The organism is Rhodococcus sp. 05-339-2 (assembly GCF_002258965.1).
In the GTDB taxonomy this organism is placed as follows: Bacteria; Actinomycetota; Actinomycetes; order Mycobacteriales; family Mycobacteriaceae; genus Rhodococcoides.
This window is the reverse complement of record NZ_NOYW01000008.1, coordinates 282,040-639,360: the sequence shown is the minus strand read 5'-3', so window position 1 is coordinate 639,360 and position 357,321 is coordinate 282,040. Positions and strand designations below refer to the sequence as shown.

The 357,321-nt window shown below is 65.3% G+C and carries 356 protein-coding genes, 4 tRNA genes and 3 pseudogenes (1 of these 363 only partly in view); 123 read left to right on the top strand and 240 right to left on the bottom strand.

All coding sequences use genetic code 11. The features are described 5' to 3' along the window. Positions 1–47: 47 nt before the first annotated feature. Positions 48–707, bottom strand: coding sequence for a TetR/AcrR family transcriptional regulator (locus CH273_RS09405; protein ID WP_032394121.1), 660 nt, complete (start codon positions 705–707; stop codon positions 48–50). 69 nt (positions 708–776) lie between these two features. Here CH273_RS09405 and CH273_RS09400 point away from each other — a divergent pair, with 69 nt between their 5' ends. Genes CH273_RS09400 through CH273_RS09390 form a run of 3 tightly spaced genes read left to right on the top strand, consistent with a single transcriptional unit; the run spans position 777 to position 4,147 of the window. After that, positions 777–2,348: a flavin-containing monooxygenase gene (locus CH273_RS09400; protein WP_032394120.1), complete on the top strand. Its 1,572-nt coding sequence runs from the start codon at positions 777–779 to the stop codon at positions 2,346–2,348. Next, complete coding sequence (locus tag CH273_RS09395; RefSeq protein WP_032394119.1) at positions 2,345–3,178, top strand: SDR family NAD(P)-dependent oxidoreductase; 834 nt, start codon at positions 2,345–2,347, stop codon at positions 3,176–3,178. The genes CH273_RS09400 and CH273_RS09395 overlap by 4 nt, the downstream gene beginning before the upstream one ends. A gap of 12 nt (positions 3,179–3,190) precedes the next feature. Then, complete coding sequence (locus tag CH273_RS09390) at positions 3,191–4,147, top strand: alpha/beta hydrolase (RefSeq protein ID WP_032394118.1); 957 nt, start codon at positions 3,191–3,193, stop codon at positions 4,145–4,147. Here the strand turns inward: CH273_RS09390 and CH273_RS09385 are convergent. Next, positions 4,103–4,993, bottom strand: coding sequence for a glycine betaine ABC transporter substrate-binding protein (locus tag CH273_RS09385; RefSeq protein ID WP_032394117.1), 891 nt, complete (start codon positions 4,991–4,993; stop codon positions 4,103–4,105). The two genes, CH273_RS09390 and CH273_RS09385, sit on opposite strands and share 45 nt — an antisense overlap. 204 nt (positions 4,994–5,197) lie before the next feature. Here CH273_RS09385 and CH273_RS09380 point away from each other — a divergent pair, with 204 nt between their 5' ends. Genes CH273_RS09380 through CH273_RS09365 form a run of 4 tightly spaced genes read left to right on the top strand, consistent with a single transcriptional unit; the run spans position 5,198 to position 8,674 of the window. Then, positions 5,198–6,172: an ABC transporter substrate-binding protein gene (locus CH273_RS09380; protein ID WP_045199238.1), complete on the top strand. Its 975-nt coding sequence runs from the start codon at positions 5,198–5,200 to the stop codon at positions 6,170–6,172. Further along, positions 6,172–7,323 carry an ABC transporter ATP-binding protein gene (locus CH273_RS09375; RefSeq protein WP_032394116.1) on the top strand — a complete coding sequence of 384 codons (1,152 nt, stop codon included), beginning with the start codon at positions 6,172–6,174 and terminating at the stop codon, positions 7,321–7,323. Before CH273_RS09380 ends, CH273_RS09375 begins: the two co-directional genes overlap by 1 nt. Next, complete coding sequence (locus tag CH273_RS09370; protein ID WP_032394115.1) at positions 7,320–7,985, top strand: ABC transporter permease; 666 nt, start codon at positions 7,320–7,322, stop codon at positions 7,983–7,985. The genes CH273_RS09375 and CH273_RS09370 overlap by 4 nt, the downstream gene beginning before the upstream one ends. After that, a complete protein-coding gene (locus CH273_RS09365; RefSeq protein ID WP_032394114.1) occupies positions 7,982–8,674 on the top strand; it encodes an ABC transporter permease in 693 nt (230 codons plus the stop codon). The genes CH273_RS09370 and CH273_RS09365 overlap by 4 nt, the downstream gene beginning before the upstream one ends. A gap of 89 nt (positions 8,675–8,763) precedes the next feature. On the opposite strand, the gene CH273_RS09360 is transcribed toward CH273_RS09365, so the two are convergent. The 4 genes from CH273_RS09360 to CH273_RS09345 all read right to left on the bottom strand — a co-directional run bounded on the left by CH273_RS09360 (position 8,764) and on the right by CH273_RS09345 (position 11,944). Continuing rightward, a complete protein-coding gene (locus CH273_RS09360) occupies positions 8,764–9,969 on the bottom strand; it encodes an NAD(P)-dependent malic enzyme (RefSeq protein ID WP_032394113.1) in 1,206 nt (401 codons plus the stop codon). Between the two features lie 243 nt (positions 9,970–10,212). Further along, entirely contained in the window at positions 10,213–10,500 is a 288-nt protein-coding gene (locus tag CH273_RS09355) for a hypothetical protein (RefSeq protein ID WP_052049275.1), read from the bottom strand. Then, entirely contained in the window at positions 10,497–11,111 is a 615-nt protein-coding gene (locus CH273_RS09350; protein WP_032394112.1) for a MarC family protein, read from the bottom strand. The genes CH273_RS09355 and CH273_RS09350 overlap by 4 nt, the downstream gene beginning before the upstream one ends. Then, positions 11,108–11,944, bottom strand: a complete 837-nt coding sequence (locus CH273_RS09345; protein ID WP_032394238.1) for a PHP domain-containing protein — start codon at positions 11,942–11,944, stop codon at positions 11,108–11,110. The genes CH273_RS09350 and CH273_RS09345 overlap by 4 nt, the downstream gene beginning before the upstream one ends. A gap of 57 nt (positions 11,945–12,001) precedes the next feature. Between CH273_RS09345 and CH273_RS09340 the strand changes: the two genes are divergently transcribed. Together CH273_RS09340 and CH273_RS09335 are read left to right on the top strand one after the other, a co-directional pair. Beyond that, positions 12,002–13,090, top strand: coding sequence for a magnesium and cobalt transport protein CorA (locus CH273_RS09340; RefSeq protein WP_032394111.1), 1,089 nt, complete (start codon positions 12,002–12,004; stop codon positions 13,088–13,090). Positions 13,091–13,230: 140 nt separating this feature from the next. Then, complete coding sequence (locus CH273_RS09335) at positions 13,231–14,193, top strand: hypothetical protein (protein WP_032394237.1); 963 nt, start codon at positions 13,231–13,233, stop codon at positions 14,191–14,193. A gap of 7 nt (positions 14,194–14,200) precedes the next feature. On the opposite strand, the gene CH273_RS09330 is transcribed toward CH273_RS09335, so the two are convergent. Further along, positions 14,201–14,794, bottom strand: coding sequence for a suppressor of fused domain protein (locus CH273_RS09330; RefSeq protein WP_082073932.1), 594 nt, complete (start codon positions 14,792–14,794; stop codon positions 14,201–14,203). Between the two features lie 70 nt (positions 14,795–14,864). Between CH273_RS09330 and CH273_RS09325 the strand changes: the two genes are divergently transcribed. The 4 genes from CH273_RS09325 to CH273_RS09310 all read left to right on the top strand — a co-directional run bounded on the left by CH273_RS09325 (position 14,865) and on the right by CH273_RS09310 (position 18,481). Then, positions 14,865–15,581, top strand: a complete 717-nt coding sequence (locus CH273_RS09325; RefSeq protein WP_032394235.1) for a metallophosphoesterase family protein — start codon at positions 14,865–14,867, stop codon at positions 15,579–15,581. After that, the gene (locus CH273_RS09320) at positions 15,571–16,425 is read left to right on the top strand and encodes a hypothetical protein (RefSeq protein WP_032394110.1); all 855 of its coding nucleotides are present in this window, start codon (positions 15,571–15,573) and stop codon (positions 16,423–16,425) included. The genes CH273_RS09325 and CH273_RS09320 overlap by 11 nt, the downstream gene beginning before the upstream one ends. A 140-nt stretch (positions 16,426–16,565) precedes the next feature. Beyond that, positions 16,566–18,002 carry an MFS transporter gene (locus CH273_RS09315; protein WP_052049274.1) on the top strand — a complete coding sequence of 479 codons (1,437 nt, stop codon included), beginning with the start codon at positions 16,566–16,568 and terminating at the stop codon, positions 18,000–18,002. A 191-nt stretch (positions 18,003–18,193) separates the two neighbouring features. Further along, complete coding sequence (locus tag CH273_RS09310) at positions 18,194–18,481, top strand: hypothetical protein (protein WP_032394109.1); 288 nt, start codon at positions 18,194–18,196, stop codon at positions 18,479–18,481. 59 nt (positions 18,482–18,540) lie between these two features. Here CH273_RS09310 and CH273_RS09305 read toward each other — a convergent pair whose 3' ends face one another. The 6 genes from CH273_RS09305 to CH273_RS09280 all read right to left on the bottom strand — a co-directional run bounded on the left by CH273_RS09305 (position 18,541) and on the right by CH273_RS09280 (position 24,529). Continuing rightward, positions 18,541–19,710, bottom strand: coding sequence for an ABC transporter ATP-binding protein (locus CH273_RS09305; RefSeq protein ID WP_032394108.1), 1,170 nt, complete (start codon positions 19,708–19,710; stop codon positions 18,541–18,543). Positions 19,711–19,715: 5 nt separating this feature from the next. Next, the gene (locus CH273_RS09300) at positions 19,716–20,549 is read right to left on the bottom strand and encodes a carbohydrate ABC transporter permease (RefSeq protein WP_032394107.1); all 834 of its coding nucleotides are present in this window, start codon (positions 20,547–20,549) and stop codon (positions 19,716–19,718) included. Beyond that, positions 20,549–21,499 carry a carbohydrate ABC transporter permease gene (locus CH273_RS09295; protein WP_032394106.1) on the bottom strand — a complete coding sequence of 317 codons (951 nt, stop codon included), beginning with the start codon at positions 21,497–21,499 and terminating at the stop codon, positions 20,549–20,551. The genes CH273_RS09300 and CH273_RS09295 overlap by 1 nt, the downstream gene beginning before the upstream one ends. Continuing rightward, complete coding sequence (locus CH273_RS09290) at positions 21,496–22,818, bottom strand: ABC transporter substrate-binding protein (protein ID WP_032394105.1); 1,323 nt, start codon at positions 22,816–22,818, stop codon at positions 21,496–21,498. Before CH273_RS09290 ends, CH273_RS09295 begins: the two co-directional genes overlap by 4 nt. 195 nt (positions 22,819–23,013) lie before the next feature. Continuing rightward, positions 23,014–23,502, bottom strand: coding sequence for a YflT domain-containing protein (locus tag CH273_RS09285; RefSeq protein ID WP_032394104.1), 489 nt, complete (start codon positions 23,500–23,502; stop codon positions 23,014–23,016). Between the two features lie 85 nt (positions 23,503–23,587). Then, a complete protein-coding gene (locus CH273_RS09280; protein WP_032394103.1) occupies positions 23,588–24,529 on the bottom strand; it encodes an HpcH/HpaI aldolase/citrate lyase family protein in 942 nt (313 codons plus the stop codon). A 74-nt stretch (positions 24,530–24,603) separates the two neighbouring features. Between CH273_RS09280 and CH273_RS09275 the strand changes: the two genes are divergently transcribed. The 6 genes from CH273_RS09275 (at position 24,604) to CH273_RS09250 (ending at position 30,942) form a co-directional block, all read left to right on the top strand. Continuing rightward, the gene (locus CH273_RS09275; protein ID WP_032394102.1) at positions 24,604–25,878 is read left to right on the top strand and encodes a magnesium transporter MgtE N-terminal domain-containing protein; all 1,275 of its coding nucleotides are present in this window, start codon (positions 24,604–24,606) and stop codon (positions 25,876–25,878) included. A 20-nt stretch (positions 25,879–25,898) separates the two neighbouring features. Continuing rightward, positions 25,899–26,441 carry a DUF1003 domain-containing protein gene (locus CH273_RS09270; RefSeq protein ID WP_045199222.1) on the top strand — a complete coding sequence of 181 codons (543 nt, stop codon included), beginning with the start codon at positions 25,899–25,901 and terminating at the stop codon, positions 26,439–26,441. Between the two features lie 112 nt (positions 26,442–26,553). Then, complete coding sequence (locus tag CH273_RS09265; protein ID WP_032394100.1) at positions 26,554–27,426, top strand: lytic transglycosylase domain-containing protein; 873 nt, start codon at positions 26,554–26,556, stop codon at positions 27,424–27,426. 61 nt (positions 27,427–27,487) lie between these two features. Next, the gene (locus CH273_RS09260) at positions 27,488–28,624 is read left to right on the top strand and encodes an Mrp/NBP35 family ATP-binding protein (protein WP_032394099.1); all 1,137 of its coding nucleotides are present in this window, start codon (positions 27,488–27,490) and stop codon (positions 28,622–28,624) included. Positions 28,625–28,714: 90 nt separating this feature from the next. After that, complete coding sequence (locus CH273_RS09255) at positions 28,715–30,172, top strand: amino acid ABC transporter substrate-binding protein/permease (protein WP_032394098.1); 1,458 nt, start codon at positions 28,715–28,717, stop codon at positions 30,170–30,172. Then, positions 30,169–30,942, top strand: a complete 774-nt coding sequence (locus CH273_RS09250) for an amino acid ABC transporter ATP-binding protein (protein WP_052049273.1) — start codon at positions 30,169–30,171, stop codon at positions 30,940–30,942. The genes CH273_RS09255 and CH273_RS09250 overlap by 4 nt, the downstream gene beginning before the upstream one ends. Positions 30,943–31,102: 160 nt before the next feature. On the opposite strand, the gene tatB is transcribed toward CH273_RS09250, so the two are convergent. The 4 genes from tatB to sigE form a co-directional block, all read right to left on the bottom strand. Beyond that, positions 31,103–31,552: a Sec-independent protein translocase protein TatB gene (tatB, locus tag CH273_RS09245; RefSeq protein ID WP_032394097.1), complete on the bottom strand. Its 450-nt coding sequence runs from the start codon at positions 31,550–31,552 to the stop codon at positions 31,103–31,105. An 18-nt stretch (positions 31,553–31,570) separates the two neighbouring features. After that, positions 31,571–33,112 (bottom strand): S1C family serine protease, encoded by a 1,542-nt coding sequence (locus CH273_RS09240; protein WP_371828354.1) that lies wholly within the window; start codon positions 33,110–33,112, stop codon positions 31,571–31,573. A gap of 84 nt (positions 33,113–33,196) precedes the next feature. Further along, positions 33,197–33,523, bottom strand: a complete 327-nt coding sequence (locus CH273_RS09235; protein WP_032394231.1) for an anti-sigma factor family protein — start codon at positions 33,521–33,523, stop codon at positions 33,197–33,199. 16 nt (positions 33,524–33,539) lie between these two features. Next, entirely contained in the window at positions 33,540–34,166 is a 627-nt protein-coding gene (gene sigE, locus CH273_RS09230) for an RNA polymerase sigma factor SigE (protein ID WP_052049292.1), read from the bottom strand. A gap of 239 nt (positions 34,167–34,405) precedes the next feature. Between sigE and CH273_RS09225 the strand changes: the two genes are divergently transcribed. Continuing rightward, complete coding sequence (locus CH273_RS09225; protein ID WP_032394230.1) at positions 34,406–35,017, top strand: O-methyltransferase; 612 nt, start codon at positions 34,406–34,408, stop codon at positions 35,015–35,017. A 67-nt stretch (positions 35,018–35,084) separates the two neighbouring features. Here CH273_RS09225 and glgC read toward each other — a convergent pair whose 3' ends face one another. Further along, positions 35,085–36,299: a glucose-1-phosphate adenylyltransferase gene (gene glgC, locus CH273_RS09220; RefSeq protein WP_032394095.1), complete on the bottom strand. Its 1,215-nt coding sequence runs from the start codon at positions 36,297–36,299 to the stop codon at positions 35,085–35,087. 76 nt (positions 36,300–36,375) lie between these two features. Here glgC and glgA point away from each other — a divergent pair, with 76 nt between their 5' ends. Further along, positions 36,376–37,539, top strand: coding sequence for a glycogen synthase (gene glgA / locus CH273_RS09215; RefSeq protein ID WP_032394094.1), 1,164 nt, complete (start codon positions 36,376–36,378; stop codon positions 37,537–37,539). 10 nt (positions 37,540–37,549) lie between these two features. On the opposite strand, the gene CH273_RS09210 is transcribed toward glgA, so the two are convergent. The 12 genes from CH273_RS09210 to CH273_RS27630 all read right to left on the bottom strand — a co-directional run bounded on the left by CH273_RS09210 (position 37,550) and on the right by CH273_RS27630 (position 47,046). Then, entirely contained in the window at positions 37,550–38,404 is an 855-nt protein-coding gene (locus tag CH273_RS09210) for a methyltransferase domain-containing protein (RefSeq protein WP_032394093.1), read from the bottom strand. A 112-nt stretch (positions 38,405–38,516) separates the two neighbouring features. Further along, positions 38,517–38,684 (bottom strand): DUF3117 domain-containing protein, encoded by a 168-nt coding sequence (locus CH273_RS09205; RefSeq protein ID WP_008714277.1) that lies wholly within the window; start codon positions 38,682–38,684, stop codon positions 38,517–38,519. 95 nt (positions 38,685–38,779) lie between these two features. Then, positions 38,780–39,388: a DNA-3-methyladenine glycosylase I gene (locus CH273_RS09200; RefSeq protein ID WP_032394092.1), complete on the bottom strand. Its 609-nt coding sequence runs from the start codon at positions 39,386–39,388 to the stop codon at positions 38,780–38,782. After that, complete coding sequence (locus CH273_RS09195) at positions 39,385–39,714, bottom strand: DivIVA domain-containing protein (RefSeq protein WP_032394091.1); 330 nt, start codon at positions 39,712–39,714, stop codon at positions 39,385–39,387. Before CH273_RS09195 ends, CH273_RS09200 begins: the two co-directional genes overlap by 4 nt. 30 nt (positions 39,715–39,744) lie before the next feature. Continuing rightward, positions 39,745–40,674: a glucosyl-3-phosphoglycerate synthase gene (locus CH273_RS09190; protein ID WP_032394090.1), complete on the bottom strand. Its 930-nt coding sequence runs from the start codon at positions 40,672–40,674 to the stop codon at positions 39,745–39,747. Next, positions 40,671–41,531, bottom strand: a complete 861-nt coding sequence (gene folP / locus CH273_RS09185) for a dihydropteroate synthase (RefSeq protein ID WP_032394089.1) — start codon at positions 41,529–41,531, stop codon at positions 40,671–40,673. Before folP ends, CH273_RS09190 begins: the two co-directional genes overlap by 4 nt. A 36-nt stretch (positions 41,532–41,567) precedes the next feature. Beyond that, positions 41,568–43,343 carry a long-chain-acyl-CoA synthetase gene (locus CH273_RS09180; protein WP_032394088.1) on the bottom strand — a complete coding sequence of 592 codons (1,776 nt, stop codon included), beginning with the start codon at positions 43,341–43,343 and terminating at the stop codon, positions 41,568–41,570. Between the two features lie 92 nt (positions 43,344–43,435). Beyond that, entirely contained in the window at positions 43,436–43,999 is a 564-nt protein-coding gene (locus CH273_RS09175; protein ID WP_032394087.1) for an LOG family protein, read from the bottom strand. Beyond that, positions 43,996–44,802: an LOG family protein gene (locus CH273_RS09170; RefSeq protein WP_032394086.1), complete on the bottom strand. Its 807-nt coding sequence runs from the start codon at positions 44,800–44,802 to the stop codon at positions 43,996–43,998. Before CH273_RS09170 ends, CH273_RS09175 begins: the two co-directional genes overlap by 4 nt. Positions 44,803–44,812: 10 nt before the next feature. Further along, positions 44,813–45,898: a succinyl-diaminopimelate desuccinylase gene (gene dapE, locus CH273_RS09165; protein WP_094637978.1), complete on the bottom strand. Its 1,086-nt coding sequence runs from the start codon at positions 45,896–45,898 to the stop codon at positions 44,813–44,815. Positions 45,899–45,909: 11 nt separating this feature from the next. Next, positions 45,910–46,854: an SMP-30/gluconolactonase/LRE family protein gene (locus CH273_RS09160; RefSeq protein WP_032394085.1), complete on the bottom strand. Its 945-nt coding sequence runs from the start codon at positions 46,852–46,854 to the stop codon at positions 45,910–45,912. A gap of 48 nt (positions 46,855–46,902) precedes the next feature. Beyond that, entirely contained in the window at positions 46,903–47,046 is a 144-nt protein-coding gene (locus tag CH273_RS27630) for a hypothetical protein (RefSeq protein ID WP_155290784.1), read from the bottom strand. Positions 47,047–47,226: 180 nt separating this feature from the next. Between CH273_RS27630 and dapD the strand changes: the two genes are divergently transcribed. After that, positions 47,227–48,180 (top strand): 2,3,4,5-tetrahydropyridine-2,6-dicarboxylate N-succinyltransferase, encoded by a 954-nt coding sequence (dapD, locus tag CH273_RS09150; RefSeq protein ID WP_032394083.1) that lies wholly within the window; start codon positions 47,227–47,229, stop codon positions 48,178–48,180. A gap of 100 nt (positions 48,181–48,280) precedes the next feature. Here dapD and CH273_RS09145 read toward each other — a convergent pair whose 3' ends face one another. Genes CH273_RS09145 through CH273_RS09125 form a run of 5 tightly spaced genes read right to left on the bottom strand, consistent with a single transcriptional unit; the run spans position 48,281 to position 51,711 of the window. Then, positions 48,281–49,717, bottom strand: coding sequence for an HNH endonuclease signature motif containing protein (locus CH273_RS09145; protein WP_094637977.1), 1,437 nt, complete (start codon positions 49,715–49,717; stop codon positions 48,281–48,283). Positions 49,718–49,771: 54 nt separating this feature from the next. Beyond that, entirely contained in the window at positions 49,772–50,200 is a 429-nt protein-coding gene (locus CH273_RS09140) for a nuclear transport factor 2 family protein (RefSeq protein WP_230596627.1), read from the bottom strand. Positions 50,201–50,218: 18 nt separating this feature from the next. Continuing rightward, positions 50,219–50,674, bottom strand: coding sequence for a 6,7-dimethyl-8-ribityllumazine synthase (locus tag CH273_RS09135; RefSeq protein ID WP_032394082.1), 456 nt, complete (start codon positions 50,672–50,674; stop codon positions 50,219–50,221). Positions 50,675–50,684: 10 nt separating this feature from the next. Further along, complete coding sequence (locus tag CH273_RS09130; RefSeq protein WP_032394228.1) at positions 50,685–51,116, bottom strand: DUF1810 domain-containing protein; 432 nt, start codon at positions 51,114–51,116, stop codon at positions 50,685–50,687. Positions 51,117–51,126: 10 nt separating this feature from the next. Further along, positions 51,127–51,711, bottom strand: a complete 585-nt coding sequence (locus CH273_RS09125) for a TetR/AcrR family transcriptional regulator (protein WP_032394081.1) — start codon at positions 51,709–51,711, stop codon at positions 51,127–51,129. A 61-nt stretch (positions 51,712–51,772) separates the two neighbouring features. On the opposite strand from CH273_RS09125, the gene CH273_RS09120 reads away from it, so the two are divergent. Next, the gene (locus CH273_RS09120) at positions 51,773–52,534 is read left to right on the top strand and encodes an SDR family NAD(P)-dependent oxidoreductase (protein WP_230596626.1); all 762 of its coding nucleotides are present in this window, start codon (positions 51,773–51,775) and stop codon (positions 52,532–52,534) included. A gap of 6 nt (positions 52,535–52,540) precedes the next feature. Here the strand turns inward: CH273_RS09120 and CH273_RS09115 are convergent, their stop codons facing one another. From CH273_RS09115 to CH273_RS09090, 6 genes are all read right to left on the bottom strand, one after another. Continuing rightward, positions 52,541–53,026 carry a CoA-binding protein gene (locus CH273_RS09115; RefSeq protein ID WP_032394079.1) on the bottom strand — a complete coding sequence of 162 codons (486 nt, stop codon included), beginning with the start codon at positions 53,024–53,026 and terminating at the stop codon, positions 52,541–52,543. Beyond that, a complete protein-coding gene (locus tag CH273_RS09110; protein ID WP_032394078.1) occupies positions 53,023–54,321 on the bottom strand; it encodes an O-acetylhomoserine aminocarboxypropyltransferase/cysteine synthase family protein in 1,299 nt (432 codons plus the stop codon). Before CH273_RS09110 ends, CH273_RS09115 begins: the two co-directional genes overlap by 4 nt. A gap of 4 nt (positions 54,322–54,325) precedes the next feature. Continuing rightward, positions 54,326–54,838: an OsmC family protein gene (locus CH273_RS09105; RefSeq protein ID WP_032394077.1), complete on the bottom strand. Its 513-nt coding sequence runs from the start codon at positions 54,836–54,838 to the stop codon at positions 54,326–54,328. Between the two features lie 190 nt (positions 54,839–55,028). After that, the gene (locus CH273_RS09100) at positions 55,029–55,688 is read right to left on the bottom strand and encodes an SDR family NAD(P)-dependent oxidoreductase (RefSeq protein ID WP_032394076.1); all 660 of its coding nucleotides are present in this window, start codon (positions 55,686–55,688) and stop codon (positions 55,029–55,031) included. A 48-nt stretch (positions 55,689–55,736) separates the two neighbouring features. After that, positions 55,737–56,783: an ABC transporter substrate-binding protein gene (locus CH273_RS09095; RefSeq protein ID WP_052049271.1), complete on the bottom strand. Its 1,047-nt coding sequence runs from the start codon at positions 56,781–56,783 to the stop codon at positions 55,737–55,739. A gap of 43 nt (positions 56,784–56,826) precedes the next feature. Then, a complete protein-coding gene (locus CH273_RS09090) occupies positions 56,827–58,242 on the bottom strand; it encodes an acyl-CoA synthetase (protein ID WP_032394075.1) in 1,416 nt (471 codons plus the stop codon). A gap of 2 nt (positions 58,243–58,244) precedes the next feature. Here CH273_RS09090 and CH273_RS09085 point away from each other — a divergent pair, with 2 nt between their 5' ends. Then, positions 58,245–58,670 carry a hypothetical protein gene (locus tag CH273_RS09085; RefSeq protein ID WP_032394074.1) on the top strand — a complete coding sequence of 142 codons (426 nt, stop codon included), beginning with the start codon at positions 58,245–58,247 and terminating at the stop codon, positions 58,668–58,670. A 165-nt stretch (positions 58,671–58,835) separates the two neighbouring features. Here CH273_RS09085 and CH273_RS09080 read toward each other — a convergent pair whose 3' ends face one another. The 5 genes from CH273_RS09080 to CH273_RS09060 all read right to left on the bottom strand — a co-directional run bounded on the left by CH273_RS09080 (position 58,836) and on the right by CH273_RS09060 (position 64,506). Continuing rightward, positions 58,836–59,453 (bottom strand): LysE family translocator, encoded by a 618-nt coding sequence (locus CH273_RS09080; RefSeq protein ID WP_032394073.1) that lies wholly within the window; start codon positions 59,451–59,453, stop codon positions 58,836–58,838. A 118-nt stretch (positions 59,454–59,571) separates the two neighbouring features. Then, positions 59,572–60,675: a succinyldiaminopimelate transaminase gene (gene dapC, locus CH273_RS09075; RefSeq protein WP_032394072.1), complete on the bottom strand. Its 1,104-nt coding sequence runs from the start codon at positions 60,673–60,675 to the stop codon at positions 59,572–59,574. A 4-nt stretch (positions 60,676–60,679) separates the two neighbouring features. Further along, on the bottom strand, positions 60,680–61,003 hold the full coding sequence (gene fdxA, locus CH273_RS09070; protein ID WP_008714223.1) for a ferredoxin: 324 nt from the start codon (positions 61,001–61,003) through the stop codon (positions 60,680–60,682). A gap of 114 nt (positions 61,004–61,117) precedes the next feature. Then, positions 61,118–61,876, bottom strand: coding sequence for a hypothetical protein (locus tag CH273_RS09065; RefSeq protein WP_032394071.1), 759 nt, complete (start codon positions 61,874–61,876; stop codon positions 61,118–61,120). Between the two features lie 38 nt (positions 61,877–61,914). Then, positions 61,915–64,506, bottom strand: a complete 2,592-nt coding sequence (locus CH273_RS09060) for a bifunctional FO biosynthesis protein CofGH (protein WP_371828353.1) — start codon at positions 64,504–64,506, stop codon at positions 61,915–61,917. Positions 64,507–64,644: 138 nt separating this feature from the next. Between CH273_RS09060 and CH273_RS09055 the strand changes: the two genes are divergently transcribed. From CH273_RS09055 to CH273_RS09045, 3 genes are all read left to right on the top strand, one after another. Further along, positions 64,645–65,124 (top strand): PH domain-containing protein, encoded by a 480-nt coding sequence (locus tag CH273_RS09055; RefSeq protein WP_032394070.1) that lies wholly within the window; start codon positions 64,645–64,647, stop codon positions 65,122–65,124. A 77-nt stretch (positions 65,125–65,201) separates the two neighbouring features. After that, complete coding sequence (locus CH273_RS09050) at positions 65,202–66,650, top strand: PH domain-containing protein (protein WP_082322382.1); 1,449 nt, start codon at positions 65,202–65,204, stop codon at positions 66,648–66,650. 1 nt (position 66,651) lies between these two features. Further along, positions 66,652–67,347, top strand: a complete 696-nt coding sequence (locus CH273_RS09045) for a uracil-DNA glycosylase (RefSeq protein ID WP_032394068.1) — start codon at positions 66,652–66,654, stop codon at positions 67,345–67,347. On the opposite strand, the gene CH273_RS09040 is transcribed toward CH273_RS09045, so the two are convergent. The 5 genes from CH273_RS09040 to typA all read right to left on the bottom strand — a co-directional run bounded on the left by CH273_RS09040 (position 67,274) and on the right by typA (position 72,783). After that, complete coding sequence (locus CH273_RS09040; RefSeq protein WP_032394067.1) at positions 67,274–67,726, bottom strand: hypothetical protein; 453 nt, start codon at positions 67,724–67,726, stop codon at positions 67,274–67,276. The genes CH273_RS09045 and CH273_RS09040 overlap by 74 nt on opposite strands. Positions 67,727–67,771: 45 nt before the next feature. Beyond that, a complete protein-coding gene (locus CH273_RS27625) occupies positions 67,772–67,930 on the bottom strand; it encodes a hypothetical protein (RefSeq protein WP_008714214.1) in 159 nt (52 codons plus the stop codon). A gap of 27 nt (positions 67,931–67,957) precedes the next feature. Then, positions 67,958–68,851: an N-acetyl-1-D-myo-inositol-2-amino-2-deoxy-alpha-D-glucopyranoside deacetylase gene (gene mshB, locus CH273_RS09035; protein WP_032394225.1), complete on the bottom strand. Its 894-nt coding sequence runs from the start codon at positions 68,849–68,851 to the stop codon at positions 67,958–67,960. 107 nt (positions 68,852–68,958) lie between these two features. Next, the gene (locus tag CH273_RS09030; protein ID WP_032394224.1) at positions 68,959–70,740 is read right to left on the bottom strand and encodes an ABC transporter family substrate-binding protein; all 1,782 of its coding nucleotides are present in this window, start codon (positions 70,738–70,740) and stop codon (positions 68,959–68,961) included. Positions 70,741–70,845: 105 nt separating this feature from the next. Next, complete coding sequence (gene typA, locus CH273_RS09025; RefSeq protein ID WP_032394066.1) at positions 70,846–72,783, bottom strand: translational GTPase TypA; 1,938 nt, start codon at positions 72,781–72,783, stop codon at positions 70,846–70,848. Between the two features lie 175 nt (positions 72,784–72,958). On the opposite strand from typA, the gene CH273_RS27620 reads away from it, so the two are divergent. Then, positions 72,959–73,135, top strand: coding sequence for a hypothetical protein (locus tag CH273_RS27620; protein WP_094609726.1), 177 nt, complete (start codon positions 72,959–72,961; stop codon positions 73,133–73,135). On the opposite strand, the gene CH273_RS09015 is transcribed toward CH273_RS27620, so the two are convergent. Continuing rightward, positions 73,113–73,526, bottom strand: coding sequence for a (deoxy)nucleoside triphosphate pyrophosphohydrolase (locus tag CH273_RS09015; RefSeq protein ID WP_032394065.1), 414 nt, complete (start codon positions 73,524–73,526; stop codon positions 73,113–73,115). The two genes, CH273_RS27620 and CH273_RS09015, sit on opposite strands and share 23 nt — an antisense overlap. 14 nt (positions 73,527–73,540) lie before the next feature. Between CH273_RS09015 and CH273_RS09010 the strand changes: the two genes are divergently transcribed. Further along, the gene (locus tag CH273_RS09010) at positions 73,541–73,825 is read left to right on the top strand and encodes a 4a-hydroxytetrahydrobiopterin dehydratase (RefSeq protein WP_032394064.1); all 285 of its coding nucleotides are present in this window, start codon (positions 73,541–73,543) and stop codon (positions 73,823–73,825) included. On the opposite strand, the gene CH273_RS09005 is transcribed toward CH273_RS09010, so the two are convergent. After that, complete coding sequence (locus tag CH273_RS09005) at positions 73,767–74,987, bottom strand: mannosyltransferase (RefSeq protein ID WP_052049269.1); 1,221 nt, start codon at positions 74,985–74,987, stop codon at positions 73,767–73,769. The two genes, CH273_RS09010 and CH273_RS09005, sit on opposite strands and share 59 nt — an antisense overlap. Positions 74,988–75,290: 303 nt before the next feature. On the opposite strand from CH273_RS09005, the gene CH273_RS09000 reads away from it, so the two are divergent. Then, positions 75,291–76,151: an Rv1157c family protein gene (locus CH273_RS09000; protein WP_052049291.1), complete on the top strand. Its 861-nt coding sequence runs from the start codon at positions 75,291–75,293 to the stop codon at positions 76,149–76,151. A 136-nt stretch (positions 76,152–76,287) separates the two neighbouring features. Here the strand turns inward: CH273_RS09000 and CH273_RS08995 are convergent, their stop codons facing one another. Further along, positions 76,288–77,037, bottom strand: coding sequence for a DUF1906 domain-containing protein (locus tag CH273_RS08995; protein ID WP_032394061.1), 750 nt, complete (start codon positions 77,035–77,037; stop codon positions 76,288–76,290). Positions 77,038–77,263: 226 nt separating this feature from the next. Between CH273_RS08995 and CH273_RS08990 the strand changes: the two genes are divergently transcribed. Both CH273_RS08990 and CH273_RS08985 read left to right on the top strand, forming a co-directional pair. Then, positions 77,264–77,842, top strand: coding sequence for a TerD family protein (locus tag CH273_RS08990; protein ID WP_032394223.1), 579 nt, complete (start codon positions 77,264–77,266; stop codon positions 77,840–77,842). Between the two features lie 132 nt (positions 77,843–77,974). After that, positions 77,975–78,796, top strand: coding sequence for a hypothetical protein (locus CH273_RS08985; protein ID WP_032394060.1), 822 nt, complete (start codon positions 77,975–77,977; stop codon positions 78,794–78,796). Positions 78,797–78,853: 57 nt separating this feature from the next. Here the strand turns inward: CH273_RS08985 and CH273_RS08980 are convergent, their stop codons facing one another. After that, positions 78,854–80,284: a sialidase family protein gene (locus CH273_RS08980; RefSeq protein WP_141214766.1), complete on the bottom strand. Its 1,431-nt coding sequence runs from the start codon at positions 80,282–80,284 to the stop codon at positions 78,854–78,856. Between the two features lie 115 nt (positions 80,285–80,399). Here CH273_RS08980 and CH273_RS08975 point away from each other — a divergent pair, with 115 nt between their 5' ends. Together CH273_RS08975 and CH273_RS08970 are read left to right on the top strand one after the other, a co-directional pair. Next, positions 80,400–81,767, top strand: a complete 1,368-nt coding sequence (locus tag CH273_RS08975; RefSeq protein WP_230596625.1) for a WS/DGAT domain-containing protein — start codon at positions 80,400–80,402, stop codon at positions 81,765–81,767. 75 nt (positions 81,768–81,842) lie between these two features. Then, positions 81,843–82,724 (top strand): PE-PPE domain-containing protein, encoded by an 882-nt coding sequence (locus CH273_RS08970; RefSeq protein ID WP_032394058.1) that lies wholly within the window; start codon positions 81,843–81,845, stop codon positions 82,722–82,724. Here the strand turns inward: CH273_RS08970 and CH273_RS08965 are convergent. The 4 genes from CH273_RS08965 to CH273_RS08950 form a co-directional block, all read right to left on the bottom strand. Beyond that, positions 82,690–83,163: an SRPBCC family protein gene (locus tag CH273_RS08965; RefSeq protein ID WP_032394057.1), complete on the bottom strand. Its 474-nt coding sequence runs from the start codon at positions 83,161–83,163 to the stop codon at positions 82,690–82,692. The genes CH273_RS08970 and CH273_RS08965 overlap by 35 nt on opposite strands. Positions 83,164–83,169: 6 nt before the next feature. After that, positions 83,170–83,529 (bottom strand): VOC family protein, encoded by a 360-nt coding sequence (locus CH273_RS08960; RefSeq protein ID WP_032394056.1) that lies wholly within the window; start codon positions 83,527–83,529, stop codon positions 83,170–83,172. Positions 83,530–83,546: 17 nt separating this feature from the next. Further along, positions 83,547–84,503 carry an alpha/beta hydrolase gene (locus CH273_RS08955; RefSeq protein ID WP_032394221.1) on the bottom strand — a complete coding sequence of 319 codons (957 nt, stop codon included), beginning with the start codon at positions 84,501–84,503 and terminating at the stop codon, positions 83,547–83,549. 74 nt (positions 84,504–84,577) lie between these two features. Continuing rightward, the gene (locus CH273_RS08950; RefSeq protein ID WP_032394055.1) at positions 84,578–86,491 is read right to left on the bottom strand and encodes an alpha-amylase family protein; all 1,914 of its coding nucleotides are present in this window, start codon (positions 86,489–86,491) and stop codon (positions 84,578–84,580) included. Positions 86,492–86,562: 71 nt separating this feature from the next. On the opposite strand from CH273_RS08950, the gene CH273_RS08945 reads away from it, so the two are divergent. Next, a complete protein-coding gene (locus tag CH273_RS08945; RefSeq protein WP_052049267.1) occupies positions 86,563–87,552 on the top strand; it encodes an SDR family NAD(P)-dependent oxidoreductase in 990 nt (329 codons plus the stop codon). On the opposite strand, the gene CH273_RS08940 is transcribed toward CH273_RS08945, so the two are convergent. Beyond that, a complete protein-coding gene (locus tag CH273_RS08940; protein ID WP_230596624.1) occupies positions 87,538–89,307 on the bottom strand; it encodes a helix-turn-helix domain-containing protein in 1,770 nt (589 codons plus the stop codon). The two genes, CH273_RS08945 and CH273_RS08940, sit on opposite strands and share 15 nt — an antisense overlap. A gap of 50 nt (positions 89,308–89,357) precedes the next feature. Here CH273_RS08940 and CH273_RS08935 point away from each other — a divergent pair, with 50 nt between their 5' ends. Further along, positions 89,358–90,731 carry an FAD-binding oxidoreductase gene (locus CH273_RS08935; protein WP_032394054.1) on the top strand — a complete coding sequence of 458 codons (1,374 nt, stop codon included), beginning with the start codon at positions 89,358–89,360 and terminating at the stop codon, positions 90,729–90,731. Positions 90,732–90,835: 104 nt separating this feature from the next. Here CH273_RS08935 and CH273_RS08930 read toward each other — a convergent pair whose 3' ends face one another. Next, complete coding sequence (locus CH273_RS08930; protein WP_032394053.1) at positions 90,836–91,138, bottom strand: hypothetical protein; 303 nt, start codon at positions 91,136–91,138, stop codon at positions 90,836–90,838. A gap of 79 nt (positions 91,139–91,217) precedes the next feature. Further along, positions 91,218–92,561 carry an MFS transporter gene (locus CH273_RS08925; protein ID WP_032394052.1) on the bottom strand — a complete coding sequence of 448 codons (1,344 nt, stop codon included), beginning with the start codon at positions 92,559–92,561 and terminating at the stop codon, positions 91,218–91,220. A gap of 170 nt (positions 92,562–92,731) precedes the next feature. Between CH273_RS08925 and CH273_RS08920 the strand changes: the two genes are divergently transcribed. The 4 genes from CH273_RS08920 (at position 92,732) to CH273_RS08905 (ending at position 96,646) form a co-directional block, all read left to right on the top strand. After that, positions 92,732–93,499 carry a metallophosphoesterase family protein gene (locus CH273_RS08920; RefSeq protein WP_032394051.1) on the top strand — a complete coding sequence of 256 codons (768 nt, stop codon included), beginning with the start codon at positions 92,732–92,734 and terminating at the stop codon, positions 93,497–93,499. A gap of 4 nt (positions 93,500–93,503) precedes the next feature. Further along, complete coding sequence (locus CH273_RS08915; RefSeq protein ID WP_032394050.1) at positions 93,504–94,676, top strand: winged helix DNA-binding domain-containing protein; 1,173 nt, start codon at positions 93,504–93,506, stop codon at positions 94,674–94,676. Between the two features lie 66 nt (positions 94,677–94,742). Further along, positions 94,743–95,645: a glycosyltransferase family 2 protein gene (locus CH273_RS08910; protein WP_052049266.1), complete on the top strand. Its 903-nt coding sequence runs from the start codon at positions 94,743–94,745 to the stop codon at positions 95,643–95,645. Beyond that, positions 95,642–96,646, top strand: a complete 1,005-nt coding sequence (locus CH273_RS08905) for a polysaccharide pyruvyl transferase family protein (RefSeq protein ID WP_032394049.1) — start codon at positions 95,642–95,644, stop codon at positions 96,644–96,646. The genes CH273_RS08910 and CH273_RS08905 overlap by 4 nt, the downstream gene beginning before the upstream one ends. 28 nt (positions 96,647–96,674) lie before the next feature. On the opposite strand, the gene CH273_RS08900 is transcribed toward CH273_RS08905, so the two are convergent. The 5 genes from CH273_RS08900 to CH273_RS08880 all read right to left on the bottom strand — a co-directional run bounded on the left by CH273_RS08900 (position 96,675) and on the right by CH273_RS08880 (position 100,882). Continuing rightward, entirely contained in the window at positions 96,675–97,292 is a 618-nt protein-coding gene (locus tag CH273_RS08900; RefSeq protein ID WP_032394048.1) for a class I SAM-dependent methyltransferase, read from the bottom strand. Positions 97,293–97,556: 264 nt separating this feature from the next. Beyond that, a complete protein-coding gene (locus CH273_RS08895) occupies positions 97,557–97,910 on the bottom strand; it encodes a DUF1801 domain-containing protein (protein ID WP_032394047.1) in 354 nt (117 codons plus the stop codon). Positions 97,911–98,124: 214 nt separating this feature from the next. Further along, entirely contained in the window at positions 98,125–99,204 is a 1,080-nt protein-coding gene (ychF, locus tag CH273_RS08890) for a redox-regulated ATPase YchF (protein WP_032394046.1), read from the bottom strand. A gap of 12 nt (positions 99,205–99,216) precedes the next feature. Beyond that, positions 99,217–100,011, bottom strand: coding sequence for a TIGR03620 family F420-dependent LLM class oxidoreductase (locus tag CH273_RS08885; protein ID WP_032394045.1), 795 nt, complete (start codon positions 100,009–100,011; stop codon positions 99,217–99,219). A gap of 34 nt (positions 100,012–100,045) precedes the next feature. Then, entirely contained in the window at positions 100,046–100,882 is an 837-nt protein-coding gene (locus tag CH273_RS08880) for a helix-turn-helix domain-containing protein (RefSeq protein ID WP_032394217.1), read from the bottom strand. 102 nt (positions 100,883–100,984) lie between these two features. On the opposite strand from CH273_RS08880, the gene CH273_RS08875 reads away from it, so the two are divergent. Next, positions 100,985–101,755, top strand: coding sequence for an SDR family NAD(P)-dependent oxidoreductase (locus tag CH273_RS08875; RefSeq protein WP_032394044.1), 771 nt, complete (start codon positions 100,985–100,987; stop codon positions 101,753–101,755). Positions 101,756–101,774: 19 nt separating this feature from the next. On the opposite strand, the gene eda is transcribed toward CH273_RS08875, so the two are convergent. Together eda and edd are read right to left on the bottom strand one after the other, a co-directional pair. Further along, positions 101,775–102,404 carry a bifunctional 4-hydroxy-2-oxoglutarate aldolase/2-dehydro-3-deoxy-phosphogluconate aldolase gene (gene eda / locus CH273_RS08870; RefSeq protein WP_032394043.1) on the bottom strand — a complete coding sequence of 210 codons (630 nt, stop codon included), beginning with the start codon at positions 102,402–102,404 and terminating at the stop codon, positions 101,775–101,777. 32 nt (positions 102,405–102,436) lie between these two features. After that, a complete protein-coding gene (gene edd / locus CH273_RS08865) occupies positions 102,437–104,260 on the bottom strand; it encodes a phosphogluconate dehydratase (protein WP_032394216.1) in 1,824 nt (607 codons plus the stop codon). Positions 104,261–104,402: 142 nt separating this feature from the next. Between edd and CH273_RS08860 the strand changes: the two genes are divergently transcribed. The 6 genes from CH273_RS08860 (at position 104,403) to CH273_RS08835 (ending at position 111,534) form a co-directional block, all read left to right on the top strand. Beyond that, positions 104,403–105,581, top strand: a complete 1,179-nt coding sequence (locus tag CH273_RS08860) for an ROK family transcriptional regulator (RefSeq protein ID WP_032394042.1) — start codon at positions 104,403–104,405, stop codon at positions 105,579–105,581. 142 nt (positions 105,582–105,723) lie between these two features. Then, positions 105,724–107,997: a carbon starvation CstA family protein gene (locus CH273_RS08855; protein ID WP_032394215.1), complete on the top strand. Its 2,274-nt coding sequence runs from the start codon at positions 105,724–105,726 to the stop codon at positions 107,995–107,997. Next, positions 107,998–108,168 (top strand): YbdD/YjiX family protein, encoded by a 171-nt coding sequence (locus CH273_RS08850; protein ID WP_072692145.1) that lies wholly within the window; start codon positions 107,998–108,000, stop codon positions 108,166–108,168. It begins immediately after the preceding gene. Positions 108,169–108,225: 57 nt separating this feature from the next. After that, the gene (locus tag CH273_RS08845; protein ID WP_032394041.1) at positions 108,226–109,692 is read left to right on the top strand and encodes an AlkA N-terminal domain-containing protein; all 1,467 of its coding nucleotides are present in this window, start codon (positions 108,226–108,228) and stop codon (positions 109,690–109,692) included. Continuing rightward, the gene (locus CH273_RS08840) at positions 109,689–110,186 is read left to right on the top strand and encodes a methylated-DNA--[protein]-cysteine S-methyltransferase (protein WP_032394040.1); all 498 of its coding nucleotides are present in this window, start codon (positions 109,689–109,691) and stop codon (positions 110,184–110,186) included. The genes CH273_RS08845 and CH273_RS08840 overlap by 4 nt, the downstream gene beginning before the upstream one ends. Before the next feature lie 61 nt (positions 110,187–110,247). Beyond that, complete coding sequence (locus tag CH273_RS08835; protein ID WP_082322371.1) at positions 110,248–111,534, top strand: AI-2E family transporter; 1,287 nt, start codon at positions 110,248–110,250, stop codon at positions 111,532–111,534. Here CH273_RS08835 and CH273_RS08830 read toward each other — a convergent pair. Both CH273_RS08830 and CH273_RS08825 read right to left on the bottom strand, forming a co-directional pair. Next, positions 111,516–114,524, bottom strand: a complete 3,009-nt coding sequence (locus CH273_RS08830) for an AAA family ATPase (RefSeq protein ID WP_032394039.1) — start codon at positions 114,522–114,524, stop codon at positions 111,516–111,518. The genes CH273_RS08835 and CH273_RS08830 overlap by 19 nt on opposite strands. Next, positions 114,521–115,711: an exonuclease SbcCD subunit D gene (locus CH273_RS08825; RefSeq protein ID WP_032394038.1), complete on the bottom strand. Its 1,191-nt coding sequence runs from the start codon at positions 115,709–115,711 to the stop codon at positions 114,521–114,523. The genes CH273_RS08830 and CH273_RS08825 overlap by 4 nt, the downstream gene beginning before the upstream one ends. 123 nt (positions 115,712–115,834) lie before the next feature. Here CH273_RS08825 and CH273_RS08820 point away from each other — a divergent pair, with 123 nt between their 5' ends. Both CH273_RS08820 and CH273_RS08815 read left to right on the top strand, forming a co-directional pair. Continuing rightward, positions 115,835–117,001 carry a DNA recombination protein RmuC gene (locus CH273_RS08820; protein ID WP_032394037.1) on the top strand — a complete coding sequence of 389 codons (1,167 nt, stop codon included), beginning with the start codon at positions 115,835–115,837 and terminating at the stop codon, positions 116,999–117,001. Positions 117,002–117,021: 20 nt separating this feature from the next. After that, complete coding sequence (locus CH273_RS08815) at positions 117,022–118,137, top strand: DUF6542 domain-containing protein (RefSeq protein ID WP_052049265.1); 1,116 nt, start codon at positions 117,022–117,024, stop codon at positions 118,135–118,137. An 86-nt stretch (positions 118,138–118,223) separates the two neighbouring features. On the opposite strand, the gene CH273_RS08810 is transcribed toward CH273_RS08815, so the two are convergent. After that, the gene (locus CH273_RS08810; RefSeq protein ID WP_032394036.1) at positions 118,224–119,231 is read right to left on the bottom strand and encodes a 4-hydroxy-3-methylbut-2-enyl diphosphate reductase; all 1,008 of its coding nucleotides are present in this window, start codon (positions 119,229–119,231) and stop codon (positions 118,224–118,226) included. A gap of 122 nt (positions 119,232–119,353) precedes the next feature. On the opposite strand from CH273_RS08810, the gene CH273_RS08805 reads away from it, so the two are divergent. Genes CH273_RS08805 through CH273_RS08795 form a run of 3 tightly spaced genes read left to right on the top strand, consistent with a single transcriptional unit; the run spans position 119,354 to position 121,466 of the window. Continuing rightward, the gene (locus CH273_RS08805; protein ID WP_032394035.1) at positions 119,354–119,971 is read left to right on the top strand and encodes a lipid droplet-associated protein; all 618 of its coding nucleotides are present in this window, start codon (positions 119,354–119,356) and stop codon (positions 119,969–119,971) included. Further along, a complete protein-coding gene (xseA, locus tag CH273_RS08800; RefSeq protein ID WP_052049264.1) occupies positions 119,968–121,230 on the top strand; it encodes an exodeoxyribonuclease VII large subunit in 1,263 nt (420 codons plus the stop codon). Before CH273_RS08805 ends, xseA begins: the two co-directional genes overlap by 4 nt. 14 nt (positions 121,231–121,244) lie before the next feature. Continuing rightward, positions 121,245–121,466, top strand: coding sequence for an exodeoxyribonuclease VII small subunit (locus CH273_RS08795; protein WP_032394033.1), 222 nt, complete (start codon positions 121,245–121,247; stop codon positions 121,464–121,466). Here CH273_RS08795 and CH273_RS08790 read toward each other — a convergent pair. Further along, complete coding sequence (locus tag CH273_RS08790; RefSeq protein ID WP_032394032.1) at positions 121,463–122,035, bottom strand: DUF4245 domain-containing protein; 573 nt, start codon at positions 122,033–122,035, stop codon at positions 121,463–121,465. The two genes, CH273_RS08795 and CH273_RS08790, sit on opposite strands and share 4 nt — an antisense overlap. Positions 122,036–122,170: 135 nt before the next feature. Between CH273_RS08790 and glpX the strand changes: the two genes are divergently transcribed. Together glpX and CH273_RS08780 are read left to right on the top strand one after the other, a co-directional pair. Further along, positions 122,171–123,211, top strand: a complete 1,041-nt coding sequence (glpX, locus tag CH273_RS08785) for a class II fructose-bisphosphatase (protein ID WP_032394031.1) — start codon at positions 122,171–122,173, stop codon at positions 123,209–123,211. A 47-nt stretch (positions 123,212–123,258) separates the two neighbouring features. Further along, positions 123,259–124,659: a class II fumarate hydratase gene (locus CH273_RS08780; protein ID WP_032394030.1), complete on the top strand. Its 1,401-nt coding sequence runs from the start codon at positions 123,259–123,261 to the stop codon at positions 124,657–124,659. Between the two features lie 100 nt (positions 124,660–124,759). Here CH273_RS08780 and CH273_RS08775 read toward each other — a convergent pair whose 3' ends face one another. Continuing rightward, complete coding sequence (locus CH273_RS08775) at positions 124,760–125,617, bottom strand: acyl-ACP desaturase (protein ID WP_032394029.1); 858 nt, start codon at positions 125,615–125,617, stop codon at positions 124,760–124,762. 129 nt (positions 125,618–125,746) lie between these two features. Here CH273_RS08775 and CH273_RS08770 point away from each other — a divergent pair, with 129 nt between their 5' ends. Together CH273_RS08770 and CH273_RS08765 are read left to right on the top strand one after the other, a co-directional pair. Then, positions 125,747–127,339, top strand: a complete 1,593-nt coding sequence (locus CH273_RS08770) for a serine hydrolase (protein ID WP_032394028.1) — start codon at positions 125,747–125,749, stop codon at positions 127,337–127,339. After that, positions 127,336–127,743 (top strand): limonene-1,2-epoxide hydrolase family protein, encoded by a 408-nt coding sequence (locus CH273_RS08765; RefSeq protein ID WP_082322370.1) that lies wholly within the window; start codon positions 127,336–127,338, stop codon positions 127,741–127,743. Before CH273_RS08770 ends, CH273_RS08765 begins: the two co-directional genes overlap by 4 nt. Positions 127,744–127,829: 86 nt before the next feature. Here the strand turns inward: CH273_RS08765 and CH273_RS08760 are convergent, their stop codons facing one another. From CH273_RS08760 to CH273_RS08750, 3 genes are all read right to left on the bottom strand, one after another. Beyond that, positions 127,830–129,155: a PhoH family protein gene (locus CH273_RS08760; protein ID WP_176459373.1), complete on the bottom strand. Its 1,326-nt coding sequence runs from the start codon at positions 129,153–129,155 to the stop codon at positions 127,830–127,832. Between the two features lie 428 nt (positions 129,156–129,583). Beyond that, the gene (gene glyA, locus CH273_RS08755) at positions 129,584–130,867 is read right to left on the bottom strand and encodes a serine hydroxymethyltransferase (RefSeq protein ID WP_032394025.1); all 1,284 of its coding nucleotides are present in this window, start codon (positions 130,865–130,867) and stop codon (positions 129,584–129,586) included. 47 nt (positions 130,868–130,914) lie between these two features. After that, positions 130,915–132,111, bottom strand: coding sequence for a hypothetical protein (locus CH273_RS08750; RefSeq protein ID WP_032394024.1), 1,197 nt, complete (start codon positions 132,109–132,111; stop codon positions 130,915–130,917). 135 nt (positions 132,112–132,246) lie between these two features. Between CH273_RS08750 and coaA the strand changes: the two genes are divergently transcribed. After that, complete coding sequence (gene coaA / locus CH273_RS08745; RefSeq protein ID WP_037191653.1) at positions 132,247–133,170, top strand: type I pantothenate kinase; 924 nt, start codon at positions 132,247–132,249, stop codon at positions 133,168–133,170. A gap of 12 nt (positions 133,171–133,182) precedes the next feature. Here the strand turns inward: coaA and CH273_RS08740 are convergent, their stop codons facing one another. Beyond that, positions 133,183–133,965: an isoprenyl transferase gene (locus tag CH273_RS08740; RefSeq protein WP_032394023.1), complete on the bottom strand. Its 783-nt coding sequence runs from the start codon at positions 133,963–133,965 to the stop codon at positions 133,183–133,185. A gap of 133 nt (positions 133,966–134,098) precedes the next feature. On the opposite strand from CH273_RS08740, the gene trhA reads away from it, so the two are divergent. Continuing rightward, complete coding sequence (gene trhA, locus CH273_RS08735; RefSeq protein ID WP_032394022.1) at positions 134,099–134,764, top strand: PAQR family membrane homeostasis protein TrhA; 666 nt, start codon at positions 134,099–134,101, stop codon at positions 134,762–134,764. 7 nt (positions 134,765–134,771) lie between these two features. Here the strand turns inward: trhA and CH273_RS08730 are convergent, their stop codons facing one another. From CH273_RS08730 to mca, 4 genes are all read right to left on the bottom strand, one after another. Further along, the gene (locus tag CH273_RS08730) at positions 134,772–135,692 is read right to left on the bottom strand and encodes a sensor domain-containing diguanylate cyclase (protein WP_052049263.1); all 921 of its coding nucleotides are present in this window, start codon (positions 135,690–135,692) and stop codon (positions 134,772–134,774) included. Between the two features lie 111 nt (positions 135,693–135,803). Continuing rightward, on the bottom strand, positions 135,804–137,813 hold the full coding sequence (locus CH273_RS08725) for a thioredoxin domain-containing protein (RefSeq protein WP_032394021.1): 2,010 nt from the start codon (positions 137,811–137,813) through the stop codon (positions 135,804–135,806). Further along, positions 137,813–138,085 (bottom strand): hypothetical protein, encoded by a 273-nt coding sequence (locus CH273_RS08720; RefSeq protein ID WP_032394020.1) that lies wholly within the window; start codon positions 138,083–138,085, stop codon positions 137,813–137,815. Before CH273_RS08720 ends, CH273_RS08725 begins: the two co-directional genes overlap by 1 nt. Beyond that, positions 138,082–138,957 carry a mycothiol conjugate amidase Mca gene (gene mca / locus CH273_RS08715; protein ID WP_179275446.1) on the bottom strand — a complete coding sequence of 292 codons (876 nt, stop codon included), beginning with the start codon at positions 138,955–138,957 and terminating at the stop codon, positions 138,082–138,084. Before mca ends, CH273_RS08720 begins: the two co-directional genes overlap by 4 nt. 103 nt (positions 138,958–139,060) lie before the next feature. Between mca and CH273_RS08710 the strand changes: the two genes are divergently transcribed. Both CH273_RS08710 and greA read left to right on the top strand, forming a co-directional pair. Then, positions 139,061–139,501 (top strand): DUF4307 domain-containing protein, encoded by a 441-nt coding sequence (locus CH273_RS08710; RefSeq protein ID WP_032394018.1) that lies wholly within the window; start codon positions 139,061–139,063, stop codon positions 139,499–139,501. A gap of 225 nt (positions 139,502–139,726) precedes the next feature. Then, a complete protein-coding gene (greA, locus tag CH273_RS08705; RefSeq protein WP_032394210.1) occupies positions 139,727–140,221 on the top strand; it encodes a transcription elongation factor GreA in 495 nt (164 codons plus the stop codon). A 69-nt stretch (positions 140,222–140,290) separates the two neighbouring features. Here greA and CH273_RS08700 read toward each other — a convergent pair whose 3' ends face one another. Genes CH273_RS08700 through CH273_RS08690 form a run of 3 tightly spaced genes read right to left on the bottom strand, consistent with a single transcriptional unit; the run spans position 140,291 to position 145,237 of the window. Then, the gene (locus CH273_RS08700) at positions 140,291–141,085 is read right to left on the bottom strand and encodes an ABC transporter permease (RefSeq protein ID WP_032394017.1); all 795 of its coding nucleotides are present in this window, start codon (positions 141,083–141,085) and stop codon (positions 140,291–140,293) included. Further along, positions 141,082–142,050 carry a daunorubicin resistance protein DrrA family ABC transporter ATP-binding protein gene (locus tag CH273_RS08695; protein ID WP_032394016.1) on the bottom strand — a complete coding sequence of 323 codons (969 nt, stop codon included), beginning with the start codon at positions 142,048–142,050 and terminating at the stop codon, positions 141,082–141,084. The genes CH273_RS08700 and CH273_RS08695 overlap by 4 nt, the downstream gene beginning before the upstream one ends. 55 nt (positions 142,051–142,105) lie before the next feature. Further along, complete coding sequence (locus tag CH273_RS08690; RefSeq protein WP_032394015.1) at positions 142,106–145,237, bottom strand: arabinosyltransferase domain-containing protein; 3,132 nt, start codon at positions 145,235–145,237, stop codon at positions 142,106–142,108. A gap of 119 nt (positions 145,238–145,356) precedes the next feature. On the opposite strand from CH273_RS08690, the gene CH273_RS08685 reads away from it, so the two are divergent. Then, positions 145,357–146,493, top strand: a complete 1,137-nt coding sequence (locus CH273_RS08685; RefSeq protein WP_230596623.1) for a hypothetical protein — start codon at positions 145,357–145,359, stop codon at positions 146,491–146,493. Positions 146,494–146,515: 22 nt separating this feature from the next. Here CH273_RS08685 and ilvA read toward each other — a convergent pair whose 3' ends face one another. Next, complete coding sequence (gene ilvA / locus CH273_RS08680) at positions 146,516–147,679, bottom strand: threonine ammonia-lyase (protein WP_217901372.1); 1,164 nt, start codon at positions 147,677–147,679, stop codon at positions 146,516–146,518. Between the two features lie 185 nt (positions 147,680–147,864). Here ilvA and CH273_RS08675 point away from each other — a divergent pair, with 185 nt between their 5' ends. The 3 genes from CH273_RS08675 to CH273_RS08665 are packed head-to-tail and all read left to right on the top strand — an operon-like array spanning position 147,865 to position 149,747. After that, a complete protein-coding gene (locus CH273_RS08675) occupies positions 147,865–148,797 on the top strand; it encodes a DUF6286 domain-containing Asp23/Gls24 family envelope stress response protein (protein WP_032394013.1) in 933 nt (310 codons plus the stop codon). Then, a complete protein-coding gene (locus CH273_RS08670) occupies positions 148,797–149,348 on the top strand; it encodes a hypothetical protein (protein ID WP_032394012.1) in 552 nt (183 codons plus the stop codon). Before CH273_RS08675 ends, CH273_RS08670 begins: the two co-directional genes overlap by 1 nt. A 24-nt stretch (positions 149,349–149,372) precedes the next feature. Further along, complete coding sequence (locus CH273_RS08665) at positions 149,373–149,747, top strand: hypothetical protein (RefSeq protein WP_143546191.1); 375 nt, start codon at positions 149,373–149,375, stop codon at positions 149,745–149,747. Between the two features lie 542 nt (positions 149,748–150,289). Here CH273_RS08665 and tuf read toward each other — a convergent pair. From tuf to CH273_RS08585, 16 genes are all read right to left on the bottom strand, one after another. Further along, positions 150,290–151,480, bottom strand: a complete 1,191-nt coding sequence (gene tuf / locus CH273_RS08660; RefSeq protein WP_008714056.1) for an elongation factor Tu — start codon at positions 151,478–151,480, stop codon at positions 150,290–150,292. 102 nt (positions 151,481–151,582) lie between these two features. After that, positions 151,583–153,685 carry an elongation factor G gene (gene fusA / locus CH273_RS08655; RefSeq protein WP_032394010.1) on the bottom strand — a complete coding sequence of 701 codons (2,103 nt, stop codon included), beginning with the start codon at positions 153,683–153,685 and terminating at the stop codon, positions 151,583–151,585. Positions 153,686–153,780: 95 nt separating this feature from the next. Beyond that, the gene (gene rpsG / locus CH273_RS08650) at positions 153,781–154,251 is read right to left on the bottom strand and encodes a 30S ribosomal protein S7 (protein WP_003941856.1); all 471 of its coding nucleotides are present in this window, start codon (positions 154,249–154,251) and stop codon (positions 153,781–153,783) included. Between the two features lies 1 nt (position 154,252). Continuing rightward, positions 154,253–154,627 carry a 30S ribosomal protein S12 gene (rpsL, locus tag CH273_RS08645; RefSeq protein ID WP_008714048.1) on the bottom strand — a complete coding sequence of 125 codons (375 nt, stop codon included), beginning with the start codon at positions 154,625–154,627 and terminating at the stop codon, positions 154,253–154,255. Between the two features lie 293 nt (positions 154,628–154,920). Next, entirely contained in the window at positions 154,921–155,448 is a 528-nt protein-coding gene (locus CH273_RS08640) for a DUF3558 domain-containing protein (protein WP_032394009.1), read from the bottom strand. Beyond that, a complete protein-coding gene (locus CH273_RS08635) occupies positions 155,445–155,963 on the bottom strand; it encodes a DUF3558 domain-containing protein (RefSeq protein WP_032394208.1) in 519 nt (172 codons plus the stop codon). Before CH273_RS08635 ends, CH273_RS08640 begins: the two co-directional genes overlap by 4 nt. Positions 155,964–155,977: 14 nt before the next feature. Further along, positions 155,978–156,499 (bottom strand): hypothetical protein, encoded by a 522-nt coding sequence (locus CH273_RS08630; RefSeq protein WP_032394008.1) that lies wholly within the window; start codon positions 156,497–156,499, stop codon positions 155,978–155,980. Between the two features lie 42 nt (positions 156,500–156,541). After that, on the bottom strand, positions 156,542–157,960 hold the full coding sequence (locus tag CH273_RS08625; protein ID WP_032394007.1) for a guanine deaminase: 1,419 nt from the start codon (positions 157,958–157,960) through the stop codon (positions 156,542–156,544). Between the two features lie 47 nt (positions 157,961–158,007). Then, complete coding sequence (locus tag CH273_RS08620; protein WP_032394207.1) at positions 158,008–158,631, bottom strand: TetR/AcrR family transcriptional regulator; 624 nt, start codon at positions 158,629–158,631, stop codon at positions 158,008–158,010. Positions 158,632–158,686: 55 nt separating this feature from the next. Further along, positions 158,687–159,439, bottom strand: a complete 753-nt coding sequence (locus CH273_RS08615) for an enoyl-CoA hydratase family protein (protein ID WP_032394006.1) — start codon at positions 159,437–159,439, stop codon at positions 158,687–158,689. Further along, positions 159,439–160,599: an acyl-CoA dehydrogenase family protein gene (locus tag CH273_RS08610; protein ID WP_032394005.1), complete on the bottom strand. Its 1,161-nt coding sequence runs from the start codon at positions 160,597–160,599 to the stop codon at positions 159,439–159,441. The genes CH273_RS08615 and CH273_RS08610 overlap by 1 nt, the downstream gene beginning before the upstream one ends. Then, entirely contained in the window at positions 160,596–162,566 is a 1,971-nt protein-coding gene (locus CH273_RS08605) for an acetyl/propionyl/methylcrotonyl-CoA carboxylase subunit alpha (RefSeq protein ID WP_032394004.1), read from the bottom strand. Before CH273_RS08605 ends, CH273_RS08610 begins: the two co-directional genes overlap by 4 nt. A 4-nt stretch (positions 162,567–162,570) precedes the next feature. After that, entirely contained in the window at positions 162,571–164,169 is a 1,599-nt protein-coding gene (locus CH273_RS08600; protein WP_032394003.1) for an acyl-CoA carboxylase subunit beta, read from the bottom strand. Continuing rightward, on the bottom strand, positions 164,166–165,314 hold the full coding sequence (locus CH273_RS08595; protein WP_032394002.1) for an acyl-CoA dehydrogenase family protein: 1,149 nt from the start codon (positions 165,312–165,314) through the stop codon (positions 164,166–164,168). Before CH273_RS08595 ends, CH273_RS08600 begins: the two co-directional genes overlap by 4 nt. Then, positions 165,311–167,005, bottom strand: a complete 1,695-nt coding sequence (locus CH273_RS08590; protein WP_032394001.1) for an acyclic terpene utilization AtuA family protein — start codon at positions 167,003–167,005, stop codon at positions 165,311–165,313. Before CH273_RS08590 ends, CH273_RS08595 begins: the two co-directional genes overlap by 4 nt. Next, positions 167,002–167,814 carry a TIGR03084 family metal-binding protein gene (locus CH273_RS08585; RefSeq protein WP_032394000.1) on the bottom strand — a complete coding sequence of 271 codons (813 nt, stop codon included), beginning with the start codon at positions 167,812–167,814 and terminating at the stop codon, positions 167,002–167,004. The genes CH273_RS08590 and CH273_RS08585 overlap by 4 nt, the downstream gene beginning before the upstream one ends. A 100-nt stretch (positions 167,815–167,914) precedes the next feature. On the opposite strand from CH273_RS08585, the gene CH273_RS08580 reads away from it, so the two are divergent. Both CH273_RS08580 and CH273_RS08575 read left to right on the top strand, forming a co-directional pair. Then, positions 167,915–168,967: an endonuclease/exonuclease/phosphatase family protein gene (locus CH273_RS08580; protein WP_179275445.1), complete on the top strand. Its 1,053-nt coding sequence runs from the start codon at positions 167,915–167,917 to the stop codon at positions 168,965–168,967. Between the two features lie 7 nt (positions 168,968–168,974). Further along, positions 168,975–169,379 (top strand): ASCH domain-containing protein, encoded by a 405-nt coding sequence (locus tag CH273_RS08575; RefSeq protein WP_032393999.1) that lies wholly within the window; start codon positions 168,975–168,977, stop codon positions 169,377–169,379. 48 nt (positions 169,380–169,427) lie between these two features. Here CH273_RS08575 and CH273_RS08570 read toward each other — a convergent pair whose 3' ends face one another. From CH273_RS08570 to CH273_RS08550, 5 genes and pseudogenes are all read right to left on the bottom strand, one after another. After that, entirely contained in the window at positions 169,428–169,688 is a 261-nt protein-coding gene (locus CH273_RS08570) for a WhiB family transcriptional regulator (protein ID WP_052049289.1), read from the bottom strand. 85 nt (positions 169,689–169,773) lie between these two features. After that, positions 169,774–169,914: pseudogene (gene eutB, locus CH273_RS28120) on the bottom strand (ethanolamine ammonia-lyase subunit EutB); the annotation flags it as partial. A 67-nt stretch (positions 169,915–169,981) separates the two neighbouring features. Continuing rightward, positions 169,982–171,280: a D-amino acid dehydrogenase gene (locus CH273_RS08560; protein ID WP_032393998.1), complete on the bottom strand. Its 1,299-nt coding sequence runs from the start codon at positions 171,278–171,280 to the stop codon at positions 169,982–169,984. Then, positions 171,277–171,675, bottom strand: a complete 399-nt coding sequence (locus tag CH273_RS08555) for a RidA family protein (RefSeq protein WP_032393997.1) — start codon at positions 171,673–171,675, stop codon at positions 171,277–171,279. Before CH273_RS08555 ends, CH273_RS08560 begins: the two co-directional genes overlap by 4 nt. A 114-nt stretch (positions 171,676–171,789) precedes the next feature. Continuing rightward, a complete protein-coding gene (locus CH273_RS08550) occupies positions 171,790–173,220 on the bottom strand; it encodes a sodium:solute symporter family protein (RefSeq protein ID WP_052049262.1) in 1,431 nt (476 codons plus the stop codon). 163 nt (positions 173,221–173,383) lie between these two features. Here CH273_RS08550 and CH273_RS08545 point away from each other — a divergent pair, with 163 nt between their 5' ends. Then, entirely contained in the window at positions 173,384–174,535 is a 1,152-nt protein-coding gene (locus CH273_RS08545; protein WP_052049261.1) for a CdaR family transcriptional regulator, read from the top strand. Positions 174,536–174,710: 175 nt separating this feature from the next. Next, positions 174,711–176,582 carry a DUF222 domain-containing protein gene (locus CH273_RS08540; protein ID WP_094637987.1) on the top strand — a complete coding sequence of 624 codons (1,872 nt, stop codon included), beginning with the start codon at positions 174,711–174,713 and terminating at the stop codon, positions 176,580–176,582. A gap of 82 nt (positions 176,583–176,664) precedes the next feature. Here the strand turns inward: CH273_RS08540 and CH273_RS08535 are convergent, their stop codons facing one another. From CH273_RS08535 to CH273_RS27930, 3 genes are all read right to left on the bottom strand, one after another. Then, positions 176,665–178,806 (bottom strand): glycosyltransferase family 39 protein, encoded by a 2,142-nt coding sequence (locus CH273_RS08535; RefSeq protein WP_179275439.1) that lies wholly within the window; start codon positions 178,804–178,806, stop codon positions 176,665–176,667. A gap of 102 nt (positions 178,807–178,908) precedes the next feature. Continuing rightward, a complete protein-coding gene (locus CH273_RS08530; RefSeq protein WP_052049260.1) occupies positions 178,909–179,586 on the bottom strand; it encodes a class F sortase in 678 nt (225 codons plus the stop codon). A 3-nt stretch (positions 179,587–179,589) separates the two neighbouring features. Next, a complete protein-coding gene (locus CH273_RS27930; RefSeq protein WP_230596621.1) occupies positions 179,590–180,993 on the bottom strand; it encodes an ice-binding family protein in 1,404 nt (467 codons plus the stop codon). A 390-nt stretch (positions 180,994–181,383) separates the two neighbouring features. Between CH273_RS27930 and CH273_RS08520 the strand changes: the two genes are divergently transcribed. Beyond that, positions 181,384–182,064, top strand: coding sequence for a TetR/AcrR family transcriptional regulator C-terminal domain-containing protein (locus tag CH273_RS08520; protein ID WP_032393995.1), 681 nt, complete (start codon positions 181,384–181,386; stop codon positions 182,062–182,064). Between the two features lie 78 nt (positions 182,065–182,142). Here the strand turns inward: CH273_RS08520 and CH273_RS08515 are convergent, their stop codons facing one another. Next, the gene (locus CH273_RS08515) at positions 182,143–183,837 is read right to left on the bottom strand and encodes an MDR family MFS transporter (RefSeq protein ID WP_032393994.1); all 1,695 of its coding nucleotides are present in this window, start codon (positions 183,835–183,837) and stop codon (positions 182,143–182,145) included. A 91-nt stretch (positions 183,838–183,928) separates the two neighbouring features. Beyond that, complete coding sequence (locus CH273_RS08510; RefSeq protein WP_032393993.1) at positions 183,929–185,209, bottom strand: MFS transporter; 1,281 nt, start codon at positions 185,207–185,209, stop codon at positions 183,929–183,931. Between the two features lie 78 nt (positions 185,210–185,287). Between CH273_RS08510 and aroQ the strand changes: the two genes are divergently transcribed. The 5 genes from aroQ (at position 185,288) to CH273_RS08485 (ending at position 189,657) form a co-directional block, all read left to right on the top strand. Beyond that, positions 185,288–185,767 (top strand): type II 3-dehydroquinate dehydratase, encoded by a 480-nt coding sequence (gene aroQ, locus CH273_RS08505; protein WP_045199075.1) that lies wholly within the window; start codon positions 185,288–185,290, stop codon positions 185,765–185,767. Between the two features lie 62 nt (positions 185,768–185,829). Next, positions 185,830–186,579, top strand: coding sequence for a DsbA family protein (locus tag CH273_RS08500; RefSeq protein WP_230596620.1), 750 nt, complete (start codon positions 185,830–185,832; stop codon positions 186,577–186,579). A gap of 19 nt (positions 186,580–186,598) precedes the next feature. Beyond that, the gene (locus tag CH273_RS08495; protein WP_032393990.1) at positions 186,599–187,171 is read left to right on the top strand and encodes a vitamin K epoxide reductase family protein; all 573 of its coding nucleotides are present in this window, start codon (positions 186,599–186,601) and stop codon (positions 187,169–187,171) included. Between the two features lie 119 nt (positions 187,172–187,290). After that, a complete protein-coding gene (locus tag CH273_RS08490; protein WP_032393989.1) occupies positions 187,291–188,829 on the top strand; it encodes a C40 family peptidase in 1,539 nt (512 codons plus the stop codon). A 36-nt stretch (positions 188,830–188,865) separates the two neighbouring features. Beyond that, positions 188,866–189,657, top strand: a complete 792-nt coding sequence (locus tag CH273_RS08485; RefSeq protein WP_371828352.1) for an acyl-[acyl-carrier-protein] thioesterase — start codon at positions 188,866–188,868, stop codon at positions 189,655–189,657. Here CH273_RS08485 and CH273_RS08480 read toward each other — a convergent pair. From CH273_RS08480 to CH273_RS08450, 7 genes are all read right to left on the bottom strand, one after another. Then, complete coding sequence (locus CH273_RS08480) at positions 189,561–191,012, bottom strand: AMP-binding protein (protein WP_032393988.1); 1,452 nt, start codon at positions 191,010–191,012, stop codon at positions 189,561–189,563. The genes CH273_RS08485 and CH273_RS08480 overlap by 97 nt on opposite strands. Continuing rightward, the gene (locus tag CH273_RS08475) at positions 191,002–191,628 is read right to left on the bottom strand and encodes an energy-coupling factor transporter transmembrane component T family protein (RefSeq protein ID WP_032393987.1); all 627 of its coding nucleotides are present in this window, start codon (positions 191,626–191,628) and stop codon (positions 191,002–191,004) included. Before CH273_RS08475 ends, CH273_RS08480 begins: the two co-directional genes overlap by 11 nt. After that, positions 191,625–192,305: an energy-coupling factor ABC transporter ATP-binding protein gene (locus tag CH273_RS08470; RefSeq protein WP_032393986.1), complete on the bottom strand. Its 681-nt coding sequence runs from the start codon at positions 192,303–192,305 to the stop codon at positions 191,625–191,627. Before CH273_RS08470 ends, CH273_RS08475 begins: the two co-directional genes overlap by 4 nt. Positions 192,306–192,315: 10 nt before the next feature. Then, the gene (locus tag CH273_RS08465) at positions 192,316–193,449 is read right to left on the bottom strand and encodes a thiolase family protein (protein ID WP_032393985.1); all 1,134 of its coding nucleotides are present in this window, start codon (positions 193,447–193,449) and stop codon (positions 192,316–192,318) included. Then, positions 193,446–194,567, bottom strand: a complete 1,122-nt coding sequence (locus tag CH273_RS08460; protein ID WP_032393984.1) for an AMP-binding protein — start codon at positions 194,565–194,567, stop codon at positions 193,446–193,448. Before CH273_RS08460 ends, CH273_RS08465 begins: the two co-directional genes overlap by 4 nt. Then, a complete protein-coding gene (locus CH273_RS08455) occupies positions 194,564–195,115 on the bottom strand; it encodes a biotin transporter BioY (RefSeq protein WP_179272889.1) in 552 nt (183 codons plus the stop codon). The genes CH273_RS08460 and CH273_RS08455 overlap by 4 nt, the downstream gene beginning before the upstream one ends. Positions 195,116–195,266: 151 nt before the next feature. After that, positions 195,267–197,288, bottom strand: a complete 2,022-nt coding sequence (locus tag CH273_RS08450; RefSeq protein ID WP_143546190.1) for an HNH endonuclease signature motif containing protein — start codon at positions 197,286–197,288, stop codon at positions 195,267–195,269. Positions 197,289–197,363: 75 nt separating this feature from the next. Here CH273_RS08450 and CH273_RS08445 point away from each other — a divergent pair, with 75 nt between their 5' ends. Then, complete coding sequence (locus CH273_RS08445) at positions 197,364–197,873, top strand: GNAT family N-acetyltransferase (RefSeq protein ID WP_052049256.1); 510 nt, start codon at positions 197,364–197,366, stop codon at positions 197,871–197,873. On the opposite strand, the gene CH273_RS08440 is transcribed toward CH273_RS08445, so the two are convergent. The 3 genes from CH273_RS08440 to CH273_RS08430 all read right to left on the bottom strand — a co-directional run bounded on the left by CH273_RS08440 (position 197,863) and on the right by CH273_RS08430 (position 199,827). Further along, entirely contained in the window at positions 197,863–198,807 is a 945-nt protein-coding gene (locus tag CH273_RS08440) for a CPBP family intramembrane glutamic endopeptidase (protein WP_230596619.1), read from the bottom strand. The two genes, CH273_RS08445 and CH273_RS08440, sit on opposite strands and share 11 nt — an antisense overlap. A gap of 107 nt (positions 198,808–198,914) precedes the next feature. Further along, on the bottom strand, positions 198,915–199,166 hold the full coding sequence (locus tag CH273_RS08435; RefSeq protein ID WP_032393983.1) for a hypothetical protein: 252 nt from the start codon (positions 199,164–199,166) through the stop codon (positions 198,915–198,917). A gap of 19 nt (positions 199,167–199,185) precedes the next feature. Beyond that, positions 199,186–199,827 carry a GAP family protein gene (locus tag CH273_RS08430; RefSeq protein WP_052049254.1) on the bottom strand — a complete coding sequence of 214 codons (642 nt, stop codon included), beginning with the start codon at positions 199,825–199,827 and terminating at the stop codon, positions 199,186–199,188. A gap of 66 nt (positions 199,828–199,893) precedes the next feature. On the opposite strand from CH273_RS08430, the gene CH273_RS08425 reads away from it, so the two are divergent. Genes CH273_RS08425 through CH273_RS08415 form a run of 3 tightly spaced genes read left to right on the top strand, consistent with a single transcriptional unit; the run spans position 199,894 to position 201,613 of the window. Beyond that, a complete protein-coding gene (locus tag CH273_RS08425) occupies positions 199,894–200,499 on the top strand; it encodes a TetR/AcrR family transcriptional regulator (protein WP_032393982.1) in 606 nt (201 codons plus the stop codon). A gap of 60 nt (positions 200,500–200,559) precedes the next feature. Then, positions 200,560–201,102: a GtrA family protein gene (locus tag CH273_RS08420; RefSeq protein ID WP_032393981.1), complete on the top strand. Its 543-nt coding sequence runs from the start codon at positions 200,560–200,562 to the stop codon at positions 201,100–201,102. Further along, complete coding sequence (locus CH273_RS08415; protein WP_032394193.1) at positions 201,089–201,613, top strand: SixA phosphatase family protein; 525 nt, start codon at positions 201,089–201,091, stop codon at positions 201,611–201,613. The genes CH273_RS08420 and CH273_RS08415 overlap by 14 nt, the downstream gene beginning before the upstream one ends. 17 nt (positions 201,614–201,630) lie before the next feature. On the opposite strand, the gene CH273_RS08410 is transcribed toward CH273_RS08415, so the two are convergent. Next, a complete protein-coding gene (locus tag CH273_RS08410; protein ID WP_032393980.1) occupies positions 201,631–201,831 on the bottom strand; it encodes a hypothetical protein in 201 nt (66 codons plus the stop codon). A gap of 162 nt (positions 201,832–201,993) precedes the next feature. Here CH273_RS08410 and CH273_RS08405 point away from each other — a divergent pair, with 162 nt between their 5' ends. The 3 genes from CH273_RS08405 to CH273_RS08395 are packed head-to-tail and all read left to right on the top strand — an operon-like array spanning position 201,994 to position 204,529. Next, complete coding sequence (locus CH273_RS08405; RefSeq protein WP_052049253.1) at positions 201,994–202,584, top strand: hypothetical protein; 591 nt, start codon at positions 201,994–201,996, stop codon at positions 202,582–202,584. A 35-nt stretch (positions 202,585–202,619) separates the two neighbouring features. Then, the gene (locus tag CH273_RS08400) at positions 202,620–203,882 is read left to right on the top strand and encodes a sensor histidine kinase (protein WP_179275438.1); all 1,263 of its coding nucleotides are present in this window, start codon (positions 202,620–202,622) and stop codon (positions 203,880–203,882) included. Continuing rightward, the gene (locus tag CH273_RS08395; protein ID WP_032393979.1) at positions 203,879–204,529 is read left to right on the top strand and encodes a response regulator transcription factor; all 651 of its coding nucleotides are present in this window, start codon (positions 203,879–203,881) and stop codon (positions 204,527–204,529) included. The genes CH273_RS08400 and CH273_RS08395 overlap by 4 nt, the downstream gene beginning before the upstream one ends. A 10-nt stretch (positions 204,530–204,539) precedes the next feature. Here CH273_RS08395 and CH273_RS08390 read toward each other — a convergent pair whose 3' ends face one another. Then, on the bottom strand, positions 204,540–205,862 hold the full coding sequence (locus CH273_RS08390) for an NAD(P)/FAD-dependent oxidoreductase (protein WP_032393978.1): 1,323 nt from the start codon (positions 205,860–205,862) through the stop codon (positions 204,540–204,542). 130 nt (positions 205,863–205,992) lie between these two features. Here CH273_RS08390 and CH273_RS08385 point away from each other — a divergent pair, with 130 nt between their 5' ends. Then, entirely contained in the window at positions 205,993–206,892 is a 900-nt protein-coding gene (locus tag CH273_RS08385; RefSeq protein ID WP_032393977.1) for a LysR family transcriptional regulator, read from the top strand. On the opposite strand, the gene CH273_RS08380 is transcribed toward CH273_RS08385, so the two are convergent. After that, positions 206,868–207,830: an MsnO8 family LLM class oxidoreductase gene (locus CH273_RS08380; protein ID WP_179275437.1), complete on the bottom strand. Its 963-nt coding sequence runs from the start codon at positions 207,828–207,830 to the stop codon at positions 206,868–206,870. The two genes, CH273_RS08385 and CH273_RS08380, sit on opposite strands and share 25 nt — an antisense overlap. Positions 207,831–207,923: 93 nt before the next feature. On the opposite strand from CH273_RS08380, the gene CH273_RS08375 reads away from it, so the two are divergent. Beyond that, positions 207,924–208,298, top strand: a complete 375-nt coding sequence (locus tag CH273_RS08375; RefSeq protein ID WP_032393975.1) for a VOC family protein — start codon at positions 207,924–207,926, stop codon at positions 208,296–208,298. On the opposite strand, the gene CH273_RS08370 is transcribed toward CH273_RS08375, so the two are convergent. Next, positions 208,299–209,237 carry an endonuclease/exonuclease/phosphatase family protein gene (locus tag CH273_RS08370; RefSeq protein WP_032393974.1) on the bottom strand — a complete coding sequence of 313 codons (939 nt, stop codon included), beginning with the start codon at positions 209,235–209,237 and terminating at the stop codon, positions 208,299–208,301. 132 nt (positions 209,238–209,369) lie between these two features. Here CH273_RS08370 and CH273_RS08365 point away from each other — a divergent pair, with 132 nt between their 5' ends. Continuing rightward, entirely contained in the window at positions 209,370–211,010 is a 1,641-nt protein-coding gene (locus tag CH273_RS08365; RefSeq protein WP_032393973.1) for a GMC oxidoreductase, read from the top strand. Between the two features lie 47 nt (positions 211,011–211,057). Beyond that, positions 211,058–211,399, top strand: a complete 342-nt coding sequence (locus CH273_RS08360; protein WP_052049251.1) for a hypothetical protein — start codon at positions 211,058–211,060, stop codon at positions 211,397–211,399. 6 nt (positions 211,400–211,405) lie between these two features. Here CH273_RS08360 and CH273_RS08355 read toward each other — a convergent pair whose 3' ends face one another. Then, entirely contained in the window at positions 211,406–213,025 is a 1,620-nt protein-coding gene (locus CH273_RS08355; protein WP_032393972.1) for an alkaline phosphatase D family protein, read from the bottom strand. Between the two features lie 121 nt (positions 213,026–213,146). Here CH273_RS08355 and CH273_RS08350 point away from each other — a divergent pair, with 121 nt between their 5' ends. Then, on the top strand, positions 213,147–213,569 hold the full coding sequence (locus CH273_RS08350; RefSeq protein ID WP_032393971.1) for a VOC family protein: 423 nt from the start codon (positions 213,147–213,149) through the stop codon (positions 213,567–213,569). Between the two features lie 66 nt (positions 213,570–213,635). Further along, entirely contained in the window at positions 213,636–213,827 is a 192-nt protein-coding gene (locus tag CH273_RS27345; protein ID WP_143546189.1) for a hypothetical protein, read from the top strand. A gap of 119 nt (positions 213,828–213,946) precedes the next feature. On the opposite strand, the gene CH273_RS08345 is transcribed toward CH273_RS27345, so the two are convergent. Continuing rightward, on the bottom strand, positions 213,947–214,336 hold the full coding sequence (locus CH273_RS08345) for a VOC family protein (RefSeq protein ID WP_052049250.1): 390 nt from the start codon (positions 214,334–214,336) through the stop codon (positions 213,947–213,949). A 61-nt stretch (positions 214,337–214,397) separates the two neighbouring features. Between CH273_RS08345 and CH273_RS08340 the strand changes: the two genes are divergently transcribed. Further along, on the top strand, positions 214,398–215,426 hold the full coding sequence (locus CH273_RS08340; protein ID WP_082322363.1) for a GlxA family transcriptional regulator: 1,029 nt from the start codon (positions 214,398–214,400) through the stop codon (positions 215,424–215,426). 22 nt (positions 215,427–215,448) lie between these two features. After that, the gene (locus CH273_RS08335) at positions 215,449–216,273 is read left to right on the top strand and encodes an alpha/beta fold hydrolase (protein WP_032393970.1); all 825 of its coding nucleotides are present in this window, start codon (positions 215,449–215,451) and stop codon (positions 216,271–216,273) included. A 136-nt stretch (positions 216,274–216,409) separates the two neighbouring features. On the opposite strand, the gene CH273_RS08330 is transcribed toward CH273_RS08335, so the two are convergent. The 18 genes from CH273_RS08330 to CH273_RS08245 all read right to left on the bottom strand — a co-directional run bounded on the left by CH273_RS08330 (position 216,410) and on the right by CH273_RS08245 (position 242,248). Then, positions 216,410–220,366, bottom strand: a complete 3,957-nt coding sequence (locus CH273_RS08330; protein ID WP_032393969.1) for a DNA-directed RNA polymerase subunit beta' — start codon at positions 220,364–220,366, stop codon at positions 216,410–216,412. Between the two features lie 97 nt (positions 220,367–220,463). Further along, the gene (gene rpoB, locus CH273_RS08325; protein ID WP_032393968.1) at positions 220,464–223,970 is read right to left on the bottom strand and encodes a DNA-directed RNA polymerase subunit beta; all 3,507 of its coding nucleotides are present in this window, start codon (positions 223,968–223,970) and stop codon (positions 220,464–220,466) included. A gap of 492 nt (positions 223,971–224,462) precedes the next feature. Beyond that, positions 224,463–227,039 carry an aminotransferase class III-fold pyridoxal phosphate-dependent enzyme gene (locus tag CH273_RS08320; protein WP_032394187.1) on the bottom strand — a complete coding sequence of 859 codons (2,577 nt, stop codon included), beginning with the start codon at positions 227,037–227,039 and terminating at the stop codon, positions 224,463–224,465. 212 nt (positions 227,040–227,251) lie between these two features. After that, a complete protein-coding gene (locus CH273_RS08315) occupies positions 227,252–228,127 on the bottom strand; it encodes a hypothetical protein (protein WP_032393967.1) in 876 nt (291 codons plus the stop codon). Positions 228,128–228,185: 58 nt separating this feature from the next. Next, positions 228,186–228,878 carry a hypothetical protein gene (locus tag CH273_RS08310; RefSeq protein WP_032393966.1) on the bottom strand — a complete coding sequence of 231 codons (693 nt, stop codon included), beginning with the start codon at positions 228,876–228,878 and terminating at the stop codon, positions 228,186–228,188. A gap of 84 nt (positions 228,879–228,962) precedes the next feature. Beyond that, positions 228,963–230,210 (bottom strand): MCE family protein, encoded by a 1,248-nt coding sequence (locus CH273_RS08305; protein ID WP_032393965.1) that lies wholly within the window; start codon positions 230,208–230,210, stop codon positions 228,963–228,965. Further along, positions 230,207–231,475 (bottom strand): MCE family protein, encoded by a 1,269-nt coding sequence (locus tag CH273_RS08300; protein ID WP_032393964.1) that lies wholly within the window; start codon positions 231,473–231,475, stop codon positions 230,207–230,209. The genes CH273_RS08305 and CH273_RS08300 overlap by 4 nt, the downstream gene beginning before the upstream one ends. Positions 231,476–231,504: 29 nt before the next feature. Next, positions 231,505–232,788 (bottom strand): MCE family protein, encoded by a 1,284-nt coding sequence (locus CH273_RS08295; RefSeq protein ID WP_032393963.1) that lies wholly within the window; start codon positions 232,786–232,788, stop codon positions 231,505–231,507. Next, the gene (locus tag CH273_RS08290) at positions 232,788–233,786 is read right to left on the bottom strand and encodes an MCE family protein (RefSeq protein WP_032393962.1); all 999 of its coding nucleotides are present in this window, start codon (positions 233,784–233,786) and stop codon (positions 232,788–232,790) included. Before CH273_RS08290 ends, CH273_RS08295 begins: the two co-directional genes overlap by 1 nt. Beyond that, positions 233,783–234,850 carry an MCE family protein gene (locus CH273_RS08285; RefSeq protein WP_032393961.1) on the bottom strand — a complete coding sequence of 356 codons (1,068 nt, stop codon included), beginning with the start codon at positions 234,848–234,850 and terminating at the stop codon, positions 233,783–233,785. Before CH273_RS08285 ends, CH273_RS08290 begins: the two co-directional genes overlap by 4 nt. Beyond that, entirely contained in the window at positions 234,847–236,202 is a 1,356-nt protein-coding gene (locus tag CH273_RS08280) for an MCE family protein (RefSeq protein WP_032393960.1), read from the bottom strand. Before CH273_RS08280 ends, CH273_RS08285 begins: the two co-directional genes overlap by 4 nt. Further along, positions 236,199–237,059: an MlaE family ABC transporter permease gene (locus CH273_RS08275; RefSeq protein WP_027498223.1), complete on the bottom strand. Its 861-nt coding sequence runs from the start codon at positions 237,057–237,059 to the stop codon at positions 236,199–236,201. Before CH273_RS08275 ends, CH273_RS08280 begins: the two co-directional genes overlap by 4 nt. A gap of 5 nt (positions 237,060–237,064) precedes the next feature. Next, positions 237,065–237,859, bottom strand: a complete 795-nt coding sequence (locus tag CH273_RS08270) for an MlaE family ABC transporter permease (RefSeq protein WP_032393959.1) — start codon at positions 237,857–237,859, stop codon at positions 237,065–237,067. 5 nt (positions 237,860–237,864) lie between these two features. Beyond that, positions 237,865–239,049 (bottom strand): ABC transporter ATP-binding protein, encoded by a 1,185-nt coding sequence (locus CH273_RS08265; protein WP_176459366.1) that lies wholly within the window; start codon positions 239,047–239,049, stop codon positions 237,865–237,867. Positions 239,050–239,495: 446 nt separating this feature from the next. After that, positions 239,496–239,885, bottom strand: coding sequence for a 50S ribosomal protein L7/L12 (rplL, locus tag CH273_RS08260; protein WP_032393957.1), 390 nt, complete (start codon positions 239,883–239,885; stop codon positions 239,496–239,498). A gap of 93 nt (positions 239,886–239,978) precedes the next feature. Next, positions 239,979–240,560 carry a 50S ribosomal protein L10 gene (rplJ, locus tag CH273_RS08255; protein WP_032380459.1) on the bottom strand — a complete coding sequence of 194 codons (582 nt, stop codon included), beginning with the start codon at positions 240,558–240,560 and terminating at the stop codon, positions 239,979–239,981. Between the two features lie 339 nt (positions 240,561–240,899). Continuing rightward, on the bottom strand, positions 240,900–241,400 hold the full coding sequence (locus CH273_RS08250; protein WP_230596618.1) for a class F sortase: 501 nt from the start codon (positions 241,398–241,400) through the stop codon (positions 240,900–240,902). 98 nt (positions 241,401–241,498) lie between these two features. Next, on the bottom strand, positions 241,499–242,248 hold the full coding sequence (locus CH273_RS08245) for a CHRD domain-containing protein (protein WP_052049249.1): 750 nt from the start codon (positions 242,246–242,248) through the stop codon (positions 241,499–241,501). A 144-nt stretch (positions 242,249–242,392) separates the two neighbouring features. Here CH273_RS08245 and CH273_RS08240 point away from each other — a divergent pair, with 144 nt between their 5' ends. Further along, entirely contained in the window at positions 242,393–242,926 is a 534-nt protein-coding gene (locus tag CH273_RS08240) for an RNA polymerase sigma factor (protein ID WP_032393955.1), read from the top strand. Beyond that, positions 242,923–243,663: a hypothetical protein gene (locus tag CH273_RS08235; protein WP_032393954.1), complete on the top strand. Its 741-nt coding sequence runs from the start codon at positions 242,923–242,925 to the stop codon at positions 243,661–243,663. The genes CH273_RS08240 and CH273_RS08235 overlap by 4 nt, the downstream gene beginning before the upstream one ends. Here the strand turns inward: CH273_RS08235 and CH273_RS08230 are convergent. The 5 genes from CH273_RS08230 to CH273_RS08210 are packed head-to-tail and all read right to left on the bottom strand — an operon-like array spanning position 243,642 to position 249,211. Further along, on the bottom strand, positions 243,642–245,882 hold the full coding sequence (locus CH273_RS08230) for an MMPL family transporter (RefSeq protein WP_032393953.1): 2,241 nt from the start codon (positions 245,880–245,882) through the stop codon (positions 243,642–243,644). The two genes, CH273_RS08235 and CH273_RS08230, sit on opposite strands and share 22 nt — an antisense overlap. Beyond that, complete coding sequence (locus tag CH273_RS08225; RefSeq protein WP_032393952.1) at positions 245,883–247,037, bottom strand: hypothetical protein; 1,155 nt, start codon at positions 247,035–247,037, stop codon at positions 245,883–245,885. After that, entirely contained in the window at positions 247,034–247,774 is a 741-nt protein-coding gene (locus CH273_RS08220) for a phosphatidylserine decarboxylase (protein ID WP_032393951.1), read from the bottom strand. The genes CH273_RS08225 and CH273_RS08220 overlap by 4 nt, the downstream gene beginning before the upstream one ends. Beyond that, positions 247,774–247,971, bottom strand: coding sequence for a hypothetical protein (locus CH273_RS08215; RefSeq protein WP_032393950.1), 198 nt, complete (start codon positions 247,969–247,971; stop codon positions 247,774–247,776). Before CH273_RS08215 ends, CH273_RS08220 begins: the two co-directional genes overlap by 1 nt. A gap of 1 nt (position 247,972) precedes the next feature. Continuing rightward, entirely contained in the window at positions 247,973–249,211 is a 1,239-nt protein-coding gene (locus CH273_RS08210) for an SDR family oxidoreductase (protein WP_032393949.1), read from the bottom strand. Between the two features lie 236 nt (positions 249,212–249,447). Between CH273_RS08210 and CH273_RS08205 the strand changes: the two genes are divergently transcribed. Then, positions 249,448–251,394: a CocE/NonD family hydrolase gene (locus CH273_RS08205; protein ID WP_032393948.1), complete on the top strand. Its 1,947-nt coding sequence runs from the start codon at positions 249,448–249,450 to the stop codon at positions 251,392–251,394. Positions 251,395–251,404: 10 nt separating this feature from the next. After that, positions 251,405–252,310, top strand: a complete 906-nt coding sequence (locus CH273_RS08200) for an alpha/beta fold hydrolase (RefSeq protein WP_032393947.1) — start codon at positions 251,405–251,407, stop codon at positions 252,308–252,310. Between the two features lie 76 nt (positions 252,311–252,386). Here the strand turns inward: CH273_RS08200 and rplA are convergent, their stop codons facing one another. From rplA to CH273_RS08145, 11 genes are all read right to left on the bottom strand, one after another. Further along, on the bottom strand, positions 252,387–253,106 hold the full coding sequence (gene rplA / locus CH273_RS08195; protein ID WP_027498276.1) for a 50S ribosomal protein L1: 720 nt from the start codon (positions 253,104–253,106) through the stop codon (positions 252,387–252,389). A gap of 81 nt (positions 253,107–253,187) precedes the next feature. After that, positions 253,188–253,622, bottom strand: a complete 435-nt coding sequence (gene rplK, locus CH273_RS08190; protein WP_008713829.1) for a 50S ribosomal protein L11 — start codon at positions 253,620–253,622, stop codon at positions 253,188–253,190. 64 nt (positions 253,623–253,686) lie between these two features. Then, the gene (gene nusG / locus CH273_RS08185; protein ID WP_032393946.1) at positions 253,687–254,511 is read right to left on the bottom strand and encodes a transcription termination/antitermination protein NusG; all 825 of its coding nucleotides are present in this window, start codon (positions 254,509–254,511) and stop codon (positions 253,687–253,689) included. Positions 254,512–254,576: 65 nt separating this feature from the next. After that, a complete protein-coding gene (secE, locus tag CH273_RS08180; RefSeq protein WP_032394185.1) occupies positions 254,577–255,053 on the bottom strand; it encodes a preprotein translocase subunit SecE in 477 nt (158 codons plus the stop codon). A gap of 30 nt (positions 255,054–255,083) precedes the next feature. Beyond that, positions 255,084–255,156: transfer RNA gene (locus CH273_RS08175), tRNA-Trp, on the bottom strand. A 187-nt stretch (positions 255,157–255,343) separates the two neighbouring features. Beyond that, on the bottom strand, positions 255,344–255,769 hold the full coding sequence (hadB, locus tag CH273_RS08170; protein ID WP_032393945.1) for a (3R)-hydroxyacyl-ACP dehydratase subunit HadB: 426 nt from the start codon (positions 255,767–255,769) through the stop codon (positions 255,344–255,346). Continuing rightward, positions 255,756–256,268 carry a (3R)-hydroxyacyl-ACP dehydratase subunit HadA gene (hadA, locus tag CH273_RS08165; RefSeq protein ID WP_045199004.1) on the bottom strand — a complete coding sequence of 171 codons (513 nt, stop codon included), beginning with the start codon at positions 256,266–256,268 and terminating at the stop codon, positions 255,756–255,758. The genes hadB and hadA overlap by 14 nt, the downstream gene beginning before the upstream one ends. 141 nt (positions 256,269–256,409) lie before the next feature. Beyond that, positions 256,410–256,577: a 50S ribosomal protein L33 gene (gene rpmG, locus CH273_RS08160; protein ID WP_027498281.1), complete on the bottom strand. Its 168-nt coding sequence runs from the start codon at positions 256,575–256,577 to the stop codon at positions 256,410–256,412. 81 nt (positions 256,578–256,658) lie between these two features. Next, a tRNA-Met gene (locus CH273_RS08155) sits at positions 256,659–256,731 on the bottom strand. A 62-nt stretch (positions 256,732–256,793) separates the two neighbouring features. Continuing rightward, positions 256,794–256,866 (bottom strand) — tRNA-Thr (locus tag CH273_RS08150). A 149-nt stretch (positions 256,867–257,015) separates the two neighbouring features. Next, a tRNA-Tyr gene (locus tag CH273_RS08145) sits at positions 257,016–257,098 on the bottom strand. Positions 257,099–257,272: 174 nt separating this feature from the next. Here CH273_RS08145 and CH273_RS08140 point away from each other — a divergent pair. Further along, entirely contained in the window at positions 257,273–257,773 is a 501-nt protein-coding gene (locus CH273_RS08140) for a YajQ family cyclic di-GMP-binding protein (RefSeq protein WP_032393943.1), read from the top strand. 80 nt (positions 257,774–257,853) lie between these two features. Here the strand turns inward: CH273_RS08140 and htpX are convergent, their stop codons facing one another. The 8 genes from htpX to CH273_RS08100 all read right to left on the bottom strand — a co-directional run bounded on the left by htpX (position 257,854) and on the right by CH273_RS08100 (position 264,921). Beyond that, positions 257,854–258,723 (bottom strand): zinc metalloprotease HtpX, encoded by an 870-nt coding sequence (htpX, locus tag CH273_RS08135; RefSeq protein WP_032393942.1) that lies wholly within the window; start codon positions 258,721–258,723, stop codon positions 257,854–257,856. A gap of 73 nt (positions 258,724–258,796) precedes the next feature. Next, positions 258,797–259,816 (bottom strand): polyprenyl synthetase family protein, encoded by a 1,020-nt coding sequence (locus CH273_RS08130; RefSeq protein WP_032393941.1) that lies wholly within the window; start codon positions 259,814–259,816, stop codon positions 258,797–258,799. A gap of 126 nt (positions 259,817–259,942) precedes the next feature. Continuing rightward, positions 259,943–260,800 carry a MurR/RpiR family transcriptional regulator gene (locus CH273_RS08125; protein ID WP_032393940.1) on the bottom strand — a complete coding sequence of 286 codons (858 nt, stop codon included), beginning with the start codon at positions 260,798–260,800 and terminating at the stop codon, positions 259,943–259,945. 7 nt (positions 260,801–260,807) lie between these two features. After that, positions 260,808–261,644 carry a phosphonate ABC transporter, permease protein PhnE gene (gene phnE / locus CH273_RS08120; RefSeq protein WP_032393939.1) on the bottom strand — a complete coding sequence of 279 codons (837 nt, stop codon included), beginning with the start codon at positions 261,642–261,644 and terminating at the stop codon, positions 260,808–260,810. Continuing rightward, on the bottom strand, positions 261,641–262,435 hold the full coding sequence (phnE, locus tag CH273_RS08115; protein ID WP_032393938.1) for a phosphonate ABC transporter, permease protein PhnE: 795 nt from the start codon (positions 262,433–262,435) through the stop codon (positions 261,641–261,643). The genes phnE (CH273_RS08120) and phnE (CH273_RS08115) overlap by 4 nt, the downstream gene beginning before the upstream one ends. Continuing rightward, positions 262,432–263,220: a phosphonate ABC transporter ATP-binding protein gene (gene phnC / locus CH273_RS08110; RefSeq protein ID WP_032393937.1), complete on the bottom strand. Its 789-nt coding sequence runs from the start codon at positions 263,218–263,220 to the stop codon at positions 262,432–262,434. The genes phnE (CH273_RS08115) and phnC overlap by 4 nt, the downstream gene beginning before the upstream one ends. A 4-nt stretch (positions 263,221–263,224) precedes the next feature. Next, positions 263,225–264,238 carry a phosphate/phosphite/phosphonate ABC transporter substrate-binding protein gene (gene phnD / locus CH273_RS08105; RefSeq protein ID WP_032393936.1) on the bottom strand — a complete coding sequence of 338 codons (1,014 nt, stop codon included), beginning with the start codon at positions 264,236–264,238 and terminating at the stop codon, positions 263,225–263,227. Beyond that, a complete protein-coding gene (locus tag CH273_RS08100) occupies positions 264,235–264,921 on the bottom strand; it encodes an HAD family hydrolase (protein WP_052049248.1) in 687 nt (228 codons plus the stop codon). Before CH273_RS08100 ends, phnD begins: the two co-directional genes overlap by 4 nt. Positions 264,922–265,049: 128 nt before the next feature. On the opposite strand from CH273_RS08100, the gene CH273_RS08095 reads away from it, so the two are divergent. Continuing rightward, on the top strand, positions 265,050–266,297 hold the full coding sequence (locus CH273_RS08095) for a geranylgeranyl reductase family protein (RefSeq protein WP_032393935.1): 1,248 nt from the start codon (positions 265,050–265,052) through the stop codon (positions 266,295–266,297). A 6-nt stretch (positions 266,298–266,303) separates the two neighbouring features. Here the strand turns inward: CH273_RS08095 and CH273_RS08090 are convergent, their stop codons facing one another. The 4 genes from CH273_RS08090 to CH273_RS08075 all read right to left on the bottom strand — a co-directional run bounded on the left by CH273_RS08090 (position 266,304) and on the right by CH273_RS08075 (position 269,142). Further along, positions 266,304–266,999 carry a demethylmenaquinone methyltransferase gene (locus CH273_RS08090; protein ID WP_082073920.1) on the bottom strand — a complete coding sequence of 232 codons (696 nt, stop codon included), beginning with the start codon at positions 266,997–266,999 and terminating at the stop codon, positions 266,304–266,306. A 48-nt stretch (positions 267,000–267,047) separates the two neighbouring features. Further along, positions 267,048–268,187 carry a glycosyltransferase family 4 protein gene (locus CH273_RS08085; RefSeq protein ID WP_032393934.1) on the bottom strand — a complete coding sequence of 380 codons (1,140 nt, stop codon included), beginning with the start codon at positions 268,185–268,187 and terminating at the stop codon, positions 267,048–267,050. Positions 268,188–268,250: 63 nt separating this feature from the next. Then, a complete protein-coding gene (locus CH273_RS08080; RefSeq protein WP_032393933.1) occupies positions 268,251–268,709 on the bottom strand; it encodes a glutaredoxin domain-containing protein in 459 nt (152 codons plus the stop codon). Beyond that, the gene (locus CH273_RS08075) at positions 268,702–269,142 is read right to left on the bottom strand and encodes a hypothetical protein (RefSeq protein ID WP_045201015.1); all 441 of its coding nucleotides are present in this window, start codon (positions 269,140–269,142) and stop codon (positions 268,702–268,704) included. The genes CH273_RS08080 and CH273_RS08075 overlap by 8 nt, the downstream gene beginning before the upstream one ends. 55 nt (positions 269,143–269,197) lie before the next feature. Between CH273_RS08075 and CH273_RS08070 the strand changes: the two genes are divergently transcribed. Continuing rightward, positions 269,198–269,698: a DUF2505 domain-containing protein gene (locus tag CH273_RS08070; RefSeq protein ID WP_032393932.1), complete on the top strand. Its 501-nt coding sequence runs from the start codon at positions 269,198–269,200 to the stop codon at positions 269,696–269,698. 17 nt (positions 269,699–269,715) lie between these two features. Here the strand turns inward: CH273_RS08070 and CH273_RS08065 are convergent, their stop codons facing one another. The 3 genes from CH273_RS08065 to menD all read right to left on the bottom strand — a co-directional run bounded on the left by CH273_RS08065 (position 269,716) and on the right by menD (position 272,644). After that, positions 269,716–270,198 carry a DinB family protein gene (locus CH273_RS08065; RefSeq protein ID WP_082322361.1) on the bottom strand — a complete coding sequence of 161 codons (483 nt, stop codon included), beginning with the start codon at positions 270,196–270,198 and terminating at the stop codon, positions 269,716–269,718. An 86-nt stretch (positions 270,199–270,284) separates the two neighbouring features. Continuing rightward, positions 270,285–271,019, bottom strand: coding sequence for a class I SAM-dependent methyltransferase (locus tag CH273_RS08060; RefSeq protein ID WP_032393930.1), 735 nt, complete (start codon positions 271,017–271,019; stop codon positions 270,285–270,287). A gap of 14 nt (positions 271,020–271,033) precedes the next feature. After that, positions 271,034–272,644, bottom strand: a complete 1,611-nt coding sequence (menD, locus tag CH273_RS08055) for a 2-succinyl-5-enolpyruvyl-6-hydroxy-3-cyclohexene-1-carboxylic-acid synthase (protein WP_032393929.1) — start codon at positions 272,642–272,644, stop codon at positions 271,034–271,036. Between the two features lie 62 nt (positions 272,645–272,706). On the opposite strand from menD, the gene CH273_RS08050 reads away from it, so the two are divergent. Genes CH273_RS08050 through CH273_RS08035 form a run of 4 tightly spaced genes read left to right on the top strand, consistent with a single transcriptional unit; the run spans position 272,707 to position 276,652 of the window. Continuing rightward, positions 272,707–273,294, top strand: coding sequence for a flavin reductase family protein (locus CH273_RS08050; RefSeq protein WP_032393928.1), 588 nt, complete (start codon positions 272,707–272,709; stop codon positions 273,292–273,294). Continuing rightward, positions 273,291–274,355 (top strand): AbrB family transcriptional regulator, encoded by a 1,065-nt coding sequence (locus tag CH273_RS08045; protein WP_032393927.1) that lies wholly within the window; start codon positions 273,291–273,293, stop codon positions 274,353–274,355. Before CH273_RS08050 ends, CH273_RS08045 begins: the two co-directional genes overlap by 4 nt. A gap of 46 nt (positions 274,356–274,401) precedes the next feature. Further along, positions 274,402–275,232 carry a siderophore-interacting protein gene (locus tag CH273_RS08040; RefSeq protein WP_032393926.1) on the top strand — a complete coding sequence of 277 codons (831 nt, stop codon included), beginning with the start codon at positions 274,402–274,404 and terminating at the stop codon, positions 275,230–275,232. Positions 275,233–275,254: 22 nt separating this feature from the next. Beyond that, on the top strand, positions 275,255–276,652 hold the full coding sequence (locus tag CH273_RS08035) for a DUF2252 domain-containing protein (protein WP_032393925.1): 1,398 nt from the start codon (positions 275,255–275,257) through the stop codon (positions 276,650–276,652). Positions 276,653–276,736: 84 nt separating this feature from the next. Here the strand turns inward: CH273_RS08035 and CH273_RS08030 are convergent, their stop codons facing one another. From CH273_RS08030 to CH273_RS08020, 3 genes are read right to left on the bottom strand one after another with little or no spacing between them, the layout of a single operon-like run. Beyond that, entirely contained in the window at positions 276,737–277,180 is a 444-nt protein-coding gene (locus CH273_RS08030; protein WP_032393924.1) for a DUF6918 family protein, read from the bottom strand. Positions 277,181–277,233: 53 nt separating this feature from the next. Further along, positions 277,234–278,205 carry an o-succinylbenzoate synthase gene (locus CH273_RS08025; RefSeq protein WP_032393923.1) on the bottom strand — a complete coding sequence of 324 codons (972 nt, stop codon included), beginning with the start codon at positions 278,203–278,205 and terminating at the stop codon, positions 277,234–277,236. Further along, entirely contained in the window at positions 278,202–278,846 is a 645-nt protein-coding gene (locus tag CH273_RS08020; protein ID WP_032393922.1) for a PaaI family thioesterase, read from the bottom strand. The genes CH273_RS08025 and CH273_RS08020 overlap by 4 nt, the downstream gene beginning before the upstream one ends. A gap of 67 nt (positions 278,847–278,913) precedes the next feature. Here CH273_RS08020 and CH273_RS08015 point away from each other — a divergent pair, with 67 nt between their 5' ends. Genes CH273_RS08015 through CH273_RS08005 form a run of 3 tightly spaced genes read left to right on the top strand, consistent with a single transcriptional unit; the run spans position 278,914 to position 281,365 of the window. Beyond that, a complete protein-coding gene (locus tag CH273_RS08015) occupies positions 278,914–279,807 on the top strand; it encodes a 1,4-dihydroxy-2-naphthoyl-CoA synthase (RefSeq protein ID WP_032393921.1) in 894 nt (297 codons plus the stop codon). A 7-nt stretch (positions 279,808–279,814) separates the two neighbouring features. After that, entirely contained in the window at positions 279,815–280,936 is a 1,122-nt protein-coding gene (locus CH273_RS08010) for a GGDEF domain-containing protein (RefSeq protein WP_230596617.1), read from the top strand. 48 nt (positions 280,937–280,984) lie between these two features. Then, on the top strand, positions 280,985–281,365 hold the full coding sequence (locus CH273_RS08005) for a VOC family protein (RefSeq protein WP_032393920.1): 381 nt from the start codon (positions 280,985–280,987) through the stop codon (positions 281,363–281,365). On the opposite strand, the gene CH273_RS08000 is transcribed toward CH273_RS08005, so the two are convergent. Together CH273_RS08000 and CH273_RS07995 are read right to left on the bottom strand one after the other, a co-directional pair. Then, complete coding sequence (locus CH273_RS08000; RefSeq protein WP_230596616.1) at positions 281,362–282,645, bottom strand: sensor domain-containing phosphodiesterase; 1,284 nt, start codon at positions 282,643–282,645, stop codon at positions 281,362–281,364. The genes CH273_RS08005 and CH273_RS08000 overlap by 4 nt on opposite strands. A gap of 105 nt (positions 282,646–282,750) precedes the next feature. Beyond that, the gene (locus CH273_RS07995) at positions 282,751–284,100 is read right to left on the bottom strand and encodes a hypothetical protein (protein WP_032394180.1); all 1,350 of its coding nucleotides are present in this window, start codon (positions 284,098–284,100) and stop codon (positions 282,751–282,753) included. Between the two features lie 147 nt (positions 284,101–284,247). Between CH273_RS07995 and menE the strand changes: the two genes are divergently transcribed. Further along, positions 284,248–285,336, top strand: a complete 1,089-nt coding sequence (menE, locus tag CH273_RS07990) for an o-succinylbenzoate--CoA ligase (protein ID WP_052049287.1) — start codon at positions 284,248–284,250, stop codon at positions 285,334–285,336. A gap of 218 nt (positions 285,337–285,554) precedes the next feature. On the opposite strand, the gene CH273_RS07985 is transcribed toward menE, so the two are convergent. Both CH273_RS07985 and CH273_RS07980 read right to left on the bottom strand, forming a co-directional pair. After that, positions 285,555–285,929, bottom strand: coding sequence for a nuclear transport factor 2 family protein (locus tag CH273_RS07985; RefSeq protein WP_032393917.1), 375 nt, complete (start codon positions 285,927–285,929; stop codon positions 285,555–285,557). Positions 285,930–286,082: 153 nt separating this feature from the next. Then, positions 286,083–287,759: an alpha/beta hydrolase gene (locus CH273_RS07980; protein ID WP_230596615.1), complete on the bottom strand. Its 1,677-nt coding sequence runs from the start codon at positions 287,757–287,759 to the stop codon at positions 286,083–286,085. A gap of 62 nt (positions 287,760–287,821) precedes the next feature. Between CH273_RS07980 and CH273_RS07975 the strand changes: the two genes are divergently transcribed. The 3 genes from CH273_RS07975 to CH273_RS07965 all read left to right on the top strand — a co-directional run bounded on the left by CH273_RS07975 (position 287,822) and on the right by CH273_RS07965 (position 290,453). Then, positions 287,822–288,601, top strand: coding sequence for a PIG-L family deacetylase (locus tag CH273_RS07975; protein ID WP_032393916.1), 780 nt, complete (start codon positions 287,822–287,824; stop codon positions 288,599–288,601). A 68-nt stretch (positions 288,602–288,669) separates the two neighbouring features. After that, positions 288,670–289,623, top strand: coding sequence for an ATP-binding cassette domain-containing protein (locus tag CH273_RS07970; protein ID WP_230596614.1), 954 nt, complete (start codon positions 288,670–288,672; stop codon positions 289,621–289,623). Next, positions 289,620–290,453, top strand: coding sequence for an ABC transporter permease (locus CH273_RS07965; protein ID WP_032393914.1), 834 nt, complete (start codon positions 289,620–289,622; stop codon positions 290,451–290,453). The genes CH273_RS07970 and CH273_RS07965 overlap by 4 nt, the downstream gene beginning before the upstream one ends. Here the strand turns inward: CH273_RS07965 and CH273_RS07960 are convergent. Further along, positions 290,450–293,695: a BTAD domain-containing putative transcriptional regulator gene (locus CH273_RS07960; RefSeq protein WP_094637976.1), complete on the bottom strand. Its 3,246-nt coding sequence runs from the start codon at positions 293,693–293,695 to the stop codon at positions 290,450–290,452. The two genes, CH273_RS07965 and CH273_RS07960, sit on opposite strands and share 4 nt — an antisense overlap. A 159-nt stretch (positions 293,696–293,854) precedes the next feature. Here CH273_RS07960 and CH273_RS07955 point away from each other — a divergent pair, with 159 nt between their 5' ends. Both CH273_RS07955 and CH273_RS07950 read left to right on the top strand, forming a co-directional pair. Continuing rightward, positions 293,855–295,111 carry an Hsp70 family protein gene (locus CH273_RS07955; protein WP_143546188.1) on the top strand — a complete coding sequence of 419 codons (1,257 nt, stop codon included), beginning with the start codon at positions 293,855–293,857 and terminating at the stop codon, positions 295,109–295,111. Positions 295,112–295,158: 47 nt separating this feature from the next. Then, on the top strand, positions 295,159–296,028 hold the full coding sequence (locus CH273_RS07950; RefSeq protein ID WP_032393912.1) for a 1,4-dihydroxy-2-naphthoate polyprenyltransferase: 870 nt from the start codon (positions 295,159–295,161) through the stop codon (positions 296,026–296,028). Here CH273_RS07950 and CH273_RS07945 read toward each other — a convergent pair. From CH273_RS07945 to CH273_RS07930, 4 genes are all read right to left on the bottom strand, one after another. Continuing rightward, on the bottom strand, positions 296,025–296,405 hold the full coding sequence (locus tag CH273_RS07945; RefSeq protein ID WP_032393911.1) for a phage holin family protein: 381 nt from the start codon (positions 296,403–296,405) through the stop codon (positions 296,025–296,027). The two genes, CH273_RS07950 and CH273_RS07945, sit on opposite strands and share 4 nt — an antisense overlap. Positions 296,406–296,437: 32 nt before the next feature. Next, the gene (locus CH273_RS07940; protein WP_032393910.1) at positions 296,438–296,947 is read right to left on the bottom strand and encodes a Clp protease N-terminal domain-containing protein; all 510 of its coding nucleotides are present in this window, start codon (positions 296,945–296,947) and stop codon (positions 296,438–296,440) included. A 6-nt stretch (positions 296,948–296,953) separates the two neighbouring features. After that, positions 296,954–297,169: a hypothetical protein gene (locus tag CH273_RS07935; protein ID WP_032393909.1), complete on the bottom strand. Its 216-nt coding sequence runs from the start codon at positions 297,167–297,169 to the stop codon at positions 296,954–296,956. 65 nt (positions 297,170–297,234) lie between these two features. Further along, positions 297,235–297,576 (bottom strand): nitroreductase/quinone reductase family protein, encoded by a 342-nt coding sequence (locus tag CH273_RS07930; protein WP_032393908.1) that lies wholly within the window; start codon positions 297,574–297,576, stop codon positions 297,235–297,237. 278 nt (positions 297,577–297,854) lie between these two features. Here CH273_RS07930 and CH273_RS07925 point away from each other — a divergent pair, with 278 nt between their 5' ends. From CH273_RS07925 to CH273_RS07915, 3 genes are read left to right on the top strand one after another with little or no spacing between them, the layout of a single operon-like run. Further along, the gene (locus CH273_RS07925; RefSeq protein WP_179275435.1) at positions 297,855–299,195 is read left to right on the top strand and encodes an HNH endonuclease signature motif containing protein; all 1,341 of its coding nucleotides are present in this window, start codon (positions 297,855–297,857) and stop codon (positions 299,193–299,195) included. Positions 299,196–299,221: 26 nt separating this feature from the next. After that, positions 299,222–301,681 (top strand): aminopeptidase N, encoded by a 2,460-nt coding sequence (gene pepN, locus CH273_RS07920; protein WP_032393906.1) that lies wholly within the window; start codon positions 299,222–299,224, stop codon positions 301,679–301,681. Positions 301,682–301,686: 5 nt separating this feature from the next. Continuing rightward, positions 301,687–301,998, top strand: a complete 312-nt coding sequence (locus CH273_RS07915; RefSeq protein ID WP_032394177.1) for a hypothetical protein — start codon at positions 301,687–301,689, stop codon at positions 301,996–301,998. Between the two features lie 6 nt (positions 301,999–302,004). Here the strand turns inward: CH273_RS07915 and cds1 are convergent, their stop codons facing one another. Next, positions 302,005–303,087 (bottom strand): L-cysteine desulfhydrase Cds1, encoded by a 1,083-nt coding sequence (gene cds1 / locus CH273_RS07910; RefSeq protein WP_032393905.1) that lies wholly within the window; start codon positions 303,085–303,087, stop codon positions 302,005–302,007. Then, the gene (locus tag CH273_RS07905) at positions 303,084–303,437 is read right to left on the bottom strand and encodes a DUF4229 domain-containing protein (protein ID WP_032394176.1); all 354 of its coding nucleotides are present in this window, start codon (positions 303,435–303,437) and stop codon (positions 303,084–303,086) included. Before CH273_RS07905 ends, cds1 begins: the two co-directional genes overlap by 4 nt. Before the next feature lie 199 nt (positions 303,438–303,636). Between CH273_RS07905 and CH273_RS07900 the strand changes: the two genes are divergently transcribed. Both CH273_RS07900 and CH273_RS07895 read left to right on the top strand, forming a co-directional pair. Further along, positions 303,637–303,852 (top strand): BldC family transcriptional regulator, encoded by a 216-nt coding sequence (locus tag CH273_RS07900; protein ID WP_008713732.1) that lies wholly within the window; start codon positions 303,637–303,639, stop codon positions 303,850–303,852. 135 nt (positions 303,853–303,987) lie between these two features. Then, positions 303,988–304,185 (top strand): hypothetical protein, encoded by a 198-nt coding sequence (locus CH273_RS07895; RefSeq protein WP_032393904.1) that lies wholly within the window; start codon positions 303,988–303,990, stop codon positions 304,183–304,185. 12 nt (positions 304,186–304,197) lie between these two features. Here the strand turns inward: CH273_RS07895 and CH273_RS07890 are convergent, their stop codons facing one another. Then, the gene (locus CH273_RS07890) at positions 304,198–305,487 is read right to left on the bottom strand and encodes a nucleotide-binding protein (RefSeq protein ID WP_442981390.1); all 1,290 of its coding nucleotides are present in this window, start codon (positions 305,485–305,487) and stop codon (positions 304,198–304,200) included. A gap of 409 nt (positions 305,488–305,896) precedes the next feature. On the opposite strand from CH273_RS07890, the gene CH273_RS28110 reads away from it, so the two are divergent. After that, complete coding sequence (locus tag CH273_RS28110) at positions 305,897–306,031, top strand: hypothetical protein (RefSeq protein ID WP_256991299.1); 135 nt, start codon at positions 305,897–305,899, stop codon at positions 306,029–306,031. Between the two features lie 186 nt (positions 306,032–306,217). Here CH273_RS28110 and ccsB read toward each other — a convergent pair whose 3' ends face one another. The 6 genes from ccsB to hemL are packed head-to-tail and all read right to left on the bottom strand — an operon-like array spanning position 306,218 to position 312,224. After that, positions 306,218–307,183, bottom strand: coding sequence for a c-type cytochrome biogenesis protein CcsB (gene ccsB, locus CH273_RS07885; RefSeq protein ID WP_032393902.1), 966 nt, complete (start codon positions 307,181–307,183; stop codon positions 306,218–306,220). A gap of 3 nt (positions 307,184–307,186) precedes the next feature. After that, positions 307,187–308,806, bottom strand: coding sequence for a cytochrome c biogenesis protein ResB (gene resB / locus CH273_RS07880; protein WP_032393901.1), 1,620 nt, complete (start codon positions 308,804–308,806; stop codon positions 307,187–307,189). Beyond that, positions 308,803–309,621, bottom strand: a complete 819-nt coding sequence (locus tag CH273_RS07875) for a cytochrome c biogenesis CcdA family protein (protein WP_032393900.1) — start codon at positions 309,619–309,621, stop codon at positions 308,803–308,805. Before CH273_RS07875 ends, resB begins: the two co-directional genes overlap by 4 nt. Further along, on the bottom strand, positions 309,618–310,214 hold the full coding sequence (locus CH273_RS07870; protein ID WP_032393899.1) for a TlpA disulfide reductase family protein: 597 nt from the start codon (positions 310,212–310,214) through the stop codon (positions 309,618–309,620). The genes CH273_RS07875 and CH273_RS07870 overlap by 4 nt, the downstream gene beginning before the upstream one ends. Then, positions 310,207–310,869: a histidine phosphatase family protein gene (locus tag CH273_RS07865; protein ID WP_032393898.1), complete on the bottom strand. Its 663-nt coding sequence runs from the start codon at positions 310,867–310,869 to the stop codon at positions 310,207–310,209. The genes CH273_RS07870 and CH273_RS07865 overlap by 8 nt, the downstream gene beginning before the upstream one ends. A gap of 35 nt (positions 310,870–310,904) precedes the next feature. After that, on the bottom strand, positions 310,905–312,224 hold the full coding sequence (hemL, locus tag CH273_RS07860) for a glutamate-1-semialdehyde 2,1-aminomutase (protein ID WP_032393897.1): 1,320 nt from the start codon (positions 312,222–312,224) through the stop codon (positions 310,905–310,907). Positions 312,225–312,341: 117 nt separating this feature from the next. Between hemL and CH273_RS07855 the strand changes: the two genes are divergently transcribed. Continuing rightward, positions 312,342–312,848, top strand: a complete 507-nt coding sequence (locus CH273_RS07855; RefSeq protein ID WP_032394174.1) for a pyridoxamine 5'-phosphate oxidase family protein — start codon at positions 312,342–312,344, stop codon at positions 312,846–312,848. Positions 312,849–312,894: 46 nt separating this feature from the next. On the opposite strand, the gene CH273_RS07850 is transcribed toward CH273_RS07855, so the two are convergent. Genes CH273_RS07850 through CH273_RS07835 form a run of 4 tightly spaced genes read right to left on the bottom strand, consistent with a single transcriptional unit; the run spans position 312,895 to position 316,646 of the window. Continuing rightward, a complete protein-coding gene (locus tag CH273_RS07850; RefSeq protein ID WP_032393896.1) occupies positions 312,895–313,479 on the bottom strand; it encodes a hypothetical protein in 585 nt (194 codons plus the stop codon). Positions 313,480–313,521: 42 nt separating this feature from the next. Then, a complete protein-coding gene (bioD, locus tag CH273_RS07845) occupies positions 313,522–314,220 on the bottom strand; it encodes a dethiobiotin synthase (RefSeq protein ID WP_032394173.1) in 699 nt (232 codons plus the stop codon). After that, positions 314,217–315,350 (bottom strand): 8-amino-7-oxononanoate synthase, encoded by a 1,134-nt coding sequence (locus CH273_RS07840; protein WP_032393895.1) that lies wholly within the window; start codon positions 315,348–315,350, stop codon positions 314,217–314,219. The genes bioD and CH273_RS07840 overlap by 4 nt, the downstream gene beginning before the upstream one ends. Positions 315,351–315,374: 24 nt before the next feature. Then, positions 315,375–316,646: an adenosylmethionine--8-amino-7-oxononanoate transaminase gene (locus CH273_RS07835; RefSeq protein ID WP_371828357.1), complete on the bottom strand. Its 1,272-nt coding sequence runs from the start codon at positions 316,644–316,646 to the stop codon at positions 315,375–315,377. A gap of 87 nt (positions 316,647–316,733) precedes the next feature. On the opposite strand from CH273_RS07835, the gene CH273_RS07830 reads away from it, so the two are divergent. From CH273_RS07830 to CH273_RS07820, 3 genes are read left to right on the top strand one after another with little or no spacing between them, the layout of a single operon-like run. Further along, positions 316,734–318,077, top strand: a complete 1,344-nt coding sequence (locus tag CH273_RS07830; protein ID WP_052049246.1) for a serine hydrolase — start codon at positions 316,734–316,736, stop codon at positions 318,075–318,077. Positions 318,078–318,123: 46 nt separating this feature from the next. Then, positions 318,124–318,330: a hypothetical protein gene (locus tag CH273_RS07825; RefSeq protein WP_032393894.1), complete on the top strand. Its 207-nt coding sequence runs from the start codon at positions 318,124–318,126 to the stop codon at positions 318,328–318,330. A gap of 43 nt (positions 318,331–318,373) precedes the next feature. Beyond that, positions 318,374–320,341, top strand: a complete 1,968-nt coding sequence (locus tag CH273_RS07820) for an acyl-CoA dehydrogenase family protein (RefSeq protein ID WP_032393893.1) — start codon at positions 318,374–318,376, stop codon at positions 320,339–320,341. 13 nt (positions 320,342–320,354) lie between these two features. On the opposite strand, the pseudogene CH273_RS07815 reads toward CH273_RS07820, so the two are convergent. From CH273_RS07815 to CH273_RS07740, 16 genes and pseudogenes are all read right to left on the bottom strand, one after another. Next, positions 320,355–321,151: pseudogene (locus CH273_RS07815) on the bottom strand (cyclase family protein). Further along, complete coding sequence (locus tag CH273_RS07810) at positions 321,151–322,329, bottom strand: PQQ-dependent sugar dehydrogenase (RefSeq protein WP_032393892.1); 1,179 nt, start codon at positions 322,327–322,329, stop codon at positions 321,151–321,153. Before CH273_RS07810 ends, CH273_RS07815 begins: the two are co-directional and overlap by 1 nt. Positions 322,330–322,492: 163 nt before the next feature. After that, entirely contained in the window at positions 322,493–323,668 is a 1,176-nt protein-coding gene (locus CH273_RS07805) for a PQQ-dependent sugar dehydrogenase (RefSeq protein ID WP_082322378.1), read from the bottom strand. Positions 323,669–323,785: 117 nt separating this feature from the next. After that, entirely contained in the window at positions 323,786–323,989 is a 204-nt protein-coding gene (locus CH273_RS07800; RefSeq protein ID WP_032394170.1) for a heavy-metal-associated domain-containing protein, read from the bottom strand. Positions 323,990–324,009: 20 nt separating this feature from the next. Beyond that, positions 324,010–324,291 carry a metal-sensitive transcriptional regulator gene (locus CH273_RS07795; protein WP_032393890.1) on the bottom strand — a complete coding sequence of 94 codons (282 nt, stop codon included), beginning with the start codon at positions 324,289–324,291 and terminating at the stop codon, positions 324,010–324,012. Positions 324,292–324,307: 16 nt separating this feature from the next. Then, positions 324,308–324,559 (bottom strand): hypothetical protein, encoded by a 252-nt coding sequence (locus CH273_RS07790; RefSeq protein WP_032393889.1) that lies wholly within the window; start codon positions 324,557–324,559, stop codon positions 324,308–324,310. Then, positions 324,556–324,981: a hypothetical protein gene (locus CH273_RS07785; RefSeq protein ID WP_045200992.1), complete on the bottom strand. Its 426-nt coding sequence runs from the start codon at positions 324,979–324,981 to the stop codon at positions 324,556–324,558. The genes CH273_RS07790 and CH273_RS07785 overlap by 4 nt, the downstream gene beginning before the upstream one ends. Before the next feature lie 52 nt (positions 324,982–325,033). Next, positions 325,034–325,474 (bottom strand): hypothetical protein, encoded by a 441-nt coding sequence (locus tag CH273_RS07780; RefSeq protein WP_052049245.1) that lies wholly within the window; start codon positions 325,472–325,474, stop codon positions 325,034–325,036. A 71-nt stretch (positions 325,475–325,545) separates the two neighbouring features. Further along, complete coding sequence (locus CH273_RS27615) at positions 325,546–325,719, bottom strand: hypothetical protein (RefSeq protein ID WP_155290783.1); 174 nt, start codon at positions 325,717–325,719, stop codon at positions 325,546–325,548. Between the two features lie 97 nt (positions 325,720–325,816). Further along, a complete protein-coding gene (locus tag CH273_RS07770; RefSeq protein WP_052049244.1) occupies positions 325,817–326,455 on the bottom strand; it encodes a hypothetical protein in 639 nt (212 codons plus the stop codon). Then, the gene (gene hemB / locus CH273_RS07765) at positions 326,452–327,426 is read right to left on the bottom strand and encodes a porphobilinogen synthase (RefSeq protein WP_032393885.1); all 975 of its coding nucleotides are present in this window, start codon (positions 327,424–327,426) and stop codon (positions 326,452–326,454) included. The genes CH273_RS07770 and hemB overlap by 4 nt, the downstream gene beginning before the upstream one ends. A gap of 49 nt (positions 327,427–327,475) precedes the next feature. Next, entirely contained in the window at positions 327,476–329,038 is a 1,563-nt protein-coding gene (locus tag CH273_RS07760) for a bifunctional uroporphyrinogen-III C-methyltransferase/uroporphyrinogen-III synthase (RefSeq protein ID WP_032393884.1), read from the bottom strand. Positions 329,039–329,197: 159 nt separating this feature from the next. Next, positions 329,198–330,175 carry a hydroxymethylbilane synthase gene (gene hemC, locus CH273_RS07755; protein ID WP_032393883.1) on the bottom strand — a complete coding sequence of 326 codons (978 nt, stop codon included), beginning with the start codon at positions 330,173–330,175 and terminating at the stop codon, positions 329,198–329,200. After that, on the bottom strand, positions 330,172–331,584 hold the full coding sequence (locus CH273_RS07750; RefSeq protein ID WP_032393882.1) for a glutamyl-tRNA reductase: 1,413 nt from the start codon (positions 331,582–331,584) through the stop codon (positions 330,172–330,174). The genes hemC and CH273_RS07750 overlap by 4 nt, the downstream gene beginning before the upstream one ends. After that, positions 331,581–332,411 carry a redox-sensing transcriptional repressor Rex gene (locus CH273_RS07745; RefSeq protein WP_032393881.1) on the bottom strand — a complete coding sequence of 277 codons (831 nt, stop codon included), beginning with the start codon at positions 332,409–332,411 and terminating at the stop codon, positions 331,581–331,583. Before CH273_RS07745 ends, CH273_RS07750 begins: the two co-directional genes overlap by 4 nt. A 156-nt stretch (positions 332,412–332,567) precedes the next feature. Then, a complete protein-coding gene (locus CH273_RS07740; RefSeq protein WP_032393880.1) occupies positions 332,568–332,849 on the bottom strand; it encodes a glutaredoxin family protein in 282 nt (93 codons plus the stop codon). Between the two features lie 205 nt (positions 332,850–333,054). Between CH273_RS07740 and CH273_RS07735 the strand changes: the two genes are divergently transcribed. Then, entirely contained in the window at positions 333,055–333,990 is a 936-nt protein-coding gene (locus CH273_RS07735) for an HAD family hydrolase (RefSeq protein ID WP_045200988.1), read from the top strand. Between the two features lie 19 nt (positions 333,991–334,009). Here CH273_RS07735 and CH273_RS07730 read toward each other — a convergent pair whose 3' ends face one another. The 10 genes and pseudogenes from CH273_RS07730 to CH273_RS07685 form a co-directional block, all read right to left on the bottom strand. Further along, positions 334,010–334,498, bottom strand: coding sequence for a GNAT family N-acetyltransferase (locus CH273_RS07730; RefSeq protein ID WP_032394167.1), 489 nt, complete (start codon positions 334,496–334,498; stop codon positions 334,010–334,012). A 22-nt stretch (positions 334,499–334,520) separates the two neighbouring features. Next, positions 334,521–335,570: a lysophospholipid acyltransferase family protein gene (locus CH273_RS07725; protein ID WP_032393879.1), complete on the bottom strand. Its 1,050-nt coding sequence runs from the start codon at positions 335,568–335,570 to the stop codon at positions 334,521–334,523. Next, entirely contained in the window at positions 335,567–336,694 is a 1,128-nt protein-coding gene (locus CH273_RS07720; RefSeq protein ID WP_256981153.1) for an NAD-dependent epimerase/dehydratase family protein, read from the bottom strand. Before CH273_RS07720 ends, CH273_RS07725 begins: the two co-directional genes overlap by 4 nt. 144 nt (positions 336,695–336,838) lie before the next feature. Then, positions 336,839–336,940, bottom strand: coding sequence for a 30S ribosomal protein bS22 (locus tag CH273_RS07715; protein ID WP_003402602.1), 102 nt, complete (start codon positions 336,938–336,940; stop codon positions 336,839–336,841). A 204-nt stretch (positions 336,941–337,144) separates the two neighbouring features. Then, positions 337,145–337,381: a helix-turn-helix domain-containing protein gene (locus CH273_RS07710; protein WP_008713658.1), complete on the bottom strand. Its 237-nt coding sequence runs from the start codon at positions 337,379–337,381 to the stop codon at positions 337,145–337,147. A gap of 127 nt (positions 337,382–337,508) precedes the next feature. Beyond that, positions 337,509–338,324, bottom strand: a complete 816-nt coding sequence (gene proC / locus CH273_RS07705; RefSeq protein WP_032394165.1) for a pyrroline-5-carboxylate reductase — start codon at positions 338,322–338,324, stop codon at positions 337,509–337,511. A 19-nt stretch (positions 338,325–338,343) separates the two neighbouring features. Next, positions 338,344–339,201 carry a thioesterase family protein gene (locus tag CH273_RS07700; RefSeq protein WP_032393878.1) on the bottom strand — a complete coding sequence of 286 codons (858 nt, stop codon included), beginning with the start codon at positions 339,199–339,201 and terminating at the stop codon, positions 338,344–338,346. A gap of 22 nt (positions 339,202–339,223) precedes the next feature. After that, positions 339,224–340,066 (bottom strand): sugar phosphate isomerase/epimerase family protein, encoded by an 843-nt coding sequence (locus CH273_RS07695; RefSeq protein ID WP_032393877.1) that lies wholly within the window; start codon positions 340,064–340,066, stop codon positions 339,224–339,226. Between the two features lie 12 nt (positions 340,067–340,078). Further along, the gene (locus CH273_RS07690; protein ID WP_032393876.1) at positions 340,079–341,233 is read right to left on the bottom strand and encodes a hypothetical protein; all 1,155 of its coding nucleotides are present in this window, start codon (positions 341,231–341,233) and stop codon (positions 340,079–340,081) included. Beyond that, positions 341,230–341,484, bottom strand: a pseudogene (locus CH273_RS07685) (Ppx/GppA phosphatase family protein); the annotation flags it as partial. The gene CH273_RS07690 and the pseudogene CH273_RS07685, both read right to left, overlap by 4 nt. 111 nt (positions 341,485–341,595) lie before the next feature. On the opposite strand from CH273_RS07685, the gene CH273_RS07680 reads away from it, so the two are divergent. After that, on the top strand, positions 341,596–342,357 hold the full coding sequence (locus CH273_RS07680; RefSeq protein WP_179275443.1) for a hypothetical protein: 762 nt from the start codon (positions 341,596–341,598) through the stop codon (positions 342,355–342,357). Positions 342,358–342,427: 70 nt separating this feature from the next. Here CH273_RS07680 and CH273_RS07675 read toward each other — a convergent pair whose 3' ends face one another. From CH273_RS07675 to CH273_RS07625, 11 genes are all read right to left on the bottom strand, one after another. Continuing rightward, positions 342,428–343,117 (bottom strand): response regulator transcription factor, encoded by a 690-nt coding sequence (locus CH273_RS07675; RefSeq protein WP_032393874.1) that lies wholly within the window; start codon positions 343,115–343,117, stop codon positions 342,428–342,430. Then, entirely contained in the window at positions 343,114–344,286 is a 1,173-nt protein-coding gene (locus CH273_RS07670) for a sensor histidine kinase (RefSeq protein ID WP_032393873.1), read from the bottom strand. The genes CH273_RS07675 and CH273_RS07670 overlap by 4 nt, the downstream gene beginning before the upstream one ends. Positions 344,287–344,423: 137 nt before the next feature. Next, complete coding sequence (locus tag CH273_RS07665) at positions 344,424–345,179, bottom strand: phosphoglyceromutase (RefSeq protein WP_032393872.1); 756 nt, start codon at positions 345,177–345,179, stop codon at positions 344,424–344,426. After that, positions 345,176–346,318 (bottom strand): low temperature requirement protein A, encoded by a 1,143-nt coding sequence (locus CH273_RS07660; protein WP_032393871.1) that lies wholly within the window; start codon positions 346,316–346,318, stop codon positions 345,176–345,178. Before CH273_RS07660 ends, CH273_RS07665 begins: the two co-directional genes overlap by 4 nt. Before the next feature lie 229 nt (positions 346,319–346,547). Beyond that, positions 346,548–346,949 (bottom strand): hypothetical protein, encoded by a 402-nt coding sequence (locus CH273_RS07655; protein WP_032393870.1) that lies wholly within the window; start codon positions 346,947–346,949, stop codon positions 346,548–346,550. 12 nt (positions 346,950–346,961) lie between these two features. Next, on the bottom strand, positions 346,962–347,504 hold the full coding sequence (locus CH273_RS07650; protein ID WP_082322359.1) for a DUF3558 domain-containing protein: 543 nt from the start codon (positions 347,502–347,504) through the stop codon (positions 346,962–346,964). A 158-nt stretch (positions 347,505–347,662) separates the two neighbouring features. Further along, positions 347,663–348,898 (bottom strand): lipase family protein, encoded by a 1,236-nt coding sequence (locus CH273_RS07645; protein ID WP_442981389.1) that lies wholly within the window; start codon positions 348,896–348,898, stop codon positions 347,663–347,665. Next, positions 348,898–350,619: a CocE/NonD family hydrolase gene (locus CH273_RS07640; protein WP_052049243.1), complete on the bottom strand. Its 1,722-nt coding sequence runs from the start codon at positions 350,617–350,619 to the stop codon at positions 348,898–348,900. Before CH273_RS07640 ends, CH273_RS07645 begins: the two co-directional genes overlap by 1 nt. A gap of 26 nt (positions 350,620–350,645) precedes the next feature. After that, the gene (locus CH273_RS07635) at positions 350,646–351,854 is read right to left on the bottom strand and encodes a lipase family protein (RefSeq protein WP_032394162.1); all 1,209 of its coding nucleotides are present in this window, start codon (positions 351,852–351,854) and stop codon (positions 350,646–350,648) included. Between the two features lie 92 nt (positions 351,855–351,946). Next, positions 351,947–353,398 (bottom strand): MFS transporter, encoded by a 1,452-nt coding sequence (locus tag CH273_RS07630; RefSeq protein WP_052049242.1) that lies wholly within the window; start codon positions 353,396–353,398, stop codon positions 351,947–351,949. Next, positions 353,395–354,849, bottom strand: coding sequence for a condensation domain-containing protein (locus CH273_RS07625; protein ID WP_032393867.1), 1,455 nt, complete (start codon positions 354,847–354,849; stop codon positions 353,395–353,397). The genes CH273_RS07630 and CH273_RS07625 overlap by 4 nt, the downstream gene beginning before the upstream one ends. Positions 354,850–355,108: 259 nt before the next feature. Between CH273_RS07625 and CH273_RS07620 the strand changes: the two genes are divergently transcribed. Both CH273_RS07620 and CH273_RS07615 read left to right on the top strand, forming a co-directional pair. Continuing rightward, positions 355,109–356,131 carry an alpha/beta hydrolase gene (locus tag CH273_RS07620; protein WP_032393866.1) on the top strand — a complete coding sequence of 341 codons (1,023 nt, stop codon included), beginning with the start codon at positions 355,109–355,111 and terminating at the stop codon, positions 356,129–356,131. 35 nt (positions 356,132–356,166) lie between these two features. Next, on the top strand, positions 356,167–357,132 hold the full coding sequence (locus tag CH273_RS07615) for a glucosyl-3-phosphoglycerate synthase (RefSeq protein ID WP_032394160.1): 966 nt from the start codon (positions 356,167–356,169) through the stop codon (positions 357,130–357,132). Positions 357,133–357,201: 69 nt separating this feature from the next. Here the strand turns inward: CH273_RS07615 and CH273_RS07610 are convergent, their stop codons facing one another. Beyond that, a protein-coding gene (locus tag CH273_RS07610; protein WP_032393865.1) for an AMP-binding protein crosses the window boundary here: on the bottom strand, positions 357,202–357,321 show its 3' end. Its footprint extends 1,470 nt past the window's final position; 120 of the gene's 1,590 nt are visible here — the last part of the coding sequence; the start codon falls outside the window, past its right edge; the stop codon is at positions 357,202–357,204.

Sequence of the window (357,321 nt, the reverse complement as noted above, 5' to 3'; positions counted from 1 at the left end):
GGGGGGGGGCGGGGGGCGGGGCGGGGGCGGGCGGGCGCGCTCAGGTCTCAGGCGTCTGCGGCGGCGTCTCGGTCGGCACCCAGGAGTGCGGAGATCATGTCCGGTGCCAGCGCGACGGCAGGCAGAGCATTGACGTTGAGGTCGATCAGTTCGTCGCGGCCGAGCTCCGGTGCGGTGAGCCAGTTGATGGTCGTTTCCTCGACGAATGCGATCCAGCCGCGAACGGCCAGCACGATGGTGGGGGTCACCTCGATGTCGAGTCCCCCGAGTTGCGCGAGGGTTCGCTCGGCCATGGCGGAGCGAGTCTCCTCGAACACCGCGCGCATCTGCGGATCGCCACTGGGGGTGCCGCGCAGGAGTGAGACGTACATCTGTCGCTTGCCGGTGACGTAATCGACGTAGTTGGCGATGGAGTCGCGCAGAATCTCGTACGGTGGCAGCGAAGGATCGGGTGCGGTGCGCTCGAGCATGACGCGCGAGGATTCACGCACGATTTCGAGGTGGAAGTCCTGCTTGGAGGCGAAGTAGTGGAACAGCAGACCTCGGGAGACGCCGGCTTGATCGGCGATGTCCTCGACGGAGATCTGCTCGAGGGGGCGGTCGGCGAGCATTTCGGTACCGAGCTCGATCAATTGGGCTCGTCGTTGTTGCGGACTGAGTCTCGTCCTCTTCGTGGTCGGTGCGCCGGGACTGTTCACGACCGCCATGCAACCACCCTACTGAATGTTAGTCAATAACTATTGACTCACACTCAATAAGCTTCTACGCTCCCCTACATGAGTCTTCCCGTAACAGATACTTCGGACCGTGCAACGACGCCGCGTCACGTCGATACGCTGATCATCGGCAGCGGGTTCGCCGGCCTCGGTGCCGCGATCAAGCTGACGAAGGCAGGCAAGAAGGACTTCGTCGTCATCGAACGTGGCCACGACGTCGGCGGCACCTGGCGCGACAACACCTACCCCGGTGCTGCCTGCGACGTGCCGTCGCACCTGTACTCGTACTCGTTCGCCCTGAACCCGAACTGGACTCGGTCGTTCTCCACACAGCCCGAGATCCAGAAGTACATCGCCGGGGTGGCGCGCAAGTACGGCGTCATGGACAAGCACGTGTTCGGCACGGATGTGACCTCGGCCCGCTGGAACGCCGAGACCAATCGCTGGGATGTTCAGACCACCTCCGGCAACTACACCGCGAAGATCGTCGTCTCGGCCGTCGGCGCACTGTGTGAGCCGAATCTGCCCGACATCGAGGGCATTCACGACTTCGAGGGCGACGTCTTCCACTCCGCTCAGTGGAACCACGACGTCTCGTTGGCGGGCAAGCGCGTCGCCGTCATCGGCACCGGTGCCTCCGCCATCCAGATCGTGCCCGCCATCGCAGGCCAGGTGGAACATCTGGACGTGTACCAGCGCACCGCGCCGTGGATCCTTCCCCGCGCCGATCGCCCGTACACCAAGCTCGAACGCTTCGCCTTCAAGCACGTTCCCGGGTTCCAGCGCCTGTCGCGGGCCGGCATCTACGCGATGCGCGAGACCCAGGTCGTCGGTCTGGCCAAGGCTCCGGCCTTCATGAAGCCGCTGCAGTGGGCGTCGGAGAACCACCTGCGCACCCAGATCAAGGACAAGGCACTGCGCGCCAAGGTGACGCCGAACTTCCGCATCGGCTGCAAGCGCATGTTGATCTCCAACGCGTACTACCCGGCTCTCGCGCAGAGCAACGTCGACCTCGTGACCGACGGCATCGCCGAGATCCGCAAAGGATCGATCGTCACCAAGGACGGCACCGAGCGCCCGATCGATGCGCTCGTCGTCGCCACCGGCTTCCACGTCACCGACTCCCCCGCCTACCAGGGCATCATCGGCAAGGACGGCCGCACGTTGGCCGAAACCTTCGACGACGGCGGCCAGCAGGGCTACAAGGGGGCAGCGGTCGCGAACTTCCCCAACATGTTCTTCCTGGTGGGACCGAATACGGGCCTCGGCCACACCTCGATGGTCTTCATGATCGAATCGCAGATCAACTACCTCGTCGACGCGTTGGACACCATCGACAAGCACGACATCGGCACCATCGAGGTGCGCAAGGACGTGCAGGACGAGTACAACGTGACGTTGCAGGATCAGCTCGCCAAGAGCGTGTGGATGAACGGCGGATGCGCCAGCTGGTACCTCGACAAGCACGGCAACAACACCACGCTGTGGCCGGGCTTCACGTTCGAGTTCCGCAGAATCACCAAGCAGTTCGATCTCGATGCGTACCGTAGCGTCGCTACCGCAGACCTGCCCTCCGGATCGTCGGCGAACAACTCCGCCGGCAACAACACAGACAAGGTGTCCGCACGATGAGCACATTCACAGGCAAGGTGGCCGTCGTCACCGGCGCGGGTTCGGGAATCGGCCGCGCACTGGCCCTCGAGCTGGCCGGCCGTGGAGCGAAACTGGCGTTGTCCGACGTCGACACCGCCGGACTCGACGAGACCGTCCGACGGGTCGAGGCACTCGGCGCCGAGGTCAAGTCGGACTTCCTCGACGTCTCCCAGCGCGAGACCGTCCTGGATTACGCCGAGGCCGTCGTCGCGCATTTCGGCAAGGTCAACCAGATCTACAACAACGCAGGCATCGCCTACCACGGTGACGTCGACAAGTCCTCGTTCAAGGACATCGAGCGCATCGTCGACGTCGATTTCTGGGGAGTCGTCAACGGCACCAAGGCTTTTCTGCCGCACATCCAGGCCTCCGGTGACGGCCACATCATCAACATCTCCAGCCTCTTCGGACTGTTGGCGATTCCGTCGCAGTCCGCGTACAACGCGGCCAAGTTCGCAGTACGCGGGTTCAGCGAATCGCTCCGCATCGAGATGTTGATCTCGAAGGCTCCGGTGAAGGTGACCGTGGTTCACCCCGGTGGCATCAAGACCGCCATCGCTCGCAACGCCACCGTGGCCGAGAACTACGACCAGGCCGATTTCGCGAAGTTCTTCGACACCAAGCTCGCCAAGACCACCCCGATCGACGCGGCCAAGACCATCCTGAAGGGTGTCGAGAAGGGCAAGGGACGCGTTCTCATCGGTTCCGACGCCATCGCACTCGACCTGCTCCAGCGCATCACCGGATCGCGTTACCAGGGCCTGATCGCCGCAGTGTCCAAGCGCGCGCTGCCGCGCACGAAGAAGTAGGCGGGTCGCGTCGTGAAGTCCTTCTACGTTCCCCTGCCGATCGTCGCGGCTGCGCTGAAGCCGTTCTATCGCCTCGCGCTGAATGCGCGATTCTCGTTTCGGACGCAGCGGCTGATCCTCGAGGCCGCCGCTCCCGTGCAAACGCTTCCGCACGGAACGGTCTCGCAGAAGATGACACTCGCGGGCCGTCGAGCCGAGCGCGTCACCGTCGGGGCAACCGAACGCGACACCGCGATCCTGTACCTGCACGGCGGCGCGTACACGATCGGATCCATCAACACGCACCGGTCACTGGCCGCACATCTGGCCCGGGAATCGGCCAGTGCTGTCTACGTGCTCGATTACCGGTTGGCACCGGAGAACCCGTACCCGGCAGGTCTGGACGACGCCGTGGCGGCGTTCCGCGAGCTGGTTCGTGTCCACGGATTCACCGCGGACCGCATCGCGATTGCCGGCGATTCGGCCGGTGGCGGTCTCTCGGTCGCCGCTGCCCGGCGTCTGGTGGACGACGGCACCAGCCCGGCTGCCCTCGGCCTTATCTCCCCGTGGGTCGATCCCGGAGCGCGCGACGCCGCCAAGGACCGCGACATGGTGGTCAACACCGGGTGGTCCTACAGCTCGGCCGATGCGTATCTGGGTGCGGGCGATCCGCTGGACCAGGGTTTCGCCCCACTGCTGGGCAACCTGGACGGTTTGCCGCCGATCGTCATGCACGTCGGTACCGACGAGGTGCTGTACGCGCAGATCACTGCGTTCGCGGACAAGCTGCGCCTGTCGGGTGTCGAGCTCGAACATGTGGAGTACAAGAAGCTCTGGCACGTGGCCCATCTGCAGGCGTCGATTCTGCGTGAGGCGGCCCAGGCCGTCCAGCACATGGGCTCGTACCTCGGCCGCAAGCTCCGAGCCGCGCAGCCGACCGGACCGTCAGAGGTTGCGCTCGCCGAGCCAACGGCCGGCGACATCGCCTGACGGAACTCCGTTGCGGACCTCGCCGATCATCTCGGCGAGGTCCGCAGTCGTCAGCTCACCCGCCACCACCGAGAACGATCTCACAGCACTCTCGTCGAGCACTCCGTCGGCATAGAGCGGCACCACGTTCTGCGCCGGATACACGTGGTCGTCGTCGGGCAGCGTTGTCAGGTCTTTCGCCAGCGGGCCGAACGACGCGGTGCGAATCGCCAGCACGTCGACTTCTCCGGCGTTCAAGCCGTCGACGGCGGACTGCGCATCGGCATACGGGGTGACATCGGTGACCGACGCCCCCGTGAACGTGGGACTCCTCGTACCCTGCGCAAGGACGTCCATCGGATCGACCTGGCCGTCGACGATTCCCACCGTTCTTTCCTCACGACCCACGAAATCCGTCACCGTCTCGTCTCCCGATTCACTGCCCGACGCCACCGCGATGGCCAGTCGATCCTCGGCGGTGGCGTAATCCCCCACCGACAACCCGGCCGGCAGTGATCGGTTCAGTTCCGTGTACACGTCCTCGGCCTCGGTTGCCTCGGAGAGACCGTCGAAGGTCCGCAGCAGCTCGCCTGTGAGATCGGGAACCATCGTCACCTCACCGCGGTCCAGCGCCGCGAGGTAGTCGGCCCGATCGCCCAGGTCCTCCTTCACCTCGACCTCCGCTCCTGTCGACCGCAGTCCCCCGGCGTAGATCTGCGCGAGCAGACGCGACAGATCCGAATTGCCCGCTCCGACGACGACGGGCACCGCAGCAGGGTCGGTCGATGCACTCGCACTGCAACCGCCGACCAGACCGGCGATCGACATCACCAGGGCTGCTGCCAGAACCGACGATCGCACTGTCATTTTCTCCTGTTCACTGCCCATGTGGTTTACCGATCCCGAGCGCGGGGCACTAGTGCGAACGAGACGGTAGTCGAACCAACCTTATGGGCACGCCGAATTCGACTACCATCCCGAGCAGCCCGAGTCCTGGTTCTTCCGTTGCCCCCCGGGGGGGCAGATCGGCGGAAATGGGTAGGACTGTGCCCGAACCGATGGAAGGACACCATGACCACCTCCCGCATCACGCGTGCGTTCTCCGCTCCGAGGGCAGTGGCAGCTGTTGCCGCACTCGCTCTCTCGGTCACCGCTCTGACCGCCTGCGGCGGCAATTCGGATCCACTCTCGAGCGGTGGCGGCGAGACCAACAGCGACACGAACTCCATCATCATCGGCTCCGCCAACTTCCCCGAGTCCGAGACCGTGGCGAACATCTACGCCGAGGCGTTGCGCGCCAATGGTTTCGAGGTGAGCACCAAGCTCAACATCGGCAGCCGTGAGGCCTACATTCCCGCAGTGCGAGACGGGTCGATCGACCTGATCCCGGACTACACCGGAAACCTGCTGCAGTACTTGGACGAATCCGCGACAGCCACCTCGTCCGAGGACGTCCTGGCCGCACTTCCTGCCGCCCTGGGCGACGATCTCACTGTGACGGCGCAGGCACCGGGCGAGGACAAGGACGCCGTCGTCGTCACTCGCCAGACCGCCACCGAACGCAACCTCACCACCATCGGCGACCTCGCACCGTTCTCCTCCGAGGTGACCTTCGCCGGTACCCCGGAGTTCCAGGAGCGCGTCGGCGGCCTGCCCGGTCTGCGAGACAAGTACGGCCTGGACATCTCGCCCGGCAACTACATCCCGATCTCCGACGGCGGCGGCCCGGCCACGGTCGAGGCACTCGTCTCCGGGCAGGTCGTCGCGGCGGACATCTTCACCACCGCGCCCTCGATCGCACAGAACGATCTCGTGGTCCTCGAAGACCCGGAGAACAATTTCGCGGCCCAGAACATCATTCCGGTGCTGCGTACGGCCAAGCAGTCCGACAAGCTCACTCAGGTGCTCGACGCCGTGTCGGCGCAGATCACCACCGAAGAGCTGATCGCACTGAACACCTCGGTCTCGGGTGACGAGAAGGTCGAGCCGGCGGCAGCAGCAGCGGCGTGGGTCAAGGACAAGGGCCTGGACCAGCCGGTCAGCTGATGATCACCTTCGAGCACGTCAACAAGACCTATCCGGATGGCACCACAGCGGTCGACTCCTTGGACCTGGTGATCGAGCCACATTCGTTCACCGTGTTCGTGGGGCCGTCCGGCTGCGGCAAGACCACCTCGATGCGAATGATCAATCGCATGATCACTCCCACCTCGGGTGTGATCACGGTCGACGGTCGCAACATCGCCGACATCGACGCGGTGAAGCTGCGCCGCGGCATCGGTTACGTGATTCAGAGTGCCGGCTTGTTGCCGCACCGTACCGTCGTCGACAACGTCGCCACGGTGCCGGTACTGAACGGCGAATCGCGTCGCGCCGCACGCAAGGCTGCACTCGACGTCCTCGAGCGAGTCGGCCTGGACCCGGCGTTCGCCTCGCGCTACCCGGCGCAACTGTCCGGTGGGCAGCAACAGCGGGTGGGCGTGGCCCGGGCGCTGGCCGCCGACCCACCGATCCTGCTGATGGACGAGCCCTTCAGCGCGGTCGACCCGGTGGTGCGTGAAGAACTGCAAATCGAGATGCTGCGCCTGCAGGCCGACCTGAAGAAGACGATCGTCTTCGTCACCCACGACATCGACGAGGCCGTCCGGCTCGGCGATCGCATCGCGGTCTTCGGGCCGCAGGGCCGACTGCAGCAGTACGACAAGCCCGAGACCGTACTCGCCGCACCGGCAACGTCTTTCGTGGCGTCGTTCGTCGGCCGCGATCGCGGCTACCGCGGGCTGTCGTTCAGGTCGGCGCAGGCTGTGACCATGCACCCGATCCACACGGCGACGCAGGACGAGATCGACGGCCTCCGACTGGACCAGGGGCAGTGGGTGCTCGTCGTCGACGAACAGCGCCGACCGTTGGGGTGGATCGACGCGACCGGAGTCGAGAAGGTGCGGGGCGGCCGCAGCATCGACGAGAGCACGGCAGCGGGCGGCTCGCTGTTCCTCGAGGGCGGCGATCTGCGTCAGGCACTCGACGCCGCGATCTCCTCGCCGTCGGGAATCGGCGTCGCGGTCGATGGTGCCGGGGCTGCCGTGGGCAGCGTCGACGGTGCGGAGATCCTCGAACACCTTGCTGCGCAACGTAAGTCGGAGGACTCGGAACGCAACCGGCATCACTTCCTCGCCAGCGGGGACGCCGAACAGTGACCTGGCTGCTGGACAACTTCGGTGTGGTCCTCGGCTACACGAAGACGCACCTGTACCTCTCGCTCGTCCCGCTGTTCGTCGGGTTGCTCATCGCCATCCCGCTGGGCACCGTCATTCGCAACACTCGCTGGGTTCGTCGAATCACGTTGACGGTGGCCAGTATCGCGTTCACCCTGCCCTCGCTCGCCCTGTTCGTCACCATCCCCGCGGTGGTCGGTCTACCGGTACTCGATCCACTGAACGTGGTGATCGCCCTGTCGGTGTACTCGACCGCACTGCTGGTGCGCGCGGTGCCCGAGGCCCTCGACTCGGTGCCGTTCGCCGTGGTCGATTCTGCCGAGGCGATGGGCTACTCGTCGCTGCGGCGAGCGGTGACCGTCGAACTGCCCCTGGCGCTTCCGGTGCTGATCGCGAACATCAGAGTCGTTGCGGTCACCAACATCTCACTGGTCTCGGTGGGCTCGGTGATCGGCATCGGCGGTCTCGGCCAGCTCTTCACCCAGGGCTACCAGCGTGACTATCCCGATCAGATCTTCGCAGGCATCATCTCGATCGTGTTCCTGGCGTTGATCTTCGACGCGGCCCTGTTCCTGCTGGGGCGTCGACTCACTCCGTGGACGCGACTGAACACGGGCTCGTCGAAGAAGAAGGCACGCGCATGAATCTCTTCTCCGAGGCGTTCTCGTACATTCTCGACGGCGGAAACTGGGCCGGGCCGACGGGAATCGGCGCACGACTGATCGAGCACATGTGGTACAGCCTGCTGGCAGTGTTGCTCTCGGCTGCCGTCGCGGTTCCGGTGGGTCTGCTCATCGGTCACCTGCGCCGCGGTGAGGCCGTCGTCGTCGGCCTCGTCAACGCGCTGCGGTCGCTGCCGACCCTCGGCATTCTCGTGTTTCTGGTTCTGGTGATCGGACTCGGACTGGTTCCGCCGATCATCGCGTTGGTGCTGCTCGGTATTCCTCCGCTGTTGGCAGGCACGTACTCCGGCATCGCCAACGTGGACGCCAACGTCGTCGACGCCGCCCGCGCGATGGGGATGACGGAAACGCAAGTGCTGTTTCGGGTCGAGATCCCGAACGCGCTGCCGCTGATCCTCGGTGGATTGCGCAACACCACATTGCAGATCATCGCCACCGCGACCATCGCGGCCTACGTCAACCTCGGTGGGCTCGGCCGCTACATCTTCGACGGGCTCGCGCTCTACGACTACGGCCGCGTTCTCGTCGGCGCGATCCTGGTGGCTCTGCTGACCTTGATCGTCGACGGCCTTCTCGCCCTCGCGGTGTGGACGTCCGTTCCGGGAACCGGTCGCCTGCGGCGGATGCCGACCGGACTCGCGAAAGTCTGACTCGTCCCACCACGAAAGACACAGACGAAAGACACCGGCGAACCGCTGGCCCGGGTAGGGCCGGGTTCGCCGGTGTTTCTTCCGTTCTCCTACGCGACGCCCTCGGCTCGCGCTGCTGCCGCAACTGCGTCCGCAACGGCCGGGGCGACACGAGGATCGAGTGGGCTGGGCACGATCTTGTCCGCAGCCAACTCGTCGCCGAGAACCGAGAGGATTGCCTCGGCAGCGGCGAGCTTCATGCCTTCGGTGATACGGCGGGCACCGGCGTCGAGTGCGCCCTTGAACACACCGGGAAAGGCGAGAACGTTGTTGATCTGGTTCGGGAAGTCGCTTCGTCCGGTCGCGACGATGGCGGCGTACTTCCTCGCCAACTCCGGATGGATCTCCGGATCCGGATTGGACAGTGCGAACACGATGGAGTCCGGGGCCATCGACGCGATGTAGCTCTCGTCGACCTTGCCTGCGGACAGACCGAGGAACACGTCCGCTCCGGCGAGGGCGTCGACCGCACCGCCCGATAGTGCACGGGGGTTGGTACGCGCGGCGAGATCGGTCTTGACGCCGTTGAGGTCCGAGCGGTCGGCGGACACGATGCCCTTCGAGTCCAGCACCACCACGTCCCCGATGCCGGCCAGAAGCAGCATGTTCGCGCACGCGACGCCCGCTGCCCCGGCTCCGGAGACGACGACCTTCAGTTCGGACGTACTGCGGCCCTGAACCTTCGCAGCCCCGTTGAGAGCAGCGAGTACGACGATGGCTGTGCCGTGTTGGTCGTCGTGCATGACGGGGCATTCGAGCGCCTCGACGACGCGCTTCTCGATCTCGAAACAGCGCGGTGCCGAGATGTCTTCGAGGTTGACGGCACCGAAGCTGTGCCGCATCCGCACGATGGTCTCGACGATCTCGTCGACGTCGTTGGTGTCGAGCACGATCGGAATGGAATCGAGGCCTGCGAACTTCTTGAACAGCGCGGCCTTGCCCTCCATCACCGGCAACGACGCGCGCGGACCGATGTCGCCCAGGCCGAGCACTGCGGAACCGTCGGAGATGACGGCCACGAGGCGATCGGTCCAGGTGTATCGCTTGGCCAGCGAGGCGTCGGCGGCGATGGCGCGGCTGACCTGCGCCACTCCGGGGGTGTAGGCGATCGAGAGATCGCGCTGCGTGTCGAGCGGCGCTGCCAACTCGACCGACAGCTTGCCGCCGAGATGCCCGGCGAAGATCTCCTCGTCGGTGATCGCCGCCGGTCCTGCCGGTGCGGTGTGTGTTGCTGCGGTGTCTTCGACTGCCGTCACGGTGAAAGCTCCTCGCACTGTCGACCTCGACCAGCAAGGCGACGAAGTGTCAACGAAGTGAGTGGTGGAAATGAGGGCCCGTCGGAGTGCGCCAGTGCTGGCTGCAAACTGCCGAGAGCGTGTCTCGCATGTGAGGCGGGTACGCCTGCACGATCAGCGATGGGCTGTAGCCCTGTCGGTGCCCTAGTGTGCCATATCGCCGACCCACCTGACCACAGCGTCAGGAACCACCGGGACCGGTTCTCACTGCCACCATTGTGTCCACAGGACGAGGCCTGCGGCGACGAAGACCACGAGAGCGCCGAGAACGGCCGAGATTCCGCGACGGTGATCGGCGATGCGCTGCGCGATCACGGCAACGATCGCGGCGACGATATGGGCGGCAACCGAGAGAGCGCCAGGACCGGGGAAGCCGCGGGAGTGGCCCAGATACTGCGTGACGGCGACGCCGAGGGCCAGCACCACCAGTCCCCCGGTGACGATACCGCTGAGCCCGCGCAGGAATCGGAGCCCGGCACCTGCCCCGGTCATCCGCCTGCCACGAATCCGCGAACCGAGTCCGCGATCAACTGCACCGCGATAGCGGCCAGCAACAGACCGGCGATGCGTGCCAACAGCGAGATACCGCCCTCCCCGAGGAGCCGGATCAGCGCGGTCGAGAATCGAAGCACCAGGAAGAACAGAATGTGAATGGTGATGATGCCCAACGCAATTGCCAAGAACGAACCGGCGTCACCGTCGGCCTGGCTGACGTAGACGATCACCGCGGCAATGGCACCGGGGCCTGCCATGAGCGGAGTCCCGAGCGGCACGAGTGCCACGTTGACGTCCTCCGCGGCGGTGTCCCCGCCCGCACCCTTTCCGGTGAGCAGCGACAACGCGATGAGCAGCAACAGCAACCCGCCCGCACCCTGCAATGCCGGAATGCCGATGTGCAGGTAGCTCAGGATCGCCTGGCCGCCGATCGCGAACACCGAGATGACGGTCAGCGAAACCGCGGGGGCCTGCCATGCGGCCTTGTTGCGGGCTTCTTTGCTCTTGCGCCCGACCAGAGACAGGAACACCGGGATCGCGCCCGGCGGGTCCATGATGACGAACAGGGTGATCAACACCGTCAAGTAGAGCGTCACATCGAATGTCATGGCCGCGCCGCCGCAACCAGACGGTCGTATTGCTCTGGGGCAGTGGAGTATTCGCCCAGCTTCACCGTCTTGTTGGTGCCGTGGTAATCCGAGGATCCCGTGACGATCAGGTCCAGTTCCGCGGCGAGGTCGGCCATCACCGCGGTGTCCTCCGGCGAGTGATCCATGTGATGGACCTCCACTCCACCGAGACCGCGCGCTGCGAGTTCGCGAATGTGATCGAGGTCGAGGATGCGGCCGCGGGTACGAGCTCTGGCGTGCGCGAGCACACTGACACCGCCTGCCGCAGCGATCATGTCCACCGCTACTTCGAGGGGGGTGTCGACCTTCTCGACGTAGTACTTGCCGTCGGTCGCCAACGGACCGGCGAACGCGGCGTTCATGTCCGGGACGTACCCGGCGTCGATCAGGGCTCGACCCAGATGGGGTCGCCCGGCCGCCGCACCGGCCGAGGCCAGCACCGCGTCGGGGTCGATGGGCAGACCGTCCGCCGCCATCTTCTCGGCGATGGCACGCAATCTCGTGACCCGCTCGCTGCGCAACCGCGCGCGCTCGGTTGCGAACACCTCGTTCGCGGGGTCGAACAGGTACGCCAGTAGGTGCACGGGAACCGGCCGGCCGTCCTCGCCTCGCCCGGTGCAGGAAAGTTCCATGCCGCGCACGAGCGTGAGACCGGACGGCAGTGCGGAGGCCGCCTCGTCCCATCCCGAGGTGGTGTCGTGGTCGGTCAGAGCCACCACCGACAGTCCCGCCTCGGCTGCGGCCCGGACCAGCTCGGCCGGGCTGTCGGTGCCGTCTGACGCCGTCGAGTGGGTGTGGAGGTCGATGAGCACCTGCACAGTGTTCCAGGCCCACTCTCTCGTCGTTTTGCTGGCGTACGATTGCCCGCCATGCCGTCCCTTCCACCACGCCCGTCGCTGCCGTCCCTGCATCGACGATCGGCCAAGGCCGGTCCGGTGCACGCACCGCGAATTCCGGTGCCCACGGCTCGCGCAATCGTCGACTGTGCGGTCTACGTCGAGGGCGCTCGACTGCCCGGCAGATTCACTCACACCTCGGCCATCGCGGAGGTGCGTGCACGCGGCGAAGGATTCGTGTGGGTGGGTCTGCACGCACCCGACGACCAACAGATGAACGCGATCGCCCAGTGTTACGGCCTGCACGAGCTGATGGTCGAGGACACCGTGCACGCCCACCAGAGACCCAAACTCGAGCGCTACGACGACGTCGCGTTCCTGGTACTGCGCACGGTGAAGTACGTCGAGCACGAGTCGGTGACGACCGCCAACGAGATCGTCGAGAGCGGCGAGATCATGGTGATGGTCGGCCGTGACTTCGTCATCACCGTCCGGCACGGGGAGCATTCGGGACTGGCCGGCGTGCGTCAACGCCTCGAGGGCAACCCCGAACAGCTCGCGCTCGGCCCGTCGGCAGTTCTCCATGCGGTGGCCGACCACGTGGTCGACGAATATCTCGCGGTGACCGACTCGATCGAGCGGGACGTCGACGGTATGGAGGAGGAAGTGTTCTCGCCGCACCACCACGTGCCCATCGAGAACATCTATCTCCTCAAGCGGGAGGTCGTCGAACTTCGGCGGTCGGTGACACCACTGTCGACGCCGTTGGCGCGTCTGGTGCAGGAGCCGAGCGTCCCCAAAGCGGTGCGACGCTACCTGCGCGACGTGCAGGACCATCACACGACGGTCGCCGAACGCATCTCCGAGTACGACGAGGTGCTCAGCTCACTGGTCGACGCTGCGCTGGCGCGAGTGACGATGCAGCAGAACCTGGACATGCGCAAGATCTCGTCGTGGGTGGCGATCGCCGCCGTGCCGACGATGGTCGCGGGGATCTACGGGATGAATTTCGACAACATGCCCGAGTTGCACTGGACGTACGGCTACCACCTGATGGTCGCAGTGGTGTTGTGCGTGTGCATCGGACTGTGGCGGACGTTCCACAAGAACAACTGGCTCTAGGGGCCGACGATCCGATTGGACGATGCCCAACCGAATCGTCCGATCGTTGGTGATTGCCCCGACTGCCGACAGGTGACGAGCCCACCGGTTCGGGCCGGATGAGACTGCAGAAGCCCTGCATTGTCGTCCGGAAGGGATCGATGAGAATCCGCTCACTCGTACTGGCGTCGACCGTCGCACTGCTGTCCACGGTGGTACCGGGAACCGCATCGGCAGGGTCGAACCTCGATCCGGGTCCCGCACTGACCGTCGATCCGGCCGCCCTCGACCACGCTCTGACGTGCACCCCCGATCTGCACGACGCCACCCGCGATCCGGTCCTGCTCACCCCGGCTTTCGCCACCGACCAGCAGTCGTTCGGGTGGAACTATCTGCAGTCGCTGCCCGCCGCCGGGATACCGGTGTGCAGCCTCTCCCTGCCGGACGAGGGGTACGGCGACCTGCAGATCGCCGCCCAGTACGTGGTGCACGCGGTTCGGACGATGGCCGCCGACAGCGGTCGCCAGGTCGTCATGATGGGCCACCAGCACGGCCCGCTCGACGAGCTGTGGGCGTTGACGTTCTGGCCGGATCTGCCTGCTCTGGTGTCGGATCTCATCTCGCTCGCCACCCCGTACAACGGCACCGACTCGGCTCGTTCGGGATGCGACGACTCGCAGGAGTGCCCGCCTGCGAACTGGCAGATCGCCACCGGATCGAAGTTCCTCACCGCGCTGGCGGCGCGTCCGTTGCCGGAGGGACCCGGTTACACCTCGATCTACACCAATTTCGACGAGCTGATCTATCCGCAACCGCACGCCAGCACTCTTGCCGGAGCCGCGAACATCGCCGTTCAGGACGTCTGCCCGCTGCGGCCCGTCGAACACTTCAACATCATCGGCGACAACGTCGCCTTCCGTATCGTCCTCGATGCACTCGAACACGACGGACCTGCTGTCCGCGAGCGGATTCCGGACGATCTGTGTTTCACCACCAGCATGCCGAACCTGCGCTACGACGCGCATGCCGCGATCACCGGCCTGAAGTACCTGGCCCAGGTACCTCGGCACCTGATCGACGATTCCGTCACCGCAGAACCGGAATTGGCGTCCTACGCTCGGTGACTCCGGGTCAGAGACTGGCCGCGGACCGATTCGGATCGCGCACGTCGATCCCGGCCTCGGCCCAGGCCTCACGCAGGGCCGCGGCACCGCGCAGACGCACCCAGGCGGCCTCGGTACCGGTCAACGGCACGGCAGCGAGAAAGCGAACCGGATCGTAGGGCTCGGGCAGCGTCAGATCGGCGATGTCGCTGTCGCCGAGCAGCACCGCGGTGAACGGCGCGTTGGTCCAGAGCGGCTCACCCAGATCGAGCAGCGCATCCTCGACGAGCACGACCCCCTCCACCGCGGGCGAGGCAGCGAGCACGGCCAGTGACTTGTGCACGCCCGACGCCACGCCTGCCCCACCGCGAAGAGTCAGCACCAGTTCTGCTCGGGGGCCGCGCGAGGGATCGGCGACGAGTTCGTTGGGATCGGCCATGGGGTGACGAGAACAGCCGAGACTGACGTACCGGACCACGTCGGAGTCCGCGCCGAATCTCAGCACGTCCAGCGACTCGAGGCCGAGGAACGTCACCGACGCCGACGACGGATTCTCGTCACCGATCTCGGTCACCAGATGTGCGCGTACCGCTGCAATGACACTGTCGCTCACCTGACCCATCCAACACCACCGATGCCCGAGAAGTCCGTTCGGAGGTATCACCGCACCGGAGGTGGGTACCGTCGTACCCGTGGTCTCCGTTCTCGCAGTTGCCGACGAAACGATCGAATCCCTGTGGAGTCCGCAGGTGAAGTCGCTCGGAGTCGACCTGATTCTCGGCGCGGGCGACCTCCCGTTCGACTACCTCGAGTACCTCACCGACGCGTTGAACGCTCCGTGTGTGTTCGTTCCAGGCAATCACGACGCGGACCTCACCGGATACTCGGCCGGACGCGCAGGGTGGATGCGCGCCGGGTTGCCCGCCACCTGGCCCGGACCGGTCGGTGCCGTCAACGTCGACCGTCGAATAGTCTCCGCCGCAGGCCTACGGATAGCCGGCCTCGGTGGGTCCATCCGCTACAACGGTGGCCCCAATCAGTGGACCCAACGGCAGCAACGACGGCGATCGCGCACCCTGACTCGAACGTTCGCGTGGCATCGCAACGTGCGCAAGGATCTTCGCCCCGTCGACATTCTGCTCACCCACAGTCCCCCGCTCGGCGTCGGTGACGACACCGACCCCGCGCACATCGGCTTCGACTGCCTGGACGAGGTGACGCGTCGACTGTCGCCACAGTTGTTGTTGCACGGGCATATTCATCCACACGGTCACACCCCGGACGATCTGACCCTGCACGGCGCGACGGTGATCAACACCGTCGGATACACCCTTCTCGAGATCGAACCGGGCAGCGAGAGAACGGATTTCGAGACACCGAAGATCGTGAGGCGCAGACATGGCACGTGACACCGGATTCCCGGCCGCCGACGCGGAGAACGACTTCACCCGCCAGCGCCGACGCGCCGACGTCGCACGTCTGGTCGGGTGGCTGCGTCGCCAACCCGACGACGTCAACACCATCCTGCCGTTCGACGAGGTGGTCGCCGCCCTCGGCAAGGTGGGCGAGCGTCACCTGGGTCTGCAGGTCATCCGCGTCGAGACCATCGTCGGAAGTGTGGACCGCACACGCGATTTCGACCGTTTCTTCCGCCCTACCTCGGCACGTATTCGCGAGCGCTGGCAGCGGCTGGCGGCCGCTCAGCGCCGCGGCGAGGCGATGCCGCCGATCCAGGTGTATCGCATCGGGGGCATGCACTTCGTCGTCGACGGCCATCACCGAGTCTCCATCGCCTTCGCGATGCACCGGACGTCGATCGACGCGGTGGTCACCGAGATCATCACCCGCATCTCCCCCGAGGGCATCACCCGACGCGGCGACCTGCTGATCAAGGACCACCGACGCATCTTCCTCAGTCGAGTTCCGTTGGTCGGCCGCGCCCGCGAGGCCGTCCAGGTCACCGATCCCTTCGACTACGCCCAACTGAGCGAATCGGTGGAGGCGTGGGGCTTCCGGTTGATGCAGGAGGTCGGAGAATTCGTCGACCGAGGTACCGTCGCGCGGCGTTGGTTCGGTGAGGAGTACCTACCGGTGGTGCGCATGGTGCGCGCAGCGGAGATCCTCGAGGACCGCACCGACGCCGAGGCGTACCTGTGGATGAGCCGGGAGCGCTACCGCCTGGTGCGCGAACACGTCTGGAACGACGAGATCGTCAGCGAACTGCGTCAGAAAGCTCTGGGGAAGCACCAGTAGGCCTGCGTCGATGCTCGGCCGTGGTAACGGCCCCGGCTCACTTCCCTGGTGCACCGATCTCTGATAGTTACTTAGATGCGTTCATCATTCTAATTTTTCGGTTCCATCGCTTGGTCGATACGTAACGAGGTAGTTCTTTCATGTCCACCCGCCGCATACTGCTGCCCGGACTCTGTTTCATCGTCATGACTCTCGCCGTTCTGCAAACGATGGTGGTCCCCATCGTCTTGACCATCGGCACCCAACTCGGGGTCGGCACCACCGCCGCCGGATGGGTACTGACGGCCAACCTCCTCGCGGCGGTGATCGCCACCCCGGTCATCGGTAGGCTCGCCGACCTGCACGGCAAGCGTCCGGTACTGATCGGTGTGCTCACCGTCGTCCTCGCCGGATCTCTCCTCGCTGCCCTGACCCACTCGTTGCTGTGGCTGATCGTCGGCCGCGTCCTGCAGGGAGTGTCCTACGCACTGTTCCCCATCGCCCTCGCCGTCCTCCGTGACGAGATGCCTCCTCGTAAGCTCGTCGGCTCGATGGCCGTCCTGTCCGGCACACTCGGCGTGGGCGGTGGCTTCGGACTGGTGTTGACCGGGCTACTGACGGCCAACGGTGCCGACTACCACCGCGTGTTCTGGCTCACTGTTGCGTTCGTGGTGCTCGCGCTCGCAATCGCCTGGTTCGGCGTACCGGCGCGCCCGAGATCCAGCCGCGGCACCGTCGACTGGTGGGGAGCTGCACTGCTCGCGGTGACTCTGCTGCTGCTGTTCCTCGCGCTGACCCAGGGCCGCACCTGGGGGTGGGGTTCGCTTGCCACCATCGGCTGCGCGGTCGGCGGTGTGGTCGCAGGGGCCATCTGGTGGACCTTCGAGAAGCGCGCCGACGAGCCATTGGTCGCACCCCGAATGCTCACCCACGGACCGTTGCTCGCCACCAACGTCGCCACCCTCTTCGTCGGTATCGGGATGTTCGTCAATTTCCTCGCCTGCTCGTACTTCGTGCAGACACCACGAGCTGTGGCCGGCTACGGCTTCACCGCGAACGTTCTCGAGGCGAGTGTCGTCTATCTGCTGCCCGGCGCAGCGGTCGGAGTGGTCGCGGCCGTCGTCAGTGGCCGCCTCATCCGGTCGTTCGGGCCGCGCCGAGTACTGATCGCAGGAGCCGTGATCGGCATGGTCGGATTCGTCTTCGTCGCACTCGCCCACGATCACACCTGGCAGCTGATCACCGCAGGCATCGTCATCAACATGTTCGTCAGTCTTGCGTTCGCTGCCCTGCCGAACCTGCTCATGGCCGAGGTCGGCGCAGCGGACACCGGGGTGGCGAACAGCGTCAATTCGATCGTCCGGACAGTCGGCACCTCGATCGCCAGTGCCACGCTGTCCACCGTCCTCGCCATGTTCACCATCGACGGGACAGCCGTCGCCCGCGAGAGCGTGTACACCGCAGCGTTCGTCGCAGGTGCGGTGGCCTGCCTCGTCGTCGTACTCGCGGCCCTGGCCATCAGGAGTACCCCCGCCGCGCGGGAATCGGTGCGAGTGGCGGGGTCCGAACCGACCAGCACGTCGAACATGGCGGCGTGACGAACTGCCGACCGCTTCACAGCGACCTGACAGCCGACACCCTCGTCCGACCAGGACGAAGACCGTTCGTTCGCTGGTGGGAAACCCTGGCAGGAAACTCGTAATCTACTGGGAGTCAACGAATCTGCCTTTCGGGCGTACTCACGCAGACCTACTGTCGTGGAGGTACGAACCACGACGAAAGGGAACACATGAACACCCGAAAGATCCTCACCCGCGCAGCAGTCACCGGAGCATTGGTGGCCATCCCTCTGGTGGCGGTCGCCGGCACCGCGTCGGCCGATCCGCTGTGGTCCGGCAGCGACGATCGTGACCACAGCGCGCCGCAGTATCAGCAGAACCAGCAGCCCGATCAGTTCCGCCTACCCGAACTGTTCCCACAGGCACCGGCGCCGCAGCTGCAGAACCCGGCACCGAACGTGGTGCCGTTCGACTTCTTCCAGGGCTACCAGCTGCCGAGCACGGGCTCTGCCTTCTGACCCATGTGCACGGAACTTCGTAGCCCACTACGAAGTTCCGTGCACATGCGCGCAGCGCTCTACAGCGTCAGGTTGGCACCCGAGGCCTGGTCGAACACCGAGATCTTCGCCGGGTCGAACCACAGTTCCACCTGACCACCCTCGGCGGCTTTGGATTCGGCGGCCAGACGCGCAACCACCTGTGCGCCACCGAGATCGGCGATGCCGGCATCGGCGGCGAGCTCCTGCAGCTCGCTGGACTCGACCTTGGCACCCTTGAGCGTGAAGTAGACGTACTTGTCGCTACCCATCGACTCGAGCACGTCGACGGTGGCGGTGAACGTCGCGCCGCTCATCTTCTGGTAGCCATCGATCAGGGCTGCGTCCTCGAAGTGCTCGGGACGGATGCCGACGACCACCTCGCGGCCCGGGTTCTTGGCCTTGATCGCATCCATCCGCTCGAGTGGGATGTCGATCTCACCGAGCGCGGTGGACACTCCGTTCGAGGTGAGCTGTCCGGGAACGAAGTTCATCGAGGGCGATCCGATGAAGCCGCCCACGAACAGGTTTCGCGGCTTGTCGTAGAGCTCCTGCGGAGAACCGATCTGCTGCACCAACCCGCCGCGCAGCACCACGACGCGATCGCCGAGGGTCATGGCCTCGGTCTGATCGTGCGTGACGTAGACGGTGGTGGTGCCGAGCCGCTTCTGCAGCCGCGAGATCTCGGCGCGCGTCTGGACGCGCAGCTTGGCGTCGAGATTGGACAGCGGCTCGTCCATCAGGAAGGCCTTGGGGGTACGAACGATGGCACGGCCCATGGCAACTCGCTGTCGCTGACCACCGGACAGGTTCGCCGGCTTGCGGTCGAGGTGCTGACTGAGGTCGAGGATCTTGGCTGCCTCTTCGACCTTGGTGTTGATCTCCGACTTCGACAGCTTCGCGAGCGTCAGCGGGAAGGCGATGTTCTGACGCACCGTCATGTGCGGGTACAGCGCGTAGGACTGGAACACCATCGCGATGTCGCGATCCTTCGGTGCCTTCTCGTTGACGCGCTCCCCCGCGATGCGCAGTTCTCCGGACGAGATGTCCTCGAGACCGGCGATCATATTGAGGGTGGTGGACTTTCCGCAACCGGAGGGCCCGACGAGGATGATGAATTCGCCATCGGCGATGGTGATGTCGACGTCGCTGACCGCGGCGGCGCCGTCGGGGTAGAGCTTGGTGACTTTGTCGAGAACGATTTCGGCCATGACGGTTATCCCTTCACTGCGCCGGACGTCAAGCCCGCCACGATACGTCGTTGGAAGAAGAGCACGAAAATGATGATCGGGATCGTGATGACGACTGCTGCCGCCGCGATCGACCCCGTGGGCTCCTCGAACTGAGAGCTACCGGTGAACTGCGAGATGGCCGCCGGGACGGTGACCGAACGTTCCGTCGCCGTCAACGAGATGGCGAGCAGAAGGTCGTTCCAGGCGAAGATGAACACCAGAATTGCGGCGGTGACGATGCCGGGGGCGGCCAGCGGAGCGATGACCTTGCGGAATGCCTGTGCGGGCGTCGCGCCGTCCATCTTCGCTGCCTTTTCGAGCTCCCACGGAATCTCGCGGAAGAACGCCGACAGGGTGTAGATCGCCAACGGCAACGCGAAGGTGATGTACGGGATGATCAGTCCCGGCCAGGTGTCGAACAGTCCCAGCGAGCGGGAGATGTCGAACAGCGGTGTCACCAGCGAGATCTGCGGGAACATCGCGATCAGCAGTGCCGCACCCACGAGCGCCTTCTTGCCCGGAAAGTCCAGGCGAGCAACGGCATACGCGGCCATTGTGCCGATCACCACGGCGATCACGGTGGTGATCAATCCGATGCCGATCGAGTTCACCAACGCCGAGGTGAACTGGTTCGTCTGGAAGATGCCCTTGTAGTTCTCCAGGGTGAACGACTGCGGAATGAACCTGCCGTCCGCGATGGTCGCCGTCGACTTGAACGACAGGCTGATGATCCACAGCAGCGGAACGAGTGCGTAGAGCAGGACGAGGACGTTGACGACCGTCCAACCGACCTTCTTGCGAGGCGTAACAGTGGTCATTACTTGCGGCCTCCGTCGTCGGATCCCGGTGCCGATGCACCGAACAACTTGATGAACACGAACGCGATGATCGCGACGCAGAAGAAGATCAGGATGCTGATCGCCGACCCGAGTCCGAGGTTGAACGCACCGAAGAGGTTGTTGTAACCCAGAATCGAGACCGATCCGGTTTCGTTGCTGCCTCGGGTCAGGACGTAGATGTTGTCGAAGATGCGGAACGCGTCGAGGGTGCGGAAGAGCACCGCGACGAGGATCGCCGGCTTCATCAACGGGATGGTGATCCGCATCAGCCTGGTCCAGCCACCCGCCCCGTCGACCTCGGCGGCCTTGAGCAGGTCGTCGGGCACCAGCGCCAGGCCTGCGAGCAGCAGCAGCGCCATGAACGGCGTCGTCTTCCACACTTCGGCCAACACGACGATCGCCAGTGACGGGAACTGCTCGGTGAGCGGGGCACTGCCGTCGGGCAGCAGATTGGCGAGGTAGCCCGTGCCGGGGGTCCACGCGTAGTACCAGCTGTACGCGGCGGCGACGGTCACGATGCCGTACGGAATGAGCACCACGGTGCGCACCAGTCCACGGCCGAAGATGGTGCGGTGCATGACCAGAGCCACCGCCAGGCCGAGGATGAACTCGATGATCACCGAGATGATCGTGATGCCCGCCGTCACGCCGAACGCCGTCCACCAGTAGCCGTCGGAGAGCACGGTCACGTAGTTGGAGATGCCGACGAATTCACGATCCTCGGGAAATGCGAGGTTGTACTTCTGCAGGCTGAGCCAGAACGCGTAGATGATCGGGTACCCGGTGACCGCGATCATCAGCAGGGCTGCGGGTGCGATGAGCAGCAGACCCAACCGTCGTTCGGCCTTCTTGCCGTCGGAGACGTTCTTCAGAGCCGCCTGCTTGTCGACAGGCTGCGATGCGGGCTGTGACTCGGTGGTGGCGCTCATGGAATCAACCCTTCGGAATTGACGGCCTTGGTGACCAGATCAGCGAGCTTGTCCACGTCGGCCACCGGATCGATGTTCTGCGGCGGGTTGAGCGCATCGGTCAACAGAATCGAGATGCTCTGGTACGCAGGCGAAACGGGCCGGACGGCCGCCGACTCGATGGAACCGAGCACCCCTTCCCACGCGGGATAGACGGCCTGGAACTCCGGATCGTCGTACAGGCGCGCAAGCACCGGCGGCACACCACCGTTGACGGCGTTGTTGCGCTGGTTCTCCTCGTTGGTGAGGCACTCGACGGCCTCCCACGCGAGGTCCTCGTGCTGGGTGGTCTTGGCGACGCCGATGTTGAACCCACCGATGGTGACCTTGGCGGGCTCGCCCGCATCGACCTCCGGATACGGGGCGCTGCGGAAGACCTCGGCGATCCGCGCGTCCTGCTGGTCGGCAGGCACGTTCGACAGGTCGAGGAACGAGACGGCACCGGCGACGGCGTTCTCCTTCAGACCGGGCAGCACGAACGGGTAGTTGACCTGGAAGGCCATCCGTCCCGCTTCCATCCCGAGCCGGGAGGTTCCCTCGTCGCTCTGCGAGACCGACGGGTCGCGGCCATCGGCGGTGGCGACCCGCTTGATGATCTCGAGGGCCTTCTCGGTGGCGGCGCGGTGCTCGGGAGTGTCGTTCAGTGTCACCGTCGTTCCGTCTTCGCCGACGACCGATCCTCCTGCGCTCTCGAGCAGCGAGTTGAACCAGACCATGAAGCCCTCGTACTGCTTGGCCTGGACGCCGATCTCCGAGGGCCTACCGGCGGCCGCATTGGCCTCGGCCACGTCGATCAGCTGATCCCACGTCTGCGGCGGCACCCCGTCCGGCACCTCGTCGGGCCGGTACCAGAGCAGCTGGGTGTTGGAGTTGAGCGGAACCGCGTAGAGCTGGTCCTGCCATTCGGCCGTGGCGAGCGGACCTTCGAGGGTGGAGCCGTCGCGCAGCTTTTCGGACAGGTCGTCGGGCACGGGCAATGCCCATCCGGCTTCGGCGAATTCGGCCGTCCACACCACGTCGAGTGTCATCAGATCGAGCGTCCGGTCGTTGCCTGCGAGGCGCCGCGCGAGCTGGAGACGCTGATCATTTGCGCTCTTGGGCAGCGTTCGCTGCTCCACGCGGTAGCGACCGTTCGAGGCGTCCGAACACACCTGTGCCGCAGCGGCGTACTGCTCTGCGCCGTCTGCGGCAGTGTAGAAACTCAGAACCGGAACCGAACTGTCGGACGAACCACACGCTGCGAGCAACGGACTCGTCACCAGAGCCGCTGCCGCCAACACCCCTATCCTCGTTGCTTTTCCACGCCTACGACCACGATGTCTCGGCACTTTCCGCCTCCGTACGTTCAGTTACTCGCGCAGCACACTGTGTGGGACTGCCGTGCACGAAAGAAACGTAACCGAACTCACTGGCATTGAGGGGAGATTGGGGCTATTCCGTTACCTGTCGGTTGCCTGGTCGTCCACCAGGTGTGATCAGATCGACAGTTTCGCGAGCAGGTCGCGCGCTTTCTCCGCGGTACGGGGTTCGCAGAGGACGTCGTAACGACCGGCGACCAACTGCATGCTCGACGCGAAATCTCGCTGCCCCTTGGTGGCCGCGTACGGAATGGACGCCGAGATCAGGCCGAAGATGATGCCGCCGCCGACGCCGATGAGCAGAGCTCCGAGGATGTTCTCGCTGAAGATACCGAGGACCAGGCCGAGGAAAACGCCCAGCCATGCACCCGAAACAATGCCTCCACCAATCACTTTGGGCCACGTGAGCCGCCCGAGGACGCGCTCGACCTGCATCAGGTCGACGCCGACGATCGTCACGTCCTGTACCGAGAACTCCTCGTCGGACAGGTAGTCGACGGCGCGCTGCGCCTCGGCGTAGGTGGGGTAGGAACCGATCGGCCAACCGGAAGGCGGCGTCGGCAGTCCCTGCCCTGGGCGGCCCGACTGCGAGAGGGGATTAGTCATGACTCCATTGTGCCCCGAAACGGACACCCGGCACACCCGTTGTAGCGGTTCACAGCAGGTTGACGGTTGGTCAGGACGTGGTCGGTCAGGTTGTGGGCGGCACGAAAGCGGTCGTGCGCGTCATTCCTGCGGCACGGCCCTTCGCCGAGACGACGAGCGCCATCTTGCGGCTCGCCTCGTCGATCATCTCGTCGCCCAACATCACCGCACCGCGACCGCCACCCGCCGCGGACGTGTGGAACTCGTAGGCGTCGAGAATCATCTCGGCCTTGTCGTAATCGGCCTGACGCGGCGCGAAGATCTCGTTGGCGGCCTCGATCTGCGTCGGATGCAGCACCCACTTGCCGTCGAAACCGAGGCCGGCCGTGCGCCCGGCCGCCCGACGAAAGGCGTCGAGATCTCGAATTTGCAGGTAGGGGCCATCGATCGCCTGCAGACCGTGGGTCCGGGCAGCGAGCAGAATGGTCATCAGAATGTGGTGATAGGCGTCGCCCGTGTCGTATCCGACCGGTTGCTCGCCGACGACCAGAGTGCGCATGTTGACGCTCGCCATCAGATCCGCAGGGCCGAACACCAGAGTCTGCACGCGCGGGCTCGCCGTCGCGATCTCGTCGATGTTGCGCAGACTGCGTGCGCTCTCGATCTGCGGCTCGATCCCGATGGCACCGACCTCGAGACCGTGCTCCTTCTCGAGCTGAGTGAGCAGCAGATCCAGCGCCTGCACGTGCGCGGCGCATTCCACCTTCGGCAGCAGGATGGCGTCGAGATGGCGTCCGGCACCCGACACGACGTCGATGACGTCGCCGTACGTCCACTGCGTCGTCCAGTCGTTGACGCGCACGACCTTGATCTGATCGCCCCAACCGTCGGAGTTGAGTGCGTCGACGATGCGCGCTCGGGCCGCCACTTTCGCCAGCGGCGCGACGGCGTCCTCGAGATCGAGAAAGACCGCGTCGGCGGGCAGTCCCTTCGCCTTGTCGATCATCTTGTCCGAACTGCCCGGAACGGCCAGTACCGACCGCCGCATGCCCGAAGCTCTCACGAAAGCACAACCCCTGTCTGATTCACCCTCTGTACTGCCGAGCCTCTAACCTTGCCATCATGGCAGCACTGAGCAAGGTATTCGCGGCCAGGCTCGCCGGCCTGGGTGTCCTGGGCCCCGACGGCGAATCGATCGGCCGGGTTCGTGACGTGGTCGTCTCGATGCGTGTCGGCAGAGCGCAGCCGAGAGTCCTCGGCCTTGTGGTCGAATTGGCAACTCGCCGAAGAATTTTCGTGCCGATGCTACGAGTGACGAGCATCGAGCCCAATTCCGTTCAACTCACGACCGGAAACGTCAGTCTTCGTCGATTCACCCAGCGCGCCAACGAGATCCTGGTCTTCGCGCAGATCCTCGACTCCAAGGTGCGCGTCGACGACCCCGAGCTCGACGAGCTGCACGACGTCGATTCCATCGTCGTCGACCTCGGCATCGAACTCACCCGAACTCGCGACTGGGTGGTCGCGCGGGTGGCGGTCCGCAAGCAACGGCAACGGCTCGCGCGGCGTGGTGCCATCCACGTCGTCGATTGGCAGCACGTGCAGGGGCTGACACAGAACGAGCTGTCCATGCCCGATCAGGGTGTGGCGCAGCTGCTGATGCAGTTCGAGGACCTTCGCGCAGCCGACGTGGCGAACGCGATGCGCGAGCTGCCCGTCAAGCGCCGGATGGAGGTGGCGCGCGCTCTCGACGACGAGCGGCTCGCGGACGTCGTCCAGGAACTGCCCGACGACGATCAGGTGGAGTTGATGCACTACCTCGGTGTCGACCGTGGTGCCGACGTGCTCGAGGCCATGGACCCGGACGACGCCGCCGACCTGCTGGGCGAGCTGCCCGAGACCGAGGCGGAATCGCTTCTGCGCCTGATGGATCCGGAGGACTCCGCGCCTGTCCGTCGTCTGCTCGAACACTCCCCCGATACCGCCGGTGGTCTGATGACCCCCGAGCCGGTGGTTCTCACCGCGTCGACGACGGTGGCCGAGGCGCTCGCCCGGGTACGTAATCCCGACCTGACGCCTGCGCTGGCCTCCCTGGTGTTCGTCGTGCGGCCCCCGACCGCGACACCGACCGGCCCGTATCTCGGCTGCGTGCATCTGCAGCAATTGCTTCGAGAACCCCCGGCGAGCCTGGTCGGCGGTGTGGTGGACAGCGCTCTGCCGAGATTGTCCCCCGAGGACAGTCTCACCGCGGTGACGCGGTACTTCGCGACGTACAACCTCGTCTGCGGCCCGGTGGTCGACGACGAGGACCACCTGGTCGGGGCCGTGACCGTGGACGACGTCCTCGATCACCTGCTGCCCGAGGACTGGCGAGATCAGGAAGTGGCGGGACAGTGAAAGAAACAGCACGCCAGAGAATGGACACGCCGCGCGGGTCGCGGATGTTCAATGTGAACCTCGACTTCGACCTCGGCAAGTCGGGCGAGAAGGCCGCACGATTCCTCGGCACCGGCCGCTACCTGGCCATCCAGACCGGAATCGTGATCGTCTGGATCTTCCTCAACGTCGTGGCGGTCAACCTCCAGTGGGACCCCTACCCCTTCATCCTGCTCAACCTCGCGTTCTCGACCCAGGCCGCGTACGCAGCTCCGTTGATTCTTCTGGCCCAGAATCGGCAGGACGACCGCGACCGCGTCTCCCTCGAGGAGGACCGTTCTCGCGCCCAACAGACCAAGGCCGACACCGAGTTCCTCGCTCGTGAACTCGCTGCGCTGCGCATCGCCGTCGGCGAGGTCGCCACCCGCGACTACCTGCGCCGCGAACTGGACGAGATCAAGGCACTCCTCGAGCAGGCGACGGGTCAACCCACGGTCTCTCCCAAGAAGGCACGCAAGAAGGCGGCCGCGCGGGTGCACGACGACATGGGCATGCCGGACGCGTCGGACCCCGATACGCACTAGGTCCGCTCTGTAACAGCCCGATAACGGAACAGTCTCGAATCAGGTACCCTCGATCCCGGTCATCAGGTCGGGCCCCGGTTGTCATCCGGGGAAATCAGGAGGTACAGCACGCGTGGGTCGTCACAGAAAAGCATCGAATTCCAAGGTCAGACGGAATTCGGTGATTGCTCTGGCAGGTCTCGTCCCCGCAGGACTCGTCACCGCCGCCACCAGCGCCGGAGCCACGGAATACATCCCGTTCGTCAGCGCGAAGACGTCCCCCGCCGCGCAGGAATCGAACTCCGTCGTCGAAACTCCGCAGCCGATCGCCCAGGACGGACAGGCGCAGCCGGTCGCCCAGGCCGAGCTTCCCGTGCCCGCTGCGGTCCCCGCACCGGCGCCGGTTCCCGAGATCCCGCCCACACCTGAGCTGCCCACCAACCTCGCGGTCAGTCCCATCGCGATTCCGGTCGTCAACGTCTCGGCGTACAAGAACGCCGAGCGCATCCTCGCCCAACAGCAACCCGGCTGCGGCATCAGCTGGACCGTGATCGCCGGCATCGGCCGCGTCGAATCCACCCATGCCAACAACGGCAAGGTCGACGACTCGGGCGAGCTGCACGAGCCCATCCTCGGGCCACGACTGAACGGCACCCTCGCGGGCAATCAGGTGATTCGTGACACCGACGGCGGCGCGCTCGACGGTGACACCGAATACGACCGCGCCGTCGGACCCATGCAGTTCCTACCCTCGACGTGGAACCTCTATCACGCCGACGGCAACGGCGACGGAGTCTCCGACCCACAGAATCTGTTCGACGCGGCCCTGGCCACCGGCATGTACCTGTGCGACGACGGCACCAACATGCGTGACCTGGGATCGACCACCAAAGCGATCCTGCGTTACAACAACTCGATGGCCTACGTGGCGAACGTGCTCGCGTGGTCGGCCGGATACGCCACCGGCATCGTCCCGACCTCGGACCAGCTCCCGCGCATTCACTGATCGGCCGTCCGCGCCTGCCCTGCTGTCCATCGGCGCACAGCCCACCGCCTAGCATGAGGCAATGGCTGTACTGACCGAATCCGACGTTCGGACCGCGCTCTCGAAGGTGATCGACCCCGAGATCCGCAAACCCATCACCGATCTGGGGATGGTCAAGAGCATCGACATCTCCGACGACGGAGCCGTCGGCGTCGGCATCTACCTCACCACCTCCGGGTGCCCGATGAAGACCGAGATCAGCGACCGCGTCAAGAACGCAGTCGCCGACGTCGCAGGCGTCGGCACCGTCTCGGTCGAACTCGACGTGATGAACGACGAGCAGCGCACCGAACTCCGCAAGTCACTGCGCGGCGATTCCGCGGAGCCGATCATTCCCTTCGCGCAACCCGGATCCCTGACGCGCGTGTACGCGGTGGCGTCGGGCAAGGGTGGCGTCGGCAAATCCAGTGTGACGGTCAACCTCGCCGCATCGCTGACTGCTCGCGGACTCTCGGTCGGTGTGCTCGACGCCGACATCTACGGCCACTCCGTGCCCCGGATGCTCGGGAACGACGCCCGGCCCACGCAGGTCGAGAAGATGATCATGCCGCCGCAGGCGCACGGCGTGAAGTTCATCTCGATCGCCCAGTTCACGCAGGGCAACACTCCGGTCGTCTGGCGCGGACCGATGCTGCACCGTGCGCTGCAGCAGTTCCTCGCCGACGTCTTCTGGGGCGACCTGGACGTACTGCTGCTCGACCTTCCACCCGGCACCGGAGACGTGGCAATCTCTGTCGCTCAGCTCATTCCGAGCGCGGAAATCCTCGTGGTCACCACCCCGCAGCAGGCCGCGGCCGAGGTCGCCGAGCGCGCGGGTGCAATTGCACTGCAGACTCGGCAGCGCGTGGCAGGCGTCGTGGAGAACATGTCGTGGCTCGAACTGCCCGACGGCACCCGCATGGACATCTTCGGATCCGGTGGTGGACAGGACGTATCGGACAGACTCACCAAGGCAGTGGGTGCCAGCGTTCCACTTCTCGGCCAGATTCCGCTCGACACCGCCGTCCGAGAGGGCGGTGACGCAGGCACGCCGATCGTGCTGAGTAACCCGGAATCGCCTGCGGCACAGGCACTCGAGGCCGTCGCAGCGAAACTCGCCGTACGCGAGCGCGGTCTGGTGGGAATGTCACTCGGCATCGATTCGGCGCGCAAACTGTAAGTCGCGCTTATACCCGACAAACGACGCGGGAAACAGGGTTGGGGCCTTAGGATTTGCCTTCAATCCTATTGTCGATAGAGAGTGGCCTTCATGAAGAAGCCGCATCGGGTCAGGCCGGTCGTCGTTCCGGTTCTGATCGCACTGCTGATCACCCTGCTGGGATCGCTGCTCGGTCCCGCTATGGCATCCGCACAACCCGCCCCGCCTGCACAGAACTATTCGATCGCGACCGACACCACGTTCGCACCGTTCGAATTCCAGGACGAGAGCGGCAAACTCGTCGGAATCGACATGGACCTACTCGCCGCGATCTCGGTGGATCAGGGCTTCGACTACACCGTCGAGCAGGTCGGTTTCGATACCGCACTCCAGGGCGTCACCAGCGGCCAGTTCAACGGAATGATCGCCGGCATGTCGATCACCGACGAACGCAAGGCCACCTTCGACTTCTCCGAGCCGTACTTCGATTCCGGTGTCCAGATGGCGATTCTGGATTCCAACGACGAGATCAAGGGCTACGAGGATCTGCGCGGCAAGTCCGTCGCAGTCAAGAACGGCACCGAGGGCGCGACCTTCGCCGCGTCGATCGCAGATCAGTACGGCTTCACCATCCGGAGCTTCGACGACTCGGCAACGATGTTCGAGGAAGTGCGCACCGGTAACTCCGCGGCCGCCTTCGAGGACTACCCGGTGCTCGCCTACGGCATCACCCAGGGCAACGGATTCAAGACCGTCACCGAGAAAGAAGCCGGTGCCAGTTACGGATTCGCCGTCGCCAAGGGCACCAACGCCCAGCTGCTCGAACAGTTCAACACCGGCCTCGAGAACCTGCGCGCCAACGGCCAGTACGACCAGATTCTCGACACCTACCTCAACGCCGATGCCTCCACCGCCGACACGTCCATCCCCGGTCTGATCGCCAGCAGCTGGCAGTTGCTGCTCAAGGGCCTGTGGCTGACCATCGTGCTGACCGTCATCTCCATCGCCATCGCGCTGGTACTCGGCGCGATCTTCGGCCTGTTCCGCGTCTCGACCAACATCGTGCTCCGCGGCATCGGCACCACCTACGTCGACATCTTCCGTGGCACACCGCTTCTGGTGCAGGCATTCTTCATCTACTTCGGTGTCCCCGCGGCGCTGAACTTCCAGATGTCGGCGTTCACCGCGGGCATCATCACGCTCTCGCTCAACGCCGGTGCGTACATGGCCGAGATCGTCCGCGGTGGCATTCTCGCCGTCGACAAGGGCCAGATGGAAGCATCGCGCAGTCTCGGCATCAGTTACCTCAAGTCGATGCGAAAAGTGGTGATGCCACAGGCAATTCGCACGATGATCCCGTCGTACATCAATCAGTTCGTCATCACGCTCAAGGACACGTCACTGCTCTCGGTCATCGGTCTCGCCGAACTGACACAGACCGGTCGTCTGATCATCGCCCGCAACTTCGAGTCGTTCAACATGTGGCTCATCGTCGGCGTTCTGTACTTCATCATCATCATGGCTCTCACCAAGCTGTCGAACCGGCTCGAGAAGAGGATCAACAAATGAGCACCGACCTGACCAAGGACCTGCCGGTCGACAGCGGTTCCGGAACCAAGATCTCCATCAAGGGCCTGCAGAAGGCGTTCGGCGACAACACGGTCCTCAAGGGCATCGACGCCGAGATCGCCAACGGTGAAGTGGTGTGCGTGATCGGGCCATCCGGCTCGGGCAAGAGCACGTTCCTGCGTTGCCTCAACAAGCTCGAAGACATCACTGCCGGATCGGTCGTCGTCGACGGCACCGACCTGACCGCGAAGAACGTCGACCTGGACAAGGTGCGCCAGAACATCGGCATGGTGTTCCAGCACTTCAACCTCTTCCCCCACATGACCGCACTCGAGAACGTCATGCTCGCGCCCGTCGAGACGAAGAAGATGTCGAAGTCGCAGGCCAAGGAGTCGGCTGCGAAGTTGCTCGAACAAGTGGGCCTGTCCGAGCGTGCGGACTACAAACCCGCCAACCTCTCCGGCGGGCAGAAGCAGCGCGTCGCCATCGCCCGAGCGTTGGCCATGAGCCCGTCGATCATGCTGTTCGACGAGGCCACCAGTGCTCTCGACCCAGAAATGGTCGGCGAAGTCCTGCAGGTGTTGCGAGACCTCGCGCAGGGCGGCATGACGATGGTCGTCGTGACCCACGAAATGGGATTCGCACGCGAGGTCGCGGATCGCGTGATCTTCATGGCCGAGGGCGTCATCGTCGAGGAGGGAACACCCGACGAATTGTTCGGTAACCCGCAGAACCCTCGCACCCAGGACTTCCTGAACAAGGTCCTCTAGCCCCGCTCCCCGGTTGCGTCAATGGACCACTGCCGCGCTCAGACGTGTGCAATGGTCCATTCACGCAGCAGCGGGGTCGGCATGAATGGACCACTGCCGCGCTCAGACGTGTGCAATGGTCCATTCACGCAGCAGCGGGGTCGGCATACGCAAAGCAGCGTCAGGTGGCGTCGGCGTCGATGGGCGGGGTGTCGCCTGCGGACAGCTTCGGCTCGTTCTTGCTCATCGACACCCCACCCTGTGATGTGTTGATCTGGGGCGTCGGGCCGCCCGAGCTTTTCGGCTTGGCGTCGAAGGGCTTGCCCTTGAAGGTGTCCTCGAGTGGGTTCTTGAAGACCGAGTCGTCTCCGTCGAGCAGGTGTTTGGTGATCACTGCCCGAGGGGTCATGCCGCGAAGTTGGTTGAGATCCGCCAGCGGCTTGCGGAGGTCCTCGAAGTCGGTGCCGAGTTCGTCCTTGAGCTGCTGGCTCGCGCCGTTGGCGTAGTCCTTGACCTGGCGGATCGACTTGGACACCCAGCTGATCGCGCCGGGGAGGCGATCGGGGCCGAGGATGACGAGAGCTGCTACGAGGAGAATGACGAGCTCTCCCCAACCGATGTTGCCGAACACGTCTGCCAGCCTACGTCGTCAGTCCGAAACCGGCGTGACGGACAGGTCCACCAGCCGCCCCGACCGAACGAGTTGCACAGGAACGGGCTCCCCGATCGTCGTGGCCTGCACGGCGACAACCAGTTCGTCGGCGTCGCCCACTGCTCGGTCACCGACCTTGGTGATGACATCTCCTTCGACGATTCCGGCCTGCTGGGCAGGACCGCCCGAGCGGACGTTCGCCACTTCCGCGCCGGCCGAGGTGTCGTTGATGACCGAGCGGGCATTGATTCCGATGTCGGGGTGCCGCATCACGCCGTCCCGGATCAGCGCCTGTGTCACCTCGAACACCTCGTCGACCGGAATGGCGAAGCCGAGGCCAACCGATCCGCCGCTCTCGCTGCGGATGGCGGAGTTGATGCCGATCACGCGGCCTTCGAAGTCGATGAGCGGGCCACCGGAGTTGCCGGGGTTGATGGCGGCGTCGGTCTGCACGGCATCGATGACGGCATTGGTGTCGGTGCCTTCACCCGACAGGGCAACGGGTCGGTCGAGCGCGCTGACGATGCCGGAGGTGACGGTCTTGTTCAATCCCAGCGGTGAGCCGACGGCGATCACGTCCTGCCCGACGCGAACGTCGGCGGAACGACCGAGCTCGGCCACGGTGAGGTTGCCGACGTCGGTCTTGAGGACGGCGAGGTCGGTCTTGGTGTCTCGTCCGACGATGTCCGCGGGCACCTTGGTGCCGTCGGAGAAGGTCACTTCGAGGGTCGAGTTCTCCGGGTCGGATGCGGCCAGCGAGATCACGTGATTGTTCGTCACGATGTAGCCCTCACCTGCGATGACGACGCCCGAGCCGGTACCGCCGGTGTCGCCGAGCGTCACCTGGATCGACACCACGGACGGCAGGACTGCGTCGGCGACCTTGCTGATCTGCCCGCGCGGGATGTCGTCGCCGCTGGATTGGGTCAGAGTCACTTTCTGGCTGGTCAACGCGCCGGTCACCTCGGCGGTGAGGCGACCGAACAACCCGCCGACCAATCCGATGACGAGTGCCAGAACACCGAGCACCACCAGAGCTCGGGCCGATACCGACCGCCCGAACAGCACGTCGCGCACGCCGAGTTTGGTTCCCGGCGGCAGCACAGGAGGGGGCGGGGTGTCGAGCGCCGCGCTGCCGAGCGACACCCGAGCGGCGGGGTCGCGCCACGGATCTGCCGGAGCCGACGGAGCGGCGTCGCTGTCGTCCTCGGCGTTCGGGTCGCGCTGCAGCGATTCCGTGGCATCGTCCGGGCGTCCGAACGCCTCGGCGAGGATGGGATCGGGTGGACGCACCGAAACACGTGAGGGAAGTTCCTCACCGGGCCTACGAGGAGAGAACGAACCGTCCACATCGTCGGGACGTCCGAACACCGAAGCCGACACCGGATCGACGGAAGGTCGATACACCGGACGAGGTGGCAACCGCGGACCCTCCGGTCCCGCCGAGCCGATGCCGTCGGGCTCGATCTCCGATGGGTCGGTGCCTGCGGCCTCGGTGCTGGTCGAATTCGATGTCACGCGTCCGGTTACCCCTCGCATACGTCGGTGTGAGAGTTCAGTATCACTCGAGCGGTCGGCGCGGCTCGATGCAGGTGAGAAGTCGTGGGGCAGATGTCGATGCGATCAGCGTCGGCGACGGCGGACGTCGGCGACGGCGGACATGAACGTTCTCTTGGTGTGGGTCGGCCGATCCTCGCCCGCGCAGGACGGTATCTGACTGAGCAGGCCGAGCAAGGAGTGTGGCATCGACATCTCCCCTGCTCCACGCAGTGCCTTGCGCGCCTGCTGCTGGGCCTCGACCTCGGCGGCGCACTCGGGGCATTCGGACAGGTGGTCTGCTGCGCGAAGATAGGCGGGCATTCGCAATTCGCCATCGACGTACGCCGCGATGGCCTCACTGGCCAGATGTTCGGTGGAGCTGAATCGCTTCGGCTTGCGCGCCTGCGTCATCCAACCCTCCTCGTAGCTAGTGGACACTTGCGTGACCGGAGTCGACCTTCCCGTGCACTCGAAGGTACTCGCGCAGCGCCTGGCGTCCACGGTGAATGCGACTGCGAACAGTTCCGAGCTTGACGCCCAGTGTCGCACCGATCTCCTCGTACGACAGTCCTTCGATGTCGCACAGCACGATTGCGGCACGGAACTCCGGTGCCAGCGAGTCGAGCGCGGACTGCAGATCGGGGTCGAGGCGAGCATCGTGGTAGATCTGCTCGGGGTTGGGTCGGTCCGAGGGAACACGGTCGTAGTCCTCGGGGAGCGCCTCCATACGAATGCGGCTGCGACGACGAACCATGTCCAGGAACAGGTTGGTGGTGATGCGGTGCAGCCACCCCTCGAAGGTGCCCGGCTGGTAATTCGACAGGGAGCGGAACACGCGAATGAAAGTGTCCTGTGTCAGGTCCTCGGCGTCCTGGGCGTTGCCGGACAGGCGGTAGGCCAGTCGGTAGACGCGGTCGCCGTGTTCGCGTACCAGTTCGTCCCAGGACGGCATGCTGGAGTTCTCGCCGGTCGCATCGAACACTGCGGTGCCGCTGAGATCGTCGGGTGCGGGTACGGACTCGGGTAGACGCGCGCTGTCGCGATCGCCGTTGATCTTGTAAATAGTTGGATCCTCCTGCTCAGGACTGCGTACGTCCTTCTGATTCAACCGACGACTACCCTCGGATGTTCCAGCTCACACTTCGCAATCGAGATGGACCTTCGACTCCTGCACAGCCTGACGGACCCGCGTGTGGGTCCGGTATGAAACAGCTGAGGCGCACCTGAGAATGTGTGCGTGAGAATGTGCCCTGGGCACGATAGCCTCGGGGCGTGCCGACCAACGCCGAGAAGATGCTCGCCTACGCCGAAGACTCCGCTCAGGAGGACGAGGTTCTGATCGCAGCCAGAGAGCGAGCCGTCGACCTGGGTGCCGCACCGGTACCGCCGTCGGTCGGAGCGATTCTGTCCATCTTCACCCAGATGCTCGGTGCGAAGACTGTCGTCGAAATCGGTACCGGCGCTGGAATCAGCGGTCTGTGGTTGCTCGACGGGATGCGCGTGGACGGTGTGCTCACCACCATCGACACCGAGCCGGAGCACCAGCGTGCAGCCCGAGAAGCGTTCCGCGCGGGGGGAATTGCGCCCTCGCGCACCCGGCTGATCAACGGCTGGGCGCTCGATGTGCTCCCCCGGTTGGCCGACGACACCTACGATCTGGTCTTCATCGATGCCAGTCCGGCCGACCATCCGCACTTCGTCGCCGAGAGTGTTCGACTCCTGCGACCCGGTGGAGTTCTGGTGCTGCACAACGCGTTACTGGGTGGGCGAGTCGCCGACCCGACTCAGCGCGACGCCACCGCAGTTGCCGTTCGATCCGCCGCCCGGGCCATCGCCGAGGACGAGCGTCTGACGACGGTGCTGCTGCCTCTGGGCGACGGGTTGATCTGCGCGTCGAGAGCGTAGGTGCCTACGGCAGTGGTGCGGTCAGGAGCCACAGAGGGCACTTGAGCGCACCACTGCGCGCAGCGCACTAGATCCAGACGCCCTTGCCGACGGAGACGACTCCCCCGGCGCTGACGTTGAAGCGTTCGCGGTCGCGTTCGTGATCGACACCGATGATCTCGCCGTCACCGACGACGACGTTCTTGTCCAGGATCGCGTGCCGCACCACCGCACCCTTGCCGATTCGGACGCCGGGCATCAGGACGCTGCCCTCGACGGTCGCACCACTGTCGATCATGACGTTGGAGCTGAGCACCGAGTTGCGGACGGTGGCCGCGGACAGGATGCAGCCGGCACCGACGACCGACTCCTGAGCCAAGCCGCCCTGGACGAACTTGGCGGGCGGCAGGTTCTCGGCCGATCCGCGGATGGGCCAGCGACGGTTGTAGAGGTTGAAGATGGGATGCACCGACACGAGGTCCATGTGGGCGTCGTAGAACGCGTCGATGGTGCCGACGTCTCGCCAGTATCCGCGGTCGCGTTCGGTGGCACCGGGAACGACGTTGTCGTTGAAGTCGTAGACCGAGGCGACGCCCGCTTCGACGAGTGCCGGAATGATGTCGCCACCCATGTCGTGGTCGGAGTCGACGTTCTCGGAGTCGGCCTTGATGGCGTCGACGAGCACCTTGGTGGTGAACACGTAGTTGCCCATCGAGGCATACGTGACGTCGGGATCGTCGGGGGTCCCGGGCGGCTGCGCCGGCTTCTCGAGGAACTGGGTGATCTTGCCGTTCTCGTCCGAGTCGATGCATCCGAACGCGAATGCCTCGCTACGCGGAACCCGGATGCCCGCGACGGTGACGCCGGCACCGGAGTCGATGTGCTGCTGCACCATCTGCTCCGGGTCCATCCGGTACACGTGGTCGGCTCCGAAGACCACGATGTACTCGGGGTCCTCGTCGTACACCAGGTTCAGCGACTGGAAGATGGCGTCGGCGCTGCCGGTGTACCACCGGGGCCCGAGACGCTGCTGTGCCGGGACCGGAGTGATGTACTCCCCGGCGAAACCGGACAGTCGCCATGTCTGCGAGATGTGGCGGTCCAGTGAATGGGACTTGTACTGGGTGAGCACGCAGAGCCGGAGGTAGCCGGCGTTGACGAGATTGCTCAGTACGAAGTCGATGAGTCGGTAGGCGCCCCCGAAGGGCACGGCTGGCTTGGCTCTGTCCGCGGTCATCGGGTAAAGGCGCTTACCCTCACCGCCGGCAAGCACAATCCCTAGTACGTGCGGTTGTGTCCTCACCCACTCAACCTATCCGCACCGAGAGAACCTTGCTAGCAGTACACGCACAACTGCTGGGGAATGTAGGTTCGTTCACGTGCGCGTAGCAATGATGACCAAGGAATATCCCCCGGAGATCTACGGTGGCGCAGGAGTCCATGTCACGGAGTTGACCGCGCAGCTGAAATCGCTGTGCGACGTGGACATCCACTGCATGGGCGCGCCGCGCGACACCGCGCAGGTACACGACCCCGATCCCGCACTCGCCGGAGCGAACGCCGCGTTGACGACGCTGTCGGCCGAGCTGCGGATGGCCAACGCCGCCGCCGACGCCGACGTGGTGCACTCACACACCTGGTACACCGGCCTCGCGGGCCATCTCGCCGCCGAGTTGTACGACGTTCCGCACATCCTCACCGCACACTCCCTCGAACCACGGCGGCCGTGGAAGGCCGAGCAGCTCGGCGGCGGCTACCGCATCTCGTCGTGGTCCGAGCGCAATGCCGTGGAATACGCAGACGCGGTCATCGCCGTCAGCGAGGGCATGGCCAAAGACGTGCTCGACGCGTACCCGCGGCTCGATCCGAGCCGGGTTCATGTGGTGCGCAACGGAATCGACACGCAGCGGTGGTTCGCCGACCAGGGCACCGCAACTCTGGACGAGATCGGCGTCGATCGAAGCAAGCCGATCGTCGCGTTCGTCGGCCGTATCACCAGGCAGAAGGGTGTGGGCCACCTGATCGCTGCCGCCCACCACTTCGACCCGTCGATCCAGCTCGTCCTGTGCGCTGGTGCCCCCGACACTCCGGAGATCGCCGCGGAAACCGAGCGGGCCGTCGCCCTGCTCGCCGAGCAGCGCGGCGGTGTGTTCTGGGTCAAGGACATGCTGCCCACCGACAAGATTCGCGAGATCCTCACTGCAGCAGCCGTCTTCGTCTGCCCCTCGGTGTACGAGCCACTGGGCATCGTCAACCTCGAGGCGATGGCCTGCGAAACTGCTGTGGTGGCATCGGATGTCGGCGGCATTCCCGAGGTCGTCGACGAGGGCCGTACCGGACGCCTGGTGCACTACAACTCCTACGAACCCGATGCCTTCGAGCGGAACCTGGCCGAGACCGTCAACGAGGTCGCCCTCGATCCCGCGCTCGCGGCAGCGATGGGCAAGGCGGGTCGAGAGCGGGCCGTCGCCGAGTTCTCCTGGGCGTCGATCGCGAAGCAGACTCTCGCCGTCTACAACGACGCTCTGGCGCGCCGCCGCTGATCGGGACGACTCAGCGATTCGTGTTGCGATAGGTCGACACCGTCACCGACGCGGTGACCTCGGTGGTGTCCGGTAGCTGCGTCAGCGCCGCAGCCCGCGCCTCGGGGTCACCGTGACGCGCCGACGGGCCCATGCCGATCAGAGCCTCGATGTCGTTGTGCGAGAGCATCATCGGATATTCCAGCGGAGATTCCGTGACCGGTTCGAACAGACCGGACAACGATTCGCTCAGGCGGCGGGGCTTGTCCTCGTCGACGCCGATGAGTCCCAGCGGCCCCCGCAGCTCGCGCTGATGCCGCGTCGTGGGCGTGACGACCACCAACACGCCGTCGTCGACGAGTACCCGATTCAGTTCTCCGGCGTTGCGCGGAGCGAAGACGCACGTCACCGCGGACAGGGCACCCGACCGCACCGGAAGTCCGCTCCAGATGTCGGCGACCACGGACCCCAGCCGGGGATGGGACCGGGCAGCGCGCCTGGCCGCGAACTTCGACACGTCGACGCCCATCCCCCGAGCCTCGGGGTGGTCGTCGAGAACAGCCGCGAGATAGTGACCGGTTCCGACCCCGACGTCGAGCACCACCTCGCTGTCCACCGGGACCCCCGCAGACACTGCTCGGGCAATCGGGTCGAAGTGCCCCTCCCCCAGGAACGCATCGCGCGCGGCGATCATCTCGGCCGAATCGCCGGTGAACTTGCCGCCGTCACCGGTCAGCAGACTGACGTACCCCTGCCGAGCGACATCGAACGAGTGTCCTCGATCGCACCACAGCGCCCGATCCGTGTCGCCGACACCGAGCCCGGAGTCGACCTCGCGTGCTCGGCACTGCGGACACAGCAGCACATCCACGACGTCGGTCAGCATCGGACACCTCCTCCGTCACGACTCTGCCGGACGGCACAGTCGTGAACACAACACAAAGCCCCGCTTGCCGTCACGGCGAGCGGGGCTGAGCGATGATCGATCGACAGAACGGTCAGCCGGTGACACCCTTCAATTCGTCACCGAGCGCCGCGGCCTCGTCGGGGGTCAATTCGACGACCAATCGGCCGCCCCCCTCGAGCGGGACGCGCATGACGATTCCTCGTCCCTCTTTGGTTGCTTCGAGGGGACCGTCCCCGGTCCGGGGCTTCATCGCCGCCATCCTCTGCTCCCTCCAGATCTGCGCCCACCAGCTCGGCGCCTAGGCCAAAAAGACAATTTCGTCGCGGGGCGACGGGTGTTGTCCCCTATTCTTCCCTATCGTCGTCGATACCGGGAACCGGAGTCGGTATTGACGACCTGCACCCAACACCCCGACAGGTGATCGTCGACCATTCCGGTGGCCTGCATCAAGGCGTAGGCAGTTGTCGGACCGACGAACCGTAGGCCCCGCCGCTTGAGCTCCTTGGCCAGAGCGGTGGACTCCGGAGTCGAGGCGGGCACATCGGAGAACTCGGTCAGGCGCGCCGGCCTGGGTTTCGGAGCGAACGACCAGAGCAGGGTGTCGAGGTCGGTATCGTCGAAATCGACGATGGCACGCGCGTTGCTCACCGCAGCGTCGATCTTGAGCCTGTTGCGCACGATGGACGCGTCGTTCATCAACCGTTCGACATCGGCGTCGCCGAACCGGGCCACCAGCTCGGGATCGAATCCGGCGAATGCCGTGCGGAAGCTGTCGCGTTTGCGCAGGATCGTGATCCACGACAGGCCCGATTGGAACGCTTCGAGACAGAGCCGCTCGTAGAGCTCGTTGCGGCCGTGGAGCGGCTGTCCCCATTCGAGATCGTGGTAGTTCCGGTACAGGTCGTCGTCGGTGGCACCCCAGGGGCAGCGCAGTCGGCCGTCCGGTCCGGCGACAGCGCTCATCGCTCGTCCGGCTCATCCGGGGACGGGGCGACCGTCTCCTGTGCCTGCTGCGCAGCCGACAGCCGCGAACGGAGCATGTCGATCTCGCCGCCCAGTCGCTCCAACGCCCAGTCGACCTCGCTGGGCTTGTAGCCGCGCAGGCTCTGCTGAAACTTCAGCGCGTGCACGTCGGCACCGGTGACGCCTTCGGCCGGCAGAACGGTCGCGGTGGTTCCCTCGGGCAGCGGGCCCAGTTCCTCACCGCGACCGAACACCGCTGACGCCACGAAGAACAATGCAGCGGCGACGACGGCAATGACGACGACGTAGATCAGCAGCGTCAACATGCCACGATCTTGTCACGACCGCCCGACACGCTATTTCAGCGAGTTCATCGCCGGTCGGTCCAGCAACGACACCTCGGTCGAGAACGGCTCGAAGGAGTCGCCGTCGACCCGGAACTGCATCAGACCGGCACCGGAATCGACCATCCCGCACCGATTGAGCATCGTCCCGACGATCTGTCTGCTCATGGCCCCGAGTTCGACCAGCGGGCGGTTGCGGTGCTTGCGCACACCCAGATTCACCTGGCCGATCGCCCGCAGTCCGAGCCTGTCGTAGGTATCGAGCAGCAGCCCGATCTCCACTCCGTAGCCGGGTGCGAACGGCACCGCGGACAGAAGCTCACGCGTACCGGCATACTCACCGCCGAGGGGCTGAATGACCCCGGTCAGCTCGGGCCGAAGGGCAGCGAGCAGCGGCCTTGCCACGAGCTCGGTGACGCGTCCACCGCCGTTGGCGTCCTCGGTTCCACTGGTCCGCAACGGACGGCGGTAGTAGCCCTTGACGAGGTGGATGCCGTCGCCCATCAGCAGGGGGCCGAGCAACTTGGGCACGAACGCCGGATCGGGGTTGATCAGGTCGGAGTCGACGAACGCGATGAGATCACCGGTCGACGCGGCGACCGAACGCCACAGAACCTCGCCCTTGCCCGGTACCGGGTCCACGCCGGGTACCGCTTCTTCTCGGCTGATGACGCGTGCGCCGGCCGCTGTCGCGCGCACGGCCGTCTCGTCGGTGGAACCGGAGTCCAACACGATCAGCTCGTCGACGAGGCCACCGAGCAACGGGTGGATGGTGTCGATGACAGCGGCAACCGTCTGTTCCTCGTTCAATGCCGGGAGTACCACCGACACCGTTCGGCCCGCTTTGGCGGCCTCGAGCTCGGCAATGGTCCACTCCGGGGTGTCCCAGCTGTTGGTCTCGGACCACGCCCTGGTGACGTCCGTTCGATCTGCAAGTGTCATGCCAGACCCCTGACCGTCCGCGCCGGGGTTCTCAGTCCCTGGATCGCTGCCACCATGTCGACGACTCTTCTGGTCGACGCAACTTCGTGCACCCGGAACATTCGGGCTCCGCCTGCTGCGGCCAATGCTGTCGCTGCCAATGTTCCCTCCAACCGGTCGGCGAGCTCTACCCCTAGAGTCTCGCCTACGAAGTCCTTGTTGCTCAGCGCCATGAGCACAGGCCACCCGGTGTTTACAAGATCGTCCACGCGACGCAACAACTCGAGCCCGTGATAGGTGTTTTTCCCGAAATCGTGCGTCGGATCGATCAGAATCGAATCTTTTTTCACCCCCTCCGCAACGGCGTTCTCCGCGGCGGCGGTGACTTCGGTGATCACGTCGGCCACGACATCGGCGTACCGAACCCGATGCGGGCGAGTGCGGGGCACCGCACCGCCGGTGTGCGAGCAGACGATGCCGACTCCTTCGGCGGCAGCGACGCGCACCAGCTCGGGGTCGGCCCCGGCCCACGTGTCGTTGATCAGATCCGCTCCGACACCGCAGGCCAGTCGAGCTACCTCGCTGCGCCAGGTGTCCACACTGATCAGCAGCTCCGGATACGCGTCCCGGATGGCCTCGACGAACGGAACGACACGGCGGATCTCCTCCTCGGCGTCGACGATGTCGCCGGGACCTGCCTTCACACCACCGATGTCGATCATGTCGGCACCCTCTGCGACAGCCCGGTGCACCGACGCCATCGCAGCGTCGTCGCTGAAATTCGCACCCCCGTCGTAGAACGAATCGGGGGTGCGATTGACGATGGCCATGACCAATGCGCGATCGTCGGCGACCGGTTTGCCGCAGAGGGTGCTCATGAAATCAATAGTGGCACGAGCGCATCTTTCGGGTGCTCAGCCCTTGGGGGCCTTGCCTGCGGCGACCTCGGCGACGTAGCCGTCGTACGCCTTTTCGTAGCCGCCGGACTTGCCGCGCAGCACGTACAGGTCGCTGTCTCCGTCTTCCTCGTAACCGAGCTTGCGCAGGGCCACCTTCTGACTCTTGAACGTCGACGTCTGCTCGAGGCTGTCGACGACCCTGACGAAGAGGGGCACCGCGTACGTGGGGAGCTTGTCGTATAGGTGCGCGGCCGTGGACTTGCCGTCGAAGGTCTCGCCCTCGCGCAGCGTCACCGCAGCCATGCCTGCCTTGCCATCGGTTCCCTCGATGTCGACGCCGTACACGACGGCACCGTCGATCGACGGATGCCCACCGAGCGCACCTTCGACCTGCGTGGTGGCCACGTTCTCACCCTTCCAACGGAAGGTGTCGCCGAGACGGTCGACGAATGCGACGTGCATCCAGCCCTGCTTACGAACCAGATCGCCGGTGTCGAACCACGCGTCGCCGTCTTTGAAGCCGTCGCGCACCAACTTCTTCTCGGTGGCCTTGTCGTCGGAGTAGCCGTCGAACGGCGCCCGGTCGGTCACCTTGGACAGCAACAGTCCGACCTCGCCGTTTCCGACCTTGCGGAGCTTGCCGTCCTGACCGCGCTTGGCCTTGCCGGATTCCTCGTCGTACTGGACGACTGCGTACGGGAGCGGGCAGATCCCGGCGGTCTTCTTCATGTTGAGGGCGTTGATGAACGCGATGTTGCACTCGCTTGCACCGTAGAACTCGGCGACCCGGGAGATGCCGAATCGTTCGGTGAACTCCTCCCAGATCTCCGGGCGCAGTCCGTTGCCGACGATCAGTTTCACCGAGTTGTCGCGGTCGGAGCTCTTCTTCGGCTGTGTCAGCAGGTAGCGGCACAGCTCGCCGATGTAGGTGAACGCGGTGGCCTTGTTGACCCGGATGTCGTCCCAGAAATTGCTCACCGAGAACTGCTTGCCGATGGCCATCGTCGCGCCGCCTGCGAGCACCGAGGACAGCGTCACCGTCAGCGCGTTGTTGTGGTAGAGCGGCAGGCAGCAGTAGATGACGTCGTTGCTGCGCAGCCGGACACCCATGTTGCCGAGACCGGACATCGACTTGAGCCAGCGGAAGTGGCTCATCAGGCTCGCCTTCGGCATGCCGGTGGTGCCCGAGGTGAAGATGTAGAACGCCTTCTCCTTGGCCTGGATCTCGGCGGTCACCTTCGGGTTGGCTGTCGACGCCGTCGCGGCGAGTTCGGCGAGTTTCTTCAGCGGCAGTACGGCACCGACCTTCGGCTCCCCGTCGAGCGAATCGAGTGCCTCCTGCGCGTTCTCGTCCAGTACCAGGACCTTCGCCTCGAGAATGCCCAGGCTGTGTTCGAGTACATCGCCGCGCTGGTTGTAGTTCAGCATTCCCGCGGTGGCGCCGAGTTTGACGGCGGCAAGTGCGGCGAACAGCGCCTCCGGGCGGTTCTTGCTGAGGATGCCGACGACGTCGCCGCGCTTGACTCCGTGGTCTGCGAACACCGCGGCGTACTGGTTGACGAGCTCGTTCGCGTCCCGGTAGGTGATCGACTCACCCTCGAACCGCACGAACGGACGGTCGCTGTTCTTCGCGGCGGCATCCTGGAAGACCTGACCGATCGACGCCTTGTGGTCGGGTTTGCGGGTGAATCCCGCCAGGCCCTTGAGGAGACTGGGCACCTCCGTCACCATTTTCGGCAACGCGACCGCGAGGTCGGTCACTCCAATTTTCTGACGGGCATCGACAGCCATGTACTCCCCTTTGAAGACGATGTGAGATTTCTTACCCTACTTGAGAGTAACAACTTTGAGGAGCGCGCTCGTCGGCCACGGTTGGTGACCTGTCACAACGTTGCACAGGCGTCCAGGGCAGCCTCGACCGACGCGGTCCTGATCAGGGCATCCACAGCGCGCTGCTGGACGAAGCCCGTGGCCAGCAGCCCGTCGATCCACTGCATCATGCCGTCGAAATGTCCGAATGGGTCGAGCATCACCATCGGCTTGCTGTGCATCCCGAGATAGCCCGCGGTCCACGTCTCGAACAGCTCCTCCAATGTCCCGATGCCACCCGGCAAGGTGATGAACGCGTCGGCGCGGTCCTCCATGATCTTCTTCCGCTCGCGCATGGTGTCGGTGACGATCAACTCGTCGGCATCGACATCGGCGACCTCGCGATGCACGAGTGCTTTGGGGATCACGCCGACCGTGTTGCCGCCCGCAGCTCGCGTCGCCGCAGCAACGGCGCCCATCATCGACACGTTGCCGCCGCCCGAGACGAGCTGCCAGCCTCGTCGGCCGATCTCGGTGCCGACCTCGGCGGCGAGGTCGATGAAAGAGGAGTCGACGGGACCGGACGCGCAGTAGACGCAGACACTGATCGCGCGTTCGGTCGTGCCACGATCGCTCACTGCTGGGCCTCGCGGACGATCCGGACAGCCTCGTCGACGCTGTCGGTGCAGTGGATCAGTTCGAGGTCCTTCTCGGACACCTTGCCTTCTTTCACGAGAGTCGTCTTGATCCAATCGAGCAGTCCCGACCAGAAGTCCTTGCCCAGCAACACGATCGGGAACCTGGTGACCTTGGCCGTCTGCACCAGGGTCAGCGCCTCGAAGAGTTCGTCGAGAGTACCGAAGCCGCCGGGAAGGCACACGAACGCCTGCGAGTACTTCACGAACATGGTCTTGCGGACGAAGAAGTAGCGAAAGTTGACGCCCAGATCGACCCATTCGTTGAGGCCCTGCTCGAACGGCAGCTCGATCCCGAGCCCGATCGAGTACCCGTCGGCCTCGCTCGCGCCTCGGTTGGCCCCCTCCATCGCGCCCGGCCCACCACCGGTGATGACGGCGAAGCCCTCCTTCGCGAGAGCGGCTCCGAGTTGCCGGGCTCGGGCGTACTCGGGATGGTCGACGGGGGTGCGCGCCGAACCGAACACCGTCACGGCCTTGGGGACCTCGGCGAGTGCACCGAATCCCTCGACGAATTCGCTCTGGATTCGCAAGACTCGCCAGGTGTCGGAGTGAATCCAGTTCCCCGGTCCTCGCTCGTCGAGCAGGCGCTGATCCGAGGTGGAGGTCTCGGTGTTCCGGCCACGCCGAAGTACGACGGAACCCTTGTGCTTGGCCGGCTTCTCGCTGCTGTGCCACTCGAAACTGCTGTGTTCTTCGGAACTGCCGTGTTCCTCGGAACTACCTGGGTCCTGGTCGCTGTTCATGGCGTTCAGGCTATCCGGCAGTGAGGTAGCCCCGGAGAACCTGCGTGACGTGGGTGATCTGCTCGACGGGGACGCGTTCGTCGCGCTTGTGGGCGAGGTTGGGGTCGCCGGGTCCGTAGTTGACCGCCGGAATACCGAGCGCCGAGAACCGGGAGACGTCCGTCCAGCCGTACTTGGCGCGGAATTGTCCGCCCGCGGCTTCGATCAGCGCAGCCGCCGCAGGCTGGTTCAGTCCGGGAAGGGCACCCGGCGACGAGTCGGTGACCTCGAAGCCGAGATCCAGTCCCTCGACCACCTCACGAACGTGTTCGACGGCGTCGTCGACGCTGCGATCGGGTGCGAAGCGAAAGTTGACATCGAGCTCGGCCGCGTCTGGAACGACGTTGCCCGCGACCCCACCGGAGATCCGGACCGCTTGCAGCCCTTCCCGATACACGCAGCCATCGATGTCGACGGTGCGTGCCCGATACGCCGCGAGCCGGTTCAGAACCGCGCCGAATTTGTGAATTGCGTTGTCGCCCAACCAGGACCGGGCACTGTGGGCCCGTGTTCCCGACGCCGTCAACCGAACCCGCAGTGTCCCTTGGCAACCGGCCTCGATGAACCCGCCGGACGGTTCGCCGAGGATCGCGACGTCGGCGACCAGCCATTCGGGAAGTTCGCGTTCGATGCGGCCCAGCCCGTTGCGGGCAGCCGCGATCTCCTCGCAGTCGTAGAACACCAGAGTCAGATCGTGCGCAGGATTGTCGATCGTCGCGGCGAGATGCAGGAACACTGCGTCGCCCGACTTCATGTCGACGGTTCCGCAGCCGTGCAGGATGTCACCTTCGGCGCTGTCGTGTTCCCGCCTCGACGGAACGTTGTCTGCGATAGGAACCGTGTCGAGGTGCCCGGCGAGCATCACGCGCGACCCGAGCCCGAGGTCGGTCCGGGCCAGCACGGCGTTGCCACTGCGGATGATCTCGAAGCCGGTGGTCTGGTCGCGGAGCGCCTGTTCCACCTCGTCCGCAATGCGCGATTCGTCCTCGCTGACACTGGGGATGTCCACCAGCGCCGCGGTGAGGTCGATCGGGTCTGCATTCAGTTCGAGCGTCACGGGTGAAAATTCTAGGCCGTGGATCCCGGAATCTCGCGGACCACGCCGTCGAAGCCGGCACCGAACAATCTTCCGTTCGAGAACCCCTGGTCGGAGCGACCGTAGGCGACGACGCTGGTCAACCGAGTTCCGGTGCCGATGACGCACGTCGCCCCCGGCGCATCGATGCGGACGACGGAGCCGCCTGCATTCAGCGGTACCACCGGACGTCCGGCGTCGTCGAGGGTGAGTCCGTCCGGAGCTGCGAACGAGTCGAGTCCCGTCAGGTCGAGCACGCTTTCCGGTGCCGAGGGGTCGGCGATCGGAATCCGGCTGACGCCCGGGTTCACGAAGGTGCGCGAGACGTAGAGGTACCGATCGGCGGCGTCGAGCACTGCGCCGTTGGCACTGGGGAAGCTCGCCCACGCCGGGTCGACCGAACCATCGGGGCCGATCCGGCCGATGAGCGAGCCGAAGTCGTTGGTGGCGTACACCGTTCCGTCAGCGGCGACGGCGAGCCCGTTGGCTGCGCTCAGACCGGTTGCGAACGGGGTCACGGTCAGGGTGTTCACGTCGAGCCGCACGATCCCGGCGGCCTTGACGATGTCTCCGACGAAGACGCGAGGGTCGGCCCCGTAGCCGACCAGCAGGGTGCCGTCGGGCATCCAGGCCAGGGCACCACCGCCGCCGCTGGGAACCGTCGCGATGGGATAGGCGGCCTGCCCCGGCGCGTCGATGCGGTACACCCGTCCGGAGACGATGTCGGTGACGTAGGCCCGGCCCGAGGCGTCGACCGTCAGGCCTTCCAGAGCCGCACCCGGGATCCGTGCGACCACTGCCGACGGACCGCCTGCGCCGGCGCAGGAGGGATCAGCGACTGCGGTGCCGGACCCGACGACGACGCTCCCGGCCACCACTATCGCAGCAGCGATCGCCGTGACGACCGAACGTATACGCGCGGACTTGCTCGAACCCATGACACTCCCCCCCAACCTCGGCGACCCCCTGTCAGCCGATGACGATGTCTACCACGCGCCTGCGACATGCAAACCCAGGGCGACCCCGAGCACGATCGTCGTCGCCAGGGTCGTCACCAACCCGGTGAAGGACACACCGTCCGCCATCGCCGAGGTCACTCCACGGATGCGGGAGTCGGGACGTGTGGTCACCGGGAAACTCTGTCAGCTTCCCCGCCGTCGATGCGTCCGCCGGCATTTCGATGCGATCACGCTCGACGGTCGAACCGATAACGAACCGACGCCGCGTCGGGAACGGCGTCCAGGAACAGACGACGTTCCCGTACTGACGGGCCAACCCGCCCTCCGGGTCCACCGCGTATTCTTCGAGCCGTGAGCGCACAGGGAGCATCAGCAGTAGGCATTGCCAACATCACGACGTCGGGCGTCGTTCTCGACACCTGGTTTCCGAACCCGGAGCTCGGGTCGGGCTTCGAGACCGGCACCGTCCGGCTCGAGGGTTCGGACGTCCCCGAGGAGCTGGCCGCTCTCGTCGGACCGGACGAGGCGCGCGGCGTCGAGGTAGTCGCAGTGCGCACCAGCATCGCCTCTCTCGACGACGCTCCGATCGACGCCCACGACGCGTATCTGCGACTGCACCTGCTTTCGCACCGGTTGATTCAGCCGCACGGGCAGAACCTCGACGGCGTGTTCGGTCTGCTGTCCAATGTGGTGTGGACCAACTTCGGGCCCGCAGCGGTGGACGGTTTCGAGACGGTGCGCGCGAAACTTCGTGCCCGCGGTCCGGTGACCGTGTACGGAGTCGACAAGTTCCCGCGCCTGGTCGACTACGTCGTTCCCACCGGTGTTCGGATCGCCGACGCCGACCGCGTCCGTCTCGGCGCGCACCTGGCCAGCGGAACGACGGTCATGCACGAGGGCTTCGTCAACTTCAACGCCGGCACGCTCGGCAACTCGATGGTCGAGGGTCGCATCTCCGCGGGCGTCGTCGTGGGCGACGGTTCCGACGTGGGCGGCGGCGCGTCGATCATGGGCACGCTCTCCGGCGGCGGCAAGAATGTCATTTCCGTCGGAAAGAGCTGTCTGCTGGGCGCGAACTCCGGACTCGGCATCTCACTCGGTGACGACTGCGTCGTCGAGGCCGGGCTCTACATCACCGCAGGAACCAAGGTGAGTGGCCCGGATGGAACAGTGGTGAAGGCGGCGACACTGTCCGGCAAGTCCAACCTGCTGTTCCGTCGCAACTCGCTGTCGGGCGCTGTCGAGGTGGTGCCGTGGAAGGGCACCGGCGTCGAACTGAACGCGGCACTGCACGCCAACGACTGAGAGCTGAATTCCCGAATCAGGCTTACTGCCAACCTCTTCCAGCCCCGCACCGTGTTCTCGGTGCGGGGCTGGATTGGTTCTGCGGTTCGTCTGGGCAGGCTCAGGCGATGTGGGGGCCTGCTCGGGCGTGGGATGGTCTGGGTTGTCGATATGGGTCGACGGTGGCCGGTGGCACGAACCACGGGTGGTTGTCGACGCCGATGAATACTTCCCAGTCACTGTGGTGGAGGAGTCGGTGGTGGAATCCGCACAGGAGGACGAGGTTGTTCATGTCGGTGGGGCCACCATCGGCCCAGTGCCAGATGTGATGCGCTTCTGTCCAGGCGGCGGGTTTGCCGCAGCCGGGAAAAGCGCAGGTGTGGTCTCGGGCGATGAGCGCCTTCTTCTGTTTGGCGGTGACGGTGCGTGCGGTGCGAGCGAGGTTGATCGGGGAACCCGTCTCGTCCATGACGATCGCAGTGAGGACGCAATCGCAGGCGAGTTGCCGGGAGGTGTTGCGCGAGAGCGGTCCCATCCAGGGCAGCCACCCGACCGAAGTGCCGTCGCCGAACAGGTCCCTGTATGCGCCGCGATCCGTTGCACGGCGGTCACTGCCACTGCCGTTGTCCGGCTCGGTTGGTGCGTCGTCGATGATGGGGCTACCGGTGTTGATGTCGACCGGATCGCCTGCTTCTGTGTCGGATTCGGCTGCTGCGCGGGTGGTTTCGTCGTCGGCGATGTCGTCTGCGATGTCGTCGGCGTCGGCACTGTCGGCATTGTCGCGGAGGTCGGTGAGGTCACGCAGGGTGATGTGCAGGTTCAGGTGCGGCCTCTCGCCGCCTTCGATGGGTCGATCACTCGAGGCAAGGTACTGGTCGAGGATGTGCCCGAAGGCGGCGGCTCGTCGCTTGGCGGGGCTGCGGTCGTCTCCGGTTTTGGGTGTCTCGTCGCCGTCGGGGTCGGGTCGTGGTTCGGTCAACGGTGAGAGTGCGGTGAGCAGCTTCTCGCCGGTAACGGCATCGAAGTCCCCTTTTAACGCGAACCGCCCGTTGAGGGTTTTGGAGGCGAAGAGTTCGTTGCGGTCGGTGTCGTCGGCGGGTGGTGTCTTGCCGCCGTAGGTGTCGTGGAGTTTGGTGATCGCTTCCCGGATGCGGCCGGTGCGGGCTCCGGGCCCGGTCGCAGCGGTGATCATCGCCTTACGGGCGATGTCTTGGCCTGCTGGGGGGAGGTTCTTGGGTGGGGTTTCGGCGAAGGTGAGGATCAGGGCGGCGTGGTCGATGGTCATGACTCCGGTGTTCACGGCGTCGGCGATGTCGGGGAAGTTCTTCAGTCCGCGGGCGAGGGCTACGATCTTGGTGGCCTTGGACGGTGAGAGCAGGGTGGTGGAGGTGAGCCAGCCGGCGGGGCCGGGGAATCCGAGTTTCTCCCGGCTCACGCGGGTGTCGATGTCGGCGACGAGAGCGATGCGGCGGGCTTCGAGGAGCTGGATCTGGTGGGAGACCGCGGCGGCGTCGGCGAGGAGTTCGGCCTCGCTCAGTTGCCAGATCGCTGTGGTCATGCCATGAATTGTATCGAACGTGCGTTCGACCGACAACCTTCGTTGAATCGAAAACTATTGCGCTGCTTGACTATTCAGTATTCCAAACCTGTCGGTGGGGTGTGGTATCGGATACGGTCGTGCCTTGGTGATAAAGGATTTTCCATCACCCGCGCGGCGTTGCCACAACGTCATCCTGCGGGTGGATCGGCCGCCCTGCTCGAGAATGTAGGTCAGCAAATACGCATTCGAGGCAATTTCTCGGAGTTCGAATTCACTGGCTGTCCAGTCGACATCGAGTTGCCCGGTGGGGTCGGATGCGTATCGCTTTTCGAGAACGGCCCAGACGTGCTCGCGGTCGTATCGCCTGCCCGACGCACCGACCTCCCAGAAACCCACGTCCGTCAGGCGATCGAAATCCTCACGCGTGATGCCGAACTCACGGCGATGGAAAACCGGCTCTCGTCGTTCGAGCTCCTCGAGCACCGCATACTCGTCGAACACAGGATTGCCCGCCGAGCGTCAGCCGATGGTCCCCAGTGACGCCAGGGTTTTCACCACAGCCCGTGCGGCTTCTGCGCCTTTGGTTTCGAGGTGGGCGGTGAAGAAGGCGTTGTGGTCGGCGTGTTCGTGGAAGTGGTGTGGCGTCAGCACCACGGAGAACACCGGCACGTCGGTGTCCAGCTGCACTCGCATCAGGCCGTCGATGACCGCCGTTTCGACGAAGTCGTGTCGGTAGATTCCGCCGTCCACCACCAGTGCAGCGGCGACGATCGCGGAGTACTTGCCCGTCTTGGCGAGCCGCTGTGCGTGCAGTGGGATCTCGAAGGCCCCGGGTACCTCGAACACGTCGATGGGCGTCTGCCCCTGTCCGAGCTTCTCCAGTTCGGCGGCGAATCCCACTCGCGCACGATCGACGATGTCCAAGTGCCAGCTGGCGTGGACGAAGGCAATGGATCCGGCGAGTGGAGTCGTCATGGATGCGATGCTAGCGGTATCGCTCGTCGAGCAAGTCGAGTGTCGGGCTATCGAATTCACCGGCGAAATACTTCTGCAACACTTCGCCGAATACGGACGGACCCTTGGTAGCTTCGGCGAAAAGCGTCATGGACGAATGCAACTTCAGGTTGTCGGGATAACCGAAGATCTCGTCGACCGTCCGCCCCTCGACAGCTGCCACAAGCCTTGCTGCCTTCTTCAGGCGAGGGCCCAACACTTCGTGCGAGAGGTAGAGCTCCGCCTCGGTCAGATCGGCGATGCCGAAGTGTTGAGCGGTTGCGCTACGCCCCAGTCCCGCCAACTGTGGGAACACGAACCACATCCAGTGTGTCTGCTTGCGTCCCGCCTTCAGTTCCTTCGTCACTGCGGTCCAGACGGGGTCCTGGGCGTCGACGAAGCGTTGCAGGTCGTATTCGGTCATGCCGTTCAACCTAGGTGAACCCACGCAGCAGCGTGTCGACGGTCGCGTCGAGAAGATCCTCGATCGCGACGCCGTCGAGCAGGTCCCCGGTGGCCAGCATCGCAAGTCCGTGCACGCTCGCGAAAGCAACGCGCGCGAGGATCGCGGGCGGGGCATCGGTGATCACACCCGCGGCGATGGCTTCGCTGAGCAATGCCTCGGTGGCGGTCATGCTCTCGTGCGCAACAGTTTTCAGCTTCTCGCTGGCGTCGGGATGATGCTTGGTGCTGTACATGACGTCCAGCAACTCCGGATGTTCGACGGCGAATCCGAGGTAGGCGCGAGCGACTGCACGAAACCGAGCCATCAGCTCACCGGGTCCAGTTGCCGCGGCGACCATCCGGCGGTTCAGCTCCTCGAAACCGTGCAGGGCCAGCGCATCCAACAGCGCTTGCTTGTCGCGGAAGTGGCGCGCGGGAGCACCGTGACTGACCCCGACATCTCTGGCCAGCTGTCGAAGTGACAATGCGTCGACTCCGCGGTGCGCGATGCTCCGTTCGGCCTCGTCGAGCAGTACCGCGCGCAGGTCACCGTGGTGGTACCGCTGCGTAGCCATGAGTTCACCCTAGGCGATGTTGGCGTTGACAACAATGCTGACACTGCCTACATTGGCGGACATGACTTCCACAGCACTGATCACCGGAGCAAGTTCGGGCCTCGGCGAGGAGTTCGCCACTCGATTCGCGGCACGGGGCGAGAACGTCGTCCTGGTGGCACGGCGTGCCGACCGACTGGACACCCTGGCACGACGTATCGAAGCCGACCACGGCGTCACCGCATCCGTTGTCGCGATGGATCTGGGGGTTCCCGGCGTCGGCGAGACCCTCCGAACCACATTGGCCGACAAAGGAATCATCCCCACCACGCTGGTCAACAACGCAGGTTTCGGAACTCACGGGAAATTCGCCGACGAGGATCCCGAGCGCATCGCCGCAGAGATCGCGCTGAACGTGAGCGCGCTGGTCGACCTGACGCATGCGTTTCTGCCCAACCTCACCGGCGCGCTGATCAACATCGCGAGTACCGCTGCGTACCAACCCACCCCCAACATGGCTGTCTACGGTGCCACGAAGGCCTTCGTCCTCAACTTCACCGAGGCCTTGGCCTTCGAGCACCGCAGCTCGCCGCTGAAGATTCTCGCGCTCTCCCCCGGCCCCACCCGCACCGAGTTCTTCGACGTCGTGGGGTCCAAAGACGCCGCGGTGGGCAACTTCCAGACCTCCGAGCAGGTGGTCTCGACAGCCATGCGCGCGTTGGATTCTCGCCGCACCCCCGCGAGTGTGGTCTCCGGCCTGTCCAACAAGATCAGCGCAGGCGGTGTGCGTTTGGCCCCGCGGTCATTGGCCGCCAAGATCAGCGGTCGTCTGCTGAAAGCCTGAGGCCTGTCAACCGCGGATACGACGCGAATCGATCACTCCCGTATCGAATCCGGCCAGATGCAGTCCTCCGTGGAATCGGGCGTGCTCGATCTTGAGGCACCGATCCATGACGACGTTCAGTCCCGCGGCCTGCCCGTCGCGGGCCACCTGCTCGTGCCACAGTCCCAGTTGCAGCCAGATCGTCTTCGCCTGCACTGCAATCGTTTCGGACAGGACCTCGGGCAAGTCGTCGTACTTGCGGAACACGTCCACCAGGTCCGGCGGCTTCGGCAGATCCGCGAGCGTCGGATATACCGTCGTCCCCTCGATATCGGTGATCGTGGGATTCACGAGAAATATCTCGTAGTTGCTCGTCGAGGACAGGTACCGGTTGACGAAGTAACTTGCCCGCGAGGGATTCTTCGACGCCCCGACGATCGCGACTGTCCTGGTCTCCCGCAGAATGCGCTGACGCTCTTGGGCGGACGGGCCCTGCCAGGTGCGCTCGCTCATGACCGCGCCTTTTCTGTTGCCAGTGTCAGGGCCTGATCCAGGTCCCACAGAATGTCCTCGGCATCTTCGAGTCCGACGCTGATGCGAATCAACTCGGGTCCGACACCTGCTCCGCGAAGTTGCTCGTCGCTCAGTTGTCGGTGTGTGGTGCTGCCCGGGTGGATCACCAGCGTCCGCACGTCTCCGATATTGGCGACGTGGCTGGCGACCTGAACGCTTTCGACGAACCTCTGCCCGGCCTCGCGGCCACCGTCGATTCCGAAGGCGAACACCGCACCGGGACCGGCGGGAAGGTACTTCGCTGCCCGGTCGTGATGCGGATGGCCCTCCAGGCCAGCCCATCTCACGTAGTCGACACGCGGATCGTGTTCGAGCCACTCGGCGACCAGTCGGGCATTGCCGACGTGCGCATCCATCCGTTGCGGCAGCGTTTCCACTCCCTGGATCAACGTGAATGCCGATTGCGGTGCCAATGCGCCCCCGATGTCGCGCAACTGCTCGCTGCGCAGCTTCGTCAGAAAGCCGTACTCGCCGAAGTTCCCCCACCACGACAGCCCGCCGTACGACGCGACCGGTTCGGTCATCTGCGGGAATTTGCCCGAGCCCCAATCGAATCGACCGGATTCGATCACCACTCCCCCGAGGGTGGAACCATGTCCGCCGAGGAACTTGGTGGCCGAGTGGATCACGATGTCGGCACCGAATTCGATGGGCCGACTGAGCCAGGGAGTCGCCATCGTCGCGTCGATCACCAACGGAATTCCGTGATCGTGCGCGACAGCGGCGAGACCCTCGAGGTCGGCGATCTCGCCCGACGGGTTGCCGATGATCTCGGCGTAGATCAGTTTGGTCGAATCCGTCACCGCCGCTGCGTAATCCACCGGATCGGTGCCGGGAACGAACGTGGTCTCGACGCCGAAGCGGCGCAGGGTCACATCGAGCTGGGTCACCGTGCCGCCGTAGAGCCCGGCCGCGGCAACGATGTGGTCTCCGCTACCGGCAAGCGCTGCGAACACCGCGAACTCGGCGGACAACCCACTGGCGAACGCGACCGCCCCGATACCGCCTTCGAGGCTCGCAATGCGCTCCTCGAAGGCGGCGACGGTGGGGTTCCCGATGCGGCTGTAGACGTTGCCGTACTTCTGCAGAGCGAACAGATCACCCGCGTCCGCCGAATTCTCGAACACGTAGCTCGCCGTCTGATAGATCGGCACCGCACGCGAACCGGTGGAAGGGTCAGGTCTCGCTCCGGCGTGAATTGCTCTGGTACGCAGGCCGAATGTCCGTTCGCTCATGACGTCAGGCCGTTTCGAGAACGGTGTGGATCGGGGTGGGATTGCGCGTCAGATCCAGCACGGGGCAGTGATCGTCGACGGCCTTCTGCAGCTCCTCGTACCGCTCCCGCGACTCGGGACCGGTGACGGTCACCACGACCCGCACCTCACCGAAACCGGGACGAACGTCGTCGTCGAAACCGAAGAATCCGCGAACGTCGAGGTCACCCTCGGCCTTGGCCTTGATGTCGTCGACGACGATACCGAGCTTCTCCGCCCAGACGCGGTACGTGACCACTTGGCAGGACAGCAGAGACGCCAGGTAGTACTCGACCGGGTTGGCCGCCTTGTTCTCACCACCGAGGGCGGGCGGCTCGTCGACCTCGACGCTGTACTTGCCCAGGGTGACGGTGCTGGCGACGGCATCGTGCGCGGTGACCGAGGCCCGGAAGACCGCCTGGGCGTTCTTGGCGTCGGCCTGCACGGCCTCGTCGGTGGCGGCGATGATGCCGCCGAGGTGGGACACAGATGTGGTCATGAGTGATCCTGTTCGTCGAAAGAGGTTGCCGGAAGAACCCGAGGAGCACGTAGAGCTCGTCGGGGCTGGGTTCGATCGACAGTTACGAACAGGAAGAAGTGCAGACCAGGCACAGATCGATGGTGCGACGACGCACGAGCCTTCTGCCCGCGTCGGTCACATGTGTCTCGGTCACGGTGCCGACAATAGCCTAAGAGAACTGGTCTGCGCCGACGTCGGTTTCGTCGTCGGTGATCGCCGCGACGATACGTTCCGCCACCGCCTCCGGCGTCAGCCCCTGGGGCAGTTTCGGTGCCTGCCCGGCGATCGGCCGCGTCGCAAGACCCGTCTCGGTGTGCGGCGGACGCACGTCGACGATCCTGATCTTCGACTTACGCGCCTCTGTACGGACGCTTTTCAGCAGTGCCGTCACCGCAGCCTTGCTCGCCGAGTAGGCACCCATGTTCGGCATCGGCTTGTCGGCCACGACGGCACTGATGTTGAGCACGAACCCGCCCTGATCCAGGGTGGTCAGCGCTTCTCGAAGTACCCGCAGTGGTGCGAGATAGTTGAGCAGCAACAGTTCGTCGACGGTGTCGTCGTCCACGTCGGTGACCGGCCCGAACGCCACGACACCTGCGGCGATGACGATCCCGTCCAGTCCGCCGTGGTGTTCGACGGCCTCCGCGACCACCGAGCGAGCCGAATCAGGCAGCGTCAGATCGGCATTCACCGTGTGGTGGTCAGACTCGATGCTCCGGCCGCTCACGGTCAGCCGAGCACCGGCCTTCGCGAGCTGCTCGACGATCGGACCGCCGAGACCGCCACTGGCACCGAATACGAGAATGCGCGCACCATCGATAGTGGTCATCTCTCGAATTTAACCGCCGCCTCGCACTCCTGCTGACGACGGCGTTCATCAGAGCAGTTCGGCTGCGCGGCGGACCACATCGATGCAGATGTCGAGATTGAGCGGGCTCAACGTCGAGAAGCCCTGAGCCACTTCACCTTGTTCGAGCACCACCACCCGGCCCGCTGCGACGCTCGGCAACGAGGTGAACAGTCCGGTATCGACGATCCCGGTCGAGCCGAAGTCGAACACGACGAGCACGTCGGCATCGGCGAGGATGTCGGCGTTCTCTGCGGAGAACTCGGGGCGCGGGGCGTCGGCGGTCGCTCCGTCGGACAGAGCGGCGACCGTCGTGAACCCGGCCCGCCGGAACAGATCCACGGCAGGGATCGACTCGTGACCGAGTCCGTAGAACGTCGACGTGTCGTAGGCGGCAATCAGACCGACCGTCCCACCTGCGACGTCGAGGCCTTCGAGCGCGGCGGACATCCTCGCCTCGGTGTCCGAGATGAGCTCGTCCGCGCGATCTCGCCGATCGAGTGCGTCGCCGATGATCTGCAGGTTGCGTCGCCAATCGAAGTACGCGATCTGAAGCACCGGGGCGAGCGATTCGAGCTGGGAACGAGACTCGGCCACCCCGTCGTCTCCGATGATGAGGTTCGGTTCGGCCGCGGCGATGCGCTCGGTGTCGATCGACTCGCCGAGGGAGATCCGCTCACTCGACCCGCCGAGTTCGGTGAGGGCGTTCTCGTGCCATTCCCACGACCGGTTCGGTGCGCCGGTCATCTCGGCGAAGCCCTCACGCACCCCGAACTGCACGGGGACGACACCGAGCGCGAGCACCGTGTCCAGATCCCACAGGTTGGCCACACACGCCACCCGCTCGGGCCGACGGTCGATCACGACGGACTCACCGGCGTCGTCGACGATCGTGCGGGGATAGCCGTCCGCGGCCGTCCCGTCGCCCGGGGCCTGCTCCTCACCGGTACCGCATCCGGCGAGCAGGGCCGCGATCGCGACGCTGCCGATGAGGAACTCACGACGCGTCGCGGCCTCGATCGTGCCGGTCTCGAGCTGGGTTGCCCCGATGGCGATTGCGGGCGCAGGTGCGGTCATGGCCCAGAACAATAGGCATGCCTAACCTATAACGTCAACAGCGTCAGCCGAGCAACTTCTTCTGCACCTTCCCCATCGCATTACGCGGGAGGGAGTCGACGACGCGAATCTCACGGGGCCGCTTGTGAATCGACAGCTCGGTGGCCACCAGATCGATCAGCACCCGATCCTGCACATCGGTTCCGACGACGAACGCGACGATGCGCTGACCCAGATCGTCGTCGGGCACACCGACCACGGCCACCTCGTCGACGCTCGGATGCCCCAGCAACACCGTCTCGATCTCCCCTGCGCCGACGCGATATCCGCCGGACTTGATCAGATCGGTCGAGGCTCGTCCCACGATTCGATGGAAGCCGTCGGGCTCGATGAGAGCGACGTCCCCGGTGTCGAACCACCCGTCCTCGGTGAAGGTTTTCGCCGTCGCCTCGGGGTTGTTCAGGTAGCCGTCGAACAGCATCGGGCAGCGGATCTGCAACGCTCCGATGGATTCGCCGTCGTGTGGCAGGATTTCGCCCTTCTCTCCGCGCAACCGTGTCTCGACGCCCGCAACCGGCAGTCCGACCGAGCCTGCGCGACGCTCCCCGTCGGCGCGGGTGCTGATGGTGATGAGGGTTTCGCTCATGCCGTATCGCTCGATCGGAGCCTGGCCGGTGAGTTCACGCAGCTTTTCGAACACCGGGACCGGAAGCGGGGCACTGCCGGAAACCAGCAGACGGGCACCGGCAAGAGCGCGGGCCGAGTCCTCGTCCGCGGCGATGCGCGACCATACGGTCGGCACCCCGAAGTACAGGGATCCGCGTGCGGCCGCGTACAGCTCCGGCGTCGGCTTACCGGTGTGGATCAGCGGGCTGCCCACCCGAAGCGGGCCGAGGACACCCAGAATGAGACCGTGCACGTGGAACAACGGAAGCCCCTGCACCACAGTGTCTTTCGACGTCCATGCCCAGGCCTGCGCCAACGCGTCGAGCCCGGCCGCGATGGCGCTGCGAGAGATCAGGACGCCTTTCGGCGGGCCGGTGGTACCGGAGGTGTAGAGCACGAACGCAACCGAGGACGGTAGCGGTTCGGGGTAGCTGTGCCACGACCGTGCATGCTGACGCACCGGCAGAACATCGAGGCCGGAGGTATCCGGCGGCGCTTCACCGAGCCACGCCTGCGCGCCCGAGTCGCGGAGGATGTGCTCACGTTCGGCCACCCCGGCATCGGGCGGAACGGGTACCACGGTGACACCGGCGATGAGTGCACCCACGACGGCGAGCACCGTCTTCACCGACGGCGTCGCGTAGATCGCGAGGCGGTCGGCTCGTGAGATGCGCTCGGCCACGGACGTCGCCGCGCCCAGGATATCGGCACGAGAGAGGGAGACTCCGTCGATCGTGATGGCGTCGGGAATATCGTCTCCTCGCGCAACGGCGAGTGGGTTCAGTGAACGAAGCAGCACATGGCTACCGTACATACATGGACGTGGACGGAATCGACACCGGCGACTACGCCGAGTACATGACGGTCGCCGCTGGTGACCTGCAGGCGGGTGTCTATCTGATCGGAACCGACGCAGAGCAGGACACCGATTCCGAGGACGACCTCGATCTGGACCTCGAGGACTCCGATTCCGACGATGACGACATCGACGTCGCACACGTCACCGACGGCGCGCCGAGGCTGGTCTACTCGGTGCAGTCCGACGACTTCTGGACTCGCGTCGAATTGGCCGATCTACGAGCCACTCAACTCTACGAGGAAGCTCACGCACGCAATCCCGAGGTCAACACCCAGCCGAAACGGTTCACCACCGTCGAGGCGTTCGGCAGCAACGAATTGGTCTACATCCTGCGCATCCGACGCGGCGGCTGGGATGTGGGCGAGCCGGACCTCGAGACGTGATCGACTGGGCCCCTCTGGTCCTCGCAAACGCGCGCGCGTGTGCTGAACGCGAGTGGTTTCGCGTCACGAATCTGCGCGCCTATGCAAGTGCGCGCGCGTGTGCGAGACCCAGGCCGCGCACCAGTGCCCGTCAGTCGTGAAACGTGATGCTGCCGATTCCCTGACTCAGGCCGAGGATGCGACGGTGCCGACGCCGAGCGCGACCAGGATTCCTGCGCTGATGCGGTCGATCCAGTCGGTGACCGCCGGCCTGCGCAGCAGCGCGACCGCACGTGAGGCGAGAACGGAGAACACTCCCATCACCAGCGCCGCGACCACCACCTCGACCAGCCCGAGCGTCATGGCACCGGCGAACGTGACCACGGTGAGGAACTGCGGCACCACCGCGAGATAGAACAGTCCGACCTTGGGATTGAGCGCGCACGAGAGAACTCCGGCACCGAACGCCGACCACGCCGACGCGGCGACGGGCACGAGCGGCTCGCCTGCCACCTTGTTCTTGCGTCGAGCCCGGAAAGCCTTCACGCCCAGGTACAGCAGGTACAGCCCGCCGAGGATCTTCACGACGCGATACGCCGTCGCGGACTGTTCGACGATCGCCGCCAGCCCGACGGCCACCAGCACGGCCCAGAACAGTCCGCCGATCGCGACGCCCATCGCCGCCGCGATGCCCGGCTTGAGGCCGCCGATGCTGTAGCGGAGGACCAGAAACGAATCGGGCCCGGGCAGGATCGCCAGCAGAAAACACACACCGGCGAAGCTGAGCAGCAGGCTGAGAGTCATGGGTACATGAGAACACCCGGGCCGAGCCGAAGCCAACCGACTTTTCTGCCCACAATTCGCATCGAGAAACGGAATTCCGTTCGCCGGGCCGAATTGTGGACAGTCAGTGCACCACGCACTATCCGCGCAGGCGAGCCGCCGCAGCCTCGATGCGTTCGTCCGTGGCCGTCAACGCGATCCGCACGTGATGGGCACCGTCGGGACCGTAGAACTCCCCCGGTGCGGCGAGGATGCCGCGCTGGGCGAGCCAGTCGACGGTGTCGCGGCACTTCTCACCCCGCGTGGCCCAGAGGTAGAGCCCGGCTTCGGAGTGGTCGACGGTGAAGCCCGCTGCCTCGACGGCGGACTTGAGAGTCGTTCGCCGGGCTCGGTATCGCTCGCGCTGGATGTTCTCGTGCTCGTCGTCGGCCAGTGCGGCGGTCATGGCAGCTTGGATCGGCAACGGCACCATCATGCCGGCATGCTTGCGCACCTCGAGCAACTCGGCGACGAGGGAGACATCTCCGGTGACGAAGCCGGCGCGATAGCTGGCCAGGTTCGAGGTCTTCGAGAGTGAGTGCACCGCAAGGAGATTGGTGTGATCGCCGTCGCACACGCGGGGGTCGAGAACCGACACGGCCTCGGCATCCCAGGTCAGACCCAGGTAGCACTCGTCGGAGACGACGATCGCGTCACGTTCGCGGGCCCAGTCGACGACCTTGCGCAGGTGCTCGACACCGAGCACCTTGCCCGTCGGGTTGGACGGCGAATTGACGAATATCAATGACGCCCGCTCCGGTCCGAGCCGCGCGAGACCGTCTGCCCGCAGAATACGAGCGCCGGCAAGCAGAGCACCCACTTCGTAAGTGGGATATGCCAGTTCGGGGATGACGACCAGGTCCTCGGCTCCGAGGCCCAGCAATGTCGGCAACCACGCGATCATTTCCTTGGTGCCGATGGCAGGTAGCACGGCGTCGACCCCGATGCCGGTGATCGAGTAGCGGCGCTCGAGCGCGGCGACCGCGGCCTCCCGCAGCGCAACGGTACCGACGGTCGTCGGGTATCCGGGTTCGTCCGCAACCGAATTCAGTGCGGTGCGGATGACCTCGGCAACCGGATCCACCGGCGTCCCGACCGACAGATTGACGATGCCGTCCGGGTGCGCCGACGCCGTCTCCTTGGCAGCGGTCAACGAGTCCCATGGGAAATCGGGCAGCGTCGCTGCCACCGCTCTGCGTGCCAAGGCGTCAGTTCTCGCCCATGGGAGGCAGAGCCTTGATGAACGGCGGGTCGTAGTCCGTCTTGCCGAGCTTGGCTGCGCCACCGGGAGATCCCAGGTCGTCGAAGAAGTCGACGTTGGCACCGACGTATGCGCTCCACTGCTCGGGCACGTCGTCCTCGTAGAAAATGGCCTCGACGGGGCACACGGGCTCGCAGGCTCCGCAGTCGACGCATTCGTCGGGGTGGATGTACAGCATTCGGTTACCCTCGTAGATGCAATCCACCGGGCACTCTTCGATGCACGCTTTGTCCAGTACATCTACGCACGGTTCTGCAATCGAGTAGGTCACTGCTGCTCTCCCCTCCTGTATCGATCGTGGGCGCTCGCGCGCCCTGAGCATCCTAGTATCGCCGTCCGAACTCGAGGGCGACCGACTCAGGGTCGCCTCACCTGCCCCGCTCGGCTATCGACGCAACTGCTTCGCGGGCGAGTCGGCACCGAGTGCCGATGCCTTCTTGTGGGCCGCGAGCCACTTGCGCCCCTGCTTGGCGGCACGCGAGAGAGCGCCGCGCTCACCGAGATATCCGGCGACGCCACCGACGAGGGGGATGGCGCCGAGCACGCGGTAGAAGCCGCGGGGGTGCGGACGCTTCTCCAGTTCGCCTGCCACGTCCCGCAGTACGTTCGCGATCTGCCACATTCCGCGCAGCAGTGCGAACGGACCCGACTTGGGTGACTGCTCCTTCTGCGCCGGAGCACTGTCGGCCAGGGACGTCAGATCGCGCTTGCACAGCACCGATCCGAGCAGCGCGACGTGCGTCTCGCGGTCGGTGACCCCCGACTCGCGCGCCACGGCCACGAGCACCATCGCCTGGTTGGCGAACCCGAGCAGGTCCTGGATCGGCAGGCGGTTGACCAGAATGCCGAACACACCGGGGAACGCCACGGCCACGGTGTTGAGTGCGCCGATCCGATTGACCCACCACTGCGAACGAGCGTCGCTGTCGAGCTTCTCCCAGCCCGCGGTACCGGGGAAGTCGGTGGTGTCGAAGGCCTTCGCGAGAAAATCGATCACGTTGTCGAGCGTCGAGTCATCCGCGGAGGACTCACGGAACGTGCGCCCCTTGAGCCCGATCGGATCCCGTGTCGCCAGGATGTCGAGCACGGGATGAATGATGGCGACGGCACTGCTCAGAACCGCGGCGACTCGACGGTCGTCCATGTCAGACAAGCTCCATTTCGAAAAAGGGGACCCGAGGGTCAGATCAAGCCGGCAACCGATACCGCCGGAGCCGGGCCGTACGTGGTGGTGCGCTGACGAACCGGTCGTCCGATGCCGTCGGCGATCTCGTGCAGTTCCGCGACGGTCTTCTCCGAACCGTTCTGCGAACCCGCCATACGCGAGATCGTCTCCTCCATCAGGGTCCCTCCCAGATCGTTCGCGCCTCCGTTCAGCATCGCCTGTGTACCCGTGATTCCCAATTTCACCCACGATGTCTGGATGTTGTCGATTCGGCCGTGCAGCATGATGCGAGCCAGGGCGTGCACCGCACGGTTGTCGCGGTTGGTCGGCCCGGGTCGGGACGCTCCGGCCAGATACAGCGGCGAGGACTGGTGCACGAACGGCAGCGGCACGAATTCGGTGAACCCACCGGTCTTGTCCTGGATCTTCTTGAGCACGTTCAGGTGACCGACCCAGTGCGACGGATTGTCGACGTGCCCGTACATCATCGTCGAGCTCGACCGCAGGCCCACCTCGTGCGCGGTGGTGATCACTTCGATCCACTCGGCAGCGGGCAGCTTGCCCTTGGTGAGCACCCAGCGGACCTCGTCGTCGAGGATCTCCGCGGCCGTACCCGGTATCGAGTCCAGCCCGGCGGCCCGGAGTTCGGTGAGCCACTCGCGAATCGACTGACCGCCGCGGGAGGCCCCGTTGACGATCTCCATCGGTGAGAACGCGTGCACGTGCATGGACGGAACCCGAGCCTTGACCGCACGCACCAGGTCGGCGTAGCCCGTCACCGGTAGTTCGGGGTCGATTCCACCCTGCATGCAGACCTCGGTGGCACCGACGACGTGCGCTTCCCACGCACGATCGGCGACCTCGGCGGTGGACAGGGTGAACGCATCGGCGTCACCCTTGCGCTGCGCGAACGCACAGAAGCGGCACCCGGTGTAGCAGATGTTGGTGAAGTTGATGTTCCGGTTCACCACGTAGGTGACGGTGTCTCCGTTGACCTGCTTGCGCAGATCGTCCGCCAGGGCCGCGACGGCGTCCATGCCCGGACCCTCGGCCGTGGCGAGTGCGAGGTACTGCTCGTCGGTCAGCCCGGCCGGATCCTTCTCCGCCGCCGTCAATGCCGACACCAAGTCGCGGTCGACCCGCTCGAGCCCGGCGAGATCGCGCACCTGCTCGCGAATGGAGTCCCAGTCGCCGAAGGCATTCGCCAGATCCGAGCGCGTCTCGGTATTGCGTCCCTGAGTGTCGATCTCGGTGTTCAGGTCGACGCGTCCCGAGGACTCCCACTCCTCGTCCGGCTCCTGCCACGGCAGACCCGTCGGGTTGACGTTCTCACGCGCCATGCCGGTCTCGGGATCGGCGAGCGCCCGCACGTGCGCCGAGATCCGCGGATCGATCCACGGAGCGCCGGCCAGAACGTACTGCGGTTGCGCTGCAACACGTTCCACCAAGCGGTAGCCCGCCTTGTCGGACAACTCGGCAAGGGTGTCGAGGTTCGGCCACGGCCGCTCCGGGTTGACGTGATCGGGGGTCAGCGGCGAGACCCCGCCCCAATCGTCGACGCCTGCACCGAGCAGCGCTGCGGTCTCCTCCGGCTCGACCAGATTCGGCGGAGCCTGAATCTGCATCGACGGGCCGACCACGATGCGCGTCACCGCGATGGTCGCCAGGAATTCTTCGAGCCCCGCATCGGGAACGGACCGCATCGCGGTGTCGGACTTGGCCAGGAAGTTCTGCACGATGATTTCCTGAACATGCCCGAAAGACTTGTGCACCTTACGAATTGCCATGATCGACTCGGCGCGATCGCGCAGTGTCTCGCCGATTCCCACCAGAATGCCGGTCGTGAACGGGATGTTCAGGCGACCCGCGTCGGTCAACGTCCGCAGCCGAACCTCGGGATCCTTGTCGGGGCTGCCGTAGTGCGCCTGCCCCTTCTCCTCGAACAACCGACGCGAGGTGGTCTCGAGCATCATCCCCATCGACGGGGCGACCGGCTTGAGTCGCGACAGCTCCTGCCACGACATCACTCCCGGATTGAGGTGCGGCAGCAGGCCGGTCTCCTCGAGCACCCGGATCGACATGGCGCGCACGTAATCCAGGGTCGAATCGTAGCCGCGGGAATCGAGCCACGCCTTGGCCTCGGGCCACCGCTCCTCCGGTCGGTCACCGAGGGTGAACAGCGCTTCCTTGCACCCGAGCGCGGCACCCTTGCGAGCGACGTCGATGATCTCGTCGGGATCCATGAACATCCCGTGCCCGGCGGCATTGAGCTTGCCGGGCACCGTGACGAACGTGCAGTAATGGCACTTGTCACGGCACAACCGCGTGATGGGTACGAAGACCTTTCGCGAATAGGAGACCGTCTTCGGACGCCCGGCCGACTCCAGACCCGCATCACGAACTCGCGCCGCCGACGCCATCAGATCCACCAGATCGTCCCCACGCGCATGCAGCAGAACCGTCGCCTCGTCGACGTTCAACGAGACTCCGTCCCGGGCGCGACGCAGAACGCGGCGCATGGCAGAAGCGGCTGGAGCGGTATCAGGCAGCGAAGTCACCAGTCGATCATGCGCTTCCTGGTACGCACGTGCCACCCACCCCTCCCCCATTCGGGTCGTTCCGCAGGCTCCACTCCTCCCCTCCCGGGTCGTTCCGCAGGCTCCACTCCCGCCCTACTCGGGTCGTTCCGCAGGCTCCGGGGGTGGTGGTTACCGAACGACACCCCTAGGTTTGTAGCCGTGACAACGATGACCGATCCGCAGTGGCAACCCTCTCCGCGTGCGCGTCTGCTCTGGGCGCTGAGTGCCGGTCTGCTGTGGGTACCGATCTTCGTCGCCCAGATCGTCTGGGCCGTCGTCGACTCGAACTGGACCACCTGGCCGCACGTCACCGTCCTCGTCGCCTCGATCGTCCTCGCGGCCCTGCACGTCGCGGTCGTGCCACAGTGGCGATATCGCGTGCATCGCTGGGAGATCAGCGACACCGCGGTCTACACCCGCACCGGCTGGTTGAGCCAGGAGCGGCGGATCGCACCGATCTCGCGAGTACAGACCGTCGACACCGAGCGCGGACCACTCGACCGTCTGTTGGGCTTGGCCACCGTCACCGTCACCACGGCGTCGTCCGCGGGCGCGGTGAAGATCACAGCGCTCGATCAGGACGTCGCGGACAAGACGGTCGCGCGCCTGACCGATATCGCCGGCCGTACCGTCGGAGATGCCACGTGACCGCCGGCAGCCCGCAGGATCAGGCGGAACTCCTCGCCGTCGAGGAGGAACAACCCTGGCTGCGCCTGGACAAGCGAATGCTGTTGGTACATCCGGTGAACGAGGGCATCAAGATTCTGCCGGTGCTGTTGATCTCGTTCTTCGTCGGCAGTCAGAGCGGTAACCACTATTGGAGTCTCGGCATCCTCGCAGTCGTGGTGGTGTTCGCAATTCTGCGGTGGTTCACCACCAGCTACCGAATCGGTCCGGTACACGTGCAACTGCGCACCGGAGTGTTGCAGAAGAAGGTCCTGTCCATCCCGCGCAACAGGATTCGGTCGGTCGACGTGGAAGCGAACGTCCTGCACCGCGTACTCGGCCTGTCCATCCTGCGCATCGGCACCGGGCAACAGGCAGGCAAGGGTGAGGCCTTCGAGCTCAATGCCCTCGACACCTCGCTGGTACCGGCACTCCGCGGAGATCTGTTGCAGCGAGTCTCGGGGCAGGTCCCGGCGACCGACGGAACACCCACCGCAGCAGAGGATTCCGGTGTGGAGATTGCGCACTGGCAGTTCTCGTGGGTGCGGTTCGCGCCGTTCTCCATCACCGGCATCGTCACCATCGCTGCGGCCGTCGGCGTGTTGTTCCAATACGGGCTCGGGCAGACACTGGCCGAATCGTCGGTGGTCTCCAACAGCATCGACTCCGCCGAGCGATTGGGTATCGCGGTGTTCGTCGTCGTGGCGCTGATGGCGCTGCTCGTCGTATCGAGCATCTTCGCATGCGTCCGCTATCTGCTGGCCTACGCCAACCTGACCGTGACCGACCAGGGACGCACCATGCACGTCAGCCACGGACTGCTGCGCACCCGTCAGTCGACGCTCGATCGCAAGCGGCTTCGTGGCACCTCGCTGTCCGAACCGCTGCTGCTTCGTGCGGCCGGAGGAGCAAGGCTGGACGCCATCATGACGGGCGTCAGCGCCGAGAAGAAGGAATCGTCTCTGCTGCTCCCCCAGGCCCCACGCGCCGAGGCGCTGCGGATGATGACCACGGTGCTCGGCGAGGCCGGTCTGCACGGAAGTTCGGACCGGCCTCTGCTGCAGCACGGACCCGCGGCGCGTCGACGCCGCTACACCCGCGCTGTGCTGCCCGTGCTGCTTCTCGGTGCAGCGCTCGGCATCGCACAGTACGTCGGCGCACCGATCCCGGTACTGGCGTGGATCGCGGTCGGGGTGTTGTTCGTTGCTGCATTCGGACTCGCTCACGATCGCTTCCGCGGCCTCGGCCACACGGTGCTGCCCGGTTGGCTCATCACCCAGCACGGTTCGCTCGACAGGACTCGACACAGCCTCGAAGCTGCAGGCATCATCGGCTGGACGGTGCGGCAGACGTTCTTTCAGCGTCGCGCCGGGGTCGCGACCGTCGTCGCCGCAACTCCCGCAGGCGTCGGACACTACGAGGTGGTCGACATCCCTATCGAGAACGCGTGGGCGATGATCGACGCCGTCACCCCTGGAGCCGGGGACGTCTGGCTGCACCGGACCTGACATGACGCGGCCGCAGAGCATCGACGAGCTCGACGTCGCGGTGGCCGAATGCCGCGCCTGTCCACGCTTGGTGCAGTGGCGTGAGCAGGTCGCTACCGAGAAGCGGGCCGCGTTCGCGAACGAAACGTATTGGGGCAAAGCCGTTCCCAGTTTCGGCCCGGCCGATGCATCGATGCTGATCGTGGGTCTGGCACCCGCGGCACACGGCGCGAACCGCACCGGTCGGATGTTCACCGGTGATCGAAGCGGTGACGTTCTCTATCGAGCGATGCATGCGGTCGGCCTGGCCAGCCAACCCACTGCCACCCATATCGGAGACGGATTGACGCTCAACGGGGTTCGCATCGCTGCTCCGGTGCATTGCGCTCCGCCGCAGAACAAACCGACTCCCGCCGAACGTGACCGGTGCAGACCCTGGCTCGACGACGAATTGCGGTTGCTGCGTCCGACCCTGAGGTCCGTCCTCGTTCTCGGAGCTTTCGGCTGGCAGTCTCTGCTGCCGACACTGGCCGCGAACGGGTGGGATGTGCCGAGGCCCGCACCGAAATTCGGCCATGGGGCTCGGCTCGACCTTGGCTCGATCACCGTGTTCGCCAGCTATCACGTGAGCCAGCGAAACACCTTCACCGGACTGTTGACTCCGACGATGATCGAGGACGTGCTGCGGAATGCGGGTCGGCATGCACGCTTGCTGTGATCGCCTTCATCCGGAACATGAACAGCAGCACTCCGGCGGGGCCCGCACCGGCCACGATGAGCAGCATGGTGCGCCAATCGGCGAGTAGGAGAACGTCCCCTCCCGGACCGCCGAGCATGCACAGCACCACCGCGGCAAACCAACCGAACAGGGGCGACGCCACCCAGATCGGTCGATCTGCGACTTTGCGTGCGGCCAGAATCAGCGCGACGTTCGCGATCCCACCGAGCACAGCGCTGATGGGGAACTGCACCGAACCGAGGTAGGTCGGTAGGAAGAAGACCGACAGAATTCCGGACAGGAAGCCGTCGAACACCAGTACTGCGACAGTCGCCCACGACACCAGGGCGACAGTATTGGATGCGGCCTTCGAGATCATGCGCCCAATACTGCCTTGACCCGGGTCGATTCAGTGCACCGGCACTCAGGAAACCGGCGGGTATCCCAGTGAGGTCAGCAAGTTGCTCGCACCCATGGCGATCTGTCCCAATACGTACTGGTACAGATCTGCCTGCGCGCCGAACTGCGGCTTGAGAGAATCGACGAACGCGACGATCGCGTCCTGCACTACCCAGTTGTACATGTGTGTTCCGCCCCTGCTGTATCGAGATCAGTGATTCGAGCCACAGCCTAGTACGCCGGCGAACAGGTCGTTCTCCCTGCCCGTCTCATCGGGGTCGAGTTCACCGCGGACGAGCACGTACTGCTCGTCGAGCAGAATCGGTTGGGCGATGTCGTTGGACAGTGCGTACTCGCTGCCGGACGGTGCGACGGTCACCTGAGTTGCGTGAGCCCGGAGCGCATCCCTCTTGGCATCGAGCACGCCGCGAATGTCGACACTCGTGGTGATGACGCTCTCGGGAACACTCGGCAGCTCGCCGGGCTCCGGCATTCGCCAGTGCGCGGGAATCTCCTCGATGGCGGCCAGTCCCGCCTGCAACTGATCGTGTCCGGTGACCGTCCAGTAGAACTTCGCCACCTCCCAGGGCGATCCGACGCCGGGGAACGACTCGGTACCGCAGACCTCGACGGCCTCGGTCACCAGCGAATGCACCTGCTGATGATCGGGGTGGCCGTATCCGCCCTCGGGGTCGTACCCGACGACCACCTGTGGTCGGAGCTCACGCATCACCGCGACGAGCGCTCCGAGAGCCTCGGTGCGATCGGCGTTGACGAACGCGCGCGGTTTGCGGGCCGCCGACGTCCCGGCCATTCCCGAATCTCGCCACCGTCCGGCACCGCCGAGAAATCGAGGTGGGTTGCACCCCAGTGCCGCGAGAGCGCGGTGCAGTTCCAGAATTCGGTAGCCGCCGAGCTGATCCGCACGGTCGACGACCAGATCTGCCCACGTCTCGCCGATCACTTCCCCCTCCTCGCCGAGCGAGCAGGTGAGCACCGTGACGTCCGCTCCGGCACGGACGTAGTGAGCGATGGTGCCGCCGGTGGTGATCGTCTCGTCGTCCGGGTGTGCATGCACCAGGAGCAGCCGCTGCGGCTCCGTCATGGAAGGCTCCGTCGTGGAAGGCTCCGGCATCGTCTGCTCGCTCGTCGAATCGTTCGTCATCGCTGTGTCGCTCGCTGTGTCGTTGTCGTCGGTCTCGCCGGGTTCGGTCATCGGGGTGTCCGTATCCACTGCGACGCGTCGGCGAAGATCCCGACCTCCACCGGGCCGGTCAACGAGACGCCGGTGATGCCGGGAACGGCGGCCACCACGGACGAGTCCTGCATGATCGGCAGGGTCGACGCCAGCGACCACAGTTCGGGCTCGACCTCGTTCCTGGCCACGGTGGGGTCGAGACCGCTCACCAATGCCCTGTCGATCGTCGGTTGCAATTCCGGAACGCACAGGCCGGACAGGTTGCGCAGCACCTCGACGCCGTCGCCACTGCCGTCGGCCGCTGCGTCGACGCAGCCGAACCGTGAGGCGAGGGCCGTGGCGGGGTCGACCCCGGCGCTGGTCCATCCCACGACCGCGTCGACGGTTCCGTCGGTCAACGCCGTCGAATACAGTTCGTCGGCAGGCAGTGGGGTGACGGTGGCGTCGATGCCCGCGCCGACGAGTTCGTCGGCGGCGGTCCCGGCGACCGCGAGTGCGATGTCGTCGTTCTCGACCGCACCGATCACGAACCGCAACGCGGTGCCGGTCGCGTCGGCAAGGCGGGTGACGGGCGACCGAGGAGTGCCCGTCGCACTCGGGGCGGGACTCTTCGTCGGAGCTGCGGTGGTCGGTGCGCTCGGATTCGGTGTCGAGGTCACCACGGCATCAGGTGTCGGCACGAACCCGGCCCGACCGAGTAGATCGAGGGCAGCAGTCTTGCCGATGGGGGCGGGCGCGGTCGCGGAGTAGCCGGGGTCGGACGGCGAGGACAGCTGCGCAGCCGCCCGGCGATCGGTCGCGCCGCCGCCTGCTCCGACCGTGGCCAGCAGGTTCGGATCGAGCAGACCGAATATCCCTTGCCGCACAGCAGAATCGGACATGTTCGGAGCTCGACCGTTGATCGTCATCGACAGCACACGTGACTGCCTGACGGTGTCGGTTCGCACTCCGGGAATTGCGGAGAGCTGCGCCCGCAGCGCCGAGCCCCCGCGAACCTGAGCGATCTGAGCGTCACTGGACCGCAGCGAATCGGCCAGCTGCGCAGAGGTTCCTCCGCGGCGGATGAGGATCTGGTCCGGTGATGCCGGTCGGTCCCAGAATCGATCGTTGCGTTCGAGCAGGATCTCGTCGCGCCCTCGGTCGACGGTCTTGATGTTGAACCGCGAACCCGAGACCGGCACGTTGTCCGTCAGGCCCCCCTGGAAACCGCCCGGTGAGTCCTTGAGCAGGTGCGAGGGCACCAGATCGGCGAACAGTCGCTGCCAGGCCGGATACGGCGACGAGAGCGTCACGTCGACCGTTTTGCCACCGCCCGAGGACGCAACGTCGCTGATCAGGGCGTACCCCGCCGGATCGACGACACCGGGCTGGGTGATCATCTGTTGCCACAGGTAGCGGAAATCCTCGGCGGCGATCGGCGCGCTGTCGGACCACTGGGCCTCGTTGCGCAGCTGGTAGCGGATGGTGAACGGCGATTGCGACGTCACCTCGGCCGAGAGCAGCAAGGACAGGTCCGGCTCCCAGGTGGTCACCCCGGTGTCGGGGTTCCTGACCGGGCGGAACGGGCTGGGCAGAACCAGCGAACTCACCGCGGCCGTCGCGGGCGACTGATCCGCCAGAAGATGTGGATTGAATCCGATACCGACGTCGTCGATGGCGACGACGACCGGATCACCGGTCTCGGCCGGAACCATCGTCGTGCTGACCGGAGTCTCGACACTCTCGATGGGGGGCGGCGGATCCGCAGTGCACGCGGTGAGAGCCAGAGCGATGGCAGAAACCAGAACCGTCGGCATCAGCACCTTGCGCAACGAGGATCTCCTTGGTAGTCGGCTACTTCTGCGACAGAAGCGACGCGCCCCACGAGGGTGACACGTCGCTTCTGCCGCACGAAGTGAGTCTTACAGAGCAGCCTTGTCGCGAGTCTTGCTACGCGAACGTTCGCGGGCGCGCTCGTTGGAATCGAGGTGCACCTTGCGGACGCGGACGACCTCGGGGGTCACCTCGACGCACTCGTCGCCTGCACAGAACTCCATCGCCATTTCCAGGTCGAGCTTCTTGGGCTTGGCCAGGGTCTCCATGACGTCTGCGGAGGACTGACGCATGTTGGTCAGCTTCTTCTCGCGGGTGACGTTGATGTCGAGGTCTTCCTGACGCGGATTGATGCCCACGACCATGCCCTCGTAGGTGTCCGCACCCGGCTCGACGAAGAACGTGCCGCGATCGGCCAGCTGGATCATCGCGAACGGAGTGACGGTGCCGTTACGGTCCGAGACGAGCGAGCCGGTGTGGCGGGCCCGGATCTCGCCGGCCCACGGTGCGTATCCGTGGAAGACGGCGTTGGCGATACCGGTACCGCGAGTCTCGGTGAGGAAATCGGTGCGGAAACCGATCAGGCCACGCGAGGGAACGATGAACTCCATGCGAACCCAGCCTGCGCCGTGGTTCGTCATCTGCACCATCTTGCCCTTGCGAGCTGCGAGCAACTGAGTGACCGCGCCGAGGTACTCCTCCGGTGTGTCGACGGTGAGCTCTTCGAAGGGCTCGTGCAGCTTGCCGTCGACCTGCTTGGTGACTACCTGGGGCTTGCCGACGGTGAGCTCGAAGCCTTCGCGACGCATCTGCTCGACGAGGATGGCCAGCGCCAGCTCGCCACGACCCTGGACCTCCCAGGCATCGGGGCGACCGATGTCGAGAACCTTGAGCGAGACGTTACCGATGAGCTCCTGGTCCAGACGGCTCTTGACCATGCGCGAGGTGAGCTTGTGGCCGCTGACGCGACCGACGAGCGGGCTCGTGTTGGTGCCGATGGTGACGGAGATGGCCGGCTGGTCGACGGTGATGCGAGGCAGCGCGACCGGATCCTCCAGATCTGCGAGGGTGTCGCCGATCATGATGTCCGGGAAGCCCGCGACGGCGACGATGTCGCCTGCGACGCCGCGCTCACCGGGGACGCGCTCGACGCCGATGGTGTTGAGCAGCTCGGTGATCTTGGCCTTCTGGACGACGGGTTCGCCGTCGACCTCGCGCATCCAGCTCACGGTCTGGCCCTTGGAGAGCTGGCCGTTGTGGATACGCACCAGGGCGAGGCGGCCGAGGAAGGCCGACGCGTCGAGGTTGGTGACGTGGGCCTGCAGCGGTGCGTCGACGTTGCCCTTGGGCGCGGGGACGTAGTTGAGGAGTACCTCGAACAGCTCGTCGAGGTTCTCTGCGTCGGGCGCGTGGCCGTTCTCGGGCTGAACACGCGACGCCTTGCCCTCACGGCCGGAGGCGTACAGAACGGGGAGGTCGAGTGCGAGCTCGGCGGCCTCGGACGCTTCGTCGTCGAGGTCGGACGCGAGGTCGAGGAGCAGATCGTGGCTCTCCGAGACGACCTCTTCGATGCGCGCGTCGGGACGGTCGGTCTTGTTCACGACCAGGATCACCGGGAGCGAGGCGGCGAGCGCCTTGCGCAGGACGAAGCGGGTCTGCGGGAGCGGGCCCTCGGAAGCGTCGACGAGAAGGACGACGCCGTCGACCATGGACAGGCCTCGTTCGACCTCGCCGCCGAAGTCGGCGTGGCCGGGGGTGTCGATCACGTTGATGACGGTGATCGTGCCGTCGGCGTTGCGCTTGTGAACGGCCGTGTTCTTGGCCAGGATCGTGATGCCTTTTTCTTTTTCGAGGTCACCCGAGTCCATGACGCGGTCGATCGCTTCGGCACGTTCCTCGAACGCGCCTGACTGCCGGAGCATGGCGTCGACCAGGGTGGTCTTGCCGTGGTCGACGTGTGCAACGATGGCTACGTTGCGAAAAGTGGTGGTGCTGTCGATGTTGTCTGCACTGCTTGGGGCGCTCACGCGAAAAATTCTCCTGGAGTCGAATGCGGGCTCTTGTTCGCTAGCGGGCTTATGTCGCTAGAGAAGCGCGCTGCACCGCGAGGTTCTCGCGACTGATCGAGTTTACCCGTAGTCCGACGGTACCCCGCGCCACCCTCAGGTCTGTGACCTGCGCCACCCATTAGTCTTGGTGCTCATGGGCAAGATAAAGGCAGCAGATGTCTCGGGGATGAAGCCCAAGAAAAAATGTTGTCGCAAGAAGGTTCGGTGCATCAAATGCCCCGTGGTCATCATGCGAATGAAGAAACTCGAATCGGCGGGCGCGACCAAGAAGGACCTGAAGAAGGGCCTCAAGACCGCCCGGGCGAAGTGAGCAGGATCTCCAGCAGTTCGGGCAGCCAGAGCCGGTCCGCATCGACGAGATCCATGGTCGGCAGCGTCTGCGCATCCACCCACCGCAGGGCCGAATGTTCCAGCGCTGCAGGCATTCCCGAGACGAGCGAGGCCCGGTAGGCGCGCAGCACCAGCCCGCCCGCAAGATCGACGTCGCCGGTCAGCGCCGCTCCGACCGAGCACTCGACTCCCAGTTCCTCCCGCAACTCGCGCACCAGGGCCGCCTCCTCGGACTCGCCGGGCTCGACCTTGCCGCCGGGCAGTTCCCACAGACCCGCCAGCTCGGGCGGACGGGTTCGTTGCGCGAGCAGCAGCCTGCCGTCGTGCGTCAACGCGGCTGCGACAACCACAGCGATGGGGGTACCGGACATGCCACCATCTTTCTATGACCGAACTGCTGACCGATCGCGACATCGAGGACGCCCGGCTCGACGAATGGACCGTGGTCGGGAAATCCCTGACGCGCACCGTCGAACTGGCGTCGTTTCCGGCTGCCATCGAGGCGGTGAACCGCGTGGCCGAGGCCGCGGAGGAAGCGGACCATCACCCCGACATCGACATCAGATGGCGGACGCTCACGTTCACCCTCTCGACACACAGTGCAGGCGGGCTCACACAGAAGGATGTGGATCTGGCGCGTCGGATCGATGCACTGACCGCGCCTTCCTGACTCGCCCGGCGTAGACCACCCAGCCGAGGAACAGCGCTGCTCCGACGACGTCCACGGCGCCTGCCCACGCCTCCAGTGCGGGACGAGGGATGGTCCAGATCGATTCCTGGAAGAAGCTGAGCAGCCACGGCACCCCAACGGTCACCGTCACCAACCAGTAGCCCGCGACGATCTTCGCCCCGGCGACGTCACGCAGGGGGCCGTGCACCAGCCAGATCACCATCGGGATCACCCAGATCCAGTGATGCGACCACGAGATCGGTGAGATCAGCAGGCCGAACAGTTGCACGATCACCAGCGTGCCCAGATGGTCTTCGCGTCCGATCGCACGCCATGCCGCGATCGCGAGCCCCGTCGCGACGACGGCGGCAACGATCCACAGTGGTCCCTGCCCGACGTCCTCCCCCGCGATCCGACTGAGCGCACCACGCAGAGACTGATTCCAGACCGAGCCGACGGGGCCGATGCGGTCGGCATCGCCGAGAAGCGTGGTGAAGTACGTGGCCGCCTGATGTCCGAGTGCCGCGTAACTGACCGCGACGGAAAGGGCGAAGGCCACAGCCGAGAACGCTGCGGCCTTCCATCGCCGGGTGGCCAGGAAGTACAGACCGGTGATGGCCGGGGTCAGCTTGATTCCGGCCGCGAAGCCGACCAGTCCGCCTGCCACCCACCACCTGCTGCTGCGTACCGCGAGAATCGCCAGCAGCACCAGGAATACGTTGACCTGGCCGTAGTCGAGTGTCGTCCGTACGGGTTCGGACCACAGCCCCAGCGCGGTCCACAGCATGGCGATACGCACCCAGCGCGCCTCGGCGGCGCGCTCGTCGCCGAGGACCATCGACAGCGTCAGCCTCGCCACGGCGAACAGCGCGATCATGGTCGCGGCTTGCCACAGGACGCCGATCACCGTGAACGGCAGATAGTGCAGCGGGAAGAACACCAGCGCGGCGAACGGCGGGTACGTGAACGGGAGCGGGAAGTCCGGGGTCTGTACCGAATACGTGTAGTCGTACAGATTGCCGCCGAGCAGTGCCGCGGAGCCGTCGACGTAGACGTGGAGGTCCACGAGGTTCATTCCGTTGGGCGTCGCGAAGGCCCAGACGAAGCGGCTCAGCACCGAGACCGCGAGCAGAACGGGGGCCAGCCGAACAAGTCGGTTCACTGTGCGTGCGGTTCCGTTCGGTATCGATGCGGTGTATCGGTCGTCGAGCTTATAGGGCTCCGCTCATGCGCCCCAACCGCCTGCGCACCGGAGTAACATTTGCATCACCTTTCACACTGATAACTTCAGTAACAGGTTATCGTGTGCGTCTGCGGAGAATTCGCAGCGTGTGACCAATAGACTGCCCTGGCAAAGATGCGACGGGGGAGGGCTCCACCGACAACAGCTGTACATCGGGGATTGCGCTACATAGAGTGACCCCTCGAGCACCGGCTGTCGCCGTGGGCCCGCGTCATGATCAGAATGGGGAATATCACCGTGCTTCGTACCCGCGGAACGCGTCGCGTAGTTACAGCCTTGGCCGTAGCCGCAGCCGCCGCACTCGTCGTGCCGACCAGCGCATCCGCACAGCCGTTGGTGCCGATGGCACCGGCAGATCTGCCCGCAGCACCGGCCGATCCCGCTGCTCTGATCGCTCAGTTCCTCCCCGCCCCCGGTGAGCCGATGCCGAACCTGGCCGACGTCGAAGCACTCGCCTCGTTCGCACCGGCCATTCTCGGTGCCGCAGCCGGACCTGCCGACGTGGGAGCTGCTCCGGCGGCGGACCTGCTCGGTCAGGCCCGCACCCTGTTGGAAACCGCGCAGCTCCCGGACCAGGTCAAGGCACTGCTCGAACGGGTCATCACCTTCCTGGACGGCTCCGGCGGCGGCGGACCCGAACTGCCGTCGGACGGACCCGTCATCGCCCAGTTCCTCTACCCGACGCTCGGCAAGGGATGCATTTCCGACACCGCCGATTCCGTCGGAACCGCCCTCGCCGTACCGGGACCGGCCACCCTGCCGCCTCCCGGACCCGGTGCAGGACAGGCCGGCTTCGTCTTCACCGCCCTCGGCACTGCGCCCGTCGCTGCGCAGCAGGCAGCTCCCCTGACGGTGACGTGGCTCAACATCGACAACCGTCGCTCGGGAACGCAGGACCTGACCGGCGCGGCCATGATCAACACCGACGGTCCGGCAACGCTGTCCGCGATCGCCGACACCGGCCCCGGACGCGTCCTCTCGGTGATCTCCGGTTCGATCACCACGCAGTCGAAGGAAGATCCGGCCGCAGCTCCGCGCAGCTGCACCTTCCTGCCCACCATCGGTACGGTCTACGTTCCGTAGCTCGTATCTGCTCCACCGACAGTTTCGCCCCCGGCTTCAACGGAAGCCGGGGGCGAAATTGTCGATTCAGGCGAATTCCGAAAACAACGATGCGTTGCATTCGAGAATGGTCGCAATGAATTACATCGATGTTATTTCAGAGAATGTTCGCCTCGGATTTCGACCACTGCCCGTAGTCGGCTTTCAGAATGTTGTTGATGTCGACCTTGACGCCGCCCACGAAATCCTTGTCGATTCGAATCTGATGAATGTGAGCATCGGGGTGAACGAAGCCCTTGGGTGTTCCCCAATTGTGCTGCCAATACCACTGGCCGAGTCCGGCGACCGAGGCCAATTCGATGGTCGGTGAGTTGGCGTAGATCCCCGTGTTCTCGGCTCCGATCACCGATTGCCAGCCCAGGATGTACGGCGCGATCAGAGTTGCGAACTCCACGGCGGTGGGGTTGTCGTCGATCGACGCGTAGATCGGGCGGTCCGTCGGACCACCGGCGGCGAGGTGGAGTTCGAGTCCCCGTTCTGCATGCTTGACACCCGCCGCATACCCGCCACGCCAATCGGACGTGGCCCCCTTGCCGAACTGATAGTTCGAGACCACTTCCAGCCCTGCGGACGTCAGCGAGTCGGCCTCGGACTTGCGCATCGGCTTGCCGATCATCCAGTTCGCATCCGGTCGCCGATCGGAGACGTACCGAACGGCCCCGAGGTGACCGGCCGCCTTGATGGCCGCTGCCGACGGCACCCCACCCGAGTAGTCGACGAGGGTGCCGAGCCCGGCGTCGGCGTGCGCGGTCGCCGTTCCCAACGCAACCAATCCGACGGCGGCCGCGGACCCCGCGGCGGCGTACTTGAACAACTCACGTCGCGAAACCTGCACAGAAATCTCCATCGTCGTTCGATCGCTGCGGCGCGCCTACCCGAGAAATCGCACAACCACTGCTATCTTTCACCGTTTGTCGTATCCCACCACAATCCCATCGGTACCGCCAGCCCCACTGCTCACACCCACCACGTTCCCCTCCGGCTTCACACGTGCACCTCGAGCACCGAGATCTCGAACATGAATATGGTGGAGTGGACGATGCACGGACGAACGCGCTGAGGAGTGGATGGACATGGGTGTAACGCTTGCCAAGGGTGGAAATGTCTCGCTGACCAAAGAAGCACCGAACCTGACCGCCGTCAGCGTGGGTCTCGGCTGGGATGTCCGTGCCACCACCGGCGGCGACTTCGACCTCGATGCCAGTGCTATCGGACTCGGCACGACGAAGAAGGCGCTGAGCGACAGCTACTTCGTCTTCTACAACAACCTCCGCTCCCCCGACGGTGCCATCGAGCACACCGGAGACAACCGGACCGGCGAAGGTGAGGGCGACGACGAGAGCATCGATGTCGACCTGGCGGCCCTGACCCCGGATGTCGACTCCATTGTCTTCCCGGTGTCCATTCACAACGCCGATGCCCTTGGCCAGAACTTCGGCCAGGTCGTCAACGCGTTCATCCGCGTGGTGGACAAGTCCGACGGGCGCGAACTCGCCCGCTTCGACCTCACCGAAGACGCCTCGACCGAGACGGCAATGGTGTTCGGCGAGCTGTACCGCCGCGGCGCCGAATGGAAGTTCCGTGCCATCGGCCAGGGCTACGCCTCGGGCCTCGAGGGGATCGTGCGCGACTTCGGCATCGACGTGGGCTAGCTGTCCGCGCACAGTGTCGCTCGGACCGTCTCGATTGAACAACGGATTCCGGCTGAGCTTGTGACGTCCAGATGATGTGTGGTGGTATCAGCGCACACGCAACATAAGCCTCATCAGTCACAGGAGTCACACATGTCTCGTCGCCTCAGCCGTCTGGCCGGCGCGCTCGCGCTCTCCTGCGCGGCATTGCTCGCTGTCCCCGCCACTGCTGCAGCGGATCCGGCACCGGCCGATCCGCTGGCGCAGGCGATCGCCGCACTGCAGGGACAGGGTGGTGCCTCACTCGACGCCGCGACCGCGATCGCAGACTCACGCACCCCGGTCGCCGAGGACGCCAGCGTCGATCCGTTCGCCGCACTGAACGCGGCCAACAAGGCCCTCACCGACTTCGGCATCACGCCGTTCTTCTACCCCACGGCAGCGATCAACTGCGCCGCTACGGCGGGCTCGCCCCTCGGCATCGTTCCGGGTGTCGCAGGCGGAGCGGCCGGACCGTGGCCTCAGCTGACCGCGCCGGCCATCCCCACCTTGCCGTTCCTGCCGTCCATCGAGATTCCCGAGCTCAATGCCGTCGACAAGGGCGAGACGATGTTCGCGTTCGTCCCGGCCGGAATCGTGAACGATTCCGCAGACAAGACCGGGATGCAGGTCGCCTGGTTCAACGTCAACACCCTGAAGGGCGGATTCGCCGACTTCGGCGGCTTGGCAACCACTCTCGCCGACTCGATCCTCGCCAACTCCGGCGTGCCCGACGCCGCGAAGGACATCGTTCGGCCGTTCGTCATCGGCGCGATCGACTCGCTGCCTGCCGCCGGTGCCCGCGCCGTACCCGTCGAAACCGGATCGGGAACCGTTCTCGCCGCGGTGTTCGGCACCGTCAACCACAAGGCCCTCGACGGTTCGGACAAGAGCTGCTTCTTCTTCCCCACCGTCGGCATGATCAACGTCGCCTAGAGGTTCCGCTTGATCACGAAAGGCCCTGCAGCGCACTGCTGCAGGGCCTTTCGGCTGCTACGCGCTGACGATTCGGCCCAGCCGGCCCAGGACGGCCTGCATCTCGGTGTGTTCCGATCGCGCCGCCCACGGCCGTTGCCTGTTCCTTCCCCGCATCTGCATCGCCGCCCCGGTCACGAGGTCACCGTTGGGGGCGAAATGCACACGAACGATCTCGTTGAGTGAGCGCCTCGACCCGAAACCCGGTACGACACTGCAGAACCCGTAGGGAAAGAGCGGCGCGTCGGGTTCGTTGTACTTTCCACCGACGAACACCGGGCCGCTGGTACGAAAGTCGCGGCACTGCGCGATGAAGCCGTGGAACGCACGACCCCTCTCACGTCCGTAGTAGGCGATGCCCACTCGCCCGGACCCGGTGGCGGTGATCGCGCCGAAGCGAGCGTCGCGCACCCCTGGTGCCGACACCACCACCGGCCTCGACCACGTCACCGCACCGTCCGAGGACCAGGCCGCATGCAGCAACCCGTCGCGGTCCGGCCACACCGCGTACACGTTTCCGTCGTCGTCGACGGCCATCGACTCCGGCAACAGATAACGCGATCCGAGCAGCAGAAAATGCACTGCGTTGTGGTATTTCGCCAGCGCCGAACCGGGGACCATCCGAACGTCCCACGTCAGGCCCTCGTCGCGACTGACCGCCACCGCGAACCGTCGTCCGTAACGGCCGCCGATGTAGACCGTGCCGTCCGGGGCGACGACGCCCTTGCCGAAGGCGACGTACTCCCGACTCGGCAACCCGGGGATGTTCTTCGAATCGATGTCGAAACCACCGGCCACCTCCCACTTCACCCCGCCGTCGAAGGACCGCCAGATGACCTGCCGGGTGACGTTGATCAGTGGCCGCACCCGTACTGCGAACGGCGTGGGCGCGGAAAGATACGTAACTCTCCCTGACCGTGAATTACTCGGTCCGGCAAATACTTTGGCGTCCATCCTCGCTTTCGATGCCACTTTCCGGGTGCGCCAGGTTTCGCCCCGGTCGTCACTGACTCCGAGGGTGAAGCCCGTTCGCAGCGGGTGGGGCGGCACCGCGTCGAAACGGCCGGCGTGCAGAAACAGCCGCTCGTCGACGTCGTCGAAGTACAGATAGGGTCGGTTCCGACTCTGCTGCACCCCCTCGGGAACCGATGCGCGCCACGACTTTCCGAAGTCGGACGAGCGCAGTACACCGACACCGTCGACGGTGAACGCGGGCGCGACGAAGACCGTGTTGTCCGCCGCCACCCCGAGGGTGCAGGCCGCAGAGCCGTACTCGGTGTAGGAGATGTCGGTGACGAAGTCGGCCGATGCGGCGGCGTTGGTCGAGGAACGCAGTCCTGCCCGATAACCCGAAGCAACTCTGGGCGTCACGACACCCGCCATGGGGTGCCACGGCGTCGCGGCCACAGTGCTGGTCGATGCATTGGACCAGGCTAGCGCCGATGGCACCGGTAGACCTCCAGGCAACCGAAGAAGTCCTCGGCCCGTCCTGGTGACAGATCACAGAACGGGACCGATCAGTACGTAAAATCTCGGTTCGCAGTGTGCCGCATAGGCTCATCGTGTGCCCCGCGCTCGAGCCGACAACCGCCGCCCCCGATCGACGCGCCTGCATCCGGCCGACGCACGCGCGTACTGGATGGCGTCGAAAATTCCGAGCGACCAGTTTCTGCTGTACTGCTTCGACAACGGATCCGAGGGCCTCGACGCCGAAATGCCACGCCTGCACGAGCGCAGCGGGCGCATCGAGGTTCTGCGTCGACGCATCACCGACGTCGCATTCGGTCTCGACTATCCCCGCTGGACCGAGGCGGGCCCGCGCCCCGACACGATCTCCGTCCACCGAACGCCGCGCACCTGGCCGGAGTGCCTCGACGCGATTGCGGCATCGTTCGCCCGTCAGGTCGATCCCCGAGTGTCCGTGTGGCACCTGCACCTGTATCCGAACATCGCCGACGCTCCCGGCGGCGCGGCCGTCGTTGCCGTGCTCCAGCTTTCGCACGCGGCAGCCGACGGAACACTGGCCGCTCGCACTGCCCGCGACCTGTTCGGTACGCACCCACTTCCACCGGCCTCCGCGCGGGCGGAGCCTCCCGCGGTGTTCGTGCAGGCATCCACCATCGTTGCCGCTGCGACCGTCCCGCTTCGACTGGCACAGATGGTTCACGGCGGCGTCCGTGCCCGATTCGACGCGCTGAGCCTCGGACGAGGCACCGACTCCGGTGAGATCCCTCCGCCCGCACACTCGCGCGCTCCGACCGCCTTGGACGTGCCGCCCGCCGGCCGGACGTCGGTGCGCACCATCGTGCTTCCGAAATCCGACCTGCAGTCCGCCGGCACCACCGTCACCACTTTCGTACTGACCGCAGTGTCGGTTGCACTGCAACGGCTTCTCGGCGATGGTCCGGACCTGGCCGCCGAGGTCACGCTGGCGAGGGACACACGAGCCGACGCGCGAAACAATTTCGGCAACGTCGGTGTCGGACTGTTCACCGACGAGCCCGACATCCGCACTCGCAGTCGACTCGTATCGGCCGATCTGGCCGCGCGTCGGGCTCGCGCGAACCATCCATTGTCGGAGGCCGCCCGCGCGTCACAGGACGCCGTCGAAGCACACGTGCCTGCATTTCTTGCCGAATGGGGCGTCGCGCAGTTCGATCCGACCGCAGTCCCTCCGTCCGTCACCGGGAACACCGTCGTCTCCAGCGTCTCGCGCGGTGCCGCAGACCTCACGTTCGGCGGCGGCTCCGTCCGATTCACCGCCGGTTTCCCGGCCCTGTCCCCGGCCATGAGCCTGACCCACGGAGTGCACGGCATCGGCGATACCGTCACCGTCGGCATCACCTCCAACAGCGCGGCCGTACCCGACCCGGATCTCTACGAGGCACTCCTTCGCGACGCTCTCGCGGACGTACGCACGGCTCTGGCCTGACCGGGACCGAACTGCCAGACAGTTCTCAGCATTTGTCGGGCGTCGAGCTCAGGTTCTCCCACCAGACTGACAGTCATGAGCCAGCAGAAGGTCACCGTACTCGCCGTCGGAGGTACCGGAGAATCACATCCGTCCGACCACCGAACGCGGGTGACGGGCCTACTGGCCTGCGTCGTCGGTGAGCTCGACGACCGGTTCGTCGGCCGGTGGGTCGGCTATCCGGCGTCGTACGGTCCGGTCGCATTCGGCGGACTGTGTTTTCGACACAGCGCAGACATCGGCGTCAGACGCCTGCGCCGCGCCATCGAGGGCACCAGCGGACCGATCGCCCTGATCGGGTACTCCCAGGGCGCGACCGTCGTACGCGAGGTGCTCGGTCTGGTGCACGCCGGAACGATCGACGGCAGCCGCATCGTTGCCGCTGGTCTGATATCGGATCCTCAGCAGCCGGTAGGTGCCGTCGACGGATGCACCGGACGTGGCGTCGCCGGTGCGGGTCCGGCTCTGCCCGAGTCGATTCCGGTCGAGTGGATCGGTCTGAAGTCCGACATGATCTGCAACGCCAGCGACGACAGCCTGATCCGTGACATAGCGGACCTCACCCGATGGATGTCGTTCCGGACCCCGAAAATCTGGCTTCGCGAGCTGTGGAGTCTGTTGCGCAGCAACAGCTTTCAGAACGCGACCCGAACCCGCCTTCGACCCTCGCAGTGGGCGAAGGATGTTCGACGCCTCCGCACCGCGGCCGTCGAGGTGTCCGGTTATCTACCGCAGTCGTTGCGCTGGCACCGATTCGAATGGGCCAATCCCGGCGGCGGGCGACACATCGCGTACGCACGCGAGCCGTACGAGGGCGACTCGACAGGATGTCAGGTTCTCGCGCGCTGGTTGGGCGGGCAAGCGGATCGGCACGAGGAGCTGCTCAGGACTTCTCTGCCACAGCGGCGAGCTGCCTGAGACCCTTCTCGAAATCCGGCCCGACCAGCTTGTCCATCGAGAACACTTTTCCGATCAGAGCGAACAGCTTGTTCTGCTTCCCTGACATTCGCCAGGTCACTCGGGTCCCGTCGGCGACGGGCTCGAGCAGGAACTCCGTGACGTTCCGATTTTTGAACGGCTTGGTGAACGCGAGGTCGAGCACGATTCGTTCTTCGGGAATCGACTCGGTGATGGTCATCGTCCCCGCGCCGGCCTTGCGGTTGCCCGACCACGAGTACGAAGCGCCCACTCCGGCGTCGGGACCGCTGTAGGTGCGCTTCAGGTCCGGATCGACTCCCTCGTAGGGCGACCATTTCACCCACTGATGAAAGTCGTCGATCAGTGCGTGCACGGTTGCGGCGTCGGCCCGAACCACGGCGGACCGCTCGACCAGGACGGGTACGGCTTCACCGGTCATTGCGGATCAGTCCCTCTTGCACAGGCAGAAGATGTGCCCGGCCGGATCGCGGAACACCCAGAACGAGGGTTGCGCGTGGTCGATGAGTTCGGCCCCGGCGTCGACGACGAAGTCCCTGGCCTGCTCCATGTCGTCCACCACCAGATCGAGGTGAATCTTGATGCCCTCGCTGGGCCAGTCGATGGGGACGAAGTCCGGTGCCTTCTGAAATGCCAACCGCAGATCACCCGGACCGTCGATCACCACCCAATCGCCGTCGTCACGAGACTGTTCCCAGCCGAGGATGGTGCTGTAGAAGCGGCCGAGCGCAGCCGGGTCCGGGCAGTCGAGCACCGTGTAGTCGACGGTGATCCTCGGTGGTGTCATGGCGAACAGACTAACGCTCAGCCGCCGACGGCAGGGGCGATCGTCTCGAACCACGCCTCGTGCAGATGCTGCTCCCAGTGGTTCCACCAGTGCACACCGGTACCGGTGATCTTGACGTTGGGTCGCCCGCCCGCGGCCTGCAACAACGGAACGAATGCCCGGCTGCTCATCCCTGCAGCCGTCTCGAGCGGCACCATCTGCGCGAACCTGACGGGGTCGAAGCTGCTGCTGGCCGGGTTGAAGACCGGGTCCGTGGCCGGCGAACCACTACCCGAGGAGACGAAGACCGCCGTGTTGCGCAGAGCACCGACGTTGAGGGACGGGTCGTTGCGGATCCACTCCGCGGACGGCCAGGTACCCCACATGTTGCGCGCGTTGCCGCCCATCTCGCCGACGGCGACGGCGATGCCCTGGGCGAATCCGGGACTGCTGGCGGTCGGGTAGCCGCTGAACGACGCGACCGCCTTGTAGAAGTCGGGGTGATGCGCGGCCAGGTTCAGCGCCGAGGTTCCGCTCATCGACAGTCCGGCCACGGCGTTGTTCACGTTGTCGCTACCGAAACGATCCGCCATGAACGGCGGCAGCTCCTGGGTGAGGAAGGTTTCCCACTTCACCCGCCCGAGCTTGGGATCGTCGCGCTGCCAGTCGGAGTAGAAGGTGCCGCCGCCGCCGAACGGGATGACCACATTGACGTGCTTGTCGGCGAAGAAGCTCTCGACGTCGGTCTCGATGAGCCAGCCGCTGTTGTCCTCGGGTGCGCGCAGCCCGTCGAGCAGATAGAGCGTCGGCGCGGGTCCCCCACCGGCGGCTTTGAGCACCTTGATCGGAATGTTCTTGTCCATCGACGGCGAATAGACGTAGACGAGCTCGGAATCGGCCTTCGCCACACCGGTCCCCATCAGCACCGTTGCCATCGTGGCCACCAACACGGCCACCACAGCGAGCACCAGACTTCGTATCCGAGCATGCAGCATCGACATTGTCCCCTTGTTCGTATCTACCGACCGTCCCGGGGCAGGGTAACAGGCCGGTCACGGCACCGCCTCCTCTAACGCAGCGGGTTGTCGACGATCCACCACGCCGCATAGGGCGGCAACCACACCGAGCCGGTGTCGTCGACCTGCAGATCGTGCTGCGAGAGAACCTCGACCGGCGCCGGAATTCCGAGTTCGATCAGCTGCGCGTGCGGAAACGAGCGGTGTTCGGCGGTGACGTTGTAGAGGGCGACGAGGGTGCCGCTCGGATGCCGCCTGCGCACCACGAGCAGACCGTCGTCCGACTCGCTCTGCACGTCCACCGGCGCTTCGGCGTGCAACATCGGCAGGCCGGCGCGCACCTTCGCGATGCGAGCGATTCCGTCGAACACCCGTTGTGCGTCACTCCCCCGCTCGAATCGGCCGGCCCGATCGGCATCGGTCACGCGCGGCCGATGCACCCACCTGTTGTCCTCGGCATGGGCCGGTTCGTCGGCCCAGTTCGGATCTCCCGGGGAGCCGAGCTCGTCGCCGCTCCACACGACCGGGATTCCGCCCCATCCGGCAATGATGGCGTGCGCGAGAAAGATTCGACCGAACGCGCCGTCGGGATCCAGGCGGGACTCCCCCAGTCCGGTCAGCGCGGCTGCGGTGCCGCTGATCCGACGGTCACCGGTGTCCGGGTTGTACTGGAACACCAGGCCCTCGGCCCAGGAGCCGTCGAATTCGCCCGAGTACCAGTCGGCCAGAAAGTGGCGATGCCCTGCGCCCGAGAGTCCCAGGGACGCCGCGTCGCCGTCGTCGACGGCCCAACCGATGTCGTCGTGGCAGCGAACGTAGGTCACCCAGGTGCCGCTCGGTGGCGTGGGCGGCAACGACGCCAGGGCGTGGCGCGCCAATGCTGTACTGCCCGTTGCCAACATCGACCACACCTGGACCATCAGCGAGTTGTGGTAGGCGATGTCCGAGACCCGTCCGGTGTGCCGGCCCTGACCCAGGTACGGCAGCAGATCGCGGGGCCCGACAATGGCCTCGGCCTTGAACAGCGTGGCCGGAGCCGCCAGTCGGGCGGTGGCTCGCAGGGCCTGCGTGACCGCATGCACCTCGGGCTGGTTCTGGCAGTTGGTGCCGAGTCGCTTCCACAGAAATGCGATCGCGTCGAGGCGCAGCACTTCGACCCCGAGATTGGCCAGGTGCAGCACGATGCTTGCGAACTCCTGCAGCACAGCAGGATTGGCCCAGTTCAGATCCCACTGCCATTCGTTGAACGTCGTCCACACCCACTCGCCGAGTGTGTCGTCGAAGGTGAAGCTGCCGGGCGCGAAGTCCGGAAACACCTCGGGGAGTGTGCGCTCGTACGAGTCCGGGGTGGTGCGATCGGGATAGATCAGAAAGTAGTCTCGATACTTCGGATCGCCCGAGCGCGCCCTCTCGGCCCATTCGTGCTCGCGGGCAACGTGATTGAGCACCAGATCGACAACGAGACTGATGCCGCGTCCGCGCAGCGTTTCCGCGAGCGCCCGCAGGTCCTCGTTGGTGCCGAGGTCCTCGCGAACCGCGCGGTAGTCCATCACCGCGTATCCGCCGTCGTTGTCACCGGGCCGCGGCTGCAGCAGCGGCATCAGATGTAGGTAGGTGACACCCAGATCGGTCAGATGGTCGAGCCGCTCGCCCACCCCACGCAGCGTCTGTCCGTACCGATCGACATAACAGGCGTAGCCGAACATGTCCGGCTGCTGGAACCAATCCGGTTCGAGCAGCCGACGCTGATCGAGCCGGTGCAGATCCTCGGGGCGGGCCGCGTAGGCGCGCGCAGCGATCTCCACCAGGGTGGCCGCCACCGCGTCGGGATCGGGATAGACGGCCGTGACCGCGTCGTGCAGATCGGGAAACCACTGCTCGAGACGCAACTCGAAGGTCTCACGTCGGTGGGCGGGAAGCTCGGCGAGGATCTCTCGGGTGACGTCGGAGACGGCGGGGTGAACCATGGGCTCATTCTGGCATCGACCCCGGCGTGGGGACGCGCATACATCCGGTTACCGCGGGGTATCACAGCGCCATGTCATTGCTGACCCGCACATTGGACACGATCCTCGACAGAGCAGTCGTTCCCGGATACTCCCGCATCGGTGCCACGGTGCGTCGACGATTCTGGGCCGCGGATCCGACGCCGTTCCCCGCCCCCATCGACATGGTGGTGACCGGCGCGTCGTCCGGATTGGGCGCAGCCACCGCGAAGGAACTGGCCAGGTTGGGGGCACGGGTGCACCTGGTCGGCAGGTCGGCCGGTCGGCTGGAGTCCGCGGCCGCGGCTATTCGAGCCGAGGTGCCCGACGCCTCCCTCGTGGTCCGCGAGTGTGACATCAGCGATCTCGATTCCGTGGCGGCCTTGAGCGCGGCTCTCGCATCCGAGCTCACGTCGGTGCACGCACTGGTGCACTGCGCCGGGGTCATGCCGGACGAGCGGCAACTCTCGGCGCAGGGGCACGAATCCGCTTTCGCCACCCACGTTCTCGGGCCGGTCGCATTGACCGTGGGACTGCGAGAGCTGTTCGACGCCGGATCGCGGGTCGTGTTCGTCTCGAGCGGCGGCATGTATGCGGTGCCGCTGCAGAACTCGGACTTCGAGTACGAGAACGGGAAGTACTCCGGCATGACCGCCTACGCTCGCACGAAGCGCATGCAGGTGGTGGTGGCCGAGCAACTGGCCGAACGCTTTTCGCTCGAAGACGACCCGGTGGTGCACAGCATGCACCCGGGCTGGGCGGCCACTCCCGGCGTCACCGGATCGATGCCGATGTTCGGTTCGGTGATGAAGCCGATTCTGCGCAACGCACACGACGGGGCCGACACGATCGTGTGGCTCGTCGGGTCCGATCAGGCCTTGACCAGCACCGGCACGTTCTGGCACGACCGGGCCCCGCGCCCGACTCATTACCCTTCCTGGCGCGGAGATTCACCTCGCGTGCGAGATGCACTGTGGGCGAGCGTGGTCGAGGCGACGGGGATCGAGACCAAACCCGCGGCCGGTGGCTCACAGACCGAGTAGATCGGCCGATCTGCGCAGGCGCATCAACACCTGAAGGTCGAGAGCATCGTCGGGGTCACGCCACTGCGTACCGATCAGCCGGTCGATGGCGTCGAGCCGTTGGTAGAGCGTGTTGACGTGCACTCCCAAGCTCGACGCGGTGGCCGAATGGTGGCGACCGTGAGCCAGATACGTCGACAGGGTCTCCATCAGCGGGACCCCGCGCCTGTCCTGCTCGGCGAGCAAAGGCCCGAGCTTGTCCTCGGTGAGTTCGTCCAGGTGCTCACGGGCCATGTGGCTCAGCAGGATTCGATAGATTCCCAGGCCGCGCGCCGAGGACACTTCTCCGTCTCTGCCGAGGGTAGTCAGCACGTCAGCAGTCTGTTGTGCTTCTCGGAACGCCGTCGCCAGCGCGTCGGCTCCTCGCGCGGGTTCGGAGATTCCCACGGTGGCCCGGGTGACGATCATGCGACGAACGGCAGCGGACTCGCGAGCGGGAACGACCAACAGGATTCTCGAACCCTGCTCCGCTACAACCGATCCCGGGGGCAGTGCGAGAGCTTCCAACTCGGCTCTCGACGCGTTACCCTGCGCGACCGCCACACAATACGTCACGTCCGGAGTCAGTCCGGCACGGTGAAACTGCCTGCGTTCGTCCTCGGGCGTCGACGTCGGATGGAGGAGTAGATCGAGCAGGAATGCGTCCTGCGCCCGGCGGGCGGATTCCGCGGCCGCGCGCTCCTCGGCCAGCGACAGCGCGATGGCCGGCACAGCTCGATCGAGAAGTAGGCGGGTCTGGTCGTCGTCCGATCCGACGGAGATCAACACCCCCAAGAAGCGACCGGCAGCCACCACCCGGCGCGCAGTGATCTCGTTGCCGACGGCAGTATCGGCACCCGCCCTGCAACGTTCGACCAAGGCTTCGACCTGGACCGCTCTGTCCTCCAGGGCAACCGGTACGGACGCGCCATCGCCCACGAAATACGCCGGACGTTCGGTGGCCGACGCCACCTCCCGAACCAGACTCCGCACACCGCCTCCTCGGAGCACGACCTGTGTCAACGTGCGGTCCCATTGCAGAGTCTGCTCCAATTCCGTTGTACGGAGCGACAATTCGGCGTTGAGGGTTTCGAGCGTGTCGATCGCTCGCACGTTCTCGATGGCGATGGCCGCGTGCGCGGCCAGTGCGGACAGCAGAGCGATCTCACTGTCTGCGAAATCCCGCTCCTGCCGCTTGCACGCGAACAGTGCGCCGATCACGCGGTCGCCGACCCGAAGCGGTACGCCCAGCAGACCGCGCATGTTCTCCGACCGCGCAGCACTGTCGGCTCCCGTGATGTGCCGAAATGCAGGTTCGCTCTGATAGTCGGGTGTCCACGACGGCGAGGCACCGCGCACGATCAGCCCGACGAGCCCCTCGTCCAGTGTGAGCCTGATGCCCACCAGTTGCGGGGTAAGGGCACCACTGGTGACCTCGATGACGAACTCGTCGCCGTACACCGAACCCATGTAGGCCAGGTCCACGCCGAGCAGCCTGCGCGCCTGGTCCACCACTTCCTGCAGCAGAATGCGATTGTCACGCACAGTCGTCAGGCGCACCGCGATGTCGTTGAGCGCCGAGAGCTCGGTGCTGCGTTGTTTGCGTTGATCGAGCAGAGTGCGCAGCCGGAGTGCCGCATGCGCCTCGGCACCGGGAAGATCTAGTCGGTGGGCTTCCAATTCATCGACGGACGCGTCGTCGAGCAGCATTTCCATCCATGACTTCGCGGGCGACATGGAGAAAACCTACATTGGCCGAGACCCGCGTCACAGCTAAAGTCGAACACATGTCGCTCGTGGAACAGTTGTCCGAGGTCCTGCCCGCGGATCGGATCGTGGTTGACCCGGACGTCGTCGCCTCCTACCAGCACGACGAGGCCGAATGGGCACCGTATTCGACGCCGGTCGCCGTCGTGCGACCCCGCAGCGCCGAAGAAGTCCAAGCTGTCGTTCGCGCATGCCTGGCCCATGGCGCACCCATCGTCACCCGTGGGGCGGGCACCGGACTGTCCGGCGGCGCGAACGCCACCGAGGGATGCGTCGTTCTCGCGCTCGACGGCATGGACACGATCAAGGAGATCGACCCACTCGAGCGCTACGCCGTCGTCGAGCCCGGAGTCGTCAACGATCACCTGCGCGCAACCGTTGCCGAGCAGGGTCTGTGGTATCCCCCGGATCCGGCCAGTGCGCCGTGGTCGACCATCGGCGGCAACGTCGCCACCAATGCCGGCGGATTGTGCTGCGTCAAGTACGGCGTCACGCGCGACTACGTGATGGGCATGCAGGTCGTCACCGGAACCGGAGAACTGGTTCGACTCGGCCGCAAGACCGCCAAAGGCGTTGCCGGTTACGACCTTGCAGGCTTGATGGTCGGATCGGAGGGCACCCTCGGCATCATCACCGAGGTGACCCTGAAACTACGCCCGCTCCAGGATCCGCAGCGGACCGTCGCCGGCTACTTCGATTCGATCGTCGACGCCGGACGTGCCGTCGCCGCGGTGGCCGCCGCCGGCTTGACGCCGTCCGCACTGGAATTGATCGACAGGCAGTGCCTCATTGCCGTCGACGCGTGGAAGAACATGGGCCTGTCGGTCGAGGCCAATGTGGTGTTGCTCGGACGTATCGACGATCCGGGTCTCATCGGAGACCAGGAAGCCGAGAAGATGCTCTCGTGCTTCGACGAGGCCGGAGCGACCTGGTCTGCGGTCTCGACCGATCAGGAAGAGGCCGACGCTCTGTTCGCGGCGCGACGGTTGGCGTATCCCGCGATGGAACGTCTGGGTCCGGTGTTGACCGAGGACGTGTGTGTGCCGAAGAAGCATGTACCCGAGATGCTTTCGCGCATCGAGCAGATCGGCCTTCGCTACGAGACGACCATCGCCAACATCGCACACGCCGGTGACGGAAACCTCCACCCGCTGCTCATCACTCCGCACGACGACCTTCCGGCTCGCGAACGCGCTCAGGCCGCCTTCGCCGAGATCATCGACGCTGCACTGGAACTCGGCGGCACCGTGACCGGCGAACACGGAGTCGGACTGCTCAAGATGGACGGCCTGGTGCAGGAACTCGATCCGGTGGTGTTGGAGATGCACCGAGCTGTGAAGAAGGCACTGGATCCGCGCGGAATCCTGAACCCGGGCAAAGTGTTCACACCCTGATCCACTGCATCCCACGATCCGCGTCGACGGCCAGCGAGCGGCGGATCGATAACCGTCGGAGGCCGCCGCGAGGTCAGAGCACCGTGGATTTCGATTCGAATGCGTCAGCCATCGAATCGCTGGATCCGCCAGGGCGGAGTCTCGCGACGCGGTCGGACCCTGATCGCGCGAAACCGATAACCGTCCTGATCGACAGCAGGCTCCCACTCGAAGTCGACCTGCTCGCCTACTGCGAGCTCGGAGACACCTCCACCGATGTCGAACCCCGTTCCCGATCGAGAGTCGATGACCCCATCGGGATGCAGCGCGCTGAAGAATGACCAGCTTCCGCCCGGAGTGTCCTCGGAATCGATGACGCCCTCCATGCCGAGAATCTCCCAGCTCCGGACCCGCCCGCGACTCGTCATCCGTCGAGTATGTCCGGTGTTCGCCGCAAGAGCCGAATCCGGTTCCGTGCAGATACTCGGCTTCGTGAGCAACCGTTCGTCAGTGCGCCACCGGCACATCGGTATTGCTCTCGGAGCGGACTCCCATTCGGCTGCGCAGAGCGATCACCAACACCACCGCCATGAGCATGACACCGCCGACCACCCACAGGCCCGCCTTGGCGTTGCCAGTGGCGTCGAGCAGCCACCCCGTCACGTACGGGGCACCGAAGCCCGAGGTGTTGCCGACCGAGTTGATGATCGCGATTCCAGCCGCTGCGCCGGCTCCGGTGAGGAAGGTGCTGGGCAGGTACCAGAAAACAGGTAGAGCGCAGAACACGCCGACGGCGTTGACGGTCACCGCAATCATGGTGGTGAACGGTGAATCCATGTACAGCGCAAACGGAATGGAGATCGCACCGATCAGAGTCGGTATCGCTACATGCCACGTTCGCTCGCCGGTCCGGTCCGAGTGTCGACTCCACAGCACCATCGCCACTGCGCCCACTGCGAACGGCACCGCCACGATGAGACCGGTTGTCACGAGAGAGAAGTCGGTATCGAACGTCTGCTTGAATCCCGCGACGATGCTGGGCAGGAAGAAACTCAGGGAGTAGAGACCGTAGGTGATGCCGAAGTAGATCAGGCCGAGCATCCATACCCGTACGTCACCGAGAGCGCGCTTGACCGAGCCGCTGATGTGACCGCCCTTCACTGCATCCTCGGACTCCAATTCGGCAGTGAGCCAGGCCTTCTCGTCGACGGTGAGCCACTTCGCCTGGGACGGTCGATCCGTGAGATAGAACCAGGTGATCACGCCGAGCAGAATTGCCGGAATACCCTCGAGGAGGAACATAACCCGCCAACCCGACAGTCCGAACAGCCCGTCCATGTACTGAATGATCGCACTCGACAGGGGTGCACCGAGCGCAGACGACACAGGCAGTGCCAGCAAGAACAGGCCCATCAACCGCACTCGGTAGGCGCGCGGAAACCACATCGTCATGTACAGCAGTACGCCGGGAAAGAAGCCGGCCTCGGCGATTCCGAGAAGGATGCGTAGACCGTACAGCCACCCTGCCGTCGGCACGAAAGCCATGGCGGCGGCCACGATCCCCCACGACACCATGATGCGGGCGATCCACCATCGGGCACCGAATTTGTGCAGCGCCAGATTGCTGGGCACTTCGAACAACAGGTACCCGATGAAGAACAGTCCCGACGCCAGGCCGAACATCGTCTCGGTGAGGCCCAGTTCGTCGCTCATGGTCAGCTTGGCGAGGCCGATGTTGGTGCGATCGAGATAGTTGACGAAGTAAGCCAATCCGAGGAACGGGATGATGCGTCGAGCGACCTTCTTGACCACCCTCGATTCGATCTCGGGCTTCGACGTGACTGCAGGCATGGGCTCGGCCTTCCCTAGATCGAAAGTGACCTGGACCACGTTATGGGCGACTCGAGCGAAGGTCTATGGAGAAACCACCCATCGACGGCGGGTGTGTGAGGGTGAAGTCTCCAGCACTCGCGACGGGCTGCCGTGTTGCAGTCCTATACCCACGCTGCGATCCTGTGGTTGTGCGGGTAGCTCTCATTGCCGATATTCACGGCAACATCGCGGCGCTCGACGCCGTCGTCGACGACATCGCGCGGCAACGCGTCGACTCGGTGATCAATCTCGGCGATCTGTTGTCCGGCGGCCTGCATCCGCGTCGAACTGCAGACCGGCTGATGGCACTCGGTTTTCCCACTGTCGCGGGAAATCACGACCGCTATCTGCTCGAGCAGGACCGGGAGTCCATGGGCAGCTGGGATCGGCACGCCCATGATCGACTCTACGACGAGCATCGACAGTGGCTGGCCTCGCTGCCGTTCTCATTGGAGTTCGATGGCGGAATCCTCGCAGTGCACGGAACACCCACCGATGATGAGCAATATTTCCTGCACTCGGTGGACGACAACGGCTCTCGCGAGGCAACCGAGGCCGAGATACTGGACAGGGCAGCAGGTTTCACGAACCACTCCGTCATCGCCTGCGGCCACACGCACCTGCAGCGACAATGCACTCTCCCCAGCGGCACACTCGTGGTCAATCCAGGGAGCGTCGGCGTGCCCGCCTACGACGACGATCAGCCCTACCCGCACGTCATGGAATCCGGCTCTCCGCATGCGCGCTACGCGGTACTCGACGACCACGACCGTGGCAGCTGGACAGTCTCGTTCGAGTTGGTCGAGTACGACCACGTCGGTGCCGCCGCCGATGCCCGCGCACACGGGATGAGCGACATCGCCGACGCACTTCTCACCGGATTCGTCGGCCCTGCGCCGCAAATGCCGTCACACTGATCGCGTGAAGATCACCGACGCTCAGCGCCGACACCGGCTCGTCGCGCAGCACTTCGCCCGTGCATCGACCACCGAAGCTGTGGTGTCGTCACTCCTCGCGTTGCATGCCACCGATCCGGCGACGGTGTATCTGTCGGTGCTCGCCCGCGCTCGAACACTGGGACTCTCGGATGTTCGTGATGCGATGTACGAGCGCCGGAGCCTGGTGCGGTTGATGGCGATGCGGCGCACGATGTTCGTCGTCGCTCACGACGACGTTCCGACGATTCACGCTGCGGCGAGCCTGGGAGTTGCGCGCACCATGCGGGCACGCCTGATCAAGCAGGTCTCCACGTTGCCCACCGAACCGGTGATCGCCGATGTCGAATCATGGCTCGCCGCAACCGAAGCCGAGACCGAGTCGGCGTTGCGATCGATGGGGACCGCGACCGGGGCCGAGCTGTCCGCCGTCGTACCCGGCCTCAAGACCGCGCTGCTGCCGACCACCGACAAGGTGTACGACGTCAAGCGGTACGTCACCTCGGAGGTACTGGTGATGATGGCCGCCGAGGGAAGGCTGGTGCGCGTCGAACCGCGGGGCGCGTGGACATCGCGACGCCACGCGTGGGCACCGATCGATCACTGGTGGCCGGACGGGATTCCCGATCTCGACGAGACCGAGGCACGTGCCGACCTTGCCCGCCGTTGGCTCGAGGTGTTCGGCCCTGCGACCCTCGACGATCTGCAGTGGTGGACGGGCTGGAACAAGACACAGACTCGTCAGGCGGTGTCCGGACTGAACGCCGTTGCGGTCGAACTGACCGAGGGCGACGGAATCATGTTGTCCAGCACTGTTTTCGATAAGCCTTCCGGCACGAGCGTCATGCTGCTACCTGCGCTCGATCCCACGCCGATGGGGTGGAAGCACCGAGCCTGGTATCTGGGTGAGCACAAGGCCCCGCTGTTCGACACCTTCGGCAACATCGGCCCGACCATCTGGTCCGGTGGTCGTATCGTCGGCGGTTGGGCGGTCACCGGTTCCGGAGCAGTGGTGACCGAATTCCTGGAGGACGTCGGGTCTCCGGTGTCGAAAGCCGTTGCAGCCGAGGCAGAAAGAATAACCACCCTGCTCGACGGCACCCCGGTGCTCCCGTCCTTCCCGACGCCGCTGGAGAAGAAGTTGCGGGGAAAGAAGTAGCCGATATCTGCCTGGGCAGCGGGGCACGCGGCCGAACGGTGCCCGAATTCGCGATAGGGTCGGACCGTGCCGATCAGTCTCGTTTCCATCGTCCTCCCCGTGTACAACGGGTTGCCCGATCTGGATGAGCAGCTCGAGGCCGTCGCCGCACAGGACTACACGGGCGACGTCGAGCTGATAGTCAGCGACAACGGCTCGACCGACGGCCTGCGCGCACACCTCGAGAATCTCTCTCTGCCTATGACGATCCGCATGGTCGACGCCTCCGCCAAGCGTGGAGTCTCGTACGCCAGAAACGTCGGAGTGAAAGCTGCGCGCGGTGACATAGTTGCCTTCGTCGACCACGACGACGTCGCTCATAAGACCTGGCTGACTGCTCTGGTACACGCACTCGACAGTTTCGACGCGGTGGGCGGCGCACTCGAAGTCGAATCCCTCAATTCCCCGGAGGTGGCGTCGTGGCGAACCGTCCCGCCGCCCGGCGCTCTGTTCCGCTCCGCCTACCTGCCGTACGCACCGGGGAGCAATTTCGCCATGTGGCGGAGGGTGTTCGAGAAGGTCGGAGACTTCGACGAAGACTTCGTCGGCGGTGCCGAGGACGTCGACTACTCGTGGAGAATTCAGCAGGCGGGATCGACACTCGGACATGCCGCGGATGCAGTGGTCGCCTACCGCGTCAGAAGGACCGTCCGTCGATCGTTCGAGCAAGGTCGGGCGTACGGCCGGACGTCGCATCAACTGTCGACGAAGCACCGCGCATCGGGCTGCCCACACCCCTCGTCCTTGGTCAGGATTCCCGTACACGCGGTGTCGATACTTTATCTTGCGACAGTTCGTAATCCGTGGCTGCCGGAGATACTGAGGCCGATGCCGAGTGGTTTGTGGGCTCACTACATCGGGATTCACTACGGCGCTCTGCGAACACGAGTGACCTCGATCGGCCGACGACAGACACCGAGCGTCCGATGACGAACGAGACCGTCGATGCGCTACGCGAGGAGACTCTCGGCGTCCTGCGGCCTCACGCGGAACCGGGAGATCGTGTGGCGCACCTGGACTTTCCGAATCACTACAATGCCGGTGACTCGCTCATCCACGCCGGTGAGGTCGAGTACCTGAAGCGGTTGAACGTGCACGTCGACTACGTGTCCGATCCGTTCACCCACAACGATGCTCTACTCGAAGAACGAATCGGCGACGGGACCCTGTTCTTGCAAGGAGGGGGAAATTTCGGCGACCGGTGGCCGATCGACCAGAGGTTTCGTGAAGCGATCGTTGCGCGGTTTCCTCGCAACAAAATAGTGTGCCTCCCCCAAAGCATCGACTTTGCCGATGCCGAAGCCCTTACGAGGACCGCCGCCCTGTACGCGCAGCACCCGGATCTCACCCTCATGCTCCGTGAACAACGTTCGTACCAATTGGCGCTCGCGCATTTCCCGAGCAATCGCGTCGAATACTGTCCGGACATGGCTTTCGGTGCCGAGATCGCGCGCAGCGCCCAAGGCTCCGCAGTGGATGTCGTGAAGCTCCTGCGCGCCGACTCGGAAAGCCTCGGTCATGCATCGGTGAACATCGACGCTTCATCCGTCCAATACGATTGGGGCCTGCACGGAACGGATCTGGCGATCTCGACGGCGGTGATGCTGCCGACTCTGATTGCGCAACGTTTCCCCAGAACGAATCGTCTGCTCTACCCCGCCCTTCTCCGCTCGTACGAGCAAACAGCGAAGCTCAACCTTCGTGTGGCCCAACGCATTCTGAACCTCGCACCCGTCGTCCTCACCGATCGACTGCACGCCGCGGTACTGGCGGCGATGATGGGCAAGCGTGTCGTGGCGATGGACAACGCGAACAGGAAGGTATCCGGTGTCTACGACGCCTACCTGCACCGCTTCGACAACGTCCACTTCGCGTCGACCACCGACGAGGCCGCCGAGTTGGTACGGCAGGCCGTGTCCGACTGTCGGTGAGAAACGCTGATCGACCCCGCGCGGAGGTTCAGAAGGGGTAGCGCCCCTCGGCCCAGGCGCGGGCAGCCGGAGGTGTCACCGCATCGACCGGTTCGCCGTCGCGGAAGTACTGCGTGTGCAGAATCCGGCCCGCATCGACGGCTTCCTGCCATGCCTGAGTGGGACCTTCGCCGAACCAGAGCCACGGGGTGATGTCGTCCATGATCACGATCGAGTCCGCGGTTGCGAGTGCACGCAGGTCGTCGAGGTCTGCGCGAGCACCTTCCACCGAATGGTCGCCGTCGATGAAGATGACGTCGAACCGTACGTCCGGATGTTCCTTCGCGTAGGCCGCGATGGTGGTGTGCGAGTCGCCCGGGATCAGAGTGTGGCGGCCCGGAAAGTGTTCGTCGATATGCGCTTTCGCAGCGTCGCTGTAGGCATATGCGGCCAGGTCGAAGGACACGACGGTCGTATCGGGCGATGCGTCGAGGAACGCCCAACTCGAGAAGCCGGCATTGAACCCGACCTCACAGATCAGCTTCGTACTCTCCCGTGCCGCAAGCGAAGACAAGTATGTCTGCTCCGCCTCGTCGGCTCCACGCTCGAAAGGTTCCCCAGCAGTGGCCGTTCGGTGCACCAGTGCTTCGAGTTCCTGCAGACCCATTCACGTTCTCCTATCGTCCGATTCGAAGCGTAGTCAACATCATTGGGCGGCGCAGACGACGACGCCCACTTGCAGAACGTGCCGCAATGATCACCGATAGGCGTCCCTGCGATGAGCAATTGCGATCACCCGCACCACAACTCAGGTGTCGTAGATTTGGTGGACGAGGGGTCACGGATGAACTCACGTCGGGCAACGGCGACCGCCTCGGGTATTCCTCCGAGCGCCGCCGTCCCGACCGGATCCGCGGTCGACCGAACAAGCTCAGTCGACGACCGAACGGACGATCTCGGCGATGCGCTGCGCCGTGCCCTCGTCCACGGTCTCGAAGAACCACGCCGCAGGCATCAACTCTCCGTCCGCGCCACCGGCAGCGCGGAACACCGCCTTCTCGGTGATGGCCAGATTCAGTCGATCGTCGTTGCGCAGCGTCACCAGCGCCGGTGTGCTCGCCGACTTCGCATAGGCGGGCATTCCGTACCAGATCCGCGGCTTCAAAGTGGGTGCCGCGGACACGATGATGTCGTGCACACGCTGCATGACCGAACGCCGCGGTTCGTCCATCTTCGAGATCTTCTCGATCACCTGAGCGAGGTTCTTTTCGTCCTTCGACGACATGTCATGTCCTTTCGCCAACCGATGTCGGGCATCGGCACAATGAAGGAGGCGCATTTCTGCGCCGCACCCCATCCGGACATGTCCTGAGCTGGTCAGGCCTCTCCTCGATGATTCACGTGGTTGCCACGTGGAAGCGCAGTCGGTGGCGCGTACCACCGCGGTAACAATATCTGACACTCGGCGGTAAAGCGCCGCCGATTCTGCAATTCGGCGACTAGACGTTGAAGCGGAACTCCACCACATCGCCGTCGGCCATGACGTAGTCCTTGCCTTCGATGCGTACCTTGCCTGCGGCCTTGGCCGAGGCCATGGAACCCGCGGCGATGAGGTCTTCGTAGGAGACGATCTCGGCCTTGATGAAGCCGCGCTCGAAGTCGGTGTGAATGACGCCCGCAGCCTGGGGTGCGGTGTCACCCCGATGAATCGTCCACGCGCGGGCCTCTTTCGGGCCTGCGGTGAGGTAGGTCTGCAGGCCGAGGGTGTGGAAGCCTGCACGTGCCAACGCGTCGAGACCGGGCTCGGTCTGTCCGACCGATTCGAGCAGTTCGGCTGCCGATTCCTTGTCGAGTTCGAGCAACTCGGATTCGATCTTCGCGTCGAGGAACACCGCATCGGCGGGCGCGACGAGGCGAGCCAGTTCGCCGATCTTCGCGTCGTCGGTCAGCACCGACTCGTCGGCGTTGAAGACGTACAGGAAGGGCTTGGTGGTGAGCAACTGAAACTCACCGAGCAGCTCGAAGTCCAACTTCGCCTTGGCCGAGAACAGCGTCTTGCCGTCGTTCAGCACAGCCTGCGCGGCCAGCGCCGCGTCGAGTGCGGGCTTGCGATCCTTCTTGATCCGCACCTCCTTCTCGAGGCGCGGGATGGCCTTCTCGAGGGTCTGCAGATCGGCGATCGCGAGTTCGGTTTCGATGACCTCGATATCGGCGGTCGGGTCGACGCGACCGTCGACGTGCACCACGTCGTCGTCGGCGAAGACACGAACGACCTGGCAGATGGCGTCGGCCTCACGAATGTTGGCGAGGAACTTGTTGCCCAGACCTGCGCCCTCGGACGCACCCTTGACGATGCCGGCGATGTCGACGAACGACACCAGCGCGGGCACGAGCTTCTCCGAACCGAACACCTCGGCCAGCTTCTCGAGCCGGGGATCCGGCAGCGCGACCACTCCGACGTTGGGCTCGATGGTGGCGAACGGATAGTTCGCGGCCAGCACATCGTTGTTGGTCAGTGCATTGAAAAGGGTGGACTTGCCGACGTTGGGCAGTCCGACGATTCCGAGGGTGAGGCTCACGGTCTATGGAGTCTACTTTGACGACACCACCAGCTCGGACAGTGCCCGGCCAGCGTCGATACTGGAAGCGCCGAGGGGTGCAAGAACGACGTGATCCGCTCCCGCCTCGTGGTGCTCCGCCACCCGCGAAGCAATCGTCTCGATACTCCCCCACATCACCACGCCGTCGATCAATCGGTCGCTGAGCTGGTCGACGTCGGCCTCGGCGAAGCCGATGCGCAGAAAGTTCTGCCGATAGCCGGGAACAGTGGCGAGAAAGCTCAGCGGCTGCCGAGCTGCAGCACGCGCCCGATCCGGGTCGGACTCGACCACGACGAACTGGTCGACCACCAACGTCGACCCACCGAGTGCACCGCGCGCCTGCGCCGTCCACTCCGGCGTCACCAGCAACGCGATTGCGCCGGCAGCGCGGTCCCGCGCCATCTCCAACTTCTTCGGACCGAGCGCTGCGAGCAGAAGGTGATCGGCGGGCACCTCGAGCTCGTCGAGGTACTTCCTCAACCCGGCCAAAGGCCGAGCACTCTGCGGCCCACCGAGGCCGACAACGAATCGACCGGTGCCCGAGAGCTCGTCGAACAGCTCATCGGTCTGTGCAGGTGAGTACACATCGACCGGCACGATCCCCGGAACGATGGTCGCCTTCTCGGTCGCGTGGACCAGATCGGCCAACCTGCCGAGCCGATCGAGCTGCCCGCCCGGCAACCAGACCGAGGTGAATCCGAGTGATTCCAACTCGTGTGCGTCGTCGAGGTACGACGGCGATACGTCGATGGAAATGCCGAGTCTGCCGAGACCGAGTGTGTCCATGCAGGCGACGCTAAAACCTCGAGTTATCTCGAGGTCAAGTGCGGATCGCCGAACTCGGGTCCCAACTCGCCAAGATCGGCAGAATCTCGGCAGTGCTCGACCCGTCCTCGACCGTGTAGACGATGAGACTCTGATCCGGCTCGCTGGGCGAGGTCAGAAACTCGATACCGAATTCGAGGGTTCCCGCCGCCGGATGCTGGATGATCTTGGTTGCGCGCTCGAATTCGCGAACCTCGTGGTCGCTCCACCACTGCTCGAAACATGGCTCTGCGGAACGTAATTCGGCGATCAAGGCGATGAGCGCGCGATCCCCCGGCCGACGAGCGAGGTCACGGCGCAACCCCGCGACCGATGCTGCCGCGAACTGCGACCAATTGACGATTCGCTCGCGGGCGATGGGGTTGCGAAACAGATAGTGGAACAACGACTGGTCGGCGGACGGTTGCAGACTCAGTACCGATCGGACCAGCGAGTTGCTGGCCAGGACGGCCCCGCTGCGCCCGAGCAGGATCACCGGCACATGGTCGAGCGCCTTCATGACCTGGAGCAGACCTGGATTCGGTACCTGCGCAGCATCCTCGGTGGGCGTCGCCGGGGACGCGAGATCGAGTAGATGCGCGGACTCGACATCATCGAGCTTCAACGCACCGGCGATTGCCAGCAGCACCTCGTTCGACACGTTGGCCTGCCGACCCTGTTCGAGTTTGCTGTAGTAATCCGGACTCACTCCGGCCAGAGCCGCCAGCTCTTCGCGCCGCAGCCCCGGCACCCGTCGGGCACCGGGATAAGTACGAATCCCCGCCTCGATCGGGGTCATGCGGTCGCGCCGATCACGCAGAAATGCGCTGAGGGCGGACCTGTCTTTGTTCACGAATCCCACAGTAGCGACATGGGCGATCGGCAACCTGGTCATGACAGACCTAGGCAGAACGACGCCTGGTTGCCTGCCTCGACCGACCGTAGACATGGCGTCATGACTTCTTCCACTTCTCCGCAGCTCCTCGGACGCACAGCCGTCGTCACCGGATCGACCAGTGGGATCGGTGCTGCCATCGCGCTGACCCTCGCCGCCCAGGGGGCATCGGTGGTCGTCAGCGGCCGCGACGCTGAGCGCGGCAAGGCCCTGGCGCACAGCATTTCCGAGACAGGCGGCACTGCGGCCTTCGTCGACGTCGATCTCTCGGGCAGCTACCAGGAGCTCCGCGAATTCGCGGCCCGGGCCACCGACGCTCTCGGCGGCCGCGTCGACATTCTCGTCAACAACGCCGGCATCTATCCGGCCACCGCCACCGCAGACCTGCCCGACGACCAGCTCGACGCGATGCTCGCTGTCAACGTCCGGGCTCCGCACGTACTCGTCGGCGCGCTGGCCCCGGCCATGGCCGAGCGCGGCAGTGGTGTCATCGTGAACATCGGATCGTGGATGGCCACGATGGGGAGCCCGTTCGCCGCGATGTACTCCGCTACCAAGGCCGCCGACGAGCAACTCACTCGCAGTTGGGCTGCCGAGTTCGGCCCACGCGGCGTGCGGGTCAACGCCCTCGCACCCGGCGCGACGCTCACGCCGGGCAACGAGGACGCGCGAGAGGTGTTGGACGCGACGACGGCCGGAACTCCCGCGGGCACAGTGCTCGAGCCGCAGGATATCGCCGACGGCGTTCTGTTTCTGGTATCGGACAAAGCCGCGATGATCCACGGCACAACGCTGTACGTCGACGGCGGTATCTCGGTCACCCGCGGATGAACACTCGTGGTGCTGACCGCTACTGGGCTGTTGCCTTCAGCGTCGAGGTGGCCTCGGCCAACCGAGTGACGGCGTCCCAATCCTCCTGCGCGACGGCCGAAGCCGGAGTGAGCCACGATCCGCCCACACAGCCGACGTTCGGCAGCGCCAGGTAGCTCGATGCATTGGAGGTCGAGATGCCACCCGTCGGGCAGAAGCGTGCGGCCGGGATCGGCGAGTGGATCGACTTCAAGAAATTCGCGCCACCGGATGCTTCGGCCGGGAAGAACTTGAGCTCGGTGTAACCGGCCTCGAGCAGAGTGAGCACCTCGGACACCGTTGCGGCACCGGGCAAGTGGGGTAGTCCGGTGTCTCGCATGGCCTTCGTCAGGGAAGGCGTACAGCCGGGCGAGACCAGGAACTGTGCGCCCGCGTCGGCGGCCTGCTTGGCCTGGCCGGGAGTGATGATCGTGCCGGCACCGATGAGGATGTCGGGAACCTCGGCGGCGATGCGCTCGATGGCATCGAGCGCCACCGGTGTCCGCAGAGTCAACTCGATGACGGGCACTCCGCCCGCCACCAGAGCGCGAGCGATCGGAACGGCATGGTCGAGATCGTCGATGACGACGACGGGAATGACGGGTACACGGTCGAGCAAGGATGCAGTCACGGTCTTACTTTCTCTCGAATCGGGTTCTCGGGTCAACGCATCACGAACATCGCACCCTCGTCTGCCGGACCGACGAGAGCACGCATCCCGGAGAACAGGTCACGGCCGGTGCTCGACCACTCGTCTGCGTCCAACACTCGACCGGTGACCGGTCGGGCTTCGAACTCGTCGAGCGGAACGTCGATCGACAATGTGCCACCGAGAGAATCCACGGTGATCACGTCACCGTCGAGGATCTTCGCTATCGGTCCACCGCTCGCCGCCTCGGGTGTGAGATGAATTGCCGCAGGCACTTTTCCGGAAGCTCCGGACATCCGGCCGTCGGTGATCAGCGCGACGGACCGGCCGCGGTCCTGCAGGATACCCAACGCGGGGGTCAGCTTGTGGAGTTCTGGCATGCCGTTGGCCTGCGGTCCCTGGTACCGCAGCACCGCAACGAAATCGGTGTCGAGCAGTCCTGCATCGAACGCTGCCAGGAAGTCGGCTTGGTCGTCGAACACCCGCGCCGGACCTCTGACCACACGATGTTCCGGTGCCACCGCAGAGGTCTTGATGACGCTTTTGCCGATCGGACCGGTCAACATCTTCAGCCCTCCGTCGGCACTGAACGGCTCGGTTGCACCGCGTAACACGGTGGCGTCATGACTGATTCGAGTTCCGTCCTGCCACATCACTCCGTCGCCGTCGAGCTTCGGTTCCTGTGTGTAGCGTCGCAGGCCCTGCCCAGCAACGGTTTTCACGTCCTCGTGCATCAACCCGGCGTCGAGCAGAGATCCGATGACGAATCCGAGGCCGCCTGCTGCGTGGAAGTGATTGACGTCGGCCTTGCCGTTCGGGTAGATCCTGGCCATCAGCGGCACGACGGCCGACAGATCGGACAGGTCCTGCCAGGTCAGCGTGATGCCGGCAGCCTTGGCGATGGCGACGAGGTGCATCGTGTGATTGGTCGAACCACCGGTGGCGAGCAACGCGACGCAGCCGTTGACGATTGACTTGACGTCCACGACCTCACCCACCGGCGTGAAATTGTCACCGAGCGACGTCAGGCCGGTGACGACGTGCGCGGCCTCGCGGGTCAATGCGTCGCGCATCGCAGTTCCGGGGTTGACGAACGACGATCCCGGCAGATGCAGGCCCATGACCTCCATCAGCAGCTGATTGGAATTGGCCGTTCCGAAGAAGGTGCAGGTACCACTGCCGTGATACGACGCGGCCTCGGCGTCGAGCAGAGCCTCACGGCCCACCTTGCCCTCGGCGTAGAGCTGGCGCGCTGTTGCCTTCTCCCCGTTGGGAAGTCCGGACGTCATCGGACCGGCGGGCACGAACACCGCGGGAAGATGGCCGAAACTCAGTACACCGATGAGCATTCCGGGGACGATCTTGTCGCACACCCCGAGCATCAGGGTGGCGTCGAACATGTCGTGGGACAACGCAATTGCCGTCGACATTGCGATGATGTCTCGGCTGAAGAGTGAGAGTTGCATGCCGTCGCGGCCCTGGGTGATGCCGTCGCACATGGCGGGGACTCCCCCGGCGAACTGCGCGATGCCGCCGGCATCGATGACGGACTTCTTCAGCACGGCGGGGTAGTTCTCGAACGGCTTGTGCGCCGAGAGCATGTCGTTGTACGCCGAGACGATGGCGATGTTGGGCTTGACCATGCCGCGCAATGCTTGTTTGTCGGCCTTGCCGGAGGCGGCGAAACCGTGGGCGATGTTGGCGCAGGCGAGGCGGCCACGGGCGGGGCCTCGATCTCCTGCGGCGTCGATTCGAGCGAGGTAGGCGGCGCGAGCGGACTGGCTACGGTCTGCGATGCGGTCGGTGACCTGCCGCAGGACTGGATGAAGTGTGTCCATGAGTATCTCCGATGTTCGGTATCTCATCACTCACCTTAAGGCCGCTTAGGTCGATCGACAACCCAACTTATGCTTTTCGAAGTTATAAGTGGCACTTCTTGGGTTGTTGCCGTAGAAGTTGCCAGTTGGTTGAATGGCGTCTATGTCGATGCCGCGCCTGAGCGCTCCACCTGCGACGGCAGGCGAGGTTTTCGCTCTGGTCCGCGATGGAGAAGCTGATACCCGGGCCGAGCTCGGCCGGATCACCGGACTGTCACGGTCTGCCGTCGCGTCCCGCGTCGCCGCGCTCACCGGCCTCGGACTGGTCATCGAAACCGAGGACACGCACTCGACCGGCGGCAGGCCTCCGGCGAGACTGTCGTTCGACATCGACGCCGGAGTCGTGCTCGCCGCCGCTATCGGACGCAGCCGCTCCCAGCTGGGCGTCTTCACCCTCGGCGGCGAGTTGCTCGCGAGCGACACCGTTGACCAGGAGATCGGCGTCGGCCCGGACGAACTGATGCCGCAGATCACCAAGCGACTGCAGGCACTGCTCGACGAATCGCACCGAACCGGCCACCGCATCCTCGGGGTCGGGCTGTCCATCCCCGGCACCGCCGACACCGACCGAGGGTGCAGCCTGGACTCGCCGATCATGCACGGCTGGGACGGGGTGCCGCTGGCCCCGTTCTTCGCCGATACGTCGGCTCAGGTGTTTCTCGACAACGACGCCAACGCGATGGTCCTCGCCGAACGTCGCGACAACAGAGATCGCTTCCAGAACGCCCTGTTGGTCAAGGCCTCGACGGGCCTCGGCGCAGGGATCGTGGCGGGCGGCACCCTGCAACGCGGATCACTGGGGGCTGCAGGCGAATTCGGCCACACCAAGACCGCAGCTGCAGCAGGTGTCGCCTGCCGATGCGGCGACAGCGGCTGCCTCGAAGCCATCGCAGGCGGCTGGGCACTGGTGCGCGCACTCAACGAACAGGGCCGCGAAGTCGGCCACGTCCGCGGCGTCGTCGACCTCGCGGTGAGCGGCGACCCCGAGGCACGCAGACTCATCCGCGACAGCGGTCGCCACATCGGCGAAACTCTGGCCGGGGCCGTGAACCTGCTCAACCCCGAGGTACTCATCATCGGCGGCGACATGGCGAACGCCTACGACATCTTCGTCGCCGGGCTGCGTGAAACCGTCTACGGCAACGCCACCGCACTGGCCACCAAGGCCCTCACCATCCAGGCCACCACCCATGGCGACCTCTCCGGAGTCATCGGTAGCGCCGCGCTGGTGTTGGATCAGGTGCTCAGCGCCAGAGCCGTCGACGACGCCCTCGGCGGCTGATCGGCACGCGCCATCGGCACGGTTGCCGCTCGTCGCACTCCAGCGACCGCCGGGCGCACGGCGATGCGTCGATTCGAGGACGTGCGCCCGCGCCGGACATAGGGTGATCGCAGTCACACCTGCGAGCCTGGAGACCCCACACATGTCATTGAAAGCGGCCGACGAACCACACGTCGAATTGCTGAAGACAGATCCCGATCTGCCGCCCGTCGGCGTCGTCGAGTCACATCCGATGACCCCGATCAAGCGCCTCATGCTCGTCGCCATCGGCCTTCTCGGCGGTGTTGCGTGGACGATCATCGCGATCGTCCGCGGAGAGAATCCCAACGCCGTCTGGTTCGTCATCGCCGCGGTGTGTACCTACATCTTCGCCTTTCGCTTCTACGCCAGGCTGATCGAACGCAAGATCGTCTTCCCACGCGACGACCGCGCCACGCCAGCCGAGATTCTGGAAAACGGCAAGGACTACATGCCGACGGACCGTCGGGTGCTGTTCGGCCACCACTTCGCCGCGATCGCCGGAGCAGGCCCGCTCGTCGGACCCGTCCTCGCCGCTCAGATGGGCTACCTGCCCGGCACCATGTGGATCATCATCGGCGTCGTGTTCGCCGGTGCCGTACAGGATTTCCTCGTGCTGTGGATCTCGACGCGACGCCACGGCCGCAGCCTCGGCCAGATGGCCCGCGACGAACTCGGAGTCGTCGGCGGCACCGCCGCTCTGGTCGCGGTGTTCGTCATCATGATCATCCTCATCGCGGTGCTCGCACTCGTCGTCGTCAACGCACTCGCCGAGAGCCCGTGGGGCGTCTTCTCCATTGCGCTGACCATTCCGATCGCACTGTTCATGGGTGTCTACCTACGCTTCCTGCGGCCGGGCAACGTCACCGAGGTCTCGCTCATCGGCGTCGTCCTGTTGCTGCTCGCCATCGTGGCCGGCGGTTGGGTTGCCGAAACCGATTGGGGCACCGACTGGTTCACCCTCTCCAAGGTGACCGTCGCCTGGCTGCTGATCGGCTACGGTCTGCTCGCCTGCATCCTGCCGGTATGGCTGCTGCTCGCCCCGCGCGACTACCTGTCGACGTTCATGAAGGTCGGCACCATCGCCCTACTGGCCGTCGGCATCCTCATCGCGCGTCCCGAGATTCAGATGCCCGCGATGACCAGCTTCGCCACCGAGGGCAACGGGCCGGCATTCGCAGGGTCCCTGTTCCCGTTCCTGTTCATCACCATCGCCTGCGGCGCACTGTCCGGCTTCCACGCTCTGATCTCCTCCGGCACCACGCCGAAGCTGCTGGAGAAGGAAAAGCAGATGCGCATGATCGGCTACGGCGGCATGCTCACCGAGTCGTTCGTCGCCATCATGGCTCTGATCACGGCGTGCGTCCTCGATCAGCACATCTACTTCGCATTGAACGCACCGGCGACGTTGACCGGCGGCACTCCGGAGACTGCGGCAACATACGTCAACGGACTGGGGCTGAGCGGCGGAAACATCTCGCCGGCCGAATTGAGCCAGGCGGCAGCCGATGTGGGCGAGGAATCGATCATCTCCCGCACCGGCGGCGCACCGACACTCGCGTTCGGCATGTCCGAGGTACTGCACCAGGTGTTCGGCGGCGAATCGCTCAAGTCGTTCTGGTACCACTTCGCGATCATGTTCGAGGCACTGTTCATCCTCACCACGGTCGATGCCGGCACCCGCGTCGCACGCTTCATGCTCTCCGACAGCATCGGCAACCTGCCCGGCGCATCGGCCAAGAAGTTCAAGGATCCGTCGTGGCGTCCCGGTGCCTGGATCTGCTCGCTGATCGTTGTCGCAGCCTGGGGCGCAATCCTTCTCATGGGTGTCACCGATCCACTGGGCGGAATCAACACCCTGTTCCCGCTGTTCGGTATCGCGAACCAACTGCTGGCCGCCATCGCACTGACGGTGGTACTCGTCATCGTGGTCAAGCGTGGTCTCTACAAGTGGGCCTGGATCCCCGGAGTTCCACTCGCCTGGGACCTCATCGTCACCATGACGGCGTCGTACCAGAAGATCTTCTCCTCCATCCCGGCCATCGGCTACTGGACGCAGCACTCGCAGTTCCGCGACGCCAAGGCGCAGGGCCTGAGCGAGTTCGGTAGCGCCAAGACACCCGAGGCCATCGACGCCGTCATCCGCAACACCTTCATTCAGGGCACGCTGTCGATCATCTTCGCGGCACTCGTCCTGGTGGTCGTGTTCGCCGGAGTGTGGGTGTGCATCAAGGCCGTTCGGGGAGACAACCTGCCCGACAACGAGGAGCCCGAGGTGCCGTCGAAGATCTTCGGTCCCACCGGTTTCGTCCTCACCCCGGCCGAGAAGAAGATCCAGGCCGAATGGGACGAGCTGATCGACGCGGGCACCGTCCGTCGCCCCGGATCGGCGCACTAGATGCGCGGGCTGTGGTGGTGGATCACCTCGGTGATGGGCGACCACGATTACGACCGATACGTCGCCCATCTGGCCCGCCACCACCCCGGTCAGGAACCGCCGACCGTGCGGCAGTACTGGAAGGATCGGCATGCGGAGGCGGACCGAAACCCGGGGGCACGCTGCTGCTGACACGGTGATGTCCGATTTCCGCTAGCACCGACGCGTCCACGCTGACACAGTAGGTGCATGAGCAGCGAACGGCAGGTGCAAGAACTGGACTTCGATCGGTGTTATCGCGCGGTCTCCTCGCGTGACGCACGGTTCGACGGCCAGTTCTTCACCGCCGTCTCCACCACCGGCATCTACTGCCGACCCTCCTGCCCGGCCCGCACACCCAAGCCCGGCAACGTCTCGTTCATGGCCACCGCAGCGGCGGCGCAACAATCCGGCTACCGAGCCTGCCGCCGCTGCCAGCCCGACGCCACCCCCGGTTCCCCACGCTGGAACATCCACTCGGACCTCAGTTCTCGTGCCATGCGACTGATCTCCGACGGAGCCGTCGAACGTGGTGGCGTCGACGGCCTCGCCAGCACCCTCGGTTACTCGACCCGTCAGTTGACCCGCGTGCTGACGGCCGAAGTCGGTGCTGGACCGCTGGCATTGGCCCGCGCGCACCGCGCACACACCGCCCGCACCCTGATTCAGACCACCGACATGTCGATGGCCGACGTCGCCTTCGCGGCCGGCTTCTCCAGCGTTCGGCAATTCAACGACACCATCAAAGAAGTCTTCGCCGTCGATCCGTCGACACTGCGCAGAGAAGCACACCGCACGGCCGTTGCGACCGCGGGTGGAACGGTCACCCTGCGCTTGCCGTACCGCCCACCGCTGGATCGCGGCTGGATCGAGTGGTTCCTGCGGGGCCACGTGGTCGAGGGCATCGAATCCTTCTCCGAGGACGGCGAATACGTGCGATCGCTGCGCCTGCCGCATGCCGCCGGGCTCGTGGCGTTGCGGGTGATGGACGGATTCGTCAGCGCCGCAGTGACATTGCAGGACATGCGCGATCTTGCCCCCGCCGTCGCTCGGATTCGCCACCTGCTCGATCTCGACGCCGATCCACTCGCCGTCGACGACGCCCTGCGCACGGATCCGCAGCTGGCACCGAGCGTCGACGCCCACCCGGGCATCCGCGCCCTCGGAGTGGTCGACGGCGCAGAGATGTTGCTGCGCACCGTGATCGGACAACAGATCTCGCTCAAGGCTGCGGCCACCCACACCGCCCGGCTCGTCGATGCTCTCGGTGCGCCACTCGATCTCGGCAACGGAACCGTCACCAGGTTGTTTCCCGAGCCAGCCGTCATCGCCGAACGGGGCCACGAAGTTCTCACCGGACCTGCCGCCCGGGTCCAGACCGTCATCCGCGTCGCCGACGCCATCGCGGCGGGAACCGTCGTGCTGCATCCCGCGCGAGAAGGGCCCGAACTGGAGCGAGAGCTGCTCGCGCTCAAAGGAATCGGACCCTGGACCGCCCGGTACGTCGTGATGCGGCTACTCGGCGATCCCGATGTTCTGCTCGATACCGATCTCGTCGTCCGCCAAGGTGCTCAGGCACTCGACATCTCGTTGAACAACTCTGCCCGCTGGGCTCCGTGGCGTTCGTACGTCTCGATGCACCTGTGGATCACCGCACTGGAAAGAAGACAGCCATGACTGCCACCGCCGCCACCCAGGACACTCCGATCGGGCCGTTCAGCACCATCGTCGACGACGATCAGCGCGTCCTCGCCTCCGGGTGGACCGCCGATGTCGAAGAGCTCCGCGTCCTGATCCACCCGACGATGCGACCCGACACCGTGCGCAGGGTGGCCGATCTCGGTGACGTGACGCGCGCCGTGGAGAACTATCACCGCGGTGAGCTGACCGTCATCGACTCCGTTGCCGTCGCGCAACGATCAGGCGAATTTCTCATGCACGCCTGGGGAGTACTGCGCACCGTCGGGCCCGGCGCACCGGTAACCTACTCCGAGTTCGCCGAACTGTCCGGAAGACCGGCAGCGATTCGCGGTGCTGCGTCGGCGTGCGCGCGCAATGCCGCCGCGCTGTTCGTGCCGTGCCACCGGGTGGTTCGAATCGGCGGGGCGCTCGGCGGTTTCCGTTGGGGGCTGCCGGTGAAGAAGTGGTTGTTGGCACACGAGGCTGCCTGAGCACGTCTCGTCGACGGGTCGTCCGATGGCGGTGACATACAGGCCGAGTGCGCCGGACGTTATGGTTCTTCACGAACCGCCACCCGCCGAATGTGAGGACCCCACAGTGACCGAATCGGCAGTTCCCGGTAAGACGTCGAAGTCCGAGACGTCCGGCAATGATCGCGGTGACCTCATCGGGGTCGGCGGTGTGTGGTTGGCCAAATGGTCGCTGATCCTCATTTCCATCGCAGCCGGGGCGTGGGTGTTGGGCTGGCTGATCGGGCACCTCTGGGTGATTCTGCTGCCGGTCCTGCTCGCCGTGATCGTCGCGACGGTGCTGTGGCCGCCGGCCAAGCTGATGATGCGTCTGGGATTTCCTCCCGCTCTGGCCGCATCGGTGTCGCTCGTGGTGTTCTTCGTCGTCATCGGCGGCATCATCACTCTGATCGTTCCGTCGGTCGCCGAGCAGGCACCGGAGTTGGTCGACCAGGCATCGGGCGGTATCGCACAGGTTCAGGACTGGTTGAAGGGTCCGCCGCTGAACATCGGCGACGACCAGATCGACTCGGCCGTATCGGCCATCGTTGCGCGGCTGCAGGACAGCGGTGAGGTCATCGCCACCGGCGTGTTCACCGGCGTATCCGCTGCGGGCTCACTGTTGGTGACCCTGGCGCTGGTGTTGGTGCTGACGTTCTTCTTCGTCAAGGACGGGCCGAAGTTCCTGCCGTGGTTGCACGGATTCTCCGGTGGCCGCGCCGGACGCCATCTGGGCGAGGTGCTCTCACGGATGTGGGCGACCCTCGGCGGGTTCATCCGAACTCAGGCCATCGTCAGTTTCATCGACGCCTTCTTCATCGGTCTGGGACTGGTCATTCTCGGTGTTCCGCTGGCGCTGGTGCTGGCGACCCTGACGTTCATCGGTGGCTTCATCCCGATCGTCGGTGCGTTCGTGGCGGGCGCTCTCGCCGTTCTGGTGGCTCTGGTTGCGAACGGGCTGACCACTGCACTGATCGTGCTCGCCATCATCGTCGCGGTACAGCAGCTGGAAGGCAATGTGCTGCAACCGATCCTGCAGAGTCGCAGCATGAACCTGCACCCGGCGATAGTGCTGCTGGCCGTGACCGGCGGTAGCTCACTGTTCGGCATCATCGGCGCGTTCCTCGCCGTCCCGGCCGCCGCGGTGGCTGCCGTGCTGATCAGGTACCTGTCCGAGCAGATCGACGCCCGCTCGAACGAACCGGACCAGGACGAACTCGAGGACGAGATCCCGCCGCCCGAGGGGTTGACCGACGAGCAGGCCGGCCTGGACGACGAGGACGAGTCGAAGTCCGACAAACCTGCGTCAGGTCAGGACGCGACGACCTGAAGTGTCGATCCGGTGCGCTCCCGCTTGACGTAGAGGCGGCTGGGAATGCGTTGACGCATCTCATCGACATGGCTGACCACGCCGACGACGCGTCCGCCCGCACGTAGTTCGTCGAGAACCGACATCACCGATTCGAGGGTGTCGGCGTCGAGCGTGCCGAATCCTTCGTCGATGAACATCGTGTCGAGGACGACACCTCCGGATTCGGCGGCCACCACATCGGCGAGGCCCAAGGCGAGCGAGAGCGACGCGAGGAACGCCTCACCGCCCGACAGTGTCTTCGCCGAGCGCACGACGCCGGTGTAGTCGTCCCTGATGTCCAGTCCGAGACCGCCCCGTTTGCCACGGACGCCTGCCTCGTCGGAGTGCACGAATTCGTAACGCCCCGAAGACATTCGACGCAGCCTCGCGGATGCGGACTCGGCGACGTCCTCGAGTCGGGACGCGAGGACGTACGAGCGCAACGACATCTTGCGAGCATTCTGCCCCCGGCCTGCCACGACGTCCGCCAGGTTCGCCAGTTCGTCGAACTCGGCGCGTTGTGGCGCGATGGCCTGGGCGGCGGTGAACAGTTCGGTGATCAGTCGTTCCAGATCGTCTGCGCGCCTTCGGCATTCGGCCACTTCGGCAGCAGCGGCCCTGACCTTCTCGTCCAGCTCGGAACACGCATGTGCCAGCGGTTCCAGATCCACCGGCGGCCGGCCGGCCACGTCCACGATGGCGGGCTCGCGCAACACGTGCTCGGCATGTGCACGCGCCTCCTCGGCGGTGCGCAGTTCGGTCTCGATCTGCTCGACGCGGTCCGCGGCCAGCACTGCCCCGGCTGCCGCGTCGACGGACTCGAAGCTCGACGCCTGCACTCGCCGGTCCAGTTCGGCTGCCAGCTCATCGGCCCGCGCAGTGGCGTCGAGCCAGGCGATACGCGCCTCCTGAATTCGCCGGGCACCGTCGATCAAGGCTTCCCGCTCCGCGATTCGGTCCACCAGCGACGCACCCTCGTTCACTTCCTCGGCGACCGACGCTCGCATCTGCGTCAGCGATTCCTCGGTGGCCGAGATGCGTTCGTCGACGGCACTGCGCGAGGCGACGAGGTCGTGGAGCCTGACCGTCAGCGCGTCCGACTCGCTCCGCAGCCGATGCAGTTCCGCGGTTGCGGGTTCGACATCGGCCGCACGCACACGAGCGTCCTGCACTGCGGTGGTCGCGGCATCGAGAATCCGGGTCAGTTCCGCAGCGGACTCCCCTCCGGTGCGATCGTGCAGCAGGTCCACGCCGCGTTGCGCTTCTGCTACGACCGCGACCGCTTGTTCGAGCGCAGCAGCAGCCTTGCGTTCCGCGGCGGCGGCCTTGTCTTCCTGCGCCTTGGTCACCGTCGACGTCGACGCGGCAGCGGGATGCGGGTGCACCTCCGATCCGCACACGACGCACGGCTCCCCCGCCTCCAGACGAGCCGCCAGCTCGGCCGCCATCCCGTCGATGCGTCGCTCACGGAGATCGAGCAGGTGCGCCCAGGCCGTGTTGTGCGCTGCTCTGGCGCTGTCGCGGGCCCGCTCCGCCTCGGCCAGAGTCGCGCGTGTGCGCACCAGGTCGAGGGCGGACTCGGCCGCCGCGCGGGCACGATCGCATCGCTCCTCGAGACCCGGCAACTCTGCCTCCGCCGAGGATGCTCGTGCCAGCCGAGATTCGACCGCTCCGATCTTCTCGGGCATCGACGCCTGCGACTGCACGGTGCGTTCGATCGCCGCTGCGGTGGTGCGTTGCTGCGCACGACAGTCGGCGAGGGTGCCGTCGAGTCGGTCGGCTTCTCGGGCGAGACCGAGCAGCGACTGCAACCGCGCGACATCGGTGGTCCAGTCACGCACGAACTGTGCGACGATCGTGCGCTCGGCCGACGGATCCGCCGGTGCCGGTGGCCAGTGCAGTGCAGCGTGGAAGCGTCGGCCCTCCGCCGTCGACGGGAGGGCATGCTCCGCCGCCGCGAGTGCGGACGTTGCGGCGTCGGTCGCCAGTCGTGCGAGACGGAGGTCTGCAGCAGTGTCCGCGATCGGCCCGGCGGCCGCGGAATCGGCGAGCTCGATTCTGCGCGCTGCTCGCACCGTCTCGCCCTCCCGATACTGCACGAGTTGCCCCTCGGCGAGTGCGCGTCGACGCTGCAGATCTACAACGGCGGTGGCCTTCGTCAGCGCTGCCGACGCACGCCGAGCTGCCGCGTCGATCAGCACCGCTCGACCTTGCGCGAGGGTCCGATTCTGCCGGGCTTCGTCGAGGACGTCGGCCGCCCATTCGAGGGGGTCCGGCTGTTCGCCGTCCTCGCCGGCGGGCTCGGGCACACCCGATGCCTGCGACACTCGGCCGAGCATGATGTCGATGGCGTGGTGAGCGTCGGCGAGTTCGGCGGCGAGCTCCCGGCGGCGCTGCGCGAACCACTCCTCGACATCACCGAATCTGCCTGTGTCGAAGAGTCTTTCGAGCAGGTTCCCGCGTTCGTCGCTGTCGGCTCGGAGGAACCGCGCGAACTCACCCTGCGGCAGCAGCACCACCTGAAAGAACTGGTCGGCACTCATCCCGAGCAGCGCGTTGACGGCGTCACCGATCTCGCTGAGCCGGGTGAGGTTCTGCCCGCGGCCGTCGAGCCAGGTGAGACTGGCCTTGGCGTGTTGCTTGGTGGTACCCGTACTTCGCAGCTTGGGCCGCAGGAATTCCGGACTGCGCACAATTCTGATCCGCCGCCCACCGAGTGTCGCTTCCAACGTGACCTGTGGCACCGCACCCTTGGCCGCGTGATCGGACAGCAGCCGCTTGCCCTCGCGACGAGCTCCGGGCACCGTTCCGTACAGCGCGAACGCCACGGCGTCGAGAACCGTCGTCTTGCCGGCTCCGGTGTGACCGTGCAACAGAAACAGCCCGTCGGCCCCCAGCGCATCGAAGTCCACCGTCTCCGTGCCCGCGAAGGGGCCGAAGGCGGTGATCTCGAGTGAATGCAGCCTCATGCAGCACCGCGGTCGGCCGTGGTGGCCGACCCGCGGGTGGCCTCGGTCTCCCGTTGCACGGAGGCCAGAGCGCGGGACAGGAGCGCGGATTCCGCGGCCGTCGGCACGCTGCGCATGTCCGTCACGAAGGAGGTGGCGATGTCGAGATCGCTGCGGCCGCGCACACGGTCGCGGTAGCGAAGCTCGCCGGATGCCTCCGGCCGACGCCATTCCAGGTGGATCGCGTGCGGGAAACGCTGCTGCAGCAAGCGCATTGCGTCGACCGGTCGCACCTCGTCGGTGAGCACGGCGGAGACGTAGTGATCCTCGAACTCGCAATACGCTGTGTCCGTGGTCAATTCCTCGAGCGTTCCTTCGATGCGGGCGAGGCCGCGGACCACCGGCAGATCCATTCGCTCGACAGTGCCGAGCCCGTCGGCATCGAGATCGACGATCCATACCGCTTTGTGGTGCGACCGCTCGCCGAACGAATAGGGCAGCGGCGAACCGGAGTACCGCACCCGGTCGGTGAGGGTCTGGGGCGAATGCAGATGTCCGAGCGCCACGTAGTCGACCCCGTCGAACGCCGACGCAGGCGCGGTCTCGATACCGCCGGAGGAGATCGACCGCTCCGATCCGGTCGCTTCACCGCCGACGATGAAAGCGTGGGCGAGCACGACCGAGCGAACGCATTGCCCTGCCTCGCTTCTCGTCGCGAGGTCGCCGCGCACCCGATCCATCGCGGCACCGAGAACGTCGGCATGAGTACGCGCAGTGGGAACGTCGAGTTCGACGCGAGTGGTTTCGGGCTCGAGATACGGAATGCCGTAGAACGCAACGCACCCGTGCTCGTCGTCGATGACGACCGGGGTGGCGACATCGCCCACCCGCGTCATCAGATGCAGCCCTCCTGCCGACGCGAAGGCCGCGCCTGCGCCCAGTCGAGCGGGTGAATCGTGATTTCCCGACGTCGCGACGATCACGGCACCGGCCGCGCGGATGGCCTCCAGTCCGCGGTTGCAGACCAGGACGGCATCGGCACTGGGAACAGCGCGGTCGTAGATGTCGCCCGGCACCACCACCACATCGATCGATTGTGCCGCAACCAGTTCCGCGATGGACCTCAGCACAGCGCCCTGATCGGCCAACAGGTCGACACCGTGAAAGGTGCGACCGATGTGCCAGTCCGAGGTGTGCAGAATTCTCATGCGTTCGACGCTATCGGCAAGCACCGACAAACTATTCGAGGCTCGTCGGCCTGTCGGACGTGAGCTGCGGTCCACAGCCATCGAGAAGCGAAGTTGTCGGTACCGTCCTGCATCATCTGCCCCATGAACATTCTCACCGCGTTCGGACTGCTCGTCGCACTCGGTATCGGCGCGGTCGTCGGCTGGTTGTTGCACGCCTCGCGGATGGGCGATCGCGCCGTACGAGCCGAGGCCCAACTGGCCGCGCTGCGCGAGCACGAGGGCATGCTTCGGCAGTCACTGAGTGCGGTCAACGAGGACTCGGCTCGACGCAATTCGACCGTGATCGGCCAACAGGTCTCGCACCTGGTCGAGCCGTTGCACGACGCCGTCGATGCGCTCTCCGAGCACGTCCGGCAGGTCGAGCACAATCGCATCCGGGCGTACGCGGGACTGTCGGAGCAGGTCACCGGTATGCACCGCGCATCGATGCATCTGTCCACCCAGACCGGTCAGCTGGTCACCGCCCTGCGCGCACCGCAGATCCGGGGCCGGTGGGGCGAGATCCAGCTCGAGCGCGTCGTCGAGCTGGCAGGCATGCTCAAGCACTGCGATTTCGACACTCAGGTCAGCAAGGACGGCATCAGACCCGACATGATCGTTCGTCTCGCCGGCGGACGCCAGATCGTCGTCGACGCCAAGGTGCCGTTCGCGGCGTATCTCGACGCCGCCCAGGACGAGGATCCCGGCGCGCGGGAGAAGAATCTGCGACGCCACGCCAAGCAACTGCGAACCCACATCGACCAGTTGGCCGACAAGGCGTACTGGCAGGCGTTCGAGCCGACGCCGGAGTTCGTCGTGCTGTTCGTTCCCGGCGACCCGTTTCTCGACGCGGCCCTGACATCGGACACCGGTCTGCTCGAGTACGCCTTCGGCCGGAACGTGATCCTGGCCACCCCGACCACACTGGTCGCGTTGCTGCGCACCGTCGCCTACACGTGGAAGCAGGAGTCACTGGCCGAGGACGCAGCACGCATCCAGCAGTTGGGACGTGAGCTGTACACGCGGATCGGTGTCGTCTCGACGCACCTGGACAAGCTCGGTGCCCACCTCGGCAAGGCCGTCGAGTCCTTCAACTCCACCGTCGGGTCGGTCGACACCCGGGTGAGCGTGACGGCGAGAAAGCTGCACGAGCTCGAACTGTTCGACGCCGAGCCGGTGGACATCGCCCGAGTCGACGAGCGTCCCAAACTGTCCGATTCGTCCCGCTACCGGCACGACTTCGGTCATGTCAGCGATGCAGTCGGCTGAACAACGGCTAACCTCGGGGGGTGTCTACCTCCCAACGTGCCCGCTCCGGGGTACCGCTGGATCACCGATCCATCCTCGCGACCCTGCCCGGCGTTCCCGCATGGGGTGCCGTCGCGATCGCCGCGGGACTGACTTTTCTCGGATTTCTGATCGATGCCGCACGCGGTACCGAGCTGACCGGTGCGTTCGCGTTCATGTACATCCTCGGCTGCATCGCCGGCGTCCTTCTGGTCCGCTTCCGCGGACTGTTCACGGCGATGGTGCAAGCCCCACTGATCCTGTTCGTGGCCGTGCCGCTGTCGTACCAGTACTTCACCGACAACGCAGGCACCAGCCTCAAGGACATCATCCTCAACGTTGCCATTCCGCTGGTCAACCGGTTTCCGCTGATGCTGCTCGGCACCGTGGTCGCCGTCGGACTCGGAGTCCTGCGCATCGTGCTCAAACGCCAGAACACGCATGCCCCCACCCTTCGACGAAGCCAGAAGACCGAGGGCACTGTTCGACGCAGCCGCAAGCCCGGTGACGACAAGGCGACCAGAGCCCAGCGTCGGGCACAGGACGAGCGCCCGGAACGGTCCCGCAGGCGCGCAGCTGCAGCCGATCGCAGCACCGACTCCGCGGCCGAGGCCACCGACATCGTGCCCGGGCCGTACGTCGGTCGCAGAAACACCGATTCCCGCCCGCGGCCCGACACCGAACCTCGCTCGAGTTCGAGCCCACGACGATCGGCCGCGTCGGCACCACAGACTCGATACGCCGCCACCGACTCACCTTGGCAGGACTACAAGCCCGAATACCAGAAGCCCGAGTACCCGCGAACGCAGTATCCGCAGGGAGAGTCCCGTGAGGCACAGCGACCGCAACCGTCCGAGCCTCGTTTCTCGGCAGAGCCCCGGTATTCGACCGAACCTCGTCGCGAGCGCTCGGCCCGGGTTCACGCTCCTCGCGAGGTTGCCGATCCGTACAGCACCGGAGCCAGGCCCGTCGTGACTCCTCGGACGAACGCTTCCTCGGCACCCGGTTCGCCCGCAGAGGACGGCCAGGGCAATCACGCTCTACCCACCCCGCACCGGGACGACATTCCCCCGCATCCGGTGCCGCGGGTTCGCTACCGCGACCGCCACAGCGACTAGCCCGAACATGAACGAACGCCCCGTATCGGTTCCTGCTCCTGCGCAGGTTTCCGATACGAGGCGTCGACTTTTCGCTGACGTCGCTTCTAGCGAGCGGGACGCAACTCTCGGGGCAGAGAGAACACCAGGGTCTCGTTGGCGGTGGTGACCGGCTGCACGTCTGCGTAGCCGTGCTCGGCGAACAGTTCGATGACGCCCTGCACCAGGATCTCCGGTACGGACGCACCCGAGGTGATACCGATCGTCTCGACCCCGTCGAGCCAGGCCAGGTCGATTTCCTTGGCGTAGTCGACGAGGTAGCTCGCTCGCGCACCCGCACCGAGCGCGACCTCGACCAACCGCACCGAGTTGGAGGAGTTCTTGGAGCCGACGACGATCACCAGATCGCATTCCGGTGCCATCGCTTTCACGGCGACCTGACGGTTCTGTGTGGCGTAGCAGATGTCGTCGCTGGGCGGGTCCTGCAGCGTCGGGAAGCGCTCACGCAGTTTCGCGACCGTCAGCATCGTCTCGTCGACACTCAGCGTGGTCTGGGACAGCCAGATGACCTTGTTCTCGTCTCGAACGGTGACGCTGTCGACCGATTCGGGCCCGTCGACCAGCTGAATGTGCTCGGGAGCCTCACCTGCGGTGCCCTCGACCTCCTCGTGACCTTCGTGGCCGATGAGCAGGATGTCGTAGTCGTCTCGGGCGAACCGCTTGGCTTCCTGGTGCACCTTGGTCACCAAGGGGCAGGTGGCGTCGATCGTGCGCAGGTTTCGCTCGGCCGCAGAGGTGTGTACGGCAGGTGAGACACCGTGCGCGGAGAACACCAGCAGCGATCCCTCGGGAACCTCGTCGGTTTCCTCCACGAACACCGCGCCGCGATCGGACAGCGTCTCGACCACATGCCGGTTGTGCACGATCTCCTTGCGCACGTACACCGGCGCACCGTGCTGTTCGAGCGCCTTCTCGACGGTCTCGACCGCACGATCGACACCCGCGCAGTAGCCCCGCGGCTCCGCGAGCAGGACTCGCTTACCCCCGGCGTACGAGGACGCACCCGTACCGGCGGACTGTGCAATACCAAGATTCAGTGGAACAGCCGAAGACATACCTACCAGGATACGTGCACCGAGCGCGGCTACCTCGTTTCCGTGACCTCGAGCCCCGGCTGGAGTGGGTCGTACCGCCTGTCGGCTACCCAAAGTTCACGGTTTCGGGCAGTCTGGTGCACATGACTCGAGTCCCCTTTGCAGCGCGCGTGGCTGCAGGCGTCGCCGTGACCGTCGTGGAAGAGGCTCGCAAGCTTCCCGGTTCCGCCCTGATGCTGCCGATGACGGTCGTCAGCGAGGCACTGGCGCGTGGCATGCGATTCCAGCAGCAGGTGACGGCGCTGGCCATCAAGGGCGATCTGATCATCGCGACCCTGCCGGTCATCGGGACCCCGACCGAGGAGCAGCCCGCCTGGGCCAGCTTCGACGAGGACGGAGACGAGACCTTCGACACCGAGTCGAGAGTCGACGCCGCTGTCATCACCGACGACGTCGATGTGCCCGACGCCCCCGTGGCCGAGCCCGTCGCTGCGAACGGCCGCTTCGCTCTGTACTCGACGCCTCCGCTGGACGAGCCGGTCCAGGACACCTCGGCCAAGCGCGCTCCCTCCGCCGACAAGCCCGAGATCGTCGAGATGATCGACTTCGACACCCTCGCCCTGGCGCAGCTGCGCGCACGCCTGCGCACACTCTCGATCGAGGACCTCGAAACCCTGCTCGAGTACGAGAACGACACGCTCTCCCGCGCACCGTTCCAGACGATGCTCGCCAACCGCATCACTACCGCCAAGGCCAAGTGAGCACTCCCCCTACTCAGTCCGGTCCCACCCAACCAGGCGCGAGCACCGCCGAACAGCCATGGCCCGTGCGTACCGTCGCCATGAAGGTCGCCGGCTGGATCGACAAGCTCGGCTCCATCTGGGTGGAGGGGCAGCTCACCCAGATCAACGCTCGCCCCGGCACCAGAACGGCCTTTCTGACACTGCGCGATCCGTCGGCCGACATGTCGCTGTCGGTGACGTGTTCGCCGCAGTTGCTCGATCGTTCACCCGTTCCGCTGACCGAGGGTGCCCGCGTCATCCTCTACGGCAAGCTGTCGTTCTTCACCGGCAGGGGAACGATCTCGCTGCGCGCCACGGACATTCGCGCGGTGGGCGTCGGCGAACTGCTGGCTCGCATCGAACGACTCAGAGCCCTGCTCGCCGCGGAAGGATTGTTCGACCCGCGCCTGAAACGTCCGCTGCCGTTCCTGCCGGGCACCATCGGCCTGATCACCGCACGCGCCAGCGCAGCCGAGAAGGACGTGCTCACCGTCGCGCAGAGGCGTTGGCCCGCGGTCCGATTCGAGGTTCGCAACACACCTGTTCAGGGTCCGCAATCGGTGCCGGCGATTCTGGACGCCCTGAAGGAGCTGAACGACGACCCCGCCGTCGACGTCATCATCCTCGCCCGAGGCGGCGGTAGCGTCGAGGATCTGCTGCCGTTCTCCGACGAGGCCCTGTGCCGCGCCATCTCTCGCGCCACCACGCCGATCGTCAGTGCTATCGGCCACGAGCCCGACAGCCCGCTCAGCGATCACGTGGCCGACCTGCGGGCCGCAACCCCTACCGATGCCGCCAAACTCGTGGTGCCCGACGCCATCGCCGAACAAGCTCTCGTCTCGGAATTGAAGTCGAGAAGTGCTGCAGCGCTGCGCAATTGGGTCGAGCGCGAGGCGCGCGGCCTGGACATGCTTCGACACCGACCGGTGCTGGCGGACCCGCTGGCCGCACTCGAGCAGCGTCGCGAGGAGATTCGGCGGCTGCTCGATGCGGCCCGACGCGACGTACAGCGCGAACTCACCACACAGGACACGCTCGTCGAACATCTGCGGGCCAGGCTGTCGACGCTGGGGCCTGCTGCCACACTTGCTCGGGGCTATGCCGTCGTACAGCGGGTGGTCGCGGGTTCGGATCCCGAGGTTCTGCGTTCGGTCGAGGACGCGCCACCGGGTACACAGATCAGAGTGCGCGTGGCCGACGGTGCCGTCACCGCCGCAGTCATGGGGCGAGTCAAATGACAGAAGGAGTACGCATGAGCGAGAACGACAAGCCGGTATCGGAACTGGGCTACGAGGAGGCCCGCGACGAATTGGTGGGCGTGGTGAAGATCCTCGAGCAGGGCGGGCTCGATCTCGACGCCTCCCTGGCTCTGTGGGAGCGGGGAGAGCAGCTGGCCACTCGCTGCGAGGAGCAGCTCGCCGGTGCCCGCAAGCGGATCGAGACCGCGCTCGCGAGTACCGAGAAGCACAGCTAGGGCGTGAGCGGTTCGGTCACCTCGAGGGACTCGGCCAGCGTGGTGAAGTCCTCGGTGCCTGCAGTACCGCCCAGCAGGATTCGCACGTCACCGAAGTCCGAGACCCAGTACTTTCGCGAGCCCTCCTCGCCGTAGACGACCCAGTCCCGACCCGACACCTTCTGTGTGCCCGACGCGTACACCGTCTCCTCGCCGGCGACGAAGGGAACCAACACTTCCTCGACGGCGCTGGTCTGGGTCAGCTGCAGATACGCACCCGATCCGGTGATGTATCCGACAGTCGACACCGGTCCGCCGTTGTCGCCTGCGATCGTCGGACGACTGCCCGAGTTGGGGGTCCAATCCTCGGGAACAGCCGGATTGCGCACCGGAAAGCCGATTTCGGACGCGTCGTACTGCAGCGCGGTGTCGATGTCGAAGTTGGGGATGGGGCCCTGCTTGGGCCCACCGGGGCTCAGCGAGCACTGACTGGCGATACCGGCGATCAGCAAACATGCGATGACCAGCGGTATGAGCGACCACACCATGTCGCGGCTGTTGTTGAGAATCCGGGGTTTGCTGTTCGCCACCTCACCAGTATCCCCTCTGCGCAGCAGTGCTCGGTCGGCGCGTGCCTCACAGACGACCCGACCCCACCGCGGGCATCACAGAAGTGAGATAATCGCGCCTGGGTAACACCCCACCAACCAGGAGGCTACAAACCGATGACGGCCAGCACCGAGTCCACTCGCGCCATGGCGCCAGATCGCAACCTCGCACTCGAACTCGTACGCGTCACCGAGGCCGGTGCGCTCGCCTCGGGTCGCTGGGTCGGTCGCGGCGACAAGGAAGGTGGCGACGGAGCAGCAGTCGACGCCATGCGTCAGTTGGTCAGCTCGGTCTCGATGCGCGGCGTCGTCGTCATCGGCGAGGGCGAGAAGGACGAAGCGCCGATGCTCTACAACGGCGAACAGGTCGGCAACGGCAACGGCCCCGAGGTCGACTTCGCCGTCGATCCCGTCGACGGCACAACGCTGATGGCCAAGGGCATGCCCAACGCCATCTCCGTTCTCGCGGTCGCCGAGCGCGGCGCCATGTTCGATCCGTCCGCCGTCTTCTACATGAAGAAGATCGCCGTCGGACCCGACTTCGCCGACGTCATCGATATCACTGCACCGGTCGCGGAGAACATCGCGCGCGTCGCCAAGATCAAGAAGGGATCCTCCTCCGACGTCACGGTGTGCATCCTCGACCGACCCCGGCACGCCGAACTGATCCAGCAGGTGCGCGACACCGGCGCTCGCATTCGTCTGATCTCCGACGGCGACGTCGCCGGTGCCATCGCCGCCGCCCGACCCACCTCCCCCATCGACATCCTCATGGGCACCGGCGGAACTCCCGAAGGCATCATCGCGGCGGCCGCGATGCGCTGCATGGGCGGCGTGCACCAGGGCATGCTGGCTCCGACCGACGACGACGAACGCCAGAAGGCGATCGACGCCGGACACGATCTCGATCGCGTCCTGTCCACCGAAGATCTGGTCTCGGGCGAGAACGTCTTCTTCACCGCGACCGGCGTCACCGACGGCGACCTGCTCCAGGGCGTCCGATACTCGGGCGGCGGTGCACACACGCAGTCCATCGTGATGCGCTCGAAGTCTGGCACCGTCCGCATGATCGACGCGTACCACCAGCTCAACAAGCTCAAGGAGTACTCGACCATCGACTTCGACGGCGACACCTCCGGCGCCATCCCGTCCTTCTGACCGTCCGCTCGACGAAGTTTCCGCTCCCCTACCGAGGCAAGAGGTCAATGACAGAGAACGAACAGCAGTTCCGGATCGAGCACGACACGATGGGAGAGGTTCGCGTTCCCATCGATGCGCTCTGGCGTGCCCAGACACAGCGTGCCGTGGAGAACTTCCCCATCTCGGGCCGTCCGCTCGAGCGCACTCAGATTCGCGCGATGGGCCTGCTCAAAGCAGCCTGCGCGCAGGTCAACAAAGACCTCGGTCTGCTCGACGGCACGCTGGCCGACGCGATCATCGCCGCCGCCACCGAGATCGCCGACGGCAAGCACGACGACCAGTTCCCGATCGACGTCTTCCAGACCGGCTCGGGCACCAGCTCGAACATGAACGCCAACGAGGTCATCGCGTCGATCGCCAAGGCGGCAGGCGTCGAGGTGCACCCCAACGACCACGTGAACATGTCGCAGTCCTCCAACGACACGTTCCCGACGGCCACTCACGTCGCCGCCACCGAGGCAGCCGTGACGTCGCTCGTGCCCGCGCTGCGTCACCTCCACGAGGCTCTCGTGACCAAGGCAACGGAGTGGAAGCACGTCGTCAAGTCCGGCCGCACCCACCTCATGGATGCCGTTCCGGTCACCCTCGGTCAGGAATTCGGCGGTTACGCCCGTCAGATCGAAGCCGGCATCGAACGCGTCGAGGCCACCCTGCCGCGGCTCGGTGAACTGCCCATCGGCGGCACCGCCGTCGGCACCGGACTCAACGCACCCGACGGCTTCGGCCCGAAAGTCGTTGCAGCACTGGTCGAGTCGACCGGAATCGACGCACTGACCGCCGCCAAGGATTCGTTCGAAGCGCAGGCCGCACGTGACGGACTCGTCGAGGCCTCGGGCGCACTGCGCACCATCGCGGTCTCATTGACCAAAATTGCCAACGACATTCGCTGGATGGGATCGGGACCGCTCACCGGACTCGGCGAGATCGCCCTCCCCGACCTGCAGCCCGGCAGCTCCATCATGCCCGGCAAGGTCAATCCCGTTCTGCCCGAAGCTGTTACGCAGGTCGCGGCTCAGGTCATCGGCAACGACGCCGCAGTCGCATTCGGTGGCGCGTCGGGCGCATTCGAGCTCAACGTCTACATCCCGATGATGGCGCGCAACGTGCTCGAGTCGTTCAAGCTGCTCGCCAACGTCTCGGTGCTGTTCGCCGACAAGTGCGTCGTCGGCCTCGAAGCCAACGTCGAGCACCTCAAGACCCTCGCCGAGTCCTCGCCGTCCATCGTGACGCCGCTGAACTCCGCGATCGGCTACGAGGAAGCCGCCGCCGTCGCCAAGCAGGCACTGAAGGAGAAGAAGACGATCCGTCAGACGGTCATCGACCGCGGACTGATCGGCGACAAGCTCAGCGAAGCCGAACTCGACAAGCGCCTCGACGTCCTCGCCATGGCGAAGGTCAAGGACTAGCTTTCCCGTTCGCCCGCCGAACCCCTGAACGCGTGAATGGTCCATTGCACCGCCGAGACGTGTGCAATGGACCATTCACGCTTTCGAAAGGGGCCGAACCTCAGGCGAGGTGAGCGAGTTCCTCGCGTGCCTTCAGGCCGTCCTCGCCCAGATCGGTGCGATCGAAGATCTTCCAGCCCGCGAGCAGCGGCTTGAACACCTTCTCGCGTTCCTGATCGGCGTCGTAGATTCCGGCTTCGGCGAGAGCGGCGGTGCTGCTGCCGCGGTCCGGCAGGTCGACCTCGGGAATCTTGAATCCGTTGATCCGGTCCGCGATGGCGCGGGCGGCCTGATCGGGAACCACGGCGAAGGCCTCGTTCAGAATATTGGCGTAGAACGTCGACTGCAGGGCGTCGTCGTCGGCGATCTTGCCGAGGATGGTGGCCAACACCGGATCCTTGCCGAGAGCGATGGTGTTGCGGTTACGCAGGGCGGCAGCGGCCTCTTCGATGGCGAAATGCGCCAGGATGTCGAGCAGATGCTGACTGGGCGCATCGTATCCGAGCGTCATGTGCTCCATCCGTACCCGCTCCAGGGCGACCGGATCGACTGCGCGGGTGAGCACCAGGAAGTTGCGCAACACTATCGACTGCCGGTTCTCCTCCGACGTCCATCGGCCGGTCCACTTCCACCAGGCACCGAGGCCGGTGAGCGCGTGGGCCAGTTCGCGGTGGTACGCAGGCAGGTTGTCGGCCACCAGCACGCCGACCGTGGCGGACAGGATTTCGACATCGCTGAGATGCGACTGCTCGGGCGACCAGTCCTCGCCACCGAGGAACGCGAAATTCTTGCCGTCGTCGAACGGCGCGAGGTCATGGGGGTGCCAATCGCTCGCTGCCTCGATGTGGCGTCGTAGATTCTCTTCGACCGCGGGCTCCAAACGGACCAGCAGATCACCGTCGGACAGGTTCGTAGACATGCGGTAACCGTAGCGCCTGCGCCCGAGTGCCCGACGTCGCGCCCCTGACCATTGTGAATTCTCCTAACGCCAGGTCGTTGCGGGTCTATTCTCATGTGCATCCAATCATCGAAGTGAGGACTCCTCGTGATGCGGTCGGGTCGAAATTCTCTGTGTCTTGTTGCTGTGTGCTCTCTGATCGTGCTGGTCGGATGCTCGAACGACGCACCGACCGCAGACAGTCCCCCGACATCCGAGCCCGCGCCGACCAGTGACCTGTCCCCAGGTCAGGTCGCGGGCGTCGATGTTCCGGCCGGCCGCGTCGACGATGCCGTCGGCAAGCTCGACGGCATCGCCGAGGAGCTGATGGCATCGTCGAACATCCCCGGGATGGCCATAGCCGTCGTGCACGGATCCGACGTCGTCTACTCGAAGGGGTTCGGAGTCCGCGAAGTGGGCTCGGACGACCCCGTCGACGGTGACTCGGTGTTCCAGTTGGCGTCGCTGTCCAAATCGGTGGGTGCGACGGTCATCGCGTCCCAGGTGGGAGCGGGCGTGATCGACTGGTCGACGCCGGTGGTCTCGGAATTGCCGTGGTTCGCGCTCGACGACCCGTGGGTGACCCAGAACGTCACGGTCGGCGACTTCTATGCGCATCGAAGCGGGCTGCCCGAGCACGAAGGCGATCTGCTCGAGGACCTCGGTTACGACCGCAGGCAGATTCTCGAACGCCTGCGCGAGGTCCCCCTCGACCCGTTCCGCTCCACGTACCACTACACCAACTTCGGCATCACGGCTGCGGCCGAGGCCGTCGCTGCGGCGTCGGGCAAGGACTGGGACACCCTCAGCCAGGACACGATCTACGGCCCGCTCGGCATGACCTCGACCAGCTCGTCGTTCGCGGACTACATCGCGCGGGCCGACCGGGCCGTACCCCACGTACTCGTCGACGGCGAGTACCAGGCGAAGTACCAGCGGGAACCCGATCCACAGACCCCGGCCGGTGGCGTCAGTTCCTCGGTGAACGACCTCGCGAAGTGGCTGACGATGCTGATCGCCGACGGAAACCACGACGGACGACAGCTCGTGGACCCCGAAGCCCTCCTGCCCGCGATCAGCGCGCAGATCGTCTCGAGCCCGTCGGAGACACCGGATTCACGCGCCGGCTACTACGGCTACGGATTCAACGTCTCCACCAGTGCGGCCGGTCGCACGACGGTGAGCCATTCGGGAGCATTCGCGCTCGGAGCGGGCACCAACTTCGTCTGGATTCCATCCCTCGACGTGGCCATCGTCGTACTGACCAATGCCGCACCCATCGGCATCGCCGAAACGGTGACCGCCGAGTTCGCTGACCTCGTCCAGTTCGGCGAGGTGCGGGAGGACTGGCGAACGCTGTACAAGAACGCCTTTGCCGGCATGAGCGAACCAGAGGGCGAGCTCGCAGGCAAGACCCCGCCCACGAATGCTGCTGCGCCACAACCTCTCACGTCGTACACAGGGGTGTACCAGAACAGCTATTGGGGGCCTGCGACGATAACGGAGGTCAACGGGAAACTGGTGTTGGCCATCGGGCCGAACGGAACCTCCTACGAGTTGTCGCCCTGGGACGGTGATACGTTCACGTTCGAGCCGACCGGTGAGAATGCACCCGACGGAACCGTTTCCGAGGCGACGTTCGACGGGAACACGCTGACCCTGGAGTTCTTCGACGGCGATGGATTGGGACGATTCACCAAGTGACCGACACACAGCAGGCAACCGAAACCGTAGTAGATCTGTTCGACGCGTTGAGAAGTCGAGACACCGAGCGCGCCATGTCGCTCCTCGACGAACGCGTCGTGTGGCACAACGTCGGCTTACCGAAGGTTCGCGGCCACTCGAACGTGGGCAGGTTCATGGCGACGCTCGCCAAGCCTGCGTTCGGCTTCGACGTGACCGTGCACAACATCGCTGCAGACGGAGACGTCGTGCTCACCGAGCGCACCGATGTGCTGATCTGGCGACGACTCCGAATCGAGTTCTGGGTGTGCGGAACCTTCGAGCTGCGCGACGGCAAAGTAGCCGTGTGGCGGGACTACTTCGACAACGTCGACTTCCTGAAAGGGTTTGTGCGAGGGGCATTCCGGGCCGTGCTCGGCCGGTGACCCCTGTGAGCGGAACTTCGTAGTGGGGTACGAGGCAGGAGTGGAGCCCGCGGAACGACCCGCAGGCTCCACTGCTCACAAGGGGGTCAGGCTCCCGAAGGCCCGAATTCTTCGAGCATTTCCGTCACCAGTGCCGCGATGGGTGAACGCTCGCTGCGGGTGAGGGTGATGTGCGCGAAAAGTGGGTGACCCTTGAGCTTTTCGATCACTGCAGCGACGCCGTCGTGTCGTCCGACGCGCAGGTTGTCTCGCTGAGCGACGTCGTGGGTGAGAACGACGCGTGAGCCCGAACCGAGCCGGGACAGAACCGTCAGCAGCACGTTGCGTTCGAGTGACTGCGCCTCGTCGACGATCACGAAGGAATCGTGCAGCGATCGGCCGCGAATGTGCGTCAGTGGCAACACTTCCAGCATTCCGCGGGCGATGACCTCCTCCATCACCTCCGGGCTCGCGAGCCCTTCGAGGGTGTCGAAGACCGCCTGACCCCAGGGGCCCATCTTTTCGCTCTCGCTACCGGGGAGGTAGCCGAGCTCCTGGCCGCCGACGGCGTAGAGAGGCCGGAAGACGACCACTTTGCGGTGCGAGCGACGTTCGAGAACGGCCTCCAGTCCGGCGGTCAGCGCCAGAGCGGACTTACCGGTGCCTGCTTTTCCGCCGAGCGAGACGATGCCGATGCTCTCGTCGAGCAGAAGATCCAGCGCCACTCGCTGTTCCGCCGAACGGCCGTGCAGGCCGAACGCCTCACGCTCACCGCGCACGAGTTGGATCTGCTTGTCCGGCGTGACGCGACCCAGCGCGCTCTGCCGTCCGGCAAGCAGTCGAACTCCCGTGTGGCACGGCAGGTCTCGCGCTTCCACGAGGTCGATGACGCCGTCGTTGAACAGCGTGTCGACTGCGTCGGACGGTACTTCGAGTTCGGTCATTCCGGTCCAACCGGACGGAACCACGTCGTGTGCGTGGTATTCGTCGGCGGGGAGACCGACGGCACCGGCCTTGACGCGCAACGGAATGTCCTTGCTGACGAGCACGACGTCCTTGCCCTCTGCCTTCAGATTGAGAGCACAGGCGAGGATTCGAGAATCGTTGGAGTCGGTGCGGAATCCGACGGGAAGTACCGAGGGATCGGTGTGATTGAGCTCGACTTGCAGTGTGCCGCCCGATGTTCCGATGGGAACCGGCTGGTCGAGTCGACCGAACTCGACGCGCAGGTCGTCGAGCATGCGCAAGGATTCCCGCGCGAACCATCCCAATTCGTGATGGTGGCGTTTGCCCTCCAACTCGCTGATGACGATCAGCGGAAGTACCACATTGTGCTCGGCGAACCGGATGACTGCCCACGGATCCGAAAGCAGGACCGAGGTATCGAGCACGAATGTCCGAAGAGGGGCGGAAACGGAGCGTGAAGTGGTCACGTGGGGCTCCTACGTCTGCGCGGTACCGCGCAAACTCTGTCGCTCGGCCGGTCGGGTCCGATGTGTCAGGTGACACGAGGACCGGGTACCGGCCCTCTCGCGCTCACTAGCTCAGTCACGTATCAGAACCTCCCGCACAGGTAGCTTCCCCGCTGCCTGTTACTGCCGACGGTACCGCCGAAATCGAGGTTCGGCTCGTTGGAAGTCTGGCGTGTCGGTGAACAACGCGTTACGGCCGAATCGACCCAGGTCGGCAATCGTGCGGTGCCGAGAGTGCCCTCCCCGGATGCGTCAATGGACCATTGCACACGTCTGAGCGCTGCAATGGTCCATTGACCCAGACCAGGGTTCTGCGTGAATGGACCACTGCATACGTCTGAGCGGTGCAATGGTCCATTGACGCGGACCGGGTGGGCGCGAGTGCTGGGTCAGCCCAGCAGTCCCCAGTCTTCGAGGCCCTCGTACAGTGGCTTGCTCTGTGCCAACTTCACGACGCGGTCCTTGAGGGAATCGCTGGCCTCGCCGGTGGCCAGGGCGGTGCCGATGATGTCGGCCACCTCGGTGAACTCGGCCTCGCCGAATCCGCGGGTTGCCAGTGCGCCGGTGCCGATGCGCAGGCCGGAGGTGACCATCGGCGGGCGCGGGTCGAAGGGCACTGCGTTGCGGTTGACGGTGATGCCGACCTCGTGCAGGAGGTCCTCGGCCTGTTGGCCGTCGAGCTCGGAGTTGCGCAGGTCGACGAGCGCGAGGTGCACGTCGGTGCCGCCGGTGAGGACGGAGATGCCCTTGTCGGCGACGTCGGCACCGGTGAGGCGATCGGCGAGCAGCGATGCACCGAGGAGGGTGCGTTCCTGGCGTTCCTTGAACTCGGGCGTCGCAGCGATCTTGAAGGCGACGGCCTTGGCGGCGATGGCGTGCATCAGCGGCCCGCCCTGCTGGCCGGGGAACACTGCGGAGTTGAGCTTCTTGGCCCATTCCTTCTTGGCCAGGATGATGCCGGAGCGGGGTCCACCGAGGGTCTTGTGCACGGTCGAGGAGACGACGTCCGCGTACGGCACGGGCGAGGGGTGCACGCCTGCGGCGACGAGTCCGGCGAAGTGCGCCATGTCCACCCAGAGCAGTGCGCCCACTTCGTCGGCGATGGAGCGGAACGCAGCGAAGTCCTGGTGGCGCGGGTAGGCAGACCAGCCGGCGATGAGCACCTGCGGCTTGGCGGCGATGGCCTGCTTGCGCACCTCGTCCATGTCGATCCGGTGGTCTTCCTTCGACACCCCGTACGACTCGACCTCGTAGAGCTTGCCCGAGAAGTTGAGCTTCATGCCGTGCGTGAGGTGGCCGCCGTGCGCCAGGTCGAGGCCCATGATCTTGTCGCCCGGGTTGATCAGGGCCATCAGCACGGCGGCATTGGCCTGTGCGCCTGCATGCGGCTGCACGTTGGCGAACTCGGCACCGAAGAGTTCCTTCGCGCGGTTGCGCGCGAGATCCTCGACGATGTCGACGTGCTCGCAACCGCCGTAGTAGCGGCGGCCGGGGTAGCCCTCGGCGTACTTGTTGGTCAGGACACTGCCCTGGGCCTGCAACACCGCGCGGGGGACGAAGTTCTCCGAGGCGATCATCTCGAGAGTGTCGCGCTGACGCCCCAGCTCACCGGCCATCGCCTCGGCGACCTCGGGATCGAGTTCGGCCAGTGACAGGTTGTTGACGTCAGTCATAACAGGAGTCTCCAAAGGGACAGCAGAATGAAGGGGGCTCGGCCAGTTTACGAGACGCGCACTGCACCGGGTGTCAGTGGCTCGTCGAGCAGCCTGCCGAACAGCTGTGCGCGCTCACTCGCCGTCTCGCCACGGTCGAGCCAGCCGGCCAGCAGCTTGTAGCCCTCGACGTAGGTGCTGATGTACGCCCGCCACAGCGGGGAGGACAGAAACCGCAGGCTGTGCCGGGCGCGCTGCGGCGATGCCAACGACCATCGCTCCAGGTAGGCGGCTACGTCGTCCTCGCTCTCGTGCTGGTCGTGCAGCAGCAGCGCGGCGTCCTGGCGCACCCCCAGCAGCCGGCTCGACGCAGCCGCGAGACGCTCGGCCTTGTCGCCGTCGAACCGCAGACCCAGATCGGCGTAGATCTCCTGCGCCCACAGGCCCCAGCCCTCGCCCACGATGGCCCCGAGGGCGTGATCGGCCAGGCCCTCGGCCATCAGGCACTGCGGGGTGTTGACCAGGAACAGCGTCTGCTCCAGCTGGCCTGCACCGACCAGGCCGGTCTCCTTGCGGCAGTGCTCGGTGTGGTGGCCGGGATAGGACTCGTGCGCGATCAGGTGCGGCAGATTGGCCATCTGCTGCTCGATGTCGGAGTTGATCGCGACGGTCGACCGGTAGTCACCGAGGTAGTAGTTGAACCCCGACCACGGCTTGTCGCCGACGACCTCGTAGGTCACTTTCTCGGTGTCGGGCAGTGTGTACTCGGCGCGGACGCGGTCGCGCAGTGCGGACGAGAACGCCTCGACACAGTCCTGCAGTCGGTCGGCCGGAATCACGTCGGCTCGGCGATGCGCGATCAACCGTTCGCCCAGCGACCCGGGACCGGCGAGGACCTCGTCCATCATGCGGTGTGCCTGCAGGTACTGGTCCTGATCGCCCGCGGAGATTCGGACGTCGAAGTAGGCGTAGACCTCGTCGACGAAGCCGATGTCCTCGCCTGCGAACTTGCGTGCCGAGCATTCGAGTGCGCGCAGGTGGACGTCCAGGAACGTCGTGCGCTCGGGCGTCAGATCGACGTTGCCGAGCTCGGCGCGCAGTGTCTGTGCTCGACGGATCAGCTCACGCGGCTCGGGCGCGGGGGCGTTCTCGGTGATACGACGCAACTCGGGATCGCCGGTGTACGCGTCGACGAATCCGTCTTCGAGCCGGTCGAAACTCAGGCCCAGCAGCAGGTATTCACGAACGAGGGAAGCAGCATCCATAACCGAACCCTAGTACGGCGAACGACCCCGCCCGTGCGCGATCGACCGGCACCGAGCACAATCTGGAACCATGCGACTCGCGCTCGACAGGAGCTCAGCCGAACCCTCCGCAGCTCCGACCTGTTGGAGCGGTGCGTGAGCGAGTCCAGTCCGTACGTCGAGTTCGACCGTGTGCAGTGGCGCACGCTGCGCCAATCCACGCCGTTGGTGCTGACCGAGGAAGAGCTCGTCGGTCTGCGTGGTCTGGGTGAACAGATCGATCTCGACGAGGTGGCGGAGGTCTATCTGCCGCTGGCACGACTGATTCACCTCCAGGTCGCGGCTCGGCAACGACTCTTCGCCGCGACTGCGACGTTCCTCGGCGAGAAGCACCCCGACCGTCAGGTCCCGTTCGTCATCGGTGTCGCGGGCAGTGTCGCCGTCGGCAAGTCGACGACGGCCCGTGTGCTGCAGGCACTCCTGGCCCGATGGGACCACCATCCGCGGGTCGATCTGGTCACCACCGACGGATTCCTGTATCCGACGGCCGAGCTCATGCGTCGAGGCATACTGCACCGCAAGGGATTTCCCGAGAGTTACGACAGGCGCAAACTGCTCAGATTCGTCACCGAGGTCAAGTCCGGTACCGAAGAGGTCGGCGCACCGGTTTATTCGCACGTCTCGTACGACATCGTCAAGGGCCAGTACCACATGGTCCGGCAGCCGGACATCCTGATCGTGGAGGGGCTCAACGTTTTACAGACCGGACCACGGTTGATGGTCTCGGATCTGTTCGATTTCTCGATCTACGTCGACGCGCGGATCGAGGACATCGAGAGTTGGTACGTCAAACGCTTTCTCGCATTGCGCAAGACGTCCTTCACCGATCCGTCCTCGCACTTCCACCACTACGCAGGCCTGTCCGACGACCACGCGCAGATCGCGGCCGAGGATCTGTGGCATTCGATCAACCTGCCCAATCTGGTGGAGAACATCCTGCCCACGCGACCGCGAGCGACGATGGTGCTGCGCAAGGACAACGACCACGCGATCAACCGGCTGCGGCTTCGTAAGCTGTAGAGCCGAACTCGATCAGATACCGAAACGGCGGTGTCTGGCCGCGAAGTCGCGCAGCGCACGCAGGAAGTCGACGCGACGGAATTCGGGCCAGTAGGCCTCGGTGAACCAGATTTCCGAGTACGCGCTCTGCCACAGCAGGAAGCCGGACAGTCGCTGTTCGCCCGAGGTGCGGATGACGAGATCCGGATCGGGTTGGCCGGAGGTGTAGAGGTGACTGCCGATCTCGTCGACGTTGATCGACGCCACCAGGTCGTCGCCGCTGACGCCCTCGGCGATCTTCTCGCTGACCAGGGACTGCACGGCGTCGGCGATTTCCTGCCGCCCGCCGTATCCGACGGCGACATTGACGTGCGTTCCGGATCGTCCCTCGGTCAGCGCTGCTGCTTCCTTGAGCCGACGCGCGGTCGACGCGGGGAGCAGATCGAGGGTGCCGACGAGTTTGACGCCCCAGTTCATCTCGGGTCCGCAGATCTCCTCGACGACGTCGGTGATGATGTCGAGCAGTGAATCCAATTCGTCCGCGTCTCGGCGCAGGTTCTCGGTGGAGAGCAGGTAGATGGTGGCCATCTCGATTCCGGCCGCATCACACCAGCCGAGCATCTCGGCGATCTTCAGGGCTCCCATCCGGTGCCCGTGCGCGACGTCGGTGAACCCGTTCTCGCGCGCCCAGCGGCGATTGCCGTCGCACATCACCGCCACGTGCCGAGGGTGCTGAACCCCTTCGAGCTGGCTCAGCAGACGCCGCTCGTACACGTTGTAGAGAACGCCGCGGACCTTCTGCGGAATGATCACCACTGCTTCGTCACCGCTGCTCTCATCACCACGAAGGATCACCTTACGCCGACGTCTGCGAGCCGGTCGCCGGTACAGTAGCGTCAGAACCTACGGTGGCGTAGGTTTCGCCGGCGGTACGGAGAGGTCATCTTTCATGACGATGTTCGGACTGGACGAGATTCCCGTCAAACCACGTATGCGCGGCTGGATTCACCTGTACGCGTTCGGCGTGGCGGTGGTGTGCGCTATCACCCTCGTCACCCTCGCGTTCAGCATGGTCTCGGTCAGTGCGGGGGTGGCCGTGAGCGTGTACTCCGTCACCGTCTGCGGCGTGTTCGGGGTCAGTGCCACCTACCATCGCGTGCACTGGAAGACCGCGGCGTCGCAGATCTGGATGAAGCGCGCCGATCATTCGATGATCTTCCTGTTCATCGCAGGTAGCTACACCCCGTTCGCCGTGCTGGGTCTACCCGCCTCGACCGGACGCGTGCTGCTCGTCGTCGTGTGGGTCGGGGCCCTCGCCGGGGTGGCACTGAAGATGTTGTGGCCCACAGCTCCCCGATGGGTCGGAGTACCGCTGTACCTACTCCTCGGCTGGGCGATCGTCCCGGTCGCACCCGCGCTGATCGAGCACGTCGGCTTTGCACCGTTTCTGTTGCTGCTCGTGGGCGGGGTGTTCTACAGTGTCGGGGCCGTGCTGTACGCCACCAAGTGGCCGAATCCTTGGCCCACCACCTTCGGCCATCACGAGTTCTTCCACGCCGCGACGGTCCTGGCGGCAACCTGCCACCTGGTCGCCGTGTGGCTCGTACTGTTCTGATCCGCCCTCAGCTGCTTCGAGCTGCCTTGTCTCGATACATCAGTGCGTCGGCGCGCTGAATCAGTCGATCTCTCGACTCCCCCGGCTCACGCACGGCAACGCCGACACTCACCGACACCCCGAGCAGATTCGATCCGAACGGCACCGGCTCTCCGCAGATCGCCGACCGCACCGAATCCGCGATATGGGCGCTGTCGGTCCCCTTCGCCCCGTCGAACGACACGGCGAACACGAACTCGTCTCCCGCGTACCGACCGACGACGCTCCCGCGCGGCGACCACTGGTGCAGGCGACGTCCCGCTGCCTCCAGAATGGCGTCGCCCGCAGCGTGACCGTGCACGTCGTTGATCGATTTCAGCCTGTCGACGTCGACGAATGCCAGAGCGACCGGCAGATCCTCGACGATCCATTCGTCGACGTGGGCGAGCAAGGGCCCACGTCGCAGCAATCCGGTCAACTCGTCGCGCTCGGCGCGATCGCGCCAACGAACGGTGTCGTCCGCGACGGGATTGACCAGATCCAGCAGTGCAACGATGAACCGACGCCCGGCGATCTTCGCGATTCCGACATGCATCCAGCAGGAGACGACCTCCCCGTCGCCGCGGCGCACTCGACGCAGCGCTCCGATCGGTCGACCCTGATCGGCGGAGCCCGCATCGGGATACCGGTGCTCGAGTTCGACCGCGATGCGCGTCGCGGACGCGCGATCGCCGAGCGGCACGAAATCCGCAACGGGTCGACCGACCATGTCGTCCACCGCGCACCCGAGCACACCCTCGCACAGGATGTTTGCACCGACGACCTCGTACTGCATCGAATGCACCATGGCCGCCATCGGAACCGCGGCCACGAACTCGGCGACAGCAGCGCGTTGTTGGTCGGTCACTGCCTCGTACACGGTGCCCGCACGCATCACACCCTCATTCATGACACCTTCACTCATGACACCGTCGATCCCTTGACAGACGTTCGACCACCCCAGGCCGAGGAAACTCCCGGCAACAGTACTGTTCTCCCGTCGAAGCATCGACGAGCGTCGTCACCTCTGCAGTGCGAACGGCAAATCTTCGGCAGACGTCACAGGACGGTCGCACACGAAGCCACGACACACGTACGCCGTTTCGAGGCCGTCGACGGGTGGACGGTCGGTCAGCAGCGCCGACGAATCCGTCACGCCTGCCACCACGACCGAACCGCCAGGAGCCAGCGCCCGCACGGCCGAGAGCAGATCACCGCCGGGTGCCGTCGACACCGCAATCTGGATCGGGCCACGAACGGACGCTTCTGCGACCGCCAACCAGTGCCCGCCGGACCTGGGCGCTCGTTCGAGAATCGACGCCGATCGTGCCAGCGACGCAGCCGCCAGTTCGGCGTAACGCGCAGACGAGCTGTGATCGACCAATGCAGCTGCGGTGAGCAGTGCCTCGGCCATCGTGGATGCTCCCGACGGGGTGGCCCCGTCGATCGGGTCACGAGGGCGGGTCACGAGAGTCTCGGCGTCGTCGGCGGTGTCGAACCAGCCGCCGACGTCGTCGGGGTCGGCGAAGTGCTCGACCGCGGCGTCGATGATCGACGTCATGCGTTCGGACCAGACCGAATCTCCGGTGGCCTGGAACAGCGCCGCCGCGGCGACCGCGAGACACGCGTAGTCCTCGAGCACACCGGTGGCCTCACCCACCGCTCCGCCGAGAGAGGCACGGCGGACCCGCCCGGACTCGACGTGGCCGGCGAACAGCTGCTCGCCGCACTCGACTGCCGCGTCGACCCAACGCGACTGCCCCAGCCCGGTTCCGGCCTCGACCAGCGCGGTGATCGCCAACCCGTTCCATGCGGTGACGACCTTGTCGTCGCGGCCGGGTTGGGGCCGAGTCGCGCGAGCGGCCGACAGTGCTCCGCGCACCCGGGCGAACCGGTCGTAGTCCTCGGGTTCGGCGGGCAGCTGCAGTACCGACATGCCTGCCTCGAACGTGCCTGCCGAATTCACCGCGAACAACCCCGCTGCCCAGACGCCGTCCTCGAAACCGAGGGTCTCGGTCAGTTGCTCCGGGGTCCACGCGTAGGTCAGACCCTCTATGCCTTCGGTGTCGGCATCGAGGGCCGACGCGAAACAACCGTTGTCCGTGCGTAGTTCACGGAGCATGAACTCCGCAGTGTCCGACGCCACCCGCCGGGCGAGCGCATCGTCGTCGACCCTGGCCGCGTGCGCGTAGAACCGCAACAGCAGCGCGTTGTCGTAGAGCATCTTCTCGAAGTGCGGGACGACCCACTCGGCATCGACGGAGTAGCGCGCGAATCCCCCGCCCAGCTGGTCGTAGATGCCACCGCGTGCCATGGCCGACGCGGTACGGCGAACGACGCCGAGGACCTCGGTGTCGCCGGTGCGCTCGTAGTGCCGGAGCAGACCTTCGAGCAGCGCGCCGGGTGGGAACTTCGGTGCCCGGCCGAAGCCGCCGTAGGTGGTGTCCTCGTCCGCGCAGATCGCCGAGACCGAGGCCGTCAGAGCATCGGCGTCGATCGGGCGTCCGCCCGCGGGCACGCCTGCGCTATGTTTGCGCAGTTCGGTGACGATGTCGGCGGAGGCGTCGAACACTTCCTGTCGCCGCGTCGACCAGGTGTCGGCGATCGCGGTGAGCAACTGCTGGAAAGACGGCATTCCCTGACGCGGGGCCGGCGGGAAGTACGTTCCGCAGTAGAACGGCTCGGTGTCGGGGGTCAGGAAACACGTCATCGGCCACCCCCCTTGGCCGGTCATCGCGACGGTGGCGTTCATGTACACCGAGTCGAGGTCGGGTCGTTCTTCGCGATCGACCTTGATGCACACGAAATGCTCGTTCATCGATGCCGCGGTCGCCTCGTCCTCGAACGACTCGTGAGCCATGACGTGGCACCAGTGGCAGGCCGAGTATCCGATCGACAGCAGGATGGGAACATCGCGATCGCGGGCGGACTGCAGAGCCTGCGGTCCCCATTGCTGCCAGTGCACCGGGTTGTCCGCGTGCTGCCTCAGATACGGGCTGGTGGACTCACCGAGGGCATTGGCGTCGAGCATCAGGGCTCGTCGGTGGCGGCGGGTTCGGTTCGAGTCCGTTCCGGCGGAGACGGATCTGCGATCCCGCCGCGGTCGGTGCCTTCGTCGAGGGCTTGATCCAGCGTCGGATCCTCCTTCTCGAACGTGGCGGGCAGACGCTTGATCTTCTTGTTCATGGACCAGATCAACAGTGCCGTTCCGACCAACAGCGCAACCAGGATCACCAGGCCGATCGGCGATGACTTGCCGAACTCGGGACCGGTGGGCTGCTGGGCGAGGATCGACACGATCATTCGGTGGTCTCTTCTATTCCGGCGAACAGGTCCGTCTCGGGCAGCGACGTCGTGACCCGAGTGCGAGCCAACTCGAACTCCTCGGTGGGCCACAGCTTGCGCTGCACGTCCAGCGGCACGGCGAAGAACGACCCGTTGGGGTCGATCTGCGTCGCGTGTGCGCGCAGTGCGTCGTCGCGTTGCTCGAACCAGTCCCCGACGGTGACCTGCGTGGTGATGCGACCCATGATCTCGTCCCGCTGGCCGTCCCAACGCTTGAGCCAGTCGACGAACGGGCTCTCCTCACCGCGATCGATGAACCAATCGTGGAAGAGCTGCATGCGCTTACGGATGAACCCGTGCGAGTAGTAGAGCTTGAGCGGAGTCCAGGGCTCACCGGCGTCGGGGAAGCGTTCGGGATCGCCCGAGGCCTCCCATGCGGCCATCGAGACCTCGTGGCAGCGGATGTGGTCGGGATGCGGGTAACCGCCGCGCTCGTCGTAGGTGGTGATGACGTGCGGCTTGAACTCGCGCACCACCTTCACCAACGCCTCGGTGGAGACCTCCAACGGGACCAGCGCGAAACAGCCATCGGGGAGAGGCGGTAGAGGATCGCCCTCGGGCAACCCGGAGTCCTCGAAGCCGAGCCACGTCTGGCGGACGCCCAGGATGCGGGCGGCCTCCGCCATCTCCTCGCGTCGAACGTCCCGGATGCGCTCGTGCACACCCGGAATGTCCATCGCCGGATTGAGGATGTCGCCCCGCTCGCCGCCGGTGAGCGTGACGACCAGAACCTCGTGCCCTTCGGCCGCGTAGCGAGCCGTTGTCGCAGCACCTTTGCTGGACTCGTCGTCGGGATGGGCATGCACTGCCATGAGCCGCAGTCCGGACACGTTCTTCCTCACCTCGGATTCGCCTGGTTCTTGCCTGACCTATAGTTCCACCTGATGCCGACAGGCACCCAGCGGCACCCCCGAATCGACCCCGAGAGCTGACATGACCAACGCACTTCCCGCAGGTAGATACCCGTCGGGTTCCGGTCCGAGCGGCGTTCGGCAGGCCCCGAAACGTGCGACGAAGATCGCACTCGTGGCGTTGGTCCTGCTGGTCGGAACGGGTGTGGCCTACTACGCGTACAGCAAGTTCTCGGTCAAACCCATCGAGGGCAGTCAGCTCTCGTTCGACATCGTCGACGAGCAGACGATGTCGATCAGGTTCAGCGTCACCCGGCAGGATCCCGAGCAACCGGCCGTGTGCATCGTCCGCGCCCGATCGCGCGACGGCTCCGAGACCGGTAGACGTGAGGTGTACGTCCCGCCGGAGTCGGCGTCGACCACCGTGGAGATGACCACCGAGGTGACGACGTCGGCCGCACCCGCCGTCGGCGACGTCTACGGCTGCAGCCTCGATGTTCCCGAATATTTACGAGCCCGATAGGCGAACTGCCTGTTCGTGGTAAGCTCGGCCCATACACGGCCACCGCAGTAGGTGCCGTGTATTGCTGCATTGCGGGCAGGGTTCACCTGCGAACGACGACGACGGCTCCAGGATGTGGGCCGACCAAGGGGATCCAACCATTGGAGTCCCCTGTTCGTTGCGTGCCCTACCTGCTCAGAAACCGGAATCCGAACTCGAGATTCCGACTACGAGGGAGTGATCGAGATGACCGAGACCCAGGTGACCTGGCTTACCCAGGAATCACACGACAGGCTCAAGAGCGAACTCGACCAGCTCATTTCCAATCGCCCCGTCATCGCCGCCGAGATCAACGAGCGTCGCGAAGAGGGCGATCTGAAGGAGAACGGCGGCTACCACGCTGCGCGTGAGGAGCAGGGCCAGCAGGAAGCACGTATCCGCCAGCTGCAGGAGCTGCTCAACAACGCGAAGGTCGGCGAGGCACCCACTCAGTCCGGTGTCGCACTGCCCGGGTCCGTCGTCAAGGTCTACTACGACGGCGATGAGTCCGACACGGAGACGTTCCTGATCGCCACTCGCGAAGAGGGTGCCCGCGACAACAAGCTCGAGGTGTACTCCCCCGCGTCACCGCTGGGCGGATCGCTCATCGACGCCAAGGTCGGCGACACCCGCGAGTACACGCTGCCCAACGGCAAGACCATGAAGGTCACGCTCGTCAGCGCGGAGCCGTACCACACGTAAGCCTTTCCCCAGAAGACATCGAAGCACCCCCGGTCGCCGAGCGACCGGGGGTGCTTTTCTGCGTCGATGTCAGGCGGTCATCGTCTTCTGGTACTTGCGTACCGACAGCGGCACGAACACCACGAGCATCAACACCACCCAGATGAGGGTGTAGAGCACGGGGTTCTGCAGTGGCCAGACCTCCGGCGGCGGCGCCATCGGGTTGGTGTTGCCGAACTGCTCTCGCACCGCCAGCGTCACCGACGAGATCGGATTCCACTCGGCGATCGTCTTGAGCACGCTGGGGAAGTTGTCGATCGGGACGAAGGTGTTGGCGATGAACGTCAGCGGAAAGATCACGATGAACGACGCGTTGTTGAAGATCTCCGGCGAGCGCACGATCAAGCCCACCAGCGCCATCACCCACGAGATCGAGTATGCGAACAGCAGCAGCAGCACGTACCCGAGCAGAGCGTCGAAGAACGACGACGTGATTCGCCAACCCACGATCAGGCCGGTGATCGACATGATCGTGATGGTGACGATGTTGTTTCCGACATCGGCGGCGGTGCGCCCGATGACGACGGCCGAACGTGCCATCGGCAACGACCGGAACCGATCCATCACGCCCTTCTGCAGATCCTCGGCCAGCGAGGACCCGGTGATGGAGGCACCGAAGATCATCGTCTGCACGAAGATGCCGCCCATCAGGAAACTCTTGTAGTCGATGCCGGGAACCTCGATCGCGCTGCCGAAGACATAGGCGAACAGCAGGACGAACATGATCGGGGAGAGCGTGGCGAAGAACAGCAGATCGGGAACTCGCTTGAGCTTGATCAGATTTCGCTTGGTGATGATCGCGGAATCCAGAAGGACGTTGCTCATTTCTCTTCCTCCGCCGTCTCGGGCTCGCCGGTGGTCTGACCGGTCAGACTCAGGAACACATCGTCGAGATTCGGCCGTCGCAGACCGACGTCGACGACCTCGATTCCGTTCGTTTCGAGCTCGACCAGTGCGGTCGACAGGTCCTTCGATCCCCCGTTGACGGGCATGACGATCCGGCCGACCTGATCGTCGAGGGTGGGCGGCTCGACGCCGATCGGGGCCAGGATCTGCATCGCGCGATCGGCCTGAGATCGATCGGTGAGCACGAATTCGACTCGCTCCCCGCCCGTTTGTGCCTTGAGCTCGTCCGCTGTGCCGCGGGCGATGATCTTGCCCTTGTTCAACACGATGATCGAATCGGCCAGCCGGTCGGCCTCTTCGAGGTACTGGGTGGTCAACAGAATGGTGGTTCCGTCACGGACGAGATCTGCGATGAACTCCCACATGGTGATCCGGCTGCGCGGATCGAGTCCGGTGGTGGGTTCGTCGAGGAACACCACTCGTGGTCGCCCGATCAGGCTGGCCGCGATGTCGAGTCGCCGACGCATACCTCCCGAGTACTGCTTGGCGGTGCGGTCACGGGCGTACTCGAGGTCGAAGCGCACGAGCAGCTCGTCGGCGCGCTTCCTGGCTTCGGCCTTGCGCAGGCCGAACAGTCGGCCGACCATCTCGAGGTTCTCGTACCCGGTCAGGTACTCGTCCACGGCCGCGAACTGGCCGGTCAGTCCGATCGTGCTCCGCACCTCGTTCGCCTGCGAATGCACGTCGAGTCCGAAGATTCTGGCCGAGCCCGATGTCGCCTGCAGCAGGGTGGCGAGAATACGGACCGCCGTGGTCTTTCCGGCACCGTTGGGGCCGAGCACACCGAGCACAGTGCCCTCCGGAACGGTGAAATCGATCCCGTCGAGCGCGACGTTCTTGCCGTACCGAAGTACGAGGTCCTCTACTTCTATAGCGTTCGCCATTGCCCTATCCCCGTTTCTCTCCTGGTCGGTGTAAGGACTTCCGAACGCGTAGAGATTAACCGGTCTTGATCGGACCGGGCGTCCACAGACCCGAACGCTGCACCTCTTCTGCTGTGATCTGCGCCGCCTGCGCCGATTCGTCGTACGGGGTGTACTGCTCGATCGAACCCCAGTCGCGGTCCCAGTCGCCGGACAGGTACGACGGGATGGTGCGGGCGGAGGCAACGATGTCGATCCACCCGAGCGGCCCGCCGCCGAAGTGGTCCTGCCATGCGTTGGTGATGACGGCACCGCTGCGGTCCGGCAGTACCCGGTACTTCGGAATTTCGGCAACCCCGAGGCGATGGTCGAACGGATGCTGGCACGGGAAGTTGAACCCGACCTCCCAGTCGAGCATCACCGGAGCGTCACGGCCGACGACCTCGTTCAGCGTCTGAGTACGCGGAACTCGGGGCGGCGTGATCGCCAACCACTGGTCGGGATCGCGATCGGTGTCGGAGAGCACCAGGCGAATCATGTTGGTGCCGGCCGGAATCCGATCCATGGGTACACGCAGGTTGCGCCAGGACGGTGTCGGACCGATGTCGATGGGCGTCACCCGCCCCTGCGCCTGCCCGTCCACTCCGTACTCGAGTTCGAGGCTCTGCCCGTAGGTGACGATGCCGTCGGAGTCCACCGAGCGGATGCGTCCGGCAGCGGCGATGGAGATCAGGTCGCCCGGATCGGCGGGCAACGCGTACCAGCCGGTCGTCAGTGTGGCGGGGGTGTCGGACCCGAACGAGCCGAGCACCGGCACGGACTCCGGATCGAGGCCGTACGGCAGTGCGCTGCCACCGGTTCCGGCACCGGTGGTCGACGCCGGCTGCTGTTGCTCCTCGGTGTCGACGGTGTTCGAGGTACCCGATGCCGACGCCTCCTTGTCGGCCGTCAGATCACCCGCAACGCCGTTCGGGGTGAATCCGTCGTTCTCGGCACCCAGCGCGGCGAATGCGTCGCCGCTCACCGGTTGCAGCACATCGGCATTGGGGTCGGTTTCGAGCAGTACGTCGTTGGCGAGACCGCACGTGTTCCCGGCCAGCGCGGAGAGGTTCGATTTCGCGATCGAGTACGACGGCCATTGCGCCACCGCGCCTTTGGCCATCGATGCCACGGCCAGCAGCACCGTCAGAGCGGCCGCCACCGCGATCGGCGGCACCGACCACCAACGTGCCATCGGAGTGTCGGTGCGCACATAGGGCGCACGAAGATGGAACCAAACCGCTGCGAGCAACAGCAGCAGGGTCAGGCCGAGGAACATGGTCGAGATGCCCAGGCCGGCAACGAGGATCGGCTTGTCCCAGAACGGAACTCCCCACGCCGATACGTACCAGTAGCCGTTGGTTCCGGTGAACACGACGGCCAGCAGAAACGAGACCGCAGCAGCGAACAGGAGTCGGTTGCGTCGCGAACGCAGCACCGCGGCACCGGTCGCCACCGCTGCCAGTACTGCAACCGATGCGGCGAGTCCGGCGAAGACACCGAAGTGGTGGGTCCACTTGGTGGGGGTGATCATCATCAGGGCCATCGCGCCGACGGTGATGCCGACGATCCGCCGTGCCGGACCCGTTGCGGTACCGGGGATCTTGCCGCCCTTGCGCAGCATCGCCACGACCACTGCGATCAGCGAGACGATCATGACGAACACCCCGAAGCGACGCGCGAGCGAGCCGTCGATGTCCAGGTTCATCAGCCACTGGTAGCGCAGGTACTCGTCGAACCAGGCCTGGCTCGGACCGGCCGCATTGTGCACACGCTGCATCTCGAGCATGCCCGCCACGGTCTGGTTGCCGAACGCGAACACCAATACAACCGTGCCCGACGCGACCAACGGGGCGAGCAGCGTCACCGCTCCCAGTGTCGTGCTGCCCGGTGTTCGATAGCCCAAGTCACGCGCGCGGGCGACGACGATCTGCAACACCGGTCGAGCCCCGGCGATCAACGGCGCGAAGCAGATGAATCCGGAGGGTCCGCACGTGACCGTCAACGCCGCGATCAGAATCGCCGCGGCTGCGGGCAGCAACCTGCGGGTGGCGATCGAGCGCTCCACCGAGCACCACGTCAGCAACACTCCGAGCGCCACGAACGGCTCCGGGCGCAAGCCGTTGTTGTACGGCAGCCAGAACGCGAGCATCACCAGACCGCCGGTCCACAGCGCCGTCCTCGACGCGCGAGGTGCCGCACCGAGCCGCGGGATCACCTCACGGCTGATGACGAGCCATGCCACGACAGCGCAGATCAGCGTCGGCAACCGCATCCACACGCTGGCCGTAGAGACGTGCGAGAGGAGGGTGAACATGTCGTACAGCGGTGTGCCGAAAGGTGTCTCGGGAACCCCGAAGTAGCGGAAGTAGTTGGCCATGTACCCGGCGTGATCGGCCGTGCGCGCCATGCCCAGCTGGTAACCGTCGTCGGAGGTGTTCGCACCGATGAGGTGCCACACCAGCAGGGTCCCGATCACCACGCCGTCGGCCACGCCGAACGTCCACCATCGACGAGGGAGGAAGCGTCGCGCGCGCCTGCCGTCGGACAGGTCGAGGCGGTGCAGCGCCACCAGCGAGATGCCTGTGGCGAGCACACCGACGATCATCGCGAACCACTTCAGCGCGCTCGGGGTCGACGAGAATCGACTGTCGAGCTGGGCTGTCAGCGTGAGGCCGTCGACGGTGCCTCGAAGATCGCTGAAGACTCCGACCAGCTGCGGCCGAACATCGCCCTCGCGAGTGGTGGTCTCGACGTCGGTCAGCCCGACCGTGGTCGCCGTACCGTTCGAGGTGATCGTCAACGCGCAGTCGGTCAGTTCGGAGACCGGCTTCTCGAGGAGGACCGAATCACGCAACGTCACCTTCAGTTGCGATGCCTCACCGCCCGTCACCTCGGCAACGAGACCGTAGCGATAGGCGTCGGGCGATCCCTTGGGCGAGGTCGACAACAACAGACCGCCGCCGGGCAACTGTTCGACGGCAGCACACGGAATCGTCGCGTCGACGCCGATGGGGGTGTAGCCGACGAGCGGAGCTTCGACGCTGCCGATCGTCTCACTCTGCGGCCAGGTCAGGGAGGACTGCTGTTGCTCGATCGGCAGCAGCGGTATCGCGATCGTCAACAGGATTCCCAGGACAGCGGAGACGATCGCGACGAGCCGAGCCATGCAAATATCTCCCACCGATGTCCTGGTTCAAGTCGCTGCTCAAGCTACCAGCCGGTCCTGAAGGGGCCCGTCGAGACGAATCCGGTCTGGACAACTCTCCCTGTGGCACACTCTCCACCGTGATCAGCCCGATGGCGGTGCATGTCGAAGGCACCGACGCCGACCGCATCACCGCGCGAATAACGACTCCGTCGGGTGTCGAGACTCGAGTGACGACGGAGTCCAATTATTCGCTCGACCATTCCGCCACCCCCTGGCTTCCGCCGCTCCTGACGGCCGGAATGCGCAAGGGTTGGGACATCACGTTCGACGGCCCCGTGGATTCGACCGCACTTCGAGGTGCATCCGGGGCTCAGAAGGTCTTCCTCGACTGGTATCCCCAGCGTTTTCGAGAAGTGTCGATCTCCGCCGAACCCGGCCGAGTCGCCACCGGCGCGACAGGAGTGGGGTGCTTCTTCAGCGGCGGCGTCGACAGCTTCTACTCGGCGATCACGGAATCGGATCGCATCACTCACCTGATCTTCGTGCACGGTTTCGACATCGATGTCGACGACGAGAACCTGGCGGCCAGAGCCTCGGCCGCAGCCAGGGAGTCGGCGGCGGAGTTGAACAAACCGTTGATCGAGGTCAAGACCACGATGAGGTCGGCCTTCGGCGACCGACTACCGCTCGACTGGGGATACGACTTTCACGGTGCCGCATTGGCGCACGTCGGTCTGGCGTTGTCGCAACACCTGAGCACTGTCATCATCCCGTCGTCGAACTGCCGCGAGGAACTCACACCGTGGGGCTCTCATCCCGACCTCGACCCCTTGTGGTCGAGTGGCACAGTCGAGTTCGAGCACCACGAACTCGAACTGCACCGTCTGGGCAAGATTCGTCGGATCGGCGAGAACCGGACCGCGATGAACCATCTGCGGGTCTGCTGGGAGAACCTCGACGGAGCCTTCAACTGCGGCAGGTGCGCCAAATGCGTTCGCACCCGGATCGGGTTGGCGGCCGCAGGCGCACAGTGCACGACGTTCCCCGAGATCATCGATGTACGCGCTGTTCGTCGAATGGATCTGAGAAGCCGCGATCGCGGCTACCTGAGAACCGCACTCGCCGCGATGGACGCGTCCGGTGTCACCGACCTCGACCTGCAGCGGGCCGTGCACACAGCGATTCGACGAAGCTACTGGACACCGGCCCTGTTCTTCATGCGTAGCGCAGGTTCACGTGTCGGCCAGGTGATCCGTCGAAGCCTGCGTCGTTGAATCGGCCGTCTCGATAACCGGGTCAGTTCTCGACATGCACCGCGTAGCCGGCCGCACCCAAGGCATCGAGCACCGACCCTCGGTGGTCGGGTCCGCGGGTCTCGACGGTCAACATCACGTCGACCTCCTCGAGCCCCAGGCGTCCGCCGGTACGGGAGTGGACGACGTCGACGACGCTGGCCCCGGCGTCACGCACCACTCCGAGTACGCCGGTGAGTCCGCCCGGCTTGTCCGAAATGGTCACGCGTACAGCGAGATAACGTCCACCTGCCCGGAGACCGTGGGTGATCACGTGGGTGAGCAGCAGCGGGTCGATGTTCCCGCCGGAGAGGACGGCACACACGGAGCCGGTCAATCCGAGTTCGTCCGCGGAATGCGTCATCAGCGCTGCCACCGCCGCGGCACCCGCCGGCTCCACGATGAGTTTCGCTCGCTCGATGCACAGCACCAACGCGCGAGAGAGCGCATCCTCGCTCACGGTCACCACGTCGTCGACCCAGCCCTGAACGTGATCGAACGGCACCGATCCGGGCAGGCCGATCGCGATGCCATCGGCCATCGTCGACATCGATGTCAACGCGATGGGATGGCCCGCCTTCAGCGACGCCGGCCATGCGGCAGCACCCTCGGCCTGTACCCCGACGATCCTGATATCGGGTTTGGTCAGCTTGACCGCCGCGGCGACGCCGGCCAGCAGTCCCCCACCGCCGGTGGGAATCACGATGGTGCCGACGTCCGGCATCTGTTGGAGCAGTTCGGTACCGAGCGTCGCCTGCCCCGCGACGATGTCGAGATGGTCGAACGGATGAATGAGAGTGGCACCGGTGCGTTCGGCGAACTCCCGCGCCGACTTCAGTGCCTCGTCCACCGTGTTGCCCACCAGATGAACCGTTGCGCCGTAGGCCTTGGTGGCGACGAGCTTGGGTAGCGACACTCCGACCGGCATGAACACTGTCGAGTCGATCCCCACCTGCGACGCCGCCCAGGCGACGCCCTGCGCATGATTGCCGGCACTGGCCGCGACGACCCCGCGTGCACGCTGCTCGGCGTCGAGCCGGGCGATGCGGTTGTACGCCCCGCGCGGCTTGAACGATCCGGTGCGCTGCAGGTTCTCGCACTTGAGGCGCACCTCGTGGCCGGTGAGGTCCGACAGAATTCGCGAGGCCACCACGGGGGTCCGGCGCATGACCGGCTCCAGCAGCTCCTCGGCCGACGCAATATCCGACGCGGTCACCCGCACAATTTCCGACACGGTGGCAGTATGCCAGGAACAATTACTCTCGTGACATCATCCGCAGACGGTCGTCACTACAGTTGTGGAGCGCGTGCCGCACCACAGCGACCCGCGACCGGCGCAAAGGACTCTCGGTGATGACGCAGGCTGGATCCGACGAGGTCGACGACGGCCTCGAGATGCGTGGCAGCGTCGAGATCAAGGATCGGGCCATTTCTCGGACCGCCATCGCGGCGGCACTGAAGGATCCTCGGGTCACGCGCACCACCGGCGGCTTCTCGCGACTGACGGGTCGAGAACTCCCCCGCGCCGACGTCACCCTCGGCGAGGACACGATCGCAGTCAACCTCTACATCGGTGTGACCTGGCCGTCGCAGATCACCGAGGTGACCGAGTCGGTGCACGCCACCGTCGAGGCCGCGTTGGCGACGATGACGGGACTGCACGTGCATCGAGTGAACGTCCTGGTATCGGACGCCACACTGGACACCGGTTCCTCGTCGATCTCGGATACCGAAGAATCGCAGGCGATTCCACCTCGTCCACCCACGGCCGGGCCCGCCGCGATGCCGGTGGCACTGTTGTTGGGATTCGCGCTTCTCGGTCTCGCCTTCGTCGCCGGGAGGGAGTTCCTGATCGCGCACGGCCACCTCGGCGGACGTCGATGGATCGCCGACGCTGTGTCCTGGGCAGCCGGATTGCACTGGCAGAGTTGGATGATCGCCGCCGCGATCGCCGCCGTCGTCGCCGGGCTGATCCTCGTGTTCATCGGGGTCAAGCCGCGGACGAAGACGCATTCCGGCCTGGGCGCGTCCACGGTCTGGGCCACAGCCACGGATATCGCCCGATTGTGCAGTGCTGCAGCGCAGTCCACGCGCGGAGTGGTGGACGCCCACACCGTCGTCACGCGTAAGAAGATCGAGGTGCGAGTCGAGCGGGATGCTGCTTACGGTGCCGACCGTGTAGACGTCGACGTGCGCGAGGCACTTGCTCCGACACTGTCGGTTGCTGCGGGCGGGCGACGCCTGACGGTGAAGCAGTCGGTGGCAGCTCCGACGAGGGTGTCGTGATGAAGACGTTCGTCGCCGGTGTCGATCGACTGCTCGCGATCGTGGCCGGGGTGGGGTTGATCGCAAGTGGCGGACTCGCGCTTGCCTGGCACTACGACGTCCCGTGGGCGCGAGAAACGCTGTCTCGCTTCGACCGTGCTCGAATTTCGGAACTACCGGAACAGGGCTGGTGGGTGCCGACGCTGGCTGTGGCTGTCTGCATCGCAGTGGTCGTGGCGCTGCTCCTGTTGATCGGCAACTTCTCTCCACGCACGACCGGAACAGCAAGCGTCATCGAGGAGCCCCATTTCTCGGCGCACGTGGATCTGAGCGCCATCGCCACGGGCGTCGCCGCCGAGTTGGCCGAGTTCCCCGGTGTTCGACGCGCCCGCGGTACGGCGATCGACGATCGAGGGATGCCCACTGTTGCTGTATCCGTCTATGCTGCAGCAGATTTCGATGTCGTCGCGTTCACCGCCCGAGCCGAATCACGAGCCGCCTTCGTGGCCGAATCACTCGCCGATACACACGTCGCCACCCGCATTCAACTGCACGTCGACAAGCGAGGGTAACGGTCCGATCGGTATGGTTGCGTCATGGTTGCAACGACGCGCAGTAGGTTCGAGCGATGGTCCGGCGGAATGCCACTCGCCGTGCCCGTGGCATTCGGAACCGTACTGCTGATCGCCACAGTGTCATCGAAGCTCGGTGGCAGTTCGGTTTTCTTCTTCGCTCCCCTCGCCTTCGTCACCTCGGGAACGATGATATGGCTCAGATCGCGCCGTGATCCCCATCGTGTCGACGCAACACACGTTGCCGTCGGGTCGGGTCTGCTGGTGGGATGCGGCGTCGTCGTCGCCGCGTGTGGTCTCGCAGGCGGTCTGATGCTGGACTCACCGACGTTCTGGGCGTCCATAGCCATCGTTGCAGCCATCGCGGCACCGATCAGCGCAGGTATCGGTCCGTTCTAGTGCCTGTTCGCCTAGAGCCATCGACTGCTTGTGTCCCACGTTTCGGTTGCGCAGTGCCGTCGGTCCCAATCGGTGTAATCGGCAGCAATGATCAGCCGCAGGAACTTCGGCCACGAATCGCGATGCCGGGCTGCATCTTTCCGCGCGGAGTGTTCACTGTCGGTTCGACGACCATGACTTGCCGCAGCCTCGGCCCTGATATTCGCTCACGACACCGCGGCGTACTCGGTCTTGATCAGGCGCCCTCCGCTTCGGCAGACCACGGCGGTGAATGAACCACTGCATACGTCTGACCGCGACAAGGGTCCATTGACGCACGGAGGGTGACACACCTCGGGCCGCGTCAATGGACCACAGCATACGTCTGAGCGGTGCAAGGGTCCATTGACGCACGGAGGGTGACACACCTCGGACCGCGTGAATGAACCACTGCATACGTCTGAGCGGTGCAATGGTCCATTGACGCCAATGGGCGGGCACACGCAAAAGCGGCACCCACCCTTTCGGGTGAGTGCCGCTTCGGTACAGCTGGTGGAACTAGATCACTTGATGATCTTCGTGACGCGACCAGCTCCGACGGTACGACCGCCCTCACGGATTGCGAAACGCAGGCCGACATCCATGGCGACCGGCTGGATCAGCGTGACGGACATCTCGGTGTTGTCACCGGGCATGACCATCTCGGTGCCCTCGGGAAGGGTCACGACGCCCGTAACGTCCGTGGTGCGGAAGTAGAACTGCGGGCGGTAGTTGTTGAAGAACGGCGTGTGGCGGCCGCCCTCGTCCTTCGAGAGGATGTAGGCGTTGCCCTCGAACTCCGTGTGGGGAGTCGTGGTGCCCGGCTTGATGATGACCTGTCCACGCTCGACGTCTTCGCGCTTGATGCCACGAACGAGGAGGCCGACGTTGTCGCCTGCCTGACCCGAGTCGAGCAGCTTGCGGAACATTTCGATTCCGGTGACGGTGGTCTTGGTCGAGCCGGGGCGGATGCCGACGATCTCGACCTCTTCGTTGACGTTGACCGAGCCGCGCTCGATACGTCCGGTGACCACGGTGCCACGACCGGTGATGGTGAAGACGTCCTCGACGGGCATGAGGAACGGCTTGTCGGTCTCACGGACGGGGTCCGGCACGGAATCGTCGACGGCCTGCATGAGCTCCAGAACCGACTCGCCCCACTTCTCGTCACCCTCGAGTGCCTTGAGTGCGGAGACCTTGATGACCGGTGCGTCCTCGTCGAACTCCTGCGAAGCGAGGAGCTCGCGGACCTCCATCTCGACGAGCTCGATGATCTCGTCGTCGTCGACCATGTCGGCCTTGTTCAGTGCGACCAGAATGTACGGGACACCGACCTGGCGGGCGAGCAGCACGTGCTCGCGGGTCTGCGGCATCGGGCCGTCGGTTGCTGCAACGACCAGGATTGCGCCGTCCATCTGTGCCGCGCCGGTGATCATGTTCTTGATGTAGTCGGCGTGACCCGGTGCATCGACGTGCGCGTAGTGGCGCTTCTCGGTCTGGTACTCGACGTGGGAGATGTTGATCGTGATACCACGAGCCTTCTCCTCCGGAGCCTTGTCGATCTGATCGAAAGCCGAGGCCTCGTTCAGGTCCGGGAACTTGTCGTGCAGAACCTTGGTGATTGCAGCCGTCAGCGTCGTCTTACCGTGGTCAACGTGACCGATGGTGCCGATGTTGACGTGCGGCTTCGTCCGATCGAACTTCGCCTTCGCCACTGTGTGTCCTCCTGGACTGATCTGTGCCGGCCCCGACGGGGCAAGCACGCGTATGTGTTGTTACTTATTACAGGTCGAGCGTGGTCCAGCAGCTGAAGAGAGTTACTCTCCGGTCGCCTTCGCGATGATTTCCTTCGAGACGTTCGCAGGAACTTCTGCGTAGGAATCGAAGACCATGGAGTAGTTAGCGCGGCCCTGCGTCTTCGACCGAAGGTCTCCGATGTAGCCGAACATCTCCGACAGCGGAACCAATGCCTTGACGATACGGGCACCGCTGCGTTCCTCCATGGCCTGGATCTGACCACGGCGGGAGTTCAGGTCGCCGATGACCTCACCCATGTAATCCTCGGGAGTGATGACCTCGACGGCCATGACGGGTTCGAGGATGACGGGGCTGGCCTTGCGAGCAGCTTCCTTGAACGCTTGTGAGCCGGCGACCTTGAAGGCCATTTCCGACGAGTCGACGTCGTGGTACGCACCGTCGAGCAGTGTGACCTTGACGTTGACCAGGGGGTATCCGGCGAGAACACCGTACTGCATGGCGTCCTGAGCACCTGCGTCGACCGAGGGGATGTACTCCCTGGGCACACGACCACCGGAGACCTTGTTCTCGAACTCGTAGGTCGCACCGTCTTCGCCCTCGAAAGGCTCGAGCTTGATGATGACCTTCGCGAACTGGCCGGAGCCACCGGTCTGCTTCTTGTGGGTGTAGTCGTGCTTGTCGACCGTCTTGCGGATGGTCTCGCGGTACGCGACCTGCGGCTTGCCGACGTTGGCCTCGACCTTGAACTCGCGACGCATACGGTCGACGAGGATGTCGAGGTGCAGCTCGCCCATTCCGCCGATGACGGTCTGGCCGGTGTCCTCGTCCAGCTTCACCGAGAAGGTGGGATCCTCTTCGGCGAGCTTCTGGATCGCTGTTCCCAGCTTCTCCTGGTCGGACTTGGTCTTCGGCTCGATCGAGACCTGGATGACCGGGTCCGGGAAGCTCATGGACTCGAGGATGATCTGGTTCTGCGGATCGCAGAGCGTGTCACCCGTCGTGGTGTCCTTGAGGCCGATGACGGCGTAGATGTGACCGGCAGATGCGGTCGCGATCGCGTTCTCCTTGTTGGAGTGCATCTGGAAGAGCTTGCCCAGACGCTCCTTCTTGCCCTTGGTCGAGTTGATGACCTGAGCGCCGGAGTCGACCTTGCCCGAGTACACCCGGACGTAGGTCAGCTTGCCGAAGAAGGGGTGGGTCGCGATCTTGAACGCGAGAGCTGCGAACGGCTCGTCTGCGGACGGCTTGCGAGTGATCTCCTTCTCCTCGTCGCCGACGGCGTGTCCGATGGTCTCGGCAACGTCGAGGGGAGACGGGAGGTAGTCGATGACCGCGTCGAGCATGGGCTGAACGCCCTTGTTCTTGAACGCGGATCCACACAGGATCGGGTACAGCTCGCTGTTGACCGTCATCTTGCGGATGGCGCCCTTGATCTCGTCGACCGTGAGCTCTTCGCCGCCGAAGTGCTTCTCCAGAAGCGCTTCGTCGGACTCGGCGACGGTCTCGAGCAGCTGGGTGCGGTACTCGTCCGCGCGCTCCTTGAGGTGTTCCGGGATCTCCTGGATCTCGTACTTCTCGCCGAGCTTGGTCTCGCCACTCCACACGAGAGCCTTCATCTGCACGAGGTCGATGACGCCCTCGAAGTCGTTCTCTGCGCCGATGGGCAGCTGGATGACCAGCGGCTTGGCACCGAGACGATCGATGATGGTCTGCACGGTGTAGTAGAAGTCCGCGCCGAGCTTGTCCATCTTGTTGACGAAGCAGATGCGCGGTACGTCGTACTTGTCGGCCTGACGCCAGACCTGCTCGGACTGCGGCTCGACGCCCTCTTTGCCGTCGAACACTGCGACTGCGCCGTCGAGGACGCGGAGCGAGCGCTCCACCTCGACGGTGAAGTCGACGTGACCGGGGGTGTCGATGATGTTGATCTGGTTGTCGTTCCAGAAGCACGTCGTGGCAGCAGAGGTGATCGTGATGCCACGCTCCTGCTCCTGCTCCATCCAGTCCATGGTGGCTGCGCCATCGTGAACTTCACCGATCTTGTACGAGATACCGGTGTAGAAGAGGATGCGTTCGGTAGTGGTGGTCTTGCCGGCATCGATGTGGGCCATGATGCCGATGTTGCGGACCTTGTTGAGGTCGGTCAGCACGTCCTGTGCCACGAGTTAACCCGCCTTGGTGTTGGAAGAGGTATTGCCTGAGCTGATCAACGCTCCGGCGGCATCGGATAGTTCCGGATGCCGCCCGAGCGAGGAGATCACCAGCGGTAGTGGGCGAACGCCTTGTTGGCTTCGGCCATCTTGTGAGTGTCTTCGCGGCGCTTCACAGCGGCACCGAGGCCGTTGCTGGCGTCGAGCAACTCGTTCGCCAGACGCTCGACCATGGTCTTCTCGCGACGAGCGCGCGAGAACGTGACCAGCCAGCGCAGTGCCAGCGTGGTGGAGCGGCCGGGACGAACCTCGACGGGCACCTGGTAGGTGGCACCACCGACGCGACGGCTGCGAACCTCGAGGGCCGGCTTGACGTTGTCGAGTGCACGCTTGAGCGTGACGACGGGGTCGGTGCCGGTCTTCTCGCGAGCCTGCTCGAGCGCCTGGTAGACGATGCGCTCTGCGGTCGACTTCTTGCCGTCGAGGAGGATCTTGTTGACGAGCTGCGTGACCAACGGCGATCCGTAGACCGGGTCGTTGATCAGCGGCCGCTTGGGTGCTGGGCCCTTGCGTGGCATATCAGCTCTTCTCCTTCTTGGCTCCGTAGCGGCTGCGAGCCTGCTTGCGGTTCTTGACACCCTGGGTGTCGAGCGAACCGCGGATGATCTTGTAACGCACACCCGGGAGGTCCTTCACACGACCACCGCGAACGAGCACCATCGAGTGCTCCTGCAGGTTGTGACCCTCACCGGGGATGTATGCGGTGACCTCGACCGAGGAGGTCAGGCGAACACGCGCGACCTTACGGAGAGCGGAGTTCGGCTTCTTGGGGGTGGTGGTGTACACGCGAGTGCACACACCACGGCGCTGGGGACTGCCCTTGAGGGCAGCGGTCTTCAGTTTCGCAACCTTGTCGGTGCGTCCCTTACGGACCAGCTGGTTGATCGTTGGCATGAACCGGCTTTCTTCGTGTCGATAAACAGGGATCTAGCAGTTGGAGCAAGAGAACACTGCTCCTCACCCGGTACTGCTGCTGCTCCAGTACTGCTACCGCGGGTCTCTTGCACCCCGCGGTCGGGTGTGTCGCATACCCCCACACGTCCAGCCGGTTGCGCGCTCTTGGAGCGAACGTGCGCACGGCTGTACCTCGCATAGGCACACAAACGGTCCGGGCAGGCCGGACACGACCCATAACGATACCCGGCGGCGTGACCTCGGGTCAAAACACCCCTCGCGTGGGTACGCGATCAACGACTGAGGTTCAGCGTGAGATCGGCGAGCTTCGCGGCGGCCTGGCACGGATCGGGATGGGCGGCGTCCGGCCGGTACTGCACCCACCATCCGAAGATGCCGTCCCGATCCGCCCCGGCCGAGACGCCACACGACGCGGAGTCGTCGGGACGCTGGGCCTGGATTGCCTTGCGGCCCTGCACCGTTGTGTCGGTGACGGTGTACATCATCTTCTCGTCGGCGGCTCGTTCGGCCGCCAGAGTTCCGGACTCGAACCAGTTGAACGTGACCTTCACCGTGCCTGCGGATCCGACGAGATCCCACCGGCAGATGGCCCCGAAGAAGCCGCGAGCGATGGCGTCGGCACCGGTGGTATCGCGGATCTGGTCGTCGGAGACGGCGTCGCACTCGGTCAACAAGTCGGTGAATTCTCGGCCACCGGACCCACCGAAACTCGCCGGCCGCGGCGTGCCTTGCACGGTCTGAGAACAGCCTGCGACGAGCAGCAGGGTCGCTGCGGCGGCGAGGACGCGTCGGATTCTCATTGCTTGCGCTCCACTGTCAATGCCGCCAGCTCGTTTCCGACCTCGCACGGCGGGCGCGCCGCAGGTTGGTCGGAGTACGTGATGGACCAATGGAAGAAGTCGTCGCCGAACTGCACCCCGATCTCGCACAACGCACCCTGCTCGGCCTCGAAGCCGGGGTTGCCGTCGATCTCGATGTCCTTCGCCGGACGGCCGATCAGCTCGGAACCGGCGCGTTCGCGTCCGATGGGGCTGCCGCGATACCAGGAGAAGCTGACACCCGGTCCGCCGAACCCGACCGTCTCCCACTGGCAACCGACGGAATTACGGGTGATCTGAGCGAACGGGCCCGCGCCGAACGCGGACTGCACCTCGGCGTCGGTGATCGATCCGCATTCGCCGAAGAAGGGACCGGGCTCGTATGCCGCGGTGGTCGGGGCTGTGTCCTCCGGCGGCGCAGCGTCGTCTTCCGCCCCGCCGCACCCGGCGATCAGCACCGCTGTTGCCGCCACGACCATCGCGAACCGTCTCGTCATCCAGTGGCTCACATCTACGGGGCCGAGAATCCGCCGACGCCCGGAATGTCGAACAGAATGCCGGAGGCCAGAACCTGAGCGGTGAACAGAATCGGTCCGCTACCGGTGTCTGCGACGACCGGGCCCGAAGGCACGAACACGCCGTTTCCCTGCTGGCAGATCGGTGCGTTCACCGACCCGGTGCGTCCGTTGGCGATGTTGACGAAGTCCACCTGCAGGCTGGCGAAGTTCTGGTAGGACGCGCAGATCCGCGGCTCGGCGGCGCGGCCCCAGATGTGGGTCTGTCCCGGCGTGTCGGTGCTCGCGACCTCGATCGTGCCGATCCACTGATCCGGAACGACGAGTCCGCCGACGGTGACGCCGAGGTTGGGGATCTGCAGGACGGGGACCGAAACCGGTCCGGGCGGGGGCGCGTTCTCGATGGGTGCGGACGGCGCATCGGCAGGCGGTTGGGCCTGTGCGACCGGCGCGAGGGCCATGGTGCTCACAGCCGCGAATGCAGCTGCGAGTAGACCGAATCGAGTCAGACGAGCCATACCTGTGTGTCTCCTGATCCTGTGGACGCGAGTCGCCATACGTTACCGCGAAGCGGCGAGCTTCCGGCCCCGGACGTAGACGCCGACGATGGCGGGTTCGCGCATCGCCATCAGCAACGCGAACAGGGTCTGATCGCGGGCGAGCTCGGGATCGTCGGCGCGGACACCGTGGTCGACGGCCACCGCGAGCTGCGGCCATGCGGACGGATCGACCACGACGAAGTCGGCTTCCTTACCCGCGTCGAAATTGCCGATCCGGTTCTCCATGTCCAGCGCTCGGGCTCCGGCGAGTGTTCCGGTGAACAGCAGTTCGGCCGGATGCAGCGACAGACCCGCGTCGCCCGGCTCGGAGATGTGCACCTTAAACGCATCGGCGAGAACCTGCGGCAGCAGCCACTCGTCACCACCGCCGAAGTCCGAACCGATGGCGATGTTCACCCCGGCGGCGACGGTTCGCTGCCACGGCATCGTGCCCGAGCCCAGAAACTGTTGCGAGGTGGGACAGTGCGCGACGGAGGTGCCTGTCTCCGCCATTCGCGCGAGTTCGACGTCCTGACAGTGCACCGCGTGAGCCAGGATGGTGCGCCGACCCAGGAAGCTCTTTCCGCCGACCTGCGAGCCCGGCAGGAACTTGCCGTCGTAGGTGTCGAGGTACGTGTCCACACCGTAGGCGTTCTTGGTGGCGTCGATCTCTCCGGTTCCCGGCCGGTTGTTCTCGTTGAGGTGTGTGTGGAAGTAGACACCTCGTGCGCGGACGGAATCGTAGAGCTCACCCAGGTTCTTCAGCGTCTCCGTCGTCACCGACAGCGAGAACCGCGGTACGACGGCCACGTGCAGCATCGCCGTGTCGACGTCGCCGGTGTCGGCTGCGTGCCATTTCTCGATCTCCTCGGACACCAGCCGGATGGCCTCGTCCTCACCGGTGATCAGGGCCTGCGCCGACGCCGGTCCGGTGGTCTGGACCCCGCGTCCGCTGACGATCCGCAGTCCGTGCTCGAGCGTCTCGGCGAACAGCGAATCCTGCGCGTGCGGGAACGCCGATCCGAACACCATCGCCTGCGTCGTTCCGGCTCGGATGCGCGCGGCGCAGAAGTCTCGGGCCGCAGCGGCGGCGAACTCCGGATCGGCGAAGCGGGACTCCGACGGGAATATGCAGGTGTTCAACCATTCGAGCAGTTGCCCGCCGCCGTAGGAATCTCCGGCGTAGGTCTGCGGGAAGTGGATGTGAGTGTCGACGAAACCGGGCAGCAGATACCCCGGTCGGTGATCGACCACCGGGACCTGCGCGAATCCGGTTGAGAGAGAATCGAACTCGCCGCAGAACTCGATCGTCCCCTCACCCGACACCACGAGCGCACCGTCGGGAATCGACACCAACGCGGCTGCCGCGTCCGTCACCGTGGGCGAGCCTGCGACGTGGAAAATATGGCCGCGGTACACGCGTGCGATTTCGGAAGTCACCCGCCAGACTCAAGCACAGGTTGCGCAGTGCTGCAGACCGTGTGGGTCTAGAGCGCTCCCGCCGGAGCTGCGGACAGCCGAGCGTTCAACGACGCATCCAGTACCTCTGCCCACGAGCGCACGACCTCGGCTCGTCGTCGTGCGTCGTCGGTCAGGACATCGGCCAGACCCAATCCACGCGCGAGGTCGAGGGTCGCCTGGACGAGACGGTGCGAGACGGGATCGTTGTCGTCGACACCGAGGTTCTCGACGGCCATCTGGTGGGCACGGCGACCGAACCGCTCTTCGAGAGGGACGATCCGATCGCGCAACTCGGGGTCGGCCGATGCCGCCGTCCAGACCTGAAGTGCCGCTTTGAACATCGGTCCGGTGTAGTACTCCACGAGCCGCTCCACCACCAGTTTCGTCCGGCCGGGGCCCGCCGGAATCTCCTGCGCCTCGCGGCGAGCACTGTCCATCCGAGTGTCGAACATGTACTCGAGTGCTCCGGTGATCAGGTCCTCACGCGTCGGGAAGTGGTGTTGGGTCGCGCCGCGGGACACGCCGGCACGTTCGGCGACCACGCCGACCGTCGTTGCACCCCAGCCCTGCTCCGCGAGCGAATCGATCGTCGCCTCGAGCAGTCGCTGACGCGTGACCCTGCTGCGGTCCTGCTTGGGCTCGCGCGCCATCACCATCGCCGTACTCCCTCCTACCGACGCTCGGCCGACCTATTTCTCGACCGCTCTACTTTTCGGCCGCCCAGGACGGTGGCCTCTTCTCCAGAAAGGACATCATCCCCTCTCGGGCCTCGTCGGACGCAAACAACCTGGCCGATTGCTCGGCGACGGCCGACCCGCGTTCGTAGATCTCGCGCCGGATCGCGGCCGTGGTGAGGAGCTTCGACTCGGCCAGGCCCTGCGGCGAACACTTCCGAAACATGATCATGTAGTCGGCCACCGCTGCCGCGGGAACGGCGTCGGCCACGGTGACCAGACCGATCGCCTCGGCGGTGGCACCGTCGAACGTCTCCCCGGTGAGAAAGTAGCGACTCGCTGCCCGGGAGCTCAGTCGCGGCAGCACGGCCACCGAGATGACCGATGCGGCCAGGCCGAGGCGAACCTCCGTCAGCGCGAACGAACTCTGGGGTCCGGCCACCGCGATATCGCACGCCGCGACCAGCCCCATCCCGCCGGCCCGCACATGTCCGTCGATCTGCACGACGACGGGTTTCGGGGTGTCGATGATCAACCGCATCAGGTCCAGCATCTGCCTGGTGCGCAGTTCCGGCGACGAGCCGGCCTCTCGGAGGTCGGCTCCGGCGCAGAACGTGGTGCCGGTGTGGCCGAGCACGATCGTTCTGACGTCGTCGTCGTGCGCCGCAGCGATGAGTCCCGCCGTCAGCTCCTCGACCAACACCGACGACAGCGCGTTCCGATTCTGCGGCGAATCCAACGTCAAATACGCCGTGTCCTTGCTCGATTCGACGAGAACGGCCATCAGTAGCTTCTCGGCAGTCCGAGCGAGTGCTGGCTCACGAAGTTGAGGATCATCTCCCGACTCACCGGCGCGACACGGGCGATGCGGGCGGCCCCGAGCATCGCAGCCAACCCGTACTCACTGCTCAGGCCCGCGCCACCGTGGGTCTGAATCGCCTGATCCAGTGCCTTGATACTGGCCTCGGCCGCAGCGTATTTCGCCATGTTCGCCGCCTCGGCAGCGCCGAAGTCGTCCCCGGAGTCGTAGAGCACCGCGGCCTTCTGCATCATCAGCTTGGCGAGTTCGAGTTCGATCTTGCACTGCGCCAACGGATGAGCGAGACCCTGATGTGCTCCGATCGGCGTCTTCCAGACGGTGCGCTCGTTGGCGTACTTGACGGCCGCGTCGATTGCGTACCGACCCATACCGACAGCCATCGCGGCACCGAGAATGCGCTCGGGGTTCAGTCCCGCGAACAACTGCATCAGGGCGGCGTCGGGCTCACCGACGAGTGCCTCGGCGGGAAGCCGAACGTCGTCGAGGAACAGCACGAACTGATGATCGGGCTCGACGATGTCCATCTCCATCTGCGTCTTCTGCAGCCCCGGAGCGTCGGTGGGCACGATGAACAGGGCCGGCTTGAGCTTGCCGGTCTTGGAATCTTCGGTCCGCGCGACGATGAGGACCGCGTCGGCCTGATCGACACCGGAGATGTAGATCTTGTTGCCCCTCAACAACCACTCGTCGCCGTCGCGACGCGCCGTGGTGGTGATCTGGTGCGAGTTGGATCCGGCGTCGGGTTCGGTGATGCCGAAGACCATGATCTTGGACCCGTCGGCGAGGGCGGTGAGCCACTCCTGCTTCTGATCGGGCGTGCCGTACTTGCCGATGATGGTGCCGCAGATGGCCGGGCTGACCACGACCAGCAGCAGACCGGCACCGTGCGCGGCCAGTTCTTCCTGCACGAGCGCGAGTTCGTAGATGCCTGCGCCACCGCCGCCGTACTCCTCGGGCAGATTGACGCCGAGGAAACCGAGCTTGCCCGCCTCGTTCCACAGTTCGGTCAGCGGCTCACCCTTGCGCGCCTTGGGCAGAACGTAGTCGATGTAGTTGTAGCGCTTGCCCAGTGACGAGACTGCGTTACGCAGTCCCTTCTGCTCTTCGGTCTCGATGAAACTCATGATTGTTCTGCTCCTTCGGTTACCACGGCCAGCACTGCGCCGACTTCGACCTGTTGACCTTCTGTGACGTTCAGTTCGGTGAGCACACCGTCCGCGGGTGCGGTCACCGTGTGTTCCATCTTCATCGCCTCGAGCCACAGGATCGGCTGCCCGGCCGTGACTGTATCGCCCTGCGCAGCAGCGATTCTGATGACACTGCCCGGCATCGGTGCGAGCAAGGAACCGGCCGCGACCTCGTCGGTCGGATCGGTGAACCGCGGGGCCTTGATCAACCCGACCGGGCCCAGTGCGGAATCGACGAACACGTCCGATCCGTAGCTGCTCACCTGAAAGATGCGACGGATTCCGTTGTCGTCGAGCGTCACCGAGGTCGGCGTGTACTCGACCAGTTCGATGCGATCGAGTTCGACGCCTCCCACCGAGGAGGTGAGTCCGCTGCGTCCGATCGAATATTCGACGGTGATGTCGTTGTACGTCTTGCGCTGCGGTTGGGACCGGAGATTGCGCCAGCCGCCTGGCAATCCGCGATTCACGCGGGCGTTCCGGACGTTGCTCGCAGCATCGGCCAATGCCGCTGCGAGTGCGGACAACTCCTGGGCGCGGCCCTGTGCGATCGGCTGAGCCAGGACATCGAGCCCGTGCGTGTCGAAGAAGGCGGTGTCGGTGTCCCCGGCCAGGAACGCCGGGTGTCGCAGGATGTTGACCAGTAGATCGCGATTGGTCTTCAGACCGTGAACGGTGGCCTTCTGCAACGCTTTCGCCAGCAAGTTCGCTGCCTGATCCCGCGTCGGCGCGAACGAGATGACCTTCGCGAGCATCGGGTCGTAGTGGGTTCCCACCACACTGCCGGTTTCGACGCCGGAGTCCACTCTGATGCCGGACTTGTCCAGCACCTCGAACTGCGCACCGGGGATCTCGAATCGGTGCACGGCACCGCTCTGCGGCTGCCAGTCATGAGCCGGATCCTCCGCGTAGAGGCGAACTTCGATGGAGTGTCCGCGGGTCTCCGGCTGCTCGGCGGGCAACCGCTCCCCCGCGGCGACCCCGATCTGCAGGGCCACCAGGTCGAGTCCGGTCGTGCACTCGGTGACCGGATGCTCCACCTGCAGGCGCGTGTTCATCTCCAGGAAGAAGAAGTTGCCCTTCTCGTCGGCGAGGAATTCGACGGTGCCTGCACCCTCGTAGCCGATGGCCTCGGTGGCCAAGGTCGCCGCATGGAACAGCTTCTCGCGCATGCCGTCGATACGTTCGACGAGCGGCGACGGTGCCTCCTCGACGACCTTCTGATGCCTGCGTTGGATCGAGCACTCACGCTCGCCCACCGTCCACACCGTGCCGAATCGGTCCGCCATGACCTGCACTTCGATGTGTCGGCCGGTCTCGATGTACCGCTCCACGAACACCGTTCCGTCGCCGAATGCCGAGAGTGCCTCGCGCCCGGCCGCTTCGAGCTCCGAGTCCAGGTTCTCGAGGTCGCGCACGATGCGCATGCCGCGCCCGCCTCCGCCTGCGGAGGCCTTGATCAGCACGGGCAGTTCGTTCTCGGTGACCGACTCGGGATCGAGCTGGGTCAGCACCGGTACTCCGGCGTCGGCCATCATCTTCTTGGACTCGACCTTCGAACCCATCAATTCGATCGCCTTGACCGGCGGCCCGATCCACGTCAGGCCGGCGTTCTGCACCTGCTGTGCGAAATCGGCGTTCTCGGAGAGGAATCCGTAACCCGGGTGCACGGCGTCGGCTCCGGCGTGTACCGCAGCGGCGATGACGAGCTCGCCGCGCAGGTAGGTCTCGGCCGAACTGTTGCCGGGCAGACGGACGGCCGCATCGGCCTCCCGCACGTGCGGGGCATTCGCGTCGGCGTCGGAGAAGACCGCGACCGTGTCGATGCCCTCGGCGCGGCAGGTGGTGAAGACGCGTCGGGCGATTTCGCCGCGGTTGGCTACCAGAACGGACGTTATGGTCATGGCTTCACATCCGGAAGACACCGAAGTTGGCGGTGCCTTCGATCGGGGCGGTGGCGATGGCCGACAGGCACATTCCCACCACCGTGCGGGTATCACGGGGGTCGATGACGCCGTCGTCGTAGAGGCGTCCGGAGAGGAACATCGGCATCGACTCGGCCTCGATCTGGCCTTCGATCATCGCGCGCATTCCGGCATCGGCCTCGGCATCGAACGCTTGGCCTCGGGCCTCGGCGGCGGCGCGTCCGACAATCGAGATGACACCTGCGAGTTGCGCGCCGCCCATGACGGCCGACTTGCTCGACGGCCACGCGAACAGGAACCGCGGATCGAATGCCCGTCCGCACATGCCGTAGTGACCGGCACCGTAGGACGCACCGAGCAGAATGGAGATGTGCGGCACCGTGGAGTTGGACACGGCATTGATCATCATCGCTCCGTGCTTGATCATCCCGCCCTCCTCGTACTCCTTGCCGACCATGTAGCCGGTGGTGTTGTGCAGGAACAGCAGTGGGGTGTTCGACCGATTGGCCAGCTGGATGAACTGCGTCGCCTTCTGCGATTCTTCACTGAAGAGCACACCGCGGGCGTTGGCCAGAATGCCGATCGGATATCCGTGCAGCTCGGCCCATCCGGTGACCAGCGATCCGCCGTACATGGGCTTGAACTCGTCGAAATCGGAACCGTCGACGATACGGGCGATGACCTCGCGCGGGTCGAACGGGATCTTCAGATCCGTGGGAACGATGCCGAGCAGATCTTCTGGGTCAGCCAACGGCTCGATGACCTCGGCGCGAGGCTCCAGGCCCTTCTTCTTCCAGTTCAATCGGGAGACGATGCTGCGTCCGATGCGGATGGCGTCCTGCTCGTCGACGGCGAAGTAGTCTGCGAGACCGGACTTTCGGGCGTGCATCTCGGCCCCGCCGAGCGACTCGTCGTCCGAGTCCTCGCCGGTGGCCATCTTCACCAGCGGCGGTCCGGCGAGGAAGACCTTGGAACGTTCCTTGACCATGACGACGTGATCGGACATGCCGGGGATGTACGCCCCGCCTGCGGTGGAGTTACCGAACACCAACGCGATCGTGGGGATGCCCGCCGCCGAGAGCTGCGTCAGATCACGGAACATGCGACCGCCGGGGATGAACACCTCCTTCTGCGTCGGTAGATCGGCTCCACCGGATTCGACCAACGAGATCACCGGGAGCCGGTTCTGCGTGGCGATGTCGTTGCCGCGGAAACCCTTCTTCAGCGTCCAGGGGTTGCTGGCTCCGCCGCGTACCGTCGGATCGTTGGCGACGATGAGGCACTCGACCCCGCAGACGACGCCGATGCCCATGACGGTGCTGGCTCCGACGGGAAAGTCGCTGCCCCAGGCCGCGAGTGGACACAGTTCGAGAAATGCCGAGTCCTCGTCGATCAGCAGCTCGATGCGTTCGCGGGCGAGGAGCTTGCCACGCTTCTTGTGGCGCTCGATGTACTTCTCACCGCCGCCGAGCAGAGCCTTCGAGTGCTCGGCGTCGATCTCGTCGAGCTTGGTGTTCATCGCGTCGACATTCCCGGAGAACTGCTCCGAGGCCGTGTCCAGCGTGGACTTCAGCACGCTCATGCCTGATACCCCAATCGTTTTGCTGCCAGCCCGGTGAGAATCTCGGTGGTGCCACCGCCGATGCCGAGGATGCGCATGTCGCGGTACTGCCGCTCGACCTCGCTCTCGCGCATGTAGCCCAACCCTCCGAAAAGCTGCACTGCCTGATTGGCGACCCACTCTCCCGACTCGACGGCGGTGTTCTTCGCGAAGCACACCTCGGCGATGAAGTCCTGGTTCTCCTGCAGGGACCGCTCGACGAGGGATCGGGTGTAGACACGTGCGATGTCGATCTTTCGCGCCATCTCGGTGACGGTGTTCTGCACCGATTGCCGTGCGATGAGCGGCTTTCCGAAGGTCTCACGGTCCCGAACCCACTGCAGCGTCAGATCGAGGCATCGCTGCGCGCTGGCGTAGGCCTGGGCCGCGAGCGCAATGCGCTCGGTGAGAAACGCCTGCGCGATCTGCGCGAAACCACTGTTCTCGGCACCGACGAGGTTGGCGACGGGAACACGGGCGTCGACGAACGACAGCTCAGCGGTGTCCGATGCGCGCCACCCCATCTTGTCGAGCTTGCCGGTGACCTCGAACCCGGGTGTGCCCTTCTCGATGACGAGCAACGAGACACCGGCTGCACCCTCGCCTCCGGTGCGGACGGCGGTGACGACGAAGTCTGCTCGGCATCCCGAGGTGATATAGGTCTTGGATCCGTTGACGACGTAGTGCTCGCCGTCCTTGACCGCCCTCGTCCTGAGGTGGCCGACGTCGGAGCCGCCACCCGGCTCGGTGATCGCGAGCGAGCCGATCTTCTCCCCCGCCAGCGTGGGCCGCACCCACTTCTCGATCTGGTCGGCGTCACCCGCTGCAACCAAGTGCGGCAACGCGATTCCGCTGGTGAACAACGATGCGAACAGGCCACCCGACGCTCCGGCCTGATGCATCTCCTCGCAGATCACGACCGCGTCGGCCAGATCTCCACCGTCGCCGCCGACCTCCTCGGGGAAACCTGCGCCGATCAACCCCAGAGCGGCCGCCTTCTTGTGCAGCTCACGCGGTATCTCGCCGTCGGTCTCCCACTGATTCATGTGCGGAGCGATGTCCTGCTCGACGAAACTGCGGACGGTCTTTCGAAGCTGCTGACGCTCCGGCGTCGTCCAGATACTCATGTGAAGTCTCCTTTGAATGCCAGGGTTTCGGGGATGTCGATGTACCGCGACCGCAGCCACTCGCCCAGTCCCTTGGCCTGTGGATCGAATCGGGCCTGCGATGCCACGCCCTGTCCGAGGATGCCCTCGATGACGAAGTTGACGGCCCGCAGATTCGGCAGTACGTGCCGGGTGACGGTGAGCGGTTCTGCCTCGGGAAGCATCTGCTTCAGGGTCTCGACCGTCAATGCATGGACGAGCCAGACGAATTCGTCGTCGGTGCGCACCCAGACTCCGATGTTGGCGTTGCCGCCCTTGTCTCCGCTTCGTGCCGCGGCGACGGTGCCGAGTGGGAGCCGGATGGTCGCCTCGGCCGCTCGCGGTGCCGGTAGCGCCGGTTCTGCGAGGGGCTCGAGTGCCCGCGTCTCGGTCGACGGTGCGACGGCGCGCTCGGTGCCGTCGGCCAGGTGCGCGACGTGCGGTACCTCGGCTACGTCGACGAAGCCTGCGGTGAAGACTCCGTACGGGGCTCCGTTCCCGGGTGGCGCGGTGACCGAGAACCCCGGATAGCTCGCCAGTGCGAGTTCGACTGCCACCGCGGAGAACTGACGTCCGACGGCGTCGGGGTTGCTGTCGCGGGCGACGCAGCGCAGCAGAGCACTGGCCGTCTCCTCCGTCTCGGCATCGGGCTTGTCGGTGCGTACAAGCGTCCAGTCCAGCTCGGTCGGCCGCGCCGGGAGCCAGGACTCGAACTGACGCTGTGCCAGTGCGGCTTTGGCTTCGATGTCCAGTCCGGTGAGCACCATGGTGAATTCGTTGCGGAAGCCGCCGAGCGCATTGAGCGAGACCTTGTAGGTGGGCGGCGGCGCTTCGCCGGTCACACCGGTGATGGACACCCGATCGCTGGATTCCTGCGTCAGGATCGCTGAGTCGATCCGTGCGGTGACGTCAGGGTTCGCGTAGCGGCCGCCGGTGATTTCGTACAGCAACTGGGCAGTCACGGTGCCGACGCTGACAGCACCGCCCGTGCCCTCGTGCTTGGTGATGACGGACGATCCGTCGGACTCGATCTCGGCGATGGGGAAGCCGGGACGGGACATGTCGGCGATCTCGGTGAAGAAGGAGTAGTTGCCGCCCGTCGCCTGTGTTCCGCATTCGATGACGTGCCCGGCGACGACGGCCCCCGCCAATGCGTCGTAATCGGCTGCAGTCCAGCCGAAGTGAGCCGCCGCAGGTCCGACGATGACACTGGCGTCGGTGACGCGCCCGGTGACGACGACGTCCGCCCCGGAGCTGAGGCATTCCACGATGCCCCACGCGCCGAGGTAAGCATTTGCGGTCAGCGGGCTGCCGAGGCCGAGTTCGGCCGCTCTGCCGAGGAGGTCGTCGCCGTCGACGTAGGCGATCTTCGCGCCGGAGTCCAGCTTCTCCAATGCCTCGGCCAGGCCGCGGGGGTTGAGTCCGCCTGCGTTGGCAACGATCTTGACACCCTTGTCCAGTGCCAATCCGAGGCAGTCCTCTGCTTGGCGCAGAAAGGTTTTGGCGTAGCCCCGGGTCGCGTCCTTCATCCGATCGCGGCCGAGGATGAGCATCGTCAGCTCGGCGAGGTAGTCGCCCGTGAGGTAATCGAGTTCGCCGCCCTCGAGCATCTCGCGCATCGCGGACAGCCGGTCTCCGTAGAAGCCCGAACAGTTGCCGATTCGTACGGTCATGCTGTCTCTCGTCCTGACTGTGGCCGTCCGGCCCCGGGAGGGCCTGCGAAGGCTTGGGCGATGGTGATCCAGTGCGCGCCGTCGGTTCCCTCGGCGCGGATGTCGAGGTCGTCGCGGTGGGCGCGCTGGGTGACGAGGAGGCAGAAGTCGAGGGCCGGTCCGCTCACGCGTTGGGCAGCGTTCTCGGGCCCCCACGTCCAGAGCTCACCCGACGGTGCGGTGAGCTCGATGCGAAACGGTTCGGTGGGCGGAGCCTGATCGTTGACGGCGTAGGCGAAATCCCTTGTCCGGACGCCGATGTGCGCGACGCCGCGAATTCTGTCGGTGGCGACGCGGGTGACGCCCAGTGCGTCGGCGACATCCTGCCCGTGCGCCCAGGTCTCCATCAACCGTGCTGTGGCCATCGACGCGGCGCTCATCGGGGGTCCGAACCAGTCGATCTTGGTCCCCGACGGCACCTGCACGAGAGCATCGGTCATCGCGTGGCGTCGGGTTCGCCATTCGCTCAGCAGGTTCGGGTTACGAGATTCTTCCTCGGCGGCCTCGTCGACGAAGCCGGTGGGGTTCTCCCATGCCTTCTTCAGGGTGAGAGCGAACTCCTCCTTGGCCTCGATATCGCCGGACGCTGCGGACGTAGTTCGCTCCGCGACGTGATCGGTCCAGGAAAGATGTGCGATCTGGTGCGCGACGGTCCAGCCCGCGGCCGGTGTCGGTGCCGCCCATTGCTCCGGGGTCAGTTCGGCCACGAGTGCGTCGAGGTCGTTGCCCTCGGCGCGTAGGTCGTCGACGAGAGGGTCGAGGTCTGCCATGAGCCCAGCTTCACAGGAGGTCCTGAAAAAAGCAAGCACGCTTGCTTGTTAATTCGTAACCTTACGTTCGCTTGCCGTCTCTACGGTGCGGAACGTGAAAATGTCGAGACTCGCGGCCGTCGCCGTTACCCTGACCTTCATGGCTGCCGGTTGCTCCTCTGCGGACACCGCCACCGACGAACCGTCGAGCATCCGGGTGGCGACGTTCAACGCCAGCCTCAATCGATCCGCAGCCGGGCAGCTGATGACCGACCTGCAGGGCGAGAACGCTCAGGCTCGCGCGGCAGCCGATGTGATCGCCGCGAACTCACCGGATGTGTTGCTGGTCAACGAGTTCGACTATTCGGGCGACGACGCAGTGGCCTTGTTCAATGACAACTACCTCGACGGGCAGTACCCGCACTCCTTCACCGCGCCCGTGAACACCGGCGTCGATTCGGGGCTCGACCTGGACCGGGACGGCGAACTCGGCGGACCGGGCGACGCCTGGGGGTTCGGTCAGTTCCCGGGCCAGTACGGGATGGTCGTGTACTCGAAATATCCGATCGCGACCGATTCGGTACGCACGTTCCAAAATTTCTTGTGGAAGGACATGCCGGATTCGCTGTTGCCGCGCGACTACTACGGCGACGTGTCCGACCGGCTTCGACTGTCCAGCAAATCGCACTGGGACGTGCCGATCGACGTGGACGGGAAGACGCTGCACGTGCTGGCGTCGCACCCCACTCCCCCGTCCTTCGACGGACCCGAGGACCGCAACGGCAAGCGCAACCACGACGAGATCAGGCTCAGTGCCGACTACATCTCGGGCGCGGACTACCTCTACGACGACAACGGTGTGCGCGGTGGGCTCGAGGACGGAGCGTCGTTCGTCATGCTGGGTGATCAGAACAGCGATCCGGTCGACGGTGATTCGGTTGCCGGTGCCATCGCGCAGGTTCTCGACCTTCCGCGGGTTCAGGATCCGGCGCCCACGTCGGCCGAACATGGCACGGACACAGCAGATTTTGCCGATCCGACGCCTGGTGACCTGCGGGTGGACTACGTGTTGCCCTCGGACGACCTGACGGTCATCGATTCGCAGGTGTACTGGCCGAATCAGGCCGAGCATCCCTCGGACCATCGACTGGTGTGGGCCGACCTCGAAATATGATGGGTGCGTGATCGATCTACCGATTGTCGAATTCGCGTATCCCGGTCCCCTGCGGGATGCCCTGGTCGCGGCCGTTCTCTCCGGCGAGAAGACCAGCACAGCAAGCCTGTTGGTGCAGTACGCCGACGAGGAGCTGCCGAGAGTCGGCGAACGCGGCGCGGTGGTGGATTCGGCCGGTGTCGTGGTCGGAGTCATCGAGACGACAGGCGTCGATATCGTTGCGCTGAGCGATGTTTCGCTGCAACACGCGCTGGACGAGGGCGAAGGATACGTCGACGTCGCGCAGTGGCGGGCCGGGCACGAAAGATTCTGGCAGTCGGCGGAGGTCCGCGAGGAACTGGGCGATCCACGCTTCACCGTGAACGACGACACTCAGGTGGTCCTGGAGCGCTTCGCACTCGTGTCGGAATGAGGCCGGGTGGCGGCCTCGGGATCGAGGAACTGCTTCGCGCCTGCGGGTTCACGCCAGTGCGGAGCGCTCGGCAGGTGTCAGTCCGCCCCAGATGCCATGTGGCTCCTGCACGTCGATGGCGTATTGCCGACACTCGGTCAACGCGGGACACAGACCGCAGACGGCCTTGGCCGCCTGTTCGCTGTACCACAGTGTCGGACAACGTAATCCTTCCGGAGGGAAGAAGACGGTGGATGGCATCGAGCGACACCGGGCAGCCAATTGCCACTCCCAATGACCGACATACGGCGGAGGCAGATCAGGCGACATCACTCGACTGTCGCGGGACGCGAGGACGTCTCGCGCTCGATCGTGTAGTTCTCCGAACCAGCGAGTTCGCTGGTGAAATTGTTCGAGCAGCAGCACGTTCGGCATCCGAGTGAGCCGCGCATCCCGCCAGCTCGTCACCGGATCGCACAGGCGATGCCTTCGCCATGACTTCGACCAACGAGGAGAACGTACAGCTCGTTCCGAATGTCTGTCGGTGGTAGCGCATGAGCGGCTTTCCCTTTCCGACGACCACCGATGGACGCTTGTCGAGCGCAACGTCCACCGGTCGCCGTTCACCTGGTTCGGACCGACCGAGTCGCCGACTTCCGAGTGCGGCGTGAGAACCTGTCGAACCGATACGGTGTGGCATCGATCTCGGCTGGACGTCGACCGAGCTCTGCCGTAAGCAGTGCGGCCGAACCACAGGCCATCGTCCAACCCACATGACCGTGTCCGGTGTTGACGAACAGGTTGTCGTGTGGCGTCGCTCCGATGATGGGAGGCCCGTCCGGAGTCATCGGGCGCAATCCTGAGCGATACTCGACCGAACTCCAGTCCAGTGCCCCGGGAAAGAGCTCGTCGCCGGCAGCGCGTATCTCGGCGAAATTCGAGGGCGCGTGGGTTTTGTCGTAACCGGCGAACTCGGCGACGGCCGACATCCGGAGCGTCGACCCGAACGGTGACCATGCAACCAGAGATCGTTCGTCGATACCGCCTGTGTGCGGCGCCCGCGACCGGTCTCGTATCGCTACCGAAAGGCTGTATCCCTTCGCCGGATATACCGGAACGCGCAACCCTGCGGTGCGAGCGAGGTCGCTCGACGCACTCCCGAGGGCCAACACGTAGCAGTCGGCATCGATATCGCTGCCCCGAGCGGTACGAGCCCTGACGATCGAGGTGCCGTCGGACTCGAGTGACTCGATTCTCGTGTTCAGCTCGAACCGGACACCGAGGCGTTCGGCTGCCGCCGCCAATCCCACGGTGAACAGCGCCGGGTCACCGGTGCCGTCGTCCTCGTCGTGAACAGCTCCAGCGAAGTCGACGGTGCTGTTGGCGAGAGCAGGGTCGACCTCGAACGCCTGCTCCCGGGTGAGCAGACGTTGCGATCTCCCCTGCCGGCGCATCAGCTCGGCTTTGCTGCTGGCCTCGTTGAGGGCGGCTGCGTCCCGGTAGAGGTACAGGATCCCTCCGTCGGTCCGGTGATACTCGAGCGACTCCTCCACCGTGAGCTTCTCGAGCAAGGTCTGACTGTAGGAGGCGAGCTCGTACTTGGCGAGGGTGTTCTTCAGGCTGCGTGCGGGCGTGCATTCCCGCACGAACGCCAGGCCCCAACGAATCAACGCTGGATCCAGGCGCGGCTTCACCCGAATGGAGGTTTGTCCTCCGACCAGCGATCGAAGCAACATTTTCGGTGCTTGCGGAGACGCCCACGCATACGAATGTCCGGGCGCTATCAACCCTGCCGTCGAGGCGGTGGTGTCGTCCGCGACGCGATCGCGCTCGTCGTAGACCACCACCTCGTGGCCATCGCGCGCCAGATAGAACGCGCTCGTGACACCGATGATGCCGCCACCGAGAATTGCGATTCTCATTCGGCACCCGCGCCGGAATGCACAGCCACGGCGGTGATCTCGACCAACAATCTCTCGTCGAGTAGGCCGGCGACGACCGTGGCCCTGGCCGGACGGTGCCGCCCGAACCGCTCGCGCCATACCCGGTTCATCTCGGCGGCGTACGCCGCCGACGTCAGGTAGACGGTCGTCGAGACGACGTGGTTCAGATCCGACCCGGCGGCGTGCAGTACTCGTTCGAGACGATCGATCGCGATCTCGGTCTGCTTCGCCGGATCACCCTCGCCCACGATCGAGCCGCCGTCGTCGAACGACACCTGACCCGAAACATGGATGTTTCGTCCATCTTGCACATACGCGGGGTAATTCGTGGTCTCGTCGGCGATGCCTGCGAGATTTGCGGATACGAGGGTCATGTCATTCCTCTTTCTTCAGAACTTCTTGGAAATAGAATCGCCACCCGAGAAAGCCGCACCAGGCAGTGACAGAAATTGCGACAATCGGCGCTCCGTAGAAAAGTATTTCCAACATCAGTGCGCTCCGGTGTTGTCGAGGATCGGTTCGTTCGAGGTTTGAGTTCGTCGTGGATACTTCTTGCTCGTCGCTACCGCCGCCACGGTGTAGGCAATCGAGTTCGCAGCGACCCCGGGGAGAAGACCGTCCAGACCGAACGGGCTCATCAGTACCCATTGCCACACGACCGTGACCGCAGCACCCGCAGAGATACCCCACAGCGCGGCCGGCGCGGAACGAACACCGAACAGCACTGCTCCGAACAGTGGCACGATCATCGTCGGTGCCCAGAGTGTGTAGCTGTAGAGCAGGGCGTCCACGATGGACGGAACGGTGAGCGCGAAGATGGTGGCACCGGCGCCGACGACCACGCTGAGGGTTCGTTCGATGTTCAGCCTCTTACGCTGCGAGGCCTCGCGCTTGGCCAGTGGCCGGTAGAGGTCGTCGGTGAACACCACTGCGCTGGAGTTGATGTAGCTCGACGCCGTCGACATCACGACTGCGAGGAGCGCCGCAACCAACAAGCCGAGCAGGCCGATCGGCATCAGGTTCGTCACGACCGTCGGGAGTGCCGAATCCGGCTCGATGTCGGGGTAGAGGACGAATGCAACGGCTCCGATCGACGCCGAGATGAAGAAGAAGAAGAACGAGAAGATACCGGCCGTGACGAATCCCCTACGGGCGTGCGAGGAGTCGGGCGTCGAGAAGGTGCGCTGCGCATAGGGAGGAACCAACGTCTCACCGAGCAGCAGGGCCGCGAACAAACCGACGAACTTCATGACGCTGTAGTCACCCATCAGTGTCAGGTGATCGGATGGAAGGGCGTCGACGAGAGCCGAAGGCCCTCCCACTGCATGCAATCCGATGAGCAACGTCACGGGGATGAGGACGCCGAGGAACACGAACTGGAGGAGGTCGGTCTGAATGACGGCCCAGGCTCCGCCGAACGCGGAATAGAGGACGGTCACGCCCATACCCAGAACGATCGCCAGTGTCGGCGGCACATCGAGCGTTGCGTTGACAACGGTACCGATCGCCAATGCCTGTGCGCCCAGAATTCCGGTGCACAACACGATCGACAATCCACCCGTGATGACGCGTGCGGGCTTGCCGTAGTGCGAATGCATCACGTCACCGAGCGTGTGTGCACCCCGGTAGCGTTTGAGCTTGGGTGCGACGAAGAGTCCCACCAGTACGGTCTGTATTCCGAAGGCGCAGAAGGCGAACATGTAGACGTACCCGTCGCGCATCGTCGCCCCGGCGACACCCAACGATGCGCCGCCGCCGAGAAAGGCAGCAGCGAGGCTGCCGAAGAAGACCGGCCAGACAATACGATTGCCGGCAACCGCGAAATCATCGGCATTCGAGACCTTTTTCATGGTCTGCACACCGACCACGATCAGCACTAGGAAATACCCGGCTACCGCAATCCAATCCAATACTTGCATGACTTCTCCTCTGTCGGCGATGGAAAAATCGTATGACGGAGACCGCATTCGGGTCTTCATCAAAAAGCCCAGCATCAGCTCCCGTACGTCTATATTCTTGGGCAAGTTGCACACATGCCCCAGCTTCGGCGTCACGTCGAAGTCAATCGGACGGGAGTTCGTCGTGCTCAGTACCGAGCTGGCGCAGCAGATCGCAGTGGACATCACCGAGATCATCGGGCACAACGTGCTGATCACCGACGCCACCGGGATCGTCCTCGGTAGCGGCGAGCGGGGACGCGTCGGCCAATTCCACGAGGCGTCGATCGTGGTGATAGAAACCAACAGCACACGCAGTCACTCGAGCGCCGACGTACGAAGCCTGCAGGGCAGCCTCCCCGGCACCACACTTCCGTTGACCCTCGATGGTCGAGTGGTCGGCACCGTAGGTCTGTCCGGAGCTCCCGAGCTGGTCGAGCAATTCGGGCAGATAGTCAAGCGTCAGACGGAAATCCTCATGAGCGAGGCCAGCCGTATCGGAACCAGGGTCTCCCGCCAGCGCGCCGTCGAAGACTTTCTGCGTGACGTCTTCGACTGGCACCGCAGTGACGTGTCCATGCAGAGTGTCGAGAATCGAGCTGCTGCACTGTCCTTCGACATCGGCATTCCGCGCCGGGTGTTTCTGGTCGAGACCGACAACACCTCACCGGCAACAGAGGTCGGCAAGCGCGCAGACGCAGACCCCACTACCGTTGTGCTGGAATGGATTCGACACACAGCCGAAACTCCGCAGGAAATTGCCGGCAGACTTTCCCGAAACATCGTCGCCGTGATGCCTCCGGTGGGAACCGACACCGACGACGGCCGTCGCTGGCAGACTCTCGTCGAGCGGGGCAAGGCCAACGCATGGTCGATTTCGGTCGGGGTGGGGCCGAGCGCGTCCGGCGTCGCTCGATTGAACGCGTCGGCCCAGGACGCACGTGACGCACTCGAGCTCGGGCGGCAGGTCTTTCCCGAACGACACATCCACGACATCGACCGGATGCGTCTGTTGCACGCCGTTCGGGCCGTTCCCGACAGCACCCGTCGCCGATTGGTCGACACGGTGCTGGGCGACATCGTTCACGCCCCGGACTGGGAAGTACTGAAGCGAACCCTGATGACGTGGGGCGAATGCGGATTCAACGCAAGCAAGACGGCGGAAAAACTTCACCTGCACCGAAACACTCTCACCTACCGGCTCGTCAAGATCGACAAGCTCACCGGATTCACGACCTTGCCCGGAAGCGATTCGGTGCTGCTCTACATCGCCGCGCTGATGCACGACTCGCCCTGACTCTCCGAGCGCCGCACTTGGACGAGCAACATGTCGGTGGGTTGGTGTATGGGCACTCGCACGTCGATTCCGTTTCGCTGCAACGATATTGGCGTTGACGGACGAGCCACGTTCCATTACAGTCGAACACACGTTCTATTTTTTGTTGGACCATCTGCCGGGGGGCGATGACACAGTGACCACATCGACGCGCAGTCGGTTCGCGGCCTATCTCGGGCCGCAATCGAAGCCGTACATCGAGCCTGCTTCGTTGGCCGAGATTCGAGATGTCGCGATTCTGGAAAATCAGGCGTGCGCTCGCAAGGTCGCTCTGGCCGCCGCCATCTGGGACACGTGCATTCATCAGAACGTCCTCGTCGGTGATGTCATTCAGGACGCGGGCAACTATGCGGCTTCCGAAATTGCGCACGTCCTGGGTTGCTCGAAGACCGTTGCGAACACATACGCAGAGGTCGGAATGGACATTCGACTCCGGCTTCCCGCCGTCGCGGCCGCATTCGAGGCCGGCGAACTCGACCTGCCCCGCGTCCGCGCGATATACCGCTGCACCCACAACCTGACGCAGGACGCGGCGACGGCCGTCCAAAGCGAGGTCCTGTACGCCGCCCGACGCCTGTCACCCGGTCCTCTGGCGACGGAAATCTGGTCGATCATGTTTCGAATCGCACCCGAACAGGCTGCCGCTCTGCGCAAGGACTTGGAACGGCACACCAACGTCACATACACCGACAAAGATGTGCTGTCGACGCTGAAGGCCGACCTCACCGCGGCGGACGCCGCCGCGGCCTGGCAACTCATCAACGAGATGGCCGCTACCGTGTGCCGACGCGATCCGCGAAACAAAGGGCAGAAGCGCGCAGCCGCGTATGTTGCTCTGCTGCATCAGGAGTCGTCGATAGCATGCTTGTGCGAGCCCGACGAGGACAATCCGTGCACGGCCGACACCTCACGCCCGAATCGGCGTGCGCCGCTGACCGTGATCACGGTCGACCTCGCCACGCTCGCCGGTCTGCTGTCCAATCCAGCGCACCTGTCCGGGCACGGCACCATCGATGCCGAATACGCCCGAGAACTCGCCGACAACGCGCACTGGCAGATCCTCCTCACCGAGGCACGCAACCTCGCCGAGAAACTCGGCTACGGCGACGACCTGGAATCACTCATCGATCTCGAGACCGACACCGACACCGACACCGACACCGACACCGAGAATGACGCAGGTAAGGAAGACAAGGCTGTCGACAACAGGGTCGACAGCGGCAGCGGTGGGAAGAACCACGGCGGATCGGGAGGTGGCCGAAAGAAGCCCCGAGGATCGACGGCACGTAGGACAAAGAACAGCCGGTCCGAGGGCAGCAGGTCGCATGTGGTGTTCCATCCGCTGGGGCGCGGTCGTCGTCGGGTCGGCGGTTCTGTTCCTCGGCCCCCGCAAGCCCCGAAGTCCGCACAATCACCGCGAAACAGCTGTGTCGCAACCCCGTATCGCGGCACCTACACGTTCGTTGCCGAACTCGAAGCGGCAATCGCAGCAGAACCCACCCTCGGGCTCGCGCTGCACCCGGACGGGCACGGCGGCCTGACGCTGCCACCACCCGGAGCGCTCGTCTATCGGCCCACTATTGCACTCGCAGAACGTATTCGGTACCGCGACCGCACCTGTCGACACCCGGGCTGCGATGTCCCGGCCCAGCAATGCGAGATCGACCACATCGTGCCGTATCTCCATCGCGACCCCTCGACGGGAGGATGGACCATCGATACCAACCTGCACTGCCTGTGCCGCTACCACCACAGCCTCAAGACAATGGGTCTGTGGACTCCCGTCATGCTCGCGGACGGTGTCGAGTTCTGGCTCTCGAACGCCGGCACCACCGCGATCACGGTTCCCGGCACGACACAACTCGCGGACTTCGACCACCTACCGAAGATCCACTCGAAGCCGAGAGGGTCAGCACCTCGGCGCGATTCGCCGACCCCGACGCCGGCGGATCCACAACCGACCCCGGTGCCCGCCTGGGCACCCGAGGACGAGCCACCGCCCTTCTGACCGGCCCGGGCGTGCACACAGGTGTTCCGCCGCAGTCGAATATGTCTGCGGCGGAACAACTGTGCGTGGTCGTTCGTGGGTGTCAGCCTGCGTAGGTACTCAGGTCGTACACCGTCGCGCTGCCGACCGTGGTCGCCGTGAAGTTCGCCTCGACCCACTCCTGGATCTGTGAGGACGTACTCTCCGAGTCGCCGCCCATTCCTCCACGAGCCATACCGCCACCCATTCCTCCGGACACGTAGTACGTCACCTCGTGGTTGGAGACGTACTCGATGAACTCGTCGAGCGACGGCGCAGGATCACCACTCCACCCGCCGATGGCCATGACGGCCGTATCGGACGACAACTCGTATCCGGCTGCGGACATCGAACCGTTCACCGCAGCGGACCACCTCGTGGTCGTGGATTCGAGCAGAGCCGTCAACTCCTCATCGGTCTCACCGCCCATGCCACCCATGCTCGGCATGCCGCCTGTGCCGCCGTCACCGGTGGCGAAGCCTGCCGGAAGATCGGCCGCATCGGCAGGCATGGCCGCATCACCGCCCAGCACAGCATCATTCGGCACAGCGTCATTCGGAGCAGCATCACCCGGCATCGCTCCCGTCGGCATTCCACCACTCGGCATTCCACCACTCGGCATCGCTCCCGTCGGCATTCCACCACCAGGCATACCGCCGCCCGGCATTCCACCCAGGCCTCCGTCGCTGACTGCACCGGTCGGACCTGCAGTGGGGATGGAACCACTGTGCGCGTTCGTCGTCGTAGCGATGGCATACGACGCGCCGCCGCCGAGACCGGCCACGGCTCCGATGATCAACGCAGCGGCGGTGAGCTTTCGGTACCGCCCCGCGAACAGAATCATCACAGCAGCGACGATTGTTCCCACCAACAGGATCCATTTCAGTGCCGGCAGCCAGTCCGCGTTGCGGTGCAACAACACCCAGCTCCAGGCACCGGCCGCAACCATCATGGTGGCCATACCGGCTCTACCCCACATCGATTCGCGTCGAAGCCACAGCGCGTAGCCGCCGGTTCCGATCATGCCCGCGAGTGCAGGGGCGAGCGCGACGGTGTAGTACGGGTGGATCGTTCCGGACATGTAGCTGAAGATCAGCGCTGTCACCAGGAACCAGCCGCCCCACAGAATCAGCGAGGCACGGAGAAGGTCGGTACGTGGTGCTCGGCCACGAGCGATCAACCCGAAGACCAGCGCCACCAGGGCCGCCGGGATGAGCCAGGAGATCTGGATTCCCATCTCGCTGCCGAACAGTCGGTCCAGACCGGTCGAGCCGCCGAAGCTGGACCCGGCTGCCCCGGCACTCATTCCGGCCGGAGCCTCCATCCCGCCACCGCCGGTGTTACCGAAAATTCGGCCAAGCCCGTTGTACCCGAGCACCAGATCCATCACGGTGTTGTCGGTGGATCCACCGATGTACGGTCGGGCACTCTCCGGCCACAACTGAACCGTCAACACCCACCACCCCGCAGCGACGATCAGCGCTGCGAACGCGCCGACGAGATGCAGCAACCGGGCCCGCAACTGCGCCTGTCCCGCAACGAGATACGTGAATCCGAACGCGGGCAGCACCAACAATCCCTGCAACATCTTGGTGAGGAACGCGAACCCGAGCGCCACACCGGCCAACGTTAGCCACATCGCAGCCCGGCGCCCGGCCGAAGTCTGCAGAGACCGCACGACGAAGTAGCCGCCGAGTGTCATGAGAAGGACGAGCAGCGCGTCGGGGTTGTCGAAGTCGAACATCAACGCCGCCGCAGGAACAGACGCCAAGGCGAAGCCGGCGAGCAAACCAGCCGTGGGGTTCGCGACGCGTTTGACCGCGGCATACACCGTCGCCACCGAGGCAACACCCATCAGCGCCTGGGGAAGAAGCAGGCTGAAGCTCGAGAATCCGAAGACCCGAGCCGACAGTCCCATCACCCACAGTGCGGCCGGCGGCTTGTCCACGGTGATGAAGTTCTCGGAATCGAGCGATCCGAAGAACCACGCCGTCCAGTCCTTGGTTCCTGCCTGCACCGCAGCGGCGTAGAAGGTGTTCGCGTAGCCACTTGCCGTCAGGTTCCACAGGTACAGCGTTGCCGTGGCCGCGAGCAGAACCAGCAGCCCGAGCAGGTGCCGGCGGCGATACCACCACCTGTCCTGCCAGGACGGCTGGCGGGCGTGCGACGGAGGCATCGCGGCCGGTCGGTCGAGTTGGGCAGTCATCGCAGATCCTGTTCGTCGAAGTTGTCGACTACGAGAATGTGCGATAGACCGTCGGCCGGGCTGGGAGCAGCCTGCGAACTTGCTGTGAGCGAGAGAGCTCGCTCAGACGCGATCGGCGTACACGACGATGTTGTCGTCGTAACTGGAGATATCCGAGTCGAATTGGCCGCCACAGGTGATCAAGCGCAAGCCTGGGTGGTCGATGTCTCCGTAGACCTTGTCGGTGGGAAACGCATCCTTCGGATACTGCTCCACCGCGCTGACGACGAACCGGACCGTGCTGCCGTCCTGGCTGACAACGGTGACATCGTCGCCCAGTTCGAGATCGCGCAGCCGGTAGAAGACACCGGGGCTGCCGCCCCAATCCACATGCCCCGCAACGATCGACGGTCCCAGTTGCCCCGGAACCGGCGACCCGGTGTACCAACCGGCGGGGAAACCGCCCGCGGGTACCTCCATCGAGCCGTCCGGACGCAGACCCAGACCCATCACATCGGAGTCGACGCCGATCGCACCGATCTCGAGGCGCGCAGGCGGGGACCCGGGCGCCGACGACGATCCGGCGCCGACCTCACCCGACGGCGTGACGACGGCGGGAGCAGAAGCCGAGGGCATCGACTCGTTCTGCGCGGGGCCGGCATCCGAGGGCGTTGCGCAGCCGGCAACCAGCGACAGCAGCACCAGGAACGCCGCTGCCACCGCCCGCACCACGACCCGATGACGGGTCGTGGTGCGGGCGGATTCGGCCGGAGGTACCGATACCTCGACGGTAGGTCTCACCGATCAGTTCCGACGACGAGTCAGAGCCAAGGCAGAGAAAGCACCGACCGCGAGTACCGCCAGCAATGTCCACATCGGAGCGAACGACGTTGCAGTCGAACGGTTCACGGTACTGCCGTCACCGGTGTCGACACCACCGTTCGGGATCTGTGTGATCTGGCCACCGGGGTTGTACGTGCCCGGCTGATCCGGGCCACCCGGTGTGATCGGCTGATCAGGCGTGTTGGGCTGATTCGGCACGTTGGGCTGATTCGGCACGTTCGGCTGGTTCGGCACGTTGGGCTGATTCGGCACGTTCGGCTGGTTCGGCACGTTCGGGACACCCGGGATCGGCGGGATGGTGATCACCGGCGGCACACCCGGAATCGGGGGCACCTCGATGACGATCGGCGGCGTACCGCCACCATCACCCGGCGTACCGCCACCATCACCCGGAGATGTCGTGGTCACGGGCGGCGTGGTGGTCACCGGAGATGTCGTGGTCACGGGCGGCGTGGTGGTCTCCGGAGATGTCGTGGTCACGGGCGGCGTGGTGGTCTCCGGAGATGTCGTGGTCACCGGAGGCGTGGTGGTCTCCGGAGATGTCGTGGTCACCGGAGGCGTGGTCGTTATCGGAGGTGTGGTGGTCACGGGCGGCTCGGTGGTTCCGCAACCCGGGTTGGTGATCGTGTTCGAGTCGAGGGTGACAGCTCCGTCCAGAGCCAGTAGCCGTCCCTGCACATCGGCATTCGTGGTCGCCGTGATCGACGCCCGTGCCATGATCGTGCCCACGAAATCGGTACCGGTGCCGAGTGTGGCCGAGCTTCCGACCTGCCAGAACACGTTGCACGGGTTGGCCCCGTTGATCAGCGAGACACTGCTGTCGGATGCCGTGATCAGCGTCGATGCCGCCTGGAAGATGAACACGGCGTTGGAGTTGCCCTGCGCGTCGAGTGTGAGGGTTCCGGTCAGGCCGAACGTGCCCGAACCGTACAACCCGGCCAACAATGTCTGTCCGCCGAGTTCGACTCCGGTCGAGGTTGCTCCCGGTCGACCGGCGGCGTCGTCGTATCCGGTACTCAGATCCGCTTTCGCCTGCGCTGCAACCGAATTGCGGTCGTTGATAACTCCACTGGTGAGCTCTCCCGGTGGGAATCCGGTGATGAACGGTTCGACACCGACGCCTGGGCTCACTCCGACGTTGCCGCCGATCCTCGACGGGCCGGTGTTCGTGATCTTGGAGCCGGCCAGGACGGCATAACTCTCCGCGGTGCCGAGTTCGACGGTGGTGGGTTGAGCCTCGGCTGCGGGGACGTTGATCAGCATGAGTGCGCTGGTGGCCAAAGCGACCGAACCGGCAAGCGGAACGAGGGTTCTGCCCCTGCGCCTGATGGGGGTCGACGTGCACGTGTGCTGTGAAGCGGGCATGGATTGCATACCGTTCTGCTGGTTGGGCGAAGCGGACTTGTTGCCGGACTTCGTGAACCGCGCAATCGATCCCCCGACGAGTTCGATTGCGCAGCAATTGATGTCGCGACGCTCAACGGCCGCCCCGGACCGATCCGAGTGCGTGGAGGTATCGCGGTTCCGTATTCGATGACGTCACCGGCCGACGGAGTTCGGCAAGGTGACACAACTATGCGATCAGCGGAGGCTCGTGCCCACTCCGCAACTAAGAGTTTCCCCGTATCTCTACGGTGTAGAGCTACAGCACACCATGTGTAGGATAATGAGTCAAGCGAAAAGTGTTGTCGAACAACAAGTTTGTTTGCCCCCTACTTACCGGTCGGTTCACTGCTTTCGAGAGGTTGCCTACCGATGTCCACGACGAACCGACCGGGCCCACACTCCAATATCAAGATCGACCGCGAGTACGTGGTATCCGCCGCCCTGAGCATCGTCGATCGAACCGGCCTCGACAGCCTGACGATCCGGAGCCTCGCGGCATCGATCGATCGCGATCCGATGACCGTCTACCGATACCTGCCCACCAAACAGGCGTTGCTCGACGCCATCGCAGATTCGGTACTGGGCACACTCGTCTGCGTCGACGGCGCAGACCCCGATTGGCAGCGTCAGCTCAGAATTTTTGCGCGGCACTACCGTGAGCTCGCCCTCCAACACCCGCACGCGGCGGTGCTGCTGACCACCTGCCCTCAGGCGACCCCACTGGGATTGGGCACGCCCCGGTCACTGGCCTCACTCGAGAACATTCTGATTCTGCTGACCACCGCGGGATTCACGCTGCCCGAGGCCCTGACGAGCTATCGGCTGATGATCTCCTTCCTACGCGGCCATCTACTGAGCGAGACCCAGGAAACGACCGCCAACCCGGACGAGACCGGCGACCGCCTCAGCCTCGCTCTGCGCCGACTCCCCATCGACACATTTCCCCTGCTGTCGACGCTGCCACCTCTGATCACCGAGTACGACGGTGCCCTCGAACTCGAGTTGGGTCTCGACGTGCTGTTCCGAGGCATCACCGCACCTTCGACCTGAGCGGATCGGCGCTCCCGGGGCCCGCACCGGACCGAGCCGTACCTTGTCCCAGGATTCACCGCATCGGACTTCACGCCATCAGAGCAGTCCGGTGCCTGCCTCGTTCGCTCGTTCTTCGTCTCGCTCCTGCTGCGCAGCGGCCAGGCCGGACATCGTGCGCAGCGGAACCTCCTTGAGGAAGAGCACCAGTACGAATCCGAGGACCATCAGGATCGACACAGCCAGGAACACGTAATCCATGGCGTCGGAGAACCCGATGCGGAACGGCTCGGCCAGAGCCGGTTCGAGCTTCTGAATGAACGAGCTGTCCTGCAGTGCACTGCCTGCGACGGAGGCGTCACCCGAGGCGATGGCTCGAGCGAAACCCGATTCGAGCGGATCGGAACTCGTGGCGGCGCTCTGTACTGCCTGTTGGAATGCCGGGGTCGAACTGGCGGCGATCAACGCGTCTCCCGTCTTCGGGGTGAGCTGGGTGAACAGCATCGACAGGAAGACGGCAACGCCGACCGTCGCACCGATCTGCCGGAAGAACGTTGCGGCAGAGGTGGATACACCCATGTCCTTGGGAGGCATCGCATTCTGGATGGCCAGGGTCAGCGGCTGCATCATCGAACCGAGCCCGAGGCCGAACACGCCCATGACGACCATCGTCTGCCACAGCGGGGTATCGGCGTGCACGTAGTGGAAGACGAACATCGCGAGCGCCATCAGTGCCGTACCGACGATCGGAAAGATCTTGTAGCGTCCCGTCTTCGAGATCATCCGACCCGAGACGATCGACGCGACCATCAGGGCACCGACGAGGGGCAGGGTCTGGTAGCCGGCCAGCGTCGGCGACGATCCCTTGACCACCTGCAGATACTGAGGCAGCAGCGAGATGCCACCGAACATGGCCGCGCCGGCGATGACACTGACGGCAATACACAACGAGAACAACGGGTTTCGGAAGAATCGCATGGGAATCAGGGCGTCGTCGCCCATCTTGATCTCGGCGAGCACGAACGCGATGACGCCGACGATGCCGATTCCGAAACACAGCAGGGCCCGCGGCGAGCTCCATCCCCACACGCGACCCTGCTCGGCGATGATGAGCAGCGGTACCAGGCCGACGCTGAGAAGCACTGCGCCCCACCAGTCGACGCGCGCCTCGCGGCGGTACACCGGCAGATTGAGCACTCGCCACACCACCACGAGCGCGATGATGCCGAGGGGGACGTTGATGTAGAAAACCCAACGCCAGCCGGTGATTCCGAGAATCGACGACTGCCCGGCGAGCAGGCCACCGATGACCGGTCCGAGCACGCTGGACGTGCCGAACACGGCCAGGAAGTAACCCTGGTACTTGGCGCGTTCGCGCGGAGGCACGATATCGCCGATGATCGCCAGCGCCATCGACATCAGACCGCCTGCACCGAGGCCCTGGATGGCGCGGAAGGCGGCGAGCTCGTACATCGACGTCGCGATGCCGCACAGCATCGATCCGACGACGAAGATCGAGATGGCCGTCATGAAGAACGGCTTGCGCCCGTAGAGGTCGGAGAGTTTGCCGTACAGCGGGGTCGAGACCGTCGAGGTGATGAGGTAGGCCGTGGTGACCCAGGCCAGCACCGAGAACCCGTTGAGGTCGTCGGCGATGGTGCGGACGGACGTCGAGACGATGGTCTGATCGAGCGCCGCGAGGAACATACCCATCATCAGGCCCGACAGAATCGTCATGATCTCGCGATGCGAATACTCGCCGGACGCGGGGGTCACTTCAGGCTCGGTTACCATCTCTTTGACGCACCTTTACGTAGCATTTGCTTGTGTCCTACAACGATATTGGGACACCAGCATGCGCGCAGAATGCCGTCAGTGCAAAGAGTTATTTGCGCCGGATCCGGTCGCGCACCTCACGCATCGTGTGCGGATGAATTCCCTCGGCCGCGAGCACCCGTCTGGTCTTGCGGCGCGTGAGCAGAACTCCGGTGATCGCGATGATCCACACCGGGAACTGCACGAGCAATGCGACCCGGAAGCTGTCGAACGTGTAGCCACCCATCGCGTCGAGAATCCATCCGATCCCCGCGATCACCAACAGTGACGCCAGGAAGCCGCCGATGTTCACCATCCCCTGAGCCGTCCCCAGGTTGGCGCTCGGATTGAACGTGCGGGCGAGGTCGAAACCGATCACCGAACCGGGACCACCAACGGAGATCACCACCACGAGCAGCACCAGCAACCACAGCGGCGCAGGCCCGGGAAGCGACAGCACGATGGCCCACATCGCGGCGTTGCTGATCATGATCGCCAGCACCAGCCACGACCGCCGCATCGGGTAACGCCCGGTGAGGAGCCCGACCACGATGCCCGACACCACCGCGGCCGCCACCGACACCGTCAGCAACGCTCCGGCCGTCGACGCCGACAGGCCCTGCGCCGACGTCAGATACGGCACACCCCACAGCAACGCGAAGACCGTGATCGAGAACTGGGTGCCCATGTGCGAGAAGAAGCCGAGCCGCGTGCCGGGCCGTCGCCACACCTCGGCGATGGAGGCGAGGGTCTGGCGCAACGTCGTCGGCTCGAACACGGGGGCAGCTCCGTCGTCGGGCCGATCTCGGACGAGCGCGAGAACCAGCACCAGGGCAAGCAGCCCGAGCGCCGCTGCGCTGCCGAACGCGAACGTCCAGCCGGGTCCGTTCAACAGAATCAGGAACGGGACCGCCGAGAGCACCTGGCCGAGCTGGCCCAGCAGACCCGTCAGCTGCGAGACGATCGGTACTCGCCGGGGCGTGAACCAGCGCGGCACCAATCGCAGCACCGAGATGAAGGTGAGCGCATCGCCCACGCCGACGAACGCTCGCGCGGCCACGGCGACGGGGAGCGATTCGGTGAGCGCCAGCGTGATCTGAGCCGTCGCCATGATCAGCGCGCCCGCGGCGATCATCTTCCGCGAACCGATGCGATCCAGCAGTACCCCGGCCGGGATCTGCATCCCCGCGTACACGACCACCTGCAGCACCACGAACGACGACAGCAGGGACGGCGACACCGAGAACCGATCGGCCGCACTCAGGCCCGCGACGCCGAAGGACGTCCGATGCAGCACCCCGACGATGTAGGCGAAGACACCGATGCCCCACACCACCCACACTGTTCTCACGCGGTCACTGTCCTCACGCGGTCACTACCTTCACGCGGTCGCTGCCTTCACCGGACGATTGTGTCAACCCGCTGTGAAATGATCGGACTCGGTAGTACCCGAAGCAGGAAAAGGAGTGACGTCGTGGCCAAGCAGGTGTTGGTGCTCAACGGTCCGAATCTGAACATGCTCGGAACCAGGCAGCCCGAGGTGTACGGCCACGCCACCCTCGCCGACGTCGTCACCCTGTGCGAGAAGACCGGTGCCGAGCACGGTCTCACCGTCCGGGCCGAGCAGTCCAACCACGAGGGTCAGATCATCGACTGGATCCACGAGGCCCGCGGGGTGGCGTCGGGCATCGTCATCAATCCGGGCGGGTTGACGCATACGTCCGTGGCGCTGCGCGACGCGCTCGTGATCCCGGAGGTGCCGATCATCGAGGTGCACATTTCCAACGTGCACGCCCGCGAGGAATTTCGGCATCACTCCTTCGTCTCCCCCATTGCCAGCGGCGTCATTGCCGGGCTCGGGATCGACGGATACCGGTTCGCCATCCAACGACTCGCATCCCTGGTCTGACGTATCTGGGCTGACGCCGGCTCTCATCCGGCACTCAGGATCGACTGCCTAAACTGGTCGCCGTGAACACGAGCAAGAACGTCTCCAAAGACATCAAGGCCATGCAGAACGGCGACAAGAATCGTCGGACTCTCGTTCAGGTGGTCGTCGCAGTCGTTCTGATCGCGCTCGTGGCGGCAATCGCTCTCTTCATCGTCAACCGAGATTCCACGTCGGGGGATGCATCGGCCGCCGGCTCCAGCGGGTCGACCGGTGCCCAGCTCACCCCCACGTCGCTTACGGACGACGGTGCCATCCGCTTCGGCAATCCCGACGCCACCACCGTCATCAGCGTCGTCGAGGACTTCCAGTGCCCGGCGTGCAAGAACTTCGAGTCCGTCAGCGGATCGACGTTGCAGCAGCTGGCCGATGCAGGCAATGTCGCCGTCGACTACCGGCCCATCTCCATTCTCGACCGGTTCTCGAACGGAACCATGTACTCGACCCGCGCGGCCAGTGCGTCGATCTGCGTCGCCGAGAACGACCGCGACAACTGGATGGACTGGCACACCGCCATGTTCGAGCAGCAGCCGTCCGAGGGCGGTACCGGACTGACCGACGACGAACTCGTCGCGATCGCCGCCGCTGCAGGTGCCGACTCCCCCGCCGTCGCGTCGTGCATCACCGACGGCAGCTACACCGATTGGGTCACCACCCAGACACAGTCGGTCCTCGGCGAAGGCATCAACGGAACACCGAACGTACGGGTCAACGGCACCGACATCGCCAACCCGACGCCGGAGAACATTCTCACCGCCGCCGCCGGTAGCTGAGCAGCATCCGACGACCGACATGAGAACCCGCGCTGGTGCCGCTGTCTTCACCCTGTTCAGCGCTCTCGGCTTGCTCGCAGCGCTGACGCTGACGATCGAGCGATTCAAACTGCTCGAGGACGCGTCGTACGTCCCGTCGTGCAGTCTGAATCCGGTGCTCTCGTGCGGGTCGGTGATGGTGACGAAACAGGCTGCGCTGTTCGGTTTTCCGAACCCCATCCTCGGTATCGTCGCGTTCTCCGTTGCGCTCGTCGCCGGGGTGCTGTGGCTCGGCCGCGTCGAACTGCCGCATTGGTTCTGGCTCGGCATGAGCGGCGGCCTGCTGCTCGGTGAAGTGTTCGTGCACTGGCTGATCTTCGAGAGCCTGTACGAGATCAACGCCCTGTGCCCGTACTGCATGGTGGTCTGGGCGGTGACGATGCCGTTGTTCGTGCTGGCTCTGAGCCGACTGATCGGCTCCGGACCGAACAACGGCGGCACCGTCGGCCGCCTCTTCCTCGAATGGCGGTGGACGCTGCTCGCGGTGTGGTACGCAATCGTCGTCGCGCTCATCGGAATCCGCTTCTCGGACTACTGGGCATCCCTGTTCTGACAGTTTCGCAAAACTCATGAGTCGAACGTCTGCACCGTGCATGATGGGAGCAGCACCCGAGTGAGCCTGATCACAGCCACTGGCTCGGGGAAGGTCGTTCGAGTAGCAGGAGTCGATACATGGCAGGCGATCCATTCGCAGTCATCGTTGCCGTCATCGTGTCCGCCGCCGGAGTTGTCGCCGGAACCGACGCCCCGGCTCCGATTCCCGATCAGGCGGTGAAGGATCAGGCGGCCGCGATTGCCGCCGATGCCGAGGATCAGGCGAACACGATGAGTGATCAGTGGACCGAACTCCTGGGGACCCTGCCCGAACCTGCCGCCGACATCGCCGACCGCACCCTCTCCGACGCCGCCGAGGGCATACACACCGCCGCCGAACCGATGCTCCCCGATCTGCCGACGGTGGAAGACATCGAAGCAGCCGACGCGGAGGCGGCAGGCGCAGAAGCAGCAGGCACGGATACGGCCGAGGGTTCTGCGGTACCGACCGACCCGACGGCTGTTGCCGCCCTGCCCGCCGCACTGTCGACCACGTCGACTGCCGGTTCCCCCTCTGCGCCACTGCCGTTCAGTGTGTTCTCGTCGAATGCGGTGTCCACCACCGCAGCCGCCCTCGGGGCGGGTGCCGTTCAATTCGCCGGCCGGACGTACACCGCCGCCGACATCGCCACCCAGACCGCGTTCATGGCGTCGGCCGAGGCCATTCGGCGTGCGCTGTTCCCCGGTCAACCCGCCACGTTCACCGGCATCAACGTGGGCCCGATCGGTTTGGGTGCAGTGGGAGCCATCACGGCCTTCGTGCCGTGGCTGCAGAAGGCAGGCAACATCTGCGGCGGCGTCAAGGCGACGACCATCGCGGCACTGTATGCCGCCGAGAACGGCTTTCGACACGGCCCGACCGCTCCGGTCTCGAGCACCGGCGCGCAGGGACCGGGGCAGTTCATGCCCGGCACATGGGCCACGTACGGCAAGGACTACGACGGCAACGGCGTCGCCGACGTCAACAGCATCGGTGATTCGGTGATGGCGTCGGGCACACTGCTGTGCGATATCTACGGACAGGTCGACGGGTGGAAGCGGGAGGGCAAGGTGTCCGGTGACACCTTGGATCTGACCCTGGCCGGATACAACGCAGGCGCAGGGGCTGTATTGCGATCGGGCGGCATGCCCTCGGGCACATTCGATTACGAGACGCAGACCAAGCCGTACGTCTCTCGCATCCGAGCGACCGAAGCGCAGTTCGCCGCGATCCTGACGCCCTTCGCCGGACTCGACCTCACCGGAATCGGCGGCCGATCGGTGCAGTTGGCGATGGACTACCTGGGACTGCCGTACGTATGGGGCGGCGGAAACATCAACGGGCCGTCCGGCGGTGGATTCGACTGCTCAGGCCTGACGTCGTATGCCCTGTACAAGGCCTCGGGCGGGAAAGTGACACTGCCCCGCACCTCGGAAACCCAGTGGAACGTGGGCACCGAGGTCCCGATGGAGCTCGCGCAACCGGGCGACCTGCTGTTCGGAAACTTCGGCCCAGCCGGGCCGGGTCACGTGGCGATCTACATGGGAAACGGGCAGATGGTGCACGCTCCCACCACCGGAGACGTGGTGCGTGTGGCACCGGTGTTCGACGGCATGCGGGCCCGGCACATCGTCTGACAGTGCACATTCGGCCTGTCCGCGTACAGTGCCATCGTGACCAATGCACGCGTGGAACCGGCAGGCTTCGACGACGAACTGGCACCGGAGCCGCCGCCCGGTGAGGGTTTCGAGGCCAGCTGGCCGGTGCGGACCGGCGACATCGATCCGAACAACCGACTGCGGTTCGACGGCGTTGCCCGCTACCTGCAGGACATCGGCACCGACAACCTCGATGCCACACCGTTGGGCAAGACCGATCCGATGTGGATCGTGCGACGCACCGTCATCGACGTCTTCGAGCCGATCCACTTCCCGGACCGCGTCCATATGCGGCGCTGGTGTTCCTCGATGTCGACGCGATGGTCCAACATGCGGGTGGCACTGACGACACCGAAGGGTGGGCGCATCGAGACCGAGGGCTTCTGGATCAACATCAGCAAGGACACCGGAATGCCGACCCGCATCAGTGACGGCGCACTGGAAATGCTGGGACGCACCACCGATCAGCACCGGTTGCGATGGAAGGCGTGGTTGACCGAGCCGGTGCAGGCCGAATCGCCGACCGACCTCGAATTTCCTTTGCGTGCAACCGATATCGATCCGTTCAACCACCTCAACAACGCTGTCTACTGGCATGCGATCGAGGAGTTGCTGGTGGACGTGCCCGAGCTGGCTGCCGCGCCGCACCGAGCCGTCATCGAATACCTGAGCCCGGTGTTGGCGAACGAGCGTGTCACTCTGCGCCACCGCTACGACGGAGGGGCGCTCACCGTCTGGTTCGTCGTCACAGGAGCATCGGGCGAGCCGACGGTGCGCACCGTGGCCAAGGTTGCCGCCAGAGCCTGACGATCGAGCTTGCCGCGCGGCGTACGCGGCAGGCTGTCCACGATGGCGAGCACCACCGGCAGGCTGGGACCCGGCAGTACGGTGCGTAGGTGCCGGCGAATCCGAGCCACCGATATCGGATCGTTCTGCGCCACAACGACTCCGGCCGCAGGTTCCTCGCCGGTTCGGTCGTGGGGCAACCCGACCACCCCGGCCTCGAGCACACCGGGAACTGCGAGCAGGGCTGCCTCGATGGGAGTCAACTCCACCGTGAGACCGGCCCGGACGATCGTCTCGCTGCCGCGGCCGCGCAAGGTCAGGCGACCGTCGTCGACTCTGCCGCGATCGCCGACCGTCATCCATCCGTTTCTGTCCGGACCGTTCGTCAGGGTCGTGTGGTCTCCCACTCGGCTCAGATAGCCGTCGAACAGCATGTCGCTGCGGACGTACAGCAGCTCGTCCCTGATCTCGATCTCGACCCCGTCGAACACCTGCCCACTGATTTCTGCGCCATCGCGTTCACTTCGGTCGTAGGACACGAAACTCAGCTCGGACGCCCCGTAGAAGTGTGTCAGCCCTGCGTTGGGCAGTACCGCCGCCAGCGCTGCCCTACCCGATTCCGCCCACCGCGCCGCAGACGAGAGCACCTCACGGACACTCGCCGATCGCACTCCCGAACGAGCGATGTCCCAGGCAATGGTCGGGACCGAATACAGATGAGTCGCAGCATCTTCGAGCGCAGCTGTCGGCTCCCGCAGGTCGACCGTCGCACCCCTGGTCAGCCCGTGCAACGCACCGTAGAGGAAGTGCGTGTGATCGAGAGTGCCGGGCGCGGACACCCGATCCCCCGGACCGAGATCGAACAGGGCATCGGAGCGATCCAGCGTCGCCGCCCACGACGCCTGATTGCGCACGAACAACTTGGGCGGACCGGTGGTTCCGGAGGTGACGCCCACGAGCAACTCCGATTTCGGTGTGGGCGTGGCGATGATTTCGGTGGTCCCGAGTGCAAGACCGTCCGGTGCGACCACGTTGCCTGCACCCCAACCATGCAACCGCCCGTGCCGACGCGGATGCGCGACAATCAGCGAGGGCCGGCACACCGCCATGGCGTCGGCGAATTCATGAGCCAACAGATGTCGATGCAGCAGAACGACACTCACCCCGGCACGCATCGCCGCGACGACGACCACCAAGGATCCGATATCCGACGTCGGCAGCACCGCGATGCGACTCGTGCCCGCCAACGAGCCCGCGGTGCGTTCCACCGCACCCCAGAATTCGCGATAGGAGATCTCCCCGGTCGCATCGACGACCGCCGCCTCGGGACTGTCGGAATGCCGCGCTATTCGGGCGGCGAGCAACTCACTCCTCATCGTCTCTTCTCACGTCATCGTCATCGACACCGCGCGCGACGAGCGCGTCTCCCATAGCGTCGGCGGTACGGAGAGCACGCACCAGGACCGGGGTTGCCAGCGCCGTCATCGACCACTGCAGTCCGCGTGCCTTACGCGCCTGCGACACCTCCTGCACGATGGACGCGAGCAGCGGGATGCACCGAATGGCGAGAGCCAGGAGCAGTCCGATGCGATCCGGATCGACGCCGAAGCGTCGGACGGGACCGAGCGCCCCGGTGACGGTATCGAGCATGTCGGTCACCCGGGTGGTGAGGGTGACCAGAGCCGCCAGAGCAACGGAGATCACCAGCACCCCACACACCACCACAGCCCGCTGCCAGGTAGTGATGATCACCTGGAACACACCGATGATCAACAGCATCCACAGCACCGGACGTAGTTGCGCCAGTGCCACTTTCGCCGGAATGCGAGCCACTGCGAACAACGCCGCGACCAGCAACGCCACCACACCTACTTCGAGCGGAGTGCGCGCGAAGATCACCGTCGCCAGGATCGCGACGATCAGTGCCAGCAACTTCGATCCCGGGCTCATCCGGTGCAGCAGCGAGGTCCCGGGCCGGTAGAGACCGATCATCCGATCAGCTCTCGGTAGGCCGGAACGGCCGCGGCGGGAGCCCCGTCGAATGCGACACGCCCGTCGTCGATGACGATGACGCGCTCGAAGCTGTCCAACAGTGCCAGTTGGTGGGTCACGACGATGACTTGCTGATCCATCGAATCCAGAGCCTGCGCGACGACGCGACCATTGCGCAGATCGAGCAGCGTTGTCGGTTCGTCCGCAACGACCACCTCCGGCCGTCGGATGAGGACTGCGCCGATGGCGAGCAGCTGCTTCTGTCCACCCGAGAGCAGGTGCGCCGGATGGTCGCGGTGCCGATCCAGACGGAACCGGACCAGAATTTCGTCCACCCGCTCGGCCACCTCGGCCTTGCTCAGGCCGGACCTGCGCAACGAGAAAGCGAGATCCTCTGCGACCGTGGGCATCACGATCTGCGAATCGGGATCGGTGAACACGAAGCCGACCTTCTTGCGAACCTGCGCACCCTTCTTCGCGGCATCGACGCCGTCGACCGTGACGCGGCCGGTATCGGGCTTGATCAGACCGTTGATCATCCGGGCGAGCGTCGACTTGCCCGAGCCGTTGGATCCGATGATGCCGATGCGCCGCTCGTCGAACTCGAGGTCGATGCCGCAGAGCACCTGCCGTTCCCCGAACGAGTGCGAAATGTTCTCGAACCTGACCGTACTCATACAACCTCGCTCATGTTGCTCGCTCCACCAGCATCGCTATCCCTTGCCCGCCGCCGATGGCGCAGGCCGCCAGGCCCAATGCCGGTCCTCCGGGTTGCAGCATTCGAGATGCCAACCGTACCAGTAGAATTGCGCCCGACGCTCCCCACGGGTGCCCCATGGCGATGGCCCCACCCTCCGGACAGATGAGACCTTCGTCGAGGCCCAATTCGTCCGAGACCGCGAGCACCACCGACGCGAACGCCTCGGTGATCTCGACGGTGTCGATATCGGCGATGCGCACCCCGGTGCGGGCGAGCAGTTTCTCGATCGCCGGCACCGGACCCAGTCCCGGAAGAGCCGGGTCGGACCCTGCGACCGCGCTACCGAGGATGCGCAACGCCGGCATCCCGGCTGCGCGCTCGGCCGTGGTGACGGCCAGAATCGCTGCGCCGTCGGATATTCCGCAGGAGTTGCCCGCGGTGACGGTGCCGTCGGAGGTGAAGGTGGGGCGCAGCCTCCCGAGCCGCTGAGCGGTCATGTTGGGGCGGATACGCTCGTCGGTTGCGACGTCGTTCACGGTGACGATCTCGGCCGAGAAGTCGCAGACCGCCGCGCGCGCGAAGGACTGTGCCGCGTAGGCATCTTGGCGCTCGCGTCCGATACCGCGGATTCGCGCGAGGTCGTCCGCCGCCACGCCCATGTCCGGGTCCGCGAAGCCGGGTGGCGCGAACGGCGCTCGCGTGTAGCGGACGGGTGCTTCACCGTCGACCGGTGGCCAGAATCGCCACGGACTGGTGCTGGCAGATTCGACGCCACCGGCCAGAATCAGTGTCTCGTCGCCGCTGCGGATGCGCGACGCGGCCTGCACGACGGCGTCGAGTCCGGATCCGCACTGCCGATCGACGGTGACACCTGGAACGTCGAGACCGAGACCCGCGAGCAGCGCCGAGACACGTGCGACGTCGCCGCCGGGACCGAGGCAGTTGCCGAGGATCACGTCGTCGATCGGGATGTCGAGTGAGCCGACCTCTGCCGCAACAGCTTTGAGCACAGGAGCGGCCAACTCGGGGGCGGTGACATCGGCGAAGCCATGCCCGGCGATACCGATTGCCGTGCGTTTCGCCGCAACTATCACGGGCGCATGCACAGCAGGGATCGTCATTGCAGGGCCGTTCCCTGCAATGCCCCTCGCGCGATCTTGCCGCTCGAGGTGCGGGGCAGTTGCTCCACCACCGTCCACCGTCGCGGCAGTGCTTCCTTGGCCATGATCGTGCGCGCGTCGGCGCGAACGAGATCGAGGTCGCGGGTTCCGTCGAGTTCGACTATGGCAGAGACTGTTTCGCCGAGAACCGCGTGCGGTGTGCCGATCGCTGCCACAGCTCGGACGCCGTCCAGTGCGGTCAGGATGTTCTCCACGTCCTCGGCGATCACGGTGGTTCCGCCCACGTTGATCGCTGCATCCCCGCGGCCGTGGACGAGGAGTTCGGAGCCGTTCAGTTCGGCCAGATCACCGACGCCGAACCAATCGCGCGCACCCAGTGCAGCGTACGGCGATCGAACGAACAGGTACCCGTCCTCGGTGCGTGCTTCGACGTCACGGAGCAGCCTCAGTGACGAGTGCTCGCCCACGACTCGTGCCGCCACCAGCGACAGCTCCGCCGAGCCGTAGTACTCGACCAGCCTGATGTCCTGCGCCGAGATCGTCTGCGCGGCAGCATCGTCGAGACCGGCACCGGCAGCGACGGCAACCCTCGCGTGAGGCATCCGGTGGAGGACGTCACGGAGTACCGCAGGCACCGCATGAACGGCAGTGGCCTGCGCAGGATCGTCGGTGATGCACGCCCCCAGCCACAGTGCGTGCACCGCGGCGAACAGGTGCATCGTGGCGTGCAGCGGTCCGGTGATCAGCACGGTGTCGGTCCGTCGGATACCGGAGATGGCGGTGAACTCCGAGAAGCTGTCGACCCACGACGCGACGGTGCGAGCGAGCGGTTTCGGGCGACCGGTGGAGCCCGAGGTCGCCACCAGCAGGAACGCGTCGGGACTCTGCTCGTCGGCACGTTCCGGCCTGATGGCCGGATCCTCGACCCGCACCGCACTGCCCTGCCTGGCCGCCGCGAACACACAGATCAACGCCTCGGGCAGATCGAGCGCCGATGCATCGTGCACCGGGAGGTGAGGCCACTGCTCGACGGCTGCGTCGAGGTCCGTGTACGTGAGCACGCGACCCGCCCGGACGATCGCGGTGCCGTTGCCTCGACCTCCCAGCTCGAGGGTCACGCCTTGATCAGGCCCGGGTACGCACGGTGGACGCTCTTGGCGACGACGGTGGCGACGACGACCTTGGCGATGTCACCGGGCAGGAACGGTCCGTTGGACGTGACGGCGGCCCAGAGTCCGACATCGGTGCGCAGAACGAGCCCGATGATGCCGAATGCGTAGACGACCAGGATTCCGCCGACCGCGTTGATCAGCAGGCCGAGCACGATCGAGTACTTGGGCAGGATTCGCGCAGTGAGCAGGCCGATCAGGAATGCAGCCGGGATCCAGCCGACGAGGTACCCGACGGTGGGCCCGGCCACCGCTGCGAGGCCGGTACGCCCGCCCGCCAGCAACGGCAGACCGATCATCGTCAGGGCGAGGAACACCAGGACCGCCGCCGTGCCCTTGCGGGGTCCGAGGATGGCACCCGACAGGATGATGCCGAGGGTCTGCAGGGTGATGGGCACACCCGAGAATCCGACCGTGATTGATCCCGGCAGGCCGAGCGCGGCGATGAGTGCTGCGAACACTGCGATCTGCGCCATGTCGCGGGCCGAGACGTTCATTCGCCCGACCTTACGGCTCGGCCGGCGAGTACTGCGGTCTACATCTGACACGGGTGGCTCCTCGAGGAGTGGGACGGTGACCTGCCCCAGAGACTTGAACGGCGTTCAAGGTAGCAGGCCAGCGGCCTGTGCCACACCGGCACGGTGTTGTTCAGAATGGCGGAGGGTCGTATCGGGTGCGGTCGTACCGAACACGCGCATGGACGACACGACAGTGCTCGAGGTAGGCCCGCCTCTTCCCCGCGAGCTTCTCCCTCTCGTTTTCCGTTGCTGCACAACGAAAGTCGTCGAGTGTCGGCGGTGCACACCCGCCGTACTCGAGCTCCCAACGGGTGGGTTCGGCCGGGGACACCGACGTCCCGGCCGATGTACTTTTTCGACGGCGGCGGTGGCGTCGGAGAGGCGAGGCGATCGAGAAGTCCGGCAACGAGACCGCACGTAGACCGACAGAGTTCGACCACAGAATCGCCCCTCCGGCGAGCATCGCCGCCGACCACGCCCCCGAGGTCTTCGCCTGATGATGGAAGACGCACACCGGCTGAAGATTGGTCACGATCGTCCAGCCGCCGCGCTCGGGATCGTCGTGATCGAACGGAACCAGATGATCGATCTGGCACCGAGCCGACGGCACGTCGCAATTCGGAAACGTACAGGTGCGATACGCAGCCCTAACGAACGCGACGACGCGGGCACCGGGCCGATACGTCACCGCCGACTGCGACGGAGCCGATTCGCCGCCATGACCGTCGGGAAAGATGCCGCGAGCACGCTCGGGCTGATCGTCAATCCATGCAAGCCACCGTGCAACGAGCCCATCGCGGACAGACTCCTCCCCCAATAGCGGGACTGCACATGGGAGGCAGTGAGCGTCCACGAGGCGCACGGACGGAAGCTCGGCGGCACCACGCACCCGGCCCATGCCGACGACCCGACGCAAAAGCGGCGGAGCCGTCGAGAACGGCCCGAACGGACTCGACACCGAACCAGACACATCGCCGCTGCGGGAGTCGGCACGGCCGGGCCCGGAGTCCGAACCACCATCGGGGCGTTCCGGGGCCGGTCCGTCGGGGCTGCACGTGCTGCCGTCGCCAGAACCGCCGCCGTCGTCAGGTCCACCGTCGCCATCCGGGCCGTCGTCATCGGGGCCACCGCTACCCTGGCCGTCGTCATCGGGGCCACCGTCGTTCGATCCGTCGTCGCCCGAATTTCTCTGGTCGGGTTTCAGCATCTCGACCAGCTCGGTGAGCAGCGCCTGCCATTTCGCGTCCGTGGCAACGATGCGCGCCACTTCGGGGTCGATGGGCGTGCCGTCGGCGAGGGTCGCGGGCTCCGAGGACAGCCCCAGCAGCGTCTCCACCGCCACCACGATCTGGAGGAGATGCCCGCGTCGAGGAGGGATATCGTCGGCAGCGCCGGCCACCTGGCAGTCGTCGCCGCGATCGCACTGACACACCAGTGAATGCTCGCCGTGCAGCAACGCCATCAGACCCGCGGCCCGCAGCGTGCCCGTCGATCGTGGGTCGCGCTTGCAGACCGTCCCGACGATCTCGACGATGAGTGCGTCCGCTTCGGCTGCTTCGAGATCGGTGATCTTCGCAATGAGCGATGCGATCCCGCCCGGACCGGTGCGGTCGATCCGCACACCGACCTCCTCGGACTTCGCGGTCTCTCGGGCCGCTGCGGCTCCGACCGGATCGGCTTTCATCCACAGCCGCCAGATCCGGTTGCGTAACGCCTGCGGACGCATCCGGCCACCCGCCGCACAGACCTCGTGCTCGATCGCTGCAATGGTCTCGTCACCGGCGCGGTGCAGCACCGAGGTGATCGTGACCACCGTCGACCAGTCGAAGCTGCCGGTCACGAAACGCAAGGCGGTCAACGGCATTCGATGCAGACGCTCCGCGACATCGTGCACAACGGACGCATCGCGACGCGTTCCGGTCATCGTCACGGCGAGATCGCACAGGGCACCGCGGACGGTCTCGCCCGGATCTCCGCCGTCGGCTTCGGCTGCTTCGAGGCGCATCTCGAGCACGTCGCAGTACGCGAGCACGGTCGCCGCCCGAGCAAGGTTCTCGTTGACACGATTGAGTGCAATGACGTCGAGAACGCCCGCGATACAGTCGTCGACCGGCGGCGTCTGCGCCACCCCCCACCCACCGTTATCGAACATGCATTCGATAGTACGAGAGGGGTCCGACAAGAAAATCCGACGAACAACACGAGCCGTAGCGGTACAACTACAACCGTGGCCGGCTACACGATTCGCGACATCCGCCCAGGCGACGAAGAACAGCTCGGTGCAGCGCACGTGGCGATCTGGAAAGCGACGTACGCGGGAATGATGAACAGAGCCAAGCTCGATGCAATCCGCCCCCGCGACCGCATCGAACGATGGGAGCAGATCATCGCCCGCCGCGACGAGCAGTCGAGCCGCGGTGTGCGGACCCGCTGCGCCGTCGAAACCAGTAGTTCACGCATCGTCGGTTTCGCCACCGGCGGACCACCACGCGACGACGATCCGCCGGCACCGACCGAACTGTGGTCACTGAACGTCGTGCCCGAGCACCACGGCACCGGAGTCGCAACAGAACTGATGGACACCGTCGTCGACCGGGAGGCATCGACATACCTGTGGGTGGCAGCGGCCAACGATCGTGCGGTGGCGTTCTACCGCAAGCATCGATTCGAGCTGGACGGCACCGAGAAATTCGACCCGATCTGGGAGTGCCGCGAAGCCCGCATGGTCAGGGCTTGACCGGCGGCTCTCGTCTGGACTCGTCGGGGTCGAGTTTCTCGGGGTTCAGGACCACCTCGGCCACCACCGGAGTCGTCTCGACGGTCGCATCGCCGTACCGAACGGCCACCGTGTTCGGCAGGAACGCCTCCAGCGCACGCGGGGTGAGCCACCACAGCAGCGCCGCGAACAGGATCAGAATGTTGATCCACTGCAGAACGGTCGCCGAATTCTCGGATGGAATCACTCGATCGAACACCTGGATGTTCATCACCAGTCCGTGGACGGCGATCAACACCCACAGCCGCCGGTAGCGGTAGAACACCCAGACCGCCGCGGCACCCCAGCACAGTGCCCACAGAAATCCGCCGCCACCGAAGTACATGTAGAGGAGGCCTCGCATCGTCGCCGACAACGCCATGATCGCCCAGATCGGGAGCCGGCCCACGAGCAGCAACACCGGTAGCGCCACCAGAATCGGCTCCTCGCGTAGACCCACTGCGAGCGCAGAAACCACAGCGAGCCAATCGGATTCGACCGAGGCCGGAACCGAGAAGCTGAATCGGACGATGTCCATGCGAGACAAGACGAGCAGCGCAGCAGACGCGGCACCGATCGCCGCGCACCAGGTGAGCGCGGCCTCGAGCGCAGTGCCACTGCGGGCGGGCCACACCGCAGGCAGCTTCCGACGCCGAACGAGACAGACGACGGCGATCGCCACGGCACCGACCGTCACCTGCGCCGCACCCACCGCCAGATCGGCCCACTGGTCCCCCATGGACAGCGTCGGTGCCGGCGCGTCGGGTTCACGGAAGCGCCACAGAGCACCCATCAGGCTCACCGAGTAGACGACGACCCAACCGGCGACCAGACCCAGGACCATCGCCGCGGTGCCGGCAGCGGTCAGACCACGCCGAGGCGAGCGAGCGAGTTCCGCGCCGACACCGGTCGTCACCAGGTCACCACCATTCCGCTCGATACAGATCGCCGAACAGCTTGTTTATCACGCCTGGGCCGAGAATTCAGTACCGTCCTTGCGATACGCGAACCGACAGGGCCCGCTCACGGTCGAGTGTCACGCTCGGATGGGTCGCACGAATCCTTGCTGCCGACGATGTCGTCCCGCAGTTCCGCGAGCAGCCCCTTCTTCGGGGTGCCGCGACGCGATTCCCATACGTCCACCATCGCGAGCACCACCAGAACACAGCCGATCGGACCGCCCTGGAACCAGAACACCTGCAGGTCCCAGAAGAACAGTGCCAGCGCCGCGCCGGCGACGATCATGACGATGCTGCGCGCATCTCGTGCATTCATCGTGTTTCCTCTCGTCGATTCAGACCAGGTTCAATTCGATCGCCGCATTCGCGGCCAGTAGTGCGCCCACCACGAGCAACACCGTTGCCGACACGTCCCCGCTCCAGCGATCCACGCGTCGCAGCAGCCTTGACGCGAGCGACGAAACACGCTCCTGCGCAGCCACTCTGGCGGCGAGTAGGACGAGGGCAGGTGAGAGTGTCACGAGCACGTACGCCGCGAGCAGCAGCGACGAGAACTCCCACCCCAATCCGGCATCACGTACCGCGTCGATCGCTGCGAAATAGGGCAGCATCGTCGCCACCTCCAACGCGCCCACCGCGACCGCGAGCAGGACCACCCCGCGAACACTCCCCGGGGGCCGCGTCCACCACGCACTGCCCGAGGCTCGCCGCCGACGGTCACAGAGCAGGCCCACGACCAGAACCACAAGACCCACCGCCAACCGAATCCGCGCGTCGCCGGGAATCGCCACGGTCGAGCCATCGGTGGCCGCCCACACCGCGATGCCGACCCCGAGGTAGAGCAGACCCACCACACCCAGATGCAGCAGAACGACACGCGCCCGGAACGACGGCCGCAGCATCATCCACAGCGGAACCGCAAGGGTCCCGACGCCGATGCTGTCCACCAGCGCGAGTCCGGTCAGCTGTATTGACACAGCTGTACCGTAACAGGATTTCAGTACAAGTGTGTGAAAACGATTTGCTCGTGCTAGAACAGACCGATGCCGAAGATCGTCGACCACGATGCGCGCCGGGCGGAGATCGTCGCCGCCGTATGGCGCGTCATCGAACGAGCAGGAATGGACGGGGCGACGGTACGCAGCGTCGCCGCCGAAGCCGGCGTGTCCCCCGGATCACTGCGGTACTACTTCTCCGACCAAGGAGAACTCGTCCTGTTCGCGGCCGAGGCCATGACGCAACGCGTCGTAGCGCGGTTGGAGGCGCACTCCACCGAGGGCGACGGCCTGGCGCGAGCTATCCGCGTCCTCGAGGAGATGCTGCCACTCGACGAGGACCGCCGCGCCGAGGCGTCGGTGTGGCTCGAAGCGATCGTGCGAGCCAGAGTCGACGAACGACTCTCCACCCTCAAGACGGCCGGGTGGTTCGGCAGCCGGTATCTGTGCCGACTCGCGTGGGCACACCTGCACGACCTCGATCGACCGAACTCCCCCGCCTTCACCTTCGACACCGCCACGCACGAACGCGCGGCTGCCGAACTGCACGCCTTCGTCGACGGACTGACGTTGCAGGCAGTGACATATCCCGAGCAACTCGCGACCGAAGAGGTCCGTCGAATGCTGCGGGACCACCTGAAAACGCGGCTCTAGGCCCTCTTCGCAGCCGCGACGAATCCGGCCCGATCCGTTACTCGAGGTAACGTCGATGGGATGCATGTGTCCGACCGCCTCACCGACCACGTTCCGCAGCGCTGGCTCGAGCCCCTCGTCAAGCACGCCGAGGCCCTCAAGTTCCTCATCGTCGGAGCGATCACCTTCGTCGTCACCGTCGTACTGTTCTTCGGCCTGAAGTGGACGATCCTGCAGGACAAGCCGGTGACAGCGAACGTTCTGGCCGTGCTGATCGCGACGATCGTGTCGTACATCCTCAACCGGGAATGGTCGTTCACAGCACGCGGCGGACGACGTCGCCACCACGAGGCAGCGCTGTTCTTCGCCGTCGCCGGAACCGGCCTGGCAATCAACCAGCTACCGCTGTGGGTGTCGAGTTACATGCTGGATCTGCGTTCGCCGAACGTGTCCTTCCTCACCGAGAACATCGCCGACTTCGTCAGCGGGTCCATCATCGGCACGTTGCTGGCAACCGCTTTCCGATGGTGGGCGATGCGCAAGTTCGTCTTCCCGGAGCAGGTGGACGTTCTTCCCGATCCCGCCGCCCTGACCGTTTACGGTGGACGGCATGGCGACCACTAGGACCCTCGTGCTGATGAGGCACGGCAAATCCGGCTACCCCGACGGAGTACCGGATCACGAACGCCCCCTGGCCGCCCGCGGCCAACGCGAGGCCGCGCTCGCGGGAGCCTGGATCGGCGAGCACGTCGGCACAGTCGACGCAGTGCTGTGCTCGACGGCTCTGCGCACCCGCGAGACCCTGGCTGCTACCGGTCTCGGCGACTTACCCACCCGCTTCGAGCGAGACATCTACGGCGGATCCGCCGACGAGATCATCGACGAGATCCGGTTGGCCGACACCTACTTCGACGACGTGACGGTATCGACCTTGCTGGTCGTCGGGCACGAACCCGGAATCCCCTGGACCGCACTCGAACTGGCGGCCGACGACGACACCGACCTGGCCCGCGAGGTGCGACACCGCTTTCCCACCTCGGCCATCGCCGTTCTGACCACCGAGGCGTCCTGGGCAGAGCTGGCCGCAGGCTCGGCAACCATCACAGAGTTCTGCATCCCGCGCGCCGATCAGTGATCAGTGCTTGTCGGTAGTCAGCGACGCCCGGCGTAGAGGTACCGAACTCCGCCTGCTGCGATGAGAAGCAGCAGGAACGCGGGGAACCCGAGCAGCCACCAGACCAGTCCCGCTACCGCCAGTACTGGCACGGCGGCGATCAATGCGATGCCGGGGTTCTCGCGCACCGTCTCCAACGCGGACTGTGCGTGCACTCTGTCGATCTTCTTGCCTGCCATCATCGACTCCCGAATTTCGTATGTCCTGTATGCGTACTTCCACAGTAGCGCGATCGCCTACGACTTTCGGTGGAGCGCCGCGTCGTACCTTCGGCCGAACCACCAGGTACGACGCCTCCGCGGGGGTATCGCAGCGGCGTCCGCTGCGGTGAGATCGGGTCCATGAACAATCCGATTCTGCTGACGATCGCGATCTGTGAGGTCGGCTTCTGGGTTCTGGTGATCGGTGGCCTGTGCCTGCGCTACGTGGCACGGATGCGGCGCGCCAGCACCGTCACCCTGGCCCTGCTCCCGGTCCTCGATCTTGTCCTCGTCGCGGCGGTGGCCCTGGATCTGCACCGAGGCGGCGACGTCGAATTCGCCCACCGCCTCGCAGGTATCTACCTCGGCTGGACCGTCGTGTTCGCGCACTCGACGGTCGCCTGGCTCGACGTGCGCTTCGCGCACCGATTCGCCGGTGGACCCGCACCGGTCAAGCCCCCGACGACCGGCCCGCAGGCCTACCGCAACGAAATCCGGGGATTCGTGAAGTGGCTCGTCGCCGCCGCCATCGCGCTGGTGATCACCTACGCATTGGCCTACACCGTGGCAGACTCGGAGCAGGCAGCAGCGCTGAAGACCGTGATCCAGCCACTGGGCGTCATCACGTTCTTCTGGTTCGTCACCGGACCGCTGTGGGTGCTGGGTTCCAAAACTGCGGGTACGAAGAGCTCGAGCTCGAAAGATGCGGCAGGAGAACGGAGTCGACTCTGATGCTGGGTGGTGCTCGGGTGCCGGCTGGTTCCAGGATGCTGCGCAGGTTCAGACCCGCGTGGCGGCCGCGCAATCCCGTGGTACTGCCGATCGAAATGCTCCTGGCCACTCTCTTCTACGCCGGATTCCAACTCTCCACCGGCACTGTCGGTGACACCCGGGACGAACTGGTCAGCAGCCCACCCCTGATCGCGGTGAGTGTCGTTGCCCTGCTGGCGATGACCGCGGTGACGTGCGTGCGCCGATCCTTTCCCGTCACGGCATACCTGTCGGTGGTGGCGATCAGCGTCGCGCTCATTCTCGTCCTGCCGGACCGGACTCTCGGGTTCACCCCGCTGTACTGGTTCGCCATCGTCGCCTTGGCAATTCGGGTGACCGGGCCACGCCTGTTCGCCCCCATCGCCGTCGGGCTGATTCTCGAAATCGCAGTCAGCGTCGACACCCGCCTGTCCTACCCGGATGCCGCGGCCGGCCCCGGTGGCACGATCGGCGTGGTCGCCGAGCAGATCGCGAACCTCGCCATCAACTACGCGGTGCTCATCGCACTGGGCAAGTACATCGCACGAAACCGCGCGCAGGAACTCGAGAGCGAGGCCGCCCTGGGCCGAGCCGAACTCGAACACCGGCAACAGCTGAATGCAGCCCTGGACAACGAACGAAGAGCCATGGCACGCGAACTACACGACGTCGCAGCCCACCACCTGACCGGCATGCTCATCCAAGCCAAGGCAACCAAGACACTCATCACGAGCAACCCCGAGCAGGCACGCGAACTACTCACCGGCGCAATCGAACACGGCCAACGGACCCTCGACAGCCTACGCCAGATCGTCGGCATACTGCGTCCAAGCGAGACGAACAACAGCAATCCGCAGCCGATGATCGCCGACCTTCCCGAACTGATCGACCAGTCACGAATGTCGTTCGGGCGCATCGACACGAGTATCCTCGCAGACAGCGATGACACCGACAGCGCGGTGCAGTTGACGTGCTATCGCGTCGTTCAGGAATCGCTGTCCAACGCCCGACGCCATGCGCCGAACTGCGATGTCTACGTCGAGGTATCCGACCTACACTCGGCCATCGAGGTGACCGTCACCAACACGCTCACGCCGGACAGCTCCGAGCTGCGCGAGTCCTCGGGTCAGGGGTTCGGCATCCCCGGAATGCGTGAGCGCACCGCACTACTCGGCGGCACCCTCGATGCAGGATCGTCCGACGACCGAACGACGTGGACCGTGCGTGCTCGACTACCTGTCGGCGGAAAGATCTCTCGACCACAGGAGATGCCGGCATGATCACCGTCCTCATCGCGGACGATCAGCCCGTCGTCCGGCAGGGATTCGAGCTGTTCCTCGCCGGCCATCCCGACATCGAGGTCGTCGGGCACGCGAGCTCGGGAAGGCATGCCGTGCAGCAGGTGTCGGCACTGCGACCGGACGTCGTACTGATGGACATCAGGATGCCGAACGGCGACGGACTGACCGCAACGCGCGAGATACTGGCACAGTTCGAGAGCGTTCGCGTCATCGTCGTCACCACGTTCGACCTCGACGAGTACGTGTTCGCAGCTCTCGACAGCGGAGCGTCCGGCTTCCTGCTCAAGGACGCCGACCCCGACGAACTCGCCGACGCGGTGGTCACCGTCGCCGACGGCGGAGCGGTGCTCTCTCCACGACTGACCCCGCGCTTGATGACAGAGTTCGCTCGCCGGGGCAGGCCCAGTCGAACCACTCCCGTTGCACCGCAACACGACCTGAGTCTGCGCGAAATGGAAGTGGTTCGACTACTTGCGGAGGGACTGGGCAACAACGAGATCGCCCGTTCACTGCAGGTCGAACAGAGCACCGTCAAGACCCACATCGGCAACATCTGCCGCAAACTCGAGGTCAATACCCGAGTGCACGTGGTGATCTGGGCCTACCGCAACGGCATCGCGACCTAGGCCCTCACAACTAGGCCGCTCTGCGCTCGTCTTCGTCGGCAGTCTCACTGGTGTGCTCCTCCAGCGAAGCGGAATGGTCGGTGTACTGGAAGTGCGGTCGCTTGTCGCCGATGTACGAGGTCATCCACGACACCACCGCAACGTAGCGGTTCCGGAAGCCGACCAGGTACATCAGGTGCACCGCGAGCCACATGATCCACGCGATCGGTCCCGACATGTCGACCTTGCCGAACAGTCGTGCCACCGCGCTGAAGCGGCCGACGATCGACATGCTGCCCTTGTCGGTGTACTCGAACGGCGTTCCCGCGTCGACCTTTCCGATGATCATCTTCGCAACGTGCCTGCCCTGCTGCATCGCCACCGGCGACTGACCGGGCAACTTGTTGAGCGACGTCACGTCGCCGATCGCGTAGATGTCCTTCGCCGAACCGACCGTCAGGTCGTCGTGCACGAGAAGCCGTCCGGCACGGTCGGTCTCACACCCGGTCCGCTCGGCGACGGTGGCCGCCAGATCACTGGCCTGCACGCCCGCCGACCAGATGACCGTCTTGGCGGCGAACGTCCTCGACGTCTTGGTGTCCACGTCCTGCACCGTCACCACGTCGTCGGCGATATCGGTGACCATGGCACCGGTGACGACGTCGACGCCCGACTTCTCGAGCTTCGTACGGGCGTACGCGCTGAGCTTGCCGCCGAACGCCGGCAGCACTTCCTTGACACCGTCGACGAGGGTCACCGTGACGTCGTCGGGATCGATGTCCGGGAACGAGCCGGCGAAGTAGCGGTGCGCGAGATCCCTGATCTGGCCTGCGAGCTCGACACCCGTCGCGCCTGCACCGACGACGACGAAGCTCAACAGCTCCTTGCGAGCAGCCGAATCGGTTGTCAGGTGCGCGGATTCGTAGCAGCTCAGAATCTGCTCACGCAGAGCGATCGCGTCGTCGACGGTCTTGAGCGCGAACGTGCGGTCCTTGAACTCGTCACGACCGAAGTACGCCTGCGTGGCTCCCGTGGCGACGATGAGACGACCGAAGCCGATGGTGTGACTCTGCCCTGCACCGATGTAGGTGACCTGGTGCGCCTCGGGATCGACATCGACGACGCGTCCGAGACGTACGTCGGCCGAGTCGTACTGCGCGAGAATACGCCTGATCGGCGGGGCGATCTCGCCCGTCGAGAGCATTCCGGTTGCGGCCTGGTAGAGCAGCGGCTGAAAGAGGTGCTCGGTGGTGCTGGAGATCAGCGAGAACGTCACACCGGCCTTGCCCAGAGACTTGGCGGCGGCCAATGCTCCGAATCCCGATCCCACGATGACGACGTCGTACGTTTGCACAGCACTTTCCTTTTCGGCTCGAGTCTTTCCCTCTACGAAGAACTACCTCCATGAAACTCCGACCGCGATGCTCTATCAACGCGGAAGTTGAAATAGCATCTATGAGCAGAACTCATGATTGAATGGCCGCATGGAACTGCGGCAGCTGAAATACTTCCTCGCGGTCGGGGAGGAACTGAACTTCTCCCGCGCCGCCGAACGCTGCTACGTCTCGCAATCGGCGATCAGCCTGCAGATCTCCAAGTTGGAACGAGAAATCGGTGAGCCCCTGTTCGAGCGAACCTCTCGTACCGTCCGATTGACCGTTGTCGGAGCACAATTGGTGTCCATCGCCCGGCACATGGTGGAGCTGGAGCAAGCCGCCCTGGCGCTGACGACGCGCAAACGTAATCAGCTGCGCCTGACCGGAAACATGACCTTCGCAGCCAACGCCATCTCCGCCATCGTCGCGGTACGCGAGCGCCATCCCGACGCCGAGATCGACTTCGTCCTGAAACGATTCGCAGAACAGATCGAAGCGGTGACGTCCGGCGACTGCCAGGTGGCGCTGATCCGCGGCAGCGTCGAACGCTCCGGTCTGCACGTCACCGAGCTGTGGACCGAAGACCTCGTCGTCGTCCTCCCCGAGGGGCATCCTCTGGCGGGTGAGAGCAACCCGAGTCTGAGTCAGCTCGCCGGCTACCCCCTGCTACTTCCCAAACGGAGCGAACAGATCCTGCTGCACCGGGTGATCGAGCGTGAGATGAAACGGAGCGGACTGCCACTGAGCTTCGGCCCGCCCGTGGCGTCCGATCACACCGCCAGCGCCGAACTCCTCAAGAACCCACAATGCTGGTCCATCCTGTACGCCAGTACCGCCGACAGCACCCCCAAGACCGGCCTGGTCTTCCGCACCGAGGCCGACCGCAGACTGAGACTCCCGGTATCGGCAGTGGTCGACGCGACCGTGCCCATCACCGACATTCAACGCGACCTGGTGGCCGCCCTGGCAGCGACGGCACCGGTTCAGCCCGCCACCCCTGCGAGCTGAGCGAACGCGGCATCGGCGTCGAACAATTCGGCGCGATCGTACGTCGACGTCGACGCCATGATCTCGTTCGCGCGGGTGCGCTCGACCACCTCCTCCAGCCGCGGACGGACCTGCCCGGCCGTGCCGAGGATGCTCGACGCCAACGACGCCTCGATTCGATTCCGCGTCTGCGGCGTCCACTGTGATTCATCGATCCCCGACGCCGGTTGCAGAGCCGGGAACTCGCCCTCACGTCTGGATCTGGCCATCGCCCACGCCTCCGGGACGGCGAGCCTGCGGGCATCGGCGGTGTCCGCTGCGATGGTGACGTCCAACGAAACGATCACGTACGGTGAGGGATTCGACGGCGAGGGACGAAAATTCTTGCGGTAGAGCGCCAATGGATCATCCTGATGCACTATCGGTCCGCCGACGACGACCGGAAGCCCGGCGCGAGCGGCAACCTCCAGACCGGCTCCCGTCGCGAGTACGAACACCGGCGGAGACGGGACAGCGGGCCGGGCCGTCACCGAACCCGAACCGTCCAGATAGGAACGCAATTCGGCGATGTCGGCCTCGAACGTGTCGGTCCGCTCACTGCGCAATGCTGCCCGAACCGGCTCGGTGAAACCGAGGGAGCGACCGACACCGAGGTCGATCCGGCCGGGAAACAGAGACTCCAACATCAGAAATTGCTCGGCCACGACCAGCGGCTGATGGTTGGGCAGCATCACTCCGCCGGATCCGACGCGAATGCGCGAGGTGCGCGACGCCACCGCCGCCGCGAGAACCGCAGGCGCGCCCGACGCGATCCCGGGAACGCCGTGATGCTCGGCCACCCAGAACCGATGCAACCCGATCTTCTCCGCATGTACCGCTCGTTCGACGGTATGACGCAGAGCCGAGGCGTCGTCGAAACCGGATCGCGTGCGGGACCTGTCGAGCAATGAGAAGAACACGGATATCTCAACCGACGAGGCGTCGGGCATATTTCTCGAACTGTTCGTTCGACGCGGACCGAATGTGTCCGCAATGGCGCTCATCATTGCGTCATGAACCTCACCATGAAGCTCGAACTCGTCACCCTCGCAGTCACCGACGTGGACCGCGCCAAGGACTTCTACGTATCGATCGGTTTCAACGCCGACCATGACGCCCGCCCCTGGGACGGCATCCGATACGTCCAGCTCACTCCCCCGGGCTCGGCGTGCTCCATCGCGATCGGCGAGAACATCACCGACGCCGAGCCGGGCAAGGGCGCCGGAATCCTGATGGTCGTCGACAACGTCCAGCAGGCCTACGAGCACCTCACCTCAGCCGGCCTGACCATCGACCCGCCGAAGGACGAGGGCTGGGGCACGTTCGTGTACTTCGCCGACCCCGACGGCAACAAGTGGTCGGTGCAGCAACTGCCCGCACAGTCCTGATCAGCGCTGACCGGGACCGAAGGCCAGCCGAGCCAGGATGCCGCGGTGGTCGGAGCCGGGAATCGTCACGGCTTCCACCGATCCAACGGCCAGATCTGCCACCAGAACGTGGTCGATGGCGATCACCGGCGGATACCACGTGTGCGCCGGGTACGTCCTGAGCATGCCTGCCCCGGTGGCCACCGCCGCATCGACGAACCGGCCGTCCTGGAGATCTCGGTACCGCCGATGGTCCTGCGTCGCGTTGAAGTCGCCCGCCACCACCACCGGACCGTCGTCGACGGGGATCTTGGCCAGCAGCTGGCGCAACAGCCCCAGCTCACGTACCCATTCGGACGGCTCCCGCGGCCACGGCGGCACCGGATGGACCGCGAACACCAGCGGCCGGCCCGGCATCTCCACCCGCGCGGAGAGCAGCTCTGTCACGAAACCGTCGTGACGCTGCTCGTCGACGAGCGGGAAGCGACTGTAGATTCCGGTGCCCTCGCCGCCGGGAGCAGCGCTGACGTGCGCGTACGGCAACGAGCCGGACAGCACCGGGCGAAGGCGGGCGTCGGCCTCCGGCGTCAGTTCGACGAGAGTGAGCACGTCGGGTCGGTGCCGCTCGACCAGCGCGACCAACGCGTCGGGATCGGCCTGACCCAACCAGATGTTGGCATGCAACACCGTCAGCTCCGACTCGGCCGCCGTCCGGGAGCGGTGCCTGTGCAGAGGAATCTGTGTGGCGGCGGCGCCCACCGATACAACCGCGCCCGCCGCCAGCCCCCACCAACCGAACGCCACGGCCGCGAGAACAGTGCCCGGCACCGCGGCGAGCATGAGGACATGTGCCAAAGCACCGAAGACGAGCATCGCCTGCCCACGGGCGTCGACAAGGTGCGCTGCGATGCCCACTACCGCTGCCAAGAGCAGTAACAGAGCCACCGATGCCGAAACCATGAGCGGAGTGTGACAGGCAAACCTGAGGCCGAGCTGGGAGCCGTCCCTATATCCGACCGAAGTGTTCGCTTTCTTACAGCAAACACGACACAATCGAGAGCGCTGTCCGCACGTACTAGGGGGAAGTTTTCCGTGAATCGAAGGCAACTGCTGCGTTTGGCCGCTGCCGGAATGCTCGGCGCTGCCGCCGCTCCGGTCCTGGGCTCCGCCGGGGCACCGGGTTCTTCCACAGCAGGCGCACTCCCCATCGGTGCCGAACGAATCCGATCACTGGTCCCCGAGCTGTTCGCCGATCCCCCGCGCCCACCGGACCACTCTCCCGTCCTCGTCATCGGCTCCGGATTCGGTGCCAGCGCTGCCGCCCTTCGTATGGCACAGGCCGGCACCCAGGTCACCGTCCTCGAACGTGGACTGCGCTGGCCACGTGACCCGTGGCGCGAGATCTTCACCGCCGACATGACCGCCGACGGACGCGGACTGTGGCAGCAGACCTCGTTCACCAACATCACCGGAATGCCCGTCGGACCGGTCGACCTGTTCGGCGGCGTACTCGACACCACCCGGTACGAGAACCTCTCGGTCTGGCGCGGCGCAGCCGTCGGCGGTGGCTCGATCGTCTACACCGGCGTCACCATCGCCCCCGACAAGAAGTTCTTCGACGCCTCATTCGGCGGACGCCTGAACCACGACGAGATGGCCGCCACCTGGTACCCGAAGGCGCGCTCGATGCTCCGGCCGTCGCCGATGCCCGAGGACGTCTACAACAGCCCGAACTTCTCGCACTCGCGCACCTGGGACGACCACGCCCGGCGGGCCGGGTTCACCCCACAGGCAGTGGACGGCAACTGGAACTGGAACGTCGTCCGCGACGAGCTCGCCGGACGCTCGCGGCCGTCCGCGACCGTCGGCGCGAGCACCTTCGGCAACTCCAACGGTGCCAAGCACGACCTGACGCAGAACTACATCCCCCAGGCCGAGGCCACCGGCCGTGCGACGGTGTGCCACAGCCACCGCGTCGCAGCGATCGGCACCGAATCCGGCGACCGCTACCGCGTCGAAATCGAACGCCTCGACCCGTTCGGCAACATCGTCGAGACACGCACCGTCACCTGCGACACGCTCGTCCTCGGAGCCGGATCCATCGGCACCACCGAACTGCTGATGCGCGCCCGCACCACCGGCGCACTGCCGAACCTCAACGAATTCGTCGGCACCGGCTGGGGCACCAACGGCGACGCGTCGATGACACGGTCGCTGGGGCCGATGTCCGCCGGACCGCAAGGTGCGCCCTGCGCATCCCGCATCGTCGACGACTCCTCACTGCCACTGACCGTCGAAAACTGGTACGTGCCAGGCGTTCCCGTGAATCTCGGATTCATCGGCTCACTCGGCATGACCATCGACCCACTGCGCGGAAACTTCGGATTCGATTCCGCCACAGACCGATTGACGCTGAATTGGCCGAAGGGCGGCAGCCGGGACACCGTCGAAGCCCTACGCGCAGTACAGAATCGGATGGCCCAGGCCGGCGGAACCATCGTCGCGGCCGAACCGTTCACCCGCGACGTCGACGACACCTTCACCGCCCACCCCCTCGGCGGCGCGGTGCTGGGCGACGTCACCGACGGCTACGGCCGGGTGAAGGGCCACCCCGGGCTCTACGTCGTCGACGGTGCGTTGATCCCGGGCAGCACCGGGGCCGCGAACCCGTCGCTGACCATCACCGCACTCGCCGAACGCAACGTCGCACAGATCATCGCCGACGGTCGCTGACCGGCCGACATGTGGGTAGACCCGCGCGCAGCGGGTAACCCACAGGTATGCCCGCCAACGATCCGACCGAACGCACCATCGCCGACCGCGACGTCGAAAAGCGCTGGAACGACCCCGTCGTCTTTCGCAGAGCGGCCGGATACTGTGCGGCCGTGGTGGCGGTGGCTGCGGCACTGACCGCGCTGTTCCTGGTCGTCGACCGCACGAATCCCGTGTTGGCCGCGTCGGTGCCCGCAGTGTGCTTCCTCGGCGGCATCGGAGCTCCGACGTTGGGATACAGGTCCTACCGTGCCGGTGGCACGTGGCCGATCTGGCAGGGCGCGGCATGGTTGCTGTTCACCGTGATGCTGCTCGGTCTGGCGATGCCGATGTTCGCGATCCGTCAATGACCGGCGTCAGCCCAGCTGAATCTCGGGGCGGCCTTCGGGGACGGTGACCGTCGCTGCGGTTCGTACCGATGCCCCCGGTGTGGAGACGCGATCGAGAACCCTGACCTCCGAACGCCATTCGGTGTTCGTCAGCGTGCCACGGAGATAGCCGCGCCGAGCATTTCCGTATTTGACGTGCGGAGAAGCTTCGGCGATGGCCGCACCGGCCGAGTCGACATCGGCACCGTCCTTACCCGACGCGATCGAGGTGGTCGCGATCTCCACACCTTGGATCGGCGACGCCTGATCCTGGTAGTCGCGGCGCAGTTCGGAGACGATCGTGCGATGAATGTCGCCGACGATCGACGCGACGTTCTTCGTGCCACGATCCCTGGCCCCGTCCAGAATTCGGTGCCGAGACGCCTCGTATCCGCTCCACGGGTCCATCCCGACCTTGCGATCGCTGCCGAGCCCACGGGCCAGGTCCGAGATGACCGTCTGGTGCGCCAGGAAGTTCCACCTCGACGGTGATGCGAAACCGTCGAGTATCCACTTCTCCTGCGCTGCACCGGTGATCGTGCGCGACGGATCTGCCGTCTCGGCGTCCTGCGCATGCTCGCCGTCGCCGTGCGCCTGATCGCTGCGGTACTGCCGCGTGTCCAGTACCGAGAAGTCCACCAGATCTCCGAACGAGAACCGGCGATAGACCGTCATGTCCGGTCCGACGGGCTTCAGATTCGCCCGAACCGGAGTGTTCTCCCACCACGCCTTGAACGCATCGGCTCTGCGCAACAAGAACTCTCGCGGATCGTCGTCGTCCTGGCTGATCTGCGAGGCCCAGTTGTTGTCCACCTCGTGATCGTCGAACGTCGAGACGAACGGTGCCGACGCGTGGGCCGCAGCAAGATTCTCGTCCGCCTTGTACAGCGCATATCGGTCGCGATAGTCGCTGAGCACCATGGTTTCTCGGGCAGCGGATTCGGTGCGCGGCTCGCCCTGCCTGGCACCCTCGTCCTTGATCGCGTACTCGTAGATGTAGTCGCCCAGAAAGAACACCACATCGAGATTCGACGCGGCCAAGTCCTGGTACGCGCCGAAGTAGCCGTCCTCCCACTTCTGGCACGACGCCCACGCGAAGTCGAGCTTGCTCAACGGTTGGCCCAGTGCCGGTGCAGTTTTGGTGCGGCCCACCGGGCTGGCATGCGGCCCGACGAGGAAGCGATAGAAGTACTCACGAGCTGGCTCGAGACCTCGGACGTCGACGTGAATCGACCAGCCGTCGAACTCGGTGGCCAGCTCGATACCTTCGCGGGTGATGCTCGCGAATCGCTCGTCCGCCGAGATCTGCCACCGCACCGGCACCACGCCGGGAGTCATTCCACCCAGTGGCGCGAAGGGATCGGTGGCGAGTCTGGTCCACAGCACCACCGAATCGGGCAGTGGGTCGCCGGATGCCACGCCGAGGCGGAACGGGTAGTCCGGGGTCACCACGGACTGCGCACCTGCCGTCGCCGTGGTTCCCGCGAGTTCGGGAGTGAACGCCAGCGCCCCCACCAGCGCACTCCATGTCAGGAACTGTCGACGCGTGGCCCCGGCACGCAGAGAGATGTCCTGCCCGAACCGTATCTCGTTACCCCGTCTCACCATCCTTCGAGGCTCTCGCGCCCGAGCGAACTGTGCCCGTCATCGATCGAACGGGAAAGTGAACACGACGTTGTCATTCGATTCAGGACCGAAGTCGTCCGCGACCTCGGCCACACTCGAGCGCATGACGAACATCGACCGCACCGGCTCCCAAATCGACCACCTCAACATCGGCGTCACCGATCTCGCCGCCAGCGCCGAGTTCTACGGTGCTGCACTCGCACCGCTGGGGATCAGCGAAATCATGCGGGTACCGCACACCCCCGAGGCCAACCAGCTCGCCATGATCGCGTTCGGCTGGGCGAACGTGAAGCCCTTCTTCTGGATCGTCGACGCACCGGGATCGGCCATCGGACCCCACACCCATCTCGCGTTCAGCGCCCCGGATCGCGCCACCGTCGACGCCTTCCACGCGGCAGCAGTCTCGGCAGGAGCAGTCGAGCTCCGGCCGCCGGGACTGCAGCCGGAATACCACGCCATGTACTACGGATCCTTCGTGCGCGACCTCAACGGCATCGACCTCGAGGCCGTCTGCCATCACGAGTGAACGAACCGTTGCCGTATGAGGTGGAGGGTGTCACTGCGGCCGAGGCAGCGTCCCGTTGGTTCGCACGTGGTCACGCAGACGAGTGAGGATCGATCCGAGAGCAGCGACCTCCTCGGTTGCCAATCCGTCGAAGAACAGGCGATGCACCAGCTCGACGTGACCCGCCGCCGACGCGTCCAGAGCCGCCCGGCCCGCCTCGGTCAGAACGGCATCCGTGGCGCGGCCGTCGGTGGTCGAGACCGTCCGCTCGGTGAGTGATCACCGCACTCCTCACCGACGCCCCAGCCGTCGTCACCGGCCAGGACTTCGCCGTCATCAAGGACGGCACGATCGCCGAGCTGTACACGTTCATCGACCGGGGATAGCCGGTCGAACCGTCAGGCTTGCACGACCCACACCGAATTGCCGTCGGGATCACGCAGCGCGAACATGGGCGGAACACCGTCGACTTCTTCCATGAAGTCGTCGAGATCGACTCCGCCGAGTGCACTCAGACGCTTGTGTTCGGCCGCGACGTCGGCTGTCTCGACACCGATGGATCCGCCGCCGGGCGTTCCTCCCATCGGCGGGTTCAGGGCGAGCCGCGCCGTCGATCCCGGCGGGGCCACCTCCAGCCATCGGTATTCGTTTTCGGGGCCGAATCGCAGATCGCCGCGAATCTCGAAGCCGAGCACGCGCGAATAGAAGTCGAGAGCCGCGTCCTGATCTGCGACGGTGAACATGGCCACGCCGATGTTCACGATGGTGCTGGGTTCTTGGTTGGTCATACCGGTAACGACTCGAGTGATGGCGAAAACTCACCGCCCAGCGGCGGTAGTTTCTGTAGGCATGGACGACGCGCTTCCAGAGTTCCGCAGCAGCCGACGGATCGCTTTCCTGGTGTTCGACGGGGTGAAGATGCTCGATTTCGTCGGACCCGCCGAGGTCTTCGTCGAATCGAATCAGCAGCCCGCCGTCGAATACGAGGTGGTGATCCTCTCACCCGGCGGCGGAGACGTCAGCACCTCGATCGGGACGACGGTGTCCACTCGCCCGGTCGCGGAATCCGGACGATTCGACACCGTGATCATCGCCGGTAGTGAATTCGATCCGATTCGCCTGGTCACGGCCGAACTCGTCGGAGCCGCAGCCGATCTCGCTGCACGGACCCGTCGGATGGCATCGGTGTGCACAGGGGCGTTCGTACTCGCCGCGGCCGGCCTACTCGACGGCCGGCGAGCGACGACGCACTGGAAGTTCACGTCCGACCTGCAACGCCTCTACCCCGCCCTCACGGTCGATCCGGATGCCATCTTCGTCCGAGACGGCCGCCTGTACAGCTCGGCGGGCGTTGCGGCCGGCATCGACCTCGCACTGGCTCTCGTCGAGGACGACCACGGCCCCGAAGTGGCGAGGGCTGCGGCGCAGGGACTGCTGGTGTACATGCAGCGAGGCGGTGGACAATCGCAGTTCTCGTCGTCGCTGTCGGGCCCGATCCCCCGTACCGGAACAGTCCGCCGAGTGGCCGACCACATCCGGGACAACCCCCGGCTACCACACACCGTGGCAGAGCTGGCTCGGTTCGCGGCCCTCAGCACCCGTCAGCTCACCCGCCTGTTCCAGTCCGAACTCGGCAGCTCGCCGGCCGAATTCGTCGCGTCGACGAGATTCGAGTTGGCTCGTGAGGCCCTGCACACCGGTTACACCGTCGGCGAGGCCTCCCGTCGAGCCGGGTATTCGAGCTGCGAAGTGATGCGACGAGCGTTCGTCGCCCGAATCGGGACCTCCCCGCGCAGCTATCAGCAGCGGTTCGCGCCCCAATTGCCGATGTCGCAAAACGAGCGGTTCTCGACCCACACGGTGGTACCGCGCAGCTAGCAGTCCGGGCAAGACTGCTTGCATGCCAACCATCACAACACCGGACAACGTCGAGATCTTCTACAAGGACTGGGGGTCGGGTCAGCCTGTCGTCTTCAGCCACGGCTGGCCACTGTCGTCGGACGACTGGGACGCCCAGATGATGTTCTTCCTCGAGCACGGCTATCGCGTCGTCGCCCACGATCGACGCGGTCACGGTCGGTCCCAACAGGTCGGTGACGGGCACGACATGGACCACTACGCCGACGACCTCGCCGCCGTGGTCGAAGCCCTCGATCTGACCGACGCGATCCACGTCGGCCACTCCACCGGCGGCGGCGAGGTAGTCCGCTACCTGGCGCGCCACGGAGAAGAACGCGCAGCCAAGGCGGTGCTGATCAGTGCGGTACCGCCGATCATGGTCAAGACCGACGACCACCCCGGCGGTATCGAGAAGTCGTTCTTCGACGACGTCCAGGTTCAGGTCGCCACGCGCCGTGCCGACTTCTTCCGCACTCTCGCCGAGGGCCCCTTCTACGGCTACAACCGGCCCGGGGCCACCCCGTCGGAAGGCGTCATCGCCAATTGGTGGCGTCAGGGAATGATCGGGGGTGCGAAAGCCCACTACGACGGCGTGGTCGCCTTCTCACAGACCGACTTCACCGACGACCTGCGTGGGGTGAACATTCCGACGCTGGTGCTGCACGGCGAGGACGACCAGGTGGTGCCCTACCAGAACGCGGGTGCGCTCTCGGCGAAGCTACTGCCCAACGGCACGCTGAAGACCTACCCCGGCTTCCCGCACGGCATGCCGACGACGGAAGCAGCGACGATCAACGCCGACATGCTGGAGTTCTTCCGGTCCTGACGCAGCACGGTCACAACTGACGACAAAGCCCCGCACCGACCGAAGTCGATGCGGGGCATTTGTCTGCAGGCTCTGTCGTCGTGAGCGGAAATTCGTAGTGGGCTACGAAGTTCTGCTCACATGCGACGGAGTCGCTCTAGCGGTATTCGTTGGAGAAACCGTAGTCGTCGAGCGGCACTGCAGCGCCGGTTCCCTGGCCGAAGCCATCCGGGCTGTAGTACTGATCGTCGTACGACGGCACCGCGTATGCCGCGGCACGCGCCTCCTCGGTCGGCTGCACCGTGATGTTCCGGTACCGGTTGATGCCGGTACCAGCCGGGATGAGCTTACCGATGATGACGTTCTCCTTGAGACCTATGAGCTTGTCGCTACGGCAGTTGATCGCCGCATCGGTCAGCACACGAGTGGTCTCCTGGAAGGACGCAGCCGACAGCCACGAGTCGGTGGCCAGCGATGCCTTGGTGATACCCATCAGGACCGGACGTCCGGCTGCGGGCTCGCCACCCTCGGAGACGACGCGACGGTTGCTCGACTCGAACTCGCTGCGCTCGGTCAGTGAACCGGGCAGGAATTCGGTGGAGCCGCTGTCGATGATCGTCACGCGACGGAGCATCTGGCGCACGATCGTCTCGATGTGCTTGTCGTGAATCGACACACCCTGCGACCGGTACACCTCCTGGACCTCGTTGACGAGGTGGATCTGCACCTGACGGGGACCCATCACACGCAGGACCTCGTGCGGATCGGCAGCACCTTCCATGAGCTGCTGGCCGACCTCGACGTGGTCACCGTCCGCCAGAAGGCGCTCGGTGCCGTCGTCGTGCTTGAAGACGCGCAGACGCTGACGCTTGGAGAGCTTGTCGTAGACAACCTCTTCGCCGCCGTCGTCCGGGACGATGGTGATCTTGTAGAAACGATCGCCGTCCTCGAGCTGAATGCGTCCCGACACGTCCGCGATCGGAGCCTTGCCCTTCGGCACACGCGCCTCGAACAGCTCCTGCACGCGAGGCAGACCACCGGTGATGTCATCTCCGGCGACACCACCCTGGTGGAAGGTACGCATGGTCAGCTGGGTTCCGGGCTCACCGATGGACTGCGCGGCAACGATACCGACGGCCTCACCGATGTCGACCAGCTTGCCGGTGGCCATCGAGCGGCCGTAGCAGGTGGCGCAGACGCCCGTTCCCGTGGTGCAGGTGAGCACCGAGCGAACCTTGACCGACGTGATGCCCGCAGCGAGCAGCGCGTCGATGGCCGGGTCACCGAGATCGTGTCCGCGAGCGACGATGACCGTGCCGTTCTCGTCGACAGCGTCGTTCGCCAACGTGCGGGCGTACGTGCTGGTCTCGACGTGAGCGTCGCGGATCATCTTGCCGTCGGCGGTCTTCTCGGCGATCGTCGTGACGATGCCGCGCTCGGTGCCACAGTCGGTTTCCCGAACGATGACATCCTGCGAGACGTCGACCAGACGACGCGTCAGGTAGCCCGAGTCGGCGGTACGAAGCGCCGTGTCGGCCAGACCCTTACGAGCACCGTGCGTGTTGATGAAGTACTCGAGAACCGTCAGGCCTTCCTTGAAGGAGGACTTGATCGGACGCGGGATGAACTCACCCTTCGGGTTGGTCACCAAGCCCTTCATGCCGGCGAGCGAGCGAACCTGAGTCATGTTTCCGGCTGCGCCGGACTTCACGATCATCGGGATCGGGTTGTCGTCGGGGAAGTGGGCCTCCATGGCCTTACCGACCTGCTCGGTCGCGTCCTGCCAGATCTTGACCAGTGCGGAGTTGCGCTCGACCTTGTCGAGTGCGCCACGCTGGTACTTCTTCTCGATCTGATCGGCCTGAGCCTCGAAGGTCTCCATGATCTGCGGCTTCTCCGGCGGCACGAGGACGTCGGAGATCGAGATGGTGACACCCGAACGCGTGGCCCAGTAGAAGCCTGCGTCCTTGAGCTTGTCGACGGTCTGCGCGACCACGATCATCGGGTAACGCTCGGCGAGATCGTTGATGATGGTCGACTGACGCTTCTTCGGCATCTGCTCGTTGACGAACGGGTAGTCCGCCGGAAGCAGCTCGTTGAACAGCACGCGTCCCAGAGTGGTCTCGGCGGTCCACGCGTCGCCGCGGTTCCAGCCCTCGGGGAACAGCTCGTTCTCGATGTCACGCGGCGGGCGCTGCGTGGTGAGACGAACCCGAATCTGCGACTGCACCGTGAGCGCTCCACGGTCGACGGCCATCTGAGCCTCGGCCGGGGAGGAGTACGCCCCGAACTCGGCCTGATCGGTCGACGCGTCGACGCGCTCGCCGACAGCACCGGCGTCGAGACGCGTCAGGTGGTACAGACCCGTCACCATGTCCAGACGCGGCATGGCGAGCGGACGGCCCGATGCCGGCGAGAGGATGTTGTTCGAGGACAGCATCAACACGCGTGCCTCGGCCTGGGCCTCGGCGGACAGCGGGAGGTGGACAGCCATCTGGTCACCGTCGAAGTCGGCGTTGAACGCCTCACACACGAGCGGGTGCAGCTGGATGGCCTTGCCCTCGACGAGCTGAGGCTCGAACGCCTGGATGCCCAACCGGTGCAGGGTGGGTGCACGGTTCAGCAGCACGGGGTGCTCGGCGATGACCTCTTCGAGAACGTCCCACACCTGCGGACGCTGACGCTCGACCATGCGCTTGGCCGACTTGATGTTCTGCGCGTGGTTCAGATCCACCAGGCGCTTCATCACGAACGGCTTGAACAGCTCGAGAGCCATCAGCTTCGGCAGACCACACTGGTGCAGCTTGAGCTGCGGGCCGACGACGATGACCGAACGGCCCGAGTAGTCGACGCGCTTGCCGAGGAGGTTCTGACGGAAGCGACCCTGCTTACCCTTGAGCAAGTCGGACAGCGACTTGAGCGGGCGGTTACCCGGTCCGGTGACCGGACGTCCACGACGGCCGTTGTCGAACAGGGCGTCGACCGACTCCTGCAGCATCCGCTTCTCGTTGTTGACGATGATCTCGGGGGCACCGAGATCGATCAGACGCTTGAGGCGGTTGTTGCGGTTGATGACGCGGCGGTACAGGTCGTTGAGGTCGGACGTCGCGAAACGTCCACCGTCGAGCTGCACCATCGGACGAAGCTCCGGCGGGATGACCGGGACAGCGTCGAGAACCATGCCCATCGGCGAATTGCGGCCGGCCTGGAACGCAGCGACGACCTTCAGACGCTTGAGCGCACGCAGCTTCTTCTGACCCTTGCCACTGCGGATGGTCTCGCGAAGAGACTCCGCCTCGGCATCGATGTCGAAGGTCTGCATGAGCTTCTGGATCGACTCGGCACCCATGGCACCGGTGAAGTACTCGCCGTACCGGTCGATGAGCTCGCGGTAGATGAGCTCGTCGACGATGAGCTGCTTGGGAGCGAGCTTGGTGAACGTGGTCCAGATCTCCTCGAGACGATCGAGCTCACGCTGCGCGCGGTCACGGAGCTGACGCATCTCACGCTCGCCACCGTCCTTGACCTTGCGGCGCACGTCGGACTTGGCACCCTCGGCTTCGAGCTCGGCGATGTCGGCTTCGAGCTTCTGCGCACGAGCCTCGAGATCGGCGTCGCGCTGATCTGCGACGGCCTTCTTCTCGACCTCCATCTCGGCCTCGAGCGTCGAGAGCTCGTTGTGACGGAGCTCGTCGTCGACCGTGGTGATGACGTAGGCAGCGAAGTAGATGATCTTCTCGAGATCCTTCGGAGCCAGGTCGAGCAGGTAGCCCAGACGCGACGGCACACCCTTGAAGTACCAGATGTGCGTGACGGGAGCCGCCAGTTCGATGTGGCCCATGCGCTCACGACGCACCTTGGCGCGAGTGACCTCGACGCCACAGCGCTCACAGATGATGCCCTTGAAGCGGACGCGCTTGTACTTGCCGCAGTAGCACTCCCAGTCCCGAGTGGGGCCGAAGATCTTCTCGCAGAAGAGGCCGTCCTTCTCGGGCTTGAGCGTGCGGTAGTTGATGGTCTCCGGCTTCTTGACCTCGCCGTAGGACCACTGACGGATGTCGTCCGCAGTGGCAAGGCCAATGCGAAGTTCATCGAAGAAGTTGACGTCGAGCACGTAACTTCCTTTCCCCGTTATGGGTGTTGTGATACCGAATCAGAAAAAGCGTGATCACCCCCGTGCCTGCAGTGACGCAGGCACGGGGATCACAGAACTACTGAGCGAGGTCGTCGACCGTGGCTGCTTCGTTGCGGGAGAGGTTGATTCCCAGGTTGGCTGCGGCACGCTCGAGGTCTTCGTCGTCACCATCGGCCATCGTGATGGCTGCGCCGTCCGAAGACAGCACCTCCACGTTGAGGCACAGCGACTGGAGCTCCTTGAGGAGCACCTTGAAGGACTCGGGGATACCGGGCTCCGGGATGTTCTCGCCCTTGACGATCGCCTCGTACACCTTCACGCGGCCGACAACGTCGTCCGACTTGATGGTGAGAAGCTCCTGCAGCGTGTACGCGGCACCGTAGGCCTGCATGGCCCAGCACTCCATCTCACCGAAGCGCTGACCACCGAACTGTGCCTTACCACCGAGGGGCTGCTGCGTGATCATCGAGTACGGCCCGGTCGAACGAGCGTGGATCTTGTCGTCGACCAAGTGGTGCAGCTTGATGATGTACATGTAGCCCACCGACACCGGGTACGGGAACGGCTCGCCGGAGCGGCCGTCGAACAACGTGGCCTTTCCGTCGGGTCCGACCATCTGCTCGCCGTCGCGGTTGGGGATCGTGCTCTCCAGCAGGCCGGCGAGCTGATTCTCCTTGGCACCGTCGAACACCGGGGTGGCGATGTTGCTGTCGGCCGGAGCCGCCAACATCTCCTCGGGCAGACGCTCGGCCCAATCGGGCTTCGTGCCGTCCGCGGCGATCTGAACGTTCCAACCGGTCTTGCCGATCCAACCCAGGTGGGTCTCGAGGACCTGACCGATGTTCATACGACGCGGAACACCGTGGGTGTTGAGGATGATGTCGATCGGGGTGCCGTCGGGCAGGAACGGCATGTCCTCCTGCGGGAGGATCTTGCCGATGACGCCCTTGTTGCCGTGACGGCCGGCGAGCTTGTCGCCGTCCTGGATCTTGCGCTTCTGAGCCACGTACACGCGGACCAGCTCGTTGACGCCGGGAGGCAGATCGTCGTCGTCGTCACGCGAGAAGACGCGGATGCCGATGACCTTTCCGTTCTCGCCGTGCGGAACCTTGAGCGAGGTGTCGCGAACTTCGCGAGCCTTCTCACCGAAGATGGCGCGCAGCAGGCGCTCTTCGGGGGTCAGCTCGGTCTCGCCCTTCGGCGTGACCTTTCCGACCAGCACGTCGCCGTCACGAACCTCGGCACCGATCCGGATGATGCCGCGCTCGTCGAGGTCTGCGAGGACCTCGTCGGAGACGTTCGGGATGTCGCGAGTGATCTCCTCGGCACCGAGCTTGGTGTCGCGAGCATCGATCTCGTGCTCCTCGATGTGGATCGAGGTGAGAACGTCCTCTTCCACGAGGCGCTGCGACAGGATGATCGCGTCCTCGTAGTTGTGGCCCTCCCACGGCATGATCGCCAGCAGCAGGTTCTTGCCGAGTGCCATCTCACCGTTCTCGGTGCAGGGGCCGTCGGCGAGGACCTGGCCGGACTCGACGCGCTGACCCTCGTCCACGATCGGACGCTGGTTGGCGCACGTGCCCTGGTTGGAGCGCGCGAACTTGCGCATCCGGTAGGTCTTGCGCGATCCGTCGTCGGCCATGACCGTGACGTAGTCGGCGGAGACCTCTTCGACGACACCGGTCTTCTCGGTGATGACGACGTCACCGGCATCGACGGCTGCACGCAGCTCCATGCCGGTTCCGACGATCGGCGACTCGCTGCGAACCAGCGGGACGGCCTGACGCTGCATGTTGGCGCCCATCAGGGCACGGTTGGCATCGTCGTGCTCGAGGAACGGAATCATCGCGGTTGCGACGGAAACCATCTGTCGCGGCGAGACGTCCATGTAGTCGATGTCGTCGGACGAGACGAACTCGACCTCTCCACCCTTACGACGGACGAGAATCTTGTCCTCGATGAAGTGGCCCGAATCGTCGACCGGAGAGTTCGCCTGCGCGAGCGTGTGGCGATCCTCCTCGTCGGCGGTCAGGTAATCGACCTCGTCGGTGACCTTGCCGTCGACGACCTTGCGGTACGGGGTCTCGATGAACCCGAACGGGTTGACGCGTGCGTACACCGAGAGCGATCCGATCAGGCCGATGTTCGGGCCTTCCGGGGTCTCGATGGGGCACATGCGGCCGTAGTGCGACGGGTGAACGTCGCGGACCTCGAGGCCGGCGCGCTCACGAGAGAGACCGCCGGGTCCCAGTGCCGACAGGCGACGCTTGTGCGTCAGACCCGACAGCGGGTTGTTCTGGTCCATGAACTGCGAGAGCTGGGACGTTCCGAAGAACTCCTTGATCGCAGCGACGACGGGACGGATGTTGATCAGGGTCTGCGGCGTGATCGCCTCGACGTCCTGAGTCGTCATACGTTCGCGCACGACGCGCTCCATGCGGGACAGGCCCACGCGGATCTGGTTCTGGATGAGCTCGCCGACGGTACGCAGACGACGGTTGCCGAAGTGGTCGATGTCGTCGACCTCGACCGGAACCTCGACGCCGTCGGGCGCGGTCATCGAGGTCTCACCTGCGTGCAGACGCACCAGGTACTCGATGGTCGCGACGATGTCTTCCTCGGTGAGGGTCGACGCCACGATGGGCTGACCCGAGTTGAGGCCGAGCTTCTTGTTGATCTTGTAGCGACCCACGCGAGCGAGGTCGTAGCGCTTGTCCTTGAAGAACAGGTTCTCCAGCAGGGTCTGCGCCGACTCCTTGGTCGGCGGCTCGCCCGGACGCAGCTTGCGGTAGATGTCGAGGAGTGCCTCGTCGGTACCGGCGGTGTTGTCCTTCTCCAGGGTGGCCATGAGGATCTCGGAGAAGCCGAAGCGCTCCGTGATCTGCTCGGTGGACCAGCCGAGAGCCTTGAGCAGCACCGTGACGGGCTGGCGACGCTTGCGGTCGATACGGACACCGACGGTGTCGCGCTTGTCGACGTCGAACTCGAGCCATGCGCCGCGGCCGGGGATCACCTTGACGCTGTGCAGGTCCTTCTCGGTGGTCTTGTCGATCGAATGATCGAAGTAGACGCCCGGAGAACGCACCAGCTGCGACACCACGACACGCTCGGTGCCGTTGATGATGAAGGTGCCCTTGTCGGTCATCATCGGGAAATCACCCATGAAGACCGTCTGGCTCTTGATCTCACCGGTGTTGTTGTTGATGAACTCGGCCGTGACGAACAGCGGAGCCGCGTACGTCATGTCCTTGTCCTTGCACTCATCCGTCGAGGCCTTGACCTCGTCGAATCGTGGGTCGGAGAAGGACAGAGACATCGAGCCCGAGAAATCCTCGATCGGAGAGAGCTCGGTCAGGATGTCCTCGAGTCCACCGGCGACACTGCTGTCTCCCCGGGCGGCGGCACGGTCACGCCAACTCTGCGCACCTACCAGCCATTCGAACGAATCCGTCTGTACATCGAGGAGACCGGGTACCTCCAACGGCTCGCGAATGTTCGCGAACGAAACCCTCCTCGGGGCTCCCGGTGTTCCGACAACTGCCTTGGTCTGGCTAGAGACTGCCAAGATGCGTCCTTCCAGCACCTCACGCGGGTCGCTCGTGCAGTGCGACCGCCGCTGTATCTGTTTGCTATATGTGGGGCGAATTTCGGCTGGTGCAACCAGACCGAATCCCCATCACAGCGGCCCGAAAACGTGCTTTCGGGTAACAGCGATCGAGAGGTGGACAGGAGGCAGCCAGCGCAACGTCCAAAGGTACCCCAAATGTGCGCACAGCGCAACGGGGGCATCAAAAGTAGCACCCGGGGTCCACTCACGCGCTGACTCGGCGAAAGCGTGTCGCCTGCCGGACGCCCGATGCCGAAACCACTGCGCTTCGAAAAACCACTGGGGGTGCTCCTGACGACAAGACTGACCCGTGCCGCCCCCTTCGTCAAGAGGTTCGGCCCGATCCGTTTTCCGTGAGACCGCACTCGAACCGGTCGCGTCGATGGACCACTGCACCGCCGAGACGTGTGCAATGGTCCATTGACGCAGCCGGAGGCGGGGACGCCGACGCGCCCCGCCCCCTGCCGTCTACCGGTCGGCCTCGCGCCACCGCGTGGCCTCGGCGAGCGCGAACCCGTGGACATCGGCCAGCTCACCCAACCGCTCCACGCTGTCGCCGTCGAGGGTGGTCCCGATGCTGCGCAGACCGAACTCACCCGACAACGCGATCAGCATCGTCTCGGCCATGCAGGCGTACGTCAGCCCCGGAGCCAACCCGTAGGTCAACCCGAAATCCGAACCCGACGGCACCCGCACGATGCCGCCGTCGAACACCGTGACGTCGGGCCGCTCACTGCACACGTCCCTGCCGATGTTCGGCGGCTGCGCCACATCGCAGACGATGGCACCCTCCATCAGATCCGTCGGATCGATCAGCGCATGCGGTGCCGACGTGGCAGCGATGACGATCAACGAATCCTTCACCGCAGCAACGGGATCGGTGAAGAACTCGACATGGCGCGACCTGATCAGATCGTCCAGATCGCCGTCGACCGCGTGCGCGGCCCCGGCCAGATCCCCCGAACCCGCACCGACCCGAGCACTCGCCACCATCTCCTGCGCAGCCGCCCACAACTTGGGCGCGATGACCGAACTCTCCCCCTTCCTGCCGACCAACACGATGCCGCCGACCTCGCCCGCCAACTGCTTGCCGATGGTTCGCCCGATCGCCCCGGCGGCACCGAGAATCGTCACCCGAGCCCGCGCGACATCGATACCGCGTTCACGACACACGCGTCGGACAGCCCGCAGACTCGCCGCAGCGGTGAACGTGTTGCCGGTGGTGATCGGACGCGTCGTCGCGCCGAGGCCCAACCCGTTCCCGGTGATCACCGACGAATAGCCGCCCAACCCGACAACCGTCGCACCGCGCGAGATCGCCAGCTCGACGGCCCCGCCCACCACAGCGAGCGCACGCTCGGTCGGCAGACGCAGCAACTGCTCGGAGGTGTACGGCAGCCCGATCAGATCGCCGTGCGCCGTCGCCTCCCCACCTCCGACGACTCGGCCACTGCCGATGACGAACGACGCAGGTTCGAGCTCGGACGTCGACGCCGCGAACCGCTCGAGCAGATCCTGCCGCTCGCCGTGATCGAACACCTCCAGTGCCGGATCGAACGCCGCGAAGAACCCCAGATCGAGAGGGTGCGCGATGAACGCGAAGCGACGATCCGTCGCCCGCACAGCGATATCGGGCGTTCGACCCGGACGCAACGCCTCGAGAGCAGGCGGAGTGGCGACGGTCGGGCGGCCGAGCAGATGCCCGAACAAGCCGTCCATGTCCCCCGCTGCCGCGTACCCCAACGCCCGATCCAGTGCTGCGACCAGCCGCGAGCACTGCACCGCCGACACCGTCAGCGGCGGTTCGATCCGAATCACCCTGTTACCGAACAGGGTCGGAGCCACTCGAATCCCCTCGACGTTGAGCAGGTAGGAGCAGATCACCACGGCCAGATTGTGTTGATCGGCAATCGATCCCAGCAACGACTGCCGCCCGACCATGTTGACGTCCGCGGTGAATTCCATGCCGAGCAACAACCCGCGTCCGCGCACCTCGGTGACCACCGACGGGTACTTCTCTGCCAACACACTCAGATCGTGCTTCAACTGCCGCCCGAGAACGGCCGCGTTCTCCACCACCGCGCAGTCGTCCCGGGTCAACTCGTCGAGAACCGCGATACCCACCCGCGCAGCCAATGCGTTGCCCGCGAACGTGGACGTGTGGCGCAGCGCGAAACTCTCGTTCACCAGCCTCGGCGCACACAACACCGCACCCACCGGCACGATGCCGCCACCGAGCGCCTTGGCGACGGTCAGGATGTCCGGCACCACGCCCTCGTGCTCCGCCGCGAACATCCTGCCGGTCCGGCCGAGCCCGGTCTGCACCTCATCGAGGGCCATCAACACCCCGTGCCGATCACAGATCTCCCGCACGCGGCGCAGGTAACCGTCGGGCGGACACACCACTCCACCCTCACCCTGAATCGGTTCCACCAGAAACACCGCATAGTGCCCGGGGTCCGCCGCCAGTGCCGCGTCGAGCGCATCCGAATCACCGAACTCGATGTGATCGAATCCCTCGACCGGAGCACCGAAACCGCTCTGGTACTTGACGTTTCCCGTCGCAGACAGAGCACCGAGAGTCTTGCCGTGAAAACTGTTCCCGGTCGTCAGTACCCCCAGCCGACCGGTGTGCGCTCGCGCGATCTTCAGCGCCACCTCGGTGGCCTCGGTACCACTGTTGACGAACGTCGTCCGCGTCAATCCGTCGGGTGCGATGCGCCCCAACCGATCCGCCAGTTCACCGGCCGCGCTCAACACCGAAGGCTGTACGAAAATCGCCTCTCCACTGCAACGAACGTCGTTGACCGCCTGCCAGATCGGAGTGGGACCGTGCCCGAGCGGGAGCGCACCGTACGCCCCGGCGAAGTCGAGATAACGACGACCCGAGGCGTCGAACAGGACCGTCCCGTCGCCGCGCACGTACTCGCGATCCAGATTCAGCGCAGACAACAGCCGATACAGTTCGGGATTGACGTGCTCGGCAAACCCCGATCGACCGGACCTGGATTCCACCACGGAATATTCGATAGTTGTGTCAGTCATGACCAGCATGCTCCGTTTTCATCGGATCCACCCCTGGCTGTCGAGCTTCGATTGGTTGTCCCGAACAACCAGGGCTCGTCCCAAGCCAGGACGCAATCGCGATGGTAACGCGATGGAAAGCCGGTGACAGATGGCGGAAAAGCCCACGAAAAAGCCCCGTCCGAGCAGGGCTTCTGCGTCGAACGGGGCCGGATCGAATGCTGGCTGAGCTCCTACTGATCGTCGATGGCCGACAGCTTCCAGGCGCCGTCGACCTTCTCCATGTTCACCGTCAACGGACCCTCGGCACTGCCCGACGCAACGCCGTTCTGGGTGGCACTGATGTTCACGTTGGCGATCAACTCGGCCATGCCGTCCTCCAGCCGCGTGACTCCGATATCGGTGACCATCGCTTCGGTCCCCGTATCCGTCTGCACCACAGCCGATTTGGTGGTTTCGGCAGTGGAGTTGAACTCGTCGAGCATCGACTGATTGAGCACTGCACGCGCCGCGTCGAAATCGGCGTCGATCGTGGCGGCCTTGTACGTGTACAGAGTCTGCAACGCATCGGTCGCAGCCGATGTGACTTCCTGCGTCGCCGCGGAATCCACCCAGGCCGCATTGTCGATCGTGGCGAACGGCTTGAACGCGGCAACGGCAGCGAACGCGCCGAGCACGACGGCAATGACCGCAACGACGATCACGTGCTTCCAGCCGATACCCGACCCCGACGCGGTGGACGAGCCAGCGACAGTGGAGGACTCAGCGGCGGTGGACGACTCGGCTGCGGTGGATTCGTCGGCAGATTCGCCTTCTGCAGGCTTGTCGAGTGCGGGTTCCTCGGTCGCGGCCTTGTCGAGAACAGGCTTGTCGAGAACAGGCTTGTCCGTTGCAGCCTTGTCCGTTGCGGGCTTGTCCGTTGCGGGCTTGTCGAGAATCGGCGTGCTCGGCGGCGGAGTCGTGACAGCCGTCGTGTCGTCGGCCGCGGATCCCTCGGTGGTCGAGCCCGTGACGGTGGATGCAGCAGTCGGCTTCCCGGTGCCGGCCACCTTGCGCCGTACTTTGCTGGTGGTGGTGGGTGGAACGATCTTGCGACGCTGGGGAGGCACTACAGAACTCCTTCGAAACTCACTTCGGTACAGACGGAAGACACCACTGCCGGGTACCTCAGTTGCCGCCGGTGTCCGGCTGGGGAGCCGGCGTCGCTTCCGCACTGGGGTCGGCCGCATTCGGGTCGACCGCGTTCGGGTCGGCGGGGCCGCCCGGATCGGTCGGGACGACGGGGTTGGTGTTCGGGTTGTCGAGCGAGATCCGTGAACCGATGGGGTCGACCTTGTTGGTCTTCCACACCCCGTCGACCTCCTCCATGGCCAGACGCATCGTCAGCTTGCTTCGCTCGACGCGATCGGGCCAGGTGGTGGTCGTCGCAATGACCACCAGAGCAGTGGCGGTGTTCTCGTCCGTGCTCAGCTCCGTCAGCGTGCCGTGCAGGACCTCGGCCTCGCTCTTGGCGCCGGACTGACGAACCTGATCGGTGATGCCCGACCGCGTCTGCTCGAGGTCGTTGAGCATCAAGTCGCCGGTGATGGCCGACTTCATGTTGTCGAACGACTGATCGATCTGCGCCGCGTCGACCGTGTTGAGGTTGACTGCCGCCTGCTGCGCTCCGGTGAGCGCCGCGTCCCTGGTGTCCGCGGTGGGCTTCTGGCTCAGAAGCGCGTTGCCCCAGCCGTACCCGAAGAACACTGCCGCTGCGAGGGCGGCCACGGCGATCACCGTCACGACGGCAAACAGGATTTTCGCGGTCTTGTTGCGCCCTGGAGTCGCTGGGGACTCCAGGGCTTCGGTGCTCGAGTTCACACTTTCCACCCTACTACTCGGTAATATCCGGCCGAACCGCCCTCGGCCCGACGATAGTGCTGAGCAGCAGTTTCACCGATTCCACTACTTCGGCGTCACGCCGATCAGCGGTGCCAACTGGGTGGCGATGGGGTTGAGGTTGAGCTTCTCCGGATCGACCTTGGGCTTGAGGTCCCACGGCTGCGGCACATCCGGATCGGCGAACACGATGCGGTTCGCGCTACGCACACCCGTCACGCTGCCCTGCGGTGTAGCGCAGTTCGCGTCGAGGTTCAGCGGGTAGTTCTCCCGAGTCGGATCGAAGTTCGGGTTCTTCCGCTTCTCCTCGTCGAGGATCGCCTGGCTTCCCTCGTAGCCGACCGTGCACGGCGGCGGATTGTTGACCTCGAGCAACAGACCCTGATGGATCGTGCCGTCGTTCGGGACGATCGTCGAGATACCGGCACCGAGTGCAGGCAGGAACGTCAGGAACGGACGAAGCGCGACGTAACGCGGTTCGGCCTGAGCGGCAACCAGCGCAAGGTTGTTGATGTCGGTGGTCAGCGCCGGACCCGCATCGGTGATGAGACCACCGAGCTGATCGCCCGCCGCGGTACCCGTGTCGATCAGGCGGCGGATGTCGGGATCGCTGGACTTCAACTGAGCCGTCACCTGATCCAGACTGGTGCTGAACTCACGAATCAGATCCGACTGCTCGGACTGCGTGTCGAGCACCGGCACCGCGTCACGGACCAGAGCAAGCGTCTGCGGCAGCGCCTCGTTGCCTGCCTCGGAGATGTTCCCGAGCGAATCGACGAGGGACGCGAGATCCGTTCCCTTGCCGTCGAATGCCACGCCGAGCTCGTTGACCACTCGCGTCAACGTGTCGAGCGGCACGGACCGAACCAACGTGTTCGTGTTGGCGAGGACGTCCTCCACCGGCACGGGTGTGGTGGTGTCGGCCTGAGCGATCTGCGAACCGTCGACCAGGAACGGGCCCTGATCGGTCTCGGGCTGGAGGTCGACGTACTGCTCACCGATCGCAGACCGGTTGGCCACGACGGCCTTCGTGTCGGCCGGGATGTCGGGCCCGCCGTTGTCGAGCATCAGTGCGACACGGACACCGTCCTGCGTCAGTTCCAGATCTCCGACGGTTCCCACCGGGACACCTCGGTAGGTGACCTCGGCGTTGGAGAAGATGCCACCGGAATCGGCCAGGTTCAGATCGACCTGGTACTGCCCGAAGCCGAGCATGTTGTCCAGACGCACGTACTTGGCACCGACGAAAACGAGACCCAGAACCGCTACGACGACGAATAGGACCAACTGAATACGAACCAGTCTCGATCTCACTGTCCAACTCCGAATCGCTCGAGCAGATCGTTCAACGGTGCCAACGGATCGGCAGGTGCGGGCGCAGCGGCTGCAGCCGCCTGCTCGTTCGCAGGTGCGCCCGGGCCGGGAACCGGTGACGGGATGATCGGCGGCAACGGCAGCAGTGAGATCGTCGGCCAACCCGGCCGAGGTCCGTTTCCGTTGTAGTACGGATTCGACGGGTCGACCACCGGCAGCGTGTTGCCGTACTTGGGCTGGATGTAGACCGGATCGCCTTCACCGACGCCGAAGTTCCGCAGCGCGGTTCCGATCGACAGGTCCAGTGAGAGGAACAGGTTGGCGGAGTTGCCCTCGATGATCTTCTCGGTGCCGTCGGCGAACGGCAGCGTGGGGATGACCGCGAGCGAGGTGACCACGTCGTCCGCCGAATCGGCCAGGGCCTGCAGCGTCGGGCGCAGTGCCCGCAGGTCTGCGATCAGATCGTCCTTGGAACGGTCGATCACGTCGGTGCCCACGGCTCCGAGTCGGTCTAGCGCGCCGAGCATCTCGGTCAGCTGCGGACGCTGCTGCTCGAGAACTTCGGTGGCGATCGGCAAGTCCTTCAGCACTGCGTCGATCTTGTCGGTCTGCGTGTTGACGCGGCCGCTGAGAGTGTCGAGACCATCGATGGCACGGGTGATGTCGTCCCGCTGCTGGTTGAGGCCGTCGATCAGCGTGTTCGCCTGCTGCAGAAGCTCTTTGGTCCTACCTTCGCGACCGTCGAAAGCCGTGCTCAGTTCCTTGATGATCGGCGAGAGCTGCCCGACGCCGCCACCGTTGAGCAGCAGCGACAGCGCGCCGAGTACCTGCTCGATGTCGGTGGCATGACGGGTGCGATCGAGCGGAATGGTGTCGCCGTCCTGCAGCCGCGCTGCCGACTCGTCACCGGGAGGTGCCGAGAGCTGCACGAACTTCTCACCGAGCAGGTTGGTCTGCTGCACCGATGCGATCGCATTGGCGGGCAGATCCACGTCGGAGTTGAGGATGACCTCGACATCGGCCGTCCACCCCTCGTTCGGCACGGAGATGGAGTCGACCCGGCCGACGGCCACACCGTCGACCTTGACGGTCGACTGCGGGACGAGGTCGAGCACGTCGTCGAACTGCACCGTCAGGTTGAACGGGTTGTCACCGACATCGGCACCGCCGGGAAGCGGGATGGCGTAGATGCCTGCCGACGAGCAGGCTCCGGCCGACAGAGCGACCACACAGACGCCCGCTCCGACAACCAAGGAACGCTTCACACGAGCTCGATTCCGTTTCACAGAGGTTCTCACTGTCCCCCACCTCCGATGTACGACTGCTCCAGTCCGGGCATCGTGCTGTTTCCGAGCCTCGGCGAGACGACGCCGGGAACGGTGCCGGGAACGGACACGTTCTGCTCGATGTCGTTGGTGAGAACACCGAACGGCAGCACGATCCGGTTCTGGTCGGCGATCGGGGCCTGGATCATCGTGGTGATGTTGGCGCACTGATCGATGATCGGCTGGATCTGCGCACCGAGGGCCTCGAAGCGCGGATCGCCGGGAACGAGCTTGCCGAGATCGATGAGCCGGCACACGGTGCCGAGCGGATCCTGCGTCTCGTTCTGGAGGTTGGCGCGCGAGGCGAGCGTGCCTGACTCCGCGTCGTAGGCGTTCACCAGGTTGCTGATGGCCAGCGGCAGCAATGTAAGTGTCTGCACCAGCTGCTCACGTTTGTCGGCGAGCGTCTGAGTCGGAACCACGAGACCGTTTGCGGCATCGGTCAGTTCGGTCCGGTTGTCCGCGACGAACGTCGCCACGTCGCCGAGCGAGACCGACAGCTGTTGAAGCGCAGCTCCCAGGTCCTCGCGCTGGCCCGACAGGAAACCGGTCAGGTCGGCCAACTGGGTGTTGAAGTTGCGTACCTGCTGGTCGTTGACGGCCAGGGCACTGACGAACGTCTGCAGGTTCTTGATCGTGTCGAAGACGTCGGTGCGCGAGTCGCTCAGCGTGCGGCCGGCAGCCGAGAGCTGAGTGATGCTGTCGCCCAACGCTTCGCCGTTGCCGTCGAGGTTCGCCGCGCCGGTGTTGACCAGGTCGGTGAGCGCGCCGTCCTTGTTGGCACCGTCGGGACCGAGGGCGGTCGAGAGGTCGTTGATGGACTTGTACAACTCGTCGACCTCGACGGGGGTGGCGGTGCGATCGCGACCGATCGTCGTGCCGTCGGCCATGGTGTCGCCGCCGGTGTAGACGGGCGAGAGCTGGACGTAGCGATCGGCAACGAGCGACGGGCTGACCTGTACGGCCTTGGCGTCGGCCGGAATGTCGATCCCGCGGTCGACACGAAGCACGACCTCGACGTCGTCACCGAGCGGCGTGACGGAGTCGACCGTGCCGACCTTGACGCCCAGCACCCGCACCTCGGAGCCGGAGTAGATGCCGACCGATTTGTCGAAGTACGCGGTGATCTTGGTCGTACCGGCCCTGGTGAACAGCCACCAGCCGGCGACGGCCAACACCAGCGCCACGATCACGACGACGGCGATGAGCGCGAGCTTGTTCTTGTTTCTCGGTGCTGCCTGCGTGTCTGTCATCATTCCCCCGGCAACTTGTCGAGCGAGGGCTGGCGGTAGCCAGGTATCAACGGAACTCCGGGAGGTGTGAGGTTGGCCAGCGTGATGTCGAGCCATCGACCGTTGCCGGTGACGTTCGTGTAGAGCCGAATGAACGGTTCGTACAGCTCGAGCGCGCGGTCGAGGTTGTCGTTGTTGCGCTGCAGGATCTCGATGACGCCGTTGAGCTGCTGCAGCATCGGGTTGATGGTCGCCTCGTTGTCGCGAACGAGACCGGTCAGCTCCTGCGACACGCGCTGCGTGCCGGTGAGCAGCTGCGAGATCGCCTGCTGGCGGTTGTTGAGCTCTTCGAGAAGCGGACCGGCATCGGTGATCAGCTTGTTGAACTGCTCGTTGCGGTCGGCCAACACCTTCGACGTCTCACCGGTGGCCTCGAACAGCTTCTTGAGCTCCTCGTCGCGGCTGGCCACGGTCTGCGACAACCGGGTGACGCCGTCGAGCGAGGCACGGATGTTCGGAGGCGTCTCGGAAAACGCCTCGGACAGAGTCCGCATACTCGTCGCGAGCTGATCGGTGTCGATGTCGTTGATGGTCGACGCCGCATCGGAGAACGCGTCGATGACGTCGTACGGGGACGTGGTGCGCTCGAGCGGGATCGGGTCCTTGGGGCTCAGTGTGTCCGGCCCACTCGGGTCCAGCGCGAGGTACTTCTGTCCCAGCAGGGTCTTGATCGCAATGGCGGCCCGTGACTCGTTACCGACCCAGGCGTCCTGCACCGTGAAGTCCACGAGTACTCGGTCGCCTTCGAGACGCACGTCGGTCACCTTGCCGACCTTGACGCCCGCGATGCGAACTTCGTTCGACGGCTTGAGACCCGCTGCCTCGCTGAACTCGGCGGTGTAGACCGAGCCGGCACCGATGATCGGGAGCCGGTCGAGAAAGAAGACCGACATCGTGGCGAGCAGAATGATGGCGATGCCCAGTGCACCGATGGTGGCCGGACTACGACGAGATGTCATTGTTTGATCCCCCCAGCTTTGCAACGCTCTGCCGAGTTCGTGTACAGCGGCTGGTTGACGGTCGGAAGCCCGGTCGGCAGATTCAGGTTCGGCGAGTTACCCGGTCCGGCGACGATGTCGATGCCGCAGAGGTAGAACGTGAACCAGGATCCCTGCTGGGCCGTGCGAATGAGCTTGTCGAGTTTGACGGGCAGATTTCCGAGGACAGCGTCGACGTCGTCGCTGCGGCGGTTGATCGTCTCGGACAGTGTGTTCAACGCAGTCACCGATCCCTGGATCGACGGCCTGGTCGGCTCGAGCAGGTCGGCGGTCGCGTTGGTCAGACCGGCGAGCGAGGTGACGGCCGAGCCGACCACATCACGATCGGCCGACAGACCCGAGACGAGCTGCTGGGTGTTGACGATCAGGCTGTCGAGCTGGCCGTCGTTCTGGTTGACCGTCGCCAGCACGTTGTTGAGATTGGTGATGACCTGGCCGATGACCTGATCCTTGTCGGCGACGGTATTCGTCAGGGTCGCCGTGTTGGTCACCAACTCGTTGATGGTGCCCGACTCCCCCTGGAACACCTGGATGATCTGGTACGACAGCTTGTTGACGTCGTCGGAGCTGAGCGTGGTGAACAACGGCCGGAAACCGTCGAACAGCGTGGTCAGATTCACCGCAGGCTTGGTCCGCTCCAACGGAATGGTCGCACCTTCGGTGATCTTCTGCCCCTGGTCCCCCGAGCCCTGCTCGATGGCGATGTAGCGCTGACCGACCAGGTTCCTGAACCGGATGGTCGCCGTCGAGCTGGCCGGCAGCCAATCCCGACTGCTCAAGGTGAAGTCCACTTTGGCTTCGCGCTCGTTGGCGATCTCGATCGAGTCGACCTGGCCGACGCGAACGCCGGCGATACGAATCTCGTCGCCCTCGTTGAGCGAAGTGACGTCGGTGAAGATCGCCGAGAACTTGGTGCCGCCGCCACCGCTGGAATTGGCGATGGTGAAGGCGAGGGTGGCCGTGGCAAGGATCGTGATCACGGCGAACACGATCAACTTGATGATCGGCGCGAGAAGGCCTCTCATGGCACGGTCACCTCCACTCCCCTCAATGCCGGTGCGCCGATAGCGGCCGCCCACGACGGAATACTGTCCGGTGCAACACCACTCGCCTGTCCGTAGATCACGGCGAGAGTGTCACGCTCGAAGTCCGAGCCCTCGTAACTCGCCGGCTGCGCAGAAGCGGAAACGGCGGGAACGATGGAGCTCTGAGCCGACTTCGGGGGTCCCTGTCCTTCGATCACCTGCGGGCCCGGGTTGCGGGTCGGCACCTGGTAGGAACCGTCGTTGATCGAACCTCCCGGATACTGCGGGAAGAACTCACCCGGTGCAGCAGGCTCGAAGCAGGTGGCTCCGCGATCGTCGAACAAGCGCGGCTCGTCCTGGTTCGGCAAGTAACGGCCCTTCGGGTTGACGAACGATGCGGACACGTTGATGCCGGGGTACTCGTCGCCCTCGCCGAGCACGACCTTGCCGCGCCTGGCACCTTCGGCGAACTGGGTGAACGTGCAGCCGAACGTCGGGGAGAACTCGGCCAGCAGCTCGAGGGCTTCCCGAGAGTTCGCGGCTAATCCGATCAGATTCTCGGAGTTGGTCTGGAGGAAGTCCGCGGTGGTGTAGGACGCAGAGGTCAGCGATCCGTACAGCGTTTCCAGGCTGGACTGCCGCTCCACCACGGTGTTGCCCGTCGTCCGCAGGTTGTCCAGTGCCGAGATCAACTCGGGTGCAGCGTCCGCGTACGTCTGGGAGAAGTCGGCGAGCCCGACGAGCGTCTGCTGGATGTTGGGCAGCTCGGTGTTCAGACCGGAGACGACGTTGGTCAGGTTGTCGATGGTCTGTCCGAGCTGCTCGCCGCGTCCGCTGAGGCCCTGCGCCAACGACCCGAGGGTGTTGGCCAGATCCTGCGGCGGAATCGCCTGCAGCAGCGGGAGCAGTCCGTCGAGCAACTGCCCGACCTCGATGGCGTTTCCGCTGGTGTCCTGACGCAGGACCGTACCGTCGGTGATCGGCGACGCCGAGTCGTTCTCGGGCACGATCAGCGAGACGTATCGCTCACCGAACAGCGTCTTGGGAAGCAACCGCGCCGTGGCGTTGGACGGAATCAGTGGAGCCTTGTCCGGGTCGATCGCGAGCTGCGAGGTGACCACGCCGTCGACGGTCGATGCCGAGCGCACCTCACCGACGATCATTCCGCGGACCTTGACGTCGGCGTTCATCGGCAGTGCATTGCCGACGGAGTCGGTTTCGAGACTGACGTTCACCACCGACTTGAACGTCTTGTTGTAGGACGTGATGCTCCATCCCAGGAACAGGATGAGCACCAGGAAGAACGCCAAACCGAGCAGTACTCGCTTCAGTCGCGACGGCGAGTCGATCATCCCGCAACCCTCACTGTGGTGGTCGTGCCCCAGATGGCGAGGCTCAAGAAGAAGTCCAGCACCGCGATCGTGACGATCGCGGTACGAACGGCACGGCCCACTGCGACGCCGACACCGGCAGGTCCGCCGGAGGCGTGGTAGCCGTAATAGCAGTGGATCATGATCAGGACGAAGGCGAAGATCAACACCTTCAGGAACGAATACAACACGTCTTCCGGAGGTAGGAAGAGGTTGAAGTAGTGGTCGTAGGACCCGGTGGACTGCCCGTTGAAGATGGTGCTGATCCCTCGGGACGCGACGTACGACGCCAGCAGTCCGACGATGTAGAGCGGGATGACGGCCACGAAGCCGGCGATCATGCGGGTGGTCACCAGGAACGGCACGCTGGGAACCGCCATCACCTCGAGGGCATCGATCTCCTCCGAGATCCGCATGGCACCGAGCTGGGCCGTGAAGCCACAGCCGACAGTGGCCGACAGCGCGAGTCCGGCGACGATAGGCGCGATCTCACGGGTGTTGACGTATGCGGACAGGAAGCCGGTGAGCACGGAGCTACCGAGCTGCTCGAGTGCGGCGTAACCCTGCAGACCGACGACGATGCCGGTGAAGCCGGACATCATCACGATCACGCCGATGGTTCCGCCGATGACCGCGAGCGCGCCACTGCCGAAGGTGACCTCGGCCAGCAGGCGGAGCACCTCCTTCTTGTAGTGCACAGCGGTCTTGGGAATCCACCCGATGGCCCGAAGGTAGAACGACATCTGCTCGCCGGCGCGGTCGAGCACGTTCAGTGGGGCATTGCCGACGCGCTTGACGCGCATCAGCGTGCGGTCACCGCGACCTCGTGCGATCGTCATCGCGGTTACGCTCCCTTTGCTGGGACGACCTGGAGATACACCAGGGTCAGGATCAGGTTGGCGAAGAAGAGCAGCAGGAACGTGATGACAACCGTCTGGTTCACTGCCTCGCCGACGCCCTTGGGTCCGGGATTGGGATTGAGCCCCTTGTAGGAGGCGATGATGCCCGCGATCAGTCCGAAGATCGCCGCTTTGGCTTCTGCGACATAGAGATCCGGGAGCTGCGCCAGCGCACCGAAGGACGCCAGATACGCACCGGGGGTACCACCCTGGAGGATCACGTTGAAGAAGTATCCGCCTGCGATACCGACGACCGAGACCAGCCCGTTGAGCAACAGTGCGACGAGGATCATCGCGAGCACTCGCGGAACGACGAGACGATGCACGGGGTCGATGCCCAACACCCGCATGGCGTCGATTTCCTCGCGAATGGTGCGCGAGCCGAGGTCGGCCGTGACTGCAGAGCCGGCGGCACCGGCCACCAGCAGCGCGGTCACGATCGGACTGCCCTGCTGAATGACCGCCAGCACACTGGCCGCACCGGTGAACGACTCGGCACCGAGCTGCTTGATCAGCGATCCGGTCTGCAGCGAGACGACCGCGCCGAACGGAATTGCGACGAGCGCCGTCGGCAAGATGGTGACGCTGGCGATGAACCAGGCCTGTTCGATGAACTCTCGAAACTGGAACGGCCTACGAAAGGTGTTTCGGACGACCTCGACGAACAGTTCGACGATATTGCCGGCTTGTGTCAGAGCGGCGTTCGCCGGAGCGAACGCGGACTTCTTCGATCCCGCCATGTCTGCTATTGACCCCGACCTTGAGTCGGAGCCTGGTAGCCCTGCTGGTCGTAACCCTGCTGGTCGTAGCCCTGCTGGTCGTAACCTTGCTGGTTGTACCCCTGCTGGTTGTAGCCCTGCTGGCCATATCCCTGCTGGTCGTACCCCTGCTGGTCGTAGCCCTGCTCGTCGTAGCCCTGCCGGCCTGCGTACACCGGCTGCTGACCCGGATCGGTGGTGTCGAGGCTCTCCTGGATGGCGACCTGCGCGTTGTGCGGCAGGGTGTGCATGATCTGGCGCACCCGTTCCTGCCTACGCCCGACGGCCTGACGCACCGGAGTACCGGGAGTGGCCTTCATCTGCGGCACGATGCCTTCGACGTCGTCGACACCACCGGCGTGGTGCCCGGCGTCGACCATGGCCTGCTCCTGCGCCATCTGCGCCTCGTCCTTCTCCTCCGACATACCGATCGGGCCGATCATCGTTCCGTTGAGGAACTGCTTGACCACCGGCTCGTCGCTCGTCAGCAGCACCTCGCGCGGACCGAACATGACCAGCTGGCGACGGAAGAGCATACCGATGTTGTCTGGCACCGTCCGGGCGAGGTTGATGTTGTGCGACACGATCAGGATCGTGGCGTCGATCTCGGCGTTGATGTCGATCAGGGTCTGCGAAATGTAGGTGGTGCGAACGGGATCGAGGCCCGAGTCCGGCTCGTCGACCAGGATGATCTCGGGGTCGAGCACCAGGGCGCGGGCAAGGCCGGCGCGCTTGCGCATACCGCCGGAGATCTCACCGGGCAGCTTGTCCTCGGCACCGAGCAGACCGGTCAGTTCGAGCTTCTCCATCACGATCTTGCGGATGTCGGACTCGGACTTCTTGGTGTGCTCACGCAACGGGAACGCGACATTGTCGTAGAGGTTCATCGAGCCGAACAGTGCGCCGTCCTGGAACAGCACCCCGAACAGCTTGCGGATCTCGTAGAGCTCTCGCGAGGAGCACTGCAGGATGTCGGTTCCGTCGATGAAGATCTTGCCCTGCTCGGGACGCAGGAGACCGATCAGCGACTTCAGGAAGACCGACTTGCCGGTACCGGACGGACCGAGCAGAGCACTGACTTCACCCTTCGGCAGGGTCAACGTCACGTCCTGCCAGATCTTCTGTACCCCGAAAGACTTGGTCAATCCCTCGACCGAAACCTCGACTCCCACGCTGACCTCCACAATTCGTACACATCGACCCAGATGTGGGTTGCGTCACTGTAACCCATGCACGTGTCCGCTCCGACACAGGAGCTTACCGCCCAGTAAGAACTTCCCCGAGTCAGGCTGTAGAGCTTGCATCAGTGTGGCTCATCTCACGCGACACGGACGCCGACTCGCCAGAACTGTGACAAGTCCCTGCGTGAGGAAGCTGTGACACACCACAAAAAATGACGGCCGAAACCCTTCGGAACGCTTCGGACTTCGGCGAGGTCGAGTAAACAGCGGCGCAGAGCGGGTGTCACGCAATCCGGCGGAGTCCGTGACCGATCACAACGACGACTCGGTCGGAGCTACCGGAAACACAGAAAAGGGACCGCCCCCACCTGAGTGGGAACGGCCCCTCGACTCGCTCTCGAATTCAGAGCGTGAAGTACGACTGCAACGAAGCGGTCTTACTTGACGGAGATCTTCGCGCCGGCAGCTTCCAGCTTCTCCTTGGCAGCATCGGCTGCGTCCTTGGCGACCTTCTCCAGGATTGCCTTCGGAGCGCTCTCGACGAGGTCCTTGGCTTCCTTCAGGCCGAGGCCGGAGACGACCTCACGGACGACCTTGATGACCTGGATCTTCTTGTCGCCGGCCGACTCGAGGACGACGTCGAACTCGTCCTGCTCCTCGGCAGCGTCAGCGCCACCGGCTGCCGGTGCACCGGCAGCGGCGACGGCGACGGGAGCGGCTGCGGTGACCTCGAAGGTCTCCTCGAATGCCTTCACGAACTCGCTGAGCTCGAGGAGGGTGAGCTCCTTGAACTGGTCGAGCAATTCTTCGGTGCTGAGCTTCGCCATGGTGGCGGGTCCTTCCTGTAAGTACCTGGTCGCTGATCCGCGACTGGTGTTCGGTGATGGTGTGGAGCTGAGCTGTTCGCCGATACCAGCGGATCAGCTTTCGGCGGGAGCTTCCGCCGGTGCTTCTGCTTCTGCAGGTGCCTCGGCCGCGGCGGGTGCGCCGGCAGCCTTCTTCTCCTGCAACGCGAACGCCAGACGCGCGAACTGCGATGCGGGAGCGTTGAACAGGCCTGCAGCCTTCGACAAGTTGCCCTTCATGGCGCCGGCAAGCTTGGCCAACAGGATTTCGCGCGACTCGAGGTCTGCGATCTTGTTGATCTCGTCCACGGACAGCGTTGCGCCGTCCATGTAGCCGCCCTTGACGATCAAGGCCTTGTTGTCCTTGGCGAAGGCCTTGATGGCCTTCGCTGCGTCGACCGGCTCGCCCTTGATGAATGCAATGGCGGTCGGTCCGACGAACAAGTCGTCGAGGCCGGTGATGCCGGCCTCGGCTGCTGCGCGCTTGACCAGGGTGTTCTTGGCGACGGAGTACGTGGCACCTTCGCCGAGCGCACGCCGGAGCTGAGTCAGACCGGACACCGAAAGACCACGGTATTCCGTGACGACGGCAGCCGTCGAACCCTTGAACTGTTCGGTGATCTCCGATACTGCTGAGACCTTTTCGGGCTTTGCCATACTTCGCCTCCTCTCGTGGGAAGTTGTGTCGATCGCGAGAGGGCCGGAAAACGACGAACGCCCCGGCGCAAGAAGCACACGGGGCGTGAACGAGCGGGCAGCCACGAGGGCTGCATACAGGTTCCCTACCTCGTTCTCCTGCGTGGGCCGTCCGAAGCGATCTCGGACCTTCAACCGCGCAACTCCCGGAAGTGAATCCTTCGAGAAGGCGGTGACCAACGGTCTTGGGTAGAACTTGATTGGGCGATCAGGGCACGAGTGCGAGCATTCGTGTTCCGGACCGTCGACCAGGCTACAACACGTTCGGTGCCAACTCCAAAACGTTCGGCGTTCGCACCGTCAGATGCGCACCCCGTAGAGAACCAGGTTGCGCTCGTAGCTGCCCACCGCTGCATCGAAGTCACCCGAACAGGTGATGAGCCGAATCTCGTCGGCAGGCACCGCTCCGAAGACCAGTGCGGTCGGGAACTCGGCTTTGCCGTAGTCACCGATCCGATCGATTCGGTACGCGGCTCGGCCACCCGCCTCGTCCTCGACCTCGACGACATCTCCGGTTCCGAGTTCCGAGAGGCGATCGAACACCGCAGGACCGGTCGTCGAGTCGACGTGCCCGACTATCACCGTCGGACTGCCGATCTCACCGGGTCGGCCACCTCCGGTGAACCACCCGACGTCGTCGTAGTCGGTGGGCACCTGCATCTCCCCCGACTCGGTGAGCCCCAGGCCGATCAACGGCTCGTCGAGACCGATGTCCACGGCGCTCACCCGCGTCGGGGCCGGTGTCACCGAGTCCATTGCGGGCGCAGTCGGGGCAGTGCCCGACAACGGCTGCGAGGACACGGGGACGGCCGGTGGTGACGGCTGCGACGGCGACGGCTGCGACGGTGAGGAACAACCCACCACCATCACCGCCGCCGCCGCGATCAGAACCGAATATCTCAGCTCCGCACCTCACGTCGAGCCGCGAACGTCACGCCCGCGACGACCATCGCACCCAGAGCCACTGCACCGACGACGGGCAGCACCGAGCTCGACGCCGAATCGGCCGCCGCGAGCGACGATCCACCGCCTCCGGTCGCAACGGACCCGACCGGAATCTGGGTGAGCTGGCCGCGCACCGCTCCCGCCGAGAAATCGACGGTGTGAGTGTCGGCGGCGAAGGCCGCGGGATCGGCTTCGATCCGATCGAGCGTGAATCCGGTACCGCTGTCGGCGGTGGCACCGGCCGGAGTGAGCCCGGTGGTGAACGGTCCCTGCATGCAGCCGCTGCTGGTGCGTGGGCCGTCGCCGATGGGCGTCGGATTCGGGAATGCCAGACGCGGAGGTCCTGCTGCGCCCGCCGCAGCCTGGTGAATGTGCGTGGCGGTCTTGGCCGGGCTCATGTAGTCGCCGGTGACACCTTCGAGCGCAATGTCGTAGCAGACGATGTCGAGGTCGGAGTTGATGCGCAGCGTGAAGGTACCCATCGCGCCGGGCTGCCCCGGAGTGGCGACGCCCTCACCGTTGAGCACCTGGTCGGGAGTGGCCATGGCCGTGAACGCGCTGGTGAACGAATCCGGTTCGGCGACAGGCGTATCGGCACCGGCCGGGGCAGCGGCGAACAGCATCAGGGCCGCGGTACCACCGACGAGCGCTGTGGCGGTGGATCGGATCGACGTGGCCGGGCGTGGAATCGAGCGTCTGGTCATCTCGTGTGCCTTCCGTGGGAGTATCGGGCAAGCGAGCCCGTGCAAGGTGTACGAGTGCCGATGCCAGAATGTTCAAAGCTCGGTAAAGAAATATTCTCCGCCCTCGTCGTGAACGTCCGAGGGTCCACCGACGTATCCACTGTCATGAGCATCGGGAGCGTGATCGAACTGGACTTCGACGTCGCTGCCGCGTACGACGAGCACGCGTCGGCCATGCTCGGGTTCGCCGTCAACGCTCTGCGCGACAGAACTCTGGCCGAGGATTGCGTTCAGGAGACCTTCTTTCGGGCATGGCGAGCGCGATCCCGATTCGAGCCGAGGCGCGGGTCGCTGCGAACGTGGTTGTTCGCCATCGAACGCAATGTGATCGTCGATGTTCAACGGTCGCTGACGAGGATGCCGATGCCGGCGTCGGACCGGATCGAGGACATCGATCGGGGGTCGGGTGGGGTCACGCGTGACACCAGTCCCGACGTCGACGAGCGGCTCCGAATCATCGCCGCACTCGCCCTGCTCTCCCCCGAGCATCGGCAGGTCGTCGTCGCAGTGCACCTCGGCGGCAGCACCTACGCCGAACTCTCGGAATCGACCGGAGTTGCCGTACGAACACTGCGCACCCGCACCTTCTATGCACTGCGGGCCCTACGAGACCACCTCGACGGACAGGAGGAATCATGAGCGCATCACCCGATCGCCGAGCCGAGTTGATCGCCGCTGCCGTCGGCGACGATCTCGACGACGCCGAAGCCGCCGAACTGCGCGAACTCGCTGCGGCGGATCCCACGGTCGACACCGAGATCGCCGAATTGCGCGAGATGACGGACATCCTGGGCCGCCGTGGACCGACCGAGCCCTGGCTCGAATCCGCGACGCCACCCGACCTGCGCGAGCGAATCCTCGTCGCGACGGGCCGCTCCCCGCGGGAGCGATCCGGATCGCCGCGATTCGGTATGCAGCGATTCGGTATGCAGCGCAGATCGGCAGGTCTGGCCGCTGCGGCCGCGATCGTGGGAGTGGTGGTCGGCGGTGGGGCCGTGCTCGGGGTGGACGCCTACCGCCAGCCCGCGGATCCACCCACCGCGATCACCGGTCCACCCGGAACCCTCGGCGCGTACGAGGAAATCGCGTTCACGACGAGTGCGCCGAGCGTCGACGTAGAAGGAGGTCTGGTGGCCCACACCTGGGGCACCGAGACCGTTCTGGAGATGGAGGGCATCTCCGATCGTGGACCGTACGAGGTGGTTCTCGTCGACCGGTCGGGTGTCGAGCGCCCGTCCGGCACGTTTCTCGGTAGTGACATCACCATCGAGTGCCGCATGAACGCCGCGGTACTGCGCCAGGACGTGACCGACATCGAGATCCGCTCGGCCGGCGGCGAAATCCTCGCGAGCGCTCAGCTGCCGACGGCCTCGTAGCGCCCGGAGTCGACTCTCCTGCGGTTCGACCCGGGCCACCAGTTCCGCTCACCGAAGAGCTTCATCATCGCGGGCACCATCATCATCCGCACCAGCACCGCGTCGAACAGCACTGCAATGGCGAGAGCGAAGCCGAACTGTTTGAGCTCGAGAACGTCGGCGGTGAGGAAGCTTGCGAACACGGCGATCATGATCGCGGCGGCGGCCGTGATAGGTCTGGCGGTGTGCTCGATACCGTCGACGACGGCCACGTCGTTGCTCGCTCCCCGCACGAACACCTCACGCATGCGGCCGATGAGAAACACCTCGTAGTCCATCGACAGGCCGAAGACCACCGCGAACACCGTCACCGGTAGATACACCTGGATGTAGCCCGGGCTCTCGAAGCCGAGAAGGCTCGACCCCCAACCCCATTGGAAGACGGCGACGGTCGCACCCAACGCTGCTCCGGTGACGAGCAGGTTCATGGCGACCGCCTTGAGCGGAATCACCACGCTGCGGAAGACGACCGCCAAGTACACGAGCGAGAAGGCGAGAACAGCGGCGACGACCCAGGCGAACTTGCCCGAGATCTCGTCGGAGGCGTCGACCACCAGTGCGGTGGTGCCACCCACGGAGACGCTCGTGCCGTCCGTCTCGCCTGCAGCGACCGCCTGCTCACGCAGGGATCCGACGAGATCGGAGGCCTGAGTCGAGTCGATCGGCACCGACGGAACCACGATCAGCAGCGACCGCCCGGCCTCCGGCTGCGCCAAAGCATAGGCGACGCGATCGTCCCCGCGCACGGAGTCGGCGAAGGCGTTGACGGTGGCCATCTGCTGCGGTTCCAACGGACTGTCGTTCTCACCCGTGAACACGATGGTGATGGGTGAAATGGTCCCGGGCGCGAACTTCTCGGTCAGGACCGTGTTGGCCCGTCCCGACGGTTCGGCGCTCAGCGCTTCGGCACCGAGGTCGACACCGTACGAGATGGAACCGATGGGAATCAGGCAGACGAGGAGGACCGCGGCCGACGCGGCCGTGTAACGCCACGGGCGCTCGATGACGTGCTGCGCCCATCTCGACCACCACGTGGGCACCGCGGCGTCGTGCTCGTCGACCGACGGGGGTTGGAATCTGCGCGGCAGCGACCACGCTCCGATGCGCGTGCCCAGTACCGCGAGAATCGCCGGCAGCAGGGTCCAGGCGACCACGACCACGGTGGCGATGGTGAGTGCGACGACCAACGAGATGCTGCGTACCGCGGGGACATCGACGATGGCCAGGGCTCCGAGTGCGATCAACACGACCAGTCCGGAGATGACGATGGTGTGCCCGGCGGTACCCATGGCCGCCCCGACGGCGCGCTCCGTCCGCTCCGGATCGTCCGAGGGTCCGGCTCGCCCGATCTCCTCCCGGAATCGACTGACGATGAACAGCGCGTAGTCGATTCCCAGACCCAGACCGAACATCGCCGCGACGGTGGTGACGAGAACGTCGAACGTCATCACGTTGGACAACAGCGCGAACATTCCGAATGCCGCCAGCACGCCGATGCCGGTGGAGACCAACGGCACGATGCCTGCGACCACCGACCCCACCGCCAGGATCAGAACCACGAAAGCGATGGGAAGACCGATGCTCTCGGCCCGTACGGCATCCTCGGATTCGACGCGGGTGAGATCGACCGTCATCGGGGAATACCCTGTCACCGCCACCTCGACGCCGTCGCCGGATGCCGCGTCGATCATCTCCTGCACGCGTTCTGCGACCGCGATCCGATCGCTCGCCTCTCCGCCGATACCGACGAACGCCAGCGCCGACGTGCCGTCCTGCGAAATGGTCGGGACGAAGCCCGCGGTCTCGTAGGGGTCGACGACCCGCAGCACGTCCGGGGACTGCCGGAGCCGACCCACGACCTCCCCCACTCGCTCACGGAACGCCGGGTCGGATGTGTTCACCGATTCGGACGTGAACGTGACGACGAGTTGTTCCGAGCCGAACGACTCGAAGTGACGCTCGATCAGATCGTCGGCCCGGCTCGATTCGGTGCCCGGCACCGAGAAGTTGGCTCCGACCAGCGAATTCTGCAGCGCCGGATACAGAACCGCCGATCCCACCGCCAGCAGCGTCCAGATCGCCAGCACCACCCAACGCCGACGCGCCACGAGCCGACCCCACCGGTCGCCGATGTTTCCCCTCGTCACCTGCGGGTCGAATCGCGAGATCGTGTCGGTCATCTACGTCAACTCCCGGCTGAAGATGCGGTAGGTGCGATGCGGAGCGAGCTTCGTTCGGGTCAGGACCGATCCCCTCATCCACGGACTGTCATCGAGCACGGGAGCCGCTTCGACGCGAGTGAACCCGAGGTCGCGCATGCGCACCGACATCTCCATGATCAGCAGGGAGGACACGGCTCGATCGGGGCAATCGGGATCGACGAACAGCATGTCCACCCGCACGCCGTCGATGACCTCGGTTCGACCCGGACGCTTGACGTGCCACAACGTCACCAGGTCTCGCGCCCAGCGAGACTTCAGGTGCGCCGCCTTCGCGGCGGCCTGATTGACGTCCGGGATTCCCATCAGGAAGCCGACGGGCTTGCCGTCGAGTTCGGCCAGCAGGGTCAGCCTGCGGTCGATGACCGGAAGCATCATCTTGAGCAACTCGAACAGCTCGGTGTAGGACAGCGGCGAAAAGCCCCAGAAGTTCACGAACGTCTTGTTGTAGAGGTCCCGCACGATGCGCGCGTCGCGCCGCAGCGTCCGGTACTTCATCGACCGGAACGTCACCTCGGATCGCGCCTTGATCTTCTCGAAGATCTGCATGTGCCGCGCGTATTTGGGGTCGTTGTAGATGATGCACGGGTCGTCGAAGAGGTAGCTGTAGAAGTCCTTGACCGCCATCAGACCCCACTTCTCGAAGTGGGCGGCGTAGTAGTGCGGATTGTGCGGCATCCCCACCAGCGGCAGTGCCGGTGTCTCGTCGACGACGATGCCTGCGCTGTAGAACATCGACGGCCCGAACGGTCCGGAGATGGTCGCGAGCCCGCGAGCCGAAAGCCATTGCGCCGCAGCGTCGAGCAATGCTCTCGCAACGTCGTGATCGTCGACGGCCTCGTAGAAGCCGAAGAAGCCGATCGACTCCCCCGTGTACTCGGTGAACGACAGGTCGTGGATGGCCACGATGCGGCCGACGGCGATTCCGTTCTCGCGCGCCAGGAATGCTTTCGTGATGCGAGTGGCGGCGACCGAGGACGGCGGTGCGATGAGCACTCGACGCAGGTCTATCGACTCGTCGGGAAGGCGGTGCGGATCGCCTTGGTAGACCAGGTCGGAGACGGCCTCGAATTCGCGCCAGCCTGCTTTGCCGTCGACCTCTTCGATCGTGATCATCGTTCCTCTTCGTTCTGTTGACTGCCGTCGACGAGGATCGGTGAACGGGCCACCGTCGTCTCCCCGGCGAACACGTAATTGCCTGGCCGGACGGTGATCTCGTCGACGAGTGCGTCCGGCACGAACACATCGCACTGAGAACCGAAGCGGATCATCCCGTACTGCTCGCCGCGTTCGACGGTGTCACCGACGGCGACGTGCGCGACGATGCGGTCGACCCAGAGATCGGCAATCTGCGTCACCGTCACCACGGCACCGGACTCGTGCTCGATCGAGATGGTGAGCCGCTCGTTGGTGAGCAGGTAGTCGCAGCCCTCGTCGTACGGAGTGCGTCGGGTCAACAGGTTCGCGCCGACCCTGGCCATCGACTTGTTGAACGGTGCAGCCGACCGGTGGCGACGCATGCCGACGGTGCCCGCAACCGGAATTCGATTGCGGTGCACCGAGTATTCGGACATGTAGATCCCGATCAGGTAACCGCTGTCGGTCGAGCTGACTCCGGCGATCTCGTCGAGAACGATCGTCCGCCCCTTCTTGACGGCGAACGCGGTACTGCCCGCCTCCACGCGTTTGACGTACGTGACGAACCCGTCGGCCGGCGCGACCACCGCCCGCGGATCGGCGGGCGGTTCGCGGTGCGGGTCACGGAAGAAGAACCGCGTTCGCCAGTACACGAACAGCCCGAACGGAGCTGCCGGCACCACGGCGAGGCCGAGTGTCCACCGAATCCACGACATCAGCTGTGCCGCTGTTCGTCGACGCTCTCCGACCAGGTCACGAAGGCATCGGCCGCCCGGATCCGCACCGAGGCGGGCAGCAGCCCGATCAGCCCGCACACCACGTAGAAGCCGAGCGAGAGAACGCCGTTGGTCACCTCACGGCCGATGGGTACGTCCCGTAGGCGCACCGAGGTGGGTTCGAATCCCTCCGACACGTCAGTTGACGGCGGCGGGCGTGAGCGTCTTGAGCTGTGCTTTCTCGAAGTAGAGCTCGAAGAGGCGACGGTGATCGCACCACGAGATGTCGTGGTCGACCGGCAGGATGGCCTCGGGCTTGTGCACCAGGCGCATGAGCTTGTCGATGTTGTCGGCCAGCATCGTCTCGGCGAACCGAGGTGAGATGCGTACGCTGACGCGCTCCTTGAACTCGTCCCAGCTCACCAGATCGAGCCCCAACAGTTCGGCATAGAGATCGTGACCGTAGCCGGTGGGATTGCTCGGCAACAGCCTCGTCAGAGGATGACCGCGCAGCGAGTTGCTCGCCATCACGTCACACATCACGTCGACGGGGACGTAGTTCATGCCAGGGCCGTCCCAGATGGCACCGGCAGCGATCGCCAGTTCGATGATCCGCCAGAAACTGTAGACCCGGCCAGGATCACGCCCGAGTTCGGTGCTGCCGAGGATGTAGGGGGCTTCGCACAGGGTGACGGAGTAGGTGTCCGACATCGACAGCCAGCCCAGCAGCGTTGCGTTGACCCACTTCATCTGCGCGTATCCGGAGTACCACCACGAATCGGGACGACGGAAGTCCTCGGGCTTCTGGTACAGGTGGGCACCGATACTTCCCACGTACGTCAGGTGCTTACGGGTGGAGGTGATGCTGAATTCGAGGATGCGCAGCACGCTGACGAACCAGTCGTCGCGCAGCTCGGCGTAGCTCTCGGTGTAGTCGGTCGAACTGGCGCAGTTGAAGATCTGCCCCACTCCGGCAGCCAGGTCGTAGTAGGCGGCCTTGTCCAGACCGAACCGGAACTTCGTCGGCGTGCCCTCGACGATGCGGATCTTGCCGGCGTCCACCACGATCTCGTACTGATCGAACGTGCGCTGCAGACGCTCGAGGCCCGTCTCTTCCTCGGTGGAACGAACCATCGCGTAGACGACCTCGACGGCGGAATCACGAGTGAGGCGGCCGATCAGGTGAGCACCGAGAAAGCCGTTGGCTCCGAACACGAGTGCGGTATCGGTGCGCGGCGCTGCCATGTCTGCCACCCGTCTGCGAGTGTCCTCGTCGACGAACGGTCGCAGCGCCGTCGGATCGCCGTTGCTCAGAGCAACGACGTCGGCGTACTTCCCGGCGAACCGTAGCCCCGGGCATTCGTTGGTGATCAAAGCGTCTGCGTGCGGCCAGATCGGACGCAACGATCCGTCTCCGAACAGTGCTTCTACGTGCATTCGTGCTCCCCTGCAACGGTCGGTGTCCCACATCACTCGGACGGGCAGACGTTAGCAATGACGGAGCCGGACAACCGGATGACCGAGAAAGTCTGGTATAGCCCACAGTGACGCTCAACTGCCGTTGAGAGGATTCCCAACAAGACACAGAAAGTCGGCGTTCCGATTGGTACGCGTTACGACCGAAACGCGTTATGCAGGACAAGATGGGTCGTTCGAAGGTCTAATCGGTCTTCATGACTGCCGTAGAGCCACACCCCCTCCTGCAACCCGTACGCGATCCGAGCGGCGGGGACGCTGCGGCTGCATGGGCGGCGATCGTGCGCGAGGAGCCGCGCTACCCGAGAGTGTCGGTCGCGGCGAACGTCCGCATTCCGATGAGCGACGGAACTGTGCTGCGCGCATACGTCTTTCGCCCCGCGGACGCGTCGGGACGGGCGGTGGAGGGCGCGTTTCCCACCGTCCTGAACCTCACGCCCTACAACAAGCTGCTGATCAAGGGCATCGACACCATCCTCGAGACCCCGGTTCTGGGTCGTGCGATCCGAGCTTTCTCGTCCGCGTTCGACCTGACCGGAACCAGGTTCGACGGCATCACCGAGCTCACCCGGGTGGTAGCGGGCGGGGCGGCCGATCTGCTCTCGGTCAACCGTCATCTCGTGCGCAGCGGGTACGTGCAGATGATCGTCGACGTCCGCGGCACCGGAAGTTCCTCGGGCACCTGGGACGTGCTCGGCCGCCGGGAACAGCTCGACTCGCTCGAGGTGATCGAATGGGCCCGACGCAGGCAGTGGTGCAACGGCAGGATCGGGATGGCCGGAATCTCGTACTCCGCCATCAACGCCCTGCAGGCCGCAGCCAAGCAGCCTGCCGGCCTCGACGCGGTGTTCGCGGTCGAGGGGTCGGTGGACATCGTGCGCGAGATCTTCGCCACCGGAGGTGCCACCTCGGCGTTCATTCCGCTGTGGCTCGCGGCCGTCAACGGGCTCAAATGGGCACCTGCGATCGGCGGAATCGACCCGCTCGCATGGCTCCGCGATCGCGCTCGATCCCCGGCCACGAATCTGCTCGACCTGGCCAAAGGCTTTGTCGCGGGCGGAGATCCGCGAATCTACGACAACGAGTACTACGACACCATCGATGCCGTCATCGAAGACATCGCGGCACCGACATTTCTGTACGGCTGCTGGCACGACATCTTCGGCGGGTCCGCACCCGACATCTACAACCGCCTCCCTCTCGAACGCGGATACAAGCAGCTGCTCGTCGGCGACGGATACCACGGCAACCCGGGAATCGGGTTCGGCGAGCCGGGCTTTCCACCTCGCCTGGACGTACTCGAACGCGCTTGGTTCGACAAGTGGCTGCGCGACGTCGACAACGGAATCGAGAACTACGGCCCCGTCACCCTGCGTCAGCAGGGCGGCAATTGGACTGCGCACGGGCGCTTTCCGGCTCCCCAGGCGCAACCGCGCCGGCTCTACCTGTCGGCAGCGGCATCGGGCACCGCGCCCCACGCCGTCGCCGACGGCAGCCTCACCGGCCGGCCGACCGCCGAGTCCGATGTCCTGACGGTGCGCCCCTCGCTGCGAGCCGTCGTATCTCGGGACACCACACAGGTTCTCGCCGGTGTGACGGCAGTCCTGGGCGGCGGCTTCACCTACGACAATCGATTCGCCGAGGGCGGCGCAGTCACCTTCACCACCGCGCCTGCCGAGTCGGACACCGTGCTGTCCGGCCCCATGAATCTGCATGTGCGCGTCGTCTGCCATGCGCCGGAAGCGATGTGGGCCGTCATGGTCTGCGATGTCTCCCCGAGCGGCCGGTCGATCGTGTTGAGCAACGGTGCCCTGCTCGCCTCACGCCGTGCCGTCGACGACGAACGCTCACTGTTCGCCCCGAACGGCGATTACACCCGCCCGTACCATCCGCTCACCGAGGCAGCGCTGCTCCCGGTGCCCGTCGGCCGACCCATCGAACTCGACATCGACATCCTCACCACCGAAGCCGTCATCGCATCCGGCCACCGACTCCGCGTGAGCGTATTCGCCACCGACACACCGCGGTTCATCCCGATTCTGCCGGATCTGGTGCGTACGCGACTGCGCCGACAGGACATCGACATCGACCCGGACGATCCGAGCTACCTGGTGGTGCCGGTACTCGGCGAGCCAGGCTGGTAGGAACGAGACCATGAGAATCGAACAAGGTGTCGCGCCGACGAACTCCGTCGAGATCGCATACGAGGACATGGGGTCGACCGACGATCCAGCAGTGCTGCTCATCATGGGCCTGTCCGCGCAATTGACGTTGTGGCCCATGGACTTCTGCACCCGTCTCGTCGACGCCGGCTACCGGGTGATCCGCATCGACAACCGCGATATCGGGTTGTCCACCAAGATGACCGGGCAGAAGGTACGAGGTTCCCAGATCCTTCGGCTGATCCGGCACGAGTTCGGGATGTCCTCGGACGTGCCGTACACGATCACGGACATGGCGGCCGACGCCGTCGGCGTGCTGGACCATCTCGACATCGACTCGGCGCACGTCGTCGGTGCCTCCATGGGCGGAATGATCACCCAGGTCTTCGCCGGAAGTTATCCCGACCGAACGAAGTCTGTGGGCATCCTCTTCTCGAGCACCAACGAGCCGTTCCTGCCGCCACCAGACCCGCGCGCGCTGCTGCCGCTCATCGGCGGCGTCGGGAAGGACGCCACCAAGGACGAGATCATCGCGCACTCGGCCAAGACGCTCGCCGCGATCGGCTCCCCCGGCTACCGCACTCCGCCCGAAGAGCAGCTCGAGATCGCCCAGGTGATGTACGAGCGGAACTACAACCCGTCCGGTGTCGTCCGGCAGATGGCAGCCATCACCGGCACCGGCAGTCTGCGGCCGTACGCGAAGAAGATCACCGCACCCACCACGGTCATCCACGGCACCGCGGACAAACTGGTGCGACCGTCGGGCGGCAAGGCCATCGCCCGTGCCGTCCCCGGGGCCGAATTGACGCTGATCGACGGCATGGCCCACGACCTGCCCGCAGCACTGCTGGACCGCATCGCCGGGATCATCCTGGCCAATTTCGCGCGAGCTGCGTAGCACCACGGACTCATCACGCAACGAAGGCCGGCACCCGATGAATCGGTGCCGGCCTTCGTGATGATGCTGAACTGATTTACGCGTTCGCGTCGTCCTCGAGGAGGTTGCGCGTGCGGTTCGGATCGACCTGGACGCCGGGTCCGGTGGTGGTCGAGACGGTGACCTTCTTGACGTAACGACCCTTGGCCGACGACGGCTTCGCACGCAGGATCTCATCCAGCGCTGCGCCGTAGTTCTCCACCAGCTTGGTCTCGTCGAACGAGGCCTTGCCGATGACGAAGTGCAGGTTGGCCTGCTTGTCGACGCGGAAGTTGATCTTGCCGCCCTTGATGTCGTTGACGGCCTTGGTCACATCGTTGGTGACCGTGCCCGTCTTCGGGTTCGGCATCAGGCCACGCGGTCCGAGGACACGGGCGATACGGCCGACCTTGGCCATCTGATCCGGGGTGGCGATCGCGGCGTCGAAGTCCAGGAATCCGCCCTGGATGCGCTCGATCAGATCTTCTGCGCCGACGACGTCGGCTCCTGCTGCCTCGGCCTCTGCAGCCTTCTCACCAGCGGCGAAAACAATAACCCGAGCGGTCTTGCCGGTGCCGTGGGGAAGGTTGACGGTGCCGCGCACCATCTGGTCGGCCTTGCGAGGGTCGACGCCGAGACGCACTGCGACCTCGACGGTGGGGTCGAACTTGCTCGACGCGGTCTCCTTGGCCAGCTTCGCGGCTTCGAGAGGCGAGTAGAGGTTGTCCTGGTCGATCTTTGCGGCCTGCTCGAGGTAGGCCTTGCTGCGCTTTGCCATGTCTTACTGTCCTTCGTTCGAGTTCAGTGTGGTTGACGAGCCTGGCCGGCTCTCCCACGTGTCCTGCTTGACGGCTGAGAATCAGCCTTCGACGGTGATGCCCATCGAGCGAGCAGTGCCGGCGATGATCTTCGCGGCCTGATCGATGTCGTTGGCGTTGAGGTCTTCCTGCTTGGTCTTGGCGATCTCGCGCACCTGATCCATGGTCACCTTGGCGACCTTGGTCTTGTGCGGCTCGCCGGAGCCCTTCGCCACGCCTGCGGCCTTGAGCAGCAGCTTGGCAGCGGGGGGAGTCTTCAGCTTGAAGTCGAACGTGCGGTCTTCGTAGACCGAGATCTCGACCGGCACGACGTTGCCGCGCTGCGACTCGGTCGCGGCGTTGTACGCCTTGCAGAACTCCATGATGTTGACGCCGTGCTGGCCCAGCGCGGGGCCGACGGGCGGTGCCGGGTTGGCGGCACCGGCCTGGATCTGAAGCTTGATGATCCCGGCTAGCTTCTTCTTCTTCGGGGGCATTTCTTTTTCCTTGTATTCGCTCGGGTTTCTTGCGGTTGCTACTGCAAGTCTGTGTGCTCGGCTACTAGATCTTGGAGACCTGCGTGAAGCCGAGCTCGACCGGTGTCTCACGGCCGAAGATCGATACCAGCACCTTGAGCTTCTGCTGCTCGGCGTTGACCTCGCTGATGCTGGCGGGGAGGGTGGCGAACGGGCCGTCCATGACGGTGACCGACTCGCCGACCTCGAAGTCGACCTCGATGGCCGGCTTCGACGTGGTGTCGCCGCCCTGATCGACTGCGCCTGCGGTCGCTTTCGCGTCCTTCTTGGCACCTTCCTGCGGCATCAGGAACTTGACGACCTCGTTGATGGTCAACGGTGACGGCCGCGAGGTGGCGCCCACGAAGCCGGTGACGCCCGGGGTGTTGCGGACCGCTCCCCAGGACTCGTCGTTGAGCTCCATGCGAACGAGGATGTAGCCGGGCAGAACCTTGCGGTTGACCTGCTTGCGCTGACCGTTCTTGATCTCGGTGACCTCTTCGGTGGGAACTTCCACCTGGAAGATGTAGTCACCGACGTCGAGGTTCTGCACGCGGGTCTCGAGGTTCGCCTTGACCTTGTTCTCGTATCCGGCGTACGAGTGGATGACGTACCAGTCACCGGGAGCGCGGCGCAGAGCCGCCTTCATCTCGGCAACGGGATCCTCGGGCTCGGCTGTCACATCTGCGTCGGCAGTCTCGCCGTCTTCGGCGGGGACGTCCTCACCGGCGGCAGCGGCGACATCGGCCTTGATTGCTTCGTCGGTCTCGCGGTCCTGAGCGGCCTGCTCCGCTTCGAGGCCCTGCTTGGTCGCCTCGACATCGGCGTCGAATGCGGCCACTTCGGTGGCGTCGTTGTGCGGCGTGCTCACGTCAGCACCCTTTCTCTAGTTTCCTGCTCGGTTCGATCGTCGATGGGTCACGCAGCTGCGATCGGTCAGCCGAACAGCCAGCCGACGCCCTGGATGAAGAGCACGTCGAGGCCACTGATGTACGCGACCATGAACGTCAGGAAGACGAGCACGACGGTGGTGTAGGTGACCATCTGCTTCTTGTTCGGCCAGATGACCTTGCGAAGCTCGGCGACGACCTCACGGAAGAACTGCAACAGACGCAGAAACACGTTCGGCCGCTTGTCGGCTTTGACGTTGCCCGATCGCGTCCTACCGGTCTTGACCTTCGCCGGCGCGGTGGACGCGGCCGGAGCCTTGGACATCGACACGCCCGCAGCGCTGCCGCGGGACCTGCTGGTCGATCGCTTGCCGGTGGGCACCACAGCGTCTGCAGCGGATTCACCGGCAGTGGTATCAGCATCGGAAGGACGGCCCTCGGAGCCAGGTGCGACGTCGTCTGAAGCCGAAGAGTTCTCGAACTCCTCCGATCGACCGTCGCGCTTACCGCGCTCCTCGCTCACGTCGTTCCTCTCAGTTGCTGACACCTTGGGCAGGGGCGACAGGACTTGAACCTGCAACCTACGGTTTTGGAGACCGTTGCTCTACCAATTGAGCTACGCCCCTTCGGCCGAAACTTCTCGGCCGCTCTGGTGTCCATTCGGCCGGTCACCGTCCGCACTACCTCTGGAAGAGGACGCGGGCAGCGCAGAGCGCCGAATTACCCCAGAAATCTCAGTGTACTGCACACCCTTCGGAACAGATAAATCCCGTCGTCCCGGCCGTGAACGAGCTCGACCGGACCGACCCGTGCTCAGGCCAAGCGCACCGTTGCGGTGGCTCGCCCGAAGATCTTCTTGCCGGCAGACTTCGCGACGATGGCGACGGTCGCGGTTCGCGTCTCGGCGTCGGTGGCCTTGATCTTGCCGGTGAACTCCACCGACGCAGGCGAATCGACCGGGACGAGCACCGCACTGGTGAAGCGCACGTTGTACTCGGTGACCGCACCCGGGTCGCCGAGCCACGAGGTGACGAAACCGGCACCGAGACCCATCGTCAACATCCCGTGAGCGATGACGTCGTCCAATCCGGCCAATTCGACGACTTCGTCGCTCCAGTGGATCGGGTTGGGATCGCCGGACACGCCCGCATAGTTCACCAGGTCACCACGGGTGAGCGAAACGACGCGCTCGGGAAGCTCGTCGCCGACCGACACGTCGTCGAAGTTACGAAGCGCCATGCCTGATCACTTCCTTCACCGCATGGGCGATGTTCTCGTCGATCTCACCGCCGGTACGCGCCACGATGGTCGTCCAGGTCGTCTGAACGAGATCGCCGTTCTGATCGGTGATGATGTTCTTGGTGGTCATGATGTCGCTGCCGCTCATCTGCCGGAACGACTCGAGATACACGTCGCAGAAGATTCGATCGCCCACCTGGAGCGGGCGATGGAATTCCAACCTCTGATCGGTCTGCAGAATCTGACTCGGGTCGTATCCCGTGATGACCTCTTGCAACATCCGGGTCTGCGACATGATTCCGAGCAGCGAAACGAAGGTCAAGGGCGCGATGAGACCGTCGTAGCCGAGGCCCTTCGCTGCGTCCTCGTCGTGATGCGCGGGATGAAAATCCTGGACGGCACGCGCATACTCACGAACCTTCTCGCGGCCGACCTCGTAGAAGTCGTCGACGCGGAAATGAGAACCGACCATGGACGCCGCGTGAGCGGACGCATCCATGGCCGGGACGTCGTGCTGAGCTTGTGACACGGAAAGACAACCTTTTCTACCCTGGACGCAAGAGCCGTTAGGGGGAGAAGTGTGTCCTAACGCCGGGCGCCGACTGGTGAACGGATCTGCGAACCAGCGAGCCGAGCGGAACTAGCGAGATTCGCGGTGAGCCCGATGCGTGCCGCAGTTGGAGCAGAACTTCTTCAGCTCGATGCGGTCGGGATCGTTCCGACGGTTCTTCTTCGTGATGTAGTTGCGGTGCTTGCAAACCTCGCAGGCCAAGGTGATCTTGGGCCGCACATCGGTGGAGGAGGCCACTGGACGCCTACTTTCGGGTAAATCTGATCAGGGTCAATCAGGACTGTTCATGAGTGCTACGGGTCGTGCTTGCCTACTGTGTAGCGGTGACCGGACTTGAACCGGCGACGCAACGATTATGAGTCGTTTGCTCTACCAACTGAGCTACACCGCCTCAGGTGCTCACCGTCCACCATCCCACGTGGGGAACGCGACGTCGAGCCATCCAATCCAGCGAGCCCCCTAACGGAATCGAACCGTTGACCTTTTCCTTACCATGGAAACGCTCTACCGACTGAGCTAAGGGGGCGAGCAACTACGCATGTTGCCGTGCGCTGAAGCCTTCAAGAGGTTACACATTCGGAGCGCCCAGTACCAAATTGCGTGGTCAGCGAGCCCAACATGTCCCTCTTCACATGGAAACCCCAGCGAGGAAAATCCTCGCCGGGGTTCCAGGTGTGGCAGATGTAGGATTCGAACCTACGTAGGCATAAGCCGACGGATTTACAGTCCGCTCCCATTGGCCGCTCGGGCAATCTGCCGTGATGCGATCGAAGCCCGTACTGCTCTTCGGCGCGGTGAGAAGAATACAACGAACGTCCCCCCGGAACGCAAACCGGGTGGATACGGTCGGTAGCGGGCCGATAAAGTCCCTGCGGGATGTGGACCGACACCACCGCCAAACAAAATTTCGATTCGACTGGAGAGTGTGAGAAGTGGCTGATTCGTCCTTCGACGTAGTGAGCAAGGTCGACCGACAGGAAGTGGACAACGCTCTCGGACAGGCCGCGAAGGAGCTGGCGACCCGCTTCGACTTCCGAGGATCGGACACCAGCATCGAATGGTCCGGCAGCGGCGAGTCCGAGACCATCGTGATCACCTCCGAATCCGAGGAGAAGGTCAAGGCCGCCCTCGACGTGTTCAAGGAGAAGCTCATCCGACGCGATGTCTCCCTCAAGGCGTTCGAAACCAACGATCCGGCCGCGTCCGGCAAGGTCTACAAGGTCACCGGCAAGCTCGTGCAGGGCATCACCACCGAGAACGCCAAGAAGATCACCAAGAAGATCCGTGACGACGGCCCCAAGGGCGTAAAGGCCCAGATCCAGGGCGACGAACTGCGCGTGAGCAGCAAGAAGCGCGACGACCTGCAAGCCATCCAGCAGCTGCTCAAGAACGAGGACTTCGGAATCGCGCTGCAGTTCGTCAACTACCGCTAGTGCGGCTTCGCCGCACGTGAGCGGAAATTCGTAGCAGGCTACGAATTTCTGCTCACATGGGTCGTTCCCCCCAGGCTCCGTCAGTACGGCCGGTGGCCTGCCATCCGCTCGAGTCGCTCGATGCGGTCGGCCATCGGCGGGTGGGTGGCGAACAGTCGACCCGCCTTGTCGCCGATGCGGAACGGATTGGCGATCATCAGATGCGACTCGGCTGCCAATCGTGGCTCCGGCGGCAACGGTGCCAACTGCACGCCCCGCTCGAGTTTGCGGAGCGCCGAGGCCAGTGCCAGCGGATCTCCGGTCAGCTCGGCCCCCGACTGATCTGCCTGATACTCACGCGAGCGAGAGACCGCGAGCCGTACCAGGGTGGCCGCAATGGGCCCCAGCATCGACACCAGCAGCAGCGCGATCGGGTTCGCGCCTCCGTTGCCGCGTCCGCCGAATACGTTGGCGAAGAAGGCCAGGTTGGCCAGGCCCGAAATGACGGCAGCCATCGCCCCGGCCACCGACGAGATCAGAATGTCGCGGTTGTAGACGTGCGAGAGCTCGTGACCGAGCACCGCTCGTAGTTCACGCTCGTCGAGGATGCGCAGAATGCCCTCGGTGCAGCACACCGCGGCGTTGCGCGGATTGCGTCCGGTGGCGAACGCGTTGGGGTTGTTGGTGGGGCTGACGTACAGCGCAGGCATCGGCTGATGAGCCGTCGTCGCCAACTCACGCACGATCCGATAAATCGCCGGTTGCTCGAGTTCGCTCACCGGCACCGCGTGCATCGATCGCAGGGCCATCTTCGCACTGTTGAAGTACGCGTAACCGTTGACGCCAACCGCCAGGACGATCGAGCCGATCAGAATGGTCGCGTTACCGAACAGCGAGCCGATGAAGACGATGAGCGCCGACATCCCGACCAGCAGGCCGAATGTCTTTGCGCCGTTCGCGTAACCGTTCATGTCCGAAGTGCCTCCTCGTACCGGGTGCTACTACCCGATCAACGAAAACACCCCGACCGGCAGTTCCCGGTCGTCAGCCCACGCGTTCGACGGTGTAATCCACCAACCGGCCGAGCGCATCGTTGGCCGGTCCCTGCGGCAGCAGTGCGAGTTCTGCGTGTGCCCGAGCGGCGTATTCGCCGAGTGTCCTCTTGGCCGAGATCATTCCCGGTGACCGCTGCAGCAGCTCGAGAGCCTCGGTGACCAGAGCGTCCTCGGTGACCGGACCGGCGAGGATCTCGCGCAGTCGATCGCCGTCGGCACCGTCCTCGCGCAGCGCGAAGAGCACCGGCAGAGTGTGTACGCCTTCCCGCAGGTCGGTGCCGGGAGTCTTGCCGGACTGCTCGGTGGCCGAGGAGATGTCGATGATGTCGTCGGAGATCTGGAAGGCGGTACCGACCGCGTCCCCGAGGCGCTCGAGTCGTCCCACGTGCTCGGCATCTCCGCCGCTGAAGGTTCCGCCGAAGCGTCCACACGATGCGATGAGCGAACCGGTCTTCTCCCACACGACCTTCAGATAGTGCGCGACGGGATCGTCGGTGCTCTTGGCTCCGATGGTCTCGCGCATCTGACCGGTGACGAGTTCTGCGAAGGTCTCGGCGATGATGCGCACGGCGTCGGGTCCGAGGGTGGACACCAGACGAGACGCGTGCGCGAACAGGTAGTCGCCCGCGAGGATCGCCACACTGTTACCCCAGCGTGAGTTCGCGCTCTCGGCACCTCGACGCATCGACGCCTCGTCCATGACGTCGTCGTGATAGAGCGTCGCCAGGTGGACCAGTTCGACGACCGTGGCCGCGGTGACGATCGCCGGATCGGTCGGCGACGGTCCCAGCTGGCCGGTGAGCACGGTGAACAGCGGCCGGAATCGTTTTCCGCCGGCCTTGGCCAGGTGCAACGCCGCCTCGGTGAGAAACTCCTCACCGTCGGAGAGCTCACTGATCATCAGCTCTTCGACGCGTGCGAGGCCGTCGGCGACGGATCGCGCGAGCTCCGGGTCACCCAGGTCGACTCCGGCAACGACCGTTGCTACGGCAGCGTCGTCTGTACTCACGATGTTGGTCCCTGTCCTGTCGTCGACATGCCGGCAGCAGCGACTTCAGCGCCGCTGCTCGCCTTCTACCGTAGTGAACCTAGCGTGCACACCGGTGCGACGGTGTCACCGACCACAGGTGACGCTTCACTCACCGAGGTTGCCGGAGATGACTTCCAGCGTCGCGGCCATCGCTGCCGACGCTCTGTCACCCAAGGCGTCGGTCAGAGCGGCCATCAGACCTTCGAGCAGGATCACGTGCGGAATCCGGCTGGTAACGGCGAGTTCGCGCTGGAAGCTGAGGTCGCGCATGCCCACCACCAGTGCGATGTCCGACGCGGCCGCCAGGGTCGAGCGAGCAAAGGACGTCACCGAGACCACGGTGGCTCCTCGATCCCGAGCGGCCTGAGCGGCCTTGGTCGATGCACTCGTGGCACCCGATCCGCTGATGATCAGGGCCACATCGCGATCGGTGAGAAGCCGGACGGCGACCTGCTGCGCGATCGAGTCGGTCGGTGCGTGCGAGCGCAGGCCGACCGAACGCATCCTGGCATCGGTATCGGCGGCCAACGCGGCCGAGAGTCCGTTGCCGATGACCACGACGGCCTCGGCACCGGCGAGCGCAGCCACCGCGCGAGTGACATCCTCTGTGGTCAACAGTGCCGTCATCGCCGCGATGGAATCTCCGACGTGGGCGAAGGTCTCCGTCACGATCGCGAACGGACCGTCCGCCGACCGCTCCTGCGCAGGCAACGCCCGGGCCGCATCGCGCGCGAGCAAGACTCGCAGCTGCTGATAACCGCCGAAGCCGAGACTCTGACAGGTACGCACCACCGACGCCCGTGACGCCCCGGCCGCGTCGGCGACCTGCTGCGAGGACATCTCGACGATGTCGGCGGGACGTCGGAGAAACACCTCGGCGACGGCCCGCTCGGCCGGCAGCAACGACGGAATGATCGATCGGATGTGCGGCACGACTCCACCGGGCGCGAGATCCATGCTCATATCTTGCTCATACTTTTCTCTGCCATCCCCAGCTCCCGTCGATGATGCGTCGACGCACCTGACCGGAGACCTGGTCGATGAGCACGGTGATGACCACGACGACGATCAGCAGCATGCCGACCGCACCCCACTGGCGGTACTGCACGTTGTCCACCAACATGCTGCCGATGCCGCCTGCACCGATCAGACCGAGGATGGCCGACGCGCGGACGTTGATCTCGAAGCGATAGAGCCAGAAGGCGAACACCTCGGGTGCGACGTCGGTCCACAGTCCCCACCGCACGATCTGGGCCGTCGAGCCGCCTGCCGCTCGGGCCGCTTCTATCGGACCTTTCTCCGCGCCTTCGATGGCCTCGTAGCCCCACTTGCCGAGGGTGCCGATCGAGCCGATGGCGATGGCGAGTGCGCCGGTGAACGCGGTGAGCCCGGTGACGGACAAAATGAGGATGGCGATGACGACCTCGGGGACTGCACGAATGACGGCGAACACGATGCGCAGCGGCCATCGCAGCCAGAGCGGCCCGATGTTCGCGGCTGCGAGGAAGCTCAGCGGAAACGACACGACGATGCCGAGCACCGTTCCGAACCAGGCCATCTGCACCGATTCGATGGTGGCCGAGACGGCCTTGCCGAGTGCGGACACGTCCGGTGGTGCGAACATCAGGCCGGCGTAGCGCACCAGGTTCTGTGGCAGGTCGAGCAATCTGTCCCAGCGAATCTCGATGCCGTACAACGACAGTGCGAACAGTGCGAGGATGCCCACCCACACGGCGGTCCGCAGGGGGTTGCGTGGTTTGCGCGGCCGGGCCGGAGTGGCACGGGTGGTGCGGTCGACGACAGTCATCCGACCAACTTTCGACGGGCCCAGGACGAGAGCAGTTCCAATGCCAGGACGATGACGAGAATCTCGAGGATGATGAGGCTGAGCTGGTGATACTTGTAGAAGGTCCGAACATTGTCGATGAGCATGCCGAGTCCGCCTGCACCGACGAGTCCGATCACCGCCGAGGCGCGTACGTTCAGTTCCAGCGTGTAGAGGCTCTGCGATACGAAGGCCGGAAAGATCTGCGGCGCAACGGCACTGCGGTCCGCGGCGATCCAGGAGCCACCCGCCGCGAGAGCGGCTTCCTGCGGACCGCGATCGACCGAGTCCAACGCCTCGGAGACGAGCTTGACGATGATGCCGACGTTGAACACGATCAGCGCCAGAATTCCCGACAGCGCCCCGGTGCCGACCACCGCGACCAACACCGCCGCGTACAACAGATCCGGCACTGCGCGAACGACATTCATGATTCCGCGCACGACCGTCAGGAGCGGCCGATTCGGGTTGGTCACGCGTGAGGCCGCGAAGCTCACCGGGAACGAGATCGCGGCACCGATGGCGGTCGCGATGACGGCCATCTGCAGGGTCTCGAGGATGGCGTCGACGGTCTCGGGGAAGAACCAGTAGTCCGGCTGCATCAATTGGATCAGCTTGCCGGTGGCGTTGCCCCAGTTGTCGATGATGTCACCCAGGTCGGCACCGACACCGACGCCCGCCCAAACGGTGATCAGTCCGATGACGGCAAGTGTCACAACGGTTTTCCATGCCGAACGCGGCTTCACCGGCCGAGTGGAAACGGAAGCGCTCACAGCTCTGCCTTGGCTTCCAGCACGTCCTCGGCGGTCAGCGAGCGGCCGTAGATGCTCTCGAACACCGATTCGTCGGCGTCGCGGCCATGGCCGTCGAACACCACCTTGCCGTCGCGCAACCCGATCAGCCGGTCGCCGTAGCGGCGGGCGAGATCGAGGAAGTGCAGGTTGACCACCACGGTGATGCCGAGTTCTGCGTTGATGCGCTGCAGGTCTCGCATGACGACGTGCGACGTCGGCGGATCGAGCGAGGCCACCGGTTCGTCCGCGAGGATCACTCGCGGTTGCTGTGCCAGTGCCCGGGCGATGGCGACCCGTTGCTGCTGACCGCCGGAGAGGGACGACGCCTTCGCGTAGGCCTTGCCGACTATCTCGACTCGCTCGAGCGCCTGCATGCCCAGTTCGGTGTCTTCCGCGGACCAGGCACCGAGCAGCGTTCGCCACATCGGTGAGCTGTGCAGCCGGCCCATCATCACGTTGTTCAGCACGCTGGTGCGCTTGGCGAGGTTGAAGCCCTGGAAGATCATTCCGACGTCTCCGCGCAGATCGCGTAACCCTCTGCTGCTCAGATTGTTCACGGCGCGATCACCGACGGTCACGGTGCCGGAGGTGACCGGAACGAGGCCGTTGATGGTGCGGATCAACGTGGACTTCCCTGCCCCGGACAAGCCGACGACGGCAACCATCTGACCCGCCGGAATATCGAGAGTCACTCCGTCGAGCGCGGTGTGGCCGCCCGCGTAGGTGACCGAGACGTTGTCGAATGCGATGCCGTCGCCGCTCATTCGATCAGTTCCCCAGGCCGATGGAGTCCGCCTCGGTCTGCGCCTGCTGCAGCGCTGCGGGGTCCGCCTTGTCGAGACCGGTGATCTGGTAGATCGCCGTCAGGGCCTCGACGCCCTCGGGGGTGGACGCGTAGTCCTCCATCGCGTCCGAGATACGCTGCTGCAGATCAGGGCTCAGCGAACTGCTGATCGAGACGCCGTCGTTGGGGATCTCGTTGGTCAGTGCGAACACCACCAGGTTCTTCGCCACATCGGGGGTGTCGGCGACGACGGTCTCGCGGGCGTCCCAGAACGACACGCCCACTTCGTCGTCGCCGTTGTTCACCGACAGCACTGCCGCCGGGTGCGAGGTGACCTGGGTCAGGTCCAGATCGGTGGTGGAGTCGATACCGGCCTCTTTCAATGCGGCGGAGGGGAACACGAATCCGGCCGATGACGCGGACTGCAACATGACGGTCTTGGCACCGTTCATCTTGCTCAGCGAGTCCAATCCGGCCGGACCCGTGCCGCTTTCGGTTCCGTTGCAGTACAGCAGGCCGTTGGCTCCGGTGACGGGAGCGTCGTCGCAGTACTTGTCGGGGTTGTTGGTGTAGAACTGCGCGGCGTAGGTGGTCTTGCCCTTGCGCACGGTCTGCAGAGCCGGCTCGGCCCCGTACTTGTTGCAGGCCTGCACCATCTGCAGCGGCGGCAGCATGCCGATCTGGGCTTGGTTGGCACCGATGGCCTCCACCGCTGCCTGGTAGTCCTGTGTGATGACGCCTCGGACCGGGATGCCGAGGCGCTCGGTGAGCGCGTCCTGCAGCGGCTTGACGGTTTCGACGAGCTTGTTGGCGTCGCCCGAGGGGACGAGTGCCAGCGTCAGCTCCGACGGGTCGGCTGCATCTGCCGAGCTGGACCCGGTACAGGGCGACGCAGCGGAGGATTCGGTGGTGGACTCGTCGCGGGCTCCGCATCCGGCGAGCGAGGCGGTGAGCAGTCCGGTGGCAACCACCGCGAGCAAGGGAGTGCGGATTCTCATGACTGTCCTTCGTGGGTGAGTGCGAATGCTGCTGGATCGGTCGACCATTCGAGAAGTTCGTCGTACAACGCCGGAAACGACGAGGCGGAGAACGTCGCTTCAGGGCGGGGGTGACCGTGGCGGTCGATGTAAGCGGTGACGGCACCGCGCCGATGCGGTGCGTCGAGGTCGTTGCGCCAGATGTCGCCGACACTGGCCAACAGATGGGGTGATCGCGCACCCAGTAACGAGTCCACCAGCGCGGGCATCTTCTCGGGCTTGCCTGCATCGGTGACGACATGATCGACAGCCGCGGTCAGACCGAGCCGGTCGAGGGTTTCGATCACGCCGCGCCGCGGGGCATTGGTGGCCACAACCACGTCGGCGCGGACGCGATCGAGAAAATCCGCGAGCCCGGCCGGTGCCCACACCTCGAGCTCACCTGCGGCGAGGCGCTCGCGGGACTGCGCGTATGCGGCGGCGAGAACGGCAGCGTCCACTCCCACCGACAGCTGCTGGACGGCGGAGTAGCCGTCGAGGTACTCCCCCGCGCCGCGGTCCAGGAAAGCCGTCAACCCGGCACGGAGAGTTGCGGCGGAGATGCGGTCGAGAGATTCGGCCACTGCGTCGGCGTAGGCCCAGACCGGGTCGTCACCGAGGCAGACGGTGCCGTCGAAGTCGAGAAGGAGGATCGGTTGGTGCACGTGAGAGACGCTAGACCCGCCATGAACGATCCGTCCATAGATTCTGAATCTATGAAACAAGCGTTCACACGGCGTTAACCGGAGCCCCTTCACGGCACCGAGTCGCTCCGGTCGGGATACTGGAACTCGTGAGCACCCCCCACCCCGTCCCACCCACCGCGACCGACGTTCTGGTCGTGGGCGCGGGCCCCGCAGGATCGTCCGCTGCGGCATGGGCCGCGCGATCCGGCCGCGACGTCGTCCTGGCCGACGCGGCAGTCTTTCCCCGCGACAAGACGTGCGGTGACGGGTTGACGCCACGTGCCGTCGCCGAGCTCGATCAGTTGGGTCTGGGCGAGTGGGCGCGCGGCAAGGCGCGCAACCGGGGACTGCGCCTGAGCGGATTCGGCCAGGAACTACAACTCGAGTGGCCGAGCAGATCGCTGCCGACCATCGGAAGTGCCGTCCCCAGAACCGAATTGGACGACAGGATTCGCGTCGCCGCGGTCGAATCCGGGGCCGTCATGGCCGAGGGAGCCAAGGCTGTCGCCGTCACCCGCGACGGCAATTCGGTCCGTTCGGTGACCCTGCAGACAGCCACCGGAGCCCACGAGATCTCCTGTCGCACACTCATCGTCGCCGACGGTGTCCGTTCCACTCTGGGCAAGCAACTCGGGCGACAGTGGCATCGCGACACCGCATTCGGCGTCGCGGCTCGCGCCTACATCGACTCGGGCCGCAGCGACGACGAATGGATCAGCTCACACCTCGAATTACGCGACGCCGCAGGCACTCTGCAGCCCGGTTACGGCTGGGTCTTCCCGCTGAACGACGGGACCATCAACATCGGCGTCGGCACCTTGGCCACCGCCAAGCGGCCTGCACCCGGAGCGCTGCGCCCGCTCCTCGACCTCTACACCCACCAGCGTCGCGGCGAATGGGACCTCGGCGGGGAACTGCGCTCGGTGGCGTCGGCGCTACTGCCGATGGGCGGAGCGGTCTCCGGCATCGCAGGCACCAACTGGGCCATCATCGGTGACGCCGCAGCCTGTGTGAACCCACTCAACGGCGAGGGCATCGACTACGGACTCGAAGGCGGCCGCATGGTCGTCGACCTGCTCGATCACCCCGACCTCACCGACGCGTGGCCGAGCCTGCTGCGCGAGCACTACGGGCAGGCCTTCTCCATCGCCCGACGCCTCGCCGGACTGTTGACCGTGCCGAGATTCCTACCGGCTGCGGGACCGGTGGGCATGCGCTCGCGGGCGCTGATGAAAGTTGCAGTCCGCTGCATGGGCAACCTCATCACCGAGGCCGACAGCGACCTCGTCGCGCGCACGTGGCGGGCATCGGGAAGCGGATCGTTGAAAGTCGATTCCCGGCCGCCGTTCTCGTGAACCGCGCTACGGTCGAGTTGCCTTGTGCAGCGCGACGATTCCGCCGGTGAGGTTGCGCCACTGCACGTCGGTCCAGCCGGCGTCGGCGATGCGCTGCGCCAACTGTTCCTGCGTCGGCCAAGCGCGGATGGACTCGGCGAGGTAGACGTACGCGTCGGGGTTACTGCTCACCGCGCGTGCGACTTTCGGCAACGCCTTCATCAGGTACTCCATGTACACGGTGCGGAATGGACCGAACACCGGCGTGGAGAATTCCGAGACGACGAGCCTGCCGCCGGGCTTGGTGACGCGGGCGATCTCGCGCAGTCCGGCATCGAAGTCGGAGACGTTGCGGAGGCCGAACGAGATGGTGGCGGCATCGAAGCTGGCGTCGGCATAGGGCAGTGCCATCGCGTCGCCTGCGACCATCGGAACACCTCGCTGCAATCCGGCCTGCAACATGCCCTTGGAGAAATCGGTGGCCACGCACCAGGCTCCGCTGCGACCGAGTTCGACGGTGGAGACACCGGTGCCTGCAGCAAGATCGAGAACACGCTCGCCGGGTTTCAGATCCAACGCTCGCCGAGTGAGCTTGCGCCAACTGCGGTCCTGCCCGAACGAGAGAACGGTGTTGGTGATGTCGTATCGACGGGCGACGCCGTCGAACATCGACGCCACCTCGTGGGGCTCTTTTGCCAGGGTTGCGCGTGATGTCTGGGCCACGCAGTCCAGACTACTCAGGAGCGAAGCCTGCGGAGCGACCAGAAGACGCTACGCAATCTTCTGCACCTGCGGAGCTGTGATGCCTTGCACGTCGTAGTAGTGCGAGATCAGTTCGTCGCAGATGGCCGGCCAGGTTCGGTGCAGAACGGATTTGCGAGCTGCGTCGCCGAATCGTGCCCGGGTGGTGGGTTCGGTGAGGGCACCTACGGCACTGGGCAGCAGCTCGGTGAACTTGTCGACCGGCAGCAGGTATCCGTTGCGGCAGTGCGAGACCAGATCGCGCGGGCCCCCGGCGTCGGGTCCGATGACGGGGACGCCACTGGCGAGGGCCTCTTGCACTGCTTGGCAGAAGGTTTCGTGTTCGCCGGGGTGGACGAAGATGTCGAAGCTGGCGTACGTCCGCGCGAGTTCGTCGCCGCCGAGTTGACCGGTGAAGATCGCGCCGGGCATCAGGGTCTGCAACGCCGCTGTGTCGGGTCCGCCGCCGACGATCACCAGCTGGATCGACGGGTCGGTGGCCAGGACGGCGAGGCGCTCGACGTGCTTCTCGGGGGCGAGCCTTCCCACGAAGCCGACGATCAGTTTGTCGCCGGCTCCCCACTGGTCGCGAAGGGTGGCCGACGCGGCCGAAGGCGCGAATCGAACGGCGTCCACTCCCCTGGCCCATCGGTGCACGCGCGGAATTCCGTGCAGCTCCAAAGCGTCGACGGCGGAGGTGGACGGTGCCAGGGTGCGGGCCGCGCCGCGGTGCAGTCTCCTCGTCCAGCGCCACGCTGCCTTGGACGTCAGGCCGAGGCCGTAACTGGCGGCGAAACCGGCGACATCGGTCTGGTAGACGGCAACAGCAGGCACATCCAGTCGGTTGGCGGCGGCGAGACCGCCTGCTCCGAGCAGGAACGGTGACGCGAGATGGACGACGTCGGGGGCGAAGGCACGCATCGCCGAGACCATGCCGAGGCCCGGCACTCCGACGGGCAGCGAACTGACCTTGGGGACCATGATCGACGGCACCCGGTGCACCGGAACATCGTCGTGCCACGTCGCGGCTCTGGGGCCGGACGGATTGTCCGGGGCGATGACGATGGCGTCGTGCCCCGTCTTGTCGAGGTGTTCGAGGACACGGATCACCGAGTGGGTGACGCCGTTCATGTTGGGCAAGAACGATTCCGCAACGATGGCTACTCGCACGGTCCTCAGTGTGGGCGGCCCCGCAGTCGGCCAGGTATGGACAACGTTACGTGTGGGCCAACGTCACACGAATTGCGCGAGCACCCACGACGGATCGGGGTTGGTGCGGTGTTCGGATCCCACGAACACGGTCGGGACCGTCTCGTTGCCGTCGTTGACCGACCGAACCCGCGCGGCCGCAGCGTTGAATGGTCGTTCCGCAGGCTCCACTCCTGCCGGATCCTTGCGGATGTTCACCCACACGGCTTTCTTTCCGCGCAGCAACAGCGCTACCCGCAACCGCAGGCAGAAGATGCATCCAGGACGCCAGTAGACCAACGGCACCGAATTCCGAGTCGCCAGGGTGCGCGAGGCGTCGTCGGACAAGGACCGGGGGTACAGCACCGGCGTCGTCAGTGCGAGAACGAACCCAACGGCGAGCACCAAGACCACGATCGAGGACGCGATGTTGCCGAAGTTCACCAGCGCGAACCCGGCCACCGCGGCGAGGGCAGCGATGATCCACTGCTTGGCATCACGCATTCCGGGCCTCCTTGCGTCGTAACCAGAACAGCACCGGCCCGGCGATCAGCCAGGTGACGACGATGACCGACCCGGCCGGAACGATAGCGACGGTAGCGTCGCGGCCGGCGACGCGCACCAGTTCGACGTCCGGGTCTGCCTTGTAGTACTCGACCTCGATGCGTTGACCGGCGATGAGGTTGGTGGGGTACAGCACGCCGAGCGCCGGGTTGTGTGTCACGCCGTCGGGGGTGATGAAGCTGACGGCCGAGCGCAACTTGCCCGCGGACAGCACTTCGGCGGTGGCGGTGCCCTTGTCGGAATCGATGGTGACGTCGTTGCGCCAGGCTCCGACCACCAGAAGCACGGCGAGGACCGAAATCGCGCCGGCGACCACGAGCACGACCAGCCGGGTCCGGTACAGCGTTCGGCTGGCTCTGTCGGTAGCGGTCACAGCGATCAGGTTACTTCGCAGCCGACGCGACGCCGCTCGGGTAGCGTCTGCACTCATGTCGCGCAGCTTCGAGTTCACCGTCGAATCGTCCAATCCCCCCGCCGACGTGCACGCAGCACTCACCAGCGAGGCCCAGTGGGCAGCCCGTTTCGCCAAGGCGAAGAAGACGGACGGGTACGAAATGACCAAGCACGAGGACGGCGGTCTGACGGTCGACATCACCGAAGAGGTCGGCACCTCCGAACTCCCCGGCTTCGTCACGAAGGTCATCAAGGGCAAGCTGATCGTCTCCCGCACCGATCACTGGGGTCCGCTCGAGGGCGACCATGCCGAGGGAACCCTCATCGGCGGCACCACCGGTCTACCGGCCAAGGTGAACGGCACGCTGTCTCTTCGACCCGACGGAACTGGTGCGAAGTTGATCGTCAAGGGCGAATCGACGGTGAAGATTCCACTCGTCGGCGGCAAGATCGAGGACCTGATCAACAAGATGATCAAGGACATGATCGATCAGGAAACCGGCGAGACCCTCGAATGGGTTGCGGCGCAGGGCTGACGACCTACCCTCGTGCCTCAGGATGAGAGAATCTGTTCACGAAGGATGTCGGCATGGCCGCAGTGGTGGGCCAATTCTCTCAGCACCTGGAGATATACCCAGTGCACCGTACGAGGCCCGCTGCGATGACCCGTTACGACGGCATCGAGTGGCACGTCGGCTGCCACCGCTCGAGCAGTTGCGCAGGCCTGTCTGTGCGCCGCGACGACACCGACGATGGTGTCGTGGTCGTCGACAACGAAGGACTCCGCAGGACTGCGAACCAGGCCGAGCTCAACCCTGGACCTACCCCCGATGCATTCCTCGAACCACACCCGTTGCATCCATGTCACATGTTTGAGCAGTCCGAGAAGCGTTGTGGCCGATGGGACCAACCGTTCACGCGCCTGCTCCTCGGTGAGACCGTCGACTATCGCGTCCAGGGCGTTCCGGTACTCCTCGACGAACGCCTCGAGCTGAGCGCGGTCATCGTCCAGCAGAACCTCGAAAGCACCCGCCACTGGTTCTCCTCGATCCGATTGTCGGCCTTGACACGTGCTCGCGTTTCGGATGCGGGCACGCAGCGATCGTAAACCCGGCCGAGAAGCTACCGGTCCGCTGCAGAGTGCGCGTAGAAGATCATCTCTCGCCCCGGCCGGTCCGGCGCGTCGCGCACCTCGCCGACTGTGAACCCATGATCGACGAGGGCACTTTCCACCTCCTCACGCTCGCGGAACCGGAGCGTCGAATCCGACGTCAGAACCTCACCGTCACCGGCGAAGACGTACGTCCAACGAAAGCTGACCAAGGGCCCATCGACCTCGGTGGTCTCCAGCCAACTTTCCACCCGGCCCACCCCCGGAATATCGCGCACTGCACAGGAGTCTCGCTTGTTCCACTCGGTCCAGGCCGTGCGTGCGGGAATGCGAGTCTCGAACACCAGACATCCGTCCGGACGCAGTACATCGCCGATTCGTGTCAGCGTGAGCGACCAATCCTCGTCATCGACGATGGCCTGCGCGACATTGCCCGTCATCGTCACCAGATCGACTTGGAGTGCCGGTAGGTCCCCGGCGTACCCCTGAACCCACCTGACCTGCTCGGCACCGGGTTTGCGTCGGGCCACTGCCAATGATCCGGCGGCCGGATCGAGCGCGGTGACCGCGATCCCGCGAGCCGCCAAGCGCAAGGCCAAAGTCCCTGTCCCGCAACCGACGTCGAGTACTCGGCGCGCATTCGATTCCTCGGCTGCCGCCACGTACACGTCCAGATCGGAGCGATCACCCTCGAGCATGTCGTAGATCGCCGTCAATCGAGGATTCTCGAAGATTCGATCGGGCATCGACTCGATCCCCTTTACAGTCGCGCCCTGATCGCCGCGTGCAGATCCCGCAGTCCCGATCGCTCGGTGGTCACTTCCAGCACTCGGATTCCCGTGGCACGGCCGGTGAGTTCGGTTGCCAGATCGGCCAAGTCGACCAGTCGATGCTCCACACGATAGGCACCGCACAGCGCGCCGAGATCCATGCCGTGGGGTGTGCCGAACACTCTCTCGAACACCCCCGCGTACTGCGGGTCGCCCTGTTCGAGGAGCTCGAAGATGCCGCCGCCGTCGTCGTTGGCGACCACGATCGTCAGGTCGTCGGGACGCGGTTCACCGGTGCCGATGAGCAGGCCCGCTGCGTCGTGCAGAAATGTCAGATCGCCGAGAAGCGCTATGGTGCGGCGCTTTCCGGCCATCGCGGCACCGATGGCCGTCGAGACGGTGCCGTCGATGCCGGCCACGCCGCGGTTGGAGAGAACCTTCACGTCCGGGGTCGGGGTCGCCACCAGGGCCGCGTCGCGCACGGGGTTGGAGGCTCCGAGCACCAGCTGGTCTCCGGGCTGCAGCGCGGACATCACCACGTCGGCCACGTGCAGCCCCGTCGGCTTGGGATGCTCTCGAAGTTGTTCGTGCACAGCCAGTTCGGCCTTCTCGGACAGAGCGGCGCAGCGCGCGATCCAGGCAGGGTCGGGCGCGCCGGTGGTGACTGCGCGAGTGCCGGTGGCCAGGACGTTGCCGGAGACGTCGGGCCAGCGCGGTCCGGTGGTCAGCGCGATGACGTCGACCGCAGGGTCGGCCAACAGAGCCGAGACCTGCCGATGCAGCGTCGGCCGCCCGGTGATGACTGCCTGGCGCGGCCTCAACTGCGCGAGAGCCAAGGGATGCAACGGGATTCCGTGCAGGGGCGCCGTCGGCTCGGCGACGGTCGGCAGCCCGGCGAGCTCCGGACGCACGGCACCGCCGTGACCGGAGACGACCACGGTGTCGATCGTCAGATCCAGTTCGACGGGAACGTCCAGTGTCGCCTGGGTGGTCGAGGTCCACGGCATTCCGTCGGGCCGACCCTCCGGACGGGCACCCGGGTCTCCGATCGCAGGCACCAACGGCTCACGCAGCGGGATGTCGAAGTGCACCGGGCCCGCGTTGCCGGAGCGTGCGCCGCGCGCTGCGGCGATGACCCGTGAGACCGCACTGCGCCACTGACTGTTCTGCTTGGGCCCTTCCTCGGCGAGGCCGAGGCTGATCGTCGCGCGGACCTGAGATCCGAACAGGCCGAGCTGCTCGATGGTCTGGTTCGCGCCGGTCCCGAGCATCTCGTACGGGCGGTTGGCGCTGATGACGATCAGCGGAATGCGTGCGTAGTTCGCTTCGAGAACAGCAGGCCCCAGATTCGCGACCGCGGTTCCCGACGTCATCACCACAGGGACGGGCTGACCGCTGCCCAGGCTCAGCCCGATGGCCAGAAAGCCGGCGGTTCGCTCGTCGATCCGCATGTGCAACCGCAGGCGACCGGCGACGTCCGCCTCCTGCAACGCGAACGCCAACGGAGCGTTCCGCGAGCCGGGACAGAGCACGACGTCTCGGATCCCGCTGCGCGCCAATTCGTCGACGACTGCGGTGGCCTGTGCGGTGGACGGATTCACAGTTTCCAGAGTGTCAGATGCGTCGGTCAGCCGCCGCAACCGGGCTTTGACAGTATTGAGGTGTGCGTACAGTCTTTCGGCCCGACGAGGTCGCTCCCGGTCGCTTCTACCAGCTCCTGACCGCTTCGGTGGTACCCAGGCCCATCGCGTGGATCTCCACCGTCTCCGCCGACGGTGTGGCGAACCTCGCCCCCTACAGCTTCTTCACGGTGTCCTCGGTGGTACCGCCCGTCGTGCAGTTCACCTCGGTGACCCGCAAGGACAGTCTTCGCAACATCGAGGCCACGGGCGAGTTCGTCGTGAACCTGGCGACGGCACCGTTGGTGGATCAGGTCAACAGCAGTTCGGCGAGCTTCGACCACGGCGTCAGCGAATTCGAAGCCGTCGGGATCGAGAGCGAGCCCAGCACCGTCGTGACACCACCGCGCGTGGCCGCCGCTCCGATCGCCATCGAGGCGACGCTGCATCGCGTCGTCGAAGTGGGTAACTGCTTCGTCGTCATGGGCACCGTCGTCGCCCTGTCGGTCCGTCCCGAATATCTGGCCGAGGACGGCCTCCCCGAGTTCGACGCCATCGCCCCGCTGAGCCGCCTCGGCCGTACCGAGTGGGGCTTGCCGCCCGAGGTTCGCGAAATCGAGCGCCCTTCTTGATTCGCTGGTCGCTGCTGGTTCTCGTCACCGTCGGACTGACGGTCGGTGCGGACGCCCTCGGGGTTCCATCGGCAGCCCTGTTCGTCGCGTTGCTGGTGGCGGTGATCTTCGCTCTCGCAGGTTGGGCACCGACCACGGGCACCGAGCGCGCTCCGCTGCCGCGACGGCTCGGCATGGCGGCTCAGGCGGTGCTGGGCGTCGAGATCGGGACGCTGGTGCAACGAGACACACTCGGCTCACTGGGCGATGCGTGGTTGCCGGTGCTGCTGGCATGCGTCGGAACGCTCCTGTTGTCCATCGCCGCGGGCGCGCTGCTGGGACTGCGCACGGACATCGATTCACTGACCGGTGCGCTGGCACTGGTCGCGGGCGGCGCGTCGGGCCTGGTGGCCATCGCTCAGGAACTCGGCGGCGACGAACGCGTCGTTGCGGTGGTGCAGTACCTGCGGGTCGTTCTCGTCACCACTACCCTGCCGCTGGTGGCCACGCTGGTGTTCCGGGCGCAGCCAGGGCACTCGACCGCGATCGCCGATTCCGGAGCTCCGCTGTACGTGGACCTGGTTTTCGTGCTGGTCTGCGGCGCGATCGGCGTACTGCTCGCGCGTGCGCTGCGCTTTCCTGCCCCCGCACTGCTGGGCCCACTGATCATCGCCACGTGCGCCGATGTCCTCGGGTTCTCGTTCGACGCATCGGTTCCCACGTTGCTGCTGTGGGCGGCGTACATCGTGATCGGGTGGCAAGCGGGTCTGCGATTCACCGTCGCGAGCCTGAAGTCCATCTCGCGGGTGCTGCCGTCCGCGTTGCTGCTCATCATCGCCGTCACCGTCGGGTGCGCGATGCTGGGGCTGTGGTTGGCCTCGTCGACGGGCACCAGCGGATACGAGGGCTACCTCGCGACCACCCCGGGTGGGGTGTACGCGGTACTGGCGATCGCGGCATCGACCGGAGCGAACGTCACGTTCGTCGTGGCAGCGCAGGTGATCCGAGTGTTCATGATGCTGTTCGCGGTGCCGATGGGAGCAAAGGTCGTCCAGCACTACCGACGAGATCGACCCGAGTGAATCGACGCGACCCCATTCGGAGTTAGGGTCCACTAATCTCACCGGCATGGCCAAGTACGTCAAACCCGATCATCCGGCGTTCTACCGTCTGCACGTCCTCGCCGCCGAGAAGATCAGTTCCGGTTTCGTCAGAATCACCCTCGGGGGCGAGTCGCTCGCGGACTACCGGTACATGGGCTACGACCAGTGGTTTCGACTGTTCCTGCCGCAACCGGGGCAGAGCGAACCCCGCATACCCAGCACGACCTCCAAGCTCTGGTACGCCCAATATCTGACCTTCTCCAAGAACACCAAACCGGTGGTTCGCAACTACACCGTCCGCGACTTCCGGCCCGCAGGCCAAGGCCGATTCAGCGAGGGTGCGGAGCTCGACGTCGACTTCGTCGCACACGGCGGCGAACACGGCGAGGCAGGTCCGGCGTCGTCGTGGGCTGCGCAGGCCGTACCCGGAGACCGCGTCGCGATTCTCGACGAGGGCCGCATCTACAACCCGGACACCGAACCCTCGTGGCAGTTGCTCGTCGGCGACGAAAGTGCTGCTCCGGCAATTCTCGGCATACTGCGATCCTCGCCTGCGGACCTGCGGGCCGTGGTGTTCGTCGAAGTCCCCACCGAGGCCGACATCCAGCATCAGGACGTGCCGCCGGGCGTCGAGCTGAACTGGATCGTCCGACCCGACCAGCGTGCCAAACCCGGCGAGGCCGCACTGACCGCCGTGCAGCAGGCCGAACTTCCCGGCGGCACCCCGTACGTCTACGTGGCAGGCGAGCAGGGCCTGGCGGCGGGCCTGCGCAGATACCTGGTGAACGACCGCGCAGTACCGAAATCCAGCATCTGCTTCACCGGATACTGGAAGTTCGGTAAAGCCGCCGGATAGCACTGGATTAGTGTCATCTCACATGTCCGGCTTGGGAAAAGGTCACACGGTCGTCACCGACTCGGTCGAGGTGGACGGCGCGTCGTTCGCCTCGCTGCGAGCCCGTCCTCTCCCCCGCGCCGAGCGCTACGAACTGGGTCGACGCCTACGCGAGAAGGTTCCGATCGCCTCCCTGGGTGACTGGGCGGCACCACCGGATCGACCCGACCCGGTCAAGCAGATCGACTACTCGCACCAGGGCCGCATCGAATGGCTGATACCGACGCGCCTCGAGCGGATGGTCGAGTCCCCCTACGGCTTTCTCCGCGGCACGGCCATCGTCATGGCCCGAGACGTGGCGATGCTGCCGTCGACCGGCATCAACCCGGTCATCAGCGGCGACGCCCACCTCGGCAACTTCGGTTTCTACGCCTCACCGGAACGTGACCTCGTTATCGACCTCAACGACTTCGACGAGGCCCACCCGGGAGCCTGGGAGTGGGATCTACGACGCCTCGCCGCGAGCATCTGGGTGGCCGGGCGGCAAAACGGCCGCACCGAGGATCAGTGCCGTGACGCCGTCACCGCCTGTGTGTCCGCGTACCGCATCGAGGTGGCCAGACTTGCCGACGAGCCGCTGATGTCGCGTTCGTTCCAGCGTCTGACCGCCGAGAAGCTGCAGCGTGACGCCACCGAAGGCTCGCTGCGCAAGGAGATCAAACGCGCCACCAAGAAGGCGCGTCGACGCACCAGTGACCGCGTTCTGCCGCGTTTCACCGAGAAGCACGAGGGCAAGCGCAGAATCGTCGAGGAGCCGCCGATCACCACGCGCATCTCGGCGAAGGACGAGGAACTTCTCGCCGTCGGACTGGACGAGTATCTGCTCACCCTCACCCCACACTGGCGTCGAGTGCTCGGTGGATACACGTTGATCGACGTTGCGCACCGCGTGGTGGGCGTCGGCAGCGTCGGCCTGCGGGCGTATGTGGCTCTGCTCGAGGGCACCAGCGAGGACGACGTGGTGTTTCTCCAGCTCAAGCAGGCCAGACGCTCGGTGCTGGCACCGTACGTGCACGGCGAATCGGCCTGGCACGACCATCAGGGGCAACGCGTCGTCGAGTATCAGCAGGATCTGCAGACCGTCAGCGATCCGCTACTGGGCTGGACGACCATCGCCGGACGTCAGTACTACGTGCGGCAGTTCCGCAACATGAAGGGAACGATCGACCTGTCGTCGATCGATGCACCCGCGCTGGTCGACTACGCACGGGTGGTGGGCCGTCTGCTGGCCAAGGGTCACGCACGCACCAGCGGCGCGTCGATGATCTCGGGATACGCGGGTGATTCCGATGCCCTCGAGGTGGCGCTGTGCCGCTTCGCGCAGCTGTACGCGGATCAGACGGAAGCCGACTGGGAGCGATTGAGCGCTACGCGCATGTGAGCGTGGAGCCCTTGGGTCGTTCCGCAGGCTCCACTCCCACCTCGTAGCAGGCTACGAGTTTCCACTCACATGCGGCGAAGCCGCTCAGGCGTGCTTGGCGACCAGGTCACCCACGCGAGGCAGTGCCTCGATGACGTTCTTCTTCGCCGAGCCACGCAGGCTGCCGTAGAACTTCTTGACGACGGACTTGTCGGTCTCCTCGATGCGTGCATCGGTGACCGAGAGCAACGCGTCCGATGCGGCGTCGCCGTTGGCGACGAGATAGTCACCGAACGTGCCCTGCGGGGCAGCGTTGTACGACTGCCAGAACGGGTCGAGCTTGTCGACGAAATCGGGCCACAGAGCCGAGACCGCGCTGTCGATGTACGACGGCCCGACCTTCTTCACTGCGCCGTATCCCCCCTTGACCGCGAGGCCACTCGCGCCCTTCTTGTCCGCGACCTCGGCATCGATCAGAGCCAGAACGTCGACGCGCAGAGCGTCGGCCTTCGACTCGTCGAGCAGCGAATCCTTGAGTGCAGCAACCACTTCGAACTTCCTCCCAGATGTGTCAGCGGCCCCGTCGCGGACCGGCCGCAACACTACCGCAGAAGGGCGTGGCAACGCCGAACTCGCTCGATCCACCACTGCGTGCGATCGGCATCGGCATCGAGCTCGATCAGCGCCTGGGCGTCGGGTTCGAGACTGCCGACGGGGTACGTTCCGTCGACCACCTCCGGCGCAGGTGCGACGTCTCGAACGAACAGTGCGCCCGTTCCCAGACCGCAGGCGAATTCGAGGTGCGGCAACGCCGCGGCAGCGGCCAGACCGGCCGAGATTCCCACCGCCGAATCCAGAGCACTCGACACCACCACCGGAACGCCGTACTCCCCCAGCTCGCCGGCCAGCTCGAGCACCGCGCGCATCCCACCGAGCGGGGCGACCTTGAGCACCGCGATGTCGGCTCCGCCTGCCCGGACGACCTTCATCGGATCCTCGGCTCGGCGAATGCTCTCGTCCGCTGCCACGCGCACTCCCGGAGCCCGGCGACGAAGTTCGACGAGTTCGGCAACGGTGGCGCACGGCTGCTCGGCGTACTCGACCGGACCGTCGGCGGTCAGGGCCGTCAGCGCCGCCACCGCCTCGTCGACGGTCCAGCCGCCGTTGGCGTCGACGCGAACCCGCGGGACCAGCTCGCGCACCGCGCGCACCCGGGCGACGTCGTCGGCGAGCGTCTGCCCCTTCTCGGCCACCTTCACCTTGGCGGTCTCGGCCCCGGGAGATCGGCTCAGCACCGATGCCACCTCCGAGGCCGCCACGGCGGGGACCGTCGCATTCACCGGGATGCGTCGACGCAGTGGGCTCGGCGGGCCGTCCCACGCGGCCTCGATCGCCGACGCCAACCAGGGTGCCGACTCGACGTCGTCGTATTCGGGGAACGGTGAGAATTCACCCCACCCGGCCGGCCCACGAACGAGCATCACCTCGCGGGTGGTGATGCCGCGGAACTTGGTCCGCATGGGCATCGAGAGCACATGCGCGCCGTCCAGAATGTCGTCGATCGGGGGGATCATTGCTGCCCCGGGAGCAACTGCACCATCAACGCCTCGCAGTCGGCCAACAGGGTGCCGTCGAGATCGGTGAGCCGAGCGTTGATGAACGTCTTGCGCCCCTCGACCCGATCCACCGCGCCCTCGACGACCAGCTCGGTGTTCAGCGGCGTCACCTTGCGGTAGTTGATGTGCAGGTACGCCGTCCGGCTGATGGGCCTGCCGTAGGCGTGCTGGATCAGGCCGAAGAGGTCGTCGAACAGCAGCGGCAGAGTGCCGCCGTGCGCGGCGGAGTTACCACCGAGGTGGAAACGACGGAACATGCCTCTGCTGCGCACGCCCTCGGCGTCGATCTTCTCGATGATCCACGGCAGCAACAGCAGCGAACCGCGACCGGGCAGCCGAGGAACTCGTCCGGCGGTCTGTCGCCCCTCGGCCACCACGTGCGGGCTCAACAGCTCGATCAGTTCCCTGGTCTTGTCCGCTGCTGCCTCGGTCACGTCGGCAGGCAACGAGGTGGACACCGCGAGGTCCTGCACCGTGCGCAGCGCCTCGAGCAGCTGCCCGTACTCCGGGCCCACCTTCGCCGGCACGAAACGCGGGAAGCCCCCGTGGTGGTCGTATTCGGGGTCGGAATCTCGGTCGAGCTCGATCGGGTCGGTCATGACTGCACGCTAGCTGCACCGACCGTTCGGCACGGAGTCAACCCCGGCCACCGTTAAGCTGGCGCCTGTGACCTTCACTCCCGCACTGTGGCGTCCCGTTCCCGGCTTCGAAGACCTGACCGACATCACGTATCACCGCCACGTGTCCGACGCGACCGTGCGAGTTGCGTTCGATCGGCCCGACATTCGCAACGCTTTTCGGCCGCACACCGTCGACGAGCTCTACCGCGCCCTCGAGCATGCACGGGTGAGCTCCGACGTGGGAACGGTGCTGCTCACCGGCAACGGTCCGAGCAGCAAGGACGGCGGCTGGGCGTTCTGCTCCGGTGGCGATCAGCGCATTCGCGGTCGCAGTGGTTACCAGTACGCCGACGGGGAGACGGCCGACACCGTCGACAAGGCCCGCGCCGGACGCCTGCACATCCTCGAGGTGCAGCGCCTCATTCGCTTCATGCCCAAGGTGGTCATCTGCTTGGTCAACGGCTGGGCGGCAGGAGGCGGGCACAGCCTGCACGTGGTGTGCGATCTGACTCTCGCGAGCCGCGAGCATGCCCGGTTCAAGCAGACCGATGCCGATGTCGGCAGCTTCGACGGTGGTTACGGGAGTGCGTATCTGGCGAAGATGGTCGGTCAGAAGTTCGCCCGCGAGATATTCTTTCTCGGCGAGACGTACTCGGCCGAGGAGATGCACCGGATGGGCGCAGTGAACAAGGTGGTCGATCACGACGAGCTCGAGAACACCGCGATCGAGTGGGCTGCCAAGATCAACGCGAAATCACCTCAGGCACAACGAATGCTGAAGTACGCCTTCAACCTGCAGGACGACGGCCTGGTGGGTCAGCAACTGTTCGCCGGTGAAGCCACCCGCCTGGCCTACATGACCGACGAGGCCGTGGAGGGTCGCGACGCGTTCCTCGACAAGCGCGAGCCCGACTGGTCGCCGTTCCCCCGATACTTCTGACCTACCGGTGATTTCGACGTCGAACCGCCGAAACCACCACAGTGCTGCGGGCGCTCTGCGAGCCTGGTTCACCCAGCCCTACGACTATCGCTGGATGGCGGACTTCCAGAACTCCCGGCCCGCCGGAAGAATTATCCGGTGGGTGTTGGCATGCCTGACGCTCAATTTCGGTGTGCTGGCGGTGGTGTCGTTGTTCTCCGAGGACACCACACGCAGCCCGCTCGCCATCGCCTGGAAATCGGCTCTGATCGTCATGGTCGTGGCCGTCAGCGCGGCCTGGATCATCAGACCGTTTCCCGGCCGGCTCGGGGTGGTGGCCTTTGCGGTCTTCGCCGATCTGGGGACGGCGTCGACGCTGTGGATCAACCCGCTCACGGACGCCCTGCTGACGTGCACGCTGTTCGCCGTGATCGGAACGTTCTGCACGTTCTGCCTCAGCCCCCGCTGGCTGCTGGCGCACCTGGTGTTCGCGGTGACATGCACTCTCGTTGCCGCCGCAGCGACGTACTCCCGCGGGGAGGTGGACATCGCATCACTGATCTTCCGGACGAACGTCGTGCTGCTCACGATCGCCGCAGTTCCGCTCGTCTCGCATCTGTTGATCACCATCCTGACCGACGATGCGCGTCGTTCGTTGCTCGATCCGTTGACCGGCCTGGCCAATCGTCGCGGTCTCGACGCTGCCATCGACGATGTGTGGCCACGCGGCCGAGAGAAGGATCGGTGCTCGGCGGCAGTGATGATCGACATCGACCGGTTCAAATCGGTGAACGATCTGTACGGGCACGAGGAAGGCGACGCGGTCATCCTGCGCGTCGCCCAGCGTCTACGCGCACATCTGGGCGAATACGGTGTGGTCGCGCGCACCGGCGGGGAGGAGTACCTCGCCGTCGTCTCGACGTCCCGCCTCCACATCGACGCGCTGGTCCACGGGGTGCGCCGAGCACTGCGCGATCCCGAGGATCCGATTGCGGTGACGGTCAGCGTGGGGGCTGCGATCGTGCACGCGGGTTCACCGGTGTGGGATCAGAACATCGACGTCGTGACGCGGGCAACGCGGATGGCGGATTCGATGATGTACGAGGCGAAGGCTGCCGGTGGTAACCGAATCGCGACGACCGAACTGTGAGAGTGGAGCCTGCGGAACCACCTCGGCTGACCGTGGTATCCATGCGGGGTGGACATCCTCGCTTCTCGGACAATTCTCCGACCCGTCGACTACGAGAGGACTCTCGCGTTCTACCGTGACGGTCTGTCGTTGGCAGTGTGTCGCGAATACCCCGGCGGAACGGTGTTCTTCGCGGGTCAGGGTCTGCTCGAGATCGCTGCGCATCATCGCGGCGACGAATCGGGTTCGTTCTCCGGCGCGCTGTGGTTGCAGGTACGCGATATCGCCTCTGCTACAGAGGAATTGACGGCCGCCGGGATCGAAATCGTGCGTGAGGCACGCACCGAGCCGTGGGGCCTGATCGAGATGTGGATCGAGGATCCGGACGCGATTCCCATCGTGCTGGTGCAGATCCCGCAGGATCATCCGCTGCGAAAGGACAACCGCTAGCCCGTCGACGCGTCGTCGGCGATCGCGCGCAGCACCGCCGATGCCGACTGCGGCCTCGACCACAGATACCCCTGAGCCAGCGTGCACCCGAGTTCGAGCACAGCGTCGGCCTGTTCGCGACTCTCGATGCCCTCGACGATCATCGTCAGATCGAGATCCTTCGCCACTCCGGCCAACGACCTGATCATCGCCCGTCCGGCCACGGTGTCGACGAATCGCGTCAGGTGCCCGTCGATCTTGATGCCGTCGGGTTGAAGGGTCACCAGCCGTTCGAGTGAGGACCAGCCCGAACCGAAATCGTCCAGCAGCACCCTGAAGCCGAGCCGATGCACGTCGTCGATGTGCCTGCGCAGCAACGGCCCCGGCGTCACGGCGGTGGTCTCGGTGAGCTCGAGCGAGATCGACGACGGCGACACCCCGGAGGACGCGATGGCGCGCTGCAACTGACTGACACCGTCGGGATGGGCCAGGTGGCGTCCCGAGATGTTGACGGTCAGCCGCAGGTCCGGACGATGGACGTGCCACTTCTTCATTTCGACCGCGGCCTGCGCGAGCACACTGAGGTCGACGTCGATGATCAGTTCACTGGCTTCGGCGAACGGCACGAAGTCCGCAGGCACCACCATCCCGCGAGTGGGGTGATGCCAACGCGCCAAGGCCTCGAAGCCGACGATCTTCTCGGTCCGCAGATCCACGATCGATTGGAACCAGGGGACGATGTGGCCGTCGGCGATGGAGTCGGCGATGTCGTTGTCGCTCCCGAGCCGGATGACGCCCGATCCGACGCGGCGATGCAGGTCGAGTTGTTCCTCCAGCACCGACGCGAACTGTTCGAGTTCGCGCATCTGCTCACCCGAGAGCGAGCGCGGCGTGCGATCGAGCAGGCAGAGGGTGCCGATCACCAGGCCCTCGCGCCCGCGCAGCGGAACCGACGCGTAGGACGCGATGCCGTTGTCGTCGAGGATGGCGCGCTGCCGGGTGGTGGCATGGACGCGTCCGTGCGCCACGACGGCGGGTTCGCCGGAGCGCACCACGTCGTCGCAGAGGGTGTCGGCTCGTACGACCGTCGACACCGGCGGTCCGCCGACGTTGACCAGCGTGTACTGAGTGTCTTCGTCGAGCACGTTGAGCTGCGCGATGGCGAATCCGACGCTGCGTGCGGCGAATTCGACCGTCGACCGCAGAGCGGGCGTCGTCGCCTCGACATCGAGGTATCGACGAGCCGAGTCGCTCTGCCGGCGAGACCGAGAGCGCGCGGTGTCCGCGACCTCACCGTCCACCGGCATCACCTCGCAACGAACCGCCGGGCCCGTTCTGGAACCGGATCCAGGTGAGCTTAACCGGGCCACATCTGCAGTTTCGACCGATAGGCCATCCGAGAGCGGTCACAACGACGGATAGCGCGTATGGAGCAGCCGATGCCGCAGCACCGCCGCGGCCAGTCGCTTGCCTTCGTCCGTCGCGACCGAGCCGGACGGCTGCGGCCCCGACGCGTGAGCCGGTTCCGGCAACTCGAACGCCCCCAGGGCGCTCAACTCGGCGACCAGGGTCCGAGCGAGCGGCTCGGCATGCTCGGCAGCAGGCTCCTCGCCGGAATGCGTCCACCCCTCGGCCCGCAGCAGACGCGCCAGGTCGTCTGCCGTCCCTTCCACGTCGGCGACATCGTGACCGACGATCATGCGAGCCAGAACGACCTCCGCGGCAATCGTGTCCGGGTGATATTCGGTGCCGACGATGCCTGCGGTGAGCACGCGCCACAGCCCGTCGGAGCTGAGCTGCCGAGTTCGGGCCGTCGGTACCAACCGCCCGGCGGACCGACGCAGCAGACGCACCCTCATCAGGAGGCGTCGGACGATCAGTACCTTCTCCGTGTCGAGTTCGCGGCCGACATACAACGGACGTTCGGCCGGAGGAAACACCGTGTTCGCGATGCCGGCCACCACCTCGTCCGGCAGGTACCCGGCGTCGGTCAACGCGACGCCGTCCCCGATGCATCCGATGAAACTCTCGAGCCTGCGCACACACCCGTACACCGGCTCGGCGGCCTCGTGCAGCGCCTCGCGCAGCCCCAGATACAGCTCGGCCCGCGGAGCGCTGTAGTTGCTCCACAACTCGATGCGGTGGTCGAGGAGCTGTTCGAGCAGAACTGCCTCGGAGTCGTCCTTGCCTCGATCGGAGGTCAGCACGGCATCGGTGACGCCGCGTCGACGCATGGCCAGAGCGTTGGTGCCGAGCGGTCGCCCACCGGGCTTCGACGGCTCGAACTCGCCGGCGATGGTCGCCACTTCCAGCGTCTCACCGATCTTTTCCACGATGGCCCGCTCGACACCGGTCGGGGCGTCCTGCCAGGTGACGAGCTCGGTATCGACGGCACCGATGCCCGACTGTTCGGTGGCGGCGCGATAGTGCTGCAACCACGCGGCGTCGTCGGGTGTTCGCACCAGCTCCTCGGTGACGGCGCTTCGGGCGATCTCCGCGTATCCGACGCGTCCGAGCCGGTCGAGCAGGTCACCGAGGGCATGTGCGATGTCGACCGCGCGATCGGGCCCCTCGGCCGCGTGACGCAGATACACCCACAGGTAGGTCTGTACGGAATGTTGCGTCGGGCCCGCGGGCGGAGACACGTCCACCAGACCGTCCCAGCCCAGACGCGCGTCGGCGGCAAGCGCGGGATCGACGGAATCGAAGTACGACAGAGCTGCCCACACCGCGTCGTCCATGCCCGATCCCTTCACGATGTTCCACTGTTCCACAGCGACTCGATCTCGGGTGACAACCGCGGACCCCGTAGGTGCTCCCGTCCGCGATCGAGCCGTGCGACTAGCCTCGAGTCCGTGCTCGAGAGCGTATCCATTCCGTCGGGGCCTGCGGCGGCGGAGATCATGCCGCGGCTGAGCCGCATGCTCGCAGGCGACGGCCCGGCCCTGCTACCCGTGCCCACCGACGATCCGCGTGAGACCGAACGCCTGCACGACGCGCTGGCACCGGGAACCCCCATCGACGACGGCGTCGCCCTGGTCGTCGCGACCTCGGGAACGACGGGTGTCCCCAAGGGAGCCATGTTGTCCGCTTCTGCACTGGTGGCCTCGGCGACGGCCACCGAGGAACGACTCGGCGGACCGGGGTCGTGGCTGCTGGCGTTGCCCGCTCACCACATCGCCGGAATGCAGGTACTGCTTCGCAGTGTGCTCGCCGGAACCTCGCCCGTCGTGATGGACGTGTCGAGAGGTTTCGATCCCTCCGCTCTGATCGACGCGGTTGGCCTGATGTCGGGACCCCTGCGCTACACCTCACTCGTCCCCGGACAATTGCTGAAGGTATTCGAGATCCCCGAAGCGATCGCGGCCCTCGCCTCACTGGACGCAGTCCTCCTCGGCGGGGCCGCGACACCGGCACCGCTGCGAGAGAAGGCACAGGACGCGGGCATCCGATTGGTGCGGACCTACGGAATGAGCGAAACGGCAGGCGGCTGCGTGTACGACGGAGTTCCACTGCACAGCACCGTCGTACGCATCGACGACGGCAGGGTCGTGCTGGGTGGAAAGACCGTGGCCTCGGGCTACCGCGGGCTACCCGATCATCCGGCGTTCGCCGAACCCGGATGGTTCCGCACCGACGACGCCGGAACCATCGTCGACGGGGTCCTGAGCATCTCCGGACGACTCGACGAAGCGATCTCGACCGGCGGACTGACCGTCGTGCCGCAGGTCGTCGAGGCTGCACTGGCAACACACCCCGCAATACGAGAATGCGCCGTCGTGGGGTTGCCCGACGAGCGACTCGGCCAGAAAGTGGTGGTCGCAGTCGTCGCCTCTGCTCCGGTGACATTGGCGGACCTACGCACCCACGTTGCTGCCTCGCTCGACATCACCGCCGCACCACGCGAGTTGTATCTACTCGACTCACTACCCACACGAGGTCCGGGAAAACTGAACAGGGCCGAACTGCGCACCGTGCTGCAGAAACTCTAGGTTGCGGCGCACTCTCGTCGAGCACTGTGGTTGTGCGCGGTGGTCTTCGATCGGCCGCTGGGGCGTCGGGTCGACCGCACACGCGCGCGCAGTTGTCAGGTGCGCGCCCGGTCGACCGCAAACGCACGCGCAGTTGTCAGGTGCGCGCGAAACAGTGAGCGAACAGGTGGCGAACTTGCGCGCGTTCGGCAAACGCGCGCGCGTTTGCGCCGGAGCGATCATTCGAGCGGCGTGCCTTGATGGTGCACCAGTTCCCATCCGGTGTTCGTACGCCGCCACAGCGAGGTTCTACGGGCGCGCATCCTCGACGTTCGCGAAATCCACTGCAGCAGAACATAATCTGCACCGATCACCCGTCCGACGGGTTCGATCATCTCGATCTCGACGGAGACTTCGCTACCGAGCATGTCGAGTATCGACGACTTGTCCCACACCGTGCCCGACGCTCCGACCTCGGTGAAGTCGTCGGCGAGCAGACGGGCAAGCCTCTCGCGATCGCGTCGACATTCGGCAGTCTGCAGCTCTCGTTCGAGGTCCAGAACCGTCGACACGTCGTTGTCAGCGCTGGGTCGACCGGCGGAGGCAGGCGGCATGGAATGCACTGTCTCACGCACGAATGCGCGCGCAATTGCCAGGTGCGCGCGAAACAGTGACCGAACAGGTGGCGAACCTGCGCGCGTTCGGCAAACGCGCGCGCGTTTGCGGCAGAGGTGGGCGGTAAACCGAACACCCGATCACGCGACGCCTCAGCCCGCCATTTTCTCGTACAACCGCGTCACATCGGCGTCGGACCAGCCGGGCGGCTCGAGGATGTCGGCCCAGATGTTCACGGCGTCGGCTCCGTAGCTGTGGCCGTGTCCGTCGTCGACGTCGGTGGAGAAGACCTGATCGAACGTCAACTGCCAGAAGGTCACGAACGGGAACCACTGCACTCCTGGGTCGACGTCGGCACCGCGGGGTTCGCGCAACCAGTCGGGCCGGTTCAGGATCAGATCCGGTGACCACCACACGATCGGGTCGGATGCGTGCTGCCAGTACACGATTCGCGGCTCTTCCCACGGTCCGTCGATGTCGAGGTCACCGGACGAACTCGCGAAGCGCACGTGTTCGCCGCCGTCGACGACAGGTAGTATCTCGCGAGAACCGGCGTCGCGTCCGGCCGTGATGCGTGCCCATTGGGGGGTGAAGTTCGGGTTGCCGACCCACAGGGCACCGTCGATGCGCGCGATCATGTCCTGCGCGCCGCTGAACGCGTCCTGTCCGCCGTAGGCACCGAGGCTTTCACCGAACAACACCAGCTTGGGTCGCGCATCCTCCGGGAGTTCGCTCCACACCTCGTACACCGCCTCGAAGAGGGCTCGTCCGGCGTCCTGAGGAGTCTGCCGGTCGGCCAGAAATGCCATCGGGCTCGGCAGAAACGAGTACTGCATCGACGCGATCGCCGAGTTGCCGTCGTACAGGTATTCCAGAGGGCGAGCGACGTTTTCGTTCACCCACCCGCGTCCGGTCGTCGTCGCGACGCCCAGTACAGCGCGGGAGAATGCGCCGGTGCGTTCTAGCTCGGCCACCACCCGATCGGCGACGACTTCGACGGTGTCCGCGGACTCCACGCCCGCGTAGGCACGGATCGGTTGCACCGCAGGCCTTCCGGTGAACTCACTGATCTCGTCCGGTGATACCCCGGACACGACGAAGCGTCGCCCCTCCTGCCCCAGGGATTCCCACTCCTCGTTCGAGGCGTCCGAACCAGACAGTTCGGCCGCGGTGGGCTTCTCGACGCCGTCGTGGTTGCCGCGGTCCGCAGTCGAGGCCGACTGCTCCGCGACCGCAACGATGCCGCGAACGAGTGCGCCGTTGACGGCGAACACCACCAACAGGGCCACGACGATCACGCTGGCGATCCGTGCGACCGGCTTCGGCACGTATTGCTTGCCCCACCGCGTCAAGGCCTGAGAAGCCCGCCGCAGCAGACGACCCAACGCCAAGACAGCAACGGCCACCACCACGGAGACGACCAGTACCGCGACGTACAGCGGCCTGCCGGGGTCCTCCACACCGACGAGCTTGCGAACGATCTGCTGCCACCACGATCCCAGGATCAGAAACAACGGAACGGCCACCGCCGCAGCAACAGCCAACGCCCACCACCCGCGTCGACGCCACTGCTCGGACCAGTCCGGCGACACCCCGCAGGTTCGAACCACCCACGCGATCAGGCAGCCGACGCCGTACCCGATCGCGACACTGATACCGGTGGCCACCGCCTGCAGGTACCAGACGCGGGGCAACAGGGACGGCGTCATCGACAGCGCGAAGAACACCACGGCGAACAACAGGCCGACGGGATGGAGCGCGCGGCAGTACCGATCCGCTCGCGAGTCCTGCCAGAAGGAGCCGATCCGGGCCAACCGCCGTGTGGTCACGTCCTGATCGTATTTCTCGGCCGACTGGGCTGCACCTGCTTCGACGTGCAAGCATTCAGGACATGAGTGTCCTGGTTTGCTTCCATGCACATCCCGACGACGAGGTGTTCGGGACCGGCGGGGTGATGCGCCTCGCCGCCGACGCCGGCCATCGCGTCGTCCTGGTCACCGCCACCGACGGTGCCCTCGGCGAATACCCCGACGGCATCCTCGCCGAGGGCGAGACGTTGGCCGAGCGCAGGCGCATCGAGCTCGATCGTTCGGCGGCCGCTCTCGGTGTCGCCCGCATCGTGCGGCTGCACTATGCCGATTCCGGTATGGCAGGCACTGCAGAGAACGCGAACCCCGGCGCGTTCTGCAACGTCGATGTCGACACGGCGGCCAAGCGATTGGCCGAGGTGCTGCTCGACGAGAAGGCCGACGTCGTCACCATCTACGACCCGAACGGTGGCTACGGTCACCCGGACCACATCCAGGTTCACGTCGTCGGCAAGCGCGCCACCGAGATCGCCGAGACTCGCTTCGTGTACGAGACCACCACCAACCGCGATCACATGCGCAGACTGATGGAGGCCAATCCGCACTGGGGCGAGGAAGCGTCACCGCCGGACATGGAAACCTTCGGTCTGCCGGAAACCGAGATCACGACGGTGGTCGACGTGTCCGGCGCGATGGACGCCAAACGGGCAGCGATGGAAGCCCACGAAACACAGATCGGCGACTTCGGACCGTTTCTGCAGATGTCTCCGGAAGACCTCGCCACCACGTTCGGCACCGAATGGTTCAGAAAACTCCGCGGCACCGGCGGCGTCGGGCTCACGGAGACCTCGCTCCCGCTCTGACCTGGCCGGACAGCGGACGCAAGCGCGACGTACGCGTCGTGCAAGCGCCCGGGGCGATGGTTGGCCCCATGACCACACCAGCAATCGAGGCCCAGAACCTCGTCAAGACATTCGGTAAGCAACGCGCCGTCGACGGCGTAGGCCTGACCGTTCCCACCGGGGCGGTCTACGGCGTCCTCGGCCCCAACGGCGCGGGCAAGACCACGACGGTCCGCATGCTCGCCACCCTCCTGCGACCCGACGGCGGCTCGGCCCGCATCTTCGGCCACGATGTCGTCGCCGACGCCACCGCCGTCCGGTCTCTCGTCGGTGTCACCGGCCAGTACGCCTCGGTCGACGAGGACCTCACCGCAACCGAGAATCTCGTCGTCTTCTCCCGGCTGCTCGGACTCGGCCGCCGCGAGAGCAAGGCCAAAGCCGCCGACCTCCTCGAGGAATTCGGGTTGACCGAGGCGGCGTCGAGGCCACTCAAGATGTTCTCCGGCGGCATGCGTCGACGCCTCGATCTGGCCGCGAGCTTGATCTCGGCACCACCGTTGCTCTTTCTCGACGAACCGACCACCGGCCTCGATCCCCGCACCCGAGCGCAGATGTGGGACACCATCCGTCGACTCGTCGCCGAGGGCTCGACCGTCCTGCTCACCACCCAGTACCTCGACGAGGCCGACCAACTGTGCGATCGAATCGCGGTGATCGACCACGGTCGTGTCATCGCCGAGAACACCGCCGACGGGCTCAAGTCGTCGGTAGGCACCTCCGCACTGTCTCTGACCCTCACGGACCGACACCGGATCGACGACGCCCGAGCTCTCGTCGCGACGCAACTGGGCACAGATGTGTCGGTCAGCCCCGAGTCCGCTCGACTGACCGCACCGATGACGGACACGTCGATGACCCCGGACATCTTGATTCGCTTGCGCGACTTCGGCATCGAGGTCGGCGAGATCACCGTCACCAAACCCAGCCTGGACGAGGTCTTCCTGACTCTCACCGGCAAGAGCGCAGACGAGGACGCAGCATGACCACTACACTCACCCGACGGTCTTCGACCTACATCGACCCCGCCGACCGACCGGTCGTGCGCCACATCGGTCTGGCCCGCACCGTCACCCAGTCGATCACCATGGGATACCGCGGGCTGCTCAAACTCCGCCACAATCCGGAACAGCTCACCGACGTGGTGCTGCTGCCGGTCATCTTCACCCTGATGTTCAGCTACATCTTCGGCGGTGCGGTTGCAGGCGACGTCACCTCGTACCTGCCGATGATCGTGCCGGGAATCCTGGTCCAGACGGTCATCACCGGGTCCGTCGTCACCGGCACCCAGCTGCGAGAAGACATGGACAAGGGCGTCTTCGACCGCTTCCGATCACTCCCGATCGCTCGAATCTCCCCGCTCGCAGGAGCATTGATGGCCGATGTCATCCGCTACCTGATCGCCGCCGTGGTCTGCTTCGCCACCGGCTTCGCGATGGGCTACCACCCGGCGGGCGGAGCACTCGGTCTACTCGGAGCCGTGCTGCTGGTGATGTTCTGTGCATGGGCGATCAGTTGGATCTTCGCACTGCTGGGCACCTTGATGAGCAAAGCCTCATCGGTTCAGGGCATCTCGATGCTGGTGTTGTTCCCACTGACGTTCCTGTCCAACGCCTTCGTCGACACCAGCACCATGCCGAGCTGGTTGCGCGCCTTCGCCGACGTCAACCCCGTCTCGCACCTGGTGACGGCCGTTCGTGAGCTGGCGAACAACGGGCACTTCGGAATTCACGTCGTGTACTCCCTCGTCGGCGGTGCCGTCATCGTCGCGATCTTCGCCCCACTGACCGTCCGCATGTACATGCGAAAGGCCTAGACGAGTGGAAGCAACCGCAGAATCTCGCGCAGCGCATCGTTTCTGGTGAATACAGCGGCCCGAGCGAGCCCGGCATCGACCGCACGGTCACCGGCAACCGCTCGGGCCGCACGCACATGTCGATCGATCCGCATCGACGGAAAGTCCTGCCGACCCACCGCCCTGCTCGACACCGCCAGCAACTCCACCCCCACGGCCCGGTTTCCGCGGTGAATCTCGAACGAACCCACCGCACACGCCACTGCGCCGAGCATCGGAACGTCGTAGAAACCGCCCGGTACCAACATATTCCACGGCTTGCGTGTCAACGCAGCCACCGCGTCGTCCATGTCCTCGGCGCGCCCGTGCAGAACGTGCGCACCGACAGCCGCACACACCAGAATCGTCATGAACGGATCGCTCGGATCCTCGGACGGCCACCCGCCCAACGCCAACGCCGCACGAAGACCCCCGAGACCCTGCTCGACGGCACCGTCCTCGAGATCCGCCGCCGCCCGCACCGCCGTCAGCGACGCTGAATTCGACCGCTGCTGAGCGTGATCCCAGCGGGCACCGACGTCGTCGCCCGAGGGTGGATCTAGGGTGAACTCCTGTCCCTGCGCCGCGGCCTCCAACTCGTCGATCAGTTCGCGTCCCTCGTCCACGCGACCGGCTCCGATCAACGCCATCGCCAGAAAAGCGCGCGTCTGCATACTCTCCTCGAACGCGTGCAGCTCCCACATGACGTCGGCCGAGGTTCGGTAATACTCCACAGCCCGGGAGTAGTCACCCGAGAGCCCGTACGAGCTCGCCAGCGTCTGCGACGTCGAGCCGACGGCCCACAGATCGCCTCGACGGCGCGCGATGGCTAGCGCCTGCTCCGCGTCTCGGATCGACTCGTACAGGCGACCCGAGTTCTGCGCCATCATCGAGCGAACGACGTACGCGTTGCAGCGAACGTCGTCGTGCTCGGATCGGATGGCACGGGCCAGTTTTCGGGCCAAACCTCGACCCCCGGCGTGGTGGACCACAACCTCCGAGTCGAAGCGCAACCCCGGCGACATCGCTGACCGACTGTTCAGCAGGTGCCGGAGATCTGTGCGAATGCGCGCTACCCGACGTAGATTCCCGCCGTAGGCGAAGTGGGCTGCCAGCACCAGCAGAGCCATCACGGCATTGTCGTCGGGCGTGCTGCCCATCCCGCCACGCATGCTGCTCATCACTCTGTCTGCCCAGTTGAGCACCTCCGAATGCGCCCCACGCATGGCCCAGAAGTAGCCCAGTACCGAGAACAAGGTACACACGTGGTCCGAAAACTGTTGCGCAAAAGAATGTCTCATCACCGACAGCAGGTTGTCGTGTTCGGCCTCCATCAGGGCGACCATCTCGGCCGGACGCCCACCCGAGTAGCCCGCGGACACCCGAACGGCGACGGACGCAGACCACTCCCGCAGTCGAGCTGCGACGGTTTCGGCCTCGCCACTGGCGTCGAGCTGCTCCTCGCCGTACTCGCGGACGGTCTCGAGCATGTGGTAGCGAATTCCGGTCGGCGATTCGACCACGCTGAGCATGGACTGATCGACCAGACCGTCGAGCGCAGCCGAAACATCATCCACCGCAGCCCATTGCGCCACCTGCCTCGCCGCGTCGAGATCGAATCCCGCCGGGAACCGGCACAGTCGACGCAAGGCCGCTTGTTCGGAGGCGTCGAGCAGATTCCAACTCCAGTCGATGACGGCGTGTAACGTCCGATGCCGTTCCGGCCTGGTTCGATCCGCCGATTTCAGAAGCGTGAAGCGACGATCGAGCCTCGCGTCGATCTCCTCGACGCTCATCGACTTGACCCGCGCCGCAGCCAGTTCGATCGCCAACGGCAGTCCGTCCAAGGTGCGGCACAGTCGGTTCACCGCGTCGGGTTCGAGGCGCGCCGACGGCCGGACCGCCCGTGCCCTGACGCAGAACAGCTCCGTCGCAGGCGAATTCGAGCCGACGACGCCCAACGACGGTAGCGGGAAGACCGACTCGGCCGTGATCCCCATCGGGGAACGTGACGTCGCCAGCACCGTCACCGCGTCGGACGACGCCACCAGGGCGTCGACCACTACCGCGACCTCGTCGATCACATGCTCGCAATTGTCGAGAATCAGCAATCCCCGCCGCGACGAGAAGACGTCGACCAATCGTTCCCGAATCGAATGGACCCGGGTGACCGGGAGGCCACCGACCTTGATGTCGGCCTCGGTGAGCCCCAGGGTCGCTCCGATCGCCGACGCGACGTCCTCTTCGCTGCGCAGCGATGCCAGTTCGACGAAGGCCACCGACATGTGGGCACCGGCGCGGCGACCGAGTTCGTGTGCGATCCGCGTCTTACCCGCGCCGCCGGGTCCGAGGACAGTGGTGACGCGAGAACTGCCGAGCAGTACCTCGATCGCGTCGAGGTCGTCGCCTCGTCCGATCAGTGCGTTCGGTGCGGCGCGCAGACCGATGGTCTGCAGCATCTTCGGCGCGGTGTGCCCCAGAATCTCGGTGTTCAACGCGGTCACGGCCGGCGAGGGGTCTGTTCCCAGACGGTCGGCGAGTTCGGATCGCAGTGCCGCGAACACCGAGAGGGCATCGTTGGATCTGCCCGCGCCGTGCAGTGCACGCATCAGGTCGGCGGTGGCGAGCTCGTCCGTCGGGTCCGCGGCGACTCGCGCCCGCGCGAGCGGAATGGCGTCGTCGAAACGGCGCAACCCGAGCAACGCCGAGATCTGGACGGACCTCAGCGCGACCTCGAGCAATTCGGCCTGCGCCCGGACCGGTTCCGCCGGCTCCCCTCGCCACAGGCCAGAGGCGTAGAGCACACCGTCGAGGGCGTCCTGCCACTGCGAAGCTGCGAGTCGACCCTCCGCGACCCGCGTGAGGACGCGGGCGCGTCCGAGGTCGGTGTCGTCACTGCCCAGAGCCAACCGATAGCCACCGCGGTCGCTCTCGAGAACACCTGCGGGCAACACCGAACGCAGCCGAGAGATCTGCGTCTGCAGAGCGTTCTTCGGCGAACGGGGAGGCTCGCCCGGCCACACCTCGTCGATGAGGGCCTGTGCCGACCGCATCCGCCCAGGTGCCAGCGCCAAGGCCACCAACAGGGCCTGCGCCCGCACACCCGGTACCGGAACCAGCTCGCTGTCGATTCGGGTCGCGACGACGCCGAGGATCCCCACCACCGGGAGGTCGGTCGTGAGGTCCTTCGTCCGAGGATGCGCGATATCGATGGGCACTGCCACCAGATCGTAGGCCGATGACGCGACCCCTTCGACCTGACGTTCGGATTGTTTCGAGCCTCTAACCAAACCGTGAGACGGTACAGTGTCCACGTCGCCTGTCACGAGGGCGAGTACGTCAGACCTGGACACCGTCACCGAAATGGAGAGGCCGGAGAAGCGATGCGTTCGTCAGTGGGTGTGTCCCTCGGCACGTGCGGCATTCGCACGGCTCGGACCACCGAAGACGGCGCATGGACCGACGGCACCCCGTTCGACGACTGGCAGCTCTCCCCCACGGCCGCGGACGTCGCCCGCGTCGTGCGCGGCATCGTCGACAGCCCGGACGCGCCCCAATCCCTCGGCGTCGCCTATCGCACCCCCGCGGAACGTACCGGGATCGCCGACGCGCTGGCCGAGGAGTACGTCTCCGACGTCCATCTCATCGACAGAACCGGCGCGGCAATGGAGTACCTGCGCCCAGGGCTTCCCTCCCACCATCGAACGATCGCGCTGTTCGACGCGGGCGAGACCGGCGTCGACGTCGACATCGTGGATGTCGAAACCGGCCGCTCCTACGGTTCGGCGCGGACCACCGCCATGAGCGGTGCCTCCTTCGACGCAGTGGTCCGTGAACACATACTCGGACTCGGCATAGTGCGTCCGCCCCACTCTCCCGACGAGGACAGCGCGCTGACGGCCTTCTGCCGCGGAATCAAGGAAGCTCTGTCCTCGCACCTGACCACCAGCACACCCGATGGCGAGCACATTCTCCTCGAACGGCACATCTTCGAGTTGTCCATCGCACGCTCCACCGAACAGGCCGCCGAGACGGTGCGCAGGCTCGGCCTGGAGGCCGAGTTCTATCCCGACGCCGTCATCGCCATCGGCGGCACGTCCAACGTCCCGTTGGTCCGGGCCACCCTCGAACGATTCCTGCAACTGCCGGTCGTCGTCCCGGACCGGCCCGAACTGGTCATCGCCGGTGGTGCCGCGGTACACGCCACCCACGTCGACGCGACCCACGTGCCGCCCGTCGTCTCGCACCGTCCCGCCCTTACTCGACTGGGCATGATCGCGCTGCCGATCGCGGGCGTCATCGCCGCAATCGGACTGTTCACCGCACTCGGATCCAGCGACGAGAATCAACAACTGAGCACCCCCGCCAGCGTCGGCGAATCGGTTCCACAGACCACGACACCCGCTGCCACCAGGACCACGACGCCCACATCGTCGCCGCCCCCCGACATCCCACCTCCCCCGCCGACCACCACCGCGCCTGCGCCTGCTGCCGCGAATTCCGCGCCCTACGTGCAGTACCAGCAGCCGCACTACTACCCGCCGGCACCTCCGCCCGCCCCCACGGTGCCCCTGCCCCAGATTCCTGGTGTCCAGATGCCCGTGATCCCGCTGCCGGTATTGCCGCGCCTACCGTTCTGACCGGCCGCGTTCTCACCCGTCGGACAGATACGGAAAGATCGTCGCTCATGGCCACCACTGCGCAATGGATCGAAGGTGCGCGACCGCGCACACTCCCGAATGCGATCGCCCCCGTCCTCGTCGGCACCGGTGCGGCCGTGTCGCTGGACGGTGGAGTGTGGTGGAAGGCGCTGCTGGCGTTGGTCGTCTCGTTGGCTCTGATCGTGGGCGTCAACTTCGCCAACGATTACTCCGACGGAATCCGCGGCACCGACGACGATCGAGTCGGGCCCCTGAGACTGGTCGGCTCGAAGGCCGCGTCCGCCGGGGCCGTCAAGAAGGCCGCGATCGGTTGCTTCGCCGTCGGCGCTGTGGCCGGACTGGTCCTGGCTGCGACCAGCGCGTGGTGGCTGATCGTCGTCGGACTGGTCTGCATCGCCGGAGCCTGGTACTACACCGGCGGCTCGAAGCCGTACGGCTACAGCGGTTTCGGCGAGATAGCAGTGTTCGTGTTCTTCGGTCTCGTCGCGGTTCTCGGCACCCAGTTCGTACAGGCCGAGCAGATCGACTGGGCCGGAGTGCTGGCAGCGGTGGCCGTCGGCTCGTTCTCGAGCGCGGTCCTCGTCGCGAACAACCTTCGCGATATCCCCACCGACACCGAGTCGGGAAAGCTCACCCTCGCAGTGCGATTGGGCGACGCCCGCACCCGCTACCTGCATCTCGCGCTACTGGTGGTGCCGTTCGCGATGACCGTCGTTCTGATCGCTCGCACCCCGTGGGCACTCGTCGGCCTGCTCGCACTTCCCTTCGCCGCTCGCGCGAACTCCCCGGTACGCAAGGGAGCTCACGGATTCGAGCTGATTCCGGCACTGCGTGATTCGGGCCTGGCGATGCTCGTCTGGGGCGCGAGCACCGGCGTGGCTTTGGCCTTCGCCTAACGCTTGTCCGGCACCAACGCACCCAGCAGAAAGTTCACGATCGAGATGATGATCGCACCCCAGAACGCGGCGGCGAACCCGACGATCTCGAGACCGTAGCCGGTCTGCGACGACAGCCAGCCCGTCAACAACAGCATCAACGCGTTGATCACGAGAGTGAACAGCCCGAGCGTCAGAATCAGCAACGGCAAGGACAGCAGCTGCACCAGCGGCTTGATGAACGCATTGACGATCGTCAACACCGCCGCGATACCGAGCAGCACCACGATGTCCCACCCGTCGCCGCGCCCCGAACTGGTGACAGTGATGCCATCCACGAATTCTTTGGCAACCCAGATGGCAACGGCGTTGATCACGAGCCGAATCAAGAAGTTCATGGCGCCATCGTAGGGTCGCAGACGGCCGAGAGCTACGACGTCCGAACGAGCGAGACGATCGATCGCAACTGCTGGAGCGAACCTTGCTGCTGCACCAGTTCGCTGAACGAAGGATCGGCACCGCGAACCAAACCGAGAAGAACATGTTCGACGCCGATCTCGCGGTCCCGTCGTTCGACGGCTTCCTTCAGCGACAGCTTCAACACTTCTTTCGCCGATGGGGCGAAAGGGAGATGATGCGATGACGCCTGTGCGCCCTCCAGCGCACCCGAACCGAGAGCGGAGTCGATCGTCGAGACGACAGCGTCCAGGTCGATTCCCAGGAACCTCAACGCACGCGCATCCTGAGACTGCACGTTCGCGAGCACTTCGTCGACGGTGAACCCGGCCTCGCCCAGCGACGTCTGCAATGGCTCGTCGGCGACGGACAGCACGCCGAGAAACAGATGTACAGGCTCCACTCGGGGCGAGTGCAGAGTCCCTGCGTGACCCTGAGCGCTGATGACGACAGATCTGGCCGACTTGGTGAATCGCTCGAACATTGTTGCCTACCTTCCCTTTCCGCCGTGCTTCTTGTGGACTGCCTGCCTGCTGACTCCGAGCGAGTCCGCGATTGCCTGCCAGGCCCAACCATTGCGTCGAGCGTTCTGGACCTGAACGGCCTCCAGGCGCTCGAGCAACCGCCGAAGAGCGGCTACCGCACGCAGACCCTCCCCCGGATCGGAACTGGCGGCTGCGGCGGCAAGTGCAGTGGCTTCGGTCATGATGTCAATCTAAGTTGACAGAAGGCAGCTGTCAACCCCAGTTGACGCGTTGGTATACGACGCAGTCAGCGATCCAAAGCGATGTCGACAGTCACCCGCCCGCGATCGTCGCGGGTCGCCGTCGCCAGGCCGGAGTAGTGAACGCCGCCGAGATCGACGTCGACGCGACCGCCGTCGTTCGTGAAGTTTCGCCACCAGTTCTTCTTGTCCGGCATGGCCACCCTGACTTTCAGGTGATCACCTTTCCGGCCGATAGAAAGCGGTAGCGAGATCTTCTTGCCGGACCTTCGGCCGGTGTACGTCAGGATCCCCATCGAACGTCCGAGAACCCTGTCGAGCACGGGCGCTTTCATCACGACCATGAAAACCCTGTTGAACGCTGCTGCCGATTTCTGGAAGGTGTTCACTTCGCCTCCTCCGGAGTCCCCCTGCACGTGAGGAAAAGCGTAGCGGCGTTGCTGCTCTATGGCATCGTCACTGCGAGGACACACCGCCCTCCATCGACTCGGCCACTACGTCCAGGGCTTCGAGGACTTGTGTGATTGCGGTAGTCGACCTCGTCGGATGCTCGAACAGGACGGGAGAACTTGTCGGTGGCCGGTTCTACACTTCTCGGCATCGGGTCGAATACGTGTTCGGCCCTTCGTCGCTGGGGGGTGACATGGGGCTACGCGAGTCGACGTGGATGGCTGACGATCACTCTGCTCTCGCCGACGTCCTCGGTGCGCGCAGAAGGATCAACGCTGCTGCCGCATCGGAACTGTCGCTCATGGACGATTACGTTCGCGGCCGAACGGCATGCGCATCCCCGTGGGACACGGGAGTAACCGAAAAGGATCTCTACAGTTCGGCGATCTGCGAGCTGGCAGCGGCGCTGTCGTCCACCTTCGCATCGGTCAACAACAGGGTGCAGATGTGGCGCCGATTGCAGCCGTCGGTGAAGTTTCGATTCGTCGACGGTTCGCTCGACATGGAGCGGGTCAGGACGATTCACGATCACTTGCTCCACGCTCGTCCGAGCACGGTGGTCGATATCGAAGCCGAGGTTCTCAAGGCCGCTGGAGAAATGGCGCCCGGTGCCCTGGGACGCGAGATCGATCGGCTGCTCACCGAGGCCGATCCGGAGTGGGACAGCGACGTGCGCAAGCGTGCCGCGCGCACGGAGAAGAGAATCCGGTTGCGGAGACGAGCACGGGGCCTGTCCAGCCTGACCGCGGTGATGACCGACGGTGAAGCCGACGAACAGATTTCACGAATCGACGCCGTGATCGCGCGACTGCACCCGGAGGACCCTCGATCCCCCGATCAACGACGAGGCGAAGCACACACTGCGTTGATGCGTGGCGAAACACTGGTCTGCCAGTGCGCGACGTGCCTGATCGCTCGTGGTGACACCGCCACTCCCGAGTCCGAGGACCCGCAGCCAACTGGCGCCACCGACGCTTCGGCCGACGACACATCCAGCGCGAGTAATGAATCCGCGCCGAAGGGGCCTGTTGGACCGATCGGGCAACCGCCACCGGCCACAGCACCACCCGAGAACACAGCACCACCCGAGAACACAGCACAACCCGACCAGGCGTCGCCGCCCGGTGATAGACCGCGCCCGCGACCGGGAGGAGGGACGCTCATCGAACGTTGGCGGGCCGTCGTCGAGCGCAATCCTCTCGGCGAGCACGCGCTCTACCCCGACGGACACGGAGGTATGACGGTTCCGCCGCCGGGGGCACTGTCCTACAAACCGAGTAGGGCACTCGCGGCGCGGGTACGAGCCGACCATCCGTACTGCCTGCATCCTGGCTGCGACGTGCCTTCGGATCGGTGCGATCTGGACCACATCGTCGAGTTCGACCGGCAGAATCCGAAGCGAGGCGGCTGGACGATCCCGACGAACATCGGCCCGCGCTGTCGGCTCCACCACAACCTGAAAACACGCAAACTCTGGCACACCGAATTGCTGCCGGAGGGGGTGTTGCACATCGTCGATCCACTCGGACGCCACTACTTCACTGCGCCGACTCTGTGATGATTCCATCGCATAGGGTTGGTTCGGTGAGCACCGCGAATCTGACCCGGACCGAAACTCGCAGGCGATCGCGCCACATCAGCGGGGTGAATTATCGCGTTCACCTGGACCTTCTGCGCGCAGAAGACATGGACCTCGACACCTTCGAGACCGTGACGACCATCGAATTCGACGCGACGACCGCTGCGACATGGGTGGATTTCATCGGTGCGACAGTCGACGAAGTCACCGTCAACGGCATCGACGCGGCGGTCGATTACGACGGCTCCCGCATTCAACTGGTCGGGCTTACCGAGCACAACATCGTTCGGATTCGCGCGCACGGACGGTACAGCAGGACTGGCGAGGGACTGCACCGATTCGTCGATCCCGTCGACGACAACGTCTATCTCTACACGCAGTACGAACCGGCCGATGCACGCCGGGTGTTCGCGAACTTCGAGCAACCGGATCTCAAAGCCCCCTTCACCCTGACGGTCACGGCTCCGCCGACGTGGATCGTGCTGTCGAACCGCGAGGGAATCACTGCCGACTCGGTCACCACCTTCGTGCCGACCCTGCCGATATCGACGTACATCACCGCAGTTGCAGCAGGCCCGTATCACTGCGTCCAATCATCCTGGACGCGAGGCGAACTCACCGTCCCTCTCGGTGCGTACTGCCGGGCGTCTCTCTCCGAGTACTTCGATGCCGAGGACATCTTCGACATCACGAAGCGGGGGCTGGACTTCTTTCACGACAAGTTCGACTACCCGTACCCGTTCGGAAAGTACGACCAGATCTTTGTCCCCGAATACAACCTCGGCGCGATGGAGAATCCCGGCCTGGTCACGTTCACCGAATCGTATGTATTCCGTTCTGCGGCAACCGAAGCCCAGTACGAGGCCCGCGCAAACACGATTCTGCACGAGATGGCGCACATGTGGTTCGGCGACCTCGTCACGATGCAGTGGTGGGACGACCTGTGGCTGAAGGAATCCTTCGCGGACTTCATGGGTGCGTACGCGTCGGCCGAGGCGGCCCGATTCACCGATGCCTGGGTCAGTTTCGCCAACCGACGAAAAGCGTGGGCATACCTGCAGGACCAACTCCCGACCACCCACCCTATCGTCGCCGACATCACCGACCTCGAGGCTGCGAAGCTCAACTTCGACGGCATCACCTACGCCAAGGGGGCGAGCGTCCTCAAACAACTCGGAGCGTTCGTGGGTGCAGATGCCTTCTTCGCCGCTTCCCGCAACTACTTTCGCACCCACGCTTTCGGAAACACCACGCTGACGGATCTACTGAGCGAGATGTCCGCGGCGAGCGGGCGCGACCTCGATACCTGGGCTGCAGCATGGCTGCAGACCACCGGCGTCTCGACGCTCAGCTACACCGGCGATGCCGTCGAGCAGACAGACCCGCGGCCTCACCGAATCGCCGTCGGGCTTTACGATCTCGACGAGGCGGGGAATTTGACGAGAACGCACCGCCGAGAACTCGACATCTCCGATGCACGAACGCCGGTCGACTTTCCCGATGCCGCACTGGTGCTGCTCAACGACGACGACCTGACGTACGCCAAGATCCGATTCGACGAGCGCTCGATCACCACCGTGCGGAACCACCTCGATCGCATCGTCGATCCCCTCGCCCGAGGCCTGGTGTGGTCGGCACTGTGGAACTCCACCCGCGACGCCGAGATGTCTGCACTCGAATACATCGACATCGCAACCAGATTCGCGCCCAACGAGCCCAAGATCGGCCTTCTGTCGGCGGTCACCGCGAACGTGGCGTACGCCCTCGAGCACTACCTCCCGGAGGACCGACGGGACGAACCGACCCGGCAGTGGCTTGAGGCGTCGTGGACGCAACTGCACGCGAGCGAGCCGGGGAGCGACGCCCAGTTGGTGTGGGGGCGAGCCACCGCGGCCGCCGCCCAACTCGACGGTTCCCGCGCAGTCGAACTGCGCGCACTTCTCGACGGCACAGCGACGGTGCCAGGTTTACGTCTCGATCCCGATCAGCGCTGGTCGTTCTGGTTGGCCCTGGCCGCAACCGGGAACGCGACCGCAGCCGAGCTCGACGCCGAGCTGACCACCGACAACACCTTGTCGGGACGCACCGCACACACCGCGGCATCGACGGCGATACCCGATGCCGAGGTCAAGGCGAGGGCGTGGACTGCCATCACCGAGCGCGACGATGCGTCCAACGACGTTCTCGACGCCTTCATCACCGGTTTCGGGGCCGGGCACCGACCGGATCTGACCCAGCCCTACGGCAATCGTTACTTCGAGACCATCTCCTCGTTGTGGACCTCGCGCAGCATCGAGATCGCCAGGCGAATCGTGGTCCGTCTGTTCCCGCAGCAGTCGTCGACGGAGGCCGTGGACAGCTGGCTCGCCGAGCACGAATGGGCACCGGCTGCCCTGCGGCGCTTGGTGATCGAGCAACGAGACCACCTGGCGAGAAGCCTCCGAGTGCAGGCGCGGCTAGGGTGATGGCCATGCCCACCAACGACACTCGCCGCTCGCTTGCCACGTCCGCGCTCGCTGCCGGCGGTCTGCTCGGCGGCTTCGCCGTTGCCCGGCAGTCCCACAATCGTCAGCTCGGCGGAGCGGTGCTCGCAGCCGTCGGGGTGGCATGCACGACCCGCTGGCAGAGATCCTCGGGTTCGGTCCGTGCCGGCGCCTTGCTCGGGATCTACCTCGTCGCGTTCGGTGCCTCGCACCCGCTGGCCAAGAAGATCGGTGCCTGGCCGGCGGTCGCCGCGGTGTCGGCCGCAACTGCAGCGGCATCGATGGCGGTGAGCAAGTAGGTCCGCTCAGAGCACCCCGGTCCGAACGAACTGTTCGAGCGCTGCCGTTGGTTCGTCGAGATCCATGCCCTGGTTCGAGACCCATGTGTCGTCGAAATAGGTCTGCGAATACCGATCTCCGCCGTCGCACAGCAGTGTCACCACGCTCCCACTGCGGCCGGCGGCGATCATTTCCGCGATCAATCCGAACGCACCCCAGATGTTGGTTCCCGTCGATCCACCCACTCGTTTGCCGAGTGCGTCCGAGGTGAATCGTGCGGCGGCCACCGAGGCGGCGTCGGGCACTGCGATCATTCGATCGATCACCTGGCCGACGAACGAGGGTTCGACGCGCGGTCGACCGATGCCCTCGATGCGTGAGGACCGCCCTGTTTCGTAGCCTGCATCTCCCGACTCGTAGCCGCCGATGAACGCGGAGTTCTCGGGGTCGACCACGGCCAGTTGCGTTGCATGCCTTCGATATCGGATGTAGCGGCCGATGGTGGCACTGGTCCCTCCGGTCCCCGCACCGACCACCACCCAGTCGGGAATGGGGCACTCCTCGAGCCGAAGTTGGTCGAAGATGGACTCGGCGATGTTGTTGTTTCCGCGCCAGTCGGTGGCTCGTTCGGCGTGCGTGAACTGGTCCATGTAGTGACTGTCGGGCTCGGCCGCGAGTCGATGTGCCTCGGTGTACATCTCACCGGGCTTGTCGACGAAGTGACATCTTCCGCCGTGAGACTCGATGAGTGCGACCTTGGCGGGACTGGTACTGCGTGGCATCACGGCGACGAACTTCAGTCCGAGCAGTCCGGCGAAATACGCTTCACTGACGGCAGTGGAACCCGACGAGGCCTCGATCACCGTGGTGCGTTCGGTGACCCAGCCGTTGCAGATCGCGTACAGGAAGAGCGACCGAGCCAGCCGATGCTTCAGGCTGCCGGTGATGTGCGTCGACTCGTCTTTCAGATACAGCGAGATTCCCCAGGCCGCGGGGAGGGGGTATCGCAGCAGGTGCGTATCGGCGCTGCGCTGGGAATCGGCCTCGATCAACCGGACCGCGTTGTCGACCCACGCCCGGGATCCCGAATGATCGACCGACCTGGTCACTTCTTGCCGTCTTCACCGCGCAGCTTCGACTGCAGGTCCGCGCGCGCGGCGCGCCTGTCCTCGTCGACGGCTGCGATGGACTCGTTGACGCGGATGCGCATGTTCTTGAACAAGAGCAGCGAGAGCGGTAGTGAGATCAGCACCGAAAAAATCGCGGCCACGAGTACCGGGACCTCGACGCCGAAGAGTAAACCGACGCCGACGATGACGGCCGCGATCACGACGACGAGCGCCAGTCGCGCGAAGGTGTAGACACCGAGGTTCACGGCGAGTGACTTCTTCGCCGACCTTCCTGGCGCGCCATTTCCGCTGGTGGGATCGTTGCTCTCGGCATTCGTCGCGTCGCTCACGGGTCCCAATCTACCGGGCTCGGCAGCCACTCCGACCCACCCCCAGCATGACCGATTTGTCCATTACCTCCCCTTTACCAACCTTGTATCAGTCGAGTACCTAGGGGTTCGAGTGCAACCATGGGGATCGAACGCAGCAGACCGATATCTCCGGTTCGACGCATATGCACCGAACCGCATCGTAGGAGGACACGACAAGATGAGCGCACCCACATTTCACAAGGCTCAGGACTCACTGCTCACTCCGGGTCAGGTAGCCGCGCTTTTCCACGTCGACCCCAAGACAGTGACGCGCTGGGCACATGCCGGCCGCCTCGGATCCCTCCGCACTCCGGGCGGGCACCGTCGATTCCGCGAGACCGAAGTCATGCAGTTGCTGACCTCACTGACGACGGAAGCCGGCACACACCACTGATCGGCTGGCTCTGAGGCCGATCCACCCGCAGTATCCGCACCCGTACGAACTCATCGAACATTCTCAGGAATCTTCGACGCTCGACGGGTGCGGAGGTGGTTGCATCACAGCTACTCTCGTAGTAGGAGGTGCGTCGTGATCTATCTTTTGGCGTTGATCGGCTTGGTGGCAGTAATCGTGCTGTTCTGGAAGGCATTCGGACCCAGTACGCAGGCTCCACCCACCCGCACTGTGGGACCCGATGACGATCCCGATTTTCTGTGGCGGATCAACCGTGAGGCTCGCCGCGGAGGGAAAGACGGAACCGAGGCCGGCACCGAACCCAGCGAATAGGTCCGGTGGTTCTCAGTTGCGTTGGGCAGCGGTGGGCGCGTCGGGGAATCCCGCCGCTACCGCCGCCGCGACTTCCAGCAGTGCCTTTCGTGTGCGCCCACGAAGACGATCGAGTTCGATTTCCGCCCCCTCCTCGAGATGCGGGTCGAACGGGATCGTGCGAACCCGAGCGCAACGCTGCTCGAAATGTTCGACAACTTTCTGCAGGTCGACCTTTCCGGCCCTATGCCGAACGCCGTTGACGACCGCGACCGATGTGGCGACCAGTTCCCGGTAGCCGTGCGCATCGAGCCAATCCAGCGTTGCCGACGCGCTGCGCACACCATCCACCGACCCCGAGCTGACCACCACCAGAGTGTCGGCTCCCTCGAGAATTCTTTCCATGGCCGAGTGCATCAGACCGGTGCCGCAATCGGTGATGACGATGCTGTAGAACTTCTCCAACAGCGACACCGCGCGATCGTAATCCTCACCGCTGAATGCCTCCGAGGCTGCCGGATCCGAATCGGATGCCAACACCTCCAGTCGATGCACGTTCTGCGACGTGTATGCCCTCACGTCGCTGTAGCGGTCCAGAGACTGTATGTCGCGCAACAGATTACGGACGGTGGAGGTCGTCTCGAGCGGCACCTTCTGACCCAGCGTTCCGCGATCGGGGTTGGCGTCGATCGCGATCACCCGATCACCTCGAATCTCGGCGAACGTCGAGCCGAGGGTGGCCGTCGTCGTGGTCTTGCCGACACCGCCCTTCAGCGACAGCACCGCGACTCGATGGCATCCGACAAGAGGCCGATCCACCTGCGCGGTCAAGGCCGAGCGTCGCTGCTGGGCGGCACTGTTTCCGACATCCACACGACCACCCGTCATCAGATACAACGCCCGACGCCACCCTCCCAGCGGCGGCGCATTCCCCGATCGGACGAGCAACGAACTGCCGAGATCGAGTGAGGAGACCTGCTGCTCCGCCGACCGACTCTGGTCGAAGGCCGCCGGTGCCGGTGCCGGTGCGACCACCATCGCGCCACTCGGGGCTTGCCTGAGCTGCTGGGGCTGACCAGGATGCGGCTGATTCGGGTGTTGCCGACCGGGCCACTGGCCGGGCTGAGGTCCCCATTGTGTCTGAGGGTTCCACTGATTCTGGGTATGCCACTGGCCCTCCGCCACCGAGTGCTGCTGCGGATCGCCGTGGTTCTGCGGTGCCCAATTGTGTTGCGGCCCAGCCTGATTCTGCGGAGCCAACTGATTGTGCGAAGCCCACTGGTTCTGGGGCCCCGGGTTCTGAGGGGCCCAGTTCTGAGGCACCGAGTTCTGAGGGGCCAAGTTCTGAGGCACCGAATTCTGAGCAGCCCAGTTCTGCGGAACCGAGTTCTGAGGAGCCGAGTTCTGAGGCACCGGGCCCGAAGGCACCGGGCCCGAAGGCATCGGGCCTGACGGCATCGGACCCTGCGGCGGGGGTGGTGCCGACGCGACGGGCGGGCTCGCCTCGGGGGGCGTGTGTGGAGGAGTCGGTTTCACGGTCGGCGCCACGGGAGCCTTCGCCGCTTGCACCGGTGTCGTCGGTGTTGCCGTCGCGGTCTTGCCTTCCTCGGCCGGGGTCGCGGCAACCCCGGCATCCTTACCGTCACCATCTACCGGCCCAGACGGGTCTTTCGGTCGGGAAGCGCGCGGTGCAGGACTCGGCGGAGGTGTCGGCGCGGTCTCGGACTGCGGCGTGGGCGGGTTCGAGATGCTTTCGGGCGGCATGGTGATGGGGGTCGATCGAAAGGGCTCGCGCGGCGGTGTGGGTGTGGCCTCCGTCGTCGCTGCGACGGCGATCGGTTCGGATCCCGTGGGCGGAGCTGCGTGATCTTCCGGTACATCGTCGTCCAGTGGCCGGACGGGTTGCCAGTTGTCCTCGTGCCGATCGGCCATGACCGATTCCCCCCAGTTCGCGTCCCACATCGAAGATCCGCGCTCGGATGTGTCCCCCATCGAGCCGGATCGGACGCTACCAGCTGGAGGTCCAGCGTGGAGGCTGTGGAACGAGCGAAGATCAGTTCAGTCCCGCGTAGCTGTGCAGTCCCGAGACCACCATGTTGATGATGAAGAGGTTGAAGAGCATGGCGGTGAATCCGGCGATGTTGATCCACGCTGCGCGGGTGTTGCGCCATCCGGAGGTGGCGCGGGCGTGCAGGTAGGCGGCGTAGATGATCCAGGTGATGAACGACATGGTCTCTTTGGGGTCCCAGCCCCAGAAACGTCCCCATGCGGCTTCGGCCCAGATTGCGCCGAGGATGACGCCTGCTCCGAAGAGCGGGAAGGCGACGATCGTCGTCTTGTAGGCGAGTCGGTCGAGAGCTTGGGCGTCGGGCAGCTTGGAGGCGAATTTGCCCCAGAAACCGACGCTTTCCTCTCCCAGGGGCTGCTTGATGCGGAGTAGGAACAGCAGGCTCGCGACGCCGGAGACCAGCAGGATGCCGCTTCCGACGCTGACGATGGTGACGTGGATGGGCAGCCAGTACGAGCGCAGAGCGGGGACGACCGGTGCGGCGTCGGCGTAGAGCTTGGTGGCGGCGAAGAACATCAGCACGATGATGGGCGCGAGGACGAACACGAGCATCGGGCGCATCGTCTTCTTGCGCAGCACGATCACCGAGGTGAGGGCGGCGGCTGCCGTGGCCATGGTGACGAACTCGTACATGTTGCCGAGCGGGAAGCGGTGGGTGGCGAAGCCGCGGAGTACCACCGAGGCGACGTGCAGGGCGAGGGCTGGGGCGAGCAACGCGAAGCCCATGCCTGCGAGTCGTTCGGACAGCGGTCGCTTCGGTGTTTCGACGACGCGTCCGGGTCGGCTGTCGGCAATGGGGGCACCGGCACCGACGAGTTCCTTGGCTTGTACTGCCGTCGCCTTGGCGGAGGCGTACTGGGCGATGAGCAGGACGAATGCGAGCACGTAGATGGTGAACGCTGATTCGAAGGACCAGTCGCTGTACTGCGAGAGGGTCTCGTTGATCGGCATCGGTCAGTTCTCCTGTTTCGAGGTATCGCCGAGCAGGCGGGTGCACAGGCGGTCGAACTCTTCGCCCCACCCCGCCTGATCGGTGCGTGCAAGTCCGCCGAGGTCTACTACAGTACGTCGTGCCTGGGCGTCGGCGGTGAGTCGGACCCAGATTCTGCGACGTTTGATCACCAGTGAGACGAGCAGTCCGCCCATCATGGTGAGCGCGAAGACGAGTACCCAGGTCTGAGCCGGGTCGTGCGAGACCTGAAGGTTGACGAATTCCTTCGCTCCGTCGAACGTGACGATCGTTCCGTCGCTCAGGGTCGCGGATTCTCCCGGCATCAGGTTGACGCGGTCCTGCTTCACGAGTCTGCCCTGGGCGATCATTTCCTGATCGAGCGAGAAGATGGACTGCGGCAGTCCGGTGTCGAGTCCGGTGTCGCCCTTGTAGATGTCGATGGCGACGGCGGGGTCGTTCATGGCGGGGAAGCTCGACGACAGCAGGCTGCCGTGGAACGACGCCGTCGGCGCGAACAGACCCTCGATGGCGATCTGATTCTTGCGCCGGTCGAGAGGGTCGGGATACAGGCCGCCGGGCGGGTCGACGCGCAGCACTCCGCTGGAGAGGAAGGTCGTGGCGTCCGTCGGCTGCCATTGGATGGTGTCGGTGCGGGTTTCGCCGTTGGGGAACGTCACGGTGAAGGTGGGTGCGTAGCCGTGCCCTTGCAGGTAGACGCGGTCTCCAGCGACGCGCAGCGGGTGGTTGACCTGAAGTTGGTCGTCGCGCCAGACGTTGTTCGTGAGGTCCTGGCCCGCCTGGTACTCGATGTTGGAGGTGAACATCTCGGCCTGGCCGGTGTCGAGGTAGTCGGCGGTGAAGTCCTTGACGCGCACGCACAGTGGCTCGAGGTCGGTGCCGTCGACGAGGTTGCCTGCGCGGAACGAGTCGTAGTTCGCCGGGGTCGAGGTGCAGAAGCCCGGGCCGTCGTCGGCGATGACGATGCGGTTGCCCTCGTAGCCGAGCAGCTTGCCCATGGCGATGGCGGCGAGCAGTCCGACGAGGGAGAGGTGGAAGACGAGGTTGCCGAGTTCGCGGACGTAGCCCTTCTCCGCCGACAGCGTCACTGCTCCGCTGTCCTCGGTTCTCTGGGCGACGCGCCAACCGCGCAACTGAGTGCGCACCTGTGCGGCGATCTCCTCCGGCGTTCCGTCGACGTCGTAGCGGGTGTGGTGCGGCAGGCGGGAGAGGTTACGGGGCGCGCGAACCGGCTTGGTGCGCAGTTGCTTCGCGTGCTCGATGCAGCGCGGCAGGATGCAGCCGATCAGCGAGATGAACAGCAGTGCGTAGATCGCGGTGAACCAGAAGCTGCCGAAGACGTCGAACAGTTCCAGTTTGTCCATGATCGGGCCGAGGGTCGGGCGGTTGGCGATGTACTCGTCGACCTTGCCCGCGTTGAGGCTGCGCTGCGGTACCAGGGCACCGGGCACCGCGGCGAAGGCCAGCAGGAACAGCAGAACCAGCGCGGTGCGCATGCTGGTCAGGCCGCGCCAGGTGTTGCGAACCAGGGCCACTCCCCTGCCCAGCACCGATTGCTTGTGCGGCGGCGACGCTTCGGTGCGCTCTTCGGTGTCGGCGGTCATATCGGCAACACCACATCGGAGACGAAGGCGTCGCGCACCCAGCCGACGAACTGATCCCAGGCACCGGTGACCAGTGCAATTCCTACTGCTATCAACATGATTCCGCCGAACACCTGTATCTGTCGTGCATGTGTACGTAGCCAGCCGACGCCTCGCAGCGCGCTGACCGAGCCGAACGCGAGGATCACGAACGGTAAGCCGAGACCGAGGCAGTACGCCACGATCAGGACGACGCCGCGCGCTGCCGTCGTACCGTCGGTACCTGCGGCCAACGAGATGACGCCCGCGAGCGTCGGCCCGAGGCACGGGGTCCATCCGAGTGCGAAGACGCCGCCGAGCAGCGGTGCTCCGGCCAGTGAGCCGATCTGTTTCGGCTCGAAGCGCACATCGCGCTGCAGGGCCGGGATCAGTCCGACGAACACCAGGCCCATGGCGATGGTGACGACGCCGCCGATCCGCATGAGCAGTTCGCGGTTGATGGCCAGGACGGAGATCGCTCCGAACACCGACGCGGTGGCGAGAACGAAGACGACGGTGAATCCGAGAACGAACAGTCCCGCCGCCCCGGCCACGCGCAATCGACCGCTGCGCACCTTCGTCTGCACAGCTGCCTCGTCGGCGCTGACGGCCGGAGCGTCGGCTCCGACGACTCCGGCGAGGTACGAGAGGTAGCCGGGCACCAGGGGCACCACGCACGGCGACGCGAAGGAGACGAGCCCGGCCAGCACGCAGGCTCCGAGGGCCAGGATAAGTGGCCCGGAGGCCGCAGCTTCCTGGAAACTCGCGCCGATCCCGGCCAGGTGAGTCACGTTCACTGCTGCACCGGCTCCTCGGCTGCCACGCGTTCGACGACGGGTTGCAGGTCCTCGGCGAGCAGCTCACGCAGGAACACTGCTGCGACCCGGTGCTGTCGGTCGAGCACGACGGTCGTCGGAATGACGGAGGTGGGGACGCCGCCGAGCGCGGTCAGGGTGCGCATGGGCGGGTCGTAGATCGAGGAGTAGCTCACGTTGTTGCTGACCACGAAGTCCTGTGCGGCGGTCTGCGACTCGTCGCGCACGTTGATGCCGAGGAACTCGACGCCGAGGGACTTGGTGGCCTCGTAGACGTCCTCGAGGTCGTCGGCCTCACCGCGGCACGGACCGCACCATTGGCCCCAGACGTTGAGAACCACGACGTCACCGTCGTAGTCCGACAACGAGGTCGTCTTGCCCTCGGTCATCAGATCCGGCCCGGACAGTTCGCCGATGGTGCCGCGTTCGTCGGGCTCGTAGAAGATGTCGGTCTGCCCGCCGGGTGAGACGAACTGGAAAGTGCCGCCCTGCGCCACCGCGTCGGTGCCGGTCGAGCATCCTGCGACAAGAGCGATGGCAGACGCTGCACAGACGGCGAGGAGAAATCTACGCACCGGTGATCCTCGGATCGGATGCTCCCGCGGGCTCGGAGTAGACGAGGTCCACGAGCTGATCGCCCTCGTAGACGAGCGAGGTCAGCGACGCGAGCCCGCACTGACGATTGCGCGGGTCGTGCCAGAGCCGGTCGCCCTGCAGGAACCGGCGCAGCGTCCACACCGGGAGCTGGTGGCTCACGCACACGGCCTCGTGCCCGACGGCTTCGACGCGGGCCGCGTTGACGGCGGCGAGCATGCGGTGCGCGATCTGCAGGTACGGCTCGCCCCAGGAGGGGGTGAACGGGTCGCGCAGCTTCCACCAGTGCCGTGGTCGGCGCAGGGCACCGTCACCGACGGCCACACGGAGGCCCTCGAATTCGTTGCCTGCTTCGATGAGGTTCTCGTCCTCGGCGATCGACAGACCGTGGGCCGCTGCGATCGGCGCGGCGGTCTGCTGCGCGCGCAGCAGAGGTGATGCCACGACGTGGGTGATGTCGTGGCCTGCGAGCGCATCGGCCACTGCCTTGGCCTGCGACTGGCCGGTCACCGACAGCTTGAAGCCCGGCAACCGCCCGTACAGGATGCCCTTGGGGTTGTGCACCTCGCCGTGCCGGAGGACGTGCACGATGGTGCGCGTCGTCGAGTGCGGATGTGTTGCGGGGGCCTCGGTCACGTCGGGGTCCTGTTTCTCGCTAGTCGGGTGGTGAATCAGTTCGTTGCGGTGGCGGCAGCTGCGGCTTTCGCGGCGGCCGGGGCCGCGTCGGCGATGATCTCGAAGGCTCGGTCGTCGAGGGCAGCGGAGACGAACCAGGCCTCGAATGCACTCGGCGGCGGGTACACCCCGCGGGAGAGGAAGGCGTGGAAGAACGCCGGATATCGCCACGTCTGCGCGGCCTTGGCCTGCGCGTAGTCGGTGACGGGTCCATCGGCGAAGAACACACTCACCATAGTGCCCGCGAACTGCACGTGATGGGTGACGCCTTCGGCGGTGAGGGCGTCGCCGAGCAGTGTTCCGAGTCGCTGCGAGTTGGTCTGCAGCTTCTCGTAGACGGCTGCGTCGGCCAGTTGCAGACTGGTCAGTCCGGCCGCGACGGCGACGGGGTTACCGCTGAGCGTGCCTGCCTGGTACACCGGTCCGGCGGGCGCGAGGTAGGCCATCACGTCCGCTCGACCGCCGAATGCCGCGGCCGGCAATCCGCCGGACATGACCTTGCCGAAGGTGTAGAGGTCGCCTGCGATTCCGTCGATGCCGTACCAGCCGGATGCGCTGACGCGGAAGCCGGTCATCACTTCGTCCATGATCAGCAGTGCGCCGTGCTCGGTCGCGAGGCGGCGCAGTCCCTCGTTGAAGCCGGTGACCGGAGGGATGGCGCCCATGTTTCCTGCGGCTGCCTCGGTGATGATGCACGCGATCTGGCCCGGGTTGGCCTCGAAGGCCGCGGTGACGGCGGCGAGGTCGTTGTAGGGAACGACGATGGTGTCCGACGCCTGTGCGCCGGTGACGCCGGGCGAGGTCGGCAGTCCGAGCGTGGCGAGCCCCGAGCCTGCGTCGGCCAGGAGGGCATCGACGTGGCCGTGGTAGCAGCCCGAGAACTTGACGATCTTGGTGCGGCCGGTGAAGCCGCGAGCCAGACGCACAGCGCTCATGGTGGCCTCTGTGCCCGAATTCACAAGACGAACCTGGTCGACGGGGCCGACGCGACGCACGATTTCCTCGGCGAGTTCGATTTCGCGGAGCGTGGGTGCACCGAACGACAGGCCGGTCGCGGCTGCCTTCTGGACGGCTTCGACGATGGCCGGGTGGGCGTGTCCGTGGATCATCGGACCCCAGGACGAGATGAGGTCGACGTACGAGTTTCCGTCGGCGTCGGTCATGGTGTATCCGCTGGCCTGCGTGATGAAGCGGGGCGTTCCGCCGACCGACGCGAAGGCACGTACCGGCGAGTTGACGCCGCCGGGAATGACCGCGCTCGCGCGGGCGAAGAGTTGGGCCGATACGGGGGCGTCGTTGCCGGGGGAAACAGTCACGACTTCCAGTGTCCCAGGTTCGGCGAAATCACCAACTACAGGGCGTAATAATCCGGAAAGCGGGGGATCGGCCTGTTTCGGTGGTTGAACGGCGAGTGCGCCGGGTAGTCGGTGCCGATGACCAACACCGATGGCGTCAGCAAAGTCGCCGAATTGATGTCCGAAGCCGGGCTCTGCATGTTCACCACCGTCGGCCGAGACGGTCACCTCATCTCGCGCCCGATGGCGCTGCAGGAAGCCGAGTTCGACGGCGACCTGTGGTTCTTCGCCGCTCACGATTCGCGGAAGGTGAGCGACATCGCGGCGAACCCGACCGTCAACGTCTCGTTCCAGTCCGGCGAGGGCTGGGTGTCGTTGTCCGGTACGGCCGCGGTGGTCGACAACACCACCAAGGCCGAGGAACTGTGGAACACCCGAGCGGCCGCGTGGTTCGAGAAGAACCCCGATTCGCGCGAGGTCGACCTGATCCACGTGGCCGCTGAGGGAGCCGAGTACTGGTCCACCCCCGGGTCGAAGGTCTCGAACCTGTTGGCCTACGCCAAGGCCAAGATCACCAACGAGCGACCGGACCTCGGCGAGCACGACGTCGTCGAACTCGAATTACCGCACAATTCGACCGGCTAGTACCGATCGTGCCGGGCTCGCCCCGGACGGCAGCAGCTTCTACCGGTCAGTTCGTGCGGTGGTGTCCGTTGTCCGTGCGTGGGTCGACGGTGTCGCGAACCTTCTCACCGGTGCTGCGCGGGTCGGCGGTCGTGTGCGCGGCGGCATCACGATCAGCGGCGTTTCGTGTCCCGGAGTCGTGCTGGCCGGGGAAGGACTCGCCGATGTCTGCCCCGCTGCGATGCGCCCGATCGTGATCGGCCGACCGGCCGTCGTTGTCCGTGTGTGCGGCCTTGGCACCCGATCGGTGATCGACGTCCGGATCGAGTTCGTTCGCGCGAGCGAATTCGGCGTCCAGCTCGTCGCGCGACTTCGCCGCAACACCCTGATGTGACTGAGCCTGCTGCGCGAGCTTGTCGGCCTCGGCTGCTTTGACATCCGCTTCTGCCTGGGCCCGGCGTGCCTTGGCCTCGCTTTCCCTGGCCAGCAGTTCACGCTCTTCGACGATTGCTGCGTCGTTGGCTGCCTTTTCGCGAATCTCGTTCGCTTCCAACCTCTTACGTTCCTTGCCCTTGCGTGCGACGACGACGGCGAGGGCAACGACGACGAGTACGACTACTACTGCGACGATGATCCATACGGTGGTGCTCATTGGCGGACTCCCATGTTCTCGACTGCCGGACCGGCAGTCGATCTATGCCGGGTACCCGAGTAAAGACTCGACAAACTCACCGAAGGCACCGACCGCCACGGCTTCGAAAGCGCGCAACGGGAGCAGACCCGCCTCCTCCGGGATACACGCGATGAGCCCGACACCCGTCACGAGCGGCAGCTCGTCGAGGTTGACCCGCGCGGCCAGGCTCGGTGCGGCGGGCCACGACCCGATCACCAGACCTGCGCAGTCGACGCCGGCCGCCCGCGCTGCCGCAACGGTCAGAGCACTGTGGTTGAGCGTTCCCAGCTCCGCACCGGCCACGATCACGATCGGCGCACACATGGCCCCGGCGACGTCGAGCACGGTGAACCCTCCTGCGCCCAGACGCACCGCCACTCCCCCTGCGCCTTCGACCAGCACGAGGTCGTTGGCTGCGTCGAGCTCGCGCACGGCGTCGATCACAGCGTCGAGTTCGAGCATCGGCCGACCCGATCGGCGGGCCGCGACGTCCGGGGCCAGCGGCTCGGGATACCGCGCCAGCTCCACTCCCCGAACGCCCGAAAGGCGTTGCACCACATCGATATCGGCTTCGTCAGGGTAACCGTCTCCGACGCCGGTCTGCGCCGGCTTGCACACCGCGACGGACCGCCCGCCTGCCCGCGCTGCCGCCGCGAGTGCCGCGGTGATCACGGTCTTGCCGACGCCGGTCGACGTTCCGGTCACCAGCAGAACCGTCACCACACGACCGCCGCATTCGACACCGCCGCGAGGACCGACGCGGCACGATCGATGTCGGTATCGGTGAGATCGGCGCGCGCGGTCAGTCGCAGTCGAGAACCGCCGGCCGGAACCGACGGCGGCCGGAAGCATCCGACGCGGACGCCGAGCTCGAGGCAGTCCGCCGCCGCACGCACTGCCCGCTGTGCGTCGCCCAGGATCACCGGAACGACCGCCGATGTCGTCGGTTCGACGCCTGCTGCGGCGGCGAGTTGTGTTGCACGTATACCGATCGAGTGCACCCGGTCGGGTTCGCCCCGCAGGACGGTCAGCGCGGCCGACGCCGCTCCGACGGAGGCGGGTGCGAGTCCGGTGTCGAATACGAACGTGCGTGCACCGTGCATCACCTGCGTGCGCACCGCTGCCGGCCCGAGCACCACTCCACCCTGCGATCCGAGTGCCTTGGACAGCGTTGCGGTGATCACCAGGTCCGGCGCTCCGGCGAGGCCTGCTTCGTGGACGGCTCCCCTGCCACCGTCCCCGCGTACACCCAATCCGTGCGCCTCGTCGACGACGAGCACCGCGTTCCGTCTCCGGCACACCGCGTACAGCTCGGCCAGAGGCGCGAGATCGCCGTCGGCGCTGAACACCGAATCGGTCACCACGAGGGCCCGCTGTTCGCGACGCTCGCGCAACAGCTGCTCGACGTGGCCGGTATCGCAATGCCGAGCGACGGCCACCCGGGCCCGCGACAGGCGGCAGGCATCGATGAGCGAGGCGTGCGACGCGGCATCGGAGATCACCAGCGCGTCTCGGCCCGCCAGTGCCGTCACGATCCCGAGATTGGCGGTGTAACCGGAGGAGAACACCAGTCCGGCCTCGGCTCCGACGAACTCCGCGAGATCCTCCTCGAGGCGCTCGTGTGCGGTCGTCGTCCCGGTGACCAGCCGCGATCCGGTGGATCCGCCGCCCCATCGGCGCACAGCGGCGCAGGCTCCGTCGATGACGGCCGGATGCCTGGACAGTCCGAGGTAGTCGTTCGACGCCAGATCGAGGATGTCGTCCTCGGCGGTGCGGGCGAACACGATGCGCTCGAGACCGTCCTCGCGTCGGGCGTGCGCGGTGGCGTCGAGCCAGTCCAGAGCGGTCATGGCAGCACCATACTTGAACGCCGTTCAAGTATGGTCGCGCGCCACCGCCACCAGGGCTTCGGCGATGGTAGCCACCTCCACATCGGTACAGATGAACGGCGGCATCGCGTACACCAGGCGCCCGAACGGACGCAGCCACACTCCCGCGTCGACGGCCGCTGCCGTGGCCCGTGCCATGTCCACCGGACTGTGCATCTCGACGACGCCGATGCCGCCGAGAACGCGAACATCGGCGACTCCCGACAGCGACCGGGCCGGCGCGAGGCCGGCGGCCAGTCCCGACGCCAGAGCGGCGACCTCGGCGCGCCAGTCACGCGAGAGCAACAGTTCCACCGAGGCCACCGCGATCGCGCACGCGAGCGGATTGCCCATGAACGTCGGCCCGTGCATCAGGCCGCCGGCCTCGCCGCCCGAGACCGTCTCGGCCACCTCGGTGGTGCACAGCGTGGCCGCCAGGGTCAGATATCCGCCGGTCAACGCCTTGCCGATGCACATGATGTCGGGCGCGACGCCGGCGTGGTCGGCTGCGAACAACTCGCCGGTTCGGCCGAAGCCGGTGGCGATCTCGTCGAAGATCAGCAGGAGGCCGTACTCGTCGGCCAGGCGGCGTAGTTCCACGAGGTAGCGCGGGTCGTGGAACCGCATCCCACCGGCGCCCTGCACTATCGGCTCGACGATGATCGCCGCCAGTTCGCTCGCGTGTTCACCGAGTATCTTCTCGAATTCGGCGACGTAGTCGGCGTCGAACTCCACGGGCGGGGCCGGAGCGAACACCTGCTTCGCCAATACATCGGTCCACAGCGTGTGCATCCCGCCGTCCGGGTCGCACACGCTCATCGGAGCGAAGGTGTCTCCGTGGTACCCGCCGCGCCAGGTCAACAGCCGCGTGCGGCCGTTCTCGCCGCGCCCACGCCAGTACTGCAGCGCCATCTTCACCGCGACCTCGACCGAGACCGAGCCGGAATCGGCGAGGAACACCTTGTCGAGCCCGGCGGGGGTGATGTCGACCAGCAACTCGGCCAACCTGGCGGCCGGAGCGTGTGTCAGTCCGCCGAACATGACGTGGCTCATCCGGCCCAGCTGATCGTGCGCGGCGGCGTCGAGCACCGGATGGCGGTAGCCGTGCACCGCCGCCCACCACGAACTCATGCCGTCGATGAGCTGCCGACCGTCGGCCAACGTCAGCCGCACGCCCGACGCACTGTCGACCACCAGCGGCGTCGCACTCGCCGGAAACCGGCTGTAGGGGTGCCAGAGATGGTCGGAGTCGAGTCGACGGACGTCTTCGGAAGTCAGCACGCCAGAGCACACTGCCACAGCACCCGACCGGCCGTCCCGAGACTGGCGAGGTGGCGAAATGTCCGAATCCATTAGCATCGCAGCATGACGACGCGGACCGTGACGAGACTCGTGGGGGTGGTCGTGGCCGCGACGCTGACGCTTGCCGCCTGCGGGGGCACGTCCGCAGCGCCCGTGCCCACCACGACCGTTCCGGACTTCGCCGTCGACACCTCCACCCCCGTCGGTGCCCTCAACGAACGCATCCTGCGATGGATCAACGCCGAGGAGGCACCCGACCCCGCCGAGGTCGACGCCGTTACCGGACCCGAGCTGGCCGAGGCCGTCGCTCCGCTGGGTGGTCTCGCCGGGCCACTCGAACAGCTGCGCGCAGGCGCCCCGAACGTGGCCATGGGGTTCGAGGCCGGTCCCGATTCCGGCGTTCTGCGTTTCACCACCGCAGGCATCCCGGCCACGATCACGACGTCGATCGGTGCGGACGGCAAGCTCGACGGCTTCCTGGCCCGGCCGGACACTCCGACGATCTCGTCGTTCGACGATCTCGACGCGGCACTGTCGAAGGTGGCTCCGAACTACTCCTACAGCGCGTCACGGCTCAACGGCGGTGACTGCGAGTCGATCTACTCCACCGATGCGGACTCGGTGCTGCCCCTCGGGTCGGTGTTCAAGCTGTACGTCCTCGGCGCTCTCACCGACGAGATCGAGGCAGGCACGGTCCGATGGGACGAGCAGCTCACCGTTCGCGACGCCACCAAGAGCGCGCCGTCCGGCGAACTGCAGAATCTGCCCGACGGCACGAAGGTGTCGGTCCGCGACGCGGCCGAGAAGATGATCTCGTTGTCCGACAACACCGCAACGGATCTGTTGATGGATCGCCTCGGCCGCGACCGGGTCGAGCGTCAGCTCTCGGTCATGGGTCATCACGATCCGTCGGTGATGACGCCGATGATGGACACTCGGCAGTTCTTCGTCATCGGGTTCGGCGATCCGAACATGCGGGCCGAGTGGTCCGAGGCCGACCCCGACGCCCGGGCTGAGCTGCTGGCGCAGGCGGACGCAAGGCCGCTCGAGATCGACTTCGAGAACTTCGTCGACAACCCGGCGTCGGCCGACGGGGTCGAGTGGTTCGCCAACGCGCAGGACGTCTGTGCCGCGATGGGTTACCTGGCGACGAGTGAGTCGGCCGAGGAGAACCGTCGCATCCTGGCGATCACTCCGGGTGTGCAGCTCGATGCGGCGCTGTGGCCGTATTCGGGGTTCAAGGGCGGCAGCGCTCCCGGCGATCTGGCGGGCGCGTTCCTGGCCACCGATGCCTCCGGTCAGGACTGGATCGTCACCGAGCAGTTCCGGGCCGACGACGCGATCGATCCGATCCCGTCCAGCTACGCGTTCCTCGTCGCCCAGCAGGCTTTCGCACTGCTGAAGTGAGTGGGATTTGTAACATCGGTGTTACTGCTGCATTACACTCGCGGTCGTGGAGGCACAACACGAACCAGCCCAGTACGCGTGGCCGGAGGGCTTCAAGGAGTTCCTGGTCGGTGAGTTCACCGACTTCAGCCCCCTGGTGAACAGGGCTCTGGAGGACAACTGCGCGTCCCTGTTCCACGACGGTCCGTACGCGAAATCGGGCTTCTGGCGCAACGTCCGCGCGGTGTGGAAAGAATTCGTCTGGCCGGTCTGAGTTTCCGGCCCTCACAGGCGGCTGCAAAAGGTTACCGTCGAGTATGGCAACCACAACGGATCACCTTCGGAACACTCTGGACGGCCGCTGGCGAGATGTGAAGAACGAGGCGCGCAGGCAGCTTGCCCGCGACGAGTTCCGTCCGCACTACACGCCGAACACCGTCATCGCCCGCACCAAGGCGATGGAACAGCTCAAGCTTCTCGCCGCTGCAGGCGCTGCCGACAACGGCTTCAAGAAGGAACACGGCGGCACCGGTGATGTCGGTGCAGCGGTGACGATGATCGAGATGCTCGCAATGAGCGATCTGTCGCTGATGGTCAAGGCCGGCGTCCAGTGGGGGTTGTTCGGCGGTGCCATCGAGAATCTCGGCACCGAACGCCACCACGAGGCCTACGTCCCCAAGATCATCAGTCTCGACCTGCTCGGCTGTTTCGCCATGACCGAGACCGGACACGGCAGTGACGTGCAGTCGCTCGAGACCACGGCGACGTACGACCCGAAGACCGACGAGTTCGTCATCAACTCCCCCACGCCGTCCTCGCGCAAGGACTACATCGGTGGTGCCGCCGAAACGGCGACGGTCGCCGCGGTGTTCGCCCAACTCATCACCGCAGGCCCGGGCGAGGAGCCCGAGAGCCACGGCGTGCACTGCTTCTTCGTTCCACTGCGCGACGAGAACGGTGACGACCTGCCCGGTGTCACCACCTCGGACTGCCAGTACAAGGGCGGTCTTCCCGGAGTCGACAACGGCCGCCTGATGTTCGATCACGTCCGCATCCCGCGAGACAATCTGCTCAACAAGTACGCCGACGTGTCCGACGACGGTACGTACTCCTCCCCGATCGAGAACAAGTCTCGACGGTTCTTCACGATGCTCGGCACGTTGATCCGCGGACGTGTCACGGTCGGCGGCAGTGCCGCGGCGGCTGCCCGTGTCGCCCTCGACATCGCGACGCGGTACGCGTTGCAGCGCAGGCAGTTCTCCGCGCCCGATTCCGATCAGGAGGTCCTGATCATGGACTACCTGGTGCATCAGCGTCGACTGTTCCCACTCATCGCCAAGTCCTACGCCCTGCAGTTCGCGCAGAACGAGCTCGTGTCGAAGATGCACGAGCTGCAGACCTCGGACAATCCCGACGCCGAGGAGCAACGCGAGCTCGAATCGAGGGCCGCCGGCCTCAAGGCGGCGAACACCTGGCACGCCACCGCCGCGATTCAGGAGGCACGCGAAGCGTGCGGCGGCGCAGGCTATCTGGCCGAGAACCGGCTGATCTCGCTCAAGGCCGACACGGACGTGTTCACCACGTTCGAGGGCGACAATCATGTGTTGACGCAGCTGGTCGCGAAGGAGCTGCTCACCGCGTACGCCGACGACGTCAAGTCCATGAGCCCGGTCGAATGGGTCAAGTTCGCCGCTGACATGGTGGGCGACCGCGTCGTCAAACGCACTGCGGCCCAAGCGATCATGCAGACCATCCTCGATCGGCGTCAGGACAACGAGGAAGAGGGCTCGCTGTTCAACCGCGGCACCCAGGTCAAGATGTTCGAGGATCGCGAGGAGTACCTGCTCTCCACCGTCGCCCGCCGGCTGCAGTCCAAGTCCAAGGAGACCAGCCCGTTCGAGGCGTTCAACGCGGTGCAGGATCACGTTCTGCATGCCGCGAGCGCGCACATCGATCGGATCATCTTCGAGGCATTCATCGCCGGCATCGAATCGTGCGAGGACTCCACCACCAAGGATCTGCTCGACGAGGTCTGCGACCTCTACGCGCTGTCGGTGATCGAGGCGGACAAGGCCTGGTTCATCGAACACCGCTACCTGTCCACCGAGCGATCCAAGGCCGTCACCCGCGCCATCAACGAGCGGTGCCGCACCCTGCGTCCGCACGCCGAACTGCTCGTCGACGGTTTCGGAGTGCCCGAGGCGTTGGTCGGTGCCGCGATGCTCGGTGAGCCCGGGGCCGGAACGGAGGAAGAGCCGGCCGCGAACCCCAGTCACGCGCACTGACGCGTAGCCGGGTTCAGCCGGGAACTACCGCGAAGACCCGGCAGGGACCGCCGGTCGCGCCTGCGTGCTTCGGAGCGCCGACGACGACCGTCGCCCCTGCCGGGGCACCGCGTCCAGATTTGCCAGTGCCTCGACTCCGTATCGGCCTGCCCCGAGAACCGCTGTGTGAGCCGGGTATTCGCGGTCGTTCATCCGGTCGAGGCTCAGGGTGTCCACTCCGATTCCGACGATGTCCCGCTCGCGTGCCAGCAGCTGCGCCGCATCCGCGCCGAAGCCGGGGGCCGCACGTTCGGCCAGCCTGTTCTGCCAGCCACTGTGCATCACCACCAGCGCGCGGTCCGGAATCCGGCCGTGCTCGCGCTCCCACTGCGCGATGTCCTCGCTCGTCACCACGGCCTCGGGGTCGGACGCGGCCCGGGCGGAGATGTCCACCACCACCAGCGGGGCGATCAGATCCTCCAGGGGCAGGATGTCGGCCGTCGCGCCGCCCCGAATGCGGTGCGCCGGGGCATCGATGTGCGTTCCCGTGTGCTCCCAGTACGAGAGTTCGTTCACCAGGAACCCGCCCAGTTCGTAGGCGGCGACCGGCCGCATCGTGAACGGTTCGCTGCCCGGCCACACCGGAAACGTCGGGCTCAGGGTGTGGGTCAGATCGACCAGGCGGCCCGCCGGAATCGCCGAACCGACAACGGGTTCGGCGCGCACCGCCCCGGCCGTCGCAACGGTCAACGCGGCGGCTCCCAACGATCCGAACAGCGCCCTACGGCCGATTCTGCGGTGAACGGTCTCGATGACCTCGGGGCCGCACATCAGTCGGCAGCGGGGGTGACCAGCAGGACCTTGTCGTCCGATCCGTTGTCGGTGGTCAGGAGGAATGCGCCGTCGTCGCCGAAGCTGGTGAGCGAGCGCAGTCGACCGTACGTACCCACCAGGGCGTCGGCCTCGTCGATGTACTCCGTGCCGTCCTCGGACAGCTTCAGAAACGTCAGCTTCTCGCCCTGCTGACTCGAGATCACCGCGGCCCCGTTCCAGGAACCCCATCCCGCGCCGTTCGCGAAGGTCAGACCGGGCGTGGCGATGGTGGGACTACCCGAGCTCCACACGGCGGCGAGTGCACCGGGCACGCGGGTCGGATCGGTCATCGGTACCGACTCGTCGTAGATGAAGGGGAGTCGATCGGGGCGGTAGCCGTAGTTGCCGCCGGGCACCAGCAGGTTCATCTCGTCGTCTCGGGTCGTGCCCTGCTCCACCTCGTAGATCTGACCGGTGCCGGGTCGAATCGCCAGGCCCTGCACGTTCCGATGTCCCAGAGTGAAGATGCGATCCGGGGCGTCGGCTGCGGCGGTGCCGTCTGCATTGATATGTAACACTTTGCCGCCCAACGAGTTCCGATCCTGCGGAACCGTCGGCGTCGCCGTGTCTCCGGTGCCGACGTACAGGGTGCCGTCGGGGTGGGCCAGGATGCGGCAGCCACCGTGACGACCGCCGTCGGCAACGGGAATGTCGTCGACGAGGGTGCCGGTGCGGGTCAGAGCGGTCCACTCCGGATCCACAGTCCACGAGAGCACGGCGATGTGGTTCTCGCTCGCGCCTCCCGCACTTCCGGTTCCGGCGCTACCGGTACCGCCACTACTGCCGCCCTGCACACCCTGGCACGTGTAGATGGTTCTGGATGCGGCGAAATCCGTCGCGAGAGCTATGCCCATCAGGCCCGTCTCGCCGGACGCGTACAGGTCGTCGAGGTCCGCGGCGAGTTCGCGGGTGGCACCGCCGACGTCGCGGATCACGAACCGTCCCGAGCGTTCTCCCGTCAGCACCGTTCCGTCCGGCGCGACCACCGCATCCCACGGCTTGGCGAGTCCGGCGAGCACGGTGGTGACCGTCAGATCGGGGAGCGGGTCGGCCTGCGCCGTCGCGGTGGTCGTACCGGCAAGCGTCAGGAGGACGCTGGCAGCTATCACTCCGGAACTGGACACCAGCTTGTTCATCCACACTCCTGACGACGATCCGCGACCGGCCCGATATGACCGGTATCACATGATCTTAAACACACTCTTCGGGCAAACCGCCGACTCATGACGCGATTCGGTTCCCGGCAGCAGAACGAATCCACGGCAATCCCCGGTCCCGCGTAGTAGCGGCAACCCCTGGTCAGCCGACCTCGGGGGTGACGAGCAGCACCTGGTCGTCGGAGCCGTTGTCGGTGGTGAGCAGAAAGCCGCCGTCGCTGCCGAAGGGGGTCAGCGACCGCAGCCTGCCGTACGTGCCCTCCAGTGCCTCGGCCTCGGCGACGTACTCGGTTCCGTCGTCCGACAGTGCCAGGAAGACGAGCTTCTCGCCCTGCTGACTCGAGATCACCGCCGCACCGTTCCAGGAACCCCACTGCTCACCGTCGGTGAACGTGACGTCGGGGGTGGCGATGGTGGGATCACCCGAACTCCACACTGCGGGCAGGGCACCGGGAACCCGGTCGGGGTCGGTCATGGGGACCGATTCGTCGTAGACCGACGACCGTCGATCGGGGCGGTAACCGTAGTTGCCGCCCGGCACCAACAGGTTCAGCTCGTCGTCTCGGCTCGTCCCCTGCTCGACCTCGAAGATCTGGTCGGTTCCGGGACGGATCGCCAATCCCTGCACATTGCGATGACCGAGAGTGAAGATCCGATCCGGGGCATCGGCTGCGGCGGTGCCGTCTGCATTGACGTGTAACACCTTGCCGCCCAACGAGTTCCGATCCTGCGGAACCATCGGCGTCGCCGTGTCCCCGGTGCCGATGTACAGCGTGCCGTCGGGATGGGCCAGGATGCGGCAGCCACCGTGACGCCCGCCGTCGGCAACGGGAATGTCGTCGACGAGGGTGCCGGTGCGCGTGAGGGCCGTCCACTGCGGGTCCACGGTCCACGACATGACGCCGATGTGGTGACCGTCGTCGCCGCGCACACCCTGACAGGTGTAGATCGTTCGCGACGCAGCGAAATCGGTAGCCAGTGCGATCCCCATCAGTCCGGTCTCACCGGCGGCGTAGAGATCGCCGAGGTCCGCATTCAGTTCACGCTGGACTCCGGCCGAGTCGCGGATGACGAACCGGCCGGAGCGCTCCCCCGTCAGCACCGTTCCATCGGGAGCGACCACCACGTCCCACGGTTTGTCGAGGCCATCGAGCACGGTGGTGACCGACAGGTTCGGCAGCGGCCCGGCAGGCGCGGCCGGGGAGGGAGCAGCGTCGGAAGAGCTCTGCGACGCGGTCGCGGACGACTCGCTCGGCTCTGCGCTACTGCCCTGGTCGGTGGTGTCCGCCGAACAGGCCGCCACCAGGGCGACGCTCATGGCGAGGACGGCTGCGCCGGTGACAGGTTTCTTCACGAGCGCTCCTGACGATGTTCGATGAGTCCCATTTTTCCGGTATCACCGTTTTCGCGACTTCCGAACCACCGACCGAGTGCGTCAGGACACCAGTCGATACCCGGCTTCGGCGACTGCGGCGTCCACCGCCGCGGTGTCGAGCGTCGAATCGCTGCTCACCACGACCGCACCGGAATCCACATCGACGTCGACGCCGGTGACTCCCGAGATCTCCGATACCTCTTCCGTCACCGATGCGGCGCAGTGCCCGCACGTCATGCCCTCGACCGAATATGTCGTCTGCATCTTCACTCTTCCCTCTCGAGTCAGGAACGAACCAGGCGCGCGATGGCCTCGGAGGCCTCTTTCACTTTCGCGTCCGCCTCGGGTCCGCCGTGTTTCGCGGCTTCCACCACGCATCCAGCGAGGTGGGCGTCGAGCAGCTTCAACGACACCGACTGCAGAGCCTTGGTCACCGCGGACACCTGGGTGAGAACGTCGATGCAGTAGCGATCGTCTGCGACCATTCTCGATATCCCGGCCACTTGGCCCTCGATACGACGCAATCGCTTCAGCAGGTCGTCCTGCTCGGCGCTGTAGCTGCTCATGTCCGCAATGATACCCCTACCCGGTAGGGGGTGCGCCTCCGGACACGAGTCGACGGACGCCGTCGACCGTCAACAGTCCGGCCACGATGGCGGCGAGAGCGGCCAGCGCAATCCAGGACCCCGAGTAGAACGTCCCCGAATATGCCGGGGACACCTCCGGAACCGCGGGAAACTCCGTGGTGCGCACCCCGGCGTTCCAGCACGCGACCGCTCCGATCACCGCGAGCAGAGCCAGCACCAACTCCGCCCACCCGAGGGACTTCCTCACAGGTACTCCCGCTTCGCCGTTTCGAGAGCCGCGCGCAGACCGTCGTCGTCCTTCGCCCAGGCCTGCACCAGTCCGCCGCCCACCAGACGCAGCCCGATGCCGTGGCGCTTGCGCGGGACGCCCGACAGCTCGCCGAGTACCCGCGCGGTCTCCCACTTCTTCGGCTCGTATTCGCCGTCGGCGTACTCGGCAGGGGGCAGAATGTCGTCGATCTCGTCGAGGTCGACGGTCTCGGTTCCCTGGCGCAGCCGACGGGTGGTGAGTTCCACGCTGACGTGCATACGCGCGGCGCGGAGCTGGACGTACGTGAAACCGACGAGAATCAGCGAGAAGAGAGCGAGAGCGAACCAGTGGACCACCGGTCCTGATGCGAGCTCGACCGCGAGTACCACGAGGCAGAACACCGGCCCCCAGGCCAGCATCCGCCACCGGCCACCGGGCTCGTGGAAGAGCACGGTCTCGTCGGTGGGGGTATCACTGCTCACGGATGAACCACTCCCGTGCCGACGGCCGGTAGACCAGGACCGCTGCGACCACCAACGCGACCGTGATCACCAGCAGCACGAACGGAAACACCAGCGCGGCGAAGGTCAGCAGCAGCGCGGTGGCTCCGGACAGAGCGACCAGGGCGCGTCGGAAACGGCGGTCTCCGCCCCGGACCGGGCCCGACATCAGGCCGACGGCCAGCCCGACCACACCGAAGATCACGCCGAGTCCACGAAAGACCGTCAGGAACGAATCGACCTGTTCGTCCGTCGCGCCGCCGGTGGTGAACGACGCTCTTATCTGGTCGGCGGGGAGCGTCAGGGCGATCATGCAGACGACGATCAGCAGCACCGCGGAGGTCAGCCACAGCCAGTAGGCGGCGGAAACCACTCGGGGCCGGGCGATCGGTGTGTCGGTGTCTGCGCTCACGCCAGACATCCTGCCACCGGGGGCGAGCTGTGCGTTCGGCCGGCAGAGATTTCCGCGCCGACGCGACGTGCTCAGCCTGCAGAAATTCCCAGTGCCATGATCGCGATGGCGGCCGAGACGGCGAGCAGCAGCCCGAGCAGGGCCCAGCCGGGGCGACCGCTCTCGGCGGGACAGGGCTCGCGATCGACGGCCGGTGCTGCGGTCGGCTGCGTGATGCTCGCTGCTGCAGGGGTGTGCTCTGCCATGTCGGTTCCGATCACTCGAGACGATATCGACAGTGATGCTAGTCACACAGCCGGTCCCGCAGCCTCGAACGCGCCCAAAACTATCGAGTTCTGAAAACTACCGCTGCCCCGAAGCGACGAAGTATTCGTTGGATTCCCGACGGTGCATCAGATAGATCGCCCCGGCGGCCAGCACTCCCTGGCCGATGCCGAGCACACTCATCACGATGTTCATGGCTCCTGCGCTCGACGCAATGGCGAACAGTTCGAGGATCATGGTGAACACCGTGAACGATCCGATGATGGTGAGCAGCATGCGCGCCCACATCTTGCCTGCGCGCATTCGCTCTACCCAGAGCAGGAACAACGCCCCGAAACCGATGACCACGAACACCGTGACGACGAGCATCACCGTCACCATCGACTGCGTGGACTCCACCGTCATGTCGGCGGCCGCGTCCTGCGCCGCGAGGTCGTCGAGCAAGGACTGCGCGAATTCCTCGCGCGCCCCGAACAGCGTCCACACCGAGAACAGCGCCGACAGCGCCCCGATCAGAGCAACTCCCCACCACAGGTGGCGTGCGGTCTCTACGTCGACGGGCGCCGGACGCGGGGTCGGCTCGAGCTCCGGTCCTGTCTGCGGGAACCCGTGCTCGAGCTCCCAGCGCTGCCAATCCGGCTGCGGAGGGGGGTTACCCGGCCTGTTGCTGTCTGGGTTGGTGCCGTCCGGGTTGTTGTTCGGAGGAAATTCGTTCACAACCAGCCCGCCACTTCGGTAGCCCAATAGGTCAGTACGACATCGGCACCGGCGCGTCGAATGCCGACGAGCGATTCCAGCACCGCTGCGTCGCGGTCGATCCACCCGTTCTGAGCGGCGGCGGTGATCATGGCATATTCCCCGGAGATCTGATACGCCGCAACCGGAACCGGTGACATCTCGGCGACGTCGCGAAGAATATCGAGATACGACATCGCCGGCTTGACCATCACCATGTCGGCACCCTCGGCGAGATCGAGCTCCACCTCGTGGGTGGCCTCCCGGCGGTTCGCCGCATCCTGCTGGTACGTCCGGCGATCGCCCTGCAACGAGGACCCCACTGCTTCGCGGAACGGGCCGTAGAACGCCGAGGCGTACTTCGCCGAATACGCCAGCTGACCGACCTCGACGTGGCCTGCAGCGTCGAGTCCGGCGCGGATGGCCCCGACCTGACCGTCCATCATTCCGCTCGGTCCGAGCAGGTGCGCACCGGAATCCGCCTGTGCGACGGCCATGTCGACGTACCGCAACAGGGTGGCGTCGTTGTCGATGGAACCGTTCTCCCCCAGGACTCCGCAGTGCCCGTGGGAGGTGAACTCGTCCAGGCAGGTATCGGCCATGATGACCGTCGAATCCCCGAGGTCGGCCTTCAGCCGCGCCAGACCCCGATTGAGGATTCCGTCCGGGTCGGTTGCCCCCGAGCCGGTTTCGTCCTTGTCCTCGGGTCTCGGTACTCCGAACAGCATGACGCCGCCGACGCCTGCCGAGACGGCCTCCTCGGCGGCAGCGCTCAGCGAATCCAGCGTGTGCTGGTACACCCCGGGCATCGAGCTGATCGCCCGAGGCTCGGTGATGCCGTCGGCCACGAACATCGGCAGCACCAGATGCCGTGCCTCGAGCGAGGTCTCGGCCACGAGTCGACGCAGTGCCGGGGTGCGGCGCAGGCGTCGGGGACGGTCGGTGGGGAACAAGCGAACTCCTTACGGACCGGGTGTGCTGAGCGTGAGATCGGCGGCCGAGTTACCGGCGGCGCGACTTCTTGCGCGGCGGGGGCAGTGCGCCCTCGGCCCGCAGGCGAGCCGCGTGCTCGGCGAGAGCCTCGACCAGCGGTCCGACCTGTGCCGACTCGGGCTGCACATCCACTCGCAGACCGAATTCGACGGCCGTCTCGGCGGTCTTGGGGCCGATGCACGCCACCAGGGTGCGAGCGTGCGGCTTTCCGGCGATGCCGACCAGGTTCCGGACGGTGGAGCTCGACGTGAAGCACACTGCGTCGAAGCCGCCGGTCTTGATCATCTCGCGGGTCTCGGCGGGGGGCGGTGCCGCCCGAACGGTGCGGTAGGCCGTGACATCGTCGATCTCCCAGCCGCGTTCGCGCAGCCCCTCGGCGAGCGTTTCGGTGGCGATGTCGGCGCGCGGCAGAAGGACTCGGTTGACCGGGTCGAAGACCTCGTCGTACGGCGGGAAGTCCTCGAGCAGTCCGAGCGAGCTCTGCTCACCCGAGGGCACGAGTTCGGGGTTGATGCCGAACGAGCGCACCTTCGCCGCGGTTGCCTCACCGACACAGGCGATCTTGACACCGGAGAACGCGCGAGCGTCCAGACCGAACTCCTCGAACTTCTCCCACACGGCGCGAACGGCGTTGGTCGAGGTGAAGACGACCCACTGGTAGCGACCGTCGACCAGGCCCTTGACGGAGCGTTCCATCTGGGCCGGGCTGCGCGGGGGCTCGACGGCGATGGTCGGAACCTCGATGGGGATGGCACCGTGGGTGACGAGGCGATCGCTCATCTCCCCTGCCTGATCCTTGGTGCGAGGTACCAGCACGGTCCAGCCGTACAGGGCGCGAGATTCCCACCAGGACATCTTGTTTCGACCCGAGACGACCTTGCCGACGGTGACGACGAGGGATCCGACGAGCTCGGATCCGGCGTCGTTGAGGGTGGCGAGGGTGGCCTCGACGGTGCGTTGCTGACGGGTGGTGCCGCGGACGGTGATGGCCGCGGGTGTCTGCGGTGCCAGGCCGTGTTCGACGAGGGCACTGGCGGTTTCGGCCAGGTGACCCGATGTTGCGTGCAGTACCAGCGGGCCGGGGGCCGCGGCGAGAGCTGCCCAGTCGACCTCGCCTCGGACGTCGGCCTCGGTGTGACCCGAGCCGAGTGCCATTCCGGCGTAGCTGGGCACGGCCGATCCTGCGGGCAGGCCGGGGAGCACCTCGAACGGCACGTGCGTGCGTGCGACGGCGCCGACCTCGGCGATCACCGAGTCGGTCGTGAGCGGATCACCGGAGACCAGGCGAACCACGTCGTGGCCGTTCTTGGCTTCGGCGAGAAGGGTTTTGGCGACCTCGGCCGGTTCGCCGAGTGCCGGACGAACCTCGACACCGTTCTCGCCCGTCTCCGGGTCACGCGGAACGTCGGCACCGACAAGGGCGGTGACGCCCTTGTCGACGTCGGGATCGGTGAATGCGAGCTCGGCCGCTCCGAGCACTTCCCGTGCCCGGACCGTGAGCAGAGCCGGGTCACCCGGCCCGGATCCCACGAACAGGATCCGTCCGTTGGTGTTCTTGCGGACTGGGCTCATCGGTTGTTCTCCAGTGCTGTCTTGTGTGGGTACTGCAGTTCTATCGGGGTTGCGGTGCCCCGTTTCGGAATCAGTCGAGCGGTGGCGATCGACTCTCTTCGCACCACGGGACGGGTCGCCTTGCGTTTGGCGCGTCCGCGGACTGGTGCCGTTATGGCCCTAGACATGAGATCCACCCCGTAGACGAGAATCGGCCTGTGCCGGTTCGGTGACCGAAACGAGTTCGCGCGCACCGAGATCGAGCAGTTCGCGGGCCAATTCCCGGCCCAGCTCCTCGGCTCGCTCGGGTGATCCGACGATCGACGCGCGGATGGTGTCGCTGCCGTCGATGGCGGCGACGCAGCCTCGCAGGGACAGTTCGTCGAAGATTCGGCCGTCCTCGTCGATGGATTCGACGACCTCGGCGATCGCGCCGACCGGGGCGGTGCAGCCGGCTTCGAGTTCGGCGAGCAGTCCGCGTTCGGCTGCCACCGCGGCGCGTGAGTGCGCGTCGTCGAGGGTGGCGATGGCCGCCGCGAGATCGGTGTCCTCGACGCGGCATTCGACGGCGAGCGCACCCTGGGCGGGTGCCGGAAGCAACTGAACCGGGTCCAGCGCTTCGGTGACCACGTCCAGTCGGCCGATGCGGGCCAGTCCGGCGCGGGCGACGATGACGGCGTCGAGCTCACCCGACGCCACCTTCCCGATCCGCGTGTCGAGGTTGCCGCGCAACGGCTGAACGTCCAATCCCTGTCCGAGAGCGCGCAATTGAGCGATACGACGCGGGGCGGACGTGCCGACCTTCGCGTCGGCGGGCAATTCACCGAGTACCAGTCCGTCACGGGCGACCAGGGCATCTCGCGGATCCTCGCGAGCCGGGATGGCGGCAATGGTGAACCGGTCGTCGGCCGCGGTCGGCAGATCCTTGTACGAGTGCACCGCGATGTCGACGGTGCCGTCGGCCAGTGCCTCACGCAGCGCCGCGGTGAAGACGCCGACGCCGATCGTCTGCACGGGAGCAGCAGACAGGTCGCCTGCGGTCTTGACGATCACCAGTTCCGCTTCGACTCCGGCTGCCGCGAGGGCCACCCGAACCGTGTCGGCCTGGGTGGTCGCGAGAAGGCTTCCGCGAGTACCGATCTTGACGACGGCGGTCATTCGGCACGCTCCTGACCGGTGGTTCCGCCGGGGTAGGAGTCCGAGCGTAGATCGGTGCGGCTGGCGGTGAAATCGTCCACCAGTTCCAGCGAGCCGATCTCCATGGGCGTGGCGACGGCGTCGACCGAGCCGGGGCTCAGTTCGAACAACTCCCGCAGCGCAGCGGCATAGGAATCTCCACCCGGTGTGCTGGCGAGCTGCTTGACCCGCACGGTGGGCGAATGCAGCAGCTTGTCCACGACGCGGCGCACGGTGCGCGCCACCTCGTCGCGCTGCGGCGAGTCGAGCCCTGGCAGTCGCGATTCGAGACGGAGCAGCTCTCCCTCGACCACCTCGGCAGCGCGCTGGCGCAGCGCCGTGACGGTGGGGGTGACCTCGGCAAGTCGTTGTCCGGCAAGGTAACCCGAGAGTTCACTGGATACGATCTCGCGGGCGGCCGACGCGTCGTTGGCTGCGGCACCGGCAGCAGGATCGCGCTGCAGGGACTCCATGTCGAAGACGGTGACGCCCGGCAGACCCGACACCGCGGCGTCGACGTCGCGCGGCAGACCGAGGTCGCAGATCACCAACGGTCGATCCGAGCCGCGGCGGGCGAGCGCGAGGTGGGCGTCGGCGATGGAGACCACGGCCCCCACCGCTCCGGTACAGGTGAGGAGGATGTCGGCCTCGGCGACTGCGTCGGCCAGGTCCTCGATGGCGACCGAGGTTGCTGCGATCCCGTTGGAGACGGCGTTCTCGGCCAGGTGGTCGGCTCGCTCACGGGTGCGGTTGACGACGGTCAGCGCGCCGATGCCTGCGCGGCCGAGGTGGGCGACGGCGAGGCCGCCCATCGCTCCGGCTCCGAGGACGACGGCCTTGCGGCCGGCGAGGGAACCGTCGAACTTGTCGGCGGCGCGGTCGAGGGCGACCGAGACCACCGAGGCTCCGGCGGCGTCGATTCCGGTTTCGCTGTGCACGCGCTTGCCCACGCGCAGGGCCTGCTGAGCCAGTTCGTGCATCACGCGGCCCGAGGCCTGCTGGCCGTCCGAGGCGGCGTAGGCCGAACGGATCTGGCCGAGGATCTGCTGCTCGCCGATGACCATCGAGTCGAGGCCACTGGCCACGGCGAAGAGGTGCTCGACGGCGGCCTCGCTGTAGCGGACGTACGCGTGCTTGGTCAGGTCCGCGATCTCGAGCCCCGAGTGTTCGCCGAGAACTTCGCCGACGGCGGTCAGCGCGCCGTGGAAGGCGTCGACGACGGCGTAGATCTCGACCCGGTTGCAGGTGGACACCACCATGACCTCGGAGATGCTTCCGCTGGCCATCAGCTTGTCGGTCAGTTTCGGGCGATCGGTGTCCGTGATGGCGACACGCTCGAGAACTGCGACGGGAGCGCTACGGTGCGAAATCCCGACGAGAAGGACACTCACGGTGCAATCACCGATCCGTTTCTTGTCGAACTGTTGACTGGGCTTGGATTGCCGGCGATGCGCGGGCCGTGACTGCGGCCGAGGCGTGCCGTTGACGTGAGCGGGGGCGGCGATACCGGCTGCGGCCGGGGGGCGGTGACGATGGCCGGACCGTCGATGTCGGTCGGTCCCGAGACGTTGCGCGAGCTGTTGAAGGAGAGCACCTGCATCTCCACCGCCAGGTCCACGCGCCGCACCTCGACATGCTCGGGGACGTCGAGAACCATCGGCGAGAAGCTCAGGATGGATTCGACGCCACCGGAGACGAGTTGCTCGGCGACGCTGTGCACGGATTCGTCGGGGGTGGCGATGACGCCGATGGTGGCTTCGAGTTCACGGCAGGCGACCACGAGTTCGTCGACGTGCCGGACGGTCAGTCCGTCGATGTCGATGCCCACGCGCGCCGGGTCGTTGTCGAACAGTCCGACCATCGTGAAGCCGCGTCGGGCGAATCCGCCGTAGCCGGCCAGCGCCTGTCCGAGGTTGCCGACTCCGGCCAGGACGACGCGATGGCCGCGATCGAGTCCGAGTGCGCTGTCGATCTTGGCGCGCAGGCGCGCCACGTCGTAGCCGACTCCGCGAACGCCGTTGGGGCCGAGAAAGGACAGATCCTTGCGGAGTTTGGCCGATCCGACGCCTGCTGCGGTGGCCAGTTCTTCACTGGAGACGATGAGAACGCCCTCGTCTGCGAGGATGGAGAGGACCCGCAGGTACGTCGCCAGACGGGTGACCGTAGCCTGAGGGATGACCCGCTCTACGCCGCTGGGCGACGGGCGCTCTTCGGTCACGTCTGGGGCTCCTCGTCCGAACGGCGTCGATGCCGGTCTTCACGCTGATCCTGCGTTCGTGTCTATTTCACGGACGCTGTTCACACCACGGTAACTGCTTGTGAACGAATGAACAAAGTTGCGCACACCGGCCCTCACCTGCACACGCGAGAGCAATCACACGTTCTTAGGGTGCCCTGCCCGGGTGAGATCGGCTCGCAACCGCGGCACGTCTACCTCCCAGTAACTGTGTTCGATGCCGTCGAGGAGCACCACGGGCACTCGATCCCCGTACTCCGCACGCAGGTCAGGCGATTCCGCTGCCGCCTCGTCGACGTCGACGACGGTGACCGGCACGTCGAATTCGCGGCACACCTCGCTCAAGACCTCGAACGCGTGCGTGCAGGAATGGCAGCCTGCGCGGGTGAGAAGAGCCACGCCGGTGGGAGTTGTCTGCATGAATCCACTGTGACACGAGCTCGGCGGAGACGAAGGTCACAGTCCCCGGTCCGATCGGGGGCCGAACGACGGGCGCGCAGTACTGCCCTTCGCCTGTCGTCCGGACGACCCCGACTAGGCTTGCGGCGAGCGACTCGACTGGGAGGTGGACATGGTGAGCGACGGGGGAACAGACCTGCCGATCGAGAACACGCCCGATATCGACATGGTCGATACCAACGATCCGAGCGAGGACAAGCAGTTCAAACGCCGCATCCGCAGGATTCGCAATCCATTCGGTCCGACCGACGCCGAGGTCCGCGCCAACGTGGCAGGCCAGGCCAGTGCCGATGCCGCCCTGGCGTTGCAGATCGAGTCCGAGGCGGCCGTTCCGCGGGATCTGACTGCTGCCGCCTTCTTCGACGTGGACAACACGATGGTGCAGGGCGCGTCGATCATTCACTTCGCTCGCGGGTTGGCCGCGCGCAAGTACTTCACCAGCGGCGATCTGGCCCAATTCGCTTGGCAGCAGGTCAAATTCAGGGTCAGCGGCAAGGAGAACAGCGAGGACGTGGCCAGTGGCCGCGAGAAGGCGCTCTCGTTCATCACCGGCCGTCCCACCTCGGAGCTGACCCGGCTCGGTGAGGAGATCTACGACGAGTTGATCGCGGACAAGATCTGGGCCGGTACCCGGGCTCTCGCGCAGATGCACCTCGACGCCGGTCAGCAGGTCTGGCTGGTGACGGCCACTCCTCTCGAACTGGCCCAGATCATCGCCAAGCGCCTCGGCTTGACCGGGGCTCTGGGAACGGTCGCCGAGAGCAAGGACGGGGTGTTCACCGGCCGTCTCGTCGGCGACATCCTGCACGGCATCGGTAAGGCGCACGCGGTGCGTTCGCTGGCGGTGCGCGAAGGTCTCAACCTCAAGCGCTGCACCGCGTACTCGGACAGCCACAACGATGTGCCGATGCTCTCCCTGGTCGGCACCGCCGTGGCGATCAACCCCGATACCGACCTGCGTGAGCTGGCCAAGAACCGGGGTTGGGAGATCCGCGACTACCGCACCGGACGCAAGGCAGCCAAGATCGGAGTGCCCACGGCGTTGGCCCTGGGAGCGGTGGGCGGTGGGCTCGCCGCGGTGATCGGCCGTCGCAAGTCCTGATCCATCCCGGTGACGACAGTCAGAGCGTGAGCTGCATCAGCGTCAGGTCCAGCCAGCGACCGAACTTCACGCCCACCTGCGGCATCTGCCCGACGGTGACGAACCCGAGTTTCTCGTGCAGTGCGATCGACGTGGTGTTCTCGGATTCGATGAACCCGACCAGCACGTGCACCTCGCTCGCCTGCGCCCGCTCGATCAGTTCGCTCAGGAGCGCACTGGCCAGTCCGCGACGGTAGAAGTCTCGGTGGATGTACACCGAGTGTTCCACCGAGTGCCGATAGCCGCTCTTGACCCGCCACTGCCCGTACGACGCGTATCCGGCCACCCGTCCGTCGACCTCTGCGGTGAGGACCGGGTATCCGGCGGCGATCCGGCCCTCGAACCAGGCCGTGCGATCGGCGAGATCGACCTGTTCCTCGTCCCAGATGGCGGTGGTGTTGGCGACCGCATCGTTGTGGATGTCGAGAATCTCGGGTAGATCGGCAGCGGTGGTGTCGCGGATATGCACTGCCACAGGGTAACCCGAGCGTCTAACCCAGGAAGACGTTGCGCCTCTTGGCAAGCAGTCGATACAGCGTGTGCTGGATGGTCTCGCGGACGTGGTCGGTCAACTCGAACAGCACCATCGGATCCTCGAACGCGGTGGAGTCGTACCCGTCGGTGGGGATCGGTTTGCCGAATTCGATGTACCACTTGGACGGCATCGGAATCAGACCGAGCGGACCGAGGTGCGGGAAGAAGGGCGTGACCGGAAAGTAGGGCATGCCCATCAGTCGGGCCAGCGGTGCGATGTCGCCGATCTTGGGGTAGATCTCCTCCGAGCCGACGATGGAGCACGGGATGATCGGCACACCCGTCCGCAGCGCAGCCGAGACGAATCCGCCGCGGCCGAATCGCTGCAACTTGTAGCGCTCACTGAACGGTTTGCCGATGCCCTTGAACCCCTCGGGGAACACCGCGGCGACCTCGCCGGTACGCAGCAGACGCTCGGCGTCGGGGTTGCAGGCCAGCGTGTGCCCGGCCTTGCGGGCGATCGTGCCGACGCCGGGCATCTCGAATGCCATGTCGGCGGCCAACATTCGCAGAGGCCGGTGCGCCGGGTGGTGATCGCGCACGGCGACCGACGCCATCAACGCATCGACGGGCACCACGCCTGCATGGTTGGCAACGACCAGTGCGCCGCCGTCGGACGGAATGTTCTCGATGCCTTTGACCTCGACGCGGAACCACTTGTCGAACAGCGGCCGCAGCAACGGAAGCCAGATCGCGTCGGCGAAGTGCGGGTCGTAGCCGAACTCGTCGACGCTGTAGTCACCGGCCAGCCGCCTGCGTACGAACTCGGCGACCGAGGAGATCTGGTCGACGATCGTGGACTTGGTGTCGTCGATCATCGACAGCAGCGGAGCCGGTATCGACGGCGTCACGGTCGATGCGGCGGCAGGCGCCGGGTCCAGCAACGGCGTCGGCTCTCGGGGATCGGTGTAGGCGGAGGGGTGCCGCTCACGCGAGCCCGCAGCCGCTCGGGCCGAGCGTCCCGAGGTGCCGCCGTGCAATGGAATCACTTTGGCCACTTCGCTCACCCGTCCCCTCCCGAACTACGCACCGCTCCGGAACGCGGCAGTGCTGCCAGTGCACGCGCCGTGGACGCGCCTGTCTCGACGGCCGAGACCAGTCGATCCTCGACGCTGTCCACCCATTCGGTTCTGATGACCGGCCGCAGCGCTGCGCCTCGGACGAAGTCGTCGAACGCCTGAACCGTGGTCCACCGCGGCTCGAATCCCAGGACGGACCGCATGCGGGTGGTGTCGAGTCCGCAGCCGAAGTGGAAATAGTCGAGTTGCTCGGTGGTGAACTCGCGCATCATGCCGCCCATCAGGGCGCGGCCGACGCTCTTGAAGAGCGGGAACGGTACCGGCACCTGAACGCGGCCGGCTCGGCGAATCGCCTGGGAGAGCATGATCGTGCCGTCGGCTCCGATGTTGAACGTGCCCGCCGACCCGCCGAGAGTGGCGCGCTCGAGCGCAGCCAGGGCGTCCTCTTCGTGCAGCAACTGCATGCGGGCGTCGCGACCGACGATGCTGGGGATCAGCGGCGAGGTCATGTAGCGCGAGATGGTGCCGTTCAGTCGCGGACCGATCAGCGGTGCCATGCGCAGGATCGACACCGCGATATCCGGTCGTCGACGGCCGAGGCCACGTAGGTATCCCTCGATGTCGATCGTGTCCCGCGCGTACGCACCGCTCGGGGGGCGTCGGGCACTCATCTCCTCGGTGAATTGCACCGGGTCCTTCGCGCTGCAGCCGTACACCGAGGACGACGAACGCAGTACGACCCTCTCGACGGTCGGCGATTTCTGGCAGACCGCGAACAGCTGCATCGCGCCGATGACGTTGAGGTCCTTCATCGTCGCGCGGCCACCGGATTTCGGAGGCTTGGCGACGGTCGCTGCGTGCACGACGGTATCGACGCCTGCATTGCGAATCACTTTGCCGATCAGCGGATTACGAATGTCGGCGCGGACGAATTCCGCGCGACCCATCCGGCGCAGCAGATCCTTGCTCGGAGACACGGCGTCGACGGCGATGACGCGCTCGACGTTCGGATTCTGGGCCAGCCTGGTGACGAGGTAGCCGCCGAGGAATCGACTCGCTCCGGTCACGAGGACCACTCGGGGCGCGGTCGATCCACGATCGCTCGGACTCACTGCGCACCCCCAACGTCGGTTCCGCTGCAAAGCCTACTGGATCAGCAGGTGTCCGGGTGGGTGAGAAGCAAAGCCCGTTCTTCGAACGGAAGAAGCCCGCCACCGACGGTGACGGGCTTCTTCGTGAAGCAGATGACGGCAGGCTTATTTGCCGAGTTTCCTGCGCTGCACGCGGGTACGACGAAGCAGCTTGCGGTGCTTCTTCTTCGACATGCGCTTGCGACGCTTCTTGATCACTGAACCCATGCGGGTGTCCTCACGTTCTTCTCTAGCGTTTTCGCGCACGCCGTTTGCGTACGCCTACCTGACAACCAAGCCCTAGGGCTGCGGTCACCGAGCTGGCGCTGGGGCCACGTACTCGCCCACGGCTACACACCGGCTGGCTGGCACGACGAGCGCCAATCCTACCGGTGTGAACCAGGACTTACGAAACCGGCCCCACGTGCACTACTAGCCTGCGTCGAAGTACGAGGTCTCGAGATAGTCGTGGACCGCCTTGGCGTGCACACGAAAAGATCGACCCACTCGTACAGCGGGCAATTCTCCGCCGTGCACCAGCCGGTACACGGTCATTTTCGAAACCCTCATCAGCGTCGCCACTTCGGCGACCGTGAGGAACTGCGTTCCGGCCAGAGCCGGTTGACCGTCCGGGGACGAACCCTTGGACGGCTTGTTTATAGACGCCATCAATCCACATACCTCCGGCACGTCTCATGCGGCAGGCTTCCCCTCCTGCCGAACAGACACGCACGTGCTGCCCCCGAGCCTATAGGGACAGATGGGGTTACTGCGACGGGAGTGGGGAAAAGATTTTTTATTCTGCTGTGATGCCCATCTCAACGGATCGGGCATTCGCGGCACCGAGGGCATCGAAAAACGCTGCTCGGAGGCCGTTTCTCTCCAGTTCGCGCACCGCAGCGGCGGTGGTTCCGCCCGGAGAAGTCACGGCGTATCGGAGCTCGCTCGCGCTCTCGTCGGAGCGATCGAGCATCGCCCCCGACCCCACCATCGTCTGAACCACGAGCGCCGACGCCACGTCGCGGCTCAATCCCAGGCCTACTCCCGCGTCGATCATGGCCTCGGCCACCAGGAAGAAATAGGCCGGGCCGGAGCCGGACACGGCCGTCACGGCGTCGAGCTGATTCTCCTTGACCACGACCACCTTGCCGACGGCCGAAAGGATCGAGCGCACCAGTTCGAGGTGCTCGGCGCGGGCGTACTTGCCCGGTGCCAACACGCTGACGCCCTCCCCCACCAACATCGGGGTGTTGGGCATGACCCGAACGACCGGGAAACCGGCGGGGAGCTTGGGCTCGAACTTGGCGGTGGGGACGCCTGCGGCCAGCGAGACGATGAGTTGTTCGCGATCGCCGTCGAGTTCGATCTTCGTGATCTCGTTCAGTGCCGCTTCGACGTCGGCCGGCTTGACCGCCAGCACGATCACGTCGGCACCCTCGGATGCGTCACCGACGGTGGTGGTCAGTACTCCGAATTCCTCGGCGATCTCCTTGGCGCGGGCCTCGGACTTCTCGGCGACCACCAGATCGCGCACAGCGTGGCCGGACTCGAGGAGTCCCGCAATCAACGCCTCGCCGATCCGTCCGCCGCCGATCACTGCAATTCTCGTCATGGACGCCAAGCCTGCCATGTCAGTTCGAGCGCGGCACCATCGCCAACTGTCTGCTCTGCACCACGACGGCACCGGTCGAATCCAGCACCACGTGGTCCTCCTCGAACCAGGTGCTGCCGATGACGGTGCTGGTCGCCGCCACGCGCAGCCACCCCGGTGCCGGACGGCGTCGCAGGTAGGTCGTCAGCTGCACGGTCGGAGCCCAACCGAACATTCCGCGGTTCATGGTCACCGGGGCCGAGATGTCTCCGGTCATCAGCGCGAACAGCACTGCGGTGTCGACGTCGGCCTCGTCGCCCGCGAATGGGCGCACCCACAATCGAATCTCCGCCTCGCCCTGCTGACCGGTCAGGAACGACGCCGACGATGCGTCGATACGCATCTCGCAGCCCTTGGCGACGTGCACGATGGACGCCATCGGATGATCGCCTGCCACCGCGAGTGTCTCGGCGGGAGGTTCGACGGCCATCGACGACAACGACGTCGGTGTCTCGTGGTGGGGTTCGTCGGAGTCCGGACGACCGAGGGTCACCACCGCCCGCACGGCAACGCGTCCGGCCTGGGTGAGCTCGACGTCGACGTGGGAGACCTGGCGACCGCGCTTGCGCACGATGGTCGTCAGCGCTACCTCGCCGGGATCGGGTGCGGCCAGGTAGCTGACGCTCACTGCGAGCGGCTGGATCTCGGTCTGCTCCGGGTCGGTCCTCACGATCTGCTGACGCGCTGCTGCGGCGCAGACCGCGAGCATCGCGCCGCCGTGCACCTTGGGACCGATGGTCCAGGTGGAGTCGATGGCGCCCGCGAACGATCCGGTGTCGGCGTCGACCTCGAGCGCGGTCAGGGTGGTGGCGGCCTTGAAGGGGCTGGCGGAACTCATTGGCGACAACTTACCGGCGGCCTCAGGACAGGTGTGCGCGGGAGAACTGCAGTGCTTGTCCGAGCATCGACGATCGTTCGGGGACCGTGCGCGCGTTCTGCGTGTTGATCTCGATCACTGCCTGACCTTCGAAGCCGCGGCGCACCAGTTCGGTGCACACCTCGACACATGGCTGGCTGCCGTGACCGGGGATCAGATGCTCGTCGACCGATGCGCCCCGGCCGTCGGCCAGATGCAGGTGCGCGATGCCCTCGCCCATCCGGTCGAGCATCTCGAGCGCGTCCGAGCCTGCGGTGGCGGTGTGCGAGAGGTCGAGCGTGTAGTGATCGTGGCCGACGTCGGTCGGGTCGTACGACGGCGAGAACGCCGACAGGGCTGCGCCCGGACCACCGCGTCGTTCGAGTCGCTGTGCGGATTTCTCCTTGCGCCCGAAGAAGCGGTCGGCCCGCATCGGGAACATGTTCTCGACGGCGACCACCACGTGGGAGTTCGCTTCGAGTTCGGCGACCTGATCGGCGAAGCCGTCGCTGTACTTGCGCTGCCACCGGAACGGTGGGTGCACCACGACCGTCGCCGCGTCCAGCTTCTCGGCCGCCTCGACCGACCGGGCGAGTTTGGCGACCGGATCCGATCCCCACACTCGCTGCGAGATCAGCAGGCACGGCGCGTGGATGGCCTGCACCGGCATCGAGTACTCCCGCGAGAGCGCGGCCACGGCGTCGACGTCCTGACTGACCGACTCGGCCCACACCATCAGCTCGATGCCGTCGTACCCGAGCTCCGCCGCGTACCGGAACGCCGCCTCGGTGTTCTGCGGGTAGACCGAGGCGGTGGACAGTCCCACCCGAATTCGCTGCGCACCCATCGGCGTGCCGGCTCAGCCGGTACTGAGCTGGAAGGCGAGCGGACCGAGCGTGACGAAGACGCCGACGGCGATCGCGATGACGATCGACATCAGATCGTCGGTGCGCCGCAGAATTCTCACCACTGCGACGAGCCCGACGATGACCAGCACCGACAGCACCAGCGCGACCCACGGCAGCACGTCCCACAGTTGCTCGAAGCCCTTGAACAGCAGCGCGCCGACGGCGATCGACACCACGGCCTGACCGATCAGCACCAGCCATTGCCGGACGGCACCGCCCTTGCCCTTGACGGCCGCTGCCCGGCGATCGGTGCGCGAGGCCGCAGTCGCGCTGTCGGCCGCCGCGTCCGGTGCGTCGTCGGTTGCCGTGTCGGTCTCGACGTCGGTCGCGGTCTTCGGCTCGTCGTCGATCCCCGGCTTCGCGAGATCGACGACCTCGGTGGCGGCGGACGTCTCGACCCCCACCGACTCGGCTGCCGTGTCCTCGACGCGCGCGAGGCGCGGCGACACCACGGTCTTGGTCAGGTCGTCGACGTCGACGACCGCTGCTCGCGGAGCGACATCGGTGTTCGGCTCGGCCACCTCGACCTGCCGCGGTGCGCGGAAGCCAACCGGCTTGCGGGTCCGACTCTGCTCGGCCGCGGTTGATCCGTACGGAAGCCGATCCGACGTCGGCGTCGCAGCCGACGTCGGTGCCACCGGGTGCCTGGCGCGTTCGGTGTCGTCGTGCGAGCGGTTCAGCAGGTCACCGGCAACCGTGGTGGAACCGGACAACAGTTCCGGCTCCGGCTGCTGCTTCTCGCGCTTGCCTGCCGGTTGGAACGGGGTGGGGCGAGTGCTCTGCGGCCGAGCCGGCTGTGGCCGCGAGGAGACGGCGGCGGGTGCAGCGTCCTCGGCCGCATCGTTGCTCTGCGGCGCTGCCGGAGCGACGTCGGACGTCTCGGGCTCGGGCTCGTCGGGGGCCGGGGTCTCGACAACCGGGGCGCTGCGGTTGCCGGGCTCGTCACGAACGACGGGGATCTCACCGGTCAGCTCGGCGACGGAGATGCCGCCCTTGACGCCACGGCGACGGCGACCGCCCGCGCTCAGGTTCGTCTTCTGACCGTTTCGGGCCAAGAGCTCGGCAACCGAGATCTGTCCGGTGTCCTCCGGGTTGGTGTCGCTCATCTCGAACTCCCCACCAGATCGCCGTCGGTTTCGGGGTCCAGCTTCCTCAACATCAAACCTTCCTTCAGCGCCCACGGGCATATCTCGAGTGACTCCGTTGTCGATGCCCGCATGCTCGCCTCCGCGACCAGAGCCCCGGCCGCCAGTTGTGGCGACCCGTCGGCGCTGACACCTACCGATTCTGCACGGTCGGCCGCCATGATCCGCGATACGAACGCTACGAGTTGCCTCGAGGAGTTGACTCGAGCCGCGTCTGCACCGACGTCGAGCACCCCTATTCGCACATGCCCACGGTACTGGGTCTACCGTCGTCGTTTGTGACAGCAGGTCGTGAGCAGCAGCCGTTCGCTGCAGAGGTCGAGATGGATTTCCCTCGAGAATGGGTCGAGTTCCCCGACCCCGACAATTCGGAACACCTCATCGTCGCGGATCTGACGTGGTTGTTGTCCAACTGGACCTGCGTGTTCGGGACTCCGGCGTGTCAGGGAACCGTCGAGGGCAGGCCCGACGACGGGTGCTGCTCCCACGGCGCGTTCCTGTCCGACGACGACGACAAGCGCAAGCTCGACGAGTCGGTGAAGTTGCTCATCCCCCAGGACTGGCAGCTCATGGACAAGGGTCTCGGCAAGAAGGGGTACGTCGAATACGACGATCTCGACGACGAACAGTCGCTGCGTACGCGGCGCTACAAGGGTGCCTGCATCTTCCAGAACCGACCCGGGTTCGAGGGCGGAATCGGGTGCGCGCTGCACTCGATGGCACTGCGCAAGGGCATCGAACCGCTCGAGGTCAAACCCGACGTGTGCTGGCAGCTGCCGATCCGACGTACTCAGGACTGGGTGACGCGGCCGGACGGCTCCGAGATTCTCAAGACCACGATCGGTGAGTACGACCGACGCGGCTGGGGCGAGGGTGGTCTCGATCTGCACTGGTACTGCTCGGGCTCGCCCGACGCGCACGTCGGATCGAAGCAGGTGTTCGAGTCCTACAAGCCGGAGTTGACCGAGCTGCTCGGCAAGGCCGCGTACGACGAACTGGCATCGCTGTGCAAGCGTCGCCGGGGTCTCGGTCTGATCGCGGTGCATCCCGCCACTCGTGAGGCGGAGCGGCTGCGCCGCACGTGAGCGAAACTTCGTAGCCCACTACGAATTTCCGCTCACATGCCGCAGGCTCTACTCTCACATGCCGCAGGCTCTACCCCTCGAGCTTGTAGCCCAGTCCGCGCACGGTCACCAGGTGTTCCGGCTTGGCCGGATCGGATTCGATCTTCGAGCGCAGTCGCTTGACGTGCACGTCGAGTGTCTTGGTGTCGCCCACGTAGTCGGCTCCCCACACGCGGTCGATCAACTGCCCGCGGGTCAGCACTCGACCGGAGTTGCGCAGCAGATACTCGAGTAGGTCGAATTCCTTGAGCGGCAACGTGATCTGCTCGGATCCGACCATCACCACGTGGCGTTCGACGTCCATGCGCACCGGTCCGGCTTCGAGCACTCCGGTGTCGACTCCACCGTCGACCTCGGCGTCGGAGCCGCGCCGAAGAACTGCGCGGATGCGGGCGATGAGTTCGCGTGCCGAGTACGGCTTGGTGACGTAGTCGTCGGCACCGAGTTCGAGCCCCACGACCTTGTCGATCTCACTGTCGCGTGCGGTCACCATGATGACGGGAACCCCTGAGCGCGAACGCAATTGCTTGCACACGTCGGTTCCGCTCATGCCGGGGAGCATGAGGTCGAGCAACACGATGTCGGCTCCTGCGCGATCGAATTCCGCCAGTGCCGACGGTCCGTCTCCGACGACGGTGGCCTCGAAGCCTTCCTTGCGGAGCAGGAAGGCCAGTGGATCGGCCAACGACTCTTCGTCTTCCACGATCAGAACGTTGGTCACTGATTCTCTCTTTCTGTAACCGAAGCGTCGTCTTCTTCTTCGAAGTACGCAGGGATCTGGAGGGTGAAGGTGGATCCGGTGCCCAGCTTGCTCCACAGCGAGATGCTGCCGTTGTGGTTGGCTGCGACGTGTTTGGCGATGGCCAGGCCGAGGCCCGTGCCACCGGTGGCCCGCGACCGAGCTTTGTCGACGCGGAAGAATCTCTCGAAGACGCGTTCCTGGTCTGCCTTGGCGATGCCGATGCCGCGGTCGGTGACGGCGAAAGCCACGTTATCTCCGCGCAGAGCTCGGCTCACCGAAACGGGCGAGCCGTCCGAGGAGTAGGCGATGGCGTTCTGGATGAGGTTGGCCAGGGCCGTCACCAACAGCGCTTGGTCTCCGAGGACCTCGAGGCCGCTCGGGTGGTCGGTGGTGACGGAGATTCCGGCGTTCTCGGCGGCGAGCTTGGATCGATCCATCGCCTCGTTGACGACGGTGTCGACGTCGACCACCTCGAGGTCGGGTAGCTTCTCGGCTCCCTGGAGTCGCGAGAGCGCGATCAGTTCGGTCACCATGTTGCCGAGCCGTTTGGATTCGGCGACGACCTTGCCGCCGAAGTGCCGGACGGAGTCCGGATCGTCGGCCGATTCGAGCAGCGCCTCGGCCAGCAGGCTCATCGCGCCGACGGGGGTCTTCAGTTCGTGGCTGACGTTGGCGACGAAGTCCCGACGCGTCGCCTCCATCCGGACCTGCTCCGAGTCGTCGTCGGCGAACAGCACCACGAAGCGCTTGTCTTCCTTGCTCAGCAGGCGCGCAACGCAGCGGACGGCGATCTTGTCGCGGCCGGTTCTCGGGTTCTTCGAGCTGAGGTCGACCTCGACGGGGTTTCCGTCGGCCAGGACCTTGAGAACGGTCTCCCAGGCACGATCGTCGATCAGACGGTTACGCACCAGTCCCAGCTCCTCGGCGCGCGGGTTGAACAGCACCACGTCGTGAAACTGGTCGACGACGGCGATGCCACTCTCCGATGCGAGGACGATCAGGTCCAGTACCTGCGACATCGTCAGGCCGGAGCTGGCTCGGCGACGCTCCGAGTGTCGAGTGTTGAGGTACGGGATCAGAACACCGCCGACGAGGTATCCCACGAAGGCCGCGGCGATAGCCAGTAGTACGGCCGATGCGACACTCACACCGGAATCGTACGTTCGATGGACAGCTCACATACGCAGGGTGCAGGCATTTCCCTGGTCGTCATAGTCCCCGTCGGCAGTGTTCTTCGATCGTTCACCTGCAGTTACGACAAAACGTCGGTTTGCGGGAGGTGGCGCTACTTGCCGCCCTGGTTTGCCACGGCAGCTGCGCCTGCGGCCGCTGCTTCCGGATCGAGGTAGGTGCCGCCCGGGTTGGTGGGCTTCAGCTTTCCGTCGACCTCCTCGAGGTCGTACTGCAGCGGAATGCCGGTGGGGATGTTCAGTTCGGCGATATCCGCGTCGGAGATCTCGTCGAGATACTTCACGAGAGCGCGCAGCGAGTTGCCGTGCGCGGCGACGAGGACGTTCTTGCCTGCCTTCAGGTCGGCGACGATCGTCTCCTCGAAGTACGGGATCAGGCGCTCGACGACGTCGGCGAGGCATTCGGTCAGCGGAACGCTGTCCAGATGGGCGTAGCGCGGATCGGCGTCCTGGCTGTGCTCGCTGCCGATCTCGATGGGCGGCGGCGGGGTGTCGTAGCTACGACGCCACAGCATGAACTGCTCGTTGCCGTACTTGTCCTTGGTCTCGGCCTTGTTCAGTCCCTGCAGTGCGCCGTAGTGCCGTTCGTTCAGACGCCAGTCGCGAACGACGGGTATCCAGTGCCGGTCGGCCGCGTCGAGTGCGAGGTTGGCGGTGCTGATCGCGCGACGCAGCAGCGAGGTGTACAGCAGGTCGGGCAGGATGCCCGCCTCGGCGAGGAGCTGGCCTGCGCGCTTGCCCTCGGCCTCACCCTTCTCGGTAAGTCGCACGTCCACCCAACCGGTGAACTGGTTGGACGCGTTCCATTCGCTCTCGCCGTGACGAAGCAGAATCAAGGTTCCGATACTCATGTGGTCAGTTTCTCATGCTCCGGCTGCGCCGGCCCGCGTACGACGAGCACGCCGACGACGACGATCATCACGACGGCGGTGAGGGTGATCGGGATGGGAATGACGGGGTCGAACAGCACGAGCACGGCACCGGTGGGGACGACGACGTTGACCACTCGATCGGCGTGGGCACGGATAGCGATCAGCCAGACCCCGAACACGAACACCGCGATCGGGATCGTGACCGTGAACGACGCGGCGGTGTCGCCGAGCTTGCTGTGCTCGGTCAGTACGTCGATCTCGACCTCGATGCCGGCCGAGAACGCGCCTGCTGCCGCGAAGATGAAGTAGTGGGCGTAGCCGTAGATCACCGAGTTGCCGAATTTTCCGATCGCTCGGTGATGCGGGGGCCAGAAGTAGATCCACCACAGGCTCGCGGTGACGACGAGAGTGAGGACGGAGATCGAGATCAGTGGTGCGAGGGCGGTCTCGTCGTGAATTGCCTCGATGATCGCGTTGGCCGACGCGAGTAGGGATTCGCCGAGCAGAATCAGTGTGAACAGTCCGTAGCGTTCGGTGATGTGGTGCGGATGCCACGGTGTCGTGCCCTGCCGCTCGGCGATCAGCGGTACCGACATCTCGACGCCCGCGAGTACGACGAACACGACGATCGCGGCGGTGCCGTCGAGCAGCAGTACCCAGAGAATCCACAGAACCTGAACTCCCGCAATGCCTCCCGCGTAGGTCAGAGCGGTCGCGCGAAGTTCGGGACTCTTCGAGGCTCGGACCCATTGCGTCACCATGGCCACCCGCATCACGACGTAACCGAGCACAACGATCGCGAAATCCTGGTCCACGAACGCCGATTCGATTCCGGCGGCGAGCACCAACACCCCGGCCATCTGTACGACGGTCAGCGTCCGATACAGCCAGTCGTCGGTGTCGAAGGACGTCGCGAACCACGTGAAGTTCATCCACGCCCACCAGATCGCGAAGAACACGAGCGCGTAGCCGACCAGGCCGTGGGCGACGTGATTCTCGGTGAGGTCGTGATGGAGTCGAACCGAAGCAATGCTGACGGCCACCACGAACACCAGGTCGAAGAACAACTCGAGTGGACTCGCTGCCCGATGCGGTTCCTCGGGATCACGCGGTCGCATCGGAGACAGGCGGGCAGCGGATAGATTCACGATCGCAGACTAGGTCATCCCATTCGTGAGCGTTGTCTCTATTGTGTTGCGAGAGTTCAGTATTACGGACATTTCGGACATTGGTCGACGCTTCGCCGTGGGTAGTGTCGGCACCTCACACCCCTTTTCCCGACTGCGTGCTGGGGTTCGAGTCCTGGCTGGTGTGTGAGGTCGGTAGAAAGGGTGTGAGGTTACCGGCTCACTCCCCCAGGTCCGCCCCGATCGCGCCGATTCGAGCTCCCACACTCTCATCGAGCTCCTCGGTCTCGACGAAATAGCGACGAAACACCGAGCGCATCAATTCGATGACTTCGATATGTTGCCTGATCGCAACAGCCGCCGACCGCTCTTCCCCATCGGCAAGTCGCTTGAACTTGCGACCCAGCTGCTGAGCCGAAGGAAGCGTGCCGAACGCGTCGACATCGACCAACCATTTTGTCTTCTCCAACATCAACTCGAGATGCAAGATGTATTCGGCGCATACTTTGTCGCACTGAATTGCGACGCCCTCCGGAATTTCCAGATGACCCGACTCCGCCTGCGCGGCCAATGCCCGCCACGTCAGCCTGGCAGCCGCAAGCTCGTCAGGACCCGATCCCATAGCTGCTCCTTACTATCGGTTCGACGGTGGCAATAATGGGCGGAGCGCGCTTCCGACACGCTCGACCTCTACACATGGATCACCTAGTGGCTCGCGAGAAGCCCTCCCGTCCAGAATGAAGTAGACAATTCCTCCGACCACTTCGTAGGCGACACCACAGCTGACCTCGTCGTAATTCGCAGTTCGCCGAAACTGAACTGCCCCAGTGCCATTCACTACGGTAAACTCACCGAACTGGTCATTCCCTTTCAGATACGCGAGATCGTGGTCCGACGAGAACACTCCAAGGAAGTACCAGGAGCCTGGATCGGGGTTCCTCCAGGCGCAGATCATCCAGTCGGTGGACAACGGCGCGTCTCCGAACAGGTTCGTGCTCTTGCTGTTCACATCCAATCCCGCTGCCTCGATGGCGTCGTTCGGGATGGTGCAGGGATCCCATGGCTCGTCTTCCACCGGTGTCGCGACCACCGAGCTCGTCGGCTCTGCAGCCGGCGCGCTCTTCGTCGCCCCGCCGCATCCGACGACCAATGCCATCACGCCGACCAGACCCGCCACCCACCACCGCGTTGCCCTCACCTCTGGTTCGACGCGGCGAATGTCGGTTCGGTTCCGCGACGACCTCACACACCTACTGACGAGTGCGCGCCCCCGCTCACTTCAGAGCAAGGGCGCGCAGTCGTCAGAAAAGGTGTGAGGTCACCATCGAGCAGAGGTCAGCCGCAATTCGACGGAGCCGGCTCCCCTCGGAATCGCGCGTCCACGTAGGCGTAGGCCTCGGGCAGTCCGACGAGCGATCCGCTGAAGTGTTCGGCGAGTGGGTAGGCCCGGAACTGCACTGTTGCCCCCGCTGCGCAGTAGCGGTCGACCGTCTCTTTCACCGGTGCGAAGGGAGTGATGAAGTCGTTGATCCCATGCCAGATGTACACCGGGGCGGTGGGAACGCCCTCGTACTCCACGAGACTGTTCTTCTTCAGAACCGCCTGCGCAGAAGGCAGCGAGGCAATGTCGACGTTCGACAGGTCCCGGGCGCTCTTGAAGGCTCCGCCGATGATGATGGGACGCCTGCATTCGTTGCTCACACGATCTCGCAGGGCCAGACCCGCCGCATTGAGGTTCTCCGAGACGGGGAACTCCGTCGGGTATTCACGTTCGAGTCCGAGGGATGCCGCCAGCGCCATTCCGAAGGCCGGATGCGGAATGGCACTGTAGCCCAGGTTCTTTGCGATCAATCCCAGGTCGGCGGGAGTTCCGCCGTGCACGCTGGCCACGATGTTCAGCTCCGGCGCGTAGGTGGGTGCCATCGCACCGGCCCACGATGTCGCCAGTGCGCCTCCGGAGTAACCCAGTAACGCGACGGGGCTGTCCTTCAGCGGCAACTGCTCGAAGTTCTGCACGGCTCGAACCCCGTCGAGCGTCAACCGACCTTCGTACTCGGCAGCGCCGTAGGCACCGGTCGGTCCGAGGTAGTCCGGCACCGCAACCGCCCAACCGCGGGCGACCATACCGAGGTACAGGCTCGGCGCTTCACCGATCTCGTAGGTGAAAAGTCCGTGCGAAGGGGCACATTTGACGCCCAGAGCATTGATGACGGCCTGGTAGGACACCAGCGGGGTTCCGGCGCCTCTACCTCGGGGCATCAGCACCGTGGTCACTGCGGCAACCGGTGCACCTGCGGAGTTGGTGGACCGGTACTTCAGTTGCCAGATGTCGGTGTTGGGGTACATCCAGGCGTCCGCACGACGGCTGGCCAGGATGTCACCCGGCGCGTGATCGGCGATGTCGGCCGGTGCCGCATAGAAGACGTCCGGATCGGGGGCCGTCGGCGCGGGAGCCGCCGACGCTGTTGTGCCCGTTGCGAACAGGTACACGCAGAGTGCCACCAGGATGGACCCCAGGGTCGAGAGCTTTCGGATCACGGTGCGCCTTTCGGAGTGAGCAAGATCGAAGATCACGGAACTACGGGAAGGGAGAACTGGTTGATCGGATCCGTCGAGGACACGACGACGTCCGCTGGGCCCGGCCCACCCGCGAAGGACGGATCCGACGCGGTGATCTCGACGGCGATGCGGTGTCCGAGGTCGAATCGATGGACGATGCTCGGTAGCGAGATGGTCACCGGCTCGCCGGATCCGCTGAGTACGGCAGGTGCAACCAGTCCATGGATCGGACTGCGCGCACCGTCGGGTGCTACGTCGAGCACGGTGACGAAGACGGTCGCGGGACCGGACACCGTGGGACTGATGGACAACGTCGGTGCGCCGACGACATCGATGGGTTCGGTCAGTGGCGGGGTCGTCCAATTCGCGGCAGAACCGGGTAACGAGACCCGTGGCACGGGCAACTCGCCCGCGAGATTCGGCAGTCCGAACGTGGTGGGCATCGACGCACCTGCACCCCGAATCGTCTGTTTCCAAACACCATTCGTCGAATCACCCTCGGACAGCGATCCATTCGACAACTGAAACGTGCGTCGGGCACCTACCGGAAATGTCTCGGATTCGACGTACGCGGGCGACGCGACGCCGCGGTAGGGCACCCAATCTCGGAAATAGGTGAATGCCGGCCCCGGGTCGACGTCGCGATCTTTGAGGTGTCGGTCGAGCCAGTTGCCCACCAGTGCCGCTTCGTGCTGAGTGAACGGGTCGGGTGCCTTGATGTCGAACTCTCCCGGATAACCCTTCCGATCGTTGTGTCCCCACGAGTGCCAGATCATGGACGTCTCGACGCCACGCGAACGCAAGGTCTCGTAGGTGGCGGCCGCCTCGTCGAGGCTGAACAGTGAATCCTTCTGGCCCTGCGTGAGCAACACCGGGACATCGACGCGATCGAGGTAGTCCACCGGCGATACGTGACGCATCGCCGCCAGAGTTTCCGGGCCGGGTTCACGATTGGCAGCGAAGGCGGACGCGGCGTCGCACACCCACTGGGCGTAGTTCGGGCACCCCTGCGCCCGTGCCGGATCGACTGCGTATCCGCCCGGGCCGGTCAGAATTGCGCCCGCGGCCAGAAACGCCGACCCGAACACGCTCTTGACCGGTCCGACGGATCTGCGGCCCGCCCCGTCCGGTGCCATCGACCGCGCCAGATCGTTCCAGGTGATCATCGACGCCACGGTGTCCAATCGTGGATCGACCGATGCCGTGGCCAATCCTGTTGCGCCGGCGTAGGAACCGCCGAGGTAGCCGACGCGCGGGTCACCGGGTCCGTCGAGTCGAACCACGTCGAGTGCCGGAGCGGCCACCGTCCGTGCGGGGTCGGTGAACACTCCGCCGCTCTCGCCTGCGAGGTAGCCGACGAGAGCCGACGCGGCCATCCCGTCGTAATCAGGATCGGCGAAGTAGATCTTGCACGTCGAGCCGCCGAAACCAAGGGCCGAGTAGGACAGCACCACGTAGCCGTGGGTGGCGAATCTGGCAGCGGCACCTGCCTGGTCGTCCTTGGACCCGCCGAAACCGTTGCTGGTCAGAATGGCCGGGGCTCGGTGGTCCGGTCCGAGCCCGGCAGGAACATAGATATCTCCGACGACGGTGCAGTGCTGATCGCGTTCGGGTCCCACTGCGATGTCGAAGTACCGAGTCTGCACCGAGAAGCCGCCGAGCGTCTGCGGTGCCAGGACCGGAAGATCCGCTGCGTATCCGGGCACCGACGCCGCAACCAGAGCTGTCGTCACAGCAGCGACGACAGTTGCCCACCGTCTCATCGGAGGCAGTTGGTCGGCGGCGCGACGCCCCGAAACCTGTTGTCCAGGAATGTCAGTGCTGCGGGAAGCCCCTCGAATGCCGCCTGGATGTGCTGCGGTGCATGGACGACGTCAAACTGCAACGTGGCCCCACTCGCGCAGTACCGCGCAGCAGTGTCACGCAGCGCACCGATCGGAATCAGCGGATCGTTGTCGCTTCCCCACAGAAGTGTGGGTGCCGTCGGCACACCTGCGTACTTGACCAGACTGTTCTCGTCGATGATCTGCTGTGCCTCGGGGCTGTCCACCAAAGAGGTGGTGGTCGAGACGGCCAGCGCACTCTTGAACGCTCCGGTCGCCAGGATCACCGGCGTGCACGCATTCGACACCTGATCCTTCAACGCCAAACCGGTGGAACTGAGTTGTGCGGTGATCGGCAAGCGATCCGGGTACTCGCGTTCGAGTCCGAGGGCGGCGGCGAACGCGAGACCGAATGCCTGGTGGGGCTGAAAACCCAATGCACGGGCGATGCTGTCCAGATCTGCGGGCACACCTCCGGCTGCGGCACCGACGATGTTCAGCTCGGGTGCGTAGCTGGGAGCGAGCGCCGCGGCCCACGCCGTCGCCATTCCGCCACCGGAGTAGCCGGCCATACCTACCGGGCTCGCTGCCAAACCGAGTTCCGGCACGCGCTGTGCGGCGCGGACGCCGTCGAGCGTGATCTGTCCGCCCAACTTGGCTGCGCCGTACGCACTTTTCGGCCCGAGATGGTCCGGTACCGCCACGGTCCATCCACGCATCAGCGCGAGATTGAGAAATTCACGTTCCTGCACGCCGGTCGTCGGGTCGGCACCGAACAGAGACTCCGACGGAGCGCACTGCAGCCCGAGCGCGTTGACGAACGGCTGATACGACAGTAGAGGCCCGCCGGGTGCGCGGTTCATCGGTGCCAGAACGGTTGTCACTGCGGCGATGGCGTCGCCTCGGGAATCGGACGACCGGTACTGGAGCTGCCAGATGTCGGCGCCGGGATACAGGGGGCTCGAAAACCGCCGACTGGCAACGACATCACCGTTGTTCTTTCCGTTCAGGTCTGCAGCCGCCGCGTACAACGTGCCTGGTACCGGGGCCGGATCACCGGGCGCTGCCGACGCGTGGGGAGCCGAAGCGAACAACAGCGACATCAGCCCGACGACGAGTGTGAGGGTCACGAGGGTGCGAAGCATGGCGAAATTCTTCTCGATTTCGATCGGCCCGAACGCAAGGTTCGGGTGAGAGATATTCGGATACCGTTGACGGACAATCGACTTCGAAACAGTCACGGCGCACCCTGGGAGACCATCGGCGAGTTGCGGTCGACCGACTCGCGATCGCCGCGGGGCAGCGCGGCCGCGACTGCGGTGGCCAACCCCATGGTCGCGGCCAGCCCGAACAGCACCGCCCGCTGCGACGTCAGGTAGTCCGCGGCGACCGGCTCCGCGGGAAGCAGGTTGAAGTACACGGCACCGGTGACCGCAGTACCCACAGCAGATCCCACTTGCTGGACGGTCGGCATGATCCCCGACGCCGAGCCGATGGCGTGCGGGGCCACCCCGGCGACGATGGTGCTCTGCAGCGGCGCGATCACCGACCCGAGACCCGCGCCGAGCACACCGAGCGGGACGACCGCCCACCAGGGGAAGCCTGCACTGTCGAGATACTCGGTGGTGACGCCGAGAACGAGCAGAGCCAGTCCCATAGCCCCCGCACCGGCCACAACGACTCGACAATCCCAGTGGCGGAACGAGATCGGCGCAGCCGCGGAGGCGAGCACGGCTCCGAGCGCGAAGGGAACGGTGATCGCTGCCACCGTCGACGCGCTCTCACTCAGTCCGGATTGCAGTGTCACCGACATCGTCAGAACGAATCCGGTGAAAGTGCCGTACACGAGGGCCGACACGGCACATCCCACGGAGAATCCGCGTGCACCGAAGACACCGATGTTCACCATGGCGTGCGCTCCCGCTGCACGTCGACGACGCTCCCACACCACGAACCCGGCCAGGGTCGTCAGACCGAGCGCAACCGCGGGCATGGCAGCGAGGGCACTCGAGCTGATCATGACGGGGCAGACGATCAGCAGAGCCCCGATCGACCACAGGGCGGCACCGACCGCGTCGAACCGTCCTCCGTGTCCTGCCGGGACCTGCTCGGAACCCGGTGCGACGAATCTGCGACCGAGAACGACTGCCGCAGCGGAGATCGGGACGTTGATCAGAAACAGTGCGCGCCAACCGGTTCCGAGGATGTCGAGGTGCAGCAGCGCTGCGCCGATCGACGGCCCGGCGAGTCCGGTCAGCCCCGCGGTGCCACCGTACAGCGCGAACGCGGTGGTGCGCCGGGTGCCGGAGTAGGCCGCTGTCACGATCGCCACCGTCTGGGCCGACATCGCCGCTCCCGCGAGCCCTTGCAACACGCGAGCGAGGACGAGCAGTTCGACCGTCGGCGCGTACGCACAGAGCACCGATGTCACGGCGAACAGCACAGTGCCGGTGACGAATACCGTTCTGCGACCGAAGACCTCACCGGCGCGTGCCATCGTGAGCAGCGCGCAGGCGAACGCGAGCAGGTACGCCGTCGGGATCCAGACCTGCCCGGTGCCCGACGCGTCGAGGTCACGCGCGATCGTCGGCAACGCCACGGTGACGGCGGTGACGTCGATCATCTGCATCGTGACGGCCAGCAGACAGGCACCCAGCGTCAGCCACGAGCCGCGGCGATGGTGCGTCATACCCGGCTGACGTCCGGAAGCTCGTGGGCGAACACGTGAGCCTCGGGCGGCTGTGGAATGTAGTCACCCTTGTCGACCACGGCGGAGTAGATTTCGGAGATCTTGGAGAAGTACAGGTCGATCGAACGGTCGGCCTCGTCCGTGCCCGGGTACAGGAACTCGACGCCGGTGTGGTCCTCGAAGCGGTTGATCCACATGAAGACTTCCTCGGAGCTGCCGCGGTTGCCGTAGAGACCGGCTCCCGCCGCGTCCAATTCGGCTTCGCCCGGTAGCTTGCGAACGTCGACGTAGGAGATCATCGGCGCGGTCCATCCCGGCTGCGTCGTGATTCCGTGTTCCGGCAAGGCCAGCTCCAGCACCCGGTGGTACGAGGTGTTCGCCAGCAGCTTTCCGGAGTCGAATGCCTCTTGCGCGAGCACCGCGAGAGTACGGAACGTCGGCTGCTCACCGAGGTCGAATTGCACCGGAATCAGGCTCGAGTACCAACCGATCGACGCGAATTCACCCGGCGTCGACCGAGTGCTCTTGGGTGTCAGCCCGAGGTAGCTGTCCCGGCCGGCGAGCTCGTACTCCGCCAGGGCTGCGGCGGCGAAGATTCCGCCGATGAACTTGACTCCCACGGCTGCACACGCCTCGTCCACTGCCCGCGCCGTGGCACCGTCGAACAACGGGAACGAGCTGTGCGAGGTCCGTGTGTAGTCGACACTGCTGCGTCCCAACGGAAGTGGGAATGTCGGAAGATCACCTCCGTTGTCGGTGACCAGATCGATCCAGGTCCGAACGGCAGGACTGTCCAGGGTTGTGGCGTCGCTCTCGAGACGTTCACGCTGGCAGTACTCGAGGTAGCTGCCCGGGGTGAACAGGCCGTCGGACTCCCCCGTCACCGCATTGCGGTAGAGCTGGCGCAGTTCGTAGTAGGTCAGAGCCTGCGAGATGCCGTCGGTGTCGAGGTGATCGACCGCCGCGTACACCACGAAGTGATCGTCGTGTTCGATCGTTCCGAACGAGAAGCAATCCCAGCTCTCGGGACCGGGGGTGCTGTCCTGCACGTGACGCCGGATGGCCTCGGAGTCCGCCGGCACTCCGAAATCGGTCGGTTCGAGCGCGATGTCGGCGATGTCGACGAGGTGGCGCGTGGAACCTTCGGCCGTGGTGGAGAACCAGCTGCGGAACGAATCGTGCCGGGTGACGAACGTGTTGAATGCGCGCCCCATCGCGGCGCGGTCCAGTGCGCCTTCGATCTCGAACGTCACCAGGCACAGCCGGGAGAATCGGAACGACGATCCCCGGTTGCGGTACGCGGCTTCGAGATACGCCTGCTGGATGTGCGAGGGCGGTGCCGGGTGGACGGGTGCGGCCGCGGCAGCAGCTCGTGAAGCGACGGTGGGTGACCACGTGGTGAGCGGTCCTGGAGCGGGTTTCCACTCGTCGATGAGTCCGAATGCGACCACGACACAACCTTTCGAAGGAGACAGAGCGATTCGACGCGGAGAAGTGCGTCGGAGGAGCCAGTGCATCATCCGGGCCGAGGCCGAGAAACCCGCCGACGAGCATTTTGGAAAATTGACAACGATCCGCGGGATATCTGTGTCAAAACTGAACAATCGTCAGCATTGTTGTCGATGACAGTGTTCCGATCTACCGTCTGAGGTCGTACCGCGTCGGACACAGGCCTGTCGCGCATTGCTCCCACGATGTCAGGAACCATTGATGCCCAGTCGATTTCGCCTCGGTCAGGCGACCTCGTCGGCTCTGAGCGCGCTCGCTACCGCCGTCGTTCTCCTGTCGAGCACGGCGGCACCGGCTACCGCCGAAACCACCTCGTCGGTGGTCGGCGTCGAGGGCATTGCCGACCGACGAGACATCGTGTGGGTGCATTCGGCAGCCATGGACCGCGATATCCAGGTCGACGTATTTCGGTCGGCACAACCCGGTTCACCGACGCTCTACCTACTCAACGGAGCGGCGGGCGGCGACGGGGGAAGCAGCTGGTTCGATCAGACCGACATCGCCGGCTTCTTCGGAAACAAGAACGTCAACGTGGTGGTCCCGCGCGGCGGCGCAGCGAGCTACTACACCGACTGGCTGCACGACGATCCGGTTCTGGGCCGAAACATGTGGTCCACCTTCCTCGGTCGGGAACTTCCTCCGTTGATGGATGCTCTGCTCGACGGCAACGGGGCGAATTCGGTCGCCGGTATCTCGATGGCAGGCACGTCCGTCCTGCAGTTGGCGATCGCCCACCCGTCGGTGTATCGATCCGTCGCGGCGTTCAGCGGATGCGCGCGTACCAGCGACCCGGTAGGTGCCATGTACGTCAGGTCGGTGGTCGAAGCCCGCGGCGGTGGGTCGACCGCCAACATGTGGGGACCCCAGGGAAGCGCCGACTGGATTGCCAACGACCCTTACGTCAACGCCGAGGGTTTGCGCGGCATCGACGTGTACATCTCGTCCGGAACGGGAGCGCCCGGTGCATTCGACGTACCTGGTGGTCCTGGAATCGGCAGCGATTACGGCAAGCTCGCCCAGCAACTCGCCGTCGGCGCCGTGATCGAGGCGACGACCGATGTGTGCTCGCAACAGATGCAGAAACGCTTGCAGGAGCTCGACATCGAGGCCACCTACAACTTCCGACCCAACGGGACCCACTCCTGGGCCTACTGGCAACAGGATCTGCACGACTCGTGGTCGGTGATCGCACCGTCGTTGGGGCTGCCGACCGGCACGTCCTGACCCGTGACTCCTCGAGCGATGACGAAGGAAAAGCGATGAACCGAACCGACGCTGCGGGCACTCCGGCTCTGGCTGCCACCTGGGCCCGCTCACCGTGGCCACTCGCCGACATCATTCGGGCCAAACGTGGCCGGACCGTCTCGGTCGTGCTACCCGCTCTCGACGAGGAGGAGACCGTTGCCGGCGTCATCGCCTCGATGACTCCTCATATGGGCAGCCTGATCGACGAACTGGTGGTGCTGGATTCGGGATCGACCGACGCCACCGCCGCGCGGGCCCGCTGCGCCGGTGCCACAGTCGTCTCCAGGGAGGACTCACTACCCGGCACACCCGTGGTCCGCGGCAAGGGTGAAGCGCTGTGGCGCGGCGTGGCTGCGACCTCGGGGGACATCGTGGTGTTCGTCGACTCCGATCTGGTCGATCCCGGTTCGCACTTCGTTCCCTCCCTCGTCGGCCCCCTGGTCATGGACGACGACGTCGAGTTGGTCAAAGGCTTCTTTCGTCGACCCCTGACGATCGGTGACACCACCGACGAGGACGGCGGCGGCCGCGTCACGCAGCTGACGGTACGGCCGCTGCTGACGGCACTTCGGCCCGAGCTCGCCGGTGTCTTCCAACCCTTGGGCGGGGAATACGCCGCGACTCGTCGCCTCTTGGAGGCACTTCCGTTCGCGCCCGGCTACGGCGTCGAAATCGGTGTCCTGCTCGATACGTGCGACCGGTTGGGTATCGGCGCGATCGGTCAGGTCGGACTGGGAACCCGACGGCATCGAAATCGACCGACCTCGGAGCTGGCGGTCATGAGTCGGCAGATCATCGCCACGATGTTCTCGCGCCTCGGCCTGAACGATTCCGGAGCCGAGTTCACCACATTCTCGACCACCGGCTCTCAGGTCTCGATGAGCGTGGCACCCTTGTCTCTTGTCGACCGTCCCCCGCTGATCACCGTCGACCACTACCTGCGTGCCACTCGCCGGAACTCGGTGAGCGCCCCGGTGTGAGACGAAGCCAGCCGCGCCCTCCACCGTCGAGCACGGTGGAGGGCGCGGCTGGGGCTTTCGAGAGACGAGCTACTTGCCTGTCTCCGCGGCACGGAGGTCCTTGCGCAGAATCTTGCCCGCCGCAGACTTGGGGACGATGTCGATGAACTCGACGCGTCGCACCTTCTTGTGCGGCGACACGCGCTCGGC

Excerpts from the sequence above, each read along its gene's own strand:
- CH273_RS09405 (WP_032394121.1), bottom strand. The coding sequence starts at position 707 with ATGGCGGTCGTGAACAGTCCCGGCGCACCGACCACGAAGAGGACGAGA.
- CH273_RS09400 (WP_032394120.1), top strand. The coding sequence starts at position 777 with ATGAGTCTTCCCGTAACAGATACTTCGGACCGTGCAACGACGCCGCGT.
- CH273_RS09395 (WP_032394119.1), top strand. The coding sequence starts at position 2,345 with ATGAGCACATTCACAGGCAAGGTGGCCGTCGTCACCGGCGCGGGTTCG.
- CH273_RS09385 (WP_032394117.1), bottom strand. The coding sequence starts at position 4,993 with ATGACAGTGCGATCGTCGGTTCTGGCAGCAGCCCTGGTGATGTCGATC.
- CH273_RS09380 (WP_045199238.1), top strand. The coding sequence starts at position 5,198 with ATGACCACCTCCCGCATCACGCGTGCGTTCTCCGCTCCGAGGGCAGTG.
- CH273_RS09375 (WP_032394116.1), top strand. The coding sequence starts at position 6,172 with ATGATCACCTTCGAGCACGTCAACAAGACCTATCCGGATGGCACCACA.
- CH273_RS09365 (WP_032394114.1), top strand. The coding sequence starts at position 7,982 with ATGAATCTCTTCTCCGAGGCGTTCTCGTACATTCTCGACGGCGGAAAC.
- CH273_RS09355 (WP_052049275.1), bottom strand. The coding sequence starts at position 10,500 with ATGACCGGGGCAGGTGCCGGGCTCCGATTCCTGCGCGGGCTCAGCGGT.
- CH273_RS09350 (WP_032394112.1), bottom strand. The coding sequence starts at position 11,111 with ATGACATTCGATGTGACGCTCTACTTGACGGTGTTGATCACCCTGTTC.
- CH273_RS09340 (WP_032394111.1), top strand. The coding sequence starts at position 12,002 with ATGCCGTCCCTTCCACCACGCCCGTCGCTGCCGTCCCTGCATCGACGA.
- CH273_RS09335 (WP_032394237.1), top strand. The coding sequence starts at position 13,231 with ATGAGAATCCGCTCACTCGTACTGGCGTCGACCGTCGCACTGCTGTCC.
- CH273_RS09330 (WP_082073932.1), bottom strand. The coding sequence starts at position 14,794 with ATGGGTCAGGTGAGCGACAGTGTCATTGCAGCGGTACGCGCACATCTG.
- CH273_RS09320 (WP_032394110.1), top strand. The coding sequence starts at position 15,571 with ATGGCACGTGACACCGGATTCCCGGCCGCCGACGCGGAGAACGACTTC.
- CH273_RS09315 (WP_052049274.1), top strand. The coding sequence starts at position 16,566 with ATGTCCACCCGCCGCATACTGCTGCCCGGACTCTGTTTCATCGTCATG.
- CH273_RS09310 (WP_032394109.1), top strand. The coding sequence starts at position 18,194 with ATGAACACCCGAAAGATCCTCACCCGCGCAGCAGTCACCGGAGCATTG.
- CH273_RS09305 (WP_032394108.1), bottom strand. The coding sequence starts at position 19,710 with ATGGCCGAAATCGTTCTCGACAAAGTCACCAAGCTCTACCCCGACGGC.
- CH273_RS09300 (WP_032394107.1), bottom strand. The coding sequence starts at position 20,549 with ATGACCACTGTTACGCCTCGCAAGAAGGTCGGTTGGACGGTCGTCAAC.
- CH273_RS09295 (WP_032394106.1), bottom strand. The coding sequence starts at position 21,499 with ATGAGCGCCACCACCGAGTCACAGCCCGCATCGCAGCCTGTCGACAAG.
- CH273_RS09285 (WP_032394104.1), bottom strand. The coding sequence starts at position 23,502 with ATGACTAATCCCCTCTCGCAGTCGGGCCGCCCAGGGCAGGGACTGCCG.
- CH273_RS09280 (WP_032394103.1), bottom strand. The coding sequence starts at position 24,529 with ATGCGGCGGTCGGTACTGGCCGTTCCGGGCAGTTCGGACAAGATGATC.
- CH273_RS09275 (WP_032394102.1), top strand. The coding sequence starts at position 24,604 with ATGGCAGCACTGAGCAAGGTATTCGCGGCCAGGCTCGCCGGCCTGGGT.
- CH273_RS09270 (WP_045199222.1), top strand. The coding sequence starts at position 25,899 with ATGGACACGCCGCGCGGGTCGCGGATGTTCAATGTGAACCTCGACTTC.
- CH273_RS09260 (WP_032394099.1), top strand. The coding sequence starts at position 27,488 with ATGGCTGTACTGACCGAATCCGACGTTCGGACCGCGCTCTCGAAGGTG.
- CH273_RS09255 (WP_032394098.1), top strand. The coding sequence starts at position 28,715 with ATGAAGAAGCCGCATCGGGTCAGGCCGGTCGTCGTTCCGGTTCTGATC.
- CH273_RS09250 (WP_052049273.1), top strand. The coding sequence starts at position 30,169 with ATGAGCACCGACCTGACCAAGGACCTGCCGGTCGACAGCGGTTCCGGA.
- CH273_RS09240 (WP_371828354.1), bottom strand. The coding sequence starts at position 33,112 with ATGCGAGGGGTAACCGGACGCGTGACATCGAATTCGACCAGCACCGAG.
- CH273_RS09235 (WP_032394231.1), bottom strand. The coding sequence starts at position 33,523 with ATGACGCAGGCGCGCAAGCCGAAGCGATTCAGCTCCACCGAACATCTG.
- CH273_RS09225 (WP_032394230.1), top strand. The coding sequence starts at position 34,406 with ATGCTCGCCTACGCCGAAGACTCCGCTCAGGAGGACGAGGTTCTGATC.
- CH273_RS09210 (WP_032394093.1), bottom strand. The coding sequence starts at position 38,404 with ATGCTGACCGACGTCGTGGATGTGCTGCTGTGTCCGCAGTGCCGAGCA.
- CH273_RS09205 (WP_008714277.1), bottom strand. The coding sequence starts at position 38,684 with ATGGCGGCGATGAAGCCCCGGACCGGGGACGGTCCCCTCGAAGCAACC.
- CH273_RS09200 (WP_032394092.1), bottom strand. The coding sequence starts at position 39,388 with ATGAGCGCTGTCGCCGGACCGGACGGCCGACTGCGCTGCCCCTGGGGT.
- CH273_RS09195 (WP_032394091.1), bottom strand. The coding sequence starts at position 39,714 with ATGTTGACGCTGCTGATCTACGTCGTCGTCATTGCCGTCGTCGCCGCT.
- CH273_RS09190 (WP_032394090.1), bottom strand. The coding sequence starts at position 40,674 with ATGACACTTGCAGATCGAACGGACGTCACCAGGGCGTGGTCCGAGACC.
- folP (WP_032394089.1), bottom strand. The coding sequence starts at position 41,531 with ATGAGCACCCTCTGCGGCAAACCGGTCGCCGACGATCGCGCATTGGTC.
- CH273_RS09180 (WP_032394088.1), bottom strand. The coding sequence starts at position 43,343 with ATGGCTGTCGATGCCCGTCAGAAAATTGGAGTGACCGACCTCGCGGTC.
- CH273_RS09170 (WP_032394086.1), bottom strand. The coding sequence starts at position 44,802 with ATGAACAGCGACCAGGACCCAGGTAGTTCCGAGGAACACGGCAGTTCC.
- CH273_RS09160 (WP_032394085.1), bottom strand. The coding sequence starts at position 46,854 with ATGGGTTCGAGCAAGTCCGCGCGTATACGTTCGGTCGTCACGGCGATC.
- CH273_RS09145 (WP_094637977.1), bottom strand. The coding sequence starts at position 49,717 with ATGACCACAGCGATCTGGCAACTGAGCGAGGCCGAACTCCTCGCCGAC.
- CH273_RS09135 (WP_032394082.1), bottom strand. The coding sequence starts at position 50,674 with ATGACGACTCCACTCGCCGGATCCATTGCCTTCGTCCACGCCAGCTGG.
- CH273_RS09130 (WP_032394228.1), bottom strand. The coding sequence starts at position 51,116 with ATGACCGAATACGACCTGCAACGCTTCGTCGACGCCCAGGACCCCGTC.
- CH273_RS09125 (WP_032394081.1), bottom strand. The coding sequence starts at position 51,711 with ATGGCTACGCAGCGGTACCACCACGGTGACCTGCGCGCGGTACTGCTC.
- CH273_RS09120 (WP_230596626.1), top strand. The coding sequence starts at position 51,773 with ATGACTTCCACAGCACTGATCACCGGAGCAAGTTCGGGCCTCGGCGAG.
- CH273_RS09115 (WP_032394079.1), bottom strand. The coding sequence starts at position 53,026 with ATGAGCGAGCGCACCTGGCAGGGCCCGTCCGCCCAAGAGCGTCAGCGC.
- CH273_RS09110 (WP_032394078.1), bottom strand. The coding sequence starts at position 54,321 with ATGAGCGAACGGACATTCGGCCTGCGTACCAGAGCAATTCACGCCGGA.
- CH273_RS09105 (WP_032394077.1), bottom strand. The coding sequence starts at position 54,838 with ATGACCACATCTGTGTCCCACCTCGGCGGCATCATCGCCGCCACCGAC.
- CH273_RS09100 (WP_032394076.1), bottom strand. The coding sequence starts at position 55,688 with ATGACCACTATCGATGGTGCGCGCATTCTCGTATTCGGTGCCAGTGGC.
- CH273_RS09095 (WP_052049271.1), bottom strand. The coding sequence starts at position 56,783 with ATGACCGCACCTGCGCCCGCAATCGCCATCGGGGCAACCCAGCTCGAG.
- CH273_RS09090 (WP_032394075.1), bottom strand. The coding sequence starts at position 58,242 with ATGTACGGTAGCCATGTGCTGCTTCGTTCACTGAACCCACTCGCCGTT.
- CH273_RS09085 (WP_032394074.1), top strand. The coding sequence starts at position 58,245 with ATGGACGTGGACGGAATCGACACCGGCGACTACGCCGAGTACATGACG.
- CH273_RS09080 (WP_032394073.1), bottom strand. The coding sequence starts at position 59,453 with ATGACTCTCAGCCTGCTGCTCAGCTTCGCCGGTGTGTGTTTTCTGCTG.
- CH273_RS09065 (WP_032394071.1), bottom strand. The coding sequence starts at position 61,876 with ATGGACGACCGTCGAGTCGCCGCGGTTCTGAGCAGTGCCGTCGCCATC.
- CH273_RS09060 (WP_371828353.1), bottom strand. The coding sequence starts at position 64,506 with ATGGGGGAGGGGTGGGTGGCACGTGCGTACCAGGAAGCGCATGATCGA.
- CH273_RS09055 (WP_032394070.1), top strand. The coding sequence starts at position 64,645 with ATGACCGATCCGCAGTGGCAACCCTCTCCGCGTGCGCGTCTGCTCTGG.
- CH273_RS09050 (WP_082322382.1), top strand. The coding sequence starts at position 65,202 with ATGCTGTTGGTACATCCGGTGAACGAGGGCATCAAGATTCTGCCGGTG.
- CH273_RS09045 (WP_032394068.1), top strand. The coding sequence starts at position 66,652 with ATGACGCGGCCGCAGAGCATCGACGAGCTCGACGTCGCGGTGGCCGAA.
- CH273_RS09040 (WP_032394067.1), bottom strand. The coding sequence starts at position 67,726 with ATGATCTCGAAGGCCGCATCCAATACTGTCGCCCTGGTGTCGTGGGCG.
- CH273_RS27625 (WP_008714214.1), bottom strand. The coding sequence starts at position 67,930 with ATGTACAACTGGGTAGTGCAGGACGCGATCGTCGCGTTCGTCGATTCT.
- mshB (WP_032394225.1), bottom strand. The coding sequence starts at position 68,851 with ATGACGGAGCCGCAGCGGCTGCTCCTGGTGCATGCACACCCGGACGAC.
- CH273_RS09030 (WP_032394224.1), bottom strand. The coding sequence starts at position 70,740 with ATGCCGACGGTTCTGGTTTCTGCCATCGCTCTGGCTCTCACCGCGTGC.
- CH273_RS27620 (WP_094609726.1), top strand. The coding sequence starts at position 72,959 with ATGGGCAAGATAAAGGCAGCAGATGTCTCGGGGATGAAGCCCAAGAAA.
- CH273_RS09015 (WP_032394065.1), bottom strand. The coding sequence starts at position 73,526 with ATGTCCGGTACCCCCATCGCTGTGGTTGTCGCAGCCGCGTTGACGCAC.
- CH273_RS09010 (WP_032394064.1), top strand. The coding sequence starts at position 73,541 with ATGACCGAACTGCTGACCGATCGCGACATCGAGGACGCCCGGCTCGAC.
- CH273_RS09000 (WP_052049291.1), top strand. The coding sequence starts at position 75,291 with ATGGGGAATATCACCGTGCTTCGTACCCGCGGAACGCGTCGCGTAGTT.
- CH273_RS08995 (WP_032394061.1), bottom strand. The coding sequence starts at position 77,037 with ATGGAGATTTCTGTGCAGGTTTCGCGACGTGAGTTGTTCAAGTACGCC.
- CH273_RS08990 (WP_032394223.1), top strand. The coding sequence starts at position 77,264 with ATGGGTGTAACGCTTGCCAAGGGTGGAAATGTCTCGCTGACCAAAGAA.
- CH273_RS08985 (WP_032394060.1), top strand. The coding sequence starts at position 77,975 with ATGTCTCGTCGCCTCAGCCGTCTGGCCGGCGCGCTCGCGCTCTCCTGC.
- CH273_RS08970 (WP_032394058.1), top strand. The coding sequence starts at position 81,843 with ATGAGCCAGCAGAAGGTCACCGTACTCGCCGTCGGAGGTACCGGAGAA.
- CH273_RS08965 (WP_032394057.1), bottom strand. The coding sequence starts at position 83,163 with ATGACCGGTGAAGCCGTACCCGTCCTGGTCGAGCGGTCCGCCGTGGTT.
- CH273_RS08960 (WP_032394056.1), bottom strand. The coding sequence starts at position 83,529 with ATGACACCACCGAGGATCACCGTCGACTACACGGTGCTCGACTGCCCG.
- CH273_RS08955 (WP_032394221.1), bottom strand. The coding sequence starts at position 84,503 with ATGCTGCATGCTCGGATACGAAGTCTGGTGCTCGCTGTGGTGGCCGTG.
- CH273_RS08950 (WP_032394055.1), bottom strand. The coding sequence starts at position 86,491 with ATGGTTCACCCCGCCGTCTCCGACGTCACCCGAGAGATCCTCGCCGAG.
- CH273_RS08945 (WP_052049267.1), top strand. The coding sequence starts at position 86,563 with ATGTCATTGCTGACCCGCACATTGGACACGATCCTCGACAGAGCAGTC.
- CH273_RS08940 (WP_230596624.1), bottom strand. The coding sequence starts at position 89,307 with ATGTCGCCCGCGAAGTCATGGATGGAAATGCTGCTCGACGACGCGTCC.
- CH273_RS08935 (WP_032394054.1), top strand. The coding sequence starts at position 89,358 with ATGTCGCTCGTGGAACAGTTGTCCGAGGTCCTGCCCGCGGATCGGATC.
- CH273_RS08930 (WP_032394053.1), bottom strand. The coding sequence starts at position 91,138 with ATGACGAGTCGCGGGCGGGTCCGGAGCTGGGAGATTCTCGGCATGGAG.
- CH273_RS08925 (WP_032394052.1), bottom strand. The coding sequence starts at position 92,561 with ATGCCTGCAGTCACGTCGAAGCCCGAGATCGAATCGAGGGTGGTCAAG.
- CH273_RS08905 (WP_032394049.1), top strand. The coding sequence starts at position 95,642 with ATGACGAACGAGACCGTCGATGCGCTACGCGAGGAGACTCTCGGCGTC.
- CH273_RS08900 (WP_032394048.1), bottom strand. The coding sequence starts at position 97,292 with ATGGGTCTGCAGGAACTCGAAGCACTGGTGCACCGAACGGCCACTGCT.
- CH273_RS08895 (WP_032394047.1), bottom strand. The coding sequence starts at position 97,910 with ATGTCGTCGAAGGACGAAAAGAACCTCGCTCAGGTGATCGAGAAGATC.
- CH273_RS08885 (WP_032394045.1), bottom strand. The coding sequence starts at position 100,011 with ATGGACACACTCGGTCTCGGCAGACTCGGCATTTCCATCGACGTATCG.
- CH273_RS08875 (WP_032394044.1), top strand. The coding sequence starts at position 100,985 with ATGACTTCTTCCACTTCTCCGCAGCTCCTCGGACGCACAGCCGTCGTC.
- edd (WP_032394216.1), bottom strand. The coding sequence starts at position 104,260 with ATGGACACACTTCATCCAGTCCTGCGGCAGGTCACCGACCGCATCGCA.
- CH273_RS08860 (WP_032394042.1), top strand. The coding sequence starts at position 104,403 with ATGTCGATGCCGCGCCTGAGCGCTCCACCTGCGACGGCAGGCGAGGTT.
- CH273_RS08855 (WP_032394215.1), top strand. The coding sequence starts at position 105,724 with ATGTCATTGAAAGCGGCCGACGAACCACACGTCGAATTGCTGAAGACA.
- CH273_RS08850 (WP_072692145.1), top strand. The coding sequence starts at position 107,998 with ATGCGCGGGCTGTGGTGGTGGATCACCTCGGTGATGGGCGACCACGAT.
- CH273_RS08845 (WP_032394041.1), top strand. The coding sequence starts at position 108,226 with ATGAGCAGCGAACGGCAGGTGCAAGAACTGGACTTCGATCGGTGTTAT.
- CH273_RS08840 (WP_032394040.1), top strand. The coding sequence starts at position 109,689 with ATGACTGCCACCGCCGCCACCCAGGACACTCCGATCGGGCCGTTCAGC.
- CH273_RS08835 (WP_082322371.1), top strand. The coding sequence starts at position 110,248 with ATGGTTCTTCACGAACCGCCACCCGCCGAATGTGAGGACCCCACAGTG.
- CH273_RS08830 (WP_032394039.1), bottom strand. The coding sequence starts at position 114,524 with ATGAGGCTGCATTCACTCGAGATCACCGCCTTCGGCCCCTTCGCGGGC.
- CH273_RS08825 (WP_032394038.1), bottom strand. The coding sequence starts at position 115,711 with ATGAGAATTCTGCACACCTCGGACTGGCACATCGGTCGCACCTTTCAC.
- CH273_RS08820 (WP_032394037.1), top strand. The coding sequence starts at position 115,835 with ATGAACATTCTCACCGCGTTCGGACTGCTCGTCGCACTCGGTATCGGC.
- CH273_RS08810 (WP_032394036.1), bottom strand. The coding sequence starts at position 119,231 with ATGTCTTCGGCTGTTCCACTGAATCTTGGTATTGCACAGTCCGCCGGT.
- CH273_RS08805 (WP_032394035.1), top strand. The coding sequence starts at position 119,354 with ATGACTCGAGTCCCCTTTGCAGCGCGCGTGGCTGCAGGCGTCGCCGTG.
- CH273_RS08795 (WP_032394033.1), top strand. The coding sequence starts at position 121,245 with ATGAGCGAGAACGACAAGCCGGTATCGGAACTGGGCTACGAGGAGGCC.
- glpX (WP_032394031.1), top strand. The coding sequence starts at position 122,171 with ATGACGGCCAGCACCGAGTCCACTCGCGCCATGGCGCCAGATCGCAAC.
- CH273_RS08780 (WP_032394030.1), top strand. The coding sequence starts at position 123,259 with ATGACAGAGAACGAACAGCAGTTCCGGATCGAGCACGACACGATGGGA.
- CH273_RS08775 (WP_032394029.1), bottom strand. The coding sequence starts at position 125,617 with ATGTCTACGAACCTGTCCGACGGTGATCTGCTGGTCCGTTTGGAGCCC.
- CH273_RS08770 (WP_032394028.1), top strand. The coding sequence starts at position 125,747 with ATGCGGTCGGGTCGAAATTCTCTGTGTCTTGTTGCTGTGTGCTCTCTG.
- glyA (WP_032394025.1), bottom strand. The coding sequence starts at position 130,867 with ATGACTGACGTCAACAACCTGTCACTGGCCGAACTCGATCCCGAGGTC.
- CH273_RS08750 (WP_032394024.1), bottom strand. The coding sequence starts at position 132,111 with ATGGATGCTGCTTCCCTCGTTCGTGAATACCTGCTGCTGGGCCTGAGT.
- trhA (WP_032394022.1), top strand. The coding sequence starts at position 134,099 with ATGACGATGTTCGGACTGGACGAGATTCCCGTCAAACCACGTATGCGC.
- CH273_RS08730 (WP_052049263.1), bottom strand. The coding sequence starts at position 135,692 with ATGAATGAGGGTGTGATGCGTGCGGGCACCGTGTACGAGGCAGTGACC.
- CH273_RS08725 (WP_032394021.1), bottom strand. The coding sequence starts at position 137,813 with ATGCTCGACGCCAATGCCCTCGGTGAGTCCACCAGCCCGTATCTGAGG.
- CH273_RS08720 (WP_032394020.1), bottom strand. The coding sequence starts at position 138,085 with ATGATCGTGTCGATCCTCGCCCAGCAGCCCACCGGTCCCGAGTTCGGC.
- CH273_RS08710 (WP_032394018.1), top strand. The coding sequence starts at position 139,061 with ATGACCAACGCACTTCCCGCAGGTAGATACCCGTCGGGTTCCGGTCCG.
- greA (WP_032394210.1), top strand. The coding sequence starts at position 139,727 with ATGACCGAGACCCAGGTGACCTGGCTTACCCAGGAATCACACGACAGG.
- CH273_RS08700 (WP_032394017.1), bottom strand. The coding sequence starts at position 141,085 with ATGAGCAACGTCCTTCTGGATTCCGCGATCATCACCAAGCGAAATCTG.
- CH273_RS08695 (WP_032394016.1), bottom strand. The coding sequence starts at position 142,050 with ATGGCGAACGCTATAGAAGTAGAGGACCTCGTACTTCGGTACGGCAAG.
- CH273_RS08690 (WP_032394015.1), bottom strand. The coding sequence starts at position 145,237 with ATGGCTCGGCTCGTCGCGATCGTCTCCGCTGTCCTGGGAATCCTGTTG.
- ilvA (WP_217901372.1), bottom strand. The coding sequence starts at position 147,679 with ATGCGCCGGACCCCCGTGGTGGCCTCGCGAATTCTGTCGGACCTCACC.
- CH273_RS08675 (WP_032394013.1), top strand. The coding sequence starts at position 147,865 with ATGACGCAGGCTGGATCCGACGAGGTCGACGACGGCCTCGAGATGCGT.
- CH273_RS08670 (WP_032394012.1), top strand. The coding sequence starts at position 148,797 with ATGAAGACGTTCGTCGCCGGTGTCGATCGACTGCTCGCGATCGTGGCC.
- CH273_RS08665 (WP_143546191.1), top strand. The coding sequence starts at position 149,373 with ATGGTTGCAACGACGCGCAGTAGGTTCGAGCGATGGTCCGGCGGAATG.
- rpsG (WP_003941856.1), bottom strand. The coding sequence starts at position 154,251 with ATGCCACGCAAGGGCCCAGCACCCAAGCGGCCGCTGATCAACGACCCG.
- rpsL (WP_008714048.1), bottom strand. The coding sequence starts at position 154,627 with ATGCCAACGATCAACCAGCTGGTCCGTAAGGGACGCACCGACAAGGTT.
- CH273_RS08640 (WP_032394009.1), bottom strand. The coding sequence starts at position 155,448 with ATGAGAATCCGACGCGTCCTCGCCGCCGCAGCGACCCTGCTGCTCGTC.
- CH273_RS08635 (WP_032394208.1), bottom strand. The coding sequence starts at position 155,963 with ATGACGAGACGGTTCGCGATGGTCGTGGCGGCAACAGCGGTGCTGATC.
- CH273_RS08630 (WP_032394008.1), bottom strand. The coding sequence starts at position 156,499 with ATGGCTCGTCTGACTCGATTCGGTCTACTCGCAGCTGCATTCGCGGCT.
- CH273_RS08620 (WP_032394207.1), bottom strand. The coding sequence starts at position 158,631 with ATGGCGCGCGAGCCCAAGCAGGACCGCAGCAGGGTCACGCGTCAGCGA.
- CH273_RS08615 (WP_032394006.1), bottom strand. The coding sequence starts at position 159,439 with ATGGCCGTTCTCGTCGAATCGAGCAAGGACACGGCGTATTTGACGTTG.
- CH273_RS08610 (WP_032394005.1), bottom strand. The coding sequence starts at position 160,599 with ATGAGTTTCATCGAGACCGAAGAGCAGAAGGGACTGCGTAACGCAGTC.
- CH273_RS08605 (WP_032394004.1), bottom strand. The coding sequence starts at position 162,566 with ATGACCATAACGTCCGTTCTGGTAGCCAACCGCGGCGAAATCGCCCGA.
- CH273_RS08600 (WP_032394003.1), bottom strand. The coding sequence starts at position 164,169 with ATGAGCGTGCTGAAGTCCACGCTGGACACGGCCTCGGAGCAGTTCTCC.
- CH273_RS08595 (WP_032394002.1), bottom strand. The coding sequence starts at position 165,314 with ATGAGTATCTGGACGACGCCGGAGCGTCAGCAGCTTCGAAAGACCGTC.
- CH273_RS08590 (WP_032394001.1), bottom strand. The coding sequence starts at position 167,005 with ATGACCGTACGAATCGGCAACTGTTCGGGCTTCTACGGAGACCGGCTG.
- CH273_RS08585 (WP_032394000.1), bottom strand. The coding sequence starts at position 167,814 with ATGGCAGACCTCGACCCTCTCGTCGACGACCTACGCGCCGAGGGCAAC.
- CH273_RS08580 (WP_179275445.1), top strand. The coding sequence starts at position 167,915 with ATGTCGAGACTCGCGGCCGTCGCCGTTACCCTGACCTTCATGGCTGCC.
- CH273_RS08570 (WP_052049289.1), bottom strand. The coding sequence starts at position 169,688 with ATGTCGCCTGATCTGCCTCCGCCGTATGTCGGTCATTGGGAGTGGCAA.
- CH273_RS08560 (WP_032393998.1), bottom strand. The coding sequence starts at position 171,280 with ATGAGAATCGCAATTCTCGGTGGCGGCATCATCGGTGTCACGAGCGCG.
- CH273_RS08555 (WP_032393997.1), bottom strand. The coding sequence starts at position 171,675 with ATGACCCTCGTATCCGCAAATCTCGCAGGCATCGCCGACGAGACCACG.
- CH273_RS08550 (WP_052049262.1), bottom strand. The coding sequence starts at position 173,220 with ATGCAAGTATTGGATTGGATTGCGGTAGCCGGGTATTTCCTAGTGCTG.
- CH273_RS08535 (WP_179275439.1), bottom strand. The coding sequence starts at position 178,806 with ATGACTGCCCAACTCGACCGACCGGCCGCGATGCCTCCGTCGCACGCC.
- CH273_RS27930 (WP_230596621.1), bottom strand. The coding sequence starts at position 180,993 with ATGCCCGCTTCACAGCACACGTGCACGTCGACCCCCATCAGGCGCAGG.
- CH273_RS08520 (WP_032393995.1), top strand. The coding sequence starts at position 181,384 with ATGTCCACGACGAACCGACCGGGCCCACACTCCAATATCAAGATCGAC.
- CH273_RS08515 (WP_032393994.1), bottom strand. The coding sequence starts at position 183,837 with ATGGTAACCGAGCCTGAAGTGACCCCCGCGTCCGGCGAGTATTCGCAT.
- aroQ (WP_045199075.1), top strand. The coding sequence starts at position 185,288 with ATGATCGGACTCGGTAGTACCCGAAGCAGGAAAAGGAGTGACGTCGTG.
- CH273_RS08495 (WP_032393990.1), top strand. The coding sequence starts at position 186,599 with ATGAGAACCCGCGCTGGTGCCGCTGTCTTCACCCTGTTCAGCGCTCTC.
- CH273_RS08490 (WP_032393989.1), top strand. The coding sequence starts at position 187,291 with ATGGCAGGCGATCCATTCGCAGTCATCGTTGCCGTCATCGTGTCCGCC.
- CH273_RS08480 (WP_032393988.1), bottom strand. The coding sequence starts at position 191,012 with ATGAGGAGTGAGTTGCTCGCCGCCCGAATAGCGCGGCATTCCGACAGT.
- CH273_RS08475 (WP_032393987.1), bottom strand. The coding sequence starts at position 191,628 with ATGATCGGTCTCTACCGGCCCGGGACCTCGCTGCTGCACCGGATGAGC.
- CH273_RS08470 (WP_032393986.1), bottom strand. The coding sequence starts at position 192,305 with ATGAGTACGGTCAGGTTCGAGAACATTTCGCACTCGTTCGGGGAACGG.
- CH273_RS08465 (WP_032393985.1), bottom strand. The coding sequence starts at position 193,449 with ATGACGATCCCTGCTGTGCATGCGCCCGTGATAGTTGCGGCGAAACGC.
- CH273_RS08455 (WP_179272889.1), bottom strand. The coding sequence starts at position 195,115 with ATGAACGTCTCGGCCCGCGACATGGCGCAGATCGCAGTGTTCGCAGCA.
- CH273_RS08450 (WP_143546190.1), bottom strand. The coding sequence starts at position 197,288 with ATGTTCGATAACGGTGGGTGGGGGGTGGCGCAGACGCCGCCGGTCGAC.
- CH273_RS08435 (WP_032393983.1), bottom strand. The coding sequence starts at position 199,166 with ATGAATGCACGAGATGCGCGCAGCATCGTCATGATCGTCGCCGGCGCG.
- CH273_RS08425 (WP_032393982.1), top strand. The coding sequence starts at position 199,894 with ATGCCGAAGATCGTCGACCACGATGCGCGCCGGGCGGAGATCGTCGCC.
- CH273_RS08420 (WP_032393981.1), top strand. The coding sequence starts at position 200,560 with ATGCATGTGTCCGACCGCCTCACCGACCACGTTCCGCAGCGCTGGCTC.
- CH273_RS08415 (WP_032394193.1), top strand. The coding sequence starts at position 201,089 with ATGGCGACCACTAGGACCCTCGTGCTGATGAGGCACGGCAAATCCGGC.
- CH273_RS08410 (WP_032393980.1), bottom strand. The coding sequence starts at position 201,831 with ATGGCAGGCAAGAAGATCGACAGAGTGCACGCACAGTCCGCGTTGGAG.
- CH273_RS08405 (WP_052049253.1), top strand. The coding sequence starts at position 201,994 with ATGAACAATCCGATTCTGCTGACGATCGCGATCTGTGAGGTCGGCTTC.
- CH273_RS08400 (WP_179275438.1), top strand. The coding sequence starts at position 202,620 with ATGCTGCGCAGGTTCAGACCCGCGTGGCGGCCGCGCAATCCCGTGGTA.
- CH273_RS08395 (WP_032393979.1), top strand. The coding sequence starts at position 203,879 with ATGATCACCGTCCTCATCGCGGACGATCAGCCCGTCGTCCGGCAGGGA.
- CH273_RS08385 (WP_032393977.1), top strand. The coding sequence starts at position 205,993 with ATGGAACTGCGGCAGCTGAAATACTTCCTCGCGGTCGGGGAGGAACTG.
- CH273_RS08375 (WP_032393975.1), top strand. The coding sequence starts at position 207,924 with ATGAACCTCACCATGAAGCTCGAACTCGTCACCCTCGCAGTCACCGAC.
- CH273_RS08370 (WP_032393974.1), bottom strand. The coding sequence starts at position 209,237 with ATGGTTTCGGCATCGGTGGCTCTGTTACTGCTCTTGGCAGCGGTAGTG.
- CH273_RS08360 (WP_052049251.1), top strand. The coding sequence starts at position 211,058 with ATGCCCGCCAACGATCCGACCGAACGCACCATCGCCGACCGCGACGTC.
- CH273_RS08355 (WP_032393972.1), bottom strand. The coding sequence starts at position 213,025 with ATGGTGAGACGGGGTAACGAGATACGGTTCGGGCAGGACATCTCTCTG.
- CH273_RS08350 (WP_032393971.1), top strand. The coding sequence starts at position 213,147 with ATGACGAACATCGACCGCACCGGCTCCCAAATCGACCACCTCAACATC.
- CH273_RS08345 (WP_052049250.1), bottom strand. The coding sequence starts at position 214,336 with ATGACCAACCAAGAACCCAGCACCATCGTGAACATCGGCGTGGCCATG.
- CH273_RS08340 (WP_082322363.1), top strand. The coding sequence starts at position 214,398 with ATGGACGACGCGCTTCCAGAGTTCCGCAGCAGCCGACGGATCGCTTTC.
- CH273_RS08335 (WP_032393970.1), top strand. The coding sequence starts at position 215,449 with ATGCCAACCATCACAACACCGGACAACGTCGAGATCTTCTACAAGGAC.
- CH273_RS08320 (WP_032394187.1), bottom strand. The coding sequence starts at position 227,039 with ATGACTGACACAACTATCGAATATTCCGTGGTGGAATCCAGGTCCGGT.
- CH273_RS08295 (WP_032393963.1), bottom strand. The coding sequence starts at position 232,788 with ATGACAGACACGCAGGCAGCACCGAGAAACAAGAACAAGCTCGCGCTC.
- CH273_RS08290 (WP_032393962.1), bottom strand. The coding sequence starts at position 233,786 with ATGACATCTCGTCGTAGTCCGGCCACCATCGGTGCACTGGGCATCGCC.
- CH273_RS08285 (WP_032393961.1), bottom strand. The coding sequence starts at position 234,850 with ATGAGAGGCCTTCTCGCGCCGATCATCAAGTTGATCGTGTTCGCCGTG.
- CH273_RS08280 (WP_032393960.1), bottom strand. The coding sequence starts at position 236,202 with ATGATCGACTCGCCGTCGCGACTGAAGCGAGTACTGCTCGGTTTGGCG.
- CH273_RS08275 (WP_027498223.1), bottom strand. The coding sequence starts at position 237,059 with ATGACGATCGCACGAGGTCGCGGTGACCGCACGCTGATGCGCGTCAAG.
- CH273_RS08270 (WP_032393959.1), bottom strand. The coding sequence starts at position 237,859 with ATGGCGGGATCGAAGAAGTCCGCGTTCGCTCCGGCGAACGCCGCTCTG.
- rplL (WP_032393957.1), bottom strand. The coding sequence starts at position 239,885 with ATGGCGAAGCTCAGCACCGAAGAATTGCTCGACCAGTTCAAGGAGCTC.
- rplJ (WP_032380459.1), bottom strand. The coding sequence starts at position 240,560 with ATGGCAAAGCCCGAAAAGGTCTCAGCAGTATCGGAGATCACCGAACAG.
- CH273_RS08245 (WP_052049249.1), bottom strand. The coding sequence starts at position 242,248 with ATGACCAGACGCTCGATTCCACGCCCGGCCACGTCGATCCGATCCACC.
- CH273_RS08240 (WP_032393955.1), top strand. The coding sequence starts at position 242,393 with ATGAGCATCGGGAGCGTGATCGAACTGGACTTCGACGTCGCTGCCGCG.
- CH273_RS08235 (WP_032393954.1), top strand. The coding sequence starts at position 242,923 with ATGAGCGCATCACCCGATCGCCGAGCCGAGTTGATCGCCGCTGCCGTC.
- CH273_RS08230 (WP_032393953.1), bottom strand. The coding sequence starts at position 245,882 with ATGACCGACACGATCTCGCGATTCGACCCGCAGGTGACGAGGGGAAAC.
- CH273_RS08225 (WP_032393952.1), bottom strand. The coding sequence starts at position 247,037 with ATGATCACGATCGAAGAGGTCGACGGCAAAGCAGGCTGGCGCGAATTC.
- CH273_RS08220 (WP_032393951.1), bottom strand. The coding sequence starts at position 247,774 with ATGTCGTGGATTCGGTGGACACTCGGCCTCGCCGTGGTGCCGGCAGCT.
- CH273_RS08210 (WP_032393949.1), bottom strand. The coding sequence starts at position 249,211 with ATGCACGTAGAAGCACTGTTCGGAGACGGATCGTTGCGTCCGATCTGG.
- CH273_RS08205 (WP_032393948.1), top strand. The coding sequence starts at position 249,448 with ATGACTGCCGTAGAGCCACACCCCCTCCTGCAACCCGTACGCGATCCG.
- CH273_RS08200 (WP_032393947.1), top strand. The coding sequence starts at position 251,405 with ATGAGAATCGAACAAGGTGTCGCGCCGACGAACTCCGTCGAGATCGCA.
- rplA (WP_027498276.1), bottom strand. The coding sequence starts at position 253,106 with ATGGCAAAGCGCAGCAAGGCCTACCTCGAGCAGGCCGCAAAGATCGAC.
- rplK (WP_008713829.1), bottom strand. The coding sequence starts at position 253,622 with ATGCCCCCGAAGAAGAAGAAGCTAGCCGGGATCATCAAGCTTCAGATC.
- hadB (WP_032393945.1), bottom strand. The coding sequence starts at position 255,769 with ATGGCGCTTCGTAACTTCGACGACGTGTCGGTCGGCGACGAGCTTCCC.
- hadA (WP_045199004.1), bottom strand. The coding sequence starts at position 256,268 with ATGGATGCGTCCGCTCACGCGGCGTCCATGGTCGGTTCTCATTTCCGC.
- htpX (WP_032393942.1), bottom strand. The coding sequence starts at position 258,723 with ATGAACGGTTACGCGAACGGCGCAAAGACATTCGGCCTGCTGGTCGGG.
- CH273_RS08125 (WP_032393940.1), bottom strand. The coding sequence starts at position 260,800 with ATGAGCATGGATCTCGCGCCCGGTGGAGTCGTGCCGCACATCCGATCG.
- phnE (WP_032393939.1), bottom strand. The coding sequence starts at position 261,644 with ATGACTGTCGTCGACCGCACCACCCGTGCCACTCCGGCCCGGCCGCGC.
- phnC (WP_032393937.1), bottom strand. The coding sequence starts at position 263,220 with ATGAGCGGCGACGGCATCGCATTCGACAACGTCTCGGTCACCTACGCG.
- phnD (WP_032393936.1), bottom strand. The coding sequence starts at position 264,238 with ATGAGAATCCGCACTCCCTTGCTCGCGGTGGTTGCCACCGGACTGCTC.
- CH273_RS08080 (WP_032393933.1), bottom strand. The coding sequence starts at position 268,709 with ATGCGTGATGCCAAGCAGTGGATCATCGCTGCCCTCGCCGCGGTGGCC.
- CH273_RS08070 (WP_032393932.1), top strand. The coding sequence starts at position 269,198 with ATGTCGCGCAGCTTCGAGTTCACCGTCGAATCGTCCAATCCCCCCGCC.
- CH273_RS08060 (WP_032393930.1), bottom strand. The coding sequence starts at position 271,019 with ATGCCCGATCGAATCTTCGAGAATCCTCGATTGACGGCGATCTACGAC.
- CH273_RS08040 (WP_032393926.1), top strand. The coding sequence starts at position 274,402 with ATGGCCAAGTACGTCAAACCCGATCATCCGGCGTTCTACCGTCTGCAC.
- CH273_RS08035 (WP_032393925.1), top strand. The coding sequence starts at position 275,255 with ATGTCCGGCTTGGGAAAAGGTCACACGGTCGTCACCGACTCGGTCGAG.
- CH273_RS08025 (WP_032393923.1), bottom strand. The coding sequence starts at position 278,205 with ATGATCCCCCCGATCGACGACATTCTGGACGGCGCGCATGTGCTCTCG.
- CH273_RS08020 (WP_032393922.1), bottom strand. The coding sequence starts at position 278,846 with ATGACCGACCCGATCGAGCTCGACCGAGATTCCGACCCCGAATACGAC.
- menE (WP_052049287.1), top strand. The coding sequence starts at position 284,248 with ATGCCGCGGCTGAGCCGCATGCTCGCAGGCGACGGCCCGGCCCTGCTA.
- CH273_RS07985 (WP_032393917.1), bottom strand. The coding sequence starts at position 285,929 with ATGCCGCCTGCCTCCGCCGGTCGACCCAGCGCTGACAACGACGTGTCG.
- CH273_RS07975 (WP_032393916.1), top strand. The coding sequence starts at position 287,822 with ATGAGTGTCCTGGTTTGCTTCCATGCACATCCCGACGACGAGGTGTTC.
- CH273_RS07970 (WP_230596614.1), top strand. The coding sequence starts at position 288,670 with ATGACCACACCAGCAATCGAGGCCCAGAACCTCGTCAAGACATTCGGT.
- CH273_RS07965 (WP_032393914.1), top strand. The coding sequence starts at position 289,620 with ATGACCACTACACTCACCCGACGGTCTTCGACCTACATCGACCCCGCC.
- CH273_RS07955 (WP_143546188.1), top strand. The coding sequence starts at position 293,855 with ATGCGTTCGTCAGTGGGTGTGTCCCTCGGCACGTGCGGCATTCGCACG.
- CH273_RS07950 (WP_032393912.1), top strand. The coding sequence starts at position 295,159 with ATGGCCACCACTGCGCAATGGATCGAAGGTGCGCGACCGCGCACACTC.
- CH273_RS07945 (WP_032393911.1), bottom strand. The coding sequence starts at position 296,405 with ATGAACTTCTTGATTCGGCTCGTGATCAACGCCGTTGCCATCTGGGTT.
- CH273_RS07940 (WP_032393910.1), bottom strand. The coding sequence starts at position 296,947 with ATGTTCGAGCGATTCACCAAGTCGGCCAGATCTGTCGTCATCAGCGCT.
- CH273_RS07935 (WP_032393909.1), bottom strand. The coding sequence starts at position 297,169 with ATGACCGAAGCCACTGCACTTGCCGCCGCAGCCGCCAGTTCCGATCCG.
- CH273_RS07925 (WP_179275435.1), top strand. The coding sequence starts at position 297,855 with ATGGCTGACGATCACTCTGCTCTCGCCGACGTCCTCGGTGCGCGCAGA.
- CH273_RS07915 (WP_032394177.1), top strand. The coding sequence starts at position 301,687 with ATGCCCACCAACGACACTCGCCGCTCGCTTGCCACGTCCGCGCTCGCT.
- CH273_RS07900 (WP_008713732.1), top strand. The coding sequence starts at position 303,637 with ATGAGCGCACCCACATTTCACAAGGCTCAGGACTCACTGCTCACTCCG.
- ccsB (WP_032393902.1), bottom strand. The coding sequence starts at position 307,183 with ATGCCGATCAACGAGACCCTCTCGCAGTACAGCGACTGGTCCTTCGAA.
- resB (WP_032393901.1), bottom strand. The coding sequence starts at position 308,806 with ATGACCGCCGACACCGAAGAGCGCACCGAAGCGTCGCCGCCGCACAAG.
- CH273_RS07855 (WP_032394174.1), top strand. The coding sequence starts at position 312,342 with ATGACCAACACCGATGGCGTCAGCAAAGTCGCCGAATTGATGTCCGAA.
- CH273_RS07850 (WP_032393896.1), bottom strand. The coding sequence starts at position 313,479 with ATGAGCACCACCGTATGGATCATCGTCGCAGTAGTAGTCGTACTCGTC.
- CH273_RS07840 (WP_032393895.1), bottom strand. The coding sequence starts at position 315,350 with ATGACCGCTCTGGACTGGCTCGACGCCACCGCGCACGCCCGACGCGAG.
- CH273_RS07830 (WP_052049246.1), top strand. The coding sequence starts at position 316,734 with ATGACGACGCGGACCGTGACGAGACTCGTGGGGGTGGTCGTGGCCGCG.
- CH273_RS07820 (WP_032393893.1), top strand. The coding sequence starts at position 318,374 with ATGGCAACCACAACGGATCACCTTCGGAACACTCTGGACGGCCGCTGG.
- CH273_RS07810 (WP_032393892.1), bottom strand. The coding sequence starts at position 322,329 with ATGAACAAGCTGGTGTCCAGTTCCGGAGTGATAGCTGCCAGCGTCCTC.
- CH273_RS07805 (WP_082322378.1), bottom strand. The coding sequence starts at position 323,668 with ATGAGCGTCGCCCTGGTGGCGGCCTGTTCGGCGGACACCACCGACCAG.
- CH273_RS07800 (WP_032394170.1), bottom strand. The coding sequence starts at position 323,989 with ATGCAGACGACATATTCGGTCGAGGGCATGACGTGCGGGCACTGCGCC.
- CH273_RS07795 (WP_032393890.1), bottom strand. The coding sequence starts at position 324,291 with ATGAGCAGCTACAGCGCCGAGCAGGACGACCTGCTGAAGCGATTGCGT.
- CH273_RS07785 (WP_045200992.1), bottom strand. The coding sequence starts at position 324,981 with ATGCTGGCCTGGGGGCCGGTGTTCTGCCTCGTGGTACTCGCGGTCGAG.
- CH273_RS27615 (WP_155290783.1), bottom strand. The coding sequence starts at position 325,719 with ATGGCAGAGCACACCCCTGCAGCAGCGAGCATCACGCAGCCGACCGCA.
- CH273_RS07760 (WP_032393884.1), bottom strand. The coding sequence starts at position 329,038 with ATGAGCCCAGTCCGCAAGAACACCAACGGACGGATCCTGTTCGTGGGA.
- hemC (WP_032393883.1), bottom strand. The coding sequence starts at position 330,175 with ATGACCGCCGTCGTCAAGATCGGTACTCGCGGAAGCCTTCTCGCGACC.
- CH273_RS07740 (WP_032393880.1), bottom strand. The coding sequence starts at position 332,849 with ATGCAGACAACTCCCACCGGCGTGGCTCTTCTCACCCGCGCAGGCTGC.
- CH273_RS07735 (WP_045200988.1), top strand. The coding sequence starts at position 333,055 with ATGGTCGATACCAACGATCCGAGCGAGGACAAGCAGTTCAAACGCCGC.
- CH273_RS07715 (WP_003402602.1), bottom strand. The coding sequence starts at position 336,940 with ATGGGTTCAGTGATCAAGAAGCGTCGCAAGCGCATGTCGAAGAAGAAG.
- CH273_RS07710 (WP_008713658.1), bottom strand. The coding sequence starts at position 337,381 with ATGGCGTCTATAAACAAGCCGTCCAAGGGTTCGTCCCCGGACGGTCAA.
- proC (WP_032394165.1), bottom strand. The coding sequence starts at position 338,324 with ATGACGAGAATTGCAGTGATCGGCGGCGGACGGATCGGCGAGGCGTTG.
- CH273_RS07700 (WP_032393878.1), bottom strand. The coding sequence starts at position 339,201 with ATGAGTTCCGCCAGCCCCTTCAAGGCCGCCACCACCCTGACCGCGCTC.
- CH273_RS07695 (WP_032393877.1), bottom strand. The coding sequence starts at position 340,066 with ATGGGTGCGCAGCGAATTCGGGTGGGACTGTCCACCGCCTCGGTCTAC.
- CH273_RS07690 (WP_032393876.1), bottom strand. The coding sequence starts at position 341,233 with ATGAGCGACACCAACCCGGAGGACACCGGACAGATCTCGGTTGCCGAG.
- CH273_RS07680 (WP_179275443.1), top strand. The coding sequence starts at position 341,596 with ATGGATTTCCCTCGAGAATGGGTCGAGTTCCCCGACCCCGACAATTCG.
- CH273_RS07665 (WP_032393872.1), bottom strand. The coding sequence starts at position 345,179 with ATGAGTATCGGAACCTTGATTCTGCTTCGTCACGGCGAGAGCGAATGG.
- CH273_RS07660 (WP_032393871.1), bottom strand. The coding sequence starts at position 346,318 with ATGCGACCGCGTGATCCCGAGGAACCGCATCGGGCAGCGAGTCCACTC.
- CH273_RS07655 (WP_032393870.1), bottom strand. The coding sequence starts at position 346,949 with ATGGGATCGGGTCCTGACGAGCTTGCGGCTGCCAGGCTGACGTGGCGG.
- CH273_RS07635 (WP_032394162.1), bottom strand. The coding sequence starts at position 351,854 with ATGCTTCGCACCCTCGTGACCCTCACACTCGTCGTCGGGCTGATGTCG.
- CH273_RS07630 (WP_052049242.1), bottom strand. The coding sequence starts at position 353,398 with ATGACGCACCATCGCCGCGGCTCGTGGCTGACGCTGGGTGCCTGTCTG.
- CH273_RS07620 (WP_032393866.1), top strand. The coding sequence starts at position 355,109 with ATGCCCAGTCGATTTCGCCTCGGTCAGGCGACCTCGTCGGCTCTGAGC.
- CH273_RS07615 (WP_032394160.1), top strand. The coding sequence starts at position 356,167 with ATGAACCGAACCGACGCTGCGGGCACTCCGGCTCTGGCTGCCACCTGG.